The organism is Micromonospora sp. NBC_00617 (assembly GCF_045161355.1).
Taxonomy (GTDB): domain Bacteria; phylum Actinomycetota; class Actinomycetes; order Mycobacteriales; family Micromonosporaceae; genus Micromonospora.
The window spans coordinates 169,823-631,195 of record NZ_CP107751.1 but is presented as its reverse complement, the minus strand read 5'-3'; the positions used below and the strand labels follow the sequence as shown (position 1 = coordinate 631,195).

Sequence of the window (461,373 nt, the reverse complement as noted above, 5' to 3'; positions counted from 1 at the left end):
CCCGCTACCGGGAGGAGCTGCGGCGCGAGGAGAACCGCTTCGCGGCGATGCGCGCCGCGCTGCGGCGTACCGCCGAGCCCATCCTGGCCAGTGGCGGCACCGTGGTGCTCGGTGTGCTCACCCTGCTGCTCAGCGAGCAGGAGACGAACCGGGCGCTGGCGGTGGCCTGTGCCACCGGTGTGGTCTTCGCCATGCTCTCGGCGCTGTTCGTGCTCCCCGCCCTGCTGGTGCTCTTCGGTCGCGGCCTGTTCTGGCCGTTCGTACCGCGGGTCGGCGGCCCGGTGCGCGAGGGCCGGCTCTGGGGCCGGCTCGGCAATGCCGTGCAACGCCGTCCGGTGGTCGTCGCGGTGTTGGCCACCGTGCTGCTCGGCGGCCTGGCCCTCGGTGGGCTGGGGATCCGCACCGGCCTGTCCGAGACCGAACAGTTCCGGGCCGAACCCGAGGCGGTGACCGGCGCGCAGACGCTGGCCCGGGCGTTCCCCGCCGGCAGCACCCAACCGGTGGCCGTGCTCACCACCCCGGCGGCGGTGCGGGCGGTCACCGACGCCGCCACCGCCGTTCCCGGCGTCGCCTCGGCGCGTCCCGGCGACGCGGGCCAGGCCGTCGCCCAGGTCGACGTGGTGCTGGACGCCGAACCCGGCACGACCGCCTCGGACCGCACGATCGAGGCGCTGCGCGACGCCGTCGCCGCCGTTCCCGACTCCGCTCCCCCGGCCGTCGCCGGCGCCGACGCGCCCGGCGGGGCGATCGTCGGTGGTTCGGTGGCCGCCACCTACGACTCCGAGCAGGCCAACGACCGTGACCTACGGCTGATCCTGCCGATCATCCTGCTGCTCGTCGGCGCGGTGCTCGTGCTGCTGCTGCGGGGCCTGCTGGCGCCGGTGCTGCTGGTGCTCACCGTGATCGCGTCGTTCTTCGCCAGCCTCGGCGCGGCGTGGCTGCTCTTCGACCACGTGCTCGGTTTCCCGGCGCTCGACAGCGGCGTGCTGCTGCTCGCCTTCGTGTTCCTGGTCGCCCTCGGCGTGGACTACAACATCTTCCTGGTCACCCGCGCACGGGAGGACGCCCGCAGCGCGGGCACCCGCGATGGGATGCTGTCCGCGTTGCGGGTCACCGGAGGTGTGATCACCAGCGCCGGTGTGCTGCTCGCCGCGGTGTTCGCCGTGCTCGGCGTGCTGCCGCTGATCACACTCACGCAGATCGGCATCATCGTCTGCATCGGCGTCCTGCTCGACACCCTGCTGGTCCGCACGGTGCTGGTGCCGGCGCTGACCTTCCTGCTCGGGGACCGCTTCTGGTGGCCGGGCCGGGTCGACGCCGACCCGGGCGTCGACGCACCGGCGACGCGCGAGCCGGTGACCGCGCGGGACTGACCGCCCACGCGACGGGGGCGGGGCCGGGAACCACCCGACCCCGCCCCCGTCGACGTGTTCAGTAGCCCAGGCAGACGCACTCGGTCATCAACGCCCGCACGTTGCGCACGTACGACGGGTTGGGGATGGCGAGGGGCCTGCCCTCCTGCGCCACCGCCCCGTGCCCGTAGTTGTACGCGGAGATGACGGCGTTGAGCAGGCAGGAGTCGAGTTCGGCGGTGCACAGGTCCGCGTCGAGGCGGAAGTCGGACTCGAAGTACATGTCGCCGATGTACTTGGTCAGCCAGGCCAGGTAGTTGGCCCCCAGGTACGCGTTGTCCCGGTAGCCGGCGATGTCGTAGCGCTGCTCGAACCGCTGGTTCATCCAGGTGGCGGTGCCCAACATCACCTGCATCAGCCCGACGCCGCCGTCGCACGCGTAGATGTTGGACTGCCAGCCGCTCTCCTGCCAGGCGGTCGCCTTGACCAGGTTGAGCGGAATCTTGAGCTCCGGTGCGGAGCTGGGCCAGTAGGTGCGGTTGGCGGCGTCGGTCAGCGCCGCCTTCACGTCGGCGCGGCTCGCCTGGGTGCCCTTGTAGCTGGGCTTGCAGGACGAGGGGGCGGGCTTCGGTGGCGCCGGCGGGACCTGCGTCTCGGTGGGCGCCTTGGCGACCGCGCGCGGCTTCGGGGCCGCCGTCGTACGGGTCGGCTTCTTCGAGGGCGTCGGGGAGGCCGAGGCGCTGCGGCTCGGGGCGGCGCCCATGGCCGCCACCGCGCTCGGCGAAGGGCTCGGTTCGGCAACGGCCTCGTCGATCGGGGTTTCGTCCGTCGGCGCCTCGCTGACCGAGACGGGGGCGGCCTGGTCCTGCGGGCGTTCCCCCTGGCCGGCGCAGCCGACCGCCCCGCCGGCGAGCAGGAGCCCGGCGAGCACGAGTGCGCCCACCCGAGGTGTCCGTTCACGCATGGTGGTCCTCCCCCGTCTGACAGTCGCCGCAGATTAGCAAGGTTCCACCGGTCGCCGGGGCCCCTGCGACGGCCGGACCGGGCCGGTCGACTCCTCCCGGTTTCCCCACGGTCCGGTCCCTGGTGGCCCAGGCGACCATGAACACCACCGTCCACAGCACACCGAGCAGCACCGCCACGGCCGTGCCGCTCGCCGTGTCCAGGCCGAGGTAGAGCCGGGCGGCGCCGACCCCCAGCACGCCCGCGGCCGCGGCCGTCCACGCGGCCACCGCCACCGGCCAGTGGGCGCTGCGCGACACCAGCCACGCCAGGGTGCACAGGCTCGCCGCGACCACGGCGTTCTGGGTCGAGAACGGAACGGCCTCGTGCCCACCCGGACCACCACCGGGCGTCGATGTCAACTCGGCCACCACGGCCAGCACCACCAGCGGCACGAACGCGCCCGCGGTGCCGACCACACTGAGCAGATCCCTGCGCCACGGCCGGTTCCGCCACGCCAGCACCGCCGCCACCAGGGCCACCAGGGCCACCAGCACGATCAGCACCCACCCGCGTACCAGCGACACCACGACCAGGGTGGCGTCGGCGGCGTCCGGGGTCCGGCGGGCGGTGAACCAGGCCCCGATCGCCCCGTCCAGCGCCGCCAGCCCGCTGTTGTGCACCACGACGGCGAGCAGGCCGGCGATGGCCAGCCCGGCGGCGAAGAGCAGCAGCCGCCCGGCGGCCAGGTTGAGCAGCAGCGTCCAGGCCGGCCCGATCCGCATGGCCACCAGGAAGAACAGCACGCCGTAGCGGGCGCTGAGCCAGCGCACCGGCGGCAGCGCGGCGGCCCGGGACAGCAGCGCGCGTACCGGGTCGGGGTTGCGGCCGAGCCACCGCCCGGCGAGCACCACCCCCAGCAGCCCCGCCAGCAACGCCAGTGCCGCGCCGGTGGCCCGGCCGAGCAGTCGCGAGACCGTGTCGTACGACTCACCGGCGAGGTGGCCGAGCAGCACCGAGCCGCCGACCCAGGTGACGATGCCGGCCAGGTTCCAGGGCGCGAACCGCCGGTACGACATGCCGGCGGACCCGGCCAGCCGGGGCACCAGAGTGCGGGCGAAGGCCACCCAGCGCGCCGCGAACACGCCCCTGCCGCCCAGGCGGGCGAGCATCGCGTCGGCCCGGCGCCACCGCTCGGGCCCGACCCGGTGGCCCAGCCCGGCACGCAGCTTCGGGCCGAAGCGCCGCCCGGCGCGGAACGCCAGCGCGTCACCCATGAACGCCGAGACGATCAGCGCGAGCAACGCCGGTCCGAGCCGCAGGGTACCGTTGTAGGTGAGGAAGCCGACGAGCAGCAGGGTAGCCTCACCCGGCACCAGCAGGCCGAAGATCACCGCGGTCTCGCCCGCCACGATCAACGCGGCGACCAGGTAGATCCACAGGGTGGGCAGGCCCTGCACCCAGGTCAGCAGGTCGTGCACGCAGGCCCCCGGGACACGGGAGCCAGCATGCCAGCCGGTGCAACGACCGGCCCAGCAGTTTCACCGTAGATCAGGGGCACCTGGGGGTGACCCCGACGCAGCCTGCGCGAGCGCGGGCGGAAAGATAGAGGGTATGCAGCTTCGCACCGACCTCCGCAACGTCGCCATCATCGCTCACGTCGACCACGGCAAGACCACCCTGGTCGACGCCATGTTGCGGCAGGCCGGCGCCTACGGTGCCCGTGGCGAGAACACCGAACGGGTGATGGACTCGGGTGACCTGGAGCGGGAGAAGGGCATCACGATCCTGGCCAAGAACACCGGCGTGCGCTACCTGCCGGCGGACGGCTCCGACCCCGTCACCATCAACATCATCGACACCCCCGGCCACGCCGACTTCGGCGGCGAGGTCGAGCGCGGCCTGACCATGGTCGACGGTGTGGTCCTGCTGGTCGACGCCAGCGAGGGTCCGCTGCCGCAGACCCGCTTCGTGCTGCGCAAGGCGCTGCGCGCCCGGATGCCGATCATTCTGGTGATCAACAAGGTGGATCGCCCCGACGCCCGGATCAAGGAGGTCGTGGACGAGGCGTACGAGCTCTTCCTCGACCTGGACGCCGACGAGGAGCAGATCGACTTCCCGATCGTGTACGCCTGCGCCCGGGACGGCATCGCCTCGCTGACCCAGCCCGCCGACGGCTCGGTGCCCGACGACAGCACCTCCCTGGAGCCGCTGTTCCGCACCCTGCTGGACACCATCCCGCCGCCCGCGTACGAGGACGGCGCGCCGCTGCAGGCCCACGTCACCAACCTCGATGCCTCGCCGTTCCTCGGTCGGCTGGCGCTGTGCCGGGTGCGCCAGGGCACGATCAGCAAGGGCCAGACGGTGGCCTGGTGCCGCACCGACGGCAGCACCCAGCGGGTCCGCATCTCCGAGATGCTGATGACCGAGGGCCTGGAGCGCAAGCCGGCCGAGACGGCCGGTCCGGGCGACATCATCGCGGTCGCCGGCATCTCCGACATCATGATCGGTGAGACCCTCGCCGACGCGGAGAACCCGGTCGCGCTGCCGCTGATCACCGTCGACGAGCCGGCCATCTCGATGACGATCGGCACCAACACGTCACCGCTGGTGGGTCGGGTCAAGGGCTCCAAGGTCACCGCGCGGATGGTCAAGGACCGGCTCGACAAGGAGCTGATCGGCAACGTGTCGCTGCGGGTGCTGCCCACCGAGCGGCCGGACGCCTGGGAGGTGCAGGGCCGCGGCGAGCTGGCGCTGGCCATCCTGGTCGAGCAGATGCGCCGGGAGAGCTACGAGCTGACCGTCGGCAAGCCGCAGGTCGTCACCAAGGAGATCAACGGCAAGACCTGCGAGCCGGTCGAGCGGTTGACCATCGACGCGCCCGAGGAGTACCTGGGCGCGATCACCCAGCTCCTCGCGACCCGCAAGGGTCGGATGGAGCAGCTGGTCAACCACGGCACCGGCTGGATCCGGATGGAGTGGCTGGTCCCGGCCCGCGGCCTGATCGGCTTCCGCACCGAGTTCCTCACCGACACCCGGGGCACCGGCATCCTGCACCACGTCTTCGAGTCGTACGAGCCGTGGTTCGGCGAGCTGCGCACCCGCAACAACGGGTCGCTGGTCGCCGACCGGGCCGGCGCGGTCACCGCCTTCGCGATGATCAACCTGCAGGAGCGCGGCCAGCTCTTCGTCGACCCGACCACCGAGGTGTACGAGGGCATGATCGTCGGGGAGAATTCGCGCTCCGACGACATGGACGTCAACATCACCAAGGAGAAGAAGCTCACCAACATGCGGGCCTCGACCTCCGACGAGACCGAGAAGCTGATCCCGCCGCGCAAGCTCTCGCTGGAGCAGGCGCTGGAGTTCTGCCGCGAGGACGAGTGCGTCGAGGTCACCCCGACCGCGGTGCGCATCCGCAAGGTGGTGCTCGACCAGCAGCTGCGCGGTCGGGCCGCCGCCCGCCGTAAGCACGCCGGCTGAGGACACCAGCACCCCGGCACCGGGCGCGTCGACCGCTTGCGGCCGACGCGCCCGTCCGCTTTCCGGCAGGGGTACGCGGGCCCGCCCGCCCCGTGATCGGCTACGGTCACCGGCATGACCTGGGATGATCTCGACGCCCATCTGGACCGGGTGCCGGGCACCGTCTCGGCGTACGTGGGTCGACTCGACGCGCCCCCGACCTGGACCCGCCACGCCGACGCCGGCCACTACGCCGCCAGCACCATGAAGGTGGGGGTGCTGGCCGCGCTGCACCGCGCTGCGGAGGCCGGCGCGCTGGAGTTGGACGCCGACGTCCCGGTGATCAACGAGTTCGACTCGGCCCAGCCCGGCGCTCCCCGCTTCTCCTGCGCCCCGCACTACGACAACGACGACGCCGTCTGGGACCGGCTCGGCAGCGCCGCGCCCCTGGGCTGGCTCGCCGAACGGATGATCGTGCGGTCCAGCAACCTGGCGACCAACCTGGTCATCGGGCACGTCGGGTTGCCCGCGGTGGCCGAGGTGTGGTCGCTGGCCGGCGCCCGCAACAGCGTCACCGGCCGGGGCATTGAGGACTTCGCCGCCCGCGAGGCCGGCATCACCAACACCGTCACCGCCGCCGACCTGGCCGCCCTGCTGGGCGCGCTGGCCAGCGGCGCCACCACTCCCGGCCGCCTCGCCTCGCCGGCCGGCTGCGCCGCCATGCTCGACGTGCTGCTCGCTCAGGAGCACCGCGAGGACCTGGCCGCCGGCCTGCCCGAGGGCACCCGCGTCGCGCTCAAGAACGGCTGGGTACGCGGCGTGCGCCACAGCGTCGGCGTGGTGCTGCCCGACGACGCACCGCCGTACGTCATCGCCGTATGCACCACCACCGACCTGGCCGACGGCGACGAGGGGGTCGAGGACGACGCCTGCCGCCTGATCGCGCACGTCTCGGCGCAGGTCTGGGCCGCCCGCCACCGCCTCTGACCCCGCCACCGCCTCTGACCCCGCGGCCTGCCGGGCGGCGGCTCACTCCAGCAGGTGTGCCCGCAGCGCCCCGACGACCTCATCGGTCAGCCCCAACCCGTCGCGCAGGTACGCGTCGAACGAGCCGTGCACCCGGCGCACCTCCTGGTAGCCGGCGTCGAGGTACTCGGCGCGAACCTCCAGCACCGGCAGCACCGCGTCGACGTCCAGGCCGGGCTGCCGGCGTCGCATCGCCTCGATGATCACCGCGCGGAGGCTGTCGGTCAGCTCGTTGTTGCGCAGGTACTCGGCGCGGATCGCGGCCTCGTCCACGCCGAGCGCGGTCAACAGGACGACGGTGAGCCAGCCGGTGCGGTCCTTGCCGGCGGAGCAGTGGCAGAGCAGCGGCAGGTTCTCCGGCCGGGCGGCCAGCCGGACCGCCGCGCCGAAGTTGACCCGGGCCGACTCGCCGGTGACGAACCATCGGTAGATCTCCGCCATCGCCCCCGCCGTGCCCTGCCGGGCCAGCTCCGCGTACGCGTCGAGGTCGTGGCCGAGCAGCACCGCCGAGACGTACGTGAAGACCGGGTGCTCCGGGTCGTGCACCGGCAGGTGCACGACCCGTGGCTCGCCGGCCAGCCGGTCGACCGGGGCGAGTGCGATCTCCGCGGAGGCGCGCAGGTCGAGCACGCAGGCCGGGCCCAGTTTCGCGAGCACGGGCAGATCCTCGTCGGTGAGCCGACCCAGCGCCGGGGTGCGGATCAGGCGTCCGGCGCGCACCGTCCGGCCGTCGGCGCCGCGCAGCCCGCCCAGGTCACGGGCGTTCGGTGCGCCCACCAGCTCCCAGTCCCGTACGCCCATCCGGTCTGCCCTCCCGCCGTGTGTCTGCGTATAGGGTGCCCCAATGACGATCTCGGCGGTACGCACCCACCGGGTTTCTGCCCCCTTACACACCCCGTTCGTCACCGCGCTGCGCCGTACCACCACTGTGGACACCCTGGTCGTCGAGCTGATCGACGCCGACGGTCGGTCCGGCTTCGGCGAGGCGCCGCAGGTGTGGCAGGTCACCGGCGCGTCGGTCGCCGGCGCGCAGGCGTGCGTACGCGAACTGCTCGGCCCGCTGCTCACCGGGCGTGACCCGGACGAGCTGGTGGCCCGCTGCGCCGAGGTGCAGCGCGCGGTGGTCGGCAACGAGGCGGCGAAGGCCGCGGTGGACGTGGCCCTGCACGACCTGGCCGCGCAGCGGCTGGGCGTACCCCTGGTGCGGTTGCTCGGCGGCACCACCCTGCGGGTTCCGACGGACGTCACCCTCGCCGCGGGCGACGCGGTGGACCTGGCGGCGGCCGCGCGGCAGCGGCAGGCCGACGGCTTCGGCGTGCTGAAGCTGAAGGTCGGCACGGACGCGGCCGGCGACCTGGACCGGGTACGGGCGGTCCGCGCGGCGGTCGGCGCCGGGGTCCGGATCCGACTCGACGCCAACCAGGGCTGGACGCCGCGCGAGGCGGTCCGGGTGATCCGTGGCATCGAGGACGCCGGGCTGGACGTGGAGCTGGTCGAGCAGCCGGTGGCCCGCTGGGACCTGGACGGGTTGGCGTGGGTCAGCGACCGGGTGTCCGTGCCGATTCTGGCCGACGAGGCGGTCTTCGGGGTCCGCGACCTGGTCGAGGTGATCCGTCGTCGGGCCGCCGACCTGGTCAACGTCAAGCTGGCCAAGTGCGGCGGGCTGCACCCGGCGCGCACTCTGCTGGAGCTGGCCGCCGCGCACGGGCTCGGCACGGTGGTCGGGTCGATGATGGAGAGTCAGGTCGGCATCGGCGCGGCGGCGAGCCTGGTCGCCGCGTACGGCACCACCGCCGTCGCCGACCTGGACGCCGCCTGGTGGCTGGCCTGGTCGCCGGTGCAGGGGGGAATCCGCTACGAGGGACCGACAGTGGTGCTGCCGGATGCGCCTGGCCTGGGCATCTCCGGCCTGGCTGAAGTAAAGGTGCAGACCCGCGGTTGATGGCCGTTGGTTTCTTTCATAGGGTTCCCCTGAACAGCCGACACGAGCTGGGGGTTGACGTGGAGCTGCAACCGGGCCGCGAGGCCATCGTCCGGGTCGCCGTCGCGACGCTGTGGTCCTCCCCCGAGGCGGTCCGACCGGTCGACGGTCCCGCGCTCAGCGCCGGCGCCGACATCCCGACCTGGGTTCGCGGCATGGACACCGACCAGCAGGTCGGCGACTGCGTGCTGAGCCAGCTCCTGCTCGGCGAGCGGGTGCTGATCGACGAGCTGCGCCCGGACGGCTGGGCACGGGTCGTCGCCGTCGAGCAGCCGGCCGCCAAGCTCGATCCCCGCGGCTACCCGGGTTGGCTCCCCGCCGGCCAGCTGACCCCCGTGGATCCCACCGTCAGCGGCGACCCGCTGATCGTGGACGCCACCGTCACCGGCCTGCACGCCGCCCCGGGCGGGCCGGTGGCGCTGCCCGGCGTCGTCGTCGGCACGCGCCTCGTCCCGGCCGGCCCGGCCCGCGACGGCTGGCGACCGGTCCACGTCCCCGGCCAGGCCGCGCCGCTCTGGCTGCCCGACGGGCAGCTCGTCCCGGTGCCGGCCGAGCCGCCCAGCGCCGCCGACGCGCTCGCGGTGGCCCAGCGGCTGCTGGACGTCGCCTACATCTGGGGCGGGCTCTCCGCGTACGGCATCGACTGCTCGGGCCTTGTTCACCTGGCCTGGCGCCGGTTCGGCGTGCTGCTGCCCCGCGACGCCGACGACCAGGCCGTCGCCACGACCCCGCTGCCCCTGGGCGCGGAACGTCCTGGCGACCTCTACTTCTTCGCCCGCCCCGGCCGCAAGATCCACCACATCGGCATCGTCACCGCCGTCGCCGACGACCCGACGGACCGGCGGATGCTGCACGCCTGCTACCGGCGGCGACGGGTGCTGGAGGAGCAGCTGCCGGCCGACCGGACGGCCACCCTCGTCGGCGTCCACCGGGTCTGACCGGTCGAGCCCGCACTGCGGGCCCGACCGGCGGTGGTTCAGCGCCGGATCCCGGTCAGCTCGCGGCGCCGGTCCCAGGCGGACTTGGCCAGGCTGGCGACGGTGGCGATGCCCAGCGTGCCGATGATGACCAGCAGGGACAGCCAGATCGGGATGTGCGGCGCCCACCCGACGTGCTTTCCGCCGTTGATGAACGGCAGGTTGTTGTCGGCAAGCGCCTCCAGCACCAGCTTGACGCCGATGAAGCCCAGCACGACAGCCAGCCCGTAGCTCAGGTAGATCAGCCGGTCGAGCAGGCCGCCGAGCAGGAAGTAGAGCTGCCGCAGGCCCATCAGCGCGAAAACGTTCGCGGTGAAGACCAGGTACGGCTCCTGCGTGATGCCGAAGATCGCGGGGATCGAGTCCAGAGCGAAGATCAGGTCGGTGGTGCCGATCGCGATCATCACGATGAGCATCGGGGTGAACAGCCGACGCCCGTTCTCGTGGGTCATCAGCTTCGCGTCGTTGTAGCCCTTGGAGATCGGCAGCGCCCGGCGGCTCCACCGGATCAGCAGGTTCTCCGAGAACTCGTCCTCGTCCGGCTCACCCTGGCGGGCCAGGTTGACCGCCGTGTAGATCAGGAACGCGCCGAAGATGTAGAAGACCCAGGAGAACTGCGAGATCAACGCCGCGCCGGCGGCGATGAAGCCACCGCGCATCACCAGCGCCAGCACGATGCCGATGAGCAGCACCTTCTGCTGGTACTGCCGGGGCACCCCGAAGCGGGCCATGATGATGACGAAGACGAAGAGGTTGTCCACCGAGAGGCTGTACTCGGTGAGCCAGCCGGTGTAGAACTGCCCCGCCGGGCTGGCCCCGGCGGCCAGCCAGACGCCGACACCGAAGAGCAGGGCGAGGCCCACGTAGAAGGCGACCCAGAGGCTCGATTCGCGCACGCTCGGCTCGTGCGGGCGCCGACCAATGATCAACAGGTCGACGAGAAGCACCGCAGTCAGTGCGACGAGGGTCCCCGCCCACACCAATCCGGACACGTCCAACGTTCATTCCTCCGGCAGACACGCGGCGTCGGGCACACCGTACGCCCCCTGGGGGCTGGCGTGCCGCTGTCGCTCACTCTGGTGACTGTCGGAGGTCTCTTCCGCCCCCGACCCGGGAACGGGACGGCGACCGACGAAGCCGGGTCGACGCCGAGGTGCCGGCGATCGTCCGTGCTGACGACTTCGTCACGGGGGAATACTCCCCTCCTCAGTGACCATTGTTGCCCACCACTCGCCGTGATCACACCCCGGGCAACGGGTGTCACCGCGCACCCGTTGCCCCCGGGTCGCCGGGAAGACGGCACACCGCCTCCGGCTTCCTAGGAGGCTAGTGTGTGCCCGGGGCGGCGCCGGCCGGCGCGACACCCCCACGCCCCTGCGCGCCTACGCCGTGGGAGGCTTTGCGGCATGGTGCTTGAAGTCGCGCTGATCGACGTACTGCCCGGACACGAGGACGCGTTCGCCGCCGCGTACGCCCAGGGTCACCCGGTGCTCGCCGGGACGCCCGGTTGCCGGTCGGTGCGGATGACCCGGGGCATCGAGTCCCCGACCCGGTTCGTGCTGCTGGTCGAGTGGGACTCGGTCGAGGCGCACGAGAGGAACTTCCGGGACACCGAACGGTTCGCCCAGTGGCGGGCGCTGATCGGGCCGCACTTCGCCGGGCCACCGCTGGTCGAGCACTTCCTCGACGTACCGGCCTGAGGGAAGCTGTCGTACCCCGCGGTTATCGTGCCTCCCGCACGCGCCGGTCGCCGGCCCCGACGGGCTCGGGGGCGCCGGGTCCGGGGGCCGCGCGGGCAGCACCTGCCCTCACTCGCCGACGCGGCGGGCCAGCGCGGTGACCGTCTCCTCCGGTGACAGGGCGGCCGCCAGCAGCGCCTCGGTCATCCGCTCGTACCGGTCGACGTCGAGCACGGTCGCCAGGCGGACGTCGGTGGTCAACGCCTCCAGCATCACCGTCCGCGGATCCGCCGGGTCGGGGAAGGCATACCAGGAGTACGGGGTGAGCGGGTGCAGCCCGCCGCCGGCCACCCCGCGCGGCAGCAGTCGCACCGTCACGTGGGCCAGGCCAGTCACCGTCACCAGGTGCCGCAACTGCTCACGCCAGACGTCGACCGGCAGGTCACCCGGGTCGCACACCGTCTCGGCGAGCACCGCCGTGTAGCGCGGCGGCTCGGCCCGGCGCAGCACCTCCTGCCGCAACGCCCGGGCGCGCACCTCCGCCTCCACGTCGACCTGCGGCGCGAGCAGGATGCCGGCGGCGACCCGCGAGCGGGCGTACGCCGGCGTCTGGAGCAGCCCCGGCACGACCGCCGGCTGGTACTCGACGATGTCGGCCGCGCCCGCCTCCAACTCGGCGTAGATGCGCTGCCGCTCGCTCATCTCGCCGAGCGTCTTCCACCAGCCGCGGCTGGTGGCCGCATCCCGGGCGATCACGATCAGCGCGTCACGGGCCGACGCCGGCACCTGGTAGATGTCGAGCAGGTCCAGCACGTCGGCGAGATCCGGACGGCTCTGCCCCAGCTCGATGCGGGACAGCTTCGACGTCGACGCCCAGCCCAGCCGGTCGCAGACCTGCTCCAGGGTCAGCGCCTCGCGCCGACGTAACTGGCGCAGCTCGGCGCCGAGCCGCGCGCGTCGAATGACAGGACTTGTTGGCAACGGCATCCCCGCCCTCCCATCGAGGGAGCGTACGCAGGACGATCACCCAGTGCAATAGCTTGCTTGCGCACCGCAACCGAATGGTCGGCCGGCGGGCCGGGCGAGGACGCGTTCGGGTAGCCCGGCCCATGCCGGCCGGGCCGCCCTCACTTCACCCCGGCGGCGTCCATGCCACGCAGCTCCTTCTTCAGGTCGGCGACCTCGTCGCGGATCCGCGCCGCCAGCTCGAACTGCAGCTCGCGGGCGGCGGCCAGCATCTGGTCGTTGAGCTCCTGGATGAGCTGGGCGAGGTCGGCGCGGGCCATCCCCTCCCGGGACGGGGTGGTGGCGGTGGACCGACTGCGGCTGCGGGTCTCCTTGACCGGCGCCTTGCCCCGGGAGAGCTGACGCGCCGCACCGCCGACCCGGGAGTTTTCGGTGTCCTCCGCCTCGCGGTAGATGTCGTCCAGAATGTCGTGGATCTTTTTGCGCAGCGGCTCCGGACTGATCCCGTGTGCCTCGTTGTGCGCGATCTGCTTGGCGCGACGTCGGTCGGTCTCGTCGATCGCCGCCGCCATCGAAGGGGTGATCTTGTCGGCGTACATGTGCACCTGGCCCGAGACGTTCCGGGCCGCCCGCCCGATGGTCTGGATCAGCGACCGGCCGCTGCGCAGGAAACCCTCCTTGTCGGCGTCGAGGATCGCGACGAGCGACACCTCGGGCAGGTCCAGACCCTCACGGAGCAGGTTGATGCCGACCAACACGTCGTACTCGCCCTTGCGCAGCTCGCGCAGCAGCTCCACCCGGCGCAGGGTGTCGACCTCGGAGTGCAGGTAGCGCACCCGGACGCCGTTCTCCAGGAGGTAGTCCGACAGGTCCTCGGCCATCTTCTTGGTCAGCGTGGTGACCAGCACCCGCTCGTCGCGGTCGGTCCGCAGCTTGATCTCGTGCATCAGGTCGTCGATCTGGCCCTTGGTCGGCTTGATCACGACCTGCGGGTCGACCAGCCCGGTGGGGCGGATGACCTGCTCGACGAACTCACCCTGGGCCTGTTCCAGCTCCCACGTGCCCGGGGTCGCCGACAGGCAGACCATCTGGCCGACCCGCTCCAGGAACTCGTCGAACCGCAGCGGCCGGTTGTCGGCGGCGCTGGGCAGCCGGAACCCGTGGTCGATGAGCATCCGTTTGCGGGAGGCGTCACCCTCGTACATGCTGCCGATCTGCGGGATCGTCACGTGCGACTCGTCGACCACCGTGAGGAAGTCGTCCGGGAAGTAGTCGAGCAGGGCGTGCGGCGGGCTGCCGGGCAGCCGCCCGTCCATGTGCATCGAGTAGTTCTCGATGCCGGAGCAGAAACCCACCTGCCGCATCATCTCGATGTCGTAGGTGGTGCGCATCCGCAGCCGCTGCGCCTCCAGCAGCTTGCCCTGGCGCTCCAGCTCGGCGAGGCGCTCGGCCAGCTCCGCCTCGATGTCGCGGATGGCCCGCTCCATCCGCTCCGGGCCGGCCGCGTAGTGCGTCGCCGGGAAGATCACCAGCTGGTCGACCTCACGGACCACGTCACCGGTCAACGGGTTGAGGTAGTAGAGCTTCTCCACCTCGTCGCCGAACAGCTCAATGCGGACCGCCAGCTCCTCGTACGCCGGGATGATCTCCAGCGTGTCGCCGCGGACCCGGAAGGTGCCCCGCTGGAAGGCCATGTCGTTGCGGGTGTACTGGATGTCGACCAGCCGGCGCAGCAACTGGTCGCGGTCGAGATCCTGCCCGACCTCGACCCGAACCGCCCGGTTGAGGTATTCCTCCGGGGTGCCCAGGCCGTAGATCGCCGAGACGGTCGCCACCACGATCACGTCGCGACGGGTGAGCAGCGACATCGTCGCCGAGTGCCGCAGCCGCTCGACCTCCTCGTTGATCGAGGAGTCCTTCTCGATGTAGGTGTCGGTCTGCGGAATGTACGCCTCGGGCTGGTAGTAGTCGTAGTACGAGACGAAGTATTCGACCGCGTTGTGCGGCAGCAACTCGCTGAACTCCTTGGCCAGCTGCGCGCAGAGCGTCTTGTTCGGGGCGAGCACCAGGGTGGGGCGCTGCAGCCGCTCGATCAGCCACGCGGTGGTGGCACTCTTGCCGGTGCCGGTCGCGCCGAGGAGCACCGTGTTGCGGTCGCCGCGCCGCACCCGGCGCTCAAGGTCGTCGATGGCGGCCGGCTGGTCGCCGGCCGGCTGGAATTCACTGACGACCTGGAAGCGGCCGTCGAGCCGGGGAATGTCGAGCGCCATGACCTCAACGGTACGCCGCAGGTCCGACACGTTCGGCCGTCGCGCAAAGTGCGTGATCGGCTTCGATATTCCCATTGTGTGGCCCATGTCACCGGGACTACCCTCTTCATGTAGGCCGCTCGCGGCGGCCGACCGGGCCGGAGGCCAGGCCGTCATCACGGCCGGCCGCCCCCGGCACAGCGGTCGCAGCACCCGGCTCGTCCGGCGTGCGCACCCGTGTGGTCGCGCTCGAGGCGCTGACCGGCCGCCGCGAGCGCCCCTGCCGCTTCACCTCCAACTCGTCATCCTCAGCTCGTCACCCCGTGCCGTCCCGCCCGTTTCACATCCGTGGACACCTCTTCGGCCCCGGCGCGCGGCCCCCTTCCCGACACCACCCGCGCTGGCGACGCAGTCCGCACCGGCGGCCCGTCCTGCGGCCCCGGCGGGCACCCGCGCGAGACGGACTCCCCCGACACCGACAGCGGCCCCTCCCGGGCGAGCCGTCGTCGGCGTACGGTGCTGCTGCTGCTCGCCCTGACCGCGGTGACGTCCGCGACGGCGCTGGTGGCCGGGCTGCTGAGCTGGGCTCCCGACCCACCCGAGCCGGCCCGACCGCTGACCGTCGCCGAGGCCGAGCGGCTGGCCGCCATGCGGGTCACCAACCTTCGGGACCTGCGCGCCGGCCTCCATGTCACGGTCGGCGCCGGCGCCGCCCGTACCGAACTGGTGGGCTGGGTGGACTGGTCGCGGCCCCTGCTCTACCTGGATGTGGGCGGGCCGGGGGCGGGTGCCGAGCGTGGCCTGCTGCAGAGCGCCGGACCGGTGCTGGTCACCCGTCCCGACCCGGCGGCCGTGCCCACCCCGGCCGCGCCGCCCCTGGTGCCACCGGCGGACCGCTGGCGGCTGCACCACCTGACGCCCGGCGCGGGCCTGGCACCGGTCCTCGACCTGCTCCTCGGCCTCGCCGCCGACCGACCGGACCCGTCCCCGGCGATCGGCGGCGGCGATGCCCGCTGGGTCGCCCGGGACGTGGTCGCGGCCGGGCCGGTCGACGTCCTGCAGGCGCCACTGCCCACCGCGATCCCACCCAGTCCCGGCAGCGCGGCGACGGGCGGCACGGCGGCGACCGGTCCGGACGGGTCGACCCGCTACTGGCTCGACCGGGATGGCCGACTGCACAAACTGGTGACCCGGTTGCCCGGCGTCGGGCCGGTCACGGTGCTCCTCAACCGGATCGACCGTCCCACGCTGTGCCCGGTCGACGCGCTCGGCGGCCGACCCGGGCTGCCCCGCGCGCTCACGGATGGGGAGCACCGCCGGCTGGACCGGCTGGCCGCCCGGCTGCGCGGCCAGGGCGGGGCCACGCTGACGCTGACCGCGCCGGTGGGCACGGACACCAACCTGCGGGGCGCCGGCTGGTTGAGTTGGGCCACCCGCACGGCGTACGTGGCGGTCGCCGACCTGGGCGTACCGGGCCGCCGGACCCTGCTGCGCCGCGGCGCGGCCGGCCTGTCCCGGACGGACGTGCCGGCCGACGCCGGTGGCGGTGGCACCGCCGAGGCCCCGGGCCGGCCGCCGTTTCCGGTCCCTGCCGGGTCGTGGCGGCCCACCCGGTCCCCCCGCGACGACCTCGATCTGCTGGTCGACGCCGCAGTGGCCGCCGCCGGGCCGGTGGCGCTGCGGGGCGCGGCCGTGCGGGTACGCGAGGACCTCGCCGCCGGACGGATCGTCGACGTCGTGGAGCTCCGCACGGCCGACGCGCGCCTGCGCTACTGGATCGACCGCGACGGGTTACTGCGCCGGGTGGAACTGCACACCGGCCCCGGCGCGTGGGCGCAGGTGGACCTCAGCCCCGCCGTCGTGCCCCGCCTCAACCCGCCGCCGCACGCCGCACCACCGAGCGGCCCGCCCCGGCCCGGAGCACGCTGACCACACGCACGTGGGCGTGGTGGCACGGCTCTCAGGGCCGCCAGCCGGTCCGCGCGGCCCACTGCTCGGCCCGCAGGTACTCCTCGTCGAACCAGGGGTCGCGGGCCGTGCCGGAGTCAGCGACGTGCGGCGCCGCGTCGACCAGATCCCGCTTGAACAGCAGGTACGTGGCCCGCTGATCCGGATCGGCGCGGAGGTGGTCACGCATGAGCAGCGCGTACCGCCAGCCTGGCGACTCGGCCTCCCGCACGTGCAGGCGCACCGGGCGATCCGGGTCGGCGCTGCCGTGCAACCGCTTCTCCCACCGACCTCGACCCGCCGGGCGCGGATCGTCCCACCAGTGCCCCGGCACGCGGGGAAACCCCGCGTTCGCCAGCCGGTCGGCCAGCGGTCCGTCGGCGTCGGCGAGGCTGGGCACGGCCACCTGCACGTCGATGACATCGTCGGCGGCGAGCCCGGGCACCGCGGTCGCACCGATGTGGTCGATCCGCACGTCCGCCGGGGCCAGCGCGTGACGGATCCGGGCGGCCAGCCGCGCGTACTGCTCGGGCCAGCTCGGATCGGCATCCACCCCGTCGCCGCGGCCCGACAGCGGCACGACCCGCCGCTGCCGCACATTGTGCTCGTAGGGTCGCAGCCGCTGCCGCCACAGCGAATCCACCGCGGCGTGCAGCGCCACCAGAGTGCCGTCATTGGTCAACACCACGTCCGCCACGGCACGCCGACGGGCGTCGTCGGCCTGCGCGGCGATTCGTCGCTCGGCCTCCACGCGGTCCATCCCCCGGTCGCGCATCAACCGCTCCAGCCGGATCGGCACGGCCGTCTGCACCACGACCACCAGGTGGTACGTCGGCGCGAGCCCCACCTCCACCAGCAGCGGTACGTCGTTGACCACGATCGCGTCCGGTGCCGCCGCCGCGACCAGCTCGGCCGTACGCGCCCGCACCCGGGGATGGGTGATCGCCTCCAACCGGCGGCGGGCGGCCTCGTCGGCGAACACCACGGCGCCCAACGCGGCGCGATCCAGCGCGCCGTCGGCGTCCAGCACCTTCTCCGAGAAGGTGGCGACGATCTCCGCGAGGCCCTCCGTGCCCGGCGCGACGACCTCCCGGGCAACCTGGTCCGCGTCGACGAGCACCGCGCCCAACTCCACCAGCCGCGCGGCCACCGCGCTCTTGCCCGACCCGATCCCGCCGGTCAAACCCACCCTCAGCACCCGACCAGTCAACCGGATCACGAGCCTCCCCGCCAAACCCACCCCCGCCCCCGGCACGCCGGTATGACCCGCGCCTCCCCGCTCGCCCACGCGGCCCTCCCGGACGTGCGCCCGCCGCCTGGAAGATCGTGCTCGATCCAGGAAGTAGTGGCATCCCGACCGCTCAGAGGCCCCTACATCCACGATCGAGCGCGATCTTGCCGCCCGGCCACTACGACACGAAGCGCGGGCACGGACGCGAAGCGCGGGCACGGACACGAAGCCCGGGCACGGACGCGAAGCGCGGGCGGCCAGCATTGAGCGGGTGCGGGTATGGCGAGGGCCCCGCCCCCGGCGATCGGAAAGATCGCGGGGACGGGGCCCGTCGTCGTTCAGCGGGTCACTTACCGCCGGCGAGCTTCTCCCGCAGAGCGGCGAGCGCCTCGTCGGTGGCCAGCGTGCCGGCCGGCTCCTCGGCCTGCCGGCTCGGGGCCGGGCTGGACGAGGAGGTGGTGCCGCCACCGGCGGCCGGAACGGCCGGAGTCGGGTTGGCAGCGGCCTCGGCGTCGGCGGCGCGAGAGGTCTGCACCTGCTTGGTGTGGGCCTCCCAACGCTGACGGGCCTCGGCGTACTGGTTCTCCCAGGTCTCGCGCTGCTTGTCGTACCCCTCGAGCCACTCGCCCGTCTCCGGGTCGAAGCCCTCCGGGTAGATGTAGTTGCCCTCGGCGTCGTAGGTCGCGGCCATGCCGTAGAGGGTCGGGTCGAAGTGCTCCTCGCCCTCGACGAAGCCCTCGTTGGCCTGCTTGAGCGACAGCGAGATCCGGCGGCGCTCCAGGTCGATGTCGATGACCTTGACCATGACCTCGGAGCCGACCTGGACGACCTGCTCCGGGATCTCCACGTGCCGCTCGGCCAGCTCGGAGATGTGGACCAGGCCCTCGATGCCGTCGTCCACCCGGACGAACGCACCGAACGGCACCAGCTTGGTGACCTTACCCGGCACGATCTGCTGGATCGCGTGGGTGCGGGCGAACTGCCGCCACGGGTCCTCCTGGGTCGCCTTCAGCGACAGCGAGACGCGCTCGCGGTCCAGGTCGACGTCCAGAACCTCGACCTCGACCTCCTGGCCGACCTCGACGACCTCGGACGGGTGGTCGATGTGCTTCCAGGACAGCTCGGAGACGTGCACCAGACCGTCGACGCCGCCGAGGTCCACGAAGGCGCCGAAGTTGACGATCGAGGACACGACGCCCTTGCGGACCTGGCCCTTCTGCAGCTTGTTGAGGAACTCGGTGCGCACCTCGGACTGCGTCTGCTCCAGCCAGGCCCGGCGGGACAGGACCACGTTGTTGCGGTTCTTGTCCAGCTCGATGATCTTGGCCTCGAGCTCACGCCCGACGTACGGCTGCAGGTCGCGCACGCGCCGCATCTCGACCAGGGACGCGGGCAGGAAGCCGCGCAGCCCGATGTCGAGGATGAGACCACCCTTGACCACCTCGATGACCGAGCCGCGGACGACACCGTCCTCGTCCTTGATCTTCTCGATCGTGCCCCAGGCCCGCTCGTACTGCGCCCGCTTCTTGGAGAGGATCAGACGACCCTCCTTGTCCTCCTTCTGGAGGACCAGGGCCTCGATGTGGTCACCAACCGTCACAACCTCGGCGGGGTCCACGTCGTGCTTGATCGACAACTCCCGAGAGGGGATGACACCCTCGGTCTTGTAGCCGATGTCGAGCAGGACCTCGTCCCGATCGACCTTGACGACGGTGCCTTCGACAATGTCGCCGTCGTTGAAGTACTTGATGGTCTCGTCGATCGCGGCGAGGAATGCCTCCTCGGAACCGAGATCGTCGTGGGTGACCCGGGTGGCGCTCGAGGGGGCCTCGATGCTGCTCGTCATGTGGGCGGTTGCTCCGGTCGGATGGGTTGTCACAGCAGGCTGGTGTCGCGGTGACCTGTTCGCGCCAGCGGATCCGTCGCCGGGCACACCGGACGATCACCTACTGGGATCATGATGTGCTCCGTCGACCGCGCACCTGCTCCCTGCCGAGACACACGATCCGCGAGCGCATCGTCTAGCCTACCGTGCGCATTACCACAGCGTGCAAGCCCTCCCGACTCGTCGACGCGTGATGACCTGCGAAAGCCGAACAATCGCCCAGAAACGACCCCTCCTGTCTCGTACGTCACAGCGGCCCCAGGCGCCCTCGGACGGGCGGCCGGGCGAGGCGGCCATCGATCCGCGCGCCACGCCCGATCGACGCGGCTCTTCCGGAAATCAACGCTGCCCACCGGTCCGCCGCGCCACGACTTCGTGGAAATCGAGTGGATCAGGCCGCGCCGCCGCTCCCATCGGGTTGACCGGGGCCTAGCGTGAGCGCGTGGATGACGACAGCCGGGTGACCCGGCGCCGGGTGGGTGACGCCGAGGCTCGGCGGGCCAACCGCGGCTGGTGGGACACCGACGCCGACGACTACCAGGCCGAGCACGGGGGGTTCCTCGGCGACGTGGACTTCGTCTGGTGCCCGGAAGGGCTGCGCGAGGCCGATGCCCGCCTGCTCGGCGACGTGTCGGGGCGGCGGGTGCTGGAGGTGGGTTGCGGCGCGGCGGCCGCCGCCCGCTGGCTGGCCACCCAGGGCGCCTGGCCGGTCGCCTTCGACCTGTCCGCCGGCATGTTGCGGCACGCCGCGCAGGCCGCCGACCGCACCAAGGTACGCGTACCGCTGGTGCAGGCCGACGCGCTCGCCCTGCCGTTCGCCGACCGGTCGTTCGACGTCGCCTGCACGGCGTTCGGCGCGATCCCCTTCGTGGACGACTCGGCGGCCCTGCTCGCCGAGGTGCACCGGGTGCTGCGCCCGGGCGGCCGGTGGGTGTTCTCCGTGACCCACCCGATGCGCTGGATCTTCCTCGACGATCCCGGCGAGGGCGGTCTGACGGCCGTGCACTCGTACTTCGACCGCTCCCCCTATGTCGAGCAGGACGACGCCGGCGTCGCCACGTACGTCGAGCAGCACCGGACCCTCGGAGACCGGATCCGCGAACTGGTCGGCGCCGGGTTCCGGCTGCTGGACCTGGTGGAGCCGGAGTGGCCGCAGGGGCACGAGGGGATCTGGGGGCAGTGGAGCCCGCTGCGGGGGCGACTCTTCCCCGGCACCGCCATCTTCGTCACCGAAAAGCCAGCCGACTGAGCGCGTCGCACCTTGGGTGCGACCTTTGTCCCATCGATCGCCGGTAGGCTCGACCCCATGAGCGCGGAGCCCATCCCCACACCACCTGGCCCCTGGTGTCCGGACCCGATGCGGCAGCAGCGTGCCGACTACACGCTGGAAGACCTGCTCGCCCTGCCGGACGACGCCCCCCGCGTCGAACTCGTCGACGGAGTTATCCAGGTGACACCATCCCCCACCCTGGGCCATCAAGACATCTCGTTCCTCCTACGTCTATGGCTTCACTCACGTGTGCCGGGCCATCTCCGAATCGCCCAAGCGGTCGGAGTCGGGCTCAGCTTCAACACGAGTCGACAGCCGGACGTGCTGTTGTGCCGCGCCGAGGTGCATTCCGACCGGTCTAGGCTGCGGGCGGAGGACGTCGTCCTCGCTGTGGAAATCGTTTCGCCGGGCACCCGACGGATCGACCGATTCGCCAAACCCGGCGAATATGCTGCCGCCGGCATCCCGTTTTACTGGCGGATCGAGCAGGATCCGGTGCACGTCTACGCGTACCGGATCGGCGACCGGGTCGGGCCCGGCGGTGAGCGGCAGTACGAGCTGGTCGCCGACGGCGCGGACGTGATCGAGCTGACCGAACCGTTCGAGATCAAACTGCCGATCGCCGAGATCACGCCGTAGTCGGCCGCTTCGGCTGGTCGTTTCGCTCCGGCGGTGTCGGGTAGCCGGAGCGTATGGCCGAGCAGAGGGATTTCCGCGAGGGTGACCACGTCTCCTGGGCCAGTCACAGCGGCCGGGCCCACGGCGTGGTCAGGGAGAAGCTGACCGATCGGACGCACGTACGCGGCCACACCGTGAACGCGACCGAGGACGAGCCGCAGTACCGGATCCGCAACGACGACTCGGGCCGGGACGTGGCCCACCGACCCGAGGTGCTGCGTCATGAGCGGCCGTGACGAGGGGCGCGACACCTACCGGGAGTTCACCGAGGCGGTGAACATGAAGCCCGGTGAGCTGTCGTCCTGGCTGGAGACCGACGAGTCGAAGCAGGTCGGCTGGCACAAGGGTGGTCGCTCCGGCGGCGGCGAGTCGGTCGGGCACGACTCCGGGCGGAAGATCGTCAACCTGTTGCGCCACAAACGCGACGACCTGTCCGAGGGCGACTACAAGCACATGCGCAAGGTAGTCGGGTACGTCCGCCGGCACATGGCCCAGCGCCCCTCCGGCGACGTCCGCGACACCAAGTGGCGCTGGTCCCTCATGAACTGGGGCCACGACCCCATGAAGTAACCCACCGACCAGGGATCACCAACAAGGACAGACCGAGATCAACCTACGGGGCGACGGCCGGCAGCAACGCGACCCGGGCGACCCGGTCGGGGTTCCGGGGCAGCCCGACCCGCTCCGGGCGGTCAAGCTTGATCCCTGCGCGGGTCGGGCTGCCCCGGAACCCCCACCGCAACCAGAAAATCAGTGATCAGCGCTGTTCCAGTCCCGGCCTTCGCCGACCGACACCTCCAGCGGCACCGACAGCGGGTACGCCCCACCCATCTCGCGCCGCACCAGCGCCTCCAACGTCTCCCGCTCACCCGGGGCGACCTCGAAGACCAGCTCGTCGTGCACCTGCAACAGCATCCGGGAGCGCAGGCCGGCGTCGGCGAGGGCGGTGTCGACGTGCAGCATCGCCACCTTGATGATGTCGGCGGCCGACCCCTGAATGGGGGCGTTGAGAGCCATCCGCTCGGCGATGTCGCGACGCTGCCGGTTGTCGCTCACCAGGTCGGGCAGGTAGCGGCGGCGACCCAGAATGGTCGAGGTGTAGCCGTCCTGACGGGCCCTGGCAACGACCTGGTGCAGGTAGTCGCGCACTCCGCCGAAGCCGGCGAAGTAGTTCTCCATCAGGCCGCGGGCCTCTTCGGTGTTGATGTTGAGCTGCTGGGACAGGCCGAACGCGCTGAGCCCGTACGCAAGGCCGTAGTTCATCGCCTTGATCTTGCGCCGCTGGTCCGGGGTCACCTCGTCGACGGGCACGCCGAAGACCGACGAGGCGGTGGCGGCGTGGAAGTCGGCCCCGGAGTTGAACGCCTCGATCAGCGCGTCGTCCGAGGAGAGGTGCGCCATGATCCGCATTTCGATCTGGCTGTAGTCGGCGGTGAGCAGGCACTCGTACCCCTCGCCCACGACGAAGGCCCGGCGGATGCGCCGGCCCTCCTCGGTGCGGATCGGGATGTTCTGCAGGTTGGGCTCGGTCGAGGAGAGGCGCCCGGTGGCCGCCACCGTCTGGTTGAAGGTGGTGTGGATCCGGCCGTCGTCGGAGACGGACTTGAGTAGGCCGTCCACTGTCGACTTGAGCTTGGCGACGTCGCGGTGGCGCAGCAGGTGGGCCAACACCGGGTGCGGCTGCTGCGCGTAGAGCCACTGCAGGGCGTCGGCGTCGGTCGTGTAGCCCGTCTTGATCTTCTTGGTCTTCGGCAGGCCCAGCTCGGTGAAGAGGATCTCCTGCAACTGCTTGGGCGAGCCGAGGTTGAACTCTCGGCCCACCGCCTCGTACGCGCCCTGCGCCGCGGCCTTCACCTCGGCGGCGAAGTGCGCCTCCAGCTCGGAGAGGTAGTCGGTGTCGGCGGCGATGCCGGTGCGCTCCATCCCGGCGAGCACCCGCATCAGCGGCAGCTCCACCCCGGCCATCAGCCGCGCGGACTGCTCACCGTCGCGGGACAGCTCGGCGTCGATCGCGTCGGCGAGGTCGAGGGTGGCGCGGGCCTGGAGCATGAGGTTCTGCTCGGCCACCCCCTCGTCGCCCAGCCCGTCGAGCGTGAGCTGCCCGGTTTCGGGCGCGTCCACCCGCAGCTCGCGGTGCAGGTAGCGCAGGGCCAGGTCGGTCAGGTCGTAGGACCGCTGGTCGGGACGGGCCAGGTACGCGGCGATCTGGGTGTCGCGGACGATGCCGGCCAGGTCCCAGCCGTGTGCGGCGCAGGCCAGCACCGCCGGCTTGCTGTCGTGCAGCACCTTGGGCCGCTGCGCGTCGGCCAGCCAGCCCGCGAGGGCGCCCTCGTCGGTCGGGTCGAGCCCGGCCGGGTCAACCCAGGCCGCCGCACCCCCGGCGGTGGCCAGCGCCAGACCGGTGATCGAGGCGCTGTGTCGGCGGTTGGGGCCGGTGTCGAGCTTGACCGCCAACCCGACCGGGGTGCCGGTCGGGGCGTGCGTGGTCAGCCAGCCGGCCAGTGTGCCGGGCTCGGTCAGCACTTCGCCGGTGAGGTCGAAGCCGGACTCGGCCTCCGGCTCGACCGCTTCCAGGTATTGGTAGAGACGGTCGCGCAGGATGCGGAACTCGAGGGTGTCGAAGACCTGGTGCACCGCTTCCCGGTCCCAACCGGTCCAGCGGGTGTCCTCCGGGCGAAGCGGCAGGTCGAGGTCGGTGATGAGGCAGTTGATCTCGTAGTTGCGGATCACGTCGGCGAGCCGCTCTCGCAGGCTGTCGCCGGCCTTGCCCTTGATCTCGTCGGCGCGGGCGATCACGCCCTCCACCCCGCCGTACATGGTGATCCACTTGGCGGCGGTCTTCGGGCCCACGCCCGGCACGCCGGGGAGGTTGTCGCTGGTCTCGCCGACCAGCGCGGCCAGGTCCCGGTACTGCTGCGGCCCGACGCCGTACTTCGCCTCGATCGCCGCCGGGTCCATCCGGGCCAGGTCGGAGACACCCTTGCGCGGGTAGAGGACGGTGACCTGGTCGCCGACCAGCTGGAACGCGTCCCGGTCACCGCTGCTGATCAGCACCGACATGCCCTGGTCGCGGGCCTGGCAGGCGAGCGTGGCGATGACGTCGTCGGCCTCGAAGCCCTCCTTCTCCACCACCGGGATCTGCAGCGCGGCCAGGACCTCCTTGACCAGGCTGACCTGACCCTTGAAGTCGGTCGGGGTCTCGCTGCGGCCGGCCTTGTACTCCGCGTACTTGTCGGTGCGGAAGGAACGGCGGGAGACGTCGAAGGCCACCACGATGTGGGTGGGCTGCTCGTCGCGCAACACGTTGATCAGCATCGAGGTGAAGCCGTACACCGCGTTGGTCGGCTGACCCGTCGTGGTGGAGAAGTTTTCCACCGGCAGGGCGAAGAACGCCCGATATGCCAGGGAATGTCCGTCGACGAGGAGCAGGCGCGGCGTCGTAGCTGTCACGGCAGCGACTCTAGTCCGCCGCTACGACAGACCGGGACACCGGCACGGCCGTCGGACGACCGTGCCGGGTACGGCTCAGAGCACCTTGGCCAGGAACGCCTTCGTCCGATCGTGCCGGGGGTTGGCGATCACCTCGCGCGGGTCGCCGGACTCCACCACCACGCCGTCGTCCATGAAGACCAACGAGTCGCCGACCTCCCGGGCGAAGCCGATCTCGTGGGTCACCACGATCATGGTCATCCCGTCGCGGGCCAGACCCTTCATCACGTCCAGGACCTCGCCCACCAGCTCCGGGTCCAGGGCGCTGGTCGGCTCGTCGAAGAGCATCAGCTTCGGCCGCATGGCCAATGCCCGGGCGATCGCCACCCGTTGCTGCTGGCCGCCGGAGAGCTGACCCGGGTACGCCCCGAGCTTGTCGCCCAGCCCCACCCGCTCCAGCAGTTGCGCGGCCCGCTCCCGGGCTTCGGCCTTCTTCGCCCGGCGCAGCAGCACCGGCGCCTCGACCACGTTCTGCAGGGCGGTCATGTGCGGAAAGAGGTTGAACCGCTGGAACACCATGCCGATCGCCCGGCGCTGCGCGGCCACCTCCTTCTCCCGCAGCTCGTGCAGCTTGCCGCCGCGCTCCCGGTAGCCGATCAGGTCGCCGTCCACCCGGATCCGTCCGGCGTTGATCTTCTCCAGGTGGTTGATGCAGCGCAGGAACGTCGACTTGCCCGAGCCGGAGGGCCCGAGCAGACAGCACACCTCGCCGGCCCGGACCTCGAGGTCGATGCCCTTGAGCACCTCGAGAGGCCCGAACGACTTGTGCACCTGCTCGGCCCGGACCATCAGGCCGGACTCCACCGCGGGCGTGCCCGTCTGGGCGGGAATGAGCTGCCCGGTCAATGTGTACCTCCTCCGCCGCCGTATTCCGCGCCGAGCGTACGGAGCCGGATCCGCGCCCGCTCGGTCCGCCCGTATCCCTTGGCGAAGTGCCGCTCCAGGAAGTACTGCCCGAGCAGCAGGATGCTGGCCAGGAAGAGGTACCAGAGAACGGCCGCGACGTACATCGGGAAGATCTGGAACGTGCGCTTACCCACCGCGTCGAGCTGAAAGAAAAGCTCCATGCTGTACGGCACGGCCATCAGCAGCGACGTGTCCTTCAGCATCGCGATGGTCTCGTTGCCCGTCGGCGGGATGATCACACGCATCGCCTGCGGCAGCACGACCCTTCGCAGGATCTGGCCCCGGCTCATGCCCAGCGCCGCGGCCGCCTCACTCTGCCCCTCGTCCACCGACTGGATGCCCGCTCGCACGATCTCCGCCATGTAGCCCGCCTCGGAGAGCGCCAGCCCGAGCAGACCGGCCACGAAGCCGGTCAGCACGTCCCGGGAGGTGAACCCGAAGGCCCGAAGCTGCAGGTTGTCGATCCCGAAGAGTTGGCCGAGCTGGGTGTCGAAGGGCACGCCGAACTCGATCCGGCTCCACAGGATGCCGAGGTTGCCGAAGACGGCCAGCAGCACCAGCCGGGGCACCGCCCGGAAGACCCAGGTGTAGAGCCAGGCGACCACCCGCAGGATCGGGTTGGTCGAGAGCCGCATGATCGCCACCACGATGCCCAGGGACACCCCCAGCAGCATCGCGCAGATGGTCATCAGCACCGTGCCGCGCAGCACTCCCTCGATGATCGGCGGCCGGAACATGTTGTCGACCATGAACGACCACTTGAACTTGTCGTTCGTGACGAGCAGATGCACGAACATCGCCGCCAGGACCGCCAGCACCGCGATGGCGGCCCAGCGGCCGGGGTGCCGCACGGGCACGGCCTTGATCGGCTCCGGCCGCGCCCGTACGGTTGTCTCTTCGTCGGTTGTCATGGCGCGTTACGGGTTGATCGCGGGGTCCGTGATCGCGCCGTCCCCGACCTTCCACTTGTCCAGGATGGTCTGGTACGTCCCGTCCGCGATCAGCGCCTTCGTCGCGTCCCGGACGGCCTCGGCGAACGCGGTCTGCTCCTTGGCCACCACGTACCCGTACGGCGCCGCCTCGTACATCTTGTCGAGCAGGTCCAGCGCGCCCTCGGACTGGGTCACCGCGTACACCCCGACCGGGTAGTCGGCCAGCATCGCGTCGTCCTTGCCAGAGGCCACCGCGGCGGTCGCCGCGTCCTGGCCCGGGAACTGCTCGATGGTGATCGCCGGCTTGCCGGCGTCGGTGCACGCCTTCGACCGCTTCTCGATGTCCTCGACCTGGACGGTGTCCTTCTGCACGGCGACCTTCTTGCCGCAGGCGTTGTCGATCGAGACGCCGGCCGGGTTGCCCTTCTTGGTCACCCACTGGGTGCCGACCTGGTAGTAGCTGACCATGTTGGCCTGGGCCTTGCGCTCGTCGTTGACGGTGAACGACGAGACGCCGACCTCGTACTTGCCCGAGCTCACGCCGGTGATGATGGCGCCGAAGTCCGCGGAGACGAACTCCGCCTTCAGCCCCAGCTTCGCGGCGACCGCGGTGAACAGCTCGATGTCGAACCCGATGGCCGTCTTGCCGTCGGTGTCGAGGAACTCGGCCGGTGCGTAGGACGTGTCGCTGCCGATCACGATCTTGCCGTCCGCCTTGATCGCGTCGGGCACCTTCCCGGCCAGCGCCGAGTCCGCAGCAGCGGTCACGGACGGGCCCGCGCCGGGCTGCTCGGTGGCTTCCTTGTCGCCGCATCCGGCGACCGACACGGCCAGCAGCACGGCGCCGGTGAACCCGACGGCCGCCCGGCGGCCACCACTGATGTTGAACATGTCCTGCTCCTTGCGTGAGGGGTGTGACGGCCGCTCAGGCCACGCCGAGGTATGCCTCTTTGACCGCCGGGTCGTGCAGCAGCTCGGCACCGGTTCCGCTCTTGACGATCCTGCCGGTCTCCAGCACGTACGCCCGGTGCGCTCGAGCCAGCGCCTGCTGCGCGTTCTGCTCCACCAGCAGGACGGTGGTGCCCTGCTCGTTGATCTCCTTGATGATGTCGAAGATCTGCTGGATCAACATCGGCGCCAACCCCATCGAGGGCTCGTCGAGCAACAGCAGCTTGGGCCGGCTCATCAACGCCCGACCGACCGCCAGCATCTGCTGCTCGCCGCCGGAGAGGGTACCCCCGTGCTGCTTACGTCGTTCCGCCAGCCTGGGGAAGAGATCGAGCACCCGGGTCAGGTCCTGGGCGATCCCGGCCCGGTCGCGCCGGGTGTACGCCCCCATGTCCAGGTTCTCCAGCACCGACATGCCGGGGAAGATCCCCCGACCCTCGGGCGCCTGGCAGAGCCCCCGCCGGACCCGCAGGTCCGCTCGGAGCTTGGAGATGTCCTCGCCCTCGAAGCGGATGCTGCCGGTGGCGATCGGCCGGATCCCGGAGATCGCCCGCATGGTGGTCGACTTCCCGGCGCCGTTGGCGCCGATCAGCGCGACGATCTCCCCCTCGGCCACGGTCAGGCTGATGCCGTGCAACGCCTGGATCCGCCCGTAAAGCAGGCTCACATCGTCGATCTCAAGCAACATCGTCCGGAACCCCCAGGTACGCCGCGATCACCCTCGGGTTGTCCCGCACCTCGGCGGGCAGCCCTTCGGCGATCTTCTTTCCGAACTCCAGCACGACGATCCGGTCGGTGACGCCCATGACCAGGCGCATGTCGTGCTCGATCAGCAGCACGGTCACGCCGGTGTCCCGGACCTGCCGGATGAGCTTGAGCAGTTCCTCCTTCTCCGCCGGGTTGAAGCCGGCGGCCGGCTCGTCCAGGCAGAGCAGCACCGGATCGGTGGCCAGCGCCCGGGCGATCTCCAACCGCCGCTGCTCCCCGTAGGAGAGGTTGCGGGCGAACTCGTGCAGCCGGTGCCGGATACCGACGAACTCCAGCAGTCGCTCGGCCTTCTCCCGCCCCTCACGCTCCTCGCGCCGGTGCCGGGGCAGCCGGAACAGCGCGGAGATCACGCTGGTCTTGTGGTGCGCGTCCGCGCCGACCTGGACGTTCTCCAGGGCGGTCATCTCGGGGAACAGCCGGATGTTCTGGAACGTTCGGGCCATGCCCAGCTGGGTGATCTGGTGGCGCTTCTTGCCGCTGATCCTGCCGCCACGGAACCGGATCTCACCCTGGGTGGGCTGGTAGATGCCGGTCATCGCGTTGAAGCAGGTGGTCTTGCCAGCCCCGTTCGGACCGATCAACCCCAGGATCTCCCCCTTGTAGAGGGTGAAGTTGACGTTGTCGAGCGCCACCACGCCGCCGAAGCGCAGCGTGACGTTGTCGACCTCCAGCAGCGGCTCCCGGTCGGGGGACGCCTCCATCGCCGGCGGGCCGGCCTGCGCTGGAACAGCCGGCGTCTGATCGGTGTCACTCACCGACGATCACCTCCTTGCGGCGGTCCTTGAACTCCGCCGCCCGTCGTCGGTTCGGGATCAGGCCCTCCGGCCGGAAGATCATCATGATCACCAGCACCAGGCCGAAGAACAGGAACCGGTACTCGTAGAGCTCCACGCCGAACAGCTCGAGGCCGCGGAAACGCTCGATCATGTACGCCACCAGGCCACCGCCGACGATCGCGCCGACGATGTTGCCCGAGCCACCGAAGATCACCGCAGCCAGGATGATGATCGAGTTGAGCAGCTCGAAGTTCTGCGAGTTGACGAAGTTCTGCTTACCCGCGAAGAGCGCGCCAGCCAGGCCGGCGATCGCGGCACCCGAGGCGAACGCCCAGAGCTTGAACTTGAACGTCGGCACGCCCATCAGCTGGGCGGCGTCCTCGTCCTCCCGGATCGAGATCCAGGCCCGGCCGACCCGGCTGTGCGTCAGGTTCCGCACCCCGATCACCACCACGATGATCAGCGTGAGCACCAGCCAGTAGTACGGCCGGGCGTCCAGCACGCCGAAGAACGGCTTGCCGTCGGCGTACTTGCCGGGCGGGTGCGGGATCTGGTTGAAGCCCCGCTGGCCCTTGAGGAAGTCCGAGCTGACCGCGGCGATCCGGATCATCTCGGCGAAGCCGAGCGTCACGATCGCCAGGTAGTCACCGCGCAGGCGCAGCGTCGGCGTACCGAGCATCACGCCCGAGAGCATGGTCAGCCCGATCGCCAGCGGCACCACGAGCAGCCACGGCCAGAGCGTCTTGATGTTGCTGCTCGGCGAGGTCAGCACCGCGACGGTGTACGCGCCGACGGCGAAGAAGCCGAAGTAGCCCAGGTCGAGCAGGCCGGCGAAACCGACCACAATGTTCAACCCGACGGCCAACAGCACGTAGATCGAGACGGTGAAGAGCACCTGCGTGAAGTTCGCACCGGGGGTCGGAATCGGCCCGAGGTACTGGTAGAACTCCTTGTTCGGCAGCGCGTAGAAGAACGCGATCACCGCGACCAGCAGCGCCCAGCGCACCCAGCGCGGCGCGCCGTGCCACCGTTGCCCGACCGCCTCGCGGCCGGAGCGCACCCTCTCCAGGACGGTCGTCATGCCCGTGCCCTCCCCAGCGATTCGCCCAGCAGACCGGTCGGCCGGAACATCAGCAGCACCACCAGCACCGCGAAGGCGGCGAAGTCCTTCCACTGGCTGCCGAACAGGCCGGCGGCGTAGTTCTCCACCACGCCCAGCAGCAGGCCACCAACCAGCGCCCCGCGCAGGTTGCCGATGCCGCCGAGCACCGCGGCGGTGAACGCCTTGAGCCCCAGCAGGAAGCCGACGCTGTAGGTCAGGGTCTGGATCCGCACGTCGTAGAGCAGACCGGCCACACCGGCCATGGCGCCACCGGTGATGAAGACCATCAGGATGATCCGGTCCTTGTTCACGCCCATCAGCGCGGCGGTGTTGGCGTCCTGGGCCACGGCACGGATGCCCCGGCCGGTGCGGCTGCGGTTGATGAAGAGGTCCAGCAGGACCATCATCAGCAGCGCCGCGCCGATCGTCAGCAGTTGCACCGCGTCGATCGGCACGCCGAAGACCTCGAACAGCGGCTTGCCGCTCACCAGGCTCGGCGCGCCCTCGGGCCGTCGGCGGGTCCAGATGCCGAACGCCTCGGAGATCGCGATCGAGGCGCCGATCGCGGTGATCAGGAAGGCCAGCGGCGGCGCGTTGCGCTTACGCAACGGCCGGTACGCCACCCGCTCGATCACCGTCGCGGTGCCCGCCGACGCGATGGCGGCGACGATCACCGCAACCAGCAGGTAGAACAGGATCGAGCCGACCCCGCTGACCTGCGAGTTCTGGTCGAGTCCAAAGCCGTTCCAGGTCCAGATCGCCGCGAACGCGCCGGCGATGAACACCTCGGAGTGAGCGAAGTTGATGAGTCTCAGCACGCCGTAGACCAGCGTGTAGCCCAGGGCGACCAGGGCGTAGATCGCGCCCTGGGTCAAGCCGGTCGTGGTGAGTTCTCCGAAGTTGGAGAACAGTCCATTGAAGTCCAAGGAGGACGCTCCATCACGTCTGGAGAGGGAATAAAGGTGCGGCCGGGAGCGAGCAGCTCCCGGCCGCACCCGCGATCACAACTCAATCGCCGTAGCAGCGACCAACATCAGGACTTGGGGATCTCCTGGTCCGGGACAACCTTGCCACCGACGACCTTGAAGGCCCAGACCTTGACCTGCGCCGGGTCGAGCTCGCCGCCCTCGACGAACTTGTAGTTCGCCGCGACGCCCTCGCCGGTGTAGCCCTTCACGAACTCCAGCAGGCCCTCGCGGGTGGTCTTGCCCGCCTTGATGCCGGCGAGCAGGATGTTCGCGGCGTCGTAGGCGGTGTCGCTGTAGGTGCCCGGGTCGGTGCCGTTGAGCGCCTTGTAGTCCTGGCCGAAGGTGCCACGCGCCTCGGTGGCGGGCTGGCACGGGCAGGTGAGGATGGTGCCCTCGGCCGCCGCTTCACCGGCGGAGGTGATGTAGGCGCCGTCGTTGACGCCGTCGCCCGCGACCATCGGAGCGGTGACCCCGGCAGCGGTGAGCTGCTTACGGATCAGGCCAGCCTCCTGGTAGTAGCCGCCGTAGAAGATCGCCTTGACGTTCGCGGCCTTGGCCTTGGTGACCGCCCCGGAGAAGTCGGTCTGCTTGCCCTCGCCCTGGACCTTGTCCGAGCCGACGACCGCCGAGCCGAGCACCTTCTTGACCTCGTCGGCCAGGCCGACGCCGTAGGCAGACTGGTCGTCGATGACGTAGACCCGGTCGGCCTTCATCACGTTCTTGATGTAGGTACCGGCCGCCGGACCCTGGCTGAAGTCGTTGCCGACCACGCGGAAGAAGGTCTTCCAACCCTGCTTCGACAGGGTCGGGTTGGTCGCGGAGGCGGTGACGGCGACCAGACCGGCCTCGTTGAACAGCGGACCGGCAGCCTCCGTCTCACCCGAGTAGGCCGGGCCCACGATGCCCAGGATCTTGGCGTCGTCGATGGCCTTCTGGGCCAGACCCGGCGCCTGGTCCGGGCTGCCCTGCGAGTCCAGGGGAACCAGCTCGACCTTGCAGTCGGCGTTCTCCTTGTTGTACTTGTCGACGGCCAGCTTGACACCGTTGTTTTCGTTGATGCCGAGCGCGGCGGAGCTGCCGGTCAGCGCGCCGAAGAATGCGATCTTGCTGCCGCAGGCGTCACCCCCGGCCGACTCTTCGCCACTGGAGCATGCGGTTCCGCCGGCGACGAGCGCCACCATGGCGACTCCACCGATCACACGCGCGAGCTTCTGCCTCAAGGCCCGAACCCTCCTCGTCCCATGGTCCGAACCACCCGCTGGTTATTGGCCCTTGCGGGGGCGGACGAACCAGACCGTCGTCGCCGGTCTGGGGCCGGACGTTATCCCACCGTGAAGCTGTGACGTAAGCCCCAATCGAGCGGGTTGACCGAACCGTTACACGCCGTGGCTGATTGGAGCCGATCGCTGTAAGAACCTTCGGCTATGAGGCATCTTCACCTTTGCCTCGTCGACAATGGCCAACGGCCTTCCGCCACCTACCGATCGACGTCTGATACCCCCGCCCACCAGGCACGCGACGTTTTCCCGTCGTCCGCCACCAGCAGCAGTCGATCTCCCGTCGAGGTCACCGCGACCGCGGTGTCTCCGCTATCGGGTACCGGCTGCGGCATGGCCATCGACCGCCACGACTCGCCCACATCGACCGAGAGCCACAGTCCGTGACGGTCCCCGTCCCTCGTCACCGCCACCAACCCCGGCCCGACGGCCAGCAGCCCGGCCGCCGACGCCACACCCGGTCCGGCCGCCCCGAAACCGCCCGCCGGCCGCCAGCCCTGCGCGGTCAGCCGCCAACTGCCGAATCCGGCCCGCACCGGCCCCACCGCCACCGGCACGTCGCCAAGCACCGCCACCCGTTGCGCCTGCCCCCGCCCGTTGACCACCGGCAGGGCGGCCCGCCGCCAACTCCGGCCGTCCGCCGAGAACCAGGCCAGCGGCGCCAGCGCGGTACCCCCGGGCGGCAGCAGCGCGCCCACCACCAACCAGCCCGACGGAACGGCGACCGCGTCGTACGCCGCCGTTCGCCCCCGCTCGTCACCGGCCAGTTCCGGTGCGCCCTCCACCAGCACGAATCCGGTCGCGTCCGGGGAGATCCAGACCGCCGCCCCGTCGATCCGACTACCGGCGATCAACCAGCCCTGCGGCCCCGCCGCCAGCCGGGCCACGTTGACCGCGCGCGGCCCCGCGTACCGCTCGAAGGGCGCGTCCACCTCATGCAGCGTGCCGTCCGGCGCCTGCCGCCAGGTGCCGATGCGGGGATTGCCGTGCGCGCCCCCGCTCTTCGCCCCGACCGCCGCCAGCCGCCCGTCCCGGCAGGCCGCCGCGGAGAGCATGTGCTGCCGGCCGTAGAACGTCACCGGCGCCGTCGGCAGCGGCACCCAGGAAATGGCGTCCGGGCTGCTCCAGGCGGCCGGGCGGGTCTCCCCGGCCTGATCGACCACGCCGCCGACCACGTACCACCGGCCGGCACAGGCGGTGGCGTCGCGCAGCGCCGGTCGACCCGGCGCACCTGGCGTGGCCGGCAGGACCACCGACTGCCAATGCGGCCGGACCGGTCGCGGCTTCGCGCAGTCGGGACAGGCCGAGGAGGAGCCGCAGGCGGCCACCAGCACGGCGAGAACGCCGAGCACCGCCCCCATCCGCCGCGACACGTTTCGATGCCGGTCAGGAGGTTGGCAGGGTCTCCTCCCCGTCGGCGGTCTCCGCGAGGATCCGCTCCGCGACCTCCTTCATGGTCATCCGGTGGTCCATCGCCGTGCGCTGGATCCACTTGAACGCCTGCGGCTCGGTCATCCCGTACGTGGTCATCAGCGCGCCCTTGGCCCGCTCCACCGCCTTGCGGATCTCCAGACGGTCGGTCAGGCTCGCGACCTCGGCCTCCAGTGCCGCGACCTCGGAGTAGCGCGACAGCGCGATCTCCACCGCCGGGACCAGGTCGCTCTTCTGGAAAGGCTTCACCAGGTACGCCATTGCGCCCGCCGCCCGGGCCCGCTCCACCAGGTCACGCTGGCTGAACGCGGTCAGGATGATCACCGGGGCGATCCGGGCACCGGCGATGCGCTCGGCGGCGGCCAGCCCATCCATGATCGGCATCTTGATGTCGAGGATGACCAGGTCGGGCTTCAACTCCTCGGCGAGGCGGACGGCGGTCTCACCGTCACCGGCCTCCCCCACCACCTCGTAACCCTCTTCGACCAGCATCTCGGCGAGGTCCAGCCGGATCAGCGCCTCGTCCTCGGCGATCAGTACGCGCCTGCGCTCGGTATCCGTCGGCATCTCAGCCACCAGCCCTACCCCCACCAGCTCGAACTCGACACCCGCCCAGCCGGGTGTCACCGCCCTCAGCGTAGTAGGTAACCTATCCAAGGCGGGAAACTGAAGGCCCCTGTAGTCCAACGGCAGAGACAATGGTTTCAAAATCCATACAGTGTGGGTTCGAATCCCACCGGGGGCACCAAACTTGTCGTACAGCTGTTCCAAACTCATTTTGTGCATCCACCTGAACTGCGCATACAGGCGCGGCAGCAGCACCTCGCCGGCCTCACGGTCGCCGAGGTCGCCCGACGCCTGAGACTTCCCTACCCAACCGTCCGGGGCTGGTGCAGGGAGCGGGATGAGCCAAGAAGGCACGACACCGCACTACGCTGTTTTCGCTGCCGGTCCGACGTCAAGAATCAGACAGATCCGTCGGCATACCTGTACCTGCTCGGCCTCTACCTGGGCGACGGGCATCTCGTCACCACCGCTCGGGTTCCGGTGCTGCGCATCGCGTGCAGCAGCAGCTGGCCAGGCTTGATCGAGGCGTGCGACGCAAGTATGCGGCAGGTGCTCGCCGCGAAGGTGCAGCGCGTCCAGCAGCCCGGGTGCGTCAGCGTGCAGAGCTCCGGTAAGCACTGGCCGTGTCTGCTTCCTCAGCACGGCCCCGGCAAGAAACACGAACGGCCAATCATCCTGGCCGACTGGCAGCGCAATCTCGTTGCTGCGCACCCGGGCGACTTCCTGCGCGGCCTGTTCCACTCGGACGGCTGCCGGTTCGCCAACCGAGTTACCGTGCGCGGCAAGGCATACGTCTATCCGCGCTACATGTTCGTCAACGAGTCGGCCGACATCATGGAGCTGTGCCAGTGGGGCCTCGACCTGCTCGGCATCGCCTGGCGGATGAACCGACACAACTCGCTCTCGGTGGCGCGGCGAGGAGCAGTCGCCACACTGGACCGCCACGTCGGCCCGAAGTCCTGACCGCCGCCTACGCCCGAGCCATGGCCGGCGCGCCGATGAAGTCCATGATCGCCTTGTTGACCTCGTCGGCGTGCATCCATGGGATGCCCCGTGCGGGGCGCCCTTGGTCAGGCGAGTGTGTCGAGCGCCTGGGCGAGGTCGGCGCGCAGGTCGTCGGGGTCCTCCAGGCCGACGGAGAGGCGCAGCAGCGCGCCGTCGGGCTTCGCGTCGCCCTCGACGGGCCGGTGGGTGAGCGACGCGGGGTGCTGGATGAGGGTGTCCACGCCGCCGAGGGACACGGCGTGGGTGATCAGTTGGCAGGCGGCGGCGACGGTGGCGGCGGCGGACGCGCCGCCGCGTACCTCGAAGGCGAGCAGGCTGCCGGGGCCGGCCATCTGCCGGCCGACCAGCGCCGCCGGGTCGTACACCGAGGGGTGATGCACCCGGTGTACGGCGGGGTGGTCGGCGAGCCAGCCGGCGAGTTTCTCGGCGGTGGCCTGCTGGGCGCGGACCCGCAGCGGGAGGGTCTGCAGGCCGCGGTGCAGCAGGTAGCCGCCGAGGGGGTGCAGGATCGCGCCGGTGACCGCCCGGACCTGACGCAGTCGCACGGCCCAGTCGGCGTCGCAGGCGACGACGCCGGCGAGGACATCGCCGTGCCCGCCGATGCTCTTGGTGGCGCTGTGCAGGACGAGGGCGGCGCCGTGCCGGGCGGGTTGTTGCAGCACGGGGGTGGCGACGGTGTTGTCGACGAGCAGGGGTACGTCGCCGGCGGCGGTGGCGAGGGCGGCGATGTCGACGAGGTCGAGGGTGGGGTTGGCGGGCGTCTCGATGACGACCAGCGCGGTGTCCGGGCGGATGGCGGCGGCGACCTCGTCGGGGTGGGCCCAGGTGACGGTGGTGCCGAGCAGGCCGGTGGCGAGGACGTGGTCGGTGCCGCCGTAGAGGGGCCGGACGGCGACGATGTGGCGGTGGCCGTCGCGGGTGGCGGCGAGCAGGGTGGCGGTGAGGGCGGCCATGCCGCTGGCGAAGGCGACGGCCTGGGCGGTGCCCTCCAGCTCGGCGAGGGCGGTTTCGAAGCGGGCGACGGTGGGGTTCCAGAGCCGCTGGTAGACGGCGCTGCCGTCGGCGGGCAGGGTGCCGCCGGTGGCGAGTTGTTCGTAGGCGTTGCCGCCGTCGTCGACCGAGGGCAGTGGGTTGGTGGTGGAGAGGTCGATCGGGGGCACGTGCACGCCGAGCGTGCGCAGGTCGTCGCGGCCGGCGTGTACGGCCCGGGTGTCCACCGTCGTCATGCCGGTAGCGTCGAACATCTACCGCCTGGCGGGCAATAGTTCGACAGATCATTCTGTCAGGCAGCCTGGTTTTGGTGGCGGATTCGGGGAATGATGGCGGGATGCCCCCTGAGCCGAACGATGTGCGGCCGTATCCGGCCCTGGACGAGGTGGACCGCGCGATCCTCGCCGAGTTGGCGGCGGACGGCCGGCTGCCGAACAACGCGCTCGCCGAGCGGGTGGGGGTGGCGCCGTCGACGTGCCTGACGCGGACGCGGGCGTTGCGCGAGCGCGGGGCGATCCGCGGTTTCCACGCCGAGGTGGATCCGGCCGCGCTGGGTCTGCCGTTGCAGGCATTGGTGTCGGTGCGGTTGACCGCGCACGAGCGGGCGGCGGTGGACGCGTTCCGGGCCCGGTCGGTGCGCCTGCCCGGGGTGGTGTCGGTGTTCCACGTGGCCGGTGCGGAGGATTACGTGCTGCACGTGCGGGCGGCATCCGGTGACGCGTTGCGGGACTTCGTGCTGGATCATCTGGCGGTTGATCCGGTGGTGCAGCACACCCAGACAAGTCTGATCTTCGAGCAGGCCCGCGGGATGGGGTGAGCGGCGGTCGGAATGAACGGGCAGGCCAGGGAGTTGGCACTGCGTGTGATCACCGTACCGTTGTCTGTTCTTGATCTTGCCCCGGTCGCTCGCGGGACCACCGCCGGCGCGGCCCTGCAGGCCACCACCGAGCTGGCCCGCCGCACCGAGGCGCTGGGCTACCACCGGTTCTGGGTGGCCGAGCACCACAACATGCCGGCGATCGCCAGCTCCGCGCCGGCGGTCCTGCTGGCGCACCTGGCGGCGAACACGTCGACGATCCGCCTCGGCTCGGGCGGGGTGATGCTGCCCAACCACGCGCCGCTGGTGGTGGCCGAGCAGTTCGGCACCCTGGAGGCGCTGCACCCCGGTCGGATCGACCTGGGCATCGGGCGGGCCCCGGGCACCGACCAGGTGACCGCGCTGGCGTTGCGGCGCACCATGGAGGGCCTGTCGGCGGAGGGTTTCCCGCGTGAGCTGGCGGACCTGATGAACTACTTCAGCGGGGAGAAACCGGGGCAGATCATCGCCACCCCGGGCCGGGGTGAGCAGCCGGCCGTCTGGCTGCTCGGCTCCAGCGGCTTCAGCGCCCAACTGGCCGGCCTGCTGGGTCTGCCGTTCTCGTTCGCGCACCACTTCAGCTCGGCGAACACGCTGCCGGCGCTGGCGCTGTACCGACAGAACTTCCGGCCGTCGCAGTGGCTGGACAAGCCGTACGCGATGGTGGCCGTCAACGCGGTCTGCGCCGAGACCGACGAGCGGGCCGAGTGGCTGGCCGGGCCGAGCGCGCTGTCGTTTCTCAAGCTGCGCTCCGGTCGACCGGAGCCGCTGTCGACGCCCGACGAGGCGGCGGCCTACCCGTACACCGAGATCGAGCGGGAGTTCGTGCTGCAGCGGCGCGACGGTCAGGCGCTGGGCTCGCCGGGGACGGTACGCCGACAGTTGACCGAGCTGCAGGAGCGCACCGGCGCGGACGAGCTGATGCTCACCACCCTGGTCTACGACGTCGCCGACCGGGTGCGGTCGTACGAGTTGATCGCCGAGCAGGTGGCGGGGGGTCTGCGCCGGGACGCGTGAAACACGATCTTCACGTCAGCGTCACCCCCGCGACCCGGACGGTGCCTAATGTTGGTGCCGGTGGTGGTACGGCATTCCCGGTCGGGACGGGTCGGAAATGCCGCGGTGTGGAGCACCGGGCTGCAGCTGTGCGGATTCCGCGGCTGCGGCCCGGTGCCTGCCACCTTAGGCGACCCCGATCAGGACCGCCACTGTCAGATCAACGCAGGTAGATGTTCGGGGTGGGTGGGCTGGCCATCTGATCGCCGATGAAGAACCCCGGGTGTGGCGGCTGGTTGTAGGCGGTGTTCTGCCACGCGATCGCCACCCGGTACTGCGGGTCGTGCATCAGGGTGTGGATCCGGGTGCTGGTCGGAGTGGGCGTGCTGTAGATGCGCAACGCCCGACTGTCGGTGGTCCGCCAGATCACCTCCTCACGCCAGTCGCCGAGGAGGTCACCGGAGAGCGCCGGCGTCGACTTGGTGCCGTTGTTGGACGCCACTCCGCTGCCGTCGAGCAGCCGGGTCTCGCCGCTGGTGCCGTACTTGTCGATCTTCGTGCCGTCCAGCAGCTCGCGGACCGGGTCGCCGTCCCACCAGGCGAGGAAGTTCATCGACGACGGCTTGCGCCCCACGTTCTGCCCGCGCGTGTTGGCCAGGCCGGAGGCCGCCGCCGACCACGACTCCGCCCCGGGGCTGCCCGCCCAGATGTCCGCGGAGACGCCCCGGCCGTTGTCGCCGGAAGCCGGCGTGGACCACAGGATCTGACCGGTACGGGCGTCCGCGAACCAGGAGCTGGGCTTGCTCGCGTCCTCGTCGACCTTGAACACCTCCAGGCCGGCGCGGCCCGGGTCGAGGTCCCCGACGTGCAGGGCGTCGCCGTGCCCGTTGCCCGTCGAGTAGAGCAGCCGCCCGTTGTCGTCGATGGTGGCGGCGCCGTAGACGATCTCCTGGCGGCCGTCGGCGTCGACGTCGGCTACCGAGAGCTGGTGGTTGCCCTGACCGGCGGCGGCGCCGTTGCCGGAGGCGTTCGAGTCGAACGTCCAGCGCTTGGTCAGCGTGCCGTTGCGGAAGTCCCACGCCGCGACGACCGCCCGCGTGTAGTAGCCACGGGCCATGATCAGCGAGGGACGCTGCCCGTCCAGGTAGGCGGTGCCGGCGAGGAACCGGTCCACCCGGTTGCCGTACGAGTCGCCCCAGGACGACACGGTGCCACGCGGCGGGTCGTAGTTGACGGTGGATGCGATCGCGCCGGTCTGGCCGTTGAACATGGTCAGGTACTCCGGGCCGGAGAGCACGTAGCCGCTGGAGTTGCGGTAGTCCGCCGACGACGAACCGATGAGCTGGCCGGTGCCGGAGCGGGTGCCGTCGGCGGTCTTCATGGCGACCTCGGCGCGACCGTCGCCGTCGTAGTCGTACACCTGGAACTGGGTGTAGTGGGCGCCGGCGCGGATGTTGCGGCCCAGGTCGATCCGCCACAACCGGGTGCCGGTCAGGGTGTACGCGTCGACGTAGACGTTGCCGGTGTAGCCGGACTGGGAGTTGTCCTTGGCGTTCGACGGATCCCACTTGAGCACGATCTCGTAGGTGCCGTCGCCGTTGAGGTCACCGACGGAGGCGTCGTTGGCGCTGTAGGTGTAGCTCTCCCCGCTGGGGGTGGTGCCCCCGGCCGGCACCTGCAACGGCACGTCCAGGTAGCCGTTGGCGAACTGCAGGGCGGGCGCGGACGCCGCCTGCTCGGCGCCGCCCACCACAGCCCGCACGGTGTACGCCGACCCGGCCGCCGCGCCGCTGTCGAGATAGTTGGTGGCGCCGGTGATCGGGGTGGCGTTGACCCTGGTCGAGCCCCGGTAGAGGTTGAACGCCACGCCGGAGGTCTCGGTGCCGAGCAGCCGCCAGGACACCAGGTTGCCGCTGCCGGAACGGACGCTGATCAATCCTCGGTCCAGGTTCTCCATCTGCTTCGCCCCGGGCGCAGGCGTGGTGGGTGGCGGCGACGTCGGCGGTGGAGTGGTCGGGGGCGGCGTGGTGGGCGGTGGCGTCGTGGGCGGTGGGGTGGTCGGTGGCGGGGTGGTCGGACCGTCGGTGGCCGGCGCCCCGGTGCAGGTGACGCCGTTGAGCGCGAAGCTGGCCGGCGCCGGGTTGCTGCTCGTCCACGAGGCGTTGAAGCCGAACGAGGCGGTGCCGTTGGTGGCGAGGGCACCGTTGTAGTCGACGTTGCGCGCGGTCACCTGGGCGCCGGACTGGGTGACGGTGGCGCCCCACGCCTGGGTGACCTGCTGGCCGGCGGCGTACGACCAGGTGAGGGCCCAGCCGTTGACCTCCTCGCCGAGGTTGGTGATGGTGACGTTGGCGCCGAAGCCGCCCTGCCACTGGTTGGTGACCTGGTAGTCGACGCGACAGCCGACGGCGGCGGCCGAGGCGACGACCGTGCCGACGGTGCCGGCCACGACGGCGGCGGCCGTCGACGCGGCCAGCAGGATCAGCCGTTGTCGTAACGGGTGCATGAACTGCCTCCGGAGGGTCCGGTGATGACCGCTGTGGTCCACCTGCCCTGCCCGGGAAGCACGGTGAACGGCCCGCCGCCGCGGCGACGAACGGCGATCTGGTCGGGGTGACACGCCCTGGAACTCGCGGATCCGGCTCAGCCGCATCGTAGGGCAAGCGCTTTCCGCTCCGCAATATTGACGGTTGTCACACCCTGCCGTGAACCGTGTGCTCTTGCCCCGCGGTGGGGATGCCTGATCAACTCGTACGGTGAGCGCCCCGCACATGGACCCGGACGAGTTCCGCCGCGCCGGCCACGCCGTCGTCGACTGGATCGCCGACTACTGGACGACGCTGCACCAGCGGCCGGTCGCCCCGGCCGACCCGCCCGGGACCGTGGCCGAGGCCCTGCCGAGCGCGCCGCCCACCACCGGCGGCGAGCCGGTCGAGGCGGTCCTGGCCGATCTGGACGCGATCGTCCTACCGGGGCTGACCCACTGGCAGCATCCGGGTTTCTTCGGCTACTTCCCCGCGAACACCTCCGGCCCGAGCCTGCTCGGCGACCTGGTCAGTTCCGGGCTCGGCGTGCAGGGCATGCTGTGGGCCAGCAGCCCGGCCTGCACCGAGCTGGAGACGGTCATGATGGACTGGCTGGCCCAGCTCCTCGACCTGCCGCAACGCTTCCGATCGACCGGCGCCGGCGGCGGCGTCATCCAGGACTCGGCCTCCTCGGCGACCCTGGTGGCCACCCTCGCCGCGCTGCACCGCGCCAGCGCGGGCCGCTGGCGCGTCACCGGCATCGACCGGCGCTATCGCGCGTACACCTCCGTGCACGGGCATTCCTCGATCGAGAAGGCCGTACGGATCGCCGGGTTGGGCGGCGACGGAATCCGGTCGATCGACGTGGACCCGGACACCCAGGCACTGCGCCCCGACGCGCTGCGGGCCGCGATCGAGGCGGACCTGGCCGCCGGGGAACTACCCGCCATCGTCGTCGCCACCATCGGCACCACCTCCACCACCGCCGTCGATCCGCTGCCCGAGATCGGGGCGATCTGCGCCGAGTACGGGATCTGGCTGCACGTGGACGCGGCGTACGCGGGCGCCGCCGCCGTCTGCCCCGAGCTGCGCTGGTCGCACGCCGGCCTGGAGTACGCGGACTCCTACTGCTTCGACCCGCACAAGTGGCTGCTCACCGGCTTCGACTGCGACGCGTTCTGGGTGGCCGACCGGGCCGAGTTGATCGAAGCGCTGACCGTGCTCCCGGAGTTTCTGCGCAACGCCGCCTCCGAGTCCGGGGCGGTGATCGACTATCGGGACTGGCAGGTGCCGTTGGGTCGCCGCTTCCGGGCCCTGAAGCTGTGGTTCGTGCTGCGCTGGTACGGCGCCGAGGGGCTGCGGGCCCACATCCGCTCCGGTGTGGCGCTGGCCGCCCGGTTCGCCGACCGGGTCCGCGCCGACGACCGGTTCGAGCTGGCCGCGGCGCACCCGTTCTCGCTGGTCTGCTTCCGGCTGCGCGCCGACGACGACACCAACGCCGAGCTGCTGGCCCAGGTCAACGGCTCCGGACGTGTCCACCTGACCCACACCCGCGTGACCGGCCGCTACACGCTGCGGCTGGCCGTCGGCGCACCGCAGACCACCGAGGCGCACGTCGACGAGGCGTGGACGCTCCTCGCCGAGACGGCCGACAAGCTCCCCACCCGCTAACCCGCGCCCCGCTGGTCAGCGTGGGCCGGGCGTACCCGTTATGGCCAGATCCGCCGGCACCACGGCGGCGGGAACGACGGCCGGGGAGGCGGGAGCGACGGCGAGATCGGCGGGAGCTACGGCGGTCGCGACGGTGGCGCGGGCTCGGCGGGTGCGGCGCAGGGCCCGCACGGCGAAGACCAGCGCGGTCAGCCAACCGGCGGCCAGCAGGGCGTACAGGGTGGGGCGGAGCGGGCCGTCCAGCTCGGCGGACCGGATCAGGGTGCGGGCGTTGCTCAGCACGATCACGCCACCGACCGCCGCGCCCAGCAGTTGGGCGGGCACGATGCGCACCAGCCAGGCGGCCAGCGGGGCGGCGATGAGCCCGCCGATCAGCAGGGCCACGACGGTGGGGAGCAGGAACCCCTCCGTGCCCAGCCCGATCAGGAAACCGACGCTCGCGGCGCCGGCCACGACGAACTCGGCGGTGTCGACCGAGCCGATCACCTTGCGGGGCTCCATGCGACCGGAGACCAGCAGCGCCGGGGTGGCGACCGGGCCCCACCCGCCGCCGCCGGTCGCGTCGACGAAGCCGGCGACCAGGCCCAGGGGGCCGAGGAATCGGCCGCGCAGCCGTCCGCCGGCCCGGTCGGTACGCAGTGGTCGGGCGAAGCGCAGCAGCAGGTACGCGCCCAGGGTGAAGAGGATGGCTGCCATCCACGGCGCGGCTGACTCGGTGGAGATCGAGCTGAGCAGGGTGGCACCGGCGAACGCGCCGATCGCGCCGGGCAGGGCGATGCGGGCCACCACCCGCCAGTCGACGTTGCCGAACCGCCAGTGCGCGACCCCGGCCGCGAGCGTGGTGCCGATCTCGGCCAGGTGCACCGATGCCGAGGCCGCAGCGGGAGCGACGCCGACGACCAGCAGCAACGTGGACGAGGTCAACCCGTACGCCATACCGAGCGAACCATCGATCAACTGCGCGACGAGCCCGACCAGAGCGAGGACCAGTAGCTTGCGCACAAGCGCCCCCTGACTTTTCGGTATCTCCTATCGACTTGGTCGACAATGCGGCACGAGGCAGCCCGGGTCAAGCCCCCGACCGGGGGATGGGACGCCACCGCGAGGCGCAGCCGGGCCGGACCGCAACGCGACGTACCCCGGCAGTGCGACACATCCCCGCAGACCAACCGCCCGGGGGCGCCCGCGCGGGGGCGGCGCGACCGCGCACGCTCCACCACGGCGAGATCTTGGACAGTTTCCGTTCGCGCGGCGGGCGGAAACTGTCCAAGATCTCGCGGAAGCCGCGCCGCGGCAGACGTCCACGGTGGGTATCAGGCCCGGGTCGGCCGACGCTCAGGTGCAGGCGCGAGGGCTGGCGGCCAGCTCGGCGACGCGGGCGGGCGGAGTGCCCGCTGCCACCTCAGATCCAGGCGCGCGGGTCGGCGACCAGCTCCGTGACCCGGGGCGGCAACGTGCCGGCGGCCACGTCGGCGACGCTGACCAGTTCGAGGATCTCGCGCTCGCTGGCGCGCAGCGCGATCCAGACCTCCTGCAGGGCACGGGCCGGACCGTGGTAGCCGAGCTGTTCGGGGCGCTGCCCCCGGACGTGCGCGAGCGGCCCGTCGATCACCCGGATCACCTCCGCGAGGGAGATCTCCTCGGCCGGGCGGGCCAACCAGTAGCCGCCCTCCGGGCCACGCTGGGCGTGCACGATGCCACCCCGACGCAGTTGCAGCAGAATGCTCTCCAGGAACTTCGGCGGGATCTCCTGCGCACGCGCGATCTGGTCGGCGGTGACCGGCCGCCCCCGCCCGGGGCCACTGGCCGTCGCGGCGAGCTCGGCGGCCGCGCGGAGGGCGTAGTCGACCCGGGCGGAGAGACGCATGCCGGCAAGGTTAGCCCGCAGGTCATCCGGCCGGTTCGGCGACCCTCGGCCGATCGGTCACGCATCGACGATTAGCCAATAACGTCGTACGCCTGATCCATTACCCGGTGGGGCCCGGAATGCTGATTCGGAGCATCCTTATGCTGGGCGGGCGGTATGACTGCCGGACCGGTTACGGGGGCTCGGGCAGGACATTGATTAACACCCGGTTCCACCCGGGGGGAAGGCACCACGATGACCGATGTCGCCACACGCACCTGGGATGGCATGACCATCCCGATCGCCGGCACCTATCGCCTCGATCAGGCGCACAAGCGGATCGGTTTCCTGTCCCGCCACATGATGGTGAGCCCGGTGCGCGGCGAGTTCGCCGAGGCGAGCGCGGAGGTCTTCGTGGCGGAGGATCCGCTGCACTCCGGGGTGACCGCCACCATCGCGGCGGCCAGCATCTCCACCGGGAGCGCCGACCGGGACACCCACCTGAAAAGCGCCGACTTCCTCGACGTGGAGCGTTATCCCACGCTCGAATATCGAAGCACGGGCATTAACTGGCAGAGCAACGAGGACCCGATTTTCTACTGGGCCCGCCTGCGAAACCACCGATTCGGCGGACGAGGCAGAAGTCACAATCCCCCGCCGCAGTCCGAGGCCAGTCGATTCGTGCTCACCGGCGAGTTGACGGTAAAGGGGATCACCCGCGCGGTGGACCTTCAGGTGAATTTCGGCGGCGCCCGCCGTGATCCGTACGGGCAGAACATCTTCGGATTCAGCGCGACCGCCGAGATCAACCGGGAGGACTACGGCCTGCTCTGGAATGTCGCGCTGGAGAGCGGCGGTGTCCTGGTCGGCAAGACCGTGCAGATCGAAATCGCCGGCGAGGCCATCCACGCGGCGTGACAGGGCGGCCGACCCGGAGGCCGCCAGCGGATCAGGCGCCGACGCGGCGCAGCAGGCCCTCCTGTACGGCGCTGGCGATCTGCCGGCCGTCGGTGGTGAACATCCGGCCGGTGGCCAGCCCTCGCGCACCGGACGCCGACGGGCTCCAGCAGTCGTAGAGGAACCACTCGTCGGCGCGGAACGGCCGGTGGAACCACAGCGCGTGGTCCAGGCTCGCGCCGACCACACCGCCCGGCCCCCACACCTCACCGTGCACGGAGAGCACCGAGTCGAGCAGGGTGAGGTCCGAGGCGTACGTGAGGGCGCACGCGTGCAGCAGCGGGTCGTCGGGCAGCTTGCCGTCGATGCGCATCCAGACCCGTTGGTGCGGGTCGGCGGGCCGGTCGCCGGGGCGGACCCAGCCGGGCTCCCCCACGTAGCGCACGTCGATCGGGCGGGGGATCTGCCCCCAGATGCCCAGCCGCTCGGGATAGCGGGAGAGCCGGTCGGACATCGTCGGCACGTCCTGCGGGGCAGGCACGTCCAGCGGCGCGGGGGCCTGGTGGTCCAGCCCCTCCTCGGCCCGCTGGAACGACGCTGACATGAAGAAGATCGGCTTGTCGTGCTGGAGGGCGACCGCCCGGCGCACCGAGAAGGACCTGCCGTCGCGGATGTTCTCCACCTGGTACTCGATCGGCTCGACCGGGTCGCCGGGGCGGACGAAGTAGCCGTGCAGCGAGTGCACGAACCGCTCCGGGTCCACCGTGCGGCCGGCGGCGACCAGGACCTGACCGGCAACCTGGCCGCCGTACACCCGTTGTGGACCGACCGGGGGGCTCATCCCCCGGAAGGTCATCTCCCCGGTCGGGTCGAGGTCCAGCACTTCCAGCAGCTGGTCGACCGCTGCCTGGCCGACCGCGGCCCGACCGTCGCTCACTGCAGCGCCCGCGCCGACGCCGCGTCGACCAGCGAGCCGAGCTGGTGGACGCGCAGCGTGTTGGTCGAGCCGGGGGTGCCGGGCGGGCTGCCCGCCACGATCACCACGTAGTCACCCGGGTTGGCCCGGTCGAGGCCGAGCAGCGCCTCATCGACCTGGCGGAACATGTCGTCGGTGTGCTGCACGAACGGCATGAGGAAGGTCTCCACGCCCCAGGTCAGGGCGAGTTGGTCACGCACCTCGGGAACCGGGGTGAACGCCAGCAGCGGCAGGTCGCAGTGCAGGCGGGAGAGCCGCCGGACGGTGTCGCCGGTCTGCGAGAACGCGACCAGCGCCTTGGCGTTGATGGCCCGGGCGATCGACGAGGCGGCCACGGTGAGCGCGCCGCCGTGGGTACGCGGGTCGTGCTGCAACCGCGGCACCCCGATCGAACCGGCCTCGGTGGTCGTCACGATCTTGGCCATGGTGCTGACGGTGAGCACCGGATACTTGCCGACGCTGGTCTCGCCGGAGAGCATCACCGCGTCCGCGCCGTCGAGCACCGCGTTGGCGACGTCGGAGGCCTCCGCCCGGGTGGGGCGGGAATTCTCGATCATGGAGTCGAGCATCTGGGTGGCCACGATGACCGGCTTGGCGTTCTCCCGGCACAGCTGCACGGCCCGCTTCTGCACCAGCGGGACCTCGTCCAGCGGCATTTCCACGCCCAAGTCGCCACGGGCGACCATGACACCGTCGAAGGCCAGCACGATGGCCTCCAGGTGATCCACGGCCTCCGGCTTCTCGACCTTGGCCAGCACCGGCCGGAACACGCCCTCTTCGGCCATGATGTTGTGGACGAGCTTGATGTCCTCGGCCGAGCGCACGAAGGACAGCGCGACCAGGTCGACGCCGAGCCCCAGGGAGAAGCGCAGGTCCTCGGCGTCCTTGTCCGACATGGCGGGCACGCTGACCGCCACGTTGGGCAGCGACACGCCCTTGTTGTTGGAGACCGGGCCGCCCTCGGTGACCAGGCAGCGGATGTCGTTGCCGGTGACGTCGGTGACCTCCACGGCGACGCGACCGTCGTCGATCAGCAGGCGGTCACCGGGCTTCACCTCCTGCGGCAGCTTGCGGTAGGTGCAGGAGACCCGCTCCTTGGTGCCGAGGATGTCGTCACCGGTGATCACGACGGAGTCGCCGGTGCGCCACTCGTGCGGGCCGTCGGCGAACCGGCCGAGCCGGATCTTGGGCCCCTGCAGGTCAGCGAGGATGGCAACCGGCTTGCCGGACGCCTCGGACGCCTCCCGGACCAGTCGGTAGACCGCCTCGTGGTCGGCGTGGCTGCCGTGGCTGAAGTTGAGCCTCGCCACGTTCATGCCGGCCTCGACGAGGCCCCGGATGCGCTCCGGGGACGAGGTGGCGGGACCAAGAGTGCAGACGATCTTCGCGCGGCGTGTCACGCCCATCAGGCTAGTCTCTCCTTCAGGTCGGACTCGGGGCCGACCCCTTGCAGGCAGCGGAACAGGTGTCCAACAACACGCGGTGCGCGTCGGACCGGCGGGCGGAACCGCACCGGGAACGTTGTGGCGACGGGCAGCGGCGACCGCGCGCCGGGAATGGTACGCCTTTCGCGGCGGGCGGTGTCGGGGCGCTCCCGGCGAAAGCTCACTCCGAGTGCTCCGAAGCCGCACGGCGGCGGACGCGACATCGGGGGCGGCGACGGAGGCCGCAACGCCGTCACCAGCACGACACCCGTCGCTGGACCGACCGTCAGCTCTCGGCCTTGACCAGCGGAAACTCCAACGAGCCGGCCGGGCAGAGGAAGGTCAACACATCCACCCGGTAGAGGCCGGCCTGCACCGCGGGGTCCGCCTCCAGCACGCTGCGCACGTCGTCGACGCTGCCCGTGCGGGCCAGCCCGAAGCCGATCGGCGGCTCCGGCGTACGGGCCGGGCCGTCCACCGAGCCGGCGACGAGGATGATCCCGCTGCGCTGCAACGCCTGCATGTGCTCGATGTGCTCGGCCTGCAACCGCTGCACGGTCTCCGGGGGCAGGGCCCGGCCGGCCGCGCCGGGATAGATCACGATGCACTCGTACGTGTCGAGCGCGAAGTCGACCTGCGGCACTCCCGCCATGGTGCTCCCTCCGCCGTCGCGCCGGCACGCACCGGGCCGGCCGCCCGAGCCGGCGTCACCGGCACGCGCCCAGCGTCGCACGCCGACGACGGCGGTACCGGTCGCTCCGCGCAACTGCCCCCCGGGTCAGTCCACGGCTCGACGGCGAGGCAGCCACGGTTGGTGGTGGCGTGGTCGGCCGGCAGTCCGCCGCCCCGGCACGTCGGTCGGCCCGGGTGTCGACAGCGACTACGGTGGACGGTCCGGGTGTCGGTGGTGGGAGGTCGGGATGCGCGACGACGAGCCGGTGTCGAGCCCACTGCCGTACGCCGAGGTGACCGACGAGGCGTACGCCACGCAGGCCGCGGCGGGCTTCCGGCCGCAGGAGTTCGAGTTCGCGGTGGTGCTCAGTGGGCGGTGTCCTCGGTGTGGCCACCCGAGCACCACCACGCTCGTCGACGAGGTGTACCGCAAGGACGCCACCGCCCCCGATCCCGGTTACCGGACGCTGCTGTGCGAGTGCGCGGCCGAGCACCCGGGGCGTCCCGCCGGGCTGCGCGGCTGTGGGGCGTACTGGACGCTGTGGCTGGAGGTCGAGGCGTGATCCGGCTTCGTCCGGGGCCGCCCGCGACCGTCGCCGACCTGCACCGCGCGCAGCAGCTGGCCGGCCTGCTGCGCGGCGAGCTGGAGCGGGTCCGCGCGGCGGCGGTGGCCTGGCGCAACGGGCTGGGCGGCCTGCTGGTGGCGCTGGTCGGGTTCAGCCTGATCCGGGGCCGCACCGATGTGACCACGCTCACGGCGGGCTGGGGCGCGCTGGTCGGGGTTCTGCTGCTCGCCGCGCTGGCCGCGGGCGTGGCCGGGGCGCTCGCGCTGCTCCGTGCGGCGCACGGCCGGTTGACGGTGACCCCGGTGGCGGCGCTGCCGCCGACCCCGCTCGGCGACCACCTGGAGGCCCTGGCGGCGGTCCGGTCCCTGCGGACCGGGGTGGGGCTGGTGCTGCTCTGCACCGCGCTGCTGGTCGCAGCCGTCGGCGTGACCTGGTACGCCCCCGCCCGCCCCGCCTCCGCGACCGTCGGCTCCCCAGCCGTCAGCGTGCCGCGGACGCCGGGCGTGGCGTGCGCCCCGTGGACGCCTGCGAGCAGGTCGGGCGGCCGTCAGGGGCCGAGGTGGGCGTAGCCGGCCCAGGTGTCCGGGTGATCCGGCAGGGCCTCGCGGAGGTGGCGGACCGCCGCGTGCAGGGCCACGGCCGCGCGGTCCGGCGCGATCCCTCCGGGCACGGACAACCCGTCGTACAGGTCCTTGCAGAGCCGCGCGGTCAGCGTGTCCGAGATGGACCACAGCGCGCCGATGACGTGCCGGAAGCCGACCAGTTGGAAGGCCGTGCCGAGCGTGAGCGCCTCGTCGGGCAGGGCCGCCCCACCGCGTACCGTCTCGCAGGCCGAGAGCACCGCCAGCGCCGCCGGGTTGCCGGCCGGCCGCCACAGGTCCCGGACGTGCAACGCGCCGCCGGCCAGCTCCAGCCGACCCCAGGCCGGGGCGCGCAGGTCCTGCGTACCGTGACAGGACAGGTGGGCGACCGGCTGGTCGGGCAGGGCGGCGAGCACGGCCGCCGGGGTGGCCACCGGGCCGAGCAGTGAGCGGACCCGAGGCACGTGCTGACGGACGATCTCCTCCTCCCGCGCGACGCCGGGCAGGTCGGCGAGGCCGGGCGTCTGGGGCATGCCGACGAACACCACCGAGTCGACCGGTTCGGGCCGGGCCGGGACGCCCCGGCGCGCGTGCGCCAGCGCCCGCAGCGACGCCGTGTACGACGGAACCACCCGGTCCAGCACCCCGTCGCCACCCTCGATCGGACCGGCCGCGTGCAGCGGCAGCAGGGTGAGCGCCCCGGTGGGACACCACCACAACCGAGGCCACTGTCCCACCGACCCGCCCACGCCGGCCGACGGCACGGAGGGCGGTTCGACGCCGGCCGACGGCGGCGCGGGCGGTTCGACGTCCGCCGACGGCGCGGCCGGTGAAGGCCGGTCGAGTACGGGTGCGGCGACGACCCGCCACAGCCAGTCCAGTGTCTGGGCGACCTCGGTGCGGGCCGCCGATCGACGACGTTGTACCTGCGGCTGCGGGACGTCCGGCGGCGCCGGCTCGGTGAGCACCGCGATCGCGGCCAGGAAGGTCGCCGTCCGGACGACCAGCTCGTCCAGGGTCAGCTCCGGCAGCGGCACCACGCTGACCCGGCCCTCGGCGACGACCAGCGCGTCGCAGCGCCGGGCTGCCACGTTGACCAGCACCACCGGACCGTCGGCGGCGGCCCGGGCCAGCTCGTCGAAGGGCGGTGGACGGAGGAAGTCGGCGAAGCCGGGCCGGTCGCGGATCTCGGTCAGCAGCTGGCGACGGCGGGTGGCGAGGTCGTACCGCTGCTCCGGGCTCGGTCCGGCGGTCGCTGTCAGGCCCGCCGTCGATGCTGCCCCGGCCGGCGCGGGGAAGTCGTCGAGGGCGTCCTGGAGTTCGGCGAGGCGGGCGGCCAGCCGGGGGGCCTGCGCGCGCAGCGCGGCCAGGTCGGCGCCCGCGTCGTGGGCGCGGGTGAGCAGGACCCCACGGCCGTACTCCAGCAGCTCGACCGCGCGCCGCGGGTTGTCGAGGGCGATGGCGACCGCGGCGGCGTCGCTGGCCAGCCCGGGGAAACGCCCGAGCAGGCGGGTCTGGTCGTCGGGGTCCATGCCGTGCCAGGCCACCAGGTCGATCAGCTCGATCGCGGTGGCGTACCCGTCGAGCGCGGCCGGAAGGTCGCCGGCCTGGGCGATGTGCGCCGCGTACCTGCTGGCGGCTACCGCTCGCAGCAGCGATGGGGCGGACTCGACGTGGGCGGCGGCGTACAGCGCGGCCGTCGCCTCGGCGAGCGCGTCGGACCCGCCCACACCGGCGGCCGCCGGCGCGGCGGCGACGCCGGGATCGGAGCTGGCGGCGTCGGCCACCGCCTCCAGGGCGGTCGCGAGATTGCTCAGACACATCGTGCGGGCCGGATGCTCGGCGGTCAGCTCGTCGACCGCTCCCCGGTACGCGGCCAGCATCGCGGTGGCGTCGGCGTCGGCGTGAGCGGCGCGGTAGCGCAGCAGCAGGGCGTAGGCGAGGTTGGTGAGGATCCGGTAATGGTCCGCGCCGACCGACTGTCGCTCGCTCAGTCGCCGGAGCAGTCGAATCGCCTCGTCGAGCGCCGGCAGGTCGTCGTGCAGGCGGTGCCGCAGCAGGTGGGCCAGCGCGTGGGTGCCGAGCGTCTGGACGTACTCAGTGGGGCCGGCCTCCTGTTCGGCCAGCTCCGCGGCCTCGCGCAGGGCGACCACCGCGGCGTCGGAGTCCCGGGCGACGCCGGCCGCGACCTGGTCGGCGGGCCCGCCGCCGGCGGGCAGTGCGCCGTCGACGAACAGTTCGACCCGGCGGTTCAGGGCGGCCCCGTAGTTGGTCAGCGCCGGCAACCGGTCCGGGTGCCCGGGTGGCGTCGTGTCGATCACCTGCGCCAGCACCTGGATCGCCTCGGTCAGGGTCGCCAGGTCCTGGGTCGAGGCGAACAGCGCCTGCAGCACCAGGCCCAGGTTCGAGCGGTACCGGGGCAGGGACGCGGCGTCCGGCCCGGCGGCGGCCACGGCCGAGCGCAGCGCGACCGCGGCCGGCTCCAGCAACGCCGGCTCTCCGGCCAGGTCGGAGAGTTCGCGCAGGGTGTTGCCGAGGTTGTTGAGCACGTGGTGACGCAGCGGGTCGGTACGGGGAAGCAGGCGTTCCGCCTGGGTCAGCGCGTCCCGTGCGGCGCGCAATGCGCTCACCCCGCCGAGGTCGGCGTGGCCGAGCGCCAGCGCGTAGCCGAGGTCGGCGAGCCGACGCGTTCGTTGGCCGGAGTCCCGGGCGGCGGCCACGCCGGCGCGCAGCACCCGTACCGCCTCGGTGACGTCGTCGGCCCGCTGCCGCAGCTCGTACCGTTTCGCCAGCAGACCGGCCATGGCGTGGCGCAGCTCCTCGCGATCCGTCCCGCCGGGTGTCGCGCCGGAACCGGCGGCGGCCCGGTACGCGTCGATCGCCGCGTCGAGGTCGACCGGATCGGCGGCGGCCTGGTGCCGGTCCGCGAGCAGGGTGGCGAGCCCCACCTGTGCGGTGCCGGCCAGCTCCGGGTCGAGCCCACCGAACCCGGTCAGCGCCGACCGGTACGCCTCGATCGCGGAATCCCGGTCGGCGGGCGTCCGGTCGCGCAGGAACCGCTCGGCGAGCGCCGCGCCGTGCAGCGCGGCGACCCGGGGATCGGCGCTGCCCCGCGCCGCGGCGAAGGCGTCGACCGCCTCGTCGAGGTCACCCGGGCGTCGGTGCAGGCGCCACCGGTCGCGCAGCCGCTGGCCGAGGTTCATCCGCGCCATCGTGCGCACCGGTGTGCCCGTGGCGGCGGCCCGGGCCGCGTCGCGCAGCACCGTGATCGACTCGTCCAGCGCGGCCGGGTCGCGGTCGACCTCGTACGTGTCGCCCAGGACGTTGCCGAGGTTGAACAGCCGCACGGGGCGTTGCGGGTCGCCGAGGCCGGTGGCCTCCAGGCTCTCCCGGTGCGCCGTCACGGCTGCCGGGAGGGCCCGTCGTCGGCCGAGGTGCTGGAACTGGTCACGGTGGACCTTGCCGAGGGCGGACAGGTAGTGCAGCCGCTCCGGCGCACCGGCCGGCGTACCGTCGAGGGCCTGGCGCAGCAGCGATTCGGCCTGGTCGGCCGCCCGGTAGTCGCGGCTGGTCTCCGCGGCGGCCATCAGCATGACGGCCTCGACGTAGCGGGCGCCGGCGGCGTCGGCGCCCGGCCCGGCCGACCGCGGGCCGGACCGGGTCGGCGGCGCCTCGGCGGGTGGGGCGTCGTCGCTGGGCGGTCGGTGCGCGTGCAGCAGGGCCAGCATTGCCGGCGACACCCGCTGCGGGGCGAAGCGCAGCAGGAACTGGGTGAGCCCGAGGGCCTGGCCGAGGTCGTCGGCGTCCTCGCCCGGGGGCAGCAGTTGGTACCGGTACCAGTGCAGGCAGGCCAGCAGGAACACGCCCTCGGCGACCCGCTCGGGCAGCGGCCCGTCCGTCGGCGTCGCGGTCACCAGGTCGACGACAGCCTCGGCGTCGCGGATCGCGCCGGAGTCGAGGACCGCACGGTGGTCTCGGGTGGCGTCGAAGCGGTCCAGCCGCTCCCGCAGGCGACCGACCGGGTCGGGTCCGAACCGTCGCCACATCGCGCCTCCCCCGGCCGGCCGCGCCGACTCGAATCAGGCGTAGCAGACCGGACAGGACGGGCGCTAGTGGCAGGACGACAGTGATCGCGTGCCGCCGGTCGGCGCACAATCGGGCGGGCGGCGGCATGATGGCCGGCTCCGGGGGGATGATCACGAGGTGGTGGGTTGTCTGTCTTGCTCGCCGCGACGAAGACGATTGGGGATGCGCGTATGGCCACCGACATCAGCAAGCAGCCCGCGAAGGCGTCCGGCACGTACCGGATCGGGGGCGACGTCACGGTCAACCGACTCGGTTACGGGGCGATGCAGATCACCGGGCCGGGCGTGTGGGGTGACCCGAAGGACCCGGCCGAGGCGCTGCGGGTGCTGCGCCGGGCGGTCGAGCTGGGCGTGACGTTCATCGACACCGCCGACTCGTACGGCCCGTTCGTGTCCGAGCTGCTGATCCGCGAGGCTCTGCACCCGTACGCCGATGACCTGGTCATCGCGACCAAGGCCGGGTTGACCCGCTCCGGGCCGGGCGACTGGCGTCCGGTGGGCCGGCCGGAATACCTGCGTCAGCAGTGTGAGCTGAGCCTGCGTCACCTGGGTCTGGACAGCATCCCGCTCTACCAGCTGCACCGGATCGACCCGCAGGTGCCGCTGGCCGACCAGTTGGGTGAGCTGGCCCTGTTGCAGCAGGAGGGCAAGATCCGCCACATCGGGCTGTCCGAGGTGAGCGTCGAGCAGATCGAACAGGCCCGCGCGATCACCACGATCGCCTCGGTGCAGAACCTCTACAACCTCGCCAACCGCAGCGCCGAGGACGTCCTGGAGTACTGCGAGCGCAACGACCTCGCGTTCATCCCGTGGTTCCCGATCGCCACCGGCGAGCTGGCCCGGCCGGGCGGCCCGCTGGACGCGATCTCCACCGAGCACGGGGCGTCGCCCGCGCAGCTCGCGCTGGCCTGGCTGCTGCGCCGCTCGCCGGTGATGCTGCCGATCCCCGGCACGTCCTCGGTGGCGCACCTGGAGGAGAACGTGGCCGCGGCCGACGTGCGGCTCACCGACGACGAGTTCGAGGCGCTGACCAAGGCGAGCTGAGCGAGGCGAGCCCCAGGCAGTGCGGGTGGTCCCGGCCGGAACCACCCGCACTGCGGTCAGACCGCGAGGCAGTTGGGTCGCACCGGGCCGTCGGTCAGGGCGCCGCGCACGATGGTGTACGCGGTCCCGTCGAGCACCAGGCCGAGGTGCCCGACCACCCGCAGCGGGCAGTACGCCTGGATGAGGACGTTCGTCGCCCCGTCGTTGACGGCGGCGTTGCCGGTCGGACGCACCAGCTCGTCCTGGAGTGTGCGGACGGTGGTGTAGCGCACCGACCCCGGGGTGTCGTCCCCGGCGTTCAGGTCGGCGAGAAACGCGGAGCCGATGGTCATCTGTTGGCAGGCCACGACGCCGGCGCAGCTGCCGAGGCCGAGAAACGCCACGATGTTGGCGACGTACGTGCCGTACTGGGGTGTGCCCAGACTGACGTACCGGCCGATGCTGGCGGTGCCGCCCAGGCGCTTGAGGTAGTAGCGGCTGACCAGGCCGCCCTCGGAGTGGGCGACGAGGTCGACGGTCGCCGCGCCGGTGCTGGCGCGCACCTGCTCGACATAGCCGGCGAACGCGCGGGCCGAGGTGGGAATGTCACCGAGGCCCAACCCGGGCAACTGGTAGATGAAGGTGCGGTAGCCGTCGGCGCGCAGCCGGGCGGCGATGGGCTCGTACGCCACGGCGACGCCGCTGAGCCCGCCGACCACGATGACCGGGTTGGCCGCGGCAGCGGCGGCGAAGGAGGCGGCGGCAGCTGGTGCGGCGGCAGCCGGTGCGGCGGCAGCCGGTGCGGTGGGGGTGGCGGCGGTCGCGGCGCCGGTGGACGCCAGCAGCGCGGCGGTGGCCAGGGACACGACGAGGACGGTCTTTCGGAGCAGCATGGCTGCACCTCCGGGGGGAGGCACCCGGCGAACCGGGCAGGTGGGTGGGGGTGTCCGGTCGACCGTGCGACGATCATGCCCGCAACAATTTAGAAACGTCAATGACTTGTTACGCGCCGGTAACCCGTTGTTCCACTGAAGGCGCAAAGCGGCAATTCGGCCTCCCTCCACAGCGGACACCGGCGTGAGCACACGTCGATGGCCAACGGAGTCCGGGCGGTTCGCCGCCCGGGCTCCGGCATGCTCGGGAGTACGCTGGCCGCTCCCCCATCCACCGTTCGTCGTCTTCAGGATGCGCCCATGTCCGAGTTGCTGACCGCCGACCGCATCGAAGAGATCGGCGCCCTGGGCGTCAAGAGCCCCGACCCGGCCGCGCTGGTCGCCGAACTGGTGAGCGCCGTCGACGAGGGACGCCTCGCCGACCCTGACTACATCGGGTACGCGCTGCTCGTCGCCGCGGACATCCTGGAGCAGGCCGGTGACCTGGCCGACGCGCTCGCCCTGGCCACCCGCGCCATCGCCGAACAGCCCGATGAGGACGCGTACGCCCGAGCGGTGCGCGGCGGTCTGCTGCTGCGCCTCGGCCGCTCCGACGAGGGCATGGCCGAGCTGACCGAGCTGCGTCCGCTGCTGGAGACCAACCCCAACGCCACGTACCTGGTCGACGAGCTTGCCGAAGCCGGCCACACCGACCTGGCGTTGGAATGGCTGACCGGGGCGCTCGACACGATCCTGGAACGAACCCGGACCCAGCAGCACGAGTCCGAGGACGCGCAGGACGAGGCCGCGGCCATGATCTACGGTCTGGCACAGCGGCGGCACAACCTCCGCGAGGAGATGGGCCTCCCGCACGACGAGTACGACAACCTCGCCGACCGGCTGCGCGCCGCGAGCACCCACGCCCTCGACGCGCTCGACGACGGCCCCGCGACGCTGCTGTACTGGCCGGAGGCCGATTTCAACGCGTTGCTGACGCGCTGGCCCGCGCTTGTCGACAGCTACCCGAAGACGTGGGACGAGCACCGCAGTCAGATCGAACGCGCGCTCGCCGAGGCCGCCCGGCTGGGCGGCGCGGACCTGGGCGTCGTCGCCGGCACCGTCGAGGGCCTGGCCGCGTTCGCCGGCGACGACCCCATCGATGAGGAAACCCTCGACGAGTACGCCGACAGCCTCGACGAGGTGGGCCTGACCGCCTGGCCGCCCGGCCGCAACGACGCCTGCTGGTGCGGCTCGGGCGCGAAGTACAAGAAGTGCTGCCTGCCCCGCTCGCGCGACTGACCCGCACGGGTGCCGGGGCACTTTCCCCGGAGAGACGTATACCTGTGAGTCATAAATATGACTCACAGGTATACCGCTCTCACCCCCGTCCGCACGGACGACCTTCGTATCCGCCGCATCGATGGCCGTGGCCGGTCCAGCGCGGCACTCCACGTACGATCGACACTTCCGCTTCAGCCGGGGCGGATTCGGCGATGGAGGCGATGGCGTGACCGCGCAGGAGCAGCACGAGACGATCGAGGACAGTCCGGTCGGCTGGGTGGCCAAGCACATTCGGCGGTACGTGGAGACCGACGGCGCCGACGGCGGCACCTTCCAGGGCTACCCCGCGCTGCTGCTCACCACGCGCGGTCGCCGCTCGGGCACACTTCGCCGCACCGCGTTGATCTATGGCCGCGACGGGGACGACCACCTGGTGGTGGCGTCCAACGGCGGTGCTGCCACGCATCCCACCTGGTACCTGAACCTGAGCGCCGACCCCATCGTGGAGGTCCAGGTCGGCGCGGAACGGTTCGCGGGTCGCGCCCGGACGGCGTCCACCGAGGAGCGGGCCCGGCTGTGGCCGCTGATGACGAAGGTCTTCCCGACGTACGCCCGCTACCAGAGCAACACCGACCGGGACCACCACCATCGCGCTGCTCGGGCTGTCCCTGTTCGCCCTGTTGACGCCGTCGCCGGCGAGCGCGGCGAGCACCGTCGAGGTCACGTCCGCGACCCTGGTCGCGAAAGGCGTCGCCGTGGACCTCACCCTCACCGTCACCTGCGACGCTGGCCTCTCCGGCGGCGCGGAGCTGATCCTGCGCCAGCGCTCGGGCAACCGGGTGGCGTACGGATCGGGCTGGGCGCCCGTCAACTGCTCCGGCCAACTCAGGCAGTGACCGGACGGGTGTACGCCGAAGGCGGCGGCTTCGCCTTCAACCGGGGCGTGGCCCTTGCCACCGGCGGCTTCGAGCTGTGCGGCCAGGACGTGTGCGACTACCCGCGCTTCGAGGGCGAGGGCCGCATCACCCGCTGATCCGGTCGGACGCTCTAGCCGGGAAAGCGGATGACCGGCAGGTCGCCGCCGTCGCCGTACGCCTTACCCTCGCTGGTCAGCACCGAGGCATCGTGCTCCAGCACAGCCATCACGGCAGCGGCAAGGTCAACCCGACCGGTAACCACGCGCCAGTAAGCCAACTCCTGCCAGTCCTCCCCCCAGGTCGGCAGCACCGCGCAGGCGGGACGGTCGAGCAATCGGTGCAGCACCGCACGATCACCCGGATCGTCCACCACCGCCAGCACCTCGGCCGCGACCACCGCCGGCACACCGAACCGGACCCCGTCGTGGGCAACCTCGTGGATGGGCTCGGCGACGTCCATGGATCCGGCCACGTAGGCGAGCAGCGCGGACCGATCCAGTATCAGCCGGACCGACGGCGCCTCGGGACTCGTCATGCCGCCGGGGCCTGACTGCCGGAGCCGTCGAGCATGTCGGCCGCAGCGCGGCGGGAACGATCACGAAGCGCGGCGCGGCGACCAGGCGACCACTCCTGCTCGACCTGAGCACGTTGGGCCCTGGCGCGGGCCTGTCCCTCCGCCGTCACGGTCATGCCCCGACGGGTCAACTCGGCGTCGAGATCCTCGGCACGCATCCGTGCCCGGATCGTGTCCACCACGTACGCGCTGGCGTTGGGCTCGCGCTCCAAGCGCTCTGCCACGTCCTGCGGAAGCGAGAAAGACCTCTTGCTCACCGATCCGGTCATACCAGAGAGCCTATCTAATCGCACCGCTTAGTGATAGCGACACGCCAGTCACCTGCATTCCGGCGCTCCTGTGAGCGCTAGGTGTCCGTGGGTTGGGCGGCGCGCGATGACAGTGCCTCCGCGATGGCGGCGAACTCGCGCAGCGCCGCCTCCAGGTCCTCGACGATCTCCTGGGCGATCACCTCGGGCGGGAGCAGTGCGTCGGCGTCCTCCAGGGAGGCGTCCTTGAGCCAGGTGATGTCGAGGTTCACCTTGTCGCGGGCGATCAGCTCCTCGTAGGAGAAGGCCCGGAACCGCTCGGTCTCGACCCGCTCGGCGCGATCCTTGCCCGGCAGGTAGCAGTCGACGAAATCCTGGAGGTGTTCGCGTCGCAGCGGATTCTGCTTGAGCGTGAAGTGTTGGTTGGTGCGGAAGTCGTACACCCAGAGTTTTTGGGTCCACGGGTCTTCACGGGCGCGCTTGCGCTCGAAGAAGAGCACGTTGGCCTTCACCCCGCCGGCGTAGAAGATGCCGGTGGGCAGGCGCAGCATGGTGTGCAGGTCGTACTGCTTCAGCAGCCGGCGGCGGATCGTCTCCCCCGCACCGCCCTCGAAGAGCACGTTGTCGGGCAGCACGACTGCGGCCCGACCGTCGATCTCCAGCAGCGAGGCGATGTGCTGGACGAAGTTGAGCTGCTTGTTCGCGGTGGTGGCCCAGAAATCGTTCCGCTCGATCTCCCGCTCCTCGCGGGTGGAGCGGCCGTCTTCACCGATCATGCGAATCGAGGAGCTGCGGCCGAACGGCGGGTTCGCGAGGACCAGGCTGTAGCGCCGGTCGGGCTCCTTGCCGAGCGCGTCCCGGATCGCGATCAGCGAGTCACCGCTGGGGGTGCCGATGCCGTGCAGCAGCATGTTCATCGCGGCCAGCCGGGCGGTGCCGTCGACCAGCTCGGTGCCGGTGATCGCGCCGTTGGCCAGCCGGCGTCGCTGGTCCGGGGTCAGGTCACTGCCGTGGTGCCGCTGAATGTGGTCGAACGCGGCGAGCAGGAAGCCGCCGGTCCCGCAGGCCGGGTCAGTGATCGTGTCCTCGGGGGTTGGTTGCATGCAGTCGACCATCGCGGCGGTCAGCGCTCGCGGGGTGAAGTACTGGCCGGCGCCGGACTTGGTGTCTTCGGCACCCTTGGCCAGCAACTCCTCGTAGGCGTCACCCTTAACGTCGACGCCCGCCTGCGACCACTGCTCCTTGTCGATCAGGTCGACGATCAGCCGCTTGAGCTTCGCCGGATCCTGGATCTTGTTCTGCGCCTTGCGGAAGATCGTGCCGAGCGTGCCGCCCTCCCGGGCCAGGCCGGTGAGGATGTGGCGGTACTGCACCTCAAGCGCGTCGCCCTCGGCGTCGAGCAGCGTCTGCCAGCTCAGCTCGTCGGGCACGATCTGCTCGGGGCGGATCTGCCGGTTGGCCCGCTCGTCGGCCATCTTGAGAAAGAGCAGGAACGTCAACTGCTCGACGTAGTCGATGGTCGAGACGCCGTCGTCGCGCAGCACGTCGCAGTAGTTCCAGAGCTTCTGCACCAACCGGCGCGAATCCACAGTGCTCACAGCGGCAGTGCCTCCTGCTGATAGTCATCGCCGGTCACCCTGGTCGGCGGAGCCGCCAGCTCTTTTTGTGTACGCCGGGAGCGCGCCTTCTGCTTCGGTGGAGCGGCTGCCTGTTCGGCTCGGATGCGTGCCAACAGCTCCGAAGCCGGCTCGTCATCCGGGTCTTGAGCTACAAGATTTCCTGCAAATGCCTGGCGTAGCAAGGCGGCATACAACTGGTCCGACCTTTGAGCTCCCGCACGCAATTCTTCCGACAGCCTACTCTCCGATTCGGAGAGAGATTTGACGCGCTCAACGATGCGCTGCTGAACATCCAACGGAGGGATGGGTATCTTTATCGCGCAAACGGTCGATCTATTCAAGGCCAACTGCTGTCCTCCCGCAGCAGCACGTCGAGTCTCCGAATAACGGGATGTTAGGAACGTATAAACATACTCGGGAAGGATGGACGTCTCGGATACCCTAATCGAAGCACAATTTTGATTATGGGCAGCTTCAATGTCGAGAATTGCCGCCTGGCCGCGCGTTTTACCCTCACCGATCATCGCGAGAAGAACAGTTCCTGGCGGATGAAGTCGCGTCGCCGGCTTACCTAGAGCATCTCGGGAGATAGTCTCGCGCGTTGTCGAAATCCTGCAGAAGGAAACCTCGCCGCTGGACACCCACGGGACTGGGCCATCCCAGAGCTTCGGATCCGAGCGACTGGGAGTGGAGCCAACGAATACCTTAAAGAGATCCCCTATAGTTGACCAAGCCCAAGAGGGAGGAACGGGCCAGTCACCTTCAGGGAGGATGGCTTTCCGACCAGCAAGACTCTCCACCAGCTCGCCTCCGCTACTGCCTGCGGTCTCATTAGACGAAAGCAGACCGCGAACTGCCGAGCGTGCAACCGCTAGGCGGCCGGTAAGCATCTTCTTTTGAGCGGAAACCAGATACCTTCTACCAGAATCCACAGCAGACAGATGACCTTCTAGTGCGGCTACGATTCTGCGCTGCTCAACGAGTGGCGGCACCGGCACCGGGATCTTCTTCATGGCATTCTGAGTGAGCTTCAGGCGCGTGGTGCCATTCGCGAAACCTCGATAGTTGAACGTGTTCAGGAAATGGTGCAGGTACGTTCTATCGAGCATTCCGCGAGGGCGGATAACGTGGGCGTGATTATTAACCCAGGCTGGCCCCGAAATAAGATACGCTTTCGGCTTGAATGGGTCAAAAAATTGCACACCATCCTCACCCAACAGCACAAGGTCTTCATCAAAAAGTGCCTGGTCGATGCTGCCAACGCGACCAGTTGCTCCGTAGTACGGGACCGCTCCTGGTCGCTGCGCCCTTTCCCTTGAACTTACTGGCACCCGTCTACTGTCGAGGACATCGACGAGATCTCCGAGAGGTGCAGCGGTCCAGCCCACTGGTAGATCGGTCACGCGGACAACTCCTGGTTCAGCTCGTTCAGCAGCGGCTCGGCGCGCTTGCCGAACGCGCCCGCGTACCCGTCGATCCCGCCCCGCTCGCTGAACGGTGCACCCTCCAGGTCATCCGGGGTGATCTCCACGCTGACCGCTATCACGTCCTTGATCCTCTCCAGCCACCACGCCTGATCGGCAGTGAACGTAGCGCCCGCCTGTTCCTGCCGGAGCAGCCACCCACGGAAGCGCTCCTCGACAAGGCTGCGGTACGGGCGCAGCTCCTGATCCAGCCCCAACTCATACCGGATGAGGCTGACAAGATCCGTCACCCCCCTGCTGCCCGCCGAATCCGCGGTGCGGCCGAGCAGCACGTACGACTTCCACAGCGACTCCGGCGTCCACGCCTGCGGCGGCCGGGCGATCCGCGCCGCCAACTCCTTGAGCTGGTCGTACCCGACTCTCCCCCGCCCCTCGTAAAAGACCTGCAAAGCAGTGATCTCGTCGCGGTGCTGCTCCAGGTAGTCGTGCCAGCTCTTCACGGTGACCTGGGCACGTTCCTCAGGCGGTACGCCGGCCGCCGAGATCAGTTTGTCGGCGTTCACCTCGTCGATGGTGATGTCGTGCGCGCGGCGGATCTCCAGGATGCGCTCGCGCAGCGCCGGGTTCGCGGCGAGCGGGCGCAGCGCGCCGGCCAGCAGGTCACGTACGGCCTCCGGCCCAGCTTCCTTGGCCGGATTGAGTTGCTCCGGGGCCACCGCGTCGACGAGGCCCCGCACGATCCCGGTTAGCGGCTGATCGGCGAGGTCGGCCAACTCGGCACGTTCGTCGTCGGTCAACTGCTGCTCCAGCCGTGCCAGCCGGGCGGCGAGGGTGGCTACCTCATCTGAGTTGGCGGTCAGGGTGCCGGCCTTCTTGAGCAGGTCGCGCAGGGAGATCTGGCGTTCCGTGTGCCGTTGCAGCGGCACCGCTTCGTCCAGGTCGGCTTCGGTGACGCCCACGGCGTCGACGATGACGAACCGGTCCTTCACCTCGGCGTCGGGCGTAACGGCCTGGAACTCGGCGGCGTCGATCGTGCGGGCGCCACGGCCCTTCATCTGCTCGAAGTAGGTGGCGCTGCGCACCGGCCGGAGGAAGAAGACGCACTCCAGCGGGCGTACGTCGGTGCCGGTGGCGATCATGTCGACGGTCACCGCGATGCGCAGCTCCGGGCTGTTGCGGAAAGCCTGGATGAGGGTGTCCGGGTTGTCGCCACCCTTGCGCGAGGCGTACGTGATCTTCGCGGCGAAGTCGTTGCCCCGCCCGAAGACCAGCCGAACCATCTGCACGATCTCTTCGGCGTGGTTGTCGTCCCGCGCGAAGATCAGCGTCTTGGGCACGGTCGATCGGCCGGGGAAGATCTCGTCAAAGAGTTTCTTCCGGAACGTCTCCAGCACCAGCTTGAGCTGCCCCTTGGAGATCACTGACCGGCCGACCTGACTGCCGCCGTACGTGAAATCGTCCTCCAGCTCCTGGTAGCGCTCGGCCCGGGTGCGGCGGTCGCGCAGCGGCACGACGGTGCCGGCCTCGATGTCGGCGCCCTTCTCGGTGATCTCCGTCTTGATCCGGTAGACGTCGAAGCTGACGTTCACGCCGTCGGCGACCGCCTGCTCGTAGGTGTACTCGGAGACCAGGTTCTGCTGGAAGAAGCCCAACGTCTGCTTGACCGGCGTGGCCGTCAGCCCGACCACGAAGGCATCGAAGTACTCGATGACGCCCCGCCACTTGCCGTAGATCGAGCGGTGGCACTCGTCGACCACGATCAGGTCGAACGTCTCCGGCGGAAGCTGCCGGTTGTAGGCGACCTCCGCGGGCTCGTCCAGCTCGTAGTCGTCGTACGCCCGGTCGTCGAGGTCCGGGTCGGGCAGGTCGTCGCCGCGCAGCGCACCGTAGAGCCGCTGAATGGTGGAGATGACCACTGCGGACGAGTCGAGCATGCCGGCACCGGACAGCCGATCCACGTTGTACAGCTCGGTGAACTTCCGCCCGTCGTCCGGGGTCTGGTAGCCCGCGTACTCCCGCAGGGTCTGCTTGCCGAGGTTGTTCCGGTCGACGAGGAACAGGATCCGGGTGGCGCGGGCGTGCTTGAGCAGCCGGTAGCTGCTGGTGACCGCGGTGAACGTCTTGCCGGCACCAGTCGCCATCTGGATCAGCGAGCGCGGCCGATCCTCGGCGAGCGAACGCTCCAATCCGTCGATGGCGTCCACCTGGGCGGGCCGCAGGCCAAGCCGGTCCAATGCCGGCATCCGACGCAGCCGCGCCCGCAGCGTCGGCGCTGCCGGGTCATCGTCGGCCTCCCGCATCCACCGCGCGAATGTCTCCGGCCGGTGAAAGGTAAAAATCTCACGGGTACGCGGAAACGGGTCGAGCCGGTTGACGAAGGCCGTCTCGGTGCCCGTGGCGACGTAGCCGAAGGGCAACGGGTCGTCCCGGTGCCACGCGGCGATCTTCTGTTCGGCGGTGAGCCCGTTGAGGTAGCGGTCGAGCTGCGCCTCCACGCCACGCGGCGCGGTCCCCTCCCGCTTGGCCTCGATCACGCCGACCAGCCGCTGGTTGACGTAGAGCAGGTAATCAGCCCGGCCGGTCGCCAGGGTCACCTCCCGGACGGCGACGCCGGTGCCCGCGTACAGGTTGATCTGGCTCTCGTCCTGAACGATCCAGCCGGCCGCACCCAACTGCCGGTCGATCTCGACCCGGGTCTGCATCTCGTTGAGTGGTTCGTGCGAGGCACGACGCGCGCGGGCGATGAACTCCTCCCGGCGAGCGGCCGAGACTTTCGGCGTCCCCTTGCTGTCGAGCGCCGCCTGCTCCGCCTCGGCGGACGGCGCCAAGCTCGCCACCAGTGCAGCGGCCTGATCACGACGGGCATCGGCATCACGAACGGCACGATCCGCGGCGACCATCGCATCCGCCTGGGCCTGCGCCAGCGACGCCTTGCCCTCCAGCAGGAGCTTGGTCTGGGCCAGCTCGTCCTTGTAGCGCTGAATCTCCGCGTGGAGCCCGTCCGCGATGCTCTGCGACACCTGGCGGGGCGGCGGAGACGGCGGCACGAACCCGAGCGGAGTCCTGTCGCCGGTCAACGCCCGGTGAAACCAGACGCCCAACTCGAAGCAGGTGCGCAGCATGTCGAGCGCCGCACGCACCTCGCCCAGGTGATCGTGTACGGCCTTATTGCCCTGATCGCGGAGACGGTCGAACGCGTGGTACGTCTCCGCGACCAGCGTGCCGTCGCCATACAGCGCCTGGACCCGGTGGTAGAAGTCGTTCTTCTGTGGCTTCGCACCGGTGCGGCGAACGAGGTCCTTGGCCAGCTCGTCACCGAAGGCGCGGATCTTGAACATCGCCGCCTGCGCGTCGACGTAGACGAGCAGCTCAGCGCCCGCGCCGTACCAAACCAGTAGCGGATGCTCCTTGAGGAACCCGAAGTTGGCGGACTGCTCTGCCAGACGTCGTACCTGTCGAGGATCCACGACACTCCACGTCGCTAGCCGTCGGGTGAACACGTCAGGATAGGGAAGATCACCGCCGCGCACAGCCCCCACCACGCACGGTGACACCTATCCGACAGCATCTTCTGGCAGAACCTGTGTTCTACAAGGGTGTCGCCCGGACCTATAGGATCGGAATCGGGCTTGACACAACAGTTCAGAACCGACGGAATCACCGACAGTAGCTAGCGTCGGAAAGCAAGCTGAGGTGGGAGGTGGTAAGCGGATGGCTACCGCGCACGATGTCGCTGCCACAGTGCTCGGCAACCTCGGCAGCGTCACCGCCATGAAGCTGGAGAAGTTGGTCTACTACTGCCAGGGGTGGCATCTGGCACGTGAAGGCACCTTGCTGTTTCCCGAGCCGATCGAAGCTTGGCGGGAAGGGCCGGTGGTGCCGCCCCTCTACCGGCACCACCGTCGGCAGCTCACCGTGTCTGACTGGCCGCACGGGCAAGCCTCCCACCTGACCCCGGACGAACGAAGAACCGTCCGGTGGGTCACAGATCAGTACGGAAAGTTCTCGGCGAGCCAGCTGTCCGTTATGACACACAACGAGCTTCCCTGGCGGGCTGCGCGGGGTGGGCTTCCCGAGTCGGCCAACTCGTCGGCGAAGATCAGCACGGACCTCATGCGTACCTACTACGCCCGACAGATCGCAGACTCGGAAACTGCCGTCGGTCTCGCAACCGCGAACGCTGCCCTGGAAGGCGCTGAGTTCGATCAGAACTGGCAGGACAAGCTTCGCGACGTGGCAGCAGGGGTGGTCAGCGCGGACGACCTGATCTCCGAAGAGATTGCTCGCCTCAAGGGTGACTGATCCGTACTGTTGGCCGGGGACCGACTGCCTCAAGAACAAGCTGGGCATCACCGACCCGGACCTCCTCCGGGAAGCGGAGTTTCGCCTGACCTCGATCCGGGAGGTTCAGGCATCGCGCATGATCATTCCCGGCAACTACGGCCTCGACCATCTTCAGACGTTCCACCGGCAGCTCTTCGGAGATCTCTACGAGTGGGCCGGACAGACCAGGACCGTCGACATCAGCAAGCCGGGAGCGCGCTTCTGTCACTGGCGCTTCATCGACGACCAGGTCAGCGCGGTCCTTGGTGGATTGACTGCGGATGGCTTCCTTCTCGGCCTCAAGCACGAGGTGTTCGTCGAGACGCTCGCGCACTACTACGGCGAGCTGAACGTGTGTCACCCGTTTCGCGAGGGCAACGGCCGGACCATCCGTTCCTTTCTTCGGCAACTTGCCGCCGCCGCGGGCTTTCTCCTCGACTGGTCGGAACTCAACGAAGCCGACAACATCGAAGCGTGCCGTGTACACCTGGCCACGACCGACACCGGGCGCCTCGTCGCGGTTCTGCGTCCAGTTGTCCGCCGATTGAGCTGATGTTCCTCAACGCGCGATGTGGGATGGTCGGAGCCCACCGGCATGGCTTGGCGAAGCCCTACAGCAGGCCCACCGCGTCCCGGCTAGCCGGACCAGGTACGTCCGGTCACCCCGCCGTCTCGATCGCCGCTTCCACCTTGTCCAGGTAGTTGAACCACCACTCCCCCTGGTCCGGCTGGGAGGCAGTAGCGAGAAGATTGGCCGCAACGACGAACACGGCGGTCGCCCCCGCCGCGTTGGTTAGGAGGGGTAGCGGTTTGCCCGCCGTCACAGCGATCAGGAGGGCATGTACGTTCTGCACGGAGACCTCGGCCCACTGTTCCTGATGACTGATGTCGCGTGCCAGTGCGTTTACTTGCTGGTGCGATGGTGGGCCGTCATGGACCTCGAACAGGACAGCGGCGTTTACCGCGAGCGTCAGTTCGACAGCCTTGGTCAACCGCTCCTGGCTGCTGCCGAGGGCGTCAAGGGCGCTGTCGAATCTGTCGGCATCGCGGTGCACAGCGGCATCCAAGACAGCTCTGACCAGAACCTCGACCTCGTCATCGATCCTCACGGCTCGGTCCTCCGTCTCGGTGCTTCGCTCTCCAGGCTTTGAAAGACCCGGCTGCCGCAGTAGTCGCCAGCAGAGTACCGGCTAACGCCTTGACGGTCGTCGGCAAGAACTCCTGGAAACTCGCGTAGGCAGCGGCCGTGGCGGAGGTCCACCACCCTATCGACTCGCTGCTGAGACGCTGTCGGCGCGAAGCAGGCGGCGCAGCCTGGTTCCGATGTGAACTGTTGAGCCGCCGAGGTACCGCAGCCCTAATGACCGGTCTGACGGCTGCGGGTGGTTGGTGGGTTGTGCTACCACCACCCGTGGTCAGTTTCCCAGTGCGCGGACCTTGGCGATCGTCTCCTGGACGTGCTGCTTGGCCGGCTCACCGCCCTGGGACGCCTGCGCCAATGCCTGGCGGTACGCGTCGATCATGCCGACCAGCGGCCCAGCGGCGACACCTTCCAGCGCACCGGCGACAAGGGTTCGCGCCTCGGCCGCGTCCTGTGCTGCCGCTGCGGTCTTGGCCTTCGCCTCATCGAGCTTCTGCGACGCCGCCGCCAACTTCGCGATGATCTGCGCTGCGCTCACGCGCATCCTCCCCCTGGTCGACCATCGCCTCCACCACCGCACCGGCGGAGACCACAAGGGAGCGTACGAGATCCGCGCACTAAGCGCGACCACCCGCTTGCTGAACCGTGATGTGAGAGGTGCCCCAGCGAGAATCTCTAGATCTTGGACACCTTCCGTCAGCTGAGAACAGTAACTGTCCAAGATCTCAATAGGCACCGCAGATAGCGGCCCGACCTCAGTCCTCAGCGACGTAGACGCCGACGCCAGGCACGCCGACGACGAGTCCCTCCGCCTTCAGGGTGAGCATCGCGTTGCGCACGACGATCGCGGAGACGCCGTGAATCTGGCAGAGCTGGGTGGTTGACGGCAGCTTGTCGCCGGGCGACAGCTCGCCCGAGGCGATCTGCTTGCGGATGTGCTCGGCAAGCTCAACCCACTTGGGGCTTGGTGGCATGGCGGTACTCCCTGGTCAGCACCGCCATTCGACCACTCTTCACCTTGTTATCGCAAGTGATAGCTTGACTGCGATAGCTTGTTATCCTAGGCTTCGAGCTGATCAGCTCCCTGGTCAGCACCCGAGGAGTTGGTTCTTTCCCCACCGCGCAGGAAGCGCCCGGTCGGCCGGTCCCCCCGTCCGGCCGGGCGTGCCGGGGCGTGCCCGCACGCCGCCCCCACCGCATCGCCACCGGGCGGCACGTGCCGCCCGAGCAACGCCCTGACCAGCAAGGAGACGACCGGACGGGAGCACCCGATGCCCGATCGACCCGACGACCAGCCCACCGACCCACCCTCCCGACACCCACCAGGCCAGCGTCTCGTGTCCGAGCAGGACGTCGAGGATGCCGACGACACCCTCTTCGCCCATCCACCGCGCGTGGTTCGCAGGTGGGTCTGCGGCTGCGGCAGGGACTACCCGTGCACCGACGTGCTGTTCGCCCGCCTGGTCAAGGCCACCGCCGAGGCCGAGCAGTGAACCGCCGAGGCTGCCGGTGAACGCGGATGATCTGCACGCGCACGCCAACCAGCAGGTCATCGAGGCGAGGATGAAGGTCGCCGACCACGTGACGGAGGCGTACACCGGCATCTGCCGGAGCTGCGGACGGCCTGGCCCGTGCGACGAGCAGCGGGCCGCGCGGGCCCGGCTGGCGCACTTCGGCGGGCCGGTGGATGACCTGCGCGACGCCTGGCTGGCCACGATCGCCGCCGCCGACCGGGCCGGTGCGCACCTGCACGGCGCGGGACCACCCGGCCGGAGGCTGCCCTGGCAGGACGCGGTCACCGAGTGCTGGCGGGCGCTCGGTCTGGTCTACGCCGGCCTGGCTGCCGATCGGGCGTCGCCGGTGACCGCGAGCGCGGGTGAGCTGCTCGCCGGGCTGCGGGCAGCTCGCGTCGACGCGGACCGGGCCGCCGCGCTCGCCGCCCGGACCCGGTGGCGGTTGGCGGCGGCCGAGGACCGACTGCGGCGTACCCACATCGTGGCGGACGCGGTCGCGGCCCGGCACTTCGCGACGGCCATCACCCGGTTGGACCTGGTCGTCACCCGGCTCGCGATCGGCGGCTGCCGCATCGACCGCTCGGTGGCGGCGTTGACCGGCGAGCCGGCCGCCTCCGCACCCGATTCCCGGAGAAGCAGCACCAGCACCAGCACCAGCGAGATCGCACACGGCTGCCGGGTGGCGAGCGGCCTGGTGACCAGGCGACGCCGACGGAGCAACCTACTCACGATGATCAGGGGGCGACAGTGGTGACAGACCCGCACGCAGCGCTGCGCGGCCTTCTGGCGGGACGGCTGCGCGGGCACGAACGGCGGCTGCGCCGGTTCACCGAGGCGGACTGGCGGCGGTACGCGGACCTGCTCGCCGGGGCGCTGCTGGTGGCGGTGCGGCGGCGGTTCGTCGCCGGGCAGGACCGGGCGCCGGTGATCCGGTTCGTGGCGTCCGCGCGGGAACGCTACGACGCCACCGGAGTGGACGTCGAGCCGGCGCTGGCCGAGGCGTTGGTGTGGGCGGCGCTCGGTGAACGCCCTCCGGTGCCCGACGACGCGCCGGCCATCGTCGCCCGGACGGTGCTGCTGCTCGGCCTGCTGGAGGACGAGGGCTGCACCGACCAGGAACGGGACGACGTCCTCGCGGCGGCGGCGCACGCCGCCGACAACGCCGCACGGGGCGGCAACGAGCACCGGGCAGGCGTGCGGGACCAGCAGGAGACCCGCTAGGAAGCCGCCACCGGGAACCCTCCCACACGACTCCTCGACGGGCCCAGGACGACAATTCCCCGCTGACTCTGGCACTCTGGCGGGCGTCACGGCGGGGAGGAAGGGACCACGGGGTGGAAGGGCTCAGCCGCACCCAGCGACCACTGGACCACGATCAGGTGCAACGCTTCGTCGCGGCGTCGTTCGGCGCGGACCGCCGGGTCGTGGACTGCGGGCCGATCCTGGGCGGCGGCTTCGCGACGGTGTGGCGGGTGGCGCTCGACGACGGACGCGAGGTCGTGTTGAAGGTGGCACCACCGCCCGACGCGCCACTGCTGCGCTACGAGCAGGGCCTCGCCGCGGCCGAAGCCCGATACTTCCGTCTCGTGGCCGCGCGCGCGCCGCAGGTGCCGGTGCCGCCGCTGCTGCACCACGGCAACGATCCGGACCTCGGCGAGTGGCTGGTCACCGACCTGCTGCCCGGACGGTCGCTGTGGGAATGGGCCGAGGGCGAGCAGCACCTCGACGACAGCCCCGCCCGCTACGACTTCGGCGTCGCGATCGCTGCGCTGCACCGGGTGACCGGCGACCACTACGGGTACGGCGGCGGCCGCGCGAGCGGCGTGACGTGGCGTGCGGCCTTCGCCGCCATGCTCGACGACCTGCTCGCCGACGCGGCGGACTGGGACGTACGGCTGCCCACCTCGCCGGCGCGGATCCGGGAGCTGCCCGAGCGGTACGCCGGGGTCCTGGACCAGGTACGCCGGCCGGCGTTGCTGCACTTCGACAGCTGGGACGGCAATGTGCTGGCCGAACCCGACCCGGCTGGCGCCCTGCGCCTGCGCGGAATCGTGGACGGCGAGCGGTTCCTGTTCGGCGATCCGCTGCTGGACCTCGTGTCACCCCTGTTGTATCGCAGGGTGGAGGACGACCCCGACCACCCGTTCCTGCGCGGCTACCGCGCCGCCGCGGCCGATCCGGTCGTCTTCGACGAGTCCACTCTGCGGCGGCTCAGCCTCTACCGCCTGCACCTGTACCTGTTGATGACGGTCGAGATGCCCAGCCGGGGAATCACCCGGGAGAATCACCCGGACCGGTTCGAACGGCTGGCCGACCTGCTTGATCAGGAGCTGACCGAGCTGGGGCGTGCAAGTCCGTCGGCCATTGCAGGCGGTACCGGCTGACGTCCTCGGAGGCGGCCACGCCGGCCCTCATGAACATCGTCAGCACGGCGTCGCGCGCCCGCCGCTCGCGGGCGCCGCTCGGAAACTTCAGGCTGCCGGTACGGCGAGCGAGCCCGGCGACCGTCGCCACCCGTGGCTCGCGCAGCTGTTGGAAGCGCACGAAGGCGTCACCGACGTCGCCGGCCGTGGCGAGACACCGGGCCAGCACCAGTGCGTCTTCGAGCGCCATGGAGCTGCTCTGCCCGTCGTGCGGCGGCATCGCGTGCGCCGCGTCGCCGACCAGGCACATCCGGCCGCGGCTCCAGCGCGCGGGCGGGACGAGGTCGTGCACCGGCCACCGGATGATCGGACCGGTGCTGGCATCGATGATGGCGGGGATCGGCGGGTGGTCTGCGCCGTGCAGCTCGACGAGCCGCTGCCGCCACCGGTCCATCGGATCAGCCCGTGGCCCCGCCACCACCTCCCCCTGGCCGGTGAGCAGGCTCTGGAACCAGACGACCTCGCCGTCCGGCAACGCCTGGTAGCCGAAGAACGCGGTGCCGCCGAACGTCAGACGCAGCACTTTGTCCGGTGCGATCCCGTCGACCCGCGGGGCCGAGCCGCCGCCGTCGAGGACTCCGGTGAACCGGGCCGGCGGATGCTCGGGGAACATCGTTCGACGCGTGTGCGAGTGCACCCCGTCGGCGCCGATCAACAGGTCACCGCTGTGACTCGATCCGTCGGCGAGGGTGGCGACGACCCGGTCGTGCCCGTCATCGCGCAACCCGACGACCCGCTCACCCTCGACGATACGGACGCCGGCGCGACGGGCCGCCTCGCGCAGCACCTCGCCGAGCCGGTCCCGGCGGATCAGCGTGCTCACCTGGTTGTTGCTGCCGATCTCCCGTCCCCGGTGGTCCTGGAAGGAGATGCGGTCAGTGGGCGTACCGGCGGCGTCGACCGTGGCGAGCAGGCCCAGGTCGCGCAGCACGGTGCGGCCGTTGTCGGCCAGGCTCAGGTGCGACCCGAGCGGTCGCTCGCGCGGCGGCCGGGCCTCGAGAACCGTCACGCGCCACCCGATCCGGCGCAGGAAGAGACCGACCGCCGTTCCGGCGATCCCCGCCCCGACGACCACGGCGTGCCCAGGATTGATCATGTCGAGCCAGCCGTCACCGGCGGCCCGAAAGGACCTGTCGTACCCATTTGCTCCCCCGTGTGGCGGGCGCTGTGGACACGTCCGCCGCCCCGACCGTAATCACGACGGCCGCAGCGGTCAAGGCAGCAAGATCCATCAATGCGAGGGTTGACACCGGCATAGACGGCCGGAATGCTGTGGGAGTCCTGCTAACCGAGGCGGGGCCACGTAACCGGGGGAATCGGCCTTTCACTGCATTCGCCTGTGCGCGGCTCCATGGCCATCACTGGAAGTTTCGCCGCCAGCGAATGCTCCGAATAGTACGGCCGTCGTTCACGGTCGCTGTCGAATGCTGCGGTTCCTGCCGCGAAGAGCATCCGAAGTAGCGCGTGGACAATTGTCGCACCAGCTCGGTCGATCGCTGGTCGGACTGCTGAACGGTGATTCCATCCGTCATCCGACGGTGGCGCGTCATGCACCCCTAAGCACGGCGTAGGGCCACGGCCTCACTTCCGACAACCGCATTCTTCGGGAGGTGTCGTGATGAAGAACAACTCGGCCGGCTGACGCAAACAAATTATCTTTCGTCCCGATGAGCGTGTGTCGCGTCGCGGCACACGCTCATCGGCAGCGCGACCGTTCCCGCTCGGGAAGGACAGGTGTGACCCCGGAGACGACCCACCCGATGACCCTCGGCCAACTATCGGTCTGGCGGGACATCGAAAGAATGCATCCGGAGAAGTGGTGGGAGGGCAACCTCTGCTTCTCCTGGTCGTTGCCGGAAAATGTGACCACGGTGGACGTCTGGCGCGCGGTCGGCGCGCTCGGCATGCGGCACGCCTCGCTGCGCACGACGTTCGACGTCGAGGACCGGGCAGATCCGCGCCAGCGCGTCGCGGTGGATTCCCCCGCCGACGTGGTCGCCGTGGTACGACAGCCCGACGGCGAGACGGGGATGTCCCGGATCGAGACCGAGGAGATCCAGCGGGCGTTCACGCTCACCACCGACCTGCCGTGGCGGGTGTGGCTGACCGAGAGCGACGGCCGCCCGCGCGAACTGTTGGTCGTCATCCACCACATGGCGGCCGACGGCGCGGGCATCAACACCATGGAGCGGGACTTCTACGCCCTGCTGGCCGGGGAGACGCTGCCACCGGCGCCGCAGCCGGCCGACCTCGCCACGCGGCAACGGTCCGGCGAGATGGACGCCAGACTGCTCGCCGCGGAGTCGTACTGGCGCAAGGTGCTGTCGGCGGCGCCCCGGCGGACCCCTCCCGCACCCGGGCCGGTGCTCCGGGCGACGATGCACACCGGCATCCCCGAGCCCCTCCTCCGCCAGGCGGCGCGCGGCATCGGCGTCACCGTCGCGGGGGTGCTGCTGACCGCGTACTGCCGGGCGATCATCGCGACGGGCACCACCGGCACGCCGGTCCTGCTCTACCCCATGTCGTCCAACCGTTTCGACCCGGCAGTCACGTCGCTCGTCACGTCCATGAACCAGTGGGTGCCGCTGCTGGCCGCGCCGGAACCGGACGAACCGTTCGCGCACACCGCGCGCACCCTGTACGTACGGAACATGCGGGCCCTCAAGCACGGGGTCTACGACCCGGACGCGGTGGCGCGGATCCGCGAGGACGCCGAACGGGAGGGCGGGCCGCTCGACCCGGGGTACCACTTCACCTTCCTCCTGCCCCCGATGGTGGTGCAGCCGCCGGAGACGATCCAGGAATCGCGGATCGAGTGGCACGTGCCGATCCGCTCGACCGGGCCCGGCTTCTACCTGATGGCCAACGCCGACACGACGGTCCGGCTGACCGTCCGGGTGATCCGCGAGGGCTACCAACGCGCGGAACTGGAGGCCCTGCTCGTCACCATGCGCGACGACCTGCTGGAGCTGGTCGGCGCGAACGCGGAGGCCGCCGGATGACCACGACCGCGCCGGCCACCACCCCGGCGGTCACGCCGAGCCTGTGGCGTCACCGGGACTTCATGACGCTGTGGACCGGCCAGACCCTCAGCGAGACCGGTTCTGCGGTGTCCACCCTCGCCGTCCCGCTCATCGCGGTGTCCGTGCTGAACGCGTCCACGTTCTCGGTGAGCCTGCTCCAGGCCGCCGGGATGGCGGCGTACCTGCTCGTCGCGCTGCCGGCCGGAGTGATCGTCGACCGGATGCGCAAGCGGCGGCTGATGGTGTTCTGCAACCTGCTGCGGGCCCTCGCGATGGGCACCATTCCGCTGGCGTTCTTCGCCGGTGAACTCACCATGGCGCAGTTGTGGCTGGTGGCGGCCCTGTGCAGCGTCTGTTCCGTCTTCTTCGAGGTGGCCTACCAGTGCTACCTGCCGACCGTGGTGCGCTCCGACCAGCTGCTGGACGCGAACGGCAAACTCAGCACCACGTACTCGGTCGCGCAGGTCGCGGGTATCGGGCTCGGCGGAGGACTGGTCGCGGTCTTCGGCGCGGCACGGACGGTCCTCATCGACGCGGCCTCGTTCGCGGTCAGTGCCGTCTCGCTACTGCTGATCCGGCGCTCGGAGCCGGAGGTCGCCGTGCCGGAGGGCCCCCGGCCGCGGCTGCGGGAGGAGATCTCGGCCGGCCTGGCCTTCGCCTTCCGGCATCCGGTGCTGCGCAAGATCGTCGCGGCCAGCGGCACCCTGAACGTGTTCAGCCAGGTGATCTACGCCCTCTCGGTCATCTACCTGGTCCGGGTCCTCAAGCTGACGCCGGCCGAGGTGGCCGTGCAACTGGCGCTGGGCACGGCCGGCGGCATCGCCGGTGGCCTCGCCTCCGGCAAGCTGGCGCGACGGATCGGCACCGCCCGCATCATCTGGGTCTCCCTGCTCGGCCTCGGCTGGACGATGCTGCTGGTGCCGTTGGCCGAGCCCGGCTGGCGGGTCGCGTTCTACACCGTCGGCATGACCGGCTTCGCCGCGCTCTGCGCGATCTACAACGCGGCCCAGATCAGCTACCGGCAGCAGATGTGCCCGCCGGAACTGCTCGGCCGCCTCACCGCCGGGGTCCGCTGGATCGTGTGGGGCGCCCTGCCGATCGGCGCGGTCCTCGGCGGTGTGCTGGGCACCTGGCTCGGCGTCCGCGAGACCCTCGTGATCGCCGCCCTCGGCGTCTGGGCCTCCGGGCTGTGGGTCTACTTCTCGCCGCTGCGGAAAATGCGTGACTTCACGCCCGTCCCCGAGCCGGCCAGCCAGTCCTGACGGGCGGAGGGTCGCCGGCGAGGCGCGCGGACGTCAGCGGTTCGGGCCGGCCAGCGCCGCCCACGTACGCGCCACCCCGGTGCGCAGGTCGGTGACGGGATGCCAGTCCAGCAACGCCGACGCGCGCCGGACGTCGAGCCAGATGTCGCGCCGGTCGAAGGCCCGACGGTCCGCGTACCGGATGGTCACGGGCCGACCGACGGTCGCCGTCACCACCTCCAGCAGCTCGGCGAGGGAGGTGGGACGGCCGGCGCCGACGTTGAGGACGGCGCCGTCGAGCGCGTCGCGGGTGTCGCGGTCCAGGTGACGGTCCCACACCGCCAGCAGGGCGGCCACGACGTCGTCGATGTAGACGTAGTCGCGGCGGGTGGCCGGGTCGCCGAACACCTGCAACGGCCGGTGCGCGGCCGCGGCCTCCAGCCAGTGCGACACCACGCCGAGCCCACCCTCGGCGCGCTGGCCGGGCCCGTACACATTGGACGGTCGCAGCACGACCGGCCGGAGATGGTCGCCCGCCTCGCGCAGGGCCTGCTCCTGGGCCAGCTTCGCGCGGCCGTAGACGCTGTCAGGGCCGAGTGGGCAGGTCTCGTCCACCGGCGGCGGCACATCCGGCCGGTACGCCGTACCACCGGATCCCAGCAGGACGAAGGTGGGACGGCGGGCGCCCAGCTTGCACGCCTCCAGCGCGGCGGCGAGGGCACGCTGATCCAGCTCGATGAGTTCGGGCTGGCTGACGGCCCTCTTCGGGGTGACCGTGCCGGCGGCCCAGAAGACCAGGTCCGCCCGCCGGATCGTGTCGGCGTAGCGGTGTTCCTCGGCGGCGTTGCGGGGTCGGGTCACCCGTTGCGGAGGCCGGCGACGGCGTTCGAGCGCACGGCACAGATTCGCGCCGATGAACCCGTCCGACCCGACGACCACCGTGACCGGGGCGGGGACGGCGCTCACCCCGGGACCTCGGTCTGCACGGCTCGCGCCGCCAGGTCGGCGGCGTAGTCGGCGGTCCCCTCGCGGGCGGCCAGCAGATTTCGGTGCAGGGCCTCCAGCAGGTCGAGGGAGTATCCGCTGTCGCGCCACTCCTGCTCGGTGACGCCGTAGCCCAGCCGGCGCCACAGGTCGGCGTTGACCTGCTCGTGCGCGCCGAAGGGCGCCAGCAGCACGATCGGCGTGGCCGACCAGAGCGAGTCGATCAGGGTGCCCCCGCCCGTCTTGCAGAGCATGGCGACGCGGTGCCGGGCGAGATCGAACGAGTCGTGGTACGCCGCACCCCGTCGGTACCGCACCGTGCCGTCGAAAAGAATCTCGCCGAACGGCGGGAAGCCGTCGTCCTGCCAGGCCTCCCACTCCGGGTCGATCATGAACGCCCGGCAGCCGGGGGGCAGGGCGGACACGTCGGCCGGGTCGTGGGTCACCACGTCGACCAGCAACCCCGCTCGGGCGAGATCCGCCGCACGGTCCCGGTAGGTGCCCAGCCCCCAGCCGCCGCCGTGCGCCAGCAGGCGGCGCTCCCGCCGCTGCCACGGCACCGGGGCCTCGTCGCCGACGCGGATGCTCGTCGGCGCGGTGCCCCGCTCGGCGTCGAACATCCACACGTGACGGAAACGCTCCGTGCGCGCCCGGAAGAGGTTGAAGGAGGCGGTCGGCGCGGCGTCAAGGTGGCAGATGTCGACCCGGGGCGTTCGGGACGTGAGCGCCTCGTACCGTTCGACGACGGGCACCCAGAAGCCGGAGAAAATCACCACCTGGTCCACGTCCGCGGCCCGCCAGCGGTGCAGCAGTTCGCCGACAGCGGCGTCGTCGAGCGCCGGCATCTGATCACGCACCATGCGCTGGGCGGCCACCGCGAGCTTGAAGTTTTCTCTGAAGGCCAGCTTGGCGGCCCTCAGCCGGTCGAGTTCGTCGGGTCGCAGCAGCCGCTCGAACACCTCCACGCGCACCTCGATCCCGAGGGCTCGCAACCGACCCGCCAGGATGAGGGCCGGTACGTGGGTGCCGAGCGTGGCGCCCGACGTCAGCAGCACAATCGCCATCGTTGCTCCGATCGTCGGGAGTCAGGTGACGAGACTCGGGGCGCCGGCCGTCGCGACGAGCAAATTGCCCACCTGCGCTTCGAGGGCGACCCGGGCCGCGTCGTCCGGGGCGAACACGGCGAGAAAGAGCCGTCCACGGGGCGGGGTGAGCGTCCCCGAGGCCAGCGGCAGCACCCCCGGGTCGTCGCCTCGAAACAGCAGTTTCGCCTCGTCCAACGCGGACACCAGCCTGGCCACCGTGTCGCCGGGCCGCACCGGCGTCGTACGGCAGCGCAACCAGGACCGCAGGCCGACCGCCCGGGCCCGCCGGTCGAGGTGCAGGTTCAGCAGGCCCATCGATCGTCGGGCGTTGACCTCCAGCACCGGTACGACAGTGCCGTCACGCAGCCGCAGTCCGTCGACGCAGACGGGCCCGGTGTAGCCCTCGGCCGCGAGCGCCGTCCCGACCCGCGCGATCACCTCCCGGTGGGCGGTGGTGTCGAGGTTCGCGTGCTGAGCCGCGGGCAGCGGACCGGAGCCGCGGTAGGCGAACTCGGCGTTGTCGACGTGCTGGACGCCCCGCCACCGCACCGCGCCGCTCGGGTCGACCTCCAGGTGGGTGGAGAAGCTGGACGCCTCCTCGAAGAGGGGTTGCACCAGCAACTCCACCCGAGCCCCGCGCGCGACCTGCCGCTCCAGGTGCCGGACGACCGTGTCCAGCACCCGGGGGTTGCTGACCCGCAGGGCGCCCCGGCCGGCGACCCCGTACGGATCCTTGAGCACGACGTCGGCCGGCGCGTCCTCCACCAGTCGCCGCACCTGCCGGGGCGTGGTCGCCAGGACGGCGCCACCGGGCAGGCCGGCGTCCCGGACCAGGTCGTTCGACCAGACCTTGGAGTTGACGCGGGCGACGACCTCGACGGCGGGGACCGTGGCACGCAGGCCGAGTCGGTGCACCGCCACGGAGGTGTCCGGCCGGACGGCGTAGAACGCCGCGGCCCACCCGGACATCCCCGGCAGGGACGTGCCGCCAGCCGACGCCAGACGCTCCTCCACCGTGGCGTCCTGGTGACCCGGCACCGCCGCGACCCGTGGTGCGATGCCGGCGGCCGCCAGCGCCTCGACCAGGGCCTGGTCCATCGGCTCGGCGGTGAGCAGCAGATCACCCGGGGCGCACCCGACCGCCAGCAGCTCGTCCATGCCGCGACGTCCCCGGCTGCCACCTGCCGTCGGGCCGGCGGGCAGCCCGGCGAGATCCTCCGGCCGCCACGCCGCCTCCGCGTCGAACGAGCCGAAGTGAACGGTCCCGCTCACCTCACCGGCCGTCGCCGTCGAGGGCGAAATGGCAGAACGCCTTCACCGACTCCAGGTGGATGCTGTCCAGCGACTCGAAATCGATCTCGACGTCGAACTCCTCCTCGACGGCGAGCAGGAACGTGATCATGTGCAGCGAGTCGATCCCGAGGTCGAGCAGCAGATTCGTGTCCGCCGTCACCTCCTGGGCCAGCGCCGGATCCTCCAGAACCCGCGCGAGCAGGACCGCCATGCGGGTGAACACCTCTGCCATGCGTTCACTCCCCGCTCAGGTAGAGAAGGATGCACTTCGAGCACACCGGCATGAGGCCGCTGTCGCGCAGGATGCCGCGGACCCGGGTGAAGCGTTCGCTCTGCCAGATGTCCTGCATGGACTGCTCGCTCAGGTCGCCGATGACGAACTCGGGGAAGAACTTGCACGAGCTGACCCGCCCATCGGCGTGGATCTCGATCCGGTTGGACACCGCCAGGCAGCGGCTGCGCCGCTGGGCGGGACGGGAGGTGCCACGGATGAAGTCGTCGATCTCATCCTCCTCGACCTGCGGCTGGTAGCGCACCCGCAGATCCCACACCCGGCTCGCCAGCCGCGCCATCGACTCCTTCAGCACCGGCAGGTACTGCTCGGGCAGCGCGTACGTGTACGAGTGCCACGTCGGCTTGTCGCCCGGCTCCGGCGGGTTGAGCCACGAGAACGACTCCTCGTAGAGCCGGTCCATCGCCGACGCCGTCTCCGGGCTGATATACCACGGCAGGAGCCAGTAGACCGAGTTGAAGCCGGTCTGCTCGGCCCACTCGGTGAACTCGTACATGCGGCCGACCATGTCCTCGCTGACCATGCACGCGACGGACAACTCGCCCTGGTACTCGCCGCGCCGTTGGAGGTCGAGCATCGCCTCGACGTTGCGCATGGTCCTGCGGAACGATCCCTTGCCCCGCAACGCCTCGTGCTCCGGCTCGAAGCCGTCCAGGCTGACCAGCAGATTGAGTCGTGGCCCGATGGTCAGCAGGTGTTCGGCGTTGCGCTCCATCAGCAGGCCGTTGGTGCACATGTTGACCACGCGCGGCACGGCGCCCAGCAGCTTGGCGATCTCTCCGAATCGGGAGTGCATCAGGGGCTCGCCGCCCCACAGGAAGACCTTCGCCTGCTCGGGCGCGGTCGTCTCCAGCACGTCCCGGATGACGTCGAGGTCGAGCTCGGAACGCTTGCGCTGGCTGTCGTAGTTGTGGAAGAAGCCCTGCTCGTTCCACTGGAAACAGTGGTGACACCGCAGATTGCACCGGTAGGTCAGCTGCATGCTGACCTCCTGCGGCAACGCGGTGGCGTAGAGGGGATCCGCCGCCAGGTTGCGGCGCGTCGCCGACCGGATCGCCACCGTCCGGCGCAGATCGTGCAGTTCCCCGGACGTGAAGACCTTGTTGGTACGTGGGTAGGACATGCAGGCTCCCCGCTCGTCTGCCACGAAACGGTCACTCCTGCCCGGGGCAGGGGACATCGCTTCGCCAGAGTCGTGACTGGATCGGGGGCCGTTCGCATCCCTACATGCGCACGAACCCCCGGTATCACACAAGGAACCGGCGGCGGCAGTCCGACGTGGATGTGAGTGTCCTGCTCACCCCGCCACGGGTCGTTAACCACCCTGACACATGAGCTCTTCGTCGTAAACCCCGCGTGCTCCGCCTTTCGGCCACTCGGCTGCGCCTCAGCGCAGGGCGCGGAACAGCAGCAGGTAGGCGCAGTAGCCCAGCGGCACCAGCAGGAAGCAGATCAGGAACCCGAGCGGCAGGTAGCGGGGTGGGGTGCCGGCGACCATGGCGGGTCTCCCCCATCGGCCCAGCACCAGGTAACCGCCGAAGAACGCCAGCGCCGGCAGCCCCGCACAGATCCAGGCGCCGAGGGTGAACCCGTCGACCAGGCCGACCCCGGAGGCGAGCACGAGGGTCAGCATGAGCACCCCCGCCGCCGCCCCGCACGCGGCGTAGACGGCGACCGCCCGCGCCAGCGGCGACCACGTCGGCAGCAGCGCCGGCCGTTGGGCCAGCAGCTCGACCTGCTGCCCGTGCCGGTCGGCCTCGTCGGCCATCCGCCGGGCCAGTTCCAGCTCCACCACCGGGTCGACCGCCGCCGCCCGCTGCGCCGGCACCCCCGCGCCCGCCGGGCTCACCGCCGTCGGCAGCGCCAGCCGCGCCTGTATCACCGGCACTTCGGGGTACGCCCCGACACCCGCCCGCCCCGGCACGCCAGCTGCGCCGGCGGACCCGCCGTCCCCCGATCCGCTCACCATGGGCGAGCCGGACCCCGCCGGCTGGCCAGGCGGAGCGTCGTTGCCCGGCGCGACGGTCGGGCCGGCCGGTGGCTGGTCGATGCCGATCGCGCGGCCGAGCTGGTCGAGGCGGTGGCCCTGCGCGATCAGCCGCTGATGCAGATAGTCGGCGGCGGCGTGCAGGTCACGACGGCGCTCGGACTCGGCTGCGGCCTCCCGCTCGCCGGCGCGGCGGTGCTCGGCGAGCTGTCGGGCCAGCGCCGCGTACTCCTCGAAGGACACTGTCAACGCTCCCCGTGCGGCTCGTACCCGTCGCGGGCGAACGGCACGATCAGCCTGGTGCGCTGGTCGTGTCGGTCGACCAGCAGCGCCCGGTCGGCGCGCGGCGTGTAGGCCAGATCGTGCACCCCGAGGTGCAGGGCCAGCTCGGCGCCGGGCACGTTGAGCGCGACGAGACAGGCGACGTCGTCGCGGTTCTGGGTGCCGCCGAGGTCGTCGGAGAGCCGCCGCAGGCCGCGCCACCAGCCGAGCAGGTGCACGCCCTGGGCGGGGCCGTGGCGCAGCAGCGTACGCAGGTCGTCCAGGCCGGAGCGGAACGTGACCGGGTCGGCCGCGCCGAGGACCGGGGCGGCGGCGTCCATCCCGAACACCACCAGGTATTCGCGGCCGGCCGGCTCGGCGGCCAGCGTGGCGATCCGGTCGCGCAGGCCGGCCGCGTCGAGGCGGTGCACCGGGTGACCGGCGGCCCGCAGCACGCTCTCGGTCTCGGCCGCGACCGGGTCGGCGGCGGTGACCAGGGAGGCCACCTGGAACCGGGCGTCGCCGGGGGTGTGTTGGCGGGCCAGGCTCAGCGCGGCGGCGCGCAGCACGTCCGCGCCGGCCGGTGCGGTGCCCACCACGGCGAGGTGCCGGCCGGGGGTGGAGTCCATCAGGAACAGCGCGGTGGTGCCGTGCACGTCGACCGTTCGGCCGACCAGCGCCATGGGGCGTCGGCCACCGGGGCGCAGCCCCGCGAAGGTGGAGTCGTCCTCGACGCGCGCCGCCTCGTACCCCTTGAAGACCGCCGGGGCCCGCGAGCCCGGCGGGCGGGCCTGCCACAGCTCGTGGCGCAGCGCGGCGAGGTCGGCCGCGGCGGCGTGCGCGTCGGGAAAGCGCAGCACGGTGTCGGCGCCGACCGCGCCGGCGGCGCTGTTGACCACGGCGGAACCGATCGGCAGGGCCGCGGCGGCGTCGTTGAGCTGGTCGAGGACACCCCCGCCGCCGGGCAGCGCCACTCGCAGCGCGAACTGCCCGAAGATCGCCTCGGCCCGACCGTAGAGCGCCTCGATGCCGGTCATGCTCTGACTGGCCAGCACCAGGTGGATGCCGTAGGAGCGGCCCTTGCGGGCCAGCTCCTCCAGCAGGTCCACGGATTCGCGGGCCAGCGCGTCGTTGCCGGCGAGCAGCACGTGGAACTCGTCGATGACGGCCACGATGCGCGGCAGCGGATTGTCCCGCGGCAGGTCGGCGAGCTTGGTGACGCCGTGCCGCTTCAGCGCGGTGGCCCGGCGCTGTGCCTCCCGGCGCAGCTCGCGCAGCACGGCCAGGCCGTACTCGCGGTCGGATTCGATGCCGACGGCCCGGGCGTGCGGCAGCCAGGACGGGTCACGCCCGGTGGGTACGAATTCGGTGAAGCTGACGCCCTCCTTGAAGTCGAGCAGGTAGAGCTGCAACTCGGCCGGCGAGTAGCGCGCGGCCAGCCCGTAGAGGACGTCCAGGAGGAAGACGGTCTTGCCGGCGCCGGTGCGCCCGCCGACCAGCCAGTGCGGGGTGGCGTCGTCGAAGGCGACGGTCAGCGGCGCGGGGCCGGCCCGGCCGACGACGGTGCGCAGCCCGTTGGCCGCGGACTCGGCCCAGCGCCGCTCGGGCAGCAGCTCGGCGAAGGGCAGCGCGTCGGCGCGGCGGGCGGCGGCGCCGAGGTGCTCGGCGAGCGCGCGGACCGAGGCCGGCGGCGGGTCGCCGTCGAGCAGCACCGGGGCGGCGAGGCCACTGCCGTCGGCGCTGAACGGGACGCCGGGCGGGTCGCCGACGTGCGCGTACCCCTCGCTGACCCGCAGGGCGGTGGTGCTGCCCAGCGGCGGTGCGGTCTCGCCGGGCAGCCGGGACGGATGGCCGGCGAGGAGCACGCAGACGGCGGCGGCCGGGCCGGCGTGGGTGAGCGCGGCGAGCCGGGCCAGCTCGCGCGGCGGCGGGGCGGCGGTGGCGACCACCAGCAGCAACTGCCGGGTGGAGGGCTCGGCGTGCTGGGCGGCGCGGGCATGCCGTTCGGCCGCGGCCAGCAGGGCGACCACCTCGGCCTCGCTGGTGGCCGGCGGGTCGAGCACGCCCGCGTCGAGCAGCGGGCGCAGCGGGCCGAAGGTGGCGCCCAGCGCGGCGGTGTCGATGCCGGCGACCCGGACCCGACCGGCCGGCGCGGTGGCGACCAGCCGCAGCACCAGCGCCCGCAGCAGCGCGCCGACGCGCCCGTCCCGGGCGTCGGTGTCCAGTGCCAGGTGGTGGCCGCTACCGAGCGGCAGCAAAACCGGGAAGCCGCCGTCCGCAGTGGACGCCTCGCCGATGCGCACCGCGGCCGGTGAGTCGGTCAACGCGGTGGCGCCGGGGGTGGGGGTGGCCAGCGCACCGCCGAGGCGCGCGAGTCGGACCACGAGGTCACCCCCGCCCGACTGCGGCGGCGGAGCCGGCGCCGCGCCGAGCACGCCCCGGGCGGCATCCAGGTGTGCGCGGGCCGCCCGGTGGGCGGTGACCGCCTGCCCGTACGCCGACGCGAGCCTGCCCACGCTCTGCCTCCCACGCCACGGCCGTCCGGTTCGCCGAAACCCTAACGGACAGCGGTGACACCGGGACAGTAGCGACCCGCGCTTTCGCGACGGCCGACGCCGTGACACGCCCGCAGCGCGCCGGGCCGGCGACGTTCACAGTTGTCGATTAGGTTGGCGGTGCGTACACCCGATGGAGGGAGTCCACCTCGTGCGACGAGTCCTCACGGCGGCCACCGCCGCCCTGACCCTCACCGCCGCCGGCACCATGCTCGCCGGCGCACCCGCCCCGGCCGCCCCGACGGGCTGGGGCCGGCCCGTCGTCTCGGCCGCGCCGCAACCCGGCGCTCCGGGCCTGAACGACACCTACTTCCCCGACTACGGCAACGGCGGCTACGACGTCTCGCACTACGACGTCCGGCTGCGCTACGAGCCGGCCACCGACCGGCTCACCGGCACCACCACGATCCTCGCCACCGCGACGCAGGACCTCTCGGCGTTCAACCTGGACTTCCTGCTCGACGTCGAGTCGGTGCGGGTCAACGGCTGGGAGGCCCGCACCGCCAGAGCGGGCGCGCACGAGCTGGTGGTCACCCCGGCCCGCACGATCACCCGGGGCCAGCAGCTCACCATCGTGGTGCGCTACGACGGCATCCCATCGGAGACCCTGGTCGGCGGCTACACCGGTTGGACGCGCACCGACGACGGGGCACTCGCGGTCAACGAGCCCGAGTCGGCGTGGTGGTGGTTCCCGAGCAACGATCACCCGCTGGACAAGGCCACCTTCGACATCTCCGTCTCGGTGCCCACCGGCGTCGAGGTGATCAGCAATGGCGTGCAGCCCCGGCCGCCGGCGGCCGAGGCCGGCAACCGCACCCGGTGGATCTGGCGGACCACCTCCCCCACCGCCACCTACCTGGCCTTCATGGCGATCGGTCAGTACGACATCGTCACCGACACCACGCCGGGCGGTCAGCCGGTGATCAACGCGTACAGCACCTCGCTGGGTGCGCTCGGGCCGGCCGCGCGGGCCAGCATCGAACGGACCGGCGAGATCACCGACTGGGAGAGCGGGATCTTCGGCCCGTACCCGTTCGAGGCGCGAGGTGGCGTGGCCGGTCCGGTGGACGGCATCGGCTTCGCCCTGGAGACGCAGACCCGCCCGGTGTACGGCCCGGGTTTCTGGCGTCGCGGCGCCAACACGTACGTGGTCGCCCACGAGAACGCCCACCAGTGGTTCGGCGACTCGGTCTCGGTGGCCGAGTGGCGCAACATCTGGCTCAACGAGGGCTTCGCCTCGTACGCCGAGTGGCTCTGGTCCGAGGAGCAGGACGAGGGCACCGCGCAGGAGGTCTTCGACTTCGCCTACGCCAGCTACCCCGCAGACGACGAGTTCTGGCAGGTGCTGCCGGGTGACCCGGGCGCGGACCGGGTCTTCGACAACGCGGTCTACGACCGGGGCGCGATGACCCTGCACCAGCTCCGGCTGGCCGTCGGCGACGACGCGTTCTTCGCGATCCTGCCGGCGTGGACGGCCGAGCACCGGTACGGCAACGGCACCATCGAAGAGTTCCAGGCGCTGGCCGAGCGGATCTCCGGTCTGGACCTGGACGAGCTGTTCACCACCTGGCTGTTCACCGCGGGCCGGCCCGACGTGGCCAGCGCCGCCCGCAAGGCCGCCCCGCCGGCCGAGCCGAAGTCCTGGGCCAAGATCCGGGAGTCCCACGAGGCGCACGAGGCGCACGGCCTGCTGTCGCACTAGCACTAGCGGCAGTCGTCACCCGGGAGGCCCGTCGCCCAGGCGGCGGGCCTTTCTGCGTCCCCGCTGGTCCCGCCGGAGCGATCTCACCTACCACCGCTGCGCCCCGTCGCTCCTCCCCCACGCGTCCTTTGCTCTGCTTCAACGGACGCAACACCGGTTGTCCGACTATCGGACGTGCGGTGTTGCGTGGAGTGAAGCAGAGCAAAGGACCCGCAGAGGTGGTTGGCCGCCGGGCCGGAGTCGTCGCCAGCTGTCGGATTCGGGGTGGACCGGGTCGCGCAGGCTGCTGCGGAGCCGGTCGATCGCGTCTCAGGACGCCGGCGTCACCGAACGGTCCACGGTCGCCGGGGACCCCGCCGCCTCGGCCGTGCTCGCCTCGACGGCGCGGATGTGCCGGTAGGCGAACCAGAGCGGCGGGAACGCCCCGACCGCGAAGGACAGGTCGATGAGCGTCCAGAACCACGGGATGTCCCGGATCGGGCCGCAGATCAGCGCCAGCGGAACGATCCCCGCGCAGGCAATCATGCCGACCTGCACCACCCAGACGTTGCGCACCGGGTCACGCAGCGGCCCCCAGAACGCCACCGCCAGCACCAGGTGGGCGAAGGCCAGCCAGTCGGTGCCGTAGAGCAGGAACGGGTAGTCCTGCCCCGCCGTCACGAGGCCGGTGTGGACCCGCTCGATCCAGTCGACGAGCGCCGGCACCTGGCCGGCGATCGGGTCCAGCGCGCGCAGCAGCCAGCGCACCTCGATCTCCAGCGGGAAAGCGGTGGCACCGCTCAGGAAGAGGCCGATCAGCACGATCCACAGCCATCGACGCGTACGCCGCAACCGCTCCTCGATGTCCATGACCGCAGCGTAACGATGATCTTCGTGCCGGTTCGGCCCGCCAGCGGTGACAGCTGTCTCACCGACGTCCGGCCGGCGCGGCAGGTGTCTGCCGCGTCGGCCGGACGGCGCCGAAACTCCTCAGCGAACGGCCAGTCAGCGAACGGCGAGCGGCTGCGCGGCCGGACCGACCGGCGCTGGCAACGCGCCGGCACCACCCAGGTAACCGTGGATCGCGGCGGCCGCCGCGCGCCCTTCGGCGATGGCCCACACGATCAGCGAGGCGCCCCGGTGCATGTCACCGGCGACGAACACGCCGTCGGCGGCGGTCTGCCAGTCGTCGCGGGCGTCGATCGCCCCCCGCGGGTTGCGGGTCACCCCGAACTGCTCCAGCAGCGGCTGCTGCTCGGTGCCCTCGAACCCGATCGCCAACAGCACCAGATCCGCCGGCAGCTCCCGCTCGGAGCCCGGGACGACGGTGACCATCCGCCGGCCGTCGCGCTTCTCGACAGTCACCTCGGCGATCCGCATCGCGCACACCTGGCCGGTGCCGTCGTCCACGAACTCCTGCACGGCCACGGCGAAGACCCGCTCGCCACCCTCCTCGTGCGCCGGGTAGCTGCGCAGGACCCACGGCCACGTCGGCCACGGGTCCCGGGCCTCGTCGCGCTCGCTCGGCGGCTGCGGGTACAGGTCGAGCTGGTGCACGCCGGCGGCGCCCTGCCGGTGGGCGACGCCGAGGCAGTCGGCCGCCGTGTCCCCGCCACCGATGATCACCACGTGCTTGCCGGACGCGTCGATCGGCGTGCCGTCCGGCAGCACCGCGCGGGTCGCCCGGCCCTCGCCGGTGACCGCCACGCCAGGCCCGCCGCCGGCCGCCGTGGCGACCGCGCGATTCGCCGCGACCAGGTGCGCCATCGCCTGGTGTACGCCCCGCAGCGCCCGCCCCGGGGTCTCGGGGGTGTCCCGGCCCTGCAAGGCCCCGCAGGCCAGCAGCACCGCGTCGTGCTCCGCGCGCAACTGCTCGGCGGTGACGTCGACGCCGACGTTCACACCGGTGCGGAAGCGCACCCCCTCGGCGGCGAGCTGCGCCAACCGGGCGTCGATGTGCCGCTTCTCCAACTTGAAGTCGGGGATGCCGTACCGGAGGAGGCCGCCGATCGCGTCGTCGCGCTCGTACACCGTCACGGCGTGACCGGCGCGGGCCAGTTGCTGGGCGGCGGCCAGGCCGGCGGGCCCGGAACCGACCACGGCGACCGACCGGCCCGACGGCGCCGGCACCGGGCGCGGGGTGAACCCGCGCGCCGCGGCCGCGTCGGCGATCTCCACCTCGACCTGCTTGATGGTGACCGGCTGGCCGCCGGCGATACCCAGCACGCAGGCCGCCTCGCAGGGCGCCGGGCAGAGCCGGCCGGTGAACTCCGGGAAGTTGTTGGTGGCGTGCAACGACTCCACCGCGGCGTCCCAGTTGCCGGTGCGGACCAGGTCGTTCCAGTCCGGGATGCGATTGCCCAGCGGGCAGCCGTCGTGGCAGAACGGGATGCCGCAGTCCATGCATCGCGTGGCCTGCTCGCGGATGAGGTCCTCGCCGGCCGGCGGGTACACCTCCCGCCAGTCGCTGATCCGCACCGGCACCGGGCGGCGGGCCGGCAGCCGCCGGTCGTAGCGCAGGAAACCGTTCGGGTCAGGCACGTGCCACCTCCTGGGCAGCCACCCGCGGGGCGGGCGGCACCGGCATCGCCGGCACAGCGGGTGCGGTCAGTTCTGTCATGACCGCGTCGTCGACGTCGCGGCCGGCTGCTTCGGCGGCCCGCATGATCTCCAGCACCCGGCGGTAGTCGCGGGGTACCACGGCGGTGAACTCGGACACCGCCTCCGGCCAGCGCTTGAGCAGGTCCTCGGCGACCGCCGACCCGGTCTCGGCCACGTGTCGCTGCACCAGCTCGTGCAGCAGCGCCTGCTCCTGCTCGCCCAGCGGCGCGAGGTCGACCAGTTCGGTGTTGACCCGGGCCCGGTCCAACAGGTGCACGAACGCTGTCCCGCCGGACATGCCGGCGGCGAAGTTGCGGCCGGTCGCGCCGAGCACCACCACCGTGCCGCCGGTCATGTACTCGCAGCCGTGGTCGCCGACGCCCTCGACGACGGCGACCGCGCCGGAGTTGCGGACCGCGAACCGCTCCCCCACCCGGCCGCGCAGGAAGACCTCGCCCGCCGTGGCTCCGTACAGGATGGTGTTGCCGGCGATGATCTGATCCTCCGCACGCTGCCCCGGCTCGGCGTCGGGGTCGAGGAACGGCGCGGCGGCGTCCGGACGGACGATGAGCCGGCCCCCGGAGAGGCCCTTGCCCACGTAGTCGTTGGCGTCGCCGTGCAGACGCAGGGTCACCCCGCGCGGCAGGAACGCGCCGAACGACTGCCCGGCGGTGCCGTGCAGCACGAACTCGACGGTGTCCTCGGGCAGGCCGGTGCCGCCGAAGCGGCGGGTCACCTCGCCGCCGAGCATCGCGCCGACGCTGCGGTGCTCGTTGCGCACCGCGACCTCGACGCGGACCGGCGTGCCCTCGGACAGCGCCGGCCGGGCGAGCGCGATCAGCTCGTTGTCCAGGGCGTGCTCCAGGCCGTGGTCCTGGGCGCGCACCCCGCGCCGGGCAGCGCCGGCGGGCAGTTCCGGCAGGTGCAGGACGGGTGCCAGATCGAGCCCGTGTGCCTTCCAGTGCGACACCGCCGGGGCCACGTCGAGCAGTTCGGTCTGCCCGATGGCCTCCTCGATGGACCGGAAGCCCAGCTCGGCCAGGTAGCCCCGAACCTCCTCGGCGAGGAACAGGAAGAAGTTCTCCACGAACTCCGGCGTGCCCGTGTACCGCTCCCGCAGCACCGGGTTCTGGGTGGCGATGCCGACCGGGCAGGTGTCCAGGTGGCAGACCCGCATCATCACGCAGCCCGAGACGATCAGCGGCGCGGTCGCGAAGCCGAACTCCTCCGCGCCGAGCAGCGCCGCGATCAGCACGTCCCGGCCGGTCTTGAGCTGGCCGTCGACCTGCACGGTGACCCGGTCACGCAGCTTGTTGAGCAGCAGCGTCTGCTGCGCCTCGGCCAGCCCCAGCTCCCACGGGGTGCCGGCGTGTTTGAGCGAGTTCATCGGGGACGCGCCCGTGCCGCCGTCGTGGCCGGAGATCAGGATGACGTCGGCCTTGAGCTTGGCCACACCGGCGGCGACGGTGCCCACACCCACCTCGCTGACCAGCTTGACGTGCACCCGGGCGGCCGGGTTGACGCACTTCAGGTCGTGCACGAGCTGGGCCAGATCCTCGATGGAGTAGATGTCGTGGTGCGGCGGCGGCGAGATCAGGCCGACGCCGGGAGTGGCGTGCCGGGTCCGGGCGATCCACGGCCAGACCTTGTTGCCGGGCAGCTGGCCGCCCTCGCCGGGCTTGGCGCCCTGGGCCATCTTGATCTGCAGGTCGTCCGCGTTGACCAGGTATTCGCTGGTGACACCGAACCGACCGCTGGCGATCTGCTTGACCGAGGAGCGCCGCAGCGGGTCGTGCAGCCGATCGACGTCCTCGCCACCCTCGCCGGTGTTGGACTTGCCGCCGAGGCGGTTCATCGCGATGGCCAGCGTCTCGTGCGCCTCGGCCGAGATCGAGCCGTACGACATGGCGCCGGTGGCGAACCGCTTGACGATCTCGGTGGCCGGCTCGACCTCCTCGATCGGCACCGCCGGGCGGACGCCGGTGCGCAGGGTGAACAGCCCACGCAGCGAGCCGGCCTGCGCGGCGAGCGCGTCGACCTTCGCGGTGTACTCCCGGAAGACGTCGTACTGCCGGCTGCGGGTGGCGTGCTGGAGCAGGAAGACCGTCTCCGGGTTGAACAGGTGCAGCTCACCCTCGCGGCGCCACTGGTACTCGCCACCGACCTCCAACCGGTCGGAGGCGGCGGAGCCCGCCGGCGGCCAGGCCAGCGCGTGTCGGGCGGCCACCTCGGCGTGCACACCGGCCAGCCCGACGCCGCCGATCCGGCTCGGGGTGCCCCGGAAGTAACGCTCGATCAGCCGGGTGTCCAGGCCGACCGCCTCGAAGACCTGCGCACCGCAGTACGACGAGACCGTCGAGATGCCCATCTTCGACATGATCTTCAGAACGCCCTTGCCGAGCGCCTTGGCGTAGTTGCGTACCGCGACCGTGGGCGGCACGCCGGCCAGCGCGCCCGTGTTGATCATGTCCTCCACGGACTCGAACGCCAGGTACGGGTTGACCGCCGCCGCGCCGTACCCGATCAGGACCGCCGCGTGGTGCACCTCTCGGCAGTCGCCGGACTCCACGATCAGCGCCGCCTGGGTACGCGTCTGCTCCCGCACCAGGTGCTGGTGCACGGCGGCGGTGAGCAGCAACGACGGGATCGGCGCGAGATCGGCGTTGGAGTCCCGGTCGGAGAGCACCAGGATGCGCACGCCGTCCTCGATGGCCTCGGAGACGTGCCGGCAGATCTCGATCAGTCGCGCCTTGATCCCGGCGGCGCCCTCGCGGATGCGGTACAGCCCGGAGACCCGCACCGCTTTGAAGCCGGGCAGGTCGCCGTCCTCGTCGATGGAGAGGATCTTCGCCAGCTCGTCGTTGTCGATGATCGGGTGCGGCAGCACGATCTGTCGGCAGCTCGCCGCGCCCGGGTCGAGCAGGTTGCCCTCCGGCCCGATCGTCGACACCAGGCTGGTCACCAGCTCCTCGCGGATGGCGTCCAGCGGCGGATTCGTCACCTGGGCGAAGAGCTGGTGGAAGTAGTCGTAGAGCAGCCGCGGCCGGGTGGACAGCGGCGAGATCGGGGTGTCCGTGCCCATCGAGCCCAGCGGCTCCGCGCCACTACGCGCCATCGGCGCGAGCAGGACCTTCAGCTCCTCCTCGGTGTAGCCGAAGGTCTGCTGGCGGCGGCGCACCGAGTCGTGGGTGTAGACGGTGTGCTCACGCGGCGGCAGGTCGTCCAGCTCGATCAGCCCGGCGTGCAGCCACTCGCCGTACGGCTGCGCGGCGGCCAACTCGGACTTGATCTCGTCGTCGTGCACGATCCGCCCGGCCACGGTGTCGACCAGGAACATCCGGCCCGGCTGGAGTCGCCCCTTCGCGACGACGTGGGCGGGGTCGAAGTCGAGCACGCCCGCCTCGGAGCCGAGCACCACGAGGCCGTCCTCGGTCTGCCACCAGCGCCCCGGGCGCAGCCCGTTGCGGTCCAGCACCGCGCCGACGATCTCGCCGTCGGTGAAGGCCACCGACGCCGGACCGTCCCACGGCTCCATGAGGCTGGCGTGGAAGCGGTAGAAGGATCTCCGACAGTGGTCCATGTCGGGGTCGTTCTCCCAGGCCTCCGGGATCATCATGAGGACCGCGTGCGGCAGGCTCCGCCCGGCCAGGTGCAGCAGCTCCAGCACCTCGTCGAAGTTCGCCGAGTCGGAGGCGGCGGGGGTGCAGACCGGAAAGACCCGCCGGATGTTGCCCGGCACGTTCGGCGAGCGCAGGAGCGCCTCGCGGGCCTGCATCCAGTTGCGGTTGCCCCGGATCGTGTTGATCTCGCCGTTGTGGGCGATGAACCGGTACGGGTGCGCCAGCGGCCAGGACGGGAACGTGTTGGTGGAGAAGCGGGAGTGGACCAGCGCGATCGCGCTCTCCACCCGCTCGTCGCGCAGGTCGGGGTAGAACGCCGGCAGTTGGTCGGGCGTGAGCATGCCCTTGTAGACCATGGTGCGGCTGGACAGCGACGGGAAGTACGCCGGCACACCCCGCTCGGCGGTCTCCCGCTCGGCCTGCTTGCGCAGGCAGAAGGCCACCCGGTCCAGGTCGATGCCGCTCAGCGCGGAACCGGCCGGCCCGGCGGGCGAGTCGGTGAGGCGGTGGGCGGCCACGAAGACCTGCCGCACCCGGGGCATGGCCGCCAGGGCGGTGTCGCCGAGGCCCTGCGGCTCGATCGGCACGTCCCGCCAGCCGAGCAGGTCCGCGCCCTCGACCAGCGCGTACTTCTCGACCACCCGGCGGGCACGGGCCTCGGCGGCGTCGTCGTCGGGCAGGAACACCAGGCCCGTGGCGTACTCGCCGGCCGGTGGCAGCGTGACGTCCGCGACCGCGCGCAGGAACGCGTCCGGGACCTGGATCATGATGCCCGCGCCGTCACCGGTGTTGGGCTCCGCGCCCCGGGCGCCCCGGTGGTCCAAACGGCAGAGCGCACCGAGCCCGTTGGCGACGACCGCATGGGACCGTCGGCCGTGCATGTCCGCCACGAAGGCCACCCCGCAGGCGTCGTGCTCCTGCGCCGGGTCGTAGAGGCCCTGGGCGGGCGGATGGGGGCCGGGCGTCGGGGACTTCTGTGGGCTGTGCGGGTGCGGCTGTGTGATGTCCGCGTACGGCTGAGCCACCGGGCCTCCTGTCGTCACTCAGGTTGGATCATGGTGGGGACGACGTCGGCCCGTGGGTCTATTGAGTCTACGTTAGGGCTGAGGGCACAAGGCCACTCAAGATTGATCACACCGTCCAGAGTCTGGGACGTGTAGTCTCGCGCAGTGGATTCGGTGCACAAGGACATCTTCGACCGGTTGGAACGTTTCTACGACGCGGTGCCCCGCGACGTCGCCGGTGCCGAGGACCACGGCAAGTTGGTGCTGTTCGTCCGCGAGGGTGCCGGCTGGCCGTTCTACGCCCGTCCCCGGATCGGCGTCACCGAGGCGCCGTCCCTGGCCGACGTGACATCGGTGCGGGAGCGCCAGCGGGAACTGGGCCTGCCGGAGGCCTTCGAGTGGGTGCACGAGACGACCCCGGAGCTGTTGGCGGTGGCCCGCTCGGCGGGGCTGAACGTGCTGGAGGCCCCGCTGATGGTCCTCGACCCGGCCGCGTTGCCCGACCCGGCGACGCTCTCCGACGTACCCGTGCGGGTGCTGGCGGCGGACTCGCCCGACTTCGCCGCCGACGTGGCCGCCCGCCGGGCGGTGGCGGCCGTGGCGTTCGGCGCCGCGGGCACCGAGCCCGGCCCGGCCGGGCCGGCCGAGCGTGACGCGGCGGTCACCGAGTTGGAGCTCGCCGCGCTGGATGAGGAGCGGGCCCGGATCGCCGACGGCCGGCGGATCTCCGCGCTGGCCGGCACGCCGACCGAGGGCGCGCTGGCCAGCGGCATGGCGATGCGGGTGGACGACGTCGCGGAGATCGCCGGGGTAGCCACCCTGCCGGCCGTCCGCCGTCGCGGCATCGGCGCCGCCCTGACCGCCACCCTCGCCCGTGAACTGCTCGCCGCCGGCACCGGCCTCGTCTTCCTCTCCGCGGGCAGCGAGGCGATCGCACGGGTCTACCTGCGGGTCGGCTTCCGCCGCATCGGCACCGCCTGCATCGCCGAGCCCGCCGCCCTGATCCCCTGAACCGCGCGGTTTCCCGGAGCCACGGGGACGGTCAGGCCGGCGGACGCCACTGCGCCGCGGAGGCGGCGGCGCTGGAGAGCAGCCGCGAGTTGATGGTGCCGAGCGCCGCGTCGCGGGCGCGCAGCGCCAACCGGCCCCGGGTCTGGAGCACCGCCGACATGCGCCGGGTCTGGCGGACCACGGTCGCCGCCCGGGGACGGCGCACCCGGTCGTACGTCTGCACGGCGTCGGGCAGGCGGGCCTCGCGCAGCAGCGAGGCGAGCGTCGCGGCGTCCTCGAACGCGAGGCAGGCGCCCTGACCGAGGTGCGGCGGCATGGCGTGCGCCGCGTCACCGAGCAGCACCACCCCGCCCGGCCCGACTCCGAAGCCGTAGGCGCGGGGCAACGGGCGCAGCTCACGGACCTCCTGCTGCACCAGGTCGCTCGGGTCGGTGGCGTCGAGCAGCGCGGCGATCGGCGCCGGCCAGCCGGCATACCAGCGGCGCAGGAGGGCGAGCTGGGTCTCCGGCGGTTCGGGGCGGGGAGCACCAGCGGCGGTGGCGACCCAGTAGATGCCACCCCGGCTGGAACCACCCGATGAGCCCCGCTCGCCCAGCGAGGCGGCCACGAACCGGTAGCCCGCGCCGAGGACCTCCCCGGCGATCGGCTGGTCGGCGGGCAGCCGAGGCGCCCGGTACCAGGGGATGACAGCCCGCCAGGCCGCACAGCCCGAGCTGACCACGCCGGACTCGGGGGCCAGTTGGCGACGGATGACGCTGTCCGTGCCGTCCGCGGCGACCACCAGGTCGGCCTCGATGGTGTGCCGTCCGTCGCTCACACCCGGGCGTTCGCCCGACTCGACGCGAACGTGGCGAACGGTCACCCCGGTACGCAGCTCGACCCGGTCACCGAGGCCGGCGATCAACGCGTCGTGCAGGTCCTCCCGGTGCACCACCACCGGCATCCGGTCGGCCGGCGTCGGCCGGGGTTGCACCAGCCAGTGCCCGTCCGGGCGGCGGACCCCACCGTCGGGCAGCGGGGTCGCGATGGCGGCCAGACCGGCGCCGAGGCCGAGGGCCTGCAACGCGCGGACGCCGTTGGGCCAGAGCACCACGGCGGTCGGTTCGGGGCGGACCCGCTCGGCGCGGTCCAGCAGGGTGACCTGCCAACCGGACCGGGCCAGCGCGCCGGCGACCGCGAGGCCTCCGACCCCGGCGCCGACCACCACCGCGCTTCGCATCGGTGCCGCCCCCGCTCAGCTGTCCCGGTCGGCGGGGCGCACGCCGGAGGCGTCGGCCCGGTCCTCGTCGCGCGCCTCCCGCGTGTCATCCACCGGCTCGTCGGCGCGGGTGCTGGCTGCCTCGTCGTCGGTCGCCTCGGCGTCGAGCGGCTCGGCGCCCTCGGGGCGTACCTCGTCGTCCGCCTCCGGCGGCGCCACGCCGGTGTCCCGCCAGGTGTCGTACTGCTCCTCGCTGACCACCCGGTAACCCTCGGGGGCGGCGGCACGCGCGCTGGTCTGGCCCTCGGAGAGGTCGACCTGGGACAGGTCGGACGTGGTGGGCGGCGTGGGGGTGCCCGCCAGACCGATCGGGATCAGGTACTCCCGGGGGCCGCGGACCCGCACGAAGTAGACCAACGCGCCGAGGAAGACCAGGGCGGCCGTCCAGACGTTGAGCCGTACGCCGAAGATCTGGTTCGCCTCGTCGGTGCGCATCAGCTCGATCCAGAACCGGCCGACGGTGTAGCCCATCACGTACAGCGCGAACGCCCGGCCCCGCCCGAGCCGCAACCGCCGGTCCAGGATGAGGACCAGCGCGACCACGCCGAGATTCCACAGCGCCTCGTAGAGGAACGTCGGGTGGTAGAGGCCGGGTTCGAGGATCGGCTGCCCAGCGTCGTCCCGCAGCGCGTGCCCCGGGTTGTCCGGGTCCATCCGGTGGATCTCCAGGCCCCACGGCAGCGTCGTACGGCCACCGAACAGCTCGTTGTTGAACCAGTTGCCGAGCCGCCCGACGGCCTGGGCCAGCGGCAGCCCGGGCGCGAGCGCGTCGGCCACCACGCCGAACGGAATGCCCAGCTGGCGGGCTGCGATCCACGCGCCGATCGCCCCACCGGCGACGGCGCCCCAGATGCCGAGACCGCCCTCCCAGATGGCGAACGCCTTCAGCGGTTCGCCACCGGCGCCGAAGTACTTCTCCGGAGAGGTGATCACGTGGTAGATCCGGGCGCCGATGATGCCCGCGGGCACCGCCCAGACGGCGATGTCGAGCACCGCCCCGGGCGCGACGCCGCGCTGACGCAGGCGGCGTTCGGTCACCCAGCAGGCCAGCACGATGCCGGCGATGATGCACAGCGCGTACGCCCGGATCGGAACCGGCCCGAGCTGCCATACCGCGGTGCTGGGACTGGGCAGGGCCGCCTGGGGGGACAGCGAGGCGATGGTCACGGGTGCACACGCTACCGCTGCGCACCCCCGCAGCGGCACCCCGGGCCGCCGCGCACGGATCCCGATGACTTCTGGTTTGCGCCGCCGTACGCTCTTTGTCCATGAGCGTGCTCACCTGGGCGGTCGCCGCGGTCGTCACCGACGACGCCGGCCGGGTGCTGCTCTGCCGCCAGGGCCGGGGCCAGCGCCGGTACGCGTTGCCCGGCGGCCGGCTGCGCCCGGCGGAGAGCCCGGTGCGGGCGGCGCTGCGCGACATCCGCGCCGAAACCGGCTGGGAGATCGACCTGGTCGACCTGGTGGGCGTCTACCACCTCGACGGTCCGACGACGCAGACGCGGGCCGGCCGGGCCGGGCCGCTGCCGGACATCCTGGTGCACGTGTTCCGCGCGCGTGTCGCCGCGGGCCGGCCGAGCGCCGACCCGCCGCCGGGCTGCCGGCTGTCCTGGCACGCCCCCGGCGCGCTGCCCGAGGCCGTCACCCCACTCACCCGGGCAGCCGTCACCGACGGGCTCGCCGGCCGCTCCGGCGTCCTGCGCCGCGTCTCCTGGGCGCTCGACACCGTCACCCCCACGCCGCCGGGCCGCCCCACCGCGCAGGACCGGCCTGCCGCGCAGGACCGCAGTGCCGCGCAGGCCCGCAGTGCCGCGCAGGACCGCAGTGCCGCGCAGGACCGCAGTGCCGCGCAGGACCGCAGTGCCGCGCAGGCCCGGCCGAGCGCGGATCGCGATGAGCGGTCGGGGGCCGGTCAGCCGCCGGAGCAGCGTGGCGAGCCGGCAGCCGACCCGTCCCTTCTGCCCTGACTCGCACTGCCGGTGATCCACTGCCGGTAATCCCGCTGCCTGACGCCGCACGGTCTGACGCCGCGCTGGCCCCGGCCGGGGCCAGCGGGGGCCGCGAGTCGTTGATGCCCTGCGCCTTGGGGAGCACACCCGCTGAAGAGCCGTATACCTGTGAGTCATAAAAATGACTCACAGGTATACGGCTCTTCAGCAAAAGGCACGCCGGGCGCTCATGCCGTCCGTTGCACCGGCCAGCCCACACGCCAGGCGGGGGCCGAGTTCAGCGGGCGGGGTTGCGGACGCCCTCGGCGAGTTCGGCGCTGAGGGCGCGCAGCGCGGCCAGCCCCTCGGCCTCGGAGGAGGCGTCCAGCACACAACGGACGAGCGCGCTGCCGACGATCACCCCGTCGGCGTACCCGGCGACGGTGCTGGCCTGCGCGCCGGTGCCCACGCCCAGACCGACACCGACCGGCAGGTCGGTGACCGCGCGAACCCGCGAGACCAACGTGGGGGCGGCGTCGGACGTCCGCGCCCGAGCGCCCGTCACCCCCATCACGGCGGTGGCGTAGACGAAGCCCCGGCAGTTGTCCACGGTCATCGCCACCCGGGCGTCGGTGGACGACGGCGACACCAGGAAGGTGCGGTCCAGGCCGTGCGCGTCCGAGGCGGCCAGCCACTCGGCAGCCTCGTCGGGGATGAGGTCCGGCGTGATCAGACCGGTGCCGCCGGCGGCGGCGAGGTCGCGGGCGAACACGTCCACGCCGTACCGCTCGATGGGGTTCCAGTAGGTCATCGTGACGACCGGCGCACCGGTCGCCGCGACCGCCTCGATGATGCGCAGCGCGTCGGACGTACGGACGCCGCCGGCCAGCGCGATGTCGCTGGCCTTCTGGATGACCGGGCCGTCCATCACCGGATCCGAGTACGGAATCTCGACCTCGATGACGTCGACGCCGGCCTCGACCATGGCCGTCATGGCCGCGATGCTGCCCTCGACGGTCGGGAACCCGGCCGGCATGCAGCCGACCAGCACGGCTCGCCCGTCGGCCCGGGCCTTGTCGAAGGCCACTCCGATGCGGCTCATCTCAGTGCTCCTTGTCGAGGATGCCGAAGTAGTCCCCGGCCGTGTGCACGTCCTTGTCGCCCCGGCCGGAGAGGTTGACCACGATGGTGGGCTCCCGGCCCAGCTCGGCGGCCAGCTTCGGAGCCAGCGTGACGGTGCCGGCGAGCGCGTGCGCGCTCTCGATCGCCGGGATGATCCCCTCGGTGCGGCAGAGCAGCTCGAACGCGGCCATCGCCTCGGCGTCGGTGACGGGCAGGTAGCTGGCCCGGCCGGTGTCGTGCAGCCAGGCATGCTCGGGCCCGATGCCCGGATAGTCCAGGCCCGCGGAGATCGAGTGCGACTCCAGCGTCTGCCCGTCGGCGTCCTGCAGCACGTACGTGCGGGCGCCGTGCAGCACACCCGCCGACCCGCCGGTGATGCTCGCGGCGTGCCGACTGGTGGTCACCCCGTCGCCGCCGGCCTCGAAGCCGTAGAGCCGCACGTCCTCGTCGGGAACGAAGGCGTGGAAGATGCCCAGCGCGTTGGAGCCGCCGCCGACGCAGGCGGTGACGGCGTCCGGCAGCGCGCCGGTCAGGTCGAGGCACTGCTGACGGGCCTCGTCACCGATGCCCCGGACGAAGTCACGGACCATCGCCGGGAACGGGTGCGGCCCGGCAGCGGTGCCGATCAGGTAGTGGGTCTCGTCAACGTTCGCCACCCAGTCGCGCATGGCCTCGTTCATCGCGTCCTTGAGGGTGCGCGAACCGGTGGTGACCGGGACGACTGTGGCGCCGAGCATCCGCATCCGGGCCACGTTGAGCGCCTGCCGTTCGGTGTCGACCTCGCCCATGTAGACGACGCACTCCAGGTCGAACAGGGCGGCGGCGGTCGCGGTGGCGACGCCGTGCTGGCCCGCCCCGGTCTCGGCGATCACCCGGGTCTTGCCCATCCGCTTGGTGAGCAGTGCCTGGCCGAGCACGTTGCGGACCTTGTGGGCGCCGGTGTGGTTGAGGTCCTCACGCTTGAGCAGCACCCGCGCGCCGACCTTCGCGGAGAACCGCCGGGCCTCGTAGAGCAGCGACGGCGTGCCCGCGTAGTCGCGCAGCAGCGCCCCGAACTCGGCCCGGAAGGACTCGTCCGCGATCGCCGTACGCCACGCCCCGTCGAGCTCGTCCAGCGCGGCCACCAGGGCCTCGGGCACGAACCGACCGCCGAAGCGGCCGAAGTGGCCGGCGGAGTCGGGCTGCGAGCCGGCCACCGGGGCCAGCGCATCGGCGCTCATCGGAAATCCTCTCGGTGGGGCGTCACACCGGCGCGGGTCAGCGCACCGGCCGGGGCGTCGCCGGGTGGTTGCCGGCGTTGACCAGTTCGGCCACCGCCTCGCGTGGGCTCTTCTGGGTGACGAGGCCCTCGCCGACGAGGACCGCGTCCGCGCCCGCGGAGGCGTACCGGATCAGGTCGTGCGGGCCGCGGACACCGGACTCGGCGATCTTGACGACGCTGCTCGGCAGGCCCGGCGCGATCCGCTCGAACACCGTCCGATCCACCTGAAGGGTACGCAGGTCACGGGCGTTGACCCCAATCACCTGGGCACCGGCCTCCAGGGCCCGGTCGGCCTCCTCCTCGTCGTGGACCTCGACGAGCGCGGTCATGCCCAGCGACTCGATCCGCTCCAGCAGGCCCATCAGCACGTTCTGCTCAAGGGCGGCCACGATCAGCAGGACCAGGTCGGCGCCGTGCGCGCGCGCCTCGTGCACCTGGTAGCTGGAGACCACGAAGTCCTTGCGCAGCACGGGCACGGTGACCGCGGCCCGCACGGCGGCCAGGTCATCGAGGGACCCGCCGAACCAGCGCCCCTCGGTCAGCACGCTGATCGCCCGCGCCCCGCCCGCCGCGTAGTCGACGGCGAGATCGGCCGGATCGGCGATCTCGGCCAGCCGGCCCTTCGACGGCGAGGAGCGCTTGACCTCGGCGATGACCGCTACGCCGGGCTTACGCAACGCCGCGTACGCGTCCAGTGGTGGCGGCGCCGCCGCGGCCAGTTCACGGATCCGTTCCAACGGAACCTGTTCCTGGCGTCGGGCGACGTCCTCGCGCACGCCAGCCAAGATCTCGTCGAGCACGCTTACGGACGCCGCCTGACCGGCCTCGTCCCCCTCCGCGTGCGCATGCTCAGCAGTCACCAACGGACTCCCCTCTCCGGGTGTCATGGGCCGATGCTAGGGGCAGCCGACCGACGCCGGGAGCCGGGGGTATGGCGCTGCTCACGAAAAGGGCTGCGGCATAATGGCCGACCTGCCGTGAACGGGATGTCACGCAGCGCCACCTCCGTTATCGACCGCCGCCACACGACGGGAGCCCGGCGGCCCCGGTCGAACCGGGCCGACCCATCGATCATGCCACCGCTTCCGGCTCGCCGCCCGACGAGAACGACGCCGATCGATGCTGTGAGCAAGCTCAAGGCCGAACGGCCGGTCCCAGGTCGCGGGCATGGCGGGACAGTTGACCGGGCGGTCACCCCGGCGAAACGTCAGCCGGTCAACATCGTCCTCGGGCAGACTCGATGACGCGCCTGCCCGACCGTCGCCAACTCCTCGTGCGGGGTGACCATGAGCATTGTCGAGTCGAACCCGAGCATCGGACTGACCACCATCTCCCGGACCGTGGCGTCACTCGCCGTCGGCGTGGTGCACACCCTGGAGCGGGCCGTCGTCGGCGAGGGCCGGATGCGCACCGCACGCGGCAACGCCTGGGAGGCGGTCTGCGCCGACCGGGCCCGCGCCGACCGACGCGCCGAACTGGACCGCCTGGTGGCCGAACTGGCCGCCGCCCGCGCCGCCGCCGCCCACCCGCAGCGGGAGCGTCAGCCGGTCGGCTGATCAGCCGGCCGTCGGGTCCTCACCCCGGTCCAACGCGTCCCAGGCCTCGGTGGTCCGCCGCCCGGCCATCCGACCCGGTGGGGCAACCGTCGTGGGCTCACTCTCCGTGACGGTCCGCGTCGGCCGCTCGTACCGGGCACCCATCGCCGGCCACCCGCCGCCCCGCAGCGCCGTCCACCCGCCGCCCACGGCGGCGAGCAGACCGCCGAGCAGGCACAGCGCCGGCCACTGCCGGCTCACCACGCCGTCGAGATCGGCCACCAACCCGTAACCGCCACCGGCCGCCACCGCCAGGCCCAGAACGCCCAGCAGCACACCCAGCAGCCGCCGCACCCCACCCCGGGTGGCCAACACCGCGCCACCGCCGGCCAGCGTGACCAACGCCAGCGCCGGCAGCCACGGCAGCAGGGCCGCCCCGCTGCGGGCCTCGCGCACCGGCGGCAGCGGCGCCGGCCGCGCGGTCACCTCGACCGACCAGCCCCGGGTCGCCGCCCACAGCGCCAGGGCCGCGCCCGCCAGGCAGAGCAGCACGGCGTACGTCAACTGGCGCCGACCCCCCACGCCCCCGCCGCCGGTCTCCCGCCGGTCATCGACGCTCACCGTGCCGACTTTTCGTTCGCGACTGCGGGGCTCCGCTGCGCTGCACTCCTCGCGCTCACCGGGCCGACCTTTCGTTCGCGACTGCGGGGCTCCGCTGCGCTGCACTCCTCGCGCTCACCGGGCCGCCCTCAGCGTTTCCGCCGCGGCGATCGCGGCCAGCACGGCGGCGGCCTTGTCGCGGGTCTCCTGCTCCTCGGCGGCCGGATCCGAGTCGGCGACCACCCCCGCGCCGGCCTGCACGTAGGCGCGACCGGCACGGATCAGCGCGGTCCGGATGGCGATCGCCATGTCCAGGTCGCCGCCGAACCCGAAGTAGCCGACCGTGCCGCCGTAGAGACCGCGGCGCACCGGCTCCAACTCCTCGATGATCTCCATGGCCCGCACCTTGGGAGCGCCGGAGAGCGTCCCGGCCGGGAAGGTCGCGGCGAGCGCGTCGAACGCGGAACGGTCGTCACGCAGATTGCCGGTCACGGTGGAGACGATGTGCATCACGTGGCTGTACCGCTCGATGGTCGCGAACTCGGGCACCTGGACGCTGCCGGGCTCGCAGACCCGGCCCAGGTCGTTGCGGCCCAGGTCGACGAGCATCACGTGCTCGGCGCGCTCCTTGGGGTCGGCGAGCAGTTCGGCGGCGAGCCCGGCGTCCGCCGTCGCGGTGGCACCGCGTGGCCGGGTGCCGGCGATCGGATGCAGCAGCGCCCGGCGACGCCCGTCCGCACCGGCGGTGACCTTCAGGTGCGCCTCCGGCGACGAGCCGACGATGTCGAACCCGTCGAAGCGCAGCAGGTACATGTACGGGCTGGGGTTGCTGGTGCGCAGCACCCGGTAGACGTCCAGCGGATCGGCGTGCGTCGCCCGCTCGAAGCGCTGGGACAGCACGATCTGGAAGCACTCGCCCGCCCGGATCGCCTCCTTGGCGGCCTCCACCGCCTTCAGGTAGCCACCCTCAGGCGTACGACAGAGGACCTCGTCGACCGGTGGACGCTCAACCGTGGAGATCATCGGTGGGATGGGCCGGGACAGCGCCGTGGTCATCGCGTCGAGGCGGCCCACCGCGTGGTGGTACGCGGCGGTGACCTGCGCGTCGCGGCCCGGGGTGTCCAGCGGTGGCAGCACCGCGTTGGCCACCAGGATCGCCGAGCCGTCGTAGTGGTCGAGCACCACCAGGTCGGTGGCGAGCATCATGCCCAGCTCCGGCACGCCCAGGTCGTTCTCGGTCAGCTCGGGCAGCCGTTCGAAGCGGCGGACGAGGTCGTAGCCGAGGTAGCCGACCATGCCCCCGGTCAACGGGGGCAGACCGTCGGACGGGTCTGCGAGCGGGCCGGCGAGCGCCGCGACGGTGTCCCGCAGCACCCGCACCGGGTCACCGTCGGTGGGCAGCCCGGCCGGCGGCTGGCCGAGCCAGGTCGCCACCCCGTTCCGCTCGACGAGGGTGGCGCTGCTGCGCACGCCGATGAAGGAGTACCGCGACCAGGCCATGCCCGCTGAGCCGACGCCCTGCTCGGCCGACTCGAGCAGGAACGTGCCGGGCCCGCCGGCGAGCTTGCGGTAGACACCCACCGGGGTCTCGGCGTCGGCCAGCAGGCGTCGGGTGACCGGCACGACGCGCCAGCGGGCGGCCACGTCGGTGAAGGTGGTCAGGTCGGGGCTCACCGCGCCGTCGGTCATGTGCCGGCCCCCGTCACCGGCAGTTCGGTGAAGAAGCAGGTCCGGTGCCCGGTGTGGCAGGCCGCGCCGACCTGGTCGACGCTGACCAGCAGCGCGTCGCCGTCGCAGTCCAGCGCGACCGAGCGCACGTACTGGTGGTGGCCGGAGGTGGCGCCCTTGACCCAGTACTCCCGGCGGCTGCGCGACCAGTAGGTGGCCCGGCCGGTGGTGAGGGTGCGGTGCAGCGCCTCGTCGTCCATCCAGGCGACCATCAGCACCTCGCCGGAGTCGTGGGCGCGCACCACGGCGGCGACCAGGCCGTCGGCGGTGCGGCGCAGCCGGGCCGCGATGGCCGGATCGAGCCGGGACGGACGGGACGGCGTCGACGCCGCCGGGCCGCTCGGATCGCTGGGGACGCCGGTCACCGGCGCGTCAGGTACGGGCACAGTTACCCATTGTCCTGCACGCGGCGCGGGCACCGGCGACGACTCCCGCCGAGGGTTCGGCGGGTGGCCCACGGGCCGGGCGAGCTGGGCCACGTAGCGGTCCAACCGGCCGTCGACCAGGGCGTCGGCCAGGTCGGCGCCGGCCGCGCCGGCGATCTCGGCGGCGTACGGGCGGATCAACGGCAGGATCCCGGCGACCAGCCGTACGGCGGCGGCCCAGAGCTGCCCGGTGCCGCCCGGACGCAGGCCGAGGCAGAGCAGCATGTCGTCCCGGTAGCCGGCGGGGGCGACCGGCAGCTCCAGGGCGGCCGCGAACGCCGCCCGCCGGGAGGACACCCGTACCGACGGGTTCGCCGGGCGCAGCACCGACGGGCAGAGCCGGGCGAGGTCCGCCACGGCGAGCCGGACCCCGAGGCGGTCGGCGGCGGCCCGGGCGGCGGCGGCCTTGCCGAGCATGGCGATCAGCTCCTCCAGCCGGGGTGGCTCGGCGGGCTGGCAGAGCACCGGCAGGTCGATCCGGGGCCGCCAGTGCGGGTCGGCCCAGAGCAGCCGGGCCGGCGTGGTGACCGGCAGCCCGAACGCCCAGTCGGCCGGCTCGCCGAGCCGGTGCACCCAGGAGCGGACGTCGCGGGCGGCCACCGAGACGTGGGTGACCCGGCCGGCGGTCTCGGCCAGGTACGCGCGGCGGGCAGCGTACGGGGAGCCGCCGACCAGCACGTCGAGGTCGACGTCGCTGTGCGCGGTGGCGGCCCGTCGGGCGTGACTGCCGCGCAGCAGGATGCCGACGACCGGCCGTTCAGCGGCGTCCCGCAACCGCGCGGCCCAGTCCTCAAGAAATCCGCTGTGCGGTAACGGAGCGTGACCCACGGCGTCATCGTGCCGTACGCCCGATCAGTACGCAATGCCCGTTGCCGGACCTGCTGTCCGGTCCGAAGCCTACTGCCCGTTGTGATGCTGGGTGCGACGGTGGGCGCTGCCGGGGAAGCGGGCCGTTGCGCGGACGGCGTTATCTCATCTAGCGTTGAGTTCAACAGACGATGAGTTTTTCGGAGGTGCGTGATGCACGACGCGATAACCGTCCGCGACCTGGTGGTCAACCGGGGCGGACGGCGGGTGCTGGACGACATCAGCTGCGCCGTGCCGCGCGGTGCCGTCACCGGTCTGCTGGGCCCCAGCGGCAGCGGCAAGACCACGTTCATGCGCGCGGTGGTCGGCGTGCAGCTGGTCAGCGCGGGGACGGTCACCGTGCTGGGCCAGCCGGCGGGCACCCCGGCGCTGCGCAACCGGGTGGGCTATCTCACGCAGGCGCCGAGCGTCTACGCCGACCTGACCGTCCGGGAGAACGCCCGCTACTTCGCGGCCCTCTACGGCCGTGGTCGTGCCGAGGCCGACGAGGCGGTCAGTGCCGTCGGGCTGGCCGAGGCGGCCGGTCAACTGGTCGCCACCCTCTCCGGCGGTCAGCGCAGCCGCGCCTCGCTGGCCTGCGCCCTGGTCGGCGACCCGGAGCTGGTCATCCTCGACGAGCCCACCGTCGGTCAGGACCCGGTGCTGCGGGCCGACCTGTGGGCCCGGTTCCACGCCATGGCCGCCGCCGGCACCACCCTGCTGGTGTCCAGCCACGTCATGGACGAGGCGGCCCGCTGCGACCGGCTGCTGCTGATCCGCCAGGGGCGGCTGATCGCCGACGACAGCCCGGACGCGATCCGCGCCACCGCTGGCGTGGACGACCTCGACGAGGCGTTCCTGCGACTGATCAAGGCCGGGGAAGCAGAAGCGTCGACGGGACGGGGAGCGAAATGAACGTGCGGATCCTGGCGGCCACCACCGGCCGCATCCTGCGTCAGCTCCGGCACGACCGGCGCACGATCGCGCTGCTCGTGCTCGTGCCGGCCGTCCTGCTCACCCTGGTCTACTTCATGTACGTCGACCAGCCGACCCCGCCGGGGCAGCCGTCGACGTTCGACCGGATCGCGCTGGTGATGCTGGGCATCTTCCCCTTCGTGATCATGTTCCTCGTCACCAGCATCGCGATGCTGCGCGAACGCACCTCCGGCACCCTGGAACGGCTGCTCACCACCCCGCTGGGCAAGCTCGACCTGCTCTTCGGGTACGGCATCGCATTCGGTCTGGCCGCCGCCGCGCAGGCCGCGGTCGCCGCCGGTGTGGCGTACTGGATCTTCGACCTGCGGACCGTCGGAAGCAGCGCTCTGGTGATCGGGATCGCGGTGCTCGACGCGGTGCTCGGCGTCGCCCTGGGCCTGCTGTGCAGCGCCTTCGCCCGCACCGAGTTCCAGGCAGTACAGTTTCTGCCGGTCGTGGTGATCCCTCAGCTCCTGCTCTGTGGGCTGTTCGTGGCCCGCGACCAGATGGCCGGCTGGCTCCAGGCGCTCAGTGACGCCTTCCCCCTGTCGTACGCCATCGAGGCGTTGCAGGAGGTCGGCGCCAACGCCGAGCCGACCGGCACGATGTGGCGGGACGTGGGCGTGGTGCTCGGCGCGGTGGTGCTGGCGCTGGTGCTCGCGGCGGCGACCCTGCGCCGGCGCACCGGCTGACCGGCCCGGCGGCGACCCGCGCCCGCGGGTTGCCGCCAGCCGTCGGGGCGACCGACGGCGTCAGCGGACGAACGAAGGGCGGCGATGACGCGGCGGACCGGCCGGCGACCCGGCAACCCGGACACCCGGGAGGCGATCCTCGACGCGGCGCGGGCGGCGTTCGCCGAGCGCGGCTTCGACGCCGCCTCGATCCGCGGCATCGCCGCCACCGCCGGGGTGGACCCGGCGCTGGTGCACCACTATTTCGGCAGCAAGGACCAGCTCTTCCTGACCGCGATGAACTTCCCCGTCGACCCCGGCCAGATGGTGCCGAGGGTGCTCGCGGGCGACCGGGACGGCGTCGGTGAGCGTCTGGTGCGGACGTTCCTGGGCATCTGGGACTCCCCGGCCGGCAGCGCCGGGGTGGCGCTGCTGCGCTCGGCGGTGAGCAACGAATGGACCGCGCGCCTGCTGCGGGAGTTCATCACCACGCAGGTGCTGCGCCGGGTGCTCGACCAGCTCGACGTCGACCCGGCCGAATTGCCGCTGCGCGGCTCGCTGGTCGCCACCCAGCTGATCGGGTTGGCGATGATCCGGCACGTGGTGCGCATGGAGCCGGTGGCGTCCGCCGACCCGGAAACCCTGGTCGCCGCCATCGGCCCCACCATCCAGCGGTACGTCACCGGACCGCTGCCGACCGGAACGTAGAGCGCCCGTTCCACGGCGTCCAGCAGCCTGGCGCTTCGTTACCGGGTCTGCTCCAACCAGGAGGCGTACAGCAGGCCGTAGACCGAGTCGGCGTCGTGCACCAGCTCGTCGTGCGGGCCCCGCTGCACGATGCGACCCCGGTCCACCACGATCACCTCGTCGGCAGCCTGGGCGGTGGAGAGCCGGTGCGCGATGGCGAGCGTCGTACGACCCCGCGTGACGGCGTCCAGGGTGCGTTGCAGTCGCACCTCGGTCGCCGGGTCCACCGCGCTGGTCGCCTCGTCCAGCACCAGCAGGTCCGGATCGGCCACGTACGCCCGGGTCAGCGCGACAAGCTGCCGCTCCCCGACGCTCAACGCCTCGCCACGCTCCCCGACGGGCGTGTCCAGGCCGGCGGGCAGACCGTCCAACCAGTCCGCCAGGCCCAACTCCGTGAACGCGGCGCCGAGCTGCTCGTCGGTCAACTCCGGCCGGGCGAACCGGACGTTGCCCCCCACCGTCGCGTCGAACAGGAACCCGTCCTGCGGCACCATCACCACCCGGGAGCGCAGCGAGTCGAACCGCACCTGCGCCAGCGGCACCCCGGACAGCAGCACCGCTCCCGCCGACGGGTCCATCAGGCGGGTGAGCAACTTCGCGAAGGTCGTCTTGCCGCTGCCCGTCTCGCCGACCACCGCCACCCGGCTCTTCGCCGGGATCTCCAGGTCGATGTCGTGCAGCACCGGCGGGCCACCCGGATAGGCGAACCTCACCCCGGCGAACCGGATGTCCAGCGGGCCAGCCGGCAGGTCCCGTCCCTGCTCCCCCGGGTCCGCCACGTCCGGGGCGACGTCGAGCACGTCCAGCACCCGCCGCCAGCCCGCGATCGCGTTCTGCGCCTCGTTGAGCACCTCGGTGGCGATCTGCACCGGCTGGATGAACAGCGTCACCAGGAAGAGGAAGGCGGTCAGCTGGCCGATCGACAGCGTGCCGTCGACCCCCAGCGTCACCCCGAGCACCACCACGCCCGCCAGCGCCAGACCGGCCGCGAGCTCGCCCACCGAACTGCCCACGATGCTGATCCGGATCGCCCGCTGCTGCGCCAGGCGCTGATTGTCGATCGCGTCGTCCAACCGCCGGGCGGTGCGCCCCGCGATGCCGTACGCCCGGATCACCGGCGCGCCCACCACGCTCTCACCGATCGCGCCCAGCAGCGTGCCGGTGCGCTGACGCACCGTCGCGTACGCCGCGCCGAGGCGACGCTGCAACTGCCGGATGACGAGCACCGCCGGCAGGAACGCCACCAGCACCACCAGGGTCAGCTGCCAGGAGTACGCCAGCATGACGGCCGTCGTCACCACCAGCTGACCCAGGTTGACCAGCAGGATCACCCCACCCCACTGGAGGAACTGGGTGATCTGGTCGACGTCGCTGGTGACCCGCGAGACCAGCGACCCACGCCGCTCCGACTGCTGGTGCAGCATCGACAGGTCGTGCACGTGCCGGAACGCCCGCGTCCGCACGTTCGCCAACGCCGTCTCGCTGACCGTGAACAGCCGGCGCATCATCAGATAGCCGCAGGCCGTGGTCACCACGAGGATCGCCGCGGTGACCGCCACCACCGACCAGACCACGTCGAGGTCCAGACCACCGACGATGCCGCGGTCGATGCCCTGCTGGACCGCGACCGGAACGGCCACCCGGCCCACCATGTAGACCAGGGCCAGGCCCAGGGTGGCGGCCAGGCCGGTGCGCAGCTCCGGGGAGAGCGCCAGCCCTCGCCGGAGGGTCTGCCAGGTCGTCTCCGTCCGCGCGTCCCGCTCGTCAGTCGTCACCGTCGTACTCACCGGGCTCGCCTTTCGTTCGCGACTGCGGGGCTCCGCTGCGCTGCACTCCTCGCGCTCACCGGTCCACCTCGATCTCCAGGCCCGACGGCAACTGCGCCACCTCGTCGTCGTACGCGCGCTCCTGCGCGCGGTCGACCTCCGCCTGCTCGTACGCGGTGACCAGGTCCACGTACCCTCCGACGGTGGCCAGCAGCTCGGTGTGCGTGCCCCGGGCGACCACCCGGCCCTGCTCGGTGTAGACGACCTCGTCGGCGAGGGCGATGGTCGCCCGGCGGTACGCCACCACCAGGATCGACGCGGCCGGCACTCCCGGCTCGCCCGCCGACGCCCGCAGACCGGCGAGGATTGCCGCCTCCACGCGAGGGTCCACGGCGCTCGTCGCGTCGTCGAGCACCAGCAGGCGTGGCCGCCCGGCCAGCGCGCGGGCCAGCGTGAGCCGCTGCCGCTGGCCGCCGGAGAGCGAGGTGCCCCGCTCGCCGACCATCGTGTCCAGTCCCTCCGGCAGCGCGGCGACGAACCCGTCCGCCTCGGCCAGGCGCAGCGCCGCCCAGACGGCCTCGTCGTCGATGCCCGCCCGGTCCAGGGCGACGTTGGCCCGCACGGTGTCGTCGAAGACGAACGGCACCTGCGCGACCAGCGCGACCGTGCCGGCCAGCGACGCGGCGGTCAGGTCGCGCACATCCACGCCGTCCAGCTCGACGACGCCGGAGTCCGGGTCGACCAGGCGTACGGCCAGCGACGCGATGGTGGACTTCCCGGCGCCGGTCGGCCCGACCAGCGCGACCGTGCGGCCGGCCGGCACGGTGAAGCCGACCTCGCCGAGCACCTGCGCGCCGGCCTCGTGCGCCTCGGCCGGCGGGTAGGAGAAGTGCACGTCGGTGAACGTGAGCGTGGCCGGCCCCGGGGTGGCCGGGTCGAGCACTGTCTGCCCGTACGGCATCTCGCCGGTGGCGTCGAGCACCCGGCGCACCCGGTCCCAGCCGGCGACGCTGCGCGGCAGCTCGGCCAGCACCCAGCCGATGGCCCGTACCGGGAAGGCCAGCACGGTGAAGAGGAAGGCGACGCTGACCAGCTCGGTGACGCTGATCGCGCCCTGGCGCAGCCGGAACGCCCCGACCACCAGCACCGCGAGGGTGCCGAGGCTGGGCAGCGTCTCCAGCAACGGGTCGAAGACGCCCCGCAGCCGGCCGACCGCGATCAACGCGTCGCGCAGCTCGCCGGCGCGACCGGCGAACCGGGCCGTCTCCTGCGCCTCGCGGCCCATCGTCTTGACCACCAGCGCGCCGTCGAAGCTCTCGTGCGCGATGCCACTGACCTCGGCGCGCAACCGCTGCGCCCGGGCCTGCCGGGGCGCCATCCGGCGCGAGTAGACGACGTTGAGCGCGAACAGCGCGGGAAAGACCGCGAGGCCGACCAGGGCGAGGGCCCAGTCGGTGGCGAACAGCGAGACGATCGCGCCGACCAGCATCACCAGCGTGCCCACCGCGAAGGGCAGCGGTGCGATGGGATACCAGGCCGCCTCCACGTCGGAGTTGGCGTTGGACAGCAACGTGCCGGTGGCGTTGCGGTGATGCCACGACAGCGGCAGGTCCAGGTAGCGGCGGGTGACCCGGCGGCGGTAGGCGGCCTGGAGCCGGTACTGCATGTAACCGGCGCCGAGCCGGCGGCCGAAGATGCCCACCACCCGCAGCACGCTGATCCCGAACAGGGCGACCGCGGCCAGCGCCAGAGTGCCGACGCCCACCTCGCCCCGCGCGATGGCCGGCACCACCACGTCGCCGACCACCGCGCCCACCACGTACGCGCTGACGATGACCATCGAGCCGAACAGCACACTGCCGATCACGGCAACCGCGAAGATCCGCGGCTGCTCCCGGATCGCCTGCCGCAGAACCCCCAGCCCTCTGCCGAGCACGTCCCGACTTGTCCTGCTCGCCACGCTCTCCCCCGCCGTAAGCCACAATTATCACCCTCATCCTTACCGTTGCGAGCCGGCGCCGCCGACCCGGACGGGATATGTCGACCATCACGTACCGGACGTACGGGCTCAGGGGGTGCGGTCCGGCGTCCACCGGCGCGCGACGGCGGGTCCGCGGGCCTACGATCGGGCCATGTCGCGGTACGCCCGAGCCGAGCGCGAGGCGCTGGCCGATCTCTTCCTGGCCCTCGGGCCCGACGCGCCGACGATCAACGAGGGCTGGGCGACCCGTGACCTCGCCGCGCACCTCGTGTTGCGCGAGCGCCGTCCGGACGCGGCCGGCGGGATCCTGCTGGCGCCGCTGCGGGGGCACGCCGAACGGGTCCGCCGGCGACTCGCGGCCGGGCCCTACCCCGAGCTGGTGGCGCAGGTGCGCCGGCCGCCGGTGTGGAGCCCGATCAGCAACCCGCTGACCGACGAGCTGGTCAACACGGTGGAGTTCTTCATCCACCACGAGGACGTGCGGCGGGCCGTCCCGGGGTGGCAGCCGCGCGAGCTGTCCCACGGTTTGCAGGCCACCCTGTGGAAGCAGGTCGCCCCGCTCGCCCGGCTGTCGCTGCGCCGCTTCCCGGCGGACCTCTACGTGCAGGCGCCCGGTCACGGCGAGGTCTCCGTCGGCCGTGGTGGCGAGCGGCTGCGGTTGGTGGGCGCCCCGGCCGAGTTGACCCTGTTCCTTTCCGGCCGGCAGCGGGTGGCGAGGGTTCAACTGGACGGTTCGGCGACGTCCGCGCGGCAGCTCCGCAACGCCAGCCTGGGCATGTGACTTTCTGCGCTTAATCGGTCACGAAGGTGAGGGCGACTGCCTCCATCCCAGCGATGCGCGCCGATACCTCCTCCCGTACGCTTCAGCGCGCCGTTCCGCGCCGGGGCGGCACGATGTGGGGGCACACGATGCGGAGCTTCGCGATCTCGGCGCTACGGGAACCCTCCTTCGCGGCGGGGCGCCACAAGAACACGGCTCGGGTGGCCAGCGAGAGCGTCGAGTGGGCGCGCGCTCTCGGTCTGGTCGGTTCCGGTCATCAGGTTCATCGACTACAACGGGCAGACGCCGCCGGCCTGGCCGGCCGGGCCTGCCCGGAAGGGCCGGCACAGGGGTTGCGGCTCCTCACCGACCTGATCTCCTGGCTGTTCGTCATGGACGACGCCTGCGACGAGGACGGCCTCGGGGCCGACCCGGGCCGGCTGGCGCCGGTCATCGCCGCGTTGCTCGACGTGCTGGACCGGTGCGGCGACCCGCTGACGTCACTGCCGCCGGACGCCGGCCCGCTGGGCGCCGCGCTGCACGACCTGTGTCGCCGGACCCGGGCCGAGGGCCGGGCGCCGATGCTGCTGCGGTTCGTCAGTCAGCTGCGCCAGTATCTGCTGGCGCTGCTCTGGGAGGCCACCAACCGGGAACGCCGGCGGGTGCCGGGGCTGACGGAGTACGTCCAACTGCGTCGGCACATCGGCGGCGTACACCCCTGTCTCACCCTGACCGACCTGGCGTCGGAGCAGCCACCCGGGCCGGCCCGGCGTGCCGATCCGGCGCTGGCCGCCCTGGACCTGCTGACGGTGGACCTGGTCTGCTGGTGCAACGACCTCTTCTCGTACGGCAAGGAGAGCCGGACCGACCCGGACGCGCACAACCTGGTGACGGTCATCGCCCAGGAGGGCGGCCTGGCCGAGGCGGACGCGTTGCGGGCGGCCGCCGACCGTTTCAACCGGGGGTTGACGGAGTACCTGGCGGCGGAGGAGAGGTTGCTGGCCAGCGGTGTCGAGGCGTTGCGCTCGCCGCTGGCCGCGCGGCGCAACTGGGTCCGGGCAACCTACGACTGGTCACTCGTGGCTGCCCGCTACGCCTGATCCGGGGTGGGTCGGCCGGCCGACCAGGGCGACCGGTCGATCACCAGCACTAGCCGATGCCCGTGCCAGGCAATACTCTTCGGTAACCACCGTGACGTGACAACCGTCACGCCACCACCCCCGAAGGCGGCTACAGCGATGGCTCTCGATGTACCGTACCGTTCCATCCCGGACATGTTCCTCAAGCGCGTGGCGGCCACCCCCGACCGACACGCGTTCGCGTCCCCGACCCCTGACGACTCGGGCCCCGACTGGCTGACCTGGGAGCAGGTCGGCCAGCGCGCCAAGGCCGTCGCCGCCGGCCTGCACGCGCTCGGCGTCGGCCAGGAGAATCCCGTCGCCATCCTCGCCAACACCCGGCTCGACTGGGTGGTCGCCGACCTCGGCATCATGTGCGCCGGCGGGGCGACCACCACCGTCTACCCGACCACCGAGCCGGCGGACGCGACATACATCATCGCTGACTCCGCCTCGCGGGTGCTCTTCGCGGAGAACCCGGCGCAGGCCGCCAAGATCGCCGGAGCGGACCTGCCGGCGCTGACCCACGTGGTGCTCTTCGACGGCACCCCGGACCCGAGCGCCGCGGTTCCCCAGCTCACCCTGGCCGACCTGGAGGAGCAGGGCACCCGCGCGCTGGCCGCCGAGCCCGATCTGATCGATCTGCTGGTGGCCGGCATCGGCCCGGACCACCTGGCCACGCTGATCTACACCTCCGGCACCACGGGCCAGCCCAAGGGCGTCGAGCTGCTGCACGCCGGCTGGTGCTGGGAGGCCGTGGCGCAGGCCGAGGTCGGCCTGCTGCGCGACGACGACCTGCAGTACCTGTGGCTGCCGCTGGCCCACTCGTTCGGCAAGACGCTGCTCTGCGGCGCGATCCACGTCGGCCTGCCCACCTACGTCGACGGCCGGGTGGAGAAGCTGGTCGACCTGCTCGCGGTGATCCGGCCGACCCTGATGTGCGGCGCTCCCCGGGTTTTCGAGAAGGTCTACAACCGGGCGGTGACCACCGCGCAGGGCGCCGGCGGCGCGAAGGCGAAGATCTTCGCCTGGGGTGTCCAGGTCGGCAAGGAGAAGGTCGCTCTGGAGCAGGCCGGCAAGCCGGTGCCGGCCGGGTTGAAGCTGCGCTACGGGCTGGCCGAGAAGCTGGTGTTCAGCAAGCTCCAGGCCCGCCTGGGCGGAAGGATACGGGTGCTGGTCTCCGGCGCCGCTCCGCTGAGCCCCGAGATCGCCACCTTCTTCGCCGCCGCCAACCTGCCGATCTCCGAGGGCTACGGCCTCACCGAGACCAGCGCCGGCAACTTCGTGAACCCGCCCTCCGGGCTGCGGATCGGCACGGTCGGGCAGGCGATGGGCGACCTGGAGTGCCGGATCGACACCGACGGCGAGATCCTGGTCCGTGGCCGGCCCGTGATGCGCGGCTACCACAACCTGCCGGAGGAGACCGCGGCCGCGTTCACCGAGGACGGCTTCTTCCGCACCGGTGACATCGGCAGCCTGGACGAGCAGGGCTACCTGCGGATCACCGACCGCAAGAAGGACCTGGTCAAGACCTCGGGCGGCAAGTACATCGCGCCGTCGCACATCGAGGGGATGTTCAAGGCGATCTGCCCGTACACCTCGCAGGCGGTCGTGGTCGGTCAGGCCCGCAACTTCTGCACGATGCTCGTCACACTGGACCCGGACGCGATCCGGGGCTGGGTGGCCGGCGGCCCGCTGGAAGGCCGCGACTACACCGAGATCGTCGCCTCGCCGGAGGCGCAGGCGATGGTCGAGGAGTACGTCGCCCAGCTCAACGCCAAGCTCAACCGCTGGGAAACGATCAAGAAGGTGGCGATCCTGCCGCGCGACCTGACGATCGAGGATGGCGAGATCACCCCGTCGTTGAAGATCAAGCGACGTGGCGTGGAGAGCAACTTCGCCGCCGAGATCGACAAGATGTACGCGGGCGCCCTCGTCGAGCTGTAGGAACGGTCCGCCGGTGGCCCCGCGCCCGCTCGGGTGTGGGGCCACCGGCGCGTCGACCGGTGGCCCGCCGGGCTCAGGCGATGACGGACGGCTCCCGCCATCGCTGCCGGCCGGTCCGGTCCAGGTCGTAGCGGACCGTGGCGATCCGCTCCACGGCCTCCACCAGGTCGGCGGCCGGCAGGGTGAACGGCAGCCGCAGGAAGCGTTCCAGGGTGCCGTCGAGACCGAACCGGGGGCCGGGCGCGAGCCGGACGCCGACCTCCTCGGCGGCGCGGGCGAGCGCGCTGGAGACCGGGCCGTCCAGCTCGGCCCAGAGGGTCACGCCGCCGCGCGGCACGGTCACCCGCCAGTCCGGAAGTCGGTACGCCAGCGCGGCCAGCAACGCGTCGCGCTGGGCGGTGAGCTGGGCCCGGCGGTCGGCGACGATGGCCGCCGCGTCGTTGAGCAGGTGCACCGCGACCAACTGGTCGAGCACCGGGCTGGACATGTCCACGCCGACCCGGACGGCGGCCAGCCGCTGCACCTGCGGCGCGGAGGCGCGTACCCAGCCGATGCGCAGGCCACCCCAGTACGGCTTGCTCATCCCCCCGATGCTCACCACCCGGGAGTGCCGGTCGAACGTGGCCGTGGGCGGGGGCAGCTCGGTGCCGTCCAGCGGCAGGTCCACGAAGGACTCGTCGACGATCAGATCGGTGCCGACGGCGTGGGCCGCGGCGACCACCTGCTCGCGCAGCGCGGACGGCATCAGGTGCCCGGTCGGGTTCTGGAACTCCGGAATCAGGTACGCCAGCTTGGGCCGGGTCTGCCGCAGGCTGCCCAGCAGCAGGTCGGACTCCCAGCCACCGGAGTCGGCGGACAGCCCGTGCGTCGTGATCCGGGCCCGCCGGCTGGCCAGCGCGGCGAGCGCGTTGGGGTAGGTCGGGGATTCGACGAGCACGCTCCCGCCGGGCGCCAGGGCGAGGCGCAGCACCAGGTCCAGGGCGTGCTGGGTGCCACTGGTGACCATGATCTGGTCGGCCGAGGTGGGCAGCCCTCGCGCGGTGTAGCCGGCGGCCACCGCGTCGCGCAGCTCGCCGATCCCGGTCGGGTGGTAGCCGGCCCCGCCCAGGTAGCGGGGCAGATCCTCGACGGCGGCCCGCGCGGCGGCGAGCAGCTGCGGCGGGGCCGCCAGCGCGGCGACGCCGAGGTCGATCATCTCCCGGTCGTCCAGCGGGGTCCACAGCCCGGTGCTGGCGACCCGGTGGTTGCCGGGCAGCATCGTCCAACTGCCGGCGCCCCGGCGGCTGGCCAGGTGCCCGGTCTCGCGCAGTTCCCGGTAGGCGGCGGTGACCGTCGTGCGGCTGATCCGCAGCGCCTCGGCCAGCTCGCGTTCGGCCGGGAGGCGTACGCCCAGCGGGAGCCGGGCGTCGGCGAGCAGGCCGCGCACCGCGCCGGCCAGGGCGGCGTAGTCGGGACTGCGACGACGGCCCGGGAGGGCGTGCCACTGCCCCAGCAACCGGGCCAATTGGGCACCTCGAACCTGAGCTGTCATGGCCACTCCTCGGATATTGGCTTCTTCTGCCGGGAGGATTGGCACCTAGGGTGGCATGCATGGCACTGATTGGCAATCTGCGGCAGCGGCCGGTGCGACGGCTCAGCCAGCTCTACGCCGGGCTCGTCCTCTACGGGGTCAGCATGGCCCTGATGATCCGCTCCGACCTGGGCCTCGACCCGTGGGACGTCTTCCACCAGGGGCTGTCCGAGCTGACCGGGCTCTCCTTCGGCACGGTCACCATCGGCGTCGGCGCCCTGGTGCTGCTGCTGTGGATCCCGCTGCGCCAACGGCCCGGCCTCGGCACCGTCAGCAACGTGGTGGTGATCGGCCTGGTGGTGGACGCGACCCTGGCCCTGCTGCCCACCGGCGGCCCCCTCGCCGTCCGTATCGCTCTGCTGGTCACCGGGATCGTCGCCAACGGCGCGGCCACCGCGCTCTATCTCGGCGCCCGGTTGGGTCCCGGTCCACGCGACGGGCTGATGACCGGCTTCGTCGCCCGGCGGCCCGGGCGCTCGATCCGCCTGGTGCGCACGGTCATCGAGGTCACCGTGCTCGCGCTGGGTTGGCTGCTCGGCGGCACGGTCGGCCTGGGCACCATCGCGTACGCGCTGGCCATCGGCCCACTGGCGCAGTTCTTCATCCCGCTCGTCGCGGTGCCTCTGCCCGGGACCGGGGACGCCCAGCCGGGCCCGATCGCGGACAATCCGTCCGCGGTCACCGCGGGTGATCCACCGCGAGCCGCGGCGGCGTGAACGTTCACCGACCGTTCATGGGCCGGCACTCCGCGATGGTGAAAGCGGGCTCGTTGGAGGGTGGGTGTTCCCTTCCGCGACGCTCGCCGTCATCATCTCTGCATGGGGGAGAACGGTTGGCGCTGGAGCGACGCCTGGATCTTCGTGTCGTTGGTGATCGCGAGCGGGGCCGGACGACACCGACGGTCCGCGACGAGTCGTCGGCCGGAGGGCGTACGCCTGACCGACGTGCTGTCCACCGCCGATCACCTCAACCAGGCGATTCCACAGCGACACGAGGTGGAGGCCGCGGTGCAGCGGCTGGTCGGGGCGGGCCTGGTCACCGTCGTCGACGGCTGGTTCCGCATCACCACCGAGGGTGAGCAACTCTGGCGTACCCGGCCGCGCGCCGGGGTGGCGACCATGGTGGACACCGTGCAGGGCGTGCTGAGCCGCCGGCACGCGCCGGGCCGCGCCGACTGGATCCTGGACGAGGCCGAGCACGCGGCGGCAGTGCAGGAGTACGCGGTCCGGTCGATCCCCACCCCCCGCCGGTCACCCGAGGGCCACTCCGGCGGGCACTGAGCGGCCTGGAGATCGCAGGCTTCGTGAAGACGTTCGGCGTCGAGGAGCCGGCGTATGAGTTCCGCGCCGATGCCCTCACCGCGCCGGTCGGGGTGCACGACCCACTCCATCACCGCGAACTTGTCGGCGTTCCGGAGGTGGGCTGGCGGCTCGGTGTCGGCGCGCGTCCACCACCGGCCGGCGGGCATCGTCCACCCATAGGCGGCACCGACCAGTGCGCCCGCGTCGTCGGCGGCGACGAGTGTGAACCGGGGCGCTGCGTCTCGCCGGGCAGGCCGGTGGCGAACCCGGCCACCTGCTCCGGTCCCTCGTTGTACGGCGGCTCCGCGTAGACGACCGCGTACAGGCCGACCAGCGCCGGAAACAAGGCAATAGCCGATCCGGGGGTGTGCGCGGTGTACGTCACGGGCATCCGCGGGCGGGTGGTGTTTCGAGGCGCAGGTGTCGGTGGCTGCGATCCGCGCGAATGTGGATGGAGCCCGGTGAGTGCGCCCACTCCGGGGCAGGTGGCCGGGTGGTGGCGGATTCTGGCCGAGCATGAGCAGCGGTATGGGCGATGCCCGGTCTGCGGCACGCGGGCCCGGTGCTGGGTGCGGGCGGGAGCGCTCTCGGATCTAATCGCGCACGACTTGTACCACCTGGGTCCGCCGTCGCCGTTCGAGTCCTCCAACGCATCCTCGCCCTGACCGCCGTGACCTGGCAAACGTCTCATCTAGACGAGTAGGTCCTAACTCAAAACGGGGCTGGGGTTGCGGCGAAGGGCGCTGGCCATCCGCTTTGGCTGCCCGCCGTGTCGATGTGCTGTCGAGCGGTATACCTCAGAGGTATGAATATGACTCTGAGGTATACCCCTGACGACCGCATCCGCTCCCACGGAGGTGACCGACGGTCACCGCCGGCCGCCGGCTGCGCCCACCGCCCCAGCCAGGGTTAGGAATTACTCGGATTAGGCGCGGGAAGCAGTTGGCAGGGTAGATCTTGTTTCCGTTACGACACGAGACGGAAAGAATCCAAGATCGCGAGCGACGGCGGTTCCGGCAAGGGGCGGTGACCGATGCCTCAGCGCACGGGGTGACCGCTGCGGCGCAGGGCGTCCTTGACCTCGCCCACCGTCAGCTCGCCGAAGTGGAAGACGCTGGCGGCGAGCACCGCGTCGGCGCCGGCCCCGATCGCCGGTGGGAAGTGCGCCACCTCGCCGGCCCCGCCGCTGGCCACGACCGGCACGTCCACCACGGCCCGGACCGCGCCGATCAGCTCCAGGTCGAAGCCGGCCTTGGTGCCGTCGGCGTCCATCGAGTTGAGCAGGATCTCCCCCGCGCCCAGCTCGGCCACCTGCCGCGCCCAGCGCACCGCGTCGAGGCCGGTGCCGCGCCGGCCACCGTGGGTGGTGACCTCGAACCCGCTGGGTGTGCCGCCGGCCGGGGCGCGGCGTACGTCGAGGGAGAGCACGAGCACCTGCCGGCCGAACCGGTCGGCGATCTCGGCGATCAGCTCCGGCCGGGCGATGGCGGCGGTGTTCACGCCGACCTTGTCCGCGCCCGCGCGCAGCAGCGTGTCGACGTCGCCGACCTGCCGGACCCCACCGCCGACCGTCAGCGGGATGAAGACCGACTCGGCGGTGCGGCGCACCACGTCGAGCATGGTGCCCCGGTCGCTGGAAGACGCGGTGACGTCGAGGAAGGTCAGCTCGTCGGCGCCGGCCCGGTCGTACGCGGCGGCCAGCTCCACCGGGTCGCCGGCGTCCCGCAGGTCGAGGAAGTTGACCCCCTTGACCACGCGCCCGGCGTCCACGTCGAGGCAGGGGATCACGCGCACCGCCACCGTCATGCCGCCACCCTATCCCCCGCGCATGGCACGACGGCCGACCCGACCGGGCCGACCGCCGTGCGCCATGTGCGGGTGCTCACACCCGGACGAGCATCTTGCCCAGGTTCTCGCCGCGCAGCAGGCCGAGGAACGCCGCCGGGGCGTTCTCGATGCCGTCGACGACCGTCTCGTCGTAGGAGAGGGCGCCCTCGCGCAGCCAGCCCGCGACGTCGCGGACGAACGCGTCCCGCAGGTGGTTGTGGTCGCGCACCAGGAAGCCGCGCAGGGTGAGCCGCTTGCCGATGACCAGCGAGAGGTTGCGGGGCGCGGCCGGCGGCTCGGTGTCGTTGTACTGGGCGATCATGCCGCAGATGGCGGCCCGGCCGTGCAGGTTCATGGCCGAGATCGCCGCCTCCAGGTGGTCGCCGCCGACGTTGTCGAAGTAGACGTCGACGCCGTCCGGTGCGGCGGCCCGCAGCGAGTCGCGGACCGGCCCGTCGTGGTAGTCGAACGCGGCGTCGAAGCCCAGGGCCCGCAGCCGCTCGACCTTGGCGGCCGAGCCGGCGCTGCCGATGACCCGGCCGGCGCCCTTGAGCTTGGCGATCTGGCCGACCAGGCTACCGACCGAGCCGGCCGCTGCGGAGACGAAGACGGTCTCGCCGGGCTTCATCGCGGCGACCTCCAGCAGACCGGCGTACGCGGTCAGCCCGGTCATGCCGAGCACGCTGAGGTAGGCGCTGGCCGGGGCGAGCCTCGAGTCGACCCTGCGCGCGCCGCCGGCGTCGAGCAGCGCGTACTCCCGCCAGCCCAGCCCGTGCAGCACGGTGTCGCCGACGGCGATGTCGGTCGACTCGCTGGCCACCACCTCGCCGACGGCGGCCCCGTCGAGCGGGGCGTCGAGGGCGTACGGCGGCACGTACGACTTGACGTCGTTCATCCGTCCCCGCATGTACGGGTCGACGGACATGAACTGGTTACGGACCACGATCTGGCCCGGTCCGGGCGTCGGGACGTCGGTCTCGACGAGCCGGAAGGTGTCCTCGGTGGGCCAGCCCTCGGGGCGGCTGGCCAGGTGGATCTCACGGTTGCTGGTCATCGGGTGGTCGTCCTCTCGTCCGCAGGTGGGGTCCGGGTCCGCGACGTCAGGCGGCCAGGGCCTCGCGGACGGTCAGCGCGACGTCGATGTTGCCGCGGGTCGCGTTGGAGTACGGGCAGACCTGGTGGGCCTGCTCGACGATCTGCTCGGCGGCGTCGCGGGCGACGGCGGGCAGGTCGACGACGAGCTGCACGGCGAGCCCGAAGCCACCGCTGCCGTTCGGGCCGATGCCCACCTCGGCGGCGACCACGGAGCCGGTCACGTCGGCCTTGGCGCGGCGGGCGACCAGGCGCAGGGCACTGTGGAAACAGGCCGCGTAGCCGGCGGCGAAGAGCTGCTCGGGGTTGGCGGCGCCACCCGCGCCACCCATCTCCTTCGGCACCGCCAGGTCGAGCGCGAGAGTGCCGTCGGAGGTCTCGACATGGCCGTCCCGGCCATCGCCGGTGGCGGTCGCGGACGCGGTGTAGAGAACCTGCATGAGAGTCACTGCTCCTTCGGTCGGTGGATGGTCTCGGTGACCCGGGTGAGCGTGTCGCGCAGCGCGACAAGCTCGGCGATGCCCAGACCGGTGGCCTGCGCGATCCGCAGCGGGACGTCGCACACCTGCTCCCGCAGCGCCCGGCCCCGCTCGGTGAGGCCCACCTCGACCCGCCGCTCGTCGCGCGCCGACCGCCGCCGCACCACCAGGCCCGCTCCCTCCAACCGCTTGAGCAGCGGGGAGAGCGTGCCGGAGTCCAGCCGCAGCTCGGCGCCCAGCTCGGACACCGTGGGCGCGTCGTCGGGGCGTTCCCAGAGCACCAGCAGCACCAGGTACTGCGGGTAGGTCAGCCCGAACTCGTCGAGGATCGGCCGGTAGACGTCGGTGAGGGCGCGCGACGCGGCGTAGAGCGCGAAGCACACCTGCCGGCGCAGCACCAGGTCATCGGTCACCACCGAACCGTAACGCGCAATTAAGTTGTGCACAACTGATCGGCTCGGAACGCGGCCATGACGAGGACCACCGGCAACTCAGCGCTCGCCGACGAACGCCTCCAACTCCACCTCGACCAGATGCTCCGGATCGAGCAGACCCGCCACCACCACCAGCGTCGCCACCGGACGGACCGCCCCGAAGACCGCGTTGTGCGCCCGACCCACCTCGTCGGCGTGCAGCCGGTCGGTCACGTACATCCGGGTCCGGACGACGTCACCCGGCTGCACACCCACCTCGGCGAGCGCCGCCAACCCGATCCGCAACGCCAGCGCGGTCTGCGCGGCGGCGTCCCCGACATGCGCCACCCGCCCGTCGACGGTGGCCGTACAGCCAGCCGTCCAGGCCAGGTCACCGGCCCGGACCACCCGGGAGTAGCCGTAGCTCTGCTCCCACGGCCCTCCCGAACCCAGCCGGGTGACCGTCACGCCTCGGCCAACGTGCGCAGCGCCTCGGCCACCGTGAACGCGCCCGCGTACAGCGCCTTGCCGGCGATCACGCCCTCCACGCCCAGCGGCTCCAGCGTGGCCAGCGCCCGCAGGTCGTCCAGGGTGGACACGCCACCCGAGGCGATCACCGGCCGGTCGGTACGCGCGCACACCTCGCGCAGCAGATCCAGGTTCGGCCCGCGCATCGTGCCGTCCTTGGTGATGTCGGTGACCACGTACCGCGTGGCGCCCGCCTTGTCCAGGCGCTCCAGCACCTCGTACAGGTCACCGCCGTCACGGGTCCACCCCCGCGCGGACAGGGTCTGACCGCGTACGTCCAGCCCGATGGCGACCCGGTCGCCGTACTCCCCGACGACCCGGTCGCACCACACCGGGTCCTCCAGCGCGGCGGTGCCGATATTCACCCTGCTCGCCCCGGTGCCCAACGCCGCCCGCAGCGACTCGTCGTCACGGATGCCGCCGGACAACTCCACCTGCACGTCCAACTGGCGCACCACCTCGGCGAGCAGGTGCGCGTTGGTGCCCCGGCCGAACGCCGCGTCCAGGTCGACCAGGTGGATCCACTCAGCGCCGTCGCGCTGCCACGCCAGCGCCGCGTCCAACGGGTCGCCGTAGACGCTCTCGCTGCCGGCGGCGCCCTGCACGAGCCGGACAGCCCGGCCGTCGGCGACATCCACGGCGGGTAACAGGGTGAGGCTCAACGTCATCTCCTCGATCAGGTACGGCGGTCCAGGGCGATCACCACGATCGCCGGCAGTACGAGCAGCAACAGCACGATCAGCGCGACACGCAACGCCAGATCGTCGACGAACGTCCAGATCAGAATCATCGCCGCCCCGGTGAGCAGCACGATCGCCGCCCGCTCACCCCGCGTGTGCCGAGCCAACCGGCCCGTGCGGCCCCGCCGCAGCTGCGGCGTCAACCGGCGGACGACCGCGCGGCGGCGCTGCCGACGCGCCACCCGACGCTGCCGGGCAGCCCGCTCCCGCGCCAGGTCCGCCTCACGTTCGGCCCGCCGACGGGCCCGCTCCCTGCTCACCGCGACGCCCGCCCGTCGGACGCCGGACGGTGCCGGCGCTCAGTCACCGGCGGGCAGAGTGGCGAGCCAGTTGCGCAGCAACGCGGCACCGGTGTCGGCGGACTTCTCCGGGTGGAACTGCGCCGCCGACAGCGGCCCACGCTCCACCGCGGCCACGAAGTCGGTGTCATGGTGCGCCGTGGTCACCACGGCCCCCGCGGCCGCCAACGCCGCCGGGTCACCCATCGCGTACGAGTGCACGAAGTAGAACCGGCTCTGCGGCGGCAACCCGGCGAACAGCACCGACCCCCGGGGCGCGCGGACCGTGTTCCAGCCCATGTGCGGCAGGCGGTGCGCGGCCAACCGGGTCACCCCGCCGGGCAGCAACCCGAGGCCCTTCGTCACCACCCCGTGCTCCTCGCCGTACTCGAAGAGCACCTGCATGCCCACGCAGATGCCGAGCACCGGCCGGCCCGCGGCCACCCGCTCCGCGATCACCGGCCCGGCGCCGAGCGCCTCGATACCCGCCATGCACGCCGCGTAGGCGCCCACACCCGGCACCACCAGACCGTCCGCGACGGCAGCCGCGGCGAGGTCGTCGGTCACCCGGACGGTCGCGCCCGCCGCGGCCAGCGCCCGCTCCGCCGAGCGCAGGTTGCCCGAGCCGTAGTCGAGCACCACCACGTCGGCGGTCACGACCCCGACTCCGGGATCAGCCGGAGCACCCCGGCGGCCGTGGCCAGCAGCGCGAGCAACGCGGTGATCACCACAGCGCCCCTCGGCGCGCCCTGCCGGTGCAGCGACCACACGCCACCCACCAGCAGCCCGGCCAGGATCAGCAGCAACGTCGGCAACGCGGCACCCATCAGAACGACCTTCCCTTCGCGACTGCGGGGCTCCGCTGCGCTGCGCTCCTCGCGCTCATCAGAACCACTTTCCCTTCGCGACTGCGGGGCTCCGCTGCGCTGCGCTCCTCGCGCTCATCAGAGCGCCCCCTTCGTGCTCGGGATCGCGCCCGCCGCCCGCGGGTCGATCGCGGTGGCCTCGCGCAGCGCCCGGGACACCGCCTTGAACTGGGCCTCCACCACGTGGTGCGCGTCCGGATGCCCACCCGGACGTGCCGCGCGCAGCACGTCGACGTGCAGGGTGATCCGGGCCGCCTGGCCGAACGACTCCCAGATGTGCCGGGTCATGCTGGTCGGGTACACCGGCCCGATGTACGGCGCGAGGACCGGTTCGTCGTGCACCACGTACGGCCGGCCGGACAGGTCCACCGCGGCCCGCACCAGCACCTCGTCCATCGGGACGGTCGCCGAGCCGTACCGCCGGATGCCGGCCTTGTCGCCCAGCGCCTGGTCGAACGCGGCGCCCAGCGCGAGCGCGGTGTCCTCCATCGTGTGGTGCGCGTCGATCTCCAGGTCACCGACGGTGCGCACGGTCAGGTCGTAGCCGCCGTGCCGGGCGATCTGGTTCAGCATGTGGTCGTAGAAACCCACGCCGGTGCTGATCTCGGCCGTACCGGTGCCGTCGAGGTCGATCTCGACGAGGACCTTGGTCTCCTTGGTGATCCGCTCCACCCGGGCGGTCCGGCTCATTGCATACCTTTCGGTCGCGACTGCGGGGCTCGCAAGCTCACTCCTCGCGCTCCCATCGCACAGTCTCCATCGCAGCTAGGAAGGCGTCGGTCTCGTCGGGGGTGCCGGCGGTCACCCGCAGCCAGCCGGGCAGGCCGACGTCGCGGACCAGCACCCCCTGCGCCAGCAGGGACTGCCAGGCGGTGGCCTGGTCGCCGCCGGACTCGAACAGCACGAAGTTGGCGTCGCTGTCGGCCACCCGCAGGCCGCGTTCGCGCAGCGTCGCGACGATCCGGTCCCGCTGCGCCATGATCGCGCTCACCGTACCCAGCAGGGCGTCGCGGTGGGCCAGCGCCGCGCGGGCGGCGGCCTGGGTGAGCGCGGACAGGTGGTACGGCAGACGCACCAGCTGCACCGCCCGCACCACCGCCGGGTCGGCGGCCAGGTAGCCCAGCCGGCCACCGGCGAAGCCGAACGCCTTGCTCATCGTGCGGGTGACCACGAGCCGCGGGTGGCCGGGCAGCACCGCGAGGGCGCTGACCGTGCCCGGCCGGGCGAACTCGGCGTACGCCTCGTCGACGATCACCATGCCGGGCGCGACGTCGAGCACCGCGGCGACCACCGCCGGGTCCAGCGCGGTGCCGGTGGGGTTGTTCGGCGAGCAGAGGAAGACCACGTCGGGCCGGTGCTCGCGGACCTGGGCCACCGCCTCGTCGGCGGTCAGGCCGAAGTCGACGCCGCGCTGGGCGGGCACCCACCGGGTGCCGGTGCCGAGGGCCAGCAGCGGGTGCATCGAGTACGCCGGCACGAAACCCATCGCGGTGCGCCCCGGCCCACCGAACGCCTGCAACAACTGCTGCTGGATCTCGTTCGAGCCGTTGGCCGCCCAGACGTGCTCGACGGTCAGGCCGTGCCCGAGATATTCGGCCAGGTCGGCGCGCAGCGCCACCGCGTCCCGGTCCGGATAGCGGTTCAGGTCGCGCAACTCGGCCGCGAGCGCCTTGCCGATCGCGTCGACGACCGGCTCCGGCACCGGGTAGGAGTTCTCGTTGGTGTTGAGCCGCACCGCCACGTCGAGCTGCGGCGCCCCGTACGGCGACAGCCCGCGCAGGTCGTCGCGGATCGGCAGATCATCGAGCGAGGTCACGCCACCCCTTTCGGAAAACGGGCCTGCACGGCCTGGCCGTGCGCCGGCAGGTCCTCCACGTTGGCCAGGGCGACCACGTGTGGGGCCACCTCGCGCAGCGCGGCCTCGGTGTACTCGATCAGGTGCACGCCGCGCAGGAACGACTGCACCGACAGCCCGGACGAGTGTCGGGCGCAGCCGCCGGTGGGCAGCACGTGGTTGGAGCCGGCGCAGTAGTCGCCGAGCGACACCGGCGACCACGCGCCCACGAAGATCGCTCCAGCGTTGCGCACCCGCAGCGCCCACTCCCGGGCGTCGACCGTCTGGATCTCCAGGTGCTCGGCCGCGTACGCGTCGACCACCCGCAGCCCCGCCTCGAGATCGTCGACCAGGACCACGCCGCTCTGCTCGCCGGTCAGCGCCGTGGTCACCCGCTCGGCGTGCTTGGTGGCCGGCACCTGCCGGGCCAGCTCCGTCTCGACCGCCTCGACCAACGCCAGCGACGGCGTGACGAGCACGCTCGCGGCGAGCGGGTCGTGCTCGGCCTGACTGATCAGGTCGGCGGCGACGTGCGCCGGGTCGGCGCTGTCGTCGGCCAGGATCGCGATCTCGGTCGGACCGGCCTCGGCGTCGATGCCGACGACACCCCGCAACAACCGCTTGGCGGCGGTCACCCAGATGTTGCCCGGGCCGGTGACCAGGTCGACGGGCTCGCACCGCAGCGCGCCCGCCGGGTCGACGGCGGACCCGTACGCCAGCATCGCCACCGCCTGGGCGCCACCCACGGCGTAGACCTCGTCGACGCCGAGCAGCGCGCACGCGGCCAGCACCCGCGGATCGGGCAGGCCGCCGTTGTCCTTCTGCGGCGGGCTGACCACCACCAGCGAGCGCACCCCGGCCGCCTGGGCCGGCACCACGTTCATCACCACCGTCGACGGGTACATCGCCAGGCCGCCGGGGACGTAGAGGCCCACCCGGTCGACGGGCAGCCACCGCTCGGTGACCGTGCCGCCGGGCACCACCCGGGTCGTGTGGTCGGTGCGCCGCTGGTCATCGTGCACCCTGCGGGCCCGGGCGATCGACTCCAGCAGCGCGGCACGCACCGCCGGGTCGAGCACACCCTCGGCCTCGGCGATCGCCTCCACCGGCACCCGCAGCACCTCCGGTGAGATGCCGTCGAACCGCTCACTGGCCTCCCGGATCGCCGGGTACCCATGCTCCCGGACCGCCTCGACGATCGGCTTGATCCGCTCGACCGCCACCGACACGTCGAGCTGGGCACGGGGCAGCAGGCGGCGCGGGTCCACGAGGCCGTCGCGCAGGTCGATCCGATTCAGCACCCTTGCGAGTCTAGGCGGCCCGCCCGGAGCGCACCCCGGCCGCCCGCTCGGCGGGACGGTGAGCCGGGCCACGCCGCCACGGGCGCGATTGGTTAGGCTCGACCACGTGACCGCACGGCTGCCGGTGTTCCCGCTCGCAACGGTGCTCTTTCCCGGGTTGGTGCTGCCGCTGCACATCTTCGAGGAGCGCTACCGGGCCCTGGTCCGGCACCTCGTCGGCCTGCCCGAAGGCGCGTCCCGCGAGTTCGGGGTGGTGGCCATCCAGGCCGGCTGGGAGGTCGCGCCCTCGGGGCCGAGTGCCCGCGCGGGCACCGGCGTCGGCGACGTCACCCTGCACGAGGTCGGCTGCACCGCCGAGCTGCGCCAGGTCACCGAGCTGGCCGACGGCGGCTTCGACATCGTCACGGTCGGCCGCCGCCGATTCCGGATCGCCGACGTCGACGACGCGTCGGCGCCCTACCTGACGGCCGCCGTCCAGTGGCTGCCCGAGGCCTCCGGGCCGGACGAGGTGGCCGACCTGCTGGCGGCCCGGGTGATCGCGGTGTTCCGGCAGTACCTGGGGCTGATCCGCCCCGACCCGGAGGAGATCTCCGAGCAGCTGCCGGAGGACCCGACGGTGTTGTCGCACCTGGTGGCGGCCACCGCCGCGCTGACCGTCGACGACCGGCAGCGGCTGCTGGCGATCGACGACACCGCCGCCCGGCTCCGCGCCGAGCTGCGACTGCTCAACCGCGAGGCGGCTCTGCTGCGCCAGGTGCGGGCGGTTCCGGTGCCGCTGTCGGAGCTGGCGTCCCCACCGACGCCCAACTGAGGGCCGCCGGGTCCGACTCCGGCCGCAGGTTCGGCCAACGCGACCAACCGGCCAGCAGGGTGTACGTGACCGCGGCGCCGAACGCCGGCAGCAGCAGGTTGCCGTGCGGCACCGGCAGCGCACCGAAGAGCCAGTCGATTCCGCCGGCGCGCAGGTCGGCGGGTTTGGTGAACGCCTGCCCGGCCGGGGCGCTGTCCAGCAGCCGGTCGAAGGTCGCCAGCCCGATCCGACGCCCCACCTGCCAGGCGACCGGGGCGGCGGCCAGTGTGCCCAGCACCACGCCGAGCAGCCCGACGGGGCCGCGCTGCCGGCGCAGCAGGAACCACACGGTCAGCGCCGCGAGCACCCCGAAGGCCAGCCCGAGCAGGCTGAACCAGCCGTCCGCGGCGATCGGCTGCTCCGGCTGGGGCTCGGCGTAGATCGCGCCCTCGGCGGTCTTGAGCACCGGGGTGTCCGGCGCGATTGCCGCCCAGAGCAGCCCGAGCGGCCCGCCCAGCACGGCTAGGGCGAACACGACGCCGAGCACCGTCGCCACGGTCCGCAGCGGGCGGCGCGGCTCGACCAGGGTCAGCTCCGGCTCGCCCTGGTACGCCGTCGAGGCGGGACCCTCGCCGGCGTCGAACCCGGGCGGCGGCGCGGCTGCTGGCGGCACGGCCGACTCGCTCTCGGTGGGCGCCGCACCCGACGGTGGGGGTGGGGCGGGCCGGTCGACGTCGTCGACGTGCCGCTCAGGGTCGGGGTTGTCCGGGCTCACCCGATGATCCTCTCAGGCCCCGAGACGGGCCGGGGCGACGGTGGCGGCGAACCAGCTCACCGGGCGAACGGCTCCGCCATGGCCGCGGCGGCACGCAGCCACGCCTGCCGGGTCTCCGGCTGGAGCTGGTGGTACTCGATCGACGAGCCGGTCTCCAACGCCGGGTCGTACGGCACGACGGCCACCGCGCGGGTACGCGTCGCGAAGTGCCGCTCCAGGTCGTCCTGCAGGGGCGAGCGGCCGGGCGTGGGGCAGGAGATGAGGGTGACCGCGTTGTCGGCCAGCTCGCCCATGCCCTCCTCGTGCAGCAGGTCGAGCATCCAGTCGGCGCTGAACGCCGCGTCCTCACGGGGCACGGTGGTCACCACCAGCTGGTCGGCGGCCTGCATCACGGTGCGCCAGTTGGCGCTCTCCACGTTGTTGCCGGTGTCCACGCAGACCACGTCGTGCGTACGACGCAGCAGCTCAAGCACCCGCTTGACGGTGAACTGGTCGAGTCGCTGGGCGAAGCGCGGGCTCTCCTCGCCGGCCAGCACGTCGTACGAGCCGTCGGAGGCGTGCCGCAGGTAGTCGTCCAGCCGCTCCAGCAGGGTCGCGCCCTCCAGGATCTCGATCTGGGCCAGGTCACCGATCAGGTGGCGGATGGTGCGCGCGTGGCGGGCGCTGCCGGCACGTAGCCCCAGGGTGCCCCGCAGCTCGTTGTCGTCCCAGGCCAGCACGCCCCGCCCGCGGACGCTGCCGACGGTGGCGGCGGCGAGCACCGTGGCGGTGGTCTTGTGCACGCCGCCCTTGGGGTTGGCGAACGCGAACACGCGGGGTGTGCCCAGGTCGCGGCGGAGCACGCCGGTGGCGCGTTCCAGCTCCTGGTCGACGCCCTGCGGTCGCCACTCGATCCGGGCGGGGTAGCCGCGCTCGGCGATGGCCGAGCCCGGTGGCGGGGTGACCGCCGGGGCGGGCGGCGGGGTGACCGGTGGCGCGGCCGGCGGTGGCGCGACCGCCGGGACCGGCGGGGTCACCGGCGGCGCGGGGCTCGGGTAGCCGGTCTCCGGCTGGTAACCGGTCTCCAGCAGCGCGTACCGCGACTCCCCCGCCGGGTTGCCCGGCCGGTAACCGTTGTCCAGGAGGGCGTAGCGCGACTCCGGCTCGGCCCGGCGCGGCGGCGGCTCGGGCTCGGCCTGGTAGCCCGGGTCGGCGCGGTACGTCGGGTCGGCCCGGTAGCCCGGGTCGGCGCGGTACGTCGACTCAGCCCGGTAACCCGGCTCCGACCGGTACACCGGCTCGGCGCGATAGTCCGGCTCGGCCCGATACGTCGGCTCAGCCCGATACTCCGGCTCGGCCCGATATGCGGGCTCGGCACGGTAGCCCGGCTCGGCCCGGTACGCGGGCTCGGCACGGTAGTCCGGCTCGGCCCGGTACGCCGGCTCCGCCCGGTAGTCCGGCTCCGACCGGTAGCCCGGTTCGGCACGGTAGGCGGGATCGACCCGGTAGGTCGCCTCGGGCCGGTAACCGGGCTCCTGGCCGTACGACAGATCGGCCGGATGCCCGATGGCCGATGCCCGCCCCGCGTAGCCGTTGGGGGCCGCGCGCCGCGGCAGTGGGTCCGGTGGGGCCTCGTCGGCCCGACGCTCGGGCTCGGGCTGCTCAGCGGCCCGGCCGCCCAGCCGGGCGCGGTCCAGCAACGCCCGCCACCTCGGCGCTGGTTCGGCCGGCCGGCCCCAGCCGGTCTCACTGCCCTCCACGGCCCGCCCTCCCAGCACCATCGATCTCTGTCTGACAGGCTACGAACCAAACCCTATTCGGACCACACCTGAGCACGCACACCACCCGGCGCAGATCACGACGGGGAGGGCGCCAGCAGCCCGGCGTCGGTCGCGTCCGGGGAGGTGGTGACCCCCGGCGGGGCCGCCTCGGTGGGCTCGGCCGAGGGCGACCCGGGTGACGGAATCGTTACGAGCGGTGCAGGTTCCGACGATTCGCCCATCGGCACCGGCGGCCTCGGCGTGCTCGACGTCGACCCGCCACTCGCCCGCGGCGTCGGGTCCGGGCTCGGCCCGGTGTCGGCCGGCGGGCGGACCACGTCGCGCTGCTCGGGCAGCGGCGGCGTGAAGACCGTACGGTCGAGTCGGTACACCTCGGGCGCCGGATCGACGGCCCGCACCTCCGGCCGGGAGGCCACGCCCCGCAGCGCCTCCGGCGCCGCGCGCACCACCGCCGCGTAGACGCAGGCGCAGCCGGTGCGGTACGCGGCCGCCTCGGCGCTCGCCACGTCTGCCCCGGTGACGTACCGCTGGCGTAGCTCGCGCTCGGCGGCGCCGTCGCCGCGCACCTCGGCGGCCCTGGCCCGGTAGTCGGCGGCCTCGCCGTCCTTGCGGGCGGCCACCTGTGCCATCTGAGCGACCACGTCGTCCGGCACCCGCGACGCGGGGATCCGGACGATCTCGGTCTGCCGGCCGGGCAGCGGCACCCGGCCGAAGACCGTCGACACCGACACGTCACCGAGCACCGCGGCCAGCCGCTGCGGCGGCAGGTACGCGTCGAGCACGACCAGGGCGTACGTCCCGTCCCCGGTAGCCGGGGCCGTCGGGCTCAACGCGGCCAGGTCGGCCGCGGCCGAGCGCAGGTAGCCGGGGACCCAGTCGCCGTCGGCCACCCCGACGCGGGTCACCTCGCCCACCGTCCGGTCGCCCACCGGAGCGTCGTCGGCGGCCCACACGGCGGTGCCCAGCACCGCCGCCGCGGAGAGCACGGCGGCCCAGGTGAGCACCCCGGACCGCCTCGACCGGTCACCGAGACGGGCCACCGCCCGGGTCAGCGGCGGCAGCAGCCGTTGGTCCAGCTGCCGCAGCAGGTCGCCGGCGCGCACAGGTGGGATCCCCTCGTCGGATCGATGTCGGGTGGTCGCCGCTCAGTCACGCAGGATCTCAAGCGCACGTTCCAGATCGTCAGGGTAGTCGCTGACGAACCGGACCTCGTCCCCCGAACGGGGGTGCAAAAAGCTCAGTTCGCGGGCGTGCAGCCACTGTCGGGCCAGGCCGAGACGGGCCGAGAGGGTGGGATCGGCGCCGTAGGTGAGGTCACCGACACAGGGGTGCCGCAGCGTGGAGAAGTGCACCCGGATCTGGTGCGTCCGGCCGGTCTCCAACCGCACGTCGACCAGGCTGGCCGCCGGGAACGCCTCAAGGGTGTCGTAGTGGGTGATGCTCGGCTTGCCCCCGGACACCACCGCCCAGCGGTAGTCGTGGGTGGGGTGCCGGTCGATCGGCGCGTCCACGGTGCCCCGCAGCGGGTCCAGGTGCCCCTGCACCACCGCGTGGTAGCCCTTGTCCACCTCGCGGTACTTGAAGGCCCGCTTCAACGCCGTGTACGCCTGCTCGCTCTTGGCCACCACCATGATCCCCGTGGTGCCCACGTCGAGACGGTGCACCACGCCCTGCCGCTCGGCGGCCCCGCTGGTGGAGATGCGGTGCCCGATCGCGGCGAGGGCGCCGATCACCGTCGGGCCGGTCCACCCCGGGCTGGGATGCGCGGCCACGCCCACCGGCTTGTCCACCACGACGATGTCGTCGTCGGCGTACACGACGCGCAGGCCGGGCACCGCCTGCGGCACCACGGTCGGTGGGGCGACCGGGGCCGGCAGCGTGACCTCCAGCCAGGACCCGGCCTTGACCTTGTGGGAGTTGGGTCGGGCCGCGCCGTCGACGAGGGCGTCACCCGCGTCGACCAGGGCGGCGGCGGCGGTACGAGAGAGGCCGAACAGCCGGGACACCGCCTGGTCCAGGCGCATGCCGTCGAGGCCGTCAGGCACGGGCAGCGAACGGTGGTCGCCACCAGCGGCGAACGTGGAGGTCATGCGCGCTCCCTCTGCTCGGCGTCGGCGGTGGCGCCCGCGTCGGCGGTGGCACCGTCGCGGCCGGCCCGCCCGCCGTCACGCTGGCGACCGGTCAGCTCCAGCAGCACGGCCAGCAGCACGCCGCAGACCAGCGCGCTGTCGGCCAGGTTGAACACCGGGAAGTACTCGCCGTACGGCCCGAAAACGCTGATCATGTCGACCACGTGGCCGTGGAACGGAGCGGGCGCCCGGAAGATCCGGTCCATGAGGTTGCCCAGCGCGCCACCGAGCACCAGGCCGAGGGAGATCGCCCACGGCAGGGAACGCAGCCGCAACGCCATCCAGACGATCCAACCGACCACGCCGATGGTGATCAGCGGGAACACCCAGGTGTAGTTCGCACCGATGCTCCACGCGGCACCGCTGTTGCGGGTCAGGCTCAGGTAGACCAGCCCACCCAGCACCCGGGCCGGCTCCCGGTCGCTGAGCGCGGCCAGCGCGAGGTGCTTGGTCAGCAGGTCGGCCAGCAGGGCCACCAGGGCCACCCCGGCGAGGATCGCGACGGCCCGGGGTCGGGGCTTGCCGCCGTCCGGGTCGGTACGGCCGGGTTCGGCGGGCGGTGCTGCGGTCATGCGCTCCCCATCGAGGTGTCTCGGCGGTGATCGCTCACCGTCTCATCGCAGACGGGGACCGGGCGTCAGCGCCGCTCCTCCAACTGCTTGCACGTCACACACAGGGTGGCCGACGGGAAGGCGGCGAGGCGCTCGACCGGGATCGGGTTGCCGCACCGCTCGCACCAGCCGTAACCACCCTCGTCGAGGCGCTCCAGGGCGCGCTCGACCTGCGTGATCCGTTCCAGAATGCTGTTGGCGAGAGAGATCTCCTGCTCCCGCTCGAACGTCTTGGTGCCGGTGTCGGCCTGGTCGTCCCCGGCCGAGTCCGTCAACCGATCGCGCTGCAGCTCGGTGATCTCGCTCAGCGTCTGATCGTACTCGGCGCGCAGCTCGTCCCGCCGCGCCGCCAGCGCCGCCCGGATCTTCTCGGTCTCCGCCGCGCTGCGGGTGGCCTTGGCCACCGGCTTGCGGCCGGCGGTCCTGGTGTCGGCTGGCTTCGCCATGGGTCGCTCCTCGGCCGCGGAGCCGCTCGGTAGCGGCACCTGGTCAGGGGCGCCGACAAAGGCGCCCCCAAGTACGAAAAGGGGCGCACGGCGACGATGGCCGCGCACTCCGGAGGTTGGCAAGAATACGGAACGTACAGGCGTCCGACAACGTGGCGCACCGTCGTACCGCTCAACAGCCCCGAGCCCTGCCTAACTGGGGCAAAGGGAACGCTAGCAGATCAACCGACCACCTCATCCCCGTACTCGCCAAACCATCGGGCCAGCCGACCCCGTCGGCTGACCGCCCGCAGCCGCCGTTCGGCGGCGTCGCGCACCCCACCGGTGGCGACGATCAGCAGGCTGTCAGCAGTTTTCAGCCGGGTGTCCGGGCCGGGCACGAAGCCCACCCCGTCGCGCAGCACGAGGGTCACCGAGGCGCCCAGCGGCAACCGCAGCTCGTCGACGTGCACGCCGGCCAGCCGCGAGCCCGGGGGCACCTCAAGTTGGAGCAGATCGGCCCGCATCCGCTCCAGCGGCGCGGTCTCCACGTGGATCTCGGTGGCCTCGGCCGGCGCGGTGACCCCCAGCCGGCGGGCGAACGGACCGAGCGTGCTGGTCTGCACCAGCGTGAAGATCACCACCAGCACGAACACCGCGTCGAAGAGGCGCTCCGCGCCCGGCACCCGCTCCGAGAGCGATATGGTGGCCAGCACGATCGGCACCGCCCCGCGCAGCCCGGCCCAGGACAGGAACGCCTGCTCCCGCAGGCCGAGCCGGAACGGCAACGCCGAGACGGCCACCGACAGCGGCCGGGCCAGCAGCACCAGCGCCAGACCGGCGACCATCGCCGGCAGCACCGCCGCGTCCAACCGGCCCGGCGAGACCAGCAACCCGAGCAGCACGAACAGCCCGATCTGGGCGAGCCACGCCAGCCCGTCGGCGAAGCCGAGAATCGCCTGCCGGTGCGGCAGCCGGGCGTTGCCCAGCAGCACCCCGGCCACGTAGACGGCGAGGAAGCCCGAGGCGTGCAGCACGGCGCCGGCGGCGTACGCCAGGACGGTGATCCCCACCGCCGCGATCGGGTACAGCCCGGCGGACGGCAGCGCGGCCCGGCGCAGCGCCCACCTGCCGGCGACGCCCGCAGCCACGCCCACCGCCGCGCCGGCGCCCAGCTCGTAGCAGACCAGACCGACCTCGTACCACCACGGATGCGACCAGCCCGCGTGCGACAGCAGCACCACCAGCAGCACCACCGGGGCGTCGTTCATGCCCGACTCGGCCTCCAGTGTGGCCACCAGCCGCGGCGGCAGCCGCAGCCGTCGCAGGGTGGCGAACACGGCCGCCGCGTCGGTGGAGGAGAGCACCGCGCCGTAGAGCAACGCCAGCCGCCAGTCCAGACCCAACAACAGGTGTACGACGATGCCGACCACCACGATGCTGACGATCACGCCGACCGTGGAGAGCGCGGAGGCCAGCCCGAGGATCGGGCGCAGCGCGCTCCACCGGGCGGTCAGACCACCCTCGGCGATGATCACGATGAGCGCGCAGAAGCCGAGGGTCCGGGTCAACTCGACGTCGTCGAAGCGGATACCCAGCCCGGCCTTGCCGATGGCCACGCCGAGCGCCAGATAGAACAGCAGGCTGGGCACCCCGAGGCGGCTGGAGAGCCGGACGGCGCCGACCGCCACCAGCAGCACGGCCGCGCCGAGCAGCAGCGCGATGTCCAGCCCGGGCGTCACGGTTGCCGAGCCCGGGCGGTCCTCACCCTGCGGATCCGTCGCGCAGTCGGTGCAGCACGTCGGCCAGCTCGGGGTCGGGCCGGTCGACGAGGAACAGCTTGTCCCGGCTGGTCGCGCCGGTGCGCAGCGACACCGTGGCCGCCCGGACGCCCAACGCGTCGGCGAGGGCACGGCGGGCCGCCTCGGTCGCCCGACCGTCCACGGCCGGAGCGTGGACCGCGATCACCAGGGCGGGCCCGTACGTGCCGTCGAAGCGGCCGCCGACGGCGTTCCGGGAGGCGCCAGGCTTCACCCGTACCGCCACGGTCAGCGCGTCCTGCGGGGGCACCGACACCGCTCTCAGATCGGCCGGGCGTCGGTGAGCAGGGCGGTGGCCGGCGCGCACGCCGCGCACGGCGTGAAGCCCAGCTCGACGGCCTCGGCGACCGGAAGAGACTCGGGCACCCGGCCGGCCAGGCGCGGGCACCCGGCCAGGTGGTAGCGGGGCCGCCCGTCGACCACCACGACGGGGTCGGGCAGCCGGGAGACCCGGGCTGCCTCGGCAGGGGTGATCGGCTGCTCGGCAGGCTCGTCGGCCAGCGCGTCGACCGACGTCGTGTCGGAGGGGTACGCCTCGTCACTGCGGGCCACGAAGGGCGACGCCGGGCTGACCGGCGAGGAGCGTGACCCGTCGGCCGGGGTCACGAACGACGCCTCGGGCTCGAACGGCGGGGCCGCGTCGAAGGGCGGGGCCGCGTCATAGGGCGGGGCCGCGTCGAAGGGCGGGGCCGCGTCGCGGTCGGACGGCGGCTCGGGTGGTTGCCGCCACCCGGTGCCGCCGTTGCCGACCGTCGAAGGTACGTGCTGGACCGGCACATCCGGCTCGGCCAGCGGCGGACCGTACGCGACACCCGCCTCGGCCTGGCTGGCCCTGCGGAACGTCGCGCGGTCCCGCGGACCGGCCCGACCGGGATCCGCCATCGCGCGGTTGGCGGCTGCCTGGCGGGCGCCCACCACCAACGCGACGGCGGCCAGCAGACTGGCCGCGATGGAAATGGTCAACAGAATGCTGGAGCCACCGGCCAGGCCGAACACCAGCAGCACCACAGCGACGAGGATGAGCAGAAGACTCGCGACTATCACGGCTCACCCCCGCCGCGTCGTACCGTCCAGGCAGGGCCGGCGACCGTCACCATCTGCGGACAGCGATCGCCGGCCGGTGCTCAGCGTCCGGCTTCGAGGGCGCCGGAGCGCCCGCCGCCGTACGAACCGGCGAGACCTGCCGCCGCCAGCCCGTTGCCGCCGGCGACCCGGCCCGCCTCGGAGCGGGTCATTTCGGCTTCGAGGCCCTGGCCGCGACCGTCGAGGTCCCGCAGCTGGCTCTCCAGGTAGGCCTTGAGCCGGGTGCGGTACTCGCGCTCGAACTGCTTGAGCTCCTCGATGTGCTTCTGCAGGGCCGTGCGCTTGGCGTCCAGGCCGCCCATGGCCTCCTGGTGCCGCTGGCGGGCGTCCCGCTCCAGGGCGTCCGCCTTCGCGCGCGCCTCGCGGGTCACCTCCTCGGCCTTGCTCCGGGCCTCGGACAGGAGCTGGTCGGCCTCGCGGCGCGCGTCGGACACGTGGTCGTCGGCGGTGCGCTGGGCCATCATCAGCACGCGCAGGGCCTGCTGCTCACCGTCACCGGTGACGCCGCCGGCCGGACCGCCGGTCGCGCGAACCTGCTCCAGCTCGGCCTGCATGGCGCGGGCGGCCTGCTCGGCAGCGGACTTGTCGCGCTGCACCCGGTCCAGCTGGGCCTTGACGTCGTTGAGCTCCGCCGCCAGTCGGGCGTCGCCGCCGGGGCCGGCGGGGGCGCCGCCACGGCCACCGCGCTCCACCTGGGCGCGCAGCTCGTTGTTCTCCTCGATGAGACGGGCGAGCTCGCGCTCGACCTCGTCCAGGAAGGCGTCGACCTCCTCCTCGTCATACCCCCGCTTGCCGATCGGCGGTTTCTTGAAGGCGACGTTGTGGACGTCGGCCGGGGTCAGCGGCATCGAAACTCCTCGGGTCAGTTGCGGCCGCGAAAGCGCGTCGGTCATCAGGCAGATGCCCTGATCGACGGCCCTAACACGAACTCCATCAGCACGAACAGGATAACCAGGAGCACAAGGGAAGCCAGGTCGATGCTCACGGTACCAATTCGCAGCGGAGGGATCACACGCCTCAACGCGTTGAGAGGGGGATCAGTGACGCTCCACACGGATTCCAGTCCTGCCGATGCGCCGCGTCCCGGCTGCCACCGCCGGCCGTACTGAAGGACGGCGCTCAACACGAACCGGGACAGAAGAAGAAGCAGGAAGACATATAGGACCAGGTACAACACTTGCAGTAAGATCGACAACACGGTCAGCGACGTCCCTCGGGTCGGGCGGGGTCAACTCAGGCTGAAAAAACCGCCCTCAGCGATCTTGGCCTTGTCCTCCGCGGTGACCTGGACATTGGCCGGTGAGAGCAGGAACACCCGATTGGTCACGCGCTCGATCGTACCGCGCAGCCCGAACGCCAGACCGGCCGCGAAGTCAACCAGACGGCGGGCGTCGGCCTCATCCATCTCGGTGAGGTTGATGATCACTGGTACGCCGTCGCGGAAGTGCTCACCGATGGTGCGCGCCTCGCGGTACGTGGTCGGGTGCAGCGTGGTGATCTGGTACCGCTGCTCCTCCTCGGGCACGGCCACGCGCTCCCGCGTCACGGCCTGCGGCGCGAGGGCCAGATTGTCGCGCGTGTGGTACGTCAACGCGCCCGACGTGTCACCGGCCGAGGACCGCGTGATCGACCGTACGCTGGACCGCTCGGCCCGCTCCGGACGCTCACCGTCACCGCGGTCGGACTCGCCGCCGCGCCCGGTGGACCGCTCGGAGAGCCGGCCCCGCTCGCTGGCGCGCGGCCGGGGAGCCGGTGGCTCCTCGGCGTCGTCGTCGTCCTCGTCGGCGAACTCCTCGGCGTACCGGCTCTGCCGGTAACGCGACTCGCGGTAGCCACCCTTGTCGTAGCCACCGTCGTCGTAGGCCCGCTCGTCGTCTTCCTCGACGAGACCGAGCCAGACCCCCGCCTTGCGCAGTGCACCCATCCCGCGCCCTTCCGTCCGCCGTGCGGCACTCGCCCCCGTGCCATGTCGCCCGTCGCGAGTGGACAACCATGCCCATCGGACCGGAACGGCAATCCCCCTGGCGCGCGATTCGCGTCGCGCGTCACGACCCCCACAAGGATCCGCCGCCCTGAAACAACACTGATGTAATTTGCCTGTCTCGCGGTCAGGCTACCGCAGCGTGGGACGCATTCCGAGCAACGCGCTACCGACGCGGACATGTGTCGCGCCGTATCGGATCGCGATTTCCAGGTCGCCGCTCATTCCCGCCGACAACGCTGTCGCTCCCGGATGGAGCGTCCGAAACGCATCGGCCACCTCGGCCAGTCGAGCGAAGGCCCGCTCCGGTGGCCACCCCAGCGGCGCCACCGCCATCAGACCGGCCAGCCGCAGCGCGGGAGCGTCGGCCACCGCCGCGGCGACCGCCTCCAACCCCACGCCCTCATCGGCCGAGTCGGGCAACGCGCCGCCGCGCGCCGGGTCGCCGTCGATGCTCACCTGCACCAGGGCGTCCAGCGGTCGTTCCCGCTCCGCCGCCGCGTTACCCAGCGCGCGGGCCAGCCGCACGCTGTCCACCGAGTGCACGACGTCGGCGTAGCGCACGACCGAGCGGGCCTTGTTGCGCTGCAACTGCCCGATGAAGTGCCAGCGGGGGCGTACGCCGGCCGCAGCCACCTCGGCGGCCTTGCCGGCCGCCTCCTGGTCGCGGTTCTCCCCCATGTTCCTCACCCCGAGCCCGGCCAACGCCAGCACGTCACCGGCCGGGTACGTCTTGGTCACGGCGATCATCGTGACGTCGGCGAGGTCCCGGCCCGCGTCCGCGCAGGCGTCGGCGATCCGGGCCCGCACCTGGGCCAGGCCCGCCGCGAGTTCGGCGCGGCGGTCCGGCCGTACCGTGGCTGAACTGTCGGTCATCGGCGGCGCTCAGGAACCGTTCTTGAGAAAGTCGGGCACGTCCACGTCGTCGAAGAGCACCCGGCGCGGCGACTGGGCCGGAGCCGGCAGGGTGGCCGGCGGCGGCACCGGGGTGCTCTGCGGCGCCGGCTGGTTGGTGTTGGTCTTGCGGGTCGGCTCTGCCGCCTTGTACGCCGGCGTGCCACCGTCGAAGCCCGCCGCGATGACCGTCACCCGCACCTCGTCGCCGAGCGCGTCGTCGATCACCGCGCCGAAGATGATGTTGGCGTCCGGGTGGGCCGCGTCGGTGACCAGCTGGGCCGCGTCGTTGATCTCGAACAGGCCCAGGTCGGAGCCGCCGGCGATGGAGAGCAGCACGCCGCGCGCGCCGTCCATGCTCTGCTCCAGCAACGGGCTGGAGATGGCCGCCTCGGCCGCCTCCACCGCGCGATTTTCCCCGCGGGCGCTGCCGATGCCCATCAACGCGCTGCCGGCGCCGCTCATCACGCTCTTGACGTCGGCGAAGTCCAGGTTGATCAGACCCGGGGTGGTGATCAGGTCGGTGATGCCCTGCACACCGGAGAGCAGCACCTGGTCGGCCGTGCGGAAGGCGTCCATCATGCTGATGTTGCGGTCACCGAGCGCCAGCAGCCGGTCGTTCGGGATGACGATCAGCGTGTCGCACTGGTTGCGCAGCTCGTCTATCCCCGTCTCGGCCTGCACCTGGCGGCGCTTGCCCTCGAAGGAGAACGGACGGGTCACCACGCCGATGGTCAGCGCGCCGAGCTTGCGGGCGATGTTGGCCACCACGGGCGCCCCGCCGGTGCCGGTGCCGCCACCCTCGCCGCACGTCACGAAGACCATGTCGGCGCCCTTGAGCACCTCTTCGATCTCGTCGCGGTGGTCCTCCGCGGCGTTCTTGCCGACGTCCGGGTTGGCCCCGGCACCCAGGCCACGGGTCAGCTCCCGGCCGACGTCGAGCTTGACGTCGGCGTCGCTCATCAGCAGCGCCTGGGCATCGGTGTTGATCGCGATGAACTCGACGCCCTTGAGCCCAACCTCGATCATCCGGTTGACGGCGTTGACGCCGCCGCCCCCGATGCCGACGACCTTGATGACCGCCAGGTAGTTGTGCGGAGGTGTCATCTCCGGTCCTTTCCTTCGAGATTGGCTTCGGCCGACCGGGTACGGCGTGGCCAGACCAGCGGCCGACGACAGCTGTCACCAGCGAGAGTCAGGGCTGAACCCTCACCCTCTACTAGAGGCTTACAGTTATGTCAACCACTGAACCTCTTCGGGGCAACGTAAGCGCCACCACGCGATGAGCCAAGGACCCGACCGGCGTGTCGCCGCCGGAGCGCGACTCGTCACGTCCGGAGCACGCTCACCGGTCAGCGGAAGGTCACCACGTCCGGCGCGCTCACGTCGATGCGGTCGCTGTCCTCGTCGAGCAGCGCGGTGGCCACCCGCGCCTTGTCCGTACCCCGCGTGGCGTCGCCCCAGACCACCGTGCGGTCCCCGCGCAGCCGCAGGCTGATCCGGGCCAGGCCCTCCACGCTCAGGTCCACCAGCTCGGCCCGCAGCTGCGGGGTCAGCGCCCCGAGCACCTCCAGCGCGGCCCGGGTGTCCGGGTCGTCGGCGGCGGGCCGGGTCACCCGCACCAGCGGCAGCCCGGCGGGGCGGCGGGCCACCGTCTGGAACGCCACGCCGCTGCGGTCGACAAGCGCGAACGCGTCCGCCTGCGGCACCACCGCCACCGCCGTCCGCTCGGTCACCCGGACCACCAGCGTGCCCGGCCAGTCCCGTGACACCGTGGCCCGCTCCACCGGCGCCAACGCCCCGACCCGACGCGCGGCGGCCGCCAGATCCACCCGGGCCAGCGGCACCCCGTCGGGCACCCCCACCGCGTCGCGCACCTGCACGTCCGTGACCAGCTTGGTGCCCTCCACCGTCACCGTGCGGACCCCGAACAGCCCGGTGCCGAGGACCGTCCAGGCGATCAGCCCGAGAAGGGCCAGCACCCCGGCGGCCACCGCCCACGGCAACGCCGCCCGCATCCGACGCTGCCGGGCCCGGGCCATGAAGCGGCGGGTCGACGCCGGCACCGCGTCGCTGCCGGCGCGGACCAACTGCCAACGCCGGACCGGACCGCGCCGTGGGGTGCCGCCGTCGGCGCCGCTGGTCCGCCGGCGGGCGGGGCCGGGGCTCATCCGGCCGTGGGGGCCGCGCCGTCCGGTGCGGCGGCGCCGAGCGCCGCCCCGTCGCCGCCGGCCGTGGACCCGCCGGGCACCGGCTGGCCGATCGCCGGGGTCGTGGCCACCGGATCGACGGTCGCTTCCGGCGCGGAGCCGGCGGTACGCGCGCCCAGGGCGGCCAGCAGCTCGTCACCCATCAGCGAGATCGGCGGAGCGCCCATGGTCACCACCACGTCCCCCGGGCGGGCCCGGCGGACCACCTCGACCGGCGCGGCGTCCCAGGAGTCGACGAACACCTTCCGGTCGGCCGGCAGCGCCACCGCGTCGATCAGCGCCGCCGAGCCCTCACCGGGCTGGCGCAGCTCGCCCGGCCCGAAGACCTCCAGCAGCACCACCTCGTCGGCGATGGCCAGCGCGTCGGCGATCTCCGCCTGGTTGTCCCGGGTGCGGTACAGCCGGTACGGCTGAAAGACGACGATCAACCGCCCGTCCCCGGCCACCTCGCGCAGCGTCTGCATCGCCAGCGTCATCGACGTGGGGTGGTAGGCGTACTCGTCGTAGACCAGCACGCCGTCCGCGACGCCCTTGCGCTCGAAGCGCCGCCGCACGCCGGGGAAGACCGCCAGCGCGGCCTCCGCCGCCTCCAGCGGCAGCTTGAGCAGGTACGCGGTGAGCACCGCCGAGGCGCTGTTGAGCCCCATGTGCCGCCCCGGCACCGGCAGCCGGAACTCGCCCAGCGACCGCCCGTCGATCGCGGCCAGGTAACGCACACCGCGCGCGGAGGAGACGATCTCGGTCAACCGCAGGTCGGCGTCCTCGGCCGCGCCGTAGGTGAACACCCGCCGCCCCTCGGCGCGCAGGGTCGCCGCCAGCCGCCGACCGCCCGGGTCGTCGGCACACGTGATGATGAACCCGTTCGGGTCGGTGAGGCGGGCGAACTCCACGAACGCCGCCTCCAGCGTCGCGTAGTCGCCGTAGGTGTTCAGGTGGTCCGGCTCGACGTTCGTGATGATCGAGACGTACGGGCGGTAGATGAGGAACGAGCGGTCGCTCTCGTCGGCCTCGACCACGAAGTACTCGCCGGTGCCGTGGTGCGCGCCCGAGCCGACCTCGGAGATCTCCCCGCCGATCACGAAAGACGGGTCGACCCCGGCCTGCTGGAGCACCATCGTCACCATCGAGGTGGTGGTGGTCTTGCCGTGCGTGCCGGCGACCGCCACCGCCCGGCGACCGGTCATCGCCGCCGCGAGAGCCTCCGAGCGGTGCAGCACCCGCAGGCCGCGTCGACGGGCCTCGACCAGCTCCAGGTGGTCCTTTCCGATGGCCGAGGAGTAGACCACGGTGTCCACGCCGTCGAGGTTGGTCGCCTCGTGGCTGAGGTAGATGGTGCCGCCGAGCGCCCGCAGACCCGCCAGCGAGGGCCACTCGCGCAGGTCGCTGCCGGAGACCCGGATGCCCCGGGTGAGCAGCAGTCGGGCCACGCCGAGCATGCCCACCCCGCCCACGCCGATCAGGTGGACGGCGCCCAGGTCCTCGGCGGTCAGCGTGCCGGCCGGGGTGAACTGCGCGGTCACCGGGCCACCGCCTCGAGGACGAACGAGCGCAGCGCCTCGTCACCGTCACGCCGCCCGTACGCCGACGCGGCGGCGCCCATCGCGTAGAGCCGTTGCGGGTCGCGGATCAGCGGGATGACCGCGCGCTCCAGCCAGTCCGGGGTCAGCTCCGCGTCGTCGACGAGCAGCCCGCCGCCGGCCTCCACCACGGGCAGCGCGTTGCGCTTCTGCTCCTGGTTGCTGTGCGGGTACGGCACGAAGATCGTCGGCAGGCCGATCGCGGCCACCTCGGCGACGGTCATCGCACCGCCCCGGGCCAGCATGAGGTCGGCCGCCGCGTAGCCCAGCTCCATCTCGGACAGGTACGGCAGCGTCACGTACGGGACCGGCAGGTCGGTGGGGATCGGCACCGGCTCGTTGCGGGCCCCCATCACGTGCAGCACCTGCACACCGTTGCGGGCCAGCTCCTTGGCCGCGCCGGAGACCGCCAGGTTGATCGAGCGGGCGCCCGACGAGCCGCCCGCGACGAAGAGCACCGGCAGGTCCGGGCGGAGCCCGAACCGGGCGCGGGCGGCGTCGCGCAACGCGTACCGATCCAGCGCGGCGATGCTGCGGCGCAGCGGCACCCCCACCACTGTCGCGTCGCGCAGCGACTCGGCCTGGCTCGGCTGGTGCGGGAAGCCGACCGCGATGTTCTTGGTGAACTTCATGCCCAGCCGGTTGGCCACACCCGGCGGCACGTTCACCTCGTGGATCACCATGGGCAGCTCACGACGCCACGCGGCCAGGTAGGCCGGCACCGAGACGTACCCGCCGAAGCCGACGACCGCGTCGGCGCGTACCTCGTCGATCACCTTGCCCGCGGCGCGGGCCGCGGTCCACATCCGGCCCGGGGTGCGGACCAGGTTCATGTTCACCGACCGGGGCAGCTGGTACGCCGGGATCTGCCGCAGGTCGTAACCCTGCGGCGGGATCAGCTCGTTCTCCATGCCCTTGGGTGTGCCGAGGCAGGTGATCCGGACGCCCGGGTCGTGTCGGCGCAGGCAGTCGGCGAAGGCGAGCAGCGGGTAGATGTGCCCCCCGGTGCCACCTCCCGCAAGCACCACCGAACGCAGCGGACCCATCAGCGTCTCCTCTCGCTCGCCGTACCCTGGCGGCTCCGGCCCTGCCGGGCGCCGCGCGGTGCGGCCTGGTCGTCCTGGCGCCGCTCGCGGGACCGGGGCACGGACCCTCGGCCAGCCGGCGGCGACGCCGGTCGGCGACGCCGGCCGGGAAGCGGCGGCAACGGGGCCCAGAGTAGTCGGACCCACCGGGCCGGCGGACGGGCATGCAGCGCTCTGGCCGCATCGGGTTCGGCGCGGGCGAAGGACGCCAGCATCCCGATCGCCGCCAACGTCACGACCAGGGCACTTCCGCCGTCGGAGATGAACGGCAGCGGCAGGCCGGTGATCGGCAGCAGCCCCACGACCCCACCGATGTTGATCACCGCCTGGCTCACCAGCCAGGTGGTCACCGCGGCGGCCGCCAGCCGCCGGAACGGGTCGTCGACCCGTTGGGCGATGCGCAGACCGGTGTACGCGAGCACCGCGAACAGGCTCAGCACCACCGCGCAGCCGATCACCCCCAGCTCCTCGGCGACGATCGCGAAGATGAAGTCGTTGTGCGCCTCGGGCAGCCAGTCCCACTTGAGGCTGCTCTTGCCGAGGCCCACGCCGAACCAGCCGCCGTGCTCGATGGCCAGGCGGCCCTGGTAGAACTGATAGCAGGGGTCACCACACTGATCCGGTGGCGGCGGGTTGAGAAAGAGCGTGAGCCGCGCCAGTCGGTAGTTCTCCGCGCCGCGCTCGCCGGAGCCCGCGCCCAGCGAGGCCACGGCGATGAGCAGGCCGACGCCGAGCAGGCCGATCACGGTCAGCGCGCCGAAGACGCGCGCCCGCACCCCGGCGGCCCAGAGCAGGCCGACGACCAGCGCCAGCAGGCAGAGCATGGTGCCCGTGTCGTTGTAGCCGACCAGGACGAAGAGCAGGCCCATGACCGGGAAGAGCGGGGTGGCCAGCTCCCGCCACCAGCCCAGCGCGGCCCCCTTGCGGGCGATGACATGCGATCCCCACAGCACCAGCGCGAACTTGGCCAACTCGGACGGCTGCACCTGGATGCCGCCGACGAACAGCCAGTTCAGCCGCGCCTCGACCGGCCCGAACACGACCGACTTCTGATAGGTGAGCCGGCCGTAGGCCACCAGCAGGTTGAGCACCAGCAGCAGCACGACCGAGGTGATCAGCAGCGGCCGGCCCAGGGTGCGGTACGTGCTGGCGGGCAGGCGCTGACACGCCCAGAACGCCCCGATGCCGATCACCGCGAAGATGGCCTGCTTGGTCACCGACGCGGAGGCGTTGCCGTCCTCGGCGTAGTCCTTCACGCTGGTCGCCGAGAAGACCATCGTCAGCCCGATGAGCAGCAGCAGGCCGGCGCTGGACAGCAGCAGGTAGTAGGACGCCAGCGGCCGGTCCAGCAGGCCACGCAGCGCGGCCAGTCCACCGGCCGGATCCAGCCCGCGCAGCGGGGCGGCGGCGACGCTCTCCGGCTCACGCGCCGCCGAGCCAGCCGCACGTCCCGGGGCGCCCGGCTCACGCGCTCCGCGACCCGCCTCCCGCGCTGCGCCATCCACCTCCCGCGCCGCACGACCGGGCTCGCGGGCCGCGCCGTCCGCCTCGCGGGCCGTGCGATCGGGCTCGCGGGCCGTATGCGCCGTGCCCGGTGACCGTCGCGGCCGACCGGCTGTCCTGTCCTCGGTGCCTGGTTCCTCCCCCACCCGGACATCATCACCGCTCGGCACGCCCGACAGGCCCACAACGACGCACCGGGCGTGTCGGGCTTCGCTCCCGGGGGAAGGGTGCCTCGCCCCTTTGCTCTGCTTCACCCCACGCACCACTGCTGGCGTACGAGTGTTGCGTCAGTTGAAGCAGAGCAAAGGAGAGTTCGACCACCCTGCCACCCCGGCGGCGACACGCTCACCGCATCGGCCAGCGGGCCGGCCGAACAGGGTGACCGAACGGTGTGGATCAGGTCATGTTGGCGAGGAACTCGCTGTAGAACAGGCCCAGGGCGATGGCCACACCGATGCCGGCGATGATCCAGAACCGGACCACGATGTTGACCTCGCTCCAGCCGGCCAACTCGAAGTGGTGCTGCAGCGGCGACATCCGGAACACGCGTTTGCCGGTGGTCCGGAAGGAGATGATCTGGATCACCACGGACATCGTGATGATCACGAAGAGCCCGCCGATGATCGGCAGCAGCAGGATGGTCCGGGTGGACATCGCCATGCCGGCGATCAGGCCGCCCAGGCCCAGCGCTCCGGTGTCACCCATGAAGATCCGCGCCGGGGACGTGTTCCACCACAGGAAGCCGACACAGGCCCCGGCCGCGGCCCCGGCTATCAGCGCGATCTCCAGCGGGTCCCGGACCGAGTAGCAGTACGCCTGCGTGTAGCTCGGGTCGGCGCACCAGTGCCGGTACTGCCAGAACGCGATCAGCGCGTACGCCGCGAGGACCATCACCGAGGCGCCGGTGGCCAGACCGTCCAGACCGTCGGTGAGGTTCACGCCGTTCGTCGCGGCCATCACCACGAAGATGAAGATGATCACCGCGCCGATCTTGCTGACCTCCAGGGCGTCGATGTCCCGGATGAAGCTCAGCGTGGTGCTGCCCACCGTCTCGGTGTTGGTCTTCGCGCCCGTCGCGTCGGTCATGGTGCTCGGGAAGTACAGCGCCACCACGCCGAAGACCGCGCCGACCAGGATCTGGCCGAGCAGCTTGCCGCGCTTGTTCAGACCGGCGCTGTTGCGCTTGCGCACCTTGAGGAAGTCGTCGAGGAAGCCCACCGCGCCGGAGAAGACCATCAGCCCCAGCAGCACCAGCGCGGTGATGGTCGGCTCCACCTGGGCGATCTGCAGGTCCGGCAGCGTGGTCAGCGCCAGGTGCCCGGCCACGTACGCGATCACCGTGGCCAGGATGAAGACCACGCCGCCCATCGTGGGCGTGCCCTTCTTGCCCTGGTGCATGGCCGGGCCGTCGGACCGGATCGGCTGGCCGGCCTTGAGCCGGGTGAACACCTTGATCGCGATCGGCGTGCAGAACAGTGAAACCAGGAAGGCCACCCCGATGGCGACGATGACCGCCCTCATGCGGCGCCACCCTCGGTCGCGTCCGTGGGGCTCGCAAGCCCACTGCGCGCGCTCCGGGCGGCCTCCTCGGCGGCGTCGGCGCGCAGGGCGTCGGCCACCTCCCAGGTCCGATACCGGGAGCCCTTGACCAGGACGACATCGCCCGGCCGTAGTTCGCCCCGCAGCACCTCGACGGCCGCCGCCTGATCGGTGAGCAGCACCGACTCTCCTCCCCAGTTCCCTACCGCTGTCGCGCCTTCGTGGATCGGCGCGGCCGGCTCACCCACCACGAGCAGCCGGTCGACACCCAGCTCGGCCGCGAGTCGGCCGACCTCGGCGTGGCCGTCGCGCTCGAACGGGCCCAGCTCGGCCATGTAACCGAGCACCGCGACGGTACGCCGCCCCCGACCGAGGCTGGCGAGCGCCCGTAGCGCGACCGCCATCGAGGCCGGGTTGGCGTTGTACGAGTCGTCGATGACCGTCACCCCGTCGGGCCGGTCGAAGACGTCCATCCGCCGGGTGGACTTCAGCCCCAGCGCGCCGAGCGCCGGGGCCAGGTCGGCCAGCGGCATGCCCAGCTCCCGGGCGACCGCGGCGGCGGCGAGGGTGTTGCCGACCTGGTGACGGCCGGTCAACGCGAGCCGCACCGGCGCCCGCCCCTCCGGCGTCACCAGGGTGTACGACGGGTGCCCCCGCTCGTCGAGCGTGACGTCCTCGGCGCGCACGTCGGCGTCCGGCGCCTCGCCGTAGCGGACCACCCGGGCCCGGGTGCGACCCGCCATGGCGTCCACCCGGGGGTCGTCGGCGTTCAGCACGGCGAGGCCGTCGGCCGGCAGCGCCTCGACCAGCTCGCCCTTGGCCAGCGCGATGTTGTCCTGCGAGCCGAACTCGCCGATGTGCGAGGTTCCGACGTTGAGCACCACCGAGATGCGGGGCGGCACCAGCTCACACAGGTAGCGCACGTGCCCGATGCCGCGAGCGCCCTTCTCCATGACCAGGTAGCGGGTGTCCGGCCCGGCCAGCAGAGCCGTGTAGGGGTGACCCAGCTCGTTGTTGAACGACCCGGGCGGGGCCACCGTGGCGCCGAGGCGGGCGGTGAGCTGGCCGATCAGGTCCTTCGTGGTGGTCTTGCCCGAGGAGCCGGTCACCCCGATCACGGTCAGCTCGGGCAGCCGGGCCACCGCCGCGCGGGCCAGCCGGCCCATCGCGGTCAGGGCGTCGTCGACCAGCACCATCGGCACGTCGGGCACCTCGCGGGTGCCGAGCACCGCCACCGCGCCGGCCGCCAGCGCCGTCGCCGCGTAGTCGTGCCCGTCGACCTTCTCGCCCGGGAAGGCCACGAAGAGCGAACCGGGCCCGACCTTGCGCGAGTCGAACTCGACCGAACCGGTGACGGTGGCGGCCGGGTCCGCGTGCACGAGCCGCCCGTCGACCGCCGCGGCCACCTCGGCCAGGGTCAGCGCGATCACCGCTGACCCGCCCGGTCGGAGAAGCGGGCCCGCAGCGCGTCGGCCAGCTCGGTGCTGTCGTCGAACGGGAACATCTCGCCCGCCACCTCCTGGCCCCGCTCATGGCCCTTGCCGAGCAGCGCGATCACGTCGCCCGGCTCGGCCAGTCGGACCGCCTCGTCGATCGCGTCCCGGCGACCGGCCACCTCGATGATCCGGGCGGCCGTGCCCGCCCGGTACGCCCCGGCGAGCACCTCGGCGCGGATCTGGGCGGGGTCCTCGGTACGCGGGTTGTCGTCGGTCACCAGCACCACGTCGGCCCCCTCGGCCGCGGCGGCGCCCATCACCGGGCGCTTGCCCCGGTCGCGGTCCCCGCCGGCGCCGATCACACAGATCAGCCGGCCGGCGCTCAGCTCGCGCAGCGCGGCCAGCGCGGCCACGATCGCGTCGGCCTTGTGCGCGTAGTCGACGACCCCGCGCACCGGCGCGACGACGTCGACCAGTTGCAGGCGGCCGGGCACGCCACCGCAGGCGGCCACGCCGGCCGCCGCGGTCACCGGCTCCACCCCGGCGCCCACCAGGGCGGCGATCGCCAGCAGCGCGTTGGCCACGTTGTGCCGCCCGGGCAGCGCCACACCGGCGGTCAGCGCCACGCCGTCCGGGCCGTGCGCGGTGAACCGCTGCGCGTACCCCTCGCCGTCGACGCCGTCGGCCCACCACGTAGCGGTCGGGTCGCCGGCGGCCGAGTAGCTGACCGTCGCCGGTTTGTAGAGCGGCTTGAGCGCCGGATCGTCGTGGTTGAGCACCTCGACCGCGCACCGGCCGTCGAAGAGCTGCGCCTTGGCGGCGAAGTAGTCGGCGCTGTCGGCGTGGAAGTCCAGGTGGTCGGAGCCGAAGTTCGTGTACCCGCCGACGGCGAAGCGCACCCCGCCGACCCGGCCCATGGCCAGGGCGTGGCTGGAGACCTCCATGACCACGGCGGTGACGCCGCGCTCCCGGGCGGTGGCCAGCATCGCGTGCAGGTCGGTCGCCTCCGGGGTGGTGCGCACGCTGTCGATCACCAGGTCACCGAGCCGGGTCTCCACGGTGCCGATCAGCCCGGTGGTGTGCCCGGCGGCGCGCAACCCCGACTCGACCAGGTACGCGGTGGAGGTCTTGCCGGCGGTCCCGGTCACGCCGATCACGGTGAGCGCTGCCGTCGGGTCGCCGTACACCGCCGAGGCCAGTTCGCCGAGCACCGCGCGGGGGTCGGGCACCACCAGGGCGGGCAGGCCGCTCGCCGCCGCCAGCTCGGCGCCGGCCGGGTCGGTCAACAGGGCCACCGCTCCGGCCTCGGCGGCGCCGACGGCGAACTCCGCGCCGTGGCGGCGGGCGCCGGGCAGGGCCGCGTACAGGTCGCCGGGGCGGACCTCCTGGCTGGCGTGGGTGGCACCGGTGACGACCACGTCGGCGGCGTCCGCCGGGAGGTCGACGGCGAGTCGGACGGCGAGGTCACCGAGCCGGACGCCGGTCACGGTACGTGGACGTGGATTGCCGGGCACGGCGTCAGACCCTACCCGGTCGTCCGGTGCCGGCCGCACGCCGCGCCTGATTCTCCGCCGCACGGGATCGCGCGGGCACACGCTCCACGGCCATGGCCGGTCGGGGCGCCGTCGGCGGCACGCCGCGCCCTCTTCACCCGGGCCGGCCTCGCACCCCTGCCTGCGGGCGGTCACGCTCACCGGGGCAGGGCCACCACAAGCGGAGCGCGTGGGGTTCGCTCCTCGGTCAATTCGCCGAGGAGCGAACCCCACGATCGCGAGCCGGGGCGGAACCTGTCAGCTCCCCGCGCGCCTCGAAGAAGGCGTCACTGGCCGTAGCGCGCGCAGACGCTCGTGTTGGTGACGAACAGGATCGTCTTGCGGGTTTGCGGACCGTAGACACCATCGTCAGGGATCGAGTGCGACCGCTGAGCCGCGGCGAGGGCGGAGGCCGTGTTGCTGCCGAAGTTGCCGTCGACCACGAGGGGATATCTCGCGCCATCTGGGTCGACTTTTGAACGCGGGAAAACACGTGACGCGAACGGCGGAATATCTCGGATTCCGCGGACGACAGCACGCTTCCCGTGACCAGGCGTGCGGACAAGGGGCTTTGCCCCGCCCTCGCGCGGGGGCAGCAGCACGCTCACATGCTTCCCCGTAGCGAGTCTTCAGCAGCGACGTCTCGGCCCAGAACTCGGCAAACGCAACCGGCCTTGTGCCGGTCAGCGCACAGAATGGGACACGACCGCCGGGACGGCGGTTAGACTCCTGCCACTGTCAATTGGCTGTCTGCGGGCAGCGTCGACCACGCTTGCCTACTCAGGACAAAGCCAACCGTGTGCTATGTCGCTGCTCGTGCGGTGACCTTCTTCAACGTTACTCCCCGTGGATTGTGGCGCCCGTGCCGTTCGATCAAGCAGGGGCATTGCAACGTCCTGTCGGGCTGCCTCAATGATGTCAATACCTTGCACTCACCCGCCGCGTGGCGCGCACCGCCGAGCGACCCGCGCCGACCATTGCGTCGTGCGCGGGTCGCCCTGACCTGGCCTATGGGAAAGGGTCGAATTTCGGTGACGGTTCCGTCGAGGGCGGCACCCGATAATGCCGCAGCGTGAAGGCCATCGCCTCGCGGAAGGCCGGCGCGGCGACCGCACCGCCCCCACCGCCGGGGCTCCAGACGAAGACCGCCACCACGTAGCGCGGGTTCTCTGCCGGTGCCATTCCGATGAACGAGCCGACGTCGCCAGGCTGCTTCTTGCCGTTGTCGTAGCGAAAGCCGGTGCCGGTCTTGCCGGCTACCCGGTAGCCGGGTACCGCCGCCGCCAGGCCGGTGGCCCGCCCGTCGGGTCCGTCGACCGTGGTGACCGCCTCCAGCATGGTGCGCAGCGCCGCCGCGTTCTGCGGGCTGAGCACCGAGCGCGTGGTCGGGGCGGCAGACGGCGTGTGCTTGCCGCTCACGCCGTCGACCGTCTCCTTGATCAGGCGCGGCTGGACGTAGGTGCCGTTGTTGGCGATCGCGTTGAAGGCGGCGGCCATCTGTAGCGGCGTGGCGTCCACGCTGTGCCCGATCGGCACCGACCCGTACGACGACCCGCTCCACTCCTCGGCCGGGAGCACCCGGCCGGATGCCTCCCCGGGCATCCCCTCGCCGGTGCGCTCGCCCAGCCCGAACCGCTTCTGGTAGTCGATCAGCCGGTCCCGGCCGAGCTTGTCCGCGATCTTGATGGTGCCGACGTTGGAGGAGAAGGCCAGCATCCCGGGGATGCTCATCTTCCGGCCGTTCGCCCGGTGAGTGTCCGGGATGACCGTGTCACCCACCAGGATGCTGTTCGGCACCGGGAACGTGGTGCTCGGCGTGATCACGCCCTCCTGGAGCGCCGCGCCGTAGGTGATCGCCTTGTGCACCGAGCCCGGATCGACCACGAAGGTGGTGGCCGCGTCCTCTCGGTCGGCCGGCGAGTTGACCTTCTCCGGCGCGGCGGCGTCGTATCCGGGGTAGCTGGCCTGGGCCAGCACGTCGCCGGTCTGCACGTCCAGCGTCACCAGCGCGCCGACACTCCCCTTGACCTGCGCCATCTGCCGCTTGAGCACCTGCTGCGCCTGGAACTGGAGGTCCCGGTCGATGGTGAGGCACAGTGAGCTGCCCGGCTTGGCCGGGGTCGTCTTGCTGTAGCCGCCGGGGATCGGCGCGGCGAGGTCACCGAGGCCGGCCTCGTACACCCGACGGCCGTCCTGCCCGGAGAGCAGGTCGTCGTAGCGGGCCTCCAGGCCCTCCAACCCGTCCATGTCCTGGCTGGTGAAGCCGATCAGGTTGGCCGCCAGGTCGCCGCCGGGCACCTCGCGGCGTTCGTCGCGGTGCACCCCGATACCCGGCAGGTCCAGCGCCAGCACCTGCTTCGCCGTCGGGATCTCCACGCCGCGGGCCAGGTACTCGAACCGGGACGGGTTGCCGTTCTCGAGCTTGCGGGGCTTCATCAACTCGGTGAGCTTCGACACCGGAATGCCGAGCAACGGAGAGAGCGCCTTGGCGGTGGCGGCCTGGTCCTTGATCAGCGTCGGGTCGGCGAACACGTACCGCGCCTCGACGCTGTGGGCCAGCGGCTCGCCCCGGAAGTCGTAGATCGCGCCGCGCGGCGCGGGCAGCTCGACCGTGCGGGTCCGGTCGGCGACGCCACCCCCGGCGTACGCCGGGGTGTCGACCGCCTGCAGGAAGACCAACCGCACCCCGATGACGACGAAGAGCGCAAGGGTGAGCACGGTGCCCAGGCGCAGCCGCAACCGCGGGTCGGCGAGCTTCGGCGGGCGCGGCGGCTTGCGCGACGGCCGGCGGGCCGCCGGTCGGTCGGCGCGGCCGGGCGCGCGCGGCGTGGTGCGGCGGCGCGGCGGCGGCTCGTCGCCGGCCGGGCCGCGCGGGGTACGCGGCGCGACGGTCCGCACGACGCCGCCCCGGCCGGCCGCCGGAGCGTCCCGCCGGCCCGAACGGGCGGCGGCCCGGCCGCCGTCGAGCACCTGCAACGCCGGCCGGAACGGGTCGCCGGAACGGGTGCTGCGCGGGGTACGCCGCTGCTCGGTGGCCCCGCCGCGCGCCGGTGTGCCCTCGCGGACGGTCCGGCCCCTCGGGGTGTACGCGCGGGCGCCGGAGATGCCCCCGATGCCCGGCTCACCGGCCCGCGACTCCTCGTCGGCGGGCCCGGCCGCACGCGAAGAACCGCGCCGGGACCCCGTGGGGTCCCGGCGCGGCTCGTCCGACCTCGGTGGCACTGGTCAGCCTCCCGCGCCCTGGCTGGTGACCGACGGCTCGCCGGTCGCCGGCTTCGGCACGCCGATGGGCTTGCCGTCCGGCATCCGGATGTACGCCGGCTCACCGGCGTCCACCAGACCCAGCCGCCGCGCCTCGGCGGTCAGGTTGCCGGGTGCCTTCGCCTCGGCGATCTGCTTGTCCAGCTGCTGCTTCTCCAGATCCAGCCGGGCCTGCTGCTGCTGCAGCTTCTCCAGCCGGAACGCGTTCTCATTGATCTTCGTGTTGACCGCCAGGATGCCCAGCACCCCGCCGACGACCAGCACCACGATCAGCGCCGCGAACGGCGCACGCGGCACCGACACCGGCGGCGGTGGGGCCACCCGCAGCTGCGGCGGGCGGGCGGTAGGCGCGACGGTGGCCTTCTCGGCCGGTCGCAGCGCGGCGCTGCCCTGGGTGGGAAACTCGCGCGCCCCCCGGGCGCGAGCCTCCCCCTGCCGGTTGACTCGATCGATGCGTGGCGTACGGTTTTCCACGCGCGTGGCTCGCTCCGCCGCGGTCCGGCCCCCCGACCGCGGTGCGCGCTGCCCGCCGCCGGTTACGTCCCGGCGGTCGCGCTTGTCAATGTTCATGTCCCCTCCCCCTCTACATCCGTCCCTCTGCCGTCCCGGTGCCCCTGATCCCCCACGGATCAGGCTGACCCAGTGCCCGGTTGGTGCATCCCCTTCACCCTGCGGCGGGACCGTTCGCGGTCGGTCCGCGCCTGTTCTGTCGCGTTCGGGTCGAGTCGAACCGCTGCCCGCAACCGCACCGAAGCGGCGCGCGGGTTCGCGGCGACCTCCGCCTCCCCGGGCAGTTCGGCGCCCCGGCTGAGCAGCCGGAACGTCGGACCGGACCCGGGCAGCTCAACCGGGAGGTCGATCGGGCCCTTACTGCGGACCCGATCCGCGAGCGCCGCCTTGGTGAGCCGGTCCTCCAGCGAGTGGTAGGACAGGACCACCATGCGACCGCCTACGGTCAAAGCGTCGAGCGCGGACGGCAGCGCCGTCTCCAGCGCTGCCAGCTCTCTGTTTACCTCGATCCGTAAAGCCTGAAACGTTCTCTTTGCCGGGTGCCCGCCCGTTCGTCGCGCTGGCGCCGGAATGGAATCCCGCACCAGCTCCGCCAACCGCGCCGACGAGGTGATCCGAGCGCGTTCCCGCTCCCGGATGATCGCCGAGGCGATCCGGCCGGCGAACTTCTCCTCGCCGTACACCCGCAGCACCCGGGCCAGATCCGGATGGGCGTACGTGTTGACCACCTCTTCGGCGGTCACCCCCCGCGTCTGGTCCATCCGCATGTCCAGCGGCGCGTCCTGCGCGTACGCGAACCCGCGGTCGGGCGCGTCCAGTTGCAGCGACGAGACACCCAGGTCGAACAGGATCCCGTCGATGCCCGGATAGCCCAGCCGCTGAAGCACCTCGGGCAGCTCGTCATAGACGGCGTGCTCCAGGTGCACCCGATCGGCGAACCGCGCCAGCCGGACCCGCGCGTGAGCGAGCGCCTCGGTGTCCCGGTCGAGCCCGATCAGGACCGTCTCCGGGTGTGCCTCCAACACCGCCTCCGCGTGCCCGGCCAGGCCGAGCGTCGCGTCGACGTGCACCGTCCGGCCGCCTCGACCCAGCGCGGGGGCCAGCAGCTCGAGACACCGCTCGAGCAGCACCGGCACGTGCGTGCCGCGCAACTCCCCCATGTCGACCCCCACTGGTTGAAACGTCCGTTCTTCTCGTGCGCCTGCCGTGGCGACGGCGCTGCCGTCGTACCGCCAGATCCCCATCCGCTCCCGCCTGACACCGGACGCCCGCCCGATGACTGGATCGTGCGCCTGGCACCGGGGAAGGGGTGCCAGGAACTCGAAAGCGGCTGGAGATCTCGCAGTACGTCGGGCGCCGTTCCGCCCTACAGACCGCCGGGCAGCACCCCCTCCTCGATGTCGGCGAAGTCGTCTTCGCTCTCGGCGAGGTAGGTCTCCCAGGCGACCTTGTCCCAGATCTCCACCCGCGTGCTCGCGCCGATCACCACCAGGTCACGGTCGAGCGCTGCGTACTGGCGAAGGTGCGCCGGAATCGTCACGCGGCCCTGCTTGTCCGGCACCTCGTCGTGCGCGCTGGCGAAGAAGACCCGGCTGTAGGCCCGGGCCGCCTTGTGCGTCATCGGCTGCGCGCGTAACTGCTCCGCGATCCGCTGGAACTCGGGTGTCGGAAAGACATAGAGGCAACGATCCTGCCCTTTGGTGACCACGACACCCCCCGCCAGCTCATCCCGGAACCTCGCCGGAAGGATCAACCGGCCTTTGTCGTCCAGGCGCGGAGTATGGGTGCCGAGGAACATCCGGCCCTACCCCCTCGCCCTTGAGCGGCGTTCGCGGCGCCGCTGACCCCCCGGGCCGGTGAGCCCTCCCGGCCTCACCATTGGGCCCCACCTTACTCCACTTCCCTCCACCTGCAACCAGATTCGCCCGCGTGGCGCGTCCGATCCACGCGCAAAACCGCACGTCACAGGGGGTGGAGCGGAGTGGAGGGCCGGAGCCCTCCCCCGGCGTGGTCCGCTTTCCGACATAGATCGACTCCGTCCGGTGGAGCACGAACCGACCCCTCGCGCGGACGCCACGGCCGAACGGTTCACCGTCGGCGGCGATCTGGCGAGGCGGGCGGTCCGGTAACCTCGCTCGCGTGACGGACGCGAAAATGCCCCTACGGGCCAAGGTGGCCAGCTCCGTGTCACGGACCGCCGCGGCGCTCTCCCGGGCCGCCGGCCGTGGCGACGGATCGGTGATCGGCGGATGGATCGGGCTGAAGATCGACCCGGACCTGCTGGCGCACCTGTCGGCCGGACGCGCCATCGCGCTCGTCTCCGGCACCAACGGCAAGACGACCACCACCCGGCTGGCCGCCGCCGCGGTCGGCGTGCTCGGCCGGGTCGCCACCAACTCCTTCGGCGCCAACATGCCCAGCGGGCACACCTCGGCGCTGGCCAAGGCCGGCAGCACCCCGTACGCGGTGCTGGAGGTCGACGAGCACTACCTCGCCCAGGTGCTGGAGTCGACCGAACCGCACGTGGTCGCGCTGCTGAACCTCTCCCGCGACCAGCTGGACCGGGCCAAGGAGGTCGCCATGATGGCGCAGCTCTGGCGCGCGGCGCTGGTCCGGCACACCGACGTACGGGTGGTGGCCAACGCCGACGACCCGCTGGTGGTCTGGGCCGCCACCCCGCCGGGCGACCCCGCCCGCGGCATCAACCCGCCGCACGTGACCTGGTTCAGCGCCGGCCAGCGCTGGCACGACGACTCCTGGGTCTGCCCGGAGTGCGGCTCCACGATCCAGCGCTCGGGCGAGCAGTGGTGGTGCACCGGCTGTGCGCTGCGCCGACCGGAGCCGAACTGGGTCGTCGAGGACGAGGGCGTGCTCGACCCCACCGGGGCCTGGCACAAGGTCTCCCTCCAACTGCCCGGCAAGGTCAACCTCGGCAACGCGGCGACCGCGCTGGCCGTGGCGGCCGAGTTCGGCGTACGCCCCGTCGACGCGGTGTCCCGCCTCGGCATCGTCACCTCGGTGGCCGGCCGTTACGCGCAGGTCGACAAGGACGGGCGCAACATCCGGCTGCTGCTGGCCAAGAACCCGGCCAGCTGGCTGGAGGCCTTCGACATGGCCGACGACGCGCCGACCCTGCTCTCCATCAACGCGCGCGACCCCGATGGTCTGGACACCTCCTGGCTCTACGACGTCGACTTCGCCCCGCTGCGCGGGCGGCAGGTGTTGATCACCGGCGACCGGGCCTACGACCTGGCGGTCCGACTGGACGTCAACGACGTACCGTTCCAGCACGTACGCACCTTCGACGACGCGATCCGGTCGGTCCCGCCCGGGCGGCTGGAGGTCATCGCGAACTACACCGCGTTCCAGGACATCCGAGCGGAGTTGGACCGTGTCATCTGAGAGCCTTCGCATCGTCTGGATCTACCCCGACCTGCTCTCCACCTACGGCGACCGGGGCAACGCCCTGATCCTCGCCCGCCGGGCCCGCCAGCGCGGCATGCCGGTCGAGGTGCTGGAGGTCCGCTCCGACCAGCGGCTGCCCGCGACCGCCGACATCTACCTGGTCGGCGGCGGCGAGGACGGCCCGCAGGCGTTGGGCGCCCAGCGGCTGATCGCCGACGGCGGCCTGCACCGGGCGGTCGCCCAGGGGTCGGTCGTGTTCGGCGTCTGTGCCGGCTACCAGCTGCTCGGCACCTCCTTCTTCGCCAAGGGTGTCCAGTGTCGCGGGCTGGAGCTGCTGGACCTGCAGTCCGACCGGGGCGAGAGCCGGGCCGTCGGCGAGCTGGCCGGTGAGATCGACCCCCGACTGGGCCTGCCCCCGCTGACCGGTTTCGAGAACCACGGCGGTCGCACCCGCCTCGGTCCGGAGGTCGCCCCGCTCGCCCGGATCACCACCGGGGTCGGCAACGACGGCGCCACCGAGGGCGCGTGGCGTGGCAAGCTGCTGGGCACCTACTCGCACGGCCCGGCACTGGCCCGCAACCCGGCCCTGGCCGACCTGCTGCTGCGCTGGGCCACCGGGGCACACCAGCTGCCGCCGCTGGACGACACCTGGTCGGACCGGCTGCGCAACGAGCGCCGCGCCGCAGTGGCCTCCGCCCGGGCATGATCCGAGCCGTCCGGCGGCTGCTCCGGCAGCCGTCGGCCGTCCGGTTCGTCCTGCTCGTCGCACTGATCGGCGGCTGCGGGCTGCTGCTGCTCCTGGTGCCCCGGCCGGATCCGGCGCACCTGCCGGAACTGGCCGACCGGTTGGGCGGCCTCGCTCCGGTGGCGGCGATCCTCGGTGGAGCGCTGCTGCTGGTCGCGCTGGTCCCCCGTACCTTCATCACGCTCGCCGCGGGCGCGATCTTCGGCCCCCTGGAGGGCGCCACGTACGCCCTGGGCGCCGCGCTTGTGGCGGCGGCGATCGGGTTCACGGTCGGCCGGCTGCTCGGCCGGGAGTTCGTCGCCGAACGGATCCGTGGCCGGCTGGCCCGCCTCGACCGGTGGTTCGCGCGGCAGAGCGTGTTCGGCGTGGTCACCGTCCGGCTGCTGCCGATCGCCGGCTTCGGGCTGGTCAGTTACGGCTACGGCACGACCGGCGCGCGGGTCCTGCCGTTCCTGGCCGGCAGCGTGATCGCCTCCGCGCCCACCGCCTTCGGGTACGCGGCCATCGGCGCGGCCGTCAGCTCCCCCGGCCACGTCAACTGGTACGCCGCCGCACCGGCCAGCCTCGGTCTGATCGCCAGCCTCGTGCTCGTCCACCAGTGGTGGCGCGGCGAACGACGCCGCCGGATTCCGACCTGACCATCGGGCGGCGTGGCTCGGGCGGCGGCGGGGTGTCCGTCGACCGGTATGACTCAGCGGTATGAATATTCCGCTGAGTCATACCGCTCTCCGCGATGCCCGGCTCCACGGCCGTGACGCTGCGTGTCGCCGTCCGGCGACCGCGCACCGGACTGAACCCTGACCCGCGCCCCGCCGCCAACCGGATGGAAGGGGCGGGGCACGGGTGGGACCGAGCCGCCCGTGATCAGGCGACGACCGAGACCAGCCGGCCCGGGACCACGATGACCTTGCGGGGTTCCTTGCCCGCCAGCGCGGCGGCCACCGCGTCCAGGGCCGTCGCGCGGACGGTCTCCTCGGAGGCGTCGGCGGGGACCTCGATGCGGCCACGAACCTTGCCGTTGACCTGCACCGGATAGGTCACCGTCTCGGCCACCAGCAGCGCCGGGTCGGCGGTCGGGAAGTCCGCGTACGTCAGCGAGGTGTCGTGGCCCAGCTTGCGCCACAGCTCCTCGGCCACGTGCGGGGCGAACGGCGCCACCATCAGCACCAGTGGCTCGGCCACCTCCCGCGGCGTGGCCGACAGGCCGGTCAGCCCGTTGGTCAGCTGGATCAGCTTCGCGATCGCCGTGTTGAACCGGATGCCGTCCATGTCGCCACGGACCCCGTCGATCACCTTGTGCAGCAGTCGGCGGGTCGCCTCGTCGGCCGGGTCGTCGGTGACCCGCGCCGCGCCCGTCTGCTCGTCGACGATCGCCCGCCAGACGCGCTGCAGGAACCGGTACGAGCCGACCACCGCCCGGGTCTCCCAGGGGCGGGACACCTCCAGCGGGCCCATCGACATCTCGTACACCCGGAAGGTGTCCGCGCCGTACGCGGCGCACATGTCGTCGGGGGTCACCACGTTCTTCAGCGACTTGCCCATCTTGCCGTACTCCCGGTTGACCGTCAGGTCACCCAGGTAGTAGGCGCCGTCGCGCTCGACGACCTCCTCGGCCTGCACGTAGCTGCCGCGCGAGTCGGTGTACGCGTACGCCTGGATCATGCCCTGGTTGAACAGCTTGCGGAACGGCTCGAACGACGACACGTGCCCCAGGTCGAACAGCACCTTGTGCCAGAACCGCGCGTACAGCAGGTGCAGCACGGCGTGCTCGGCGCCGCCGACGTACAGGTCGGTGCCCCCGCAGTCGCCCGCGGCGCGCGGGCCCATCCAGTACCGCTCGTTCTCCGCGTCGACGAACCGCGAGTTGTTGGTCGGGTCCAGGTAGCGCAGCTCGTACCAGCAGGAGCCGGCCCACTGCGGCATCACGTTGGTCTCGCGGGTGTAGCGCTTGGGCCCGTCACCCAGGTCCAGTTCCACCTCGACCCAGTCGCGCCGCCGCGACAGCGGGGTCTCCGGGTTGGAGGCCGCGTCGTCCGGGTCGAACGTCTTCGGGGAGAAGTCGTCCACCTCGGGCAGCTCGACGGGCAGCATCTCCTCGGGCAGCGCGATGGCTGCGCCGGTTTCGTCGTAGACGATCGGGAACGGCTCACCCCAGTAACGCTGGCGGGAGAACAGCCAGTCGCGCAGCCGGTAGGTCACCGCGCCGGTGCCGTGCCCGTTCGCCTCCAGCCAGGCGATGATCGCCGCCTTGGCGTCGGCGACCCCCAGGCCGTTCAGGTCCAGACCACGCTCGGGCGCAGCGCTGTTGATGGCCGGGCCGTCCCCGGTGTACGCCTTGCCGTCGAAACCCTCCGCCGGCTGCACGGTCCGCACGATGGGCAGCTCGAACACCTCGGCGAACGCCCAGTCCCGCTCGTCCTGCGCGGGCACCGCCATGATCGCGCCGGTGCCGTAGCCGGCCAGCACGTAGTCGGCGATGAAGATCGGGATCTGCCCGCCGGTGACCGGGTTGGTGGCGTACGCGCCGATGAAGACGCCGGTCTTCTCCTTGCTGTCGGACTGCCGCTCGACGTCGGTCTTGGCGGCCGCCGCCTTGCGGTACGCCTCCACGGCCTCGGAGGGGCTGGCGTGCCCGCCGGTCCAGGCGTCCCTCGTGCCGTCGGGCCAACCGGCCGGCGCCAGCGTGTCGACCAGCTCGTGCTCGGGCGCCAGCACCATGTAGGTGGCCCCGAAGACGGTGTCCGGGCGGGTCGTGAACACCCGGATCGGTTCCCGGGTGGTCGGGAAGTCGATGTGCGCGCCGGTGGAGCGACCGATCCAGCTGCGCTGCATCAGCTTGATCGGCTCGGGCCAGTCCAGGCTGTCCAGGTCGTCCAGCAGCCGGTCACCGTACGCGGTGATCCGCATCTTCCACTGCTTCAGGCTGCGCTTGAAGACCGGGAAGTTGCCCCGGTCGGAGCGACCGTCGGCGGTGACCTCCTCGTTGGCCAGCACGGTGCCCAGCCCGGGGCACCAGTTCACCGGCGCCTCCGAGACGTACGCCAGCCGGTGGTCGTCGACGACCTGGCGGCGCTCGGCGACGCTCAGCTCGGCCCACGCCCGGCCGTCCGGGGTGGACCGGTTGCCGCCCTCGAACTCGGCGATCAGCTCGGCGATCGGCCGGGCCTTACCGGCGTCGCGGTCGTACCAGGAGTTGAAGATCTGCAGGAAGATCCACTGCGTCCAGCGGTAGAAGTCGGTGTCGATGGTCGCCACCGACCGGCGCTCGTCGTGCGCCAGCCCCAGGCGGCGCAGCTGCGACTTGTACCGCTCGATGTTCGCGACCGTCGTGGTCCGGGGGTGGGTGCCGGTCTGCACGGCGTACTGCTCGGCGGGCAGGCCGAACGCGTCGAAGCCCATCGCGTGCAGCACGTTGCGGCCGGCCATCCGCTGGTAGCGGGCGTAGCAGTCGGTGCCGATGTAGCCCAGCGGGTGGCCGACGTGCAGGCCGGCGCCGGACGGGTACGGGAACATGTCCAGCACGTACAGCTTCTCCGCCCCGGCCCGGGGGTGGCTCGGATCGGCCAGCGGACCGGTCGGGTTCGGTGCGTGGAAGGTGCCCTCGCGCGCCCAGGTGTCCTGCCAACGGGTCTCGATCTCGTCAGCCAGGGCCGCGGTGTACCGGAACGGGGGGATGTCGCCCGCCGGTGCGGCTGCCTCACTCATCGTTTCTCCTCGCTTCGCTTCGCTTCGTCTCGGCACCACCGGGCCGGACCGGCGGCGGGCACAAAAAAGCCCCTCGCGCAGGAGGGGCCGCCGTGCTGTCGCGCGTTCAGCGCATCCAGCACGGCCCGGTAAGAAGCAGGAAGACTCCGGCCATGCCCGGCAGTGTACCCCGTCGCCGACGGGGCCGGAGGAACCGTCGGCGCGCTCGGGTCGATCCCCCATCTCGGCGAATATCCGTGCGTAAGCGGCGGACTACCTGCGGGGGTCGGCGAGAACGACAAACATGGTTAGCCTGAGAGGCCAGTGAGAATCCTGCGGCAAACGAGGCTCGACGTCGCGAACCCAACGGCGGGTCCAGGTGCTCTCTACAGAGCTGCCGTGACGGCGACGAGGAGGAGGCCCGTGACACAACAGACCTGGGACGAGGTGGGCGGCCTGTTGCCGCACGACGAGTTCCGCGCCGCCAGCGAGGCCATTGTGGCCAACATCGAGCAGGTCATCGAGGGTAAGACCGCCACCGTGCGGCTGGCCCTGGCCGTCCTGCTCGCCGAGGGCCACCTCCTCATCGAAGACGTCCCCGGCGTCGGCAAGACCAAGCTGGCCAAGGCCCTGGCGCGGTCCATCGACTGCACGGTGCGCCGGATCCAGTTCACCCCCGACCTGCTGCCCAGCGATGTCACCGGCGTCAGCGTCTACAACCAGGAGACGCACGACTTCGAGTTCCGCCCGGGCGCCGTCTTCGCCAACCTGGTCGTCGGCGACGAGATCAACCGGGCTTCGCCGAAGACCCAGTCGGCGTTGCTGGAGTGCATGGAGGAACGGCAGGTCACCGTCGACGGCGTGACCTACCAGCTCCAGACCCCGTTCATGGTCATCGCCACCCAGAACCCGATCGAGATGGAGGGGACGTACCCGCTGCCCGAGGCGCAGCGCGACCGGTTCACCGCCCGGATCGCGATGGGTTACCCCGACGCCGGCGCCGAGCTGGCCATGCTGGACGGGCACGGCGGCACCGACCCGCTGAACGAGCTGCGCCCGGTCTCCGACGCGGACATCGTCCGGCGGCTCATCGCCACCGTCCGGCAGGTGCACGTCGCGGACGTCGTCAAGCAGTACGCCATCGACCTGGTCACCGCCACCCGGGAGGCCCCCGACCTGCGCCTCGGCGCGTCTCCCCGGGCGACCCTGCAACTGCTGCGCACGGCCCGCGCGGTCGCCGCGCTGGAGGGCCGCGACTACGTGCTCCCCGACGATCTGCAGGCCTTGGCGGTGCCGGTGCTCGCGCACCGGATCATCCCGACGGCCGACGCGCAGCTCGCCCGACGCACCACCGACGCGATCGTCTCCGAACTGGTGCACCGGCTGCCGTTGCCGCACGACCGGCAACGCAGCCCCTACGACACCCGACCCGCCACCGGCAACGGTCGCGCGCCCTACGAGCCGCGGAGGCCGTGACGTGCGTGCCGGGCTGCGCGGGTTGACCACCCGCGGGCGCTCGTTCCTCGCGGCCGCGATCGCGGCGGCGATCTCGGCCATCATCCTGGGCGAGAAGGACCTGCTCCGGGTGGCCGTGCTGCTGGCCGTCCTGCCGCTGCTGGCCGCCGCCTACGTGGGCCGCAGCCGTTACAAGCTGGCCTGCAACCGGTCGCTGGACCCGCACCGGGTCCCGGTCGGGGCCAACTCGCGGGTGGTGCTGCGCCTGCAGAACCTCTCCCGGCTGCCCACCGGCACCCTGTTGCTGGAGGACCGGCTGCCCTACGCGTTGGGCAGTCGGCCCCGGGTGGTGCTGGAGCGGCTCGGCGCGCACCAGGCCAGCTCCGTGGCGTACACGGTGCGGGCCGATGTGCGGGGCCGTTACGACGTGGGCCCGCTGGTGGTTCGGATGACCGACCCGTTCGGCCTCTGCGAGCTCACCCGCTCCTTCCCCAGCACCGACCACCTGACGGTCATCCCGCAGGTCACCCCCCTGCCGTCGGTCCGGCTTCCCGGGGAGTACGCGGGCAGCGGCGACAGCCGGGCGCGTTCGGTGGCGGTGCACGGCGAGGACGACGCGGCGACCCGGGAGTACCGCCGGGGCGACGACCTGCGCCGGGTGCACTGGAAGTCCACGGCCCGCACCGGCGAGCTGATGGTGCGCCGGGAGGAACAGCCCTGGGAGAGTCGGGCCACGGTCGTCCTGGACACCCGCGCGTACGGCCACCGGGGCGACGGCCCGACGTCGAGTTTCGAGTGGGCGGTCTCCGCCGCCGCCAGCATCGCCGTGCACCTGCGCCAGGCCGGCTACAAGCTGCGCCTGGTCACCGGCTCGGGGGTCGACGTGGACGCCGCGGAGGGCGGCGGCGACGGTGTGCTGCTCGACCACCTTGCCGAGGTCCGTCTGGACCAGCGGGCCGACGTGACCGGGCTGGTGCAGCGGGTTCGGCAGCGCGCCGACGGTGGTCTGATCATCGGGCTGTTCGGCATGGTGAGCGTCGCCGAGGCCGAGTTGCTGGCCGGGCTGCGCGGCAACGGCGCGACGTGCGCCGGTTTCCTGTTGGACAGCTCCACCTGGCTGAGCCTCCCGGAGAAGGCCCGCGCCGAGGCCGAGCACGCGCACGGCGCGGCGGTGCTGGCCATGGTGCACAGTGGCTGGCGGGTGGTCGGCGTCGACCACGGCAGCCGACTGCCCACGCTGTGGCCGCAGGCTGGCCGAGGATCCCAGGGCTTCGCCCTGCGCGCCGCGCTGGCCGAGACGGTCGCCGGCGGCGTGCGATGAACGGAAGGTTCTCCTCATGAGCGCCAGCCGGAACACCGGCGCGGTGGCGGCCGCCGCGACACTGCTCGCCGCCGCGCCGCTGTCGGCCATCTTCCAGACCTGGACGTGGCTGATCCAGTGCGCGATCGCGGTCGCCGTGGTGGCCGGGGTCGCCGCGCTGACGCGGCTCGTCCGCGCACCGCTCTGGGGTCAGGTGCTCGGCATGCTGGCCGCCCTGTTGCTCGCGCTGACCTGGCTGTTCCCCAGCGGCAGCGAGCTGCTGACCTTCCTGCCCACGCCGGCCACGATCGGGCACTTCGCCGACCTGCTCGCCGGCTCGATGCAGGACATGCGCTCGTACGGCGTCGAGGTTCCGGACACGGACCCGCTGCTGTTCATCACCGTGCTCGGCGTCGGCGGGGTGGCCGTGCTCGTGGACGTGCTGGCGGTGGGGCTGCGGCGGCCCGCGCTGGCCGGGCTGCCGATGCTCGCGATCTACTCGGTGCCGGTCGCCGTCTACGTGGACAGCGTCCCCGCGACGCCGTTCGTGGTGGGCGCCGCCGGTTACCTGTGGCTGCTGGTCACCGACAACGTCGACCGGGTCCGTCGGTTCGGCCGGCGGTTCACCGGCGACGGTCGTGACGTGGACGTGTGGGAGGCGTCGCCGCTGGCCGCCGCGGGCCGTCGGCTCGCCGTGGTCGGCGTGGTGGTCGCCGTGGCGCTGCCACTGGCGGTGCCCGGCATGACCGGTGGGCTGCTCGACACGCTCTCCGATGGCACGGGCAGCGGCACCGGCCGGGGCACGGGCGGCTCGTCCGGCCGGATCGACCTGTTCGCGTCGCTCGCCGGCCAGCTCAACCAGTCCGAGGTGGCCGACCTGGTCAAGGTGACCACCTCCGAGCCGGACCCGTTCTACCTGCGCTACGCGGTGGCCGACGACCTGCGCCCGAGTGGTTTCCAGGCCCGCGCGGCGAGCGGCCGGCCGGCCAACCGCGATCTGCCCAACCCGAACGAGCGGGTCGGCCCGGGGGTGCAGCAGACCGAGTACCAGGCGACCGTCGAGGTGACCAAGAGCCTCAGCATGTCCCTGATGCCGGTGTACGCCGAACCGGTGCGCACCCAGGACCTGAACGGCAACTGGCTCTACGACCCCAACCAGCAGATCATCTTCTCCAACCGGGAGAGTTCGCGGGGGCGTAAGTACACGTTCGACTACATCCGTTCGACGTACACCCCGGCGACCCTGCGGGCCGCGAAGCCGCTGCCGGCCGACCACCCGGTCCGCCGGCAGCAGACCGCCACCCCCGGCCCGGTGCCCGAGGTGGAGAATCTGGTCAAGGGGCTGACCCAGGGCAAGCGCACCGACTACGACCGGGTCCTCGCGATCTACCAGCACTTCTCGGCGGACAACGGATTCAAGTACCGCCTCAGCACCGAGAGCGGCAGCAGCGGCCAGGACATCGTCAACTTCCTGACCAACAAGGTCGGCTACTGCCAGCAGTACGCCGCCGCCATGGCCTGGCTGGTCCGTTCGGCCGGCATCCCGGCCCGGGTCGCGTTCGGCTTCACCAACGGCAGCAAGCGCGACGGCGACACGTACACGCTGACGAATCTCAACCTGCACGCCTGGACCGAGGTCTTCTTCGACGGGATCGGCTGGGTGCCGTTCGACGCCACCCCGGCGTACGGCGTACCCGGCTCCACCCGGTCGGCCTGGGCTCCGGACACTGACGCGCCCGAGCCGTCCAGCCCGGAGACGGGCGCCACGGACAGCCCGACGGGTCCGGACTCCTCGGCGGGTCCGGCCGGCCCGGACAACGCCGACCGTGACACCGACTCCGGGCTCTCCCTCGGTGGTACGGAGCCGGCCGAGCAGCCACCGGTCTGGCCATGGTGGACGGCGGGCGTGCTGGCTTTGTTGGCGCTGCTGGCGGTGCCGGCGCTTCGTCGACTGGCGCTGCGTCGACGGCGGGCCGGCCGGGCGGACGCCACGGTGGCCGCCGCCATGGCGGACGACACCCCGTCGGCCGACGGCAAGCCGGTGATGGTGGTCGAGGCGGACGCCACCCGCGCTCGCGCGGACGCGCACGCCGCCTGGGCGGAACTGCTGGACACGATGGTCGACTTCAAGGTCCGGGTGGACCAGACCGAGACGCCCCGGGCGACCGCGGATCGGCTGGTCCGCGATGCCCTCGCCGACGACACGGCGGCGGTCGGAGCGGCGCGGCTGCTCGGCCGGGCGGAGGAGCGGGCCCGGTACGCGCGGGACCCGCTGACCGGCGAACCGCTGCCGCCGGCGCTACGCGCGATCCGCGGCGCGCTCGCCACCCGGGCGGATCGACGGACCCGGCTGGTCGCCAGCGTGCTGCCGCCCTCGGTGCTGTTGCGCTGGCGGATCGCCCTGGCGGACGCGTCCGGCCGTCTGGTGGCGCTGACCGGACGGCTCCGTTACCGGCTGCTGCGCTGGAATCCGCGGCGGATGCTGGCCGACCGGGCGGCCCGCTGACCGACGTCTGTCAGGTTCGGGGCGGCGGTCACCGACCGTCGCCCCGAACGTTCATCGACTCCAGGTCGGCGATGGGGACGGGGCCGAGCGTCTGGATGCGCCCCACCGGGGCGACCTGGAGTGAATCATCACGCCCGCCGAAGACGGGGGCGGGGAGGGCAGCGGGCACGCGGATACGACAGTGGTCGCCGGGGTGTGCCCGGCGACCCGCTCGTCGCGGTGTACGGCCCGCCTCAGCGGCGGGACGGGCTCAGCGGTGCCCCTCCGGGCGCTGCCGCCACCTGTCTTCCATCCGGTCCAGGATCGACCGGCGGCGACCGGACCGGCCACTGCGGGGACGACGACTCGTCGTGCCACCCACCACGTGCAGGTCAGGTGACTGCGCCCGCCGGTGCGACTGCACCGCGAACGCGGCCGACGCCAGCATGACGACGAAGCCCGCCACCGCCAGCGGTGGAGTCTTGATCACCGCGCCATAGACCAGTAGAGCCAAGCCAGCGATGATCACGCCGGCAGCGACGAGCAGGCGACGCCGCGCGTGGAAGCGCGGATCGCTGGCGCGCACGGCCGAGGCGAATTTGGGGTCCTCGGCAAGCGACCGCTCGATCTGCTCGAACAGCCGCTGCTCGTGCTCCGAGAGCGGCACGGCACTCCTCCCCGGTCACGTTGGTCGGGCCCACTCGGGCCGACAGACCGTGGCAGCCAACCGGCTGCTTACCCGCAAGTCTACGAGGGGGGTCGCGCGTCGGAAAGCGGGACGACCTACGGGTGGGGCGGATTTTCCTTTCGATGGGCGTCACGGTCGCCCATCAGACTGGCCGGACCTATGACGGACCGCCCGAATCGGGCAGCAGCGGCGTCCGCGGCGGCTTCCGCCTCCCGCCAGCCGCGCTCGGGCGCGCCGAGGGTGAGCTGCCGGGGAGCGCCCTGCGCCGGGGCGAGCCCTTCCACCCGGACACCGACGAGCCGGATCCGCTCGCCCGGGTCCAGTGCGGTGTAGAGCGCCCAGACCGTGTCGAACATCTCGCGGGCCGTGTCGGTGGGCACGCCGAGGGTGCGGGAGCGGTTGACGGTGCGAAAGTCGGCCAGCCGCACCTTGAGGGTGACCGTGCGCCCGACCTGGCCGGAACCGCGCAACCGGACGCCGACCTTCGCGCTGAGCGCCAGCAGGGCGCGGCGGATCTCCAGCGGGTCGGCCACGTCGGCGTCGAAGGTCACCTCGGCGCCGATCGACTTGTCGACGTGCTCGGGGGTGACCCGCCGCGGGTCACGCCCTGCGGCCAGCTCGTGCAGGTGCGCCGCGGACGCCGCGCCCACCGCCCGGCGGAGCATGCCCAGCGGCGCTGCGGCGAGGTCGCCGACGGTGGCCAGGCCGAGCCGGCGCAGTGTCTCGGCGGCCCGCTCCCCCACGCCCCACAGCGCGCCCACCGGTAGCGGGTGCAGGAAGTCCAGGACCTGCCCCGGAGGCACGACCAACAGGCCGTCGGGTTTGGCCCGGGTGGAGCCCAGCTTGGCCACGAACTTGCTCGGCGCCACCCCGACCGAGCAGGTCAGCCCCTGCTCGTCGACGACCCGACGCCGGATCAACCGGGCGATGGTCGCCGGGGAGCCGAACAGTCTGCGGGCCCCGGCAACGTCGAGGAACGCCTCGTCGAGGGAGAGCGGCTCGACCAGCGGGGTGACGTCCCGGAAAATCTGCATGACCGCCCGGGAAGCGGCCGTGTACGCGGTGGAGTCCGGTGGCAGGTAGACCGCGTGGGGGCACCGGGCGCGGGCCTGGCTGGTCGGCATCGCGCTGCGGACCCCGTACCGGCGGGCCTCGTAGCTGGCCGAGCTGACCACGCCGCGCGGGCCCACACCGCCGACGATGACCGGCCGGCCGCGCAGCTCGGGTCGACGGCGCACCTCGACGGCGGCGAAGAAGGCGTCCATGTCGACGTGCAGGATCGGGCTGGCGGAGTCGTCGGCGTCCGGCCCGAAGCGCGGATCGTCGCCCCGGGGCAACGATTGGCTGCGACCCATCCCGGCAGGTTAACCCGGGGGTACGACAGCACCACCGGCCGACCGGCCGGACCGCGCGCGGCGTCAGCCCCGCACGACCAGCAGCGGCACGGTCAGCTCGGCGGCGGTGTCCGCCCCGTGGTACGCCACCAGCCTCGACGCCATCGGCCGCTCGGTGCGGCTGGCCATGACGGCGTACGTGTCGTTGCAGGTCACCACCACGTCGCCGATCCGTTCCAGGTGCTGCTCGGGCACCGGCCCGAACCAGCCGGTGGCCACCATCTCCGCCCGGGTACGCACCCGCGCCGCGTCGCCGAGCACCGCCGACCAGGCGGCCACCACGTCGTCGACCGCGCCCGGCTCGGCGTGCAGGTAGCGCACCCGGGCCTCGCCGGCGACCACCCGGACCCCGTCGCGCAGCCGTGGATCGGTGTCCAGGTCGAAACGGTGCGCCAGGGGCACGTCGAGCTGCCCGTGGTCGGCGGTCACCAGCAGCGCCGCGTCCGGCGGCAGCCCGTCGACCAGCCGGGCGAGCAGGTTGTCCACCTCGGTTGCGGCGACCCGCCAGGGTGCCGAGTCGACTCCGCTGAGGTGCCCGTGCCGGTCCAGGTCGGCGTGGTAGCCGGAGACCAGGGTCGGCCCGTCGCCGGCGGACAGCGCGGCCAGCATGGTGGCAGCCACCTCGTCGGCGCCGGCGGCGCCCCGGAAGTCGCCGCCCCGGTTGGCGGCCAGGGTCAACCCGCTGCCGCCGAACTCCGGCCGGCTCACCACTGTCGTCGTCACACCGGCGGCGCGGGCCCGTTGGAGCTGGGTGGGCACCGGCTGCCAGCGCAGCGGCGGCGGGTCGGCGGCCCAGTCGGTGTGGGTGAGCACCCGGTCGGTGCCGGGCACCCGCACCGTGAAGCCGAGCACCCCGTGCGCGCCGGGCGCGACGCCGGTGCCCAACGTCACCAGGCTCGTCGGGGTGGTGGACGGGAAACCGGCGATGAGCGGCCGACCCACCGTCGCGGCCAGCCCGGCGAGGGCCGGCGCGTGCGGCGCGGCGGTCGGCACCTGGTACCAGCCGAGCCCGTCGACCAGCAGTACGGCGATCCGGCGTACCCCGGCCAGGGCGGGGACCAGCCCGAGCGGGTCGGTCGACCCGGGCACGCCCAGCACGGCGAGCGCGCTGGGCAGCACGTCGGCGAGTCGGTCCCCGCTGTGTGTCGGGCCGAGGACGGTCAGCGGCGGCGGCCCACCACCCGGCGCGACGGTCATGCCGGCCGGCGGGCGAACAGGTGCAGTTGGGCGGCCAGGTCCCGATAGGGGGACTGCGCGGCCAGCGCCAGTTCCAGCTCGACCAGGGCCGTGGACTGCCCGTCGGCGACCGAGGCGGGCAGCAGGTCGGCCAGCACGCGTACCCCGTGGATCTCCTCGACCGCCAGCCCGGCGGCGGTGAGCAGCGCGGCGGCGCCGGGGGCGTCGTAGCGGCGGCGCAGCGTGTCGCGCGGCCCGGCGGTGCCGGCCGGGTCGGCGGCCAGCGCCGCCGCGACCTCCAGATGACCGTTCGTGGCGCGGCCCAGCACGGCGGCGGCCCGCCCCGCGACCAGGACGCTCGCCGCGCCGCCGGGGCGCAGCGCGCTGGCCAGCGCGGCAACCACCGGGGTGGGGTCGTCGACGACCTCCAGCACGGCGTGGCAGAGCACCAGGTCGACGCTGGCCGGCTCGACCAGCCCGGCCAGGGCGTCGCCGTCGCCCTGCACGGCCACGATCCGGTCGGCGACCCCGGCCTCGGCGGCCCGACGGGTGAGCGCGGCCAGCGCGTCCGGGCTCGCGTCGACGACGGTGACCCGGTGCCCGGCGCGGGCCAGCGGGACGGCGAACCCGCCGGTGCCGCCGCCCACGTCCAGCACGGTCAGCTCGACGTCGCCGCGTCGGTCCAGCTCGGCGCGCAGCACCGACCAGAGCACGGCGGTACGGGGCGTCAGCGGCGGCCCGGCGAACCGGCCTCGGGTCTGCTCCACCCGATCGAGCCTAGTGGTCAGGACTCGGTGCCCTCGACCGCGTCCTCAGCCCGGGACCGGCGCTCGTTGGCCACCGGACCGTTGGTCACCTCGTACTCGCGGGGGCCGGTGAGGTGCGACGGCATCCAGCCGGCGCCCAGCCGGGTCCGTCGGGCGTTGGCGATTCCGCCGCCGGTGTACGCGTGGTTTCCCATCACTTGTCATTCCCCCTCACGGATCACGGGCCGCTCTGCCCGCTCCGGACGAGTCTCCCGCCCGGCGACGCCGGAAACCGTAATGTGGATCACTGGATCAGCGGAAGTCACGGGACGCGGGGCTGACCGGCGGTTCGATGGCGTCCAGCCGGTCGGCGACCAGGTTGGTCACCCCCTCGTGCCGTTGCAGTCGGCCCCGGACCACCAGCGCGGCGCTGGTGCGGGCCACCCGCCGGTAGCGCTGCCACAGCCCCGGTGAGCAGGTGACATTCAACATCCCGGTCTCGTCCTCCAGGTTGAGGAAGGTCACTCCGCCGGCGGTCGCCGGGCGCTGGCGGTGGGTCACGATGCCGCCGACCCGGATCCGCTGGCCCGGCTCCACCCGACCGAGCCGGGCGATCGGCACCGCGCCGAGCACGTCGAGCTGGCCCCGGATGAACCGGGCCGGGTGGCTCTCCGGCGACAACCCGGTGGCCCACACGTCGGCGACCAGCCGGTCCACCGCCTCCATGCCGGGCAGCGTGGGCGCCGCCGCGCCGGTCACCGTGCCGGGCAGCCGGCCCGGTCGGTCCTGGGCCGCCGCGCCGGCGGCCCAGAGCGCCTCCCGCCGGGTCAGCCCGAAACAGGCGAAGGCGTCCGCGGTGGCCAGCGCCTCCAGCTGCGCGGCGGACAGGCCGACCCGCCGGGCCAGATCCGGCATGTCGCGGTACGCCCCGCCGGCCGCCCGCTCGACCTCGATCCGCTCGGCCACGTCAGATCCGAGGGTACGGACGCTGGACAGCCCGAGCCGGACGGCCGGACCACCCAACCCCCAGGCGTGCGGCGGCTCCCCCGGCCCGCTGCCCCACCTGGTGTCCGGGGTGGACTCCAGCACCGCCAGCGCCCCGCTGGCGTTGATGTCCGGACGGCGGACCTCCACCCCGTGCCGGCGGGCGTCGTCGACCAGGGTCTGCGGGGAGTAGAAACCCATCGGCTGGGCGTTGAGCAGCGCGGCCAGGAACGGCCCCGGGTGGTAGCGCTTGAGCCAGGAGCTGGCGTACACCAGGTAGGCGAAGCTCATCGCGTGGCTCTCCGGGAAGCCGTAGCTGGCGAACGCGGTGAGCTTGCGGTAGACGTCGTCGGCCAGCTCGCCGGTGATGCCCCGCTCGGCCATCCCGGCGTAGAGCCGGTCGGCGATGCGGGTCATCCGCTCGACCGACCGTTTCGCGCCCATCGCCCGGCGCAGCTGGTCGGCCTCGGCCGCGTCGAAGCCGGCCAGGTCGATGGCGAGCTGCATCAACTGCTCCTGGAACAGCGGCACACCCAGGGTCTTCTCCAGCGCGTTGCGCATCAACGGGTGCGCGAAGGTCACCGGCTCCTGACCGTTCTTGCGCCGGATGAACGGGTGCACCGAGCCGCCCTGGATCGGGCCGGGCCGGATCAGCGCCACCTCGACCACCAGGTCGTAGAACTCGCGGGGCTTGAGCCGGGGCAGGGTGGCCATCTGGGCACGGCTCTCCACCTGGAACACCCCGACCGAGTCGGCCCGGCAGAGCATGTCGTAGACCTCCGGGTCGTCCAGCGTCATGTCGCCGAGGTCCAGACTCATGCCGATCATGTCGTAGCCGTAGTGCAGCGCGGACAGCATGCCGAGGCCGAGCAGGTCGAACTTGACCAGGCCCACGGCGGCGCAGTCGTCCTTGTCCCACTGGAGCACGCTGCGACCGGGCATCCGCCCCCACTCCACCGGGCAGACCTCGATCACCGGACGGTCGCAGATCACCATGCCGCCGGAGTGGATGCCCAGGTGCCGGGGGAACGTCTGCAACTCGTTGGCGTACTCCACCACCTGCTCCGGGATGCCCTCGACGTCGACCGTGGCGACCGAGCCCCACCTGTCGATCTGCTTGCTCCAGGCGTCCTGCTGACCGGGTGAGAAGCCGAACGCCTTGGCCACGTCCCGCACCGCCGAGCGGGGCCGGTAGGAGATGACGTTGGCGACCTGGGCGGCGTGCTCCCGGCCGTAGCGGGTGTAGACGTGCTGGATCACCTCCTCCCGGCGGTCGGACTCGATGTCCACGTCGATGTCGGGCGGGCCGTCCCGCTCCGGGGCGAGGAACCGTTCGAAGAGCAGCCGGTGCCGCACGGCGTCCACGTTGGTGATGCGCAGCGCGTAGCAGACCGCCGAGTTGGCCGCCGAGCCCCGGCCCTGGCAGTAGATGTCCTGCTCGCGGCAGAACGAGACGATGTCGTAGACCACCAGGAAGTAGCCGGGAAAGCCCAGCTCCTCGATCATGTTCAGCTCGTGGTCGAGCTGCGCGTACGCCGTCGGGTGCGCCTGCGGCGGGCCGTACCGCTCGCGTGCCCCGTCGGCGGTCAGCTTGCGCAGCCAGCTCATCTCGGTGTGCCCCGGCGGCACCGGGTACGCCGGCAACTGCGGCGCGACCAGTTGCAGGTCGAAGGCCAGCTCGGCGCCGAACTCGGCGGCCCGGGCCACCGCCCCCGGGTACGCGGCGAACCGGGCCGCCATCTCCGCGCCGCTGCGCAGGTGGGCGGTGGCCGCCGCGGGCAGCCAGCCGTCGATCTCGTCGAGGCTGCGCCGGGCCCGGACGGCGGCGACCGTGGTGGCCAGCCGACGCCGGCCGGGGCTGGCGTAGTGCACGTTGTTGCTGGCCACCGTCGGCAGCCCGGCCGCGGCAGCCAGCTCGGCGAGCGCGTCGTTGCGGTCGGCGTCGACGGGATGCCCGTGGTCGGTCAGCTCCACCGCCACCGTCTCCGCGCCGAAGAGCGCGGTCAGCCGATCCAGCTCGCGGGCCGCCGCGTCCACCCCCTCGGTGAGCAGCGCGCCCGGCACGTGCCCCTTGCGGCAGCCGGTCAGCACCAGCACGTGGTCGCGCAGCTCGGCGGCGACCTCCTCCAGCTCCCCGTAGATCGGGCGGCCCTTCTCCCCGCCGCGCAGTTGGGCACGGGCGATGGTGGTGGCCAGCCGGGCGTACCCCTCGTGCCCGTGCGCGAGCACCAGCAGGTGCGCGCCGTGCGGGTCGGGCTCGCCGTTCTGCGGGCCAGGCAGCCCGAGGGACAGCTCCGCGCCGAAGATGGTCGGCAGGCCCAGCGTGCGGGCCGCCTCGGCGAAACGGACCACCCCGTAGAAGCCGTCGTGGTCGGTGACGGCGAGCGCGGTGAGCCCCAACCGGGCCGCCTCCTCGGCCAGCTCCTCAGGATGGCTGGCGCCGTCGAGGAAGCTGAAGTTGGTGTGCGCGTGCAGCTCCGCGTAGGGCACCACACCGTCGGGGCGGGGCAGCTCCGGCGGCTGGTACTGCTCGCGCCGGCGACTCCAGGCCGGGGAGTCCCCACCGTCGGCGTCCACGGCGAGCGGGTCCACCACGTGCAGGTGCCGCTCCTCGCGCGACCGCCCGCCGCCCGACCTGCCGGAGCCGCCGTCGGCCCGGCCGGAGAGCACCCGCTCCAACTCCGACCAGGGCATCTTCGGGTTATGAAAGCTCATCCGCCCGCGCCGCCCGCTCGGACCGCGCCGCCCGCTTCTGCCGGCCCGACGGCGGTGGCACGACCGACCGGCCGCCCGGCGGTGCCCGACCCCGCCAGCGGCAAAAGCCACGATGAGCGGCATGACTGTGAGTCATAAATATGACTCACAGTCATACCGCTCATCAGGACATCCGCCTCCCGGCCAACGCCGGTCATGGGCCGACCTGACTCAGTCATAGATCGCCTCCACCAGCCACTGCCCGGACTCCACGGCGAGCAGCAGAGCGGTGCCGTCGGCGAGGCTGACCTGGAACCGTGCCCGGCGGCGAGCCTCGGCCGGCGCCCACCAGCGCTCGTCCACCGGCCACGGCCCGGCCCAGCCCACGATCTCCGCCGGTCGGCCGGCGTCGACCACCAGCCGGGCGGGAACAGCGCTTACCGCCAACCGCGCGCTGATCACCACCGGCTCGCCGGCTGCGTCGTGCACGGCCGCGGCGAGCGGGCTGGGCAGCACCACGGCGGGCGCGGGCGGCGGTAGCCGACCCGGCCACGGCGGAACGTCGGGGCGGGCGGGGAGGCGTTCGTCGCCCCACGGCACCAGGCGCACCTGGTCGGCCGGGGAGCGCCCACCGCCGAGCACCGCCGTGACCACCGCCTCCGGGCCGAGGATGCCCTGCACCCGACTCAATGCCCGGTGCGCTCTCTCCCGCTCCTCGCCCGTCTCCCCCCAGAGGCCGGTCTGCAGGCCGGCCTGGGCGATCACCCCGTCCGGGATCAGCCGCAGCCGGATGATGCCGGCCGTCGGCCGGGCCGGGCGGGCACCGGCGCGGCCGTTGCTGCCGGAGAGCCAGCCGTCGAGCTGCCAGCGCACCCGGTCGGCGATGGCGGCGGCGGTGAGCAGGCCGTCGTGCCGCCACACCCGGTGCAACTCCTGCCCGTGCTCGGTGACCGCCTCGATGCCGAGCCGGGTGCAGGCCAGCCCGTGCCCGGCGAGCCGGTCGTGCAACTGCTCGGCCAGCGCGCGGGCGGCGAACGCCGCCGCGTCGACCCGGTCGATCGGCTCGTCGTACGCGGAGGTCACCGTCAGGTCGGTCGGCGGCTGCCGGACGGCGAGCGGGCGGTGATCCCGGCCGGCGGCCAGCCGGTGGGCCAGCGCGCCATCGAACCCGAACCGGGCCAGCACGTCGCCGGCCGGTAGCGCGGCGAAGTCGCCGAGGGTCCGCACCCCCAGCCGGCGCAGCAGATCGGCCAGTGCGGACCGGCCGAGCGCCTCGACCGGCATCCCGGCCAGGAACGCCGGTGTCCCGCCCGGCTCCACCACCCGGCCCGCGCGGGCGGCCAACCCCGCGGCGAACACCCCGTCGGCGATGCCCACCTGGCTCTCCACCAGACAGGACTGGGCGACATGCTCGATGAGCCGCTCGGCAGCCGCCTCCTCGCCGCCGAGGTAACGACTCGGGCCCCGGGCGGCGACCGCGCAGGCGCCCGGACGGACCACCTCGACGCCGGCGACCACCTCCTCCAGCGCGGCGACCACCGGCTCGAACGCCCGGGCGTCCCGGCCGGGGTCGTACTCCACGACGGTGAGCTGCGGGCAACGGCCCTGCGCCTCCCGCTTGCGCAGCCCTCGGCGCACGCCCTCGGCACGGGCCCGCTCGGAGCAGGCGACCACCCGGTTGGCGTGCAGCACGGCGACCGGACCGGTGGCCGGCACCCCGTCGACGATCTCGGCGGCGAGCACCGGCCAGTCCGGGCACCACAGCAGCAGGGTCCGGATCGGCGAGCCGGTCACCCCGACCCGACCAGGGCGAGCGGCACGGACGGACGGCCCACGGTCGACCGCACCGTCCGGGGAATGACCCGGGTGAGCTCGGCGCCGGGGAGCCAGACCTTGACCTCCTTGGGTCGGGCGGCCGCTCCGCGCCCGCGCGCCGAGACGGTGACCTCCCGGCGACGCAGCCGCCCCCGGCCCTGACCGAGCCCTTCCCAGACCCCACGGACCACCTGCAACGTCACGTCCGCGCCGTCCCACCGGCCGTACGGAACGAGCACGCTGCCGCGCTGCCGGGCCCGCGCGGCCAGCCGGGTGGCGACCGAGGCGGAGACCGCGGCGGGTACGGCGGTGACCACGACGTCCACCCCGTCGATCAGCGCGGCGACCACGGTGGCCCACTCGGGGCCGGGATTCGGCACCAGGGCCAGCCGGTCCAGGGCGATGCCCAGCTCGGCTGCCGCACCCGCGCCGAACGTCGGCACTCCGACCACGGCGCACCACGAACCGGCCCGGGATGCCTCGGCCAGCAGGGCCAGCACCAGCGAGGTGCCGCCACTGCGTCGGGGCTGACCGGCGGCGACCGCGATCGTGCTGCCGCGACGCAGGCCCCGGTTGGGCAGCAGGCCGGTCAGCTCGGGCGCCACCGGCAGCACCCGGTGGCCGCCGACCGGATCGGGTGCGCTCGCCGGGCGGACCAGATCGGCCAGTGCGGCGGAACCGACCACCATGCGGCCCGCCATTGGACCAACCCCCCGTCGTTGCAGTGGAACAGATCAGGACCGACGCACCGTGACGCCGGCCGCCCGGCTTCCCTTCCAGGCGGTCGGCGTCACGGCGGGCTCACGCGGCGAGGCCGTCCAGGGCCGGTTGGTGCGCCACGCCGAGCGCGGTCTCCACCACCGTGACGAACTGTTCGGCGGCGCGGAGCAGATCGTCGGCCTCCCGGACGCTGACCACCCGGGGGATGCCGGCTTCGGCGGCGGCTCGCTTGCTGGCCCCGGCGGCGAAGAACCGGGCCCACTCGTCGAGCTCGGGAGCGACGGCGCAGAGCAGGACCCAGACGCTGGTGATCCGGTTGCGCCGGCTCGGGGCGGGCCGGGCCCGGGCGGCGAGCAGGGCGGCCGCCGCACGCAGCGCCGCCAGGTGGGCGGCCGCGTAGCGCAGGCCGTCAGGTCGGGTCTGGCCGGCCTCGACCAGCCCACGACGGGCCAGGGTGAGGAGCTGGGCAGGGGTGCGGTGCGGCAGCACGTGCGCCGGCACCGTCGGTGCCTGAGCCGGGTTGGTCGGCATGGACTGTCTCCTCCACGTGGCCGGGGCGTCGGCCGGGGCAGTGATGCCGCCGACGAGACGCCGAGGTCGGGTGGTGCGGAGGAAGACGCACCGGGGGCGGCCGGCCGGGTGTGGATGCTTCCCCACACCACACCCGGCCGGCGTACCGGCGGGTTCGTCGCCCGCCGCCCGGGGGTCGTGGGCGGCGGGCGACGCTCCTGCCTGATGGGACCGGGCTCGCGACTGCCCGGAAACCCAGGTGCGGCCCGCGAAGCCACACCGCCCGGAGCTGGCGCCGCGAAACACCGCGCTCCGGCTGGTTGGAACGGGCGTTCGAGGCAATCGAACACTCGTTCTAACTGCTCCTGACAGTACACCTCCCCTCCGACGAAAATGCAACGTGTGACGCGCCGAGGCTCGCCGCCCGTACGCACCGAGGTGAACCGGCACCGGCGGACCGGGGAAGAATGACGGGATGCAGCCACACCCGAACGTACGGGCGGTGCAGGACGCGCTCGACGACGCCGGCGCGCTCGACGACGCCGGCCAGCCCAGCACGGTCCGCCTCCTGCCCGACGCGGTGCACACCGCCGCAGCCGCAGCCGAGGCGCTCGGCGTCGAGGTCGGCCAGATCGCCAACTCGCTGATCTTCAACGCGGACGACGCGCCGCTGCTCGTGCTCACCTCCGGCGCGCACCGGGTCGACACCGCCGGCCTCGCCGCGTCCATCGGCGTCACCCGGCTGCGCCGGGCCACCCCGGAGTTCGTCCGGAAGCACACCGGGCAGCCGATCGGCGGAGTGGCCCCGCTCGGGCACCCGCAGGCGCTGCGCACCCTGGTGGACACCGCACTGGCGGCGTACCCGCAGATCTGGGCCGCGGGCGGTGTACCGCAGGCGGTCTTCCCGACCACCTACGCCGAGCTGCTGCGCGTCACCGCCGGCATCCCGGCCGAGGTGGCGTGAGCGAGCGGCGCGAGCGAACCGGTCGGCACCGCAACGCCGTACCGGAGTTGGTCACCCTGCACGTGTGGCGGACCTCCCGCGGCGCGCTGCCCCGGGCGCTGACCCGGATGGCGGTGGACCCGCGTCGACTGCGGGCCCTGCCGGGCGTCCGGTTCGGCAAACTGCTGGGCACGGGGACCGGCACCGGCTTCGGGCCGGGTGACGCCGACCTGGCCCGGTGGGCGGCGCTGACCGTCTGGGACTCCCCCGCCGCGGCGGCCGGCTTCGACGACTCGCCGGTCGGACGCGCCTGGGCGCGGATCGCCCACGCCCAGGCCCGGGTCGACCTGCGCCCGCTGAGCAGCCGGGGCGAGTGGTCCGGCCAGCGACCGTTCGGCGAGCCGCCGGGCGGCCGGGTCACCGGCCCCGTGCTGGCGCTGACCCGCGCCCGGTTGCGGGCCCGCCGGGCGGCCACCTTCTGGCGGGCGATCCCGCCGGTGGCCGCCGCCCTGCGCGACGCGCCCGGGTTGCTGGCCCGGTTCGGCGTCGGTGAGGCCCCGCTGGGATGGCAGGGCACGGTGAGCGTGTGGCGCGACCCGACGGACCTGGTGGCGTTCGCGTACCGTCACCCGGAGCATCGGGCGGCGATCATGCGAACCCCCACCGCGGGCTGGTACGCCGAGGAGCTGTTCGCCCGGTTCGAGGTACGTGACGTGGTCGGCGACCGGACGGTCCTCGGATGGGTCGCCGACGGCGACCAGGCGACAGTGAAGGGTGGACGGGCATGAGGTTGGTGCGCTGGACGCCGGACGATCTCGTCCGACGGCTGGACGACGTGGTGGCCGTCTACGGCGAGGCGATGGGGTACCGCACCGACCTGCTGGAGGCCCGGCGCGGCTACATCGCCACCCACGTGCGCCGGCCCGGGTTCCGGGCCGTGGCCAGCCTGACCAGCGAGGGTCACCTCGCCGGCTTCGGGTATGGCTATCTGGGCGGCCCGGGCCAGTGGTGGCACGACCAGGTGCACCGGGCGCTGGACGGCCCGACCCGCAAGCGCTGGCTCACCCACTGCTTCGAGGTGGTCGAGCTGCACGTCCGCCCGCCGGCGCAGGGGCACGGGCTGGGCGCCGGGCAGTTGCGGGCGCTGCTCACGATGGCCGAGGGCGACACCACACTGCTGTCCACCCCGGAGGCCGAGGAGCAGACCTCGCGGGCCTGGCGGCTGTACCGGCGGTTCGGCTTCGTCGACGTGCTGCGCGACTTCCACTTCCCCGGTGACGAGCGGCCCTTCGGCGTCCTCGGTCGAGACCTACCGCTCGAGCCCCCGACGTCATGACCAGGCGGATCTCCTGGACGCTGCTCGCCGTCCTGGTGCTCGCCCAGATCTGCTACCCGTTGACCACCGGCGCCACCCGGGCCGGGCTTACCGTGGCCACGGTCGTGCTCGGCTGGCTGCTCTCGGTCGGCCACGCGCTGCTCAGCCGGGGCCCTCGGGTGGCGGCGGCGCTGGTCGCGGTGGCCACCGGCGGCGGGTTCGCGATCGAGGCGATCGGGGTGGCCACCGGTGTGCCGTTCGGCAGCTACGACTACTCCGGTGAGCTGGGCCCCAAGCTGGCCGGGGTGCCGTTGATCATCCCGCTGGCCTGGACCTGGATGGCCTGGCCGGCCTGGCTGGCCGCGGTCCGCCTGACCGGCGGCAACACCCCGACGGCCAGCGCCCCGGCGCCCGCCGGCAACACCCCGACGGCCAGCGCCTCGACGGCCACCGACAACATCCCGACGACCGGTGGCGCGACGGCCGGCCGGTGGATGGGCAGGATCGCGCTGGCCGCGGTGGGGCTGGCCGCCTGGGATCTCTTCCTCGACCCGCAGATGGTGGCCGAGGGCTACTGGGTCTGGCGGGACGCCACAGCGGCGCTGCCCGGCCTGACCGACATCCCGGTCAGCAACTACCTGGGCTGGCTGCTCTTCGCGGTGCTGCTGATGAGCACGTTGCGCCCGCTGGCCGGCCCGGCCGCCGAGCACACCGACCGGCGGGACCACCCGATGCTCGCGCTCTACCTGTGGACGTACTTCTCCAGCATCCTGGCCCACGCGGTCTTCCTGGACCTGCCCGCGTCGGCGCTCTGGGGCGCGGCCGGCATGGCGGTGACCGCCGTGCCGCTGGCGGTGACCCTGCTGCGCGCCCGCCGGCCCCACCACGCGCGCCGGGACGACCACCAACCGCACCGCCTCGGCGTCGACGCGACCCGATGACCGTTCTCTTCGCCCTGCTGCTCGCCGTCGCCGCGCTGACCGGGCACACCTGGGTCAACGCCACCCGGTGGCTGCGCCGGCCCACCGACCGACCCGACGAGGTCGACGAACCGGTGGCCGTGCTGCTGCCGCTGCGCGACGAGGCCGCCCGGGTCACGCCCTGCCTGCGCGCCCTGCTCGCCCAGCGTGGTGTGCCGGCGCTGCGCATCGTGATCCTCGACGACGGGTCCACCGACGGCACCGCCGACGTGGTCCGCGCGGTCGTCGGCGACGACCCGCGGGTCACCCTGCTCAGCGGCGTCGCCCCGCCACCGGGCTGGCTGGGCAAGCCGCACGCCTGCTGGCAGTTGGCCACCCGGGCCGACCCGGCGGCCACTGTGCTGGTCTTCGTCGACGCCGACGTGGTGCTCGCCCCGCACGCCGTGGCCGCGGCGGTCACCGAGCTGCGCGCCGCTCACGCGACGCTGCTGTCGCCGTACCCCCGGATCGTGGTGGCGACGGCGGCCGACCGGCTCGTGCAGCCGTTGTTGCAGTGGTTGTGGCTGACCTTCCTGCCGCTGCGGGCCATGGAGCGCTCGCGGCGGCCGTCGCTGGCCGCGGCGGGCGGGCAGTTCCTGGTGGTGGACCGGGCCGGCTACGCCGCCGCCGGCGGGCACGCGTCCGTCGCCGACAAGATCCTGGAGGACGTCGAGCTGGCCCGGGCCGTCAAGCGCGCGGGGAGGCGGATCGCCCTGGCCGACGGTTCCCGGCTGGCCATCTGCCGGATGTACGACGACTGGCCGCAGCTGCGCGACGGGTACTCGAAGTCGCTGTGGGCATCGTTCGGGCACCCCGGCGCGGCGGCCGCCGTGGTGACGCTGCTGCTCCTGCTCTACACCGCTCCGCCGCTGGTCGCGCTCGCGGTCGCCTCGACAGCTCCCCGGATGTCAATGGTTGCGCTCATCGCATACCTGCTCGGGGTGGCCGGGCGGGTGCTCACCGCCCGGGCGACCGGCGGCCGGTGGTGGCCCGACGCGCTCGCACACCCCGTGTCGGTCGTGGTCCTCGGTTGGTTGACGCTGCGGTCGTACCATCTGCGAAAGCGACGCCGCCTGACCTGGCGGGGCCGCCCGGTCAGCTAGGAGGGCGCGGCATGGCGCGGATCGTGGTCGTCGGCGCCGGGGTGGGTGGCCTGGCCACCGCCGCCCGGCTGGCCGCAACCGGGCACCAGGTGACAGTCTTCGAGGCCGCCGACACGGTCGGCGGCAAGCTCGGCCGGTACGCGCACGACACCCCGGCCGGAATGTTCCACTTCGACACCGGGCCGAGCCTGCTCACCCTGCCCGAGGTGTTCCACGACCTGTTCGAGGCGACCGGGGCGAAACTCGACGAGTACCTGGACCTGGTCCCGCTGGACCCGATCGTCCGGCACGTCTTTCCCGACGGCGGCCCGGCCCTCGACTCGTGCGCCGACCCGGTGGAGTTCGCCGCGCGGATCGGGGCCGCCTTCGGTGACCGGGCGGCGGCCGACTGGCAGCGGTTGTGGCGCCGGGCCGCACGGGTGTGGGAGGCCTCCTCGCGGGACATCCTGCGCCGTACCGTCGACTCCCCCCGGGACCTCGCGTCGCTGGCCTGGCGCGTCGGTGACCTGGCCGCCATCGCCCCGGGCCGCACCCTGCGCGGCCTGGGCCGCGGCCACCTGTCCGACCCGCGGCTGCGGATGCTGCTGGACCGGTACGCCACCTACACCGGCGCCGACCCGCGCCGGGCCCCGGCGGCGCTGGTCGCGGTCCCCTACGCCGAGCTGACCTACGGCGGGTGGTACCTGCGCGGCGGGCTGGGCACGCTCGCCGACGCGCTGCTGACCCGCTGCCTGGACCTCGGCGTGGTCGTGCAGACCGGCACCACGGTCACCCGGATCGACGCCGCGGGCGGCCGGGTGCACGGGGTACGCCTCGCCGACGTCACCGCGCCGGTGCCCGCCGACGTGGTGGTGGCCAACGTCGACGCGCTCACCGTCTACCGCGACCTGCTGCCACACGCGCGCCGGCTGGCCGGTCTGACCGATCGCAGCCTCGCCGGTTTCGTGCTGCTGCTCGGCGTCTCCGGCAGCAGCGGCCTGGCGCACCACAACGTCTTCTTCCCGCGCGACTACGACGCGGAGTTCGACGCGGTGTTCGGCGATCCGGGGCGGGGCGTCCGGGCCCGACCGGCGGCCGACCCGACGGTGTTCGTCACCGTGGCCGACGACCCGATGGTCCGCCCCGCCGGGCACGAGGCGTGGTTCGTGCTGGTCAACGCCGCCCGGCAGGGCACCGCCGGTGGCGCGGTCGACTGGCGACGCCCGGGGCTGACCGACGCGTACGCCGACCGGATCCTGGATGTCCTGGCCGAGCGCGGCGTCGACGTGCGGGACCGGCTGCTGTTCCGCGAGGTGCGCACCCCGGCCGACCTGGGCGCGGCGACCGGGGCGCCGGGCGGCGCGATCTACGGCACCGCCGGTGGGCTGCTCCGCCCGGCCAACCGGGGCCCGGCGCACGGGCTGTGGCTGGTGGGTGGCTCCAGCCATCCCGGCGGCGGCCTGCCGATGGTGACCCTCTCCGCGCAGATCGTCGCCGACGAGATCGGCCCCGCCTGGTAGACGCAAGGAAGGGCACCTTATTAACGCCTGCGGTATAGGAAGGGGCCCTTCCTAACATCGCGGTCAGCCGGCGTCGAGCAGCGCGCGGCGGACGGTGGACAGCAGCTGCCCCAGCCCGAAGCCGGCCAGCAGCACCCACACCGCGGTCGCCATCGTGATGGTGCCGGCGGCCAGCTCCGGCTCGATCAGGCCGGCCAGCCCGGCGACCACCAGGCCCGCCAGCGCGACCGAGACCCGGGTGGGTCGTTCGCCGACGGTCACCGCGCCGATGTCACGCATCCCGGCAGAGACCGCGCGGGCCCGGACGTACTCGTGCAGCCAGGACAACGCGCCGCCCGCGACGACCAGCACGCCCGGGGCGCCGACCAGCCAGAACGCCAGCAGCCACGCTACCTCGCCAAGCCGGTCGGCCAGCGAGTCGTAGACGTAGCCGAGTCGGGTGGTGCGGCCGGTGGCGACCGCCACCGCACCGTCCACGCTGTCGGCCACCGCGGCGAGCAGCACGAACAGCGCGCCGAGGAACGGGCCGTCGCCCGGCCGGGTCGCCAGCAACGGTACGCAGAAGCAGAGCAGCACCCCCGCCACGGTGACCGGGGTGGGGCCGACCCGCAGCCGACCCAGCACATACCCGACGTGGTAGGCGAACCGCAGCCAGGCGCGCACCACCGGCGCGGCGACCCGCGGGTCGAACCCGCCGTGCAACCGCGCCCACGCCGTGGCGTACTGGTCCCAGTTCAGCTGTGTGCCCACCTGAGGATCAACCGTCGTGCCGGGCATCAGGTGTCGCAGAGTCCGCGTTCACACCCGCGCGCCGGCCTTGAGGTTCTGCCAGACCTCTCGGGTGGCGGTGGACCGGTTGAGGGTGATGAAGTGGATGCCCGGAACGCCCTCGTCCAGCAGTCGACGGCACATGTCGCTGGCCTGCTCGATGCCGAGCCGGCGCACCGCCTCCGGGTCGTCGGCCACCCGCTCGAAGCGCGCCGCCAGCGCCGGCGGGAAGGGCGCCCCGGACAGCTGCACGGACCGCTCGATGGTGCCGATCTGGGTCACCGGCATCACCCCGGCCAGGATCGGGGTGTCGCAGCCGGTGGCGGCCACCCGGTCGCGCAGGCGCAGGTAGTCGTCGGCCTCGAAGAACATCTGCGTGATCGCGAACTCGGCGCCGGCCCGACACTTGCGGACGAACTGTGCGGTGTCGCTGGCCACGTCGGGTGAGCGGGGATGCTTGTACGGGAAGGCCGCCACACCGACGCTGAAGTCACCGGAGTCGCGCACCAGCCGGACCAGGTCCTCGGCGTAGTCGACGCCCTCGGGGTGCCGGACCCACTCGCCGCCCGGGTTGCCCGGCGGGTCACCGCGCACGGCCAGCACGTTGCGCACCCCGACCCCGGCGAGCCGGCCGATCACGTGCCGCAGCTCGGCCACGGAGTGGTTGACCGCGGTCAGGTGGGCCATCGGCAGCAGGGTGGTGTCGGTGGCGATCCGCTCGGTCACCGCCACGGTGGTGTCCCTGGTCGAACCGCCCGCGCCGTAGGTGATCGACACAAACGACGGACGCAGCGACTCCAGCTCGCGGATCGCCTGCCAGAGCAGCCGCTCCCCCGCCTCGGTCTTGGGTGGGAAGAACTCGAACGAGAAGGTCGGCTGGCGCTCACGGATGAGCTCCCCGATCGCCGGCTGCGGATTGGGGAGTACCGAGGGAAGACCGAGCGCCACGACCCGACTCTAGCGGGCGACGCCATCGGCACCCAGACGCTTCCCAACGGTGGGGAAGGCCGTCGTACCCCAGGGGTAGGAATGAGTGGCGCGGGAGGGGCGGTGGGGGCGGCCCAGGGGGTCCGGCGCGGGGGTCACACAGCCGAGAGGTGCACCTGTCCCGTCCCGCCGGACGGGTGGGTGTCACCGCGCCGACGCCCCGCCGGGAGGACCCATGACCTCGCCCCCACCGCCGCGCCGCCCCCAGCTCGGGCCGCTCCTGGTCCGGCATCGGCTGGCCCGGGGTTGGAGCCAGCGGCGCACCGCAGCCGAGTTGTGCGCCGCCGCGGGTGTGGCGACGTTGAGCCGCCACGAGGTGTCCCGGTGGGAACGGCAGCGACGCGTGCCCGACGGGTTCTGGCTCGGTTGGCTCGCGTTCGTGCTGGACGTGCCGGTGGTGGTGCTCGCCGAGGCGGCCGCGCGCACCCGACGGATCCGCTCGACGGCGGCCGGCGGGCCGGGCCGGCGCGGGGTGGCGGGTGCGCGGCCGGGCGGACGGGCCGGTTCGGGCCACGACGGCGGGCGACCCGGCGGGAGTACGCGTGGCGGTGGAGCGCGAGCCGGGGCGACCCGCTAGCGTCGTGGCGTGACCCACGCTGCTCCCGTTTCCCCCGTCGACCGTGCCAGCCTGCGGGAGCGGGTCGACCGGGCGCTCACCGAGTTTCTGGCTGGCCAGCGGGCCCGGCTGACCCGGGTGGACGAGGCCCTCGTCCCGGTGGCGGAGGCGATCGAAGCCTTCGTGCTCGGTGGCGGCAAGCGCCTGCGCCCGGCCTTCGCGTACTGGGGGTTCCGGGGCGCCGGCGGGGTGGACGGCGACCAGGTCCTCACGGCCCTCGCGGCGCTGGAGTTCGTGCAGGCCAGCGCCCTGATTCACGACGACCTGATGGATCGTTCCGACACCCGGCGCGGCGAGCCGGCGGTGCACCGACGGTTCGCGACCCGGCACCGGGCGGCCGGTTGGGGCGGCGACCCGGACGGGTTCGGTGACTCCGCCGCGATCCTGCTCGGGGATCTCTGCCTGGTGTGGTCCGACGAGCTGCTGCACTCCGCCGGTCTGGACCTGCGGGCGGTGGCCCGGGCCCGGCCGGTCTTCGACGAGATGCGCACCGAGGTCACCGTCGGGCAGTACCTCGACGTGCTGACCCAGGTCACCGGGGACACGTCGGTGGAACGGGCCAGCAAGGTCGCCCGGTACAAGTCGGCGAAGTACACCGTCGAGCGTCCGCTGCTGCTCGGGGCCGCGCTGGCCGACGCCAGCGAGGACGTCCGGACGACCTACTCGGCGTACGGGTTGCCGTTGGGCGAGGCGTTCCAGCTCCGCGACGATGTGCTGGGGGTCTTCGGTGACCCGGCGCAGACCGGCAAGCCGGCCGGGGACGACCTGCGCGAGGGCAAGCGCACCTATCTGGTGGCGGCAGCCGTGGAGGCCACCGACGACGCGGGCCGGGAGCTGCTGCTCAGCCAGCTCGGCGACCCGGACCTGGACGAGCGGGGTGTGGCCCGGCTACGCGAGCTGATCGACGCGAGCGGGGCGCTGGCCCGCACCGAGCAGCGGATCGTCACGCTCACCGACTCCGCGCTGGCCGCGCTGACGGCCGTCGACCTGGACACCGAGGCCCGCCAGGTCCTGGTGGACCTGGCCATAGCGGCGACCCGCCGAGCCGACTGACCCCTCGCCCTGACGTGCGTCGATCATGAAGTTGTTGCCCACGCGCGCGGCGTGTCGTGGCAACAACTTCATGATCAACGGCAGATCCGGCAGGGCCGGGAGGGGGTCAGAAGCCCAGGGCCTGGGCTCGGCGCTTGACCTCGCGGGCCTGGTCGCCGGAGAGGGCCGCGGCGGGGGTGTTGCCGGGCAGCGTGTCGTCCGGCTCGTAGAGCCAGCGCAGCGCCGCCTCGTCGTCGTAGCCGTTGTCGGCGAGCAGGTTGAGCACGCCAGGCAGGTGCTTGAGAACGGTCTCGTTGGCCACCAGCTCCGCGGGTATCCGGCGAATGCCGTCGCGGCGGACCGCCAACAACTCCCGGTCGCGGATCATCTGGTGCACCTTGCTGATCGACACGTCGAGCCGCTCGGCGACGTCGGGCAGGGCGAGCCAGCCCGCCGGGTCGGTGGGGCCGGCGAGCTCGGGGCCGGGTACGGCCTGGTCGGGTACGGATTCGGTCACCCGATCACCCTGCCACGCCGCGGCCGGCGAGGGCCACCGGCACCCCGCACGGCCAGTTCGCGCCCGCCGACGGGCACCCCCGGTGAGCAGCGGATCAGGGCCACCACCGAGGTGGCGACCACGACGGGACGGACCAGGAACGACTCCGGGCTGTAGCATCCTGTTCAACTCCCACCCCCTGGACACATAGACTCCCTGCCGATGGACACACAGGTCGCCGACACGTTGCTGGGCTCGCTGATCGACGGGCGTTACCGCATTCGCGGTCGCGTGGCCCGTGGCGGCATGGCGACCGTGTACACCGCCACCGACGAACGCCTCGAGCGCACCGTCGCGGTCAAGATCATTCACCCGACCCAGGCGCCCGAGGCACGGGCCCGGATCGCCAACTTCGTGGCCCGGTTCACCGACGAGGCGAAGACCATCGCCCGGCTGACCCACCCGAACGTCGTCGCGGTCTACGACCAGGGCACCCACGCCGGCCTGCCGTACCTGGTGATGGAGTACGTCCGCGGCCGTACGCTGCGCGACGTGCTGGCTGAGCGACGCCGGCTCAACCCGGACGAGGTGCTGGCCATCGCCGAGCAGATGCTCGCCGCGATCGCCGCCGCGCACCGGGCCGGCCTCGTGCACCGCGACGTCAAACCGGAGAACGTGCTGGTCGCCGAGGCGCCCACCGGCGGCGTCGCCAACCTGGTGGACAGCGTCGTCAAGGTGGCCGACTTCGGGTTGGCCCGCGCGGTCGAGGCCAGCGCCGACGAGGAGCAGGGCAACCAGCTGATGGCCACCGTGGCGTACGTCGCCCCGGAGCTGGTCACCGAGGGTCGGGCCGACCCGCGCACCGACGTCTACTCCGCCGGCATCGTGCTGTTCGAGATGCTCACCGGCCGGGTGCCGTACGACGGGGACCGTCCGGTGGACGTGGCCTGGCAGCACGTCGACCGGGACGTACCGGCGCCCTCGACGCTGGTGCCCGGCCTGCCGTCGGCCCTCGACGCCCTGGTGCAGCGCGCCACGCGGCGTGATCCCGCGGCCCGGCCCGCCGACGCCGGCGCGCTGCTGGCCGAGGTTCAGGTCACCCGGGACCGCCTGGGTGACGTCAACAGCACCAGCACCGCCGTGCTGCGCCGGGTGACGGACGAGCCGCCGGTCTCCCAGCCGACCATGATGGTCGCCACGGTCCGCCCGGCCGAACGGCCGACCTGGGCCCGCCTGCCCGAGGGCGCCAGTCAGGGGCCGGGCCGGCGGCGTGCCGCACCGGAGCCGGCGGAGGGTCTGGCGGCCCGGTTCGCGGCGCTGCGCACCACGGTGCTGGGCAATTCGCAGGGCCGGCTGGCCGTCGCCGCCGTGGTGGTGACGCTGGGCCTGGTAGCCGCGCTGGGCGGCTGGTGGTTCGGTGTCGGCCGCTACACGTCCGCCCCGCAGCTGGTCAGCCTGAGCAAGGCCGACGCGCAGGCCCAGGCCGAACGCGCCGGCCTGATCCTGGCGTACGGAAAGCCGCGCTACGACGAGAAGGCCCCGAAGGACAGCGTGCTCGGGCAGGATCCGGCGTCGGCCAGCAAGATCGTCAAGGGTGGCACGATCACCCTGACCCTCTCGCTGGGTCCGGAGCGCTTCCCGGTGCCGGACGTGATCGGCAAGGAGTACGAGCTGGCCGAGGCCGATCTGCTCAACGCCAACCTGGTGGTGGCCAAGGGCGCCACCCGCTACGACGACACCCTGCCGGCCGGCGTCGTACTGGACAGCTCCCCGAAGGTGGGCGCCGAGGTCAAGCCGGGCACGAAGATCACGCTCATCCTGAGCCGCGGCCGGGCGCCGGTGTCGGTGCCGAACCTGGTCGGCAGGAGCCTCACCGATGCGCGGGCCACCCTGAGCGGGCTTAACCTGGTGCCGGTGGAGACCTTCAAGGACTCCGACAAACCCAAGGACGAGATTCTCAGCCAGAGTCCGGCCGACGGCGCGGGCGTGGAGAAGGGCACCCAGGTCAAGCTGGAGATCAGCAAGGGTCCGCCGCTGGTCGTCGTGCCCCGGGTGATCGACCTGCCCTGCCAACAGGCCAAGCAGTTGCTGGAGAGCCAGGGTTACCCGGTGACCGTCGCGTTCAACCCGAACGCCACGGTCCGGATTCAGGCCCCGGGCGAGAATTCACAGGTGCCCCCGGGTACCCCGGTCACCATCACGTGTTTCTGATGCGGACGCTTCGTTCGCGGCCGGTGGGCGCGCACACTCCGACCTCCGGCGGGCTGGCCAGGGCGGCTCTGCCGTACGTCGACGCGACCGGCGCCGGGGCCGTGCAGGTGTACGTCTCCAACTCGCGTGGCTGGGCGCTGCCTCCGGGTGATCCGGCGCAGGACGCGCTGTTCCGCGAGGGCTGCGCCGAGCGGGGCATTCCGGCGTTCATCCACGCCTCGCTGCTGGTCAACCTGGGCTCACCCACGGCGGCCACGGTCGAGAAGTCGGCGCAGACGTTGGCGCACGCGCTGCGCCGGGGTGTGGCGATCGGCGCGCGGGCGGTGGTGTTCCACGCCGGCAGCTCGGTCGACGAGGGGTACGCCGAGGCGGCGATGCGCCAGGTCCGTCGCGAGCTGCTGCCCCTGCTCGACTGGGCCGCCGAGTTCGGTGGACCGATGCTGCTGGTCGAGCCGAGCGCCGGCGGTGGCCGCTCGCTCGCCTCCCGCGTGGAGCAGCTCGGGCCCTACCTCGACACGGTGGACCGGCATCCCATGCTCGGAGTCTGCTTCGACACCTGCCACGCCTGGGCCGCCGGGCACGACCTGGCCGCCGAGGGCGGCATGACCGCGACCCTGGACACGCTGGTGGCCACCGTGGGGCCCGACCGGTTGCGGCTGGTGCACGCCAACGACTCGAAGGATCTGTGCGGCTCGACCCGGGACCGGCACGAGAACATCGGCAAGGGCACCATCGGCGAGCCGGCCTTCGCGGAGCTGATGGCCCATCCGGCCACCGTCGGTGTCCCCGTGGTGGTGGAAACCCCGAGCGAGAAGCAACTCGGCCACACAGCCGACATAGCAACTCTAAACCGCCTAAACCCCTAACCCCCCGGCCCCGGGTTCGCCCGGCCGGGTTGATCAAGAGCTTTGCGTCAGATTCCGGTCTCCGGATGACGCAAAGCTCTTGATCAACAGGGAGGGGGTCAGGCGGCGAGGATCTTGGTCAGGGCGGTGGCCGCCCGGTCGATCGCGGTGTCGTCGACGCCCAGGTGGGTGACCAGGCGGGCGGTACGGGGGCCGAGCACCGAGACCAATACGCCGTCCGCGCGTGCGGCGGCGGCCAGAGCGCGGGCATCCAGCGCGTGCTTGGTCAGGTCCAGCGGGACGAGGTTGGTACGGACCGCAGTGGCGAGCACCCCGAACGGCGCGACCGTCTCGGCGAGCCGGGCCGCCCTCGCATGGTCCTCGGCCAGCCGGTCGACGTGGTGCGCCAGGGCGTACCGGCCGGCGGCGGCGAGGATGCCGGCCTGGCGCATGCCGCCGCCCATCCGCTTGCGGATCAACCGGGCCCGTTCGATCTTCTCCACGCTGCCCACCACCAGCGAGCCGACCGGCGCCCCGAGCCCCTTGGAGAGGCAGACGGACAGCGTGTCGAAGAGCCGGCCGTACTCGGTCAGCGGCACCCCGTCGGCGACGTGCGCGTGCCAGATCCGGGCGCCGTCGCAGTGCAGCGCCACGCCCGCGTCGTCGGCGACACCGCGCAGCTCCCGCAGGGCGGCCAGCGGGATCACGCCGCCACCGCCGCGGTTGTGGGTCTGCTCGACGGCGATCGCGCGGGTGGGCACGGCGAAGTAGCCGTCCGGACGGATCATCCGGGCGACCAGCTCGGGGTCGATGTCCGCGCCGACAGCCGGCCAGGTCCGCGAGGAGATCCCGCCGTACGCGGAGGCGGCGCCGATCTCGTACGTGACGACGTGCGCGTCGGCGTCGCAGAGCAGCTCGTCGCCGGGTGACACCAGCAGTTGCAGGGCGATCTGGTTGGCCATGGACCCACTCGGAGCGAAGAGCGCCGCCTCGTGGCCGAACAGCGCGGCGACCTCGGCTTCGAGGGCGTTGACGGTCGGGTCCTCGCCGTAGACGTCGTCGCCCACCTCGGCGGTGGCCATCGCCTCCCGCATCCCTGCGGTCGGCCGGGTCACCGTGTCGGACCGCAGGTCCACGAACTGGTCAGCCACTGTCATCCTTTCGACCGCCGGTGGCGGGTCTCGCGCATTTGGCCACGGTCATTCTTCTCGGCTGCTGACAGAGGGTCCGCCGGCTCAGCCACGGAACCTGCCTTTCGGCTGCCGACTGCGGGGCTCGCCAGCTCAATCAGCCACGCAGCATCTCCGCCACGAGGAAGGCCAGCTCCAGCGACTGCTGGGTGTTCAGCCGAGGATCGCAGGCGGTCTCGTACCGGTCGGGCAGGTCGAGGTCCTCGATGCCCTGGGCGCCGCCGAGGCACTCGGTGACGTCCTCACCGGTCAACTCGACGTGCAGGCCGCCGGGGTGGGTGTCCAGGCCGCGGTGCACCTCGAAGTAGCCGAGCACCTCGTCGACGATCCGGTCGAAGTGCCGGGTCTTGTAGCCGTTGGACGACTCGTGGGTGTTGCCGTGCATCGGGTCGCACTGCCAGACCACCTTGGCGCCGGAGGCGGTGACCTTGGCCACGATCGGCGGCAGGGCGTCGCGGACCCGGTGGTTGCCCATCCGGCTGATCAGCGTGAGCCGGCCGGGGATGTTGTCCGGGTTGAGCTTCTCGCACAGCTCGATCGCCTCGTCCGGGGACGTGGTCGGGCCGAGCTTGACGCCGATCGGGTTGGCGATCCGGGAGATGAAGTCGATGTGCGCGCCGGTGATCTGCCGGGTGCGCTCCCCGACCCAGAGGAAGTGCCCGGACAGCCCGTACGCCCGACGGTCGGAGACCCGGGTGAGCGCCCGGTCGTACTCCAGGGCGAGGGCCTCGTGGGAGCAGTAGAGGGTGACGGTCCGCAGCGCCTCGTCGTCGGTCATCCCGCAGGCCCGGATGAAGGCCAGCGCCCGGTCGATCTCCCGGGCGATCGCCTCGTAGCGCTCCCCCGCCGGGGAGGTCTTCACGAAGCCCTTGTTCCAGTCGTGTACCGCGTGCAGGTCGGCGAGCCCGCCGGCGAGGTACGCCCGGAGCATGTTCATCGCCGCCGCCGAGTTGGCGTACGCCCGGATCATGCGCTGCGGGTCGGCGACCCGGGCGGCCGGGTCGGCCTCCAGCGAGTTGATCATGTCGCCGCGGTAGGCGGGCAGGCCGCGCGCGTCGGTGGGCAGTGAGCGGGGCTTCGTGTACTGCCCGGCGACCCGGGCAACCTTGACCACCGGCAGCGACGCGCCGTAGGTGAGCACGATCGCCATCTGGAGCAGGGTGCGGGCGTTGGCCAGCAGGTGACTCTCGGTGTTGTCGACGAACGTCTCGGCGCAGTCACCGCCCTGGAGCAGGAACGCCTTGCCCTCGCAGACCAGGGCGAGCTTCTGCCGGAGCTGGTCCACCTCGTAGGGCGCGACGACCGACGGCACGGTGTCGAGCACCTTGCAGACCGCGGCGACGGCCGCCGGGTCGGACCACGGCGGGATCTGCTCGCGGGGCAGCTCCCGCCAGCGGTCCAGGCCGAGCGCGGCGTCCTCGGCGGAGTCGACGGTCGGTCGGCTGGTCTGCAGGCCCGGGCTGCTCACCGCGGGATGGCTCAGCTGATGCCACTCATGGCGCATGACAGAAAGCGTACGGCGACCGCGGGGGTGCCCGGGCGGCGAGGGGGACGGTTCCGGTAGATGGGAGACCAGTCCCGGTGGGCGGAGTTCAGGAAGGGGGCGAGGGGACGGCGTCGCCCGGCGACGGGCTGGCGGGCGGGGCGTCGCCCGGCGCTTCCCCGGTGATGCACCAGTCGCCGCCGTCGCGGGTGACGGTGAACACCAGCGGCCGGGTGGCCTTGCGCTTGCCGGCGGTGACCGACACCGAGACGCTGACCTCCTGGCCGCGCGGGCCGGACCGGACGTCGGTGATGGCCGCCTCGGGCACCTCGAAGTGATCGGCGAAGTCGCCGTTGGGGCCGGTCGCGCCCAGGTCGAAGCCCTCGTGCAGCAGCTCGCAGAGCTGGCTGCGGCCGGCGGCGACGTCCTTGGCGGTCATCGCGTCGAGGTACGCCTGCACGCGCTCGCGAGACCGGGTGCCGGCCTCCTCGGCGGGGGCACGCTCGGGCTTGCCGGTCGACTCGTCCTCGTCACCGCCGCCGATCCCGCAACCGACCAGGGCCGCCGGGAGCAGCACCAGCCCGGCGGCGGCGGCCGCCAGCCTGCGGTGGATCGGGCGCATGACCACCTCCGTCGACGGGGAATCGAGACGTGCCGAGCCGCGAGTCTGCCACATCGGGGCCGACCCGCCCAAGGCCGGCGGCCCGGCCGACGCTGGGCGTCGACCGGGCCGGTACGGCACGGGCGGGGAGAGGCGGTGCGGGCCCCTCCCCGCCGTGTGGGTGGTGCGTCGACCGTCGGCTCAGCCGAGGCCGCCCTTGATGGCGCCGATGAGCTCGCCGTTGCTCGTGTCGCCGGAGAGCTCCCAGAAGAACGCGCCACCGAGGCCCTGGTTGTTCGCGTACGTCATCTTGCCGTTGATGGTCGACGGGGTGTCGTAGCTCCACCAGTTGCTGCCGCACTTGGCGTACGCGGTGCCGGCGATCGTGCCGGTGGCCGGGCAACTGTTCTTGAGAACCTTGTAGTCCTCGATGCCCGCCTCGTAGGTGCCCGGCGCCGCGCCGGTGGCGCTGCCGCCCGGTGCGGCCTGCGTGACGCCCGTCCAGCCCCGACCGTAGAAGCCGATGCCGAGCAGCAGCTTGTTGGCCGGGATGCCCTTGCTCTTGAGCTTCTGGATCGCCGCGTCCGAGTTGAAGCCCTGCTGCGGGATGCCGGTGTACGAGGTGAGCGGCGAGTGCGGCGCCGTCGGGCCCTGGGCGTTGAAGGCGCCGAAGTAGTCGTACGTCATCGGCATGAGCCAGTTGAGGTTGCCGATGGCGCCGGCGTAGTCGGTGGCGTCGATCTTGCCGCCGTTGCTGCCGTCCGCCGTGATCGCGGCGGTGACCAGGGCGCTGGACCCGAACTTCGACCGCAGGGCGCCGATCACGTTCTTGAACGCGTTGGGGCCGCTGGTGTCGCAGGTCAGGCCGCAGGCGTTGGGGTACTCCCAGTCGACGTCGATGCCGTCGAAGACGTCCGCCCAGCGCGGGTCCTCGACCAGGTTGTAGCAGCTCTCGGCGAACGCGGCCGGGTTCTGGGCGGCCTGGGTGAAGCCGCCGGACCAGGTCCAGCCGCCGAACGACCAGATCACCTTGAGGTGCGGGTTCATCTGCTTGAGCTTGCGCAGCTGGTTGAAGCTGCCGCGCAGCGGCTGGTCCCAGGTGTCGGCGACGCCGTCCACGCTCTCCGCCGCCGTGTACGCCTTCTCGTAGTCGGCGTAGCTGTCGCCGATGGAGCAGCGGCCACCGGTGGTGTTGCCGAAGGCGTACAGGATGTGGGTCAGCTTGGCGGCGGAGCCGCTGGTCTGGATGTTCTTGACGTGGTAGTTGCGGGCGTAGACGCCCCACTCGGCGAAGTAGCCGACGACCTTCTTGCCGCCCGTGTTCGGCGGTGGCGTGGTGGGCGGAGCGGTCGTGGGCGGAGCGGTCGTGGGCGGAGCGGTCGTGGGCGGAGCGGTCGTGGGCGGAGCGGTCGTGGGCGGAGCGGTCGTGGGCGGCGCCGTGGTGGGCGCTGCCGTGGTCGGCGGGGTGGTCGGGTTGCCGCCGCCGCACGGTGCGCCGTTGACGGTGCAGTTCAGCGGCGCCTTGTAGGCGCCGGTGCCGTTGTAGCCCCAGCTGAACGAGGCGCCCGGCGCGAGCCCACCGGCCCAGCTCTTCTTGACCGCGACGTAGTGGTTGCCGCTGCTCGTGACGTCGGCGTCCCACGCGCTGCTGATGGTGGTGCCCGACGGCAGGTCGAACTCGATGCGCCAGGTGGCGACCGTGGCGCTGGAGCCGTTGGTCACGGTCACCTTCGTCTCGTGACCGGTCCCCCAGTCCTGCGCCTTGGCGAACGTGGTGGTGACCGTGCCGGCGCCGAACGCGGTCGTCATCGGCACCGCCGCGACGGTCACGGCGACCACGGCACCGGCCCAGAGGGCCCGGCGGAGCGATCTTTTCATAAGGCGTCTCCCGAACTGTTAGGAAACTTTCCAAAAGAGATGGTGAGACGGTACTCACGCCGTCATCAGTTCGTCAAGATGTCCATGTTTCGATTTCTTCTGGTGGTGGACTGCACCCACGCCGAGCCGCAGGTCAGCGGTCGGGGGTCACGGGCCGACGCGTAGCCTCGGGCCCATGACCGTCTTCGACATCCCGATCGACGCCCTCAGCGGCGGGCCCGCCGACCTCGCCCAGTACCGGGGCCGGGCGCTGCTGGTGGTCAACGTCGCCTCCCGCTGCGGTCTCACCCCGCAGTACGCCGGCCTCCAGTCCCTCGCGGACACCTACGCAGAGCGTGGCCTGGTGGTGCTGGGCGTGCCGTGCAACCAGTTCGCCGGGCAGGAGCCCGGCACCGCGGCCGAGATCAGCGACTTCTGCCAGGTCAACTACGGGGTGACGTTCCCGCTGACCGAGAAGGTCGACGTGAACGGGCCCGACCGGCACCGGCTCTACGCCGCCCTGGTGGACACCCCGGACGCCGATGGGCACACCGGGGACGTCCGGTGGAACTTCGAGAAGTTCCTGGTGGCCCCGGACGGCACGGTCGCCGCCCGCTTCGCCCCCACTGTCGAACCCACCTCCGGCGACCTCCGCACGGCGATCGAAAAAGCCCTCCCCACCCCCGCCTGACTCACCCCCGCCCGGCCCACCCCCGCCCGGCCGGCCCCCGCCCGGCCCGCTCGCGGTGATCAAGAGGTTTGCGTCAGGGGTGAGCCTCCACCTGACGCAAACCTCTTGATCACCAGATGGGGGGGTCGGCGGCGGCGGCGCTCGGACCGACCACCGTCGGGTGGCACATCCCCACCGGGCCGCTCGGCGGCCAGCGTGAGCAGTACGGTGTGCACAACCGGCCCGGGGCGCAGCCAGGCGTTCGCGCCGGCACACGCCGGCCGTCCGCGCAGCCGCTCCGCGTCGGGTAACCGGAATAACCCATCGCACCGGTCGGGAATGTGTCGTGGGTGGACGAAGTTGGGAAGAAGCATGACAACTGTGGGACTGATCGGCAGCGGCAACATCGGCGGCACCCTGGCCCGGCTGGCGGTGGCCGCCGGCTATGACGTGGTGCTGAGCAACTCGCGCGGGCCGGAGACGCTCACCGACCTGGTCGACGAGCTGGGCGAGCGGGCCAGCGCCGGCACGACGCAGGACGCGGCGCAGATCGGTGACCTGGTGGTGGTCAGCGTGCCACTCAAGGCGTACCGGGCGATGCCCGCGCAGCCGCTGGCCGGCAAGGTCGTCATCGACACCAACAACTACTACCCGCAGCGCGACGGGGCCTTCCCGGAGCTGGACGCCGGTGAGATCACCAGCAGCGAGCTGCTCCAGCGGCACCTGCCGACCTCGCGGGTGGTCAAGGTCTTCAACAACATCTACTTCAAGGCCCTCGCCGCGCTCCCCCGCCCGGCCGGGGCGGCCGACCGCAGCGCTCTCGCGATCGCCGGTGACGACGCCGCCGCGAAGGCCGAGGTGACCGCCTTCCTGGACCGGATCGGCTACGACGCGGTGGATGCCGGCTCGCTGGCCGAGGGGTGGCGTTACCAGCCGGACACCCCGGCGTACGGCACGCTCTACTCCGCCACGCCGACCGACTGGGAGCACCCCGCGTCGAGTGACGCCGAGAAGCTGCGCGCCGCGCTGGCCGCAGCCACCCGCTGAGCACCGCCGCCATCCTGGGACGACCGCCTACCGGGTGGCCGTTTCCAGGGCGGCGGCGAGTTCGTCGTCGTAGCTCGCGAGGGGCTGGCCGTCCCCGGCGTACGCGACGAGTCGGCCCTGCGCCATGCTCGCCGACCGGAACGAGAACGTCCGCGTACCCGGGTAGGCCGCCAGCAGGGGAATGTCCCGGGGCGCTCCGCCCGGGGCGGAGTAGTACGCCAGCCGGGCCACCCGCGCGGAGACCACACCGTTGACCCGGACCTTCGTCTTCTCCGCCCGGGCGCCGAAGGTGACCGGCGCGTCGGTGGCGTAGGCGGCGCACTCGGCCGGGCCTCGGCAGACGAAGAAATACCGTGGATTGACGACGTCGTCGAGGGCGTACGCCTTGAACGTCGGGTCCGCTCCGGCGGGCAGCGGTTGCACGGCGAAGAAGGCGAGAGTCACCGCGGCCGCGACGCCCACCCGCAGCCAGGCCCGGTCGGCGGCGGATCGCCGGTTGCTCCGGACTGTCGCGACCGCGACACCGCCGAAACCGGCCAGGCACAGCAGGCACACGCCGACGGCACGGGCGTTCTCGAACAGGAACTGCACGCCCGGCCGTGTCGACACCGGGCCGAGGACGGCGCCCAGCGAGACGACCATGGCGGCGAGCAACGCCGCGCCGGCCACCCGCTGGGTGATGCCGGACGCGCCGACCAGCAGCATCGCGGCGAGCACCGGCCACACCTGATGGTGGGTCCAGGACACCGGGGACGCGGCCACCGTGGCGCAGCCGACGAGGATCGCCGCGTGCCCGGGGCGGCCCTGCCCGGTCAACTGCCGGGCGCGCAGCAGCGCCGCCCCGCAGATCACCGCCACCAGCCCGGCCCAGAGCACGGGCAGCGCGGCCTCGTCGACCCCGATGCGCAACAGCATCCCGTGCACCGACTGGTTGCCCAAAGAGGCCAGGTTGCCGATCCGCGAGGTCTGCCGGACCGCCTCGGTCCAGTACGTCCAGCTCTCGTCGGGCAGCACGACCGCCGCCAGCCCGGCGCAGGCTCCGAACGTCGCCACCGCGCGGGCGGCGTCGCGGTAGCGCCCGGTGGCGAGGAAGTACGCCACGAACAGCAGCGGGGTCAGCTTGATCGCCGCGGCCACCCCGACGAGCACCCCGCGCAGCCGGGGTGGGCCGACGCCCATCCCGTCCAGCAGTGCCAGCAACACGATGAAGATGCTGACCTGCCCGAAACGCAGGTTGCTCTGCACCGGCGCCGAGAGCATCAGCACCGTGGCGGCCACCGCGACGAGCAGCGGGCGGTGCGACCGTCGGACGTGAAGCGCGACGCCGACCAGGCCGGCGATGGCGACGACCGCCGCGCACGTCGCCACCAGCCAGACACCCTGGAGCACGCCCTCGCTGACGGCGGTGATCGGGCCCAGCACCAGGGCGGCGAACGGCGGATAGGTGAACGGCCCGCCGTTTCGGGCGCGGTACTCGTACAGCGGCCGGCCGGCGTGCAGTTCGGACAGTGCGCCGTAGTAGATGTGCAGGTCCGAGAGCCGATCGCCACGCCTGAGCACGAGCACACAGGACACCAGCGCGGCGACGCCGAACGCCGCCCACGCCAGCGCCACCCGGCGATCCCGCATCGCCCGAGAATAGGCGAACGCGAGGCCGAGCGACGGCCCCGTCAACCGTTGGCCGCGCAGTCCAACGCCGACGAGCACGGCCTCGACTGCCGGGCGAAGGCGCTATTTCTGAAAGAGCACCGACGCGACGTCCGCCACGATTCCGAGAGCCCAATCCAACTGCGGACAGTCGTGCTGACCTTGACACTCCAGGCAGCCGCCCGTCTGCCAGGGTCGATCGTGCACTCGGGACCAGTGAGCGTCGAGGACCCGCTCCGCCGTGAAGAGTTCCGTCGCCCTGGACACCGGCTCGTCGATCGCCATCGGCCGCACCTTTCCCGAGGTCACGAGATGCACACCCTGGAGGGCGGAGGCCATGCGTCGCGCCCTCCAGGGGTGGATGGATCGAAAACCTCGGGGTGCTGAAGTCCAGAAGCGTCCGACCGCTGTCTCACTGTATCCACTGTCTCACTGTAGTCAAGTTCTCACTGTGCTCAGTCGAATCGCGTCGTCACTTGTCCTGCCCAGGCCCCGGCTGGAAGCATGATCTGCGCTGAAGTCCAGGAGAGCCGATCATGCCTACCAGGCCACCGCACTACCTCCGCGTCGCCGACGACATCGCGCGCAGAATCAACTCCGGGGAGTACCCGCCCGGCCATCAACTGCCCTCGGTCTCGGAAATTGGCGAGATCTACAACGTGGCACGATCGACCGCCTACCGGGCCATACGCGAACTGCACCAACGAAACCTGATCTACGGCCAACAGGGACAGGGCGTTTTCGTCGCCGAAGCGGAGTAGCCAGCGGCGAGGATCCGACCGCGTCTGCCTTCGGAAGAACGGGAACCGCGCGCCGGGCGTGCGTCCATAGCATCGGTGGATGGAAGCGACGAGCACACCGGCGTACGACGCTCACGCGGACTGGTACGAGAGCTTCATCTCCGGCGGGGGCGACTATCTCCGGCGGGTGCACGAGACTGTGGCGGACCTGCTCGGCACGGGGGTCGGGCCCCTGCCTCGACATCTGCTGCGGCACCGGCGCGCACGCGTCCGTGCCTGGCGACCTGGGCTGGACACCCGTGGGTGTGGACCTGTCCGGCGGGCAGTTGCGGCACGCGCGCGGTCGACTGCCAGTGGCCCGGGGGGACGCGAGCACCCTGCCGATCGCCGACACGTCACTGCCGGCTGCGATGTGCGGCCCCGCGTCCAGGGGGTCGGGAATCTCCCTCGCCGAGCGGCAAGATCGCGCTCGATCCTGGATGTAGTGGCATCCTCCCAAGGCCGAGACCACTACATCCTGGATCGAGCACGATCTTGCAGGGCAGCGCGGGCAGCACGGGCAGCACGGCGGGGAGAAACACCGCGCGCACAACTTGCGTCGGAGTCCCATACACGGGACTCTGTCCGTGGGTTGCCGCCCGCTCACCGAACGTGCCTTCCGGAGGCGACATGCACACGCTCCGTACCACGTCCCGTCGGCTCTTTGCCGGCGCTGGCGCGCTCCTGCTCGGCACCGCCCTCGCCGCCGCTGCGGCGGCCCCGGCCAGCGCGGACACCGTCGGCTACGTCCGCCTCGCCCACCTCTCCCCCGACACCCCGGCGGTCGACGTCTACCTGGCCGCCCCCGACGCCGCGAAGCCGAGAGTGTTTCCGGGCGTCGGCTATGGCGTGGTCTCCGACTACCTCCAGTTGCCCCCGGGGCGGTACGCGGTGGCGATGCGCGAGGCCGGCGCACCCGCCAGCGAGCCGCCGGTGCTCACCACCGAGGTGGCGGTGACCAGTGGCGGCGCGTACACGGTGGCCGGTGTCGGTCGGCACGCCGACCTGGGGCTGCGGGTGCTCACCGACGATCTGAGCGCTCCCACCCAGGGCCGGGCCAAGGTGCGAGTCGTGCAGGCGTCGGTGCGGACGCCCGTTCTCGACGTGGCCGCCGCCGACGGGCCGACGATCGCCGACGGCGTGCAGTTCGCCACCACCACTGACTACCAGCAGGTCGAGCCGGGCACCTGGAAGCTGCGCCTCACCGGCCCGGGCGGCCCGAGCACCGACGCCGAGGTGCGGCTCACCGGCGGGGCGGTCTACTCGCTGCTGGTGCTCGACGACAAGCAGGGCGGGCTCACGGCCGAGCTGCGCCGCGACGCCGAGGGCGGCACCGTCGTACCGGCCGGCGGCGTGGACACCGGCGCGGGCGGCACGTCCGACGCCGGCCTCGGCGCGTACCCCCTGGTGGCCGGCGGGTTGGCCGCCGTGGCCGGCGCGGCGAGCCTGCTCCTGTGGCGCCGGCGGCGGCGCACCACCTGGTGAGCATCGGGCCCGCCGCCGCCATCCGGCGGCACCGCGACCGCCGGGCGCCGCTGGCCGCGCTGGTGGCGGCCGGCGCGGCGGTCTGCCTGGCCGCCGGCACCGGGGTCGGGCTGGCCACCACCGGCCCGCCGTCGCCGGTCGCAAGCTGGTACCCCGGCTGCGCCGACGGCTGCCCGTCGGTGGCCGCGCCGCCGCGGCCGGCCGGTCCACCCACGCGGGTACGCGTGCCGCGCATCGGCGTCGACTCGGAGCTCACGGTGCTGGGCCTGGACCGCGCGGGTGTACTCGTTCCGCCGGCCGAGTTCGACACGGCCGGCTGGTACGGCGGCGGCCCGGCACCCGGCGACACCGGCCCGGCCGTGCTCGCCGGGCACCTGGACTCGCGCAGCGGCCCGGCGGTCTTCGCCCGGCTCGATGAGCTGCGTCCGGGTGACCTGGCCCAGGTGTGGCGCGGCGGGCGGTGGCTGTCGTTCCGGGTGACCGGATCGCTGCGTACCCGCAAGGACCGGTTCCCGACGGCCGTGGTCTACGGTCCGACGCCCGGCGCGGAGCTGCGCCTGGTCACCTGCGGGGGCGACTTCGACCGGCGGCGCGGGCACTACCGGGACAATGTGGTGGTGTTCGCGGTCGCCGACGGCTGATCAACTCGGCGTGCGGGATGTCGGGCTGTCCGGCTCGCCCCGATACCCCGGATTCCCGGATCCCGAGTCGATCACCGCCGGGCCGGACCGGGGTCAGACCGGGCAGGACCGGCGTCAGACCGGGCGGCGGCCGGCGAAGCCGCACTCGGCGCGGTGGTACCAGCGCACGTCGGAGTCGCCCTCCAGCCAGCACCAGAGCACCGCACGGCCGGCCCGCTCGCCGGGGAAGTCGAGCAGCACCGGCGCGATGCCCTTGACCTGGATCTCGTGCTGGTGCAGCTCCTCGACGACGGCGTGCAGCCGGGCCTCCAGCCCCTTCACCTCGGCCAGCCCGCCGAGCGCGCTGACGCCGTGGTCGGCCAGGTCGACGCGCAGCTCGGCGAGGTCGGCGCGGAGCCGGATCAGCTCGTCGACACGCGGCTGCAGGGTGGCCACCAGGTGCCGGGCCTGGGCGAGTGTGAACACCGCGCCAGTATGCACCGTCCCACCATTGCCAGAGCTCCTGGCGGGCACCTATCAGCAACCGTACCGGCTAGCTTCGGACATCCGACAAGCCCCAATAAGGGACTTGAACGGGTAAGTGCAGGGCTGCGGGTGTGGGAGCTGTGGACAGGGGTGTCACTTGCCGCTGCGCTCAGGTATACAGAGTTCTCCTCGCGGAGCAGCCTTACATTCTCGGGAAATCCGTCGGTGCAACGGAGGCTCACTGGCATGAGCGATGGTTCGTCCCCCACCACGTCCCCAACTCTTCGGTTCTTGTTCCGCTACCGCGATCTGGTCGCTGACACACTGCCCGAGCATCGTGCCGTCCTGCAGGAGCGGGGGTGGTGCTGGTGGGGATGGTGGAAGCGGCCCAACGAGCCTGGCCGGCTGGAGATATGGCGGGCTCTGGAACAGGAGACGCGTGCAGGGCAGCGGGTGCTGATTGGACTGTTCCACTCCGGTACGGGCAGCGTCCATCCGGCATCCGTCGAGCGGGTAGTCGTCCCGCAGGCCGACGATCTGGGTAACTATGTTTCGCTCAGTCCGCCCACCGCCGAGCATGATGGCGTTCCTCGGTACTACCGATCGAGTCGGCACAGTCGGGGCTGGTTGCGGCTGGTGGCCTTGGCCGAGGAGCCGATCGAGTTCTTTGGGAAATTCTCGTTCGCCTCGGCGCCGCCGTTGCCGCACCACCCGGCGAGCCAGCTGGAGCGGCTCGTGGGCAAGCGGATTCTAGACGCCGACGAGCTGCGCGCGATGGACACCACCATTTGGGAAATCCGGTCGGCCCAGCCGGGCGATTCCAATGAACGGTTCCTGGCCGCGTCGCAGCGTGAGGACGGCGCGTTGTCCGCAGAGCCGATCGCCTGTCCGGGGCCCTGGCTGCTGCACCTCACCGATCCGCACTACGCGACCGGCCGGTTCCGTCCCGAACATCAGTGGCGGCTGGAGACCGAGGACGGGGCGACACGCCCCACCATGGTTGATGCAATTTCGAACGCGCTCGCTCATCACCAGCGATCAGTCGGAGCGGTTCTCGTAACGGGCGATCTCACCTACGTCGCCGCCCGCGAGGAGTTCGACGCGGCTCGGGCCGGCCTCTTCAAGTTGACCAACGGACTCCTCGGCCTGGGCATGGAGCATCTCGTGGTCATTCCCGGCAACCATGACATCGCGTGGACCCGCAGTGACTCCTACGACTACGGGGCACCGGTTGAGGTGGCGCCAGCCGAGGCCACCGCCAACTACCGGAACTTCTTCAAAGCACTCTATGGCTACCCGGCTTCACCCCACCTCTCAATGGCTCGCCGCTTTGTCTTCCCTGGCGGCAACCTCGTGGATGTCGCCGCGGTCAACTCCAGCTCTCTGGAACAGGGCCAGTCGTTCCTGGCAGGCATGGGTCGTGTGCAGGAATCCGCATATCGAGAGGTGACGAGCGCCCTGACCTGGTCGAGTCCCGGCTCAGCCCTACGAGTGCTCGCGCTGCACCACCATCTCGCGCTGACCGAGGACCTGGAGTCGTCCGATGAATACGCCACCGGTTTCGGGATCGCCATCGATGCGCCCCGGATCCAGCGCATGGGCGCTCGCGACGGGGTACATCTCGTCGTGCACGGCCACAAGCATCGCGCGTTCGTCTGGCGAGCCGAGGCGTACCATCTCCCGGAATACAGCAACGAGCGCTGGGAGTTGGGGCGCTTCAACATCGTGGGCGGCGGAAGCAGCGGCTCGAAATCGTCAGACGGGCGGCGTAACTTCTTCAACCTGATCAGGATGGCCGGCCCGGTCGTGGAGTTGGAGATGTACCGGAGTCAACACGAAGGCGCGTTCGAACGCTTCATGACCTGGAGGGCACCCTTGGCCACTGGCACAGACGGCCGGCTGGAGATCGCTCCCTGGCAGGTCGTCTCTTCATGACCGCCCGACGCCCGCGCGTAAACGCTCTCATCCTCGACATGGACAACACGTTGTACGACTGGGTCGCTTACTTCGTGCCTGCGGTCCGAGCAATGGTGACCGAGGCCGCAAAGCTCCTCGACATGTCCGAGGATGAGCTGCGTGGCGACCTCCAGGCCGTACACCGCAAGCACGGCAATACGGAGCACCCGTTCGCGCTGCTTGAGACCACCGCCGTCGAGCGCCACCTTCCCGGCATGAGCCAGCGGGCACGACACGAGTACCTGCTGCCCGCCTTCGCCGCATTCAACGAAGTCCGACGACACCACCTTCGCCTCTACGCAGACGTTGAACGGACCCTCCAGGCCATCAAGTCAACAGGTTGTCGCATCGTGGGCCACACGGAGGCCAAGGATGTGAACATCAGCAGCCGAGCACGCGCGCTCGGGCTGGAAGCGATGTTGGAAGCCGTTTACGCGCCTCAGTTCATCGGACCACCGCACCCTCTGGGCGTCGATCGGCCATCGCCCCCTACCGCGATCGAGGTTCGTGTACTTCCGCCGACAGCACGCAAACCCAACCCCGACATCGCCCGTCGGATCGCCGAGCAACTCGGCGTACCGCCCAACCGCTGCCTGTATGTAGGTGACAACCTGAGCAAGGACGTCGTAATGGCCAAACGAGCGGGAATGTTCGCAGCGTGGGCGCGTTATGGCACCCACCACGACCCCGGGCTCTGGCGTGACCTGGTCGCGCTGTCCCACTGGGACCCCGCAGCCGTCAGCGCCGCAGAGAAGACGAGTGACGACCTGACCCGCTTTGGGCCTGACGTCACGTTGGACGCCTTTCACGAATTACCTGGGCACTACACATTCGCGGCGGACCCGGGATCTCGGCGATCTCAGTTGGCGTCCAATTGTCGGGCAGGCGGGTCCGCCGAATGAGCGAACCCGGCGCCGGGCTGGGTCGCTGACGGGGACCACGCGCTTCGCCGGTTCAGATCACCAATGTTGCTTCGAAACTCGCTGAGCCACTCGCCAGTCTCCGCCTCGACCAGCTCGGCTGTGCGCAGCACAAGCGTACGGATCAGTTTCTCACGGCGTCGTATCGCTAGATCCACCTCGTCGTCATCATGTGCGGTACTCAAGTCTGCGGTTGCCCAGTCCAACCTGAACTCGGTGAGTGCCCGCTGAAGCGCCTGCACGGTGGCGATATCCCGCATCCAGGCGGACGACAGCCCAAAAAAATGGTCGAAAGCCAGACAGCCACCCGCCATGGCGAGGAGGACATATCCCCAGCTGGCGCCACGGCCAGCGCTGGCCGCGCTAACCAGTGGTACGACACCTCCGGCGATTCCCAGCAGAATGGCGCATCCGCGCAGAATGCGGGAAGCTGTGCGGCGGATTGCCTTGTCACGCAGGTACCAGGCGACCGAATCCTCAGCCTGACCCTCCGCCCACTCACGCAGGCGCTGCAGGACAACCTCCGGCTGCTGCTCCGCGACCAGGACAGGGAACGGCCGGATGGTCATGTCTCGGCGGGGGGCACGACGTACTTCATGGACGCGGCCGTTGCCGGTTACCACGACTCCTCCGACCGTGTCAAACGGCGAGGGCCGCGCACAAACGTCAGATCGAGAATCGAAGGACGCTCTCGCCGCATACCAACAGCCCGCATCGCCAGGGCGCGGCGCTCAAGAGCAAACGCCGCTCCGGTAACGCGCGGACGTCAGTCGGCCTGGGCGGCCAGTTCGCGGGCGCGGTCCCGGGCGGCCTCCAGCGCGGCGAGCAGCGCCGCGCGTACGCCGTGCTTCTCCAGCTCGCGGATCGCGGAGATCGTGGTGCCGGCCGGCGACGTGACCGCCTCGCGAAGCTTGACCGGGTGCTCGCCGGAGTCGCGCAGCATCACGGCGGAGCCGATCGCGGTCTGCACGATCAGCTCGTGCGCCACCTGCCGGGGCAGCCCGAGCAGGATCCCGGCGTCGATCATGGCTTCGACCAGCAGGTAGAAGTAGGCCGGGCCGGAGCCGGAGAGCGCCGTGACCGCGTCCTGCTGTGACTCGGGCACCCGGATCGTCTGGCCGAGGGGCTTGAACATCTCCTCGGCCAGGGCGAGGTGTTCCCCGGTGGCGTACGCGCCCGCCGAGATGGCAGTCATCGCCTGGTCGACCAGCGCCGGGGTGTTGGTCATGACCCGGACCACCGGGGTGCCCTCGGGCAGCCGGCGGTTGAAGAAGCTGGTGGGCAGCCCGGCGCAGAGCGAGATGACCAGTTTGTCGGCGGGCACCTTGGGGCCGATCTCGTCCAGCAGCGCGGCGGCGTCCTGTGGCTTGACCGAGACCGCGAGCACGGCCGCCTCGTCGACGGCGGCCAGGTTGTCGACCACCCGGACGCCGTAGCGGGCGGTCAGTTCCTCGGCGCGGGCCGGGCGGCGGGCGGTGGCGAGCAGCCGCTCCACCGGCCATCCGGAGCGCAGCAGCCCGGAGAGCATCAGCTCGCCGATCTTGCCCGCGCCGATCACCGCGACCGTGTGCACCTCGGCTGACATCTCGGCCGTACCCCCTCGCGTCGGGTCGCGGCGCGGCGGGCCGTGGGCCCGATACGCCGCCGAACGTCGGGTGGCGGCGCGGCTGGGCCCGTGGCCCGCCGCGCCGCCTACCGTCGATCAGCTGCCGAAGAAGACCTCGGCCTCGGCGTACCGCTCCAGCGGCACGGTCTTCAGCTCGCGGGTGGCATCCGCGAGGGGCACCCGGACGATGTCGGTGCTCTGCATCGCGACCATCTTGCCCCAGTCGCCGTCGTTCACCGCGTCGATGGCCTGCAGGCCCAGTCGGGTGGCGAGCACCCGGTCGAAGGCGCTCGGGGTGCCACCGCGCTGGATGTGGCCCAGCACCACGGTGCGGGCCTCCTTGCCGGTCTTGGCCTCCAGCTGCTCGGCCAGCCACTGGCCGATGCCGCCGAGGCGGACGTGGCCGAACGAGTCCAGCTCCTGGTTGGCGAGCACCATCTGGCCGTCCAGCGGCTGGGCGCCCTCGGCGACCACGACGATCGGGGCGTACTGGTGCTGGAAGCGCTTCTCGACGTAGCCGGCCACCTGGTCGACGTCGAACTGCCGCTCGGGCAGCAGGATCACGTTGGCGCCGCCGGCCAGGCCGGCGTGCAGGGCGATCCAGCCGGCGTGCCGGCCCATCACCTCGACGACCAGGGTGCGGTGGTGGCTCTCCGCCGTGGTGTGCAGCCGGTCGATGGCCTCCATCGCGATGTTGACCGCGGTGTCGAAGCCGAAGGTGTAGTCGGTGGCGCCGAGGTCGTTGTCGATCGTCTTCGGCACGCCGACCACGTGCACGCCCAGCTCGTAGAGCTTGGTGGCCACGCCGAGGGTGTCCTCGCCGCCGATCGCGATCAGCGCGTCGACGCCCTGCTCGGCGAGGTTGTCCTTGATCCGCTCGACGCCGTTCTCGATCTTGAACGGGTTGGTCCGGGACGAACCGAGGATGGTGCCGCCACGGGGCAGGATGCCGCGGACGTCCGCGATGCCCAGGGGACGGGACAGACCCTCCAGCGGGCCCTTCCAACCGTCCCGGAAGCCCACGAACTCGTGACCGTAGGTGGCGACGCCCTTGCGGACCACCGCCCGGATGACCGCGTTGAGACCTGGGCAGTCGCCGCCGCCGGTGAGCACGCCGATACGCATGATCCGCTCATCCTCCTGGAGCATCAGGTGAAGCCCGATATGCCCCAGGTATGTGTCAGGTCAGACCATCGGCGCCATTGCCGGCCCGGGGCGGGCCGTCACTGCGAACTGTAGTCGGCGTACCTGCGCGATGACAGCGCGCCCCGGGAACCGCGGGTCAATAGGTCACCTCGCGGTTCTCGCCGGCCTCCGGCGGCTGGCCGGTGACGGCGGCCTTCGCAAACCCGAACAGATTGACCACGGTGCTGCTCGGCGAGTCCCAATACTCGGCGGAGCTGGCGTGCACCTTGATCAGGGTCAGGCCGGGCGTGTCCAGCCCGTCCGGGAACCAGGCCTTGAGCACCGGGTTCCACAGCCGCTGGGCGCGCTCGGCGTCGAAGCCCTCACTGGCGGTGCCCGAGACCGACACCCAGGCGTTGTGCTTCTGGTCCGAGAAGGCGACGTTGACCTCCGGGTTCACCCGGATCTGGCGCACCTTGGCGGAGTCGGCGTAGGCGAAGAACCACAGGTCGCCGTCGAACTCGGCCTCCTGCAGCCCCATCGGCCGGCTCACCTGCCGCCCGTCCAGCGCGATCGTGGTGAGCATGCAGATCCGTGCGGCGCGGACCAGCTCGGTGACCCGCGTCCGGGCCTCGACGATGCTGGTCGGATCGTTGCTCATGGCAGTCTCCCTCGGCTCGACTGGTCGAACCGTTGCCCGGGACAGAACCGGTCAAACCTGCAAAGGTACGACGACCGCTCAGCGCGCCGTCATCGTCCGCCAGCGGGCCAGGTTGTGCCGGGCGTCGACCAGGGCGTCGTGCCGAGCCGCGTCCGCGTCCGGCAGGGTCGGCCGGCCCCGGTCGTCCCAGAGCTGCCGCAGGTCCTTGGTGAACCGGGGGATCTCCCGGGGCAGCGCCGGCATCGCCCCCCAGAGCTGGGCGAGGACCACATGGTCGTACGCCGCGTACCAGGCCCACAGCTCCAGCTGCTCCCCCGGCCGGTCCCGGACCGGCTCCATGAGGAAGTCGTACAGGTCGTCACGGATGCGCTCCCGGGAACGCCAGGCACGGTCCGCCGGAGACGGCAGCCGGTCCAGCACGTTGCGTCGGACCCAGGGCACGGCTCGGGAGTCGTCGAACTCGGTGGAGACCGCGTAGAACTCGCGGCCGTACTCGTCGACGACACCGATCGACACGAGGTCGACGATCCGGCCGTCCTCGATGAACTCGCAGTCGTAGAAGTAGCGGTAGACCATTCCGGCCATCCTCGCCCACCGTCGGCCGACAGCGCCCGGCGGGGGCCGGTGCAGGGAGTACGCCGCAGCTCGCGACGGTCACGGAAGTGCTTCGAGGGGTGTACAGCAAGCGACCGGACCGTCATGATCTGATGTGTACCGCTACCGGACGCCGAATCGGTGTCAGTTCACCTTGTCAGGGCCATCAGGTTCACCCGGTGAGCGATTGTGTGGTCCAGGACCGGGGAGGGGTTGGGCCGTGGAGATGCGCCTGCCGGAGCCGGGTGACGCGCTCACGGGTGTCGAGATGTTCGCCGGGCTGGAGCCCGAGGTGCGCCAGCGCGTCATCGCGGCCGCTGTCCCGCGCACCTACCGCAAGGGTCAGTTGCTCTTCGTGGAGAACGACCCGGGCGAGTCGCTGATCGTGCTGCGCCGCGGCGCGGTCGCCGTCTTCCGCACGGCGCCGACCGGCGAGCGGGCGGTGCTGTCGGTGATCCGTCCGCCGGACGTGCTCGGCGAGGTCTCCCTGCTCGACGCCTCCACCCGGTCCGCGTCGGCCGAGGCCATCGAGGACTGCGCGGCGCTCGCCCTGTCCCGGGGCGCGTTCATGGAACTGGTGCACTCCAACCCACGCATCCTGGACGCGGTGATGCGCTCGCTGGGCGGCCTGATCCGTCGGCTCACCGAGCAGAACGCCGACCACGTCTTCCTCGACCTGCCCGGCCGGGTCGCCAAGACACTGGTCCGGCTGGCCGGCGAGAGCCAGGCCCCGATGATCACGATCGAGCTCAACCAGAGCCAGCTCGCCGAGATGGCCGGCGGTTCCCGCCAGAGCGTCAACCAGGCCATCGGCTCCTTCGCCAGCCGGGGCTGGCTGCGGACCGAGGGGCGCCGGATCGTGGTCACCGACGTAAACGCGCTGCGCCGCCGCGCCGGCATGAACGACCGTTGAGCGCCGCGAACGACCACTGAGCCGCGCCGCCGGGCTGGCGCGGCGCCGGCATGAACGACCGCTGAGCCGCACCGACGGGCAGCACGACACGACACGGCCGGGTCACCCGTGGGCGGCCCGGCCGTGTCGTCGCGTCACCGACGCGTGGTTCAGACTCCGGGGCTGCCCGGGCCGGCCCACTTGTTCGGACCCTTGCTGTCGCCGCCCGGGCCGTGGGACTGCTCGCTGACGATGCCCTCGGCCTGGAGCGTGGCGAGCGTGGCGGCGTCGACGTCCACCGACTCGCCCGCGGAGTGGTTGACCCCGTTGCCGTCGGTCCAGTCGCTCTCCAGCTTGACGTACACCATTGACCTGTCCCCCTCTGGTCGTTGATCGAAGATGTGGCGGACTGAATGTAGTCCGTCGGACCCATGGTGGACTGTCCACAAGCCAACAGGCCGGTACCTGACAGCCGCGCGGGCGGTGATACTCCCTGTGACGGGACGACGGGGGGCGTCGGCCCGGATCGCCATGGAGGGTGTGTCATCGCCGCGCAGTGTGGGCGCTGTGGACGAACGGCCGCCGACGGCGACCGCTTCTGCGGTGGCTGCGGTGCCGAGCTGGGTGCCGTCTGCCCGCACTGCCTGCGCCCCCTCGCCTCGGACGTCACGTTCTGCACGTCGTGCGGTTCTCCCCGGCCGGGCGCGGACCGGCCGGTCGCCGTCGCGCCGCAGGAGGACCGCCGCCGGGTGAGCGTGCTCTTCGTCGACCTCATCGACTTCACCCCGTACGTCGAGCGGGCCGACCCGGAGCAGGTCCGGGGCATGCAGACCGGCTTCTTCTCCGCGGCCCGCCGGGTCGTCGGCCAGTACGGCGGGGTGGTGGAGAAGTACATCGGCGACGCGGTGATGGCGCTGTTCGGCGCCCCGATCGCCACCGAGACCGACGCGCTGCGCTGCGTCCGGGCCGGGTTGGAGCTGCAACGGGTGCTCACCCGGTTCGCGCCCACCGGCAGCACCGAGATGCGGTTCCGGGTGGGGGTGGCCACCGGGGAGGCCCTCGTCGACGTGGCCGCCGCCCGCGACGGCGGGCAGGCGATCGTGGCCGGCGACGTGGTGAACACCGCCTCCCGGATGCAGTCGGTCGCGCCACCGGGCGGGGTGCTGGTGTGCGGCACCACGCACGCGCTGACCAGGGACACGATCCGCTACGAGGAGCAGCCCCCGGTCACCCTGCGCGGCCGGTCGTCGCCGACCGAGGTGTGGCTCGCGCTGTCGCCGCTGCGCCGCCTGCCGACCGACCGGGAGCCGGACACCACGCCGCTGGTCGACCGCGAGCACGAGCTGGGCATGTTGGTCAACGCCCTGCACCGGTCGCTGCGCGACCGGCTGCCGCAGGTGGTGACGATCTTCGGCCGGGCCGGCATCGGTAAGAGCCGGCTGCTGCGCGAGCTGTACCGGCACACGGGCCGGCTGGTCGACGAGCCGCTGACGTGGCGGACGGGGCGCTGCCCGCCGTTCGGGGAGAACGTCACGTTCGCCGCGCTGGCCGACATCGTCAAGACCGAGGCCGGCATCCTGGACACCGACCCGGCCGCCAGCGCGGCGCAGCGGCTGGCCGCCGCCGTGAGCGAGTTGGTCGGCCCGGGCGAGCGGGACCGGGTGGTGGACGCCCTGCGCCCGCTGGTCGGGCTGCCCGGCACGCCGCTGCCGGCGGAGGAGGCCGAGTCCGCGTGGCGGCGGTTCCTGCTGGCGTTGGCCGTCCGCCGGCCCACCGTGCTGGTCTTCGAGGACCTGCACTGGGCCGACGACGCGATGCTGCGCTTCGTGGAACTGCTCGGGGCGGCGGCCCGCGAGGCGCCGCTGCTGCTGCTCTGCACCGCCCGCCCGGAACTGGTCGACCGGGACCCGAGCTGGGCCGGGACCATCACCGGCTCGGTGACCATCACCCTGCCGCCCCTGCGCGACACCGGCATCGCCGCCCTGTACGCGCACCTGTTCGGCCAGGCGGCGTTCTCCGCCGACATGCTGACCCCGCTCATCGAGGTGGCCGGCGGCAACCCGCTCTACGCCCACGAGTACGTGCGGATGCTCATCGAACAGGGCGCGCTGCGCCAGTCCGGGCGGGGCTGGTCGCTGGACAAGCAGCTCGAACTGACCATGCCGGAGAGCGTGCACGCGGTGATCGCCAACCGGGTGGACCTGCTGGACGCCAAGGACCGCGCGGTGCTGCTGGCGGCCTCGGTGGTCGGGGTGCAGTTCTGGCCGGGCGCGGTGGCCGCCGCGCTGGGGCAGCCGGTCGAGTCGGTCGAGCGCGCGCTGCGCCGGCTGGAGCAGCGTGACTTCGTGCACGAGCAGGCCGCGTCGACGATGGCGGGGCAGGCGGAGTTCCGGTTCCGGCACGTGCTGGTGCGCGACGTCTGCTACCAGCGGCTGCCGCGCACCGAGCGGGTGGCACGGCACGAGCGGGCCGCGGACTGGCTCGACGCGCTGTCACACAGCCGCGACACCGACCTGGCGGAGGTGCTCGCCCACCACCGCTGGGCGGCCCACGAGATCGCCCGCTCGCTCGGCATGCAGGTTCGCCGGTACGCGGGGCCGGCGCGGCAGGCGCTGCACCGGGCGGCCCGCCGGGCGTACGCCCTGCACGGGCTGGACGCGGCGGCGAGCCACGCGGGTCGGGCGCTGGGCCTGGCCGACGACAGCGACCCGGTGGGCCGGCTCCAACTGGAGCTGCTCAGCACGGAGATCTCGTTCTATCGCGACGGCAACGCGTTCCTCTCCGGCGGCGGACCGGAGCAGGTGCACGCGCTGGCGGACCGGCTGTCGGCGCACGGCGACGACGCGTGTGCCGCCCGGGCGTGGACGCTGCTCGGTCAGGCGGCCTGGCTGCGCGCCGACCGAGGCGACGCGCTGGCCTGCCTGGATCGCGCGGTCCAGCTGTTCGAGCCGTTGCCGGACAGCCCGCAGAAGGCCGACGCGTACGCCGAGCTGGGCCGCCTGCACATGCTCAACTACGAGCGCGACCCGGCCGTGGCGGCGGCGGACACCGCGGCGGAGATCGCGGAGCGGCTGGGCCTGACCGAGGCGCGCACCAACGCGCGGATCACCGCGGCGACCGCCCGCTACCAGGCCGGTGACCGGGTCGGCCTGGACGAGCTGCACGCGATCGTCGGGTTCGCCCGCGCCGGTCAGCTGCTCGCGCTGCCCCGGGCCACCCAGAACCTGGCCTGGGCCATCCGCGAGGAGGGCGACTGGTTGCGCTCGAACGCCCTGCTCTCGGCCGCGCCGGCGCGTACGGCCAGCGGCCAGACGCTGACCACCAGCTATTCGGCCGAGGCGATGCGGGCCTGGTTCGAGGGTGACTTCAGCCGGTTGCTCGCCGCGGCGGAGGCGTTCGTGGACACCCCGACGGGCAGCTGGGACATGCAGGTGCGGGGGTTGCGCTGCTGTCTGCTGGTGCTCCGCGACGACGAGGACCCGGCCGACCTGGCCGACGCGCTGGACACCGCCCGACGCAGTGGGTTCCACCGCCTGCGGTGGACGATGTTGGGCATGGCGGCGCTGTGCCGGGCCCTGCAGGGCCGCGACGCCGAGGCGGCGGAGCTGATCGACGAGCTGGACCGGTCCTGGTCGGCGGTGCCGGCGCTGGCGAGCGGGGAGTGGATCGCCGCCGCCGCGTACGCCGCCGCCCTGGCCGGGCGGGACACGTCGGTGCGGGTCCGGGCGATGCTGGACCGGGTCGGACATCGCACGCCGTGGTCGGAGGCGGCGCTGCGGACGGTGACGGCGGCGGTGGCGGCGGCGGACGGCGACCACCGGCGGGCGGCCGAGCTGCACCTGGCCGCCGCCGAGACGTACGGCCGGATACCGGACGCCAGCGACCGGGTGCTGGCGCTGGCGTTCGCGGCGGCGGAGCTGACCCGCGCCGGCGACCCGGCGGGCGCCCGGGTGCCGCGGGCCGAGGTCCGCACTTTCGCGCTGCGCAACGACGCCCCGGGCCTGCTGGCGCTGACCGGCCGGCCGATCAGCCCGACCGGGCCGGCGGTGGCCTGCTGAGACGACTCAGGCGGGCACCGGCTTGAGTTTCTGCGCGTAGATGTCGACGTACTCGCGGCCGGAGAGCTCCATCAGCTCGTACATGATCTCGTCGGTGACCGCGCGCTCGACGAACCGGTCGCCGGCCAGCCCCGCGTAGCGGGAGAAGTCCAGCGGAGCGCCGAAGCGGATCCGCACCCGGTCGATCCGGGGGATGAGCGTGCCGGGCGGCTGGATCTCGTCGGCGTTGAGCATCGCCACGGGCACCACCACCGCGCCGCTCTCCAGCGCGAGCCGCGCGACCCCGGTCTTTCCCCGGTAGAGCCGCCCGTCCGGGGAGCGGGTGCCCTCGGGGTAGATGCCGGCCACTCCCCCGGCGCGCAGCACCCGCAGCTGGGTGTCCAGGGCGGCGCGGGCGGCCTGGCCGCCGGAGCGGTCGACCGGAATGGTGCCGGTGCCCACGAAGAACAGCTTGGTCAGCCAGCCCTTGATCCCCTTGCCGGTGAAGTACTCGGCCTTGGCCACGAAGGTGACCTTCCGCGAGATGATCAACGGGGTGAAGATCGAGTCGGAGAAGGAGAGGTGGTTGCTGGCCAGGATCACCGGCCCGGTCGCCGGCACGTGGCGCAGACCCTCCACCTGCGGGCGGAAGATCAGCTTGAGCAGCGGACCGAGGAGAACGTACTTCAGCAGCCAGTAGAGCACCGGCGTCCTTTCCCGTGGTGGGCCCGCGACAGCGCGCCATGCCGGGACACCGCCGTCGCCGTCGAGCCTACGAAGCGAGCGCTCCCACCACAACGGACGAACGACCGTCGTCCCGCACACCACCGGTGACGCTGGTGCTGCCGCTTCACATGGCAGCGCCGGCCAGACCGAAGGGTGTGGCGAGAACCGCCGCGAACAGCAAATCCCACGACGACGGCCAACAGAGCCATCGGAGGGACCTGAACCCGCCGTCCGTGGGCGGATCCCTTCCGGCCTGACAGGCGGGCCAATCGCAGCCGGGTCGGCTTCTCTGCCGCGCCACCCGGAAGCACGATCCAGCCCCAACGATCTGCGACCGCAGCCCGCAACCCGCAACCCGCTCAGACCGGCACAGAGCGCAGCGAACGCCACTCCGAACGGACCACGCCGAACGCCATGTCGGCCGTCGCCTCCCCGACCACCGGTTCAATCAGGAGTACGACCGCCACGCCCGCTGCCCCCACACCGCGGCGAGCATCATCCAGGCGTAAGCCCGTTCCTGACTCCGCAGATTCGCCTCGACGGAGTGCGTGGGCACCTGGACAGTCTCCCGACGCAGGGTGGGCGCCTCGTCGGCCAGCGCCGTCAACCAGGCCACCGGAGCGGCCATCAGACGCACCACGCGGCTGCCCGGGTCAGACAGCTTCGGACGGGTAGGAGGCCCGGTCATGGTGGTGATGACGAGGAACCTGGCGATGGGGCTCGCCAGCCTTCGTAAGCCCCATCGCCACATCCACGTCGGCGGCGCCAATCGGGTACGCCCCCGCTCGACGTCGTCGACCACCCGCCCAGGCCAGCGTCAGCTACTCCTGCGCGTCCGGATGCTCGTTCTGCTGCGCCTTCCACCGTAAGTACCGGTCGTACAACTCCTCCTCGTGCCGCCGTTTGCGGACATGCAGCACGCGAGAGGCGATGAGGAGTACGACGCCGAGCCCGAGCATCCCGTAACCGATGGTCCGGTCGGAGGAGACCATGGGCGTGGTGCTGAACAGCAGCCCCAGGAACAGTGCTCCCACGCCGAGGTAGAGCGCAATTCCGGGCAGTGTCTGCCGATACTCCAAGTGATGGCGGTCCGCGTAGGTCTGGAACTCCGGCGGAATGTTCAGCTCCTCGTACTTCTCAGTAGCCACGGGTGCCTCTCCAGTTGCTGAACTGAGCGCTACCAAACTGGATCCACGTGTTGCGGATGGTACGTCGCGGGTTGCGGTAATACGACTCCCGCCAGGAGTAACTCCGATTCTTGATCTTGCTTCCCCGCCACTTGATACGGGTGACGCCCCAACTCCGGACATACCGCGTCTTGCGGAAGGTCTTCGGAATCTTCACCCTGCGGGTGAGGCGGGCACCCGGCAGGAGCGCCTGGCCGATGTCCAGCGCAGACCCAACGATCGCCTGCCTCCTGGTCGAGCGTCCGGCCTGGTACATGCCGTACCGTCCGGCAACCGAGATACCCGCAGCCACCGCGCCGACCGCGACGCAGGCACCAGCGGTGGCCACCGCACACGCCGCGAACCCGGCGATCGCCAGTCCCGCCGAAACCTTGCCGCCGTGCTTGTTCCACCAGTTTCCGACCCGCTTCCAACTCCGCTTCCAACCCCACCGACCGTCGAGGTCGAAGCAGTTGATCGGATCACCGGAGCAGTAGTCGTAGTCGTTGGCGTTGCCGCCGGCAACGGGGTCGACCTGGAGGAACCGGCCGAGGCCGGGGCTGTACAGCCGGACTCCCATCAGGATGACGGCTCCCAGCGCATCGCTCGATCGCTGCTTACCGCCCAGCCACCCGTACCGCTGGTCGGCCTGCCCCGACGAGGCCGAGCCGAACTCGTCGAAATCGAAGAACTCCGGTTCGACCAGGGCGGTATCGATGGTCGCCGCCACATCGCCGTGGAGGTTGACCAACTGGAGTCGGACGTCGCCCGTGGCTGAGGTGGTGGCGACGAGATCGCCCTCGGGCCCGGACACGTTGCGCGTGACATCACCGGCGGCGACGTCCTCGGTGATCCAGCGCGGCTCGTCAGAGTCATCGCCATAGTGGTTCAACTTCGAGGCCGTGGTCACCGTACCCGTCATCGGTCAGCCGGTCCGCGGTGTCGTAGCCGTGCGACTGGGTGGACGTCGCGGTGCCCTCTCCGCAGGCACCGTCGGTGGCCGGACCGAAGCTGGCACTTCCCGTGCGGTTCGTCCGGTCGTCGTAGCCGTACGTTCGCGTGACGCACCCGTCGCCGAAGACGGTCTGGCTCAGCCCGGAGGTCGTCGACGTGGCGTACTCGTACTCGAGCACTTCGCAGCCGCGCTCCGGGGTGGCGAAGCGGCTCCTGTCTGCCGGCCCGGCTCGGGCCGACGCGACCCAGATGGATCGACTTCATCACGTGGGGTGATCGAGGGCGGGATCGAGGCCCGCCCGCCCCGCGGCGGACACCGGAATCAGGACCAGCGCGCCGACGGCGAACGCCACCCGAAACAAGATGAACCAGCCCGCCCCCGGGCGGTGTGCCGTAGGGCGAGGTCCTCCACCTCGTCCCCCGGCAGGCCCGCATACTCGATCACCTCGGCGCGGCGCTCCTCGGGCGTCTCGCCGTCGGCGTCGAGGAACCTCGCAACCGGACCCGCCAACCAGCGGGTAATGACCAGCGCCAGATCCATAGCGACCCATCGATGTGCAGCTTGCGATTCACCCCGCCCCCTTCCTTCACTGTAGGTATCCGCGGCGCCGCGCCACCGTCCGGCATCAGGTGGCCGAAGGCACGGTCGCCGGGCGGCACGCCGAGCAGGCAACCCAGCCAGGTCGAGCCGAGGCCCAGACCCCTCCGCTCCCGATCGCTGGCAGTTCAGCGGGTCGGCGCTCGGTGTGTCGAGTCACCCAGCCGCCGACGATCACCGAGATCGCACTTGTCGCGCAAGAACGGACAAAGAAACCCCGCCGCGACCTGCGGCGGCACCTCGGAGTTGGAAGACGCGACACAACGCACTCCCGGAACCGGCCTCCGACGTGTCACGATTCAGAGCACGGCGTGCGGACGGGCGCCGACGAGGCAGGGGCGGCCGCGCCGAGGGCGCGTTGAGGAGGATTGCCGGGTGTCAGCGGGTGGTGCCCGCCGGGGACGGCGGGACAACGGGCTCGACGCGAGCGAGTACGCCGTCGTCGGCGACGTCGATCCGCGCGTCGGCGAGCACCTGCTCGACGTGCTGGCCGCCGGTGGGATCGCCGCTTACCTGCAACCCTCCGCCGACCTCAACCCCGTCACCCGCACCACCACGGTTCCGGCCCGCCCGGTCGACCGGCTCTACGTCGACCGCTCGCACCTGACCACGGCCCGCGACTACCTCACCCAGCTCGCCGACGAGAGCGCCCCGGAGCAGCCGCCGGCCCGCGACGAGCCGGACATCGACGCCGAGTGGGCCCAGATCGTGGCCGGCTTCCACACCACCTCGACCGCCGACGAGCGCCCGTGGCCGGCAGCGGAGGACGTGGACGAGCGCGACGACCGGGAAACCCGGGACGAGCAGACGGCCGGGCCGCTCGCCCGCTCCGGCGCCGACGAGGCCGGGCCGACCACCACCGACGTCCGCCGGCTGCCGTCGGCCACCGACTTCTCCGGGATCTCGCTCGGCCGGGGCACCCGCGGTGACGAGCCCTCGCTGCTGGACGGTCTGGACACCTTCGGCGCCGATCTGCCCGACGACGAGGACGAGGGCTACCACCCGCCGCCACCCCCGCCACTGCCCCGGATCTCCAAGTACGCGGTGGTCGGCGCGCTCGCGGTGGTCGTCGGGTTCGTGCTCTTCCTCTTCCCGTCGCTGCTCCCGATCGACCGCTCGGCGGTCACCCTGTTCGGGTTCACCGGCATCCTGGCCGGCTTCGTCACGCTGATCTGGCGCCTGCGCCCCGGCGACGAGAACGACGACGACCCGGACAACGGCGCCGTCGTCTGACCCTCGCGCCGCCGACCGCATCGCGGGACGACGACGCCCCCCGCGCGGGGCGTAACAATGGTGTAACTTACTGTCAGTAGGAATACCGCCGTACGTCACTTCCCCCGCTGACTGACCGGTTTTCCCTTCCTCGTGGCGGTCAGTCCTCTGCTGATCGGAATGCCCGAGATGCGACAGAGTTCCCTCGTGGTGGTAGCCAACCGCCTCCCCATCGACGACAGCCAAGCGCCCGACGGCGCCTGCGAGTGGCGCCGCAGCCCGGGTGGGCTGGTCAGCGCGCTGCACCCCCTGCTCCGGCACACCCCGGCGACCTGGGTCGGCTGGGCCGGGGGCACCGGGGCCGCGCCCGCCCTGCCGGACGTGGACGGCGTCCACATGCACACCGTCGCCCTCAGCCACGAGGATCTGCGCGACCACTACGAGGGCTTCTCCAACGCCACGCTCTGGCCGCTCTACCACGACGCCGTCGAGCAACCCGAGCACCACCGCCGCTGGTGGGAGGCGTACCAGCGGGTCAACCAGCGCTTCGCCGAGGCGACCGCCGAGGTGGCCGAGCCCGGCGGCGTGGTCTGGGTGCAGGATTACCACCTCCAGCTGGTTCCCGGGCAACTGCGCGCGCTGCGCCCCGACCTGCGCATCGGGTTCTTCCTGCACGTGCCGTTCCCGCCGCCGGAGCTGTTCATGCAGTTGCCGCGTCGGGCCGAGCTGCTGCGCGGCATGCTCGGCGCCGACCTGGTCGGCTTCCAGCGCGCCCAGGCGGCGCACAACTTCGCCCAACTGGTCACCCGGGTGCTGGAGCTGCCCGCCACCGACCGCCGGATCGGCATCGACGACCGGGTCGTGCGCATCGGCGCCTTCCCGGTCTCCATCGACACGGCCGAGATGGCCGCTCTCGCCGCCCGCCCCGACGTCGCCGCGCGGGCCCGCCGCCTCCGCCAGGATCTCGGCGATCCCCGCCAGGTCATCCTCAGCGTCGACCGGATCGACTACACCAAGGGCATCGAGCAGCGCCTCAAGGCGTACAGCGAGCTGCTCGCCAGCGGCGACGTCAAGGTCCGCGACACGGTGCTGGTGCAGGTCGCCATGCCGAGCCGGGAACGCGTCGGGCAGTACCAGATCCTGCGCGAACGCATCGAGCGCGAGGTGGGCCGGATCAACGGCGAGTTCGGGCGGGTCGGTGAGCCCGCCATCCACTACCTCACCCAGCCCTTCGACCGGGCCGAGCTGGCCGCGCTCTACCGGGTCGCCGACGTGATGGCGGTGACCCCGCTGCGCGACGGGATGAACCTGGTCGCCAAGGAGTACGTCGCCGCCCGGGTGGACGACACGGGCGCGCTGCTGCTCAGCGAGTTCGCCGGCACGGCCGCCGAACTGTCGCAGGCGTACCTGGTGAACCCGCACGACCTGGAAGGGCTCAAGCAGGCACTGCTGACGGCGCTGCGGGCCAGTCCCGCCGACGTCACCGAACGGATGCGGGCCATGCGCGCCCACCTGCACCAGCACGACATCCGGGCCTGGGCGGGCTCCTACCTGAGCGCGCTGGACGAGCGCGGCGCCCTGGTCGGCCGCCTCACCAGCGGCGACGGCGCCCCCCTGGTGCCGCGCCCGGCGACCCGGGCCACCTCCGCCGCGCCGCACACCGGCGGCTGACCGGCGCGACCACTCACCGTGACGCGGGCTCCTTCTCCAGCCAGTCCAGGATCGCGTCGATCGGCTCGGCCCAACGCGCGTCGAGCATCAGGTCGTGCCCCATGCCGGGAAAGAGCAGCGGCGCCGAACCGTACCGGCGGGCGATCCGCGTCAACGTCGACGCCGGCACCACCCGGTCGTCCGGGCTGCCCAGCACCAGGACCGGCGGCGTGCCCACGGCCGGCTCGGCCTCCGGCTCGCCCAGCAGCGCCCACTGCGCCCGCCGACCGGCCCGACCCAGCCGCGCCACGTACCGCCGGGCCTCCTCGTCGGGCAACTCGCGGCTGAACAACTGCGTGCGGCTGAGCCGCAGCGGCCCGCCGAACACCGCCGGCAGCGTCCCGGCCGGGTTGCGGCGCACCGCCGCGGAAAGCACCCCCCAGCCGCCGAAGACCGGCGCCACCAGCACCGCGCCGCGCGCCGGGTAGCGCGCCAACGCGTGCGCCACCACGAGCGCCCCGGCGCCGTGCCCCACCAGCACCGCCTGGCGCGGCAGGCTCGCGGCCACCTGGACCACATCGTGGGCGTACGCGCGCAGCGTCGCCTCCGGCGCCGGCTCGCTGCCCCCGTGCCCCCGCAGGCTCAGCGCGTACGCCGGAAAGCCCCGTGACGCGGCGTGACCCAGCCAGTGCTCGGCGAACGCCCACGCGCCGTGCCCGAACCCGGGAACGAAGAGCAGCGGAGGCCGCCCCTGCTCCACCTCGGGAACGGCGCTGAGCACCTCGCGCCGTGCCGGCCGGACCGGCCGGGACCACTCCCGGCCCCGCATGATCCGCAGCTCGGTCACTGATCCTGCCTTCCGTTCGCGACTGCGGGGCTCGCAAGCTCACTCCTCGCGCTCACCGGGCCCACCTTCCGTTCGCGACTGCGGGGCTCGCAAGCTCACTCCTCGCGCTCACCGGGCCCACCTTCCGTTCGCGACTGCGGGGCTCGCAAGCTCACTCCTCGCGCTCACTTGGCCTCCAGGTCGTGCAGGGCGCGCTGGACGGCGCGCAGGTAGTCGGCGTGCCCGACCTCGAACCAGTGCCGGCTGCTGTCCTTGACCTGCCCCGAGTAGCGCTCCCCGGCCCGATCACGCACCCGCTGCGCGAACGCCGCAGCCCGCTCGGGCCGGTCCCGGCGGGCCCGCAACAGCCGGGCGAAGAGCACCGTCTGCCAATGCGCCAGGGTGAACATCCCGGAGTCCGGTTGCACGAGGCCGGCGACCGCCAGGGTGGGGTGACCCGGCGTGAAGGCGTTGAGCCAGAGCGTGGGCCGGCCCGTGCCGGCGCTGTCGCCGAACACCGACGCGTCGAGGAACTCGAACCGCGGCAGGTAGCCGGTGGCGAAGATGACCAGGTCCGGGTCGATCTCGCGGCCGTCGGCCAGCTCCACGGCGTACGGGCGGAAACGGGCCAGATCGGGCACCGGGCCGATCCCGCCGTGGCCCACGTAGTAGACGAGCTGGCTGTTGGCGATCGGGTGCGTCTCGTACACCCGGTGGTCGGGCTTGGGCAGGCCGAAGCGCGTCAGGTCGCCGACGGTCAGGCGCAGCGTCCAGTGGTAGAGCCACTGGCGGACCCGCAGCGGCACGCGCAGCGCCAGCAGGGCGTCGTTGACCTGGTCGGCGGGGCGCCCGAGGACGTACTTCGGTGCGTACCAGTAGCCGCGCCGGGTGGAGTGCCAGCACCGCGACGCCTGCTGGGCGGCCTCGACGGCGATGTCACAGCCGGTGTTGCCGGCGCCGACCACCAGCACCCGCTTGCCGCGCAGCTGCGCCGGGTCCTTGTAGGACGACGCGTGCATGACCTCGCCGCGGAACTCCTCAAGGCCCTCGTAGCGGGGCAGTTTCGGCGACCAGTTGTGCCCGTTGGCGATGACCACGGCGGCGTATCGGGAGGTGCGCTCGGGCCCGTACCCGCCGGTGGAGCGGGTGGTCACGTCCCAGCGGTCCCCCTCGGCGGGCTCCACCCGGATCACCTCGGTGCCGAACCAGACGTGCGACCGCAGGTCGAAGTGGTCGGCGTACCGCTCGAAGTACGCCAGGAGCTGGCTGTGGTGCGGGTAGTCCGGCCACGAGTCCGGCATCGGGAAGTCGGGGAACTGGGTGAACGGCTTCGACGACAGCAGGTGGGTGCTCGCGTACACCGGGCTGCGGTCGTGTCGCCAGTTCCAGGCGCCGCCGACGCCGGTCTCCCGTTCGTAGCAGTCCACCCCGAACCCGTGCTCGCGCAGGTTCTTGATGGCCGTCAGGCCGCTGGCCCCGGCCCCGATGACGCAGACCGTGTCGCCCCGGTCGGAGAGCGGACGGCCGTTGGGGCTCTGCGCGGACGGGTTCGCATCCGGGTCGGGCCGGCCGTGGTCGGTGGAGGTGGACACCGGGACATCTCCTTTTGTGCGGCACGGGTGCCGGTCGCCGCGAAATCCTCTCCACATCGGAGCCGGATGTCCAGCCCCGGAGCGGACCGATCGGCGGGTACCGGCCGGTGGGGGGTCAGCCGGCGGTGGGCAGCAGCAGGTCGACGAGGACCGGGAAGTGGTCGCTGGCCCGGCGGGTCTGCGGGGTGTCCACCACGTCGTAGTCGACCACGCTGATCCGGGGATCGACGAAGAGCGCGTCGATGCGGCGGCGCGGGTCGGCGCACGAGTAGGTGAGCCGGTCCGCCCGGTCGGCGGCGATCGCCGCGTCGGTCAGGCCACGCGACACCGTGGCCCACGCCGGCCCGTCCGGGCCCTCGTTCAGGTCGGCCCCGGCCACCACCGGGCTGCTCGCCGCGTCCAGCCCTCGCCGGAACTCGGCGGCCTGCGCGGGCCGCTCGCTCGGGTCGGTGGACAGGTGCGACCCGGCGAGGGTGAACCGGGCGTCGCCGACCCGGCAGTCGGCGTACGCGGCGCCGCGCAGGTGTCGGCCCGGGGTCAGCGCAAAGCGCTGGCAACGGGTGCCGCGCACCTGCACCCGCAGGCTGGTCAACAGCAGGTTGCCCAGGGCGGGCAGACCCCCGGCGGCCACCACCAGGCCGAACGACTCGGCCAGGGTGGCGGACTTCTGCCGCCACCGGAACCGGCGCGGCCCCTCCTGCACGATCACCACGTCCGGCCTCGCGGCCCGGACCACCGCCGCCAGCGCGGCGGTGTCGTCGCGCTGGCTGTGGATGTTGTACGACACCACGCGCAGCGGTACGCCGGCAGCCTCACCCATCGCTGGCCCTCAGATCCGGCGGGCCAGGTCGGCCGCGCCGATCACCCCGGCGCTGTTGCCCAGCTGGGCGGGGAGCACCTCGGCCACCGGCAGGCGGCCCCGCTGGGCGAGCGCGTCGAGGTACGAGCGGCGCGTCGGGCCGAGCAGCAGGTCACCGGCGTCGATCACGCCGCCGCCGACGACCAGGGCCTGCGGGTCGAGGATCTGCGCCATGTCGGCGAGGCTGGTGCCCAGCCACCGACCGATCTGCGCGAACGCCTCGGCGGAGACCAGGTCGCCGCCCTGCGCCGCGGCGGTCACCATGTGGCCGGTGATCGCCTCGGCCTCGCCACCGGCCAGGTCCAGAAGGGCCGCGGCCCGCTGCGGTTCCTGTCGTGCGCCCGCGCGGGCGAAGCGGACCAGGGCGCTGCCGCTGGCGTACTGCTCGATGCAGCCCAGCCGCCCGCAGCCGCACTGGTGCCCGTCCGGCACGGCCAGCATGTGGCCCAGCTCCGCGGCGACGCCGTGCGCGCCGCGCATCAGCTCGCCGCCGAGCACGATGCCGCCGCCGACGCCGGTACCGATGGTGAACATGATCATGGAGTCGTCGGCGTCCCGGGCCGCGCCGTAGCGGAACTCGGCCCAGGCGGCCACGTTGGCGTCGTTCTCCACGATCACCGGCAGGCCGACGGCGCTGCTGACGTACTCGCGCAGCGGCTCGTCACGCCAGGCGAGGTTCGGGGCGAAGAGCACGGTCGAGCGGGTGGCGTCGATCCAGCCGGCCGCGCCGATCCCGACGGCCTCGATCGTCCGCCCGGCAGCCAGCTCGCCGACCAGCTCGATGATGACGTCACGGGTCTTGCCGACATCATCGGCGGGAGTGTCCCGTCGGCTCTGCACGAGAACCGTGCCGGTGTCGTCCACGACACCGCCGGCCACCTTCGTGCCACCGACGTCGACTCCGATGGTCAGCGTCACCGCTGCCGCTCCCCTCTGCTGTGCTGTGCTGTCCGGTCCGCGCGCCGATCACGCGCCGGTCCGGATCGCGATGTCCCGCGCTCAGGCGCCGCCGCCCGGCGCGTCCGCGCCGGTGTCGTCGGACGCCCGCGACGCGGGCACCGCGGGTCGGCTGGTCGGCGCCGGTGCGGCCACCGACCCGGCGTCGTCGACGGGTGCTGCGGTGGCCGGGGCGAGTGGGTCCGCCGTCCGGGTGGCGACCGACCAGACATCCCGCTCCGGCGCCGGCTGAGAATCATGCCCGGTGCGGGTGGCATCGCGCCACACGTGCTCGTCGTCGGTCTCGGCGGACCGGTCTGCCGGGGCGGAGGGCGGGGCCTCGTCGTCGCTGCTCGCGGCGGACGTCGGCTGCGCCGGCGCGGACGGCTGCGGTGCGGTCGTCGGGGATGGCTCCGGCGGTGCGAACGCGCGGAGCAGGCTGGCCACGCCGGCCGCGAGGTCTCCGGCGCCGGTGGCGAGGCGTTCGGCGAATTCCGGACTCGGATCACGTAACGCGGCGATGCCGCGACAGACCGGGCAGACGCAGCATTCGGCCGAACCGGTGGCGAAACCACCACCGCCGTGGGCGCCGCCGCCCGGAGCGGCGCTGTGACCGAGGACACCGGCCAGCATCCCGCCCAGCGGGCCGAACGCGCCGCCCGCCGACCCGCCGGAGGCCAGTCGCGCCCCCGCGAGCAGGGTGGCGACCAGACGCTCCGCTTCTTCCCGGGCCGAACCCGGATCCGTTCCGCCCACCCTCGGCTCCTCTACCCTGCCGCCGGACGCGTCACTGCGCCGCACCGAGTGCTTCTACCCGGCGCTTGAGCTGCTTCAACGCGGTGTCCATGATCATCTTCTCGGCCTTGCGCCGAAACATGCCGAGCATCCCCACCGACAGCTCGACCTCCAGCGTGTACGTCACCGTGGTGCTCCCGTCCGGGTTCGCCACCAGGTCGTACGAGCCGCGCTGGCTCTTCTGCATCTTCGAGGGGGCCAGCAGGTGCCATTCGACGCGGGACAGGTCCTCGGCGTACTCGTAGGCGAGCACGTACTCGTCGGCCATCACCCCGGCGTCGATCGCGAAACGCACCTGGCTGGCGTAGCCGTCCTCGTACTCCTCGATCACCTCGGCGTGGCGCACCGCCTCGGTCCACTCCGGGTAACTCGGAAAGTCACAGATGACCGCCGCCACCAGGTCCGGTGACGCGCCGATGATGATCGACTGGGTGGAGGAGTCCGCCATGGGGGGAGGCTACCCGGCGGGTACCGCCCGTACGCCGCGCCGCCCCCGCCGGGTAGGTTTCGACAGAGCCGACGACCGTGGATGGGCAGCGGCCCGGCCAGTGCGAGCACGAAGGAGTGCAGGTGCGCGAGTTTTCCGTTCCGCCGATCGTCACCGTTGGCGACGCGGCCAACCTCACCGACCCGGTCTGGGACAACGCCGAGGCCGCGCCGGACACCGTCCAGTTCGCCCGCGCCATTCGCTCGGCCGACGGCAACGGCACGACCTGGGCGGAGGTGACCTGCCGCCAGTTCCGCGACGAGGTGGCGGCGGTGGCCCGGGGCCTGATCGCCGCCGGCGTCGCCCCGGGCGTCCGGGTCGCGCTGATGAGCCGGACCCGCTACGAGTGGACGCTGGTCGACTACGCCATCTGGGCGGTCGGCGCGGTCACCGTGCCGATCTACGAGACCTCCAGCGCCGAGCAGGCCGCCTGGATCCTGGCCGACTCCGGCGCGGTCGCCGCCGTGGTGGAGACCGACGCGCACGCCGACCTGATCGCCGGCGTCCGCGACCGCCTGCCCGACCTGGCCCACCTCTGGCAGATCGACGGTGGCGGGGTCGACGATCTGGTCACCGCCGGCGCCGCCGTCGAGCCGGCCGAGGTCCAGCGGCGCCGCAAGGCCGTCCAGGCCGACGACCTGGCCACGATCATCTACACCAGCGGCACCACCGGCCGCCCCAAGGGTTGCGTGCTCACCCACCGCAACATGTACGCCGACATCGCCAACGCGGTGCCGGTGCTGCCGAACCTGTTCAACGCCGGCGCGGCCACCCTGCTCTTCCTGCCGCTGGCGCACTCGTTCGCCCGGCTCATCCAGATCGGCGTGGTGCAGGCCCGGGCCACCCTGGCGCACTGCGCCGACACCAAGAACCTGGTCGGCGAGTTGCAGGAGTTCCGCCCCACCTTCGTGCTGTCCGTGCCACGGGTGTTCGAGAAGGTCTACAACGCGGCCAAGCAGAAGGCCGAGGCCGACGGCAAGGGCGGCGTCTTCGCCCGCGCCGAGCAGGTCGCCATCGCGTACAGCGAGGCTCTGGAGACCCCGCGCGGGCCCGGCCTGGCGCTGCGCGCCCAGCACGCGGTCTTCGACCGGCTCGTCTACCGCAAGCTGCGCGCCGCGCTCGGCGGGCGGTGCCGCGACGCCATCTCCGGCGGCGCACCGCTGGGCGCCCGGCTCGGCCACTTCTTCCGCGGCGTCGGCGTGACGGTCCTGGAGGGGTACGGGCTGACCGAGACCTCGCCCGCCGCCGCCGCGAACCTGCCCACCGGCACCCGGATCGGCACCGTCGGCCGGCCGCTGCCCGGCGTGACCATCCGGATCGAGGACGACGGCGAGATCCTGATCTCCGGCGACCTGGTCTTCCAGGGCTACTGGCACAACGAGGCGGCGACCGCGGAGGCGCTCAGCGCCGACGGCTGGTTCCGCACCGGCGACCTGGGCCAGCTCGACGCCGACGGCTACCTGAGCATCACCGGCCGCAAGAAGGAGCTGATCGTGACCGCGGGCGGCAAGAACGTCGCCCCCGCGGTGCTGGAGGACCAGGTCCGCGCCCACCCGTTGATCAGCCAGTGCGTCGTCGTCGGGGACGCGAAGCCGTTCATCGCCGCGCTGGTCACCATCGACGAAGAGGCGTTGCCGACGTTCCTCGCGAACGCCGGGCTGCCCCCGGACACCCCGGTCGAGAAGCTGCGCGAGCACGAGGGCCTGCGCGCCGAGGTCCAGTCCGCGATCGACACCGCGAACCAGGCCGTGTCGAAGGCCGAGGCGATCAAGGTCTTCCGGATTCTGCCCCGCGACTTCACCGAGGCGACCGGTGAGCTGACCCCGTCGCTGAAGGTCAAACGACAGGTCGTCCACAAGACGTACGCGGCGGAGATCGCCGACATCTACCGCGGCTGACTACCATCCGTCACGTGCCCGCATCCGCATCCGCCACACCGCATCCGCATCCCCTCGCCGCGGCCGCCCGCCTGGTGATGCTGGCGCTGGTCGCGATCCTGACCCTGTTCGCCACCCGCGACGTCACCCAGCTGTGGTGGATCGCGCTGCTGGCGGTCGCCGGGGCGCCCTCCCTGCTCGCCCCGCAGCACCGGCTGATCGGGCCGCTGAGCCGGGTCGCCGAGGTGGTGGTGCTGGGGCTGGCCGCGAGCCAGGTCGCCGCTGTCGCGTCGATCGGGGGGACGGTCGACGGGCTCGGCGCCTCCGCGGTGCTGCCCTACCTGGCGGTGCCGGTGACCGTCACCGCCCTGCGCCGCCGCTTCCGCGAGGGCGCGGCGCTGCTCGCGGTGACCGCCGGCACGCTGCTGGTCAGCGGCGCGTTGACCCAGGTCGACGGCGGGCGTCAGCTCGGCCAGGTGGGCTACCTCGCGGTCTGCGCGCAGTGGCTGATCCTCGCCGCGCTGGGGCTCTACGCCGCCGGCACCCTGCACCGGGTGATGGCCGTGCGCGGGGACGGCAAGCCCCAGCCGTACGCCGAGGCGACCCGGCTCCTGACCCAGCTGCGGACGGTGGCCCGGCAACTGCCCGGGGCGACCCTGGACCCGGGCGGCATCTCCGAGCACCTGCTGGAGGAGCTGCGCACGGTGGCCCGGGCGGACCGGGGCGCGGTGCTGTCGGCCAGCGGCGGGGGCCGGCTCGTGGTGCTCGCCCAGGCCGGGGTGGACCGGGTGGACTGGGAGACGACCCTGGACGCGGACTCGGCGATCGCCGACGCCTGGGCCAGTCAGCAGGCCACGACGGCCGTCCGCTCGCAGTCGCGCTCCCATCGGGGCGGGGACGTGTCGGCGTTGATCGTCCCGCTGGTCGCCGGGGTGCGCACGGTGGGGCTGGTGGTGCTGGAGGCGGACGTCGCGCAGGCGTACCCGCCGCCGGTGGTGTCCCGGGTGACCGGGCTGACCCGGCCGGCCGCGCTGCGGCTGGAGGCGGCCCTGCTGTTCGACGAGGTCCGCTCGCTGGCCACCAACGAGGAGCGTCAGCGGCTGGCCCGGGAGATCCACGACGGGGTGGCGCAGGAGCTGGTGATGGTCGGCTACGGTATCGACAACGCCCTGGCCACCGTCTTCGACGACGCGGACGAGACCGCCGAGGCGCTGCGTACACTGCGCGGCGAGGTCACCCGGGTGATCACCGAGCTGCGGCTGAGCCTCTTCGAGCTGCGCAGCGAGGTGGACCGCCAGGGCGGCCTGGCCGCGGCGATCGCCGAGTACGCCCGGACCGTGGGCGCCTCGGGCGGGTTGCGGGTGCACCTGTCGCTGGACGAGTCCACCGCGCGCCTGCCGGCGGCCACCGAGGCCGAGTTGCTGCGCATCGCGCAGGAGGCGGTGACCAACGCCCGCAAGCACGCCGGAGCCTCGAATCTCTGGGTCACGTGTGAGGTGGACCCCCCGTACGCTCAAATTGAAGTGTCGGATGACGGTCAGGGGATGGCTGACCAGCGCCCCGACGGACGGTACGGTCTTGCGATCATGGCCGAGAGGGCGGAACGTATCCGGGGCCGGTTGGAGATCAGGCCGCGGCAACCCAGCGGCACGACCGTGGCGGTGGTTCTCGGTTCCTCGTCCCGGCGCGACAACGTGCGCGACAGCGCAGCACCAGAAGGGGAGTAACCCGAGGATGACCACAAGTCCGACACCGGCCACCCGCACCAAGGTCCTCCTTGTCGACGATCATGACCTGATTCGCAAGGGCCTGCGGCACGCCTTCGAGCGCGACCGCCAGTTCGAGGTCGTCGGCGAGGCCGCGACCGCGGCTGAGGGGGTACGCCAGGCCGGCGCCCTGCAGCCGGACGTGGTGATCATGGATCTGCGGCTGCCCGACGGCAGCGGCCTGGAGGCCACCCGCGCGCTGCGCAAGTCCAGTTCGTCGATGGGCATCGTGGTGCTGACCATGTACGCGGGCGACGACCAGCTCTTCGGCGCCCTGGAGGCCGGCGCGAGCGCCTTCGTGCCGAAGACCGCACCGGCCGACGAGGTGGTGGCCGCCGCGCGGCACGCCGCCTCCTCGCCCAGCGCGTTCACCGCCGCCGACCTGGCCGAGGCGATGAAGCGTCGGCTCGCCCCGTCCGGCCCGCAGCTCTCCCCTCGCGAGGGGCAGGTGCTGCGGCTGCTCGCCGACGGAATGAGCGTGGCGGGCATCGCGAAGCAGCTGTTCGTGAGCGAGTCCACCGCCAAGACGCACATCTCGAAGCTCTACGAGAAGCTCGGCGCCGCCAACCGGGCACAGGCGTTGATGACCGCGCTGCGGCTCGGTCTGCTCGAAGCGCCGGACGCCCCGAAGTTCTGATCCGCGCCCGCTCGTCGAGCGGGACACCGCGATCGAAGGTCCGTGCCGGCTCGCCGCCGGCGCGGACCTTCGCGTATCGACCGACGTCGGCGGAAATCTGGCGGCACGCTATGGTCTGGCGGGTACGTCGGGGGCAGAATACCCGCGCGGGCGACGACGCCCGCGTCGCGGACTCAAGGGGTTGAGCGCATGCAGCGGCCGGACTGGGCACCCGACACCATCGACATCGAGCGCCCGAGCGTCGCGCGGATGTACGACTACTACCTCGGCGGATCGCACAACTTCGCCGCCGACCGGGCCGCCGCGCAGGCGATGGTGGCCGCCGTCCCGGAGGCGCCGCTGATGGCGCAGGCCAACCGGGCGTTCCTGCGCCGAGCGGTCCACCATCTCGCCGAGGCCGGCGTCCGACAGTTCCTCGACATCGGCTCGGGCATTCCCACCGTCGGCAACGTGCACGAGATCGCCCAGCGCATCGACCCGGAGTCGCGGGTGGTCTACGTGGACGTCGATCCGGTCGCGGTGGCGCACAGCCGGGAGATCCTGGCCGGCAACGCCCGCGCGGTGGTCGTCCAGGAGGACCTGCGACACCCGGAGCGGATTTTGGCGCACCCCGACGTCCGCAAGCTGCTCGACCTGAGCCAGCCGGTGGCCGTGATGGTCGTGGCCGTCCTGCACTTCGTCTCCGACGACGACCGGCCGGCGGAGCTGCTGGCGACGCTGCGCGACGCGTTGGCGCCCGGCAGCTACCTGGTGCTGTCGCAGGCCAGCGACGACGGGCGCAGCGAGGACGAGCGCGCCGAGGCCGAACGGGTCTACCGACGTACCGACAACCCGCTCTGGATTCGTAACCGGGCCGAGCTGACCGCGCTCTTCGACGGGTTCGAGTTGGTCGACCCGGGCGTCGTCTGGGTGCCACAGTGGCGACCGGACACCCCGGAGAGCGCGGAGGACGCCGAGCGCGCGGTGTTCATGGGCGGCGTCGGACGACTCGGTGACTGAGTCGCCCGGGGAGGCCACCCGCCCGGGCACCTTCGCCCGCGCGTGGGCCAAGGCGGTCTCCGGCACGAGTTACCTGCCGATGACCCAGGCGCAGCTCGAAGCCCTGCTGCATCGGCTCACCGGGCAGTTGGCCGGCGCGCTGCTCGCCGAGCCGTTCGACCTGCGGGCCGGGCACCGGGTCGGCGCCGAGTTGGTCGCCGCGCACATCGCGTCCGCGGAGGGGCTGGGTCGTACGGTCGAGGTCATTCAGCTCCGGCTCGTGCGGGACCTGGGACTGGTGGCCGAGGACGTCGAGGACCGGATGGCGCGGCTGCTGGCCGCCGTGGCGACCGGCTACGCCCGCGCGCTGCGCGACCGGACGCTCGACGAGCAGGAGTCGATCCGCCGGGCCGCCATGATGGCCCGGACGCAGGCCGAACGGGCGCTGCGGGCCAGCGAGGCCCGGTTCCGCCACCAGGCCACCCACGACCCGCTCACCGGCCTGCCCAACCGGACGCTGTTCACCGAACGACTCACCGCCGCGCTCAACGAGCCGGGCCGGGGCGCCCAGCGCATGGGGGTGTGCTTCCTCGACCTGGACCGCTTCAAGGTCGTCAACGACAGCCTGGGGCACCAGGTGGGCGACCGGCTGCTGATTACGGTGGCCGAGCGGCTGCGCCAGGCCCTGGGTGAGCACCTGGTGGCCCGCCTCGGCGGCGACGAGTTCGTCATCCTGGTGGAGGACGCCAGCGGCACCGACGCCGTGGTGGAGGTGGCCGAGAGCGCCCTGGCCGCGGTCCGCACACCGGCGGTGGTCGACGGGCACGAACTCCAGGTCACGGCGAGCATCGGCATCGTCGAGCGGCAGGTGGCCGGGGCCACCCCCAGCGACCTGATGCGGGCCGCCGACAGCACCCTGCACTGGGCGAAGTCGGCCGGCGGGGCGCGCTGGGCGCTCTACGACGCCGAGCGCAACCGCCGCGAGCTGGCCCGCTACGCCCTCTCGGCGGCCATCCCGGCCGCGCTGGAGCGGGGCGAGTTCTACCTCGACTACCAACCGTTGACCTCGCTACGCGACGGCCGGTTGCTCGGCGTGGAGGCGTTGGTCCGCTGGCGCCATCCGGAGCTGGGTGTCCTGCGGCCGGACAGTTTCATCGCGCTGGCCGAGGAGACCGGCCTGATCGTGCAGCTGGGTGGCTGGGTGCTGGGCGAGGCGTGCCGCGAGGCGGAGGCGTGGTCGGCGGAGGGCGTCCAGGCGCCGTTCGTGAGCGTCAACCTGGCCGTGCGGCAGGTGCACCGGCCCGGCCTGGTGCAGGAGGTCCGCACGCTGCTGCGCCAGACCGGTCTGCCGCCCGAGCGACTCCAGCTGGAGATCACCGAGAGCACGATGATGAGCAGCGCCAAGGAGCCCGTGCGGGCGTTGCGGGTGCTGGCCGATCTCGGGGTGCGCATCGCCATCGACGACTTCGGCACCGGCTACAGCAACCTGGCGTACCTGCGGGACCTGCCGGTCACCGAGCTGAAGGTGGCCGGGGAGTTCGTGGCCGGCCTGCGCTCGCCGGCGGTGGGGCGTACCGACGAGCGGATCCTCGCCTCGCTGGTGTCGCTGGCGCACGCGCTGGATCTGACGGTGACCGCCGAGGGGGTGGAGACCGCCGGGCAGGCCGAGCGGCTGCGGGCGATCGGCTGCGACGCCGCCCAGGGCTGGCATTTCGGCCGACCGGCCCCCGCCGACCGCATCCTGGCCCGCATCCGCTGAACCCCCGGTGGTAGACAGCGTCTACGCCCACCTGGTAGACACTGTCTATGAGCGAGGGGGAGGCGGGCCTGCGCGCCCGACTGGTGGCCGCCGGGGTGGACCTCGTGCTGCGCGAGGGCCAGTCGGCGGTGTCACTGCGGGAGATCGCCCGTCGGGCGGGCGTCTCGCACGGCGCCCCGCGCCGCTACTTCCCCACCCACGTCGACCTGCTCTCCGCCATCGCCCGCGAGGGCTTCGCCGACCTCACCGCCCGCGTCGAGGAGACGCTGCGCGCGGCCGGCCCGGATCCGCGTACCCGCTTGGTCGCGCTGGCCCGGACGTACCTGGACTTCGCCGCGGCGCACCACGGCATGTTCGAGCTGATGTTCCGCCACGACCTGCTGGCCAGCGGTCGTCTGCGGCTGCGCGAGATGAGCCTGCCGCTGTTCACCATCCTGGTCGACCTGGTCGCCCAGGCACGCCAGCCGGCCGCCGCGCCCGCCCCGGTGCTGGCCGGCGCGCTCTGGGCCAACCTGCACGGCATCGCCCAGCTCTGGGCCTGGGGCAGCCTGCCGCTGGCCACCGGCGTCACCGACGACGACACCCTGCTGCGGGCCGCGCTCGACGCGCACCTCGGTCCCGCGCCGTGCTGAACCAGGAGAAGACGTGCCCCTGCTGTACGACATCGGCAAACTGACCGTCGGCACCACCCTGCGGTTGGGCTGGCGGCCCCGCGTGGAGGGGCTGGAGCATCTGCCGCGTCACGGCGGCGCCATCCTCGCCGGCAACCACCTGTCCGTCGCCGACGAGGTGTTCCTCGGCTGCCTGACGCCGCGCCACGTCACCTTCTGGGCCAAGGCCGAGTACTTCACCGGCCGAGGCCCGAGCGGCTGGCTCAGCCGGCGGATCGTCGCCGGCATGGGCGCCATCCGGGTCGAGCGCGCCGGCGGCCGGGCCGCCCTCACGGCCCTCGACGTGGCCGTGCCGGTGCTGCGCGCCGGCGGTCTCGTCGCCATCTACCCGGAGGGCACCCGGTCCCCGGACGGGCGGCTCTACCGGGGTCGGGTCGGCATGACCCGGCTCGCCCGCGATGCCGACGTGCCGATCATCCCGGTCGGTGTGCTCGGCACCGCCGAGGTCCTGCCGGTCGACGCGCGGCTGCCCCGCCGACACCCGGTCACCCTGCGGTTCGGTCCGCCGATCCCGGTCGCCGGGCGCGTCACCGGGCCCCGCGACATCCGGACGATCACCGACGAGGTGATGGCCGCGATCCAACGGCTCACCGACCAGGAGTACGTGCCCCGCTACGCCCCGCCCCGGCCGGCCCGCGTGGCGGGGCGTGGTGAGGGCGAGGCGTGACGGGGTGTCGCCGCACCTGAACACGGGCGGCGGTCAGCCGGCGAGCAGAGCCGCCATCCGCTGTGCCTGCGCCTCCCAGCGCCACTCCCGCTCCACCCACGCCCGACCGGCCGCGCCCAGTTGGCGGGCCAGATCCCGGTCGGCGAGCAGCCGGGCGACCCGGTCGGCGAGCTGGGCGACGTCGCGGCCACGGACCACATACCCCGTCTCGGACTCACGGACCGCGTCCGGGGCGCCGCCGGAGTCCCCCGCCACCACGGGCAGACCGGTCGCGGACGCCTCCAGGTAGACGATGCCCAGCCCCTCCACGTCCAGGCCGCGGTTGCGGGTGCGGCACGGCATCGCGTAGACGTCGCCGGCCGCGTAGTGCGCCGGCAGCTCGGCCGCCGGCACCGAACCGGTGAACACCACGTCCCGCTCGACGCCCGCCTGCCGGGCCAGCTTCTCCAGGGTCGCCCGGTACGGCCCGCCGCCGACGATCAGCAGCGCCGCGTCGGGCACCCGGCGGCGGATCTCCGGCAGTGCCCGGATCAGCATGTCCTGACCCTTGCGCGGCACCAGCCGGGACACACAGACCACCACCGGCCGGTCGGTCAGCCCCAACCGGGCCCGGACCGGCTCACCGTCCACCGTCGGGTGGTAGGTGTCCACGTCCACCCCCGGCGCCAGCCGGCGCAGGTCGGTCACCCCGTCCAGCACGCGGGCCAGCCGGACCCGGGTGTACTCGCCGAGGTAGGTCGTCACGTCGACACCCCGACCGATGCGCCGCAGCGCCGGCCGGGCGGCCGGCAGCGCCGCCCAGCCGACCTCATGGCCGTGGGTCTGCGCCACCACCCGGCGTACGCCCACCCGGCGGCGCAGGCCGGCGGCGAGCAACCCCAGCGGGGCCGCCGCGCCGAACCACACCGTGTCGCAGTCGTACGCGCGGGCGAGGCGGGCCGCCCGGCGGGCGATCAGCGGGGTGGGCAGCAGCACCCGGGTGCGCTCGCGGACCACCTCGAACGGCTGGTCGGCGTCGAACTTCGCGGCGCCGCGCCAGCTCGACGCGTACACGACCACCGACCCGGCCGGCTGACGCACGGCGAGGTTGTGCACGAAGGACTGGATGCCGCCCGGACGGGGCGGGAAGTCGTTGGTGATCAGCAGCGTGCGGCTCATCGGCCGGCCTCCCGGGCGTACGCGCGGGCGGCGGCCATCCGCTCCACAGTGGACGGATGCGAGGCCGAGTAGAGGTATTCCCAACGCGGCGGATCGGGGTCGCCAAGGTTGACCGAGCCGAGGCGGCGCTGCATCGACTCGAAGGCCACCGGGTCGCGGGTGAGCGCGAGCGCGTGCGCGTCGGCTCGCGCCTCCACCCGCCGCGACAGCAGCGCCTGCACCGGGGTGGCGACCAGACCAGCCACCGTGACCAGGGCGATCAGCAGCGCAAACGCGCGTGGATCGGCCACCGAGTCGACGCCGGCCAACCGCAGCAGCAGCCCCCACGAGCCGAGCAGGTAGAGCGCCACCACGGCGGCGGCGGCGCCCAGCGCCCCGGTCAGGGTGCCCACCGTGACGTCGGAGTCCTTCGCGTGGCCCAGCTCGTGCGCCACCACGGCGGTCACCTCGGCCGGCGTGCCCTCGTTCAGCAGCGTGTCGTAGACGACCACCCGGCGGGTCGGCCCGAGGCCGGAGACGTACGCGTTGACCGCCCTGGTGCGCCGCGAGGCGTCAGCGACCAGCACGTCGCGTACCGGCACGCCGTCGCGGGCGGACATGCTCATCAGCTCGGTGCGCAGCGGCCCCTGCTCCATCGGGGTGAACTTGTTGAACACCGGCTCCACCAGCACCGGCAGCACGAACGAGAGCAGCACCACCAGCAGGGCCGCGCCCGCCGCGCCGAACGCCCACCACCACCGCGGCGCGAACCGGATGACCGCGTAGAAGCCGAACAGCGCCACCGCGCCGATCACGGCGCTGACCGCGTACGACTTGAGCAGGTCGACGGCCCAGCCGCTCCACCCGTTGGTGCTCAGCCCGTAGCGGGTCAGCACGCTCTGCCGCCACGCGGAGAACGGAAGGGTGAGCAGGTCGGCGACGAGCAGCACGGCGAGACCACCGAGCACCGCCTGCGCGATCCAGTGCCCGCCGAACGGCCGGCCCACCAGCTCGACCAGGCGGCTGCCCAGCGGGGTGATACCGAGGGCGACGGCGATCAGCAGCCCGACGGCGAGCGAGGCGTAGCTCCCGGGGCGCAGCGCGGCACGGAACGCACGCCCCTTGGCCACCTGCTCCGCCGGGAGATCACGCAGCGCGGCGAGCTGGTCGGCGCGGGGCGCCGGTGGCCGGTGCCAGGGAATGAACAGCGCGGCGGCCACCAGCAGGGCCACTGTCAACCCGGCCAGCGTCAGCAGCGCCCAGCCGCGCGGGGTCACCGGGGCATCCCCCGCCGTGCGGCGCCGGCATGCGTGGCACCGACGGGCCCGCCGTGCTCGCGTCGTACCCCGCTCATCCCGCCGCTCCTCCCGCCGTGACCGCCCATCCTATGGCCCGCGAAAGCCCGCTTCGCCCGCGGTGTCACGCTCCGCCGGCCCGACCCGGCGCGGGTGGCCGGGCGGGAACTCAGGCCACCCGGCGGACCCGGCGCCCGGGGGCACCGGGCCGTGGGGCGGCGTCGGGCCGTGGGGCGACACCGGGCCGTGGGGCGGCGTCGGGCCGTGGGGCGACACCGGGCCGTGGGGCGGCGTCGGGCCGCGCGGGCGCGGCCAGCACCTCGACGTCGAAGCCGGCCCGGGCGAGCACCTCGATCGCCTCGACCTCGGCGGCGACCAGCCCGGCCGCCGGGGACGTCTCGTCGAACAGGGCGGTCAGCGGGCAGCCGGAACAGCCGTCGGCCCGCTTCGCGCACCCGTCGCAGTCGATGAGCATCGCACCTCCTGATCGCTCGCGATGCGCAGTCGACGTCCTGTCGTCGTCGCCCGAGCACCGTCGGTCACATCGACGCTATCCACCGGGTACGACAGAACCGCCCGCACCGCCCCGTTGAGGGCTAGATCGACTCCAGATCAGCGAAATCGGGGTATCCCGACCGGCCGGACACCCCGACATCGCCGACCTCGTGTCGATCAAGCGCCCCTCGGCCGAGGGCAGCCGGCCGCACCCGGTCTACCTGAACTGCTTTGGTCTGACACGCGATCCGGCCGCTGGCGCTGACGCACCAGCGGCCGGATCCGGACGTCACGGGTAGTACACCCGAGGGCTGGTGAAGATGCCGTGCAACGTTCCGCTGCACGTGTAGACCTCGACCACCGCCACGGCGGAGCCCTTGAAGTTGTTCATCACGTTGACGTTGCGGCTGATCGGTCCGAACCGGCCGGTCCGGCTGAGGTCGTAGTAGATCCAGGAGGTGTTGCCGTTGTTCGTGGTCCGCAGCTGGAGGTACGCCGTGCACCGGGACTGGTCCGGTGTGGCGTTCATGTAGAAGTCACCCACCACGGTCTGGTTGGAGCCCTGGTACGAGATGCACGAGCTGATCGGGTAGGCGCCGGTGCAGCCGCCCCCCGAGGCCGCCTGGGCCGGTCCCGGGGCGACGAGGAGCGCCGCCAGTGTGACAACCGTGCCGAGGATGGTGCCCAGCAGTCTTTTTCTCATACCGTTCGCCTGCCTTTGTCCGGTGCCCGACGGTGCCGGGCGGATGCGGACACCGTCGCCGACCGAACCTGCAAAAACCTCGCCGTATTCTTGCCCGCCCCGACGGCGCGGCCCGGGCGCGCGGTCAGGACCGGGCGAGGCGGCGCAGCAGCGAGTCGGCCCCCAGCGGGTACGCGCCGTGCCTGCGTACGCCGTCGGCGACCTCTCGGTCGGACGAGATCACGACGACCGGGCGGCCCGCCGGCTCGGCGCGGACCAGGCGACGGATCAGCTCGTCGGCGGTTTCGCCCTTGCGGGAGAAGAGCACCCGGACGCCGCGGGGCGCGGGCGGCAGCCCGTGCATCCGTTCAGCGCCGTCGAACACGACGGTGACCTCGTCGCCGGTCTGCGCGGCGATCCCGCCCAGGCCGGTGATGAGGCGCTTACGCTGCTGCTCCAGGGACATCTCGCCGAAGCCACGCTTGGTGACGTTGTAGCCGTCCACCACGAGGTGCGCCCGGGGCAGGGCGAGCAGCTGGTCCAGTCGGGCCGGGTCGTCGGTGTCGCGGGCACGGGCGGCTGGGCCGGCCGGGGCGGCGCCCGGCTGCTCGGCGAACGCGTCGGCGACGAAGTCGGCGGGGAGCTTGTCCACCGGGTCGAGCGCCAACTCCCGGCGCAGCCCGACGGCGGCCTGACCGATGGTCTCCAGCAGCAGCCAGAGGCGGGCGTCGTCGACCGAACGCGCCTCCTTTGCGCTGGCCCGGGCCACCCCGGCGGCGGCCTCCGCCTCGGCGAGCCGGGCGCGGGCGCGGCGCAGTTCGGCGTCCACGTCGGCGCTGGCGCGTGCGGCCCGGCCGCGTTCGGTGGCCAGGAGTTCGGTGGCCTTACGCTCACGGGCCTGCGTCTCGCGCAGGGTACGGGCCAGCTGACGGGACTCCTCGCGGAGCTGGCCCAGCTCCTCGCGGACCCGCGCCAGCTCGTCGCGGAGCTTCTCGGCCTCGACCCGGGCCACCGCCCGGTCGTGCTCCGCGCGGGTGGCCCGCTGCTCGGCCTCGCGGACCAGCTCGGCGACGACGGCGCTGTCCGCCTCGGCGCGGACCGCCGCGCCGCTGGCGTCGATCAGCTCGCGCCAGCCACGGGGTCGGGCCAGGTAGGCCAGCGCGGCCACCTCGACCGGATCGGCGGCGGCCGGCGCGGTGCCCTCGACCACGGCCGCGCCGAGGTCACCGGCGTCGGCCAGCACCCGGGCGGTGACCCGCTGGCGGAACAGCGGGTCGGCGGTGAGCTGGGCGGCGATGGCCGGGGCACCGAGTCGGGCCCGGCGATTCGGGGCGAACTTGGCCACCCGGCGCAGCGGCACCGGCACCTCGTCGGCGGGCAGGGTGGGCAGCACGGCGGCGGTCAGCGCCACGATCCGCTGCCGGACCGGCTCGGGCAGCGTCGGCTCCGGCTCGACCGCCGGTTCGCCACCCGAATCGCCAGGTGTGTCACTGCTGTCCGGAACGCCCGCGGCACCGTCACCGCCGACCGGATCCTCCTGCGGGAGGTGGTCGTCGTACGGCTCGGTGAGGGGCATGTGGCAAGTCTCCCACCGCGACCGGGCCCACCGCCCGGTGAGTGAGCCGATCTCTCATCCTAGCCCATGGTGACTGCTGAGACCGCTGCGACGGGAGTGTCGGACCGGGGCGCTAGCGTGCCGCCGATGGCACAGGCAGAGGCAGAGTACGTCCAGGAGTCACTGGCCGGTCTCGACCCGGCGGTGGGCGGGGTGGACCCGGCCCTGCCGCTGTACGCGACGACCTTCGTGGTGGTCGACCTGGAGACCACCGGCGGCGCACCGGACGGCGGCGGCATCACCGAGATCGGCGCGGTCAAGGTGCGCGGTGGCGAGCACCTGGGTGAGCTGGCCACCCTGGTCAACCCGGGGCAGCCGATTCCGCCGTTCATCACCGTGCTGACCGGGATCACCCAGGCCATGCTGGTGCCGGCGCCACCGATCGAGCAGGTGCTGCCCAGCTTCCTGGAGTTCATCGCCGACGCGGTGCTGGTCGCCCACAACGCCCCGTACGATGTGGGGTTCCTCAAGGCCGCCTGCGCGAAGCACGGGCACCGCTGGCCCAATCCGCGTGTGCTGGACACGGCGGCGTTGGCCCGTCGGGTGCTGACCCCCGACGAGGTGCCCAACCGCAAGCTGGGCACCCTGGCCGCCTACTTCCGCACCGCCGCCCAGCCCACCCACCGGGCGCTCGACGACGCGAAGGCCACCGTCGACGTGCTGCACGGGCTGATCGGCCGGCTCGGTGGGCACCGGGTGGACACCGTCGGCGACGCCATCGAGTTCGCCCGCGCGGTCACCCCGACGCAACGCCGCAAGCGACACCTGGCCGAGGGGCTGCCCAAGGTCCCCGGCGTCTACATCTTCCGGGCCGCCGACGATCGGCCGCTCTACGTCGGCACCTCGGGCGACATCGCCACCCGGGTGCGCAGCTACTTCACCGCCGGCGAGAAGCGCGCCCGGATCTCCGAGATGTTGGGCGCGGCCGAGCGGGTCGAGGCGGTGGAGTGCGCCCACTCGCTGGAGGCGGAGGTCCGCGAGCTGCGGTTGATCGCCGCGCACGCTCCGCCGTACAACCGGCGGTCGAAATACCCGGAGCGGATGGTCTGGCTCAAGCTGACCGACGGGCCGTACCCCCGGTTGTCGATCGTCCGGGCCCTCTCCCCCACGGACACCGCCTACCTCGGCCCCTTCACCTCCCGGCGGGCCGCCGAGCTGGCCGCCGCCGGCTTCCACGACGCGGTGCCGCTGCGCCAGTGCACGCACCGGCTCTCGCTGCGCACCGTCACGCCGGCCTGCGCGCTGGCCGAGCTTGGTCGCTGCCCGGCGCCCTGCGAACACAAGATCACCCCGGAGGAGTACGACGACAGAGCAGCCGGGCCGTTCCGCACCGCGACCGCCAGCGACCCGCAGCCGGTGGTGGACGCACTGCTGGCGCGGATCGACGTGCTCGCGGCCGACCAGCGCTACGAGGAGGCCGCCGTGGTGCGGTCCCGGCTGGCCGCGGTGCTGCGCGCCACCGTGCGGATGCAACGGCTGGCGGCGCTGACCGGGATCGTGGAGCTGGCCGCCGCCCGACCGGCCGCCCGGGGCGGCTGGGAGCTGGCCCTGGTCCGGCACGGTCGCCTGGCCGGGGCTGGGGTGTCCCCGCCCGGCGTCCACCCGCGACCCACGCTGAACGCCATCCGGGCCACCGCCGAGACGGTGTCGGGCGGGCACGGCCCGGTGCCGTCGGCCACGGCCGAGGAATCCGAGCGCATCCTGTCCTGGTTGGAGCGGCCGGAGACCCGGCTGGTCGAGATGTCGTCCGGTTGGTCCTCGCCGGCGGGCGGGGCGGGCCGCTTCCGTGACCTGCTGGCGAAGGCCGAGAGCGGGGCGTCGCACCAACTCTCGACCGAACGCTCATGACCAACTGACCGATCGGACTACGTCGACTCCCTTAGGCTGTTAGAGAAGTGCAGTCCTGCCCGTTTCGTGGGCCTGCTCCCGATCGCCCGGTCCGGCGGTCGCGGAGCCGGGGTGAGGAGGTGTCCCTCGTGGACGTCGACGCCGGACACGGCGCCGCCCTGGGGGGCGCCCTGCCGACCCGGTCGGGTGAGCTGCCCCTGACCCGCCGACTGCGGTCGTTGCTGACCTGGCCGACCACCGACTCCGACCCGGTCACCCACCTGGTCCGCACCCATCGGGGCATTCACGCGGGCACCGATCCCGCCGTGCTGCGCCGGGCGTACACGATCGCGGAGAACATGCACCGCGGCCAGTTCCGCAAGAGCGGGGAACCGTACATCACCCACCCCCTCGCGGTGGCGCAGATCTGCGCCGAGCTGGGCATGGACACCACGACCCTGGTGGCGGCGCTGCTGCACGACACGGTGGAGGACACCCGCTACACGCTCCAGGCGCTGTCGGAGGACTTCGGCGGCGAGGTGGCCCACCTGGTCGACGGGGTGACGAAGTTCGACAAGGCGTTCTACGGCAAGGCCGCCGAGGCGGAGACGATCCGCAAGATGATCGTCGCGGCCGCCAAGGACGTCCGGGTGCTGATCATCAAGTTGGCCGACCGGCTGCACAACATGCGTACGCTCGGTGTGCGCTCCGCGGCGTCCCGGGAACGGATCGCCCGCAAGACCCAGGAGGTGCTGGTCCCGCTCTGTGACCGGCTGGGCATCCAGACCCTCAAGCGCGAGCTGGACGACGTGGTGCTGCTGCACCTGGAGCCCGACGAGCACGCCCGGCTGGCCCGGCACGTGCACGATCGGCCCGGCTGGGACTCGTACCTCGACTCGGTGGTGACACGGGCCCGGGCGGCGCTGCGCCGCGGCCGGGTCGACGCCGAGGTGAGCCCGCGCCCCCGGCACCTCTACTCGATCTGGAAGGACACCATCGCCGGCGGCCACACCGCCCCGTTCGACCTGCCCCGCATCTCGGTGGTGGTCGACGGGCCCGCCACCGACTGTTACGCCGCCCTGGGCGCGATCCACGGCACGTGGCGGCCGGTCCCGGGCCGTTTCAAGGACTTCATCGCCTCACCGAAGAACAACCTCTACCGCTCGCTGCACACGAGCGTCTGCGGCCCGCAGGACCGCACGGTGGAGGTGCTGATCCGCACCGAGGAGATGCACCGCTCGGCCGAGTACGGCATCGCCGCCGACTTCCGCTTTCCACGCTCCGGCGGCAGCGCGGCGGCCCGGGCCGAGCAGTTGGACTGGCTGCGCCGCGTGCTCGACTGGGAGCCGGACGCCGCCGACCCGGCGCAGTTCTACGAGTCGCTGCGCTGCGACCTCGCCGAGGGCCAGATCCAGGTCTTCGCCGACGGGCGTCAGGTCGTGCTGCCGGCCGGCGCCACACCTGTCGACCTGGCGTACGAGCTGGGCAGCCAGCGGGGCGACCACTGCCTCGCCGCCCGGATCAACGGCCGGCTCGCGCCGCTGAGTTCGGAGCTGGACGAGGGCGACGTGGTGGAGATCTTCACCGAGAGCGACGGCGACAACGGCTTCGAGGCCGGCGTGGCGCCGCGCGGCCCGCGCAAGGAGTGGCTGGGCTTCGTCAAGTCGCCGCACGCGCAGATGCAGATCAACAGGTGGTTCGCCGAGCACACCGAGCCGGGCATCACGATCAGCGACAAGGTCCGTCTCGGTCGGGCCACCATCGGGCTCGCCCTGCGCCAGCACAACCGCGGCCTCGCCAGCGACCTGCCGCTGCTGCGGCTCTCCGAGGAGTTGGGCTATCCCGACCTGGAGACCCTGCTGGTCGCGGTCTTCGACCGGGTGATCGAACCGGACACCGTGGTACGCCAGCTCATCGACCTGGTCGACCATCGCCAGTGACCGGCCCGGCCCCAGCGCGTCCGAGGGACATTCGTGACCACTAGCCTGGGGTCATGATCCCCCGTTCCCGCGCCACCGGTCGGGCCATCTTCTACCAGGCCTTCTACCGGTTGCCTCTGCCGGTGCGCCGTCGCCTGGTCAGGCTGGCCGTGCCCAAGTACATCGTCGGGGCGGTCACCCTGGTCCGTGACTCCGAGGCGACCGGCGCGGGCCGGCTGCTGATGCTGCGCCAGCCCCCCGGCAAGGGCTGGTCGCTGCCCGCCGGCCTGCTCAACCGGGCCGAGCCTCCGGTCGTGGGGGCCGCCCGGGAACTGTTCGAGGAGTCCGGCATCCGGCTTCCACCGTCCCGGCTGCGCCCGGCGGTGCCGAACGCGATCGTGCACGCCAAGGGCTGGGTGGACATGGTCTTCGAGACGGAGGTGCCGGCGTCCAGCACCGAGCTGGCGGTCGACGGCGCGGAGGTCTTCGAGGCCGCCTGGCATCCGCTGGACGACCTGCCCAAGCTGACCTGGCCGACGGCCCGGCTGCTCGCCTACTACGACATCGGGCCGCTGGCCGGGCAGTTCCCGCCTCCGGTGCCTGACACCGCGCCGTGAGCGGAACGGGCGGGCCGGCGGACGTCTGCGCGGTCGTGCTCGCCGCAGGTGAGGGCACCCGGCTGCGCCCGCTCACCGCACGGGTGCCCAAGGCGCTCTGCCCGGTCGGCAACGTGGCGCTGCTGGACCGGGCGCTGGCCCGCCTGACCGGCCTCGGCCTGAGCGGTCCCGCACGCGTCGCGGTGAACGCCTGCTACCTCGCCGACCAGGTGGTCGCGCACGTCGGCGATCGCGCCCACCTGTCGGTGGAGCCCGGTGACCCGCTCGGCACCGCCGGTGGGGTGGCCAACCTGCGGGACTGGATCGCCGGTCGGCCGGTGCTGGTCGGCAACGCCGACGCGTACCTGGCCGACCCCGCCACTCCCCCGGGCCCCGACGTGGCCGCGCTGCTGGACGGCTGGGACGGGGAGTCCGTACGCCTGCTCGGGCAGCCCGCCGCCGACCCGAGCGCGCCCGGCACCTTCGCCGGGCACTGCTTCACCGGCTTCTCGCTGCTGCCGTGGCGGCTGGTCCGCGACCTGCCGGTGGTCTTCTCCGACCTGGTACGCGCGGTGTGGCGGCCGGCCGAGGCGGCCGGCGCGCTGGAGGTCGTGCCCTACCCGGGCACCTTCTACGACACCGGCACCCCCGCCGACTACCTAGCGGCCAACCTGCACGCCGCGAGCGGCGACGTGCTGGTCGACCCGGCCGCCACGGTGACCGGGCGTTGCGTGGAGTCGGTGGTCGGCGCGGGCGCACGGGTCGAGGGTGACGTGCGCCGCAGCGTGGTCTGGCCGGGCGCGCTCGTCCGGAGCGGCGAGCGGCTGCACGACGTGATCCGGTTCGGCGACGGCGGCACGGTGCACGCCGCCGCCCACGGCTGACCCGCCCGCCCGCGCGCCGCGCCCCCGGTCCGGAAGCCCGCGGGCCCGCCGCTCGCCGCGCCACCGGCTCCGCGGGTCGGCAGATCGGTCGCGTCGGCGCGTCGGCGCGTCGGCGCGTCGGCGCGTCGGCGCGTCGGCGGGATGATTGGTACGAGCGGTATACCTGTGAGTCATAAATATGACTCACAGGTATACCGCTCGTCGGCAAAACGCCTGCCCAAGCCGCGGGCGTACCTGAAGCGACGGCCCATGGCGACAGCGCCGGGCACCCGACACCGAAACACCGACACCGAAACACCCGGCAACCGGCACCCGGCATTCGGCACCGACGACGGGCGCGGGAGGACGGGCGTCGGGTACACCCGACCCCGGTCCCGCCGGGAACATCTAGCATGGGCGACGACGCCGACGAACGGAGAATTGCCCCGTGATCACCGCGATCGTGCTGATCGACTGCGCCACCGACGCGATCCCCGAGGTGGCGGAGACCCTGGCCAATGTCACCGGCGTCAGCGAGGTCTACTCGGTGGCCGGGCACGTCGACCTCATCGCCATCGTCCGGGTCCGCGAGTTCGACCAGATCGCACAGGTCATCGCGGGCAGCATCTCCAAGGTGCCGGGTGTGCTGAACACGGAGTCGCACATCGCGTTCCGGGCGTACTCCCAGCTCGACCTTGAGGAGACGTTCGCGATCGGCCTCGCCGACGCCGACTGACCCGCCCGGCCGTGTGGACGGCCAGCGCCGGACGCGGCGCGGCCGGTCCACCCGCGTGGGTGGACCGGCCGTCTGGTGCCGCTGCGTCAGCTCTCGCTGGGAGCGGGCCGCTCAGTGGTGCCGAGGCCCGGTTCCGGGGACTCGGTGATGCCACCCGGAGCGGGCGACTCGGTGGTGGTGCCACCCGGAGCCGGCGCCGAGGTACCCGGGCTGGGCGTACCGCTGGCGCTGGTCTGCGGGACCGGGATGCCCAGCTGGTTGGCGAGCTGAACCAGCTCGTCGTAGTGCGTCTGCAGCGTCGGCAGAGCGGTCTGGGCCAACTGGACCACCGACTGCTCGGAGCCCTGCGAGATCTCCGTCTGGGTGGCCTGGATGGCCTGGACGTGACCGGCCAGCTCACTGGTCACCCAGAGCCGGTCGAACTCCGCGCCGCTGACGTTGTTCAGCTTGTCGATGACCGCCTGCTGGTCGGCCGTGGGCTCATTCGGCAGTTGGACGTTGAGCTGGGACGCGGTCTGCTGCACCGTCTGGTCCAGCTGGGTGTGGTCGGTCTTGAACATCGCGCCCAGGTCCTTGACCCCCTGGTTCTGGCCCTTCTGCTGAGCCAGGTCACCGGCGGTGATCTCGAACAGGTTCACCTGGTGCAGCGCCTGCAGATACTGGGTGTCCTGCGTCGACGGCTGTGCCGCGGCCTGCGCGGCCGCAGCCGGCGCGACGCCTACCAGCACCAGCGCGGCCAACAGGCCGAGGCGTTTGAGACCCAACATGCTTCCCCCCCTTGAGACGTTGGACCGCACGGATACCCGGCTCACGGGGGTTATTCCTGCGATCGCCCGACGCGCGGGGTCGACCGGTCCCGCCGTGGCAGTCCGACTCCTGCTCGGATGGGTGACGGGACACCGACAACGACGTGGCGCCCGCCGGAAGTCCGGCGGACGCCACGTGAGGTTGCGGTCGGGAGGTCAGTGGCGGCTCTCGCCGCTGCCGATCTCCGCGCGCTCGGGCCGGGGCTCGACCGGCGGGTGACCCGGCGAGACCGGCGCCTCGACCGGCTTCTCGATCGGGTAGAAGAAGCCCCGGACCGCCGGGCCGAGGGCCCCGAGCCGGTTCATCTTCTTCGGCACCACCCAGCCGACGTACTCCAGCTGACCGTGGCCGTCCGCGTGCCCGTTCGCCGCGCTCAGCGGCTGGTGCACCTCGACGAACCGGCCGTCCGGCAGGCGCCGGATGATGCCGGTCTCCACGCCGTGCGCGAGCACCTCCCGGTCGTGCTGCTGCAGACCCAGGCAGAGCCGGTAGGTGATGTAGTACGCCAGCGGCGGGGCCAGCAGCAGGCCGACCCGGCCCGCCCAGGTCATCGCGTTCAGGCTGATCTGGAACTTGTCGGCGATCACGTCGTTGGCGCCCGAGAGCGTCAAGACGATGTAGAAGGCGACGGCCATGGCGCCGACGGCCGTACGGGCCGGAACGTCACGGGGCCGCTGGAGCAGGTTGTGGCTCTTGCGGTCCTTGAGGTGCCGGGCCTCCAGGAACGGGTACATCGTCGACAGGCCGACCAGGATGCCGGGCAGCACGACCGTCGGCCAGAACAGCGGCGGGATGACGTACCCGTCGCCGATCGGGATGTTGATCTCCCAGGCCGGCATGAGCCGCGTCGAGCCGTCGAGGAACATGACGTACCAGTCGGGCTGGCTGGCGGCCGAGACCACCCACGCCTCGTACGGGCCGAACAGCCAGATCGGGTTGATCTGGAACAGACCGCCCAGCAGCGCGGTGACGCCGAAGACGACCATGAAGAAGCCGCCCTGCTTCAGCGCGTAGCGGGGGAACATCCGCTCGCCGACCACGTTGCCGTTGGTCCGGCCGGGGCCGGGCCACTGGGTGTGCTTCTGCTTGAAGACCAGGCCCAGGTGGGCGCTGATCAGCGCGAGCAGCAGACCCGGGATCAGCAGAACGTGGGCGATGAAGAACCGGCTGATGATGATCGTGCCGGGGAACTCGCCACCGAAGATCGACGACGTGAGCCAGGAGCCGATCACCGGGATGGACAGCATGATCGCCGAGGCGATCCGCAGGCCGGTGCCGGACAGCCCGTCGTCCGGCAGCGAGTAGCCGGTGAAGCCGGCCAGGAAGCCGACCCAGAACAGCAGCGAGCCGATGATCCAGTTGGTCTCGCGCGGCTTGCGGAAGGCCCCGGTGAAGAAGACCCGCAGCATGTGCACGACGATCGCGGCCATGAACAGCAGCGCCGACCAGTGGTGCATCTGTCGCATCACCAGACCGCCGCGGACGTCGAACGAGATGTTCAGGCTGGAGGCGTACGCGGCGGACATCGGCGTGCCCTGCAACGGCGCGTAGCTGCCGTTGTAGACCACCTCGGTCATCGCCGGCTCGTAGAAGAAGGTGAGGAACACACCGGTCAGGAGCAGCACGATGAACGAGAACAGCGCGATCTCGCCCAGCAGGAACGACCAGTGGTCCGGGAAGACCTTGTTCAGCAGCCGACGGAGCGGGGTGGCCACCTGGAAGCGGTCATCCACCCCCACCGCGGCCTTGCCCGGCGTGGCTGCCAGGTCAAACTTTCGACGCTTCATGGCCGCTCCCAGAAATCAGGCCCGACGGTCTCGGTGTAGTCGGACTTCGCCACGAAGAAGCCCTCGGCGTCCACCTCGATCGGCAGCTGCGGCAGCCGCCGGCTGGCGGGGCCGAAGATGGGCCGGGCGTTGTCGGTGATCAGGAACTGGGACTGGTGGCACGGGCAGAGCAGCCGGTTGGTCTGCTGCTCGAACAGGCTCGCGGGGCAGCCGGCGTGCGTGCAGATCTTGGAGAACGCCGCGTAGTTGCCCCACATGTAGTCGCCGTGGCCGATCCGCTCGTTGGCCCGGCGGGACTCCTGCGCGTCCGAGTCACGGAGGTGGATCAGCAGCGTCGGCGAGTCGGCGTGCCGGTTGCTCACGCCGTGCTCGATGCCCGGGAAGACCGTCAGCTGGCCGCCGGTGCTGATGTCCGCCGGGCGCACCGGGCGGCCGTCCTCGCGGACGAGGCGGATCCGCTCGCCGCCCTCGGGGGTGGCGAACCCGGTGGTGAACATCTGGTTGTTCTTGTGCGGCTGCGAGATCAGACCGCCGACCAGCGGCGCCGCCGCGACCGCGGCGACCGGCGCGAGACCGGCCAGCAGCGAGATGCCGAGCAGGGGACGACGCTTCACACCCAGTTCGTCGGCCATGTAGAGCATGGTCTGGCCGGTGATGGTGCGACCGTCGGCGTCCACCACGCCCTCGTGCCGGTCCTGGATCGAGACCTCCTTGGGCAGCAACTTCTTGCCCCAGGTCAGGATGCCGAAGCCGACGGCGAGCAGCGCGATGCCGAGGGTGGCGCCCAGCAGCGGCGTGTAGAACTTGTCGCCGCCGCGGCCCGGCGCGTACTGCCACGGCCACCAGATGTAGATGGCCAGGAACGCCGTCGCCGCCAGGCCGGTGAGCAGGAAGAAGCCGGCCACCACCCGGGTCAGCCGACGCTCGGCCTTGGTGCCGGGCAGCACCTGCGGCTCGTAGTGCACGATCTCGATGTCGTCCCGACGCGCGCCCTCACGGACGACGTCGAACCGGGTCAGCCTGGGGTCGTTCACGTCGAGCGGCTCCCGGCCCTGCGTGGCCTGGTGCTCGGTGTGCGTGCTCATGCCGTCACCTCGCTACGGGTGGCGCCGAGCGGCACCACGGCACTGAATCTGAAGATCCGCTCGGTCACGACTTGCCCGCAATCCACAGGCTTGCGAACACGAGCGCCACAATGCCCACCAGGAAGATCGCCAGGCCCTCAGTGGACGGCCCGTACCGACCGAGGTTGAACCCGCCCGGGTCCTGGTCGGTCTTCAGCGTCTGCTGGATGTAGGCGATGATGTCGGCCTTCTCCTCCGGCGTGATCTGGTTGTCGCCGAACACCGGCATGTTCTGCGGGCCGCTCAGCATCGCCGCGTAGATCTGCCGGTCGGTCGCCGGGTGCAGGCTCGGGGCGAACTTGCCGGACGAGAGCGCGCCACCGCTACCGCCGAAGGCGTGGCACTGCGAGCAGTTGATCCGGAACAGCTCACCGCCGGCCGCGACGTTGCCGTTCTGGTGGAGGTTGTCACCCTCCGGGACGATCGGGCCGCCACCCAGCTCCTGGATGTACTGGCCGAGCTGACGGGTCTGCTCGTCGGTGAAGACCGGCGGCTTGCGGTGCGCCTGGGCCTCCTGGCGGGCCAGCGGCATACGGCCCGAGCTGACCTGAAACTCGACCGAGGCCGCGCCGACGCCGATCAGGCTCGGCCCGCGGCCCTCGACGCCCTGGGCGTTGCGTCCGTGGCAGGTCACACAGCTCACGTCGAACAGCGCCTTGCCCTCGGCTGCGGCGCCGGTCAGCGGCGGATTGTCCTGCGCCTGCGCACCGGGGGCGAAGGCGGTGTAGGCGCCGCCGGCGAGCATCAGCGCGGCGAACAGCCGGACCGCGGCGCCCAGCCGGCGGCGGCCCCTGCTGCGCGCGGCGGGCCGCCCGCGCAACCGCGCGAGCAGACCGCGTCGGCGGTCGTTGTCAGAAGTCATGAGCTGTGTCCTTAACCGGTTGGACCTTGTCTCAGGGGACGGAGCAGCGGCGCGGTTCGTGACGCGCCAAGATCACTGAAGCCAGTAGATCATGGCGTACAGGCCGATCCACACGACGTCGACGAAGTGCCAGTAGTACGACACGACGATCGCCGAGGTCGCCTGCGCCGGGGTGAACCGGCCCATGGTCGTGCGGACCATGAAGATGATGAAGGCGATCAGACCGCCGGTCACGTGCAGGCCGTGGAAGCCGGTGGTCAGGTAGAACACCGACCCGTAACCGTCTCCGTTGATCTTGACGCCCTCGTGCACCAGCGTGCGGTACTCGTTCAGCTGGCCGAACACGAAGATCAGGCCCATCACGAAGGTGACGGTGAACCAGCGCCGCAGCGCGTGCACGTCGCCCTTCTCCGCCGCGAAGACGCCAAGCTGACACGTCACCGAGGACAGCACCAGGATCACCGTGAAGGTGGTCGCGTACGGGATGTTCAACAACTCGGTGTGCTTCTCCCACTGCTCCGGCGCAGCCGCGCGGATAGAGAAGTACATCGCGAACAACGCCGCGAAGAACATGAGTTCGCTGGAGAGCCACACGATCGTCCCGACGCTGACCATGTTGGGTCGCGTCAGAGAGTGGATCCGGCTCTTGTCAATGGCTGGGGCCGCAGTCACGCCGTCATTATTGCCCCTGACCGGGGCCGGCGATCAGCGGGGTGGCAAACCTGCGCCTTCCGTGGCCCGAGCGTCGGGGTCCGGTTCGCCTGGCCTAGCCTGAAAAGCGTGCTGCACGTCGATCCGATCCTCGCCGCCACCTCGGCCGTCCCGGCCGATGTGCTCGCGGCCACTCCGGCCGGCCCGTCGGTGCTCGCCGCCGGCACCGAGGCGACCCCGCCACCGTTCACCGTCGGCGCGGTGCTGACCGAGACCCGGCTGGACAGCTGGCTGGCCCTCGGCCTGGTGCTCGCCGCCGGCCTCTACCTCTACGGGGTGCACCGGCTGCGCGTCCGCGGGGACCGCTGGCCGATCGCCCGTACGGTGTTCTTCCTCGGCCCCGGCCTCGGCGGTATCGCGCTGGTCACGGTCAGCGGGCTGCACGCCTACGACACCGCGCTGCTGTCGGTGCACATGGTCCAGCACATGGTGCTCTCCATGGTGTCGCCGATCTTCCTGGCGCTGGGCGCACCGATGACGCTGGCCCTGCGGACCCTGCCCGTCGGGCCGCGCAAGCGCCTCCTGGCGATCGTGCACAGCCGCGTCGCCCGGGTCTACAGCTTCCCGCTGGTGGCGTTCGCCATCTTCGTGGTCAACCCGTTCGCGCTGTACTTCAGCGACCTGTACCGCTTCACCCTGGAACACGTCTGGGCGCACGAGCTGGTGCACGCGCACTTCATCATGACCGGCTGCGTGTTCTTCTGGCCGCTGCTCGGCCTCGACCCGCTCCCGGGCCGCTGGCCGTACCCGGCGCGGGCCCTGCTGATGCTGCTCTCCGTGCCCTTTCACACCGTGCTCGGGCTCACCATCATGCAGAGCACCACGCTCTTCGGCGGCGACTGGTACCCGTCGCTCAACCTGAGCTGGGCCGATCCCAAGGCCGACCAGGTGGTCGCCGGGGGCATCCTCTGGGCCGGCGGTGAGTTCGTCAGTGTGACCATGCTCGCGGTGCTGGTCGTGCAATGGGTGAAGCAGTCCGAACGGGAGGCCCGCCGGGTGGACCGCGAGCTGGACCGCCAGGAGGCCCGCGAGCGCGCGGCCGGCGCCGCGACGACCTGAGCTGCGCAGACGGTACGTTAGCGGCCGAGCGTCGGGCGGGATGTCGGCTACGTCACGTCGACCGGTACGATCGGCGGGCAGCTACGAGGTGGGAGCCTGTCAACCATGAGCGATCGTCTGTGCACCGTCCTGCTCTACAGCGACGACCCGCAGGTCCGTGACCGGATGCGGCTCGCTGTCGGCACCCGGCCCGCGCCCGGGCTGCAGATCGAGTTCGTCGACGCGTCGACGTACGCCGAGACCATCCGGCTGGTCGACGACTACGAGATCGACCTGCTGGTGCTCGACGGCGAGGCGAGCCCCGGCGGCGGCATCGGCATCGCCCGCCAGATCAAGGACGATCGGGACGACGCCCCTCCCACCTGCCTGGTGATCGCCCGCGCCGCGGACCGATGGCTCGCCGCGTACGCCGAGGTCGACGCGACGCTGGTGCACCCGCTCGACCCGGTGACCACCGGCAGCACGGTGGCCGAGCTGCTGCGGACGCACGCACCCGCCTGACGTCCCCCGCTCTCCGGCACCGACACGGCGCCGGACCAGCCGGCGCCGATTCCAGCCCACCCGCACTTCGTACGCTCGGGAGGCCCGCCATGGGCGATCGGACCTGGCCGCACCTGCTCAACTCGCTGCTGCGCGGCGAGGAGCTGTCCACCGCCGACACCGCCTGGGCCATGGGCGAGATCATGGCCGGCTCGGCGGGCGCCGCGCAGGTCGCCGGCTTCGCCGTGGCGCTGCGGGCCAAGGGCGAGACCTCGGCCGAGCTGGCCGGCCTGGTGGAGACCATGCTGAGCCGGGCCGTCCCGGTCGACCTGCCCGACGACCTGCGCTCGACCGCTCTGGACGTGGTGGGCACCGGCGGTGACCTCGCCCACACGGTCAACATCTCCACCATGGCCGCCCTGGTCGTGGCGGGCGCCGGTGTCCGGGTGGTCAAGCACGGCAACCGGGCCGCGTCCTCCTCCTGCGGCACCGCCGACCTGCTGGAGTTCCTCGGCGTCCCGCTCGACCTCGACCCGGACGCCATCGTGCGCTGCGTCACCGAGGCCGGCATCGGGTTCTGCTTCGCCGCCCGGTTCCACCCGGGAATGCGGCACACCGGGCCGGTCCGCCGGGAGCTGGGCGTCCCCACCGTGTTCAACTTCCTCGGCCCGCTGACCAACCCGGCCCGCCCCCGCGCCGGCGCCGTCGGCTGCTTCGACGCACGGATGGCGTCGGTGATGGCCGGCGTGTTCGCCGCCCGGGGCGACTCGGTGCTGGTGATGCGCGGCGAGGACGGGCTGGACGAGTTCACCACCGCCGCACCGACCCGCGTGTGGGCGGCGCAGGGCGGCGCCGTACGCGAGGCTGTGCTGGACGCGGCCGACCTGGGGGTCCCCCGGTCCACCCTCGGTGACCTGCGCGGCGGTGACGCCGCGTACAACGCCGCCGCGGCCCGTCGCCTGCTGGCCGGTGAGACCGGCCCGGTCCGCGACGCGGTGCTGGTCAACGCGGCGGCGGCGCTCGCGACCCAGGGGCCGCTGGACGGCGACCTGACCGAGGCGCTGCGCGCCGGCCTGGACCGCGCCGCCGACTCCATCGACTCGGGCGCGGCGGCGGCCACCCTGGACCGCTGGATCGAGACCGCCACCACCGCCGAGGCCGCCACGACCGCCTGATCCGCTGCTGGGTGGTCGACCCGGGTTCACGGGAGTTCGCGGTGTCCGGCCGGCCCGGACACCCCGACCTCACCGATGTCGAGTGGATCACGCGGGGCGGCCCCCGTCCGGGTGCCATCGGTGCCCGGCCGACGGTGCGCGGCCGGCCGGCGCGGAGATTTGTCGGACCCGCGTGGGAAACTACAGGCGAGTAGTTCTCCGCTTCCGTGGTGCGCCGCTGTCGCGTTTCGGGGGCGGTTCGCCTGGAGTGAGAGGAGACGCCCGTGTCGCAACGCGATCTCTACTGCGACGTCTGCGAGGGCGTGGCATCGTTCGAGGCGCCGCCCTGCGTCGACGGCCACGGCAGCGACTGCCCCGAGCTGATCTGCATCGGTTGCGGCGCGGCCGTGGTGATCGCCACGTTCGCCGCCCCCGTCACCCGGCTGGCCGACCGCCGACGTCGCCAGCCCACCCGGCGCCACGCCGCCTGACCCGCACTGCCCCGATCCGTCCCAGCTCGCCGACGTGCCGGCAGCGCCGGTGCGCCGCCACCCCCACGGCGCCACCACCTCCACGGCGCCGCCGTGGCGGCATCCCGCCACACCCACACCGCAGACTGGCGGCAATCCGGTGCGCCACGACGAAGGCCCGCTCCCCCGACGGGGTGCGGGCCTTCACGGTGGTACCGGATCGGTCGCGTCGGGCGGCCGGGTGGATCAGTGCTCGGCGGTGCGCCGGGTGCCGGTGTAGTACTCGAACAGCAGGCCACAGGCGGCGAAGACGACCGCCACCAAGCCGGCGCCGATCAGCCAGTACTGCCAGAACACTATGCCCAGCGCGGCAATCGCGGCGGCCATCGCCAGGCCGAACGGCCAGTAGCTGCCCGGGCTGAAGAAGCCGACCTCACCGGCGCCGTCGGAGATCTCGGCGTCCGGCCGGTCCTCCGGGCGCAGATCGATACGGCGGGAGACGAACCAGAAGAAGCCACCGCACATCGCGCAGAGCATAAATGACAGCAACAGGGCGACGGTGCCCACCCACTCGATGTTGCCGCCGGACTCACCGTGGGTCCAGGCGCCGTAGAGGATGGCCGAGCCGAAGAGGAACCCGGCGATGATCAGGAAGATACGCCACTCGGTCTTCATGCGGCTGCCTCAGCTTCCCGTGCCGGCCGGAGCGTCGTCCGGGTTGAAGTTGCTCTGCGTCCGTCGGGTGTCGAACGGCTGCGTTTTCTCCGCGTACGGCTCCTCGCCGATCGCGGCCAACGCGTCCTGAGTCGACTTGCCACTCTGCTTCGCCGCGAGGAACTGGTCGTACTTCTCCGGCGAGACCACCCGCAGCTCGAAGTTCATGAAGGCGTGGTAGCTGCCGCACAGCTCGGCGCAGCGGCCGACGTACGCGCCCTCGGCATCCAGACTGGAGACCTCGAAGACGTTGCGGATCTTGCCCGGCATGACGTCCCGCTTGAACAGCAGCTCCGGCACCCAGAAGGAGTGGATGACGTCGCGGCTGGTCTCCTCGAACCGGATGGACCGGTTGGTCGGCAGCACGAGCACCGGGATGACCTCACTGGTGCCGAGCGTCGACGCGGTGGTGCGGGCCTCCGTGCCCTGACCGTCGCGGTAGTTGAACTGCCAGTTCCACTTGAAGGCGACGACCTCGACCGTGACGTCCGGGTTCTTCGACAGCTTGTCGACGTCGGTCTGCACGACCGCCGTGTAGTAGAAGAGCACGGAGACGATCAGGATCGGCGCGATGGTGTAAAGGAACTCCATCGGCAGGTTGTAGCGGGTCTGCACCGGCAGCGCGTTGCCGCGCTTGCGATAGCGCACGACACACCAGAAGATCAGGCCCCACACGAAGACGCCGACCGCGAGCGCGGCGACGCAGGAGGCGATCCACAGGTCGTACATCCGGTGCGACTCGGCCGAGATGCCGCCCTGCGGCCAACCGAAGCCGCCGAACGTCTGGCCCACGTCACAGCCCGTGAGCAGAACCAGCAGAGCCACGCCCCCGAGACCGAGCCCGGCCAACCGACCAGCACCGCGTCCCCGGCGTCCACCGACCCCTGGGGCAGCACCGTGCCGTACGGCCGACGGCCGTACCTCCGAACTCCTTGCGACCACCTGGTCCTGCCTCCCTAGCGCGCCGCGGTGCGTCTTTCCTCAGCACCGGCGGCAAAGGCGTCACCGACGGTCGCAGATTACTCGACCATGACGGACTCGGCCGTGGTGGGGTCACTGTCCGCCCCCATCGGGGGGATCCTGGGCATAACGTCGCGATAGCGTACTGATCCGTGAGCGCCTCTTCGGTCTACCTGGACGCGGCGACCGCCGCGCCCCTGCATCCGGTCGCCCGGCAGGCGCTGCTGGCCGCCCTGGAAGACGGCTGGGCCGACCCGGGAAAGCTCTACAGCCAGGCACGCCGCGCGCGACAACTGCTCGACGCCGCCCGCGAGGCGGCCGCGCAGACGCTCGGCGTCCGCGCCGACGAGCTGTCCTTCACCAGCAGCGGTACGACCGCAGCCCACGGCGCGGTGCTCGGCGGCCTGGCGGGACGGCACCGGGCCGGGGCGACGCTGGTGCACTCCGCGATCGAGCATTCCGCCGTCCTGCACGCCGCCGAGCGGCACGTCGCGGCCGGCGGCGTCGCCCACGCGGTGCCGGTCGACCGGGTGGGGCGGCTGGATCTGGCCGCCTGGTCGACGGCCGTCCGTGCGCCCGGGGTGGCGCTGGCCGCGCTGATCACGGCCAGTCACGAGGTGGGCACCGTGCAGCCGGTCGCCGAAGCGGCGGCCGTCTGCGCCGACGTCGGGGTGCCGCTCTACGTCGACGCGGCGCAGTCGGTCGGGCGGGTGCCCCTGCCCGCCGGCTGGTCGATGCTCAGCGCCAGCGCCCACAAGTGGGGCGGGCCACCCGGGGTGGGGCTGCTGGCGGTCCGCAAGGGCACCCGCTGGGAGTCGCCGTGGCCGGCCGACGAGCGGGAGGGTGGGCGTACCCCCGGGGTGGTGAACCTGCCCGCGGTGGTGGCGGCGGCGGCGAGCCTGCGCGCGGCGGCGGCCGACGCCGCGGCCGAGGAGGCCCGGCTGGGGCCGCTGGTGGACCGGATCCGGGCGCGGGTGTCGGCCGAGGTGCCCGACGTCGAGGTGGTCGGCGACCCGGTCCTGCGCCTGCCGCACCTGGTGACGTTCTCCTGCCTGTACGTCGACGGCGAGACACTGCTGCACGCGCTGGACCGGCGCGGCTTCGCGGTGTCGTCCGGCTCGTCCTGCACGTCGTCCACGCTGCGGCCGTCGCACGTGCTGGAGGCGATGGGGGTGCTGTCGCACGGCAACGTCCGGGTCAGCCTGCACCGGGACACGACCGAATCCGACGTCGAGCGGTTCCTCGCCGAGCTGCCCAGGATCGTCGCCGGGCTGCGCGCCGACGCCGGGGTGGTGGGGCTGTGACGATGCCGGACGAGGTGCTCGACTGCCGGGGCCAGCGCTGCCCGCTGCCGGTGATCGCGGCGGCCCGCCGGATGCCGCAGGTGCCGGTCGGCACGGCGGTCCGGGTGCTCGCCGACGACCCGGCCGCGGCGGTGGACATCCCCGCCTGGTGCCGGATGCGCGGCCAGGAGTTCCTCGGCGCGGTGACCGGCCCGGACGGCCCCGCCTACGACATCCGCCGCACCCACTAACCCACCCCACCGCGCCCTCGCCCTCGCCCTCGCCCTCGCGATCTTGCACTTTCTGCGGGGACAAAACCGCGCATAAGCCGCGAAACAGCAACAGGAAGTGCGAGATCGCCGGGGTGGGGTGGGGTGGGGCGTGGGTGGGGGGTGGGGGTGGGGTGGGGTGGGGTTACGGGAGGAGGTGGGGGCGGATCTCGTCGGCGGCGGCGTCGCCGTAGGACTCGGCGAGGCGCTTGACGAACAGGTCGTGGCGGACGTCGTACTCCTGGGTGCCCACCGTCTCCAGGACCAGCGTGGCCAGCAGGGAGCCGACCTGGGCGGCCCGCTCAAGGCCGACGCCCCAGGAGAGCGCGGTGAAGAAGCCGGCCCGGAAACCGTCGCCCACCCCGGTCGGGTCGACCGCCCGGATCTCCCGGGCGATGGGCACGTGGATCGGGTCGATGCCGCGGCCGGCGATTTCCACGCCGTCCTTGCCCAGCGTGGTGACCCGCACCTTGACCAGGTCCAGCAGCTGGTCGTCGGTCAGCTGCGCCTTGCTCTGCAGCAGCGACTTCTCGTAGTCGTTGGTCATCAGGTACTCGGCGCCCTCGATCAGCGCCACCACGTCCTCGCCGGGCATCCGGGCGAGCTGCTGGGAGGGGTCGGCGGCGAAGGCGTACCCACGGCTGCGGCACTCGGCCGAGTGCCGCAGCATCGCCTCCGGGTCGTTGGCGCTGACCAGCACCAGGTCCAGCCCGCCGAGCCGGTCGGCGACGGGGGCCAGTTCGATGTTGCGGGCCTCGCTCATCGCGCCCGCGTAGAACGACGCGATCTGGCACATGTCGGTGTCGGTGGTGCAGACGAACCGCGCCGTGTGCGCCACCTCACTGATGTGCACGGAGTCACAGTCCACGCCGTGCCGCTCCAGCCAGGAGCGGTAGTCGGCGAAGTCCGCGCCCACCGCCCCGAGCAGTACCGGGCGCAGCCCGAGCTGCCCCATGCCGAAGGAGATGTTCGCCGCGACCCCGCCACGGCGGAGCACCAGGTCGTCCACCAGGAAGGAGAGGGAAACCTTGTGCAGCTGATCGGCGATGAGCTGGTCGGCGAAGCGACCCGGGAAGCTCATCAGGTGATCGGTGGCGATCGAGCCGGTCACGGCGATCTTCATGTCAACCCTCAGGGTCGGGAGCAGGGCGCGGTCAGCCTACCGGCCCGGCAACTCGGACGTGTCCGGTCGGTCGGGCAACGGCAACCCGCCGGTAACCGGCGCTGCGGCACCGCTCCCACCGTCACCCCGACACGACGACGGGGCCGTCCCGCAGGACGGCCCCGTCGTCGGTGGTGCGTGGTGCGCGACTCAGTTGAACGAGTCGCCGCAGGCGCAGGAGTTGCCCGCGTTGGGGTTGTCGATGGTGAAGCCCTGGGCGTCGATCCGGTCGGCGAAGTCGATCGTCGCGCCGGACAGGTAGGGGGCGCTCATCCGGTCGACGACGACCTCGACGCCACCGAAGTCGCTGACGACGTCACCGTCGAGCGAACGCTCGTCGAAGAAGAGCTGGTACCGCAGGCCGGAGCAGCCACCCGGCTGCACCGCGACGCGGAGCCGCAGGTCGTCGCGGCCCTCCTGCTCGATCAGAGCCTTGACCTTCTGCGCCGCGACGTCGGTGAGGACGACGGAAGTAGGGGCCTGGGCCTCGGTCGACTCGGTCTGCGCTGGCGTGGTCACGTGGAAGTCTCCCTGCGCGGTTTTGGGTCCGGACGCACTGGCCAACGCCGCGCGCCGTCCAGTGATTCCCGGTTGTGGTCCAGTTCCGATCGTACGCCGCCCCGGCCGGACGTACCCGCGTGGCGGGACCAACGCCCCAGGTCGGCCCGGACGCGACGGTCTGGACCGGGTGGGCCGAGCGCTCAGCGGCTCCACCGCCGGGCGCTCAGCGGCTCCACTGCCGGGCGCTCAGCGGCTCCACTGCCGGGCGCTCAGCGGCTCCACTGCCGGGCCAGTCGGGCGCCCAACTCGCGCAGCCCGTCGGCGGGACGGCTCAACGCGGCGTCGAGCCCGCCGGCGTGCTCCCCACCGAAGTGCTCGACCAGGCTGTACGCGTCGGTCACCCCCGCCGAGGCGGCCTCGCGTCGACCGGTGCTGACCTGGCCGGCCACCACCACGCAGGGCACCCCACGATCCCGGGCGGCACCGGCCACCCCGGCGACGACCTTGCCGCGCAGCGACTGGTGGTCGAAGGACCCCTCCCCGGTGATCACCAGGTCGGCGGTGTCCAGCGCGGCGTCCAGCCGGGTGGCCCGGGTGACCAGGCCGATGCCCGACTCGCAGGCGCCGCCGAGCGCGAGGATGGCCGCGCCGAGGCCGCCGGCGGCCCCACCGCCGGGCAGCGCGTCGAGCCCCGTCGGGCAGCCGGGAAGGTCCCGCTCCAGCACCGCCGCGAAACGCTCCAGGGCCGCGTCGAGCAGCAGGACGTCGGCACGGTCGGCGCCCTTCTGCGGGCCGAACACGTTGCTCGCGCCGTGCAGGCCGAGCAGCGGGTTGTCCACGTCGGTGGCGGCGACGAGCCGGGCGCCGCGCAGCCGGGGAGCGCCGTCGAGGGCGTCGACCGAGGCCAACGCCGCCCCGCCGTACGGCAGCGCCGCTCCCGTGGCGTCGAGCGCTGTCGCGCCCAGCGCGGCGAGCATGCCGGCGCCGGCGTCGTTGGTGGCGGAGCCGCCCAGCCCGATCACCACCGTCCGGGCCCCGCTCTCCACGGCGGCGGTCACCAGCAGACCCAGCCCGTACGACGTGGTGGTCTTCGGATCGCGTTCGGCCGTGGAGAGCAGGTGCAGGCCGCACGCCTGCGCGCTCTCCAGGTAGGCCGTCGCGCCGTCGACGGTGAGCAGGATCTCACCGGCCGCGGGCCGGCCCAGCGGGTCGACGGTCGACACCGTCACCCGCCGGCCGCCGAGCGCCTCGGCGAGCACCTCCACGAAGCCCGGCCCGCCGTCGGCGAGTGGCCGGATCAGCAGGTCGTCACCGTCGGCGACGCTGCGCCAACCGTCCGCCACCGCGGCGGCGACCTCCGGTGCGGGCAGGGTGCCGGCGAACTTGTCCGGGCAGAGCAGCACGCGCATGTCGAGCAGTGTGGCAGCCCACACTGAGCGGAGCTGCGGCGCGCTCGCGCTGTGGGACCATGGGCTACGTGACTTCGACCTGGGTGGAACCCTCCAACACGGCGACGGCTCTGCTGCTGCTCGGCCGGGGCAGCGACCCCGACACCGAGCGCGGCGTCGAGTGTCCGGGCGACCTGCCGGCGCCCAGCGACCCGGATCTGGTGGCCCGTGCCGCGGCGGCGAAGGCGAAGCTGGGCAGCAAGGTGTTCGTGCTGGGGCATCACTACCAGCGCGACGAGGTGATCCAGTTCGCGGACGTGACCGGCGACTCGTTCAAGCTGGCCCGGGAGGCCGCGGCCCGGCCGGACGCCGAGTACATCGTCTTCTGCGGCGTGCACTTCATGGCCGAGAGCGCCGACATCCTCACCACGGACGCCCAGCGGGTGATCCTGCCCGACCTGGCCGCTGGCTGTTCGATGGCGGACATGGCCGTGCTGGGTCAGGTCGAGGCCGCCTGGGACACGCTCACCGAGCTGGGCATCGCCGCCGAGACCGTGCCGGTGACGTACATGAACTCCTCGGCCGACATCAAGGGTTTCGTCGGCCGCAACGGCGGCGTGGTCTGCACCTCGTCCAACGCCAAGCGCGCCCTGGACTGGGCGTTCGAGCAGGGTTCGAAGGTGCTCTTCCTGCCGGACCAGCACCTGGGCCGCAACACGGCGGTGCTGGAGATGGGCCTGTCGCTGGACGACTGCGTGCTCTACGACCCGCACAAGCCCGGTGGCGGGCTCACGCCGGAGCAACTGCGTGACGCCAAGATGATCCTGTGGCGGGGGCACTGCTCGGTGCACGGCCGGTTCACCCTGGAGAGCGTCAACGACGTGCGGGCGCGGGTGCCCGAGGTCAACGTGCTGGTCCACCCGGAGTGCCGGCACGAGGTGGTCACGGCCGCCGACCACGTCGGCTCGACCGAGTACATCATCAAGACCATCGAGGCGGCCCCGGCCGGCTCGGCGTGGGCGCTGGGCACCGAGCTGAACCTGGTCCGCCGGTTGGCGCTGGCCCACCCGGACAAGCAGATCATGTTCCTGGACAAGGCGGTCTGCTACTGCTCGACCATGAACCGGATCGATCTGCCACACCTGGTCTGGGCCCTGGAGGAGCTGGTCGCGGGTCGGGTCGTCAACCAGATCACGGTCGACGCCGACACCGCGCACCACGCCCGGGTGGCGCTGGACCAGATGCTCGCCCTGCCGGGCGCGTGATCACTTTCCGTGACGTCCTTGGTACGCAAAAGTGCCGGATCACCGATTAATGCCACACACGCCGGTGTGACCGAGTCCTTTTCGTCACCGAGGGCTATGCTGCCGGGGCGAGGACGCAAGCGGGCCGTTTCGATATGGCCGCATTCGGGGTAGCGACAGAGTTCAGGCTCCCCACCATCGACACAGCAGCACCGACGCGCTGGAGGTTGCGTTGACCGACGACGTCCTGATCGTGCATGGAGGCACTCCGCTCGAAGGGCGGATCCGCGTGCGCGGCGCGAAGAACCTGGTTTCGAAGGCGATGGTCGCCGCACTGTTGGGCGACAGCCCGAGCCGGCTGTTCGACGTGCCGAAGATCCGCGACGTCGAGGTGGTCCGGGGTCTGCTCGGTCTGCACGGCGTCAAGGTGACCGACGGCGCCGAGGACGGCGAGCTCGTCTTCGACCCGGCGAACGTGGAGAGCGCCAGCACCGACCAGATCAACGTGCACGCCGGTTCGAGCCGGATCCCGATCCTGTTCTGCGGGCCGCTGCTGCACCGGCTCGGGCGCGCGTTCATCCCGGATCTGGGCGGCTGCCACATCGGCCCGCGCCCGATCGACTTCCACCTGCAGGCGCTGCGGGAGTTCGGCGCGACGGTCGAGAAGCGGCCCGAGGGTCTGCACCTGTCCGCGCCGAACGGCCTGCACGGCACCAAGTTCGCCCTGCCGTACCCGAGCGTCGGCGCCACCGAGCAGGTGCTGCTGACCGCGGTGATGGCCGAGGGTGTCACCGAGCTGCGCAACGCCGCGGTGGAGCCGGAGATCATCGACCTGATCTGCATCCTGCAGAAGATGGGCGCGATCATCAAGGTCCACACCGACCGGGTGATCGAGATCCAGGGCGTGCCGAAGCTGCACGGGTACACCCACCGGCCGATCCCCGACCGGATCGAGGCCGCCAGCTGGGCCGCGGCCGCGCTGGCCACCCGTGGCCACGTCGAGGTGCTCGGCGCGCAGCAGGCCGACATGATGACCTTCCTGAACATCTTCCGGTCCGTCGGCGGCGAGTACGAGGTCACCGACACCCGGCCGCCGAAGCTGGGCGACCCGGGCCAGGAGGGCGGCATCCGCTTCTGGCACCCCGGCGGCGAGCTGAACGCGGTGGCGCTGGAGACCGACGTCCACCCCGGTTTCATGACCGACTGGCAGCAGCCGCTGGTCGTGGCGCTGACCCAGGCCCGCGGCCTGTCGATCGTGCACGAGACGGTCTACGAGCAGCGGCTGGGCTACACCGAGGCGCTGAACTCGATGGGCGCCAACATCCAGGTCTACCGGGACTGCCTCGGCGGCACCCCGTGCCGCTTCGGCCGGCGCAACTTCAAGCACTCGGCGGTGATCGCCGGACCGAGCAAGCTGCACGCCGCCGACCTGGTCATCCCCGACCTGCGGGCCGGTTTCAGCCACCTGATCGCGGCGCTCGCGGCCGAGGGCACCTCCCGGGTGTACGGCGTCGACCTGATCAACCGGGGCTACGAGGACTTCGAGGCGAAGCTCGCCGACCTCGGCGCGCACGCCGAGCGCCCGTAACCTCGTCACACCTTCCGCGCCCGGTGCACCGCGATGTGCACCGGGCGCGAACCGTTGGCTACCCTTGCCGCGTGCCGTCGCTCTTTCGCCGCAAGTCCACCGACCTCGTCGACGAGGCCGTCACCTCGGTGACCCCCGAGGAGACCGCCGAACGTCCCCGGGGTTACACCCCGGCCAAGGGTCGGGAGACGCCGAAGCGGCCGACCGTCGGCCGTCGCCCGGCCGGCCCCACCCGCCCCCTCACGAAGGAGGAGGAACGGGAGCGGCGCCGCCAGCTGCGTACCGAGGCCGCGGCCGAGTTCCGCCGCGAGGGTGGCCCCCGCGACCGGGGCCCGGAGCGGCTGCTGGCACGCAACGTGGTCGACTCCCGGCGCACCGTCGGCACCTGGTTCTTCGGCGGCGCGCTGATCGTGCTGATCGGCTCGAACGCGGCGATGCCGCCGGCGGTGCGGCTGATCTCCAACGTGCTCTGGGGCGCGCTGGCCCTGGGTGTGGTCGTCGACTCGCTGCTGATCTGCCGCAAGATCGGCAAGCTGGTCCGGGAGCGCTTCCCGAAGACCGACCAGCGGATGGGCTCGCTCTACCTCTACGCCGTGATGCGGTCGATCACCTTCCGGCGCATGCGCGCTCCGGCTCCTCGGGTCAAGATCGGCGACAAGGTCTGATCCCGGTTTCGGCGAGCCCGCGTCGCCCCGGCGGCGGCCCCGGCCGCGTTGGGGGCAATGCACAGCGGGAAGCATCCGGGCAGCGGCTGTTCGTTGTACCGTGCGCGTAGTTCATCACGGTGAACAGGTCGCCCGTTGTTCGTCACCGCGAACGTTGATCCAATGGAGCGGACACGCATGCCTGGAGAACCGGCTGCCCCGTTGGCCACCATCGCTGCCGCGCTGCGCCGCGAACGGGAGCGCGTCGGTGTCTCGCTGGCCGAGCTGGCGCATCGGGCGGGGGTGGCCGAGTCGACGCTGTCCCACCTGGAGTCGGGGACCGGCAACCCGAGCGTCGAGACGCTCTGGGCGCTCGGCATGGCGCTGGGCGTACCGTTCAGCCGGCTCGTGGAGCCGGCCGACGTCGACATCCGGGTGATCCGCGCCGGGGAGGGGCCCCGGGTCCGTTCCGAACAGGCCGACTTCACCGGGACGCTGCTCAGCGCCGGCACGGCGCACCTGCGCCGGGACGTCTACCTGATCGAGTTGGAGCCGGGCGCGGTCCGGGAGGCGGACGGGCACACCCCCCGCAGCATCGAGCACGTGGTGGTGGCCGCCGGACGGCTGCGCGTCGACCCCGAGGCGGGCACCGTGGACCTCGGTCCGGGTGACTACGCGACGTTCCCCGGCGACACACCGCACCGGTACGAGGCGCTGGTCCCCGGCACCTTCGCCGTCCTCGTCATGGAGCATCCCTGACCCGATGTTCCGGTCCACCCCGGCGACGGGTGGGGTATCGTCAAGGCCAGATTGGCTTATCGGCCTAAATGTCCGGAACCATCGGATAACGTTTGCGCTCGTGGACGGTGCCACAGTGGCGGTGAACGAGCCCACGCCGTTACCCTCCATCCGCAGCCACGCCCTGCCGGAACGGGCGACCCGACCGGCACGCGAGGCCCCAGCGCGACAATGTGCAACGAGGTGACAACGCCGTGAGCGAGCGGACGCGAGCCGGCCAGCGGGGCGTGGCAGGCGGCGACCGGACGCCCATGGGCCAGCGGGGCTCGACCGCGGACACCTCACCGTCGACGGGGAGCGGCCACGCGGCCGGGTGTGGCGACGGGCTCGACGGATGAACGGCCGCTACACCGACCGGTGGCGGGACCCGAACGAGCCGCCCTGGGTGGCCGAGCCGACCACCGAGTGGCACCCCCAGTTCCCCGGCCAGCGCTACCCCGGCGACATCGGCGTCACCCACCAGCCCGCACCACCGCGCGGACGGGCGACAGTGGTCGGTCGTACCGAGGTGCCGCCGCTCGCGCCCACCCGACCGGACGGCACCTACCTCGGCCGCTCCTGGGCCGACGAGCCTCCGGGCGAGCCGGCCCCCAACGGCCGGTGGGGGGCGGACGACGAGCCGGGCGAGACACCGTCCTACGGCTGGTCGCGCAGCGACGAGCGCCCCGTCGACACGGCGCACAACGGCCGACCCGAGACCCCGCACTACGACCATGAGCCGTACCGCCGGCCGCTCCCCGAGCCGCCCCGGCGCGAGGAGCGCCGCTCCCCCGAGTCGGACCGGCGGACCGCCTGGTCCGACCGTCGTCCCGCCGACGACCGGGGACCGGCTCGGGAGGCCGCCTGGCACCGCGAGCAGCCCATGTCCGAGCGGTACGACGGCCGTGCGCCCCGACACGAGGCGGTCGACCGGGACCGGGCGTATCCGACAGCGCCACCCGTCTCCCCCGGGCCCTACTCCCCCGCACCGCGCAGTGACTCCGGCTGGGTGCCCGAGCCGGACGAGGCGCCGCGCCGACGCGGCACGTCGGAGAGGCCAGCCGCGAGTCACGACCGGCACCCCGGCGACGGGTACGGCACTCGACCGGCCAGGGGCCACGACGGCCGCCCGACCGACGGCTGGGCCGCCGAGGGGGCCGGCCAGTGGGCACCCGTGGACAGCCACTCCCGCTTCCGGGCCGACGGCCACCCTGACCGCCTACCCGACGACGCCCGCCGCTCGGAACGGGGCGTTGCCGACGACGCCCGCCGCTCGGAACGCCGGCCCGATGACGCCCGGCGGATCGAACGCCGGCCCGACGACGCCCGGCGGATGGAACGCCGGCCCGATGACGCCCGGCGCTCGGAGTGGGGCGTTGCCGACGGCCGGTCCCGCGTGGACGCTGGCCCCGGTGCGCCCACCGACCGGCAGCGCCGGCCCGACGAGGCATACGGCCCGCCACAGACGTCCAACGGCGGGCGGCGGCGGCGCCCCGAACCGGAGACGCCGGAGCAGCCCCGCCACGACGATGAGCGCCGCCGTCCCGATGTCGAGCCGCACCGGCAGCAACCCCGCGAGGCGGCAGCCCGCATCGAGGCGTACCCGGACCGTCGCCCGCGCGAGAGCGCCCGGCCGGAGCGGTACGGCGAGGAGGCGTACCGCGAGCCGCGGTCGCAGCCCGACCCCCGGTCGGGTGGCGGCCTGCCCTGGCCGGCGCCCGGTCCGGTGCACCCGGACCGCACCCGGGAGCCGGGTTACCGGCCCGAGCCGCACCGCGGCGCTGAGCCGGAGGTTTCGCCACGGCCGGCGACGCGACCCGGGCGGCCAGCGGCGGAGCCGCCCCGGTACGACGAACGGCCCGCGCGTCCCGCCGCGGCGGCGCCGCCCACCTCCGGCAGGGCCACCCCGGTCCCGCCCACACCCGTCTCCCCGGCCGCGCCCAGCACCGGCCGGACCATCCCGATCCCACCCACACCCGTCTCCCCGGCCGCGCCCAGCACCGGCCGGACCACCCCGGTTCGTCCGGTGTCGTCGGAGCGACCGGTGTCGCCGGCACCGCCCGCCGCGCCCGGCCGGGACCGGCCGGTGTCGTCGGCCCCCGTCTCCCCCGCCTCGGCGGATCATGGGTGGCAACCGTCCACGTCGTCCACTCGTGCGGAGCACGACCGGCCGGTGTCGGCCACACCGGTCTCCCCGGCGGACGTCCCCGTCTCCGGTCCACCGGCCGCCCGGCTGCGGCTGGAGTTCCTGCCCGCCCCGGTGGATCCTCCGGCCTCGGACGAGCGGCCGGAGTCGTCGCAGCGGCCCGAGCACCGCACACCCACCGAACCGGCTTCGACTGCCGACCCGCGCGCCACCGCGCCACCGCGCTATCCCGGCCCGGACAACCACCCGCACCCGGCGCCGCCGGCCCGTCCTGCCCCGCAGGACCAGCCCATGCACCCCACACCCGGTCAGCGGCCCTCGCCGCCTGCGGATGACCGCCCGCCGGTGGCGGCCGCCCCACCGGCCTGGCAGCGGCCGGAGCAGCACGCCAGCCCCGTGACGCCGACGTCTTCGGCACCCGCGCCGGACGCCCAGCCGGCGCTTCCGATCGCCCCGGGCGTACCGCGTCGCTACGTGCCCCCGGCGCCCTCGGAAGCGCCCGTGCCGGCTCCTGCGGAGCCGGCTGCGGCGTTGGCCCGGGGACCGGAAGCCTGGTTCAGCCCCGGCACCCAGCCGGTCGTGTCCGGCCAGGACGAGACACCAGCGGACCAGCGACCGACCGAGGAACCCGAGACCACCGGCGTCGTCGAGACGACCGAGGACTGGAAGCTCGGCGGCAGGTCGGCCGGCTCGCCGCCACACGCCGAGGACGAGCAGGACCCGTCGGCGGCGTCCGCCCAAGCGCTGGTCGGCGACCCCGCAACCGACCGACGACCCGACTCGGCCATCGAGGCCGCTGCGACACCGATCGCCGGACCGCTCGCCGAACCGGTCTCCCCACCACCGATCCGGCCGGTGTCCGCACCGCCAGCCGACCCGACCGCCGCACGCCCCGCCCCGCCCGACTCGGCACCGCCTGTCTCGGCACCACACGACGTGGCACGGCCGGTCTCGGCACCACCCGACTCGGCCTGGCCCGTCTCGGCACCGCCGACACCCGCGCCACCCGACTCGACCCGGCCCGTCTCGGCACCGCCGGGCTCCGCCACTTCGGTGGAGGTGGCCGACGGTGAGCGTCGCCCCTGGGTCGACGACCTCGCCACCCACGTGGAGCCCATCACCGAGCCGACCCCGACCGACGGACGGGAGCCGGTCTCCGGACCGCCGGCACACCCGGTCTCCGGTGCCCCACGCACCTGGTCGGACGACCTGGCCGACGATGCGGACGACGCAGCGGCAACCGTCGAGCCGGCATCGGGCGAGATCCACCGTCCGCACGGCGGTGAGCTGTACGCCGAGACGCCGGCGCACCACGACGAACTCGCCCCCGACGACGTCCACGACGCCGCCGACCCGACAAGCACGCCGACCGTCGACGCATCCACCGACGCGTCGGCGGACGGCCTCGCCGACTCCCCACCGTCGGACCGGCCGACCTCGGCGCCGCCCGCGTCGAACAGCGCGTACCCATCGACCACCAGCCCGGACACGATTGCCGACCCGGTCGGGTCGGGTCCGGCGACCGACGCGACGCGCACGCCGCCCGAGCCGGCGGCGGAACCGCCCACCGCGACGGCGCCCGTGTCCGCACCAGAGGCCGTGCACCCGGCGGCACTCACGCCGTCGGTCTCCGCACCGCCCGCCCCCGCCCCGCCGCCCGCACCCGTCCCCGCGCCACCTGCCGCACCACCCGCGGCGCAAGCACCCGCCCCCGCGCCAAAGGCCGCGCAAGCACCACCACCGACGCCAGTCTCCGCACCACCCGTCTCCGCGCCACCCGCTGCGCAGGCACCCGTCTCCGCGCCACCCGCCGCGCCCGTGTCTCCCGCCTCCGCCGTACCGCTCGCTGGCATTCCCGGTCCGCGCAGCGGGTCGTCCGACCAGGACCCGCCGGTGTCGGCGCCGCCCGCCACGGCGCCGGAGACGCCCCGTCGTTCGCTGGCCGATCAGGGCGACCCGGAGCAGGTCCTGGCCGCGTACCGCTGGCGGCTGGACCCGGTGACCCTGCGCGAGGAGCTGACCGAGCCGGACGCCATGCGGGCCATCCGGCGGCGGTTGACCGAGAAACTGGGCTCGGCCGTGGACAACAAGGCCCGTGCGCGGCTGCTGAGCCTGCGCGCGGTCGCCTCGCGGATCCTCGGCGACCTCGACGACGCGTTGGCCGACGGCCGGCTCGCCCTCACCTACGCGGAAGCCACCGGCGAGCTGCGCCGGACCGCGCTGGCCCAGGCCCGGCTGGCCCACGTCCTGCGCTGGCGGGGCGACTACGCCGAGGCCGACCAACTCTTCGCCGAGGCCAACTCGATCGAACTGCCCGACCGGCTGCGTGCCGCCCTGCACGAGCACGCCGGGCGGTGCTCCTATGACCAGGGTCGGCTGATGGAGGCGTGCCACCACTTCGAGCGGGCGCTCGACCTGCGCGGGGCCGGCGACGCCGAGCTGCTGGACCGGATCCGGGTGGCCCTCGACGCGGTCACCGCGCGAGCTTCGGCCGACGGCTTTGGGCCGTACCCCCGGAGTCGGGAAGAGGTGCTCGACCGGGACCGGCCCCCGCAGCCGGACCGCGACGGACCGCTGTGGGGTTACCTCGACCACGCCGGCGACGTTGTCATTCCCGCCCGGTACGCCGAGGCGCAGCCCTTCCACGACGGGCTGGCCTGGGTGCGGCGATCGGACACCGACCGGTGGTCCCTGATCAACCTGCTGGGTACGACGGTGATCCCGCCCTCGTACCGGGCGGTGCGCCCGTTCAGCGACGGCCTGGCCTGGGTGGTCACCGACGGCGGGTGGACGGCGATCGACCCGACCGGCGCGGTGCAGGTTCCGCCCAACTTCGCCGACGTACGGCCGTTCCGTCGAGGGTTGGCCGCGGTGAAGCGCGAGGGCTGGGGTGCGGTCGACCGGACCGGCCGGATCGTGGTGCCGACCCGATACCACGGCTTCGTCACCGAGCTGACCGACGCAGGTCCGGTCGACGGCTTCACCGACGAGGGTCTCGCGGTCGTCGACGTGGCCGGTCGGCGCGGTGTGGTGGACCGGACCGGCGCGGTGCTGGTCCAGCCGTCGTACCCGATGGTGGTCATCCACCCGGTGGCGTTCCTGGTAGGCAGCGGCAGCGGCAGCGGTCGATGGGGCGCGCTGGACCGGCGGGGTGAGCCGCTGATCGACCTGGTGCACCCCGATCGCGCGGCGGTGCTCGAGGAGATCGACCGGCTGTTGACCGACGCGAACCCGGTGCTCTGAGTCGCCGCTCGGCGATCGTGATCCACCGGAGCTAGGGTCGGGGCATGGAATTCCGACACCTGGGCCGTTCCGGCCTGATGGTCAGCGAGATCTCGTACGGCAACTGGATCACCCACGGTTCACAGGTCGAGGAGGACGCGGCGAACGCCTGCGTCCGGGCCGCCCTCGACGCGGGGATCACCACCTTCGACACCGCCGACGTGTACGCCGGCACCCGGGCCGAGGACGTGCTCGGCCGGGCGCTGCAGAACGAACGTCGCGAGGGCCTGGAGATCTTCACCAAGGTCTACTGGCCCACCGGGCCCGGTCGCAACGACCGCGGGCTGTCCCGCAAGCACATCATGGAGTCGATCAACGGCTCCCTGCGCCGGCTGCGCACCGACTACGTGGACCTCTACCAGGCCCACCGGTACGACTACAGCACGCCGCTGGAGGAGACGATGGAGGCGTTCGCCGACGTCGTGCACTCCGGCAAGGCGCACTACATCGGCGTTTCCGAGTGGACCGCCGAGCAGCTGCGGGCGGCCCACCCGCTCGCCCGGGAGCTGCACGTCCCGCTGGTCTCCAACCAACCTCAGTACTCGATGCTGTGGCGGGTCATCGAGACCGAGGTCGTGCCGGCCAGTGAGGAGCTGGGCATCGGCCAGATCGTCTGGTCGCCGATGGCCCAGGGTGTGCTCTCCGGCAAGTACCTGCCGGGGCAGCCGCCGCCGGCCGGTTCCCGTGCCACCGACGAGAAGTCTGGCGCGAACTTCATCTCCCGGTTCATGAACGACGACGTCCTGACCCGGGTGCAGCAGCTCAAGCCGCTCGCCGAGCAGGCCGGGCTGAGCATGGCCCAGCTGGCCGTGGCGTGGGTCCTGCAGAACCCGAACGTCTCGTCGGCGATCATCGGCGCGTCCCGCCCCGAGCAGGTGCACGACAACGTGAAGGCGGCCGGGGTGAAGCTCGACGCCGAGCTGCTCAAGGCCATCGACGAGATCGTCGAGCCGGTCACCGAGCGGGACCCGGCGAAGACCGAGTCTCCCGCCGAGCGGCCCTGACGCGGGTCCGGTCCGGTCGGCGCACCCGCGCCGGCCGGACCGGACAGCTCAGCTCAGCTCCGCCAGAACCGGATCAGGTCCAGGCCGGCGGCGTACAGCCACGACGGCAGGCCGAGCAGGTCACCGACCGCGAAGACGGCGTCGAAGAACCAGCCGCCGATGCGCGGGTTCCACAACAGCGCGAAGAGCAGAATAAAGCCGTACGGGGCGAACAGGTCGTACATCCTGCGCCACTGCGGGTTCAGCCAAGGCTGGATCATGTTGCCGCCGTCCAGGCCGGGCACCGGCAGCAGGTTGAGCACACTCGCGGTGAGCTGCAGGAACGCCAGCAGCGCCACCCCGGCCCAGAACTCCACCGGGCCACCGGACTGCGTACCGAGCCGCACCACCAGCACCAACAGCACCGTGAACAGCACGTTGGTCGCCGGGCCGGCGAGGCTGACCAGGGTGTGCCGCAGCCGCCCCCCGATGGCGTGCCGGTCCACCCACACCGCGCCGCCGGGCAGGCCGATGCCGCCGAGCAGCACCACCACCACCGGCAGCACGATCGACAGCAGGGGGTGGGTGTACTTGAACGGGTTGAGCGTCAGGTAACCGCGGTGGGCGATGTCCCGGTCACCGGCACGGTAGGCGACCACCGCGTGGGCGTACTCGTGCAGGCAGAGCGACACCAGCCAGCCGGACACCACGAACAGGAACACGTCGAAGCGGACGCTGCCGTACCCGTTCCAGGCCAGCACCCCGCTGACCGCGAAGAGCGCGACCAGGCCGAGGAAGACCGGGCTGGGCCGGAACGCCGCCTTGGGCACGCCGAGCACCAGCCCGTCGGCCCCCGGCCGGTCGTAGGCCATCACTCGGCCGTGGGCAGCAGGCTCATCCGGTACTCCACCCGGTCGTCCTCGACGAGGGCGACCGAGGTGACGCCGGACGCCGCGAGCTCACGCCAGGTCTGACCGATCCAGGATTCGGCGTCGGCCTGGCTGCCGAACGACTCCGCCGGGCCCTCCACCGTCTGACCGTCCGTGCCCTCGTACCGCCAGCTCCACGCCATGCCGCGTCTCCCCTCGCCGCTGAAGTCCCCGTGGGACGAACCCCCGCCAGCGTAGTCGGCCCGGCGCGCAACGGCCGCTCGCTCGCCCCCGCGGCAGCCCATGGGTTGATCAACCCACGTCGGTGCGGGCCGGTACGGTGGCTCGGTGCTGACTCGGGGAGTACTGCTCGGCGACCGGTACCGGCTGGGCGAGCGGGTGGCGACAGGCGGGATGGGCGCGGTCTGGCGCGGCACCGACGTGCTGTTGGAGCGCGAGGTGGCGGTGAAGGTGCTGCTGCCGTCGCTGGTCGCCGACGCCGAGTTCACCGCCCGCTTCCGCGCCGAGGCGCGGATGCTCGCGGCGTTGCGGCACCCCGGCGTGGTCGCGGTGCACGACGTCGGGCAGGCCGCGCTCGCCGACGGCAGCCGGGTCGACTACCTGGTGATGGAGTACGTCGAGGGCGAGCCGTTGTCGGCCCGGGTACGCACGGCGGGTCGACTGGACGCGGCCACCACCATGTCGGTGCTGGCGCAGGCGGCCGACGCCCTGCACACCGCCCACCTCGCCGGCATCGTGCACCGGGACGTGAAGCCCGGCAACCTGCTGGTCAAGGCGGACGGTCAGGTGGTGCTCGTCGACTTCGGCATCGCCCGGTCCCGCAGCATGGCCGGGCTGACCGCCGCGAACATGGTGCTCGGCACCGCCGCGTACATGTCTCCCGAGCAGGCCACCGGTCAGCCGGTCGCCGCCGCCACGGACATCTACGCCCTCGGGGCGGTGGCGTACTTCTGCCTGGCCGGGCAGCCACCGTTCGACGGCGACAACCCGCTCGCGGTGGCGTTGCGGCACGCCCAGGACGAGCCGGCCCCGCTGCCGCCGGACACGCCGCCCGCGGTGGTGGCGGTGATCGCGCGGGCGATGGCCAAGCGGCCGGCGGACCGGTACGTCAGCGCCGCCGAGCTGGCCGCTGCCGCCGCCGATGCCCGTGACGCGACCCTGGCCAGCATCCCGCCCTCCGCCCGCCCTCCGTGGGCGGTGGCCGCGCCCGCGACGCCCGTGGTGGGCGCCACCACCCCGCCGGCCCTCGCGCCGCCGGCACTGGGCGCCACCCCGGCCCTCGCGCCGCCGGCACTGGGCGCCACCCCGACCGTCGCGCCGCCGGCGTCGCCCGATCCGATTCCGACGCCGCCCGTGTCGACCAGCACGCCGACGCCGCAGCCGGTCCCGCCCATGGACCCGGCCACGCCACCGGCCTTCCGGGCCGGGCTGGCCGAGATCCGGCCAGCCGAGACCGGGCCGACCCGCGAGAATTCGTTGCCGACGTCGTCAAGCCGGCGACGCAAGCCGCTGCTGGTCGGGGTGGGCGCGATCGTTCTGATCGCGCTCGTCGGCGCAGCCGTGGCGGCGCTGCGTCCGGACGCCGTGCCGGGCGGGACGACCGGCCCGGCGGCGCTGGCGGGTGAATCCACGTCGGGCGCCGGCGTCGCGCCACCGACCGCAGACACCACCACCCCGGCACCCCAGACCAGCGGCACGCCGAGCGCCGACCGGACCGCGACCGCCACACCGACCGGCGGCGACCGATCGGGTACGCCCGCCAGCGGCAGCCCGGCCACCCGTAGCGCGGCACCGGGGACCACGCCGACCGGGGCGGCCAGCGGCAGACCGACGTCCAGTGGCAGCCCGGCGGGCCGACCCAACCCGTACACGGCTGCGCAGGCGTGCGGCAGCGGCTATCAGGTGATCGACTCGGCGACGCTGACCGACGGTGGCGGCCGCCGGCAGGGCCGCGTCTACCTGCTCTACCACTCGGGCAACGGCAACAACTGCGTGGTCACCCTCAAGGACACCGCGGTCGGGGCCAGGACGGCGGCGTCGGCGTACCTGGAGGTGCAGGGGCGGACCCGCAGCACCGACAGCGGGTCCTTCGACTACTACGCGGGGCCGGTGCGGGCCCCCGCCGCCGGCGCGTGCGTGAAGTGGGGCGGCGCCACCGGCGGGGTCAGCTACGGCAGTGGGTTCGAACACTGCGGCTGACCGCCTGCCGAGCGGGCGTCAGCCGGCCGGGTTTTCGCTGACGAAGGTCCCGCGCCCGGTGAAGGTGACGACCAGGCCGCGCTCTCGCAGTAGGCGGGTCGCTGCTCGGACCGTCCCGCGAGCGACGCCGTACTCCTGTTGCAGGTGAGCCTCGCTCGGGAGCGGTTGGCGCGGCTTCAGCTTCCCGGACGTGATCTGTTCGGCGAGGAGATCCGCGAGCTGAACGTAGAACGGCACCGGAGACATCTCGTCAATCATGATCGACATGCTATGGACAGTCTGCATGAGTAAGGCATGGGGTACAGGTAGCCTGCCCTAGACAGGCTGTACAGGATGAACAGGTTGGCCTACTGTGGGTGAGAGATTCACCGACGGTAGGAGGCCAGGTGCGCAGAGTTCGATTTGACGATTACCTGCTGTCGACGGCGCTGACGCTCGCGCGACGCCACCGTCCGGTGTGGTCGTGAAAACGGTGGCGCTACGTCTGCCGCTGCGGCGCAGAGCTGCCCTGCAACTGCCGCCACCGCATCCCGATCAACCGCAGGCACTGGCCAGGCGAGGACCAGTGACCCGGGTGCATGCCGTGACACCGCTCAACCCCGGGGATCTGCTGGTGATCGGGCCGGCGTGCTCGGTGCAGTTCACCGGGGACCGCATCCTCCGCGTCCGGCTCGTTTCCATCGGCGTCGTCGACCCGTACCACGACTGGTTGTGGTTGACCGGATACGTCCTCGACGTGAAGGGCAACGCCATCGCCAAGCGGGAGTTGTACGTCCAGCGCGCCGGCATCGTTGTCGAACAGAGGCGTCCCCCGCTGGCACCACGCTCTTCGGCACGGACGACGCCTGCTCAGCCAAGGGCGCGGACCGCCCGCGTACGAGCCAGCTAGAAGGAGCGGCCCAGGTCGCCCCGCACGGGACCGGTGAGCGTGCCGCGGTCAGTCCCCGATCATCCAGAGGAACTGGACGCTTGCCTGCAATGGACGCGGAACGGACTTTCGACCGTCGGCAGGGCTGGGGCGACGTGCCCAGACCCGGGGCATGAGAACTAAGGTACGGACATGTCCGTTGACGGGTGGAACACGGTCCTGGTGCTCGGCGGTATCCGGTCCGGCAAGTCCGAGTTCGCCGAGTCCCTGGTCGCCGACGCGCCGGTGGTTCGCTACGTCGCCACCGCGCCGGAGGGCGACCCGGAGGACACCGAGTGGGCGACCCGGCTGGCGACGCATCGCGCCCGACGACCGGGCAGCTGGACCACCGAGGAGACTGCCGGAGAGCCGCGCCGGCTGGCGGACGTGCTCGAATCGGCCGAGCCCAACGAGACGCTTCTCGTGGACGACCTGGGCGGCTGGGTGACCGTGCTGCTCGACCCGGAGCACCAGCCCGCCGACGACGTGGCGACGATCGCCGAACTGGCCGAGGCGATCCGCACCTGCGCGGCGCGGGTGGTGCTGGTGAGCCCCGAGGTGGGGCTGTCGCTGGTGCCGACCACCCCGCTGGGCCGGGCGTTCACCGACGCGCTCGGCGCGGCCAACCGCGCGGTCGCCGACGCCTGCGACGCCGTGGTGCTGGTGGTCGCGGGCCAACCGGCCTGGCTGAAGCCGGCACCCACCACCGCTGCCGCCGCCGCCCCGACCGTGAGCGCGTCGGCGAGCCCCGTGTCGCCGGCCGCGAGCCAGACCGGCGCACACCAGGCCGGCACGAGCCTGCTCGACGCCGAGCCCACCCCCGAGGTCCAGCTGCCCGACGTGCTGACCCACACCCCGCCGGTCGCTCCCAACCAGGAGCCCGGCAACCCCTGGGCAGCGCCGACCATGGCGCTGCCGATGGTGGCCACCGGGCTGGTCATCCAGCCGGGCATGGAGCTGCCGATGCCCGACGACTACGCCGGTCCGCAGGCGGTGGACCGGCTGGCCACATTGGACGTACCCGGTGCCGGGCTGGGCGTCCTGGACCGGGTGGTCGGCTTCGCCGCCGCCACCCAGGGCACGTCGACGCCGGCCGCCTGGGGCTCGGTGCGGGTGCTGCTGCTCAACGGCGACCACGCCGGCGGCGCGTCGGCCGGCACCGTCGCGGGCGAGTCGGCGCGTCGCGCCGCGCAGGCGCGCGCCGGGCGGGGCGCGCTGGCCCGGCTGGCCGCCGAGAGCGGCGCGAGCCTGCAGGTGGTCGACACCCCCGCCGCCGCGCCGATGGAGACCCAGCCGGCCCTCACTGGCGAGCAGGTCGAGTCGGCGCTGCGCTACGGCTGGCGGTTGGCCGAGCAGGCCGCCGACGCGGGCGTACAACTGCTGGTCCTGGGGGCGTGCGGCGCCGGCACCGAGGCGGCAGCGGCGGCGGTGCTGGCGGCCACGGCCGGCGCGGAACCACCGGCGGTGCTGGGCCGGGTGATCACCGACTCCGGTGAGATCGACGACGCGGCCTGGATGGTCCGCTGCGCGGCGGTGCGCGACGCGCTGCACCGCACCCGCCGCTCGCCGCGCGGCGCGAAGGACGTGCTGTCCGAGCTGGGCGGCGGCGACGTGGCGGTGGCCACCGGCGTGCTGCTGGGCGCCACCGCCCGCCGGGTGCCGGTGCTGTTGGACGGGCCGGTCGGGCTGGCCGCCGGGATGGTCAGCCGTGACCTGGCCGGGCAGGCGCGGCACTGGTGCCTGCTGGCCGACCACGGCCAGCATCCCGCGGTGCGGCTGGCCGCCGACGTGCTCGGCCTCACGCCCCTGCTCGACCTGCGACTGGACCTCGGCGAGGGTGCCAACGCCCTGGTCGCGCTGCCGCTGCTGCGCTCGGTGCTGGCACTGGCCGCCGCGCTGCCGGTGCACCCCTCGCTGACCGGAGCCGCCGACGCGGACCCGACCGACGAGCCGGAAGCCGACCCGGAGACCGACAACGCCGAGTCCGACTACGCCGAGCCGGCATACACCGGGCCCGACTACACCGACCCGGAGTTCGCCGAGCCGGAGCCAGCCGGGCCGGGCCCCACCCGCACGGGGACCGACGAGCAGCCGGCGTCGGGCTGGCGTGCCGGCTGAGTCGCGGCTCGTCGCGGGAGCCCGACTGGCGGTCACCACCTTCAGCACGTTGCCGGTACGCGCCGGGCGGATCGACCGCCCGGTGGCGGGTACCGCGATGGTTCTCGCCCCGGCCGTCGGCGCGCTGCTCGGCGTGCTGCTGGGCGGCGTCCTGCTGCTGACCGGCACGCTCGCTCCCCCGCTGGTGGCCGCTGGCGTGACGGTGGGCGCCGCCGCCCTGCTGACCCGGGGACTGCACCTGGACGGGCTGGCCGACACCGTGGACGCGCTCGGGTCGTACCGGCGGGGTGCTGGTGCCCTGGAGATCATGAAGAAGCCGGACGTCGGGCCGTTCGGCGTCGTCGCCCTGGTGGTCGTACTCCTGGTGCAGGCCGCGGCGCTCGCCGACCTGGCCGGCCGGTCCTGGCCCGCCGCCCTCGCGGCGGTGGTCGCGGCCACCGCGGCCGGGCGGCTGGGCGTGACGGTGGCGTGCCGGCGGGGCGTGCCCGCGGCCCGGCCGGACGGGCTGGGGGCCATGGTGGCGGGAACCGTCGGCCCGGTGGCGCTGGCCGTCGGCGCGGTCGCCGTCGTGCTGCTGGCGGTACCCGCGGTGCCGGGCCGCCCGTGGCAGGGGCCGGCCGCCGTCGTCGCCGCGCTCGCCGCCGCGGTGCCGCTGCTGGCCCACGTGGTACGCCGGCTCGGCGGGATCACCGGCGACGTGCTCGGCGCGACGGTCGAGGTGGTCACCACGCTGGTCTACCTGGGTGTGGTGCTGTCCGCCTGAAGCCGGCACGGCCGGCCGGGTAGCGTTCGGCTCGACAGCACCGGCACGGCCACCGGGGGAACCCACATGCTCATCACTGACGACTTCCTGCCCGTACCGGTGCCGGAGTCGCTCAGCGCGACCTACCTGGTGCCGATGGCGGGGCTGCCGAAGGTCAGCGCGAAGACGGCGGTGGCGGCGCTGACCGGCCGGCTGGCCGAGCCGGTGCACGGGCTCGCCCGGCAGATGCTGGACAGCCCGCTGATGAGCGTCGACACCCGGCCGATCGCCGAGTTTCCCGCGCTGCCGCCGGATCTGCTCACCGCGTTCGGCGCCACCGAGGCGCAGTTGGCCCGGCTGGCCGCGGCGACACACCTGGTCGTGGTCCAGGCGGAGTACCGGCCGGGGTGGCCGCCCGCGCACGAGTGGGCGGCCCGGGCGGTGGCGGCGGCGGTGGCGGAGTCCGTCGACGGCGACGTGGTGGACGTCTTCGGCCTCCAGTTCCTCGACCCGGCGACCGCGCTGCGCTCACTCCCCGACGAGCAGGGCCGCATCCGGCTGGTCGACTGGGTGCTGGTGCCGTACTCCTCGGACACCGAGGGGTTGTGGTTCACCACGAAGGGGCTGCGGCGCTTCGGTCTGCTGGAGTTGCAGACCCAGGGGGTGCCCGACCATCTGACCCGCGCCTGGGGCGCGGTGATGACCGGGGCGGCCCGCCGGTTGCTGCGGGACTGGACCGACGGGCTCACCGGCGAGGAGGTGCCGGCGTTCGTGCAACTGCCGGTGCTGGCCACGGTGACCGGGCACGACATCGCGGTGGCGTACGGCAACCCGGAGCAGCACGGCGCGACAGCCCCGGTGCTGCTGCGCCTGGAGCTGGACCCGGCGACCGACCCGGAGGCCGACTCGTTCCTGAGCCTGCGGCCGCCGGCCGGGCATCCCGGCCCGGACGGGCGCTACTACGCCGCCGCCTGCGCGACGTTGTTCTCCGGCATCCAGCCGGACGTGCGCTACGCGCGCTCGGGTGACGCGATGAGCCGCGCGGTCGCCACCGCCCGCGCCGCGCTGGGCGACGCCCGGGCCCGCTTCGTCGCCGGCCAGCTACCGGCGGAGTCGCAGCTGGTGGTCAAGTACGGCCTGCCGGGCGACGACGGCCCCGAGTACGTCTGGGCGGGCGTCACCTCGTGGGAGACCCGTGAGCGGATCGTCGGCGTCAGCGCCAGCGACGCGAACACCGACGAGAGCGTACGCATCGGCGCCCCCGTGGTGGTGGAGGCGACCGACGTCGTCGACTGGGCGGTCCTGAACGCGACCGGAGTCGTCGAAGGCGGCTGGACCCAGGCAGTCCTGGACTCCGGCGAACCCCCCACCACCCCAACCCCCTAACCCACCCCACCCCCGGCTCCCACCCGCACCGCCCCCGCCGCGTTGATCATGAAGTTATTGCCACGACACGCCGATGGCGGTGGCAATAACTTCATGATCAACCGCGTCCGGTGGGGCCGGCGTGGGAGTGGGAGTGGGAGGGGGTTTCGGGTTAGCGGGTTGAGGGGGTTACGAAGGGGGGTTTCTGCAGGCGCAGGGGGGCTTGGCGGCCTCGGATGTTGACCTGCACCTCGTCGCCTTCGGCCAGGTTGGCGTCGGTGTCCAGCAGGGCCAGGGCGATGCCCTGCTTGCGGGTCGGGCTGAAGGTGCCGCTGGTCACCGTGCCGACCTGCTTGTCGCCCACGTGCAGCGTCATGCCGGGGCGCGGGATGGCGCGGTCGACGGCCACCAGACCGCGCAGCGTACGCCGGGGGCCAGCGGCCTTCTCGGCGAGCAGCGCGTCGCGGCCCCAGAAGGCCGGCTTGTCCCACCCGACCGCCCAGCCCGAGCGGGCCTGCACCGGGGTGATGTCCAGCGAGAGGTCCTGCCCGTGCAGCGGGTAGCCCATCTCGGTACGCAGCGTGTCCCGGGCGGCCAGCCCGCAGGCGCGCAGCTCGAACGCCTCGCCGGCGGCGAAGAGGGCGTCCCACACGGTCACCGCGTGTTCCGCCGGCACCACCAACTCGTAGCCCAGCTCGCCGGTGTAGCCGGTACGGCAGACGGTCAGCTCCACGGCGGCGAGGCTGGCGGCGTCGAAGCTCATGTAGCCGTGCTCGGTGGGCAGATCGAGGGCGGCGAGCAGCTCGCCCGAGCGGGGGCCCTGCACGGCCAGCACCGCGTACGCCTCGTGCTCGTCGGTGACGGTGATCCGCTCCGGGGCGGCGGCGCGCAGCCGACGCACCACCTCGGCGGTGTTCGCGGCGTTCGGGATGAGGAAGACGTGATCGTCGGCGTACAGGTAGGCGATGACGTCGTCCACCACGCCGCCAGTGGCGTCGTCGCAGCACAGCGTGTACTGCGCTCGGCCGGGCCCGATGCGGCGCAGGTCGTTGCTGAGGCAGGAGTTGACGAACTCGGCCGCGCCGGGGCCGGTCACCCGGGCCTTGCCCAGGTGCGACACGTCGAAGACCCCCACCGCCGTACGCACCGCGGCGTGCTCCTTGAGCACCCCGCCGCCGGCGTACTCCAGCGGCATCTCCCAGCCCCCGAAGGGGGCGAACTTGGCGCCGGCGGCGGTGTGCCGCTCGTGCAGCGGGGAACGACGCAGCCGGGTCGCGGCGGCGTCGGAGGTCACGTCGGTCATGGGTGGCAACTTACCGGGGGCAACGCCGCTGGTTAGCATCGGCGGGACCCCGTTGGCGTGATCGACGGGACAGCCCTGACGTCCGGCGGGTAAGTTCCGCCGGAGACCTTCATCGCTGGTACGCGACGTCGCGACCGGCCCGGCCCGCCCGGAGTAGCTTCAGTGACATCACCCCGCTCCACCAACCTGAGCCTGGTCGACACCGACCCGGCCGAGCTCGCCGTCGACGCGATCGTGATCGGCGTGCACAGCCAGACCGGAGAGCAGGGCGCCACCAGCGGCCTCGCCGGCACCCTGCTGCTCGCCAGCGGCGCGGAGAGCATCGCCGTCGCGTTCGACGGCAAGCTGACCGAGACCCTCGCGCTGCTCGGCGCGACCGGTGGGCCGGGTGAGATCATCAAGCTGGCCACGCTGGGCACCGTCACCGCTCCGCTGGTCGTCGCGGTCGGGCTCGGTCCGGAGCCGACGGGCGCCGCCCCGGCGCCGGAGACGCTGCGCCGCGCCGCCGGCGCGGCGGTCCGGGCCCTGGCGGGCGCGGCGAAGGTGGCGCTGAGCATGCCGCTGCCGGACGACGCGGACGCGCCGGCCGCGCTGCGCGCGGTCGCCGAGGGCGCGCTGCTCGGCGGGTACCGGTTCGCCGGTTACAAGACCCGTCCGCAGCCGACCCGGCGGGAGCCGGTGGCCGAGGTGCTGATCGCCGTTCCGGACGCCGCCGAGCCGGCCGCCCAGGCGGAGATCACCCGCGCGCAGGCGGTCGCCGGCGCGGTGCGGCTCAGCCGGGACTGGGTGAACACCGCCCCGAACGAGCTGCGGCCCCCGTCGTTCGCCGACGCCGTGGCCGCCGCCGCCCGTGAGGCGGGCCTCGGCGTCGAGGTGCTGGATGAGGCGGCGCTGGCCGCGGGCGGGTACGGCGGCATCATCGCGGTCGGGCAGGGCTCGGAGGCCCCACCGCGACTGGTGAAACTCACCTACACCCCGCAGGACGGCGGCAACGGCAAGCGGGTCGCGCTGGTCGGCAAGGGGATCACCTTCGACACCGGCGGTATCTCGATCAAGCCGGCGCAGGGCATGTGGGAGATGAAGTCCGACATGGCGGGCGCCGCCGCGGTGGGCGCGGCCATGCTGGCGATCGCCGCGCTGAAGCCGGCGGTGGCGGTCAGCGCGTACCTGCCGATGGCCGAGAACATGCCGTCGGGCACCAGCTACCGGCCGGGCGACGTGATCAGCATGTTCAGCGGCAAGAAGGTGGAGGTGCTCAACACCGACGCCGAGGGCCGCATGATCCTGGCCGACGCCATCGCCCGCGCGTGCGCCGACGGCACCGACTACCTGTTCGAGACCTCCACCCTGACCGGCGGTCAGGTGATCGCGCTGGGCAAGCGGATGGCCGGCGTGATGGGCACCCCCGAGCTGTGCGAGCGGGTCCGGACGGTCGGCGACGCGGTCGGCGAGCCGGCCTGGCCGATGCCCCTGCCGGACGACGTGCGCAAGGGCATGGACTCCGACGTGGCGGACATCTCGCAGGTCAACGCCGGGATGGACCGGGCCGGGCACATGCTGCAGGGCGGCGTGTTCCTGCGCGAGTTCGTGGCCGACGACGTGGCGTGGGCGCACATCGACATCGCCGGGCCGGGCTACCACTCGGGCGAGCCGACCGGCTACTGGACCAAGGGCGGCACGGGTGTTCCGGTTCGCACGCTGGTGCAGCTGGTCGAGGACGTCGCCGCCAACGGCTGAGCGGTAAGGAAGGGCCCCCTGTTAACGCCTGGCGTTAACAGGGGGCCCTTCCTTACCGCTACTGGTCGGGACGGCGCTTGCGGCGTTCGTTGAAGTCGCGCATCCGCTGCGGGTAGCCCATCAGCCGGACGTCGTACACCGGGATGCCCATCCGGTACGCGAAGCGCCGCGCGCCGTCCGGGCCGTCGATGCGGCGGCGGGTCCACTCCCCGTCGTCGGCGATCAGGATGACGGTGGTCTGGGTGACCGTCGTCCGGGGCTCGATGAACGCCTCCACGCCGCGCCGGCTGCGGATGAAGTTCGCGAGATGGTCCAAATCGCCGCTATCGGCCGCACGGTCGTGGCTCAGCACACGCGCCTGCTTCCGGCGCCGGAACAACCCCACCGAACCTCTCCCCCACGTCATGTCATCGACAACGGTGCCAAGGGTACGTGTCGATGACGTGTCGTTGGGCACCTCACTACGCGCCCTGTGCCCGGTGGTGACAAGATGACCGAGGTGGGGTGTGTCCGTGTTACCCCGTAGTGACCCCCGAATGCAGCGACGCGACCTGGGAGTTGGACGTGAGCGAGCCGAACGAAGCGACCTTCGACATCGTCATCCTCGGAGGTGGCAGCGGCGGCTACGCGACCGCGCTGCGCGCCGTCCAGCTGGGCCTGAAAGTCGCGCTGATCGAAAAGGGCAAGCTCGGCGGGACCTGCCTGCACAACGGCTGCATCCCGACCAAGGCGCTGCTGCACGCGGCGGAGATCGCCGACCAGACCCGCGAGTCGGAGCAGTTCGGCGTCAAGGCCGAGCTGGTCGGCATCGACATGGCCGGGGTCAACTCGTACAAGGACGGCGTGATCGCCCGCCTGTACAAGGGCCTGCAGGGCATGCTGAAGGGCAACAAGGCGATCACCATCGTCGAGGGTCACGGCAAGCTGGTCGGCAAGAACGTCGTCGAGGTGGACGGCAAGCGTTACACCGGTCGTAACGTCGTGCTGGCCTCCGGCTCGTACGCCAAGAGCCTGCCCGGCCTGGAGGTCGACGGCGAGCGGATCATCACGAGTGACCACGCGCTGACCCTGGACCGGATCCCGTCGTCGGTGATCGTGCTCGGCGGCGGCGTGATCGGTGTCGAGTTCGCCAGCGTGTGGAAGTCCTTCGGCGTGGACGTGACGATCGTCGAGGCGCTGCCCCGACTGGTCGCCGCCGAGGACGAGGAGTCGTCGAAGGCGCTGGAGCGGGCGTTCCGCAAGCGGAAAATCAACTTCAAGGTCGGCAAGCCGTTCGAGAAGGTCGAGAAGACCGAGAGCGGCGTCAAGCTGACCATCTCCGGCGGCGAGACGGTCGAGGCGGAGGTGCTGCTGGTCGCCGTCGGTCGCGGCCCGAACACCGCCAACCTCGGGTACGAGGAGCAGGGCGTCAAGATGGACCGCGGCTACGTGCTGACCGACGAGCGGCTGCGCACCAGCGTGCCGAACGTCTACGCGGTCGGCGACATCGTGCCGGGTCTCCAGCTCGCGCACCGGGGCTTCCAGCAGGGCATCTTCGTCGCCGAGGAGATCGCCGGGCAGACCCCGGCCGTCATCGACGAGGTCGGCATCCCGCGGGTCACCTACTGCGACCCGGAGCTGGCGTCGGTGGGCCTGACCGAGGCGAAGGCCAAGGAGCAGTACGGCGCCGACAAGGTCAAGTCGTACAACTACAACCTCGGCGGCAACGGCAAGAGCCAGATCCTCAAGACCACCGGCTTCGTGAAGTTGGTCCGGGTCGAGGACGGCCCCGTCGTCGGCGTGCACATGGTCGGCGCGCGGGTGGGTGAGCTGATCGGTGAGGCGCAGCTCATCTACAACTGGGAGGCGTACCCGGCGGAGGTCGCCCAGCTCGTGCACGCCCACCCGACCCAGAACGAGGCCCTGGGCGAGGCGCACCTGGCCCTCGCCGGCAAGCCGCTGCACGCGCACGCCTGATCACCCAAACCGCGGCGTCCGGCGACGGGCGAAGATCCCCCAAGGGGAATGAAGGAGTCTGGAGAACATGCCGGTATCGGTCACCATGCCCCGGCTCGGCGAGAGCGTCACCGAGGGCACCGTCACGCGCTGGCTCAAGCAGGAGGGCGACACGGTCGAGGTCGACGAGCCCCTGCTCGAGGTCTCGACCGACAAGGTCGACACCGAGATCCCGTCGCCCGCGGCGGGCGTGCTGAGCCGGATCGTGGTCGGCGAGGACGAGACCGCCGAGGTCGGTAGCGAGCTGGCCGTCATCGCCGGTGAGGGCGAGTCGACCGGTGGCGGCGAGGCCGCGCCGCAGGAGCAGGCCCCGGCCGAGTCGGTGGAGCCGGCCGCCGAGCCGACGGCCGCCGCCGAGGGCACGGCCGACGAGGTGGCGCAGGACGAGGCTCCGGCCGAGACGCCGGCTCCGGCCGCCGCGTCGTCGGGCGAGGGCACCGCGGTGAAGATGCCGGCCCTGGGTGAGAGCGTCACCGAGGGTACGGTCACCCGCTGGCTCAAGCAGGTCGGCGACACCATCGAGGTGGACGAGCCGCTGCTGGAGGTCTCCACCGACAAGGTGGACACGGAGATCCCGTCGCCGGTCGCCGGCACGGTGCTGGAGATCAAGGTCGCCGAGGACGAGACTGCCGACGTCGGCGCCGACCTGGCGATCATCGGTGCCGCCGGTGGGGCCCCCGCTCAGGCCAAGCCCGAGCCGAAGCCCGAGCCGAAGGCGGAGGCCGCGCCGGCGCCGAAGGCCGAGCCGAAGCCGGAGCCGAAGGTCGAGGAGCCCACCCCGGGCATGTCGTACAACGAGCCGGCCGCGGAGGCGGAGACCTCGGCGCAGCCGGCGCAGGCCGAGCAGGCGGCTCAGCCGTCCGCGCCGACCGCCGCCCCGCAGCGCCCGTCCGCCCCGGCGCCGGGTGGCGGCGAGGAGACCGCCGGGTACGTGACCCCGCTGGTCCGCAAGCTGGCCAGCGAGCACGGCGTCGACCTGGGCTCGCTCAATGGCACCGGTGTGGGTGGCCGGATCCGCAAGCAGGACGTCCTCGACGCGGCCGAGAAGGCCAAGGCCGCCAAGGCCGCGCCGGCTCCGGCCGCACCGCCGGCCGCCGCGCCGTCGGCTGCTGCGGCCAAGCCGGCCGCCAAGGCGCAGCCGAGCGCCAAGCGGGGCACCACGGAGAAGCTGCCGAGGATCCGGGCGACCATCGCCAAGCGGATGCAGCAGTCGCTGCACGAGACGGCGCAGCTGACCACTGTCGTCGAGGTCGACGTCACCAAGGTTGCCAAGCTGCGGGCCCAGGCCAAGGACTCGTTCCTGGCCAAGCACGGCGTGAAGCTGTCCTTCCTGCCGTTCTTCGCCCTCGCCGCCATCGAGGCGCTGCAGACCCACCCGATCATCCAGGCCAGCATGGACCTGGACGGTGGCACGATCACCTACCCGGCCGCCGAGCACCTCGGCATCGCCGTGGACACCGAGCGCGGGCTGCTCGTGCCGGTCATCCACAACGCCGGTGACCTCAACATGGGTGGCATCGCCAAGCGGATCGCCGACCTGGCCGAGCGCACCCGGAACAACAAGATCACCCCGGACGAGATGGCCGGCGCGACCTTCACGCTGACCAACACGGGCAGCCGGGGCGCTCTCTTCGACACTCCGATCGTGCCGTCGCCGCAGTCGGCGATGCTCGGTACGGGCGCCGTGGTGAAGCGTCCGGTCGTGGTCAACGACCCGGAGCTGGGCGAGGTCATCGCGGTCCGGTCGATGGTCTACCTGGCCATGTCCTACGATCACCGCCTGATCGACGGCGCCGACGCGGCCCGCTTCCTGACCGCGGTCAAGGAGCGGCTGGAGGGCGGCAGCTTCGAGTCGGAGCTGGGCCTGGCCTGATCCGCCGCAACGCCGAAAGGGGCGCCCCGGTCGTCGACCGGGGCGCCCCTTCGTCTCCGCCGCTCAGCCCTTGAGCAGATCGGTCGAGACCTTCCAGAGCCGCTCGGCGGCCTCCGGGTCCAGCGCGTAGTCGGCCACGCCCGTGCGCCCGCCGGGCTGGGCCGGGGCGGCCTGTTGACAGTCCTCGAAGTAGCGCCCACCCACGCCGTCGAGCAGCGGGGAGGCGGCGACCAGCACCGAGGTGGCGGCGCCCTGTTCGGCGGTCTTCCAGGCCGCCGCGTTGCCCGCGCGCAAAGCGGGGCATGGCCGACGCGCTGCGCCTGCGGGCTGACCCGTTCCGTCCTCCGGGCAGGCCGGACGCTGCCAGAGTGGAACCGTGGGCGGCTTCCGGCGGAGTGGACAACTGGGACCAGCCGTCCCGATCGCCCCCGGCGCCCGGGTGGACAAGTTCGAGGTCTTCTTCGACCTGGTCTTCGTCTTCTCGTTCTTCATCATCACTCGCGCCACGGCCGCGAACATCTCCGGTCGACAGCTGCTGCACGCCGCTCTGGTGCTGGCCGTGCTCTGGTGGTGCTGGGTGGTGCACAGCCTGGTCGCCACCCGGGTACGGCTCGGCGAGGGTTACGTCCCGGTGCTCATGGTGGTGGCGATGGCCGCCCTGTTCGCGTTCGCGCTGGCCCTGCCGGAGGCCTTCAGCGACCCGAAGGGCAGCGCCGGCGGCCCGATGCTGGTGGCCATCAGCTACGTGGTGGTCCGCGGCGTCCACATGATCCTCTACCAGCATGTGGTGCGAAACAGCCCGCAGGAGCGCCGACAACTGCGCCGGTTCCTCCCCGAGCTGGCGGTCAGCATCGTCCTGCTGCTGGCCGCCGCGCTGATCCCGCCGCAGATCGCCGACCCGAACCAGGCCGCGTTGATCCGGGACGGCCTGTGGATCGCCGTGGTGGTGGTCCAGTTCGCCACCGGCTTCATCGTCGGCACCTGGGGCTGGGGGGTGACCAGCGCCGAGCACTGGACCGAGCGCTACGACCTCATCCTGATCATCGCGCTGGGCGAGTCCGTCATCTCCACGGGCGTGGGCGGCAACCTGCTCGGCAAGCCGGTGACCTGGCCGGCGGTGACGGCCGCCGCGCTCAGCATCGTGGTCACCGCCGCCCTCTGGTGGGCGCACTTCGACTTCATCGGCCCGGCCGCCCGGATCGCCCTGCACGCGGCGGAGGGCGCCCCCCGGGTGGCGATGGCCCGCGACGCGTACGCGTACCTGTACCTGCCGATGATCGCCGGGATCATCCTCTTCTCCATCGGCAACGAGGAGATCCTGCACAAGATCACCGACCCGGCCGGTGGAATCGCCGAGAAGGCCGGCGGGCCGGCCGTACCGATGCTTCTCGGCGGGCTGATCTGCTACTACGCCGTCAACATCCTGTTCCAGCTCCGTACCCTGCGCACCCTCTCCTGGACCCGGGTGGGCGTCATCGTGGCGCTGACCGCGGCCCTGCCGGTCGGCCAGCGCCTGCCCGCTCTGGGCACGCTCACCCTCGCGACGGTGATCTGCGTGGCGCTGGTGGCCGTGGAGGTGATGGTGATGTCGACGTCCCGGCACGCGCTGCGCGCCGCTGTCTTTGAGGAGCGGACCAGCCACGAGGCGCACGAGGCCGCGTGGCGGGCCCGCTGGCACGACCTCCGGGAGCCGGACGAGCCGACCACGCCGTGACCGCTGGGGTAGGCTCCGGCACAGCGTCGCGGTGCACCCGGCACGAAGGCCGCCGTGGGCATGGAGACGCGGGGACAGCATGGGACGAACGTGCACCCGTTCAGTTCACCCGCCGACCGGCTCGCCGCCGTCGGCACTCAGATGATCGAAATCCACCTCTGGCTCGGCGCGGAGCTGGCCCGCCTGCGAGCCGACCTTGGCGACGTCCCCACCGGCGACGCCCGCCCGTCGCGGGACCTGCGGGCCCACTGTCTGACCTTCTGCGCCGCGCTCGGCCGCCACCACACCGGTGAGGACGCCGGGGCGTTCCGGGTCTTGGCCGTCGAGGTGCCCGAGCTGCGGCCGGTCCTGGCCAACCTGATCGCCGACCACGAGGTGGTGGCGGGGATCCTCGGGCGGATCGAGGAGGTGCTGGGCGACGACCGGCCGCTGCCGACCGCCCAGGTACGCGCCGAGCTGGACGGGTTGGCCGCCCTGCTGGAGTCACACTTCCGCTACGAGGAGAAGCGGCTGGTCAGCGCTCTGAACGCGCTGACCGGTCGACCCGGGACCGCCGAGCAACTGCTCGGCCTGACCGCGCCGACCGGCTGAGCCGAAATCGGCTCCCGCTCGCCGAAATGGCGGTGTCGCCGGCCTGGGAGACCGCCACATCGGCGTGCCGCAGCGCATCGCCCACGCCGGCTCGCCCGGTTGCGCCGGCCGTCACCGGTCGTCGTCCGGCGAGGTCCGGCCGGGCAGGCGCTCGTAGAAGCGGATCTTCTCCCGGAGGTGGTCGTACTGGCGCTGGAGCAGGCGCATCTGCTCCTCGACCTGCGCCGCGTGTCGTTGCAGCAGCTCGCGCCGCTCGTCGACGGTGTGCTCGCCCTCGCGGGCCAGGGCCGCGTACCGGCACATCTGGGCGATCGGCATCCCGGTGTCGCGCAGGCAGCGGAACAGCACCAGCCAGCTCAGGTCGTCGTCGGTGAAGACGCGCCGGCCTCCCGACGTACGACCCACGTCGGCCAGCAGGCCGATCTTCTCGTAGTACCGCAGGGTGTCCAGGCTGAAGCCGCTGCGCCGGGCGGCCTCGGCGGGGGCGTAACCGCTCATGTTCCCCGATGCTAGTTATCCCTTGACCTGGAGCGCACTCCAGGCTGGAGGCTGGTCCGCATGACGACGACACGAAAGCTGGGACGCAGCGGCATCGAGGTGAGCGCGATCGGGATGGGGTGCTGGGCGATCGGCGGCCCGCTCTGGGGTGACGACGGCCAGCCGTTCGGTTGGGGAGAGGTGGACGACGACGAGTCGATCCGTACGATCCACCGGGCTCTCGACCTCGGAGTGACCCTGTTCGACACGGCCAGCAACTACGGCGCCGGGCACAGCGAGCGCATCCTCGGTCGGGCCCTCGCGGGCCGCCGGTCCGAGGCGGTGATCGCCACCAAGTTCGGCAACGTCAGCGACGAGGCCACCCGACGGTGGCTCGGCACCGACGCCAGCCCGGCGTTCGCCGTGCGCAGCCTGGAAGACTCGCTGCGCCGGCTCGGCACCGACCACGTGGACCTCTACCAACTGCACATCAACGAACTGCCGGCGCCCGCCGCGCTCGACCTGGTCGGCACCCTGGAGGACCTGGTCGACCAGGGCAAGATCCGGGCGTACGGCTGGAGCACCGACAACCCGGCCTCGGCGGACGCGTTCGCGGCGGCTGGCAAGAACTGTGCCGCCATCCAGCACGACGAGTCGGTGCTGAGCGACAACACGGCGGTCCTCGCCGTCTGTGACCGCCACGATCTGGCCAGCCTCAACCGGGGGCCGCTGGCGATGGGCCTGCTCACCGGGTCGACCCGCGCGCTCGGCGCGGACGACGTGCGCGGTCGCGCGCCCGAGTGGTTGCAGTGGTTCACCGACGGCCGGCCCACGCCCCGGTGGGCGGCACGGGTCGAACAGGTCCGCGCGGCGCTCACCGCCGACGGGCGCACCCTGGCCCAGGGGGCGCTCGGCTGGCTGCTGGCCCGCAGCCCGCGCACGGTGCCGATCCCCGGCCTCCGCACGGTGGCCCAAGCCGACGAGAACCTGGCCACCCTAACCCTGGGCCCACTCCCCCCCGAGGCGTACGCCGAGGTGGAGCGCCTCCTCACCGACCTACGCCCCGTCGCGGAAGTCTGACCCCACCCCCACCTCGCCGATCTTGCACTTGCTGTCCCGACAGAACGGACCTTGCTGGGCAGAACGACAACACAAGTGCAAGATCGGCGAGGAGTGGGGCCGGGGCGCGTCCAAGGGTGACGTTTTCGACGAAGATAAGGGCATGCGGATCCTTCTGGCCGGCGCGTCCGGCTTTCTCGGCACCCGGCTGGGCGACCGGCTCGCCACCGACGGGCACGAGGTCACCCGGTTGGTGCGCCGACCGGCGCGCGACCCGCGGGAGCGGCAGTGGGACCCGGCGGCCGGCCATCTCGACCCGGCTGCGGTCGCCGGTGCGGACGCCGTCATCAACCTGGCCGGCGCCGGCGTCGGCGACAAGCGCTGGACCGACGACTACCGGCGGCTCATCCGCACCAGCCGGGTGGACAGCAGCAGCACGCTCGCGACGACGATCGCCGGGCTGCCGGCCACCGACCGTCCCCGGGCGCTGCTCAACTCGTCGGCCGTCGGCTGGTACGGCAACACGGGCGACCGGGTCGTCGAGGAGGACGCGCCCGCCGGCGAGGGTTTCCTGGCCGACGTCTGCCGGGTCTGGGAGGCCGCGACCCGTCCGGCCGAGGACGCCGGCGTACGAGTGGTGCGACTGCGCACCGGCCTGCCCCTGCACCGCGACGGTGGGCTGCTCAAGCCGCAGTTGCTGCCGTTCAGAATGGGCATCGCCGGACGGCTGGGCAGTGGCCGGCAGTGGCTGCCGTGGATCTCGATGGCCGACTGGCTGGACGCGACTCTCTTCCTGCTGGCCCACGACGAGATCGCCGGCCCGGTCAACGTGGTGGGGCCGCATCCGGTGACCAACGCCGAGTTCACCCGGGAGCTGGCCCGCCAGCTGCACCGGCCGGCGATCATCCCGATCCCCGCCCTGGCCCTGAAGGTGGCCCTGGGCGGCTTCGCCCACGAGGCCCTCACCAGCACGAGAGTCCACCCCGCCGTCCTGACCAAGGCCAACTACCCCTACCACCACCCCACGCTGCCGCAAGCCCTCCAGGCGGCCCTCACCGCCTGACCACTCCCCCAGTTGATCAAGAGGTTTGCGTCATCCGGGGGCCGGATTCTGACGCAAACCTCTTGATCACCGGGGCGATGGGGGGTTGGTCAGCAGCCGATCACCCAGTAGTTGGGGGCGGTCAGCTTCAGGGTGCTGGTGTAGAAGGTGTTGTAGAGGCCCATGCGCTGGTTGGAGCCGTTCGCGTAGGCGTAACCGCCGGACTGGTATGCCCGACCGGCGGTGACGTGGGCGTAGTTGGTCGCCGTCACGCAGGTCGCCGGCGTGGTCGGCGTCGGCGTCGGGCTGGCGGTGGGGCTCGGCGTGGCGGTGGGGGTGGCCGTGGGGGTCGGGGTGGGGGTGCCGCCGCCGCCGTTCAGGCCGAAGAAGAGCGCGTCGCGGTACGTCGAGCAGATGGTGTCCAGGAAGTACGCGCCAGCGGTGCCGCACTGGTCCGCGGCGGAGCCCGGGTCGACCGGGGTGCCGTGGCCCATGCCGGAGACCCGATAGAGGCGTACCTCGTCGTTGCCGTACACCTCCAGGCTGGTGTTGCCGGGCAGCGACGACGTGCTGGTCGGCGTCTGGGAGATCCCCCGCACGTTGGTCCACTGGTCGCGGGACTCGGTGCCGTTGAGCGGGGTGACCGTGGTGTCCGACGTGCCGTGCCAGATGGCCACCCGGGGGCGCGGGCCGGTGTAGCCGGAGTAGGCGCCACGGACCAGGTCGCCCCAGGCGGCCGGGGTCTTGTCCGTGCCCGGGTTCATGCAGCTGAACGCGTTGACCATGCTCGTGGCGCAGCGGTACGGAATGCCGGCGATGATCGATCCGGCGGCGAAGACGTCCGGGTAGGTGGCCAGCATGACGGCGCTCATCGCCCCGCCCGCGGAGAGGCCGCTGACGAAGACCCGGGAACCGTCGACCGCGAAGTTCGCCTTGGCGTGGTCGACCATCTGCTTGATCGACAGCGCCTCGCCCTGACCCCGGGCGGTGTCGCCGCTCTCGAAGAAGTTGAAGCACGAGTTGGCGTTGTTGCCGGAGGGTTGCTGGGCGACGATCAGGGCGAACTTCCACTGGTCGGCGTACTTCTGCCAGCCGGAGCCGGCGAAGTAGCCGGCGGCGTTCTGGGTGCACCCGTGCAGCAGCACCACGGCCGGGGAGTTGGCCGGCAGGTTGTCCGGCCGGTAGGCGTACATGGCGAGGTTGCCCGGGTTGGAGCCGAACCCGGTGACCTGGGTGAGGGTGGCGGCCTGGGCGGGCGTGGCGAGGGTGATCGCGCCCGCTGCGGCGAGGACGAGCCCGGCGACCGCACCGAGCAGCCGATTGAGGGTGGATGTGGAGCGGCGCACGGCGGCCTCCCGAGAGGGGCAGACTGTGAACTGGGTCACGGTCGAGTTGCCGAGACGTTACGACGATGTGTCGCCGCTATGACATGGGGCACACTCACACATTCACGGCAGCCGTTGTGTACGACGAATCATGGCCACCGAGGAGGCAGCGGAGTCGACAACAACCGCTGGTCTGACCGGCTCGTCCAGGTCCGGTTGGTAACGTCCGCTGCGTGCCGTCCTCCCCGTCGCTGGCCACCGGGCCCGCACCCGCGTCGCCGCCGCGCGCCCTCCGGGGCCGCTGGGCCGACCTGATCGTCGTGCTGGTGGCGCTCGCGCTCGCCGTCTGGGTGACCAGCGGCCTGTGGCGGGACCCGAACGTACGCGCGATCACCGTCAACTCCAGCGACCAGGCGTTGTTCGAGTGGCTGCTGGCCTTCGGCGGGCACGCGGTCACCCACGGGGAGAACCCCTTCTTCACGTACCTGATCAATGTTCCGGACGGCGTGAACCTCGCGGTCAACACCTCGATCACGGTGTACGCGGTGGTCTTCGCCCCGCTCACCTACCTCATCGGGCCACCGGCGACGTTTCTGGTGATCCTCACGCTGAACCTGCTCGCCACCGCGCTGGCCTGGTATTGGCTGCTCTCGCGGCACGTGGTGCGCAGCCGCCTCGCCGCCGGGGTCGGCGGCCTGTTCATCGCCTACTCCCCCGGCATGGTCTCGCACGCCAACGCCCACCTGAACTGGACCGCTGGCTGGCTGGTGCCGCTGCTGATCTGGCGGCTGTTCGCGCTGCGCCGCCCCGGGCACTGGCTGCGCGACGGCGTGATCCTCGGCGCTCTCGTCGCGGTGGCCTTCTCGATCGCCGCCGAGGGCCTGTTCTTCGCCGCCCTCGCGCTCGGCGTGTTCGTCGCCGTCTGGGCGCTGCACCCGGCCCACCGCGCCGAGGCCCGAGCCGCTCTGCCCACCTTCGCCCGCGGGCTCGGCGTGACCGCGGTGGTCGCCGGGGTGCTGCTGTCGTACCCGCTGTGGCTGCACTTCGCCGGGCCGCAGCGGTTCCACGGCACCGGCTTCGACCCGGTGACCCACTCTGAGGACATCGCCGCCTTCACCGCGTTCCCGCGCCGCTCACTGGCCGGGGAGGTCGGGCTGGGCACCTCGCTGGCGCCCAACCCCACCGAGGAAAACTCGTTCTTCGGGATCCCGCTGCTCGTGCTCACCGTGGTCTGCTTCGTCGCGCTCTGGCGACGCGCCGACCCCGGCCGCCGGGCAGTCCTCTGGGCGCTGGGCATCGTCGCGCTGATCTTCACAGTGCTCTCCTTCGGGCCGGTGGCGAAGGTCGACGGACGGCGCACCGACCTCCCCATGCCGTTCGACCTGCTCGGGCAACTGCCGGTGGTGAACGCCGCGCTGCCCGCCCGGTTGGCCCTGGTGGTCGCGCCGGTGATCGGGATTCTGCTGGCGTACGCCATCGATCAGCTGCGCGCCGCGCCACCCCGGTACCGCCCCACGGAGCTGGCCTGGGTGCTCGGGTTCGCGGCGGCTCTCGTGCCGCTGGTGCCCACTCCGTTGCTGACTCGCGAGCGGGAGCCCATCCCGCACTTCATCACGTCCGGCGCCTGGCGGCAGTACGTCTCCGACGGCAACACGTTGACCCCGCTGCCGCTGACCGTCGACATCTACCCGGACGGCCAGCGCTGGCAGGCGTACGCGCTGTCGCACCGGCAGGGCGAGTTCGCGATCCCGGGCGGCTTCTTCCTCGGCCCCGGCGGCCCGGACGGGCGGGGCCGGATCGGGCCGGTGCCGCGCACTCTGAGCGCGCTCATGGACGAGGCCGGCCGCACCGGGCTGGCGCCGATCATCACCGACGGCACGAAGCGGGAGGTCAGCTCCGACCTGCGGCACTGGCGGATCGAGACGGTGGTCCTCGCCGACGAGGTGCACGGCGCGAAGTTCGACGTCGACGAGGCGGCGGTCCGGCGTACCGCCACCGCCCTGTTCGGCGAACCGCAGCGGGTCAACGACGTCTGGCTCTGGCGCATCCCACCGGCTGACCAATAGGCAGCGGCGCGATCGACCGGGGCATCGCGGGCGGCCCTCATCGCGTGTAATGGGGTGATGCGAGAGACCGGCCGACAACTGCGACGCTGCGCTGCGGTCGGCGTCGCGCTGGCGCTCGTGGCGCTCAGCGCGCCAGCCGCCACTGCCGCCGCCAGCACCGCCGCCGACAGCACCGCTGGCGGCGACACGGCCGGCGCGGTGCCGTCCCGGTTGCACGACCCGTGGCTGTGGCAGGCCACCGTCGGGCAGCGCCCGACCGGCCCGGCCGCGTTGGTCTTCTTCACCAACCACACCCGCTACCTGGAGTCGACCGGTGTGCTGGTCGGCCGGGACGGCGGTTACCGGCTGATCCCGCTGCACGTCGCCGAGGACCCTGGGCTGCTCTCCTCCGACGGGCGCCACTACCTGCGGCCGTCCGGTGAGCTGCTGGACCTCACCACCGGCCAGCAGCGCCGCACGATCCACACCGAAATGCGGCCGCTGGCCTGGTCGCCAGACGGGCAGCGGGTCCTGAGCACCCGCAGCAACGACGATTCGGTGATCAGCTACGGGCCGGACAACCAGCCGCTCAACGACCCGGAGAAGCCCGACGACCTGTTCGTCGTCGACCCGTACCGGGGCACCGAGCAGCTGGTCGCGGCCGGCACCTTCGCCGCGCACGCCGCTGCGGCCTGGTCACCCGACGGTGACGTGCTGGCGGTGGCCGGTCCGCCCGACGTGCCCGCGTCAGTCGCCGAGCGACAGCGGCTGGTGGTCGTCGACCCGGATGGCGGCGACCCTCGCTGGCAGGTCGACCTGGGCGACCGACGAATGCTGGCCGGCCCGGCCGCCTGGCACCCGGATGGTCGACGGATCGCGCTGCTCGCCTTCGATGGCTGCGCCGGGCCGAGGTGCACGGGCGAGCAGGCGGCTGCACGCAGCATGCGGATCGAGTTCCTGGACGCCACCACCGGCCAAGCCGTCGGTCAACCGCTGCCGGTCAGCGCCTCGACAAGCCGGATCGTCGGCTGGCGCGGCGACGACCCGGTGGTGCAGCAGGTGAGCGGGACGGAGCAGGGCGAGGACCGGCGGACCATCCTCGCCGCGCTGCCGCCCGGTGGCGGGCGCGAGGTGCTGGTGACCGCGCCGGCCGGGTCGACCGACCTGACGGTGCCGGGTGACCTGCTGGCCCGGGCCGCGTTCGGTGGTCCGGAGCGCCGACCGTCGCCGTTCGCCGCCCCGCTCTGGTTCTACCTGACACTGGCCGTGCCGACGCTGCTCGCCGTCGCTCTCCTCGTTCGCCGCCTGCGTCGTCGTCAGGGTTCCGCAACGACCACGGACACCGGCCCGGCGTCGATCGCCTGAAGCCGGGCCCCACCAGGCCCGACCAGGCCCCGGTGAGGCGGCTCACCAGGGATCGTCGCCGGTAGCGGGACTACGCTGGACGCCGTGACGACGACGACCCCCGGCCTGACGGCCGTCCGTGCCGGCCTGCTCGACTACCAGGCAGCTTGGGACGAGCAGCGACGCCTGCACGAGTCGGTGGTGGCTGGCGAGCGCGGCGACACCGTGCTGCTGCTGGAGCACCCGAGCGTCTACACCGCGGGCAAGCGCACCGAGCCGTGGGACCGTCCGATGGACGGCACCCCGGTCGTCGACGTGGACCGGGGCGGCAAGATCACCTGGCATGGGCCGGGGCAGCTCGTCGGCTACCCGATCCTGCGGCTGCCCGACCCGGTGGACGTGGTCGCCTACGTACGCCGGACGGAAGAGCTGCTGATCGACGTGTGCGCCGAGTTCGGGCTGTCCGCCGGCCGGGTCGAGGGGCGCAGCGGGGTCTGGGTGCCCGAGGACGACCGAGGGCCGGCCCGCAAGGTGGCCGCCATCGGCATCCGGGTGGCCCGGGGCGTCACCCTGCACGGCTTCTCGATCAACTGCGACTGCGACCTGACGTACTTCGACCGGATCGTTCCGTGCGGCATCCGCGACGCTGGCGTCACCTCCCTGACCGCCGAGCTAAGCCGCCCGATCACCGTCGCCGACGTACTCCCGGTGGTCCAACGGCGCCTGTCCACCCTGGTCGAGGTCTGAGCGACGGGAGCGGGTCACCGCTCCCGCCCGCCGGCGCCGATCCGCGCCCGCAGCCACGGCTCCCAGAGCACGACGAGGCCGCCGACGCCGGCCCCGATCACCGTCTCCACTCCCCGGTCGTAGAGCAGCTGCCCAGGCGGACGGGCCACCGCGAGCTGCCCCATGAGCAGCGCCATCGGGGTGATGAACAGCAGCGCCAACCCGTAGTTGCGCCCCACCAGCAGTTCGGTGACGATCTGGAGCACCGCGACCACCAGCACGGTGGCGTACGGCGACAGCGCCGGGGCGAGCAGCACCGCGCTGGTCAGCAGCCCGAGCAGCGTGCCGAGGATCCGGTGCGCGGCGCGGACCAGCTGGGCAGTGACCCCCTCGGCGCTGAGCGGAGCGATCGCCGCCACCATCGCCCAGTACGGGTGGCCGATGCCAACAGCGGTCGCGGCGCTGCCGGCGAACACCACGGCCAGGGCATAGCGCACCGGCTGCCAGCTCCGTACGTGTGCCAGCCGGGCCGGCCGGCTCCGCTGCCGCCGCAGCACGCTACTCACGTTCCCGACCAGCAGGGAGAACAGGGCGCTCAGCCCGGCCAGCGCGGCGGCGACCGGCACGTCCGACACCACGTGCGGCGCCGAGGCGACCGCGCCGAACGCGAAAACCAGGAACAGTGGCCCCGGCGGGTGCCAATCCTGCGCGGTGGCCAGCACCGCGCCCAGCACCGCGACGGCCGCGGCCACCGGCACCGCGACCCACACCCGGGACGGCAGCGCTCCCACCAGCACGCCGAGGACCACCGACCCGGTGAGGGCCGCCCCGGCGCTGGCCTGCATGGCCGCCCGGGACAGGTGCACGTGGTTGCGGCCGTAGAGCGACGTGAACGCCCCGAAGACCGCGTACGTGGTCCAGCCCGGGCGGCCGGCGGCGAGCACCGCGAGTAGCGGCACGAGGACGCTGATCCCGGCCCGCAGCGCGACCCGGTGGGCGCCCGGTGCAGGCAACACGTGCAGCAGGCCGCGTAGCGTCGCCCGTACCTGCTCGCCCATCCCGCTCCTCACTCCCCAGGCCCACCGCCGTGACGCGGGTACCCGGATCCCGGGGTGTGATCCCCGGTCAGGGGGTTCGGCGCGTTGTCGAGTTGGGTGGGCAGCTCGCGGTGAGCGCCGGCCCGTACAGGTCGAACGGTGGCGGCGCGGCGGGCGGCCCGAGTGGACGTACCGTCGGGTCGGTCAGCTCGACCCCGGCGGGCGCCGTGTCGTTGGAGGTGGCCGCGCCGACCACCTCGACGACCGTCTCCTCGGTGAGTTTCTCCAGTTCGGCGCGGACGGCCGGGTCGGTGACGACCACCTGGGCCAGGCCGGCGGCGTCCCGCACGATCAGGAAGGCCACCGACTTGGGCAGTCGTCGGCGGTGCACCCAGCCGGCGATCCGCACGGTGGCGCCGACCTGGGCGGGCAGTTGGTGGGACAGGGTTCACCCCCGCCGAAGCGGGGGCCTCGTTCGTCGCCTGATGACCGGGGCCAGCCGGGCGGGCTCTACTGGGAACGGGGGTCGGTGCTCTACTCGGCTCCGTCGGCGCTGACCGTAGCACCAGATTCGCACGCGTGTGACGCTCATTTTGACTGCCCGGTGTCGGGCGTCACAACGTCTGTGGCGTGACGCCGGTCGCCTGCCGCACATAGACGACGGCCGTCCGGCGTAGGCTCGTTTCGTGACGATCGAGCACTCCGCGCCGACGACTGGCCAGGCAGCGCGCACCGCAACGGCCGCCCCCGAGGGGCGTCGCCTGCTGCGAATCGAGGCGCGCAACGCCGAGACGCCGATCGAGCGCAAACCGCCATGGATCAAGGTCAAGGCCAAGATGGGCCCGGAGTACACCCAGCTGCGCGGGCTCGTCTCGCGTGAGGGGCTGCACACCGTCTGCCAGGAGGCCGGCTGCCCCAACATCTACGAGTGTTGGGAGGACCGGGAGGCCACCTTCCTCATCGGCGGCGACCAGTGCACGCGGCGCTGCGACTTCTGCCAGATCGACACCGGCAAGCCGGCCGAGTTCGACGCCGACGAGCCGCGCCGGGTCGCCGAGTCGGTCGTTTCGATGGGCCTGCGGTACGCCACCATCACCGGTGTCGCCCGCGACGACCTGCCCGACGGCGGCGCCTGGTTGTACGCCGAGACGGTCCGGCAGATCCACGCGCTGCAGCCTGGCTGCGGCGTCGAGCTGCTCATCCCGGACTTCAACGCCGTGCCCGCGCAGCTGGCCGAGGTCTTCGGCTCCCGGCCCGAGGTGCTGGCCCACAACGTGGAGACCGTGCCGCGCATCTTCAAGCGCATCCGGCCGGCGTTCCGCTACGACCGTTCGCTGGACGTGATCCGGCAGGCCCGCGCCGATGGCCTGGTCACCAAGAGCAACCTCATCCTGGGCATGGGCGAGGAGCGGGCCGAGATCTCCCAGGCGCTGCGCGACCTGCACGAGGCGGGCTGCGAGCTGATCACCATCACGCAGTACCTGCGCCCCTCCCCCCGGCACCACCCGGTGACGCGTTGGGTCAAGCCGGAGGAGTTCGTGGAGCTGCGCGAGGAGGCCGAGGAGATCGGCTTCGCCGGGGTGATGAGCGGGCCGCTGGTGCGCTCGTCGTACCGGGCCGGCCGGCTCTACAAGCAGGCGCTCGACGCCCGCGCCGCCACCCCGGTCGCCACCGCCGGCTGACCCGCCGACAGCGCCGCACGGGCCGTGCGGCGTCCGAGTGTCATGATCGTGCGATGACCGCCGGGGTACGCGAACAGCCGCGCGGCGCGGGTCGACCGCGTCCGCGGCCCGGTTCGCGCCTCGGCCTGGTCGGCTGGCTCACCGGCCTGACAGTGCTCGCCGGGGTCGGCTACCGGCTCTGGCTGCTGGGCCACGCCACTCCCCCGACGAACAGCGACGAGGCCACCATGGGGCTGGCCGCGCTGCACATCGCCCGGGGCGAGGGCTTCCCGGTCTGGTTCTACGGCCAGCAGTACATGGGCACGCTGGAGGCGTACCTGGCCGCGCCGGTGTTCGCGCTGTTCGGGCCGTCCCTGTTCGGTCTGCGGCTGCCCACGCTGGCGCTGTACGTGCTGTTCCTGCTGCTGACCTGGCGGCTGACGCTGCGGCTGACCGGGGACCGCTGGTTCGCCCTGCTGGTGGTGGCGCTGCTGGCGCTCGGCGCCGACCGGGTGGTCAAGAACCAGTTGATCGCCGGCGGCGGCTACCCCGAGATGAACGCGGCCGGGGTGGCGCTCGCCCTGCTCGCCGTCGACCTGGCCGCCGGCCGGCCGGGGTGGCGACTCGCCCGCTGGGCGGTCTGGGGGTTCCTGGCCGGGCTGCTGCTCTGGGTCGATCCGCTGGCGCTGCCGTACGTCGTGGCGACCGGGGCGGTGCTGGTCGGTTTCCGCCACCGCGAGCTGCGCGGGCGGGCCGGAGCGCTGCTCGGGGCGGCCGCCGTGCTGGGGGCTGCCCCGCTGCTGGGGCACAGCCTGCTGACCGGCCGTAACCCGCTGCACGCGGTGCTCGCCGCCGGCGGTGCGGACGCCACCGCGAGCTGGGCGGACCGGCTGCACGGCGGGCTGCTGCTCGGGCCGCCGCTGGGCATGGGGTTCTGCGGCGCCGGGTCCTGCGCCACCTGGCAACTGTGGTGGGCGTACGCGCTGCCGGTGCTGCTGGTCGTCGCCGCCGGCACGGCCTGGCGGGCGCTCCGCCACCCGTCCGACGCGGACGCTGGGCCGCGCCTGGACGGCTCGGCCGGCTCTGGCAACTCGGGTGGCTCGGCCGGCTCGGCCGGTTTGGCACCCCGGCTCGCGGCGGCGATGCGGCTGGCTCTCGTGCTGGCCGCAGCGGCCACCCTCGCCGCGTACACGCTGAGCAGTTCCTCCGGTCTGACCCCGGTGGAGAGTTCGCGTTATCTGTCCACGCTGCTCATCTCCGTACCGGCGCTGCTCTGGCCGGCGTGGACGCTGGCCCGGCGCGGCGGCGGGTCGACAGCCGCGCGGTTCGCCGGGTGGCCGGTGGCCCGGCTGGCCGCAGTCGTCGTCCTCGCCGCGACGCTGGTCACGGCCGCGTACGCCACCGGGCAGGCGGCGCGGACAGCCCCGGCGACCCGGGCCGCCGAGGCGCGGCACGCCGAGCTGGTGGCCACGCTGCGCCACCTTGGCGTACGACACGTCCGCGCTGGCTACTGGACCTGCAACCGCCTCACCTTCGCGAGCGGCGAGAAGGTGGTCTGCGCGGTCGTCGACGACACCCTGCGCCCCGGCTTCGACCGCTACGCCGCGTACCGCCGCGAGGTGGAGCGTGCGGCGGCGCCGGCCTGGGTCGCGCCGACCGGCTCGCCGCTGGCGGCCCGGCTCGACGAGCGGCTCGGCGCCGGCCCGGCCGACCTGGACCTGGTCACCCTCGACGGCTGGCGGATCTACCTGCCGCGCGGCTGAGCAGACCGCGCCGCTCTCAGCGGGGCGCGGCGGGCTCGGCGAGCAGGCCGAGACGGCGGGCCAGCGCGGCGGCCTCCCCGCGGTTGGTCACGTCCAGCTTGGCGATGATCCGGGAGACGTGCACGCTGGCCGTCTTCGGGGAGATGAACAGCCGCTCGGCGATCCGGCTGTTGCTGTGCCCCTCGGCGACCAGCCGCAGCACCTCCCGTTCCCGGGACGTCAGCAGATCGGCCCCGGCCCCACCGTTGCCCGCCCCCCGCAGGCCGACCCGCCGCGCCAGGGTGGCGGCCGTCTCGGCCAGCGGCGTCGCGCCCAGCCGCCGGGCGATCTGGGCCGCCTCGGTGACCGCCGCCGACACCTCGTCGCGCTCGCCCGCCGCGGCGGCGGCCTCGGCCAGCGCCAGCAACGCCCGGCCGAGCGGGTACTGCTGCCCGTCGACGCGCCACGCCTGCACCGCCGCCCGCCACGCCGGCAACGCCTCGTCATCGGCCGCCAGCAGGGCGTTGACCTGGGCGGCGTGCGCCCGCGCGGCCGGGTGCCGCGCCGGCAGGTCGGCCGCGAGCGCGGCGACGGCGGCGGCCAGCTCCCCGTCGCCCACCCGGGCGGCGGTACGCGCGGCGGCGCTCAGCACCGGCCAACCCTCGCGGGGCAGGTGCGGCAGGCTGTCGTCGGCCACCGCGACGCGGGCCGCACGGACCGCCTCGATCTTGTCGTCGGCGGCCAGCGCCGCCTCGATGCCTAGCTCGTGCAGGGGCAGGCGGTGGTTCGGCCACAGGTAGGGCCGGCCGAGGAAGGCCAACGCCCGGTCGACCATCTCGCCGGCCCCCGGGTGCGCCCGCGCCAGCCGCAGACCGGCGCCCACCTGCAACCAGTGCAGCCCGGTGACGCCGGACAGGTCGATCCGGGCGGCCTCCGCGCAGACCGTCTCGGCCTCGTCCCACCGGCCCAGCGCGATGAGCGCCTCGGCCCGGTTGGACAGCAGGTACGCCCCGGCCGAGCGGCTGATCCCCACCCGCCGCGCCTCGGTCAGGCCGGCCTCGGCCGCCTGTGCGGACTCGGCGTAGCGGCCCAGCTCGCAGAGCACGTCCGACTGGAACACCTTGACCAGCACGAGAGCCGCCGTGTCCCCGGCCGCCTGGGCCACCCCCTCGGCACTGCCCAGCTCGGCCAACCGGTCCCCCAACCGCTGGTGACAGAGCAAAGCGATCCGCGTCGGCAGCAGGACCAGCTCCTCGCCGAGCGCCTCGGCGTCCGTGCTCGCCTCGGCGGCGACCCGGGCCGCCTGCTCAGGATCGATCTTGACCAGGTGGGCGGCGATGTCGGCGAGCAGCCGGACGCGCTCCACCCCGAAGGGCCCGCCCGCTGCCAGGCGGTACGCCTCATCCAGCTCCGGCCTGCCGTCGCTCTTGCCGAGCAGGGCCATCAGCCGGCCCCGCTGGTCCAGCAGGCGGGCGGCGCGCAGCGGCGCCGCGTCGGCGTCCACCTCGGCCAGTCCGGCGCGGGTCAACGTGATGGCGCGACTGAAGTCGCCGGCCGTCACCGCCGCGTCCAGGGTCTGCTCCAGCAACGCCAGGTGGTCCATGCCGAGCAGGTCGGTCGCGTCGGGCACCAGCTCCCACAGCTCCAACGCCCGTTCCAGCAGTCGACGCTGCTCGGCGTAGGCGTACCGGTCGGCGGCGGCGCAGGCCGCGACCCGCGCGGCGACCAGGGCGCGGGGGTGGTCGTGCGCCGCGTACCAGTGGTGGGCGATCTCGGCCGGGGCGCGGCCGGCGACGACCAGGTGCGGCTGGGCCTCGATCGCGGCGGCGAACCGCGCGTGCAGCCGGGCGTGCTCGCCGGGCAGCAACTCGTCGTGCACGGCCTCGCGCACCAGAGCGTGCCGGAACTCGTAGTCGCCGTCCGGGTCGGCCACCACCAGTTGGGCGGCGACGGCGGCGCGCAACGCGTCCTCCAGCTCGGCCTCGGGCAGGCCGGCGACCTCGGCGAGCAGACCGTGGGCGAAGCGGGTGCCGCCGGCCGCCGCGATCCGCAGCACCCGCTGGGCCGGCTCGGGCAACCGCTCCACCCGGGCCAGCAGCAGGTCGCGCAGCGTCTCGGGCAGCGCCGCGCAACCGAGCGGGGAGCCGGCGACGGCCAGCTCCTCGATGAAGAAGGGGTTGCCCTGCGTACGGTCGTGGATGTCGTCGACGGCACGGGGCGCCGGCTCACCGCCGAGCAGGTCGGCGAGGATCGCGCCGGTGCCGTCGCGGTCCAGCCGACCCAGCTCGACCCGCTCGACACCGCGTGCCCGGTCCAGCTCGGCGAGGAACGGGCGCAGCGGATGGCCACGCTGCAACTCGTCGGTGCGGTAGGTGCAGACCAGCAGCAGCCGGCCCGGCCGCGCGGCCCGGACCAGGAAACCGATCAGGTCCCGGGTGGAACGGTCCGCCCAGTGCAGGTCCTCGATGATCAGCAGCAGTGGCCGGACGTCGGCGAGTCGCTGGAACAGTTCGGCGACCAGGTCGAACAGGTATCCGCGGGGGGCGTCGGTCAGTGGTCGCGTGCTCGGGGCGGTCAACCCCGCCGGCACCCGGCCCAGCTCCGGCAGCAGGCGGGCGAACTCCGCCTCGTAGCCGGCGAAGACCTCCGCGCCGTCGGCGCGCAACACCGCGCGCAGCGCCGCGGCGAACGGGGCGAACGGCAGACCCGCCTCACCCAACTCCAGGCACTGACCGACCAGCACCCGGACGCCCCCGGCGGTGGCCCCGGCCGCGAACTCCTCCAGCAGCCGGGTCTTGCCCACACCCGCCTCGCCACCGACCAGCACGGTGGCCGGCTCGCCCTTCCCGGCGCGGCCCAGCGCGTCCCGCAGCGCCGCGATCTCACGCTGGCGGCCGACGAGGACGGAACTGGCGGCACGTACGGTCACGGGACCGAGCATGCCATGACCGGACGAAGCACCGGCCCCGCCGGTCGGCAGCTCGGACCCAGGCCCACCGACTGACGGCCCGGGCCCGGGCCCGTTGGGCGCGGTGGGTGCGGCGGTCGAGTTCACCGGCGGTCGTCACCCGTGCGGCGGGCCGGCTGGCGACGGCCCAGCCAGGTACGACCCGAGCGCGGCACCGACCGCGCCAGTCGTTCCGCCGCAGCATCGGCCCGCAGCTCAGCGGCGTGGGTACGGTGCACGGAGAGCAGGAAATCTACGTCGTTGCCGAACATGTCGGGCTCCTTCGTCGTGTCGTCGTCCTCTGCTGACGACTGTCCGCGCGAAGGCCCCGGCCCGGCATGGGCACACCGCCTCATCTTGCCCGGCCACACCCTCCTTACCCGCCCGGCCGGGACGCCTGAGGCGACGTAAGGTACTCAGCCGGCCGGCACCCGGACGCGGATCAACGCGGCCGGCGGGGCCCACTAGACTCTGCGGCATGGCAAAGCCCCAGGAGAAGGTCTCGTTCGGCCAGCGGCTGAAGCAGATCGGGATGGTGTTCCAGTTCACCGCCAAGCAGGACCGGTGGTTCGCGCCGCTGGTCGCCGCAGCGGTGCTCCTCCCGCTCGCGCTCACCGTGGTCGCGGTGATCCTCTGGAGCTGGATCTGGCTGCCGCTGGGCATCCTGTTCGCTCTGCTCGCGGTGCTGATCGTGCTGAACCTGCGGTCCAACAAGGCGATGATGAACGCCGCCGAGGGGCAGCCCGGCGCGGCGGCGCAGATCATGGACAACATGCGCGGCGACTGGCGGGTCACCCCTGCCGTCAGCTCGACCACCCAGATGGACATGGTCCACCTGGTGATCGGCCGGCCCGGCGTGATCCTGCTGGCCGAGGGCAACCCGCAACGGGTGCGCGGCCTGCTCGGGCAGGAGAAGCGACGGCTGGCCAAGGTGATCGGCTCCGCCCCGCTGCACGACTACGTGATCGGCCAGCAGGAGGGCGAGCTGCCGATCCGCAAGCTGCGCACGACGCTGCTGCGGCTGCCCCGCGCGCTCAGCGGCAAGGACGTCAACGCGCTGGACAAGCGACTCAAGGCGCTCACCGCCCGTCCGCAGATGCCCAAGGGCGCGATCCCGAAGAACATGCGGCCGCCGGGCGCCTCCCGCCAGTCGCGGGGCCGCTGACCCCTCAGGTGTACGCGAAGGAGCCGGACCCGCACGGGTCCGGCTCCTTCAGCCGCGCGGGGCGTCGACGATGACCGAGTCGACGAGGCGATCGTGCACGCCCCGACGGTGCTCATCCATGATCAGCGCGGGGACGACGAGCGCCAGCAGCACGCCCCGGGCCAGCGCGCGGAGCGCGCCGATCCGGCCCCCGTCGTGCCAGTTCACGCAGCGGACCTTGGTGATGTACATGCCGGGCGTCTGGGCGAAGAGGCCGAGGAAGATGCCGTACTCCAGGATCAGCACCAGCACCGGAGCCCAGCCGTCGCGTACCGGATCGGCGAAGATGTTGGCCACCAGCAGGCAGAGCACCCAGTCGATGATCAACGCTCCGAAGCGCCGACCCAGGCTCGGCGGGGTGAAGGTGGGATCGGTGGCCGGCGCTGCCGGGACGTGCGGATTGGTCACAGCGATCAAGGGTATCCGCGTCCGGATCGGGGCCTCGGATCGCCGTCACCACTGCGTGCCGATTCGGACCAATAACATCAAGTGTCATTACACTGGCACAGTCGGTACGGCGTTCGCGCAGGCTGAGTGCGTGGACAGGAGCGTCACTGACGCTCCGCGAGGGACGTAACACGGCAGAAACACTCAAGACATGGCCGGGCAACCCCCCGGCCATAGCGTCGCCAGGAGCCTAGCCACCCCGTGGACGTGCCAGGAGGATGTGTGTTCGCCAATCCCGAGGAACTGCTGCGATACCTCAAGAACGAGGACGTGAAGTTCGTCGACGTTCGTTTCTGTGACCTGCCCGGCGTGATGCAGCACTTCAACCTGCCGGTCGAGTCCGTCAACGACGACTTCTTCACCGACGGCCTCGCGTTCGACGGTTCGTCGATCCGCGGTTTCCAGGCGATCCACGAGTCGGACATGCTCCTGCTCCCGGACGTCGCCACCGCGTTCATCGACCCGTTCCGGGCGCAGAAGACCCTCGCGCTCAACTTCTTCATCCACGACCCGTTCACCCGCGAGGCCTACAGCCGCGACCCGCGCAACGTCGCGAAGAAGGCCGAGGCGTACCTCGCCGCGAGCGGCATCGCCGACACCGCCTACTTCGGTGCCGAGGCGGAGTTCTACATCTTCGACTCGATCCGCCACGAGACCTCGGCGCACCAGTCGTTCTACTACATCGACTCGGTCGAGGGCGCGTGGAACACCGGCCGCGAGGAGGAGGGCGGCAACCGCGGTTACAAGACCGCGTATAAGGGCGGTTACTTCCCGGTGCCCCCGGTCGACCACTACGCCGACCTGCGCGACTCGATCGTGCGTCGGCTCGTCGACAGCGGCTTTACCGTGGAGCGTTCGCACCACGAGGTGGGCACCGCCGGTCAGTCCGAGATCAACTACAAGTTCTCGACGCTGCTGCACGCCGCCGACCAGCTCCAGCTCTTCAAGTACATCGTGAAGAACGAGGCCTGGGCCAACGGCAAGACCGCGACGTTCATGCCCAAGCCGCTGTTCGGCGACAACGGCTCCGGCATGCACACCCACCAGAGCCTCTGGCTCAACGGTGAGCCGCTGTTCTACGACGAGACCGGCTACGCCGGCCTGTCCGACACCGCCCGCTGGTACATCGGCGGTCTGCTGCACCACGCACCGTCGCTGCTGGCCTTCACCAACCCGACGATCAACTCGTACCGCCGTCTGGTGCCCGGCTACGAGGCGCCGGTCAACCTGGTCTACTCGCAGCGCAACCGCTCCGCCTGCACCCGCATCCCGGTGACCGGCAGCAACGCGAAGGCCAAGCGCGTCGAGTTCCGCGTTCCGGACCCGTCGGCCAACGTCTACCTGGCCTTCTCGGCCATGATGATGGCCGGCCTGGACGGCATCAAGAGCAAGATCGAGCCGCCGACGCCGATCGACAAGGACCTCTACGACCTCCCGCCGGAGGAGTGGGGCGACGTCAAGCAGGTCCCGGACTCGCTGCCGGCCGTGCTCGACTCGCTGGAGGCCGACCACGACTACCTGCTCGACGGCGGCGTCTTCACCCCCGACCTGATCTCCACCTGGGTCGACTGGAAGCGCGCCAACGAGGTCGACCCGGTGCGTCTGCGCCCGACCCCGCACGAGTTCGCCATGTATTACGACTGCTGAGCTGCCTACGACTGCTGAGCAGTCCCCGCACCACCGGCCGGGCCGGCTCCGCGATCGCGGAGCCGGCCCGGCTCGTTTCGTCACGCCCCCCAACATGCCTTCGCATCCGATATATTACGGCGATGGATACACCGCTGCGCGAACCCACCTTCCTGATCCTCACCGCGCTCGCCGCCGAGCCGATGCACGGCTACGGGCTGATCCGCGAGGTCGCCGTCCTCTCCGACAACCGCGTGTCGCTACGCCCCGGAACGCTCTACGGGGCACTCGACCGGCTGGTCGACGCCGGTCTCGTCGAGGTCGACCGGGAGGAGGTGGTGGACAGCCGCCTGCGCCGCTACTACCGGCTCTCCCCCACCGGCGACGCCACCCTGAGCGCCGAGACCGAGCGGCTCCGGCGCAACGTCGAGGCCGCCACCAAGCGGCTGGCCGAGCGGGCCCGCACCGCCCGGCCGACCACCCCGCGAATCGCCGGAGGGTTGGCATGATCGATCTTGAGCGACGTTACCTGTGGCTGCTGCTCGCCTACCCCGCCGAGTACCGGCGCTCCCGTGGCGCCGAGATCGTCGGCACGTACCTGGACCTGGCCGCGCCGGGCCGCCGCTGGCCGGCGCCCGCGGACGCCGCGGACCTCCTGCGTGGCGGGCTCCGCCAGCGGGTACGCGCCGCCGGCGTGATCCACCTCGTCCCGGGCGTACGCCTCGCGGCCGCCGTGGCCCTGTTCACCGCCACCATTCTCGCCGGCATGTGGACGGTGCTCGAACTGCGCCCCGCGCCGCCGGGCTTCGGTGAGCCGTCGGTCGGGCCGTTCGTCTCGCTCGGCATCGTCGCGTGGGCCGGCTGGCTGCTCGCCGCCGCGGCGCAGGCGCTGACACCCGGCCGGTGGCATCGGCGCGCGGTCGCGCTCGCGGTGCTCCTCACGGTCGCGCTCGTCCCCGCCGCCGCGCTCACCGACCTGGCCCGCCCGCCGCTGTTCGTGCTGCTTCCCCAGGTCGGGTTGGGGCTGGTGGCGCTCGGCGCGTCCCGCGAGCGGCCGGTGTCGCTGCGGGTGACGCCGCTGGTCGCCGCCGTCGCCGGTCTGGCGGCGGCGGCGAGGTTGGCGCCGGAACTATTCGCCTGGACCTACCGCGGGGTGACGGCTGCTCCGGCCCTGCTCAACGCCGCCGCCGTGGCGGTGCTCGCGGCGGCCGTGCTGCTCGCCGTGGGACTGGCGCTGCGCGGCGACCACCGGGGCGGCTGGGCCCTGTTGATCCTGCTCACCCCGGTGGGCCTGCTGGCCCTGCAACCGCTGGCCGGGGCCGCCGACGGCATGCCGGCCGCGTTCGCCCCGGACTGGACGGCGCTCGCCGCGACGGCGGCCGTGGTCGGCCTGGTCGGTCCCGCCCTGCTGTCGGTGGCACTCGCCGTACGCGCCCGACTGGCCCGGCCCTGGACCCCCGACCCGACCTGGAACACGCACCGCTGACCGTCCATGCCCCGCACGTCCCTGCTCGCCGCTGCCGCCGCTGCCGCTGCCGCTGCCGCTGCCGACAGGATCGTGCTCGATTCGGGAAGTAGTGGCCTCGGCGGTTCGGCGATGCCACTACTTCCCTGTTCGAGCGCGATCGTGAGCATCGGACCGTGACCATCGACGTGGCGAGCGCTTCAGTCCGTTCTGACCGACCCGAAGGAGCAGGAACATGAGCAGGGCGGTCATCGCCACCGCGCCGGGGGCCTTCGTGAAGCGGGCCAGGTTGGTGCCGTCGGGCAGGGCCAGGAAGGCCGCCGTCCCGGCCGGCAGCACGAACCAGGTGGTCCGGGTGGCGGTGAGCGCGAGCAGTGCCAGCGGCCAGGTCGCGTACCAGGGGTAGAAGACCGGGGACAGGACCACCGTGGCGGCCAGGGCCAGGCCGGCGCCGTGCAGCGCGACCCGGGCGCGGTCCAGGGTCGGATCATCCGAGGCCCGCCGGTCCCGCCAGGCCCTGGACCACAGGACCACCACCACGATCGCGAGCAGCAGCAGCGCCACGGCCCGGACCACCGGCACCGCCCGCGGGTCCCGCCCGGCCAGCGCACCGGCGTAGTCCACCACCAGGCCGACGGCGGTGGGCGGCGACGTCCACTGCTCGGAGTCTGCGCTGCGGGTCAGCCCGCCCACCCAGCCGAACCCGAGACCGGACAGCGCCGAGGTGACCAGCAGCGCGGCCAGCAGCGCGCCGGCCAGAGCGCCGCCGTCGCGCAGCAGCGCCCGTACGGTGTGCCGGCCGTGCACCGCGGCCAGCGCGACGAACGGGGCCACCACCACGGCGGTGGCCTTCACCGTGACCGCCAGGCCGAGCAGCGCCCCGGCGGCGAGCAGCGCCCCCGGTCGACCCGGCCGTCGGATCACCAGCAGCAGCGCGCACAGCAGCAGCCCGAGCATCACGGCGTCGTTGTGCGCCCCGGCCACCAGGTGCACGCCGACCACCGGCGCGGCCAGCGCCAACCAGGCCGCCCGCCGGGTCGGCACGCCGGCCGCCCGCGCCAGGCCCGGCAGGCAGTACGCCGCCAGGAGCAGGCCCGCCACGGCGAAGACCCGCAGCGCCACGACCGTGCCGGTGAGGCCACCACCCAGAGTGACCGCGAGCGCCGCGAGCAGCACGAAGACCGGCCCGTACGGGGCAGGTGTGTCCCGCCAGATCGGCGCCACCGCCTCCACCCACGGGCAGCCGGCCGCCGCCACCGGAACCGCGTACGGGTCGACGCCGTGCGCGTACGTCCAGCCCTGGCAGGCGTACGAGTAGACGTCCCGGCTACCCAGCGGCGGCGCGACCAGCAGCGGCAGCGCCCACAGCCCGGCGGTGACGTACGCCCACCGGCCCGACGGCGCACCGGCGCGCAGTGACCACCAGGCGCCGACCAGCAGCGCCGTGCCGATGAGCCAGCAGGTCAGCGTCGCCGGACCGTGCGGGGCTCGCCAGATCGACACCGGTGTCGCGCCCAGCGGGGCGTCGGGCAGCGCCCCACCGAGATACCCGGCAACGGTGAGCAGGGCCGCGCCGACCAGGCCGGCGTACCGGGCACACCGGGCCGCCGACGGGCCGGGAAGCGGCGACGCGCCGGGAGTGGTCACCGGCGCACCTTCCCTCAGTCGGTGGCGACCGGCTGACGGGCCGCCCGAGCCGACCGTACCAACCGGATGACCAGCACGATCACCAACAGCGTCATCAGCGGCGCCCCGACCGACTTGGTGAACCGGGGCAGCCCGGTGCCGTCGGGCAGCACCAGGAACGACGCGACAAGCGCGACCACCGTGAACCATCCGGTACGCCGGGCGGTGGCCGCGAGCACCGCGAGGGGCCAGATCCAGTACCAGGGGTGGAACAGCGGAGCGAGGGCGACCGTGGCGGCCAGCGCCAGGGCGGCGTGCCACAGCGGCTCCCGGGTGCGGGCCCGCCACCACAGCCACACCAGCAGCAGCGCCAGCACGACCATGCCGATCCCCCGGGTGACCGGCAGGGCGTCGAGGTGCCCGCCGAAGGGAACCGCCAGGTAGCCGACGGTCTGGCCGACCGCCGTGGACGGCGACGTCCAGGCGATCACGTCGCCGCCTCGGGCCAGGCCGCCGACCCAGCCGAAGTCCAGTCCGGCGGCGAAGGTCACCCCGACCACGACGGCGACCGCGCCGCCGACGACCCAGCCGCCGTGGCGGATCAGCGCGCGGATCGAGTACCCGCCGACGATCGCGGCCAGCGCCGCGAACGGCACCACGACCAGCGCCGTCACCTTGATCGCGGCGGCCAGCCCGAGCAGCGCGCCACCGGCGAGCAGCGGACCGGGGCGGCCGGGCCGCGAGGCGATCACCGCCAGCCCGGCGACCAGCAGGCCGACCATCAGGGCGTCGTTGTGCGCGCCGCCGACCAGGTGCACGGCGACCAGCGGGCAGGCGAGCGTCAGCCAGACCGCCCGGGAGGCCGGCACGCCGGCTCGCCGGGCCAGCGCCGGCAGGCCGACCGCGGTCAGCGCCACCCCCGCCACGGCGATCAGCCGGAACACCACGATCGCGCCGGTCAGCGAGCCGGTGGCCTTGACCACCGCGCCGGCGAGCACCACGAACAGCGGCCCGTACGGCGCCGGCGTGTCGCGCCAGATGAAGGAGATGGTGTCCAGCCAGGGGCAGGGCAGCGCGGAGACGCCCTGCTCGTACGGGTTGATCCCGGCGGCGTAGCTGGCGCCCTGGCAGGCGTACGCGTAGACGTCGCGGCTGGCCAGCGGCGGCGCGATCAGCACCGGCAGCAGCCAGAGCCCGACGGTGACCAGCGCCCAGCGGGTCGACGGCACGCCGTCGCGCAGCGACCACCAGGCGTACGCCAGCAGCGCGGTGCCGACCAGCCATGCGGCGAGGACCAGCGGCCCGTGCGGGCCCTGCCAGATGCTGACCGGGGTGGGGCGCAGGGGTGATCCGGGCAGGGCGCCGCCGAGGAACGCGGCTACGGCGAGCAACGCCGATCCGGCCAGTCCGGTCCAGCGCGCGAGGTGGTGAGGCACGCCGGACATGCTGCCAGTACGGTTGTCGCGGTACGGAGGTGGGCATGCGGCGCAGTCGGGTGGTGGCGGTGGCCACCGGTTCCGCCGTCGTGCTCGGCGCGCTCTGGCTGGCCCTGCCGCTGATGGGCTCGGACCTCGCCGCCCAGGTCGCCCGGGCGGACTTCTTCGCCGCCCATGGCCTGACACCGATCGATCTGCGCTGGTACGGCGGGGTGCAGCAGTTCGGCTACAGCCTCGTGTCCCAGCCGGTGATGGCCCTGCTCGGCGTGCGGGTGACAGGTGCGTTGGCCCTGGTGGCGTCGGCCGCCGCGCTGGCCGCGCTGCTGGTTCGCAGTCCGGTGCCCCGTCCGCTGCTGGGCAGCATGGTCGGCGTGGTCACGCTGGCCGGCAACCTGGTCTCCGGCCGGGTGACGTACGCCCTGGGTGTCGCGTTCGGGCTGGCCGCGCTGCTGGCGCTGACTCGGGGCGTACCCCCGGGTCGGCGTCTCGCGCTCGCCGCGGTCGGCGCGCTGCTGGCCTCGGCGACGAGCCCGGTGGCGGGCCTGTTCGTCGGCCTGGCGGGCGTGGCGCTGCTGCTCACCCGCCGCTACGCCGACGGTCTGACGCTCGGTGTCGCGGCGGCCGTGCCGCTGGCCGCGACCGCGCTGCTCTTCGGCGACGGCGGCTGGATGAACATCAGCCGCACCGACACCCTGCGCGCGGTGGTGACCAGCCTGGTGGTGGCGGCGCTGGTGGCGTACCGGCCGGTGCGGTTCGGCGCGCTCCTCTCCACCGCCGGGGTGCTCGCCGCCGCGCTGGTCCACACCCCGGTGGGGTTGAACGCGACCCGGCTGGCGACGATGTTCGCGCTGCCGGTGCTGGCCGCCGCCGCCCGGCCGCCGGCCTGGCTCACCGCCCGCCTCGCCCGCCGGCACGCCGACCGCCCGGCCCCGCAAAGCGCCACCCCGCCCGGCACCACCCTGGCCGGCACCGCGACGCCCGGCGCTGTCCTGGCCAGCACCGCGACGCCGCAGCGGTCGCGGCGTGCCCGCCTGCTCGGCGGTGTGGGCCTGACCGCGCTGCTGGTGGCCGTCTGCGGGTGGCAGCCGCCGGTGGTGCCCGCCGACCTGCGCGGCATCGGCGACCCGACCAGCGCGCCCGGCTACCACGCGCCGCTGCGCGCGTTCCTGGCCGGGCAGCGGCTCACCGGCCGGGTGGAGGTGCCGCCGACGCGCAACTACTGGGAGGCGGCCCGCCTCGGCGAGGTGCCACTGGCCCGCGGCTGGCTGCGGCAGGCCGACATCTACCGCAACCCGCTGTTCTTCACCACCGTGCCCGGCGCGGCGGGCACCGGCGTGCCGCTGACCCCGGCCAGCTACCGGGCCTGGCTGGCGGAGAACGCCGTGCAGTACGTGGCGGTGCCGGACGCCCCGCTGTCCTGGGTGGGACGGGCCGAGGCGGAGCTGGTCGAGGGCGGCCTGCCGTACCTGACGCCGGTCTGGTCCGGCGCGCACTGGCGGGTCTGGGCGGTGGCCGACCCGACGCCGCTGGTCGCCGCGCCCGCCGAGCTGGTCCGCGCCGACGGCGCGGCGCTGACCTTCCGGGCCCCGACCGCCGGTCCGGTGGCCGTCCGGGTCCGGCACAGCCGGTGGCTGATGGCCTCCGGCGGGGCCACCGTCACCGCCGACGGGGCCTGGAGCACCGTCACCGTTCCCCAGGCCGGCGAGTACACCGTCGGCAGTTGACCGGCGCTACGCCTCCAGCACCCGCTGCGCGGCGGCGCGGGAGCGGCGGCCGGTGCGCAGGTACTCGTCGAGGAACTCCCCCGGGTCGTCGCGGCCAAGCAGCCGGACCACCCCGGCCAGCTCCACCCCGTGCCGCGGCAGCTGGTCACCGGCGCGGCCCCGGACCAGCATCAACGCGTTGCGGACCTGCGCGGCCAGGGACCAGCCGGCAGCCATCTCCGCGGCGTCCGCCGGGTCGATCAGGCCGGCCCGCTCGGCCGCCGCGAGGGCATCGAGGGTACGCGTGCCGCGCAGTTCCGGGATCGCGCCCGCGTGCCGGAGCTGGACGAGCTGGACCGCCCACTCCACGTCGGCCAGCCCGCCCCGGCCCAGCTTGGTGTGGGTGGCCGGGTCGGCGCCGCGCGGCAGCCGCTCGGTCTCCACCCGTGCCTTGATCCGGCGGATCTCCACGACCTGCTCGCGGGTCAGCCCGTCGGCCGGGTAGCGCACCGGTTCGATCATCGCCTCGAACTCGGCGCCCAGGTCGGCGTCACCACAGACGAACCGGGCGCGCAGCAGCGCCTGCGCCTCCCACACCCGCGACCAGCGGGCGTAGTACTGCGCGTACGCGGCGAGGCTGCGCACCAGCGGGCCCTGCCGGCCCTCCGGGCGCAGGTCGGCGTCGACACCGAGCGGCGGGTCGGGGGCGGGCACGCCGAGCAGTCGCCGCAGCTCCTCGGCGATGGCGTGTGCGGCGGCGCTGGCGGCGCTCTCGCCGCTGTCGGCGGGCGGGTCGTAGACGAAGAGCACGTCGGCGTCGGAGAGGTAGTTCGACTCGTACCCGCCGAGCCGGCCCATCCCGATCACCGCGAACCGCAGCCCTTGCGGGGCCGGTTGGCTGGCCCGGGCGGCGCGCAGCGCGGCGGCGAGAGTGGCGTCGGTGACGTCGGAGAGCGCCGTGCCGACCTCGGTGATGTCGGCCAGGCCGACGGCCGGCCGCGTCGTGCCGTCCGGCCGGGTCGGGGTGGGGGCGAGCGCGCCGGCGCGGCAGAGCACGTCGGCGCACGCCACGCGGACCAGTTCCCGGCGGCGCAGCGCCCGCACCGCGCGGGTCGCCTCGATCGGGTCGGCGTGTCGGGCCGCCGCCGCCAGGAAACCCTCCCGCAGCACCGCCCGTGAGCGCGGCGCCAACTCGTTCTCCTCGGCGAGCAGCCGCAGCGCCTCCGGATCGCGGGCGAGCAGGTCGGCGACGTACCGGGAGAGGGCCAGGACCCGGGCCAGCCGCCGGGCCACGGGACCGCCGTCGCGCAGCAGCCGCAGGTACCAGGGGGTGCTGCCCAGCTTGTCGGAGACCTTGCGGTAGTTGAGCAGCCCCCGGTCCGGCTCCGGCGCGTCGGCGAACTCGCTCAGCAGCACCGGCAGCAGGGTCCGCTGGATGGCCGCGGTGCGGCTCACCCCGCCGGTGAGGGCCTGGAGGTGACGCAGCGCCCCCGCCGGGTCGGCGAACCCGAGGATCTCCAACCGGTGCCGGGCGGCCTCCGGCGTGAGCCGCAGCCCGTCGGCGGGCACCCGGGCCACCGACTCCAGCAGCGGCCGGTAGAGCAGCTTGGCGTGCAGCCGGCGTACCTCGGTGGCGTGGGTGACCCACTCGGCCCGGAAGCTCTCCACGGCGCTGCGCCCCGGCGTGGCCGTGAAATCCAGCGCGGCGGCCAGCCAGCGCAGCGCGGACGGCTCGGTGGGCACGGTGTGCGTACGGCGCAGGGCCTGCAACTGGAGCCGGTGCTCGACGCTGCGCAGGAAGCGGTAGCCGCGCAGCAGTGACTCGCCGTCAGCGCGGCCGACGTAGCCGCCGGCGACCAGCGCGCGCAGCGCCGGGATCGTGCCCGGCGCCCGCAGCGTCTCGTCGCCGCGGCCGTGCACGAGTTGCAGGAGCTGGACGGCGAACTCGATGTCGCGCAGCCCGCCGGGACCGCGCTTGATCTCGCGTTCCAGCTCCTTCGGCGGGATGTTGTCGATGATCCGGCGGCGCATCGCGCGGACGTCCTCGACCGCCTCGGGTCGTTCGGCGGCCCGCCACACCAGCGGAGCGAGCTGGTCGATCCACTCCTGGGCCAGCGCCAGGTCTCCGGCGGCCGGACGGGCCTTGAGCAGCGCCTGGAACTCCCAGGTGCGCGCCCACCGCCGGTAGTAGGCCAGGTGGCTGGCGAGGGTACGCACCAGCGGGCCCCGGTTGCCCTCGGGCCGCAACGCGGCGTCCACCGGCCAGGCGACCAGCCCGCAGATGTGGATCAACCGGGTCGCCACCAGGGTCGCGGCGGGCAGGTCGCCGTCCTCGGCGGCCACGAAGATCACATCCACGTCGGAGACGTAGTTCAGCTCGCCGCCGCCGCATTTGCCCATCGCCACCACGGCCAGCCGGGGTCGCTCGGTGCCCGCCGCCAGCTCGTCGACGGCGATTTCGTACGCCGCGGCCAGCGTCGCGTCGGCCAGCGCGGACAACGCCGCCATGGTCTGCTCCAGAGCCCGGCCGCCGGTGAGGTCGGCCGCCGCGATCCGCAGCAACGCCAGCCGGTACGCGGTCCGCAGCACCGCCACGGGGTTGCCGTCGCCGGCCGGTTCCAGACGGCCCTCGGCGATCGGCGCGAGCCCGTCCGGGGCGGTGCGCAGCGCCAGACAGTGCTCCGGGTTGGCCACCAGGTGATCACCGAGCGCCGACGACGCGCCCAGGACGGCGATCAGTCGACGCCGCAGCCCGGGATCGGCGTGCAGCTCCGCGATCAGCGACGAGCGCGCGCCGCTGCCGCCAGGCGCGCCGTCGCCGCTGATTCGCCGTTCGGCCTCGACGATGCGGTGCAGTTGGCGCAGCGCCAGATCCGGGTCGGCGGCCCGGGACAGCGCGGCGAGCAGCTCCGTGGCCGTCTCGTCGACCGGCTCCTGCTCGACCGGCTGCCAGAGGCCCAGCCCGTCCGGGCCGAGCAGGTCGGCGGCGCGGGCTCCGCCGTCGCCGTCGGCGACGCCGAAGCCGTAGCGGGCGAGCCGACCCGGCGCCCTCGTCGGCCGGCTCATCCGTGCCCGAGCAGCGGCAGGCCACGCCGCGTCGTGCTGTCGTCCAACTCGCCGAGGGCCAGCGCCGCGAACCGGGCGGCGAACGGCTGCCAGACCTCCTCGACGTCCACCATCACCGAGTCGCAGGCCGCCACGACCAGCTCCGGGTCGTAGCCCAGCTCCGCGAGCTGGGCCGAGTCGGTGGCCCAGTCGGCGATCATCGCGGTGTCGCACTCGATGTGGAACTGCAGCCCCCAGGCCCGGTCGCCGAGCCGGAACGCCTGGTGCGGGTAACGGGTGGAGGCCGCCAGCAGGGTGGCGCCCCGGGGCAGCTCGGTGATCTCGTCGGAGTGCCACTGGAGCACGTCCGGGATCAGCGGCACGTACCGGAACAGCGGGTCGCCCTCGGCGGCGTCGCGCCGGCCGACCACGCCGGGGCCGATCTCCGGCCCGGACGGGCTCCGCTCGACCAGACCGGCGTGCGCGGTGGCGAGCAACTGCGCGCCCAGGCAGACGGCCAGGGTCGGCACCCGGTACCGGACCGCCTTGCGCAGCAACCCCTCCACGGCCGGGAACCAGGGTGCGCCGGGCGAGCCGTCCGGCAGCGGGTACGCCTGCTGGTCGCCGCCGAGCACCACCAGCGCCGCGTACCCCTCCAGGTCGGCGGGGAGCTCGTCGCCGGCGTGCGGGCGGACCACCCACAGCTCCAGCCCAGCCTCGGTCAGCCACTCACCCAACCGGCGTGCGTCGTCCGTCGGGTCGTTCTCGATCACCAGCGCGGTTGCCACGCGTCGAGGCTAGCCGGTACGTCCCGCAGCGCCACGCCCCGCCACGGCCCACGTCGCTCGGATGCCCCCGCCCGGCACCGGGTTTGGTGGCCGACGCGTACACCGGCGTCGACGGCCCGACTTCGCTGCTCGTCCGGCTCCGCGGTGTCGTTAGGCTCTGCGATTGTGATCAACGAGGATTCGGCCGTCGTCCGCCCGCCCGTCCTGCGCCCCGGGGACACGGTGCTGCTGGTGTCACCGTCCGGGCCGACCTCGCCGGAGCGGGTCGCCCGGGGGATGGAGTTGCTCACCGGGTGGGGCCTGCGGCCAATGCCGGCGTCGAACGCGTACGCCCGCCACGGCTACCTCGCCGGCACTGACGACCTGCGGGCCGCCGACCTGAACGCGGCGTTCGCCGACCCGCAGGTACGCGGCGTCATCTGCACCCGGGGCGGGTACGGCGCACAGCGGATCGTGGACGCCATCGACATGGCCGCCGTCCGCCGCGACCCGAAGGTGGTGGCCGGCTTCTCGGACATCACCGCGTTGCAGCTCGCCCTGTGGCGGGGCGCCCGGCTGGCCGGTGTGCACGGCCCGGGGGCCGCCTGGCGGGACGAGCGGACGTCGCTGCGCTCCGCCGAGTCCCTGCACGCGGCGCTGATGACCACCGAGCCGGTGACCGTCGAGGCGGCGCCCACCGAGGAGACCTTCGGCGTACGGGTGCCGGGTCGCGCCACCGGCACCCTGCTGGGCGGCAACCTGTGCCTGATCGCCGCGTCGATCGGCACTCCGGACCTGCCCGATCTGACCGGCGCCGTGCTGTTGATCGAGGACGTGCAGGAGCCCCCGTACAAGGTCGACCGGATGCTCACCCACCTGCGCCGCGCCGGCGCGCTGGACGGGCTGGCCGGTGTGGCGGTCGGGCAGTTCACCGACTGCGGCGACGGCTGGGAGACCACGATCGTCGACGTGCTCACCGATCGCCTCGGCGACCTGGGCGTACCAATCCTCGGCGGCCTCCCCATCGGCCACGGCCCCGACCAGCTGACCGTCCCGGTAGGCACCACCGCAACCCTGGACACCGACACCGGAACCCTGACGGTCTCCCCCGCCGTCCGCTAGCCCCCGCCTCTCCCGGCGACCCGGCCCACCCACTTCCGCGCCGCCCTCCCGCCGCCCACCGCCGCCCTCCCGCCTCCCCACCGCCTCCCCACCGTGAGGTGTCCCTCCGTTGGCGACCACCAACCCTGACCGCCTGACCAACGACGACACAACCAATTGCACCGATCGCAGCCTCGATTGGCAGCCCGCTGCTCGACGGCAGCCGCTGCTCGATTGTCAGCTCGCTGACAGGGTCGCCACGGGTCGCGCCCAGGATCGCCCGTCACTGTCGGTGACGACATCGCGCATCACCGACCTTCTGGAGGACAGCATGTCCCGCACCATCCGTAGGAAGCACCTGCTGGCCGGCCTGGCCACCGCGGGCGTCCTCGGCGTGGGGATCGCCGCCCCGACGATCGCGTTCGCCGCGGACACCCCGACGCCGCCCCCGACCGCCAGCACCGCCCCCGCTGGCGGAGCGAAGGCCGACCGGCAGGGTGAGTTCGCCGAGGCGCTCGCCAAGGAGCTGGGTGTCCCCACCGACAAGGTGACCGCCGCACTGGAGAAGGTCCGCGAGCAGCACCGGCCCGCCGATCGTCCGGCGCGTCCGTCCGCCGAGGACCGGCAGGCCGCGCTGAAGGAGCGGCTGGACCAGGCGGTCAAGGACGGCAGGCTAACCCAGGAGCAGGCCGACGCCATCACCAAGGCCGTCGAGGCCGGCGTCTTCCCCGGCCCCGGCGGCGGCCACCGTGGGCCGGGCGGTGGCGACCACGGGCCGGGCGGCGGCCACCGTTGGCCGGGCGGCGGCGACCGCGGACCGGGCGGCTACGGCGCTCCCGCAGGTACGCCGGGCAGGTAACCCGACGGGTCGGCCTCCGACCATCCCGGGCAGGCGTGCCCCAGGGGTGGCAGGGGGTCGCCCGGCGTGATCCACTCCGTCTCGCCGATGTGGCGGCGTCCATCGCACTCGGACACCGCCACATCGGCGACCTGGAGTCGATCATGCCCGCGGGACCGGCGTCAGCCTCGGCGCGACGGGGGGCCGCACGCGCCAACCCCGACGCGACGGGGGGCCGCGCGCCCGCCAGCCCCGACGCGGCGGGGGCCGCGCGCCCGCCAGCCCCGGCGCGGCGGGGCAGCGCCCGTCGGCACCGGCGCGGGGCGCACGCGTCGGACCCTGCGGCGGGCGTCCGCTTCAGCCCTTGGCGCGCGGGATCCGCGCGCGTCAACCCTGGGTGGGCGGGGGTGCGAACACGCCGAGGCGATTTCCCGCCGGGTCGAGCAGGTGGGCGAGCGTGAGACCGCTGGGTGTGGTCCGCGCCGGCACCAGCACCTTCGCGCCGGCGGCCTCGGCTCGCCGGCAGGTCTGCGCAACGTCGTCGACCTCGGCATAGAACACCGCGTAGTTCGGGGACGTCCCGTCGGTCGCCCGGATTGCCCCGCCGATCCCGGTATCACCGCCGGCACCCGTCACCCGATAGGACCCGCCGTTACCCCCGCCCTGCTCCTCGAAGGTCCAGCCGAACAGCTCGCCGTAGAAACGTTCCGCCTCCTCCGGCCGGTCGGTGCCGATCTCGAACCAGGTGATGGGCGTCGTGGCCACGTGCTGCCTCCAGAGTTGCCGGGACGGCGGTTCGCCGTCGTCCAGAGCAGTTTCGGGGCCGTCGGCGACACCGTCCTGTCGGTGTTTGCCGGATCACCCGACGGAGATCGGTGCGAGCCGGACCCGACTCAGACCAGGCTCAGCGGGCGGACCCGTTCCCGGGGGATGTCGAGATCCGTCAGGCGGAGCTCCCGGACGACCACCTCGGGCAGCGCGCGGACGTCCCCGATCCGGTCGGTACGGAAGCAGCGCAGCTCGTCGCGCAGCCGGCACCAGGCGAGCAGATACCAGTGTCGCGGGTTGCCCAGGTAGCCCAGCGGCTCGACGTCGCGCACCGAGTCGACGCCGGCGCGGTCGGCGTACCGGATGCGCAGCACCCGCCGCGCGGTGACCGCGTCGGCGACGGTGGCCGGCACGGGCGTGGCCGGCCCGTCGCCGATCAGGTGCACCCGGCCGGCGAGGCGGTGCGCCTCGGCGGCGTCGGCGGCCGGCAGCACCGCCACCAGCTTGCGCAGCGCGGTGGCGCCCGGCCCGGCGAACGGGGTGCCGGCGAGCCGGTGCAGCGCGACGGCCATCGCCACCGCCTCGGCCGGGGTCAGGTTGACCGGCGGCAAGGTGCGGCTGCGGTCCAGGACGTAGCCGCCGGTGCGCCCGGGCTCGGCCCAGATCGGCACCCCGGCCTCCTGGAGCGCGCCGATGTCCCGCTCGATGGTCCGGCTGCTCACCTCGAAGTGGGCGGCCAGCCAGCGGGCGCTGCGCGGCCGGGGCGACACCGCCCGCAGCTCCTCGACCAGGGCGTAGAGCCGGTCCGTGCGGTTCATGCCCGGCACGCTACGACCGGGGTACGACGACCGGCCCCGGACGCGCGGACTCAGGCGACCCCGCTCGGGCGACCGGCCTCAGGCGATGCAGGCGCAGACGATCAGCGCCGCGCCGAAGTGCGTGGCGGCGCTGATCCGGGCCGCCGGGTGCGGCTCGGACGAGCAGATGACCTCACCGAGCTTGCCGGGGGTGAGCAGGTCGAGCACGAAGAAGGCCAGCGCCATGATGGCCAGCCCGACGAGCCCGAAGATCACGGTGGAGGCCAGCCCTCGGCCAAAGTCGCTGTAGCTGGTCAGGATCGCCGTGAAGACGATGCCGGCGATGCCGAGCTGGTTGGCGGCGAGCAGCAACCCCGCGTTGACGTTGCGCTCGACCCAGATCAGCTCCCGCAACCGCCCCGGGGTCAGCAGGTCGACGAGCCCGAACCCGGCAGCCATGAGCCCGACGCCCACGACCCCGAACACGACGCTCTGCCAGGCACCGCTGAGCAGATCCTCCAGCACCGACTGCCTCCCGACTCTCCGCCCGGAGGGGTACCGGCGCGATGATCGAGACGATAGCGGCAGCGCGCCACCGCGTCAGCCCCGCGACTACAGCGCCAGGTAACGCTGCCGCTCGTACGGGGTGACCTCGCGGCGGTACTGCTCCCACTCGGTCCGCTTGTTGCGCAGGAAGAAGTCGAAGACGTGCTCGCCGAGCACCTCGGCGACCAGTTCGGATTCGGCCATCACGTCGATCGCCTCGGCCAGGTTCTCCGGCAGCGCCTCGTACCCCATGGCGCGGCGCTCCGCGCTGCTCAGCGACCAGACGTCGTCCTCGGCGCCCGGCGGCAGCTCGTAGCCCTCCTCGATGCCCTTCAGGCCGGCGCCGAGCAGCACCGCGAAGGCGAGGTACGGGTTGGTCGCCGAGTCCAGCGACCGGACCTCGACCCGGGCGGAGTTCGGCTTGCCGTACGCCGGGACGCGGACCAGCGCGGACCGGTTCAGGTGCCCCCAGCAGACGTACGCCGGGCTCTCGGTGATCCGGTCCGGCAGCGCCAGGGGGAACAGCCGCTTGTAGGAGTTGACCCACTGGTTGGTGACCGCGGTGTACTCCCGGGCGTGGGTGAGCAGCCCGGCGATGAACGACTTGGCCACCTTGGAGAGCTTCATCGGGTCGCCGGCGTCGTGGAAGGCGTTGCGCTCCCCCTCGAACAGCGACAGGTGCGTGTGCATGCCGTTGCCCGGCTGGTCGGTGAAGGGCTTCGGCATGAAGCTGGCCTGCACCCCGGTGGAGAGCGCGACCTCCTTCACCACGTGCCGGAAGGTCATGATGTTGTCGGCGGTGGTCAGCGCGTCGGCGTAGCGCAGGTCGATCTCCTGCTGGCCGGGGGCCACCTCGTGGTGGCTGTACTCCACCGAGATGCCGATCCGCTCCAGCGCCAGCACGCCCTGGCGGCGGAAGTCGCGGGCCACGGCGTGGGTGGTGTGCTCGAAGTAGCCGCCGGTGTCCACCGGGGTGGGCACCGAGCCGTCCTGCGGGCCGTTCTCCAGCAGGAAGAACTCGATCTCGGGATGGGTGTAGAAGGTGAAGCCCTTCTCGGCCGCCCGGGAGAGCGCCCGGCGCAGCACGTGCCGCGGGTCGGCCCAGGACGGGCTGCCGTCGGGCAGCAGGATGTCGCAGAACATCCGGGCGCTCTCGCCGCTGACCCCGCCCTCGAAGGGGAAGACCTGGAAGGTGGTCGGATCGGGCATGGCGACCATGTCCGACTCGAAGACGCGGGCGAAGCCCTCGATGGCCGAGCCGTCGAAGCCGATGCCCTCCTCGAAGGCCGCCTCCAGCTCCGCGGGCGCCACCGAGACGCTCTTGAGCGTGCCCAGCACGTCCGTGAACCACAGCCGGACGAACCGGATGTCCCGCTCTTCCAGCGTACGGAGGACGAACTCCTGCTGACGGTCCACTTCCCCAACCCCTCGCGACACTCTTTTGTCCGCCTTGGTCGGGCTGTAGCCGACCTGACCGCCCAGTGTTCCCGGGCCTGGTTACGCAGACGTTACGCGAACCGCCGCCGTCCGTCCCCTCGTGTCCCGCCCGCCGAACGGTACCGATCCGGCCTGGTCGTCGCGGCGGCGCTCGCGCGTGGCCGCCATCTCGTCCGACGGTACGGATTGCTCCGGCCAGGCTGGGGCAAGATGAGGACATGCCCACCCTGCGTCTCGCCCTGTCCCAGGTCAACCCGACCGTCGGCGACCTCGCCGGCAATGCCGACCTGGTCCGCAGCTGGACCCGCCAGGCCGCCGACGCCGGCGCCCAGCTCGTGCTCTTTCCGGAGATGATGCTGACCGGCTACCCGGTCGAGGATCTGGTCTTCAGGCGTTCCTTCGTCGCCGCGTCCCAGGCCGCCGTCGAGCGGCTCGCCGCCGACCTCGCCGAGGACGGTCTCGGTGACCTGCCGGTCGTGGTCGGCTACCTGGACGCCGACGGGCCGCCGCAGGTCAGCGGGGACGCCGAGCCGGGCCGGGGTGCCCGCAACGCCGCCGCGCTGCTGCACCGGGGCACGGTTGTCGCCCGCTACTTCAAGCACCACCTGCCCAACTACGGCGTCTTCGACGAGGACCGCTACTTCGTCTCCGGCGACCAGCTGACCGTGGTGCGGATCGGCGGGGTGGACGTCGCGCTGACCATCTGCGAGGACCTGTGGCAGGCCGGCGGCCCGTTCGCCGCCGCCCGGCAGGCCGGCGTCGGCCTGGTGGTCAACATCAACGGTTCGCCGTACGAGCTGAACAAGGACGACATCCGGCTGCCGTTGGTTCGCCGCCGGGCCGCCGAGGCGAACGCCGTCATCGCGTACGTCAACATGATCGGCGGCCAGGACGAGCTGGTCTTCGAGGGCGACTCGATGATCGTCACCTCCGACGGCGAACTGCTCACCCGCGCCCCGCAGTTCGTCGAGCACCTGCTCGTGCACGACGTCGAGCTGCCGCCCGCGACCACGGCCCCGGGCAGCCGGAACGTCGCGGACGACATGCGGGTGGCGCACCACACGGTGGACGTGATCCCGCCCGCGCCGTCCGGCCCGGCCGCCGTCGGCGGGCTGATCGAGCCGGTGGCCGACGAGGCCGAGGTGTGGCACGCGCTGGTGCTCGGCCTGCGCGACTACGTCAACAAGAACCGGTTCGCGTCGGTGGTGCTCGGCCTCTCCGGCGGCATCGACTCGGCGGTGGTGGCCGCCCTCGCCGTCGACGCGCTCGGCCCGGACCGGGTGGTCGGGGTGTCGCTGCCCAGCCAGCACTCCTCCGAACACTCCCGTGAGGACGCCGCCGACCTGGCCAAGCGCACCGGGCTGGACTACCGCGTCGAGCCGATCCAGCCGATGGTGGACGCCTTCCTCGCCAACCTGTCGCTGTCCGGGATCGCCGTGGAGAACCTCCAGGCCCGGGTACGCGGCGTCATCCTGATGGCGCTGTCGAACCAGGAGGGCCACCTGGTGCTCACCACCGGCAACAAGAGCGAGCTGGCGGTCGGCTACTCCACCCTGTACGGCGACTCGGTGGGCGGCTTCAACCCGATCAAGGATGTCTGGAAGACGCTCGTCTGGCGGCTGGCGAAGTGGCGCAACGCGGACGCGGCCCGCCGCGGTGACACCGCCCCGATCCCGGAGAACTCGATCGGCAAGCCGCCGAGCGCCGAGTTGAGCCCGGGCCAGCTCGACAGCGATTCCCTGCCCGACTACGACGTGCTGGACCCGATCCTGATCGGTTACGTCGACGGCGACCTGGGCCGCGGCGGGCTGGTCGAGTCGGGCCACGACCCGGCCGTCGTCGACAAGGTGCTGCGGCTGGTGGATACCGCCGAGTACAAGCGACGCCAGTCGGCGCCCGGCACGAAGATCTCCATGAAGGCGTTCGGCCGCGACCGTCGTCTGCCGATCACCAACCGGTGGCGCGAGCACGGCTGACCTCGTACACCCGGGCCGGGTCACCGGACCCGGCCCGGCGCGGTACGACGTGCCCGGTGCGCGACGGTCGTGAGTGACATCTTCCACTGCGCCCTGCCGTCGCCGGGCCTGGCGGTGCGACGATCGCAACGGAACCCGGGGACCGCGCAGGCGGCCTCGAGGAAGGAGACAGTCATGACCGAGTCCACTCCGAACGAGGTGACCGCGCTGTACGGCGGACCGGCCACCCGTCGGATCCGCACCCGCGACCTGATCGCCGCCAAGGAGCGTGGCGAGCGGTGGCCGATGCTCACCTCGTACGACCAGTACACGGCGGGGATCTTCGACCGGGCCGGCGTACCGGTGCTGCTGGTCGGCGACTCGGCCGCGAACAACGTGTTCGGCTATGAGACCACCCTGCCGGTGACCGCCGACGACCTGCTTGGGCTGGTACGGGCCGTGGTGCGCTCGACCCGGCAGGCCCTCGTCGTGGGTGACCTGCCCTTCGGCTCGTACGAGGAGGGCCCGACCCAGGCGCTGCGCACCGCCGTCCGGTTCATGAAGGAGGGCGGCTGCCACGCGGTGAAGCTGGAGGGCGGCCGACGCTGCGCCGCGCAGATCGCCGCGATCGTCGGGGCCGGCATCCCGGTGATGGCGCACATCGGCTTCACCCCGCAGAGCGAGCACACCCTGGGCGGCTACCGCGTGCAGGGCCGGGGCGACACGGCCGACGAGGTGCTGGCCGACGCGCGCGCGGTGGCCGAGGCCGGCGCGTTCGCGGTGGTGTTGGAGATGGTGCCGGGGGAGGTGGCCAAGCAGATCACCCACGAACTGGCGATCCCCACGGTCGGCATCGGCGCCGGTCCGGACACCGACGCCCAGGTGCTGGTCTGGCAGGACATGGCCGGCCTGCGCACCGGCAAGGCGCCGCGCTTCGTGAAGCGCTACGCCGACCTGGCCGACGTCCTCACCGACGCCACCCGCCGCTTCGCCGACGAGGTCCGCGGCGGCGAGTTCCCGAGCGCCGAACACACCTTCTAGAAGGCCGCACGGGCCGCAGGCCGCGTCCGCGAGCCGAGTCCCGGGCCGCAGGCCGAGTCCCCGGACCGAGTCCGCAGACCGCAGGCCACTGGCCGCGGGCCTCGGGCCGCGGGCCGCGGGCCGCGGGCCGCGGGCCGAGTCCACGGGCTGCAGATCGCAGCCGCCACAACTCGCGATCTGGGCGGCAGTGTGGCCGGGTTGCCCGCTACCCGATCCTCGCCGACCCCGTCTCTATTGGGTACGACGAGGGGTGGCACGACCTGGAGCGGTGTGGGGCGGCGGGGGCCGGCGGCACGGTGTTCCCGTTCACCGGCTGGTCCCTCCGCTCCCAGTCTGAAGCGCTGACGGATCAATCGATCTTGGTCGCTGGAAATGTCGTACAGTTGTTCTAGTATCGGACCATGATGGAGGGGTTGGCGCAGGCAGAGGCCGCGGTCTCGGCCTGCGCCGACACGGCGGCCTGGGCCCTTTGCGCAGATGACCTCGTCGCCGCGCTCGACGCCGCGCACCGCATCGAGCAGCGCCTCGCCGCCGTCAAACTGGCCCTGATCCGCGAGCTCGACGGTCGAGGCACGCCCATCGCGCAGGGCGCGTCCTCCACCGCGGTCTGGCTGCGCGAGCGCCTGCACCTCACCGTCCCCACCGCCCGCCGCCTCGTCGACCTCGCCACCACCCTCGACACCGGCAACTCCGGCATACGACAGGCGCTGGCCGACGCCGACATCACCCTCGACCAGGCCCGCGTCATCGCCGACACCGTCACCACCGTCGAGGGCGCCGCCGGCAGCGCGGCCGCCGACAAGGCCGTCGGCTTGCTGGTCGAGTGGGCCGGGCAGTTCGACCCGACCCTGCTGCGCAAACTCGGCACCCGCATCCTCGACCACGTCGCACCCGACATCGCCGACCGAGCCGCCCAGGCCGCCCTCGACGCCGAGGATCGCCGAGCCACCCGCGACCGCCACGTCACCCTCTCCACCCTGAGCGACGGCCGCCTGCGCCTCACCGGCACCCTCGACAGCGAGACCGCCGGCCTGCTCCGCGCGGCCATCGACCCACTGACCGCGCCCACCGGCCCCGACGACCAGCGCTCCCCCGGGCAACGCCGCCACGACGCCCTCGCCGACCTGTGCCGACTCAGCCTGCGTACCGGCGGCCTACCCGAGCACGGCGGCGAGCCGGCGCAGCTCGTCGTCACCACGAGCTACGACAACCTCGTCCGGCAGCTCGGCGCAGGCACGTTGGACACCGGTTTCGACCTCGCCCCGGAGTCCGTGCGGCGCCTCGCCTGCGACGCCGCCATCCTGCCCGCCGTCCTCGGCAGCGCCGGCCAGACCCTCGACGTCGGCCGGCAACGCCGCCTCATCACCGGCCCACTCCGCCGCGCCCTCGTCCTGCGCGACCGCGGCTGCGCCTTCCCCGGCTGCGACCGCCCACCCCGCTGGTGCGACGCCCACCACATCCACCACTGGGCCGACGGCGGCGACACCAGCCTCGACAACGCGGTGCTCCTCTGCGGCCACCACCACCGACACGTCCACCACAGCGAGTGGACCGTCCGCCTCGGCCGCGACGGCCACCCCGACTTCCTCCCGCCGGCCTGGCTCGACCCCGACCAACTCCCCCGCCGCAACCACTACCACCGGCGGACGTGACACATCGAATCAGCCACGCACTGCGGTCAGGCATCGTCCCAGCCTCGTCGGTTCGCGGCCAAACGCTGCGCGCGCTCTTGAGCTGACGACCGTGCCCTCATGGCGCGACCTGGGCTGGGCATGGACCGGGCCCCAGCGCCTCAGCGCAGTACGGACCGGACCGGACCGGACCGGACCGGACCGGACCGGACCGGACCGGACCGGACCGGACCCTGGCATGGTGAGGATGTTTGTGGGCCATTCGCTCGTCCAATGCCCGCAGACCTTCACGCACCCCACGATGACCTCCACACCCAGCGCGGGCACCGCCAGCGCGGGCACCGCCAGCGCGTCGCCCCACACGCGACCGTCAGGGCGTACGAACGGCAAGAGTGTCGACCTGCCGGCTTGTTTCGGGCCATGGGTGACCGTCATCTGGATCTGTCGACTGGTAGCAGCGGCTAGTGCTCGCGCACCTCGCGAGTGTCGGGCAGGTCGAGGTACGCCAGCAGCCGCAAGAGCCCGCTCACGTGCGAAAGGTCGTGCCACAGCGACACGAAGCCCTCCGGATCTCCCGCTGCAGGAGGCTCCTCAGCTCTGCGAGGTCGTCCCCTACTCTGCCCGCAGTCGATCTCCACTCGGGCTGCTGAACCATCCGAAATGCCGCACTCAGGTCCACGTTCCAGTAGTAGTCAACGGCGAGCTCCGACAGCTGGATCTGCGGACCGAATCGGCTCTCCGCCGCGTCCAAGAGCATCGAGCACGCTCGGCGCAGATCCGCGATCCTCAGCACCGCATCAGCATCGGTCACGCGCCATGGTCGCTCAGGGCGCTGTCGCCCGACCAGCCGATTCAGATCTACCGGCCAGACTCTGGCCGTCATTGTCAAGAGTCGGGCGCCCGGCGTCCCTGCCGAGAGCCGACCCGCGCTCTCAGAGGTCGGTGACGCGGATGCCGGCGTGCGCCTTGTAGCGCTTGTTGATGGCGATCAGATTCGCGGTGAACGCCTCGATCTGGTGGGCGTTGCGCAGCCGGCCGGCGTAGATGCCGCGCATCCCCGGGATCCGGGCGGCGAGCGCTCCGACGATGTCGACGAGCTCCCGGTCTTCGGTGCAGATCAGCACGTCGAGGTCGATCCGGTCGACCTCGGGGTCGGCCAGCAGCGGGGCGCTGACATGGTTGAACGCGGCGCAGACGCGGGAATCGGGCAGCAGCGCGGCCGCCTGCTGGACGGCGCTGCCCTCGGCGACGGTGAGGGCGTACGGACCCTGCTTGTCGAAGCCCAGCGGGTTGACGCAGTCGACGACGATCGTTCCGGCGAGCGGCTCGGCGAGGGCGGCGACGGTGGCCGCGTGCCCGTCCCACGGGACCGCGATGATCACGACGTCGCTGCGGCGGGCCACCTCGTCGTTGGCCGCGCCGGTGATGGTGACGTCGGCCGGCATCCGGGGCAGAGCGGCGATCTCGGCGGCGGACTCGGCGGCCCGCTCCGTCGATCGGGAGCCGATCAGCACCGTCTGCCCGGCCCGGGCGAGCCGGTAGGCGAGGCCACGGCCCTGGTCGCCGGTGCCGCCGATGATGCCGACCGTAAGCCCGGACACGTCGGGCAGCGTGCTCGCTTCGTATGCCATGGGCTCATCCTCGCAAACCGCCCGGTCCGTCAGCAGCGCCCGCCGCTGTGACAATCCCCGCTACACGACTGCCCGCCGACGACGCCCCGCCGATGTGGTCACCCAGACCCGCCGACACGGCCGCAGGAACAGCCGACACGGCCCAACCAAAGCAGCCCCGAAGACCGCCCCGCAGCAACCGCCGGCACGGCCAGCAGGAACAGGCGGCTCAGGCCAGCTCGAACAGCACCGTGCGGGCCGCCGGGTCGGCGGTGACCAGGCGGACCCGGACCCGTTCGCCGAGCGGTAGTTCGCCGAGGCAGCGGCTGCGGACCGGTGGAGCGTCCAGGGCCACCGTTCCGCCGGGCGGGCGGGGTCGGGACTTGCCGTTGGGTGGGGCGTCGACGTCGAGCACCGCCGCGTCGAAGGTCTCACCCACCCGATGCTCCAGCAGCACCGCCTCGGTGAGCTCGACGGCGCCGCGGCTGGCCGCCGAGGCGGTCCGGTCGGTGCTGGCCATCACCTCGGGCAGCCGAGGCAGCGCCGCACGGGCCCAGTCGGGCACCTCGCGGCCCGCGTGCAGGGCCAGGCAGACCTCGGTGGCGTACCGGTCGGCGAGGCGCCGCAACGGCGCCGTGACATGGGCGTACGCGGCGGCCACCCCGCCGTGCTCGGGCTGCTCCGGCCGGGCGCCGTCGAAGGCGGTGTACGCGGCGCCGCGCATCAGCTCGGCCGCCTGGTCGATGAACGCGGCGGAACGCGGCTGCGCGGCGTCCAGGCCGGCGATCACCTCACCGGGGCCCGCGCCGTCCGGCCAGTGCACGCCCAGCGGGGCGGCGGCTGCCCGCAGGCGTTGCACCGCCTCCGGCTTCGGCGGTGGCATCGTGCGCAGCAGGCCCACCCCGCCGGCCAGCATGATGTCGGCGGCGGCCATCCCGGTCAGCAGCGAGATCTGCGCGTTGTGCTCCTCCATCGGCACCGGCCCGCGCAGCACCAGCCGCCAACCGTCACCGTCGGGCTCCACGTCCTGCTCGGGTAGCGGCAGGTTGATGGCCCCCCGGCGCAGCCCCCGGGCGGTCAGCCGGTCGCCGATCTCGGGCAGCAGCGCGATCGGCTCGGGCAGCCGACCGGCGTCGGCGGCGGCCTGCACCCCGGTGTAGTCGAGTTTCGCCCGGCTGCGCACCAGGGCGCGCTCCAACTCGACGGCCACGGTGCCGCCGTCGGCGTCCAGGTCGATGGTCCACACCACGGCGGCCCGGTCGTCGTCGGGCAGCAGGCTGGCCGCGCCCTCGCTGAGCGTCAGCGGGTGCAGCGGCACGTTGCCGTCGGGCAGGTAGACCGTCTGCCCGCGCCGCCAGGTCTCCTCCTCAAGCGCGCCGCCCGGCTGGACGTGCGCGGCGACGTCCGCGATCGCGTACCGCACCCGGTAGCCGCCGCCCGGCCGGCGGGCCAGGTGCATCGCCTGGTCCAGGTCACGGGAGGTGGCCGGGTCGACCGTGACGAACGGTATGTCGGTGCGGTCGACGGACGGCCGGGGTGGCGCGGCAGCCGCCGCGTCGGCCTCCCGTTGGGCGGCCGCCGGGAAGCCCTCGGGCAGGCCGAGTTCGCGGCGCAGCGCGCCGAAGTCGATGCGGGGCGCGAGTACGCGTCGGATGACCACGGGTCAATCCTGACAGCGCCGCCGGTGATCCGCTTCCGGTGACCGGCCGAGATCTCCGTCGGTGTCGAGTCGAGGCTGCCGTGCGCTCAGCCGGTCGCCTTCCGGGCGGTGCTGCGCGTACCCCGGGGGGTGGTGGCTCGTGCGGCGACCGGGCGGGCGGGTGACGTGCGGGCGGTCACCTTGCGGGCCGGAGCCTTGGCCGCGGTGGTCTTCTTGGCCGGGGCCTTCTTCGCCGCCGCCTTGCGGGCGGTGCTCGACGAGGTGCCGGTCGCCTTCGCGGCCGGCGCCTTCTTCGCCGGGGCGTTGCGGGCGCCGCCGCTCGGGCGGGTGGAAGCGGTCTTCTTCGCCGCCGTCTTCTTGGCGGGGGCCTTCTTCGCCGCGGTCGTCTTCGCCGGGGCCTTCTTGGCGGCCGTCTTCTTCGCCGTGGACGCCTTGGTCGCGACCTTGCGCGCGGGCGCCTTCGCGGCGGCGGTGGTCCTCTTCGCCGCTGCTGCCGTGGTCTTCTTCGCCGCGCTGGTCGTCTTCCTCGCCGCGCTGGTCGTCTTCTTGGCGGCGCTGGTCGTCTTCTTCGCCGTAGGGGTCGTCTTGCTCGCGGCGGTGGTGCTCTTGCGCGCCGGGGACGCCGAGGTCCGCTTCGCGGCGGTGGTCGTCTTGCGGGTGGCGGGCGAGGTCGTGGCCGGGGCCTTCTTGGCCGGGGCCCTCTTGGCCGCCGCGCTGGTCCGGGTCGCGGTCTTCTTCGCCGCCGCGGTCTTCTTCGCCGCCGCGGTCTTGGCGGCGGCCGTGGTAGCGGCCGTTCTGGTGGGGGTGGCCTTGCTCGCGGTGGTCTTGGTCGCGGCCTTCTTCGCCGGGGCCTTCTTCGCCGCCGTGGTGGTCTTCTTGGCCGGGGCACGCCCCGCGCCGCCGGCCGCCTTTCGGGCCGGCGCCTTCGCGGCGCCCGTGGTGGACTTGCGCACGGGGGTGGTCCGGCTCGCCGCCGTGTTGCGTTCCGCCGCGGCGGTCTTCTTCGCGGTGGTGCGTCGGGCGGCCGGACGGGTGGTGGCCTGCTGTGCTTCGGCCATCGTGGTTCCCTCCTCGGGGGACGTGCTCTCGCGTGCGTCCTCGCGGAGCACGAACTACCGCGACGCGGGCCGTCCCGCGCCGTCTACCTGTCCTCCCCGGCCCAACGGGCGTCCTCGGCCTCCCACGCCTCGTTCCGCTCCTGCACTCGCTGCAGGGCGTTCTCCGCGTCGGCCGCCGAGTTGTACGGGCCGAGGACGTGCTTCGCCGGACATACGTCGGCGTCCGTCTCGACCCGGTGATGCCGGGTGCACCAGTAGAACTGCCCACTACGCTCGCTGTCGCTCATGGGAATCACTGTGCACCGCGAACCGACTGACCGCCACCGGATCACACAAGTCGCCGAACCCTCTCCACAGTAGAGACGCTTACCACGCTCCGGGCGGAAACACGGAAAGAAGTGCAGGTGGGGGCACTGGGCGCGCGAGAAACGCCGGTGACCGAACGGTCGATTCCCGCGTACGACGGTCCGGGGCAGGATTCGTGGCCGTGATCAACATGGCGACCGGCGCGGGGGCGTGCCCGGGATGCGGAACCACCACCGCATCGCTTCGGGACGCGGTGCCGTGGTGCCCCGGCTGCGAGTGGAACCTGGACGCCTACGACCCCCGGCGGCGCGAGCGCGAGTTCGGCTGGACCTGGGTCGACCGGTGGACCCACCGGTTGGCGTTCCAGGCGACCGGGCGACAGTTTCGGCAGTTGGTTGGCCGTCCCCTCGGCGATGGCGGGTCGAACGCGGCACGGGCGCTGACCGCGGTGGTGTCCCTGCTGCTGATCGCGGCCGTGCTCGCCCTCGCGGTCGTCGGCGGGTGGCTGATCGTGGCGTTTCCCTTTCCCAACCTGGCGATCCTGCCGGGTGTGGCGATGGTCGGCCTGGCGATCGCTCTCCGGCCGCGGTTCGGCCGGGTCGACCCGGATCTGGAGGTGCTGTCCCGCGACCGGGCGCCGGAGCTGTTCGGGCTGATCGACGAGGTGGCCGCGGCGATCGGCGCGCCGGCGCCGGACGTGGTCGGTGTCGACGGCGACATCAACGCGTACGCGAACGCGGTCGGGGTGCGACGCCGCAGGGTGCTGGGGCTCGGGCTGCCGCTGTGGGGCTCGCTTTCCGCCGGCGAACGGGTGGCGTTGCTCGGGCACGAACTCGGCCACTTCGTCAACGGCGACCCGCGCCGGGGTCTGCTCACCCAACCCGCGTTCACCATGCTCGCGTCGGCCGCCGACCTGTTCCGGCCGGTACGGACCACCGTCGGGGCCGGGCTGGTGGAGATGGTGGGTGACGCGCTGGGCCGCGCGTTCCAGTGGGTGGTGTCCCGGGTGCTGTTCGGCGCGTACCTGGTGCTGGTGAGTGTGGCGCTGCGGGACAGCCAGCGCGCCGAGTACCTCGCCGACGACCTGGCCGCCCGGGTCGCCGGCACGGCGGCCGCCACCGACCTGCTCGACGCCCTGCTGGCCGTCGAGTCGGTCAAGTTGGCGGTACGCGTCCAGACGCGGGCGGGGCACGGCCCGGACCGCTGGCGGTCGGCGTTCGCCGAGGCCCGCGCGGCGAGCAGCGACCGGCTGCCGCTGCTGCGCCAACTGTCGGTCCGCGACGAGGCCTCGCTCTTCGCCGCCCACCCGCCGATCGGACTACGCCGCCGGATGCTCGCCGGACGCCCGTGGCAGGACCCGACGGTGGTGCTCACCCCCGCCCGGATGGAGCGGATCGACGCCGAACTGGCCGGGGAGTACGCGCGCTTTCGTCGTACCGTCGCCTGGTCGGGCTGAGCGCGGCGCGGCGTCGACGGGACGGCGGCGGCCGTCCACGCGCGGCCTATGATCGCCCGATGGCGGTACCGGACTACATCGTGGGGATGCGTAAACACGTCGGCCACGACCTGCTGTGGCTGCCCAGCGTCAGCGCGGTGATCCGCAACGACGCCGGCGAGCTGCTGCTGGGCCAGCGCTCCGACGACGGACGGTGGTCGGTGATCAGCGGTTTCGTGGAGCCGGGCGAGCAGCCGGCCACGGCGCTCGTCCGGGAGGTACGGGAGGAGACGGGCCTGGACGTGACGCCCGTACGACTGTCCAGTGCCGTCTCGCACCCGCACACCTATCCCAACGGGGACCACTGCGAATACCTGAACCTGGGCTTCGTCTGTCGGGTCGTGGCCGGCACCGCACGGGTCAACGACGACGAGTCGCTGGCCGTGCGGTGGTTCGACCTGGACCGACTGCCCGAGTTGGACCGGCATGCCCTGCTGGTCCTCGCCTACGCCCTGCGCGAGAACCCGTCGGCCGGCTACCTGCCGCCGGGTACGACCTGGGACGACGTCCCCGACTGAGCCGCGCCGTCAGGACGCGGCGCGCTCGACGGGGATCCACAGTTCGGCGTCCGCCGTGGTCCCGTCCGCGGACACCCGGACCCGGGAGATCTCCGGTCCGGGCCGGCTGCGGTACGGGTTGGACGGAAACCACTGGGTGAAGACGTCCCGCCACAGGTACTGCACGGCCTGCGGAAACGCGCCGGAGGTGGTGAACACCGCCCACGTTCCGGCCGCCACCGGCAGCGCGTCCAGGTCCTGCGGTGGCGTGGCGCCGGTGACCGCCCCGTGCCAGTAGTCCAGTTCGCTGCCCTCAGCCCGATCGTCGGCGAGGTTGTCGCTGACGTTGACGATCCCGGCCGGCTCCTGATCGGAGAGCGCCTCGATCCGGGCGGTCGTCTCCGCGTCGATGCCGCGGATGAACGCGACGATCGCCGGGTTCATCCCCTCGTGCACCAGCGGGACGCGGGCCTTGCGTCCCACCAGTGCGAACGCGTCCTTCGTGACGATGCGGTACTCCATGCTGCCACTCCCTTCCACGGTGAGTCGGAAGGACATCCGGGGCTGGGCGCGCAGCGCTGCCCCCGTACGCCGTGCTTCTCCCGGCCCCACGCCGTGTACGGCGTGGAACGCCCGGGCGAACGCCTCGGCGGACCCGTAGCCGTAGTGCACGGCGACGTCGAGCAACGTCCGCTCCCCCGCCAGCACGTCCGCCCCGGCGACGGTGAGCCGACGCCGACGGATGTACTCCGACAGCGGCATCCCGGCCAGCGCGGAGAACAGCCGCCGAAAGTGGTACTCCGACGTCAGCGCGATCCGCGCCAGGTCGGCCACCTCGATCTGCTGGTCGAGGTGCCGCTCGATGTGCGCCATCGCCTCGTTGAGCCGCTCCAGCACCCGGATCTCCTTCCCTTACGAGCAGCAACGCTAGGCGGCAGGGCAGGGGGCCCACCCGACATCCGATGCCCGCATCGGTCGGGTAAGGCCCGCACCGATCGTCGTGTCGTAGCCTGGCGGACTTCGCTTCCACCGGAGGTTGACGTGGCCGAGTATCCGCAGGACGTCGTGCAGCGCTTCCACGGCACCCCCGAACAGGTCGGCGCATGATCCAGGTGGGCACGGGCTCCGGCAGGAAGCCCGCCACCTCCCAGCCGGCCCGGCGGTACAGCTCGACGTTGGCCGGGTTGCTGGTCCCCAGGATCGCCGGCAGGCCGTCGGTGGCGGCACGATCCAGCCCGGTCCGCATGACGGCGCGGCCCCAACCGCGTCCGGCGCTGTCGGGGTGGGTGCCCAGGACGCCGAGATACCAGAACGGGAACGCGGGCAGGGCTGCGTGCACGGCATCGTCGTAGCTCTGGACCCGGGCCTGCACGTCAGCGGGGTATCGTGCTTCCGCCGACGTCTCGTGGCCGGCCGCCGGTGGCTCCCAGATGGCGACCGACGCTCCCCCACCGATCGTCTAGATCGACGACCGGTGCACCCGCTTGTCGAAGAGATTCCCGAAGAAGGTGGCGGCGTAGCGCGGATAGGTCTCCTCGTCGGGGAACAGGTGCCGCAGCACGGGATCCTTGACGAACGCGGCGACCAGCGAGTCGACCACTGCTCGACGGTCCACTGGGGTGGCGATGGTGATCTCGGGCGCTTTCACAGCAGCCGACACTATCCGGAAAAGACGCCTTGACCCTGACACCGTGGCGGACCGGAGACTGGCTCCATGGACCTCGATGACTACCGGAGTCACTCCCCCTACAGCGACCCCGGTCGGCACGGCGGGCTTCTCGACGCCGTGGCGACCGACATCCCCACCGTGGCGGCGACCGCCCGCAACGTGATCGTCCACTACCGGGCCGGCGGCGTAGAGCTGCCCGACGATCGGCTGGACGAGGTGAACTGCCGCTGGGTGGACCGCATCCTGGACACGGACCAGTCCCGCTTTCCCCTGCCACTCACCGCTGAGCGCCCGGCCGTCGACCGGGTGGCCGGCTGCTGCCGGGACCACACGTTGCTCTCGGTGGCGGTGCTGCGCCAACACGGCATTCCCAGCCGCAGCCGGGTCGGGTTCGCCTCCTACTTCACGCCCGGCTGGCACCACGATCACGTGCTGCTGGAGTACTGGAACGGCGAACGATGGGTCTGGGCCGATCCGGAGATCGACCCTGCCGGCGACTGGCGGTTCGACGGCTACGACATCGACCCGACGGCAGGGCTCTTCGACTCGGCAGCACGGGTGTGGTCGGCGTACCGGGCCGGGGCGATCGACCCCGACGTCTACGGCGTGGCCCCGGAATCGCCGATCCGCGGCGCCTGGCTCATCCACGACTACGTCATCCAGGAGCTGGCTCACCGGCAGAAGGACGAGCTGTTGCTGTGGGACAGTTTCGGCGCGATGACCGACGACCTCACCGACGCCGACCTCACGCTCGCCGACGAGATCGCCGCCCTGCTGCTCGCCGCCGACGACGGCGACGAGGGCGCGGAGAAGGCGCTCACCGACCGGTACGCGACGGACAGCCGTCTGCGTCCCGGCGCTCAGGTACGCAGCTTCTCACCGGTCTCCAACACGGTGAGCACAGTCGATCTGCACCTCAGCCGAACGTGAAGGCGTACGCCTGGGCGCCGGGCTGGCCGAACGTGATCTCCAGGGTCCGCTCCCGGACCGCGCCGGCCTGGCGGACGAGCTGGTGGAGGCGGCCGTCATCCACGGGCCGGGAGCCTCGCCGTCGAGGAGTACCCGGAACGGGATCGACCGTCCCGTTCCGGGGGCCAGCACGAGATGCGCGTCGCGGGCGTGAAACCGGAAGGCGATGCTGCCGCCGGCTCGACCGACCGCGATGTTCTCCGACCCGATCGTCCACTCGCCCGACAGGGCCCACTGGTCAGGCTCTCGGGGAGGTCGTAGGCGCGGCGTTCGACGCGACCCCGCAGGTCGGCGGGGCCGAGCGGCGCGGAGTTGAGCCACTCGACCGCCCCGTTCAGCGGGGGCAGGTGCACGGCCATCTAGCGCAGCGACCGGAAGGCGGTGCGAAGCTCTTCGGAGAAGATCTTGGGCTGTTCCCAGGCCGCGAAGTGCCCGCCGACGTCCAGCTTGTTGTAGTACATGAGGTTCGGGTACGCCTGCTCCGCCCAACTCTGCGGGGCCTCGTACAGCTCGTCGGGGAAGACACTCACCGCCACCGGCACGGTGACGCCCTTGGCGGCGAAGAACGAGAGCTTGTTCTCCGCGTACAGGCGGGACGCGGAGATCGCGGTGTTCGTCAGCCAGTAGAGCGAGATGTTGTCCAGGATGTCGTCGCGGGTCAGGCCCGCCTGCGCCCCGTCGAAGACCTGCGCGATCAGGGCCAGGCTCTTCGCGTCGTGGTCGAGCAGGAAGGATGCCAGGCCGACCGGAGAATCCGCCAGCCCGGTCAGCGTCTGCGGTCGCGTCGCCATCATGAGGGCGTACGCGACGTGCTTCCACACGTAGTTGGCTTCCTCGGCGGCACGCATCTCATCGTCGGAGAGGCCGGACGGCAGCGAGCCCATGGCGTTGTTCGCGCCGGTGGTGTCGCCCTGGAACAGCAGGTCGATCTCCGGTGGGATCGCACCGGGCATGTTGGTGTGGATGCCGAGCAGTTCCGGAGGCGCCTGTAGGCCCATCTGGTCCACGATGACCGCGCCCCAGTCGCCGCCCTGGGCGACGAACCGCGAGTAGCCGAGGCGCGTCATCAGCTCGGTCCAGGCGGACGCGATCTTCTGCGGGTTCCAGCCTGTCGAGGTGGGCTTGCCCGAGAAGCCGTGGCCCGGCAGTGACGGGATCACCAGGTGGAACGCGTCCGACGGGCTGCCGCCGTGCGCGGTGGGGTCGGTCAGCGGCTCGATGATCTTCATCTGCTCGATCACCGACCCGGGCCACCCGTGGGTGACGATCAGCGGCAGCGCATCCTCGTGCTTCGAGCGCACGTGGATGAAGTGGATGTCGACGCCGTCGATGGTGGTCATGAACTGCGGTAGGGCGTTCAGCCGTGATTCGACCTTGCGCCAGTCGTACTCCTTTTCCCAATAGCGGGCGACGGCCTGGATCGTCGCGAGTGGAACGCCCTGCGACTGGTCGTCAACCGTTTCCTTGTCCGGCCAGCGGGTGGCCGCGATGCGCCGTTTCAGGTCGTCCAGGTCCGCCTGGGGAATGTCGACCGAGAACGGCCGAATCTCCGTGGTGCCGGGGCGAGTCTTGGTTTTGACAGCCATGCGTGTTCCTCTCCGTCTAGGTTTGCGCCTCGTGAGGGGAATCATGGGGTGAAGGCACTGCCCGGACTTGTGTGCCAATTCGAGATGGGCACGCCGCCGCCATATCTCGGAGCCTAGAACGCCGCGCCTCGGGCTCGTGGCGATACGAGCAGTCCCTCACTGGTCCTGCCCGGGGGCGGCTACGGCGTGCTCGGCGGCTCGGCTGACCTGCTCCCAGCCCGCCCAGGTGTCCATCCGCCGACGGGAGACGTCGAACGCCAGGTCGTACACCATGCTTCCGAGCAGGAGCCGCAGCGGCGGGTCGTCGCTGTCGACCAGGCGCAGCAACGCCTCGGCGGCCAGTCGGGGCTCGCTGTCGATCGAACCCTCCGCCCACTGTCGTTCCAGTTCGGCGCGCAGCGGCGCGTACGCCTCCATTGGGGTGGTGGCGCTCAAACTGGTGTAAAGGTCGGTCCAGTAACCGCCCGGCTGCACGATGCTGAGCTTGATGTCGAAGGCCGCCGCTTCCATTGCCAACGCCTCACTCATGCCTTCCAGGGCGAATTTGCTCGCGCTGTACATGCCGGTGCTCGGAAAACCACCCAACGCGGCGATGCTGGACACCTGCACGATGTGGCCGGACCGTTGGGCGCGCAGATGCGGCAGCACCGCCTGACTGACCCACAGCGCGCCGAACAGGTTGACCTCGAACTGGGCTCGCGCCTCCGCCTCGGTGAACTCTTCGACCATTCCCATGGACAGGGTCCCGGCGTTGTTGACGACGATGTCGAGCCGTCCGAAGTGCTCGACCGCGGTGGCCACGGCGGCGAAGACCGCAGCCCGGTCGGTCACGTCGAGGGTCAGCGCCAGCAGCCGGTCGCCGTGGCGCTCGTCGAAGCCGTCCCGGGTGATGGTCCGGGCGGCGGCGACCACCCGGTCCCCACGGTCGAGCGCGGCGTCGGTGAAGGCGCGGCCCAGGCCGCGGCTGGCGCCGGTGATGAACCAGGTGCGCATGTCGGAACTCCATCCCTTAGCGAGACGAGACGGTCCGTCTCGTTATGGAGGAGAGATTAGGCCGCGCCGCCCCGGCCGTCAAGACGAGACGGTTCGTCTCGTCACTGATATCGTGGGGCCCCATGACCCCCAACACGGCCCGCCGGAGAGAGACCTCCCGGCGCGCCATCCTGACCGCGGCCTTCGACCTGCTCCAGGAGATCGGGTACGCGAAGGTCAGCATCGAGGGCATCGCCGCGCGCGCCGGCGTCGGCAAACAGACCATCTACCGCTGGTGGCCGTCCAAGGGCGCGGTCATCTTCGACGCGTTCCTCATGCTCAGCGAGGCCACCGAGGGTGGGCCGCCGACCTTGCCGGACACCGGCGACCTGGCAGCCGACCTGACCCTGGTGCTCCACGCCACGGTCGAGGAGATGAACGATCCCCGGTACGAGCAACCGATGCGCGCGCTGGCCACCGAGATCGCGCTCGACCCCGAGCTGGCGGCCGCCTACGCCGAACGCCTGGACGGGCCGCTGAAGGAGGCCAAACGGCAGCGCCTGCGCAGCGCCCAGCAGGCCGGGCAACTCGCCGAGGACATCGACCTCGACGTGGCGGTGGACCTCATCTGGGGACCGTTGTTCAGCCGATGGCTGCAGCGCAGCGGACCGCTCACCGCCGAGTACGCCGACCGCGTCGTCACCACCGCCCTCGACGGACTGCGACCCCACCGGTGCGGCAGGTGACGGTCCGCTCGACGGCTTTGCGCTGCCGCAGCATCCTGCGGCAACATCAGGCGCCGTGACGGCACCAGACTCTGCCCCCAACAACGACACCCCGGTCGGCACACTCCGGTCACGTCGGCGGGTCAGACACTGGTTGGTCGGCGCCGGGGTCACCGCCCTGGCCGCCGTACTCGGCATCACCCTCGCCGTACGCGGTGGCGCGACCCCGGCCTGCGCCGCGCCACCGACCGGAAACACCGTCCACAAGGCAAAGGCCAGCTTCTACGACGCCGGCCGCTCGGGCGGCAACTGCTCCTTCCCCGGCCCACCCGCGGACCGGCTCTACGTGGCCCTCGGCTCGTCGGCGTACTCCGGGTCCGCGGCCTGCGGCAGCTACCTGGACGTGACCGGCCCGAAGGGCACGGTCCGGGTCATGGTCATGGACCAGTGCGGCGGATGCGGACCCGGCAAGATCGACCTTTCCGACGAGGCGTTCACGAAGATCGCCGACCGGGCGCAGGGCATCGCGCCCGTGACGTACCGGGCGGTGGTGAACCCGCCGCTCGACGGAGGCCTCACCTTCCGGATGAAGGGCGGCGCCTCGAAATACTGGTTCGCGGTGCAGGTCGGCAACCACGGCAACCCGCTGCGCTCGGTCGAGGCGAAAGGGCCGGGTGGCGGCTTCCGCAAGGCGGCCCGGCAGAGCGACAACTACTGGACCGTCGAGGGCGGGCTCGGCCCCGGGCCCTACACGATCAGGGTCACCGACGTGTACGGCCGCCAGACGACCGCCACAAGCATCCGGATGGTCACGAAGCAGGTGCAGCGCAGCACGGCCTCACTCGTTTCCCCCACGCCGCCCAGCAGTTCCCCGTCGGCTCCGCCGTCCCCCAGCATCGCGCCCTCGCCGACCCCGTCCGAATCAGTCGCACCAACGGCGACCGTCGAAGCGCTCGCCGGTGCCGCCCCGCTCAACGCCCCTCGCTGCTGACCCACCCACCCCGGCAGGCGTCGTGTGGTTACCGCGCTCCGCGGATCGCTCGCGCTGCGATCGTGAGGAGTGCGTCGAGGAGCCCCCACGTCCGGTACAGCGCGTACAGGATCCACACGCCGAACAGGCCGGCCTCGGTAAGGATCAGGGCGGGCCCCACAACTGCCGAGTTCTCGACCGCCCAACCGCCCCCGATCGCCACGGTGCCCACGACGCCGAACAGCACCACAGCGCGCCCCACCCCCTTCACCGCATGCCAGAGGGCGATCGCGTACGCGGAGGCGGGCACGGCTGCTGGTGAGGGCGTGGTGGGCAACGCCTCGGGTGCCTGCATCGCCAGTTCCTGGAGTTGCCGCCCGGCGGCGCGGTCCCGTTCGTACGGGGAGACACGCAGGACCGCCTCCAACGCGCAGAGGTCGTCCCGGCTGCGTAGCCGTCCGGTGCGCGGATCACTGAGCAGCAGGTCGACTACGGGACGCCCCTTGTGTCCCGGCTGGGTGAGCAGCCAAGCCTTGCCGTAGCCCTTCACCGATGCCGGTCGCAGGATGTCGACGATTCCGGAATGCAGGCTCGTCGGGTGGGTCGGGGTGTCGACGCCGGTCACGAGGTCTGTCCCGTTGATCATCGCCGACCCGTTCACGAGGTTCCGGCAACCGCCGAAGATGCGCCAGATCGTGAAGGCGGCGGCGCCGATCCCCGCCACGCACGCGACCAGCACGATGCCGCCGAGCAGTTCGTTGCGCTGCGTCGCCAGGCCGATGAACAGCAGTGCAGGGACGAGGACGAGCAGGTACCAACCAGCGAACAGCAGGGCCTTGCGCCGATCCAGCCACCGTGTCAACCGGGCATGGTCGGGCTCGTCCGGAAAACGCCGCAGCGGGATCGCGCCGGCTGGCCGCGTCAGCTGTCGGCAGAGGTTGTGGAAGCGGTGACCAGCCAGCGCGGCCAAGTCCCGCAGGAGCAGTTCCTCTCCGCAGTCCACCTCGCTGAGCTGGAACAGTTCCACGGCAGCCTGGCCGCCCACCCCACTCTCCTCGCTGAGCGGAACTCCCAGGCTCACCCCGGCCGCCGGCACCAGTAGCAGCCGAGGAGCCGCGGTGATCCCCCGACGGGCCGTTGCGGGGGCGTCGGCGAGCACGACCGCGGCGATCTCATCCCACCGCAGGTACCGATTGAGCTTCGGTGTCCGCACCGACCAGCCTCGCGCATCGACGTCAACGCGGAACGGCAGCACGGCGTGCCGCACCAGCGGGCCACCGATCGCCAAGCCGAACAGCACAACCGCCCCGCAAAAAAGCAGGCCGACCCAGCCGAGACCCTCCGTGACCGCCCCATACGCGACCGAGGCTGCTCCGCCAAGCAACAGCAACCCGAACAAGAAGGCGACCACGCGGTCGATGTACGGGCGCCGCAGCTTCACCTGATCATCATCGGCCACGGAGTCAAAGCGCCTACCGCGCCGGCACCGGACCTCAGGCTCGACCGGACCGGCGAGGCCGTCGGGCCAGGGACAACCACCCGAGGAACCTGTCGTGCATCGCCGGCAGGTCCGGACGCAACCCCAGGTCGTACGCGTCGTCGATCGCGTCGTGCATCGACGCGGCCAGGTAGAACGCCAAGGCGATGGAATGGCCGTAGAACTCGGCCGCGAGAGTGAGTTGAGCCGGGCCGCACGGCCAGGGCGCGGCGCAGTTGCGACACAGCCACGCCGGACGCATCGGCAGGTGCGGGCGAGGACGCGCGATCATCCGACCCGCACCGGGCTTCGGCGGCGTTTGGCTGGCCTGATCGGTGCGACGGGCAGGGCCTGCAACCGCACGCCCGCTCGCCTCACGTACAGCTCGCGCCGCGCCACCGCGTCGCCCGCCGCGTTCAGCTGGTAACCCTCAATCCAGACCCATCCGTCGTACGTGTGCCGCTCCGGCAGCTCGCGGATGACGCGCACGAAGATCGGGCGCAGGAACTGCACGCTGGCCGCGGTGGTCAGGTGGACCACGTCGCCGGCCCGCATCGGCTTTTCGGGCTTGCCGTCAGGCACGGTCTCCCCCTGGTGCTGTTGGGAAGAGGCCGCTCCCGTGAGTGCTCGCCCGCCGGGAGCGGCCCCGCTGCGAACGCGACCGCCGGGTTTCGTGGTCCCTACCAGCCGCGCCGCCTGGTGACACTCTGCTGTGGAGACCACTACGCTCGGAAGGCATTCCAGGTGTCCGGGCCGGAGCTGGCAGAACAGGCTCCAGACGTGTGGCACCTCGGGTAGTCGATCTCCGATTTGAGGAGCGATGCATGGCTGACGTACCCAGTCCCCTCGCGGACTTCATCGTGAGCGAGATCCGGCGCGCTCGCGGGGCGTCCGGGATGACGCAGGACTCGTTCGGCCGGGCGGCGGGCTTCAGCGCTTCGCACGTCAGCGCCGTCGAGAGCGGCACCCGAGCGCTGACGATGGACTTCATCCGGGGAGCGGACCGGGCGCTGAAGAGCGGCGGACTCTTCGAGCGCCTGGCGACGAAGTTCGGGGCACCGTCGTGGTTCCTGCCCTGGTTGGACGCTGAGCGCGAGGCGACACAGCTTCGCTACTTCGAGCCCAACCTGATCCCCGGCCTGCTACAGGTTGAGCACTACGCCCGCACCGTCCTGCGGACAGACGAAAGCCTCACCGACGACGAGGTTGAGCAGCGCGTGCAAGCGCGCATGAGCCGGCAAGCGATCCTCGTCGGAGACCACCGGCCGCAGTTCGTCGCTGTGCTGGACGAAGGCGCGATACGGCGTACTGGTGATGATCTCGCCGGGATCATGGCTCAGCAGATCGCCCATCTCATCGCGATGGCCGAGCTTCCACACGTTCACGTCCACGTCGTACCGGCCGCCAGCGGCCTGCACATCGGGCTGTCCGGGCCGTTCGCGCTGGCCCGTTCCAAGGAGGGCGGATGGGTAGGCCACCTCGAAAACCAGCTTGGCGGTGACGTCATCGACAAGGACGATGAGGTAGCTACGCTTCAGGCAAGGTGGGAGAGCGTCCGAAACGAGGCGCTACCGCGCCGGCAGTCCATCGACCTGCTGAAGGAAGTCGAGAGCCATCATGGACCTCAGTAACGCCCGGTGGCGCAAGTCCACCCGCAGCGGCGCGAGCGGCGGGAACTGCGTCGAGGTCGCTGACAACCTGCCCGGCGTCGTCGCCGTTCGGGACAGCAAGGACCCTGCGGGCCCGGCCCTGACCTTCGATCCGGCGGCCTGGCGGACGTTCATCACCCGGGTCTCTGAGCGGCCGTAACCGGTACGGCGGGACACCCGGCACGCCCGCATCGATCGGCGCCTCAGGTCTACCCGCCAGATTGGACGGCTGGAGGCAAGGGGTGCGCTAGCCGAGCTTGACCGCCCGCTCCTGCGCCTTGCGGATAAGACTTCGAGGGACTCGTCGCCAGGATCGCGGGAGCGCTAACGCGTTCTTCGACGCCCCAATGAACTGGTATCGAGCCACCCACAGCTGATCTCGCAGGGGTTCGTCGTTGACCTTCGCGTTGGATGGGTCGCCCTTCAGCAGACCGCAGTAGCGTTTGCAGACGACCCGCACCTCCTATGCTGCGTCCACGATTTCCGGAGTCGCCAGCAGCCGCAGCCTTGTCTGCACCTCACGCATACGCAGCTCTACGTCGTGAGCCCTTCGGTAGATGTCGTCGACCTCGCTGCGGCTGAGGTCATCGATCATCCTGATACCGTCTTTGACGATTCCCTTGCACGTGAAACTCGCGTCGAGGAAAGCCGATAGCGAGTCCACCAGCTCTTCCCTTGCCCACTTCGTGTTCTCTCGTCGAGCAGCAGCAACCAGTCCCGCTCCGGCGAAGATTGCAGCTATGGTGGCCGCGACAGCTGACACGACGGGGGCAACGTTCGTCATGCAGGGCATCCTGCCCCTAACGACTCCTCAGCCGGAAGTAGTGGCGGGCGTCGCCACGGTGTCAGAGCAATGCGGCGCGGGCCAGGCCCGGCCACCTCGGCTGTCAGTCGTCGAACTCGAAGCCGCTCGCTTCGGCGTCCGTGATCAAGCGCCGCATGCGTTCACCGTCAGTGGCGACCGCGTTCATCCGCGCTTCCAACTCTTCCAACGCCCGTCGGTCGGTGCCGTAGGCACAGAACATGCCACCCTCCGGGTCGTAGGCGAACCGGCCTTCGAGCGTAGGGGCGGCGGTGCTGACGAGAACTTCCGCGACGCCTTCCCAGAAGTACCCGTTGGGCTCGTGACCGAGTTCCTCGACCAAGGCATCAACCGGCGTGGTTCCCGCATTCAGCAGCAGCGAATACTGTCCGGGAGTCGTCTCGATCAGCCTAAGCAAGGTCATCTTCGAAGGCTGACACCGGTTGGTCGTCGGGGGCAAGATCCGATTGGCTCTACATTCAGGGCGTCAGACACCGGCCAATGATGACCATGAGGGACCATCGACGCCCGAACATGGAACCAGCCCAGAGCCTTGATCACGGCTCTGAACTGGTGGGCGACGGACGAGTCGACCTGTACGCCGGATTCTGTGCGCGGCGCGTACCCCGAAGGGTTTGCGCCGGCGGCGGCCATCCATCTCGGCCTGCCGTTGCCGGCAGGCTCCAGCGGCCTACCCGCAGACATCGGGCGGGCAGCCCTCAAGCGTCTGCGCCGGGTCGTCATCTTGCGGTGACGGCCCTTGCTTGGCCTTGCTCCGGGTGGGGTTTACCGAGCCACCCCGGTCACCCGGGGTGCTGGTGGGCTCTTACCCCACCGTTTCACCCTTACCGTCCCCGTTGGGGTCGGCGGTCTGTTTTCTGTGGCACTGTCCCGCGGGTCGCCCCGGGTTGCCGTTAACAACCACCCTGCCCTGTGGAGTCCGGACGTTCCTCGGCGGCGGGCCGGAGCCCGCCGACGCGACCGCCCGGTCGACTCGTCCGTCGCGCTCTCATCCTAACGACGAGCATGCCGCCGGTATTGCCGCCCCGCCTGGGCAAGATCGCGCAGCTCAAGGGCGGCGGTCCGGCGAATACGTGCCACGCGGCGGGCGCTAGCCTCGTGGGTCTATGGATTTCTCTCACGCCGCGCTGCTGCTCGCCGCCGGTCTCGCCGCTGGCACGGTCAACGCGGTGGCCGGTGGCGGTTCACTGATCACCTTCCCGGCGATGATCGCGATCGGGTTGCCGCCGGTGCCGGCGAACGTGAGCAACTCCGTCGCCGTGTTCCCCGGGTACGTGGCCAGTGTGGCGGGCAGCCGGCAGGACCTGCCGCCCCGTCGGGCGCTGGCCACGCTGGTGCCCACCACCATCGTGGGCACGATCGTCGGGGCGCTGCTGTTGCTGGCCACCCCGGCTCGCGCGTTCGAGCTGGTCGTACCATTTCTGGTCCTCGGCGCGACCGCGGTCCTGGCCTTCCAGGCCCCGCTGCGCCGCCTGGTCGGTCATCCCCGGGCCCTGTCGCCACGGCGGCGGACGCTCGCCGTGCAGACGATGGTCGCGCTCGGCGCGGTGTACGGCGGGTACTTCGGCGCTGCGCTCGGGGTGATGCTGGTCGCCGTCCTGGCTCTGGTGCTGGACGCGACGCTGGCGCGGGTGAGCGCCATCAAGAATCTGCTCTCCGCGCTGGTGGGGCTCACGACGCTGGTGGTGTTCGCCCTGTTCGGCCCGGTGAACTGGGCGGCGGTCGCGGTGGTCGCGCCAGCCACCCTGATCGGGGGGTACGCGGGCGCCCGGCTGGTCCGCCGGCTGCCGCCGGTGGTGCTCAAGACGCTGATCGTGGTGTTCGGTACGACGATCGGCCTCTATCTGCTCTGGCGCTCCCTGAACTGAGCGGCGTTACAGCCAAGGTCCGCGCAACTTCCGGGATATTGCTGCCTCAGCGAGCCCGTAGACAGCAATATCCCCGAAAGTGCGCGGATCTTGAACGGTGTCGCGGCCCGGCCGGGAGGCCCGCCGTCAGTACGCCTCGCCTACCGGTTCCTCGGCGGTGTTCTCGGCGCTCGCGGCGCTGCGATTCCAGCGGGACCACAGCACCCGCTCGCCGTAGCCGGCGGCCATCACGTGCGCGAAGGCCAGGTAGACCAGCACGCCGACGGCGAGCACCCCGAAGCCGACCCAGAACGGCAGCGACAGGGACTGCTCGGCGAGCTTGCCGGAGATGATCGGCGCGGGCGCGGCGGCGCCCCAGCGGACCAGGTTGAACGCGCCGGTGGCGAGCCTGCGGTCGCTGGAGCCGAGGCCGAGCGCCAGGTCGGTGAGGTTGGCGTTGGCCAGGCCCATGCAGAGGCCGGCGAGCACGAGCACGACGAGCGCCTCGGCGGTGCTGGTGGAGGTGGCGAAGAGGACCATGCAGACCAGCAGGCCGGCGATGGCCACGCCGACGGTCTGCACCGCGCCGATCCGGTGGGCCAGCCGGTGACCGATCACCAGGATGCCGGTGGCCAGGCCGAGACCCCAGCCGGTGAACGCGAGCCCCAGCGGGACGACGTCCAGGCCGAGGAAGAGCGGCGTGTAGCCGAGCACGACGAAGAACACGAAGTTGTACGCGGCGGTCACCACGCAGAGGGCGATGAACGCCGGTCGGCGATAGGTGGCGAAGATCTGGCCGACGCGTACCGGGGCCTGCCGGTTGGTGGGCTCACGCAGCTTGCGGGCGGCCACGCCGAGCGCGAGGACCATGAACACGCCGCAGACGAAGAACGGCAGCCGCCAGGAGACCTGGCCGAGCAGGCCACCGATCAGCGGGCCGACGGCGAAGCCGAGGCCGAGGGCGGTCTCGAACAGGCCGACCACCCACTCCCGGTCGACGGCCAGGTTGACCAGCACCACCATGGCGGTGGCGAAGAACATCGCGTTGCCCAGCCCCCAGACGCCGCGCAGCACGGAGAGCTGCACGATGTTGTCGCTGAACGAGGCGAGGATCGCGGCCAGCCCGACCACCGAGACCCCGGCGACCAGCACCGGCTTGAACCCGAACCGGCCGCTGGCCAGCGTCGCCGGGATCATGCCGAGGGCCATGACCGCGATGTACGCGGTGAACAACAGCTCGACCTGCCAGGCGGTGACCCCGATCGCCTCGCCGATGGCGGGCAGGATCGGGTCGACGACGGCGATGCCGGCGATGGCGAGGAAGGCCACCAGTGTGGTGGCGTAGATGGCACTGCGGTTTGGTTCGGATGACCGATCCACTCCGACTCCCCAGTTTAGCTGTATCGTACAGGTATTTACGCTGTATCGTACAGCTATGAGTGACGACCACGAGAGCGCCCTCGGTCAGATCGAGACCGAGGTGGCCCTGCTGATGCGCTTCGGCGAGGCCACCCGGCGGGCCACCGGCACCGCCGAGCACCGGGTGCTCGACCGCGCGGCGTACGTCATCCTGCGGCACCTGGACGCCGCCGGCCCGCAGAACGTCTCCGCCCTCGCCGCGCGACTCAACCTGGACGGCTCGACGGTGACCCGGCAGGTCTCCGCCCTGCAACGCGACGGCCTGATCGTCCGCGCCCCCGACCCGACGGACGGCCGGGGCACGGTCATCTCCCCCACCCCGGCCGGCCTACAGCGGATGGCCGCCGTACAGGCCGCCCGCACCCGGCTCTACGGCGACATGCTTGCCGACTGGAGCACCGAGGACCGGGCCACCCTGGCGACCCTGCTGGGCCGCCTCAACCAGGCCCTGATCTCCCGCAACCGCCGCTGACCCCACCCCACCCCCGCCGGCCCCACCCCCGGCCCGACCCGGCCCACCCCAGCCCGGCCCAGCCCGCCCGGCCCGGCCCAGCCCGCCCGGCCCGGCCCAGCCCGCCCGGCCCGGCCCGGCCCGTCGATCTTGCACTTTCTGTCCGGACATAAGCCGCACAAGGCCCCATGTCGGCAACCGAAAATGCAAGATCGGCGCAGGGTTAAGGGCGCACAGGGTTGACGGCGCACAGGGTTGGACCGCCCGCCCCCGGGCGCCGGCCTTGCGGCGGGCGCCCGGGGAACGGGGGACGGGGAACGGGGGACGGGGGACGGGGGACGGGGGACGGGGGTCAGGCGACCGGTTCGCGGGCCGAGTCGGCGTCGCGGTCGACGCCGGGGGTGATGCGGGGGTCGCCCTCGTCGGCGAAGTAGTCGTCCGGCGTGGTGCCGTCGACTCCCTCGGGCGCCTTGGTGGCCCGCAGGATCAGCGTCAACAGGGCGGCGACCGCCAGGTTGACCAGTACGGCCACGATGCCCACGTAGATCGTCTTGGGCGTGTCGAAGCCGAACTTCTCCAGCGGGAACGCCGACCCGCCGAAGTGCTTCCGGGTGGGACTGGCCACCTGGTAGAGCATCCACATGCCGAGCCCCATGCCGGCGACCCAGCCGGCGATCAGGGCGGTCCGGTGGAACCAGCGGGTGTAGAGGCCCAGCGCGACGGCGGGCAGCGTCTGCAGGATGATCACGCCGCCGATGAGCTGGAGGTCGATCGAGAACTGCGGGTCGAGGAACACGATGCAGGCCACGGCCCCGACCTTGACCACCAGCGAGGTGATCTTCGAGACGTTCGCCTCCTGCGCCGCGGTGGCGTCCCGCTTCAGGTACTCCTTGTAGATGTTGCGGGTGAACAGGTTCGCCGCCGCGATCGACATGATCGCCGCCGGCACCAGCGCGCCGATGCCGATCGCCGCGTACGCCACACCGGCGAACCAGTCCGGGAACTGCTGGTCGAACAGCAGCGGCACGATCGTGTTGTTGTCGACGCTGCCCGCCGACGCTCCCGGCAGCGGCTTCACCCCGGCCGCGATGGCCATGTAGCCGAGCAGCGCGATCAGACCGAGCAGCAGGCTGTACGCCGGCAGCGCCGACATGTTGCGCTTGATCACGTCGCGGTTCCGGCTGGCCAGCACACCGGTGATGCTGTGCGGGTAGAGGAACAGCGCCAGCGCCGAGCCGAACGCCAACGTGACGTACTGCAACTGGTTGTTGCCGTTGAGCAGGATGCCGTCGTTCGGGTTCGGTGACGCCTGGAACTTCGCGTCCGCCGCGTCGAAGATGTCGCCCCAACCGCCGAGCTTGTACGGCAGGTAGATGACCGCCACCAGGATGACGATGTAGATCAGGCTGTCCTTGACGAACGCGATCAGCGCCGGTGCGCGCAGCCCCGACTGGTAGGTGTACGCCGCCAGGATGGCGAACGCGATGATGATCGGCAGGTGCCGGGCCAGGGTGCTCTCACCCGTGACGCCCATCGTCTTGAGGACCGCCTCGATGCCCACCAGTTGCAGCGCGATGTAGGGCATCGTGGCCACGATGCCGGTGATCGCGATCAGCAGCGCCAGCACCGGCGAGTCGAACCGGGTACGGACGAAGTCGGCCGGGGTGACGAAGCCGTGCCGGTGCGAGACCGACCAGAGCCGGATCAGCACCAGGAAGACCAGCGGGTAGACGACGATCGTGTACGGCACCGCGAAGAACCCGGCCGCCCCGGCGCCGAACATCAGCGCCGGCACCGCCACGAAGGTGTACGCGGTGTAGAGGTCCCCGCCGACCAGGAACCAGGTGATCCAGCCGCCGAAGCTGCGCCCGCCCAGACCCCACTCGTCGAGGTGCGCCATGTCCTTCGGCCGCCGCCACCGCGCGGCCACGAAGCCCATCGCGCTGACCAGCAGGAACAGCAGGGAGAAGACGATGATCTCGGTGAGGTGATCACGCCACATCAGCGCTCACCCCGCTTCTTCGTCATCTGGTAGACAAGCGTCGTGGTGGAGACGCCGAGCAGGATCCAGGCCAGTTGCAGCCAGTAGTAGCGCGGGAACCCGAAGATCCGGGGCCCGTCACCGTTGAAGAACGCCGGGATCAGCGGCACCACGATGGGGAGAAAGAGCAACCAGTTCCAGGGACTGTGGTCCTTCGCCCGGGATCGCGCCGTGGTGGGCGCCTCCGGTTCCGGTGCAGGCATCTGACACACCTCCGGGGAGTCGTGGCACTCGATGTAACGGCCGGAGGCTACGACTCTGTGACCGCCGTCACGATCAGCGCGCGGACGGCTCTGCGCCGAACGGCGCACCGGCTGCGCCGAACGGCACGAGCGTTCCGCTGGCGGGCGAGGTGCGGCGGGCGCCGAAGCGGCGCGGCTCAGGCGGCGGGCAGGTGCGCGGTGTCGTTGACCGTGCGGACCGCGATGCCGCCGTCCGGCCACAGGTCGAGCACCGAGATGCCGGCCGCGTCCAGGAAGAGCCGGTGCAGGAAACCGTCGCTGGCGGCGAGGGCGTCGCGCAACGCCAGCTTGATCGGCGAGACGTGCGAGACGACCACGACGGTCTCCCCGGGGTACGCCTTCGGCAGCGCGTCGACGACCCGGTGGACGCGTTCGGCCACCTGCGTGAACGACTCGCCGCCCGGCGGGGCGATCCGCGGCGAGGCGAGCCAGGCGTCCATCTCCCCCGGCCACTGCTGGCGTACCTCGGCGAAGGTGCGCCCCTCCCACTGCCCGAAGTCGCACTCGATCAGGTCGGCCTCGGTGCGGACCGGCACGTCACCGAGCGCCCCGGCGATCGCCGCGGCGGTGGCCGTACACCGGGACAGGGGTGAGCTGAGCACGGCCGCGACGGACGGGGCCAGCGCGGCCACCCGGGCGCCGGTGGCGGCGGCCTGGGCCCGGCCGCGCTCGGAGAGCGGCACGTCGCCGCGGCCGGAGTAGCGGCCCTGCTCGGTGTACGCGGTCTCGCCGTGCCGCACGAGGATCAGGCGGGTGGCCGTGAAGCTCGGACGGGGCTCCCAGGAGGCCGGCGCGGTGCCCGGGTCGCTGCCCGTCGCGGCGCCCCCGGCCGGGGCGCTGGCCGAGGCCGGTGCGCCGAGGGAGGCCGGCGGCGGGGTGGGTCGGGCGGCGGCGGCGTCCATGGCGGCGTTGGCCAGCGCGTCGGCGTGCCGGTTCTGCTCGCGGGGGATCCAGGTGAAACGGACCGCGCCGAAGCGGCCCACCAGCGTGGCCGCCTGGGCGGCGAGCGGCCGCAGGCCCGGGTGCTTGATCTGCCACCGGCCGCACATCTGCTCGACCACCAGCTTGGAGTCCATCCGGACGTCCACCTCGGCGGCGTCCAGCTCGGCGGCGGCCCGCAGACCGGCGATCAGGCCCTGGTACTCGGCGACGTTGTTGGTCGCCGTACCCAGCGACTCGGAGCGCTCGGCGAGCACCTCGCCGGTCTCCGGGTCGCGCACCACCGCGCCGTAGCCGGCCGGCCCCGGGTTGCCCCGGGACCCGCCGTCGGCCTCGACGACGACCACGCGCGGCGCCACGACCTACAGACCCGACTCGTTGGTACGGACCATGATCCGTCGGCAGTCCTCGCAGCGGATCACGTCGTCCGGGGCCGCCTTGCGGATGCGGGCCAGGTCGGCGCCGGAGAGGTCCAGCCGGCAGCCGCCGCAGCGGCCCGCGGTGAGCAGCGCCGCGCCCAGCCCGGTGTCCGCGCGGATCTTGTCGTAGAGGGTGACCAGCTCGGCGGGGAGGTCGGCCGCGAGCGGCTGCCGGGCCCCCCGCTTGAACTCCTCCTCCTTGGCGATCTCGGCCAGCGCGTCGTCGCGGCGCTGTTCGGTGGCGGCCCGCTTCTCCCGGGTGTCGGCCAGCCGCTGCTCCACGCCGTCCAGCACGCCCTGCGCGGTCTCCCGCTGCTCCATCAGCTCCAGCTCGGCGTCCTCCAGGTCACCCTGGCGCCGGTTGAGCGAGGCCAGCTCGTGCTGGAGCGCCTCCAGCTCCCGGGCCGGGCCGGTGCCGGCGGCGAGCCGGTTCTGGTCCTTCTCCTTGCGGGCCCGCACCTGCTCGACGTCCTTCTCCAGGCGGGCGATGTCCCGGTCCAGGTCGTCGACCGCGACCTGGGCGCGAACCCGCTCGTCCTCCAGCGACGACAGCTCCCGGGCCAGCGCCTCCAGTTCGGCGCGCTCCGGCAGCGAGCGGCGGCGGTGCGCGAGCTGGGCGAGATTGGTGTCGATCGCCTGAAGGTCGAGCAGGCGGCGCTGGACCTGGGGGTCAGCCTTCACGGTCGGGCTCCTTGTCGTCCACAACGGGTGCGGCGGCGTGCACGGTCCACGGGTCGGTGTCCAGGTCGGACACCAGCGTCTCGACGCCCGGCGCCTCTCGCAGGAGGGCGGCCAGGTCGTCCAGCCACGGTCGTTCGGTCGCCCAGTGGGCGGCGTCGATCAGGGCGGGACCATCGGCGGCGAGGTGCTCGCTGGCCGGATGGTGCCGCAGGTCGGAGGTGAGAAACGCGTCCACCCCGGCGGCGGTCGCGGCGCCGAGGAAGCTGTCCCCCGACCCACCGCTGACGGCGAGGGTACGAACCATACGCCCGGGATCCCCCGCGGCGCGAACTCCCCAGGCCGTGACGGGGAGCACGGCGGCGGCGTGCCGGGTCAACTCGGCGAGGGTCATCGGTCGGGGCAACTCCCCGATCCGGCCGATGCCCCGGTCGTCGCCGTGGGCGGCCGAACCGATCGCCGGCCGCTGCAACGGGCGCAGCCCGGTCAGGCCGAACCGGGCGGCGAGGGCGTCAGAGACGCCGGGGGACGCGACGTCGGCGTTGGTGTGCGCCACGTACAACGCCACGCCGGCCCGGATCAGCTGGTGGACGATCCGCCCCTTCACGGTCGTCGCCGCGACCGAGGAGACACCCCGCAGCAGCAGCGGGTGATGCGCGACGATCATGTCCGCGCCGACGGCCAGCGCCTCGGCGACCGTCTCGGGCACCACGTCGACCACGCAGAGCACCCGGCGGACCGGGGCGGTCGGCTCGCCGAGCACCAGGCCGACGCGGTCCCACTCCTCGGCCCAGCTCGGCGGGTAGCGCCGTTCCAGCTCGGCTACCACGTCCGTCACCGTGGGGGTGGATGCGCTGATGCTCACGGCGGGCCAGCTTACCGGCGCGAGGACCGTCGGGCGGCGACGCCCGGCCCGGCCGCGCCGGTACGTCGGCCCGTGGGAGGCGACCGGCGGGCGCTCAGGCGGCCCGGTACGCGGCGGTCCGCAGCGCGGCCAGCGGCATCTGCCAGGGGAACGCGTGCAGGTGCTGCTCACCCGTCCCGGGCGGGTGCAGGGTGACCACATGTTCACCGAAGAGCACCGTGACGCCCCAGTCGGCCAGCCGGGCCACGCCGGCCCGGAACGCCGGGTGGGCGGCCATCGCGACATTGGTGTACGGCACCGCGACGATCGGAACGCCCTTGCCCTGCGCCTCGACGAGCAGCCCGAGAGCGAGGGTGTCGGCGATGCCGGCCGCCCACTTGTTCACCGTGTTCACGGTCGCCGGGCAGACGATCATGGCGTCGGCCGGCGGCAGCACGTCCGGGTCACCGGGATTCTTGTAGTGCGTCCGCACCGGGTGGCCGGTCTGCCGGACCAGGGCCGGCTTATCGACGAACTTGGCGCCGTCCGGCGTGGTGACCACGCAGACGTCCCAGTCGTCCGACTGGGCCAGCTCGACCAGACGGCCGACGTGGCGGGCCAGCGGCGAACCGCAGGCGATGACGTAGAGCACCGCACGGCGCTCGCTGGTGTGTGGTGCGCCGGTCATCAAGCCGGCTCCGCGCTCATACCCCTACTCCCATGTGCTCAGCCAACTCCGCAATCGGAGAAGGCGGCGCACCACGTGTGCGACGAAGGACGTCCGACATCACCTCGTGGGCGATCGGCCGGCAGCGGATCTCCGACGGCGCGAGCCGATCGCCGAGCAGCAGCATCTCGCCGGCGTTCGCCACGTCGCCGATCTGGGCGTACCCCCGGGCGATGTCGAGCAGGTGGTGGGCGCGGCGCTCGGGCAGCAACGCGTTGAACGCGGGCTCCACGATGCGTACGTGCACCTCGACCGCGCGGCCCCCGTCGCCCAGCTCGACGGCGGCGGCGGCCCGGTGCAGCTCGACGTTCGTCGGGCCGAACGAGGTCCAGTAGTGGTTGTGGTCGCCGCCGAGCAGGGTGGCGGCCTCCTGCGCACAGTTGATCAGGTCGTCGACGCTGGCCGAGTCGCCGATCCGGGACGCCGCCATGGCCCCCTGCAACAGCAGCATCCCGTAGACGGACAGCCGGGCCGGGGAGATCTCGTTGCTGCCGCCGGGAGCCAGCCGGTTGGCGATCTGGACGTTCAGCTCCAGAGCCGGCCGGGCCCGACCCATGGCGACCAGGGCGTTGCAGACCCGGGTGGTGGCGATGCCGGCCAGCAGCGGGTCGTCGGCGCGCTGGGCCACCGCCATCGACCGGTCGGCGGCCAGCCAGGCCAGCTCGCACTCGCCGAGCTTGCGCAGCACCGACGAGGCGATCTGGTAGACCTGCCCGAGCAGGTGGGCCGCCTCCGGCGCCTGCGCTCCCCCGTAGGCGGCGTCGGCCGCCTGAGCGTCGCGCAGCAGCTTGGGCAGCGCCCGGGTGAGCATTCCGTAGCGGCCGTACTGGTAGGTGAGCCAGGCGTGGTTGACGGCCTTGCGCATGTCGTCCAGCGGAGGCGGGTACGGCACGGCGTCGAAGTACGCGCTCATCGAGTCGTACCGCTCCAGGGCCGCCCGGATCTCCTGCACCTCGACCTGGTCGATGCAGTTCAGCGCGTCGGTACGCCGCTCCGGGTCACGACCCATCAGCAACTGCACGTCCATCTGCAGGATGTCGGCGATCTCGTAGAGGACGGAGAACTTGTCCAGCCGGCGGACGCCCCGCTCGACCTTGTCCACCCAGCTCTTCGACTTGCCCAGGCGGTCGGCGAAGACCTGCTGCGACATCTTGCGTCGCCCCCGCCAGTAGGCCACTCGCCGGCCAATGGGTAGCTCGTCCATCTCCCCATCCCTCCCCTGCCGTCGTCACCCATCGGGTGCCGGCGATGTCCGCGGGTGCGGCGATCCGTCGTTCGTCTTGCAGTTTTCGCTGGTCGCACAGCCTGTACGTCAGCCGGACAGCCAGTCCTCGTACTTTTCGTGCAAGTTGCACGAGCCGTTCGTCAACCTCAACGATCGTGGGTTACGGCAGTGACGGTGCTCGACATGCGACCTGGCGTTCGCCGGGCCCGACGAGGGGAGATGGCAAACATGTGGGGGAACGTCGTACCGCGCGTCGCCGAACTGTCGCCGCTGGAACGCGTCCGGCTGCGCCGGGTCGCCATCCGGTACGCCGTACACGGCTGGGAGGTGACCCCCGGCGCCTGCCTCGCCCGCAGCCGGTTCGTGTGCGGTCGGGCCGGCTGCCCCACGGTGGGCTGCCACCCCGCCCTGGAGAACTGGGAGCTGGCCGCCACCACCGACCCCGCCCGGGTGGCCACCTGGTGGCGCACCCGCCCGCACGGCGTGCTGCTGCCCACCGGACGGACCTTCGACGTGCTGGAGGTGCCGGCCCACCTCGGCCGGCACGTGCTCGACGCCGTGCAGGTCCACCCGGCCGGCACCGGCGTACGCGGGCCCGTGCTGGTCACCCCCACCGGCCGGTGGATGTTCCTGGTCCGCCCCGGCGACCCGCTCCGACCGGAGTTGGAGCACTGCTTCCACGTCGTGCGGCACGGGCCGGGCTCGTGGATTCCGGCGCCGCCCACCCGGCTGCCCGAGGGGACCGTCCGCTGGGCGGTCGCCCCGGAGCAGGCCCGCTGGCAGCTTCCGGACTCCTACCTGGTGCAGAACACCCTGATCGAGGCGCTGCGGGCCAGCGGGGTGACGCTCGCCCCCGACCTGCTCCCGGGTCACCTGCCCCTGCCCCGCCGGGGCAGGTGACCCGGCCCCGGCCGACGATTCAATCCGGTGACCGACAGCGTCGCCGGGCGGCCGGTGCTCGTTGAGCAGGTGACAGCGCGAACGGGCGCCACGAACGGGGGAACGATGTCCACACACGACAGGTCGCCGTATCCCGGCGGCACCGAACCGCCCCGTCGCAGCCATCCGCGGCACCGCTGGGCGGGCACCCGCCCGGCCGGCTCGCGCCCCGGGCGGCCCCGCCCCACCGGGACCCGCCCCGCCGGCACCCACCGCCCGCTGCGCTAAAACCCCACCCCCACCTTCACGCCGCCGATCTTGCACTTTGTGTCGCGGCATTCCCTACCTCAAGGGGCGGATCGGCAACCGAAACCGCAAGATCGCGGAGACAGGTGCGGGGCGGGTCCAGCTAGACCGTCAGCGGAAGCGCGGTCGAGTGGAACTCGCGGGCGTCGTCGGTGACGACCGCGTGCGTGTGGTCACCGAGACGGTCCAGCCAGCCGATCCCCGCCGCCCCCATGGCCAGGGCGGCGGTGGCGTAGGCGTCGGCGACGCCGAGGTCGCTGCCGACCACGGTCACCGAGCGCAGCCCGCCGGCCGGCTCGCCCCGCCGGGGGTCCAGCACGTGCCGACCCCGCTCGTAGACCCCGGAGGTCGCCACGGCCAGGTCGATGCCGGCGAGCACCAGACACGTCGCCATCGCGTCGAAGGGGTGCCGGATGCCGATCCGCCACGGCTCCCCCGTCGGCGAGAAGCCGCGGACCCGCACGTCGCCGCCGGCGTTGACGCAGTGGTTCGCCGCGCCGGCGGCGAGCAGCCGGTCGGAGGCGACCTGCGCCGCCCAGCCCTTCACGAACCCGGACGGGTCGAGCCGCCCGGTGGCGTACGCGTCGAAGAACCCGTCGGTGGCCCCCCACAGGTCGGCGCACGCCTCCAGCACGAAGCGCAGGTCCGCCGACGCCTCGGAGAGCAGCACCTCGCCCCGGTCGAAGCGGCACACCTCGCTGTCCGTCCGGTACGTGCTGAACCGGCCGTCCACCTCGCGCATCCAGGCGAAGACGTCATCGGCCAGCTCGTGCAGCCGCGCGGGGGGCAGGTCGTCGGCGAGGTCCAGGGTGATCGCCGTACCCATGATCTGTTCGACCCGGCACAGCCCGGGTCGGGTCAGCGCGGCCGGCACGTCAGAACGCCTGCTCGATCGCGGCCCGCAGCGACTGCTTGTACGCGTTGCTGGTGGCGGTGGCGCCGGAGACGGTGTTCAGGTTGGCGCTCTGCTTCTGCACCACCTCACCGCCGGTGCCGTTGTACCTGTTCCGGACGTCGCCGCTGTGGATGTCGGACTCGCCCCCGCTGGGCAACGACAGGGTGGTCGCGTCGATGATCCGGTTGCCGGAGACCACGATCTGCACCTGCACGTACCCGTACTCGTTGTCCACACCCGGTCCGGTGACCCGGCGGGTTGTCGACTGGGGCGCCTTGGTGGTGGTGCGCGGCGCGGTCGGGGCCTTCGCGGTGGTCCCGGTGCCGGACGGGCGCGCGGCGGTCCTGGTCGGCTTGGGCGACGACGACGGTGGACCGGCGGTCACCGACGGTTTCGGCGGGCCGACGGCCGGGTCGGCGCTCGGGCCGACGTCCTGCGGGGTGGGGTTGACCGGCTGCGCTGTCGGCAGGTTCTGGGCGACCTGGGTGGTGCCCGGCGAGCCCTTGAGCACCACCAGGGCGGTGGTGCTGGCGGCCAGTCCGGTGATCGCGAACAACGCGCGACGCATGCGATGCCTTCCTACAGCTCGAAGGTGGCCAGGTGGATCTGCCGGCGGGGCACGCCGGCGCGGCGCAGCGCGCGCACCGACTGCTCGACCAGCCCGGGAGGTCCGCAGAGGTAGACGTCGCGCCGGGCCACGTCGGGCACCAGTTGGCGCAGCCCGTCCGGGCTCATGAGCTGGCGGGGCCCGGGGTCGTCGCGGGAGCCGATGACGTACCAGATCGACGTGTCACGTTCCTGGGCCAGCCAGTCCAGTTCCCGGCTGAGCAGCACGTCGGCCGGCGTACGGGCCCGGTAGATCAGGGCGGCGCCCGGCGGCAACTCCTCCAGCATGGCGCGGATGGGCGTGATGCCGCTGCCACCGGCGATCAGCAGCGCCCGCTCGCGCACCCGGTGCGCGGCGGTGAAGGTGCCCGACGGGCCCTGGGCCCACACCCGGGTGCCCGGTTCCAGGTCGCGCAGGTCGGCGGTGTGCCGGCCGACGACCTTGACGGTGAGTCGCAGCCAGCGGCCGTTGGCGGCGGCCGAGACGGAGAACGGGTGCGACTGCCACCAGCAGCCGGGGGTGAGGAAGCGCCAGCGGAAGTACTGCCCGCCGAGCATCTCCAGGCGGCCCAGCCGCTCCCCGGTGAGGTAGATGGAGATGGTGTCCGGGCTCTCCGCGACCACGTCGGCGACCCGCAGCCGGTAGCGCAGGTTGAACGCCAGTGGCGCGATCACCCGGCCCCCGAGCAGGGCGGCGACCACCAGCAGGTACAGGGCGATCCAGCCGGTCCGCACCGGACCCGGTTTGTAGAGCTGCGCGCCGTGGGTGAACTGGTGCCCGAAACCGAGCAGCAGCACCAGGTAGCTCGACCGGTGCAGCAGGTGCCACACCTCGTAGGGCAGCGCCCGACGGATCGCCCGGACGCTGCTGAAACCGACCACCAGCATGATGCCGGTGGCGAGGAAGGCCGAGAGCATGTCCTCGTAGCCGCCGAGCAGCGTGCCGACCTCGGCCAGGACCGACTGGTTTCGCAGGTCGGCGTACCCGACGAGGATCAGCGACAGGTGCGACAGCACGGCGGCCAGCAGCGTCGCGCCGATGTCGCGGTGCCAGCGGGCGAGCTGCTCGCCGCCGATCCACCGCTCCAGCACCGGCAGCCGGCTCATCATGAGCACCTGCACGAGGAGCAGATAGCCGGCGATCAGGCCGGTGATCCGGCCGGCAGCGGTGACGGTGGCCGCGGTGGTCCGCAGCGAGCCGGCGGGGGTGCCCAGCCACCAAGGCAGCACGCTGGCGAGCAGCCCGACCAGGAGCAGCGCGGCCAGCAGCCGCCGGCCGCCGGGTCCGCGCCGGGCCGGGATCTGCGGGAGTACGGGTTCCGCCGACCGGCCGCCGTGCCGGGACGAGGTCGTCCCGGTGCGGCGGCCGGCGGCGTGGGTGTGCGAACGCGTCACGCGTACAGCTTCATCGGTGCGTACTTCATGCGGGGGAACACCTTCTGCACCTCGGCGTTGGTGAGCCCGAAGCGGCCCTGCGCCAGGGAGCCGTACACGTTGAACATGTTGTTGTATTCCGGCACGTCACCGGAGTCCAGCTTGTCCAGGCCGTTCCAGGTGCCCAGCAGCGAGCCGGCCAGCTTCTTGCCGGACAGGACGGTGACCACGCCGCCGTGGCCGTGGTCGGTGCCGCCGGTGTTCGAGCTGACCCGGCGGCCGAACTCGCTGGACACCATGATCGTGACGTCGGCGGCCTGCGGGCCGAGGTCGGTGAAGAACGCCGCCATCGCGCTGGCCAGCTCGTTCAGCCGGCGGTGCAGCTGGCCACCCTCGCGGGTGCCCTGGTTCTCGTGGGTGTCGTAGCCGCCCATGCCGACGGTGGCGACCCGGACGTTGGCGCCGCCCTTGATGAGCTGTGCGAGCTGCTGGAACGCGTTGCCGACGCCCTCGTACTTGACGCCCGCGGCGGGCTGGTACGGCTTGGCGGCGAGCTTCTGCGCCGTGGCCAGCGCGCCCATGCCCTCCTGCACGGCCTCCTCGACCGGGTGGTTGATCCCGGTGAAGAGCCCCTTGATGGCCTTCTCGGTGGCGGCCCGGAACTTGTCGTCGCCGTTGAGCCGCAGCGAGCCGACGTTGTTCAGCGAGAGCGCGCCGTTGTTGCCGACCAGCGAGCGGGGCAGCGTGCTGCCGATGCCGACGCTGCGGAACGCGGTGCCCTTGCCCAGGTGGTCGACCAGGCCGTCGAGCCAGCCCCGGCCGCCGGTCTCGTTGGGCAGACCGCCCAGGTTGCAGGCGTCCGCGGCCTGGAAGTGGCTGCGGGACAGCCGCTCGTCGGAAACCGCCGGGACGAAGCCCAGCTGACCGGCCTTGAGGTACTGCTCCAGCGGCTTGAACGCGCTGGTCAGCTTGAAGCCGCGGCTCAGGGCCAGCGAGTCGTTGCCGAGCAGCAGGTCGGGCCGGGCCTTGGCGAGCACCGGGTCGTTGTCCGGCGCGACGAGGCTCAGGCCGTCCAGGCCGCCGTAGAGGAAGACGTGGATCAGGGTGCCGGTCTTGGTCGCCGCGAACGACGCCGAGGTGGTGACGAACTGGGCGGTGGCCAGGGCGGTGGCGGTGGCCGCCGCGCCGGCGACGAACGTCCGCCGGGTGACGCCGCGCCCGTCCTGCTGGGCCTCCTCCAGGTCCTCCAGCGTGCGGTAGCGGTCGGCCTCGGCCGCGTTCTCGGCGGCGACCAGGTCGGCCTCGGCGCGCAGCAGTGCCTCAGCCGGGTTGTCGGCCAGTCGCCGCAGGTCCGGGCATTCGGGGTGCAGGGGGAAAGAGTTGTACACAGTCTTCTCCATCGGGTGCCTCACCGGAGGTGGTGCTGGGGGGACGCGAGGATCGCCCGCGCGACGGCGGTGATGGCCCCGTTGAACGTGGCATCGACCTTGGCGGTCGCCGGCACGCCGGCCACGCCGAGGATCAGGTTCTTCTCCCGGGTGCTCAGCTTCTGGTTGACCAGTCGCATCGAGAGCGCGTCCACGTACGCCCCGGCGGTGGCCGGCGGCTTGGCGACCAGCTTCTCCGGCGCCGTGTACGTGAAGACGGTGCGGTAGCCCGCCACGATCTCGCCGGCCTCGTTCCAGCCGTTGACCATCGTGCCGGCCGAGGTCCACGCGACGTAGACGTCGGGGTAGCCGTCCGGGGTGGGCTGACCCATCGGGTACTGGCCCAGCTCGCGCAGCTTGTCGTGGATCTGCCGCAGGCCCCGGGCGAACGGGGTGCGCTTGTTGTCGCCGTTGTCGTTCTTCGCCGACGCCTCCGGCGAGACGCCCAGGGTGCGGTACGTGGCGACCAGGTACTCCATCGGTCGGCGCACCTTCTGGCCCACCGCCGCCCAGAACTCCGACGAGCTGAACAGCGTCATCAGCACCGGCTTGATCATGCCGTTGTTGCTGCTGTACGTCTTGGCCAGCCGATCGACGAGGGACTTCGGCGGGGTGTCCGAGACGAACCGGGTCGCGAGGCTCTGCGCCACGTACTTCGCGGTCGACGGGTGCAGCGCGATGTAGGTGATGTACTTGTCGATCGCCGCGTCCACGGCGGCGATCTCCTTGGCCGTCGGGTTGTTGACGTCCTTGATGCCGAACGTGTTGGCGTGGGTGAAGCCGAGGATCTTCACCTTGCCCATGTAGTGCTGGTTGACGCGCAGGACGTACTGGCCCTTGTCGTCGACGCCACGGCCGGTCTGCAGCATGGCGGCCTGCCGGACGTCGCCCTCCTTGTAGCCACCGTCGACGCCGACCGAGTACAGCTCCAGGTTCTCCCGGGCGAGGTTCTCGTTGATGGCGTCCTTGCGCGAGTCCTTCTGGTTCAGATAGATCAGCAGCGCGGGGTGCTTGTTCGCCGCGACCAGCATCTCGGGGTAGCTGCCCAGCGCGTGCTTGCGCACCACGTCCTTGTCGAACGACGTGCGGTACACCTCGCCGCCGTCGAAGTCGGCGGCGACGTGCAGGAAGTCGTTCCAGAAGTCGACCATCACCTCGAACAGCTGGCGCTTCGACCAGATCTGCCGGGCCAGGGTGGCGTCGACCACCTCACGCTCGGGCTGGGCGCCCTGCTCGTTGAGCTTGTCCCGCTGGGTCCGCAGCTGCTCCACGGAGAGCGTCTGGGTGGGCAACTCGGCGAGCTTCAGCTCGGCCTTGCTCGGCTCGATCTTGTCCGGGTCGAGCTGGCCGCGGATCCACGCGTCGATGCCCTGGTTCTTGATGTCGGCGACCACGGCGGGCGTGGCGCCGAAGGTGGCCCGCCGGGCCAGGTGCAGGATCGGGTCCTTGGCGAGCACCGTCTTGACGGTCACCTTGGTCTCCGCGGCGGCCGCCGCCGGGCCGGAGAAGGTCCGGCCACCGGCCGGCGCGTTCTTCTTCAGCGCCTCGCCGGCCCGAGAGCCCATGTAGCTCTCGTTCTGCTCGGTGTAGGTGCGCACCGTGCTGGGCTGCTGGCCGCTGGGACGCGCCGCGGTCCCGTCGGTCACCGTGTTACCCGTCGCGTCACTCGCGGCCGCCTCGTCACCGAAGAGGCTGCGGAACTGCGGCGTCATGGCGAGCGCCGCGCCACCGGCCACGACCGCGGCGGTGCCGCCGAGCGCGACCATGGCCTTGCGCCGGCCGACCTTGCGGCCCGGCTCGTCGTCATCGTCCAAGGTGGGCAGTCCAGCGCCGGCCGGACGCGCCGGGGCCGGACGGCCCAGCCCCTCCGGGCCGACCCACTGCGGCCCACGCGGGGCGGGGGCGGGTTGTCCGGCGTGCGCGTACCCGTCGCCGTACTGCTCGCGCGGGTCGCCCTGCACCGGGTAGCCACCCTGGTAGGGGTGGGGCGAGTCGTATCCGTACGACGCGGACGCGGTGGGGTCGCCGTAGCTGTCCGAGGTGGGGTGCTGGCGTCCGTCCCAGCCGCGGTCGTCCCGCGGTCGACGTGGTGGCACATTCTGGTCGGCCATGTACCAATCCCGATTTCTGATGAGCGCCGGAAGCTGCGACCGAGCGGGTGCGGCAGGTGCGGCGACTGTTGCCTGAGGGGGTTGCTACGGCAAGGTAACCAAGCGCTCAGGTGCCTTCAAGGTGGGCCGAACGCGCCGGTGAGGGCACTTAAGACAGCCCTCACCACCGCGTTCGTGGCGGGCCGGCGACCCGGGCCGGGCTCCGACCTTCCCAGCAGGGCGGACGTGCGGCAGCCGGGTACGGATCGGACCACACCGCCGTACGAGACACGTTCCGCGCCGTTCACCACCACAGGCAAACTTAAGGTTCGGCTAAGCCGGACGTGAGGTGCCCTCACGCTGGGAAAAGGAGGAGCGGGCGAGCGTGAGCCGCCGCCGCAGCGGGTATGCCGCCGAACCGCTGAACGCGTGAGGGGAAGGCAGCGCCATGCTCAGCAAAGAGGATCAGCGCAGGTTCGACCAGATCACCCGTCAGCTCCGGGAGAGTGACCCGGCCTTCTTCGCCCGGCTGGACCACCGGGTCCGAGCCCGCAGGGGCCGCTACCTGATGTTGTTGACCATCGTGCTGTGGGCGTCGCTCCCGGCGATGGCCGTATTCGCCGGCCGGCTGGCCGGCGCGATCTGCGCGGTGGTGCTGGTGGCCAACGCGGCGATCATGTGGCGGTTCCGCCGCCGCTGGACGTGACCGTTCACCCCGGGCCGAACGCCCGGTACGCGCGACGCAGCCGCTCCAGCAGGCCCGGCCCTCCGATGGCCGGCGCCGGCGGGCCGAGCTGGCGCAGCAGGAGATCCGGCCCGGTAGCCAGCCGGGGTGGTCGGTCGGGCAGCGGCACCGGCGACGCCCAGAAGCGGTCTGCCGCCTCCGCGAGGGGGGTGACCGCCAGTCCGGCGAGCGCCCGGGCCGCACCGACCGGCGGCAGCGCGCCCACTGCGGACGAACTGCCGTCCGATGTGGACCTCAGCTCGCCGGGGACGGCAGCCGACGCGGGCGACACCGCCGTGCCGGTGGCCTCGGCCCGCCGGGCGCGCAACCGGTCGAGCAGGTCCGTCCGCGAGCGACCACGCCAGTGCAGCAGCTCGAACGGGTCCGCGTCGAACGCCTCGGCGAGCAGATAGAACGTGGCCGCGAGGTGCTTGCACGGCACCGCGAAGTCGGGGCAGTTGCAGCGTTGGGTCAGCTCGTCCACGGCGGTCGGGAAGAGCGGGGCGCCCGCCGTCACGAACAGCTCCTCCAGCTCGTCGGGCAGGTCCCCGGCGAGCAGGCGGGCGCTGAAGAACGCCTGCCCGGCCAACTCGTCCTCGATCCGGGTCCAGAGCGCGGCCGGGAACGTCGCCAGCGCGATGGAGACCTCGTACGGCCGGGGCCGGGAACCCTGCACCTGGGCGGTGACCCGGCCCGGCGCGATGTCCAGCCGGAGCACCTGACCCGCCCGCGCGTACGACCGGCCACGGGTCAGCCGGGTGCCGAGCGCGAACGACTCCAGCACCTCCAAAAAGCGCCGGGACCACCAGGACCGCCCGATCGCGCCCCGGGCACTGCGCGCCCGCAGCCCACCGTCGACCTTGCGCGGGCGCCCGTAGTCGGCGAAGTCCATGCTCACGTCGGCACTCCGCTGCGCTCCGTGCCGACATGAGGCACAAGGGTGCTGTGCCTGATGGTTCGCTCGCTCCGCGCGCTCACTCCACCACCGCCCCGGCCTCCAGGGCGAACAGCTCCCGCAGCTGACCCGTGGACAGCTCGGTGATCCACTGCTCGCCGGTGCCCACCACCCGCTCGGCGAGGGCGCGCTTGTCGGCGATCATCGCGGCGACCTTCTCCTCCACGGTGCCGGCGCAGACGAACTTGCGGACCTGCACCCGCCGGCGCTGCCCGATCCGGAACGCCCGGTCGGTGGCCTGGTCTTCCACCGCCGGGTTCCACCACCGGTCCACGTGCACCACGTGGTTGGCGGCGGTCAGGGTGAGCCCGGTGCCACCGGCCTTGAGGGACAGCACGAACAGCGGCGGCCCGTCGGCCGACTGGAAGCGCTGCACCAGGGCGTCCCGCTCGGCCTTGCCGAGCCCACCGTGCAGGAACAGCACCTCCCGGCCGAACCGCGCCGACAGGTGACCGCGCAACATCGTGCCGAACTCCGCGTACTGGGTGAACAGCAGCGCCCGCTCCCCCGCCGCCAGCACCTCCTCCAGGATCTCGGTCAGCCGGGCCAGCTTTCCGGAGCGGCCCTCCAGCGCCGAGTTGTCGCGCAGCAGCTGGGCGGGGTGGTTGCAGACCTGCTTGAGCCGGGTCATGGTGGCCAGCACCAGCCCGCGTCGCTCGATGCCGTCGCTGGTCTCGATCCGGGCCAGCATGTCGTCGACCACCACCCGGTACAGGGCGGCCTGCTCGGCGGTGAGGTTGCAGAGCACCTCCATCTCCAGCTTCTCCGGCAGGTCCGAGATGATCGACGAGTCGGTCTTGAGCCGGCGCAGCACGAACGGGCCGGTGATCCGGCGCAGCCGCTCGGCGGCCTCGACGTCGCCGTGGCGCTCGATCGGCTCGGCGAACCGCTTGCGGAACGTCGCGGCCGGGCCGAGCAGCCCCGGATTGGCGAACTGCATGATCGACCAGAGGTCGGCGAGCCGGTTCTCCACCGGCGTACCCGTCACCGCCACCCGCTGCCGGGCCGGCAGCGCGCGGACCGCCTCGGCCTGCCGGGTCGACGCGTTCTTGATCGCCTGCGCCTCGTCCACCACCACCCGGTGCCAGTCGATGCCGGCCAGGTCGACGGCGTCGCGAGCGGCCACCGAGTAGGTGGTGAGGACCAGGTCCGCGCCGTGCGCGGCCGTCGTGAACTCGGCCCCCCGCGCCCGCTCCGCCCCATGGTGTACGTGCACCCGCAGCGTCGGCGTGAACCGGGCCGTCTCCCGCTGCCAGTTGCCGACCAGCGACATCGGACAGACCAGCAGGGTCGGCCCGGCGTCCGGCGGGTCCCCGGCGAGCAGCGCCAGCAACTGCACGGTCTTGCCCAGCCCCATGTCGTCGGCGAGCACCCCGCCCAGGCCCAGCGACCGCAGGAACGCCAGCCAGGCCAGCCCGCGCCGCTGGTACGGCCGCAGCGTCCCCTGGAAACCCGGCGGCGGGTCGAGCGGGGTGAGTCGGCGCTCGACCGCGCCGGCGAGCAGGTCGCCCAGCGCCCCGTCGGCGGTCACCTCCAGCACCGGCAGCGCCTCGGTGTCGTCGCCGTCGGTGAGCCCGAGGCGCAGCAGGTCGGCGACGGTCAGCTCGCCGGCCGAGCGCAGCAGACGCAGTCCGGCCGCGAGCCGACCCGGGTCCAGCTCCACCCATCGGCCCCGCAGCCGTACCAGTGGGGTCTTCAGCTCGGCCAGCGCCGCCAGCTCGTCGGCGGACAACGGCTGGTCGCCGAGCGCGACCTCCCAGCGGTAGTCGACGAGCGCGTCCAACCCGACGCCGGCCTCGGTGCTGGCCACCGTGCCGGGCGCGGTCCGGCTGCGGGCGCGCAGTCGAGCGCCGAGCCGCGCCGACGGGCGCCGCCACCAGGAGGGCAGCAGCACCCCGAACCCGGCGGCGTGCAGCACCGGGGCGCCCTCGCTGAGGAACCGGTGCGCGCCCTCGACGTCCAACTCCATCGCCTCGGGCGCGGCGGTGCGCAGCGCGGCGTCCAGGTCGGGCCAGAGCCGGCTGGCCCGGCCCAGCTCCGCGAGCAGGGTCTCCTGCGGGCTGGCCGTACGGTCGGCGAGACCGTCGAGCGTGTGCGCCCGCCAGATTTCCCCGGCGTCGATGTGCAGACCCGGCTCGTCGGCCGCCTGCAACCCGAACTCCAGCCGCCACCGCACCGCCGGGGACTCCTCGCCGCCTGTCGGGCCACCCTCGGCCAGCTCACCGCCGCCCGTGTGAATAGACGTGGGCGGCACGTCTCCCGGCACCGGGCGGGTGGCCAGGATCGGTTCGGTGACCTCGTCGGGGGCCGGCTCCACCAGGCGGAAGCTGGCCCGGACGGCGCCGCCGGCCGCGTCCCGCTGCCAGTCGTCGAGTTCGGCGCGCAGGATGTCCAGTGCGGTCCGGTCGACGGTGAAGTCGCGGCGGGGGCCGGCGAGCGCGGCCAGCCAGGCCGGCGCGGGCCCACCGGGGCGGACCCCTCGGGCCAGCGTCGTGGCCGCGAGAGCCGCCCGGGCGGCGGCGTCGGTGAGCGCGTCGAGAGCGTCCGCCACCAGCGCCGCACCCGTCACCTCGGCGGCGCTGGGCGTCGCCACCGCGCGGGCGGCGGGCGGTAGAGCCAGCGCCAGCGACCGCGCCCAGCCCGCGTCGGTGCCGGTCAACAGCGGGCGCCAGATCGCCCGCGCGACCACCTGGGCCGCCGGGCCCGCCGTCGACCGGGCCCCACCGGCAGCGGCTCCGCCGGCAGCGGCCACATCGGCAGCGGCCACATCGGCAGCGGTCGGGTCGATCGACGCGTGGACGCCGGGCAGGACCCGGCCCCGGGCCACCAGATCGGCGGCGAAGTCGGCCAGCTCGGCGAGGTGACGCAGGGTCGCCCCGGGCACCACCGGGAGGTCGTCCAGGGCGCGCAGCAGTGCGAGGGCGTCGTCTGGGGCGTACACCAGGGTGGGCACCCGCCACGCGGCGAGGGTGAGCCGGCCGCGGGCCGGGGGTGCGACGGTGGTCCGGATCAGCTCGGGTGAGTCGGTCGGCACGCCCGCCCGGGTGGGCAGGGTGAGCAGCGCGGTGGCCGGACGGGCCGGCTCGGCGGCGTCGGCGAGAGCCGCGACCAGGTCGGCGTGCCCGGCGGCGAAGGGATGCGGGCGCTCCCGGGGCGGCCGGCCGGGGCGGGCCGGAGCCGGCGGCGCGGCGCTGTCCTCGGCCCAGACCGCGAGGCCGGCGGTCGAGTCGTCGCAGGGCTTCCACAGCCCATGGATGACCAGCACCTACTCCCCCTCCGCCGCCCGCGCCCAGGATAGGCGGCCCGGTGCGACGAACGTCAGCACCCACCGCACGACACCCGCCGCCGACGGGTTGATCGACTCCAGGTCGGCGGTGTGGGAGTGTCCACGCCTCGGTACGCTCCCACATCGGCGATACGTCACGCGGCACCGGGTTGGGCTAGCGTCGGCACCGTGGTCGATCTCCTGGTTGTTGGCGGGCTCGGGGTGGATGTGCGGGTTCGAGTGCCCGCGCTGCCGCTGCCGGCCGCCGACTCGCACACCGTCGAACCGATCGAGCTGCGGATCGGCAACACCGGCGCCGGGGTGGCGCTGGCCGCCCGGGCGCTCGGCCTGCGGGTACGGGTGGTCGACACGCTCGGCGCGGACCCGGCCGGCGATCTGGTCCGGGCGGCGCTGACCCGGGCCGGGGTTCCGGCGGTGCTGGCGCAGGACCACGGCGGCACCCGACGGTCGGTGAACCTGGTGGACCCGGGCGGTCGGCGCACCTCGCTGTACGACCCGCGCCCGTGGCGGGGCGACCCGCCGTTCCCGCCCGCGGAGGTGGCCGAACTCGTCGCGGACGCCCGGCACGTACACCTTTCGATCATGGACTGGGTGGTGCCGTCGCTGCCCGCCGTGCGGGCCGCGCTCCCGGCGGGCGTGTCGCTCTCCACCGACCTGCACGACTGGGACGGCACGAACCCCTACCACCGGCCGTTCGCCGAGGTCGCCGATCTGGTCCTGGTCAGCGGGGTACGGCTGCGCGAGCGGGCCGCGACGCTCGCCGGCACGCTGGCGCCCCGGACCGTGGTGGTGACCCGGGGCGCGGACGGCGCCGAGCTGTACCCGGGCGACGGCACGCGAGTGCCGGTGCCGCCCGCCGCCGCGCCGGGGCCGGTGGTGGACAGCAACGGGGCCGGCGACGCGTTCGCGGCCGGGCTGATCGCCGGGCGGCTGCGGGGCGAGCCCCTGACGGAGGCAGCCCGGTATGCGGCACGAGTCGCGGCGGCGGCCTGCGCCCACGACGGCATGGAGTATCCGCCGGGCCTGTTGCCCGCCGGATGACGACGGGCGGCCCGGCTCAGAGCGCGCCGGTCGACCCGTCGGTCAGTTCGCGCAGGATGTCGGCGTGGCCGGCGTGCCGGGCGGTCTCCTCGATCAGGTGGACCAGGATCCAGCGCACCGACACCTCACCGAGCTGCGGGTGCGGCACCACGTGGTCGAGGTCGAAACGCGCGGCGACCGCCCGGGACCGGGCGCAGGCCCGCTCGTACGCCTCGACGAGCCCGTCGACCGTGTCGTGCTGGTCGAGGGTGAAGCTCGCGATCGCGTCCTCCTCCGACGTCAGGTAGACGTCGCCCGGCTCGGGTGCCAGCAGCACCGGAAACCAGTTCCGCTCGACCAGCGTCAGATGCTTGACCAGCCCGGCGAGCGTGGTCGCGGAGGGCACCAGCCGGCGGGCCGCCTCGGCGTCGGACAGGCCGCGCAGCTTGCGCAACACCACGCCACGGTGGAAGTCGAGGAACGAGTTCAGCACGGCGCGCTCGTCGCCGACGCGGGCGAGCACCGGGCCGAGCGTCGGATCGATGGTCTGCTCCGTCATTCGCCGACCCTAACCAGGTCGGAGCCCGCGCGCTGCCCCGCATCCCGCTGCGAGGCACCCTCGCTACGGGCAGGATGGGCGCATGGCTTCATCCGTGCAGATCCTCCTCGTCGGCGGCGCGGCGGACGGGCAGACCGTGACCGTCGAGCTGGACACCAACGGCCGCCCGCCGCTCACCCACCACCACATCGGGTCCGGTGGGCTGGCCCAGGCGCAGATCTACGAGTTGGAGTCCGCCCGTGAGGAGAGCCGCGAGTGGCGCTACCGGTGGACCGGTCCGGCGGTCTGACGCGGGTCAGACCCGGGTGAGGTTCTGACTGCGTAGTCTGTCCAGCACGCCACGGGTGACGTCCGAGGTGCCCCGCGCCTGCTCGCAGACCTCCGCGACCCGACGGGCCGTGGCCTCGGCGCGTTCCTCGCGTTCGTCCCAGAGCCGGTCGACCTCGGCCAGCAGCGGCCCCTCCACCTCCCGCTCCACGCCCCGCAGCGCCGGCACACCGAGCCGCTGGGCCAGGTCGAAGACCTTGCCGGCGTACGGCAGCGGCAGGAACGGCGTGCCCACCATCGCCGCGAAGATCAGGAAGTGCAGGCGCATGCCGACGGCCAGGTCGAAGTGGCGCATCAGCCCGAGCACCTGCTCCGGTGCGTAGGTGCCGTGCAGGATCCGCCCCCGCTCGGCGGCGACCATGTGCGACAACACCCCGTGCGAGTGGCGGATGTCGTCGCGTTCCATCGGCACGAACAGCACGTACGCGTCGATGCGGTGCACCAGGAAGTCACCGATCTGGGCCAGCAGCCGGTGGTAGCCGTCGACGTCGAGGCGTTCGGCGGCCCGTCCCGGCTCCCGCACGCTGATCCCGACCAGCCTCTTACCGGCCGGCACCCCCTCCTCGCTGAGCAGGTGCACCGGGAAGTCGGCCGGCTGCAACAGGAACGCCGGGTCGGCGGTGACCGTGATCGGGTTGAGCAGTCCCGCCTCTTCCAGGACCATCCGGGACTCCTGGTCGCGGACCGTCACCTGGGTCGCGCCGGCGAGCGTCTCCCGGACCATGCCGGTGTCGACCGCGTCGCTGAGCGGCCCGACCCCCACCGCGTACGTGATCAGCGGCAGGCCCCGTTCCTGGGCGACCCGGACGACCCGCAGGTAGCGGCGGGCCTCCCGGTCGTAGAGGATCCCGCCGCCACCGAGGATGAGCAGGTCGAGCTGAGCCAGCACCAACGCCGAGTCGGTACGGCTGACGCCTTCCCAGGGCACCGCCTCCACGTCCGGGTGGGCGGCCCGGGTGTGTTCCGGGTTGCGGGAGAAGACGATGATCCGGGCGTTCGGTTCCTGCGTGCGTAGATCGGTGAGCAGGCCGGTGAGGATCGCCTCGTCGCCGAGGTTCCGGCCACCGTACGAGCCGAGCACACCGATGGTCAGTCCGGCGCCATGCGTCATCCGTCGCTCCTCCCCGGGTGCGGTCCGCGCGGGTTTCCCGCTGGGCAGGTGAACAGTCCCGGTTCAGCTCGGTGGGTCGATCCGCTTCGCCATCTGCTGCGCGGTGACCTCGAAGAGTTCGGCCTCGATGAGCTGGATCATCCGCCGCGCGTGGCCGCGCCCCCGGTGCGCCGGATGCACCTCGATGTTCTGATTCCGGCGTCTCGACCCGGCCGATCGCCCGGGATGCCCGGAAAATGGGTTGTTCGTCGGGGCGGGGTGGGCGCACCGTGGCGGGATGCAGGGGACAGCGACGCGGATCGGCTGGGGTGATCTGCCGGCGGCGGTCCGATCCGCGGTGGAGGGCATCATCGGTGATCGGGTGGTCGAGGCGGTGTCCCAGTCGGGTGGCTTCTCGCCGGGCACCGCCGACCGGGTCCGTACGGCAACCGGCCGGCGGGCCTTCGTGAAGGCGGTCAGCCCGGCACTGAACCCGGACAGCCCGGTCCTGCACCGCGCCGAGGCCCGCACCGCCGCCGCGCTGCCGGCGGCAGCGCCGACGCCCCGCCTGCTGGGCTGCCACGACGACGGCGAATGGGTGGCACTGGTCTTCTCCGACGTGGACGGGCGGCACCCGAGCACCCCGTGGCGGGCCGACGAACTGACCCGCGTGCTGGGCGCCTTCGAGGCGATGGCCGTCGCGCTCACCCCGAACCCCGTCGCGCACGTGCCGGCCGCCGCCGAGCTGCTGGCCAGGGACTTCGCCGGATGGCACCGGATCGCCGCCGACCCGCCGCCCCGACTCGATCCGTGGGTTCGGGCCCACCTGGACCACCTGCGGCACGCCGCCGACGAAGGGGTCGCCGCGCTGAGCGGGGACACGCTCTGCCACCTGGACGTGCGGGCCGACAACCTGCTGCTCGACGCGGCCGGCACGGTGACGGTCGTCGACTGGCCGTGGGCCTGCCGGGGGCCGGCCTGGCTGGACACGGCGTTGCTGCTGGTGAACGTCCGGCTCTACGGCGGGCACGACACCGAGGCGATGCTGCGCCGGCTGCCGCTCACCGCGGATGTCGACCCGGCCGCGCTGACCGGGGTGTACGCCGGGCTGGCCGGCTTCTTCGCCGACAGCGCCCGCCGTCCACCGCTGCCCAACATCCCCGCCCTACGGGCGTTCCAGCAGGCCCAGGCCGACGCCCTGCTCCCCTGGCTGGCCCAGCGGCTCGGCTGATGCGGCCGGTTGGCGCTGTCGCGCTCCCGGTGCCGTGCTGGGGTGCTGGGGTGCTGGGGTGCTGGGGTCAGCGTGCCGTGAGCGCCGACGCCAACCCGTACGCCAGTTGCGTCAGGTCGTCCAGCCGCAGGTCGCCGTCGAGTCCCTTGAGCGCGGCGGTCATCGCGCCGGCCGCACGACCGGCCTGCAACCCGACCTCGGCGTCCTCGACGACCAGGCAGCGTGCCGGTGGCACGTCGAGCAGCGCGGCGGCGCGCAGGTAGCCCTCCGGGGCCGGCTTGCCCGCGCGCACGTCCTCGACGGTGACCAGCACGGGCGCGGTGATGCCGGCGGCACCGAGCCGGGCCTCGGCCAGCCGGACGTCGGCGCTGGTCACCACCGCCCAGGGCAACCCCAACCGGGCCAACGTCGACAGCAGCTCGAGGGCGCCCGGGGTGGCGGTCACGTCGGACAGGTCGTCGTACTGCAACGCCAACTGCCGGGCCGCCGCCACGGCGACCGCCGCGTCGTGGAGCGCGGGAAGGAGCCGGCGGATCGTCTGGTCGGCGGGTCGGCCGTGGGCGATAGCGAGTGCCGCCGCCGGCTCGACGGCGTACTCGGACGCCCAGCGTTCCCAGGCCCGCTCGACGGCGGCGTCAGAGTCGACCAGGGTGCCGTCCATGTCGAACAGCACCGCATCGATGTCTGCCAGCTCCACGATCACGCTCCCCCCGTACGCTCTGTTACGAGGATAGGGCGTCCCGGGCCGGCGGCGGAAAACGGACCCGGCGCTGGGAACGCGTGGTCGGAAGGCCGCCAGACTCGAGGACGAGCCGTCGACATGATCGTTTGCATGACGACGACGACACTTGGTGGCAAGACCGCCCTGGTGACCGGAGGTTCCCGTGGCATCGGGGCCGGTATCGCCCTGCGCCTCGCACAGGATGGGGCCGACGTGGCGCTTACCTACCGGCAGGACGCCGAGCAGGCGGCGACAGTGGTGAAGCGGATCGAGGCGCTGGGTCGGCGGGCCCTGATGATCCAGGCCGACAGCGCCGACCCGGCAGCCGTCCGGGACGCCGTCGACCGGACAGCCACCGAGCTGGGCCGGCTGGACATCCTGGTCAACAACGCGGCGGTGTTCCTGGTCGGCGCGACGGAGGATCTCGGCACAGCGGAGCTGGAGCAGACGATCGCCGTGAACGTGCGGGCGCCGTACCTCGCCGTACGGGCGGCGCTGCGGCACCTGGGCGACGGTGGACGGATCATCAGCATCGGCAGCAACGTCGGGGAACGGGCCGTCTTCCCCGGGTTGGCTCTCTACTCGATGAGCAAGACCGCTCTGGTCGGGTTGACCCGGGGTCTGGCCCGCGAGCTGGGCTCCCGGGGCATCACCGTCAACCTGGTCAACCCGGGGCCCACGGACACCGACGCCAACCCGGCGGACGGACCGAACGCGGCGACGATCGCCGGATTCACCGCCGTCGGCCGCTATGCTCGCCCCGCCGACATCGCGGCGACCGTCGCGCACCTGGCCAGTGTCGAGGCGGGCTACGTGACGGGGGCGGTGGTGAACGTGGACGGGGGCTTTACCAGCTGAGGTAGCGCATCCCCCCTCCTGCCCGTCCGCGTCATCCTTCCCGGCCCAACACCTGACGCACGACGTCGACGAACGCGACGCGCCGATTGGTCCGTACCTCGATGACCGCGAGCCAGCGCTCCCGGTGCCGGTCGCGAAGCGGCGCCGCCGCGTCGCCCGGCTCGTCGGCGAGCCGGCGCTGCTCGGCGTACTCGGTCGTGAGGCTGGCCAGCACCGACCGGCCCGCCGCCGCGACGTCCGCCGGGCCTTCCAACAACACCAGGTTGTACGCCTCGTCGACGGCGCGCATCGCCGCGTACGTCTCGTCGTAGCCGGGCGTGACCGTGTCCACGCCCGGCTCGACCCACCGCCGGTCCAGCCGCCGGTACGCCGCGTCGCAGGCGCTGAGGAACCCGACGTACGCGTCGCGCCGCAACTCGTCACGCCGGGTCGCCCACCGGTCGGCGCTCTCCTGGCGGGCGATGGTGAGCTGGTGGGCGAGTTGCCGGCGGGTGCTGAGCGCACCGATCAGCCCGGTCAGGGCCGCGGCGGCCAACGTGGACAGTGAGGTGATCAGCGCGACGGCGACGGTGTCCTGCACGCGCCCATTCTGGCGGTGCCCCGCGGCCCCGTCGCAACGGGCCACGGTGACCGCGCTCGTCCGCGTTGGTCATCGTTGTCGACGCAGACAGGCTGGCGGTCAAGTGGTGACCGTGCCGACCGAGGCCAGCGGGTCGGCTCCGCGTGACGGTACCGTCGGCACGCAGAGCCGATGCCGCGACAACGGACAGGAGCGCGAGCGATGCCGAAGACGCCATCCGCGAGCCGTACGGCGGTGCTCGTCTGCCAGGGCCGCGCCGCGGCGGACGGCCTGATCGCTCCCGGCCGCTTCGCGGACCCGACGGCCATGCGCCTGCTCCGCGCCGACGAGCGGGAGGCCGTCGATTGGGTACGCGGCGCTCTCGCGCCCAAGCCGTGGCGGCAACGGGTCGACTACGAAACGGTACGGGCCTGCGCCGAGATGGTGGTGCCCCGGACGGTCGCGATCGACGACGCCGTACGTGACCATCGCAGCTCGCAGGTGGTGATCCTGGGGGCCGGGCTGGATGGTCGGGCCTGGCGGATGGCGGAACTCGCGGACAGGACGGTCTTCGAGGTCGACCAACCGAGCAGCCAGCGCGACAAACGGGAACGCGCCGAGGGCCTGCCCGGCACTCCACCGACGTTCGTCGCGGTGGACTTCGGCCGCGACCGGCTCGCCGAGGCGTTGGCAGCCGCCGGGCATCTCTCCGGCGAGCCGACGACGTGGATCTGGGAAGGCGTCGTGCCGTATCTGACCAGGGCCGAAGTGTCCACGACGGTCGCCGCGATCGCCGCCTGCTCGGCACCGCACAGCCGTCTCGTCGTCAACTTCCAGTTGCCTGGGAAATCCCTGACGCTGGGCCGGCTCGTCGCACGGCTGCTGATGGCGTCCACGGGCCGACGGAGTGTCTGGGCGACCGAGCCATGGCGCTCGACCTGGACGCCCGCCGCCATGGCCGCCCTGCTCGCCCGACACGGCTTCACCGTCACCGGCGACCACGACCTGCTCGACACGGCGCGGGCACTCGCCCTGCCGATCCGCCGTGCCACGTCACTCGCCCACAGCCGGGTGACGGTCGCGGATCGCGCCTGACTCCGGGTGGGACCCCGGCCTCAGCGCCCCAGAACCAGCGTGAGTGCGAGGCGCAGTAGCTGTAACCGGCCCAGCCGGCCAGCTGCGATCGGTTGACCGTGGGGCGGGAACGGGCGCATTCGACCGGGGTGGAGTCGACCAGCCACACATCATCGGTCCACAGGTCGGTGTCCGCGGCTACCGCCCGGATCGCCCGCTTCAGCAACGGCACCGCCGGACCGCACCCCGGGCAGGGCGTCCGAACCAGTCATCGATCTTCACATACCAGTGCGGTGAGAAGGGCGCTGGCCATCCGCTTTGGCTGCCCGCCGCGTCGACGTGCTGTTCAGCGGTATACCTCAGAGGTATGAATATGACTCTGAGGTATACCGCTCACGACCGCATCCACCCCCACGGAGGTCACTGACCGTCACCGCCAGCCGCCGGCTACGCCCACCGCCCCAACCAGGGTTAGGAATTACTCGTCTAGTGATCTTCGGCTACCCGAAGGACGAGGCGTGCCTGGCCATCCCCTCTATGACCCGGCCGAAAACTGGGAGTACGGGTTCTACGAGGTGCAGGGATCGCCGTGGCCCGGCCGGTTGGAGGCACAGAATCTCGTCGTCCGCGAATCCTCACTGGCTCACAACGGCACTAGCCGGCGGATGAGGTCGACGACGACAGATGTACATTCGTGAATGAATTGGTTCGGACGGTGGCGCCGTCGTCCGCAGTCGGTTATCAAGGTGTCACCCGGTGTGAACCGCCACCGGTCAGCGGTGGATGGCACCGGAGTCCGAGGGTGTCGCACCGATGCCGGCGGCGGTCGCCGCCCGCCCACGGAAGGACGAACGTAGTGAGACGCAACAGACGGCTTCCATCCCTGGTGGCAGCGCTCACCCTGGTCGGAACGGCGATCGTGGCGGTCACCACCATGGCCGCCGCCCCGGCCCAGGCCGCGCCGGTCACGATCCCCAACGGCACGCAGTTCACCGACACCGCCGGCAACGTGCTGCACGCGCACGGCGGTGGGGTACTCAAGGTCGGCGACTACTACTACTGGTTCGGTGAGAACCGCAACGCCAACAACACGTTCCGGGCCGTCTCCGTCTACCGCTCCACAAACCTGCGCGACTGGGAGTTCCGCAACAACGTGCTGACCCAGTCGTCGGCGGCGGAGCTGCAATCGGCAAACATCGAGCGGCCAAAGGTCATCTACAACGCCAGCACCGGCCGGTACGTGATGTGGATGCACAAGGAGAACGGCAGCGACTACGGCGAGGCCAGGGCCGCCGTCGCCTCCTCGGCCACCGTGGACGGCAACTACACCTACCACGGCAGCTTCCGGCCGCTGGGCAACATGTCGCGAGACATCACGCTCTACAACGACGGCGGTACCGCCTACATGGTGTCCGCCGGCGACGAGAACCGCGACCTGCTCATCTACCGCCTCACCGCCGACTACCTGACCGTGGCCACGCTTGTCGGCAACTTCTGGAACGACGGCAACCGTGAGGCACCGGCCCTGTTCAAGCGCGGTAGCACCTACTTCCTGCTCACCTCGGGCCTGACCGGTTGGAGCCCGAACCAGGCCAAATACGCCACGGCGTCAAGCATTTCCGGTCCGTGGACCGGCATGACGAACGTCGCCGACTCGACCACCTTCCGCTCCCAGTCGGCCTTCGTGCTCCCCATCCAGGGCACGTCGACGACGAGCTACCTCTACCTCGGCGACCGCTGGGCCGGCGCCTGGGGCGGGCCGGCCAACGATTCCCAGTACGTGTGGTTGCCGATCGCCTTCCCCTCTGCCACGACCATGAGCCTGACCTGGTATCCCACCATCACCATCGATGCCGCCACGGGCACCGTCACCGGAGAGGCGTCGTCCTCCTACCGCATCACCAACCGCAACAGCGGCAAGGTGGTCGACGTGCTGGACAGGGCCGTCACCGACAACGCCGAAGTCAGACAATGGTCCTGGAACGGCGGCGCGAACCAGAAGTGGGAGTTCCGCGACGCCGGTAGCGGCTACTTCCGGATCGTCAACCAGAACAGCGGCAGATGCCTCGACGTCGCCGACGCCTCCACCGCCAACAACGCCAACGTCGTCCAGTACACCTGTGGCGGGGGCACCAACCAGCAGTGGCAGTGGGTCGCCACCGGCAACTACTACCAGCTGCGCGCCCGACACAGCGGCAAGTGCCTGGACGTGGTGAGCAGCGGCACCGCAGACGGCACCGACATCACTCAGTACACCTGCGGAACCGGCACCAACCAGCAGTGGACCCGCAGCCAGTCCTGACATCGCCGTCACGGGTGCCGAGCACCCGTACACGATGAGGTGCACCCCAGGAGGGCACCACCGCTGGTGAAGGGTGGGCGCGGCAGGTTTCGAACCTGCGACCCCCCGCTTGTAAGGCGGGTGCTCTCCCACTGAGCTACGCGCCCGGATCGCCCGTGTGCGGCGGGCCGGTGGCTGGCAAGCCTACCTGCTCGCCGCCGGCCCGGCCGCACGGCGTACCCCTATCCGGCGGTTGCGTCGGCGATCGCCTTGCGCCAGCCCTGCTGGTCGCGGGCCTCGCCGGGGCCGTTCATCTCGGCGAAGCGGACCACGCCGTTCTTGTCGATGACGAAGGTGCCCCGGTTGGCGAAGCCGGCCACGTCGTTGAAGACCCCGTACGCCTGGGCGACGGCGCCGTGCGGCCAGAAGTCGGCAAGCATCGGGAACTGGTAGCCCTCCCGGTCGGCCCAGATCTTGTGGCTGTAGGCCGAGTCGACGCTGACCGTCAGCACCTGGACGTCGTCGTTCAGGTACTCGTCGAGGTTGTCCCGCACCTCGGCCAGCTCGCCCTGGCAGGTGCCGGTGAAGGCCAGCGGGTAGAAGACCAGCAGCACGGTGCGCCTGTCACGAAAGTCCGACAGGCGGACCTCCTGGTTGTTCTGGTCCTTCAGCACGAAGTCTGGCGCCTCGGCGCCAACCTCGATCGGCATGCGGACTCCTCGGGGTCGTGTCGGAAACGACGCCAGCCTGCCACACCCGGCGGTGCGGACCGCCGGGCGCGAGGAAGCGATGACGGGCTACTTCTTGGCCTTGGCCCCACGGCGCAGCACCAGGCGGGCGCCGCTCCAGTCCCGGCCGGCGTTGACGGTCGAGGTCTGCTGGAGGCCGGCGGTGGGCGCGGACTCCGCGACCTCACTCGGCTCAACGTGCCCCTCGCGCCCCGCCTTCGGGGTGAGCAGCCACACGACCCCGTTGTCGGCCAGCGGGCCGAGGGCGTCGACGAGCAGCTCGAAGAGGTCACCGTCGCCGTCGCGGTACCACACCAGCACCGCGTCGACCACCTCGTCGGTGTCCTCGTCGACCAGATCTCCACAGCGGTCGGTCAGGGCGTCACGGAGATCCTGGTCGACGTCGTCGTCGTACCCCATCTCCATGACGACCATCCCCGGTTCGATGCCGAACCGGTCCGCCAGGCTGCGTACCCCGTCGGCGGCCTGACCAGCGGTCGCGCTCACTGTCGCGTGCCTCCTCATTTCGTCAGTGCTCGCGGCGTCGGGCCGACGCCGTCAGGCAAAGTCCACACAGTTGCGCCTCTGCGCGCAAGTGGCGCACCGAGTGGAACGGAATTTACCGTGCCAGCAGCGTACGGGCACCCTCGGTAATGGCTTCCGGGGAGACCAGAACATGACGCGCTGCCGGACCTAATGGTACAAAAGAGTCAACTCCGGCCACCCGCCGCGCGGCGCCCACGTATCCGGCGTCGACCAGCGCGGCGATCACCCCCTCGCCGACTCCGCCGGAGCGGCGTGTCTCGTCCACCACCAGCACCCGGCCGGTCGCCGAGGACTCCCGGATGATGTCGGCCACCGGCAGGGGCGCCAGCCAGCGCAGATCCACCACGCGGGTGCCCACCCCCTCCTCGGCGAGGACGGCCGCGGCCCGCAGCGACATCCGTACCCCGTTACCGAAGGTGATGATGGTCAGGTCGTCGGCCGAGCCGACCCGGTAGACGCGGGCCCGGCCGATCGGCACGTGACCGGCCACCCACGAGCCGGGCTCCGGATAGCCGGCCAGCCACTCCCCGTCACCCTCGGCGTACAGGTCGCGGGTGTGGTAGAGCGCGATGGGCTCCAGGAACACGCAGACGCTGCCGTCCACCGCCGCGCTCGCCAGGCAGGTCCGCAGCATGGGCGCGGCGTCGTCCGGCCGCGCCGGCACCGCGACCACCAGACCCGGCACATCCCGGAGTACGGCCACCGAGTTGTCGTTGTGGAAGTGCCCGCCGAACCCCTCCTGGTACGCCAGCCCGGCCACCCGCACCACCATGGGGTTGCGGAAGGCGCCCCGCGAGAAGAACTGCATGGTGGCGGCCTCGCCGCGCAGTTGGTCCTCGGCGTTGTGCAGGTACGCGAGGTACTGGATCTCCGGCACCGGCAGCATCCCGGCCAGCCCGGCGCCGAGGCCCAGCCCGAGCACCGACGTCTCGTCGAGCAGGGTGTCGAAGACCCGGGCCGCACCGAACCGGTCCCGCAGGCCCTTCGTCACGCCGTACACGCCGCCCTTGGCGGCCACGTCCTCGCCGAAGACGGCCATCTGGGGGTGGTCGAGCAGCCCGTCGGCGAGCGCCGCGTTGATGCTCTGCGCCAGGGTGAGCGGGCCGGCCAGCTCCGGCGGTTTGCCCCCGAACGCCTCCTCCCGCGCCGCCGAGCCCGGCCCGCTGGCCCGTGCCGCCGCGTCGGCCACCGCCCGCGCCACCCGCACCGGGCGGCGGGGCGCCAGCGCCGACACCACGTCGGCGGCGGAGGTCAGCTTCGGCTCGCCCAGCACCTCCTCGGCCAGCCGACGGACCTGCCAGCCGGTCTCGTCGTACCGGGCCAGCAGTTCCTCGGCGGTCGCCACACCGGCGTCGACGAGCTGCCGGGCGGTGGCGGCCACCGGATCCCGCTGCAGGTCCTCGGCCAGCTCGGCGGGGCTGCGGTACGCCGACTCCGCGTCCGCCCCGGCGTGGCCCATCAGCCGGACCGTGCGCAGGTGCAGCACGGCGGGCCGCCGGTGCCGGCGTACCCAGGCCGCGGCCTCCTGCGCCACCTGGTACGCCCGCACCGGGTCGGCCCCGTCGGCGCTGAAATAGTGGACGCCCGGTTTGGCGCGCAGCGTCGCCTCGACCCAGCCCTCCGGCGAACGGACGCTGATGCCCAGCCCGTTGTCCTCGCAGACGAAGAGCACCGGGATGCGTAACCCGGCGTGGTCGTACCAGCCGGCGGTGTTGAAGGCGGCGGTGGCGCTGGCGTGGTTGACCGACGCGTCGCCGAACGAGCAGACCACGATGGCGTCCGGCGGCCAGGGAGCGTGCGCCACGCCGGCCCCGCTGTCGACCCGCACCCCGGCCCCGGCACGCCGCCCGACAGTTTCCAGCCGGCGCAGCCGCTCCACGGCCAGCCCCATCCCGACCGCGCGGGGCAGGTGCGAGGCGATGGTGGAGGTGGTCGGCACGATCGCCAGGTCGGCGCGGCCGAACACCTTGTGCCGGCCACCGGCGATCGGCTCCTCGCTGGAGGCGACCATTCCGCGCAGCACGTCCCGGGCGGCCTGCGCGTACGCCGCGAACCCGCCGGTGGGGGGCGCGGACCCGGCCGGCTCGGGTTCGTCGGCCGACTCCGGCTCGACGGCCAACTCCCGCGCGGTGGCTGACGTGCGGTCGGTTGCCCGCTTCGGGTCGGCGGCCGGCTCCCGGTCGGTGGCCGGTTCGGCGTCGGCGGTGTCGGTCGGCGCCGTGGCGTCGGCGACCTGGGCCGTCCGCACGCAGTAGAACGCCCCGGAGCGGTAGTGCAGCAACGCCGGGTCGGTGGGGCGCAGCGCGGCGGCGATCACCGCGTTGCCCTCGTGCCCGGCCGAGCCGATCGTGTAGAAGCCCTCCCCGAAACTGCGCAGCCAGCGGCCGGCCAGGTCGAGCTGCCGGCTGGTCACCTGCGCGTCGAACAGGTCCAGCAGCTGCGCGCCGGTCAGCGAGGCGTCGTCGGTGACCGGGTCGGCGGGGTCACGCCTCCGCTGCGCGGCGGGCAGCGCCGCCAGCGTCTCCCGGAAGCGGTCGTCGAGATCTTGCGGGGTGGTCACGTCCGACAGCATTACCGACGCGGGCCCCGCTCGCCCAGTGGGACACGGCCGGCGCGGGTCGACTCACGCCGGGTCGCACGGCTCCGGACAGCCGCCGTCGGACACCTTCCACACCAGGTCACGCAGGGTGGACAGCTCCTGGTCACTCAGCCCGGCCAGGAGTCGGGAGTCGGACATCACCTCGGTCACCCGGTCCCGCACACCCCGGCCGTCACCGGTCACCACGAGCGTCTTCTGCCTGCGGTCGGTCGGGTCGGCACGACGCTCGACCAGGCCAGCCTGCTCCAGCCGGTCGACCAGCCCCGTCACGTTGGACCGGTCACAGCCCAGCCGATCGGCGAGGTCCCGGGCGGGCAGTGGACGGTCCGGGTCCAGCTCGTGCAACGCCCGGGCCGTGGCCGGGGTGAGCCCCAACTCGGCGAACGCCGTGCCCTGTTGGTGTCGCAGCGAGGCGGTCAGGTGTGCCATCCGGCGCACCACGTCGGCCGCGAGGCCGGCCCGGTCCACCGGTCGACCCGCCGCGGAAACCACCTCCGGTGCCACCGCCACATCGTACGCATCACGACGACCGCCCAGCTCAACGAACAGGTTCGACCCCAAGTTGCGCGGATCTTGAGCCGGCACAGCGGCACGGCCCATGATCGCGGGGCGGCGGGGTCAGGCGGGGAGGAAGGAGAAACGGACCTGGCGGGTGGGATTGTCGCCGTTGGTGTCGACCAGGCAGATGGACTGCCAGGTGCCCAGGGCGAGCCGTCCGTCGAGCACCGGCAGCGTCGCGTACGGCGGGACGAAGGCCGGCAGCACGTGGTCCCGGCCGTGGCCGGGCGAGCCGTGCCGGTGCCGCCAGCGGTTGTCGGTGGGCAGCAGCGCGTCGAGGGCGGTGAGCAGGTCGTCGTCGGAGCCCGATCCGGTCTCGATGATCGCCAGTCCGGCGGTGGCGTGCGGCACGAAGACGTGCAGCAGGCCGTCTCCCTCGCCGGAGACGAAGCTCTGGGCCTCGGCGGTGATGTCCCGGACGGCCGGCCGGGACCCGGTCTGGACGGTGATCACGTCACTGCGCATACGTCGCATTCTGCCGCAGCGGGCCGGGAGGCCCGGCACATGGGGAAAGAAGGGCCGTCGCGCTAAGTTACCGGCGGGTACCTGTGTTCAGCGTCGCGTTCGGGGCACCTAGACGTGACGACGGGTGCCACCAGAGGGCAGGATGGCGCTAGAGACCTATCCCACACACAACCGAGGGAACGCCTGTGGCTACGGAACGCAAGCGCCCGGTGATCAGCGACGGCCTACCGAGCCAGCTTCCGGACATCGACCCTGAAGAAACCAGCGAATGGGTCGAGTCGCTTGACGGTGTCATCGACGAGCGCGGCACCAAACGCGCCCGCTACGTCATGCTGCGCCTGCTGGAGCGGGCCCGTGAGCGCCAGGTCGGGGTTCCGCCCCTGACCACCACCGACTACATCAACACGATCCCGCCGGAGCAGGAACCCTGGTTCCCGGGTGACGAGCACGTCGAGCGGCGGATCCGGGCGTACGTCCGGTGGAACGCCGCGATGCTGGTGCACCGGGCGCAGCGCCCGGAGATCGGCGTCGGCGGGCACATTTCCACCTTCGCCAGCTCCGCGTCGCTCTACGAGGTGGGCTTCAACCACTTCTTCCGGGGCAAGAACCACCCGGGCGGCGGCGACCACATCTTCTACCAGGGCCACGCCTCCCCCGGCATGTACGCCCGGGCGTTCCTTGAAGGGCGGCTCAGCGAGCACCAGCTCGACGGGTTCCGCCAGGAGCTGTCGCACCCCGGCGGCGGGCTGCCGTCGTACCCGCACCCGCGGCTGATGCCGGACTTCTGGGAGTTCCCCACCGTCTCGATGGGCCTCGGCCCGATCAACGCGATCTACCAGGCCCGGTTCAACCGGTACCTGCAGCACCGGGGCATCAAGGACACCTCGCAGCAGCACGTGTGGGCGTTCCTCGGCGACGGCGAGATGGACGAGGTCGAGTCCCTCGGCGCGATCGGCGTCGCCGCCCGTGAGGAGCTGGACAACCTCACCTTCGTGGTCAACTGCAACCTCCAGCGGCTGGACGGCCCGGTCCGGGGCAACGGCAAGGTCATGCAGGAGCTGGAGGCCTTCTTCCGGGGCGCCGGCTGGAACGTGATCAAGGTGGTCTGGGGCCGGGAGTGGGACCCGCTGCTCGCCGCGGACACCGACGGCGCGCTGGTGAACCTGATGAACACCACGCCCGACGGCGACTACCAGACCTACAAGGCGGAGTCCGGGGCGTACGTGCGGGAGCACTTCTTCGGCCGCGACCAGCGGACCCGCAAGATGGTCGAGCACCTGTCCGACGACGAGATCTGGAACCTCAAGCGGGGTGGCCACGACTACCGCAAGCTCTACGCGGCCTACAAGGCGGCGACCGAGCACACCGGGCAGCCGACGGTCATCCTGGCCAAGACGATCAAGGGTTGGACGCTCGGCTCGCACTTCGAGGGCCGCAACGCCACCCACCAGATGAAGAAGCTGACGCTGGAGGACCTGAAGACCTTCCGCGACCGCCTCTACCTGGACATCCCGGACAAGGCGCTGGAGGACAACCCCTACCTGCCGCCGTACTACCACCTGGGTGAGAAGTCCGAGGAGCTGGCCTACCTGAAGGAGCGCCGCGAGCAGCTCGGCGGCTACCTGCCGTCCCGGCGGACCAGCACCAAGCGGCTGACCATCCCCGGTCCGGAGCGGTTCGCCGACGTCAAGCGGGGCTCGGGCAAGCAGAAGGTGGCCACCACGATGGCCTTCGTCCGCCTGCTCAAGGACATCATGAAGGACAAGGAGTTCGGCAAGCGCTGGGTGCCGATCATCCCGGACGAGGCCCGCACCTTCGGCCTGGACTCGATCTTCCCGACCGCGAAGATCTACTCCCCGCACGGGCAGCGCTACACCTCGGTCGACCGGGAGCTGTTCCTGTCGTACAAGGAGTCGACCACCGGGCAGATCCTGCACGAGGGGATCAACGAGGCCGGCTCGGTCGCCTCGTTCACCGCGGCCGGCTCGTCGTACGCCACCCACGACGAGCCGATGATTCCGATGTACATCTTCTACTCGATGTTCGGGTTCCAGCGCACCGGCGACGGGTTGTGGGCGGCTGCCGACCAGATGGCCCGCGGCTTCCTGCTCGGCGCCACCGCCGGGCGGACCACGCTCAACGGTGAGGGCCTCCAGCACGAGGACGGCCACTCACTGCTGCTCGCCGCCACCAACCCGGCGGTCGTCGCCTACGACGCGGCGTTCGCGTTCGAGCTCGCGCACATCATGGAGAACGGCCTGCACCGGATGTACGGGGACGCGCAGGAGAACGTCTTCTACTACCTGACGGTCTACAACGAGCCGATCCTGCAGCCGGCCGAGCCGGCCGGGGTGGACGTGGAGGGCCTGCTCAAGGGCATCTACCGCTACTCCCCGGCACCGCAGGTCGACGGCCCGAAGGCCAACGTCCTCGCCTCCGGCACCGGCATGCAGTGGGCGCTCAAGGCCCAGCAGCTGCTCGCCCAGGACTGGGGCGTGGCCGCCGACGTCTGGTCGGTGACCTCCTGGACCGAGCTGCGTCGCGACGCGGTGGAGACCGAGGAGTACAACCTGCTCAACCCGGGCGCCGAGGCCAAGGTGCCGTACATCGCGCAGAAGCTGGCCGACGCGGACGGGCCGAAGGTCGCGGTCAGCGACTGGATGCGCGCCGTACCGGACCTGATCGCCCGCTGGGTACCCGGCGACTACACGTCGCTGGGCACCGACGGCTTCGGGATGTCGGACACCCGGCACGCGCTGCGCCGGCACTTCCACGTCGACGCCGAGTCGATCGTGGTCGCCACGCTGCGGCAGCTCGCCCGCAGCGGCGCGGTGCCGGCCACCGTGCCGGCCGAGGCCGCCAAGAAGTACGCGATCGACGACGTCAACGCCGCTCCCGTCGGGGAGACCGGCGGCGACAGCTGATCCAGCACGATCGAGAAAGGGCCCGGCGCGGGTGCGCCGGGCCCTTTTTGGTGCACCCGCACCCTCGCTCCCGGCCCCGACCGACCGGGCGGACGGCGGGTGAGAAGGAAGCGGCGGTGGTCCGGGGCCCCTGGCGGGGGCCCGGGACTTCCGCCAGGGGCGGGTGACGCCGGGAGCGGACGCGCTCGTCAGCCGACGGCGGCCAGGTCGGTGAGCCGGGCGAGTGAGTCCTCCAGGTCCGCGCCGACCCGGCGCAGGCCCAGGCGCAGCAGGGCCGCCTTGACCGGGCCGGCCGGCCAGCGGACGACGATGAGTCGCACGATCGTCCCGCCCTCCTCCTCGTCCTCGGTGAGCTGGACGTAGATCTCGGTGCGCGCCTCCGCACGAGCACCGGCGCCCTTGGCCCGTTCCCGCCAGCCGATCAGTGTCGGCTCCTGATAGGCGATCACCTCGGCCTCATGCGCCGAACCGCGCCCCGCCTGGACCAGTTGCCGCCGCCCGAAGCCCTCTCCGGAGAGCACTTCGGCCGCGCGGACCCCCGCCAGCCAGGCCGGTAACTGCTCAGCCCGCTGTACGACGTCCCAGACCACTTCCACCGGCGCCGCCACGTGCGCACTGCGTTCCACGAGGATCATTTCCGTCTTTCCTCCAGTGAGGACATCCCACGATATCGGCACTCTATGCGCTAAATCGGACTTACACGGACGGGTTAGGAAAAAGACACGCCGATCAACCATTGCGGATTGCGCCAACCCGGCCTATGGCGCATTCATCGACAGCGCCCTAGAGTCCCGAACACGTTTCACGTTGACCGGGAGGGCGCATGCCGACCGCACCGATGCCCGAGTTCCCCGCCGGCTTCCGCTGGGGCGTCTCCACGTCCGCCCACCAGATCGAGGGCGCCATCACGGCCGGCGGACGCGGACCGTCCATTTGGGACACCTTCGCGCGCTCCCCCGGTCGGATCAGCGACGGCAGCAGCGGTGAGATCGCCTGCGACCACTACCACCGGCACGCCGAGGACGTGGCGCTGCTGGCCGGTCTGGGCGTCTCCGCCTACCGGTTCTCGATCGCCTGGCCCCGGGTGCAGCCCAGCGGCAGCGGCCCGACCAACGCCGCCGGCCTGGACTTCTACGACCGCCTGGTCGACGACCTGCTGGCCGCCGGCATCGACCCGGTGGCCACCCTGTACCACTGGGACCTGCCCCAACCCCTGCAGGACGCCGGTGGCTGGCTCAACCGCGACACCGCCGCCCGCTTCGCCGACTACGCCGAGCGGACCGCCGCCCGCCTCGGTGACCGCGTCCGGCTCTGGATCACCCTCAACGAGCCGTTCATCCACATGAGCCTCGGCTACGGCATGGGCGTGCACGCCCCCGGCGAGATGCTGCTCTTCGACGCCTTCCCCGCCGCCCACCACCAACTGCTCGGGCACGGGCTCGCGGTCGCCGCGCTGCGCGGCAACAGCGCCAGCCCGGTGGCGATCGCCAACAACTACTCCCCCGTGCGGGTGCTCGGCGACCGCGACGCCGACCGGGCCGCCGGGGCCGTGTACGAGGCGCTGCACAACCGGCTCTTCACCGACCCCCTGCTCGGCCGCGGCTACCCGGACCTGCCCGGCCTCGACCCGGGCGTCATCCGCCCCGGCGACCTGGACACCATCGCGGCGCCCATCGACGTGCTGGGGGTCAACTACTACAACCCCACCGGCGTACGGGCCGCCGAGGAGGGCTCGCCGCTGCCGTTCGACCTGGTGCCGCTGGACGGCTACCCGCGTACCGCCTTCGACTGGCCGGTCGCCCCCGACGGGCTGCACGAACTGCTCGGCTGGCTGCGTGACACGTACGGAGACGCGCTGCCGCCCATCGAGATCACCGAGAGCGGCTGCGCATACGACGACGCACCCGACGCGGACGGGCAGGTGGCGGATCCGGAGCGCATCGCGTACCTCGACGGGCACCTGCGGGCGGTCCGGGCCGCCATCGACGACGGGGTGGACGTACGCGGGTACTTCGTCTGGTCGCTGCTGGACAACTGGGAGTGGGCCGAGGGATTCACCAAGCGCTTCGGGCTGGTGCACGTCGACTACGCCGACCAGAGGCGTACACCGAAGTCGTCGTACACCTGGTTGCGGGACGTGATCACGGCCTCGCGGGACGGTTCGGCGCGGTGACCACCCTCGACCCGACGCCGGCGGCGCTCGCCGAGCCGACCGTGCCGGTGCGACGCGGCTGGATCGGTCTGGTCTTCGCGGCCAACCTCGGCGTGTGGATGGCGTTCTTCACCCCGATCCAGGTGCTGCTGCCGCAGCAGATCGAGCGGATCGCGCCCGCCGACAAGGAGACCATGCTGGCCGTGGTCACCGGCCTGGGTGCGCTGGCGGCGGTGCTGGCCAACCCGCTGGCGGGCGCGCTGTCCGACCGGACCTGCCTGCGGATCCTCGGCCGGGAGTTCGGTCGTCGGCACGTCTGGACCGCCGGCGGCGCGGTGCTCGGCGCGGCGGCGTTGGTGCTGCTGGCCCAGCAGCGGACCATCCTCGGGGTCGCCCTCGGCTGGGTCGCCGCCCAGGTCTGCTTCAACGCGATGCTGGCCAGCCTCACGGCTGCCATTCCGGACCGGGTGCCGGTGGCGCAGCGCGGCGCGGTCTCCGGCTGGGTGGGCATCCCACAGGCGCTCGGGTTGGTGCTCGGCGCGGTGCTGGTCACCGCCGTCGTCACCGGCAACGCCGCCGGCTACCTGGCCATCGCGGTGGCCATCGGGGTGCTGTCGCTGCCGTTCGCGCTGCTCACCCCCGACGACCGACTGCCCCGCGCGCACCGCCCCGCACTGCGGGCGCGGGCGCTGTTCGCCTCGATGTGGATCAACCCGCGCCGGCACCCGGACTTCGCCTGGGCGTGGATCACCCGGTTCCTGGTCCAGCTCGGCAACGCGCTGGGCACCCTCTACCTGCTGTACTTCCTCACCGACGGGGTACGTCACCCCGACCCCGAGGGCGGTCTGCTGGTGCTGATCCTGCTCTACACGCTCGGCATGATGCTGACCGCGGTGGTCGCCGGCCGGCTGTCGGACCGGTCCGGGCGGCGCAAGGTCTACGTGATCGTCTCCGGCCTGATCATGGCGGTCGCGGCGCTGCTGCTCGCCGTCGCGCCGGTCTGGCCGATGGCGATCGTCGCCGCCCTGCTGCTCGGCGCCGGTTACGGCGTCTACCTCTCGGTGGACGCCGCCCTGATCACCCAGGTGCTGCCCCGGGCCACCGACCGCGCCAAGGACCTCGGCGTCATCAACATCGCCAACTCGGCGCCGCAGGTGCTCGGCCCCGCGCTCTCCGCCCCGCTCGTCGTCCACCTGGGCGGGTACCCGACCCTCTACGCGGTCACCGCCGCGGTCACCCTGGGGGGCAGCGCCCTGGTCGTCAAGATCCGCTCAGTCCCCTGAACTGCAAGGAAGGGCCCCTTGTACAACACCAGGCGATAAGAAGGGGCCCTTCCTTACTCGGTTGTCCGGCCGCCGTAGGCTGGGGGCGTGACGGTACGTGTGCGCTTCGCCCCCTCCCCGACCGGTATGTTCCACGTCGGCGGCGCCCGCTCGGCGCTGCAGAACTGGATCTACGCCAAGCAGCAGGGCGGGGTGTTCGTGCTGCGCATCGAGGACACCGACGCGGCCCGCAACAAGCCCGAGTGGACCGAGGGCATCCTCTCCGCGCTGGACTGGATCGGCATCTCCCGGGGCAGCTACGAGGGGCCCTACTTCCAGTCGGCGAACGCCGGCGAGCACCGGGCCGCCGCCACCCGGCTCTACGAGTCGGGTCGGGCCTACTACTGCGACTGCACCCGTGAGGACGTACAGGCCCGCACCGGCTCGCAGTACCAGGGCTACGACGGCTACCACCGTGACCTCGGCCTCGGCCCGGGTGAGGGTCGCGCGCTGCGTTTCCGTACGCCCGACGAGGGCACCACCGTGGTCGTCGACCTGATCCGTGGTGAGCCCACCTTCGAGAACAAGCTCATCGAGGACTTCGTCATCGCCCGCGGCGACGGCTCGCCGGTCTTCCTGCTCGCCAACGTCGTCGACGACATGACCATGGGGATCACCCACGTGATCCGGGCCGAGGAGCACCTGCCCAACACCCCCAAGCAGCAGCTGCTCTGGGACGCCCTCGGGGTCAAGCCGCCGGTCTGGGCGCACGTGCCCGTCGTGGTCAACGAGAAGCGGCAGAAGCTCTCCAAGCGCCGCGACAAGGTCGCCCTGGAGGCGTACCGCGACGAGGGCTACCTCGCCGGCGCGATGCGCAACTACCTGATGCTGCTCGGCTGGGCGCCCTCCGGCGACCGGGAGATCGTGCCCTGGTCGGTCATCGAGGACGAGTTCCGGCTGGAGGAGGTCAACCCCTCCCCCGCGTTCTTCGACGAGAAGAAGCTGCGCGCGTTCAACGGCGAGTACATTCGCGCGCTGCCGGTGGCCGAGTTCATCGACGCCTGCCAGCCGTGGCTGACCGGCACCGGGACCCTCGCGCCGCCGCCGTGGCAGCCGGAGGAGTTCGACGCCGCCGCCTTCGCCGCCGTCGCACCGCTGGCACAGACCCGGATCGCGGTGCTCAGCGAGATCGTGCCGAACGTCGACTTCCTCTTCCTGGCCTCGCCGCTGATCGAGGAGGCGGCCTGGACCAAGACCATGAAGGACGGCTCGGCCGAGCTGCTGGACGCCGCCGTCGTGGCCTTCGAGGCGCTGGAGTCCTGGGACGCCGAGTCGCTGAAGTCGACGCTGGAGGCGGTCGGCGCCGAGCGCGGCCTCAAGCTCGGCAAGACGCAGGCGCCCGTCCGGGTCGCGGTCACCGGCCGCACCGTCGGCCTGCCGCTGTTCGAGTCGCTGGAGGTGCTCGGCCGCGAGCACACCCTGACCCGGATGCGCGCCGCCCGGCTCCGCCTGACCTGACCCGCGTGCCAACCGCCGCACCCCACCGCACCCACCACGCCCCGCCACGCCCCGCCGCACCCCGCGCCCACCGCGCCGATCTTGCAGTTTCGGTTGTCGATATGAGTGAGAATGCCCTTTATGTCGGCACCGAAAGTGCAAGATCGGCGGTGCGGGGCGGGGCGGGCGGGGCGGGGGCGGGGCGTTGATCTCGACTTAGCGGGCTCGGCGGCGGAGCACGAGGCCGGCGGCGAGGCCGGCCAGCAGCACCAGAGCGCCCAGCGCCCAGAGCCACCAGCGACCCCCGGAGTCGGACCGCTCCTCGGCGGCCGGCACGGCGGACGCGCTGCCGGCCGGCTGCGACACGGGCCCGGCCGAGGACGCCGCCATCGGGGGCGAGTCGGTCGGCGTCGCCGCCGGGCCGGTGCCAGCGACCGAAGGGCTGGCGGACGGGCCGGCGCCGCCGGCGGTGGAGGGGCTGGCGGACGGGTCGGCGGCCGTGCCGGCGGTGAGGGTGAACCGCACCTCGCCCTTGATCGGGTGGCCGTCGCTGGACGCGAGCTGGTAACCGACGATGTAGAGCCCGGCCGCGCCCGGTTTGAACGGCACGCGTACGCGGCTGCCGTCGAAGGTCGGCTGCCCGCCGGCGACCACATTGTCCGGTCCGGTTATTGTGATCTTCGTCGTAGCGGGGGCCGGCTTGGCCAGGAACCGAAGCTCGACCCGGGCGGGCGCGGTGGCCACCCGGGCGCCGTCGCGCGGATCGCTGCCGGTCAGCGAGTTGTGCGCGGCGGCCGGTGTCACCGGGGCCAGCAACGACACACCGAACGCCACGCCGAGCACCACTGGCACGACCCGTGCCATTCGTGTAACCCTGCCCCCCATGAACCCCTCCGTAAGGGTACGATCCGCCCGCTGATCAAAACGGCTCCTCATTAGTCGAGCAGAGATCGCAGATAGTTCCAATTACTGTTCCACAAGCTGCATTTCATCGACGTTCTGCGGAGTCTGTGAGAGTGGGCCCGGCCGCCCGGTCGGTGTCGTCACCGGCCGACCGACCCGGACGTCACGACGAAGCCATCCATCGAACGGGGCGAGGAGGCGGGATGGTCCGACAGATGAGGCGCTGGGTAGCCGTGCTGGCGGGCACGCTGGCGGCGGCACTGCTGGCGCTCGGCACCGCCGGCCCGGCCAGCGCGGCACCCAAGCCGGCTCCCGCCGGTGTGGACATCACCGGTGAAGGGCTCGCCGAGCCGCTGCGGCTCCGGACGGACACCCAGCCCACGCACGTGGTGGCGGTCATCGACCAGGTCAACTTCTTCGCCCGTACCGGCATGCCGACCGGGCCGAAGGCAGCCAACCTCGGTCCGAAGTACACGGTCGTGGTGCTCGCCGGTGAGACGCCGAAGCAGACGTACGACCTCTACCCCAAGGCGGCCGGTGGCCCGCGCGTCTACCGACCGGCGAAGCAGCCGGACGGTCGCAAGACCAGCGCCGGCTGGTTCCTCGGCCGGCTCAGCATGTCCGAGACGTTGCGCACCGCCGGGGTGCCGCTGGAGCGGCAGTTCGACACGGTCAGTGGTGGCGTGGGCGGCGGCGAGCGGGTGCTCCCGGAGGACACGATGGACCCGGCGCGGGACATCGACGAAGCGCTCGGCGAGTTGCAGCGACTGCTGCTGCTCAACGTCGCGGTGATGCTGACCATCACTGTCGGTCTCGCCGGGATCGCCCTGCTGATCCGCCGCCGGACCCGCTGACCTCCCGGCGGCGGGTCAGACCAGGTCCGCCGCCGGACCCGCTGACCTCCCGGCGGCGGGTCAGACCAGGTCCGCCGCCGGACCCGCTGACCTCCCGGCGGCGGGTCAGACCAGCCGTCGCGCGGTCAGCACCAACGGCGTGGTGGGCGCTCCCGTCGGGTGGCCCGCTGACGCGGCCGGACCGGGCCGTGTCGGTGCGCCCCCGCCCACCCGGGCAGTTCGCTGCGACAGCCGGTGACGTCGTCCGGCTCGGGCGGCACCGGCTCGGTAACCCGTTGGCGTGGCACGGCCACGTCGTCGTCGGCCCGCTCGGACGGGCGGCCGCCGGTCGACTCCGCCGGGTACGCCGACGCCCCGCCGACCGGCCGGCGCGGCTTGCCCGTCGTCTGCGGGTCGTGGTGCCCCAGCCGGCAGGGCTCGCCCTGGGCGCAGCCGTGCTCGGCCTCCCCGTGCGCCATCCCCGGTCTCCTCACGCTCGCACTCACGCGCGGAGGCGCTCCCCCCGACGTGCCCTGCCACCGTACTGGCCGGGACCGACGGCCTGTGCACGGCGTACCCCGGGGTCAGCGCTTCGGGCGGCGAGGGAACAGGGTCTCCCAGACCGGGAAGGCGACCAGCCAGATCAGGATCACGACGGTGAGGCTGCGGATCCAGTTGCCCAGTTCACGGGTTCGTTCCGCGTCGTTCACCCAGATGATCGCCGCGCCGAGGAGGCCGCACGCGACAGCCCAGCCGAGGAGCGCCTTGGCCCACTCTCGCCACTCGTGGCGGGTGCGGGCCCAGCCGTGGCGGGGAGGCCTTACCGGCGGCGGGCCACCGGCGAACCGGTGGGCGAAGCGCTGGTCCGCCCAGCGCACCATCGAGTGCCCGAAGGCCACCGAGAAGCCGAGATAGGCGGCGGCAAGACCGTGACTGACCCCTGCGGTCGCGCCGCGGCGCAGGTCGATCACCGACGCGGCGAGCAGGGCCAGATCCACCAGCGGTACGCAGACCAGCAGCGCCGCGCCGAGTCGCGGCCGGCGCAGCGGATAGCGGGCCACCAGCCCGGCGCCGAGCAGCACCCAGAACGCGATCTCACAACCGATGATCACCGCGACCACCATGGCGACCTCCCCCCGTCGTCGGCACCCAGCGTCGCCGATCGGCGAGGCCCGGGCCTCGACGCCGGAGACGAGATCGGGGTCCTCCCTTCGACGGACCAACCGTCCGGGCGCGCTCGCCGTACCCCTTTCGGCGCATGTCGGAGCCGGCGGGCTCCTACCCTGGTCGGAGTCGGCGGGTCGACGGTTGTGGTGGGATCGGGGCATGCGACCGCCACCGTGGCTCGGCTCCGGCACGGCCGGCCGGGACCTCACGCTGGCCGGCGCGTCGCTGGTCGGCGGCCTGGTGCTGTACGGCCTGGGCATGCAGCCGCAGATCGTCCCGCACCCGGACGTGCCGCCCGCGCTGTTCCTGGCGCCGCTGCTGGCGGTGTGCGTGGCCGTCGGTCTGCGCCGGGTCGCGCCACGCGCCAGCCTGGCGGTGGGGACCGGGGCGCTCGTGGTGGACACGGCGCTGGGCACCTCGCTGGGCACCGTTGTGATCTACACGCAGGTGCTCTACGACGCCTGCGTGTACGGCCCGCCCCGGCTGTGGCGGTGGCTGCTGGGGATCACCGCGACGCTGAGCGCGATCGGGACGGTGGCCGGCGTCCTCGGCTTCGGGCAGTGGCGCGGGGCCGCCGTCGGGGTGCCGGTGGTGCTCGCCGGGCTGCTGCCGGTGCTGACCGGGATCAGCGTGCGGCAGTACCGCGACCAGGCCGCCGCCGAGCGGGCACGGGCCGAGCAGACCGCCCGGCTGGTCGAGCTGGACCGCCGGCAGGCGGTCGGCGCCGAACGGGCGCGGATGGCCCGGGAACTGCACGACGTGGTCGCCAACCACCTGAGCGCGGTGGCCATCCACGCCACCGCCGTGCTGTCCGTACCGGGGCTGGAGCGGGGCCAGGTGGAGTCGGCGTTGCGGGTGATCCGGGAGAGTAGCGTGCAGGGTCTGGCCGAGATGCGACAGATGATCGAGCTGCTGCGCGAACCGGAGGCGGGTGAGCGGAGCACGGCGGGCGTGGTCGGCGCGGTGCCGGAGGCGGTCAGGGCGCGGCTCGCCGAGGCGGACGGGTTGGTCGAGCGAATCCGGGCGGCGGGCCTCGCGGTACGGGTGCACACCGACGGCACGCCGGGTCCGCTGCCGGTGGGGGTCGACCTCGCCGCGTACCGGATCGTGCAGGAGTCGCTGACCAATGCCCTCAAGCACGGCACGGGCGAGGCGGAGCTGACCATCGCGTACCGGCCGGCGGAGGTGGTGCTGACGGTGGAGAACCCGGTGCGCCCGGACGGGTCGGGGCTGCCGGGCGCCGGGGCCGGCCTGATCGGGATGCGGGAGCGCGCCGCGCTACTGGCCGGCCGGTTCACCGCCGGGTCGCACGACGGCCGCTGGCAGGTCCGGGCCGCGCTGCCCACCGGGGAGGGTGGGTGACCGCGCCAGCGCCGGGCTCGGGCGACGCCGACGCCGCGCCGGTACGGGTGGTCCTCGCGGACGACCAGCCGGCGGTACGGGCGGGGCTGGCCCTGATCCTGAGCGGCTCGCCGGGCATCGAGGTGGTCGGCGAGGCGGCCGACGGCGACGAGGCGGTCCGGCTGTGCCGGGAGGTACGCCCCGACGTGGCGGTGCTGGACGTGCGGATGCCACGCCTCGACGGGATCGCCGCGACCAGGGCGATCGTCACCGACCAGCTCGCCGACGTGCTGGTGCTGACGACCTTCGACCTGGACGAGTACGTCTTCGGCGCGCTGCGCGCCGGGGCGTCCGGGTTCCTGCTCAAGGACACCGACGCGGCGGGGCTGGTCGCGGCGGTGCACACCGTGGCGCGCGGTGAGGGGTTCATCGCCCCCACGGTGACCCGTCGTCTGATCGCCGCCTTCGCGGCCACCGCGCCCGGCGCGTCGGCGGCCGCCCGATCCGCGCTGGACACGCTGACCCCGCGCGAACGCGATGTGCTGGCCTGCCTCGGCCTGGGCCTGTCCAACCAGCAGATCGCCGGCCGGCTGGCGCTGGCGGAGAGCACCACCAAGACGCACGTGAGCCGGATTCTGGCGAAGCTGGACCTGCGCAGCCGGGTGCAGGCGGCGATCCTGGCCCAGGAGCTGGGCCTGCTCGCGCCACCGTGACCTCCGCGCCGGGGCCGGCCGTCGCGGGCCCGCCGACCGGTGCCGGCGTGGATGGCCTGCTCACGACGTGTCAGGCTAGGGCGGTGAGGACGCCCGAGGGTGGGGAGCTGGCGGCCACGCTGCGCCGGATCGAGCGTTCGGCGGGAGCGCTGGCCACCGCCAGCGTGGCCCGGATGGACGAGACGCTGCCGTGGTTCCGCGCCCTGCCGGCCGACCAGCGCTCCTGGGTGATGCTGGTGGCTCAGGCGGGCGCCCGGTCGCTGGTGCAGTGGCTGCGCGACGGCGGCGGCACGGCGGACAGCACCCAGGAGGTCTCCGACGAGGTGTTCGCGGCGGCGCCACAGGCTCTGGCCCGGTCGATCACCCTCCAGCAGACCGTGGCACTGATCAAGGTGACCATCGACGTCGTCGAGGAGCAGGTGTCGCAGCTGGCCGCCGAGGGCGAGGAGCAGCTGCTGCGCGAGGCGGTGCTGCGCTTCTCCCGGGAGATCGCGTTCGCCGCCGCCCGGGTGTACGCGCGGGCCGCCGAGTCGCGCGGCGCGTGGGACGCCCGGTTGCAGGCCCTGCTGGTCGACGCGCTGCTGCGCGGTGACTCGCCGGACGTCCTGGCGAGCCGGGCCGCCGCGCTGGGCTGGGCGGACGCGCCGCCGGTCGCGGTGGCGGTCGGCCGGTCCCCCGGCGGTGAGGTTTCCGCCGTGCTGCACGTGGTGTACCGGCAGGCACGGCGGATCGGCGTCGAGGTGATCGGCGGGGTGCACGGCGACCGGTTGGTGATCGTGCTGGGCGGCGCGGCGGATCCGCTGAGCGCCACCGGCGAGCTGCTGGGCGCGTTCGGTGACGGTCCGGTGGTGGTCGGTCCGGCCGTACCCAGTCTGGATGAGGCGACGGAGTCGGCGCGGGCCGCGCTGTCCGGTTTCCGGGCGGCGCCGGCGTGGCCGACCGCACCCCGGCCGGTGCCGGCCGCGGACCTGTTGCCGGAGCGGGCCCTCGCCGGCGACGCGGAGGCGCGTCGCCGGTTGCGCCACGACGTGTACGCGACGCTGGTGCGCGCCGGTGGCGAGTTGCTGGAGACCCTGGACGCCTTCCTGGCCGCCGGTGGCACGCTGGAGAGCGCGGCGCGGGCGCTGTTCGTGCACCCGAACACGGTGCGGTACCGGTTGCGCCGCATCGCCGAGGTGACCGGCTTCTCGCCGCTGTCGCCCCGGGACGCGTTCGCTCTCCAGGTGGCGTTGACGGTCGGTCGGCTGGATCCGGTGGTCACGGCGGTCCCGACCCAGACATTGGCCCCGGCCGCCCGGAAATCCGCTCAAAGCAGTGATGATCCCCGCCGATCTTTGTGAGAAACCTCCAAAGGTTCTAGTGTGGTTTGGTGGGCCTCGGCACAGCGCTACCCACGCGTATCCGGGAGAGTCATAGGCGTGCTCGCCGTACTTAGTCCCGGCCAGGGTTCCCAGAAACCCGGCTTCCTGACCCCCTGGCTCGACCTGACCGGCACCGAGGCGCGGCTGCGCTGGTGGTCGGCGCTGGCCGGGGTGGACCTGGTGCATCTCGGCACCGCCGCCGACGCCGAGGAAATCAAGGACACCGCCCGCACTCAGCCGCTGCTGGTCGCGGCGGCGCTGCTCGCCGCCGAGCACCTACCGCTGGACGCCGTGACGCTCACCGCCGGCCACAGCGTCGGCGAGCTGGGCGCCGCGGCGGTGGCCGGGGTGCTCTCGGCCGAAACCGCGGTCACCCTCGCCGGCATCCGGGGTCGGGAGATGGCCGCCGCGTGCGCGCTGGAGCCGACCGGGATGGCGGCCGTGCTCGGCGGCGACCCGGACGAGGTGCTCGCCGCGATCGCCGCGCACGGGCTGCACCCGGCCAACCGCAACGGCGCCGGCCAGATCGTCGCCGCCGGCGCGCTGGACGGGCTGGACAAGTTCGCCGCCGACGCGCCGGCGAAGACCCGCGTCATCCGACTCCAGGTCGCCGGCGCGTTCCACACGCCGTACATGGCCCCGGCCGAGACCGCGCTGGCCGCGGTCGCCGCCGGGATCGCCCCCGCCGATCCGGCCCGGATCCTGTTGTCGAACCTCGACGGCACCGCTGTCACCGACGGGTCCGAGCTGGTGCACCGGCTGGTCCGCCAGGTCACCGCCCCGGTGCGCTGGGACCTGTGCATGCGCACGCTGGCCGAGCGCGGGGTGACCGGCGTGATCGAGCTGCCTCCCGCCGGCACCCTCGCCGGTCTGGTCAAGCGGGAGCTCAAGGGCGAGGGCGCCCCGGAGATCGTCACCCTGAACACCCCGGACGATTTGCCGGCCGCACGGGACCTGATCGCCCGCCACGGCACGCCGGGCCAACCGCTCGCCCCCATCGGAGGACATTCATGACCGGCAGTCGCATCGTCTCGATGGGGCACTACCAGCCATCCCGGGTGGTGACCAACGACGACATCGCCCAACTCGTGGACACCAACGACGAGTGGATCCGCGACCGGGTGGGCATCGCGACCCGGCGGATCGCCGACAACGAGACGGTGGCCGACATGGCCGCCGCAGCCGCCGGCAAGGCGCTGGCCAACTCCGGGCTCAGCGCCGCCGACATCGACCTGGTCGTGGTCGCCACCTGCTCCTCCATCGACCGGAGCCCGAACGTGGCCTGCCGGGTCGCCGCCAAGCTGGGCATCGCGGCGCCGGGCGCGTTCGACGTCAACACCGCCTGCTCGGGCTTCGCGTACGCCCTGGGGACCGTGGATCACGCCGTCCGGGCCGGAGCGTCGCGCAACGCGATCGTCATCGGCGCCGAGAAGCTGTCCGACTTCACCGACTGGACCGACCGCTCCACCTGCATCATCTTCGGTGACGGCGCGGGCGCCGCGGTGGTCACCGCCACGGCCGAGGACGAGCCGGCCGGCATCGGCCCGGTCGTCTGGGGCTCCGTGCCGGAGAAGAGCGACGCGGTCCGCATCGAGGGCTGGCGCCCGTACATCCAGCAGGAGGGGCAGGCGGTGTTCCGCTGGGCCACCACCGCGCTCGCGCCGCTCGCGCTACAGGCGTGCGAGCGGGCCGGGGTCGACCCGTCGGAGCTGGCCGCCTTCGTGCCGCACCAGGCCAACGCCCGGATCATCGACGGCATCGCCAAGCGGCTCAACATCCCCAACGCGATCATCGCGAAGGACATCGTCGAGTCCGGCAACACCTCGGCGGCGAGCGTGCCGCTGGCCCTGTCGAAGCTGGTCGAGCGTCGGGAGGTGCCTTCGGGCGCCCCGGTGCTGCTGTTCGGCTTCGGCGGTGGCCTGACCTACGCCGGTCAGGTCGTCCGCTGCCCCTGAAACCCCCTCGGGCGCGTACGCGTCGAGGAGCGGCGGTCGGCGACGCCGGCCGCCGGAGAACCCCCTATGAGAGGAACCAACCGCAATGACCCGTGACGAGATCACCACCGGCCTCGCCGAGATCCTCGAAGAGGTTGCCGGGGTGAACCCGGACGACGTGGCCGAGGGGAAGTCCTTCACCGACGACCTCGATGTCGACTCGCTCTCCATGGTGGAGGTCGTCGTGGCCGCCGAGGAGAAGTTCGGCGTCAAGATCCCGGACAACGAGGTGCAGAACCTCAAGACCGTCGGGGACGCCGTCAGCTTCATCGAGGCGCAGTCCTGATCATGAGTCGTCCTGACGTCGTCGTCACCGGGCTCGGCGCGACGACCCCGCTTGGCGGGGACGTCGCGTCGACCTGGGACGCCATGCTCGCCGGCCGCTCCGGGGTGAGTGCCCTCACCCAGGAGTGGGCCGCGCAACTGCCGGTCCGGATCGCCGCCCAGCTGGCCGTGGAGCCGTCCGAGGTGCTGGACCGGGTCCGACTGCGCCGGCTCGACCGCTCCGAGGCGATCGCGATCATCGCGGCGCAGCAGGCCTGGGCGGACGCCGGCCTCGCCGACTCCGGTATCGACTCCGAGCGGCTGGCCGTGAGCGTCGGTTCCGGCATCGGCGGCGCCACCACTCTGCTCGCCCAGGACGACATCCTGGAGGCGTCCGGGCCGCGGCGGGTTTCCCCGCACACGATCCCGATGCTGATGCCGAACGGTCCGGCCGCCTGGGTCGGGTTGGAGCTGGGCGCCAAGGCCGGCGTGCACACGGTGGCCAGCGCCTGCGCCACCGGCGCCGAGGCGATCGCCCTCGGTCTGGACATCATTCGCGCCGGCCGGGCCGACGTGGTGGTGGCCGGCGGCACCGAGGCGGTCATCCACCCGCTGCCGATCGCCGGCTTCAGCTCGATGCGGGCCATGTCGACCCGCAACGACGACCCGGAGCGGGCCTCCCGCCCGTGGGACCAGGGCCGCGACGGCTTCGTCCTCGGTGAGGGCGCGGGCATCGTGGTGCTGGAGCGTGCCGACCACGCCGCAGCCCGCGGCGCTCGGGTTTACGCGCGCCTCGCCGGCGCCGGCATCACCTCCGACGCGTACGACATCGTGCAGCCGCACGCCGAAGGTGAGGGCGCCATCCGGGCCATCGCCCGGGCGATCGCGGACGCGGACATCGCCAAGCAGGACATCGTGCACGTCAACGCGCACGCCACGTCGACCCCGGTCGGCGACATGCTGGAGATCGGCGCGCTGCACAAGGCGCTCGGCGACCACCCGGTGCTGACCGCGACGAAGTCGATGACCGGTCACCTGCTCGGTGCGGCCGGCGCGCTGGAGTCGATCGCCACGATCCTGGCCATCCGCGACGGCGTCGTCCCTCCGACGATCAACCTCGACGACCCGGAGCCGGGCCTCAGCCTGGAGGTCGCCGCGCACAAGGCACGCCACCTGGAGATCCCCGCCGCGCTGAACAACGCGTTCGGCTTCGGCGGCCACAACGTGGCGCTCGTCTTCGCGCGGCCGTGAGACAGCGGCCGTGAGACAGCGGCCGTGAGACAGCGGCCGTGAGACAGCGGCCGATCTGTGGTTTCACCGAAGGGCCCCCTCGCGAGGGGGCCCTTCGGCACGTTCAGCCCCGGTTGCGGGGATGCTGCTTGGCGGTGCGTTCGTTGCCGTGGCGGTAGTTGCCGGTCCAGCGGGCCATCACCAGTTGCGGGTCGTCGTCGACCTCGGCGAGGAACTCCGCCGCCCGGGCGCCGCGCAGCGTGCCCGCCACCCGGCCGTGATGCGTGATCACCACCGTGCCGTCGGCACGCCTGTCGTACCGGAAGCCCTGTGCGGTTGCCATGCGACGAGGGTGCCAGGTCGACGCCGTCTCCGGCGACGCGATTTCCGGCCTGCGGGTCCCTGCGGAATCACGCGCCGCAGGTGGTGGCGGGCAGGCCGGGCACCGCGACCGGGGACCGACCACCCGGGCGGGCCTTGCCGGCCAGCACGGCGGCCAGGGCGGTCATCGACGCCCGACTGGAGGAGTACGTCGCCAGCAGCGTCGGCGACGTGGCCTTGGCCAGCACGTACGGGGTGTCCATGGCGACAGTGACCGCCGCGTCGGCACGCAGGTCCGTCTCCCCGTCCCCGTAGCCGACCAGGTGCACCACGGTCCCGCCGCTCGGCTTCACGGTCACGCCGGCCTTGGTCAACGCGGTGGTGAGCGCCGCCCGGGTGCCGTCGCGGCCGTCGGAGGAGGTGACGGTCACGGGCCCGCGCACCGCTTTGCCGCAGGCGCCCCGCAGCACGGTGACCGCACCGGCGGCCAACGCGTCCGCCGCCGCCCGGTGCGCCGGGGTGTTCAGCGTGGACATCGGTTCGATGGGGGCCGACGCCAGCCGGAACTTCATGGTCAGCACCCGGGTGACCGCGTCGACCAGCCGGGCGCGGGGCAGCGAGCCTCCGCGCAGGGCGGCGAGCAGCCCGTCGTACGCCTGGCCGACGTTCGGGGTCATGAGGATCAGGTCGTTGCCGGCGTTCAGCGCCCGGACGGCGGCCTCGCCGGGCGCCCAGCGCTTCGCCGGCGGCATGTTCATCCCGTCGGTGATCACCACGCCCTGGAAGCCGAGCTGGCCGCGCAGCACGTCGGTGAGCAGCTTGTGGGAGAAGGTCGCCGGGGTGCCCGGGTCGATGGCCTGCGCGTCCAGGTGGCCGGACATCACGGCCATCGCGCCGGCCTCGAACCCGGCGGTGAACGGTGGCCACGCGCCGCTCTGCAACGCCGCCGCGGACTGGGTGAGCACGGGCAGGTCCTGGTGCGAGTCGTCAGCGCTGTGGCCGTGCCCCGGGAAGTGCTTCAGGGTGGCCGCGACGCCGCTGGCCTGCAGGCCCCGGACCGCGCCGCCGACCTGCGCGGCGGCCTGCTTGGGATCGGCCCCGTACGACCGCGAGCCGATCACCGTGCTGCGGGTGGCCAGCACGTCGGCCACCGGGGCGAAGTCGATGTTGATGCCCAGCGCGGCGAGTTCGGCGCCGGCGGCCCGCCAGGCGGCCTCGGTCAGCTTCGGGTCGCCGGCCGCACCGGCGGCGAGCGCGCTGGGCAGGATGGTGACCCCGTCGGTGACCCGGGTGACGACGCCGTACTCCTGGTCGGTGCCGATCAAAAAGGGCGCCGGGCCGGCGGCCAGCCGTCCGGCGGCGTCCCGCAGCCCGGTGGTCAGCTCGTGGACCTGCTTGGGGTTGTCGACGTTGGTGGTCTCCTGGTTGCCCTTGGTCGGGTCGTCGGCGCTGAAACCGACCAGGATCAGCCCGCCGAGCCGGTACTTGGCGATCATCTCGGCGGGGGTGTCGACACCGGCGAGGGCCTGATTGCCGGCCGCGGAGCCGGTCGAGACCGTCGTGGCCGAGTCGCCGTACGCGTACGGCATCAGCACCTGCCCGACCAGGTCCTCGTCGGAGAGCGTCGCGACGAGGGCGGCGGCCCGCGCGGCCGGGTCGTCGGCCGGGGTCGCGGTGGGAGCGCTCGGAGCCGCCGAGGCGCCGGTCGGACCGGGCGTCGGGTCGGGCCGGTCCGGGGCGCCGGAGCAGCCGGAGACGAGCAGGGCGGTCAGGGCGGCGACGGCGACACCGGCGTGTCGTGGGCGAATCGGCACCCGCCCATCCCACCAGCTTCTCCCTTATCGGGGCAACTTGACCTTACCGGTCGCAGCGCCCGGAGTGGCTGGCCAGCAGGCGGTGGCGGAGGTCAGCCAACCCGGGTGAGCAACGTCACCGGCGCCCCGTCGCCGGCGTACCGGTAGGGCTCCAGGTCAGCGTCCCAGGCGGTGCCGAGCGCCTTGTCGAGGGCGTGCGACAGCGCCTCCGGGGCCCGGGCGGAGGCCATCAGCGCCCGCAGCCGGTCCTCGCCGAGTTGGATGTCGCCGGCCGCCCCGACAGTGGCCCGGAAAAGGCCACGGGCGGGCACGTACATGAAGCGCTCACCGTCGGCGCCGGGACTCGGCTCCTCGGTGACCTCGAAACGAATCATGGGCCACTGCCGGAGGGCAGCAGCCAGCTCGGCGCCCGTCCCCGGACGGCCGGTCCACCCGCACTCGGCCCGGCGGGCGCCGGGATCGACGGGCTGGGCCGTCCACTGCAGGTTGACCGGCGCGGCTAGGACGCGCGCGATCGCCCACTCGACGTGCGAGCACACGGCGAGCGGGGTCGAGTGGACGTATACGACGCCACGCGTTGGCACGGTGACCTCCCGGAGAGCGAGGTGCGTCTTCCCCTACGACCTCGTCCACCGGAGTGGTTGCTGTGCAACACATGATTACTCCTGTGACGGATGGTGCGCCAGGGAATCGGAAAAAACGCCTGCCGGAATAGCCGGACGGGTGGTCTCCGTTGCCGCTCAGGACACCGCGACGACCAGCCTGATGTCGTGGTCCTGTACAGTTCCATCGGCGGCTTCTGCCGCGTTACATCTTCGCGGGCCGGCCCCAGTGTCACCCGCACACAGCCCCCGGACGTCCAGTCCTCCCGTACGTCTTGCAAGGAGTACCTCCGTGGCGAGCAACACCTCTAAGACCGCGCGCGCGTCCGTCCGGGCCGGCCAGGCTGGCCAGGGTGGCGCCCTCAGCGTGCTGGGCGAGTTCAAGTACCTCATCCCGCTCAACGGCGGCAAGCACGCCTACGTGCGCAACCTGACCAACGGCAAGACCGCGCACCTGCGCACCGACTCCGACGCCTTCGTCGAGGAGATCCGGGTGCTGGCCGCCGCCGGCCACGCCGCCAAGATCCGGGCGGAGATCAACAACCTGGCTGCCGTTCACCCGAACGACGGCTGGGAGGCCACCGAGAAGCGCCTGGTCGCGGCCGGCGTCTTCGAGGGCTGAGCCCTCCCCCGCCACAGCACCAGCAAACCGCCCGCCGGGAGTTCCCGGCGGGCGGTTTCGCGTCCGGCGTTCAGGTCGGGTCGAGCAGGGCGACCTCGCCGGTGCTCAGGTCGTAGAGGCCACCCACCACCGCCACGCGACCGGCCGCGACCGGGCCGGCCAGCAGGTCGTCCGCTCGCAGCGCGTGGACCGTACGCCGGACGTGCCGGCGGATCGCCAGGGGATGCGCCGCCGGATCGTCGAGGCCGGCCTCGGTGATCGCCGGGGCGATCTCGTCGACCAGGTGGGCGAGCGAGCCGCCGGGCCGTTCCCCTGATCGCAGCGCGTCCACCGCCGCTCCCACCGCCCCGCACCGCTCGTGTCCGAGCACCAGCACCAGCGGCACGCCGAGCTGACTGACCACGTACTCGATGGAGCCGCGCACCGCGCGGTCGAGCACGTGCCCACCGGTACGGATCACGCAGATCGCGCCGAAGGTCTGGTCGAAGATCGCCTCCAGCGGCACCCGCGAGTCGATGCAGCCGAGCACCACCGCGTACGGCTGCTGGTCCCCGGAGGCGGCCGCCGCGGCGGTGACGTCGTGACCGTGCACGGGTTGGCCGCTGACGAACCGCCGGTTGCCGGCGAGCAGCTCGGCGAGCGCGGCGCGGGGCGTACCGCCGGCCTGCCGCCCCTGTCCCGCCGCCTCCATGCCGTTCAGCTTGGCTCGGCGGCGACGGCCACGGGCGGGGTCGGGAATGTTCGCCCGGCGCGATTGGCCTGGTGTTCCGGCGGGTAGCCGGTGTTACCGCCGGGTATCGGAGGAGCTGGTGATGCCTGGGCGGCCCGCGGAGGTGGCGATGGCGGAACGGTTCGAGGTCGGTACGCCCGACGGCGTACGGCTGCACGTGGAGGTCACGGGGCCCGCGGACGCTCCCGTCACGGCCGTCCTGCTGCACGGCTGGACGCTGGACGGGCGCAGCTGGCACCGGCAGGTGGACGCGCTCACCGCCGCGGCCGGCGACGCGGTGCGGGTGGTCGCCTACGACGCGCGCGGCCACGGCCGGTCCAGCTGCATGGCGTTGCCCACGGCCACCCTGGCCCAGCTCGGCGACGATCTGGCCGCCGTCCTCGACGCGGTCACGCCGGCCGGTCGGGTGGTCCTGGTCGGGCACTCGATGGGCGGAATGACGATCATGGAGTACGCGCACCGCCACCCCGACCATTTCGCCGCCCGTACGGCCGGCCTGGTCTTCGTCTCCACCACCGCCGAGGGGCACACGCACACCGTCTACGGGCTCTCGCCGCGCATCGCCCGGCTGATCCGGCTCGCCGAGACGACGGGCGCCGGTGTCCTGGCCCGGTGCGGCTCGTGGCGCGCGCCCCGGGCGCTGCTGAACGCGTTGCAACCGAGCATCCGGTGGATGCTCTTCGGCGACCGCTGCGATCCCTCCGACATCCGGCTGGTGACCTCGGCGGTGGCCCGCGCCTCGCTGCGCTCGATCGGCGGCTTCCGCGCCTCGATCGGCGCCCAGCACCGGCTGGACACCCTCACCGCGCTGGCCCACCTGCCGGCCGCCGCCCTGGTCGGTGACCGGGACCGGCTGACCCCACCGCCGTGCGCCGAGTCGATCGCCGCCGCCCTGCCGGCCACCGAGCTGACCGTCTGTCCGGGTGCCGGACACATGCTGATGATGGAACGCCCGGACGAGGTGAACGCCGCGCTGACCGGCGTACTGCGTCGGGTGCTCGCCGCGCCGGCGCGTGACGGGCACGACGCGAGCGCGACCGGGACGGGTCGCTGAGCACGTTCGCGCACCTCGGGCGCGAAGCGCCGGGCCCGGGGCCGTACCCTTCTGCGGTTGGCCCGCGCGGTTCGCGCCGCTTGCCGGCGACATCGAAGGAGCGTGCGTTGACCGACCAGACCGCCCTGGAGCAGGAGATCGCCGTCGAACAACGGCACCTCGACCGGGTGTACGCCCGACTGGCCGAGCTGCGCCAGTCAGCGGTTCGGGCCGAACGCGACGGCTACCGGATGGCGCGGGTCGGCACGTTCGGCGCGCTGGTCGAACGCGACGCGATGGTCTTTCACGCCGCGCAGCGGCGGCACACCCTCGACGCCGAGCACGAGGGGCTGGTCTTCGGCCGTCTGGACCTGCGCGACCGGCAGGTGCTGCACGTCGGGCGGCTCGGCATCCGCGACGAGGACGCCACCACGCTGGTCGTCGACTGGCGCGCGCCGGCCGCGTCCGCGTTCTACCAGGCCACCCCGGCGCAGCCGCTGGGCGTGGTGCGTCGGCGCACCATCTCCTCCCGCGCCGAGCGGGTCACCCGCATCGAGGATGACCTGCTGGACCCGGCCGCCGCGCCGGACGGGATGACGGTGGTCGGTGACGGCGCGTTGCTGGCCACCCTGTCCCGGGCCACCGGTCGGGGCATGCGCGACATCGTGGCGACGATCCAGCGGGAGCAGGACGAGGCCATCCGGTCGCCCGGTTCCGGGGTGACGATCGTCGCGGGCGGCCCGGGCACCGGCAAGACGGCTGTCGCCCTGCACCGGGCGGCCTTCCTGCTCTACTCCGACCGCAGCCGGTACGCCGGCGGGGGCATCCTGGTGGTCGGGCCGTCCACCGTCTTCGTCGAGTACATCGCCTCGGTGCTGCCCTCGCTCGGTGAGGACACGGCCACCCTGCACTCGCTGGGCACCCTCTTTCCGGGGATGACCGCCACCCGCACCGACCCGCCCGAGGTGGCGGCGGTGAAGGGCTCGCTGCGGATGCGCCGGGTGCTGGAGCGCGCGGCCCGCGACGCGGTGCCGGGCGGGCCGGGTGAACTGCGGCTGCTCTACCGAGGGACGCTGCTGCGGCTGGACCGGGCCGAGCTGGACCGGATCCGGGACCGCGCGCTGCACCGTGGCGCCCGGCGCAACGAGGCACGCCGGGCCGGCTTCGACGGTGTGTTCGCCGCGCTCTGGGCGCAGGCCCGTGCGGTGGGCATCACCCGGCTGCCGGAGCAGCGGGCCTTCGAGGGCGAGATCGCCGAGCGGCCGGAGTTCCGGGAGTTCCTCAAGGCGTGGTGGCCGCGCCTGCACCCCCGACACGTGCTCGGCTGGCTGGCTCGCCCGGATCGGCTGCGTCGGTACGCCGGCGGGATCCTCTCCGGCGCGGAGATCAGGCTGCTCACGACCGCTTACCAGAGCCTGGACACCGCGGGTCTGACCATCGCCGACGTGGCGCTGCTGGACGAGTTGGACGCGCTGCTCGGCAAGCCGATGCAGCCGGCGCGGGCCCGCCGCGACCCGTTCCAGCTCGCCGGGGGCGTGCGCGAGCTGAGCACCGCCAGCGACCGGCAGCGGGCCGCCCGCGCGGCGGCCCGGGAGCGTCCCGAGGACTACCGGGAGTACGCGCATGTGGTGGTGGACGAGGCGCAGGACGTCTCGCCGATGCAGTGGCGGATGGTCGGACGGCGTGGCCGCCTGGCCTCCTGGACCGTCGTGGGCGACCCGGCGCAGACCGCGTGGACCGGCGATCCCGAGGAGCTGACCCGCGCCCGGGACCAGGCGCTGGGCCGGCGCAAGCGACACGATTTCACGCTCACCACCAACTACCGCAACTCGGCGGAGATCTTCGCGGTGGCGGCGGCGGAGATCCGGCGGCTCTACCCGGACCTGTCGTTGCCGACCGCCGTCCGCTCCACCGGGATCGACCCCGTCGAGCTGGTGGTGCCGCCCGCCGGGTTGGAGACCGCGGTCGTGGGGGCGGCCACCGGCCTGCTGGCCGAGGTGGACGGCACGGTCGGGGTGATCACGCCGGTCACCCGCCGCGACGAGGTCGCCGGTTGGCTCGGCTCACTCGGCGCGGCGCGGCTGCAGGTGGTGACCAGCCTGGAGGCGAAGGGCATGGAGTACGACGGGGTGGTGCTGGTCGCCCCGAGCGAGATCCGTGCCGATCCGGGTTCCGGCGTACGCACGCTCTACGTGGCGCTCTCGCGGGCCACCCAGCGGCTCACCACCATCGACCCGACCGGCTGACCCGCGGGTTGCGGTGTCGACGGGTGGATCCCGCCCGTACAGTTGCATACATAGCGATGTGAACATACATTTGACCGGGTCCCGGGTGGCGACGGAGGGTGGATCTCGTGGGAGCAGGTCATGACCACCACCACGGGTCGGTCGCCAACGCCGCCCACCAGCACCGGGGCCGGCTCTGGGCCGCGTTCGGGCTGCTCGCCACCCTGATGGTGGTCGAGGGCGTGGCCGCCTTCCACACCGGCTCGCTCGCCCTGCTCTCTGACGCCGGGCACATGTTCACCGACGTGCTGGGCATCGGGATGGCGCTCGCCGCGATCACCGCCACCCGGCGGGCCACCGGCGACCCGCAGCGCACCTTCGGGCTCTACCGCCTTGAGGTGCTCGCCGCCCTGGCCAACGCCGTCCTGCTCTCCGGCGTGGCGGTCTACGTGCTGATCGAGGCGATCGGCCGGTTCGGCGACCCCCACGAGGTGCTGACCGGCCCGATGCTCGCGGTGGCCGTCCTCGGCCTGCTCGCGAACGTGGTCGCGTTCGCGCTGCTGCGCGCCGGCGCCCGGGAGAGCATCAACCTCCAGGGCGCCTACCTGGAGGTGCTCGGCGACCTGCTCGGCTCGCTCGGCGTAATCGGCGCGGCGCTGCTCATCGCGGTCACCGAGTGGTGGTGGGCCGACCCCTTGGTCGCGGTCGCCATCGGCGTGTTCATCCTGCCGCGCACCTGGCGGCTGGGGCGCGCGGCCGTCCGCATCCTGGTGCAGGCCGCGCCGGAACACCTCCAGGTCACCGCCGTGCACGACCGACTGGCCGCGGTGCCCGGCGTGGTCGAGGTGCACGACCTGCACGTCTGGACGCTCACCTCGGGCATGGAGGTGGCCTCCGCGCACCTGATCATGGCACCCGGCGGGGAGGTCGGCGCGGTGCTCACCGCAGCGCGTACCGCCCTGCGGGAGGACTTCCGCATCGAGCATGCCACGCTGCAGATCGAGCCCGCCGCCGCCCCGGGCGCCTGCGGGTCGATCGAGTGGTGATCGCTTATCTGACCAAAAGACCGGTTCGCCGTCATTCCCGGTGGTGACGCAGACACCTTCCGTCACATCGACTGCACACGTCCCACCTGCCCCGGTAGGCTCGTCCCCGGCCACCACCCGGCGGCGCCCTCCCGGCGCCGGTGGCGGCCGCCGCCTAATCACCCGAGAGGGCGAACCGGGGAACCATGTTCCTGGGGTGCATCCGCGCCAGCGGTAGGGATCTTCCGTCCCGAACCCGTCAGCTAACCCGGTCGGCGGCTGACGGAAGGACATGCGTAGTGGCACCAGCACGACCACCCGCCGCCCGACTCGCGGCACTGATCGTCATGATGGTCACCCTCGGCGTCGCGCTCCCGGTGGGCGCCGCCACCGCCGCTCCCCCCGGCGGCCTGCGGGCCGCCGCGGCGCCCGACGGCGACGAGGAGGGCGGCACCCCCGCGCTGCGGGCCCAACTGGAGGCCGCCAGCAAGGGCTACCTGGACGCGAAGCGCGCCCTGGACACCTCCGTCCAGCGACAGCAGCAACTCGCGGCCAAGCTGAAGACCACCGAGGCCGAGATGATTGTGCGCAACGGCAAGGTCGGCGAGATCGCCGGCGTGGCGTACCGCACCGGCCGGCTCAGCACCGTCTCGGCGCTGCTCAACACCAACACCCCCGAGGGCTTCATGGACCGGGCGGCCGCGCTGGACGTGGTGGCCGCCAACGAGGACCGGGTGCTGCGCGACCTGCACGCCACCCGGGACGAGGCCAACCGCACCCGCATCGCCCTGGACGGCGAGATCCGCGAGCAGCGCAAGCAGGTCGAGGTGATGGCCAAGCGCAAGGAGCAGGCCGAACGGGCCCTGACGGTCGCCACCAGCAAGCCGCGCACCACCGCCGCCGACACCAGCTCCAACCGGGGCACCTCCACCGCCAACGCCCAGCCCGCGCCGCGCAACTCCGACGGCTCCTGGCCATCCGAGTCGTGCAGCATCAACGACCCCACCCCGGCCAGCGGCTGCATCACCCCCCGCACCCTGCACGCCCTCAACCAGGCAAAGGCCGCCGGCTTCACCCGGTACGTCTCCTGTCACCGCTCGGGCGGCTCCGGCGAACACCCGAAGGGTCGGGCCTGCGACTTCGCCGCGCAGAAGGGCGGCTTCGGCGGGGACGCCACCGGCGGCGACAAGACGTACGGCAACAACCTGGCCGCCTACTTCATCCGCAACTCCGACCGGCTCGCCGTGCTCTACGTGATCTGGTACCGGCAGATCTGGCTACCCAGCAGCGGGTGGAAGTCGTACAGCGGGGGGAACGGCGACCCCTCCAGCGATCACACCAACCACGTACACCTGTCGGTGTACTGACCCCACCGGTGGCCGGCGCACCTCGACAGGGTGCGCCGGCCCCGGGTACGTCAGCGGACGTACCCGGGACGTCGCCGGCGGTCGGACGACCCGGCCGGGCCGGGCCGGCAGCATGTCGGGCATGCCGCGAATCCCGCCCGCCACCCGCAAGGCGCTGCTCACCCTGCACCTCGTCACCTCGCTCGGTTGGCTCGGGGCCGACCTGGTGCTGCTCACCCTCGGCATCGCGGCTCAGCGCGGCGCCGACCCGGCCGTGGTCTATCCGGTCGCCGGGCTCGTCGGCACGGTGCTGTTCGCGCCGCTGAGCGTGCTCGTCTGGCTCGTCGGCGTCGCCAGCGCGCTGCTCACCCCGTGGGGCCTGGTGCGCTACCGGTGGGTGCTGGTCAAGCTCGTGATCACCACGGTGATGGTCGGGCTGGTGCTATTCCTGCTCACCCCGAACCTGCGGCACGCGAGCGCGCTGGGCGCCGCCCTGCCCGCCCGGGATCGCGCCGACCTGGTGATCGCGCCCGCGGTGTCGACCAGCCTCATGATCATCGCGACCGTGCTCTCCACGTACAAGCCCTGGGGCCGTCGCCCCGCCCGCCCCACGACCGCACCCCGCGCAGCGCAAGATCGCGTAACAACAACGAAGTAGTGGCCACCGCGCCGCAGGACGCCACTACATCCAGGATCGAGCACGATCATGCCGCGAGGCGGCGAGCGGCCGGGGCCGCGGGCGCGGCGGGCGTCGGGGCGAGGGGTCAGGCCGGGGGTTGTTCGTCGCCGGTGGTGTCCAGAGCCGCGCCGAGGCGGGTGGCCAGGGCCAGGTGGGCGGCGCGGGCCTGCTGGAAGGCGTACCGGAACAGGGGCGCCGGCGCGCGCAGGGTGATGTCGACGTCGATCCGGACCAGCCCGTCCGGCTCGGCGCGCAGCCGGGTGTGGTTGCGGACGGTGGTGGCCGGCCACTGGCGGGCCACCGTGACGATCTCGTCCGGCTCGCAGATCAGCACGTCCGCCTGGTAGGTGGTGCGGAAGCGCAACGGCCCCATCGCCAACCTGTCGTTGATCGTGTAGCTGGCTCGGGCGCCCGGACGGGGCGGCACCCGGCGGACCCGGACGATCAGGGGGTGCAACTCGCCCTGGCGGGTCAGGTCGCTCAACAACGCCGCCGCCTCGGCGAGCGAGCAGCGGGCCTGGACGGTGTAGCTGAAGCTGTCGCTGCTGAACACACCGTCTCCCGACGTCGCTGGTCGCACGATCGTCCCGCACCCGGCGCACGCTGGCAACGCCCGGACGGACACCGTGCGTTGTCCCGGTATTCGCACAGCGTTCCCATTACGGTCGGCTGAGGGGGAGATCACCGGTGGCAACGAAGGGTGGACACATGTTCGGTGACGACCGGTGAGCGGGCACGTGATGGTCTTCGCGCCCACCCCGCAGCTGACGGTGACCGTGGACCAGCCGAACGACCAGCCCGAACTGCACCTGCACCCCGGCGGCCAGGGCGTCTGGCAGGCCCGCATGGTGCTGTCGCTCGGGGTCGACGTGGTGCTCTGCGCCGCGCTCGGTGGCGAGATCGGCCAGGTACTGGAGCCGCTGCTGGTCAGCGAGGGGGTGGACCTGAAGGTGGTGGTGCGCGACTCCGGCAGCGGCGGGTACGTGCACGACCGGCGGGACGGGTCCCGACAGGAGGTCGTGGACGTGCCCGGGGACCGACTGAGCCGCCACGAGCTGGACGAGTTGTACAACCTGGCGCTCGGCGAGGGACTGCGCGCCGACGTGAGCGTCCTCAGTGGCCCGAACGCGCCGTGGCTCGTCCCGGCCGACCTGTACCGCCGCTTCGCCGCCGACCTCGGCGCCAACGGCAGCCGGGTGGTGGTCGATCTGTCCGGTGATCATTTGGGCGCCGTACTGGACAGCGGTGTGTTCTTTCTGAAGGTGAGTCACGAGGAGCTGATCCGTGACGGTCGCGCCCGCGGTGGGGACGGCGCCGAGCTGGCCCAGGCGATGTACGACCTGCACGCCGCCGGCGCCGAGACGGTGGTGGTGAGCCGAGCCGACCAGCCGGCGCTGGCGCTCATCGACGGGGAGCTCTTCGAGGTGCAGATGCCCCGGCTGGAGGCCGCCGATCCGCGCGGCGCGGGCGACTCGATGACCGCCGGCGTGGCGGCCGTGATCGCCCGTGGTGGCGACATCCGGACCGCCATCCGCACCGGCGCGGCGGCCGGAGCGTTGAACGTGACCCGGCACGGGCTGGGCACCGGACGGCTGGATTCGATCACCGGACTGGTGGAGCGGGTCCGACTGGTCCCGGCGGACAGCCGACAGCAGGAGCGGACCACCCCCGACGAGCTGGCCGACCGGGTGGTCGAGCGATGACGCTGCGGGTCCTCGTGACCAACGACGACGGGATCGCCGCGCCGGGCATCCGGGCGTTGGCCCTGGCCGCCGCCCAGCGGGGCCTGGACGTGGTGGTCGCGGCGCCGCGGGAGGAGGCCAGCGGCGCCAGCGCCGCGATGAGCGCCGTGGAACGGGACGGGCGGGTGGTGGTGCACGACCATCCGCTGCCGGACCTGGCGGGTGTGCCGGCGTACGGGGTCGCCGGCTCGCCCGGTTTCATCACGCTGATCGCGCTGCACGGCGCGTTCGGCCCGCCGCCGTCGGTCGTGCTGTCGGGCATCAACCGGGGTGCCAACGCCGGCCGCGCCGTGCTGCACTCCGGCACGGTGGGCGCCGCCTTCACCGCCGCCTCGAACGGGTGCCGGGCGATGGCCGTCTCCCTGGACGTGCTCTCCGCGGGCGAGGCGACGGCCGGCAGCGGCGGGGCCGCGGTGGACGCCGCAGCCCGGGTACGCGACGCCGAACGGCACTGGGACACCGCCGCGCGGGTCGCCCTGGACCTGCTCCCCCGACTGACCGCCGCGCCACCGGAGAGCGTGCTCAACGTCAACGCGCCCGACCTGCCGCACGGACGGCTGCGTGGGGTACGTCGCGGCTTTCTGGCCAGCTTCGGTCAGGTGCAGATGACGGTGGCCGAGTCGGGGCACGGCTTCGTGCGTACCGCGCTGGAGGAGCCCGGCCAGGCCGCGCAGCCCGGCACGGACCTGGCGTTGCTGGCCGCCGGGTACGCGTCGGTGACGGCCATCCGAGCGGTCACCGAGGTGACCGACGTGGACCTGACCGGTCTGGACGAGCGACCCTGACGGGTGGGACGGCCGGCGCTCAGGCGCCCGGAAGCACCTCGGGGGTGGCGGCCCCGGCGAAGTAGGGCTCCGGCGCGCCGAAGAGACCGAGCAGACCGGTCACCCAGAGCTGACGGTGCACGAACCGGCTCGGCTCGGTGACCACCAGCTTGACGCCGCTGACCTCGGCGGTCTGGAAGCCGGCGACCATGGCGCTGATGCCGACCGAGTCGATGAAGGTGACCAGCCTCATGTTCAGCTCGATGCGGAGCGGGCGGCTCTTGGCCAGCACCTCCGCAATCGCTTCACGCACCTCGTACGCTGTGTCGACGTCGATCTCGCCCCGGGGGGCGATCTCCACGACACCACCGGACAGGACCGACTTCACGATCGACAGGCTCACGCGAGCACCTCCACCCGCCCGTCCCCCGGGCGTCTCATCAGTACGCGGGCCGCGACCGAGAGTATTCCTCCGATGGCCTCGGTCGCCACCCCTCGGGATGAGCAATTCACGGATCCGGGCGCACAAAGTCGCCCATATCCCCACTTTCGGTATCTGATCAACCAATACTTTTCGTTATCTGACCACTCCACGATCGGTCGGAACCGACGCGTCGCCGGACCAGGGTAGCGGGCGCGACCCGACACGCCCGACAACCGACCCACCCCGTACGCCGGCACCGACTGGGACCGGCGTGTCGCGTCACGGTCGCCCGAACGCGTCCGGTCCGATCCGGTCGGGCGGTTGCCGACGCCACCTAGGGCCACCCACCGTGACGGAAGGGACCTTCGATGATCAAGCGACTGGCCGGGCTCGCCGGAGTGGGCGTGCTGCTCGCCCTCGTACTGGCCTGCGGTTTCGGCGGCGGGGACGACGATGACGACGACGATGACGACTTCGCCCGCGGTGCGGCCGTGGTGGCCGTGCGCTGAGGGATCCGGTGAGCCGCGGCCGACCGGGTTTGCGGCCGACCGGCCCGGGGCACTGCGGAATCAGCGAAACCTGCCGCGCTGGACAGACGCCGAGGTCCGAAGTGGCCGGCGGCTTCGGCACCCGAGGAGGTAACCACGATGTTCGGAACCAACCTGCTGGACCGGCGCAGCAAGCCGGAGCGGATCGCGGACCAGGCGTGGGAGCACCTGCTCTCCGCCGTCAGCTCCGCAGGCGACAGTGTCCGGGACACCGCCCGCTCGGCCCGTCGCAGCAGCGGCGATCTCGCCGACGGGGCGGGTGACCTGGTCGGCTCCGCGGCGGAGGAGGCCCGGCGTCGGGCCTCGCGCGCCTTTGACGCGCTCGCCGGGCGCCAGCCGGCGCTGCCGTGGACGCTCCTGATCGGAGCCGCGCTGGTCGGCGCGGCGGTCGGCTGGGCCGTCGGCTCCGCTGCCCGTGCCGCCGGCAGCCGGGACGACCGCGCGGTGGACGACGTCGAGTTCGTCGACGTCGACCGCCCCAACTCCCCCGTCGGCCTGGACGACTAGCTTCCCGACAACCCGAGCGGGCCCCGCCGACCTTCTGGCCGACGGGGCCCGCTCGCGTTGCCCCGGTGGGTGCTCGACGATCGGAATCGGGCCGGTCCGCCGGGGTGCCGGACCCCTCAGGCAGCCCCGGCGGACCGGTGTTCTCGGGTGGCCCGGACGACGCCGGGTCACCGGTTCAGCGACTCGTGCAGCTCACGGTGGCCGGCGGCGCGTTGCTGCCGGTCCAGGAAGCGAGGAAGCCGATCGTGGTGCTGGCGCCGGCGCCGAGCGCGCCGTTCCAGCCGCTGTCCACGACCGACACGACCGCCCCGGTCTGGGTGTAGGTGCCGCCCCAGAGCTGACTGATCCGCTGGCCATTGGGGAAGGTCCAGCCCAGCGTCCAGCCGGCGATGGGCCGGGTGCCCGGGTTGCTGACCACCACTTCGGCCTGGAATCCGCCCGACCAGGAGCCGGTCACCCGGTAGGCCGCCGCACATCCACCAGCCGGAGGCGGCGTGGTCGGAGGCGGCGTGGTCGGAGGCGGCGTGGTCGGAGGCGGGGTGGTCGGAGGCGGCGTCGTCGGGGGTGGCGTCGTCGGCGGCGGGGTGGTCGGCGTGCCACCGGTGCGGTCGGCGACCAGGATGCCGCGACCGTTGGTGCCAAGGTAGACGCGGCCGTAGACGCGAGGGTCGCCGGTCAGCGCCTCGGTCGGGTTGCCGTACTGGTGGCGGTCGTCGTTGATGCGGACCCAGGTCGTTCCGCCGTCGTCGGAGCGGTGCACACCGGGCTGGCCGTCCACCGTGCCGTAGAGGAAGACGGCGGGGTTGGTCCGGCCGGGCGCCGCCTTGCCGAAGCCGACGTTGCCGGAGGCGCTGACGCCGCCCAGTTTCGTGAAGCTGGCACCCGAGTCGGCGGAGCGCCACAGCCCACCCGGCCCGGCCAGCCACAGCTCACCGGACCGGCCGGGCAGCGCCTTGAACCGGACGTCGGAGGTGGGCAGGCCGGTCGCCGCCGTGGCGGTGAAGGTCGCACCGCCGTTGGTGCTCAGGTAGACCCGCCCGCCGCTGAAGCCGTAGAACCGGTTGGGGTCGACCCGGTCGGACTCGATGATCGCGTTGGCCGGGATGCCGGCGGACGGCGTCCACGAGTTGCCGAAGCCGACTGAGTAGACGACGCGTTGGCCGGCGTCGCCGGGCGACCAGACGAACCGGCTGCCGTCGGCTGCGGCGGCGACCGTGCCGCCGGTGTTGACCCCGGACGGCTCGGTGCCCTGGAACCAGGTCGCGCCGCCGTCGGTGGAGAAGGCGACGTGGCTGTCGTTGGGGCGGTCGGCGTCGGTGAAATTGCCGGCGCGTACCAGCACGGCCGGCTTGCTCTCGGCGTAGTCCAGGCTGGTGGTGCTCGTGAAGACCGGCTGGGTGAAGAGCATCGACGGAATGGTGTCGAGGTCGGTGTGTCGGAACCCGCCGACGTCGCCGAGCGCGCTGATCAGTGGCGCCCCGCTGGGCGGGCTGACCAGGTCGAGGACGGCGGTCTCCTCCAGTCCGCGGACCATCGGCCGGAGGGTGAGCTGACCGCCGGTGTCCCACTTGGTGAGGTCCGTGGTGCCGTAGATGGTGGCGCCGGTGCCGTACATCATCCGGTTGGAATCGTGCGGGTCGATCTCGACCGACTCGTTCATCCAGCCGAGCTTGGGCGTCTCCTCCGGAGGCGCCGGGTTGGTGCCGAAGGTCAGCCAGGGCACCGAGCTGATGTCCATGGTGTAGCGGCGGGACCGCTGCGGGTAGCTGGTGAAGTCCCAGATCCGCGTCCAGCTCGCCCCACCGTCGGTGCTGCGGAAGAAGATCGCGTCCGGCCACCAGGAGACCTGGGTGGCCACCATCAACGTGTTCGGGTGCTGCCGGTCGATGGTCAGACCGCTGTAGCCGAAGTAGTCGTCGGCGCTGGTGGAGGGCACCGGGCTGATCCGCGTCCACGCCCCGGTCGAGCGGGTGAACTTCCAGACGTCGCCCTTGCCGCCGTCGTACGGGCCGCCGGTGTCGCTGGTGGCGATGTAGAGGTGACCGCCGACCGGGTCGACGACACCCTTGTGCGCCAGGTAGCCGGTGGGCTGCCCGGGGATACGCGTCCAGGTCACACCGCCGTCGGTGCTGCGGTAGACCGGATTCTCCTTGTCCGCCACGCCCACGTAGATCGTCTGGGTGGTGGACCCGGCGGTGCCGGTGCTCTTGTCGAAGCTGACCCAGGTGAGGCCCTGGTTCTGCCCGTTGTAGCCGTTCGGGTCACTGGGGTCGGCCCGGTAGTTGCCGGCGTTGGGGAACGCGGTGACCCTGGCCCAGGTCGTCCCGTAGTCGGTGCTGCGCCACAGCCCGTTGCCGCCCTCGGCACCGTAGTAGACGATGTTGTTCCGGTTGGGGTCGACGGCCAGTCGCTCACCCATGCCGCGGCCCGGCATGTTGCCACCGTTCTTGAACGGCAACTCGGTGATCTGCCAGGTGGCGCCCTTGTCGGAAGAGCGCAGGATCGCGCCGTTGTTCGGGTCCCAGCCGTTGGTGTACATGCCGACGGCCGCGTACACCCGGTTGGTCTGCACCGGATCGGTGGCGATGCTGACGACGCCGTTGTAGCCCCAGAGGTCCGCGCCGACCCAGTCGAGCAGCGGCGTCCACGACTGGCTGGACTGCTCCCAGCGGTAGGCCCCGCCGATGTCCGTTCGCGCGTAGATCAGGTTTTTCTCGGTGGGGTTGAAGACGATGCCGGGCACGAAGCCACCGCCGCCGACCGGGACGTTGCGCCAGGTGTACGCCTCGGCGGCGGCCGGGGCCGGGGCCGGGGCCGAGCCCGCAGCGTTGATGGGGACCGCCACGACGGCCGTGGCGACGGCCAACGCCGACACGAGAGCGCCGGCCAGTGATCTGGGCATCTGTGGTTCCTCTCGGGGGTGGAGACCCGGGAGACGGGATCGACCAGGGTGACGTCGCGGCCCGGGGGACGGGCGACGACGCGGGGAAGGATCGACCGGAGGTGGTGCGCCGCAGCCCGGGGGGACGGACGACGACGCGAGAGGACGGATCGGAGCTTGCCCTGGCTCCAACCACCCGACGCGAGGCTCCCGCGATCGAGGAACCCACTCACCCTAACCGATTCGACGCCGCTATGGAAGCGCTCCCATCATCGACGGCGGTGCCCGGTCGGCGCGCGGCGCGGACGAGTCCGGTGGGTCGGTCGTCCGGATCGGGTGAGGTCCGCTCACCCCGCTGGCCGGCACGATCGGACCCCGGCGGGCCTGCCAGCCGACGGTCGTCACCCGGCCCGCCAGCCAGCGCACGCAGCGGAGGGAGGACCGATGGCCATGGCGACGATCACGCGCACCGACCAGGACATCCAGTCCGCCGTACTCGACGAGTTGACCTGGGAACCCCGGGTGCAGCCGCACGAGATCGGCGTGAGCGTCGCCGAGGGCGTCGTCACGTTGACCGGGCGGGTGGACAGCTACGCGAAGAAGTGGGCCGGGGAACGGGCCACGCACCGGGTCGTCGGAGTCCGGGCGGTCGCCAACGATCTGACCGTGCGGCTGCCCGGCAGCGACGAGCGCGCCGACCCGGACCTGGCCGCTGCGGCGGGCCACGCCCTGGAGTGGGACGCGTTCGTGCCCATCGAGAAGCTCCAGGTCACCGTCTCGGCCGGCTGGGTCACGCTGCACGGCGAGGTCGAGTGGGAGTACCAGCGCCGGGCCGCCGAACGAGCAGTGTGCCGGCTCACCGGCGTACGGGGGGTCAGCAACGGCGTCACCGTCCGGCCGAACGCGCCGCCGGACGGCGCGAACGTGGCCGACCGGATCGTGGACGCGCTGGCCCGGGCCGGCGCCACCGAGGCCGAGCGGATCACCGTCCGGGTGCACGGCGACACGGCGGTGCTCGCCGGACTGGTGCACTCCATGCCCGAACGCGCCGAGGTGGAGCAGGTGGCCTGGTCCGCACCGGGCATCCGGGAGGTCCAGAACCACATCGCGGTCGCACCGGTCCTGCGCTGAGCGCGCAACCACCCGGGACGGGTGAGCCGGCCTCACCCGCCCAGGAGGCAGGCTGGCCGCATGAGTGATCCGAATGGGTTGATCCAACCCGGGCGCCCGGCGCCCGGCTCCACCCTGGCGAGCACTCCGGACGGGCGCCAGACCGGCCCCGAGCAGTTCCGGGGCCGCCCGGTCGCGCTCGTCTTCTACCCCGCCGACTGGAGCCCCGTCTGTGGGGACCAGATGTCGCTCTACCAGGCGGCGGCACCGGTGTTCGACCAGTACCAGGCGGGCGCGGACGGGATCTTCGACGCGCTGGACAACCTCGCCCGCGACCGGAAGGTGGTGGCCGGATGACCACGCCACTTCAGGTCACCGCCCGGCTCCGGGAGCCGGTGACCATCGAGGACCACGTCCGCGGGCCGTCCAACGCCCCGGTGACCATCATCGAGTACGGCGACTTCCAGTGCCGGTTCTGCGGTGCCGTGTACCCGAACCTGCACGAGTTGCTGCGCCAGCGCGCCGACACGGTACGGCTGATCTACCGCTACTTCCCGATCGCCAACATCCACCCGTACGCCGAACGGGCCGCGGAGACGGCGGAGGCCGCCGCGGCGCAGGGCAGGTTCTGGGAGATGCACGACTGGCTGTACGAGCACCAGGACCAGCTGGACCCCGTGCACCTCTCGCTCGGCGTCGAGCAGCTCGGGCTGCCGCCGGACGAGCTGAACGGCGAGGTGGAGCGCGGGGCGTACGCCGATCGGGTACGCCGCGACTTCGTCGGCGGGATCCGCAGCGGGGTCAACGGCACGCCGACGCTCTTCGTCAACGACGTCCGGCACGACGGCGGGTACGACCTGCCCGACCTGCTGGCCGCCGTGGACGCGGCGGCGAACGCCTGACCGTGGCGCCGGTCCGGGCGGCTGCCCGGCCGCTCAGATCAGCCGCAGCTCGCGCGCCCGCCGGACCGCCTCGCGCCGGCGGGTCGCGCCGAGCTTGCGGTAGATGTTGCGCACGTGGGTCTTCACTGTGTTGATCGACAACGACAGCTCGGCGGCGATCTCCACGTTGGACAGGATGCTCTGCAGGTAGCGCAGGATGGTCAGCTCCCGCTCGGTGAGCGGCTCGTCGAGCAGGCCACCCGGCTCCACCGCTGGCCGGGACGCGCCCTCCTCGACGCCCCGAACCAGATCGCTGACCAGCGAGAAGTGCGCGGTGCCGGCATCCAGGTGGGCGGCCAGCAGGTCGCGCACCGACGGTTGGGCCCGGGTGAACGCCCGGCGGCAGCCCTGCGGGCCGGCCAGGTCCAGCACCTGCTCCAGGACGCGCCCGGCCCGGCGGCCGTCCCCGGCCCGCTCGGCGAGCACCGCCTCCAGCAGGCCGGCGTCCAGGCGTACCGCAAGGGGCCAGGCGGCGGCCGACGGCGCCTGCCAGTCCGGCAGCGCCCGCCCGGCGGCGCCGAGGTCACCGGCCCGCAGCTCCACCCGGGCCAGGGCCACGTCGAGCGCCGGGGTGACCGCGTCGCCGGTCACCCCGGCCAGCAGGTCGCGGGCGCTGTCCAGGTCACCCCGCTCGGCCCGGGTCTCGACCTCGGCCGCCCGGAGCAGACCCGACAGTTCGGCGGCGGCCGGCTCGTCGGGCAGAGCCTCCCGGGCGCGGGCGAGCAGCCGCTGGGCGGCCGCCGGGTCGCCAGCGTCCCGGTCGAGCCCCGCACGACACCACGCGAAGACCGCCGCCGCCATCGGCTCCGCGCTCGACCCCGACCAGTCGGAGGAACCCGCCTCGGCGAGGCTGACCCCACCGGCCGGGCCCGCCGAGCCCACCGCGCCAGCCGGGGAGACCGCGCCCGCCGCGCCGGTTGCCGGGGCGGCGAGCGCGAGGTTCGCGGCAGCCTCCTCGGGCTGGTCGCGGTGCAGGGCCACTACCGCCAACGCCAGGTACGCGTAGCCGCAGTCGAGCCGGCAGGACCAGCCCCGACAAAGCGGCATGCCCAATGCGTCGCGGGCGGCCGTCTCGGCCGCGCGCAGGTCACCGCGTACGGCGAGCAGGAGCGCGGAGCGGCTGGCGGCGACCAGCTCGGTACGCGGCCGACCCGCCTCGCGGGCCGCCGCCCGGGCGCGGACGAACCGCGCGTCGGGCAGCGCGCCGGCCGACAGCTCGACGAGGCCCAGCGCGGTGCCCGTGAAGGCCCGCAGGTCGGCGTCGTCGGCGTCCGACGGGCGGGTTGACATGGGCTCGGGCCCCCGAGCCGCCTGGCCAGCCGGCGACCCGGCCGCGCGGCGATCCGGCACGCCGACCGGTGGGCTGTCGGTCGGGCGGGTACGCAGCAGCCGGGCGGCGGCGGCACGCGCCTGCGGGAGGTCGCCGGCGAGCCGGGCCAGGGTCAGCTCCAGGGCGGTGGCCAGCCGCAGGAACCGGTCCCGCCGCGGCACGGGCAGCGCGCCGGCGTGCCCGGCGGCCGTGCGCAGGTGGCCGGCGGCGGCGGGCAGGTCACCGGCGTACGCCCGCTCGGCGGCACAGGCCAGAGCCACCTCCGGATCGGCGTGCACCACCTCCGGCGGCGGGCACGGCGGGGACGGCGACAGCGGCCCGCTCACCGGGTCGCTGTCGTAGCGGGTCAGCTCCGGCCAGTGTGCGACGAACAGGTCGCCGGCCAGGTCCCACCGGCAGCCGGCGAGGGCGTGTCGCAACCCGTCGGCCGGGCGGCCGGCGCCGGCGTACCAGTCGGCCGCTCGGACGTGCAGCTCCCGTACCTCGTCAGCGGGCATTCGGGCCAGCTCGGCGCGGAGCAGGTCGGCGAGCAGCGGGTCGCAGCGGTACCAGGGCGGGCGGCTGCCCTCGGGGTGCAGCAGGCCGCCGGCCCCGGCCAGGTCGGCCAGCGCCTGCCCGGCGTCCGCGCGGCCGGTCAACGCCTCGGCCAGATCGGCGCAGACGGTCTCGGCGAGGGCCGTACGGCGCAGCAGGTCCCGGTCGGCCGGGTCGACGGCGGCCAGCACCTCCTCCTGCAGATAGCCGGCGATCTCCGGTTGGTCGCCGCCGAACTGCCCCACCCACCGCTCGGGGTCGGGCTGCCCGCGCAACGCCAACGCGGCGATCCGCAGCGCGGCCGGCCAACCCCCGGTGCGCTCGCGCAGCCGGCGCACCGCCGCCGCCGGCAGTGGTGCGCCGTGCGCGGTCAGCAGGTCGGCCACCTCGTCGTCGGTGAAGGCCAGCTCCTCCGGGCCGATCTCGGTCAGCTCGCCGGCCAGGCGCAGCCGGTGCAGGGCCAGCGGCAGCCCGGCCCGCGCACCGACCACCAGGTGCAGCCGCTGCTCGGAGTGCCGCAGCAGGAACTCCAACCCGGTCAGTGCCGCCGGATCGGTGATCCGGTGCAGATCGTCCAGGACCAGCAGGACGGGCTGCTCCGCCGCCGCGAGCCCGGCCGCCAGCAGTTCCAGCTGGTCCGGGCGCGGCGGGCCGGTGGGCAGCGGCGTGACCAGATCGTCGTCCGCCGCCCCGGTGGCCGTGCGCAACGCCGCCGCCAGGTACGCCCAGAGCCGGTCGCCGTCGTCGCCGGCCTCCACCGACACCCACGCCGGCCCGGACGTCGACCCGGGCTCGGTCAGCCGGACCCAGGAGGCGAGCAGGGTGGTCTTGCCCCAGCCGGCGGGCCCGGTGACCAGGGTGACCGGCCCGGCGCCGCCCTCGTCGAGCCGGCCCAGCAGGCGGGGCCGGGCCACCACCGGCTCGGACGGCACGGTCGGGGTCAGCCGCGACGCCAGCAGCGGCGGCTGCTCCCCCCGGCGCTGCGGCGCCGTGCCGACTCGCGCGTGATCCTGCTGTTCCGGCACCCGGCCCCACCCCCACGACGCGCTCCACCCCCGGTCGGCGAGCGGTTACCCGGCCCGAACCTGTTCACCCCTTCCGGGCGAGCCCGCTTCACCCGGGCGCGACCGACGATCAAGGGACGTGGACCGGGAGGACGGATGGGACCGATCAGACGGCTGGCGTGGGCGAGATCCGCCCTCGGCGCAGGCGCGCGGGCCGGGGCGGCGCGGCTGGTGCGCGTAACCCGGCGGCAGGGCCGGTCCGGCGCGGACCGCGACCGGAGCACGGCGGCCGGGTGGGAGGTCGTGACGGTGGACCGACCCCCGGACCAGGTCCTTGCCGGCGGCCGGTGGCCGGAGCCGTTGCGCGACCTGGACGGCGCGGTCGAGGTGCGGGTGCGGCCGGCGCCGGGTGACCGGGGCACCGAGTTGGCCGCCCGCCCGCTGGCCGGCGCCGTCGCGGCGACCGGCCTGGCCGCGCACCTGGTCGGCGACGATCCGCAGCTGCTGGTCCGCCGGACCCTGCGCCAGGTCAAGCAGCGCGTGGAGGCCGGCGAGGTGCTGCGCGCGGACCGCTCGGCGCTGGACCGCGGGACGGCCCGCGGGTGAGGGCGCTGTGCTGGGTGGCCGACGACGAGCTGGCGGTACGGGAGGTGCCCGACCCGGAGCTGCGCAACGAGCGGGACGTCATCGTCCGCGTCCGCCGCAGCGCCACCAGCGGCGTGGACCTGCCGCTTTTGGCCGGCCCGGACCCGCTGCTGCGCGCCGGTGACGTGCTGGGGGCGGAGTTCCTGGGCGAGGTCGTCGAGGTCGGTCCGGCGGTCCGGCGACACCGGATCGGCGACCGGGTGGTGGTCGGCGCGAGCGTCGCGTGCGGCGGCTGCTGGTACTGCCGCCGGGGACGGCACTCCTGCTGCGACAACAGCGGCGCCGACGTGGCGAGCGTCGATCCGGACCGGGGGCGTTCGGACGCCGGCCGCTTCGGCCGGCCCCGCGCGGCGGGTGGCTTCGCGGGCGGCCACGCCGAGTACGTCCGGGTGCCGTACGCCGACATGGGCGCGTTCCGGGTGCCGGACGCGGTCGGCGACGACCGGGCACTGTTCGCCGCCGACGCGGCGCCGACCGGCTGGCTGGCGGCCGAGCTGGGCGAGGTGCGACCCGGCGATGTGGTGGCGGTCTGGGGCGCCGGGGCGGTGGGTCAGTTGACCGCTCGCGCCGCGACGCTGCGCGGCGCCGCCCGGGTGCTCGTCATCGACCGGCACGAGGAGCGGCTGCGGATGGCCGAGCGGCACGCCGGGGCGGAGCCGCTGGACTACCGCCGCACCGACGTCGCGGCGGAGCTGCGGGAGCGCAGCGGTGGACGCGGCCCGGACGTGTGCGTGGTCGCGGTGGGCGTACCGCCGACGCGGTCGGTCGCCGATCGGTTGGCCGGCCGGGACGTCGACCGCCCGGACGCCGTGCGCGAGGCGGTGCACGCCTGCCGCAAGGACGGCGTGGTGGTGGTGCTCGGCGGGGCGCAGGGGCACGTGGACGCGTTCGCGCTCGGCGCGGTGACGGACAAGCGGCTCACCCTGCGGGGATCGCGCCGGCCGGACCTGGGCGACGTGCCGATGCTGCTGCACCGAATGGCCCGCGACGAGCTGCGTACGGAACACCTGGCCACCCACCGGCTGCCGCTGGAGGACGGCCCTCGCGGGTACGCGCTGTTCGCCGACCGCGCCGACGGCTGCGTCCGGGCCGTGTTCACGCCGTGACCTGCCGATCGGCGCTGGGCGAGGGCGGGTGGCAGACTCGGAGGATGGCTGGGGATCGGGCGTACGACGTGGTGCTGTTCGGGGCGACCGGCTTCACCGGAGGGCTGACGGCCGAGTACCTGGCCCGGCACGCGCCGCCCGGGTTGCGGTGGGCGCTGGCCGGGCGCAACGCCGACCGCCTCGCCGCCGTGCGCGGCCGGCTCGCCGCGATCGACCCCACGCTGGTCGACCTGCCGCTGCTCACCGCCGACGCGGCCGACGCCGGGTCGCTGCACGCCGTGGCGGAGAGCGCCCGGGTGGTCGCCAGCACCGTCGGCCCGTTCGTCCACCACGGGCAGCCACTGGTCGCGGCCTGCGCCCGAGCCGGCACCGACTACCTGGACATCACCGGGGAGTCGGAGTTCGTCGACCTGATGTACGTCCGCCACCACGCCGAGGCGACCGCCAGCGGCGCCCGGCTGGTGCACGCCTGCGGGTTCGACTCCATCCCCCACGACCTGGGCGTCTGGTTCACCGTCAAGCAGCTGCCCGCCGGCGTCCCGATCACCGTTGACGGCTACGTACGTGCCGGTGGCCGGTTCTCCGCCGGGACGTACCATTCCGCGCTCACCGCGTTCGCCCGGTCCGGGGAGGCCAGCCGGGCCGCCCGGGCCCGCCGGGCGGTCGAGCCGCGCCCCACCGACCGCCGGGTCCGGGCGGTGCCCGGCCGGCTGGCCCGCTCGGCGGAGCTGGGCATCTGGACCGTGCCGCTGCCCACCATCGACCCGCAGGTGATCCGCCGTTCGGCCGCGGCCCGCCCGGAGTACGGCCCGGACTTTCGCTACCGGCACTTCGCCGCCGTGAAGCGGCTGCCGACCGTGCTGGTCAGCGCGGTGGGGCTCGGCGCGCTGGTCGGCCTGGTGAAGGTGCCGCCCACCCGGCGTTGGCTGCTCGGGCGGCTCGCCTCCGGGCAGGGCCCGACCCCGCAGCAGCGGGCGTCGTCCTGGTTCCGGGTCCGGTTCGTCGGCACCGGCGGCGGGCAGCGCGTGGTCACCGAGGTCGCGGGGGGCGACCCGGGCTACGACGAGACGGCGAAGATGCTCGCCGAGTCGGCGCTGTGCCTGGCGTTCGACGAGCTGCCGCCGACCGCCGGCCAACTCACCCCGGTCGCGGCGATGGGGGACGCGCTGCTGGACCGGCTGGTCCGGGCCGGGCTCACCTTCCGGGTGCTGAAGCGGGACGATGCCACGCCGGCGGCGACGCGGGACGCGGAGCCGGCGGCTTGACCCTCGACCAGGTCGAGGGGGCAGGATGCCCGACGTGGTGAGCGACCTGCACAGCATCGGCGAGTTGGCCCGGGCCAGCGGCCTGACCGTCAGCGCGCTGCGCTTCTACGACTCGGCGGGCGTGCTGGCGCCGGCCCTGGTCGACCCAATGACCGGCTACCGCTGGTACACCGACGAGCAGATCGGCCCGGCCCGGCTCGTCGCGGGGCTGCGCCGGATCGGCATGCCGGTGCCCGAGATCGCCGCCGCCGTCCGCGCCGAGCCGGCCGAGGTGCACCGGCTGCTCGACGCGCACCTGCGCCGGCTGGCCGACGGGCTGGCCGACGCCCGCCGCGAGATCGTCCGGCTGCGGGCCCTGGTCGACCCGGCGCCCACGACGGTGACCACCCTGCTGCTCTCCCCCGCCGAGCTGGCCGCCGCGCTCGACGCGGTGCGCTTCGCCGTCGGCGCCGACCCGGAGCTGCCGGCGCTGTCCGGGGTGCTGCTCGACGTCGAACCGGATGGTGTGCGGCTGGTCGCGACCGATCGGCACCGGCTCGCGCTGGCCCGGGCCGGCGCGACCGTCGACGGGCCGCTCGCGCGGGTGCTCGTGCCGGTGGACCTCGTCGACCGGCTGCGCCGGCTGCTCGACACCGCCGACGCCCGGCCGGTGCGGCTGACCGTGGCCGGCGTCGATCTGGGGGTGACGGTGGCCGGTCGGACGCTGACGGGCACCGCCCTGCCGTACGACTTCCCGGACTACCGTCGGCTGCTGCGCGAGGCGGTCGGCGCTCGGCCGGCCGCGTACCGCATCCCGGTGGACGTGGTGGCGCTGCGCGCGGCACTGCGCGACCCGGCCGCTCCCACGCTGGCCCGCGAGTACGCCGGCACGCCGCTGGCGGTTGCCGTCCTCGGCCTCGACGGCTCCGGCGGCCTGCGCCTGCTGCACCCCGCGGAGCTGTCCGGGGCCGAGCCGGCGCCCGATCCGATGAGCGGGCTGCGGTTCGGGGTCAACGGCGAGTACCTGCTCGACGCGCTGGACGCCGCCGGCGGCCCGCAGCTGGTGCTGGAGCTGGACGGGCCGATCGCTCCGCTGGCCCTGCGCCGCCCGAACGACGAGGACACCTTCTCCGTGCTGATGCCGATCCGGCTGTAAAAACCCGTCGCGCTCCCCGTCCCCGGGTGCAAACGTGCGCGACGGTAGCATCTGATGGTTCACCAGTGAACCCCGGACGGAGGCGTACGGAGCAGCATGCTCGACATGGAGTTGATCCGGAAGGATCGCGAGGCGGTGGCGACCGCGCTGGCGAAGCGTCTGGATCCCGCCGAGGTCGATCGGGCCCTGGACGAGATTCAGCGGCTCGACCAGGAACGGCGTGCCCTGATCACGGAGATCGACGCCGACCGGCAGCGCCGCAAGGCGGAGGCCCGTGCGTACGCGCAGGCGAAGCGCGCCGGCACCGAGCCGCAGGTCACCGCCCCCGAGGCGGAGCGTAAGCAGCTCGCCGAGCTGGAGTCCCAGTTGGACGAGGTGCGGGCCCGGCTGCGCGACGCGATGAGCGAGCTGCCCAACCTGCCCAGCGACGACGTCCTGCCCGGCGGCAAGGAGGCGAACCGGGTCGTCAAGACCTTCGGCGAGCCGCCGGTGATCGAGAAGGTCCGCGACCACGTGGAGCTGTCCCGCGCGCTGGGTCTGGTCGACTACGAGCGCGGCGTCAAGCTCGGCGGCTCCGGCTTCTGGATCTACACGGGGGTCGGCGCGCGGCTGGAGTGGGCGCTGCTCAACTACTTCGTCGACCAGCACATCAAGGCCGGCTACGAGTTCCTGCTCCCGCCGCACCTGCTGCTCGACTCGGCCGGTTTCGCCGCCGGTCAGTTCCCCAAGTTCTACGACGACGTCTACCACCTGGACTCCGACTCCGCGCCGCGCGGGCAGTTCCTGCTGCCCACGTCGGAGACGGCGATCCTGGGCGCGTACCAGGACGAGATCCTGGAGACCACGAAGCTGCCGTTGAAGGCGTTCGCGTACACGCCCTGCTACCGACGGGAGTCGGCCGGGTCGCACTCGGACGAGCGCGGCACGGTGCGCGGGCACCAGTTCAACAAGGTGGAGATCTTCCAGTTCACCCTGCCCGAGCAGGCGGACGCGGCACTGGAGGAGATGCTCGCCCACGCCGAGAGCCTGGTCGAGGGGCTGGGTCTGCACTACCAGCGGACGCTGCTCTCGGCCGGCGACGCGAGCGCCTCGATGAAGAAGACCCTCGACATCGAGGTGTGGATGCCGAGCACGGGCAAGTACAAGGAGGTGTCGTCGGTCTCCTGGGCCGGCGACTACCAGGCCCGCCGGGCGGCCATCCGCTACCGCGAGCCGGGTGCCAAGCAGACCCGCTTCGTGCACACCCTCAACGGCTCCGCGCTGGCCACCAGCCGGCTCTTCCCGGCCATCCTGGAGCAGTACCAGCAGGCCGACGGCTCAGTCCTGATCCCGAAGGTCCTGCACGACCGGATGGGCACCGACCGCCTGACTCCGCCGCGCTAACCGATCCGTTCGACGGGGGCCGGGTCCACCCCGGCCCCCGTCGGCGTGTCCGCCGGTGCCGTCGTGCGCTCGTTAGGAAGGGACCCTTCCTCTACCGCAGGCGTTAAAAAGGTGCCCTTCCTAACGCCCACGCCCACGCTCAACGCGGCGAGCAGGACGAGGGCGGCGAGCAGCACCGCCGGGCCGAGCGTGTCCACGGTGTTGGCGAGGGCGTGCTGCACCCGCGACGCCGCCCGGATCACCGGATCGTGCAGCGCGTCGCGGCGGCCGGCGGCCAGCCGTAGCTCGTACCAGCCGTACCAGGCGACGTACCCGCCCGCGAGCAGCAGCACCAAGCCGCTGAGCCGGGGCACCAGCGCGCCGGCGACACGCAACCGGGCCACCAGCCCGTCGCGCAGCAGCGCCACGCCGAGCGCGGCGACCGCGACCACCAGACCCATCCCGAGGGCGTACGCGCCGAACAGCGCCAGCCCCCGGCCGGTCGAGCCGGCCTGGAGGCTGGTCACCACGATGGCCAGGAACGGTGCGATGGCGCAGCCGAGCGACGCCAGCGCGTACACCGCGCCGAACAGCGCCATCGACGGCCAGGATCTCGTCAGCCGGGGCGCCCGCGCGGTCCACCCGGGCGCGGGCAACCGTCGACCGGCGAGCAGCCAGCAGCCGGCCAGCACCAGCAGCAGCCCGAGCGCCACGGTCAGCCACGGCAGCCGGGGACGCAGCCAGCCGGCCAGCGGCGCGAGCGCCAGGCCGAAGGCGCCGAAGACCACCACGTACCCCAGGGTGAGCCCGGCCGCCGCGGTGAGCGCGCGGCCGATCGCGCCGCGGGCGTCCGACGCTCCGGCGACCAACAGCGAGAGGTACGCGGGCAGCAACGCGAAGCCGCACGGGTTGACCGCGCCGAGCATGCCGGCGGTCAGCGCGAGCAGCAGCGGGGCGGTCACGGCCCGGCCAGGGCGGCGACGCGGGCGCTGAGCGCCTCACCGTCCAGGAAGCCCTGGTGGACGACCTTGCCGTTCCGGTCGATGATCACGAAGATGCTCTGTTCGGTCACCTTGAACCGCTTCCAGAGCACGCCCTTGCGGTCGTCGATCTGCGGCGTGTCGCCGAGGTCGAACTCGCTGACGAAGTCCTTCATGGCGTTGCGCTCGCCGAGTCCGGCGACGCCGACGATCGGCACGGTGTCCCGGTACTGCGGCGCGATCTCGGCAACGGTCCACGCCTGGCTGGCGCAGGTGGCGCACCACGGCGCCCAGAACCAGAGCACCACCGGCCGGCCGGCGAACGTCGTCGCGTCGAGCGGGCTGCCGTCGAGGGTGGTCCCGGTGAAGCGCAGGGTGTCCGGGATCGGGGCCGGCGCGGCCGTCGGCGAGCCGGCGGCGGGTACGGTCGGCGCGGCCGTGGAGCTGGCCGGGGCCGGCGTCGCCCCGGCGGCGGCAGCGTCGGGCGGCACCGTGCCGGTGCAGGAAGCCGTGGCGAGCAGAGCGACCACCAGTACGGCTGCGGTACCGCCACGGCGTAACCACCTCCGTACGTGCCAGCTGCGCATCCGTGTCTCCCTCCACAGTCGTTAGGAAGGGGCCCTTCCTATACACGAGGCGTTAAAAAGGTGCCCTTCCTTACTCGGCCTTGGCGAGGCGCAGGGCGAGTTCCGGGCAGACCTTGACGGCCTTCAGGGCGCCCTCGCGCAGCCAGGTCGGCACGGGGGTGGTCGGGAACGCCGGATAGCCGTTGCCGTCCAACCGGATGAAGTCCGGCACCACGTGCGCGCAGAGGCCGTGCCCGTCGCAGCGGGACCAGTCCAGGGTGAGCTTCTGCGGGTTGGGGTCGGGTGCGCCGGGCAGCCCCATGACGCCCTTGACCCGCCGGCCGCAGCCGTCGCCGGTGCTGTGCAGCCGCAGGTCCTCGGCGAAGACCTCGATCGCGGAGAGGGCGAACCGTGCCGTGCCGTCCGGGTGGCTGCACGCGCCGCGGCCCTTGACCTCGCCGGCGGCGGCCCGCACCACGTCGGCCGGTTGGCTGCCGGCCACGGCCAGGTCGACCGCGCGGGCCAGGTCCGGCAGGCCCATCTTGCACGGGCCGCACTGGCCGGCGGACTCCCCGGCCAGGTAGCGCACCACCTGGGCGGCCTCACCGAGTGGGCAGGTGTCCACACCGATCGGGACGATGATGCCGGCGCCGAGGGTGCCGCCCACCGCGGCCAGGCCCTTGCGGGAGACCTCGGCCTTCTCGGCCGCCTCCGGCGTGATCCACTTGCCGTGGTAGCCGCCCATCAGGATGCCCTGGACGTCCGGGACCTCGCACAGGTCGAGAACGTCGCGCAGCGGCATGCCGGCCGTGCACTCCACCACCGCCGGTCGACCCGCCGCGCCGGTCACGGTGAGCAGCACGGTGCCCGGCTCGTCGTCGGTGCCGAGCGCCGCGTACTCGTACGGGCCGAGTCGCGCGCCGACGGCGAGCTGGGCGTACGTCTCGGCGTTGGACAGCAGGGTGGGCAGGCCGCCGACGCCGGAGTCGCTGGAGCGCTTCTTGGTGCCCGGAGGGATGTGCGGCAGCCCGTTGATGCCGTTGACCAGCGCGCCGCCCTCGCCGGAGATGAACCGGTGCGGCACGGTGACGATGGTGGTCCGCACCGGCATGCGGCGCTCCGCGAGAGCCTCCATCAGCGAGTCCCGGCCGACACCGTCGTCGGCGACGCCGAGAACGATCTCCTCGGCGTCCAGCGCGTACGCGGCCAGCGCCGCGCCGTCGAGGATCAGGTGCGGGGCGCGGGTGAGCAGCACCTTGTCCTTCCAGCTGGCCGGCTCCCCCTCGGTGGCGTTGACGACCACCACCGCGGCGAGGTCCTGCCGCTCGCAGGACTCCAGCACCGCGCGCAGCTTGCGGGCGAACGGGAAGCCCGCCCCGCCCTTGCCCTTGAGCTGCATGCCCTCGACGAGCCGGAGCAACTGCGCCGGCTCCATCGGGCCGATGGGTCCGTGCACCTCCTCGTGCGCGGCCAGGTCGAGCCGGCCGAACTCGGCGAAGCCGGCGGTCAACCGAGGCTCACCGACGCAGGCCACCGGCGGCACGGTCGTCCGCATCACTTCGCCTCACCCCGCAGCCCGGCCCAGTACGCCCCGTCCACGGCGTCCGCGCTGGCCTTGCGGCGCTTGGCGGACCGGCCCTCGCCGGCGGCCCGACGGGCTCGCCGCGACGCCAGGTCGACGAGGGTCGGGGTGTCGTCGACGGGCGGCGGCACCTCCTCGGGCACGTACCGCGCCGGCGGGCGCCAGTAGTCCGGCTCCTCCGGCAGGTCGTCCTCGGCGCTGTGCCGGCCGCTGCCGCTGCGCGGCGCCGCCGAGATCGGCTCGGCCGAGATCGGGCCGGCGGAGATCGGGCCGGCGGAGATCGGCTCGGCGGCCTGCCAGCGACGCGGGCTGTCCCACGGCTCCTCCGGCTCCTCGACGGCCCGTCGGGGCGGCGCCGAGTACCGGGCGTCCTCGTCCTCGGAGCGGGACCGGCGGCTGCTCCGCTCGGCGGCCGGCTCCTCGGCGCGACGGCGCCGGGTCGGGGCGGTCTCCTCGTCCCGGTCACGGGTGCGTGACGCGCGCCGCCGGGTCACCGGCTCCAACTCCTCCTCGTCGCGAAGACGGGTGCCGGTCTCCTCGACGCCGCGCCGGCTCGACCGGCGGGTGGTGGTCTCCGCCTCGTCGCGCCGTCCACGCGTCGGCCGGTCGGCGTCCGGCCGAGCCGCCGGCGCCTCGTCCCGCCGTCGTCGACTGGGCCGGGCCGGCTCGGCGAGCGAGCCGGGCTCGGGCACCACCGGAACGGTGAACCGCTCGGGGTCGCGCCGCCGCGGGCCGGCCGGGGCCGTCCAGGTGGCGGTGGTGGCCTCCGCCCAGGCCGGGCGCTTGTCCTCGCTGGTGTCGCGGCGACGGCTCAGGCCGGCCAGCAGCGACCGGCCGCGGCCCTCCTCGGTGGCCCGCCCGGCCAGCACCGCGTTGCGTACGGCGGCCTGGTGCTGCTCCCGGCTGCGCCGGCCGATGGTGACCGAAAGCCGAACCAGCAGCGCCAGCACGACGAACAGGATGCAGGCGAGGTAGCTGAGCACCACCCAGGACGCCGCGGCCCGACCGGCGTTGAGGCCGTGCACGATCGCGAACGGCCAGGCGAGGTACGCGGTGGAGTGCAGGGCCCGCCAGAGCCACTTGGGACCGACTCCGGCGAAGCGGGCCCGGATGATGCCGGTCCAGATCACGCTGACCATGAGCAGGGCGGCCACCGTGCCGAGGCCGACGTAGAGGCCCCGGCCGCCGACGAACGGCACCAGCGAGTCGGTCGGCGCCGCGCGACCGGTAGCGATCTTGGTGAGGACGTGGAAGAACAGTCCGGCCACGCCCAGGACGCCGGTGGCGCGGTGCGCCGACTGCATCAGCACCCGGTGCGAGATGCCCAGCACCAGCCGGTCGGTGGCGAGCAGGCCCAGCATCACGGTGAGACTCAACGACACCAGGGCGATCACCCCGGCGAAGAACTCGGTGAAGAAGAAGCCGTACGCGTACGCCGTCTGACCGGCGCCGGTCAGCATGGTCGCCGCCCAGAGCGCGGCCAGTACGGACGCGATCAGCAACGTCGTCGCCGAGCGCGACCGGGTCCGCACCCCCCGACTGCTGGTGCTGGTCCGGACCTCGGTGGCCTTCTGGTTCTGCTTTGCCCGGGCCATCTGCTCCTCGATCGTCTCGCGGCGGCGCACCACCGGCCGACCCCTGCTCCCCCATCCAGTACGGACCGGCGGGGCGAGCGGATCACCCGGGGACGGAAATTTCTGGGCGGGATCGAACCGACCGACGCCGGGACGCGTGTAGCGGCCACCGTGGACAGTGATCGACATCCATACATTGACAGTCGTTGCAACACGCTTGTAACCTTTCGGCAAATTTCAGCATGGGTTGCAAGATTCGAGCAACCGGATGCGATCCCCCGCCGCACCTCCACCCCCACCCCCGCTCCCGTCAGGAGTCCCGATGCACCGACGTCGACGCGGCTCGGCGATCCTCGCCCTCGGCCTGGTCGCCAGCCTGCTCGTCCCCCTCACCGCGACGGCACCCCCGGCCGCCGCCAGCCCGTCCGGCGCCAAGAAGGTCATCGTCCAGCTCTTCGAGTGGAACTGGCCCTCGGTGGCCAGCGAGTGCCAGAGCACACTCGGCCCGAAGGGCTACGGCTACGTCCAGGTCTCGCCCCCGCAGGAGCACGTGCGGGGCAACCAGTGGTGGCTGGCGTACCAGCCGGTCAGCTACCGGATCGAGTCCCGCAAGGGCACCCGGGCCCAGTTCCAGTCGATGGTCAACACCTGTCACGCAGCCGGCGTGCAGGTGCTCGTCGACGCCGTGATCAACCACATGTCCGGACAGGACAACGGCGGCACCGGCTGGGCCGGCTCGTCGTACTCGCACTACGACTACCCGGGCATCTACCAGACCCAGGACTTCCACCACTGCGGGCGCAACGGCGGCGACGACATCGCCAACTACAACGACCGGTACGAGGTGCAGAACTGCGAGCTGGTCAACCTGTCGGACCTCAAGACCGAGTCGGACTACGTCCGGACGAAGATCGCGTCGTACCTCAACGACCTGCTCTCGCTCGGCGTGGACGGCTTCCGGTTGGACGCCAGCAAGCACATGCCGGCCGCCGACATCGCCGCGATCAAGGCCAAGCTGTCCCGCTCGGCGTACCTGGTGCAGGAGGTCATCTACGGCGCCGGGGAGCCGGTCCAGCCGACCGAGTACACCGGCAACGGTGATGTGCACGAGTTCCGCTACGGCAAGGACCTGGCCCGGGTCTTCCGCTCCGAGCGGCTCGCGTACCTGAAGAACTTCGGCGAGGGCTGGGGGCACCTGCCCACCGGGTCGGCCGCGGTGTTCGTGGACAACCACGACACCCAGCGGGACAGCAGCGGGGTGCTGACCTACCGCGACCGGGGGATCTACGCCCTCGCCAACGCCTTCATGCTGGCCTGGCCGTACGGCTCGCCGACCGTCATGTCCAGCTACACCTTCAGCAACCGCGACGCCGGCCCGCCCTCGGACGGCAACAACAAGACGCTGAACACCGCCTGCTACTCCGGCTGGGAGTGCGAGCACCGCTGGCCGGTGATCGCCAACATGGTCGGCTTCCGCAACGCCACCGAGGGCGCGGGCGTGGCCAACTGGTACGACAACGGCAACAACCACATCGCCTTCAGCCGCAGCGGCAAGGGCTTCGTCACGCTCAACGACGAGGACGCCGCCGTGAACGGTCGCTCGTACTACACCGGGCTGCCCGCCGGCCGGTACTGCGACGTCATCCACGGCACGTACGCGGGCGGCACGTGCAGCGGACCGGTGATCACCGTGGACGGTAACGGCTGGTTCGCCGCGAACGTGCCGGCGCACGACGCGGTGGCCATCCACATCGGCGCACGGGTCTGACCGACCCCGGGGCCTCCGGCCGGCGCGTATCGCCGAACCGGGGGCCCCGGACCGTCCACCGCCATAAAGTGGTTTGGTGCCGTTTGACCGAATGTCCCCGTACCGCCGCCGGGCCGGCTGGATCGCCGCCGGCATCGCCGTACTCGTGCTGCTGGCCGCCGCGCTGCTGGTCGGCCAGGCTCTCACCCCCCGCTCGACGGCCCCCGACAGTCGGAACGTGGCGGCAGCCGACCCGACGCCGAGCAGCGTCGAGCAGCGCCCGCAGGAGTCGGTCCCGCCGGCCGCGCCCGCACCGGACGGTCTGCCGGTGCTCGACTACGACCCGGCGCCCAGGGGTTTTCCCGCCGACCCGGCCACGATGGACGTCACGCCCCTGACCGAGGGCGTGCACCCGACCCGGCGGATCGCCGCGTACGACGCGCCCGGCGGACGGCCGCTGGCCTTTTTCGACCCGACGCTCGCCGGTGTCGAGCTGACCATGCCGATCGCCGAACGGCGGGTTGGCTGGGCGGCCGTCCTGCTGCCCTCGGCCAACCGGCGCCTGGCCTGGCTGGCGCCCGGCGGGTTCGACACCGTGGCGCTGCGCGACCAGATCGTGGTGGAGCGCAAGGTGCACCGGCTCACCTGGTACCGGGCCGGCAAGGCGGTGCGCTCCTGGGAGACGAGCCTCGGCCAGTCCGGGCAGGAGACGCCGCTCGGGCGGACCTTCGTCCTGGGCCGCACCCCGCCACCCGGGGAGGTCTACGGCGGGGTGGACATCTACGCCCTCGGCTCGGTCCCCGACGACCCGGAGGCGGTGCCCACCGGGCTGCGCGGCGCGCACATCGGCCTGCACACCTGGTACAACGACGACGAACTGGGCGAGAACACGACCAATGGCTGCATCCGGGTCACCCCCAGCGGCCAGCGGAAACTGCTCGCCGAGGTCCGACCCGGCACCAGCCTGGTGGTGGTCGACCAGCTCGCCACCCCACCGTCGACCGCCTGAGCGGGGCCGCTCAGTCGCCGAGCAGCCAGCCGTTCTGCTCGGCGATGCGCACGGCCGCAGCCCGGTTGCGGGCGCCGGTCTTGCCGATCGCCGCGGACAGGTGGTTGCGCACCGTCCCCTCGGACAGGTGCAGCGCCTTCGCCAGCTCGGCGACCGTGCCACCGGCGCGGGCCGCCCGCAGCACCTCGGTCTCCCGCTCGGTCAGCGGGCTCGCCCCGGTGGCCAGGGTCTCCGCCGCCAGCGTCGGGTCGACCACCCGCAGGCCCGCGTGCACCCGACGGACCGCGTCGGCGAGCTGCCGGGCCGGAGTGTCCTTGACCACGAAGCCGTTCGCGCCGGCCTCCATGGCGCGACGCAGGTAGCCGGGCCGACCGAACGTGGTCACCACCAGCACCCGGCAGGCCGGCAGCGCCACCCGCAACGCGGCGGTGGCGGCGATCCCGTCCAGGCCGGGCATCTCCACGTCCAGCAGGGCCACGTCGGGCGGGTGCTTAAGGGCCGCGGGCACCACCTCGTCGCCCCGGCCGACCTCGGCCACCACGGTCAGGTCCGGTTCCAGCGACAGCAGCGCGGCCAGCGCGCCCCGCACCAGCGCCTGGTCGTCGGCGAGCAGCAGCCGGATCGGCGTCGATGAGCCGCTCACCGGGCCGCCACCGGGGCGTGCACCCGCAGCAGGAAGCCGGTGCCGTCCCGCCGCCGACCCACCGTCACCACGGCATCCAACCGGCGGGCCCGCTCCCGCAGACCGACCAGCCCGTATCCGGTGGCATCGGGAGTGGACGGCCCCCGGCCGTCGTCGCCGACCTCGACGCCGTCCGGGCGCACCTGGATCGTGCAGCACCGCGCCCCGCTGTGCCGGACCACATTGGTCACCCCTTCACGCACCGTCCACCCGAACAACCGGTCCCACTCGGGCGGCAGCTCCGGCACCTCGGCCGGCACCTGGGCCGCGATGCCCGCCGCGGCGAGGGCGGACCGCGCGCCGGCCAGCTCACCGGCGAGGGTGACCTCGCGGTACGCCCCGACGGTCTGCCGCACATCGGCCAGCGCCGCCCGCGCCAGCTTCTCCACCTCGGCGATCTCGGCGGCCGCCCGGACAGTGTCGACCTCGATCAGCCGCCCGGCCAGCTCGGCCTTGATCGCCACCACGGTCAGCGAGTGCCCGAGAATGTCGTGCAGGTCGCGCGCGGCGCGGGCCCGTTCCTCGGCGACCGCGAGCCGGCCGATCTCCTGCTGCGCGGCCTGCAACTCGCTGTTGCGCTGGGCCAGCCGGGACACGCCGAACATGGCGAACGACGCGAGCAGCACCGCGAAGACGATGCCGTTCTCCGCCTCCCAGCCCGGCACCAGCCAGGACGCCAGCGCGGGAGTCACGGCGCAGAGCACCACGGTGGCCGCCGCCTCCCACGGCGGCAGCAGGAACACCCCGGCCGCGGCCACGTAGACCAGGGTCGCCAGCCAGTCCCCGTCGGTGCCCGGGATGCTGGCCAGGCCCACCGCGAGCAGCACCAGCAGGCCCACCCGGGCCCGCCCCGCCGGGATCGGCAGCAGCAGCTGGCGCAGCCGGCGGGCCCACTGGAACAGCAGCACGTAGCCCAGACCGAAGACGACGAGGGCGGTCACCCCGACGACCCGCCGCCACGGCTCCGGCTGCTGCAGCGCGGTGGAGATCGGCACGTTGAGGAAGAACAGCCATACGGCGGCCAGCAGCCAGCCGATGTACCGCCAGTGGCGGTTCATCGGCTGGGGCTGCCCCGTCGGAAGGTCCATCGGCTCCACGCTAGCGGTCGCGGCGGTCAGACCCGAGCGGTGTCCCGGCGGAACAGCCGGGCCGCGCCGACGCCGAAAGCCACGGTCCAGAAGACCATGTTGGCCACCCCGGCCATGCTCACCCCGTCGCCCGTCAGCGGGGCGCGGGCCAGCTCACCCATGCCGTACACCGGGGTGAACTTCGCGGCCTGCTGGAGCACGTGCGGCAGCACCTCGACCGGCACGAACAGCCCGCCGAACATGGCCAGCACGGCCAGGATCGGCCCGATGAACTGCATGACGTTCTCGGCCGGCACCAGGTAGCCGATGAACAGACCGAACGCGGCGAAGACCAGCGAGCCGAGCCACGCGGCGAGCCCGGACAGCAGCCAGACGTCCAGCGGGAGGCGGACGCCGGCCGCGGCGCCCACCACGAACTCGATGACGACCGCGATCAGGCCGAGGGTCATCGCGGTGGCCACCTTCGTCGCCACGTAGGCGGTCGGGCGCAGCGGGGTGAGCCGCAGCTGCCGGCTCCAGCCCAACGCCCGCTCGGTGGCCACCGCGCCGCCCGCGCTGGTGGTCGCCACCATCGCCGCGTACACGGCGAGGCTGATCATGACGTACGCCGTCACGGGTCGGCCGTTGTCCAGCGTCTGCCCCCGCTGCGGCAGGCCGAAGATGAGGAAGAAGACAGCCGGCATGATCAGCGTGAAGGCGAGGGTGCGGCGGTTGCGCAGCACCCGGCGCAGCTCGATGCCGAGGACGGCCGGGGCGAAGCCGCCCATTGCGGGCAGCCGGCGGTCGGGCTGGGTGGGACGGTCGGTGCGGGTGGCGGCGGGGGTGGCCGGCAGGGTCGACATCTCAGGCTCCGAGGTGCTCGGTGGTCAGGGCGAGGAAGGCGTCCTCGAGATTGCGGGAGGTGATCTCCACGTCCCGGGCGGCGGTCCGGGTGAGCAGGTGACGGGCGATCGCGTCCGAGTCGCCGGTACGCACCAGCACGCTGTCGCCGCGGACCTCCACGGCGTCCACGCCGGGCAGCGCGGCGAGCGCGGCCTGGTCCGCGCCGGGCAGGGTGGCCCGCACCGTACGGCCGGCGGCCAGGTTCTTGATCTCCGCGGTGGTGCCGTCGGCGACGATCCGTCCCTGTCGGACCAGCACGATCCGGTCGGCGTACGCGTCCGCCTCGTCCAGGTAGTGGGTGGCGAAGATGACCGTCCTGCCGTCGCGGGCGTCGCGACGCAGGGCCTGCCAGAAGTCCCGGCGGCCCTCGACGTCCATTCCCGTGGTCGGCTCGTCGAGCACCATCAGGTCCGGGTCGGGCAGCAGGGCCAGCGCGAAACGCAGCCGCTGCTGCTGACCGCCGGAGCACCGCCCCACGATCCGGTCGGCGATGTCGGCGATGCCGGCGCGCTCCAACACCTCGGCGGCCGGGCGGGTGTGCCGGTAGAGGTGGGCGGTCATCCGCACGGTCTCGCCGACGGTGAGGTCCTTGAGCAGCCCGCCGGTCTGGAGTACGGCGGCGATCCGACCCCGGGCCACCGCGTCGTCGGCGGTGCCGCCCAGGACGCGGACCGTGCCCGCGTCCGGGCGGGCCAGGCCGAGCAGCATGTCGATGGTGGTGGTCTTGCCCGCCCCGTTGGGGCCGAGGAACGCCACCACCTCGCCGGGCTGCACCCGCAGGCTCAGCCCGTCGACCGCGGTGACCGTACCGAAGGTCTTGGTGAGGCCGTTCAGCTCGACGGCCGGATGCGTACTGGTCATGCCATAGATGCTCGGGCGTCGCGGACGTCGGCTCCCGGAGCAGCCGTCACGTTCCGGCCGTGACATTTGTCAGGGGCCATGCGCCGCACCCACCGACCCCGTGTGCGCGCCGCAGTGGGAGGAATTCCCGGCGCGGCAGCGGGTAAGCGCGCGGCCGGACGCCGCGACACCGGGAGGACACGATGGGTGCCACGCCGCAGGGCCGGGTCGACACGGTCGTGCTGATCCACGGACTCTGGATGACCTCGCGCAGCTGGCAGGGGTGGATCGAGCGGTTCACCGAGCGCGGGATGCACGTCATCGCCCCCGCCTGGCCGGGCATGGACCGGTCGGTGGAGCAGTTGCGCGACGACCCCAGCCCGATCGCCGAGCAGAGCATGGCCACGATCGTCGCCCACTACGACCGGATCATCCGGGCCCTGCCCCGACCGCCGATCATCATGGGGCACTCGTTCGGCGGCCTGTTCGCCCAGGTCCTCGCCGACCGGGGCCTCGGCGCGGCGGTGGTGGGGGTGCATCCGGCGGCGATCAAGGGGGTGCTCAAGGTGCCGCTGAGTCAGCTGCGCTCCGGCTTCCCGATCCTGCGCAGTCCCGCCAACCGGAGCAAAGCTGTCCCGTTCACCCCGGACGACTTCGCCTACACGTTCGGCAACACGATGAGCCGGGAGGACTCCGACCGGGCCTGGCAGCGCTACGCCGTCCCCGGGGCCGGTCGGGTGTTCTTCGAGGGCGCCTTCGCCAACCTCGACCCGCGCTCACCCGCCCGCGTCGACACCGGACGCGACGACCGCGCGCCGCTGCTGTTGATGGCGGGCGGAGAGGACCACGTGGTGCCGGCGACGGTGGTCCGCACCAACGCGGGGCTCTACCAGAAGTCCCGGGCGCTCACCGCGTACGAGGAGTTCCCCGGCCGGTCGCACTTCACCGTCGGGGCGCCCGGCTGGGAGGAGGTCGCCGACTACGCCCTGGACTGGGCGCTGCGCGCGGCGGCGCTGCCCCGCGAGGCAACAATCGCCAGCGAAAGCCCTCGCCGCTGAACAGGGCTTGTCAGTGCACGACAAGGCGGACATGTTCGTCCAACACCGATGGCGTGACATCCTCCCGAAGGCAGATGCTGTTGCCGTCGAATCGTTCCACCGGGCCGACAACCTCACTGAGGGTCGGACGGCCCAGGAGGACGGCTCGGAACGGTGGTACTGATCGAGCGCCGTCCGCCGCCAGACCCCACGCGGATGCGTCCCGTCGCGCCAGAAGTTGTAGTAAAAGCCGTCCCCGCACCAGCCCGGATAGGGAATGCGCTCGTCGGCATCGAGCACCTGCCGGATCTCCGCCCGCAGACCGGCGAACGTCTCATCGCCGGTCAACGCCGTGATTGTCTCCGCGTTGCGGTCCCGTACCCACCCGGCGGCGTCCGCATCATCAAGTTCCTCCAGCCAGAGGTACGGGTCATCGCCCTCATCGGTCAGCCTCGCCACCCTCGCAACTATCCCGACGGGTGAGCCGCGTCCACATTCAGACGTCAGCTTGGCGACTCAGCGAGCCTGATATCAAATACCTGCCGGATTGATATCATCGGCGATGATCGCCCACCAGAGGAGGCACCCGTGAGCCGGACGATCCTTGATGTCGATGACGAACTACTCGCCGAGGCCGGCAAGATCCTTGGCACCACGACGAAGAAGGCAACCGTCAACGCCGCACTCAAGGCTGTCGTCGACCGGGAGAAGCGGCGACAGTTCGCCGACTGGCTCAAGAGCGGAGGGCTGCCCGATTTGACGGGTCCCGTCGAGACGGCCGAGCCGGACGCAGCGTGAGTCACGAGCATTTCCTGTTGGACAAGTCTGCCCTCGCCCGCTGGCCCAAGCGCAGTGTGGCTCCGGTGCTCGGCGAACTGTCCGATCGAGGGCTGCTCGCGGTGTGCGGAGCGGTCGAGATCGAGGTCATCCACAGCGCACGCACCGCCAAGGACGCGCAGCGCGCCCGCTGGCTGTTGAGCGGCTTCCGCTGGCTGGCGATGCCCGACGAGGTCTGGGACCGGGCGGTTGACGTCCAGGTGCAGGCGTTGCACAAGGGCAACCACCGGGCCCTGTCGATGGCGGATCTGCTGATCGCCGCAACCGCCGAGCGACACGGAGTCACCGTCCTGCACTACGACGGCGACTTCGACCTGATCACCGCGATCACCGGGCAGCCCACCGCCTGGGTCGTTCCCGCCGGCACCGCCGACTGAGCGCATGTTGGGCAGTGCCGCTCACTCCAGCAGGCTCTTGATGTCGGCGGCGGTGAACTGCGCGGAAGCGAACTCACCACCGTCCAGGACGCTGCTGAAGAGCTCCGCCTTCCGGGCCTGCAACGCCATCACCTTCTCCTCGATGGTGTCCTTGGCAACCAGCCGGTAGACCATGACGTTGCGGGTCTGGCCGAGGCGGTGCGTCCGGTCGACCGCCTGGTTTTCCGCGGCCGGGTTCCACCACGGGTCGAGCAGCAGGCAGTAGTCGGCCTCGGTGAGGTTGAGGCCGAAGCCACCGGCCTTGAGGCTGATCAGGAAGACCGGGTTGTCGCCGCTCTTGAAGCCGTCGATGACGGCAGCCCGGTCCCGGGTGGTCCCGTCCAGGTAACTGCACATGACCCCGGCCGCCTCCAGGCGCTGCCGGGCCGCGCCGAGGAAGCGGGTGAACTGGCTGAACACCAGGCTGCGGTGCCCCTCGGCGACCAGACTGACGATCCGTTCGGTCAGCACGTCCAGCTTCGTCGCCGGCACGTTCTGGTGTGTCGGGTCGACCAGCGCCACGTCGAGGCTCGCCTGCCGGAGCAGCGTCAACGACCGGAAGATCTCGAAGCGGTTCTTCTCCAGATCACCGAGGAGACCCAGGACCTTCTGCCGCTCCCGCTGCAGGTACGCCTGATAGACCCGACGGTGCCGGCGGTCCAGCTCAACCTCGATGACCTGCTCCTGCTTGGCCGGCAGGTCGGCCGCCACGTCCGCCTTGCGCCGGCGCAGCATCAGCGGCCGGATCCGACGGCGCAGCTGGGCGAGCCGCTCCGCGTCCCGCTCCTTCTCGATCGGGTTGCGGTAATACTCGGTGAACCGCTCGGCGCGGGGCAACAGCCCGGGTGCGGTGATCGAGCAGAGCGCCCACAGCTCGCCGAGGTGGTTCTCCATCGGCGTGCCGGTGATCGCCAGCTTGAACGGGGCCGGCAGCAACTTCGCGCAGCGGTGCGCCTGGGACTGCGAATTCTTGACGAACTGCGCCTCGTCGAGGATCAGCCCGGCCCAGTCGAGGGCGCGATAGTCGTCGTACTCCAGCCGGAACAGCGTGTACGAGGTGACCACGACGTCCGCACCGGCGACCGCCTCAGCCAGGGGCACGCCGCGCCGTGCCACGGTCTGGGTGACCGCCCGGACGTCCAGCTCCGGCGTGAAACGGGCCGCCTCGCTCGCCCAGTTGGCGACGACGCTGGCCGGGGCGACCACCAGGAACGGCGCCTCGGCGCGCGCGTGGCAGATCAGCGCCAGCGTCTGCAGAGTCTTGCCGAGCCCCATGTCGTCGGCGAGGACACCGCCCAGGCCGTGATCGTGCAGCGTGGCGAGCCAACGGAACCCGTCCCGCTGGTACGGGCGAAGCTGCGCTCGTACCCCTGCTGGGATCTGGTGCTCGGCGGTGGGCGCCGCCTCGCTGAGCGCGCGTACCGACCGTTGCCAGGCCCCGGCCTGGCCGATGACCTCACCCAGCTCGGCCAGCTCGTCCCAGAGCCCGGCCTGGAACCGGCCGACCCGCAGCACCCCGGGCGGGGCGTCCACGAGTGCCCGGGACTCGGCGATCAGGTCCCGCAGCTGCTGGAACTCCGGTCGTTCGAGCGTGAAGTAGGTGCCGCTGGGCAGAATGAGGTACTGCTGCTCCTGCGCCAACGCGGCGAAGAGCTCGGCGAAGTCGACCTGCTCCCCACCGACGGTGACCCGTACCGACAGGTCGAACCAATCATGCTCGCCGGGCTCACCGCCGTCGGCGAAGGTGATGGTGGGCGCGGTGTGCGTCTCCCGATAGTCGGTGAGCGCCCCCTCCGACGACGTGACCAGCTCCACGTCGTCGAGCTCGGGCAGTCGCGGCACGACGTCATTGACGAAGCGAATCAGTGCGTCGCCGGTGAGACTCACCGACGCCGCCAGCCGGGGGCCCGTCGAGGACGGCTCCAGCAGCTCGGGTACCGGCTTGGCAACCAGGTCGACGACCTGCCGCAGCGCCTCCGCACGGCGCTCGTCCGCGACAGCGGTCAACCCGTCCCGCAGCGGCTCGGAATGGCGCCGGCCACCAACGACCCGGTGCCACTCCCAGCTCACCCGCAGACGGTGCTCGGACTCGGGGCTCACCGTTGCGGTCAGGCTGGCCGGCCCCACCGTCGGAAGCTGAACGGCCGGGTCAGCGGCGAACACCTCCACCTGGCGAAGGAGCTCGGGGTAGAAACGGTCGAAGAACTGCGCCTCCTCAGCAGCGGGAATCCGGATCGCCGGCCCAGCGAGCGCCCTTACCATCCCCGGCTGCAACGCCCCCGCCAGCGGCGCCAACCAGAGCGCCGGTCCGCCGGAGCGCGCATCCGGCCCGCCGCCCAACTCCCCCACTCCGGCTACGCCGTGCGCCGGCTCACCGACGAGGAGTACCCGCGAAACGGGGATCGGCGCTCCGCCGGCCGACAGCGTCGGGGCCAGCACCAGCTCTCCATCGACCCGACCGACCTGCACCGAGAGCCGGGCCGGACGGCCCAGCACGACCGGCCCGGCACGCTTGCCGGCCTGGACCAGTGGCAAACCCGTCTCGTCCGCCTCTGCCAGCAGGTCCCAGATCCTCCGGCTGGGGAACTCGTGCAGCGCGAGCGCCCGTCGCTGGCCGTCGTAGTAGTGGTAGGGGTCCGTGCTGGCCAGCCGGGCGATCTCGACGAGCAGCCGCCGGTGCCGCTCGGTCTGCCCGGACCGGCCGAAGTAGGCGTAGCCCAGCGTCGACCAGCTGATCCCGGACCGCACCCAGCCGGTGCGGCCCGGCAGCACCGGCCGCAGATCGACCTGGAAGTCCGCCGCGTCGCCCGACCCGACAGAGACGACGTCGAACTGCAGACCCAGACCCGGCGGCTCGGATTCCACTGCGGCCGGCGGCAGTGCGACGTCCCGGACCAACGCGGTGACCGCCCGCTCCCAGCTCGGCGTGGACCGCGCCGGACGGGGTTTCCGGGGCGTGGCCGTGGCGAGCGCCGACAGCACCAGCGCGGCGGGGTGGACGCAGCCGTCCTGCCCGCAAGTACAGGTGCCGTCAAACGCCTCGACCGTGCCGTCGGCCGCTAGCCGTACCGTCGCCGCCACCAGCCCGGCACCGCTGCCGAGCCGCCCGTGCCCCTGGCCGGCCGCCGGATCCCACCGCACGTCCAGCAACTCTCCGTCCTCGAGCACTTGGCGCGCGCGCAGGAACACCCGAGGTCCGACAAGCCCGTAGAGTGCGGCCTCGAACACCGTCAACGCGAGCTTCGCCACGACTCGACCTTTCGCTGGATTATCGCTCCCGTCGGCCTGCCAGCGCCCGCAGCCGGCCGACAGGGCGAGCATCACCGCACCGGAGAGCCGCTCAACCCATAGCCGACGGCGCCCGACCCGACGACTCTAGCCAGTCCTCGGCGAGCCACAGCGACTGACTGGCCGGTGAGGTCAGCGGCAACTGCACCCCGTCCAGCACCGCCGGATCAGGTCGACGCGCCGGCACGAGCAGCAGCCGGGCCGCCGGTCGAGGTCTGGTCGGATCGGCCAGCTCCTGGAGCAAGCCGAGCTGCCCGTAGCGGGCCAACGGCGCCGCCTCGGTAATCAACGCCGGTCCGTCGACGACAGCGATCGCGTCGGTGACGGCTGGCACCACCTGGTGCCGGACCAGGTCCACCAGACTGCGGAAGTCGGCGTCCAGAGCTGAGCCGAGGTCGGCCGCCACGATCGCCTCCCACGGGATTCCCAAGGCGCGCAACCGGCCCAGCATGATCGCGGTGACGTCCACCTCGATCAGCGGGAGCCGTGCCAACAGCGCCCGTCGGGCCGGACCCAGCCGGCGCAGTGGTGCCAACAGCGCCAGGAAGGCTCGCCCGTCGATGGCAGCGGTGAGCTTCTCGCCCACCTCATCCGCGCCGGTCAACCCGAGCAACGGCGCGTGGGTGGTGACACGGTTCCCGCGCCGATCTGGTCGGCCGGGATCGACGACAGCGAAAAGTCGAAGACGCAGAGGTGCGGCTGCTTGTCCTTGGGCGGGGCCGGGCTGCCAGGTTCGCGGGCTTCAGGTCCCGGTGCCAGACACCCTGCCCGTCAAGGTAGTTGACGATGTCGAGGAGGTCCCGCAAACTCCCGCTCCGCCGCCTTGCGGATCAGCGGCACCGGTCGGGTGCCTGATCAGCGTCAACCGCCGCTTGCGTCGTCCAACTGGCCGCATGAGGACGCCACCTGCGGGTATGAGCCCGGGATGAGGGCAAGTTTCCGGCTTGGCCGGATCGCGGGGGTGCCGGTCGGCGTCAACTGGAGCGTTCTGGTCATCTTCGCGCTGATCGCGTGGGGGCTGGCCGCGAACCAGTTCCCCCGCTCGTACCCGGGCCGCTCGCCGGTGGCGTACACCCTCGCCGGTCTGGCCGCGGCGGTGGTCTTCTTCGTCGGCCTGCTCGCCCACGAGGTGTCGCACGCCGTGGTCGCCAAGCGCAACGGGCTGACCGTCGACAGCATCACGCTCTGGCTGTTCGGCGGGGTGGCCGAGCTGAAGGGCGAGCCGCGTGACCCCGGCGCGGAGCTGCGGATCGCGGGGGTCGGCCCGCTGGTCAGCCTGCTGGTCGGGGCGTTCTTCGGTGTCATCGCGTTGCTGTTCGCGCTGGCCGGGCAGCGTGGGCTGCTCTTCGGCGCGATCGCGTGGCTGGCCGGCATCAACCTGCTCCTGGCGGTCTTCAACGTGCTGCCGGCCGCACCGCTGGACGGTGGCCGGCTGCTGCGCGCCGCAGTGTGGAAGGCCACCGGCGACCGGAGTCGAGCCTCGGTGGTGGCCGCTCGGGCCGGCTGGGTGCTCGGCGCGCTGCTCATCGGCCTCGGGCTGTGGCGGTTCCTGTCCGGTGCCGGCTTCGGCGGGCTCTGGCTGGCGCTGATCGGCTGGTTCCTGATCGGCGCCGCCGGGGTGGAGGAGCGGCAGGCCCGCGCCGGAAACGCGCTGCGCGGAATCCGGGTCGCCGACGTGATGACGCCGCAGCCGCAGACCGCCTCGGCGGACATGACGGTCGCCGACTTCGTGGACCACTACCTCTTCGCGTACCGGCACTCGGCGCTGCCGCTGATCGAAAAGGGCAGACCGACCGGCCTCGTCACCCTGGACCGGGTGCGGGGCGTACCGGCCGACCGGCGGGCGTCGACCACGCTGGCCGAGGTGGCCTGCCGGGCCGACCAGCTGGTCCTCGCGCGGCCGGGAGAACAGCTCAACGACCTGCTCCCCCGGCTCAGCGAGTGCGCCGACGGCCGCGCTCTGGTGGTGAGCGACGACGGTCTGCTCACCGGCATCGTCTCCCCCAGCGACATCAGCCGTGCCGTCCAGCGCGGCAGCCTGCGCATCCCGGCCGGTCAGCGGGGAAAGTAGCGGTCCAGCAGGTCGGTGCGGAACGTGCCGGTCGGGTCCAGGCGGGTCAGCAGGGCGGCGAAGTCGGCGTGGCGGGGGTAGCGGGCGGCCAGCTCGGTCGGGGCGGTGACGAAGACCTTGCCCCAGTGCGGGCGGGGCGCGAACGGCGCCAGGCGGTCCTCCACCTCGGCCAGCACCGGCAGCACCGCGTCGGCGTCGTCGACCCAGGTGAAGTGGACGACGAAGCTGTCCCGCTGGTGGTTCGGGCTGAGCCACAGCTCGTCGGCCGCCACCGTCCGCAGCTCGCACACGTGCAGGACCGGGGCGATCAGGTGCGCCACCTCGGCCAGCGCGGCGAGCGCCCCGGCCGCCGCCGTACGCGGCAGGTGGTACTCGGACTGGAGTTCGTCGCCGCTGCTCGGGGTGAAGCCGAGCTTGAAGTGCGGCAACCGCTCGTGCCACGGGCCCGGCACGCCGAGCTGCGGGGTGCAGTTCTCCGCCGGCATGCCGAGCACCGGGTGTCGCGGCTGGTCGGCGGCCGTGGTGCCGAGCCAGTCCGCCTCCGGCGGCGGCTGGTCCGCGAGCTGCTTGCGCCACACCTCCCGCAGGCGCGGGGTACGCCAGTCGGTGAACACGCTCACGCTGTACGCCGAGTCGAACGCCTCGTCCAGCGCCTCGACGCTCAGGTCGAGGCGCACGTACTGGCGCAGCTCGAACGCCGGCACCAGATCCAGGGTGACCCGGGTGACCAGGCCGAACGCGCCGAGCCCGACCACCATGCCGGCGAACGTGTCGCCGTCGGTGTCGCGGTCCACGGACGTCAGGTCCCCGTCGGCGGTGACCAGCTCCAGGGCGGCTACCGAGGTGGCCAGGTTGCCGTGGGTGGGGCCGGAGCCGTGGGTGGCGGTGGCCACCGCGCCGGCGACCGAGATGTGCGGCAGCGAGGCGAGGTTGGCCAACGCGTACCCCTGGCTGTGCAGGTGCCGGGCGACGTCGCCGTAGCGCAGCGCGCCGGCGACGGTGACCCGCCCGCGCTCGCGGTCGATCTCGATCGTCGGGGGCAGGCCGGCGAGCGAGACCAGATCCCCCGTGGTGTCGCCGAAGCGGTTGAAGGAGTGTCCGCTGCCCACCGCGCGGATCCGGGAGCTGCCGGCGACCAGCCGGCGCACCTCGTCGACGGTGGTGGGGCGGTGGAACTCCCGCGCGGCGTAGCGCACGTTGCCGGCCCAGTTGCGGCGTGGCACGTCGGTGCTCGACGTCAGATGCTGTCCCTGCGCGGTCATGGGGCGGTCTCCCGATCGGTGGACTGGTGGTCGGCCAACGCGGCGACGAGGGCGTCCAGAACCGCATCCGCCTGGTACGTGTGGTAGCCGCGTTGGGCGATCGGCAGACCGGCGGCCCTGGCGCGCTCGATCTCGCCCCGGGCCGCCTGCCGGGTCGCCGCGTCCCCGGACATCAGGGCGTCCTGGCCACGCCGGATCAACCGGTCGACCCGATCCATCTGGTAGCCACGCAGGCCGACCGGGAGGTCCGGGGCCGCGAAGGCGGCGCGGCGCAGGGCGAGCAGGTCGACGAACCGGTCCCCGGCGCAGCGCGCGAGCGCCTCGGCCACCTGCTCGGGTTGCTCCCGGACCTGGTCGAAGACGAGCAGCTCGACGGCCGGCCGACCGTCGATCGGGTGACGGGCGGTGACCGGCTCGAACGCCACACCCGGGGCGGGCACCAGCAGCAGGCGCGGCGGCGTCGAGTAGCCGTCGCGGCGGGGCGGCTCGTCGAGGACCAGCGCGTCGACCTCGGCCCACCGGATCTCCCGGCGCAGGCCGGGCCGCCGGATGCTGAGCCCTTGCGGGGTGATCCCGAAGCGGAACGGCCGCAGCGCGCTGACCAGCGCCACCGCGCCGAGCGCGATCGCGCCCACGGCCACGATCATCCGTAGCAGGGCGCCGTCGCTGGGGTAGACCAACAAGAGCACCCCACCGAGTACGCACGCCAGGGCGAGCATCCGGGCCCCCCGGCTCCGGCGCAGCTCCACGCTCGGACCCCCGTTCATGACCGTGGCGTCGGTCCCAGCATCCTCCGACAGACCGGCCGCCACGGACACCGGACGATCGGGCACGGTTGTTCTCGCCATCGTCGGGGAACCCTACGCCCATGAGCAGCTACCGTGATCCGGCCCCGCGGGGCGACGTCTTCCCGTCGGAGGAGGAGCTGGACCCGACCGGCAGCGCGGTCGAACCGGCCAGCGTTCCGCCGGGCGCCCGGTTGTCGAGCCACCCGTCGCCCACGCCCGGCCCTCGTCCGACACCCGCCCCCGCGCCCGCGCCGACGCCCGTACCGTCGCCCGGTCCGCCGCCGCGCGAGCCCGGCGGCGGCTCACGGTCGATCGTGACGCGCCACCTGGACGGGTCGGTCGAGGTGGTCACCGACCTCGACGGCGACGGCCTCGCCGACATCGTCCAGATCGACGTGGACGGTGACGGCGTACCGGACATCACCTATGTGGACAGCGACCGCGACGGCCGGCTGGACACCGTGCTGCGCGATCCGGGCCGCCACGCCCACCACCGCGCCTGACGCGACGGCCGGCAACCGGGGCTCAGAGGTTCGCCATCACCTCGCTGGCGACGAGGTCGAGATGGTCCAGGTCGGTCAGGTCCAGCACCTGGAGATAGAGCCGCTGGCTGCCGATCTTCGCGTACCGGCCGATGGTGTCCAGGATCTCGTCGGGCGTGCCGGCGAGACCGTTGGCCCGCAGCTCGTCCGGCTCGCGGCCGATGGCGGCGGCCCGGCGGGTCACCTCGGCGTCGTTGCGCCCGCAGCACAGCACCAGGGCGTTGGACCAGACCAGGTCGCCCGGGTCCCGACCGATCTCGACGCACGCCGCGCGCACCCGCTCGAACTGCGCCGCGGAGTCGGCCGTCGAGGCGAACGGCAGGTTGAACTCGTCGGCGTAGCGGGCGGCCAGCCGGGGCGTGCGCTTCGGGCCCATCCCGCCGAGCAGGATCGGCGGGCGGGGCTGCTGCACCGGCTTGGGCAGGGCCGGGGAGTCGCTGACCGGGTAGTACCGGCCAGCGTGGCTGAATTGCTGCCCGGCCGGGGTGGACCACAACCCGGTGATGACCGCGAGCTGCTCCTGGAGCCGGTCGAACCGCTCGCCGAGGGCCGGGAACGGAATGCCGTACGCGGTGTGTTCGTCGGCGTACCAGCCGGTGCCGATGCCCAGCTCCACCCGGCCGCCGCTCATCTGGTCGACCTGCGCCACGGTGATCGCCAGCGGGCCGGGGAGCCGGAAGGTCGCGGCGGTCATCAGCGTGCCGAGCCGGATGCGGCTGGTGTCCCGGGACAGGCCGGCGAGGGTGGTCCACGCGTCGGTGGGGCCGGGATCGCCGCTCACCCCGCCCATCTTGAGGTAGTGGTCGGACCGGAAGAACGCGCCGAAACCGGCGTCCTCGGCGCGGCGGGCCACCGCGAGCAACTGGTCGTAGGTGGCGCCCTGCTGGGGCTCGGTGAAGATCCGCAGTTCCATGGTCCGAGCATAGGTAGCCATTCCCGGTGCCGCTCCGGGACCGCCCGGCCTCCTCATATAACTTGACAGACATATGACGGAGAAGACATATTGGGTAGGTGTCCACCGACGCCTTCACCGTCCTCGCCGAGCCCACCCGACGCCGGATCCTCGACGCGCTCCGCGACGCCGACCGCAGTGTGGGCGAGCTGGTCGACGGGCTCGGGGTCAGCCAGCCGGCCGTCTCCAAGCACCTGCGGGTGCTCCGCGAGGCCGGCTTCGTCTCCTGCCGGACCGCGGCCCGGCAGCGGATCTACCGCCTCGAGCCGGGCCCACTGCGAGCGGTGGACGGCTGGCTCGACCCGTACCGCCGGCTCTGGACGCGGCACCTGGACGCCCTCGAACGGCACCTCGACAGTCAGGAGCAGTGAATGAACCGCGACGCATTCCGCCCGAGCCCACCCGCCGAGGTGCGCGCCGAGTCCACCGACGGCGGCGCCGTTCTGGTCTTCGTCCGTGACCTGCGGCACCCGCCGGCCACCGTGTGGGCGGCGCTGACCGACCCCGCACAGCTCGCCCAGTGGGCCCCGTTCCTCGCCGACCGGAACCTCGGTGACCCCGGCGCCGCCGTGCTCACCCTGGTCGACGGCGAGACCACCGCGGAGCAACCGGCGACGGTACGCCGGGCCGAGCCGCCACACCTGCTGGAGTACACCTGGGGGGACGACCTGCTGCGCTGGGAGCTGAGCCCGCTGGGCGCCGGAACCCGGCTCACCCTGCGGCACAGCGTCGCCGAGCGGGGCATGCTGCCGATGGTCGCGGCCGGCTGGCACCTCTGCCTCGACGTGGCCGACCGGCTGCTCGACGGCGACCCGGTCGGCCCGATCCGGGGCGCCGAGGCCAAGGACTTCGGCTGGGCCGAGCTGCGCGACACGTACGCCGAGCGGTTTGGCGCGGCGGACTGACCGACGACGCCGGGACCCTCAGACGTACGGCCGGGTGGCGTACGCGGCCCGCAGCGCCGCCAGCCCGGCCGCCTTGGGAACCAGGGTGCCCCACCCGGAGTTGAAGTAGTTGGTCCGCGCGATCCACGGCCCCCGCTCGGCGTTGAGCTGCCCGATCGCGGCGGGAACGGTGGCGATCCAGGCGGCCTGGTTCGGGATCTCGGCCACCCGCACCCCGTACTCCGCGATGATCACGGGTCGGGACAGCGCTACCGGGCCGAGATCGGCCACCGCCCAGTCCTTCGTCCGGCGGAAGCGGGCCAGCGCGGTCTGGCCTGCGGCGGTGGCGTAGGCGTTCCAGTGCAGGAAGTCCAGCCGCGACATCAGCGACTCCGGGTGGGTGCGCTGATAGCAGGCCCGGTCGAAGCCGCCCACCCCGACCGAGAAGGTGGTCCCGGGGGGCGGGGTGCGGGCCTTGAACCAGGTGAGGATGTAGTTCACCGCCTGCACTGCCCGCCAGTCGGACCCGGCCCAGGTGTACGCCTTGCCGCTCTCGGTGGTACCGAACTCGTGGTCGGTGTCCAACTCGGACGCGATCTGGATGTTCACCCCGAACCCGAGCGTCCGGTACTGGGACAGGGCCCGCGCGAACAACCCGTCGCACTCGCCGCCGACCACCTGGTTGTACCCGTACGCCTTCGGCCAGGTGGTGCCGGGGCGCTGCTGGATGGTCATCGCCGGCGCCGGCACGGTGTAGGAGACGCCGTCCACGGTGAAGGTCTGCGGCCCGGCGTTCGGAGCACCGTAGTGCTTCAGCTCCAGGACCATGTTGATCTGCACCCCGGCCTTGCCCAGTTTGATGAGCCACGGCCGGTTGTAGCCGGGAAAGATGTACCCGTCGGCGAAGCTGCGGTACTGGGTCAGCGAGCGGAAGTTGCCGCCGGCCATGTCGGCCGTCGGGTCGGCGCCGCCGGACAGGTAGTAGCCCCCGAGGACCGGTTGGCTCACGGTGTCGGTGACCCGGGGCATCACGCCACCGCCGGGTACACGGCGAGCGGGTCGATGACCACGGTGGCGGTCGCGGTAGGAGTTGCCATGACAGGCCAGCCTTTCTGATGAGGTTGCCGGGGCCGGACGCGCGGGTGAGCGACACCGGACCGGGCGGGATCCCCGGTGTGTGAGGGCCGGCGGGGCACGTGAGCGGCGCGGCCGGTGGACGGCGTCGCCTGACCGCCGTGTCCGCGCCGACGCGGCCGGGCTGGGTGTGGGCGGCACCGGCACGGACGATGCTGTCCGTACCGGGCCAAAGGACTGGGGTGTGGCCCGACATCCGTCCGCCTCTCCGCCTGCCCCTAGCGTGCTCCACCAGGGGCTTCACCGTCCTGTCCGGTTGGCGACAACCGTGCAGGGCCCGGCGGGCGCGTGACCTGCGCGACCGCCCGACACCACGGCGCGGCGTACGGCGAAGCCGCGGACACATTCGTAAACTTGCACGGCAACTCGGCGGGAATGTGACGGTTTGCTCTGCGGGTACCATGCGGTCGTCTCCGTCAGGCGCGACCGAAAACGTCCTGGTGTCGGCCCTGGAGATCGTCGCCAACCGTCGACGCACCCGGCAGTTCCGCTTCCACCCCGCGACGGCGACGACTACCGGGACATCGCCGAGCAGGTGCCCGGCCCGAAGCGGGTCCTGACAAGCGCCCACAGCACGGGCGTCGTCCCCACCGCCGAGAGCAGCCAGCTGCGTGGCCAGCGCGTCCGCTGCGTCGTGTCGCCGACAAGCTACGTCCTCGGTCGGGACCTGCGCCGCTGGTCGTTCGACTTCCTGGCCCGGCACGCCCGGACGGCGGCCATGTACAACGGTGCGTCGCTGGGCCTCGCCGACGACCTGCCGACCGGCGCCGACGATGCGGTGGTCACGCTGCGGCCGGCGCAGTACTTCGACTTCTTCTGCAGCAACCTCCTCGCCCCCTACGACGTCTACGAGGCGGGCCGGAACACCCTCGCGATGCGCGGACGGGACCTGCTCCTCGACCATCGCAGCCGGCTGGGCGGGTTCGCCGACAGCCGGCTGGCGAACGTCGTGGGAATCTCCACCCTGGCGTTCACCATCGACGGGCAGCTCCTGCTCGTCGCGCAGACCCGGGACAACGTGGGCAGCCCCGGGCTGATCGCCCCCACGGGTCCGGCTCGCTGGAGCCGCAGGACGCGTCGGCGGGGGGGGCGCCGCGCCCAGCCTCCAGGAGGTCATCGTCGCTGGCGCGCTCCGGGAGCTGCGCGAGGAGTGCCACCTCGAACCACACGAGATCGCCGAGAGCGCGGTCCTCGGCTTCGGCCGGTGGATGAGCCGCGGTGGCATGCCCGAGTTCTGCACGGTCACCCTACTCAAGGTCACGGCCGAGCAGGTGCTGCGCCGGGCCGTCCGCTGGACCGAGCGGCCGTACGTCGGTGAGGTGCTGGCCGTGCACGTCCCGCCCACCTCCGAGTGGGATCCCGACGCCCCGCTGGCCCTGTTGCCCGCCGAGAACCGCCACAGCGCCTCATGGCCGCTGGCGTTCAGCCTCTCCTGCCTCACCGACTGCATGACCGACGAGACGTGGCCGCAGCGTTCAGCCGTGGCAGCGGTCGTCGACCAGTGACCGCCCCCGGCGCTCATGGGCCTAATTCCTAGGCGACCAGTGCTGTCAGCTCGGGCAGGACGACGTCTCCGGGCACGTCCGCCGGTGCCCTTGGCAGGGTTGCCGTGGGTCGGCACACTGCCTCTCGTGACGACACCGACCCTGGCGGCGGAGAAGGTCCACGCGTGGCCGCGCGCCCTCGTGCTGGCGGCGCTCGTGGCCGCCACGCTCCTCGCCGGTTGGCAGTATCAGACGGAGGGCGACACCGTGGCCTTCCGGGTCTCGTGGATCCCGGTTGCCATCACCGCCGTACCCCTGCTCTTCCTCCGGCGTGGACTGTTCGCCCGCGCCTGTCTCGTCGTTGGCGTCGTGGAGTTCGCCCTGGCTCTCCAGGGTGTGTTCACCTGGCTCCTGCCGGCCGTGCTGATCCTCCTGGCCACGACGGCGGATCCGCGTCGGTCGCCGTGGCGGGCTCGGCTGTCGGTGCTCGTCGGCACGGCGCTGGCCGTCGTCGCGATCGTGGGGTCGGCCGGCGCGGTGCACCGCACGCTGACGTCCCCACCGGCCGGATTCGTCGTCCACACCGATGCCGCATCCGGGGCGACCCCGACGGAGGCGGAGCACATCGTCCGGGGCGCGGACGGCACGGTGGACTCCCGCATCAACGGCTTCCACATCACATACCCGGTCGACGGCGAAGGGCCGACCGTCACCGTCGAGTTCACACCCGGCCTTTCGAGGACCGCGCAGGAAGGGCTGCGCCGCACCTTGGCGGAGGCGCGCGGGGTGTCCAAAGTCTGCTCCTGGTACCGGGACAGCCACGTCCGTTCCGCCTGCTGAGGTCGGGGCGAGCGGTCCCGGGATCGATCCCGGCCCGGCCCGTGAGCCGGGCCCGGACGCGGCTACTGTCGACCCATGCCGCTGCGTCCGGACGAGGTCGAGGTGTTCGAGCGCGCCCGGGCCCGCCTGGAGGCGATCGCCTATCGACTGCTGGGCTCGGCGAGCGACGCCGAGGACGCCGTCCAGGACACGTTCCTGCGCTGGCAGGCCGCCGACCGGGAGCACGTCGAGACGCCCGAGGCGTGGCTGACGAGGGTGCTCACCAACCTGTGCCTCAACCAGCTCACCTCGGCGCGCGCCCGGCGGGAGACGTACGTGGGCACGTGGCTTCCCGAGCCGGTCCTCGCCGGGGACCGGATGCTCGGCCCGGTCGACACCGTCGAGCAGCGCGAATCGGTCTCCATGGCGGTGCTCACCCTCATGGAGCGGCTGTCACCCAACGAGCGCGCGGTGTACGTGCTGCGCGAGGCGTTCGGCTACCCGCACGGTGAGATCGCCGAGATCCTCGGCGTCAGCGAGGCGAACTGCCAGCAGATCTACCGGCGTGCCAGGCAGCACGTCACCGCCGGCCGGGCCCGCGCGGAGGTCGACGACGCCGCCGCGCGCAAGATCGTCACCGAGTTCCTGACGGCCGCCAACAACGGCGAGATTCAGCGGTTGGTGGAGTTGCTCACCGACGACGCGACAAGCGTCGGCGACGGCGGCGGCAAGATCCCGGCCCGCACCACCCCGATCACCGGCGCGCTGGCGGTGGCGAAGTTCCTGCGGGGTCTGTTCCGGCCCAGCGACGTCAAGCGGAACCTGGTCAGCGGCAGGCCCGCCCTCTACGCCGAGGTCGTCAACGGCGGCCCCGCGGTGGTGGTCGTGACCGGCCAGCAGGTCGTCGGCGTCATGTCCCTGGAGGTGACACCCGACGGTGTCGCGGCCATCCGCGTCCAGGTCAACCCCGACAAGCTCGAACGCGTCACCCGCCAGTGGTCCACCGCCGAGCACCCCGAACCGCTCCTGCACGTCTGGTGACCCAGGTCATAGCCGCCTCCTGTCAGTAATCGCGTCGCCGTCCGGTTCAGGAAGCGACCATCCACCGAGACAGGAGTGCCGCCATGAAGCACCGCATCGTCGTCCTCGGAGCCGGCTACGCCGGAGCGATCGCCGCCGGCCGCCTCGCCCGGCGACTGCACCCCGACGACATCGAGATCACCGTCGTCAACGCCGACGCCGACTTCGTCGAGCGGGTCCGCATGCACCAGCTCGCCACCGGCCAGGACCTCAAGCGCCACGAGCTGAGCCAGGTGTACGCGGGCACCGGCGTGCGGCTGCGACGGGCCCGGGTGACCGCCGTCGACGTCGACCGCAGGACCGTCGCGCTGACCGACGAGCGCGGCGCCGACGAGATCGCGTACGACACCCTCGTCTACGCCCTCGGCAGCGCCGCCGCCGACCACGGCGTGCCCGGTGTCGCCGAGCACGCGTACGACGTCGCCGGCCGGCCGTCGGCGCTGCGGTTGCGTGACCGTCTCGCCCGGCTCGCGGCCGGCGCGACCGTGCTCGTCGTCGGCGGGGGCCTCACCGGCCTCGAAGCGGCCACCGAGATCGCCGAGGCCCGGCCCGACCTCGACGTCGCGCTCGCCACCCGCGGCGGCCTCGGTGACTGGCTCAGCGGGAAGGCGCGACAGCACCTGCGGGGCGTCACGGCCCGGCTCGGCATCACCGTCCACGAGCACACCGACATCGCCCGGGTGGAGGCGACCGGCGTCGTCACCGGCGACGGTCGGACGATCCCGGCGCAGGTGACCGTGTGGACGGCCGGCTTCGCCGTCCACCCCATCGCCGCCGCCACGACCCTGACGGTCGCGGCCACCGGGCAGATCGTCGTCGACGACACCATGCGCTCCGTCTCGCACCCCGAGGTGTACGCCGTCGGCGACGCCGGACTCGCCGACGGGCCGGGCGGCAAGCCCCTGCGGATGTCGTGCGCCTCGGGAGTCCCGATGGCCTGGCAGGCCGCCGACGCCATCGCCGCGCGCCTGACCGGTCAGGTGAAGATCCCGAAGGCCCCGCTGCGCTACTTCAACCAGTGCATCAGCCTCGGCCGCCGCGACGGCATCATCCAGTACGTGACCGCCGACGACCGGGCCAGGCCGTCCCAGCTCACCGGGAGGCTGGCGGCCCGCTACAAGGAGGTCGTGTGCAGGGGCGCCGCCTGGAGCATCTCCCACCCGATCCCCTACCCGGTGCGCCGCCGCCGCGTCACCGCCACCCGGACGGAGACCGCCGCGACGGTGTCGTGACCGGGTGGCGCGCAGGTCCGCGATCCGCAGGGAGGCGGCGATGGAGACCGGCCGGGTACTGCCCTACCCCGGGTCAGGCGCTCGTTGGTGAGCGTCCCGCAGAGTTGGCCGACGACCTCCCGCCCGGCTCCGTCTCGCCAACTGAGCGTGACGCGACCTGCAACAGGAAAGGTGGCCATTCAGCTACCAAGAGTTAGCGGAAGAGGCGTGCGCCATGGTCACCCCTCCACAGTTGACTCCTCGTGCGCACAGTGGTCTATCGGTAACTTTGCGACGTGTTCCCAGTGCAATCCCTTGATCAGTGATCTCTGCCAAGATTACGCGCAGTGAGGCATCTACATTCGCTTGTCGCCACGGATAGTAATTGGCGGACCGAGGCGACAAGGGAGAACGATGAACGAGACGTTGGCGGCACCGCTCTCCGGTTACGGAGTGTTGGCTCTGGCGCTGGCCGTCGCCGGCCCGGTGGCAGGGCTGGTACGGGCCTACCTCGCGTACCGAACACGCCTGCACGAGGAACGCGAGGCGTCGAGACGTGCCGCCACCCGGATGGCTGGCCTGACCGACCTGGCCGAGGCCGGCCGACACGTCGTGCGAATCGTGGAACGTGATCGTGACGGGCAGCGCGAGGTGGACCTGGACGGCTGCGGCGGGGTGCGGTGCGCGAGCCACCGGGAAGTCGCGTGATCGGGATGGAGGGCACCGCAGCCCGGATGCCGGAGCCAGCCGACAGTGCGGCGGCGCGCGAAGCGGAGGCTGCGCGCTGCAAGGCCGAGCATGACCGGGAGTTTGCCACCTTCGCGGAAACGGGGTATCACATAGTCGAACGAATTCTCCTGGCGGGATGTCGGGACCGCGAGCTGGTTCAGGACGCCCTCAACGACGCGTACCTGCACGGACGCGTCCAGTGGCCGAAGATCCGAACCCACGCCAAGCCGATCGGCTGGCTGATCGTCACGGCCCGGAACAAGATCCGCAAGGAGCAGCAGCGGCGTCAGCGCGAAGCGGCGGTAGCGCCGGAGGACCTCCCTCCGGTGCTGCACGGAGGCGCCGCCGACTCCTGGGAAGCAGAGGAGTTGCTGCGGAGCTGGCTGCACCAGCTACCGTCGCGACACGCCGAGGTGTTCGAGCTGGAGCGCGCAGGCTTCACCAATCACGAGATCGCCCGCCTCATGGGGTTGGCCGAGAGCAGCATCCGCTCGTACAAGCTCGCCGCGAAACGGCGGCTCCGTGAACTGGCCCAGGAAGCTGGTTACGACAGCCGCAGGCGCCCGGGAGGCAGTCGTGGATCTCGATGACATTCTGAAGCTCGCCGAGACGAGGCCGCCCAGCCCGCTGGAGCTCGCCCGCGCGCGTCGCGTCGCACGGGCGGTCCAGAGCCAGTACGACCTCTCCATCGCCGAGGGTTACGAGATCATCTCCGACACCGACGTCGTCGACCCGCTGACCACAGAGGTCGACGAGGCGACCAGGATCGCGCGCTCCGCGCAGTTGGCCAAGCTCGGAACGATCACCTGGTCGTGTGGCATCGGTAAGAGCGAGGCGTTCGCGCGGCTCGTCTGGTCCGACGAGATGGCGATGATCTGGGGACATCCGCCGGGAACGCTGCGTCTCACTCCACGGGTACTCGCCGACCTCGTGCACCCTGCGGACGTGGACTTCGTCCGCGACGTCGTTCGGAGGGCGTGGGAGCGGCGGAGCCCGGAAGAGGCCACGTTCCGAGTGATACAGCCCGGAGGCAGTGTCCGTCACCTGCACTGCCACATCGAAATCCTCACCGCCGCAGGCAAACCGACGGGGATCATCGCCACCGGAGAGGACGCCACGGCATTCGAGCTGGCCCGGCAGGAACGCAGTCGCCTGTCCACCCGGAGCCGGATGCTCTGTGCCGACCTGGCGGCGCTCGACACCGCGACCGGCCTACCGACCCGCAGCTACCTCATCGACGAGATCGACCAGGCCCGCCGTACCACCGGCGGGGCCCTTGTCGTCGTGGCGACCGAGCCCACCACCCGACTGCCCGATGCGATCACCGACGAGAATCACGACCAGCTGACCGGAGAGGTGGCACGGCTCCTGCGCACGATGGTTGGCGACGAGGTGGTCTGCGGGCTGGTCGGCCCCGGTCTCTGGGCCGTGCTCGTGGCACCGGCGAAGGAGAAGCACGCCTCTGATCCGGGAAACCTGGCTGCCAGGATCGTCGACACCTTCCGGCGGCACTTGTTCAGCGTTCAGCACCGGACGGTGCGTCTGAGCACGTCGGCGGGACTGGTTCATTTCGGCAGTGACGCCACGGCCACCGGGTTCGACCTGCTCATCGACGGCGAGCACGCCGCCCGCGACGCGCGACGCAACGGCCTGCCGGTCTCGGTTCTCGACCGGCCTGTCACGGACGCGGATCGCGTGGACCGCTGCCGAGCCCGGGTACGGCATGCCGTGTCGGCCAACAGGTTCGCCCTCTACGCTCAGCCCATCGTCGACCTCGGCCTCAACGAGGTCACTCGCCACGAGATCCTGCTGCGAGTTCGCAGCGACGCCGGCGAGCCCATGGCGCCGTGGGCCTTCCTCGAGATGGCCGAGCGCGTCGGCGAGATCCTCACCGTGGACAAGTGGGTCATCGACCACGCCCTCGAACTGATCGGCCGGGGGGCGCAGACCTCCCACTATCAGGTCAACATCTCCGGCAAGTCCCTCGCCGACCCCGGACTGCTCACGTACGTCACCGAGGCGATCCGCCGTCACAAGGTCAACCCTGAGTGTCTGACCTTCGAAATTACCGAGACCACCCTCATCGAGAACCGGAACGGTGCCCTGGCCTTCGCCACCGGCATCAGGCAGATCGGCTGCCAACTCGCACTTGACGACTTCGGTACGGGATACGGTGCCCTCGTCCACCTGAAGTTCCTGCCGGTCGACCTCGTCAAGATCGATGGTGTGTTCATCGTCGATCTTTGCCGGTCGCCGGCGGACCAGGCCGTCGTGTCGACGCTGGTAAACCTCTGTCACACGCTCGGCATCCGGGTCGCCGCCGAATATGTCCAAGACGAGTCGACGCTGACTCTCTTGAAGAGCTGCGGAGTCGACTTCGCTCAGGGATATCAGACTGGAAGGCCAGAACCGATAGCGGTGAACGTGGAGCAACAGGTGCGAACGATCGAGTTCGAGCTCCGGCTCCCTCCGCAGCACACCGCCATGGGCTGACGTTCTCGGCAGGGGTTGACACTCGACGGCGCGATGCCGCCCCGTGCGGATCGGTGTGTACCGGTCCACCGGGGCGGCGGATGAGCCGATCAACGCGGTCCGCGCTCAAGGCGTGGCGCACAGCGCCGTGTCGACGCTCTCGTTCACGTCGGCGAGCATCTTCTCACCGGTCGGCAGACCGGTCACGGCGACGACGGCGCCGCGGCCGTCCTCGGTGACGAGGTTGCGGGTCTCGAAGCCCTGGATGTCGCCGCCGTGACCCCAGGCGTCGCCGCCGCAGGGCAGCTCGTGCCGGGCGATGCCCAGCCCGTACTCGTACTCGCCGGTCGGCTCGAAGCCGGGCGCGGGCACGGTCGTCATCATGGCCGCCTGCTGCGCGGGTTTGAGCAGCCGGCCACCGACGAGGGCCTCGAAGAAGGTCCGCAGCTCGTCCGGGGTCGAGACCAGTTGGCCGGCGGCCCAGCCCAGAGACGGGTCCATGTCGGTGACGTCCACCCACTGGGCGCCCGGGGCCACCGCGACGTAGCCGTGTGGGTGCGTGCCCCGCAGGCGCTGCTCCCCGACGCCCGGCCAGTACGTGTCGCGCAGACCGAGCGGCCTGATGACACGGTCGGTGATCTCCTCACCGATGGGGCGTTCGGTGACCTGCTCGACGATGAGCCCGGCGAGGACGTAGTTGGTGTTGCTGTACTCCCACTTCGCCCCGGGCGCGAAGTGCGGGGCGTTCGTGAGCGCGGCGTCCACGAGCCGGCGCGGCTGGTAGTACGAGTGACTCTTGTCGACCAGGTCCTGCGGCTGGGTGAACAGCACGTCGTCGTAGTCGGGCAGGCCGCTCGTCTGCTGCAGCAGCTGGCGTACGGTGATCGCGCCGCCGTCGTTGCCGTTGCCCCGCACGACGCCGGGCAGGTAGTGCTCGACCGTGGCGTCCAGGTCGATGCGGCCCTCCCCCACCAGTTGCAGGACGACCACGGCGGTGAAGGTCTTGGTGTTGCTGCCGATGCGGACCCGGCCGTCGCGGGGAGCCGGACCGTGCGAGCGGAGGTCGTTCACGCCGGCGGTGTAGTCGCGGACGCGTCCGCCGGTCCCCCGCACCGAGGCGAGCACGCCGGGAAAGCCGTCCTCGCTGACCAGGCGGTCCAGTTGCCGCTGCACGGCGTCGCGTGGGCCGGCGGGCCGACCGGATTCGGCGGCGGCGAACGCCGGAGGGCCGGTCAGGACGGCGACGGCGGCCAGCGTGCCGGCGGCCGCCCGCAGGGTCCGGCGGCGGGTGGACGTGCGCTCGTGCAGCTGCATGACGGCTCCTCGGTATCGGACTTCCTTGACGCCATCAATGGTTCAAGGATTCCGACGTCGGGACGATCCCTCCTGCTGCCCTCCTGCGGTACAGCCTGCGCTACCCCGTTGCGGAGCGGAAAGCGGTCAGGTCGACGCGGGAGGCTCCAGATCCCGTCGGCTGAGGGCGGCGCGCAATACCAGCCCCTCGGCGGCGAGGTTCTCCCGCCCGCCCTGCTCACGGTCGATCGCGCACACCACTGTTTCGATCAGCGCGCCGCTGGCGCGCAGTTGCCGGCACGACGCCAGCAGCGCCCCGCCGGTCGTGACCACGTCCTCGATCACCACGACGCGCCGGCCGTCCACCGGGCCGCCCTCCGCCGCCTTGCCGGTGCCGTA

At 72.5% G+C, this 461,373-nt stretch carries 413 protein-coding genes, 2 tRNA genes, 1 other RNA gene, 10 pseudogenes and 1 riboswitch (2 of these 427 only partly in view); of the genes and pseudogenes, 185 read left to right on the top strand and 241 right to left on the bottom strand.

Annotation, left to right across the window (positions count from 1 at the left end; genetic code table 11):
- Positions 1-1,373, top strand: the 3' portion of a protein-coding gene (locus OG505_RS02955; protein WP_405430784.1) for an MMPL family transporter. Its footprint begins 754 nt before the window's first position; only the last 1,373 of its 2,127 coding nucleotides appear in the window; the start codon falls outside the window, past its left edge; it ends in the stop codon at positions 1,371-1,373.
- 58 nt (positions 1,374-1,431) lie between these two features.
- On the opposite strand, the gene OG505_RS02950 is transcribed toward OG505_RS02955, so the two are convergent.
- Positions 1,432-2,316 carry a transglycosylase SLT domain-containing protein gene (locus tag OG505_RS02950; protein WP_405430782.1) on the bottom strand — a complete coding sequence of 295 codons (885 nt, stop codon included), beginning with the start codon at positions 2,314-2,316 and terminating at the stop codon, positions 1,432-1,434.
- Complete coding sequence (locus tag OG505_RS02945) at positions 2,309-3,775, bottom strand: DedA family protein (protein WP_405430780.1); 1,467 nt, start codon at positions 3,773-3,775, stop codon at positions 2,309-2,311. The genes OG505_RS02950 and OG505_RS02945 overlap by 8 nt, the downstream gene beginning before the upstream one ends.
- A gap of 133 nt (positions 3,776-3,908) precedes the next feature.
- Between OG505_RS02945 and typA the strand changes: the two genes are divergently transcribed.
- Together typA and OG505_RS02935 are read left to right on the top strand one after the other, a co-directional pair.
- Complete coding sequence (typA, locus tag OG505_RS02940) at positions 3,909-5,777, top strand: translational GTPase TypA (protein WP_405430778.1); 1,869 nt, start codon at positions 3,909-3,911, stop codon at positions 5,775-5,777.
- 114 nt (positions 5,778-5,891) lie between these two features.
- Entirely contained in the window at positions 5,892-6,743 is an 852-nt protein-coding gene (locus tag OG505_RS02935) for a serine hydrolase (RefSeq protein WP_405430777.1), read from the top strand.
- Positions 6,744-6,785: 42 nt separating this feature from the next.
- On the opposite strand, the gene OG505_RS02930 is transcribed toward OG505_RS02935, so the two are convergent.
- Positions 6,786-7,583, bottom strand: coding sequence for a tyrosine-protein phosphatase (locus OG505_RS02930; protein WP_405430776.1), 798 nt, complete (start codon positions 7,581-7,583; stop codon positions 6,786-6,788).
- A 43-nt stretch (positions 7,584-7,626) separates the two neighbouring features.
- On the opposite strand from OG505_RS02930, the gene OG505_RS02925 reads away from it, so the two are divergent.
- Entirely contained in the window at positions 7,627-8,724 is a 1,098-nt protein-coding gene (locus OG505_RS02925) for a mandelate racemase/muconate lactonizing enzyme family protein (protein ID WP_405430775.1), read from the top strand.
- 59 nt (positions 8,725-8,783) lie between these two features.
- Positions 8,784-9,701: an NlpC/P60 family protein gene (locus OG505_RS02920; RefSeq protein ID WP_405430774.1), complete on the top strand. Its 918-nt coding sequence runs from the start codon at positions 8,784-8,786 to the stop codon at positions 9,699-9,701.
- A 38-nt stretch (positions 9,702-9,739) separates the two neighbouring features.
- Here the strand turns inward: OG505_RS02920 and OG505_RS02915 are convergent, their stop codons facing one another.
- Entirely contained in the window at positions 9,740-10,738 is a 999-nt protein-coding gene (locus OG505_RS02915; RefSeq protein WP_405430772.1) for a TerC family protein, read from the bottom strand.
- Between the two features lie 408 nt (positions 10,739-11,146).
- Between OG505_RS02915 and OG505_RS02910 the strand changes: the two genes are divergently transcribed.
- The gene (locus OG505_RS02910; protein ID WP_405430770.1) at positions 11,147-11,440 is read left to right on the top strand and encodes an antibiotic biosynthesis monooxygenase family protein; all 294 of its coding nucleotides are present in this window, start codon (positions 11,147-11,149) and stop codon (positions 11,438-11,440) included.
- Positions 11,441-11,548: 108 nt separating this feature from the next.
- Here the strand turns inward: OG505_RS02910 and OG505_RS02905 are convergent, their stop codons facing one another.
- Both OG505_RS02905 and uvrB read right to left on the bottom strand, forming a co-directional pair.
- The gene (locus OG505_RS02905) at positions 11,549-12,406 is read right to left on the bottom strand and encodes a helix-turn-helix domain-containing protein (protein ID WP_405430768.1); all 858 of its coding nucleotides are present in this window, start codon (positions 12,404-12,406) and stop codon (positions 11,549-11,551) included.
- Between the two features lie 140 nt (positions 12,407-12,546).
- The gene (uvrB, locus tag OG505_RS02900) at positions 12,547-14,655 is read right to left on the bottom strand and encodes an excinuclease ABC subunit UvrB (protein ID WP_405430766.1); all 2,109 of its coding nucleotides are present in this window, start codon (positions 14,653-14,655) and stop codon (positions 12,547-12,549) included.
- Positions 14,656-14,982: 327 nt separating this feature from the next.
- Between uvrB and OG505_RS02895 the strand changes: the two genes are divergently transcribed.
- Positions 14,983-16,563, top strand: a complete 1,581-nt coding sequence (locus OG505_RS02895) for a hypothetical protein (RefSeq protein ID WP_405430765.1) — start codon at positions 14,983-14,985, stop codon at positions 16,561-16,563.
- A gap of 31 nt (positions 16,564-16,594) precedes the next feature.
- Here the strand turns inward: OG505_RS02895 and coaE are convergent, their stop codons facing one another.
- Together coaE and rpsA are read right to left on the bottom strand one after the other, a co-directional pair.
- On the bottom strand, positions 16,595-17,779 hold the full coding sequence (coaE, locus tag OG505_RS02890) for a dephospho-CoA kinase (RefSeq protein WP_405430763.1): 1,185 nt from the start codon (positions 17,777-17,779) through the stop codon (positions 16,595-16,597).
- Positions 17,780-18,158: 379 nt separating this feature from the next.
- On the bottom strand, positions 18,159-19,658 hold the full coding sequence (rpsA, locus tag OG505_RS02885; protein ID WP_109819865.1) for a 30S ribosomal protein S1: 1,500 nt from the start codon (positions 19,656-19,658) through the stop codon (positions 18,159-18,161).
- 481 nt (positions 19,659-20,139) lie between these two features.
- Here rpsA and OG505_RS02880 point away from each other — a divergent pair, with 481 nt between their 5' ends.
- The 4 genes and pseudogenes from OG505_RS02880 to OG505_RS02865 form a co-directional block, all read left to right on the top strand.
- Positions 20,140-20,946: a class I SAM-dependent methyltransferase gene (locus OG505_RS02880; protein ID WP_405430762.1), complete on the top strand. Its 807-nt coding sequence runs from the start codon at positions 20,140-20,142 to the stop codon at positions 20,944-20,946.
- A gap of 57 nt (positions 20,947-21,003) precedes the next feature.
- Entirely contained in the window at positions 21,004-21,606 is a 603-nt protein-coding gene (locus OG505_RS02875) for a Uma2 family endonuclease (protein ID WP_405430761.1), read from the top strand.
- Positions 21,607-21,659: 53 nt separating this feature from the next.
- On the top strand, positions 21,660-21,881 hold the full coding sequence (locus tag OG505_RS02870) for a DUF2945 domain-containing protein (protein ID WP_405430760.1): 222 nt from the start codon (positions 21,660-21,662) through the stop codon (positions 21,879-21,881).
- A pseudogene (locus OG505_RS02865) lies at positions 21,868-22,212 on the top strand (DUF3140 domain-containing protein); the annotation flags it as partial. The gene OG505_RS02870 and the pseudogene OG505_RS02865, both read left to right, overlap by 14 nt.
- A gap of 183 nt (positions 22,213-22,395) precedes the next feature.
- Here OG505_RS02865 and polA read toward each other — a convergent pair.
- The 11 genes from polA to OG505_RS02810 form a co-directional block, all read right to left on the bottom strand.
- On the bottom strand, positions 22,396-25,095 hold the full coding sequence (gene polA, locus OG505_RS02860) for a DNA polymerase I (RefSeq protein WP_405430758.1): 2,700 nt from the start codon (positions 25,093-25,095) through the stop codon (positions 22,396-22,398).
- Positions 25,096-25,170: 75 nt separating this feature from the next.
- Complete coding sequence (locus OG505_RS02855; RefSeq protein WP_405434353.1) at positions 25,171-25,923, bottom strand: amino acid ABC transporter ATP-binding protein; 753 nt, start codon at positions 25,921-25,923, stop codon at positions 25,171-25,173.
- Positions 25,924-25,976: 53 nt separating this feature from the next.
- A complete protein-coding gene (locus OG505_RS02850; protein ID WP_405430756.1) occupies positions 25,977-26,951 on the bottom strand; it encodes an amino acid ABC transporter permease in 975 nt (324 codons plus the stop codon).
- Between the two features lie 6 nt (positions 26,952-26,957).
- Complete coding sequence (locus OG505_RS02845) at positions 26,958-27,863, bottom strand: ABC transporter substrate-binding protein (RefSeq protein ID WP_405430755.1); 906 nt, start codon at positions 27,861-27,863, stop codon at positions 26,958-26,960.
- A gap of 34 nt (positions 27,864-27,897) precedes the next feature.
- Positions 27,898-28,608 (bottom strand): ABC transporter ATP-binding protein, encoded by a 711-nt coding sequence (locus tag OG505_RS02840; protein WP_405430754.1) that lies wholly within the window; start codon positions 28,606-28,608, stop codon positions 27,898-27,900.
- Positions 28,598-29,389 (bottom strand): ABC transporter ATP-binding protein, encoded by a 792-nt coding sequence (locus tag OG505_RS02835; protein ID WP_405434352.1) that lies wholly within the window; start codon positions 29,387-29,389, stop codon positions 28,598-28,600. The genes OG505_RS02840 and OG505_RS02835 overlap by 11 nt, the downstream gene beginning before the upstream one ends.
- Positions 29,390-29,435: 46 nt before the next feature.
- Positions 29,436-30,545 (bottom strand): branched-chain amino acid ABC transporter permease, encoded by a 1,110-nt coding sequence (locus OG505_RS02830; RefSeq protein ID WP_405430753.1) that lies wholly within the window; start codon positions 30,543-30,545, stop codon positions 29,436-29,438.
- On the bottom strand, positions 30,542-31,492 hold the full coding sequence (locus OG505_RS02825; RefSeq protein ID WP_405430752.1) for a branched-chain amino acid ABC transporter permease: 951 nt from the start codon (positions 31,490-31,492) through the stop codon (positions 30,542-30,544). Before OG505_RS02825 ends, OG505_RS02830 begins: the two co-directional genes overlap by 4 nt.
- 107 nt (positions 31,493-31,599) lie before the next feature.
- Positions 31,600-32,754 (bottom strand): branched-chain amino acid ABC transporter substrate-binding protein, encoded by a 1,155-nt coding sequence (locus OG505_RS02820; protein WP_405430751.1) that lies wholly within the window; start codon positions 32,752-32,754, stop codon positions 31,600-31,602.
- A 257-nt stretch (positions 32,755-33,011) separates the two neighbouring features.
- On the bottom strand, positions 33,012-34,184 hold the full coding sequence (locus OG505_RS02815) for a hypothetical protein (protein ID WP_405430750.1): 1,173 nt from the start codon (positions 34,182-34,184) through the stop codon (positions 33,012-33,014).
- Positions 34,185-34,197: 13 nt separating this feature from the next.
- On the bottom strand, positions 34,198-34,818 hold the full coding sequence (locus OG505_RS02810; RefSeq protein WP_405434351.1) for an ANTAR domain-containing response regulator: 621 nt from the start codon (positions 34,816-34,818) through the stop codon (positions 34,198-34,200).
- A gap of 96 nt (positions 34,819-34,914) precedes the next feature.
- Here OG505_RS02810 and OG505_RS02805 point away from each other — a divergent pair.
- A tRNA-Leu gene (locus tag OG505_RS02805) sits at positions 34,915-34,990 on the top strand.
- A 32-nt stretch (positions 34,991-35,022) separates the two neighbouring features.
- The gene (locus OG505_RS02800; protein ID WP_405430749.1) at positions 35,023-35,772 is read left to right on the top strand and encodes a transcriptional regulator; all 750 of its coding nucleotides are present in this window, start codon (positions 35,023-35,025) and stop codon (positions 35,770-35,772) included.
- A 107-nt stretch (positions 35,773-35,879) separates the two neighbouring features.
- Here the strand turns inward: OG505_RS02800 and OG505_RS02795 are convergent, their stop codons facing one another.
- Positions 35,880-37,058, bottom strand: a complete 1,179-nt coding sequence (locus OG505_RS02795) for a trans-sulfuration enzyme family protein (RefSeq protein ID WP_405430748.1) — start codon at positions 37,056-37,058, stop codon at positions 35,880-35,882.
- A gap of 83 nt (positions 37,059-37,141) precedes the next feature.
- On the opposite strand from OG505_RS02795, the gene OG505_RS02790 reads away from it, so the two are divergent.
- Both OG505_RS02790 and OG505_RS02785 read left to right on the top strand, forming a co-directional pair.
- Positions 37,142-37,621, top strand: a complete 480-nt coding sequence (locus OG505_RS02790; RefSeq protein WP_357809976.1) for an Lrp/AsnC family transcriptional regulator — start codon at positions 37,142-37,144, stop codon at positions 37,619-37,621.
- Between the two features lie 33 nt (positions 37,622-37,654).
- Positions 37,655-38,677, top strand: a complete 1,023-nt coding sequence (locus OG505_RS02785) for an LLM class flavin-dependent oxidoreductase (protein WP_405430746.1) — start codon at positions 37,655-37,657, stop codon at positions 38,675-38,677.
- Positions 38,678-38,876: 199 nt separating this feature from the next.
- Here OG505_RS02785 and OG505_RS02780 read toward each other — a convergent pair whose 3' ends face one another.
- Positions 38,877-41,162, bottom strand: a complete 2,286-nt coding sequence (locus OG505_RS02780; protein WP_405430744.1) for a cellulose binding domain-containing protein — start codon at positions 41,160-41,162, stop codon at positions 38,877-38,879.
- Positions 41,163-41,412: 250 nt separating this feature from the next.
- Here OG505_RS02780 and OG505_RS02775 point away from each other — a divergent pair, with 250 nt between their 5' ends.
- Positions 41,413-42,852: a pyridoxal-dependent decarboxylase gene (locus tag OG505_RS02775; protein ID WP_405430742.1), complete on the top strand. Its 1,440-nt coding sequence runs from the start codon at positions 41,413-41,415 to the stop codon at positions 42,850-42,852.
- Positions 42,853-42,867: 15 nt separating this feature from the next.
- Here OG505_RS02775 and OG505_RS02770 read toward each other — a convergent pair whose 3' ends face one another.
- Together OG505_RS02770 and OG505_RS02765 are read right to left on the bottom strand one after the other, a co-directional pair.
- Positions 42,868-43,854, bottom strand: a complete 987-nt coding sequence (locus OG505_RS02770; protein ID WP_405430740.1) for a sulfite exporter TauE/SafE family protein — start codon at positions 43,852-43,854, stop codon at positions 42,868-42,870.
- Positions 43,855-44,254: 400 nt separating this feature from the next.
- Positions 44,255-44,719, bottom strand: coding sequence for an Rrf2 family transcriptional regulator (locus tag OG505_RS02765; protein ID WP_053658213.1), 465 nt, complete (start codon positions 44,717-44,719; stop codon positions 44,255-44,257).
- A gap of 234 nt (positions 44,720-44,953) precedes the next feature.
- Here OG505_RS02765 and OG505_RS02760 point away from each other — a divergent pair, with 234 nt between their 5' ends.
- On the top strand, positions 44,954-45,616 hold the full coding sequence (locus tag OG505_RS02760) for a YceI family protein (RefSeq protein WP_405430738.1): 663 nt from the start codon (positions 44,954-44,956) through the stop codon (positions 45,614-45,616).
- A gap of 31 nt (positions 45,617-45,647) precedes the next feature.
- On the opposite strand, the gene OG505_RS02755 is transcribed toward OG505_RS02760, so the two are convergent.
- The 3 genes from OG505_RS02755 to OG505_RS02745 form a co-directional block, all read right to left on the bottom strand.
- Positions 45,648-46,532: an acyl-CoA thioesterase gene (locus OG505_RS02755; RefSeq protein ID WP_405430736.1), complete on the bottom strand. Its 885-nt coding sequence runs from the start codon at positions 46,530-46,532 to the stop codon at positions 45,648-45,650.
- Positions 46,529-47,977: a pyruvate kinase gene (pyk, locus tag OG505_RS02750; RefSeq protein ID WP_405430735.1), complete on the bottom strand. Its 1,449-nt coding sequence runs from the start codon at positions 47,975-47,977 to the stop codon at positions 46,529-46,531. The genes OG505_RS02755 and pyk overlap by 4 nt, the downstream gene beginning before the upstream one ends.
- A 304-nt stretch (positions 47,978-48,281) precedes the next feature.
- The gene (locus tag OG505_RS02745) at positions 48,282-48,647 is read right to left on the bottom strand and encodes a YciI family protein (protein ID WP_405430733.1); all 366 of its coding nucleotides are present in this window, start codon (positions 48,645-48,647) and stop codon (positions 48,282-48,284) included.
- 268 nt (positions 48,648-48,915) lie between these two features.
- On the opposite strand from OG505_RS02745, the gene OG505_RS02740 reads away from it, so the two are divergent.
- Together OG505_RS02740 and OG505_RS02735 are read left to right on the top strand one after the other, a co-directional pair.
- Positions 48,916-49,230: a hypothetical protein gene (locus OG505_RS02740; protein WP_405430732.1), complete on the top strand. Its 315-nt coding sequence runs from the start codon at positions 48,916-48,918 to the stop codon at positions 49,228-49,230.
- Positions 49,227-49,802 carry a hypothetical protein gene (locus tag OG505_RS02735; protein WP_405430730.1) on the top strand — a complete coding sequence of 192 codons (576 nt, stop codon included), beginning with the start codon at positions 49,227-49,229 and terminating at the stop codon, positions 49,800-49,802. Before OG505_RS02740 ends, OG505_RS02735 begins: the two co-directional genes overlap by 4 nt.
- On the opposite strand, the gene OG505_RS02730 is transcribed toward OG505_RS02735, so the two are convergent.
- Positions 49,781-53,860, bottom strand: coding sequence for a CHAT domain-containing protein (locus OG505_RS02730; protein WP_405430728.1), 4,080 nt, complete (start codon positions 53,858-53,860; stop codon positions 49,781-49,783). The genes OG505_RS02735 and OG505_RS02730 overlap by 22 nt on opposite strands.
- Before the next feature lie 210 nt (positions 53,861-54,070).
- Here OG505_RS02730 and OG505_RS02725 point away from each other — a divergent pair, with 210 nt between their 5' ends.
- A complete protein-coding gene (locus OG505_RS02725) occupies positions 54,071-54,943 on the top strand; it encodes an aldo/keto reductase (protein ID WP_393047712.1) in 873 nt (290 codons plus the stop codon).
- Positions 54,944-54,999: 56 nt separating this feature from the next.
- Here OG505_RS02725 and OG505_RS02720 read toward each other — a convergent pair whose 3' ends face one another.
- Positions 55,000-55,815: an esterase/lipase family protein gene (locus OG505_RS02720; RefSeq protein ID WP_405430726.1), complete on the bottom strand. Its 816-nt coding sequence runs from the start codon at positions 55,813-55,815 to the stop codon at positions 55,000-55,002.
- Positions 55,816-56,115: 300 nt separating this feature from the next.
- Here OG505_RS02720 and OG505_RS02715 point away from each other — a divergent pair, with 300 nt between their 5' ends.
- Together OG505_RS02715 and OG505_RS02710 are read left to right on the top strand one after the other, a co-directional pair.
- The gene (locus OG505_RS02715) at positions 56,116-57,093 is read left to right on the top strand and encodes an SEC-C domain-containing protein (RefSeq protein ID WP_405430725.1); all 978 of its coding nucleotides are present in this window, start codon (positions 56,116-56,118) and stop codon (positions 57,091-57,093) included.
- 208 nt (positions 57,094-57,301) lie between these two features.
- Positions 57,302-57,715, top strand: a pseudogene (locus OG505_RS02710) (nitroreductase family deazaflavin-dependent oxidoreductase); the annotation flags it as partial.
- A 407-nt stretch (positions 57,716-58,122) separates the two neighbouring features.
- On the opposite strand, the gene OG505_RS02705 reads toward OG505_RS02710, so the two are convergent.
- The 5 genes from OG505_RS02705 to OG505_RS02685 all read right to left on the bottom strand — a co-directional run bounded on the left by OG505_RS02705 (position 58,123) and on the right by OG505_RS02685 (position 65,324).
- Positions 58,123-58,527 carry a hypothetical protein gene (locus OG505_RS02705; protein WP_405430724.1) on the bottom strand — a complete coding sequence of 135 codons (405 nt, stop codon included), beginning with the start codon at positions 58,525-58,527 and terminating at the stop codon, positions 58,123-58,125.
- On the bottom strand, positions 58,524-58,823 hold the full coding sequence (locus tag OG505_RS02700; protein ID WP_405430723.1) for a hypothetical protein: 300 nt from the start codon (positions 58,821-58,823) through the stop codon (positions 58,524-58,526). Before OG505_RS02700 ends, OG505_RS02705 begins: the two co-directional genes overlap by 4 nt.
- Positions 58,824-58,912: 89 nt before the next feature.
- The gene (locus tag OG505_RS02695) at positions 58,913-60,412 is read right to left on the bottom strand and encodes an N-6 DNA methylase (RefSeq protein ID WP_405430722.1); all 1,500 of its coding nucleotides are present in this window, start codon (positions 60,410-60,412) and stop codon (positions 58,913-58,915) included.
- Positions 60,409-61,836, bottom strand: coding sequence for a restriction endonuclease subunit S (locus OG505_RS02690; protein WP_405430720.1), 1,428 nt, complete (start codon positions 61,834-61,836; stop codon positions 60,409-60,411). Before OG505_RS02690 ends, OG505_RS02695 begins: the two co-directional genes overlap by 4 nt.
- Positions 61,833-65,324, bottom strand: coding sequence for a DEAD/DEAH box helicase family protein (locus tag OG505_RS02685; protein WP_405430718.1), 3,492 nt, complete (start codon positions 65,322-65,324; stop codon positions 61,833-61,835). The genes OG505_RS02690 and OG505_RS02685 overlap by 4 nt, the downstream gene beginning before the upstream one ends.
- A 244-nt stretch (positions 65,325-65,568) precedes the next feature.
- On the opposite strand from OG505_RS02685, the gene OG505_RS02680 reads away from it, so the two are divergent.
- Positions 65,569-66,159 carry a Panacea domain-containing protein gene (locus tag OG505_RS02680; protein ID WP_405430717.1) on the top strand — a complete coding sequence of 197 codons (591 nt, stop codon included), beginning with the start codon at positions 65,569-65,571 and terminating at the stop codon, positions 66,157-66,159.
- The gene (locus OG505_RS02675; RefSeq protein WP_354861020.1) at positions 66,152-66,733 is read left to right on the top strand and encodes a Fic family protein; all 582 of its coding nucleotides are present in this window, start codon (positions 66,152-66,154) and stop codon (positions 66,731-66,733) included. Before OG505_RS02680 ends, OG505_RS02675 begins: the two co-directional genes overlap by 8 nt.
- A gap of 106 nt (positions 66,734-66,839) precedes the next feature.
- On the opposite strand, the gene OG505_RS02670 is transcribed toward OG505_RS02675, so the two are convergent.
- The 3 genes from OG505_RS02670 to OG505_RS02660 form a co-directional block, all read right to left on the bottom strand.
- Entirely contained in the window at positions 66,840-67,289 is a 450-nt protein-coding gene (locus OG505_RS02670; RefSeq protein ID WP_405430716.1) for a hypothetical protein, read from the bottom strand.
- A 306-nt stretch (positions 67,290-67,595) separates the two neighbouring features.
- Positions 67,596-67,865, bottom strand: coding sequence for a DUF6244 family protein (locus OG505_RS02665; protein WP_363938840.1), 270 nt, complete (start codon positions 67,863-67,865; stop codon positions 67,596-67,598).
- Between the two features lie 211 nt (positions 67,866-68,076).
- The gene (locus OG505_RS02660) at positions 68,077-68,295 is read right to left on the bottom strand and encodes a winged helix-turn-helix domain-containing protein (RefSeq protein ID WP_405430714.1); all 219 of its coding nucleotides are present in this window, start codon (positions 68,293-68,295) and stop codon (positions 68,077-68,079) included.
- Between the two features lie 297 nt (positions 68,296-68,592).
- Between OG505_RS02660 and OG505_RS02655 the strand changes: the two genes are divergently transcribed.
- From OG505_RS02655 to OG505_RS02640, 4 genes are all read left to right on the top strand, one after another.
- Complete coding sequence (locus tag OG505_RS02655) at positions 68,593-68,814, top strand: hypothetical protein (RefSeq protein WP_405430713.1); 222 nt, start codon at positions 68,593-68,595, stop codon at positions 68,812-68,814.
- A gap of 16 nt (positions 68,815-68,830) precedes the next feature.
- Positions 68,831-69,589 carry a hypothetical protein gene (locus tag OG505_RS02650; protein ID WP_405430711.1) on the top strand — a complete coding sequence of 253 codons (759 nt, stop codon included), beginning with the start codon at positions 68,831-68,833 and terminating at the stop codon, positions 69,587-69,589.
- Positions 69,586-70,056 carry a hypothetical protein gene (locus tag OG505_RS02645; protein ID WP_405430710.1) on the top strand — a complete coding sequence of 157 codons (471 nt, stop codon included), beginning with the start codon at positions 69,586-69,588 and terminating at the stop codon, positions 70,054-70,056. The genes OG505_RS02650 and OG505_RS02645 overlap by 4 nt, the downstream gene beginning before the upstream one ends.
- Before the next feature lie 113 nt (positions 70,057-70,169).
- Positions 70,170-71,219 carry a phosphotransferase family protein gene (locus tag OG505_RS02640; RefSeq protein WP_405430709.1) on the top strand — a complete coding sequence of 350 codons (1,050 nt, stop codon included), beginning with the start codon at positions 70,170-70,172 and terminating at the stop codon, positions 71,217-71,219.
- Here the strand turns inward: OG505_RS02640 and OG505_RS02635 are convergent.
- Positions 71,107-72,354 (bottom strand): FAD-dependent monooxygenase, encoded by a 1,248-nt coding sequence (locus OG505_RS02635; RefSeq protein WP_405430708.1) that lies wholly within the window; start codon positions 72,352-72,354, stop codon positions 71,107-71,109. The genes OG505_RS02640 and OG505_RS02635 overlap by 113 nt on opposite strands.
- Positions 72,355-72,994: 640 nt before the next feature.
- Between OG505_RS02635 and OG505_RS02630 the strand changes: the two genes are divergently transcribed.
- Entirely contained in the window at positions 72,995-74,260 is a 1,266-nt protein-coding gene (locus OG505_RS02630) for a condensation domain-containing protein (protein ID WP_405430706.1), read from the top strand.
- Positions 74,257-75,543 (top strand): MFS transporter, encoded by a 1,287-nt coding sequence (locus OG505_RS02625; protein ID WP_405430705.1) that lies wholly within the window; start codon positions 74,257-74,259, stop codon positions 75,541-75,543. The genes OG505_RS02630 and OG505_RS02625 overlap by 4 nt, the downstream gene beginning before the upstream one ends.
- Positions 75,544-75,576: 33 nt before the next feature.
- On the opposite strand, the gene OG505_RS02620 is transcribed toward OG505_RS02625, so the two are convergent.
- The 7 genes from OG505_RS02620 to OG505_RS02590 form a co-directional block, all read right to left on the bottom strand.
- Positions 75,577-76,488, bottom strand: coding sequence for an NAD-dependent epimerase/dehydratase family protein (locus tag OG505_RS02620; protein WP_405430704.1), 912 nt, complete (start codon positions 76,486-76,488; stop codon positions 75,577-75,579).
- Positions 76,485-77,570, bottom strand: coding sequence for a hypothetical protein (locus OG505_RS02615; RefSeq protein WP_405430703.1), 1,086 nt, complete (start codon positions 77,568-77,570; stop codon positions 76,485-76,487). The genes OG505_RS02620 and OG505_RS02615 overlap by 4 nt, the downstream gene beginning before the upstream one ends.
- Positions 77,571-77,591: 21 nt before the next feature.
- A complete protein-coding gene (locus tag OG505_RS02610; RefSeq protein WP_405430701.1) occupies positions 77,592-78,863 on the bottom strand; it encodes a hypothetical protein in 1,272 nt (423 codons plus the stop codon).
- A gap of 1 nt (position 78,864) precedes the next feature.
- Positions 78,865-79,116 (bottom strand): acyl carrier protein, encoded by a 252-nt coding sequence (locus OG505_RS02605; protein ID WP_405430699.1) that lies wholly within the window; start codon positions 79,114-79,116, stop codon positions 78,865-78,867.
- Between the two features lie 4 nt (positions 79,117-79,120).
- The gene (locus OG505_RS02600; protein WP_405430698.1) at positions 79,121-80,299 is read right to left on the bottom strand and encodes a radical SAM protein; all 1,179 of its coding nucleotides are present in this window, start codon (positions 80,297-80,299) and stop codon (positions 79,121-79,123) included.
- A gap of 264 nt (positions 80,300-80,563) precedes the next feature.
- Positions 80,564-81,406 carry a hypothetical protein gene (locus OG505_RS02595; RefSeq protein WP_405430696.1) on the bottom strand — a complete coding sequence of 281 codons (843 nt, stop codon included), beginning with the start codon at positions 81,404-81,406 and terminating at the stop codon, positions 80,564-80,566.
- Between the two features lie 2 nt (positions 81,407-81,408).
- The gene (locus tag OG505_RS02590) at positions 81,409-83,940 is read right to left on the bottom strand and encodes an FtsK/SpoIIIE domain-containing protein (protein ID WP_405430695.1); all 2,532 of its coding nucleotides are present in this window, start codon (positions 83,938-83,940) and stop codon (positions 81,409-81,411) included.
- A 190-nt stretch (positions 83,941-84,130) separates the two neighbouring features.
- On the opposite strand from OG505_RS02590, the gene OG505_RS02585 reads away from it, so the two are divergent.
- A complete protein-coding gene (locus OG505_RS02585) occupies positions 84,131-85,681 on the top strand; it encodes a M1 family metallopeptidase (protein ID WP_405430693.1) in 1,551 nt (516 codons plus the stop codon).
- A 309-nt stretch (positions 85,682-85,990) separates the two neighbouring features.
- Here the strand turns inward: OG505_RS02585 and OG505_RS02580 are convergent, their stop codons facing one another.
- From OG505_RS02580 to gltB, 3 genes are all read right to left on the bottom strand, one after another.
- Positions 85,991-86,530, bottom strand: coding sequence for a hypothetical protein (locus OG505_RS02580; protein WP_405430691.1), 540 nt, complete (start codon positions 86,528-86,530; stop codon positions 85,991-85,993).
- A 135-nt stretch (positions 86,531-86,665) separates the two neighbouring features.
- A complete protein-coding gene (locus tag OG505_RS02575) occupies positions 86,666-88,201 on the bottom strand; it encodes a glutamate synthase subunit beta (RefSeq protein WP_405430690.1) in 1,536 nt (511 codons plus the stop codon).
- Positions 88,194-92,885 (bottom strand): glutamate synthase large subunit, encoded by a 4,692-nt coding sequence (gene gltB / locus OG505_RS02570; protein ID WP_405434350.1) that lies wholly within the window; start codon positions 92,883-92,885, stop codon positions 88,194-88,196. Before gltB ends, OG505_RS02575 begins: the two co-directional genes overlap by 8 nt.
- 174 nt (positions 92,886-93,059) lie before the next feature.
- Between gltB and OG505_RS02565 the strand changes: the two genes are divergently transcribed.
- Positions 93,060-93,896, top strand: a complete 837-nt coding sequence (locus OG505_RS02565) for a GNAT family N-acetyltransferase (RefSeq protein WP_405434348.1) — start codon at positions 93,060-93,062, stop codon at positions 93,894-93,896.
- 31 nt (positions 93,897-93,927) lie between these two features.
- On the opposite strand, the gene OG505_RS02560 is transcribed toward OG505_RS02565, so the two are convergent.
- Positions 93,928-95,115 (bottom strand): FAD-dependent monooxygenase, encoded by a 1,188-nt coding sequence (locus tag OG505_RS02560; protein WP_405430688.1) that lies wholly within the window; start codon positions 95,113-95,115, stop codon positions 93,928-93,930.
- A gap of 15 nt (positions 95,116-95,130) precedes the next feature.
- Positions 95,131-96,321 carry a prolipoprotein diacylglyceryl transferase gene (gene lgt, locus OG505_RS02555; RefSeq protein ID WP_405430687.1) on the bottom strand — a complete coding sequence of 397 codons (1,191 nt, stop codon included), beginning with the start codon at positions 96,319-96,321 and terminating at the stop codon, positions 95,131-95,133.
- 101 nt (positions 96,322-96,422) lie between these two features.
- Here lgt and OG505_RS02550 point away from each other — a divergent pair, with 101 nt between their 5' ends.
- Positions 96,423-97,121 (top strand): NUDIX hydrolase, encoded by a 699-nt coding sequence (locus OG505_RS02550; RefSeq protein WP_405430686.1) that lies wholly within the window; start codon positions 96,423-96,425, stop codon positions 97,119-97,121.
- Between the two features lie 259 nt (positions 97,122-97,380).
- Here the strand turns inward: OG505_RS02550 and trpA are convergent, their stop codons facing one another.
- From trpA to trpC, 3 genes are read right to left on the bottom strand one after another with little or no spacing between them, the layout of a single operon-like run.
- Complete coding sequence (gene trpA, locus OG505_RS02545; RefSeq protein WP_405430685.1) at positions 97,381-98,184, bottom strand: tryptophan synthase subunit alpha; 804 nt, start codon at positions 98,182-98,184, stop codon at positions 97,381-97,383.
- A 1-nt stretch (position 98,185) separates the two neighbouring features.
- Positions 98,186-99,424, bottom strand: coding sequence for a tryptophan synthase subunit beta (gene trpB, locus OG505_RS02540; protein ID WP_405430683.1), 1,239 nt, complete (start codon positions 99,422-99,424; stop codon positions 98,186-98,188).
- Positions 99,425-99,461: 37 nt separating this feature from the next.
- Positions 99,462-100,265 (bottom strand): indole-3-glycerol phosphate synthase TrpC, encoded by an 804-nt coding sequence (gene trpC / locus OG505_RS02535; RefSeq protein ID WP_405434347.1) that lies wholly within the window; start codon positions 100,263-100,265, stop codon positions 99,462-99,464.
- A gap of 486 nt (positions 100,266-100,751) precedes the next feature.
- On the opposite strand from trpC, the gene OG505_RS02530 reads away from it, so the two are divergent.
- Positions 100,752-101,021 (top strand): hypothetical protein, encoded by a 270-nt coding sequence (locus OG505_RS02530; RefSeq protein WP_405430682.1) that lies wholly within the window; start codon positions 100,752-100,754, stop codon positions 101,019-101,021.
- On the opposite strand, the gene OG505_RS02525 is transcribed toward OG505_RS02530, so the two are convergent.
- The 4 genes and pseudogenes from OG505_RS02525 to OG505_RS02510 form a co-directional block, all read right to left on the bottom strand.
- On the bottom strand, positions 101,022-101,621 hold the full coding sequence (locus OG505_RS02525; RefSeq protein ID WP_405430681.1) for a Trp biosynthesis-associated membrane protein: 600 nt from the start codon (positions 101,619-101,621) through the stop codon (positions 101,022-101,024). It lies immediately after the preceding gene.
- 114 nt (positions 101,622-101,735) lie between these two features.
- A complete protein-coding gene (locus tag OG505_RS02520; protein ID WP_405430680.1) occupies positions 101,736-103,289 on the bottom strand; it encodes an anthranilate synthase component I in 1,554 nt (517 codons plus the stop codon).
- The gene (hisI, locus tag OG505_RS02515) at positions 103,286-103,714 is read right to left on the bottom strand and encodes a phosphoribosyl-AMP cyclohydrolase (protein WP_405434345.1); all 429 of its coding nucleotides are present in this window, start codon (positions 103,712-103,714) and stop codon (positions 103,286-103,288) included. The genes OG505_RS02520 and hisI overlap by 4 nt, the downstream gene beginning before the upstream one ends.
- A gap of 180 nt (positions 103,715-103,894) precedes the next feature.
- Positions 103,895-104,218, bottom strand: a pseudogene (locus OG505_RS02510) (phosphoribosyl-AMP cyclohydrolase); the annotation flags it as partial.
- A gap of 555 nt (positions 104,219-104,773) precedes the next feature.
- On the opposite strand from OG505_RS02510, the gene OG505_RS02505 reads away from it, so the two are divergent.
- The 3 genes from OG505_RS02505 (at position 104,774) to OG505_RS02495 (ending at position 106,953) form a co-directional block, all read left to right on the top strand.
- Positions 104,774-105,514, top strand: a complete 741-nt coding sequence (locus tag OG505_RS02505) for an ABC transporter ATP-binding protein (protein ID WP_405430678.1) — start codon at positions 104,774-104,776, stop codon at positions 105,512-105,514.
- Positions 105,511-106,266, top strand: a complete 756-nt coding sequence (locus tag OG505_RS02500) for an ABC transporter permease (protein WP_405430677.1) — start codon at positions 105,511-105,513, stop codon at positions 106,264-106,266. The genes OG505_RS02505 and OG505_RS02500 overlap by 4 nt, the downstream gene beginning before the upstream one ends.
- Before the next feature lie 84 nt (positions 106,267-106,350).
- Entirely contained in the window at positions 106,351-106,953 is a 603-nt protein-coding gene (locus tag OG505_RS02495; protein ID WP_405430676.1) for a TetR family transcriptional regulator, read from the top strand.
- A gap of 38 nt (positions 106,954-106,991) precedes the next feature.
- Here OG505_RS02495 and OG505_RS02490 read toward each other — a convergent pair whose 3' ends face one another.
- Together OG505_RS02490 and OG505_RS02485 are read right to left on the bottom strand one after the other, a co-directional pair.
- Entirely contained in the window at positions 106,992-108,767 is a 1,776-nt protein-coding gene (locus OG505_RS02490; RefSeq protein ID WP_405434343.1) for an ABC transporter ATP-binding protein, read from the bottom strand.
- 67 nt (positions 108,768-108,834) lie between these two features.
- Complete coding sequence (locus OG505_RS02485) at positions 108,835-110,718, bottom strand: ABC transporter ATP-binding protein (protein ID WP_405430674.1); 1,884 nt, start codon at positions 110,716-110,718, stop codon at positions 108,835-108,837.
- Positions 110,719-110,890: 172 nt separating this feature from the next.
- Between OG505_RS02485 and OG505_RS02480 the strand changes: the two genes are divergently transcribed.
- The 3 genes from OG505_RS02480 to OG505_RS02470 all read left to right on the top strand — a co-directional run bounded on the left by OG505_RS02480 (position 110,891) and on the right by OG505_RS02470 (position 114,564).
- A complete protein-coding gene (locus OG505_RS02480) occupies positions 110,891-111,520 on the top strand; it encodes a TIGR03085 family metal-binding protein (protein WP_405430672.1) in 630 nt (209 codons plus the stop codon).
- A gap of 128 nt (positions 111,521-111,648) precedes the next feature.
- Complete coding sequence (locus OG505_RS02475) at positions 111,649-112,599, top strand: terpene synthase (protein ID WP_405430670.1); 951 nt, start codon at positions 111,649-111,651, stop codon at positions 112,597-112,599.
- A gap of 138 nt (positions 112,600-112,737) precedes the next feature.
- Entirely contained in the window at positions 112,738-114,564 is a 1,827-nt protein-coding gene (locus OG505_RS02470) for an AMP-dependent synthetase/ligase (protein ID WP_405430668.1), read from the top strand.
- A 73-nt stretch (positions 114,565-114,637) separates the two neighbouring features.
- On the opposite strand, the gene OG505_RS02465 is transcribed toward OG505_RS02470, so the two are convergent.
- Positions 114,638-116,095 carry a PLP-dependent aminotransferase family protein gene (locus OG505_RS02465; RefSeq protein WP_405430666.1) on the bottom strand — a complete coding sequence of 486 codons (1,458 nt, stop codon included), beginning with the start codon at positions 116,093-116,095 and terminating at the stop codon, positions 114,638-114,640.
- Between the two features lie 59 nt (positions 116,096-116,154).
- Between OG505_RS02465 and OG505_RS02460 the strand changes: the two genes are divergently transcribed.
- Together OG505_RS02460 and OG505_RS02455 are read left to right on the top strand one after the other, a co-directional pair.
- Positions 116,155-116,850 (top strand): YitT family protein, encoded by a 696-nt coding sequence (locus OG505_RS02460; protein WP_405430665.1) that lies wholly within the window; start codon positions 116,155-116,157, stop codon positions 116,848-116,850.
- A gap of 102 nt (positions 116,851-116,952) precedes the next feature.
- Positions 116,953-117,414, top strand: a complete 462-nt coding sequence (locus OG505_RS02455; protein ID WP_405430663.1) for a hypothetical protein — start codon at positions 116,953-116,955, stop codon at positions 117,412-117,414.
- Between the two features lie 92 nt (positions 117,415-117,506).
- Here the strand turns inward: OG505_RS02455 and OG505_RS02450 are convergent.
- From OG505_RS02450 to hisD, 13 genes and pseudogenes are all read right to left on the bottom strand, one after another.
- A pseudogene (locus OG505_RS02450) lies at positions 117,507-117,953 on the bottom strand (hypothetical protein); the annotation flags it as partial.
- 520 nt (positions 117,954-118,473) lie between these two features.
- Positions 118,474-119,241, bottom strand: a complete 768-nt coding sequence (gene hisF / locus OG505_RS02445) for an imidazole glycerol phosphate synthase subunit HisF (RefSeq protein ID WP_007462965.1) — start codon at positions 119,239-119,241, stop codon at positions 118,474-118,476.
- 76 nt (positions 119,242-119,317) lie between these two features.
- Positions 119,318-120,316 (bottom strand): NADP-dependent oxidoreductase, encoded by a 999-nt coding sequence (locus OG505_RS02440; protein WP_405430660.1) that lies wholly within the window; start codon positions 120,314-120,316, stop codon positions 119,318-119,320.
- A gap of 46 nt (positions 120,317-120,362) precedes the next feature.
- Positions 120,363-120,794, bottom strand: coding sequence for an organic hydroperoxide resistance protein (locus OG505_RS02435; RefSeq protein ID WP_405430658.1), 432 nt, complete (start codon positions 120,792-120,794; stop codon positions 120,363-120,365).
- 5 nt (positions 120,795-120,799) lie between these two features.
- A complete protein-coding gene (locus tag OG505_RS02430; RefSeq protein ID WP_405430657.1) occupies positions 120,800-121,246 on the bottom strand; it encodes a MarR family winged helix-turn-helix transcriptional regulator in 447 nt (148 codons plus the stop codon).
- A 78-nt stretch (positions 121,247-121,324) separates the two neighbouring features.
- A complete protein-coding gene (locus tag OG505_RS02425) occupies positions 121,325-121,714 on the bottom strand; it encodes a RidA family protein (RefSeq protein WP_405430656.1) in 390 nt (129 codons plus the stop codon).
- Entirely contained in the window at positions 121,711-122,436 is a 726-nt protein-coding gene (gene priA, locus OG505_RS02420) for a bifunctional 1-(5-phosphoribosyl)-5-((5-phosphoribosylamino)methylideneamino)imidazole-4-carboxamide isomerase/phosphoribosylanthranilate isomerase PriA (RefSeq protein WP_234588027.1), read from the bottom strand. Before priA ends, OG505_RS02425 begins: the two co-directional genes overlap by 4 nt.
- A 14-nt stretch (positions 122,437-122,450) precedes the next feature.
- Positions 122,451-122,774 (bottom strand): hypothetical protein, encoded by a 324-nt coding sequence (locus OG505_RS02415; RefSeq protein ID WP_354856152.1) that lies wholly within the window; start codon positions 122,772-122,774, stop codon positions 122,451-122,453.
- 39 nt (positions 122,775-122,813) lie between these two features.
- Complete coding sequence (hisH, locus tag OG505_RS02410) at positions 122,814-123,449, bottom strand: imidazole glycerol phosphate synthase subunit HisH (RefSeq protein WP_405430654.1); 636 nt, start codon at positions 123,447-123,449, stop codon at positions 122,814-122,816.
- On the bottom strand, positions 123,446-123,619 hold the full coding sequence (locus OG505_RS02405) for a hypothetical protein (protein ID WP_405430653.1): 174 nt from the start codon (positions 123,617-123,619) through the stop codon (positions 123,446-123,448). The genes hisH and OG505_RS02405 overlap by 4 nt, the downstream gene beginning before the upstream one ends.
- 117 nt (positions 123,620-123,736) lie before the next feature.
- Positions 123,737-124,348: an imidazoleglycerol-phosphate dehydratase HisB gene (gene hisB, locus OG505_RS02400; RefSeq protein ID WP_234588030.1), complete on the bottom strand. Its 612-nt coding sequence runs from the start codon at positions 124,346-124,348 to the stop codon at positions 123,737-123,739.
- 37 nt (positions 124,349-124,385) lie between these two features.
- Complete coding sequence (locus OG505_RS02395; protein ID WP_405430652.1) at positions 124,386-125,474, bottom strand: histidinol-phosphate transaminase; 1,089 nt, start codon at positions 125,472-125,474, stop codon at positions 124,386-124,388.
- The gene (gene hisD, locus OG505_RS02390; RefSeq protein ID WP_405430651.1) at positions 125,471-126,793 is read right to left on the bottom strand and encodes a histidinol dehydrogenase; all 1,323 of its coding nucleotides are present in this window, start codon (positions 126,791-126,793) and stop codon (positions 125,471-125,473) included. Before hisD ends, OG505_RS02395 begins: the two co-directional genes overlap by 4 nt.
- Before the next feature lie 106 nt (positions 126,794-126,899).
- Between hisD and OG505_RS02385 the strand changes: the two genes are divergently transcribed.
- Positions 126,900-127,604 carry an LON peptidase substrate-binding domain-containing protein gene (locus OG505_RS02385; RefSeq protein WP_405430649.1) on the top strand — a complete coding sequence of 235 codons (705 nt, stop codon included), beginning with the start codon at positions 126,900-126,902 and terminating at the stop codon, positions 127,602-127,604.
- On the opposite strand, the gene OG505_RS02380 is transcribed toward OG505_RS02385, so the two are convergent.
- The 26 genes from OG505_RS02380 to mraZ form a co-directional block, all read right to left on the bottom strand.
- Positions 127,519-128,358: a DUF2567 domain-containing protein gene (locus tag OG505_RS02380; RefSeq protein ID WP_405430648.1), complete on the bottom strand. Its 840-nt coding sequence runs from the start codon at positions 128,356-128,358 to the stop codon at positions 127,519-127,521. The genes OG505_RS02385 and OG505_RS02380 overlap by 86 nt on opposite strands.
- Before the next feature lie 56 nt (positions 128,359-128,414).
- Entirely contained in the window at positions 128,415-130,097 is a 1,683-nt protein-coding gene (locus OG505_RS02375; protein WP_405430646.1) for an AAA family ATPase, read from the bottom strand.
- 95 nt (positions 130,098-130,192) lie between these two features.
- Positions 130,193-131,221, bottom strand: coding sequence for a hypothetical protein (locus tag OG505_RS02370; protein WP_405430644.1), 1,029 nt, complete (start codon positions 131,219-131,221; stop codon positions 130,193-130,195).
- 42 nt (positions 131,222-131,263) lie between these two features.
- A complete protein-coding gene (locus OG505_RS02365) occupies positions 131,264-132,208 on the bottom strand; it encodes an RluA family pseudouridine synthase (RefSeq protein WP_393047565.1) in 945 nt (314 codons plus the stop codon).
- The gene (lspA, locus tag OG505_RS02360) at positions 132,205-132,819 is read right to left on the bottom strand and encodes a signal peptidase II (protein ID WP_405430641.1); all 615 of its coding nucleotides are present in this window, start codon (positions 132,817-132,819) and stop codon (positions 132,205-132,207) included. The genes OG505_RS02365 and lspA overlap by 4 nt, the downstream gene beginning before the upstream one ends.
- A 65-nt stretch (positions 132,820-132,884) precedes the next feature.
- Entirely contained in the window at positions 132,885-133,304 is a 420-nt protein-coding gene (locus OG505_RS02355; RefSeq protein ID WP_007463005.1) for a TraR/DksA C4-type zinc finger protein, read from the bottom strand.
- Positions 133,305-133,525: 221 nt separating this feature from the next.
- The gene (locus tag OG505_RS02350; protein WP_405430639.1) at positions 133,526-135,025 is read right to left on the bottom strand and encodes a potassium/proton antiporter; all 1,500 of its coding nucleotides are present in this window, start codon (positions 135,023-135,025) and stop codon (positions 133,526-133,528) included.
- A gap of 22 nt (positions 135,026-135,047) precedes the next feature.
- Positions 135,048-135,359, bottom strand: coding sequence for a DUF167 domain-containing protein (locus OG505_RS02345; protein ID WP_405430637.1), 312 nt, complete (start codon positions 135,357-135,359; stop codon positions 135,048-135,050).
- Between the two features lie 5 nt (positions 135,360-135,364).
- Positions 135,365-136,147, bottom strand: a complete 783-nt coding sequence (locus OG505_RS02340; RefSeq protein ID WP_405430636.1) for a hypothetical protein — start codon at positions 136,145-136,147, stop codon at positions 135,365-135,367.
- A gap of 80 nt (positions 136,148-136,227) precedes the next feature.
- A complete protein-coding gene (locus OG505_RS02335; RefSeq protein WP_007463015.1) occupies positions 136,228-137,034 on the bottom strand; it encodes a DivIVA domain-containing protein in 807 nt (268 codons plus the stop codon).
- Positions 137,035-137,078: 44 nt separating this feature from the next.
- The gene (locus tag OG505_RS02330) at positions 137,079-137,384 is read right to left on the bottom strand and encodes a YggT family protein (RefSeq protein WP_088949372.1); all 306 of its coding nucleotides are present in this window, start codon (positions 137,382-137,384) and stop codon (positions 137,079-137,081) included.
- 30 nt (positions 137,385-137,414) lie between these two features.
- Positions 137,415-138,110, bottom strand: a complete 696-nt coding sequence (locus OG505_RS02325) for a cell division protein SepF (RefSeq protein ID WP_405430635.1) — start codon at positions 138,108-138,110, stop codon at positions 137,415-137,417.
- Positions 138,111-138,299: 189 nt separating this feature from the next.
- Positions 138,300-139,043, bottom strand: a complete 744-nt coding sequence (locus OG505_RS02320; protein ID WP_405430633.1) for a YggS family pyridoxal phosphate-dependent enzyme — start codon at positions 139,041-139,043, stop codon at positions 138,300-138,302.
- A gap of 9 nt (positions 139,044-139,052) precedes the next feature.
- Complete coding sequence (gene ftsZ, locus OG505_RS02315; RefSeq protein WP_234588050.1) at positions 139,053-140,168, bottom strand: cell division protein FtsZ; 1,116 nt, start codon at positions 140,166-140,168, stop codon at positions 139,053-139,055.
- A gap of 245 nt (positions 140,169-140,413) precedes the next feature.
- On the bottom strand, positions 140,414-141,232 hold the full coding sequence (locus OG505_RS02310; RefSeq protein ID WP_405430631.1) for a cell division protein FtsQ/DivIB: 819 nt from the start codon (positions 141,230-141,232) through the stop codon (positions 140,414-140,416).
- On the bottom strand, positions 141,229-142,791 hold the full coding sequence (gene murC, locus OG505_RS02305) for a UDP-N-acetylmuramate--L-alanine ligase (protein ID WP_405430629.1): 1,563 nt from the start codon (positions 142,789-142,791) through the stop codon (positions 141,229-141,231). Before murC ends, OG505_RS02310 begins: the two co-directional genes overlap by 4 nt.
- Entirely contained in the window at positions 142,788-143,894 is a 1,107-nt protein-coding gene (gene murG, locus OG505_RS02300; RefSeq protein ID WP_405430627.1) for an undecaprenyldiphospho-muramoylpentapeptide beta-N-acetylglucosaminyltransferase, read from the bottom strand. The genes murC and murG overlap by 4 nt, the downstream gene beginning before the upstream one ends.
- Positions 143,894-145,303 carry an FtsW/RodA/SpoVE family cell cycle protein gene (locus tag OG505_RS02295; protein ID WP_405434341.1) on the bottom strand — a complete coding sequence of 470 codons (1,410 nt, stop codon included), beginning with the start codon at positions 145,301-145,303 and terminating at the stop codon, positions 143,894-143,896. Before OG505_RS02295 ends, murG begins: the two co-directional genes overlap by 1 nt.
- A 529-nt stretch (positions 145,304-145,832) precedes the next feature.
- Positions 145,833-146,957, bottom strand: a complete 1,125-nt coding sequence (gene mraY, locus OG505_RS02290; protein WP_266244480.1) for a phospho-N-acetylmuramoyl-pentapeptide-transferase — start codon at positions 146,955-146,957, stop codon at positions 145,833-145,835.
- Entirely contained in the window at positions 146,954-148,405 is a 1,452-nt protein-coding gene (murF, locus tag OG505_RS02285; protein ID WP_405430625.1) for a UDP-N-acetylmuramoyl-tripeptide--D-alanyl-D-alanine ligase, read from the bottom strand. The genes mraY and murF overlap by 4 nt, the downstream gene beginning before the upstream one ends.
- Complete coding sequence (locus tag OG505_RS02280; RefSeq protein ID WP_405430624.1) at positions 148,402-149,964, bottom strand: UDP-N-acetylmuramoyl-L-alanyl-D-glutamate--2,6-diaminopimelate ligase; 1,563 nt, start codon at positions 149,962-149,964, stop codon at positions 148,402-148,404. Before OG505_RS02280 ends, murF begins: the two co-directional genes overlap by 4 nt.
- A 266-nt stretch (positions 149,965-150,230) precedes the next feature.
- Positions 150,231-150,386: a peptidoglycan-binding protein gene (locus tag OG505_RS02275; RefSeq protein WP_405430623.1), complete on the bottom strand. Its 156-nt coding sequence runs from the start codon at positions 150,384-150,386 to the stop codon at positions 150,231-150,233.
- 565 nt (positions 150,387-150,951) lie between these two features.
- The gene (locus OG505_RS02270; protein WP_405430622.1) at positions 150,952-153,165 is read right to left on the bottom strand and encodes a penicillin-binding transpeptidase domain-containing protein; all 2,214 of its coding nucleotides are present in this window, start codon (positions 153,163-153,165) and stop codon (positions 150,952-150,954) included.
- 3 nt (positions 153,166-153,168) lie between these two features.
- The gene (locus tag OG505_RS02265) at positions 153,169-153,774 is read right to left on the bottom strand and encodes a hypothetical protein (RefSeq protein ID WP_405430621.1); all 606 of its coding nucleotides are present in this window, start codon (positions 153,772-153,774) and stop codon (positions 153,169-153,171) included.
- Positions 153,775-153,833: 59 nt separating this feature from the next.
- Positions 153,834-154,874: a 16S rRNA (cytosine(1402)-N(4))-methyltransferase RsmH gene (rsmH, locus tag OG505_RS02260; protein ID WP_405434340.1), complete on the bottom strand. Its 1,041-nt coding sequence runs from the start codon at positions 154,872-154,874 to the stop codon at positions 153,834-153,836.
- Positions 154,875-155,080: 206 nt separating this feature from the next.
- Positions 155,081-155,512: a division/cell wall cluster transcriptional repressor MraZ gene (gene mraZ, locus OG505_RS02255; protein WP_007463034.1), complete on the bottom strand. Its 432-nt coding sequence runs from the start codon at positions 155,510-155,512 to the stop codon at positions 155,081-155,083.
- A 356-nt stretch (positions 155,513-155,868) separates the two neighbouring features.
- On the opposite strand from mraZ, the gene OG505_RS02250 reads away from it, so the two are divergent.
- From OG505_RS02250 to OG505_RS02240, 3 genes are read left to right on the top strand one after another with little or no spacing between them, the layout of a single operon-like run.
- The gene (locus OG505_RS02250; protein ID WP_405434338.1) at positions 155,869-157,116 is read left to right on the top strand and encodes a MurT ligase domain-containing protein; all 1,248 of its coding nucleotides are present in this window, start codon (positions 155,869-155,871) and stop codon (positions 157,114-157,116) included.
- Positions 157,106-157,825, top strand: coding sequence for a type 1 glutamine amidotransferase (locus tag OG505_RS02245; RefSeq protein WP_405430619.1), 720 nt, complete (start codon positions 157,106-157,108; stop codon positions 157,823-157,825). The genes OG505_RS02250 and OG505_RS02245 overlap by 11 nt, the downstream gene beginning before the upstream one ends.
- Positions 157,822-158,502: a TVP38/TMEM64 family protein gene (locus tag OG505_RS02240; protein ID WP_405430617.1), complete on the top strand. Its 681-nt coding sequence runs from the start codon at positions 157,822-157,824 to the stop codon at positions 158,500-158,502. Before OG505_RS02245 ends, OG505_RS02240 begins: the two co-directional genes overlap by 4 nt.
- A gap of 226 nt (positions 158,503-158,728) precedes the next feature.
- Here the strand turns inward: OG505_RS02240 and leuS are convergent, their stop codons facing one another.
- Positions 158,729-161,569 (bottom strand): leucine--tRNA ligase, encoded by a 2,841-nt coding sequence (gene leuS, locus OG505_RS02235; protein ID WP_405430616.1) that lies wholly within the window; start codon positions 161,567-161,569, stop codon positions 158,729-158,731.
- 402 nt (positions 161,570-161,971) lie between these two features.
- On the opposite strand from leuS, the gene OG505_RS02230 reads away from it, so the two are divergent.
- The 3 genes from OG505_RS02230 to OG505_RS02220 are packed head-to-tail and all read left to right on the top strand — an operon-like array spanning position 161,972 to position 166,809.
- Complete coding sequence (locus tag OG505_RS02230) at positions 161,972-163,024, top strand: AAA family ATPase (protein ID WP_405430615.1); 1,053 nt, start codon at positions 161,972-161,974, stop codon at positions 163,022-163,024.
- A 1-nt stretch (position 163,025) separates the two neighbouring features.
- Positions 163,026-164,324, top strand: a complete 1,299-nt coding sequence (locus OG505_RS02225) for a DUF58 domain-containing protein (RefSeq protein ID WP_405430614.1) — start codon at positions 163,026-163,028, stop codon at positions 164,322-164,324.
- A gap of 16 nt (positions 164,325-164,340) precedes the next feature.
- Positions 164,341-166,809, top strand: coding sequence for a transglutaminaseTgpA domain-containing protein (locus OG505_RS02220; RefSeq protein WP_405430613.1), 2,469 nt, complete (start codon positions 164,341-164,343; stop codon positions 166,807-166,809).
- Between the two features lie 250 nt (positions 166,810-167,059).
- Here the strand turns inward: OG505_RS02220 and OG505_RS02215 are convergent, their stop codons facing one another.
- The 9 genes from OG505_RS02215 to OG505_RS02175 all read right to left on the bottom strand — a co-directional run bounded on the left by OG505_RS02215 (position 167,060) and on the right by OG505_RS02175 (position 177,536).
- Positions 167,060-167,455, bottom strand: coding sequence for a DUF3040 domain-containing protein (locus OG505_RS02215; RefSeq protein ID WP_405430612.1), 396 nt, complete (start codon positions 167,453-167,455; stop codon positions 167,060-167,062).
- A gap of 116 nt (positions 167,456-167,571) precedes the next feature.
- Positions 167,572-168,831, bottom strand: a complete 1,260-nt coding sequence (locus tag OG505_RS02210; protein ID WP_405430611.1) for a DNA polymerase IV — start codon at positions 168,829-168,831, stop codon at positions 167,572-167,574.
- A 63-nt stretch (positions 168,832-168,894) separates the two neighbouring features.
- On the bottom strand, positions 168,895-170,067 hold the full coding sequence (locus tag OG505_RS02205; protein ID WP_405430610.1) for an alkaline phosphatase family protein: 1,173 nt from the start codon (positions 170,065-170,067) through the stop codon (positions 168,895-168,897).
- Positions 170,064-170,834 carry a methyltransferase domain-containing protein gene (locus OG505_RS02200; protein ID WP_405434336.1) on the bottom strand — a complete coding sequence of 257 codons (771 nt, stop codon included), beginning with the start codon at positions 170,832-170,834 and terminating at the stop codon, positions 170,064-170,066. The genes OG505_RS02205 and OG505_RS02200 overlap by 4 nt, the downstream gene beginning before the upstream one ends.
- A complete protein-coding gene (locus OG505_RS02195; RefSeq protein WP_405430609.1) occupies positions 170,831-171,010 on the bottom strand; it encodes a hypothetical protein in 180 nt (59 codons plus the stop codon). Before OG505_RS02195 ends, OG505_RS02200 begins: the two co-directional genes overlap by 4 nt.
- Before the next feature lie 94 nt (positions 171,011-171,104).
- A complete protein-coding gene (locus tag OG505_RS02190; RefSeq protein ID WP_405430608.1) occupies positions 171,105-174,491 on the bottom strand; it encodes an error-prone DNA polymerase in 3,387 nt (1,128 codons plus the stop codon).
- 210 nt (positions 174,492-174,701) lie between these two features.
- Positions 174,702-176,264, bottom strand: a complete 1,563-nt coding sequence (locus OG505_RS02185) for a DNA polymerase Y family protein (protein WP_405430607.1) — start codon at positions 176,262-176,264, stop codon at positions 174,702-174,704.
- Positions 176,261-176,986: a hypothetical protein gene (locus OG505_RS02180; RefSeq protein ID WP_405430606.1), complete on the bottom strand. Its 726-nt coding sequence runs from the start codon at positions 176,984-176,986 to the stop codon at positions 176,261-176,263. The genes OG505_RS02185 and OG505_RS02180 overlap by 4 nt, the downstream gene beginning before the upstream one ends.
- Positions 176,987-177,086: 100 nt before the next feature.
- A complete protein-coding gene (locus OG505_RS02175; RefSeq protein ID WP_405430605.1) occupies positions 177,087-177,536 on the bottom strand; it encodes an SAV_6107 family HEPN domain-containing protein in 450 nt (149 codons plus the stop codon).
- A 454-nt stretch (positions 177,537-177,990) separates the two neighbouring features.
- On the opposite strand from OG505_RS02175, the gene OG505_RS02170 reads away from it, so the two are divergent.
- From OG505_RS02170 to OG505_RS02145, 6 genes are read left to right on the top strand one after another with little or no spacing between them, the layout of a single operon-like run.
- Positions 177,991-178,479, top strand: coding sequence for a YbaK/EbsC family protein (locus tag OG505_RS02170; protein WP_405430604.1), 489 nt, complete (start codon positions 177,991-177,993; stop codon positions 178,477-178,479).
- On the top strand, positions 178,476-179,246 hold the full coding sequence (locus OG505_RS02165) for a monooxygenase (protein WP_405430602.1): 771 nt from the start codon (positions 178,476-178,478) through the stop codon (positions 179,244-179,246). Before OG505_RS02170 ends, OG505_RS02165 begins: the two co-directional genes overlap by 4 nt.
- On the top strand, positions 179,243-179,794 hold the full coding sequence (locus OG505_RS02160) for a GNAT family N-acetyltransferase (protein WP_405430600.1): 552 nt from the start codon (positions 179,243-179,245) through the stop codon (positions 179,792-179,794). Before OG505_RS02165 ends, OG505_RS02160 begins: the two co-directional genes overlap by 4 nt.
- Positions 179,791-180,714: a carotenoid biosynthesis protein gene (locus OG505_RS02155; protein ID WP_405430598.1), complete on the top strand. Its 924-nt coding sequence runs from the start codon at positions 179,791-179,793 to the stop codon at positions 180,712-180,714. The genes OG505_RS02160 and OG505_RS02155 overlap by 4 nt, the downstream gene beginning before the upstream one ends.
- Positions 180,711-181,835, top strand: coding sequence for a glycosyltransferase (locus OG505_RS02150; RefSeq protein ID WP_405430597.1), 1,125 nt, complete (start codon positions 180,711-180,713; stop codon positions 181,833-181,835). Before OG505_RS02155 ends, OG505_RS02150 begins: the two co-directional genes overlap by 4 nt.
- A gap of 11 nt (positions 181,836-181,846) precedes the next feature.
- Positions 181,847-183,334, top strand: a complete 1,488-nt coding sequence (locus OG505_RS02145; protein WP_405430596.1) for a phytoene desaturase family protein — start codon at positions 181,847-181,849, stop codon at positions 183,332-183,334.
- Between the two features lie 63 nt (positions 183,335-183,397).
- Here OG505_RS02145 and OG505_RS02140 read toward each other — a convergent pair whose 3' ends face one another.
- Complete coding sequence (locus tag OG505_RS02140; RefSeq protein WP_405430595.1) at positions 183,398-184,111, bottom strand: CDP-alcohol phosphatidyltransferase family protein; 714 nt, start codon at positions 184,109-184,111, stop codon at positions 183,398-183,400.
- Positions 184,112-184,132: 21 nt separating this feature from the next.
- Complete coding sequence (gene metF, locus OG505_RS02135) at positions 184,133-185,050, bottom strand: methylenetetrahydrofolate reductase [NAD(P)H] (protein ID WP_405430594.1); 918 nt, start codon at positions 185,048-185,050, stop codon at positions 184,133-184,135.
- A 214-nt stretch (positions 185,051-185,264) separates the two neighbouring features.
- On the opposite strand from metF, the gene OG505_RS02130 reads away from it, so the two are divergent.
- The gene (locus OG505_RS02130; protein ID WP_405430593.1) at positions 185,265-185,666 is read left to right on the top strand and encodes a helix-turn-helix domain-containing protein; all 402 of its coding nucleotides are present in this window, start codon (positions 185,265-185,267) and stop codon (positions 185,664-185,666) included.
- A 9-nt stretch (positions 185,667-185,675) separates the two neighbouring features.
- The gene (locus OG505_RS02125; RefSeq protein WP_405430592.1) at positions 185,676-186,758 is read left to right on the top strand and encodes a polyprenyl synthetase family protein; all 1,083 of its coding nucleotides are present in this window, start codon (positions 185,676-185,678) and stop codon (positions 186,756-186,758) included.
- Between the two features lie 106 nt (positions 186,759-186,864).
- Here OG505_RS02125 and OG505_RS02120 read toward each other — a convergent pair whose 3' ends face one another.
- Complete coding sequence (locus tag OG505_RS02120; RefSeq protein ID WP_354858258.1) at positions 186,865-187,254, bottom strand: Rv2175c family DNA-binding protein; 390 nt, start codon at positions 187,252-187,254, stop codon at positions 186,865-186,867.
- Between the two features lie 201 nt (positions 187,255-187,455).
- Here OG505_RS02120 and pknB point away from each other — a divergent pair, with 201 nt between their 5' ends.
- Together pknB and OG505_RS02110 are read left to right on the top strand one after the other, a co-directional pair.
- Positions 187,456-189,444 carry a Stk1 family PASTA domain-containing Ser/Thr kinase gene (pknB, locus tag OG505_RS02115; protein ID WP_405430591.1) on the top strand — a complete coding sequence of 663 codons (1,989 nt, stop codon included), beginning with the start codon at positions 187,456-187,458 and terminating at the stop codon, positions 189,442-189,444.
- Positions 189,444-190,310, top strand: a complete 867-nt coding sequence (locus OG505_RS02110) for a deoxyribonuclease IV (protein ID WP_405430590.1) — start codon at positions 189,444-189,446, stop codon at positions 190,308-190,310. The genes pknB and OG505_RS02110 overlap by 1 nt, the downstream gene beginning before the upstream one ends.
- Positions 190,311-190,408: 98 nt before the next feature.
- On the opposite strand, the gene OG505_RS02105 is transcribed toward OG505_RS02110, so the two are convergent.
- The 4 genes from OG505_RS02105 to OG505_RS02090 form a co-directional block, all read right to left on the bottom strand.
- Complete coding sequence (locus OG505_RS02105; protein ID WP_405430588.1) at positions 190,409-191,446, bottom strand: threonine aldolase family protein; 1,038 nt, start codon at positions 191,444-191,446, stop codon at positions 190,409-190,411.
- Positions 191,447-191,576: 130 nt separating this feature from the next.
- Entirely contained in the window at positions 191,577-192,983 is a 1,407-nt protein-coding gene (locus OG505_RS02100; RefSeq protein WP_405430587.1) for a class II 3-deoxy-7-phosphoheptulonate synthase, read from the bottom strand.
- A gap of 88 nt (positions 192,984-193,071) precedes the next feature.
- Positions 193,072-193,584 carry a nuclear transport factor 2 family protein gene (locus OG505_RS02095; RefSeq protein WP_405430585.1) on the bottom strand — a complete coding sequence of 171 codons (513 nt, stop codon included), beginning with the start codon at positions 193,582-193,584 and terminating at the stop codon, positions 193,072-193,074.
- A gap of 180 nt (positions 193,585-193,764) precedes the next feature.
- Entirely contained in the window at positions 193,765-195,441 is a 1,677-nt protein-coding gene (locus OG505_RS02090; RefSeq protein WP_405430583.1) for a glycosyl hydrolase family 18 protein, read from the bottom strand.
- A 175-nt stretch (positions 195,442-195,616) separates the two neighbouring features.
- Here OG505_RS02090 and OG505_RS02085 point away from each other — a divergent pair, with 175 nt between their 5' ends.
- The gene (locus tag OG505_RS02085; RefSeq protein ID WP_405430581.1) at positions 195,617-196,111 is read left to right on the top strand and encodes a glutathione peroxidase; all 495 of its coding nucleotides are present in this window, start codon (positions 195,617-195,619) and stop codon (positions 196,109-196,111) included.
- 351 nt (positions 196,112-196,462) lie between these two features.
- Positions 196,463-197,137 (top strand): NADPH-dependent F420 reductase, encoded by a 675-nt coding sequence (locus OG505_RS02080; RefSeq protein WP_405430579.1) that lies wholly within the window; start codon positions 196,463-196,465, stop codon positions 197,135-197,137.
- Positions 197,138-197,164: 27 nt separating this feature from the next.
- Here the strand turns inward: OG505_RS02080 and OG505_RS02075 are convergent, their stop codons facing one another.
- Together OG505_RS02075 and OG505_RS02070 are read right to left on the bottom strand one after the other, a co-directional pair.
- Complete coding sequence (locus OG505_RS02075) at positions 197,165-198,766, bottom strand: glycosyltransferase 87 family protein (RefSeq protein WP_405430578.1); 1,602 nt, start codon at positions 198,764-198,766, stop codon at positions 197,165-197,167.
- A 102-nt stretch (positions 198,767-198,868) separates the two neighbouring features.
- Positions 198,869-199,069, bottom strand: a complete 201-nt coding sequence (locus tag OG505_RS02070; protein ID WP_405430577.1) for a hypothetical protein — start codon at positions 199,067-199,069, stop codon at positions 198,869-198,871.
- A 251-nt stretch (positions 199,070-199,320) separates the two neighbouring features.
- Between OG505_RS02070 and OG505_RS02065 the strand changes: the two genes are divergently transcribed.
- The 4 genes from OG505_RS02065 (at position 199,321) to OG505_RS02050 (ending at position 201,689) form a co-directional block, all read left to right on the top strand.
- Complete coding sequence (locus OG505_RS02065; RefSeq protein ID WP_405430576.1) at positions 199,321-199,545, top strand: GntR family transcriptional regulator; 225 nt, start codon at positions 199,321-199,323, stop codon at positions 199,543-199,545.
- 251 nt (positions 199,546-199,796) lie between these two features.
- The gene (locus OG505_RS02060) at positions 199,797-200,009 is read left to right on the top strand and encodes a hypothetical protein (RefSeq protein WP_405430575.1); all 213 of its coding nucleotides are present in this window, start codon (positions 199,797-199,799) and stop codon (positions 200,007-200,009) included.
- Positions 200,010-200,193: 184 nt separating this feature from the next.
- A complete protein-coding gene (locus tag OG505_RS02055; protein ID WP_405430574.1) occupies positions 200,194-201,048 on the top strand; it encodes a DUF4397 domain-containing protein in 855 nt (284 codons plus the stop codon).
- Positions 201,018-201,689 carry a class F sortase gene (locus tag OG505_RS02050; protein WP_405430573.1) on the top strand — a complete coding sequence of 224 codons (672 nt, stop codon included), beginning with the start codon at positions 201,018-201,020 and terminating at the stop codon, positions 201,687-201,689. Before OG505_RS02055 ends, OG505_RS02050 begins: the two co-directional genes overlap by 31 nt.
- Before the next feature lie 114 nt (positions 201,690-201,803).
- Here OG505_RS02050 and OG505_RS02045 read toward each other — a convergent pair whose 3' ends face one another.
- Positions 201,804-202,154: a DUF2203 domain-containing protein gene (locus tag OG505_RS02045; protein ID WP_234586913.1), complete on the bottom strand. Its 351-nt coding sequence runs from the start codon at positions 202,152-202,154 to the stop codon at positions 201,804-201,806.
- Between the two features lie 291 nt (positions 202,155-202,445).
- On the opposite strand from OG505_RS02045, the gene OG505_RS02040 reads away from it, so the two are divergent.
- Both OG505_RS02040 and OG505_RS02035 read left to right on the top strand, forming a co-directional pair.
- Entirely contained in the window at positions 202,446-204,089 is a 1,644-nt protein-coding gene (locus OG505_RS02040; RefSeq protein WP_405430571.1) for a metallophosphoesterase family protein, read from the top strand.
- Positions 204,086-205,012 carry an HAD family hydrolase gene (locus OG505_RS02035; RefSeq protein WP_405430569.1) on the top strand — a complete coding sequence of 309 codons (927 nt, stop codon included), beginning with the start codon at positions 204,086-204,088 and terminating at the stop codon, positions 205,010-205,012. Before OG505_RS02040 ends, OG505_RS02035 begins: the two co-directional genes overlap by 4 nt.
- Here OG505_RS02035 and OG505_RS02030 read toward each other — a convergent pair.
- The 5 genes from OG505_RS02030 to OG505_RS02010 all read right to left on the bottom strand — a co-directional run bounded on the left by OG505_RS02030 (position 204,970) and on the right by OG505_RS02010 (position 208,998).
- The gene (locus OG505_RS02030) at positions 204,970-205,599 is read right to left on the bottom strand and encodes an SLATT domain-containing protein (protein ID WP_405430568.1); all 630 of its coding nucleotides are present in this window, start codon (positions 205,597-205,599) and stop codon (positions 204,970-204,972) included. The two genes, OG505_RS02035 and OG505_RS02030, sit on opposite strands and share 43 nt — an antisense overlap.
- 197 nt (positions 205,600-205,796) lie before the next feature.
- The gene (gene proC, locus OG505_RS02025) at positions 205,797-206,615 is read right to left on the bottom strand and encodes a pyrroline-5-carboxylate reductase (protein ID WP_357496744.1); all 819 of its coding nucleotides are present in this window, start codon (positions 206,613-206,615) and stop codon (positions 205,797-205,799) included.
- Positions 206,616-206,732: 117 nt separating this feature from the next.
- On the bottom strand, positions 206,733-207,761 hold the full coding sequence (locus tag OG505_RS02020; protein ID WP_030488920.1) for a 6-phosphofructokinase: 1,029 nt from the start codon (positions 207,759-207,761) through the stop codon (positions 206,733-206,735).
- A gap of 157 nt (positions 207,762-207,918) precedes the next feature.
- Positions 207,919-208,422: a pyridoxamine 5'-phosphate oxidase family protein gene (locus OG505_RS02015; RefSeq protein WP_405430566.1), complete on the bottom strand. Its 504-nt coding sequence runs from the start codon at positions 208,420-208,422 to the stop codon at positions 207,919-207,921.
- A gap of 78 nt (positions 208,423-208,500) precedes the next feature.
- Positions 208,501-208,998 carry a polyadenylate-specific 3'-exoribonuclease AS gene (locus OG505_RS02010; protein ID WP_405434335.1) on the bottom strand — a complete coding sequence of 166 codons (498 nt, stop codon included), beginning with the start codon at positions 208,996-208,998 and terminating at the stop codon, positions 208,501-208,503.
- 238 nt (positions 208,999-209,236) lie between these two features.
- On the opposite strand from OG505_RS02010, the gene OG505_RS02005 reads away from it, so the two are divergent.
- Positions 209,237-209,929 carry a Crp/Fnr family transcriptional regulator gene (locus OG505_RS02005; protein WP_405430564.1) on the top strand — a complete coding sequence of 231 codons (693 nt, stop codon included), beginning with the start codon at positions 209,237-209,239 and terminating at the stop codon, positions 209,927-209,929.
- A 149-nt stretch (positions 209,930-210,078) separates the two neighbouring features.
- Here OG505_RS02005 and OG505_RS02000 read toward each other — a convergent pair whose 3' ends face one another.
- Complete coding sequence (locus OG505_RS02000; protein ID WP_405430562.1) at positions 210,079-210,276, bottom strand: hypothetical protein; 198 nt, start codon at positions 210,274-210,276, stop codon at positions 210,079-210,081.
- Between the two features lie 63 nt (positions 210,277-210,339).
- On the opposite strand from OG505_RS02000, the gene OG505_RS01995 reads away from it, so the two are divergent.
- Complete coding sequence (locus OG505_RS01995; RefSeq protein ID WP_405430560.1) at positions 210,340-213,966, top strand: adenylate/guanylate cyclase domain-containing protein; 3,627 nt, start codon at positions 210,340-210,342, stop codon at positions 213,964-213,966.
- A 6-nt stretch (positions 213,967-213,972) separates the two neighbouring features.
- Here OG505_RS01995 and OG505_RS01990 read toward each other — a convergent pair whose 3' ends face one another.
- From OG505_RS01990 to OG505_RS01970, 5 genes are all read right to left on the bottom strand, one after another.
- A complete protein-coding gene (locus tag OG505_RS01990) occupies positions 213,973-214,650 on the bottom strand; it encodes a lysophospholipid acyltransferase family protein (protein WP_405430558.1) in 678 nt (225 codons plus the stop codon).
- A 469-nt stretch (positions 214,651-215,119) separates the two neighbouring features.
- A complete protein-coding gene (locus OG505_RS01985; RefSeq protein ID WP_405430557.1) occupies positions 215,120-215,299 on the bottom strand; it encodes a hypothetical protein in 180 nt (59 codons plus the stop codon).
- 193 nt (positions 215,300-215,492) lie between these two features.
- Positions 215,493-215,819, bottom strand: a complete 327-nt coding sequence (locus tag OG505_RS01980) for a hypothetical protein (RefSeq protein WP_405430556.1) — start codon at positions 215,817-215,819, stop codon at positions 215,493-215,495.
- Positions 215,809-216,759, bottom strand: coding sequence for an RHS repeat-associated core domain-containing protein (locus OG505_RS01975; RefSeq protein ID WP_405430554.1), 951 nt, complete (start codon positions 216,757-216,759; stop codon positions 215,809-215,811). The genes OG505_RS01980 and OG505_RS01975 overlap by 11 nt, the downstream gene beginning before the upstream one ends.
- 354 nt (positions 216,760-217,113) lie before the next feature.
- Entirely contained in the window at positions 217,114-217,332 is a 219-nt protein-coding gene (locus tag OG505_RS01970; protein WP_405430552.1) for a hypothetical protein, read from the bottom strand.
- A 432-nt stretch (positions 217,333-217,764) separates the two neighbouring features.
- On the opposite strand from OG505_RS01970, the gene OG505_RS01965 reads away from it, so the two are divergent.
- The gene (locus OG505_RS01965) at positions 217,765-218,622 is read left to right on the top strand and encodes a DUF308 domain-containing protein (protein ID WP_405430550.1); all 858 of its coding nucleotides are present in this window, start codon (positions 217,765-217,767) and stop codon (positions 218,620-218,622) included.
- 168 nt (positions 218,623-218,790) lie between these two features.
- Positions 218,791-220,272: a trehalose-6-phosphate synthase gene (locus OG505_RS01960; protein ID WP_405430548.1), complete on the top strand. Its 1,482-nt coding sequence runs from the start codon at positions 218,791-218,793 to the stop codon at positions 220,270-220,272.
- Positions 220,273-220,285: 13 nt separating this feature from the next.
- On the opposite strand, the gene OG505_RS01955 is transcribed toward OG505_RS01960, so the two are convergent.
- From OG505_RS01955 to OG505_RS01930, 6 genes are all read right to left on the bottom strand, one after another.
- A complete protein-coding gene (locus OG505_RS01955) occupies positions 220,286-221,080 on the bottom strand; it encodes an alpha/beta hydrolase (protein ID WP_405434334.1) in 795 nt (264 codons plus the stop codon).
- 182 nt (positions 221,081-221,262) lie between these two features.
- Positions 221,263-222,669, bottom strand: coding sequence for a flavin-containing monooxygenase (locus tag OG505_RS01950; protein WP_405430546.1), 1,407 nt, complete (start codon positions 222,667-222,669; stop codon positions 221,263-221,265).
- Positions 222,670-222,784: 115 nt separating this feature from the next.
- Positions 222,785-223,489 (bottom strand): endonuclease/exonuclease/phosphatase family protein, encoded by a 705-nt coding sequence (locus OG505_RS01945; RefSeq protein WP_405430544.1) that lies wholly within the window; start codon positions 223,487-223,489, stop codon positions 222,785-222,787.
- A gap of 9 nt (positions 223,490-223,498) precedes the next feature.
- On the bottom strand, positions 223,499-224,446 hold the full coding sequence (locus OG505_RS01940) for an ROK family glucokinase (RefSeq protein WP_405430542.1): 948 nt from the start codon (positions 224,444-224,446) through the stop codon (positions 223,499-223,501).
- A gap of 81 nt (positions 224,447-224,527) precedes the next feature.
- Positions 224,528-225,220 (bottom strand): hypothetical protein, encoded by a 693-nt coding sequence (locus tag OG505_RS01935; protein WP_405430540.1) that lies wholly within the window; start codon positions 225,218-225,220, stop codon positions 224,528-224,530.
- A 31-nt stretch (positions 225,221-225,251) separates the two neighbouring features.
- Positions 225,252-225,707: an SRPBCC family protein gene (locus OG505_RS01930; protein WP_234586939.1), complete on the bottom strand. Its 456-nt coding sequence runs from the start codon at positions 225,705-225,707 to the stop codon at positions 225,252-225,254.
- 122 nt (positions 225,708-225,829) lie between these two features.
- Here OG505_RS01930 and OG505_RS01925 point away from each other — a divergent pair, with 122 nt between their 5' ends.
- From OG505_RS01925 to OG505_RS01895, 7 genes are all read left to right on the top strand, one after another.
- Positions 225,830-227,644, top strand: coding sequence for an AMP-dependent synthetase/ligase (locus OG505_RS01925; RefSeq protein WP_405430539.1), 1,815 nt, complete (start codon positions 225,830-225,832; stop codon positions 227,642-227,644).
- A 77-nt stretch (positions 227,645-227,721) separates the two neighbouring features.
- A complete protein-coding gene (locus tag OG505_RS01920; RefSeq protein WP_405434333.1) occupies positions 227,722-229,350 on the top strand; it encodes a GAF domain-containing sensor histidine kinase in 1,629 nt (542 codons plus the stop codon).
- A gap of 7 nt (positions 229,351-229,357) precedes the next feature.
- Positions 229,358-230,026: a response regulator transcription factor gene (locus tag OG505_RS01915; protein ID WP_200209675.1), complete on the top strand. Its 669-nt coding sequence runs from the start codon at positions 229,358-229,360 to the stop codon at positions 230,024-230,026.
- A gap of 189 nt (positions 230,027-230,215) precedes the next feature.
- Positions 230,216-231,025, top strand: coding sequence for an SAM-dependent methyltransferase (locus OG505_RS01910; protein WP_405430537.1), 810 nt, complete (start codon positions 230,216-230,218; stop codon positions 231,023-231,025).
- 79 nt (positions 231,026-231,104) lie between these two features.
- Positions 231,105-232,763: a putative bifunctional diguanylate cyclase/phosphodiesterase gene (locus tag OG505_RS01905; RefSeq protein WP_405434331.1), complete on the top strand. Its 1,659-nt coding sequence runs from the start codon at positions 231,105-231,107 to the stop codon at positions 232,761-232,763.
- A 47-nt stretch (positions 232,764-232,810) separates the two neighbouring features.
- Positions 232,811-233,395, top strand: a complete 585-nt coding sequence (locus OG505_RS01900) for a TetR/AcrR family transcriptional regulator (RefSeq protein ID WP_405430535.1) — start codon at positions 232,811-232,813, stop codon at positions 233,393-233,395.
- A 13-nt stretch (positions 233,396-233,408) separates the two neighbouring features.
- The gene (locus OG505_RS01895) at positions 233,409-234,101 is read left to right on the top strand and encodes a lysophospholipid acyltransferase family protein (protein WP_405430533.1); all 693 of its coding nucleotides are present in this window, start codon (positions 233,409-233,411) and stop codon (positions 234,099-234,101) included.
- A gap of 33 nt (positions 234,102-234,134) precedes the next feature.
- Here the strand turns inward: OG505_RS01895 and OG505_RS01890 are convergent, their stop codons facing one another.
- From OG505_RS01890 to OG505_RS01870, 5 genes and pseudogenes are all read right to left on the bottom strand, one after another.
- Positions 234,135-235,259 (bottom strand): glycosyltransferase family 4 protein, encoded by a 1,125-nt coding sequence (locus OG505_RS01890; RefSeq protein WP_405430531.1) that lies wholly within the window; start codon positions 235,257-235,259, stop codon positions 234,135-234,137.
- On the bottom strand, positions 235,256-236,515 hold the full coding sequence (locus OG505_RS01885; protein ID WP_405430529.1) for a M48 family metallopeptidase: 1,260 nt from the start codon (positions 236,513-236,515) through the stop codon (positions 235,256-235,258). Before OG505_RS01885 ends, OG505_RS01890 begins: the two co-directional genes overlap by 4 nt.
- 298 nt (positions 236,516-236,813) lie before the next feature.
- A pseudogene (locus OG505_RS01880) lies at positions 236,814-237,008 on the bottom strand (hypothetical protein); the annotation flags it as partial.
- A gap of 309 nt (positions 237,009-237,317) precedes the next feature.
- Positions 237,318-237,731 (bottom strand): hypothetical protein, encoded by a 414-nt coding sequence (locus tag OG505_RS01875; protein ID WP_405430527.1) that lies wholly within the window; start codon positions 237,729-237,731, stop codon positions 237,318-237,320.
- Positions 237,732-237,855: 124 nt separating this feature from the next.
- Positions 237,856-239,286, bottom strand: a complete 1,431-nt coding sequence (locus OG505_RS01870) for an NYN domain-containing protein (RefSeq protein ID WP_405430525.1) — start codon at positions 239,284-239,286, stop codon at positions 237,856-237,858.
- A gap of 126 nt (positions 239,287-239,412) precedes the next feature.
- On the opposite strand from OG505_RS01870, the gene OG505_RS01865 reads away from it, so the two are divergent.
- The 5 genes from OG505_RS01865 (at position 239,413) to OG505_RS01845 (ending at position 245,266) form a co-directional block, all read left to right on the top strand.
- A complete protein-coding gene (locus OG505_RS01865) occupies positions 239,413-241,173 on the top strand; it encodes a DEDD exonuclease domain-containing protein (RefSeq protein ID WP_405430523.1) in 1,761 nt (586 codons plus the stop codon).
- A 128-nt stretch (positions 241,174-241,301) separates the two neighbouring features.
- Entirely contained in the window at positions 241,302-243,092 is a 1,791-nt protein-coding gene (locus OG505_RS01860; RefSeq protein WP_405434330.1) for a RelA/SpoT family protein, read from the top strand.
- Between the two features lie 53 nt (positions 243,093-243,145).
- Positions 243,146-243,688 (top strand): NUDIX hydrolase, encoded by a 543-nt coding sequence (locus OG505_RS01855; RefSeq protein WP_405430521.1) that lies wholly within the window; start codon positions 243,146-243,148, stop codon positions 243,686-243,688.
- The gene (locus OG505_RS01850; RefSeq protein ID WP_405430519.1) at positions 243,685-244,551 is read left to right on the top strand and encodes an NDP-sugar synthase; all 867 of its coding nucleotides are present in this window, start codon (positions 243,685-243,687) and stop codon (positions 244,549-244,551) included. The genes OG505_RS01855 and OG505_RS01850 overlap by 4 nt, the downstream gene beginning before the upstream one ends.
- A gap of 427 nt (positions 244,552-244,978) precedes the next feature.
- Positions 244,979-245,266, top strand: a complete 288-nt coding sequence (locus OG505_RS01845) for an Lrp/AsnC family transcriptional regulator (RefSeq protein ID WP_007463184.1) — start codon at positions 244,979-244,981, stop codon at positions 245,264-245,266.
- 86 nt (positions 245,267-245,352) lie between these two features.
- On the opposite strand, the gene OG505_RS01840 is transcribed toward OG505_RS01845, so the two are convergent.
- The 5 genes from OG505_RS01840 to OG505_RS01820 all read right to left on the bottom strand — a co-directional run bounded on the left by OG505_RS01840 (position 245,353) and on the right by OG505_RS01820 (position 250,518).
- Positions 245,353-246,033: a DUF4142 domain-containing protein gene (locus OG505_RS01840; protein ID WP_405430517.1), complete on the bottom strand. Its 681-nt coding sequence runs from the start codon at positions 246,031-246,033 to the stop codon at positions 245,353-245,355.
- A gap of 195 nt (positions 246,034-246,228) precedes the next feature.
- Positions 246,229-247,860: a cytochrome b N-terminal domain-containing protein gene (locus OG505_RS01835; protein WP_405430515.1), complete on the bottom strand. Its 1,632-nt coding sequence runs from the start codon at positions 247,858-247,860 to the stop codon at positions 246,229-246,231.
- Entirely contained in the window at positions 247,857-248,945 is a 1,089-nt protein-coding gene (locus OG505_RS01830; RefSeq protein ID WP_405430513.1) for a ubiquinol-cytochrome c reductase iron-sulfur subunit, read from the bottom strand. The genes OG505_RS01835 and OG505_RS01830 overlap by 4 nt, the downstream gene beginning before the upstream one ends.
- Before the next feature lie 64 nt (positions 248,946-249,009).
- Positions 249,010-249,846 (bottom strand): cytochrome c, encoded by an 837-nt coding sequence (locus tag OG505_RS01825; RefSeq protein ID WP_405430511.1) that lies wholly within the window; start codon positions 249,844-249,846, stop codon positions 249,010-249,012.
- 72 nt (positions 249,847-249,918) lie between these two features.
- Entirely contained in the window at positions 249,919-250,518 is a 600-nt protein-coding gene (locus tag OG505_RS01820; protein ID WP_405430509.1) for a heme-copper oxidase subunit III, read from the bottom strand.
- Positions 250,519-250,626: 108 nt separating this feature from the next.
- On the opposite strand from OG505_RS01820, the gene OG505_RS01815 reads away from it, so the two are divergent.
- From OG505_RS01815 to OG505_RS01800, 4 genes are all read left to right on the top strand, one after another.
- A complete protein-coding gene (locus OG505_RS01815; RefSeq protein WP_405430507.1) occupies positions 250,627-251,616 on the top strand; it encodes a cytochrome c oxidase assembly protein in 990 nt (329 codons plus the stop codon).
- A gap of 105 nt (positions 251,617-251,721) precedes the next feature.
- Positions 251,722-252,117, top strand: coding sequence for a hypothetical protein (locus OG505_RS01810; protein ID WP_007463197.1), 396 nt, complete (start codon positions 251,722-251,724; stop codon positions 252,115-252,117).
- Positions 252,118-252,206: 89 nt separating this feature from the next.
- The gene (gene trpD / locus OG505_RS01805; protein WP_405430505.1) at positions 252,207-253,271 is read left to right on the top strand and encodes an anthranilate phosphoribosyltransferase; all 1,065 of its coding nucleotides are present in this window, start codon (positions 252,207-252,209) and stop codon (positions 253,269-253,271) included.
- A gap of 263 nt (positions 253,272-253,534) precedes the next feature.
- On the top strand, positions 253,535-253,741 hold the full coding sequence (locus OG505_RS01800; RefSeq protein WP_405430503.1) for a hypothetical protein: 207 nt from the start codon (positions 253,535-253,537) through the stop codon (positions 253,739-253,741).
- 225 nt (positions 253,742-253,966) lie between these two features.
- Here OG505_RS01800 and OG505_RS01795 read toward each other — a convergent pair whose 3' ends face one another.
- Positions 253,967-254,395 (bottom strand): cytochrome c oxidase subunit 4, encoded by a 429-nt coding sequence (locus tag OG505_RS01795; protein ID WP_405430501.1) that lies wholly within the window; start codon positions 254,393-254,395, stop codon positions 253,967-253,969.
- A 9-nt stretch (positions 254,396-254,404) separates the two neighbouring features.
- The gene (coxB, locus tag OG505_RS01790; RefSeq protein ID WP_405430499.1) at positions 254,405-255,376 is read right to left on the bottom strand and encodes a cytochrome c oxidase subunit II; all 972 of its coding nucleotides are present in this window, start codon (positions 255,374-255,376) and stop codon (positions 254,405-254,407) included.
- A gap of 170 nt (positions 255,377-255,546) precedes the next feature.
- Here coxB and OG505_RS01785 point away from each other — a divergent pair, with 170 nt between their 5' ends.
- Together OG505_RS01785 and OG505_RS01780 are read left to right on the top strand one after the other, a co-directional pair.
- Positions 255,547-256,698, top strand: coding sequence for a cysteine desulfurase family protein (locus tag OG505_RS01785; protein WP_405430498.1), 1,152 nt, complete (start codon positions 255,547-255,549; stop codon positions 256,696-256,698).
- Positions 256,695-256,928 carry a sulfurtransferase TusA family protein gene (locus OG505_RS01780; protein WP_405430496.1) on the top strand — a complete coding sequence of 78 codons (234 nt, stop codon included), beginning with the start codon at positions 256,695-256,697 and terminating at the stop codon, positions 256,926-256,928. The genes OG505_RS01785 and OG505_RS01780 overlap by 4 nt, the downstream gene beginning before the upstream one ends.
- A 163-nt stretch (positions 256,929-257,091) precedes the next feature.
- Here the strand turns inward: OG505_RS01780 and OG505_RS01775 are convergent, their stop codons facing one another.
- The 3 genes from OG505_RS01775 to OG505_RS01765 form a co-directional block, all read right to left on the bottom strand.
- Positions 257,092-258,069, bottom strand: a complete 978-nt coding sequence (locus OG505_RS01775) for a carbohydrate kinase family protein (RefSeq protein ID WP_405430495.1) — start codon at positions 258,067-258,069, stop codon at positions 257,092-257,094.
- A 189-nt stretch (positions 258,070-258,258) separates the two neighbouring features.
- The gene (erpA, locus tag OG505_RS01770) at positions 258,259-258,627 is read right to left on the bottom strand and encodes an iron-sulfur cluster insertion protein ErpA (protein WP_234587006.1); all 369 of its coding nucleotides are present in this window, start codon (positions 258,625-258,627) and stop codon (positions 258,259-258,261) included.
- A gap of 251 nt (positions 258,628-258,878) precedes the next feature.
- Positions 258,879-260,018 (bottom strand): glycerate kinase, encoded by a 1,140-nt coding sequence (locus OG505_RS01765; protein ID WP_405430493.1) that lies wholly within the window; start codon positions 260,016-260,018, stop codon positions 258,879-258,881.
- 68 nt (positions 260,019-260,086) lie between these two features.
- Between OG505_RS01765 and nadA the strand changes: the two genes are divergently transcribed.
- The 6 genes from nadA (at position 260,087) to OG505_RS01735 (ending at position 270,682) form a co-directional block, all read left to right on the top strand.
- A complete protein-coding gene (nadA, locus tag OG505_RS01760; protein WP_405430491.1) occupies positions 260,087-261,262 on the top strand; it encodes a quinolinate synthase NadA in 1,176 nt (391 codons plus the stop codon).
- 211 nt (positions 261,263-261,473) lie between these two features.
- Positions 261,474-262,829: a UDP-N-acetylglucosamine 1-carboxyvinyltransferase gene (murA, locus tag OG505_RS01755; RefSeq protein WP_405430489.1), complete on the top strand. Its 1,356-nt coding sequence runs from the start codon at positions 261,474-261,476 to the stop codon at positions 262,827-262,829.
- A 71-nt stretch (positions 262,830-262,900) separates the two neighbouring features.
- The gene (locus tag OG505_RS01750; protein WP_405430487.1) at positions 262,901-263,494 is read left to right on the top strand and encodes a DUF3043 domain-containing protein; all 594 of its coding nucleotides are present in this window, start codon (positions 262,901-262,903) and stop codon (positions 263,492-263,494) included.
- A 177-nt stretch (positions 263,495-263,671) separates the two neighbouring features.
- Complete coding sequence (locus tag OG505_RS01745) at positions 263,672-264,232, top strand: helix-turn-helix domain-containing protein (protein WP_405430485.1); 561 nt, start codon at positions 263,672-263,674, stop codon at positions 264,230-264,232.
- A 373-nt stretch (positions 264,233-264,605) separates the two neighbouring features.
- Positions 264,606-269,639, top strand: coding sequence for a WG repeat-containing protein (locus OG505_RS01740; protein WP_405430483.1), 5,034 nt, complete (start codon positions 264,606-264,608; stop codon positions 269,637-269,639).
- 44 nt (positions 269,640-269,683) lie between these two features.
- On the top strand, positions 269,684-270,682 hold the full coding sequence (locus OG505_RS01735) for an aldo/keto reductase family protein (protein WP_007463224.1): 999 nt from the start codon (positions 269,684-269,686) through the stop codon (positions 270,680-270,682).
- A gap of 53 nt (positions 270,683-270,735) precedes the next feature.
- Here the strand turns inward: OG505_RS01735 and OG505_RS01730 are convergent, their stop codons facing one another.
- Both OG505_RS01730 and OG505_RS01725 read right to left on the bottom strand, forming a co-directional pair.
- Positions 270,736-271,533: a site-2 protease family protein gene (locus OG505_RS01730; RefSeq protein WP_405430480.1), complete on the bottom strand. Its 798-nt coding sequence runs from the start codon at positions 271,531-271,533 to the stop codon at positions 270,736-270,738.
- Positions 271,533-271,733, bottom strand: coding sequence for a hypothetical protein (locus tag OG505_RS01725; RefSeq protein ID WP_030337978.1), 201 nt, complete (start codon positions 271,731-271,733; stop codon positions 271,533-271,535). Before OG505_RS01725 ends, OG505_RS01730 begins: the two co-directional genes overlap by 1 nt.
- 145 nt (positions 271,734-271,878) lie before the next feature.
- On the opposite strand from OG505_RS01725, the gene OG505_RS01720 reads away from it, so the two are divergent.
- Complete coding sequence (locus OG505_RS01720) at positions 271,879-273,750, top strand: protein kinase domain-containing protein (RefSeq protein ID WP_405430478.1); 1,872 nt, start codon at positions 271,879-271,881, stop codon at positions 273,748-273,750.
- Positions 273,751-273,768: 18 nt separating this feature from the next.
- Here OG505_RS01720 and OG505_RS01715 read toward each other — a convergent pair whose 3' ends face one another.
- The gene (locus OG505_RS01715) at positions 273,769-274,008 is read right to left on the bottom strand and encodes a GntR family transcriptional regulator (RefSeq protein WP_405430476.1); all 240 of its coding nucleotides are present in this window, start codon (positions 274,006-274,008) and stop codon (positions 273,769-273,771) included.
- A 325-nt stretch (positions 274,009-274,333) separates the two neighbouring features.
- Here OG505_RS01715 and OG505_RS01710 point away from each other — a divergent pair, with 325 nt between their 5' ends.
- The 4 genes from OG505_RS01710 (at position 274,334) to OG505_RS01695 (ending at position 278,903) form a co-directional block, all read left to right on the top strand.
- On the top strand, positions 274,334-274,639 hold the full coding sequence (locus OG505_RS01710; RefSeq protein WP_405430472.1) for a hypothetical protein: 306 nt from the start codon (positions 274,334-274,336) through the stop codon (positions 274,637-274,639).
- Between the two features lie 171 nt (positions 274,640-274,810).
- Positions 274,811-276,775: a bifunctional adenosylcobinamide kinase/adenosylcobinamide-phosphate guanylyltransferase gene (locus OG505_RS01705; protein WP_405430470.1), complete on the top strand. Its 1,965-nt coding sequence runs from the start codon at positions 274,811-274,813 to the stop codon at positions 276,773-276,775.
- Positions 276,765-277,538: an adenosylcobinamide-GDP ribazoletransferase gene (locus OG505_RS01700; protein ID WP_405430468.1), complete on the top strand. Its 774-nt coding sequence runs from the start codon at positions 276,765-276,767 to the stop codon at positions 277,536-277,538. The genes OG505_RS01705 and OG505_RS01700 overlap by 11 nt, the downstream gene beginning before the upstream one ends.
- 66 nt (positions 277,539-277,604) lie before the next feature.
- Positions 277,605-278,903 (top strand): DUF2314 domain-containing protein, encoded by a 1,299-nt coding sequence (locus OG505_RS01695; RefSeq protein WP_405430466.1) that lies wholly within the window; start codon positions 277,605-277,607, stop codon positions 278,901-278,903.
- A gap of 151 nt (positions 278,904-279,054) precedes the next feature.
- Here OG505_RS01695 and gcvT read toward each other — a convergent pair whose 3' ends face one another.
- On the bottom strand, positions 279,055-280,185 hold the full coding sequence (gene gcvT, locus OG505_RS01690; RefSeq protein WP_405430464.1) for a glycine cleavage system aminomethyltransferase GcvT: 1,131 nt from the start codon (positions 280,183-280,185) through the stop codon (positions 279,055-279,057).
- Between the two features lie 162 nt (positions 280,186-280,347).
- Here gcvT and OG505_RS01685 point away from each other — a divergent pair, with 162 nt between their 5' ends.
- Positions 280,348-281,922, top strand: a complete 1,575-nt coding sequence (locus tag OG505_RS01685) for a leucyl aminopeptidase (protein ID WP_405430462.1) — start codon at positions 280,348-280,350, stop codon at positions 281,920-281,922.
- Between the two features lie 58 nt (positions 281,923-281,980).
- Here OG505_RS01685 and OG505_RS01680 read toward each other — a convergent pair whose 3' ends face one another.
- Positions 281,981-282,307 carry a hypothetical protein gene (locus OG505_RS01680; RefSeq protein WP_405430460.1) on the bottom strand — a complete coding sequence of 109 codons (327 nt, stop codon included), beginning with the start codon at positions 282,305-282,307 and terminating at the stop codon, positions 281,981-281,983.
- A 140-nt stretch (positions 282,308-282,447) separates the two neighbouring features.
- Here OG505_RS01680 and lpdA point away from each other — a divergent pair, with 140 nt between their 5' ends.
- Both lpdA and sucB read left to right on the top strand, forming a co-directional pair.
- Positions 282,448-283,878, top strand: a complete 1,431-nt coding sequence (gene lpdA, locus OG505_RS01675) for a dihydrolipoyl dehydrogenase (RefSeq protein WP_405430458.1) — start codon at positions 282,448-282,450, stop codon at positions 283,876-283,878.
- A gap of 67 nt (positions 283,879-283,945) precedes the next feature.
- The gene (gene sucB, locus OG505_RS01670) at positions 283,946-285,790 is read left to right on the top strand and encodes a 2-oxoglutarate dehydrogenase, E2 component, dihydrolipoamide succinyltransferase (RefSeq protein WP_405430456.1); all 1,845 of its coding nucleotides are present in this window, start codon (positions 283,946-283,948) and stop codon (positions 285,788-285,790) included.
- A gap of 63 nt (positions 285,791-285,853) precedes the next feature.
- Here the strand turns inward: sucB and OG505_RS01665 are convergent, their stop codons facing one another.
- Positions 285,854-286,084 (bottom strand): hypothetical protein, encoded by a 231-nt coding sequence (locus OG505_RS01665; RefSeq protein ID WP_405430454.1) that lies wholly within the window; start codon positions 286,082-286,084, stop codon positions 285,854-285,856.
- 82 nt (positions 286,085-286,166) lie between these two features.
- Between OG505_RS01665 and OG505_RS01660 the strand changes: the two genes are divergently transcribed.
- Both OG505_RS01660 and OG505_RS01655 read left to right on the top strand, forming a co-directional pair.
- A complete protein-coding gene (locus tag OG505_RS01660) occupies positions 286,167-287,504 on the top strand; it encodes a low temperature requirement protein A (RefSeq protein ID WP_405430452.1) in 1,338 nt (445 codons plus the stop codon).
- A 90-nt stretch (positions 287,505-287,594) separates the two neighbouring features.
- On the top strand, positions 287,595-288,095 hold the full coding sequence (locus OG505_RS01655) for a hemerythrin domain-containing protein (protein WP_405430450.1): 501 nt from the start codon (positions 287,595-287,597) through the stop codon (positions 288,093-288,095).
- Positions 288,096-288,206: 111 nt separating this feature from the next.
- Here OG505_RS01655 and OG505_RS01650 read toward each other — a convergent pair whose 3' ends face one another.
- Positions 288,207-288,593 (bottom strand): MerR family transcriptional regulator, encoded by a 387-nt coding sequence (locus OG505_RS01650; protein WP_405430448.1) that lies wholly within the window; start codon positions 288,591-288,593, stop codon positions 288,207-288,209.
- A gap of 60 nt (positions 288,594-288,653) precedes the next feature.
- Here OG505_RS01650 and OG505_RS01645 point away from each other — a divergent pair, with 60 nt between their 5' ends.
- Positions 288,654-289,652 carry an aldo/keto reductase gene (locus OG505_RS01645; RefSeq protein ID WP_405430446.1) on the top strand — a complete coding sequence of 333 codons (999 nt, stop codon included), beginning with the start codon at positions 288,654-288,656 and terminating at the stop codon, positions 289,650-289,652.
- A gap of 142 nt (positions 289,653-289,794) precedes the next feature.
- The gene (locus OG505_RS01640) at positions 289,795-290,694 is read left to right on the top strand and encodes a TIGR01777 family oxidoreductase (protein ID WP_405430445.1); all 900 of its coding nucleotides are present in this window, start codon (positions 289,795-289,797) and stop codon (positions 290,692-290,694) included.
- An 89-nt stretch (positions 290,695-290,783) separates the two neighbouring features.
- Here OG505_RS01640 and OG505_RS01635 read toward each other — a convergent pair whose 3' ends face one another.
- Positions 290,784-292,019 (bottom strand): PHB depolymerase family esterase, encoded by a 1,236-nt coding sequence (locus OG505_RS01635; RefSeq protein ID WP_405430443.1) that lies wholly within the window; start codon positions 292,017-292,019, stop codon positions 290,784-290,786.
- Positions 292,020-292,231: 212 nt separating this feature from the next.
- Between OG505_RS01635 and OG505_RS01630 the strand changes: the two genes are divergently transcribed.
- From OG505_RS01630 to lipB, 3 genes are all read left to right on the top strand, one after another.
- Positions 292,232-294,064, top strand: a complete 1,833-nt coding sequence (locus OG505_RS01630) for a DUF2079 domain-containing protein (protein ID WP_405430442.1) — start codon at positions 292,232-292,234, stop codon at positions 294,062-294,064.
- 57 nt (positions 294,065-294,121) lie between these two features.
- The gene (locus OG505_RS01625) at positions 294,122-295,408 is read left to right on the top strand and encodes a TolB family protein (protein ID WP_405430440.1); all 1,287 of its coding nucleotides are present in this window, start codon (positions 294,122-294,124) and stop codon (positions 295,406-295,408) included.
- A gap of 84 nt (positions 295,409-295,492) precedes the next feature.
- The gene (lipB, locus tag OG505_RS01620) at positions 295,493-296,134 is read left to right on the top strand and encodes a lipoyl(octanoyl) transferase LipB (RefSeq protein ID WP_405430439.1); all 642 of its coding nucleotides are present in this window, start codon (positions 295,493-295,495) and stop codon (positions 296,132-296,134) included.
- Between the two features lie 14 nt (positions 296,135-296,148).
- Here lipB and OG505_RS01615 read toward each other — a convergent pair whose 3' ends face one another.
- Both OG505_RS01615 and OG505_RS01610 read right to left on the bottom strand, forming a co-directional pair.
- Complete coding sequence (locus OG505_RS01615) at positions 296,149-297,171, bottom strand: FUSC family protein (protein WP_405430437.1); 1,023 nt, start codon at positions 297,169-297,171, stop codon at positions 296,149-296,151.
- A 67-nt stretch (positions 297,172-297,238) separates the two neighbouring features.
- Positions 297,239-297,559: an OB-fold nucleic acid binding domain-containing protein gene (locus OG505_RS01610; protein ID WP_405430435.1), complete on the bottom strand. Its 321-nt coding sequence runs from the start codon at positions 297,557-297,559 to the stop codon at positions 297,239-297,241.
- A gap of 277 nt (positions 297,560-297,836) precedes the next feature.
- Between OG505_RS01610 and lipA the strand changes: the two genes are divergently transcribed.
- Positions 297,837-298,832 carry a lipoyl synthase gene (gene lipA / locus OG505_RS01605; RefSeq protein WP_405430434.1) on the top strand — a complete coding sequence of 332 codons (996 nt, stop codon included), beginning with the start codon at positions 297,837-297,839 and terminating at the stop codon, positions 298,830-298,832.
- Positions 298,833-298,885: 53 nt separating this feature from the next.
- The gene (locus OG505_RS01600) at positions 298,886-300,574 is read left to right on the top strand and encodes a hypothetical protein (protein WP_405430432.1); all 1,689 of its coding nucleotides are present in this window, start codon (positions 298,886-298,888) and stop codon (positions 300,572-300,574) included.
- Between the two features lie 16 nt (positions 300,575-300,590).
- Here the strand turns inward: OG505_RS01600 and OG505_RS01595 are convergent, their stop codons facing one another.
- Both OG505_RS01595 and OG505_RS01590 read right to left on the bottom strand, forming a co-directional pair.
- A complete protein-coding gene (locus OG505_RS01595; RefSeq protein ID WP_405430431.1) occupies positions 300,591-303,482 on the bottom strand; it encodes an AAA family ATPase in 2,892 nt (963 codons plus the stop codon).
- Positions 303,483-303,604: 122 nt separating this feature from the next.
- Positions 303,605-303,772, bottom strand: a complete 168-nt coding sequence (locus OG505_RS01590; protein WP_405430430.1) for a hypothetical protein — start codon at positions 303,770-303,772, stop codon at positions 303,605-303,607.
- A 206-nt stretch (positions 303,773-303,978) separates the two neighbouring features.
- Between OG505_RS01590 and OG505_RS01585 the strand changes: the two genes are divergently transcribed.
- Positions 303,979-304,665, top strand: coding sequence for a DUF4191 domain-containing protein (locus OG505_RS01585; RefSeq protein WP_405430429.1), 687 nt, complete (start codon positions 303,979-303,981; stop codon positions 304,663-304,665).
- A 48-nt stretch (positions 304,666-304,713) separates the two neighbouring features.
- On the opposite strand, the gene OG505_RS01580 is transcribed toward OG505_RS01585, so the two are convergent.
- Positions 304,714-305,112: an RDD family protein gene (locus tag OG505_RS01580; protein ID WP_405430427.1), complete on the bottom strand. Its 399-nt coding sequence runs from the start codon at positions 305,110-305,112 to the stop codon at positions 304,714-304,716.
- A 261-nt stretch (positions 305,113-305,373) separates the two neighbouring features.
- On the opposite strand from OG505_RS01580, the gene glnA (OG505_RS01575) reads away from it, so the two are divergent.
- From glnA (OG505_RS01575) to OG505_RS01565, 3 genes are all read left to right on the top strand, one after another.
- Positions 305,374-306,798, top strand: coding sequence for a type I glutamate--ammonia ligase (glnA, locus tag OG505_RS01575; protein WP_405430425.1), 1,425 nt, complete (start codon positions 305,374-305,376; stop codon positions 306,796-306,798).
- 122 nt (positions 306,799-306,920) lie between these two features.
- On the top strand, positions 306,921-307,286 hold the full coding sequence (locus tag OG505_RS01570; protein ID WP_405430424.1) for a PadR family transcriptional regulator: 366 nt from the start codon (positions 306,921-306,923) through the stop codon (positions 307,284-307,286).
- Entirely contained in the window at positions 307,283-308,263 is a 981-nt protein-coding gene (locus OG505_RS01565) for a hypothetical protein (protein ID WP_405430423.1), read from the top strand. The genes OG505_RS01570 and OG505_RS01565 overlap by 4 nt, the downstream gene beginning before the upstream one ends.
- A 117-nt stretch (positions 308,264-308,380) precedes the next feature.
- Here the strand turns inward: OG505_RS01565 and mptB (OG505_RS01560) are convergent, their stop codons facing one another.
- Both mptB (OG505_RS01560) and mptB (OG505_RS01555) read right to left on the bottom strand, forming a co-directional pair.
- Positions 308,381-309,889, bottom strand: a complete 1,509-nt coding sequence (mptB, locus tag OG505_RS01560) for a polyprenol phosphomannose-dependent alpha 1,6 mannosyltransferase MptB (RefSeq protein WP_405430422.1) — start codon at positions 309,887-309,889, stop codon at positions 308,381-308,383.
- A gap of 14 nt (positions 309,890-309,903) precedes the next feature.
- Positions 309,904-311,313, bottom strand: a complete 1,410-nt coding sequence (gene mptB, locus OG505_RS01555; protein WP_405430421.1) for a polyprenol phosphomannose-dependent alpha 1,6 mannosyltransferase MptB — start codon at positions 311,311-311,313, stop codon at positions 309,904-309,906.
- Between the two features lie 35 nt (positions 311,314-311,348).
- Here mptB (OG505_RS01555) and OG505_RS01550 point away from each other — a divergent pair, with 35 nt between their 5' ends.
- Positions 311,349-313,028 carry a hypothetical protein gene (locus OG505_RS01550; RefSeq protein ID WP_405430420.1) on the top strand — a complete coding sequence of 560 codons (1,680 nt, stop codon included), beginning with the start codon at positions 311,349-311,351 and terminating at the stop codon, positions 313,026-313,028.
- A 6-nt stretch (positions 313,029-313,034) separates the two neighbouring features.
- On the opposite strand, the gene OG505_RS01545 is transcribed toward OG505_RS01550, so the two are convergent.
- Entirely contained in the window at positions 313,035-316,073 is a 3,039-nt protein-coding gene (locus OG505_RS01545; RefSeq protein WP_405430419.1) for a bifunctional [glutamine synthetase] adenylyltransferase/[glutamine synthetase]-adenylyl-L-tyrosine phosphorylase, read from the bottom strand.
- A complete protein-coding gene (locus tag OG505_RS01540) occupies positions 316,070-316,840 on the bottom strand; it encodes a type 1 glutamine amidotransferase (protein ID WP_405430418.1) in 771 nt (256 codons plus the stop codon). The genes OG505_RS01545 and OG505_RS01540 overlap by 4 nt, the downstream gene beginning before the upstream one ends.
- A gap of 165 nt (positions 316,841-317,005) precedes the next feature.
- Between OG505_RS01540 and OG505_RS01535 the strand changes: the two genes are divergently transcribed.
- Both OG505_RS01535 and OG505_RS01530 read left to right on the top strand, forming a co-directional pair.
- Entirely contained in the window at positions 317,006-317,941 is a 936-nt protein-coding gene (locus OG505_RS01535; protein WP_405430416.1) for an LD-carboxypeptidase, read from the top strand.
- 310 nt (positions 317,942-318,251) lie between these two features.
- On the top strand, positions 318,252-318,779 hold the full coding sequence (locus tag OG505_RS01530; protein WP_405430415.1) for a hypothetical protein: 528 nt from the start codon (positions 318,252-318,254) through the stop codon (positions 318,777-318,779).
- A 366-nt stretch (positions 318,780-319,145) separates the two neighbouring features.
- Here OG505_RS01530 and OG505_RS01525 read toward each other — a convergent pair whose 3' ends face one another.
- From OG505_RS01525 to glnA (OG505_RS01510), 4 genes are all read right to left on the bottom strand, one after another.
- A complete protein-coding gene (locus tag OG505_RS01525) occupies positions 319,146-319,523 on the bottom strand; it encodes a VOC family protein (RefSeq protein ID WP_405430413.1) in 378 nt (125 codons plus the stop codon).
- A 128-nt stretch (positions 319,524-319,651) separates the two neighbouring features.
- A complete protein-coding gene (locus OG505_RS01520) occupies positions 319,652-320,344 on the bottom strand; it encodes a helix-turn-helix transcriptional regulator (protein ID WP_405430412.1) in 693 nt (230 codons plus the stop codon).
- Positions 320,345-320,422: 78 nt separating this feature from the next.
- Complete coding sequence (locus OG505_RS01515) at positions 320,423-320,848, bottom strand: DUF350 domain-containing protein (protein WP_405430410.1); 426 nt, start codon at positions 320,846-320,848, stop codon at positions 320,423-320,425.
- An 87-nt stretch (positions 320,849-320,935) separates the two neighbouring features.
- Positions 320,936-322,285, bottom strand: a complete 1,350-nt coding sequence (gene glnA, locus OG505_RS01510) for a type I glutamate--ammonia ligase (RefSeq protein ID WP_405430409.1) — start codon at positions 322,283-322,285, stop codon at positions 320,936-320,938.
- A gap of 239 nt (positions 322,286-322,524) precedes the next feature.
- Between glnA (OG505_RS01510) and OG505_RS01505 the strand changes: the two genes are divergently transcribed.
- From OG505_RS01505 to OG505_RS01495, 3 genes are all read left to right on the top strand, one after another.
- Positions 322,525-324,282 (top strand): NAD+ synthase, encoded by a 1,758-nt coding sequence (locus OG505_RS01505; protein ID WP_405430407.1) that lies wholly within the window; start codon positions 322,525-322,527, stop codon positions 324,280-324,282.
- Positions 324,283-324,456: 174 nt separating this feature from the next.
- Positions 324,457-325,302 carry a 3-methyl-2-oxobutanoate hydroxymethyltransferase gene (panB, locus tag OG505_RS01500; protein ID WP_405430406.1) on the top strand — a complete coding sequence of 282 codons (846 nt, stop codon included), beginning with the start codon at positions 324,457-324,459 and terminating at the stop codon, positions 325,300-325,302.
- Positions 325,303-325,703: 401 nt separating this feature from the next.
- Entirely contained in the window at positions 325,704-326,954 is a 1,251-nt protein-coding gene (locus OG505_RS01495; protein ID WP_405430404.1) for a DUF222 domain-containing protein, read from the top strand.
- A 911-nt stretch (positions 326,955-327,865) separates the two neighbouring features.
- Here the strand turns inward: OG505_RS01495 and npdG are convergent.
- The 4 genes from npdG to OG505_RS01475 all read right to left on the bottom strand — a co-directional run bounded on the left by npdG (position 327,866) and on the right by OG505_RS01475 (position 331,548).
- Complete coding sequence (gene npdG / locus OG505_RS01490; RefSeq protein ID WP_405430403.1) at positions 327,866-328,564, bottom strand: NADPH-dependent F420 reductase; 699 nt, start codon at positions 328,562-328,564, stop codon at positions 327,866-327,868.
- Between the two features lie 208 nt (positions 328,565-328,772).
- On the bottom strand, positions 328,773-330,203 hold the full coding sequence (locus tag OG505_RS01485) for an RNB domain-containing ribonuclease (protein ID WP_405430402.1): 1,431 nt from the start codon (positions 330,201-330,203) through the stop codon (positions 328,773-328,775).
- A gap of 86 nt (positions 330,204-330,289) precedes the next feature.
- A complete protein-coding gene (locus OG505_RS01480; protein WP_405430401.1) occupies positions 330,290-331,261 on the bottom strand; it encodes a histone in 972 nt (323 codons plus the stop codon).
- A gap of 83 nt (positions 331,262-331,344) precedes the next feature.
- On the bottom strand, positions 331,345-331,548 hold the full coding sequence (locus tag OG505_RS01475) for a hypothetical protein (RefSeq protein WP_083915919.1): 204 nt from the start codon (positions 331,546-331,548) through the stop codon (positions 331,345-331,347).
- A 209-nt stretch (positions 331,549-331,757) separates the two neighbouring features.
- Here OG505_RS01475 and OG505_RS01470 point away from each other — a divergent pair, with 209 nt between their 5' ends.
- Together OG505_RS01470 and OG505_RS01465 are read left to right on the top strand one after the other, a co-directional pair.
- A complete protein-coding gene (locus OG505_RS01470) occupies positions 331,758-333,023 on the top strand; it encodes a M48 family metallopeptidase (protein ID WP_405434329.1) in 1,266 nt (421 codons plus the stop codon).
- Between the two features lie 59 nt (positions 333,024-333,082).
- Positions 333,083-333,580 carry an NUDIX hydrolase gene (locus OG505_RS01465; RefSeq protein ID WP_405430399.1) on the top strand — a complete coding sequence of 166 codons (498 nt, stop codon included), beginning with the start codon at positions 333,083-333,085 and terminating at the stop codon, positions 333,578-333,580.
- Positions 333,581-333,589: 9 nt separating this feature from the next.
- Here the strand turns inward: OG505_RS01465 and OG505_RS01460 are convergent, their stop codons facing one another.
- On the bottom strand, positions 333,590-334,456 hold the full coding sequence (locus OG505_RS01460) for a helix-turn-helix domain-containing protein (RefSeq protein ID WP_405430398.1): 867 nt from the start codon (positions 334,454-334,456) through the stop codon (positions 333,590-333,592).
- A gap of 199 nt (positions 334,457-334,655) precedes the next feature.
- A pseudogene (locus OG505_RS01455) lies at positions 334,656-335,207 on the bottom strand (GNAT family N-acetyltransferase); the annotation flags it as partial.
- Positions 335,208-335,273: 66 nt separating this feature from the next.
- Between OG505_RS01455 and OG505_RS01450 the strand changes: the two are divergent.
- The gene (locus tag OG505_RS01450) at positions 335,274-336,158 is read left to right on the top strand and encodes a transglutaminase domain-containing protein (protein WP_405430397.1); all 885 of its coding nucleotides are present in this window, start codon (positions 335,274-335,276) and stop codon (positions 336,156-336,158) included.
- On the opposite strand, the pseudogene OG505_RS01445 reads toward OG505_RS01450, so the two are convergent.
- From OG505_RS01445 to OG505_RS01435, 3 genes and pseudogenes are all read right to left on the bottom strand, one after another.
- Positions 336,145-336,518: pseudogene (locus OG505_RS01445) on the bottom strand (hypothetical protein). The gene OG505_RS01450 and the pseudogene OG505_RS01445 overlap by 14 nt on opposite strands.
- 38 nt (positions 336,519-336,556) lie before the next feature.
- Positions 336,557-337,783: an epoxide hydrolase family protein gene (locus OG505_RS01440; RefSeq protein ID WP_405430396.1), complete on the bottom strand. Its 1,227-nt coding sequence runs from the start codon at positions 337,781-337,783 to the stop codon at positions 336,557-336,559.
- A gap of 156 nt (positions 337,784-337,939) precedes the next feature.
- The gene (locus OG505_RS01435) at positions 337,940-338,776 is read right to left on the bottom strand and encodes an SDR family oxidoreductase (protein ID WP_405430394.1); all 837 of its coding nucleotides are present in this window, start codon (positions 338,774-338,776) and stop codon (positions 337,940-337,942) included.
- Between the two features lie 122 nt (positions 338,777-338,898).
- Between OG505_RS01435 and OG505_RS01430 the strand changes: the two genes are divergently transcribed.
- On the top strand, positions 338,899-339,501 hold the full coding sequence (locus OG505_RS01430) for a TetR/AcrR family transcriptional regulator (RefSeq protein ID WP_405430393.1): 603 nt from the start codon (positions 338,899-338,901) through the stop codon (positions 339,499-339,501).
- A gap of 55 nt (positions 339,502-339,556) precedes the next feature.
- Entirely contained in the window at positions 339,557-340,471 is a 915-nt protein-coding gene (locus tag OG505_RS01425; RefSeq protein ID WP_405430391.1) for an expansin EXLX1 family cellulose-binding protein, read from the top strand.
- A 28-nt stretch (positions 340,472-340,499) separates the two neighbouring features.
- On the opposite strand, the gene OG505_RS01420 is transcribed toward OG505_RS01425, so the two are convergent.
- The 3 genes from OG505_RS01420 to OG505_RS01410 are packed head-to-tail and all read right to left on the bottom strand — an operon-like array spanning position 340,500 to position 342,482.
- The gene (locus tag OG505_RS01420) at positions 340,500-341,891 is read right to left on the bottom strand and encodes a hypothetical protein (RefSeq protein ID WP_405430390.1); all 1,392 of its coding nucleotides are present in this window, start codon (positions 341,889-341,891) and stop codon (positions 340,500-340,502) included.
- A gap of 52 nt (positions 341,892-341,943) precedes the next feature.
- Positions 341,944-342,219 carry a hypothetical protein gene (locus OG505_RS01415; RefSeq protein WP_405430389.1) on the bottom strand — a complete coding sequence of 92 codons (276 nt, stop codon included), beginning with the start codon at positions 342,217-342,219 and terminating at the stop codon, positions 341,944-341,946.
- Positions 342,216-342,482, bottom strand: a complete 267-nt coding sequence (locus OG505_RS01410; RefSeq protein WP_405434328.1) for a hypothetical protein — start codon at positions 342,480-342,482, stop codon at positions 342,216-342,218. The genes OG505_RS01415 and OG505_RS01410 overlap by 4 nt, the downstream gene beginning before the upstream one ends.
- Before the next feature lie 269 nt (positions 342,483-342,751).
- Here OG505_RS01410 and OG505_RS01405 point away from each other — a divergent pair, with 269 nt between their 5' ends.
- Both OG505_RS01405 and OG505_RS01400 read left to right on the top strand, forming a co-directional pair.
- Entirely contained in the window at positions 342,752-343,558 is an 807-nt protein-coding gene (locus OG505_RS01405; protein WP_405430388.1) for a helix-turn-helix domain-containing protein, read from the top strand.
- A complete protein-coding gene (locus OG505_RS01400; protein WP_405430387.1) occupies positions 343,545-343,736 on the top strand; it encodes a DUF397 domain-containing protein in 192 nt (63 codons plus the stop codon). The genes OG505_RS01405 and OG505_RS01400 overlap by 14 nt, the downstream gene beginning before the upstream one ends.
- Positions 343,737-344,039: 303 nt before the next feature.
- On the opposite strand, the gene OG505_RS01395 is transcribed toward OG505_RS01400, so the two are convergent.
- From OG505_RS01395 to rnpB, 3 genes are all read right to left on the bottom strand, one after another.
- Complete coding sequence (locus tag OG505_RS01395) at positions 344,040-344,360, bottom strand: hypothetical protein (protein ID WP_405430385.1); 321 nt, start codon at positions 344,358-344,360, stop codon at positions 344,040-344,042.
- 103 nt (positions 344,361-344,463) lie between these two features.
- The gene (locus OG505_RS01390) at positions 344,464-344,802 is read right to left on the bottom strand and encodes an immunity 51 family protein (protein ID WP_405430384.1); all 339 of its coding nucleotides are present in this window, start codon (positions 344,800-344,802) and stop codon (positions 344,464-344,466) included.
- A 157-nt stretch (positions 344,803-344,959) separates the two neighbouring features.
- An RNA gene (gene rnpB / locus OG505_RS01385) (RNase P RNA component class A) lies at positions 344,960-345,375 on the bottom strand.
- Between the two features lie 130 nt (positions 345,376-345,505).
- Here rnpB and OG505_RS01380 point away from each other — a divergent pair.
- A complete protein-coding gene (locus OG505_RS01380) occupies positions 345,506-346,267 on the top strand; it encodes a sulfite exporter TauE/SafE family protein (RefSeq protein ID WP_405430383.1) in 762 nt (253 codons plus the stop codon).
- Positions 346,268-346,393: 126 nt separating this feature from the next.
- Here the strand turns inward: OG505_RS01380 and OG505_RS01375 are convergent, their stop codons facing one another.
- A complete protein-coding gene (locus tag OG505_RS01375) occupies positions 346,394-347,626 on the bottom strand; it encodes an MFS transporter (protein WP_405430381.1) in 1,233 nt (410 codons plus the stop codon).
- A gap of 55 nt (positions 347,627-347,681) precedes the next feature.
- Here OG505_RS01375 and OG505_RS01370 point away from each other — a divergent pair, with 55 nt between their 5' ends.
- Positions 347,682-348,137, top strand: a complete 456-nt coding sequence (locus tag OG505_RS01370) for a MarR family winged helix-turn-helix transcriptional regulator (RefSeq protein WP_405430380.1) — start codon at positions 347,682-347,684, stop codon at positions 348,135-348,137.
- A 331-nt stretch (positions 348,138-348,468) separates the two neighbouring features.
- On the opposite strand, the gene mctP is transcribed toward OG505_RS01370, so the two are convergent.
- The 7 genes from mctP to OG505_RS01335 all read right to left on the bottom strand — a co-directional run bounded on the left by mctP (position 348,469) and on the right by OG505_RS01335 (position 355,210).
- On the bottom strand, positions 348,469-350,118 hold the full coding sequence (gene mctP / locus OG505_RS01365; protein WP_405430378.1) for a monocarboxylate uptake permease MctP: 1,650 nt from the start codon (positions 350,116-350,118) through the stop codon (positions 348,469-348,471).
- Positions 350,118-350,360: a DUF3311 domain-containing protein gene (locus OG505_RS01360; protein WP_405430377.1), complete on the bottom strand. Its 243-nt coding sequence runs from the start codon at positions 350,358-350,360 to the stop codon at positions 350,118-350,120. Before OG505_RS01360 ends, mctP begins: the two co-directional genes overlap by 1 nt.
- A 176-nt stretch (positions 350,361-350,536) precedes the next feature.
- Complete coding sequence (locus tag OG505_RS01355) at positions 350,537-351,697, bottom strand: bifunctional RNase H/acid phosphatase (protein ID WP_405430376.1); 1,161 nt, start codon at positions 351,695-351,697, stop codon at positions 350,537-350,539.
- A gap of 3 nt (positions 351,698-351,700) precedes the next feature.
- A complete protein-coding gene (locus OG505_RS01350) occupies positions 351,701-352,438 on the bottom strand; it encodes a zinc ribbon domain-containing protein (RefSeq protein ID WP_405430374.1) in 738 nt (245 codons plus the stop codon).
- Positions 352,428-353,264 (bottom strand): Nif3-like dinuclear metal center hexameric protein, encoded by an 837-nt coding sequence (locus tag OG505_RS01345; RefSeq protein ID WP_405434327.1) that lies wholly within the window; start codon positions 353,262-353,264, stop codon positions 352,428-352,430. Before OG505_RS01345 ends, OG505_RS01350 begins: the two co-directional genes overlap by 11 nt.
- Positions 353,265-353,394: 130 nt before the next feature.
- A complete protein-coding gene (locus OG505_RS01340) occupies positions 353,395-353,967 on the bottom strand; it encodes a flavoprotein (protein ID WP_405430373.1) in 573 nt (190 codons plus the stop codon).
- Positions 353,968-353,983: 16 nt separating this feature from the next.
- Complete coding sequence (locus OG505_RS01335; protein ID WP_405430372.1) at positions 353,984-355,210, bottom strand: helix-turn-helix domain-containing protein; 1,227 nt, start codon at positions 355,208-355,210, stop codon at positions 353,984-353,986.
- 249 nt (positions 355,211-355,459) lie between these two features.
- Between OG505_RS01335 and OG505_RS01330 the strand changes: the two genes are divergently transcribed.
- Positions 355,460-356,131 carry a bifunctional DNA primase/polymerase gene (locus OG505_RS01330; protein ID WP_007463422.1) on the top strand — a complete coding sequence of 224 codons (672 nt, stop codon included), beginning with the start codon at positions 355,460-355,462 and terminating at the stop codon, positions 356,129-356,131.
- Positions 356,132-356,519: 388 nt separating this feature from the next.
- On the opposite strand, the gene OG505_RS01325 is transcribed toward OG505_RS01330, so the two are convergent.
- From OG505_RS01325 to OG505_RS01305, 5 genes are read right to left on the bottom strand one after another with little or no spacing between them, the layout of a single operon-like run.
- Positions 356,520-357,242, bottom strand: coding sequence for an FAD:protein FMN transferase (locus OG505_RS01325; RefSeq protein WP_405434325.1), 723 nt, complete (start codon positions 357,240-357,242; stop codon positions 356,520-356,522).
- Positions 357,243-357,291: 49 nt separating this feature from the next.
- Positions 357,292-357,879, bottom strand: coding sequence for an FMN-binding protein (locus tag OG505_RS01320; RefSeq protein ID WP_405430371.1), 588 nt, complete (start codon positions 357,877-357,879; stop codon positions 357,292-357,294).
- 11 nt (positions 357,880-357,890) lie between these two features.
- On the bottom strand, positions 357,891-359,312 hold the full coding sequence (locus tag OG505_RS01315) for a ferric reductase-like transmembrane domain-containing protein (RefSeq protein ID WP_405430369.1): 1,422 nt from the start codon (positions 359,310-359,312) through the stop codon (positions 357,891-357,893).
- Complete coding sequence (locus OG505_RS01310) at positions 359,309-360,691, bottom strand: DUF1501 domain-containing protein (RefSeq protein WP_405430367.1); 1,383 nt, start codon at positions 360,689-360,691, stop codon at positions 359,309-359,311. Before OG505_RS01310 ends, OG505_RS01315 begins: the two co-directional genes overlap by 4 nt.
- 8 nt (positions 360,692-360,699) lie before the next feature.
- The gene (locus OG505_RS01305; RefSeq protein ID WP_405430366.1) at positions 360,700-362,829 is read right to left on the bottom strand and encodes a DUF1800 family protein; all 2,130 of its coding nucleotides are present in this window, start codon (positions 362,827-362,829) and stop codon (positions 360,700-360,702) included.
- Positions 362,830-363,256: 427 nt separating this feature from the next.
- Between OG505_RS01305 and OG505_RS01300 the strand changes: the two genes are divergently transcribed.
- Positions 363,257-363,514, top strand: a complete 258-nt coding sequence (locus OG505_RS01300; RefSeq protein WP_234586377.1) for a DUF3040 domain-containing protein — start codon at positions 363,257-363,259, stop codon at positions 363,512-363,514.
- 4 nt (positions 363,515-363,518) lie between these two features.
- Here OG505_RS01300 and OG505_RS01295 read toward each other — a convergent pair whose 3' ends face one another.
- The 3 genes and pseudogenes from OG505_RS01295 to OG505_RS01285 all read right to left on the bottom strand — a co-directional run.
- On the bottom strand, positions 363,519-364,424 hold the full coding sequence (locus tag OG505_RS01295) for an SWIM zinc finger family protein (RefSeq protein ID WP_405434324.1): 906 nt from the start codon (positions 364,422-364,424) through the stop codon (positions 363,519-363,521).
- 82 nt (positions 364,425-364,506) lie between these two features.
- Positions 364,507-366,657, bottom strand: a pseudogene (locus OG505_RS01290) (DEAD/DEAH box helicase); the annotation flags it as partial.
- 128 nt (positions 366,658-366,785) lie between these two features.
- Positions 366,786-367,752, bottom strand: a pseudogene (locus OG505_RS01285) (ATP-dependent helicase); the annotation flags it as partial.
- A gap of 189 nt (positions 367,753-367,941) precedes the next feature.
- On the opposite strand from OG505_RS01285, the gene OG505_RS01280 reads away from it, so the two are divergent.
- Complete coding sequence (locus OG505_RS01280; RefSeq protein ID WP_405430365.1) at positions 367,942-368,814, top strand: carbohydrate kinase family protein; 873 nt, start codon at positions 367,942-367,944, stop codon at positions 368,812-368,814.
- A 16-nt stretch (positions 368,815-368,830) separates the two neighbouring features.
- On the opposite strand, the gene OG505_RS01275 is transcribed toward OG505_RS01280, so the two are convergent.
- On the bottom strand, positions 368,831-369,352 hold the full coding sequence (locus OG505_RS01275) for a DinB family protein (protein ID WP_405430364.1): 522 nt from the start codon (positions 369,350-369,352) through the stop codon (positions 368,831-368,833).
- A gap of 82 nt (positions 369,353-369,434) precedes the next feature.
- On the opposite strand from OG505_RS01275, the gene OG505_RS01270 reads away from it, so the two are divergent.
- A complete protein-coding gene (locus tag OG505_RS01270) occupies positions 369,435-369,641 on the top strand; it encodes a hypothetical protein (RefSeq protein WP_234589235.1) in 207 nt (68 codons plus the stop codon).
- 6 nt (positions 369,642-369,647) lie between these two features.
- Here OG505_RS01270 and OG505_RS01265 read toward each other — a convergent pair whose 3' ends face one another.
- Complete coding sequence (locus OG505_RS01265) at positions 369,648-370,790, bottom strand: polysaccharide pyruvyl transferase family protein (protein ID WP_405430363.1); 1,143 nt, start codon at positions 370,788-370,790, stop codon at positions 369,648-369,650.
- Between the two features lie 277 nt (positions 370,791-371,067).
- On the opposite strand from OG505_RS01265, the gene OG505_RS01260 reads away from it, so the two are divergent.
- Complete coding sequence (locus OG505_RS01260; protein ID WP_405430361.1) at positions 371,068-372,000, top strand: phosphotransferase; 933 nt, start codon at positions 371,068-371,070, stop codon at positions 371,998-372,000.
- 67 nt (positions 372,001-372,067) lie between these two features.
- Here OG505_RS01260 and OG505_RS01255 read toward each other — a convergent pair whose 3' ends face one another.
- Positions 372,068-372,697 carry an HAD-IA family hydrolase gene (locus OG505_RS01255; RefSeq protein ID WP_405430360.1) on the bottom strand — a complete coding sequence of 210 codons (630 nt, stop codon included), beginning with the start codon at positions 372,695-372,697 and terminating at the stop codon, positions 372,068-372,070.
- A 135-nt stretch (positions 372,698-372,832) separates the two neighbouring features.
- On the opposite strand from OG505_RS01255, the gene OG505_RS01250 reads away from it, so the two are divergent.
- Positions 372,833-373,579 carry an SDR family NAD(P)-dependent oxidoreductase gene (locus OG505_RS01250; protein ID WP_405430358.1) on the top strand — a complete coding sequence of 249 codons (747 nt, stop codon included), beginning with the start codon at positions 372,833-372,835 and terminating at the stop codon, positions 373,577-373,579.
- Between the two features lie 31 nt (positions 373,580-373,610).
- On the opposite strand, the gene OG505_RS01245 is transcribed toward OG505_RS01250, so the two are convergent.
- A complete protein-coding gene (locus OG505_RS01245) occupies positions 373,611-374,159 on the bottom strand; it encodes a hypothetical protein (RefSeq protein WP_405430357.1) in 549 nt (182 codons plus the stop codon).
- A gap of 201 nt (positions 374,160-374,360) precedes the next feature.
- On the opposite strand from OG505_RS01245, the gene OG505_RS01240 reads away from it, so the two are divergent.
- Together OG505_RS01240 and OG505_RS01235 are read left to right on the top strand one after the other, a co-directional pair.
- Positions 374,361-375,233: a class I SAM-dependent methyltransferase gene (locus tag OG505_RS01240; protein WP_405430355.1), complete on the top strand. Its 873-nt coding sequence runs from the start codon at positions 374,361-374,363 to the stop codon at positions 375,231-375,233.
- A gap of 835 nt (positions 375,234-376,068) precedes the next feature.
- Positions 376,069-377,514: an RICIN domain-containing protein gene (locus OG505_RS01235; RefSeq protein ID WP_405430353.1), complete on the top strand. Its 1,446-nt coding sequence runs from the start codon at positions 376,069-376,071 to the stop codon at positions 377,512-377,514.
- A gap of 74 nt (positions 377,515-377,588) precedes the next feature.
- Here OG505_RS01235 and OG505_RS01230 read toward each other — a convergent pair.
- The 6 genes from OG505_RS01230 to OG505_RS01205 form a co-directional block, all read right to left on the bottom strand.
- Positions 377,589-377,660: transfer RNA gene (locus OG505_RS01230), tRNA-Val, on the bottom strand.
- A gap of 75 nt (positions 377,661-377,735) precedes the next feature.
- Positions 377,736-378,203, bottom strand: a complete 468-nt coding sequence (locus tag OG505_RS01225; protein WP_405430352.1) for a peroxiredoxin — start codon at positions 378,201-378,203, stop codon at positions 377,736-377,738.
- Positions 378,204-378,290: 87 nt separating this feature from the next.
- Positions 378,291-378,728, bottom strand: a complete 438-nt coding sequence (locus OG505_RS01220; protein ID WP_030330240.1) for a DUF3052 domain-containing protein — start codon at positions 378,726-378,728, stop codon at positions 378,291-378,293.
- Between the two features lie 112 nt (positions 378,729-378,840).
- Entirely contained in the window at positions 378,841-381,339 is a 2,499-nt protein-coding gene (locus OG505_RS01215; RefSeq protein ID WP_405430349.1) for a thiamine pyrophosphate-dependent enzyme, read from the bottom strand.
- A gap of 51 nt (positions 381,340-381,390) precedes the next feature.
- Positions 381,391-381,795, bottom strand: coding sequence for a MarR family winged helix-turn-helix transcriptional regulator (locus OG505_RS01210; protein WP_405434323.1), 405 nt, complete (start codon positions 381,793-381,795; stop codon positions 381,391-381,393).
- A gap of 189 nt (positions 381,796-381,984) precedes the next feature.
- On the bottom strand, positions 381,985-382,389 hold the full coding sequence (locus OG505_RS01205) for a YjbQ family protein (protein ID WP_405430347.1): 405 nt from the start codon (positions 382,387-382,389) through the stop codon (positions 381,985-381,987).
- A 185-nt stretch (positions 382,390-382,574) separates the two neighbouring features.
- Here OG505_RS01205 and aceE point away from each other — a divergent pair, with 185 nt between their 5' ends.
- Positions 382,575-385,313 carry a pyruvate dehydrogenase (acetyl-transferring), homodimeric type gene (gene aceE / locus OG505_RS01200; protein WP_405430346.1) on the top strand — a complete coding sequence of 913 codons (2,739 nt, stop codon included), beginning with the start codon at positions 382,575-382,577 and terminating at the stop codon, positions 385,311-385,313.
- A 188-nt stretch (positions 385,314-385,501) separates the two neighbouring features.
- On the opposite strand, the gene OG505_RS01195 is transcribed toward aceE, so the two are convergent.
- On the bottom strand, positions 385,502-385,948 hold the full coding sequence (locus OG505_RS01195; protein WP_234589259.1) for an SRPBCC domain-containing protein: 447 nt from the start codon (positions 385,946-385,948) through the stop codon (positions 385,502-385,504).
- Between the two features lie 188 nt (positions 385,949-386,136).
- Here OG505_RS01195 and OG505_RS01190 point away from each other — a divergent pair, with 188 nt between their 5' ends.
- The 3 genes from OG505_RS01190 (at position 386,137) to gltX (ending at position 390,245) form a co-directional block, all read left to right on the top strand.
- Positions 386,137-387,486, top strand: coding sequence for a GH1 family beta-glucosidase (locus OG505_RS01190; protein ID WP_405430345.1), 1,350 nt, complete (start codon positions 386,137-386,139; stop codon positions 387,484-387,486).
- Positions 387,483-388,748 (top strand): MFS transporter, encoded by a 1,266-nt coding sequence (locus OG505_RS01185; protein ID WP_405430344.1) that lies wholly within the window; start codon positions 387,483-387,485, stop codon positions 388,746-388,748. Before OG505_RS01190 ends, OG505_RS01185 begins: the two co-directional genes overlap by 4 nt.
- Before the next feature lie 87 nt (positions 388,749-388,835).
- On the top strand, positions 388,836-390,245 hold the full coding sequence (gene gltX, locus OG505_RS01180; protein ID WP_405430343.1) for a glutamate--tRNA ligase: 1,410 nt from the start codon (positions 388,836-388,838) through the stop codon (positions 390,243-390,245).
- Between the two features lie 195 nt (positions 390,246-390,440).
- Here the strand turns inward: gltX and OG505_RS01175 are convergent, their stop codons facing one another.
- Positions 390,441-391,088: a copper resistance protein CopC gene (locus OG505_RS01175; protein ID WP_405430340.1), complete on the bottom strand. Its 648-nt coding sequence runs from the start codon at positions 391,086-391,088 to the stop codon at positions 390,441-390,443.
- Between the two features lie 242 nt (positions 391,089-391,330).
- On the opposite strand from OG505_RS01175, the gene OG505_RS01170 reads away from it, so the two are divergent.
- Positions 391,331-391,981 carry a hypothetical protein gene (locus OG505_RS01170; RefSeq protein WP_405430339.1) on the top strand — a complete coding sequence of 217 codons (651 nt, stop codon included), beginning with the start codon at positions 391,331-391,333 and terminating at the stop codon, positions 391,979-391,981.
- A gap of 125 nt (positions 391,982-392,106) precedes the next feature.
- On the opposite strand, the gene OG505_RS01165 is transcribed toward OG505_RS01170, so the two are convergent.
- Positions 392,107-392,439 (bottom strand): hypothetical protein, encoded by a 333-nt coding sequence (locus tag OG505_RS01165; protein ID WP_405430337.1) that lies wholly within the window; start codon positions 392,437-392,439, stop codon positions 392,107-392,109.
- Between the two features lie 105 nt (positions 392,440-392,544).
- Positions 392,545-393,084, bottom strand: a complete 540-nt coding sequence (locus OG505_RS01160; RefSeq protein WP_405430336.1) for a hypothetical protein — start codon at positions 393,082-393,084, stop codon at positions 392,545-392,547.
- A 202-nt stretch (positions 393,085-393,286) separates the two neighbouring features.
- Between OG505_RS01160 and OG505_RS01155 the strand changes: the two genes are divergently transcribed.
- The 7 genes from OG505_RS01155 (at position 393,287) to fabF (ending at position 400,051) form a co-directional block, all read left to right on the top strand.
- Positions 393,287-394,489: a sensor histidine kinase gene (locus OG505_RS01155; RefSeq protein WP_405430334.1), complete on the top strand. Its 1,203-nt coding sequence runs from the start codon at positions 393,287-393,289 to the stop codon at positions 394,487-394,489.
- Positions 394,486-395,181, top strand: coding sequence for a response regulator (locus OG505_RS01150; protein WP_405430333.1), 696 nt, complete (start codon positions 394,486-394,488; stop codon positions 395,179-395,181). The genes OG505_RS01155 and OG505_RS01150 overlap by 4 nt, the downstream gene beginning before the upstream one ends.
- Entirely contained in the window at positions 395,178-396,521 is a 1,344-nt protein-coding gene (locus tag OG505_RS01145) for a PucR family transcriptional regulator (RefSeq protein ID WP_405430332.1), read from the top strand. The genes OG505_RS01150 and OG505_RS01145 overlap by 4 nt, the downstream gene beginning before the upstream one ends.
- A gap of 78 nt (positions 396,522-396,599) precedes the next feature.
- Positions 396,600-397,556, top strand: coding sequence for an ACP S-malonyltransferase (locus OG505_RS01140; RefSeq protein WP_405430331.1), 957 nt, complete (start codon positions 396,600-396,602; stop codon positions 397,554-397,556).
- The gene (locus OG505_RS01135) at positions 397,553-398,497 is read left to right on the top strand and encodes a beta-ketoacyl-ACP synthase III (protein WP_405430330.1); all 945 of its coding nucleotides are present in this window, start codon (positions 397,553-397,555) and stop codon (positions 398,495-398,497) included. Before OG505_RS01140 ends, OG505_RS01135 begins: the two co-directional genes overlap by 4 nt.
- Positions 398,498-398,582: 85 nt before the next feature.
- Positions 398,583-398,822 carry an acyl carrier protein gene (locus OG505_RS01130; RefSeq protein ID WP_007463517.1) on the top strand — a complete coding sequence of 80 codons (240 nt, stop codon included), beginning with the start codon at positions 398,583-398,585 and terminating at the stop codon, positions 398,820-398,822.
- Between the two features lie 2 nt (positions 398,823-398,824).
- Positions 398,825-400,051 carry a beta-ketoacyl-ACP synthase II gene (fabF, locus tag OG505_RS01125; protein ID WP_405430327.1) on the top strand — a complete coding sequence of 409 codons (1,227 nt, stop codon included), beginning with the start codon at positions 398,825-398,827 and terminating at the stop codon, positions 400,049-400,051.
- 103 nt (positions 400,052-400,154) lie between these two features.
- On the opposite strand, the gene OG505_RS01120 is transcribed toward fabF, so the two are convergent.
- The 3 genes from OG505_RS01120 to OG505_RS01110 all read right to left on the bottom strand — a co-directional run bounded on the left by OG505_RS01120 (position 400,155) and on the right by OG505_RS01110 (position 402,749).
- Positions 400,155-400,373, bottom strand: coding sequence for a hypothetical protein (locus tag OG505_RS01120; protein ID WP_405430325.1), 219 nt, complete (start codon positions 400,371-400,373; stop codon positions 400,155-400,157).
- A 67-nt stretch (positions 400,374-400,440) separates the two neighbouring features.
- Positions 400,441-402,165 (bottom strand): glycoside hydrolase family 3 protein, encoded by a 1,725-nt coding sequence (locus tag OG505_RS01115; protein ID WP_405430324.1) that lies wholly within the window; start codon positions 402,163-402,165, stop codon positions 400,441-400,443.
- Between the two features lie 92 nt (positions 402,166-402,257).
- Positions 402,258-402,749, bottom strand: a complete 492-nt coding sequence (locus tag OG505_RS01110; protein ID WP_007463525.1) for a DUF3145 domain-containing protein — start codon at positions 402,747-402,749, stop codon at positions 402,258-402,260.
- A gap of 310 nt (positions 402,750-403,059) precedes the next feature.
- Here OG505_RS01110 and OG505_RS01105 point away from each other — a divergent pair, with 310 nt between their 5' ends.
- Entirely contained in the window at positions 403,060-403,389 is a 330-nt protein-coding gene (locus tag OG505_RS01105) for a hypothetical protein (protein ID WP_007463527.1), read from the top strand.
- Positions 403,390-403,459: 70 nt separating this feature from the next.
- Here OG505_RS01105 and OG505_RS01100 read toward each other — a convergent pair whose 3' ends face one another.
- Complete coding sequence (locus tag OG505_RS01100; protein ID WP_405430322.1) at positions 403,460-404,080, bottom strand: carbonic anhydrase; 621 nt, start codon at positions 404,078-404,080, stop codon at positions 403,460-403,462.
- Between the two features lie 148 nt (positions 404,081-404,228).
- Here OG505_RS01100 and OG505_RS01095 point away from each other — a divergent pair, with 148 nt between their 5' ends.
- The 5 genes from OG505_RS01095 to OG505_RS01075 all read left to right on the top strand — a co-directional run bounded on the left by OG505_RS01095 (position 404,229) and on the right by OG505_RS01075 (position 410,406).
- A complete protein-coding gene (locus OG505_RS01095; protein WP_405434321.1) occupies positions 404,229-405,173 on the top strand; it encodes an alpha/beta fold hydrolase in 945 nt (314 codons plus the stop codon).
- A 107-nt stretch (positions 405,174-405,280) separates the two neighbouring features.
- On the top strand, positions 405,281-407,398 hold the full coding sequence (locus tag OG505_RS01090) for a HelD family protein (RefSeq protein ID WP_405430321.1): 2,118 nt from the start codon (positions 405,281-405,283) through the stop codon (positions 407,396-407,398).
- 107 nt (positions 407,399-407,505) lie between these two features.
- A complete protein-coding gene (locus OG505_RS01085; RefSeq protein ID WP_405430319.1) occupies positions 407,506-408,423 on the top strand; it encodes a cation diffusion facilitator family transporter in 918 nt (305 codons plus the stop codon).
- Positions 408,424-408,564: 141 nt separating this feature from the next.
- Positions 408,565-408,696: riboswitch (cyclic di-AMP (ydaO/yuaA leader) on the top strand.
- A gap of 5 nt (positions 408,697-408,701) precedes the next feature.
- On the top strand, positions 408,702-409,769 hold the full coding sequence (locus OG505_RS01080) for a coiled-coil domain-containing protein (RefSeq protein WP_405430318.1): 1,068 nt from the start codon (positions 408,702-408,704) through the stop codon (positions 409,767-409,769).
- A 121-nt stretch (positions 409,770-409,890) separates the two neighbouring features.
- Positions 409,891-410,406: a hypothetical protein gene (locus tag OG505_RS01075; protein ID WP_405430317.1), complete on the top strand. Its 516-nt coding sequence runs from the start codon at positions 409,891-409,893 to the stop codon at positions 410,404-410,406.
- Positions 410,407-410,512: 106 nt separating this feature from the next.
- On the opposite strand, the gene OG505_RS01070 is transcribed toward OG505_RS01075, so the two are convergent.
- Entirely contained in the window at positions 410,513-410,980 is a 468-nt protein-coding gene (locus OG505_RS01070; protein ID WP_405430315.1) for an SRPBCC family protein, read from the bottom strand.
- Positions 410,981-411,152: 172 nt separating this feature from the next.
- Between OG505_RS01070 and OG505_RS01065 the strand changes: the two genes are divergently transcribed.
- Complete coding sequence (locus OG505_RS01065; RefSeq protein WP_405430314.1) at positions 411,153-412,130, top strand: 1-phosphofructokinase family hexose kinase; 978 nt, start codon at positions 411,153-411,155, stop codon at positions 412,128-412,130.
- Positions 412,127-412,954 carry a 5'/3'-nucleotidase SurE gene (surE, locus tag OG505_RS01060; protein WP_405430313.1) on the top strand — a complete coding sequence of 276 codons (828 nt, stop codon included), beginning with the start codon at positions 412,127-412,129 and terminating at the stop codon, positions 412,952-412,954. Before OG505_RS01065 ends, surE begins: the two co-directional genes overlap by 4 nt.
- Positions 412,955-412,973: 19 nt before the next feature.
- Here the strand turns inward: surE and OG505_RS01055 are convergent, their stop codons facing one another.
- Complete coding sequence (locus tag OG505_RS01055) at positions 412,974-413,336, bottom strand: STAS domain-containing protein (protein WP_007463546.1); 363 nt, start codon at positions 413,334-413,336, stop codon at positions 412,974-412,976.
- A gap of 389 nt (positions 413,337-413,725) precedes the next feature.
- Between OG505_RS01055 and OG505_RS01050 the strand changes: the two genes are divergently transcribed.
- A complete protein-coding gene (locus OG505_RS01050) occupies positions 413,726-413,866 on the top strand; it encodes a hypothetical protein (protein ID WP_234589220.1) in 141 nt (46 codons plus the stop codon).
- Between the two features lie 138 nt (positions 413,867-414,004).
- Positions 414,005-414,412, top strand: coding sequence for a hypothetical protein (locus tag OG505_RS01045; RefSeq protein ID WP_234589221.1), 408 nt, complete (start codon positions 414,005-414,007; stop codon positions 414,410-414,412).
- Between the two features lie 175 nt (positions 414,413-414,587).
- Here the strand turns inward: OG505_RS01045 and OG505_RS01040 are convergent, their stop codons facing one another.
- Entirely contained in the window at positions 414,588-417,314 is a 2,727-nt protein-coding gene (locus OG505_RS01040) for a cellulose binding domain-containing protein (protein ID WP_405430312.1), read from the bottom strand.
- Positions 417,315-417,737: 423 nt separating this feature from the next.
- On the opposite strand from OG505_RS01040, the gene OG505_RS01035 reads away from it, so the two are divergent.
- From OG505_RS01035 to OG505_RS01025, 3 genes are read left to right on the top strand one after another with little or no spacing between them, the layout of a single operon-like run.
- A complete protein-coding gene (locus OG505_RS01035) occupies positions 417,738-418,424 on the top strand; it encodes a BON domain-containing protein (RefSeq protein ID WP_405430311.1) in 687 nt (228 codons plus the stop codon).
- 60 nt (positions 418,425-418,484) lie between these two features.
- The gene (locus OG505_RS01030; RefSeq protein ID WP_405430310.1) at positions 418,485-418,760 is read left to right on the top strand and encodes a redoxin domain-containing protein; all 276 of its coding nucleotides are present in this window, start codon (positions 418,485-418,487) and stop codon (positions 418,758-418,760) included.
- On the top strand, positions 418,757-419,305 hold the full coding sequence (locus tag OG505_RS01025; protein ID WP_405430308.1) for a DsbA family protein: 549 nt from the start codon (positions 418,757-418,759) through the stop codon (positions 419,303-419,305). The genes OG505_RS01030 and OG505_RS01025 overlap by 4 nt, the downstream gene beginning before the upstream one ends.
- Positions 419,306-419,338: 33 nt before the next feature.
- Here OG505_RS01025 and OG505_RS01020 read toward each other — a convergent pair whose 3' ends face one another.
- Positions 419,339-422,233 carry a LuxR C-terminal-related transcriptional regulator gene (locus OG505_RS01020; protein WP_405430307.1) on the bottom strand — a complete coding sequence of 965 codons (2,895 nt, stop codon included), beginning with the start codon at positions 422,231-422,233 and terminating at the stop codon, positions 419,339-419,341.
- Positions 422,234-422,368: 135 nt separating this feature from the next.
- Between OG505_RS01020 and OG505_RS01015 the strand changes: the two genes are divergently transcribed.
- The 5 genes from OG505_RS01015 (at position 422,369) to serS (ending at position 427,746) form a co-directional block, all read left to right on the top strand.
- Entirely contained in the window at positions 422,369-422,818 is a 450-nt protein-coding gene (locus tag OG505_RS01015) for a hypothetical protein (RefSeq protein ID WP_405430306.1), read from the top strand.
- Positions 422,815-423,963: an alcohol dehydrogenase catalytic domain-containing protein gene (locus OG505_RS01010; RefSeq protein ID WP_405430305.1), complete on the top strand. Its 1,149-nt coding sequence runs from the start codon at positions 422,815-422,817 to the stop codon at positions 423,961-423,963. Before OG505_RS01015 ends, OG505_RS01010 begins: the two co-directional genes overlap by 4 nt.
- Positions 423,964-424,007: 44 nt before the next feature.
- Entirely contained in the window at positions 424,008-425,228 is a 1,221-nt protein-coding gene (locus OG505_RS01005) for a saccharopine dehydrogenase family protein (protein WP_405430303.1), read from the top strand.
- A 25-nt stretch (positions 425,229-425,253) separates the two neighbouring features.
- Complete coding sequence (locus OG505_RS01000) at positions 425,254-426,363, top strand: MerR family transcriptional regulator (RefSeq protein ID WP_405430301.1); 1,110 nt, start codon at positions 425,254-425,256, stop codon at positions 426,361-426,363.
- A gap of 96 nt (positions 426,364-426,459) precedes the next feature.
- Positions 426,460-427,746: a serine--tRNA ligase gene (serS, locus tag OG505_RS00995; RefSeq protein ID WP_405430300.1), complete on the top strand. Its 1,287-nt coding sequence runs from the start codon at positions 426,460-426,462 to the stop codon at positions 427,744-427,746.
- Here serS and OG505_RS00990 read toward each other — a convergent pair.
- From OG505_RS00990 to OG505_RS00975, 4 genes are all read right to left on the bottom strand, one after another.
- Entirely contained in the window at positions 427,743-428,687 is a 945-nt protein-coding gene (locus OG505_RS00990; RefSeq protein ID WP_405430298.1) for a cytochrome c biogenesis CcdA family protein, read from the bottom strand. The genes serS and OG505_RS00990 overlap by 4 nt on opposite strands.
- The gene (locus OG505_RS00985; protein WP_405430297.1) at positions 428,684-429,292 is read right to left on the bottom strand and encodes a TlpA family protein disulfide reductase; all 609 of its coding nucleotides are present in this window, start codon (positions 429,290-429,292) and stop codon (positions 428,684-428,686) included. Before OG505_RS00985 ends, OG505_RS00990 begins: the two co-directional genes overlap by 4 nt.
- 70 nt (positions 429,293-429,362) lie before the next feature.
- Positions 429,363-430,829 carry an NADH-ubiquinone oxidoreductase-F iron-sulfur binding region domain-containing protein gene (locus OG505_RS00980; RefSeq protein WP_405430296.1) on the bottom strand — a complete coding sequence of 489 codons (1,467 nt, stop codon included), beginning with the start codon at positions 430,827-430,829 and terminating at the stop codon, positions 429,363-429,365.
- A complete protein-coding gene (locus tag OG505_RS00975) occupies positions 430,826-432,481 on the bottom strand; it encodes a hypothetical protein (protein WP_405430294.1) in 1,656 nt (551 codons plus the stop codon). The genes OG505_RS00980 and OG505_RS00975 overlap by 4 nt, the downstream gene beginning before the upstream one ends.
- A 268-nt stretch (positions 432,482-432,749) precedes the next feature.
- Here OG505_RS00975 and OG505_RS00970 point away from each other — a divergent pair, with 268 nt between their 5' ends.
- Positions 432,750-434,195: an alpha-amylase family protein gene (locus tag OG505_RS00970; RefSeq protein ID WP_405430293.1), complete on the top strand. Its 1,446-nt coding sequence runs from the start codon at positions 432,750-432,752 to the stop codon at positions 434,193-434,195.
- A gap of 76 nt (positions 434,196-434,271) precedes the next feature.
- The gene (locus OG505_RS00965) at positions 434,272-435,183 is read left to right on the top strand and encodes a L,D-transpeptidase (protein ID WP_405430292.1); all 912 of its coding nucleotides are present in this window, start codon (positions 434,272-434,274) and stop codon (positions 435,181-435,183) included.
- Between the two features lie 10 nt (positions 435,184-435,193).
- Here the strand turns inward: OG505_RS00965 and OG505_RS00960 are convergent, their stop codons facing one another.
- From OG505_RS00960 to OG505_RS00945, 4 genes are read right to left on the bottom strand one after another with little or no spacing between them, the layout of a single operon-like run.
- Entirely contained in the window at positions 435,194-435,826 is a 633-nt protein-coding gene (locus tag OG505_RS00960) for a response regulator transcription factor (RefSeq protein ID WP_357575108.1), read from the bottom strand.
- On the bottom strand, positions 435,823-436,953 hold the full coding sequence (locus OG505_RS00955) for a sensor histidine kinase (protein ID WP_405430291.1): 1,131 nt from the start codon (positions 436,951-436,953) through the stop codon (positions 435,823-435,825). The genes OG505_RS00960 and OG505_RS00955 overlap by 4 nt, the downstream gene beginning before the upstream one ends.
- Positions 436,954-436,979: 26 nt before the next feature.
- Positions 436,980-437,795 (bottom strand): ABC transporter permease, encoded by an 816-nt coding sequence (locus tag OG505_RS00950; protein WP_355135165.1) that lies wholly within the window; start codon positions 437,793-437,795, stop codon positions 436,980-436,982.
- Between the two features lies 1 nt (position 437,796).
- Positions 437,797-438,696 (bottom strand): ABC transporter ATP-binding protein, encoded by a 900-nt coding sequence (locus tag OG505_RS00945; protein WP_405430289.1) that lies wholly within the window; start codon positions 438,694-438,696, stop codon positions 437,797-437,799.
- Between the two features lie 182 nt (positions 438,697-438,878).
- Here OG505_RS00945 and OG505_RS00940 point away from each other — a divergent pair, with 182 nt between their 5' ends.
- Positions 438,879-439,733 (top strand): alpha/beta hydrolase, encoded by an 855-nt coding sequence (locus tag OG505_RS00940; RefSeq protein WP_405430288.1) that lies wholly within the window; start codon positions 438,879-438,881, stop codon positions 439,731-439,733.
- A 174-nt stretch (positions 439,734-439,907) separates the two neighbouring features.
- Here the strand turns inward: OG505_RS00940 and OG505_RS00935 are convergent.
- Positions 439,908-440,171 (bottom strand): annotated as a pseudogene (locus OG505_RS00935) (S9 family peptidase); the annotation flags it as partial.
- A gap of 129 nt (positions 440,172-440,300) precedes the next feature.
- Here OG505_RS00935 and OG505_RS00930 point away from each other — a divergent pair.
- Complete coding sequence (locus tag OG505_RS00930; RefSeq protein WP_357951042.1) at positions 440,301-440,510, top strand: type II toxin-antitoxin system VapB family antitoxin; 210 nt, start codon at positions 440,301-440,303, stop codon at positions 440,508-440,510.
- Positions 440,507-440,926 carry a PIN domain nuclease gene (locus OG505_RS00925; RefSeq protein WP_405430286.1) on the top strand — a complete coding sequence of 140 codons (420 nt, stop codon included), beginning with the start codon at positions 440,507-440,509 and terminating at the stop codon, positions 440,924-440,926. Before OG505_RS00930 ends, OG505_RS00925 begins: the two co-directional genes overlap by 4 nt.
- Positions 440,927-440,947: 21 nt before the next feature.
- Here the strand turns inward: OG505_RS00925 and OG505_RS00920 are convergent, their stop codons facing one another.
- Positions 440,948-444,214: a DEAD/DEAH box helicase gene (locus OG505_RS00920; RefSeq protein WP_405430285.1), complete on the bottom strand. Its 3,267-nt coding sequence runs from the start codon at positions 444,212-444,214 to the stop codon at positions 440,948-440,950.
- A gap of 91 nt (positions 444,215-444,305) precedes the next feature.
- Positions 444,306-444,866 (bottom strand): hypothetical protein, encoded by a 561-nt coding sequence (locus tag OG505_RS00915; RefSeq protein ID WP_405430284.1) that lies wholly within the window; start codon positions 444,864-444,866, stop codon positions 444,306-444,308.
- A 312-nt stretch (positions 444,867-445,178) separates the two neighbouring features.
- Here OG505_RS00915 and OG505_RS00910 point away from each other — a divergent pair, with 312 nt between their 5' ends.
- Complete coding sequence (locus OG505_RS00910; protein WP_405430283.1) at positions 445,179-446,324, top strand: site-2 protease family protein; 1,146 nt, start codon at positions 445,179-445,181, stop codon at positions 446,322-446,324.
- On the opposite strand, the gene OG505_RS00905 is transcribed toward OG505_RS00910, so the two are convergent.
- Positions 446,309-447,586 (bottom strand): FAD-binding protein, encoded by a 1,278-nt coding sequence (locus OG505_RS00905; protein WP_405430282.1) that lies wholly within the window; start codon positions 447,584-447,586, stop codon positions 446,309-446,311. The genes OG505_RS00910 and OG505_RS00905 overlap by 16 nt on opposite strands.
- Positions 447,583-448,353 (bottom strand): hypothetical protein, encoded by a 771-nt coding sequence (locus tag OG505_RS00900; RefSeq protein WP_405430281.1) that lies wholly within the window; start codon positions 448,351-448,353, stop codon positions 447,583-447,585. The genes OG505_RS00905 and OG505_RS00900 overlap by 4 nt, the downstream gene beginning before the upstream one ends.
- A 101-nt stretch (positions 448,354-448,454) precedes the next feature.
- Here OG505_RS00900 and OG505_RS00895 point away from each other — a divergent pair, with 101 nt between their 5' ends.
- The gene (locus OG505_RS00895; RefSeq protein WP_405430280.1) at positions 448,455-448,877 is read left to right on the top strand and encodes a hypothetical protein; all 423 of its coding nucleotides are present in this window, start codon (positions 448,455-448,457) and stop codon (positions 448,875-448,877) included.
- A gap of 22 nt (positions 448,878-448,899) precedes the next feature.
- On the opposite strand, the gene OG505_RS00890 is transcribed toward OG505_RS00895, so the two are convergent.
- The gene (locus tag OG505_RS00890) at positions 448,900-449,829 is read right to left on the bottom strand and encodes an LLM class F420-dependent oxidoreductase (protein WP_405430278.1); all 930 of its coding nucleotides are present in this window, start codon (positions 449,827-449,829) and stop codon (positions 448,900-448,902) included.
- Positions 449,830-449,927: 98 nt separating this feature from the next.
- Here OG505_RS00890 and OG505_RS00885 point away from each other — a divergent pair, with 98 nt between their 5' ends.
- Positions 449,928-450,239: an ArsR/SmtB family transcription factor gene (locus tag OG505_RS00885; protein ID WP_405430277.1), complete on the top strand. Its 312-nt coding sequence runs from the start codon at positions 449,928-449,930 to the stop codon at positions 450,237-450,239.
- Positions 450,240-450,773: an SRPBCC family protein gene (locus OG505_RS00880; RefSeq protein ID WP_405430276.1), complete on the top strand. Its 534-nt coding sequence runs from the start codon at positions 450,240-450,242 to the stop codon at positions 450,771-450,773.
- Positions 450,774-450,791: 18 nt separating this feature from the next.
- Here the strand turns inward: OG505_RS00880 and OG505_RS00875 are convergent, their stop codons facing one another.
- Positions 450,792-451,781, bottom strand: coding sequence for a hypothetical protein (locus OG505_RS00875; RefSeq protein WP_405430275.1), 990 nt, complete (start codon positions 451,779-451,781; stop codon positions 450,792-450,794).
- A 1,328-nt stretch (positions 451,782-453,109) separates the two neighbouring features.
- On the opposite strand from OG505_RS00875, the gene OG505_RS00870 reads away from it, so the two are divergent.
- From OG505_RS00870 to OG505_RS00840, 7 genes are all read left to right on the top strand, one after another.
- Positions 453,110-453,391 (top strand): hypothetical protein, encoded by a 282-nt coding sequence (locus OG505_RS00870; RefSeq protein WP_405430273.1) that lies wholly within the window; start codon positions 453,110-453,112, stop codon positions 453,389-453,391.
- Between the two features lie 126 nt (positions 453,392-453,517).
- Positions 453,518-454,210 carry a hypothetical protein gene (locus OG505_RS00865; protein WP_405430271.1) on the top strand — a complete coding sequence of 231 codons (693 nt, stop codon included), beginning with the start codon at positions 453,518-453,520 and terminating at the stop codon, positions 454,208-454,210.
- A gap of 75 nt (positions 454,211-454,285) precedes the next feature.
- Positions 454,286-455,230, top strand: coding sequence for an RNA polymerase sigma-70 factor (locus OG505_RS00860; protein WP_405430269.1), 945 nt, complete (start codon positions 454,286-454,288; stop codon positions 455,228-455,230).
- Positions 455,231-455,313: 83 nt separating this feature from the next.
- Positions 455,314-456,501: an NAD(P)/FAD-dependent oxidoreductase gene (locus OG505_RS00855; RefSeq protein ID WP_405430268.1), complete on the top strand. Its 1,188-nt coding sequence runs from the start codon at positions 455,314-455,316 to the stop codon at positions 456,499-456,501.
- Positions 456,502-456,894: 393 nt separating this feature from the next.
- Positions 456,895-457,188 carry a hypothetical protein gene (locus OG505_RS00850; RefSeq protein ID WP_405430267.1) on the top strand — a complete coding sequence of 98 codons (294 nt, stop codon included), beginning with the start codon at positions 456,895-456,897 and terminating at the stop codon, positions 457,186-457,188.
- A gap of 5 nt (positions 457,189-457,193) precedes the next feature.
- Positions 457,194-457,799 (top strand): RNA polymerase sigma factor, encoded by a 606-nt coding sequence (locus OG505_RS00845; protein WP_405434319.1) that lies wholly within the window; start codon positions 457,194-457,196, stop codon positions 457,797-457,799.
- Positions 457,732-459,702 carry an EAL domain-containing protein gene (locus OG505_RS00840; protein ID WP_405430266.1) on the top strand — a complete coding sequence of 657 codons (1,971 nt, stop codon included), beginning with the start codon at positions 457,732-457,734 and terminating at the stop codon, positions 459,700-459,702. Before OG505_RS00845 ends, OG505_RS00840 begins: the two co-directional genes overlap by 68 nt.
- Before the next feature lie 105 nt (positions 459,703-459,807).
- On the opposite strand, the gene OG505_RS00835 is transcribed toward OG505_RS00840, so the two are convergent.
- Positions 459,808-460,995 (bottom strand): serine hydrolase domain-containing protein, encoded by a 1,188-nt coding sequence (locus tag OG505_RS00835; RefSeq protein WP_405430265.1) that lies wholly within the window; start codon positions 460,993-460,995, stop codon positions 459,808-459,810.
- Positions 460,996-461,121: 126 nt separating this feature from the next.
- A protein-coding gene (gene pyrE, locus OG505_RS00830) for an orotate phosphoribosyltransferase (protein WP_405430264.1) crosses the window boundary here: on the bottom strand, positions 461,122-461,373 show its 3' portion. Its footprint extends 273 nt past the window's final position; 252 of the gene's 525 nt are visible here — the last part of the coding sequence; the start codon falls outside the window, past its right edge; it ends in the stop codon at positions 461,122-461,124.

Coding starts and splice junctions, on each gene's coding strand:
- OG505_RS02950 (WP_405430782.1), bottom strand. CDS start 2,316: ATGCGTGAACGGACACCTCGGGTGGGCGCACTCGTGCTCGCCGGGCTC.
- typA (WP_405430778.1), top strand. CDS start 3,909: ATGCAGCTTCGCACCGACCTCCGCAACGTCGCCATCATCGCTCACGTC.
- OG505_RS02935 (WP_405430777.1), top strand. CDS start 5,892: ATGACCTGGGATGATCTCGACGCCCATCTGGACCGGGTGCCGGGCACC.
- OG505_RS02930 (WP_405430776.1), bottom strand. CDS start 7,583: ATGGGCGTACGGGACTGGGAGCTGGTGGGCGCACCGAACGCCCGTGAC.
- OG505_RS02925 (WP_405430775.1), top strand. CDS start 7,627: ATGACGATCTCGGCGGTACGCACCCACCGGGTTTCTGCCCCCTTACAC.
- OG505_RS02910 (WP_405430770.1), top strand. CDS start 11,147: ATGGTGCTTGAAGTCGCGCTGATCGACGTACTGCCCGGACACGAGGAC.
- OG505_RS02905 (WP_405430768.1), bottom strand. CDS start 12,406: ATGCCGTTGCCAACAAGTCCTGTCATTCGACGCGCGCGGCTCGGCGCC.
- uvrB (WP_405430766.1), bottom strand. CDS start 14,655: ATGGCGCTCGACATTCCCCGGCTCGACGGCCGCTTCCAGGTCGTCAGT.
- rpsA (WP_109819865.1), bottom strand. CDS start 19,658: ATGACGAGCAGCATCGAGGCCCCCTCGAGCGCCACCCGGGTCACCCAC.
- OG505_RS02875 (WP_405430761.1), top strand. CDS start 21,004: ATGAGCGCGGAGCCCATCCCCACACCACCTGGCCCCTGGTGTCCGGAC.
- OG505_RS02870 (WP_405430760.1), top strand. CDS start 21,660: ATGGCCGAGCAGAGGGATTTCCGCGAGGGTGACCACGTCTCCTGGGCC.
- OG505_RS02855 (WP_405434353.1), bottom strand. CDS start 25,923: ATGGTCCGGGCCGAGCAGGTGCACAAGTCGTTCGGGCCTCTCGAGGTG.
- OG505_RS02850 (WP_405430756.1), bottom strand. CDS start 26,951: ATGACAACCGACGAAGAGACAACCGTACGGGCGCGGCCGGAGCCGATC.
- OG505_RS02845 (WP_405430755.1), bottom strand. CDS start 27,863: ATGTTCAACATCAGTGGTGGCCGCCGGGCGGCCGTCGGGTTCACCGGC.
- OG505_RS02840 (WP_405430754.1), bottom strand. CDS start 28,608: ATGTTGCTTGAGATCGACGATGTGAGCCTGCTTTACGGGCGGATCCAG.
- OG505_RS02835 (WP_405434352.1), bottom strand. CDS start 29,389: ATGGAGGCGTCCCCCGACCGGGAGCCGCTGCTGGAGGTCGACAACGTC.
- OG505_RS02830 (WP_405430753.1), bottom strand. CDS start 30,545: ATGACGACCGTCCTGGAGAGGGTGCGCTCCGGCCGCGAGGCGGTCGGG.
- OG505_RS02795 (WP_405430748.1), bottom strand. CDS start 37,058: ATGTTCGACGCTACCGGCATGACGACGGTGGACACCCGGGCCGTACAC.
- OG505_RS02790 (WP_357809976.1), top strand. CDS start 37,142: ATGCCCCCTGAGCCGAACGATGTGCGGCCGTATCCGGCCCTGGACGAG.
- OG505_RS02780 (WP_405430744.1), bottom strand. CDS start 41,162: ATGCACCCGTTACGACAACGGCTGATCCTGCTGGCCGCGTCGACGGCC.
- OG505_RS02765 (WP_053658213.1), bottom strand. CDS start 44,719: ATGCGTCTCTCCGCCCGGGTCGACTACGCCCTCCGCGCGGCCGCCGAG.
- OG505_RS02760 (WP_405430738.1), top strand. CDS start 44,954: ATGACCGATGTCGCCACACGCACCTGGGATGGCATGACCATCCCGATC.
- pyk (WP_405430735.1), bottom strand. CDS start 47,977: ATGGGCGTGACACGCCGCGCGAAGATCGTCTGCACTCTTGGTCCCGCC.
- OG505_RS02745 (WP_405430733.1), bottom strand. CDS start 48,647: ATGGCGGGAGTGCCGCAGGTCGACTTCGCGCTCGACACGTACGAGTGC.
- OG505_RS02740 (WP_405430732.1), top strand. CDS start 48,916: ATGCGCGACGACGAGCCGGTGTCGAGCCCACTGCCGTACGCCGAGGTG.
- OG505_RS02730 (WP_405430728.1), bottom strand. CDS start 53,860: ATGTGGCGACGGTTCGGACCCGACCCGGTCGGTCGCCTGCGGGAGCGG.
- OG505_RS02725 (WP_393047712.1), top strand. CDS start 54,071: ATGGCCACCGACATCAGCAAGCAGCCCGCGAAGGCGTCCGGCACGTAC.
- OG505_RS02720 (WP_405430726.1), bottom strand. CDS start 55,815: ATGCTGCTCCGAAAGACCGTCCTCGTCGTGTCCCTGGCCACCGCCGCG.
- OG505_RS02715 (WP_405430725.1), top strand. CDS start 56,116: ATGTCCGAGTTGCTGACCGCCGACCGCATCGAAGAGATCGGCGCCCTG.
- OG505_RS02705 (WP_405430724.1), bottom strand. CDS start 58,527: ATGACGAGTCCCGAGGCGCCGTCGGTCCGGCTGATACTGGATCGGTCC.
- OG505_RS02680 (WP_405430717.1), top strand. CDS start 65,569: ATGGCTACCGCGCACGATGTCGCTGCCACAGTGCTCGGCAACCTCGGC.
- OG505_RS02665 (WP_363938840.1), bottom strand. CDS start 67,865: ATGCGCGTGAGCGCAGCGCAGATCATCGCGAAGTTGGCGGCGGCGTCG.
- OG505_RS02660 (WP_405430714.1), bottom strand. CDS start 68,295: ATGCCACCAAGCCCCAAGTGGGTTGAGCTTGCCGAGCACATCCGCAAG.
- OG505_RS02655 (WP_405430713.1), top strand. CDS start 68,593: ATGCCCGATCGACCCGACGACCAGCCCACCGACCCACCCTCCCGACAC.
- OG505_RS02635 (WP_405430708.1), bottom strand. CDS start 72,354: ATGATCAATCCTGGGCACGCCGTGGTCGTCGGGGCGGGGATCGCCGGA.
- OG505_RS02625 (WP_405430705.1), top strand. CDS start 74,257: ATGACCACGACCGCGCCGGCCACCACCCCGGCGGTCACGCCGAGCCTG.
- OG505_RS02615 (WP_405430703.1), bottom strand. CDS start 77,570: ATGGCGATTGTGCTGCTGACGTCGGGCGCCACGCTCGGCACCCACGTA.
- OG505_RS02605 (WP_405430699.1), bottom strand. CDS start 79,116: ATGGCAGAGGTGTTCACCCGCATGGCGGTCCTGCTCGCGCGGGTTCTG.
- OG505_RS02600 (WP_405430698.1), bottom strand. CDS start 80,299: ATGTCCTACCCACGTACCAACAAGGTCTTCACGTCCGGGGAACTGCAC.
- OG505_RS02580 (WP_405430691.1), bottom strand. CDS start 86,530: ATGGACATCGAGGAGCGGTTGCGGCGTACGCGTCGATGGCTGTGGATC.
- OG505_RS02560 (WP_405430688.1), bottom strand. CDS start 95,115: ATGCGAAGCGCGGTGGTGGTCGGCGCCGGGGTCGGAGGCCTCGCGGTC.
- OG505_RS02550 (WP_405430686.1), top strand. CDS start 96,423: ATGAGCGTGCTCACCTGGGCGGTCGCCGCGGTCGTCACCGACGACGCC.
- trpA (WP_405430685.1), bottom strand. CDS start 98,184: ATGAGCCGCATCGGAGTGGCCTTCGACAAGGCCCGGGCCGACGGGCGA.
- trpB (WP_405430683.1), bottom strand. CDS start 99,424: ATGAGCGCCGATGCGCTGGCCCCGGTGGCCGGCTCGCAGCCCGACTCC.
- OG505_RS02530 (WP_405430682.1), top strand. CDS start 100,752: ATGAGCATTGTCGAGTCGAACCCGAGCATCGGACTGACCACCATCTCC.
- OG505_RS02520 (WP_405430680.1), bottom strand. CDS start 103,289: ATGACCGACGGCGCGGTGAGCCCCGACCTGACCACCTTCACCGACGTG.
- OG505_RS02505 (WP_405430678.1), top strand. CDS start 104,774: ATGCACGACGCGATAACCGTCCGCGACCTGGTGGTCAACCGGGGCGGA.
- OG505_RS02500 (WP_405430677.1), top strand. CDS start 105,511: ATGAACGTGCGGATCCTGGCGGCCACCACCGGCCGCATCCTGCGTCAG.
- OG505_RS02495 (WP_405430676.1), top strand. CDS start 106,351: ATGACGCGGCGGACCGGCCGGCGACCCGGCAACCCGGACACCCGGGAG.
- OG505_RS02480 (WP_405430672.1), top strand. CDS start 110,891: ATGTCGCGGTACGCCCGAGCCGAGCGCGAGGCGCTGGCCGATCTCTTC.
- OG505_RS02475 (WP_405430670.1), top strand. CDS start 111,649: ATGCGGAGCTTCGCGATCTCGGCGCTACGGGAACCCTCCTTCGCGGCG.
- OG505_RS02470 (WP_405430668.1), top strand. CDS start 112,738: ATGGCTCTCGATGTACCGTACCGTTCCATCCCGGACATGTTCCTCAAG.
- OG505_RS02465 (WP_405430666.1), bottom strand. CDS start 116,095: ATGACAGCTCAGGTTCGAGGTGCCCAATTGGCCCGGTTGCTGGGGCAG.
- OG505_RS02460 (WP_405430665.1), top strand. CDS start 116,155: ATGGCACTGATTGGCAATCTGCGGCAGCGGCCGGTGCGACGGCTCAGC.
- OG505_RS02455 (WP_405430663.1), top strand. CDS start 116,953: ATGGGGGAGAACGGTTGGCGCTGGAGCGACGCCTGGATCTTCGTGTCG.
- hisF (WP_007462965.1), bottom strand. CDS start 119,241: ATGACGGTGGCGGTGCGCGTGATCCCCTGCCTCGACGTGGACGCCGGG.
- OG505_RS02440 (WP_405430660.1), bottom strand. CDS start 120,316: ATGACCAGCAACCGTGAGATCCACCTGGCCAGCCGCCCCGAGGGCTGG.
- OG505_RS02435 (WP_405430658.1), bottom strand. CDS start 120,794: ATGCAGGTTCTCTACACCGCGTCCGCGACCGCCACCGGCGATGGCCGG.
- OG505_RS02405 (WP_405430653.1), bottom strand. CDS start 123,619: ATGGGTGCCGCGTTGCCGACGTTGCTGCTGATCCTGGCCGGGCTGCTG.
- hisB (WP_234588030.1), bottom strand. CDS start 124,348: ATGAGCCGGACCGCCCGGGTGGAGCGGATCACCAAGGAGACCAAGGTC.
- OG505_RS02365 (WP_393047565.1), bottom strand. CDS start 132,208: ATGACCTCCACGTTCGCCGCTGGTGGCGACCACCGTTCGCTGCCCGTG.
- lspA (WP_405430641.1), bottom strand. CDS start 132,819: ATGACCGCAGCACCGCCCGCCGAACCCGGCCGTACCGACCCGGACGGC.
- OG505_RS02355 (WP_007463005.1), bottom strand. CDS start 133,304: ATGGCGAAGCCAGCCGACACCAGGACCGCCGGCCGCAAGCCGGTGGCC.
- OG505_RS02335 (WP_007463015.1), bottom strand. CDS start 137,034: ATGCCGCTGACCCCGGCCGACGTCCACAACGTCGCCTTCAAGAAACCG.
- OG505_RS02325 (WP_405430635.1), bottom strand. CDS start 138,110: ATGGGTGCACTGCGCAAGGCGGGGGTCTGGCTCGGTCTCGTCGAGGAA.
- OG505_RS02320 (WP_405430633.1), bottom strand. CDS start 139,043: ATGACCGACAGTTCAGCCACGGTACGGCCGGACCGCCGCGCCGAACTC.
- ftsZ (WP_234588050.1), bottom strand. CDS start 140,168: ATGACACCTCCGCACAACTACCTGGCGGTCATCAAGGTCGTCGGCATC.
- OG505_RS02310 (WP_405430631.1), bottom strand. CDS start 141,232: ATGAGCCCCGGCCCCGCCCGCCGGCGGACCAGCGGCGCCGACGGCGGC.
- murG (WP_405430627.1), bottom strand. CDS start 143,894: ATGGGTCCGCTGCGTTCGGTGGTGCTTGCGGGAGGTGGCACCGGGGGG.
- mraY (WP_266244480.1), bottom strand. CDS start 146,957: ATGAGGGCGGTCATCGTCGCCATCGGGGTGGCCTTCCTGGTTTCACTG.
- OG505_RS02265 (WP_405430621.1), bottom strand. CDS start 153,774: ATGAACATTGACAAGCGCGACCGCCGGGACGTAACCGGCGGCGGGCAG.
- rsmH (WP_405434340.1), bottom strand. CDS start 154,874: ATGGGGGAGTTGCGCGGCACGCACGTGCCGGTGCTGCTCGAGCGGTGT.
- mraZ (WP_007463034.1), bottom strand. CDS start 155,512: ATGTTCCTCGGCACCCATACTCCGCGCCTGGACGACAAAGGCCGGTTG.
- OG505_RS02250 (WP_405434338.1), top strand. CDS start 155,869: ATGCCCCTACGGGCCAAGGTGGCCAGCTCCGTGTCACGGACCGCCGCG.
- OG505_RS02240 (WP_405430617.1), top strand. CDS start 157,822: ATGATCCGAGCCGTCCGGCGGCTGCTCCGGCAGCCGTCGGCCGTCCGG.
- leuS (WP_405430616.1), bottom strand. CDS start 161,569: ATGAGTGAGGCAGCCGCACCGGCGGGCGACATCCCCCCGTTCCGGTAC.
- OG505_RS02220 (WP_405430613.1), top strand. CDS start 164,341: ATGAGCGCCAGCCGGAACACCGGCGCGGTGGCGGCCGCCGCGACACTG.
- OG505_RS02210 (WP_405430611.1), bottom strand. CDS start 168,831: ATGGGTCGCAGCCAATCGTTGCCCCGGGGCGACGATCCGCGCTTCGGG.
- OG505_RS02205 (WP_405430610.1), bottom strand. CDS start 170,067: ATGACCGTCGCGCCGGGTGGTGGGCCGCCGCCGCTGACCGTCCTCGGC.
- OG505_RS02190 (WP_405430608.1), bottom strand. CDS start 174,491: ATGAGCTTTCATAACCCGAAGATGCCCTGGTCGGAGTTGGAGCGGGTG.
- OG505_RS02180 (WP_405430606.1), bottom strand. CDS start 176,986: ATGGCGGGCCGCATGGTGGTCGGTTCCGCCGCACTGGCCGATCTGGTC.
- OG505_RS02175 (WP_405430605.1), bottom strand. CDS start 177,536: ATGCCGACCAACCCGGCTCAGGCACCGACGGTGCCGGCGCACGTGCTG.
- OG505_RS02170 (WP_405430604.1), top strand. CDS start 177,991: ATGCAGCCACACCCGAACGTACGGGCGGTGCAGGACGCGCTCGACGAC.
- OG505_RS02160 (WP_405430600.1), top strand. CDS start 179,243: ATGAGGTTGGTGCGCTGGACGCCGGACGATCTCGTCCGACGGCTGGAC.
- OG505_RS02155 (WP_405430598.1), top strand. CDS start 179,791: ATGACCAGGCGGATCTCCTGGACGCTGCTCGCCGTCCTGGTGCTCGCC.
- OG505_RS02150 (WP_405430597.1), top strand. CDS start 180,711: ATGACCGTTCTCTTCGCCCTGCTGCTCGCCGTCGCCGCGCTGACCGGG.
- OG505_RS02145 (WP_405430596.1), top strand. CDS start 181,847: ATGGCGCGGATCGTGGTCGTCGGCGCCGGGGTGGGTGGCCTGGCCACC.
- OG505_RS02140 (WP_405430595.1), bottom strand. CDS start 184,111: ATGCCCGGCACGACGGTTGATCCTCAGGTGGGCACACAGCTGAACTGG.
- OG505_RS02130 (WP_405430593.1), top strand. CDS start 185,265: ATGACCTCGCCCCCACCGCCGCGCCGCCCCCAGCTCGGGCCGCTCCTG.
- pknB (WP_405430591.1), top strand. CDS start 187,456: ATGGACACACAGGTCGCCGACACGTTGCTGGGCTCGCTGATCGACGGG.
- OG505_RS02110 (WP_405430590.1), top strand. CDS start 189,444: ATGCGGACGCTTCGTTCGCGGCCGGTGGGCGCGCACACTCCGACCTCC.
- OG505_RS02105 (WP_405430588.1), bottom strand. CDS start 191,446: ATGACAGTGGCTGACCAGTTCGTGGACCTGCGGTCCGACACGGTGACC.
- OG505_RS02100 (WP_405430587.1), bottom strand. CDS start 192,983: ATGCGCCATGAGTGGCATCAGCTGAGCCATCCCGCGGTGAGCAGCCCG.
- OG505_RS02095 (WP_405430585.1), bottom strand. CDS start 193,584: ATGCGCCCGATCCACCGCAGGCTGGCGGCCGCCGCCGCCGGGCTGGTG.
- OG505_RS02090 (WP_405430583.1), bottom strand. CDS start 195,441: ATGAAAAGATCGCTCCGCCGGGCCCTCTGGGCCGGTGCCGTGGTCGCC.
- OG505_RS02085 (WP_405430581.1), top strand. CDS start 195,617: ATGACCGTCTTCGACATCCCGATCGACGCCCTCAGCGGCGGGCCCGCC.
- OG505_RS02080 (WP_405430579.1), top strand. CDS start 196,463: ATGACAACTGTGGGACTGATCGGCAGCGGCAACATCGGCGGCACCCTG.
- OG505_RS02075 (WP_405430578.1), bottom strand. CDS start 198,766: ATGCGGGATCGCCGGGTGGCGCTGGCGTGGGCGGCGTTCGGCGTCGCC.
- OG505_RS02070 (WP_405430577.1), bottom strand. CDS start 199,069: ATGGCGATCGACGAGCCGGTGTCCAGGGCGACGGAACTCTTCACGGCG.
- OG505_RS02065 (WP_405430576.1), top strand. CDS start 199,321: ATGCCTACCAGGCCACCGCACTACCTCCGCGTCGCCGACGACATCGCG.
- OG505_RS02055 (WP_405430574.1), top strand. CDS start 200,194: ATGCACACGCTCCGTACCACGTCCCGTCGGCTCTTTGCCGGCGCTGGC.
- OG505_RS02035 (WP_405430569.1), top strand. CDS start 204,086: ATGACCGCCCGACGCCCGCGCGTAAACGCTCTCATCCTCGACATGGAC.
- OG505_RS02030 (WP_405430568.1), bottom strand. CDS start 205,599: ATGACCATCCGGCCGTTCCCTGTCCTGGTCGCGGAGCAGCAGCCGGAG.
- proC (WP_357496744.1), bottom strand. CDS start 206,615: ATGTCAGCCGAGGTGCACACGGTCGCGGTGATCGGCGCGGGCAAGATC.
- OG505_RS02020 (WP_030488920.1), bottom strand. CDS start 207,761: ATGCGTATCGGCGTGCTCACCGGCGGCGGCGACTGCCCAGGTCTCAAC.
- OG505_RS02015 (WP_405430566.1), bottom strand. CDS start 208,422: ATGAGCAACGATCCGACCAGCATCGTCGAGGCCCGGACGCGGGTCACC.
- OG505_RS02010 (WP_405434335.1), bottom strand. CDS start 208,998: ATGGTCTACCGCTACTTCTACGACTGCGAGTTCATCGAGGACGGCCGG.
- OG505_RS02000 (WP_405430562.1), bottom strand. CDS start 210,276: ATGGTGTACGTCAAGCTGGAGAGCGACTGGACCGACGGCAACGGGGTC.
- OG505_RS01995 (WP_405430560.1), top strand. CDS start 210,340: ATGGTGGACTGTCCACAAGCCAACAGGCCGGTACCTGACAGCCGCGCG.
- OG505_RS01985 (WP_405430557.1), bottom strand. CDS start 215,299: ATGGCCGCTCCGGTGGCCTGGTTGACGGCGCTGGCCGACGAGGCGCCC.
- OG505_RS01975 (WP_405430554.1), bottom strand. CDS start 216,759: ATGACGGGTACGGTGACCACGGCCTCGAAGTTGAACCACTATGGCGAT.
- OG505_RS01970 (WP_405430552.1), bottom strand. CDS start 217,332: ATGGATCTGGCGCTGGTCATTACCCGCTGGTTGGCGGGTCCGGTTGCG.
- OG505_RS01960 (WP_405430548.1), top strand. CDS start 218,791: ATGCGACAGAGTTCCCTCGTGGTGGTAGCCAACCGCCTCCCCATCGAC.
- OG505_RS01955 (WP_405434334.1), bottom strand. CDS start 221,080: ATGCGGGGCCGGGAGTGGTCCCGGCCGGTCCGGCCGGCACGGCGCGAG.
- OG505_RS01945 (WP_405430544.1), bottom strand. CDS start 223,489: ATGGGTGAGGCTGCCGGCGTACCGCTGCGCGTGGTGTCGTACAACATC.
- OG505_RS01930 (WP_234586939.1), bottom strand. CDS start 225,707: ATGGCGGACTCCTCCACCCAGTCGATCATCATCGGCGCGTCACCGGAC.
- OG505_RS01920 (WP_405434333.1), top strand. CDS start 227,722: ATGCTGGCGCTGGTCGCGATCCTGACCCTGTTCGCCACCCGCGACGTC.
- OG505_RS01915 (WP_200209675.1), top strand. CDS start 229,358: ATGACCACAAGTCCGACACCGGCCACCCGCACCAAGGTCCTCCTTGTC.
- OG505_RS01910 (WP_405430537.1), top strand. CDS start 230,216: ATGCAGCGGCCGGACTGGGCACCCGACACCATCGACATCGAGCGCCCG.
- OG505_RS01905 (WP_405434331.1), top strand. CDS start 231,105: ATGACCCAGGCGCAGCTCGAAGCCCTGCTGCATCGGCTCACCGGGCAG.
- OG505_RS01900 (WP_405430535.1), top strand. CDS start 232,811: ATGAGCGAGGGGGAGGCGGGCCTGCGCGCCCGACTGGTGGCCGCCGGG.
- OG505_RS01890 (WP_405430531.1), bottom strand. CDS start 235,259: ATGAGCCGCACGCTGCTGATCACCAACGACTTCCCGCCCCGTCCGGGC.
- OG505_RS01875 (WP_405430527.1), bottom strand. CDS start 237,731: ATGAGAAAAAGACTGCTGGGCACCATCCTCGGCACGGTTGTCACACTG.
- OG505_RS01870 (WP_405430525.1), bottom strand. CDS start 239,286: ATGCCCCTCACCGAGCCGTACGACGACCACCTCCCGCAGGAGGATCCG.
- OG505_RS01865 (WP_405430523.1), top strand. CDS start 239,413: ATGGCACAGGCAGAGGCAGAGTACGTCCAGGAGTCACTGGCCGGTCTC.
- OG505_RS01855 (WP_405430521.1), top strand. CDS start 243,146: ATGATCCCCCGTTCCCGCGCCACCGGTCGGGCCATCTTCTACCAGGCC.
- OG505_RS01840 (WP_405430517.1), bottom strand. CDS start 246,033: ATGTTGGGTCTCAAACGCCTCGGCCTGTTGGCCGCGCTGGTGCTGGTA.
- OG505_RS01835 (WP_405430515.1), bottom strand. CDS start 247,860: ATGAAGCGTCGAAAGTTTGACCTGGCAGCCACGCCGGGCAAGGCCGCG.
- OG505_RS01830 (WP_405430513.1), bottom strand. CDS start 248,945: ATGAGCACGCACACCGAGCACCAGGCCACGCAGGGCCGGGAGCCGCTC.
- OG505_RS01825 (WP_405430511.1), bottom strand. CDS start 249,846: ATGACTTCTGACAACGACCGCCGACGCGGTCTGCTCGCGCGGTTGCGC.
- OG505_RS01810 (WP_007463197.1), top strand. CDS start 251,722: ATGAGCGATCGTCTGTGCACCGTCCTGCTCTACAGCGACGACCCGCAG.
- trpD (WP_405430505.1), top strand. CDS start 252,207: ATGGGCGATCGGACCTGGCCGCACCTGCTCAACTCGCTGCTGCGCGGC.
- OG505_RS01795 (WP_405430501.1), bottom strand. CDS start 254,395: ATGAAGACCGAGTGGCGTATCTTCCTGATCATCGCCGGGTTCCTCTTC.
- OG505_RS01775 (WP_405430495.1), bottom strand. CDS start 258,069: ATGAAGATCGCCGTGACCGGCTCGATCGCCACCGATCACCTGATGAGC.
- OG505_RS01765 (WP_405430493.1), bottom strand. CDS start 260,018: ATGCGCGTGCTGCTCTGCCCGGACAAGTTCGCCGGCACCCTGCCCGCA.
- OG505_RS01745 (WP_405430485.1), top strand. CDS start 263,672: ATGCCTGGAGAACCGGCTGCCCCGTTGGCCACCATCGCTGCCGCGCTG.
- OG505_RS01740 (WP_405430483.1), top strand. CDS start 264,606: ATGAACGGCCGCTACACCGACCGGTGGCGGGACCCGAACGAGCCGCCC.
- OG505_RS01735 (WP_007463224.1), top strand. CDS start 269,684: ATGGAATTCCGACACCTGGGCCGTTCCGGCCTGATGGTCAGCGAGATC.
- OG505_RS01730 (WP_405430480.1), bottom strand. CDS start 271,533: ATGGCCTACGACCGGCCGGGGGCCGACGGGCTGGTGCTCGGCGTGCCC.
- OG505_RS01725 (WP_030337978.1), bottom strand. CDS start 271,733: ATGGCGTGGAGCTGGCGGTACGAGGGCACGGACGGTCAGACGGTGGAG.
- OG505_RS01715 (WP_405430476.1), bottom strand. CDS start 274,008: ATGATTGACGAGATGTCTCCGGTGCCGTTCTACGTTCAGCTCGCGGAT.
- OG505_RS01705 (WP_405430470.1), top strand. CDS start 274,811: ATGTCCGTTGACGGGTGGAACACGGTCCTGGTGCTCGGCGGTATCCGG.
- OG505_RS01695 (WP_405430466.1), top strand. CDS start 277,605: ATGCTCATCACTGACGACTTCCTGCCCGTACCGGTGCCGGAGTCGCTC.
- gcvT (WP_405430464.1), bottom strand. CDS start 280,185: ATGACCGACGTGACCTCCGACGCCGCCGCGACCCGGCTGCGTCGTTCC.
- sucB (WP_405430456.1), top strand. CDS start 283,946: ATGCCGGTATCGGTCACCATGCCCCGGCTCGGCGAGAGCGTCACCGAG.
- OG505_RS01650 (WP_405430448.1), bottom strand. CDS start 288,593: ATGAGCGGTTACGCCCCCGCCGAGGCCGCCCGGCGCAGCGGCTTCAGC.
- OG505_RS01645 (WP_405430446.1), top strand. CDS start 288,654: ATGACGACGACACGAAAGCTGGGACGCAGCGGCATCGAGGTGAGCGCG.
- OG505_RS01640 (WP_405430445.1), top strand. CDS start 289,795: ATGCGGATCCTTCTGGCCGGCGCGTCCGGCTTTCTCGGCACCCGGCTG.
- OG505_RS01625 (WP_405430440.1), top strand. CDS start 294,122: ATGCGAGAGACCGGCCGACAACTGCGACGCTGCGCTGCGGTCGGCGTC.
- OG505_RS01615 (WP_405430437.1), bottom strand. CDS start 297,171: ATGGGCGAGCAGGTACGGGCGACGCTACGCGGCCTGCTGCACGTGTTG.
- OG505_RS01600 (WP_405430432.1), top strand. CDS start 298,886: ATGACCGCCGGGGTACGCGAACAGCCGCGCGGCGCGGGTCGACCGCGT.
- OG505_RS01590 (WP_405430430.1), bottom strand. CDS start 303,772: ATGTTCGGCAACGACGTAGATTTCCTGCTCTCCGTGCACCGTACCCAC.
- OG505_RS01585 (WP_405430429.1), top strand. CDS start 303,979: ATGGCAAAGCCCCAGGAGAAGGTCTCGTTCGGCCAGCGGCTGAAGCAG.
- OG505_RS01570 (WP_405430424.1), top strand. CDS start 306,921: ATGGATACACCGCTGCGCGAACCCACCTTCCTGATCCTCACCGCGCTC.
- OG505_RS01565 (WP_405430423.1), top strand. CDS start 307,283: ATGATCGATCTTGAGCGACGTTACCTGTGGCTGCTGCTCGCCTACCCC.
- mptB (WP_405430421.1), bottom strand. CDS start 311,313: ATGTCCGGCGTGCCTCACCACCTCGCGCGCTGGACCGGACTGGCCGGA.
- OG505_RS01550 (WP_405430420.1), top strand. CDS start 311,349: ATGCGGCGCAGTCGGGTGGTGGCGGTGGCCACCGGTTCCGCCGTCGTG.
- OG505_RS01545 (WP_405430419.1), bottom strand. CDS start 316,073: ATGAGCCGGCCGACGAGGGCGCCGGGTCGGCTCGCCCGCTACGGCTTC.
- OG505_RS01530 (WP_405430415.1), top strand. CDS start 318,252: ATGTCCCGCACCATCCGTAGGAAGCACCTGCTGGCCGGCCTGGCCACC.
- OG505_RS01520 (WP_405430412.1), bottom strand. CDS start 320,344: ATGAACCGCACGGACCGGCTCTACGCCCTGGTCGAGGAGCTGCGGGCG.
- OG505_RS01505 (WP_405430407.1), top strand. CDS start 322,525: ATGCCCACCCTGCGTCTCGCCCTGTCCCAGGTCAACCCGACCGTCGGC.
- panB (WP_405430406.1), top strand. CDS start 324,457: ATGACCGAGTCCACTCCGAACGAGGTGACCGCGCTGTACGGCGGACCG.
- OG505_RS01495 (WP_405430404.1), top strand. CDS start 325,704: ATGATGGAGGGGTTGGCGCAGGCAGAGGCCGCGGTCTCGGCCTGCGCC.
- npdG (WP_405430403.1), bottom strand. CDS start 328,564: ATGGCATACGAAGCGAGCACGCTGCCCGACGTGTCCGGGCTTACGGTC.
- OG505_RS01480 (WP_405430401.1), bottom strand. CDS start 331,261: ATGGCCGAAGCACAGCAGGCCACCACCCGTCCGGCCGCCCGACGCACC.
- OG505_RS01475 (WP_083915919.1), bottom strand. CDS start 331,548: ATGAGCGACAGCGAGCGTAGTGGGCAGTTCTACTGGTGCACCCGGCAT.
- OG505_RS01470 (WP_405434329.1), top strand. CDS start 331,758: ATGGCGACCGGCGCGGGGGCGTGCCCGGGATGCGGAACCACCACCGCA.
- OG505_RS01465 (WP_405430399.1), top strand. CDS start 333,083: ATGGCGGTACCGGACTACATCGTGGGGATGCGTAAACACGTCGGCCAC.
- OG505_RS01450 (WP_405430397.1), top strand. CDS start 335,274: ATGGACCTCGATGACTACCGGAGTCACTCCCCCTACAGCGACCCCGGT.
- OG505_RS01440 (WP_405430396.1), bottom strand. CDS start 337,783: ATGGCTGTCAAAACCAAGACTCGCCCCGGCACCACGGAGATTCGGCCG.
- OG505_RS01435 (WP_405430394.1), bottom strand. CDS start 338,776: ATGCGCACCTGGTTCATCACCGGCGCCAGCCGCGGCCTGGGCCGCGCC.
- OG505_RS01430 (WP_405430393.1), top strand. CDS start 338,899: ATGACCCCCAACACGGCCCGCCGGAGAGAGACCTCCCGGCGCGCCATC.
- OG505_RS01415 (WP_405430389.1), bottom strand. CDS start 342,219: ATGATCGCGCGTCCTCGCCCGCACCTGCCGATGCGTCCGGCGTGGCTG.
- OG505_RS01410 (WP_405434328.1), bottom strand. CDS start 342,482: ATGCGGGCCGGCGACGTGGTCCACCTGACCACCGCGGCCAGCGTGCAG.
- OG505_RS01405 (WP_405430388.1), top strand. CDS start 342,752: ATGGCTGACGTACCCAGTCCCCTCGCGGACTTCATCGTGAGCGAGATC.
- OG505_RS01400 (WP_405430387.1), top strand. CDS start 343,545: ATGGACCTCAGTAACGCCCGGTGGCGCAAGTCCACCCGCAGCGGCGCG.
- OG505_RS01395 (WP_405430385.1), bottom strand. CDS start 344,360: ATGACGAACGTTGCCCCCGTCGTGTCAGCTGTCGCGGCCACCATAGCT.
- OG505_RS01390 (WP_405430384.1), bottom strand. CDS start 344,802: ATGACCTTGCTTAGGCTGATCGAGACGACTCCCGGACAGTATTCGCTG.
- OG505_RS01380 (WP_405430383.1), top strand. CDS start 345,506: ATGGATTTCTCTCACGCCGCGCTGCTGCTCGCCGCCGGTCTCGCCGCT.
- OG505_RS01370 (WP_405430380.1), top strand. CDS start 347,682: ATGAGTGACGACCACGAGAGCGCCCTCGGTCAGATCGAGACCGAGGTG.
- mctP (WP_405430378.1), bottom strand. CDS start 350,118: ATGTGGCGTGATCACCTCACCGAGATCATCGTCTTCTCCCTGCTGTTC.
- OG505_RS01360 (WP_405430377.1), bottom strand. CDS start 350,360: ATGCCTGCACCGGAACCGGAGGCGCCCACCACGGCGCGATCCCGGGCG.
- OG505_RS01340 (WP_405430373.1), bottom strand. CDS start 353,967: ATGACCGGCGCACCACACACCAGCGAGCGCCGTGCGGTGCTCTACGTC.
- OG505_RS01335 (WP_405430372.1), bottom strand. CDS start 355,210: ATGGACGAGCTACCCATTGGCCGGCGAGTGGCCTACTGGCGGGGGCGA.
- OG505_RS01330 (WP_007463422.1), top strand. CDS start 355,460: ATGTGGGGGAACGTCGTACCGCGCGTCGCCGAACTGTCGCCGCTGGAA.
- OG505_RS01325 (WP_405434325.1), bottom strand. CDS start 357,242: ATGGGTACGGCGATCACCCTGGACCTCGCCGACGACCTGCCCCCCGCG.
- OG505_RS01320 (WP_405430371.1), bottom strand. CDS start 357,879: ATGCGTCGCGCGTTGTTCGCGATCACCGGACTGGCCGCCAGCACCACC.
- OG505_RS01310 (WP_405430367.1), bottom strand. CDS start 360,691: ATGGAGAAGACTGTGTACAACTCTTTCCCCCTGCACCCCGAATGCCCG.
- OG505_RS01305 (WP_405430366.1), bottom strand. CDS start 362,829: ATGGCCGACCAGAATGTGCCACCACGTCGACCGCGGGACGACCGCGGC.
- OG505_RS01300 (WP_234586377.1), top strand. CDS start 363,257: ATGCTCAGCAAAGAGGATCAGCGCAGGTTCGACCAGATCACCCGTCAG.
- OG505_RS01295 (WP_405434324.1), bottom strand. CDS start 364,424: ATGGACTTCGCCGACTACGGGCGCCCGCGCAAGGTCGACGGTGGGCTG.
- OG505_RS01275 (WP_405430364.1), bottom strand. CDS start 369,352: ATGACGGAGCAGACCATCGATCCGACGCTCGGCCCGGTGCTCGCCCGC.
- OG505_RS01270 (WP_234589235.1), top strand. CDS start 369,435: ATGGCTTCATCCGTGCAGATCCTCCTCGTCGGCGGCGCGGCGGACGGG.
- OG505_RS01265 (WP_405430363.1), bottom strand. CDS start 370,790: ATGACGCATGGCGCCGGACTGACCATCGGTGTGCTCGGCTCGTACGGT.
- OG505_RS01260 (WP_405430361.1), top strand. CDS start 371,068: ATGCAGGGGACAGCGACGCGGATCGGCTGGGGTGATCTGCCGGCGGCG.
- OG505_RS01250 (WP_405430358.1), top strand. CDS start 372,833: ATGACGACGACGACACTTGGTGGCAAGACCGCCCTGGTGACCGGAGGT.
- OG505_RS01240 (WP_405430355.1), top strand. CDS start 374,361: ATGCCGAAGACGCCATCCGCGAGCCGTACGGCGGTGCTCGTCTGCCAG.
- OG505_RS01225 (WP_405430352.1), bottom strand. CDS start 378,203: ATGCCGATCGAGGTTGGCGCCGAGGCGCCAGACTTCGTGCTGAAGGAC.
- OG505_RS01215 (WP_405430349.1), bottom strand. CDS start 381,339: ATGCTGTCGGACGTGACCACCCCGCAAGATCTCGACGACCGCTTCCGG.
- OG505_RS01210 (WP_405434323.1), bottom strand. CDS start 381,795: ATGGCACACCTGACCGCCTCGCTGCGACACCAACAGGGCACGGCGTTC.
- OG505_RS01205 (WP_405430347.1), bottom strand. CDS start 382,389: ATGCGCAGTGACGTGATCACCGTCCAGACCGGGTCCCGGCCGGCCGTC.
- OG505_RS01195 (WP_234589259.1), bottom strand. CDS start 385,948: ATGATCCTCGTGGAACGCAGTGCGCACGTGGCGGCGCCGGTGGAAGTG.
- OG505_RS01190 (WP_405430345.1), top strand. CDS start 386,137: ATGCCGACCGCACCGATGCCCGAGTTCCCCGCCGGCTTCCGCTGGGGC.
- OG505_RS01175 (WP_405430340.1), bottom strand. CDS start 391,088: ATGGCACGGGTCGTGCCAGTGGTGCTCGGCGTGGCGTTCGGTGTGTCG.
- OG505_RS01170 (WP_405430339.1), top strand. CDS start 391,331: ATGGTCCGACAGATGAGGCGCTGGGTAGCCGTGCTGGCGGGCACGCTG.
- OG505_RS01165 (WP_405430337.1), bottom strand. CDS start 392,439: ATGGCGCACGGGGAGGCCGAGCACGGCTGCGCCCAGGGCGAGCCCTGC.
- OG505_RS01160 (WP_405430336.1), bottom strand. CDS start 393,084: ATGGTGGTCGCGGTGATCATCGGTTGTGAGATCGCGTTCTGGGTGCTG.
- OG505_RS01155 (WP_405430334.1), top strand. CDS start 393,287: ATGCGACCGCCACCGTGGCTCGGCTCCGGCACGGCCGGCCGGGACCTC.
- OG505_RS01135 (WP_405430330.1), top strand. CDS start 397,553: ATGACCGGCAGTCGCATCGTCTCGATGGGGCACTACCAGCCATCCCGG.
- OG505_RS01130 (WP_007463517.1), top strand. CDS start 398,583: ATGACCCGTGACGAGATCACCACCGGCCTCGCCGAGATCCTCGAAGAG.
- fabF (WP_405430327.1), top strand. CDS start 398,825: ATGAGTCGTCCTGACGTCGTCGTCACCGGGCTCGGCGCGACGACCCCG.
- OG505_RS01120 (WP_405430325.1), bottom strand. CDS start 400,373: ATGGCAACCGCACAGGGCTTCCGGTACGACAGGCGTGCCGACGGCACG.
- OG505_RS01100 (WP_405430322.1), bottom strand. CDS start 404,080: ATGGAGGCGGCGGGACAGGGGCGGCAGGCCGGCGGTACGCCCCGCGCC.
- OG505_RS01095 (WP_405434321.1), top strand. CDS start 404,229: ATGGCGGAACGGTTCGAGGTCGGTACGCCCGACGGCGTACGGCTGCAC.
- OG505_RS01075 (WP_405430317.1), top strand. CDS start 409,891: ATGCCGCGAATCCCGCCCGCCACCCGCAAGGCGCTGCTCACCCTGCAC.
- surE (WP_405430313.1), top strand. CDS start 412,127: ATGACGCTGCGGGTCCTCGTGACCAACGACGACGGGATCGCCGCGCCG.
- OG505_RS01050 (WP_234589220.1), top strand. CDS start 413,726: ATGATCAAGCGACTGGCCGGGCTCGCCGGAGTGGGCGTGCTGCTCGCC.
- OG505_RS01045 (WP_234589221.1), top strand. CDS start 414,005: ATGTTCGGAACCAACCTGCTGGACCGGCGCAGCAAGCCGGAGCGGATC.
- OG505_RS01040 (WP_405430312.1), bottom strand. CDS start 417,314: ATGCCCAGATCACTGGCCGGCGCTCTCGTGTCGGCGTTGGCCGTCGCC.
- OG505_RS01035 (WP_405430311.1), top strand. CDS start 417,738: ATGGCCATGGCGACGATCACGCGCACCGACCAGGACATCCAGTCCGCC.
- OG505_RS01030 (WP_405430310.1), top strand. CDS start 418,485: ATGAGTGATCCGAATGGGTTGATCCAACCCGGGCGCCCGGCGCCCGGC.
- OG505_RS01025 (WP_405430308.1), top strand. CDS start 418,757: ATGACCACGCCACTTCAGGTCACCGCCCGGCTCCGGGAGCCGGTGACC.
- OG505_RS01015 (WP_405430306.1), top strand. CDS start 422,369: ATGGGACCGATCAGACGGCTGGCGTGGGCGAGATCCGCCCTCGGCGCA.
- OG505_RS01005 (WP_405430303.1), top strand. CDS start 424,008: ATGGCTGGGGATCGGGCGTACGACGTGGTGCTGTTCGGGGCGACCGGC.
- OG505_RS01000 (WP_405430301.1), top strand. CDS start 425,254: ATGCCCGACGTGGTGAGCGACCTGCACAGCATCGGCGAGTTGGCCCGG.
- serS (WP_405430300.1), top strand. CDS start 426,460: ATGCTCGACATGGAGTTGATCCGGAAGGATCGCGAGGCGGTGGCGACC.
- OG505_RS00985 (WP_405430297.1), bottom strand. CDS start 429,292: ATGCGCAGCTGGCACGTACGGAGGTGGTTACGCCGTGGCGGTACCGCA.
- OG505_RS00970 (WP_405430293.1), top strand. CDS start 432,750: ATGCACCGACGTCGACGCGGCTCGGCGATCCTCGCCCTCGGCCTGGTC.
- OG505_RS00955 (WP_405430291.1), bottom strand. CDS start 436,953: ATGGACCTTCCGACGGGGCAGCCCCAGCCGATGAACCGCCACTGGCGG.
- OG505_RS00950 (WP_355135165.1), bottom strand. CDS start 437,795: ATGTCGACCCTGCCGGCCACCCCCGCCGCCACCCGCACCGACCGTCCC.
- OG505_RS00945 (WP_405430289.1), bottom strand. CDS start 438,696: ATGACCAGTACGCATCCGGCCGTCGAGCTGAACGGCCTCACCAAGACC.
- OG505_RS00940 (WP_405430288.1), top strand. CDS start 438,879: ATGGGTGCCACGCCGCAGGGCCGGGTCGACACGGTCGTGCTGATCCAC.
- OG505_RS00910 (WP_405430283.1), top strand. CDS start 445,179: ATGAGGGCAAGTTTCCGGCTTGGCCGGATCGCGGGGGTGCCGGTCGGC.
- OG505_RS00905 (WP_405430282.1), bottom strand. CDS start 447,586: ATGACCGCGCAGGGACAGCATCTGACGTCGAGCACCGACGTGCCACGC.
- OG505_RS00900 (WP_405430281.1), bottom strand. CDS start 448,353: ATGAACGGGGGTCCGAGCGTGGAGCTGCGCCGGAGCCGGGGGGCCCGG.
- OG505_RS00895 (WP_405430280.1), top strand. CDS start 448,455: ATGAGCAGCTACCGTGATCCGGCCCCGCGGGGCGACGTCTTCCCGTCG.
- OG505_RS00890 (WP_405430278.1), bottom strand. CDS start 449,829: ATGGAACTGCGGATCTTCACCGAGCCCCAGCAGGGCGCCACCTACGAC.
- OG505_RS00880 (WP_405430276.1), top strand. CDS start 450,240: ATGAACCGCGACGCATTCCGCCCGAGCCCACCCGCCGAGGTGCGCGCC.
- OG505_RS00875 (WP_405430275.1), bottom strand. CDS start 451,781: ATGCCCCGGGTCACCGACACCGTGAGCCAACCGGTCCTCGGGGGCTAC.
- OG505_RS00870 (WP_405430273.1), top strand. CDS start 453,110: ATGCCCGAGTTCTGCACGGTCACCCTACTCAAGGTCACGGCCGAGCAG.
- OG505_RS00860 (WP_405430269.1), top strand. CDS start 454,286: ATGCCGCTGCGTCCGGACGAGGTCGAGGTGTTCGAGCGCGCCCGGGCC.
- OG505_RS00855 (WP_405430268.1), top strand. CDS start 455,314: ATGAAGCACCGCATCGTCGTCCTCGGAGCCGGCTACGCCGGAGCGATC.
- OG505_RS00850 (WP_405430267.1), top strand. CDS start 456,895: ATGAACGAGACGTTGGCGGCACCGCTCTCCGGTTACGGAGTGTTGGCT.
- OG505_RS00845 (WP_405434319.1), top strand. CDS start 457,194: ATGGAGGGCACCGCAGCCCGGATGCCGGAGCCAGCCGACAGTGCGGCG.
- OG505_RS00835 (WP_405430265.1), bottom strand. CDS start 460,995: ATGCAGCTGCACGAGCGCACGTCCACCCGCCGCCGGACCCTGCGGGCG.